Below are 458,879 nucleotides of genomic sequence, written 5' to 3'. Positions count from 1 at the left end.
CGGATCGTTATTGCAAATACAAAATATTTTATCCAAAATAAATTTAAATATCGTCGCTGGACGCTGCATGAAGTCAAACAACGTAGTAATTTTCGGCAACCCTCGCTTATGCTCCTGGAAAAACTTTTTTTTAATTTGAAATTCAAGACGGTAAATTCCGTATCCATTTTCAAGGCAATATTTATACAATCTAGCCTTGTCTTTGTTTTCACTGGCTTCCCGTATATACGTCAGCACCTCGCGGTCAATTACACCAAAATTGGAATACAAACCGAACCAATAGTCGTTATTGTCACTATGAACTATTATTTCTTGCAATTTGTCGTATTGATTTATAACAAGTTGACCCTTGAGGACAGTATTTTTGAAGCTACAAGAACTAGTACTAAATTCAGTATTGCTCTTTGAACCAAAACTCCATATTTCATTCTTCGAAGTGGTCCGGAAAGCGTATTCACTAGTATTATTATACAAACCAGACATGACGTCTTCCATTATCCGCGTAGCCTCAAAACCACCGCTGCCAATAATATCGGCAGCTAAATGGCCTTCGGAATACATCAGCTTTACTTTTAAAATATCTACAGAGTATATAACGCCAAGCCGCGCCAACATTTTACTTGTTGCCAAAAACAACCCGTCAATAGTGTTACTTTGTATAAAACGCGAGAAATACTTTACTTTAAAATTTCCGCCGGCAGACGTCAGGCTAAAAGATATAAACATATTATTATCGTAGATGTAATTATAAGCATAGCTACCATTTGACTTGCTTGATTTCACGAAGTAATTGTTCGTGTCAATGTTCGTGTTCATTGTTGTTATTTCTTCAATAGACAACGACATCACAGCAAACAACGAATCAATTGATAATTTAATATTACACTTATCGTAGTCCATCATTGAAACCTCCAGGGCAGCAGTTAGGGTACTTGTCTAGTTTAAAATAACTCACAATTGAAAAGAACAAATAGGTAAAATAGTTTTTAAATTATATGCTAGTACAATTATTACACGGGACCTATACTTGCGTGATTACTCACAAGGACTAGACACGTACATGTAAGTGTAGGAGCGAAACATAAATGAAGGCAATTTATGGCAACTGCTAATATATGCCATATGTGAATCCATACACTGACGTGTTGAAGGCATATGCAAGCAAAAGCATGCTACAAAATTGAAGGCAAATGTTATCAAATAATTGGTGCATACAACTTGTATAACCATACACTCCCGTGTTGAAGGTACATGTACAAAACACGAAAATAATGGCCTTAATATAGACATCAATGTTTATCGATGGAAATCGGGAATATCGTTGAAGGTGAATGATTGTCATTAAAATGGCCTCCCCATTATTATAAGGAAGAAATTTTTAATCTGACTATTTCACATAGGTGAGTTGCTGCTTCAAGATCCATCTCACGATAAGCAAGTAGAATATTCTTGAGAGATGAGCTTGGCCAATGCCAAGCACAGCTCCGCAATAAACTTGAGAGACTCTTTTTTTAAATCAAAGAAATTAAAGATGTGTTTGTGGTTCATTCTTTGTTTTAATATTATCAATGTTTTTTTGAAAATAATTTTTTGACCATTATTTGCACGGGTAATTTTGTTGACAGAACGACATAAGCATCAAAAACTAGATACTTATGTCGTTCAACATACCAATTGGGTTATTTAATTGAAATCAATCTCAAGCATTCCCTTAACAAACACCTCTACAAGATAGATGTCGAGCAAGTTGTACTTATTATCCATTGACTCAATGACGATTTCATAGGCCAATCTCAAATAATTTCTGTCGTTGTAGTTGTTAAATCTTTCAACATTGGAAAAGCTGGCAATAAATTCCAACCCCGCCGAAAGATTTTCTGTTACATCACAACGATCCGTTGTAACCCTAAGATCTTTATCTATTGAGTAGCTTGCGATATCATTGATAGCTTCTCGCACAACTATTGCCACAGCCTTCCCATCAAAATTCTTGAAATAATTCATACAAACGCTCCTTTTATATGTGTTATTAAACTACCTACAGCCACTGCCAGCAATTTGAACAACGTCACTTTTCAAAGAACTTTTCTCGTTCAAATCTGAGGACAAGCTAACAGGTAAGTCTATGTTTGTCAAGCTAATTATCAAAAAACAAATCAAAACCCGACCGTCATTTAACCCTGAAGCAATAAATCTTTGCTTATCAGTTGCTTCCGTCAAACAAACTTACACTACAAACCTGACGAGCATGACACAAAAAACGCAGTTATATTTACTAGCTTTTACGACACTACTGAATAAGAAAAATTTTTGTGATTGGTATTATTTGACACATCTATTTATTGATTTCAGATCATGCCCAAAATTATCATAAACATACTTTGAGCAGCATGTCCTGAGCAATCCCGGAAATACGAATAGTGCTATTCTCAATTGGTAGAGGATGTGAAGCGAAGAGCCGAAAGAAAGCGAGACAAACTTTCCTGGCCCCACTTTGGAATCGGTCAAATCGGGAAACACGGAGAAATAGATGTCCGGATTTGAAGCATGGCTAATCGGCCGACGCGAGGCTAAATCCGATGTTTACCACTTGCCCCCTAGTTTTCAGACTGCGATGCCCAGAATCCCGGGGTAAGACTTTTGCATTTACCACTTTAGCTTAATAATTTCCGATAAACCGCTGTGGCGCTGCCACTTGTTCAATAACCATCACTACGATTCCAACGGGACCTCCAAAGAGTCCTCACCTGGTCCCAAATTGGGCAGCCGATGAAAATTTGTCCATTTTCGAAAGGAAGATAAGATTAGATCTCTCTCAGTCTCTGGTGGCTCCAGGGGTGATAGGCGAGTGGCCCCTCGTGGAGGATGTCGGGTGAATCCTGCCAGCCACGGTCATAGGCTTGTTCCTGTTGGCACCGCTATCGACAGAGTCTGGTGTCCTGATTAATTTGCGCGTGCGTTTTTGTCCATTCAAGGAAGCCGTAGGCTACCGGACTGGGCTTCATCGGTCCGTTGGCACCATTGCGAAGTCCGAGCCGCCGGGGTCAATCACCTCCGGCTCGAACAACCTTCCCACCGACAATTGCCCCGTACCTACACACCATTGTGCAGGTTCCCAGTTCTCGAAAGGCAGCCAGAGGACTGCCCCCAGCATACCGGCGCTGTTATCATGATCACTTAGCAAAAAGCTGACGCCAGCCCCTTCCGCTAGACCATTGACTCTGCTATGATTGATACAAAGTGGAAAACCCAAGGCGGTGGGCAAGAATATGTCGGATTCCGAAAAGTCAAGCAGGAGGATTGAATCACAAATCGATAGTTTCGCCCAAACACCAATACACGACAAGGGATTATTTCAGATTGTTTTAAACTGTTTACCCATGCCGTACCTGCTTGTTGACACCCAAGAGCGAGTCCTTCAAACTAATCAAGCTTGCCTTGACATGCTCAAGATTGATGGCCCTGTAGAATCATGTTACGGGAAAAGTTTAAGCGAAGTCTTTTACAACGATCCATCACATCAAACTGTCGTAGGTAGAAGCATTCAAGAGAATAAAATATTCAGAGATATTGAAGTCCCTACTAGGGATCACCACGGAACAGAACTTCACATTGTTGCAAATGTTTTTCCACTTTACGATCTAAACAAAGATTGCATTGGTGGAATGTGTATCTACGTTGACACCACAGAACGCAAGCGCACTGAAGAAGCGCTGGAAAGACGGATGGTGGCGCTTACACGCCCCCTCGAGGACACCGAGGGCATCCAATTTGAGGACATGTTTAACCTGGCCGATATCCAGCGCCTCCAAGATGAATTTGCCAATGCCACGCGTGTAGCCTCGATTATTACCCGACCTGATGGAACGCCCATTACCAATCCGAGTAACTTTTGCCGTCTGTGTAGTGATATTATTCGCAAAACTGAAAAAGGTCAGGCCAATTGTTTTCGATCCGACGCTATGCTTGGACAGCTATCCGTTTCAGGACCAACCATTCGGCCGTGCATGAGCGGGGGGCTGTGGGACGCAGGGGCGGGTATCTCGGTAGGCGGACGACACATTGCCAACTGGCTGATCGGCCAAGTGCGCGACGCAAGCCAAAACGAAAAACAGATGCGCGACTATGCAAAACGGATCGGGGCCGACGAAGACGAAGTGGTTGAGGCTTTCCGTGAAGTTCCCAGCATGACACCAGAGCGCTTCAGACAAATTGCTCAAGTTCTTTTTACCCTGACCAAACAACTCTCTTCAATGGCGTACCAAAATATTCAACAAGCCAGATTCATTTCTGATCGAAAGCAGGCAGAAAATGCCATCAAGCTAAGTGAAGCACGCTTTAAAAAATTATTCGACAACGTAGATTCAGTGGCTGTCCAAGGCTATGATCGTGATAGGAAAGTCATCTACTGGAATAATGCCAGTGAAAAAATTTATGGATACAAGAAAAATGAAGCTATTGGCGTCCATCTTGAAGACCTAATAATTCCACCCGATATGCGTCCTCATGTTATCGAAGCCATTCGTCAATACGCAGAAGAAGGCAAGCCCATCCCGGCGGGTGAACTCCACCTTATCCGCAAAGATGGAACATCAGTTCCAGTCTATTCAAGCCATGTCATGCAAACAACAGGGCATGGCGACTTAGAGCTATTTTGTCTAGACATCGACCTGACAGAGCTTGATGCGGTCAAACAAGAGTTAATCTCTGCCAAAGACAAAGCGGAGGCGTCAAATAAAGCAAAGAGCGAATTTCTTGCGAACATGAGCCACGAAATCCGCACACCGCTCAATGGTATACTTGGCATGTTACAACTCCTTGAAAAAACGGAGCCGAGCGACGAACAAAAAGAGTATCTACTGGGTGCAATTAAGTCGTCAAAAAGATTGACACGCTTGCTGTCTGACATCCTTGACTTGTCAAAGATAGAAGCCAAGCAAACCATTATTGACGAAGTTGAATTCGACATCGAAGAGATGACTCAGTCCATTTGTGACGTTTTTTTGCTATCCATCAAAGAGCATGGATTGATTTTGAACGTCGCGCTGGACAAGAAAATTCCCCGCCGCCTCGTTGGTGACGAAACAAGGTTGAGACAGATACTGTTCAACATCGTCGGAAATGCCATCAAGTTTACGCCAGAAGGAAGTATTTCCGTTGAAATATCACTCCTGCCGTGCCCCGTGGAACAATCGTGCCGAATATTTATTTCAGTTTCCGACACTGGGATAGGGATACCAGACGACAGACAGAAAGACATTCTGGAACCATTTACACAAGTAGACGGATCATATGTTCGATCCAAGCAAGGAGCTGGGCTGGGGCTGGCTATCGTCAAACGACTTGTCAGCCTATTAGGTGGAAGTCTTTGCATAGATAGTGAGATTGGAAAGGGAACAACATTTTATGTCGTTTTACAGTTTAAGTTTGCAACCCCAACAAGCACAGACAACGAATGCTTGAAGCCAATGACTGAGAATGGAATACCTCCAGGATTAAACATCCTTGTCGTTGAAGATGAACAGATAAATAGGACAGTTGCTTGCAAGACACTAAACAAGCTTGGCTGCAAGACTACGATGGCTATCGACGGGAAAAATGCATTGGCAAATCTTGCCAAATCCGATTTTGATTTAATCTTAATGGATATCCAGATGCCTGTCATGGACGGTGTCGCTGCGACCAAAGCCATAAGAAGCGCGCCAGAATTTGTTTCAAAGTCAAATATCCCAATAATAGCAATGACTGCTCATGCAATGCTAGGAGACCGCGAAACATTCCTAGAAGCAGGGATGGACGACTACGTTTCCAAGCCGTTTAGCAAGCAGGAACTCATTGATGCGATAGCAAGAGTGACAATGAAGAAGTCGTGACAAGTTTCATGCATACATTGTTGTGCAGTTACAATACGAAATAATTCAACAAATATATGCGTAAGAATACTGCAAAAAGTATCATAATTAATCTTCTGGGCGGAGAAGTATAAAGCAACCAACACAAATTCGCCCTTTCAGCACTATGACTGTGGCAAAAAAATTACAGACATTCAAAATAGGCTCTCTAGCATGCAAAATTCCGTTCTGACATTTAATCTATGTTTTTTAAATTTCTTCCGGAACTTGCAAGCCAATTTTTACCGAAAGACAATATTCAGTAGCTACTTCAGCAGGAGGGATATCACATGGCCGTAGTTCTTCTTGTCGATGATGACGATACATATAGATGTATTTTGCGTCGATGGCTTGTCAGCAAGGGGCATGAAGTCATAGAGGCCAGCAATGGCAGAATAGGCATTGAGCAATGCCACAAAAGCCATCCAGATGTTGTTGTTACTGATGTTTTTATGCCAGAGGCAGATGGATTAGAGATGTCGATGGATGTTGTTGCTTCGCATTGCGCTAAGGGAGTGATCGTCCTTTCAGGTGGGGGGAAAACTATGACAGGGGGGTGCTTTCTTGAGTATGCTAAGGGGCTTGGTGCTAACGAGGCGTTCCAGAAACCTGTTGATAAGGAGCGTTTTCTCGCAGCGGTGGCTTCCATCGCAGAGAGTTGAGTCCCGGCAGTAAACACATGGAGCCGACATGGAATCTGACCTTTACGATAGTTATTTTCAAAGCCTAGTTGCCGGTGATCGCAGGGCATGCCGGCAAATTATTCTTGGTCTTTTGGAAACTGACATCGACATCAAAACCCTGTATCTTAGTTACTTTCAAAAGTCGCTGTATGCTATTGGTGATCTTTGGGCTGCAAACAAAATCACCGTCGCTGTGGAGCACATGGCAACGGCAATCACTGAAAGTCTATTCCCCTTGGTCTACCCCAGAATCTTCATGGCGGACCACTGCGGTAAGAAAGCTGTCATCTCCTGCACCGCGAACGAATACCATCAGATCGGCGGAAAAATGGTCGCTGATGTACTGGAACTCAACGGCTGGGACACTATTTTCCTGGGGGCAAATACTCCACTCCAGAGCCTTCTGGACTTCATCGATACAAATCAACCAGATATGGTCGGCCTTTCTCTAAGTTTGCAGGATAATATGCCGAACCTACTCACGGCAATTGGCAAAATCCGTGACCGACATCCGGAACTATCAATTATTGTCGGGGGACAAGCCTTTAGCTTCGCTGCTAGCGAAGTTCTGAAGCCAACTGAACATGTTCATTTAATACGTTCCTTTTCAGAACTTGAAGGATATATACAGGCAGATGCTTATGCGACCTAAATCCGTTGACAATGTGAACGCCAGGTTCCTTAATGATTTTGCGGAAATGATCTACTTGCGGCTAGATAACTCTGGCCGCATTTTAGAAGCAAATAATTTTGCTAAAGCTACCTTGCAACCGAATCCGGTTGGCCTTAATTTTAGCGAGATTTTTGTTGCTTTCACACAGACCATTGACCCACTCCAGGCCGCACAGAATGAAATGACCCATGTGCCGGCCTCTGTTAATACCTGTGCTGACCTTCCTCGGACTTTTTTTTTCAGTTTTTTTAAAGTTACCGAGGGAGTGGATGTTTACGGAGAGGCCTCGGGCACGGAAGTACTCACTCTGCAGAAGACTTTAATTGAAACAAACAATGAACTCAGCAACATGACACGGCAACTTCAAAAAAATAACAGCGAGTTGCAAAAACTCAATGACATTAAGAATCAATTTCTAGGGATGGCTGCGCACGATTTGAGAAACCCTATTGGAGCTATTATTGCATACAGTGATTTTGTCATGGATGAAGCTAAGTCTTTGACGGATGAGCAGAAAGAATTTCTAAGCATAATAAAAAACTCTAGCAATTACATGCTTAAATTGTTGGACGACTTGCTGGACTTTTCAAAGATTGAAGCTGGAAAGCTTGGCCTTGATTTATCTCGATGTGATTACGTTAATTTCGTTAAGAGGATTGTCAAACTGAATTCAGCTATTGCAGCCAAAAAACATATCCAAATAATTTTAAACGTGCATGAAGTAATTCCTGAGCTAGATTTTGATTCAATAAAAATCGAGCAAGTTCTCAACAACATATTGTCAAACGCGTTGAAATATTCACTACGAAACACTACGGTCATGGTGAATATGTTTATGAGTGGTGACTTTGTGACAGTTGAGGTTCGTGATCAAGGTGTTGGAATCCCCAAAGACAAAATCGACTTAATCTTCCAACCTTTCACCAGGGTCTCGAAGCAAGGCACGGAGGGAGAGCGTAGCACAGGCTTGGGACTTGCTATCGTCCGGCGCATCGTCCTTGGCCATCGTGGACGCATCTGGGTGGAGAGCAGTGAAGGCGAAGGTTCAACATTTTATTTCACTTTGCCTGTTGTGGCAAAAGAGTGAGCAAATAAAAAATGGCTAATGGAATTTCTATTGCTATCCGAACTGTTAGTCATTGCGGTTCAAAAATTGTAACAATTTTAAGAATATTCGCAGCGAACAAATTATCATGGCCTCTGGCCTGTGAAAGGAGCTGTTGTTGTTTAAATTTATAGTATTGACAGGAATTTGTTTATGCATAGCAATCCTGACTGTCGCTTTTGTGAAACTACCCATAAAGTATATCATAAGAGACTTATTCGCAAAAGAGATGCCCCTTGAAACCGTTCAAAACGTCGACCTCAATCGGTACCAGGGCACTTGGTTTTCGGCATACGAGTTCTACGCTTGGTTTCAAGCTGGATGCAAATGCACTAAAGCAGAATATTTGCTTACAGATAGCGGAAAAGTTGAAGTAAAAAATTCATGCTACCGAGATGGCAATCTTGTCACAGCGACAGCAATAGCATGGCCCATCAATAAAGGAGACAACTCCAAGCTTTATGTTCAATTCAGGGCACCATTCAAGGGAAAATATTACATCCTATCAATAGACGAAGACTATCAGCACGTCCTCGTTGGAACACCAGACAGAAACTATCTCTGGATTCTTTCACGCACGAAGACTATTGATGAAAATACCTTCAAAGAATTCAAGGCAAAAGCAGAAGAGCTTGGGTTTGACAGTTCGCGTTTTTTAAAAGTTAATCATGAGTGCTCTAGATCTGATTGATCCCTAGACGCGCTAATCTTCTGGCACTTCTGAAGTGAAAGAACCTGTCGGGTAATTTTGACGTTTTGCTTTTTAAAAGCACAGACAGTCCAAGCGATACCACCAAAAATGCTATTTTCAACCATCAACTGATCGGAGTGTAAAATGACAGATGCCAAGGAGTTGAAAATGTACTTTGAAGAAACCAAGGGGTTTGGTGTACTGTCTACATCAAATGCATCTGGTGAAGCGAATGCAGCCGTTTATTCACGACCACACGTGATGGACGACGGCTCATTGGCTGTTGTTATGAATGATCGCCTTAGCCATAAAAATGTTCTTGGCAATGGGAAGGCTCATTTTTTGTTCATGGAGAGTGGCCCTGGATACAAAGGCAAGCGTCTCTCCCTGACCATGCTTCGCGAGGAAGAAGATACAGCGCTTCTCCATGACCTTTGTCGTCGCTGCCATCCCAAAGAACTTGAACTCAAAGAATCTAAGAGATTCTTAGTGTTCTTTAAAATTGACAAGGAATTACCCTTAATCGGAGTAAACTGAAACAACATAGCAGTTTGGAATTGGTTCACGCTCCAGCTCTCCTACAAACGGCCCTAAATGCACGCGGGCTGGTCCTGCGGAGTTGGAGCGACCAATTTTGATTGGGCAAAATGGAGAGTCTACCGTCTCGGATTTTGCCCACGTGATGCATTGCCCAGCAGGGTTGACGGAATCGAAATCAATCGTATTTTGTAGGATCAACTTATCCGGAGGTATTATGAAAAAATTTGCTGTGTTAACTTTCCTGAGTGCACTTCTAATTGCAGTTTTTGCTATTGCTGGCGGAAAATATGACGGCCACTTTGGAGATATTGACAAAAACAGCGACAAGGTTGTTGTAAAAGAAGAATTCGTTGAATTTTTTAAAGCGAATGGCGACCCAGCAGCGGCATTTGTCATCATCGACGTCGACAAATCTGGTGGCATAGACCATGACGAATGGCACGCTTTCAAGGAGGCACACGGTTATGGCCATAAGGATTCAAACAATCCCGACGAGAAGAAATAGCTAAAGACGCTCTGTAAACAGAAAGGCCGGGGTATTAATGATGTCTGGATGGACCATTAATCTAGAGTTGCAAGATTAATGGACAACAACAATTAATTTCTCGGCCTATTTCAATTGTGCATTTTATTTTTAAGTGATGAAATTTTGCTTACCATGAGATATATTGTTTTTGTTAGCCTCTGCCTTTAAAGCAACGCTTAATAACCATCGTGTAAATAAATTCCGATGCAAAAGGTAGAACGACTGTTACAGTTTATAAATCGGTTGAGCAATAGTTGGTTCTGAAAAGATCTTAAAAACTACCAGGAAGCCACTATGGACTTATTTTTTACTGCCATCACCTGGATTGGTTCGTTATATGTTCTTTTGCCCTTATCTATGTTGCTCTGCCTCCTGTTGGTTTTGGATGGAAAGTATGCCCAATCAACTTTTATTAGTTTAAGCTTGCTACTTACTGTAGCTTCTGTCCATGTGGCAAAGTTATTATTTCGCCGTCCGCGCCCTTCCTCTGAAGGACTTATTGTGGCTATGCCACCTGACTGGTCATTCCCCAGCGCTCACACAGCTCAGGCAACTTCTTTTTTCTTGTCCTTAACCTTTGTTATATTTCAATTCCTTCCGCCAACATGGGCAACATTGTTTTCTGTCTTGAACCTGTTTTTGGTATTCTGCGTAGGTTATTCACGCATTTACCTTCAAGTTCACTATGTTTCAGATGTCCTGGCAGGTTTTATTCTAGCTATGATTGTCGTAGCTGGCTTGTACTATGTTATTTTATTTAGAAAATGACCCCATGACTTCCAAAATCTAAATGGCTGGAAAGCTTTAATCCCGGTTGTATCTGTAAAGGAGGAATTACACGTGCGAAATAAGTTTCTCGGACAGGGAGAATATGGGTATCACCCAATTCGAAAAATTAAGGTTTGCCTTTCTGGTCTTCGTTATGCTATTCGTTATGATTTTAGTGTCGCTTACAAAGTATATCTTTCAATACTTATGCTTTTTATCTGCATCGTCTTGCATCAATGGATAGACGCTCTTCTTGTCATGGCAGCCACAGGTTTGGTACTTATTGCCGAAATGTTCAACAGCGCCATTGAAGCCCTGTGTGACTTTATCGAAACGCATGAAAACGAGAAGATTAAAGTAATTAAAGACATATCAGCGGCCGCCACTGGGATATCAATTCTTCTTTGGGTCGTTGTTTTAGGCGCTGAGACAGTAAAATTTTTGAAGAACTATTAAAACAAGATGTTTTTTAGGTTTCAACGAAGAACAGAATTCGAGACTAAAATTTTCTATAACTTTCAAACATTATGCTTGAAACTATTCACAGATTAACCCCGGATTAAAGCCAAAGAAGAGTATCTTCTTTTATAAGCAGTATTGCAGCATCTCTAATGCCACAAAATATCGAGCCTCTGGGAACTGATGACATTAAAGTAGGCCGGTAGAATCATAGAAAAGCCCCAGGAAGGGTGCTCCGGTACGAAACCTGCGTTATCTTGGCTTCGGCGGAGAAATTGCCGAAACGAGGCAAACGCACTTCCCGGGACAATCAGGAGGCAAAAAAAGTGGAAACAGCGTGGATGTGGATTGGCTTCAATCTGCTGGTCTTGATCCTCCTGGCCCTGGATCTTGGCGTATTACACCGCAAAGGGCGGGAGATCGGTGTACGCGAGGCTCTGCTACTCAGCTTTGGTTATGTCGTGCTGGCCCTAGCCTTCGGTGGGTGTGTCTATCACTTTCTAGGTCCACAAGCCGGAACGGAGTACATAACTGGCTATCTTATCGAAAAAAGCCTTTCAATTGACAATATCTTTGTGTTCGTCCTTGTCTTTTTGCATTTTTCCGTACCCCGCGACTGCCAGTACAAGGTTCTTTTTTGGGGCATTCTGGGGGCACTTGTCATGCGTGCCTCGCTTATATTTGCTGGCGCGGCGATTCTCGATACTTTTCATTGGATCATATACGTTTTCGGAGCATTCCTTGTATTCACGGGGGTCAAAATGCTGATCACTGTGGGACAGGAGCCTAACCTGGATGAAAATCGCATCAATTATTTTATGCGTCGTCATTTCAGGGTGACACCAGGATTCGAAGGCAACAAATTTATCATCCGACGTGATGGCGTGCTCTACATAACGCCTCTTCTCATCGTTTTGGTGGTCATAGAATTCACCGATTTGGTCTTCGCTCTAGACTCTATACCCGCAATCTTCGCCATCACCACAGACCCGTTCATCGTCTATACATCGAACGTATTCGCTATTTTAGGCCTTAGGGCTCTATATTTCGCCCTGGTGAGTATCATCCATCGTTTTCACTATCTCAAATACGGCCTGTCACTTGTGCTCGTGGTCGTTGGCGCGAAAATGATCGTCAACGCATGGTTCGGAGCGAAGATTGTGCCCACTGAGATCGCTCTGCTGATCACTTCTGGCATCATCATCGCTTCCATACTCTTTTCGATGCTTAAGACCCGGGCCGAGCCAACCGAGGAAGAACTTAACGAGGCGGCGCGTTGGTGGGTGCCGGGCAGCCCGACTAAAACCGATTCCGCCGACCGTGAAAAGAAAGGGGGCCGCGAGCCCTGATTCCACATGCTGAAAACTGCTGTCCCTTAAGAATCCCAATGCATAGATACGCCGGGGGTGCATTCATGATGGCAGAACAAATCGTAATGTCGTGCAATCCCTGGCGGTGGCTCCACCGGGGTGCCCAGCGGCACCAATACTGGCCGAACAGGAACAGCGCCCGATACCAGCCTACCTCTAGCACCTAGTATTATTAGCAATTTCAAAAAATGGAGCCTAGTTGAGCGGTCAAGCAATTCCACGGCGGCTATTCGCTTCAAAAAACACCAATATTCCTAGATCAATGCAAAATTTTCAGCATTCGAGACAAGGCCCCTTTACAATGAGGTCCAAACCATTATCTTTAAAAAACAGGCACCCCATAAACGGGGCTAACTCTAACAGGAGTAGCGCTGTCACGAATGCCAACTCCCATAACAGGCGAATTAAGTCGCCAAAAATGAAGGCCAATCAGGGTGTATAACCCCGGCCTGAATTACGACAAGACTTTTCTTATCGTACATGACTGCGAAAAGTACGAATTTATGCCAAGAACGACTGACGCAGTAGAGAATGTTGACTGGTTTTGGATTGACGGCAACGCTCAACAGAATTTCAGATGGATGGTTAACGCCGATGGACTACATTGCTCCATAAATGGCGAAGCGAGTCGCCCAAGACTGAAAGCCCCCACTGCGGGTGCATAAGGGCTGAAAAGACGATAGGAAATAGCCAATCGTCGAAATGAAGACCAAGACTCCGATACCGAACCAACAGCAGAACAAGATACTTGGCGTAGTGGAGTTGTCGAAAGAAAACCGGCGTGAAAGCGCACAAGACAACATGATGTTCTACACCCGGCTAAACGAGAGCCAGTAGTTACGGCACCGAAGGTTCTCTTCGGGACCCGACAAAGCGAAAGGGAAATCCTTCTCGCTATGAGCTAAGGCGATCGGCCTGGTCGCAATGACCGGAGCAAGCTGACAAAAGTCACGTAGGGTTGCAGGAACAGGTTTTCGACAACACTTGCAATAAAATCGAGTAGCAGCCTCGCCGGGTTCCATCTGGGACCCGGCGAGGCTTTTTTAGGCGTCCCCAATGCCCCTAAACGCCTCCCTGGCGGTCGTTGGCACTCTGCGCGGCCTTTCGTCGCCAAAGAGCCGAAATCGCACGGTACGCCTCCCTGGACATTATTTAGGACATCTGCTCCGACTGGAATTCCCGTCCAGCATCTTCCGTCTTTGACAGTTCACAAAAAAAGTGTATTTCTTTCCCATGGGCTGGAAAATTCGATTTGCGATCATAGCGCGAAAGGGCATCGCCAGGCTTCCGCCCAAAGTCCGGGATGCTGTCGAATTCCTCACCACCGAGCTGGAGGCTATCGGTCCGGTCCTACCCAGCTGGCCCCATTATGGAAAAATCTCCGGCCGACCTGGTTGTCACCACTGCCATATCCTGCGCGGACGACCAACTTACGTCGCCGTGTGGCGCGAAAATATTGAAAAGAACGAAATAGAGGTGCTCTATGTCGGAAGTCACGAGAGCGCAAATTACCGACGGATATGTTGATCTGCACATCCGGGTGAAAAGCGGAGTCGCCGACGCCGTTGAAGCCGCTATCCGCCAAGCCATTGAGGACACTGAAACTTATGGTCCTGAAGAGGTATTCGGTCCGCGAAATCCTGGCCGATTGGTTCGCGGCGGGCGGACACGTGAGGGGTGGACGCAGGTCGAACTGGCTAAGCGGCTGGGTGTGTCGAAGACCGTGGTGTCAGACCTTGAGCATGGCCGTAGGCCCATCAGCAAGAAAATGGCAGCGAAATTGGCCGAAGTTTTTGGGTCCAGCCCGCTGGTGTTCCTGGTCTGAGCCGGAACAAACGACACGCCACAGACGCGAGATTGGCGGGGGCAACTCCAGGGGCCAATCCACGCAGAGACGTATCCTAAATGGTAGCCGCGCCAAAACCAACGGCCCTGGGACCAAACTCGGGGACGCTTCGGGTCCCCGCACCCGGCATCCCTTTCTCCAAGAAAATGGTTAATTCCATGGCAACTCATCTTACTGGACCTGCAAACGGCTTTCATCGGGTCCCCAGGTCGCAAATGCTGAAGGAAGATTTTCTCCATTTTCGACGCGACCACAACAAGCACCAAATTGGACCCTTGACCGCGACAAATTGGGTCCAAAACTCAATCGGTAATGGCGCACTCAGTTTTCGTTACTAAGACATTGGATTATCAACTTTTCCCACAACATTTCTTATACTTCTCGCCGCTTTTACAGGGGCAAGGATCATTCCTGCCAATTTTTTGTGATGCCCGACGAACTGGCACCTGTTTATTTCGAGCTGAATTTAGCACAGAGCTTCGCTTTGGAGTGAAATATTCAAATATCTTTGGAACAAATACTTTAATGCCCGTAATCATTGTTTCACGATTCTCTTCATCAATTCCAGGTGCCGTCCGACATTCAGGGTCAGGATCAAATTCATGACCGAGAGCAAAGATCGGTGTAATAAGATTGTAAGCCACGTCATCATCTATTAAATCTCGCCAGTCTCGCCCGACTAGTTTCATGCCATCGAGAAATCCTTCTGACCATTCATTGCCTGGAAACTTCCCATTGCTTTGGTTTCTCAAAAGAGGCATAAAGAATCCGTCGTTCAATTGCCTTGATATTCCTTCCCATAGTCTAAGTATTGCCCCTGTATACTTATTCAAATCTTCATTTGAATCAAACACATGGTCATTCCCCAAGATATATGGAAAGAAATTGCTCGGAAAAACAAGCTGTGGCGAACATTGTAACGATGTCAGAAATCCATGGACCCTTTCAAGATTCATGGCTCCAGGGATGCTTTCCAAGTAGTTGCCGAAATCATCCAACTCTTCTTTAGAAAGGGGAGTACTCAACGAATCAAGCACGGTAAATCCTCTATGCTATAGGGCTAAAAGGTATGGTCATCTGCCAAGGGGCGTGCCCCATGACATCAAGTTCAGCCTGGCCGTTCATCCATGGACACGGAGATCTGTCGAAAATGGTAAACCGCGTCAGGGCAACGACCACGAGACCACTCGGCATCCATTCAGGACCCGCAAATACTTCAGACCGGGGCCGGTTTCGTGCCATGCTCAGTGGCTTCTGGCGTTCTCCATTTTCGCGAGTCCTTCCCAGAGACCATTGCTTCAAGCTATTTGCGGTTAAGATATTCTTTCAAATCCCTTCCTGGCCTGAAAAAAGGAAGCTTCTTAGGCTTAACTTCCACTTGAATGCCAGTTTTAGGGTTCCGACCTGTATAGCTTTCATAATTTTTTACTGCAAATGAACCGAATCCACGAAGCTCTACGCGGCCTCCATCGTTCAGAGCTTGTTTAATAGAGTCAAAAAAATGGATTACGAAGTCGGCAGCAAATTGCGGATCAAGATTATACTTCTCAGAAAGCACTTTGATTAGTTCGCCTCTGTTCATTCTACACCCCCGTGTCGACAGAGTATTAACTATTCAAAAGACTTGCAAGCATTCAGATGCCGCCAAGTGGATTTTCATCCAAGCCTGACCAGCTTCTCCAAAACCATCACAACGCTTCCTTTTTGCGAAACAAATCTGTCAATGCATTTTACTGCGCTATATATTAAGTAAAAATTCCCACACAATAAAACTGGTTGTTCATAAACTTTCATTACACATGCCTCAAAAGAACACTCTAGATGCAACGCACTGAAATTTCATAGCACTTGGCACTTGACAATTTTCTTAAATTTGCGATCATTCTTCTCAGACAGTATTTTTCATTTTGCAACAAAGCCATCCAGTGAGGACATAATGGACGAATATCTTCAAAGCGCTCTTGAGATTGTGAAGGCCCAGGCCACTGCCCGACCCATGACAGAAGATGAAATCGTCAGCATGGTCAATTCCATCGCCAAGGGTATTGCTGCTCTCAGCACCGGCCAAATCGTCACCAGTGATGCCGATGCTACCGCCTCGGCCATGGACCCGAAAAAGGCCATCAAGGAATCCTCAATTACCTGCCTTGAATGCGGGAAGTCCTTCAAGGTCATTACCAAGAAGCACTTGGCCTCCCATGGTCTCACTCCCGAGGAATATAAGGAAAAATACGGCTATAAAAAGTCTCAGGGGCTTGCGTGTAAATCCTTGACCCGGGCACGCCGCACCAAGATGAAGGACATGAAACTTTGGGAGCGGCGGACCAAGGACAAAGCCGAATAGCAATGTTTACCATTCGATGCCGCCCGGCCTGATGCGGCCTCCCCCTTAGCCCCAGCGCGCCTCCCGTGCTGGGGCTTTTTTTGTCTTGACGGATGCATGCCTAACCAGACAACCATCCTCGAAAATGGAGAATTCTGTCAGGGGGTGACAAATCGTGACCAAATTGGCTGACGATTCGGGTCCCGGCCACCTGGCGTCCACCATTTTCGAAGTCCGGACCGCCCCCATGGAGCCACTGAGTGCTCACAAAGTGGAGCCACCGCGTGATCACCGATGGAGCCAGGGCGGCGACCGGGAGCTGGACCGAATTGCTACTGCCCCGGAAACAGGCATTGAGGACCTTGGCCATCAACAATCTCAACGGAGGCAGCAATGGCGCTGTATGCCATACCCGGCCAAGATTCTCTTGAGGTTCGGCACCTGGTGCTTGATTACAACGGCACCCTGGCTACGGACGGGACGCTTGTGCCCGGAGTCGCTGAACGATTAAGAGAACTTGCCCTCCCGCCGCACCATCTGTTGATCCACGTGGTCACTGCCGACACCATGGGCACGGTCAACCGCCAGCTTGAGGGTTTGCCGTGTAAGCTTTCCATTCTTGGCCCGGCGGAGCAGGATAAGGCCAAGCTGAAGTACGTCCAGGACATCGGAGTTGAGTGGACGGTCGCCATCGGCAACGGGCAAAACGATCACCTCATGCTGGCAGCAGCCGCCTTGGGCATCGCGGTCATTGGCGAGGAAGGGGCGGCAGTCCAGTCCATTCTGGCGTCACGTGTGGTGTGCCGCGACATCCTCACCGCGCTGGATCTACTGCTTAACCCCAAACGCCTCGCCGCCACCTTGCGATGTTGACGGCTGCTGGGGCAGGCCGCAACCTCTTGTGATTGATCACCTCCAACCCCGGGACGTCGAAAATGGTAAATGACGTCAGGAGGGAAAGCAGGGACCAGGTTCGCTGCCGATTCGGAGCCGTCCATATGCAGCAACCATTTTCGAGTACTCGTCGAGTACCGAGCTGGAGCGAGCATCGAAATATCCCCCATAGGAACACCTGCTTTATTCCGTCATTATTTCAAGATATTACGGCTCTCGCCATGGAGGCTGCTTTTGAAAATCCTCTTGTTCTCCATTTTCTTTTCCGTGCTGGTAGCGACGTCAGCTCTCGCGACCGAAAAATTTTCGGGCAAAGTGGTCACGATCATCGATGGTGCGACCCTGGACATCGCCAAGTCGGACGGGCAAATAGAACGGATTCACCTATTCGCCATAGCCGTCCCCCAAGCCGGCGCGAAACATGCCGAGGCGGCCACGAAAAGGACCACGTCCTGGTGCCACCAATGGGACAACGTTGCCGAAGTACTCCCCATGGGCCAGGGCAAGGATGGGGTGGCCGTGGCCCGGGTAATTGTCGGTCAAGAGGACATCGCCAACGTTTTGGCCAAAGCCTGTCTGGCACGCGTGAACATGAAGCTATGCCGCGACCAGTTCACCCCGGAATGTGTCGGCTGGAACGCCTGGGAATTGCAGTGCCGAGACGAAAAGAAGGGCCTGTGGTCCGAGTAGAACGATAGGAATCAGTTTTTCAAGAGCTAACCGATGAGAAAAATTGTAAGTCTTTGTTTTGTCGTTGTTCTATGGTGCTTGCCGGCCTATGCCTACGACCTCACCCTGCACGATACTCCTGTGCAGGTTTATTTCTCACCCCGGGGCGGGGCACAGGACGCCCTGGTAGCCACCATTGCCCAAGCCAAAGATTCCATTTTCGTCCAGGCCTACAGCTTCACATCAGCCCCCATTGCCAAAGCCCTGGTGGATGCCGCCAAGCGCGGGGTGAAAATCGAAGCCATACTGGACAAAAGCCAAAGGTCGGCACGCTATACCGGCGCGACCTTCTTGAAAAACGAAGGAATTCCTGTGTATATCGACGACAAGCATGCCATCGCTCACAACAAGGTGATGATCATCGATGGCTCCATTGTTGTCACGGGATCTTTGTAAGCGCAAGCTCCGACCCTTCTACCGGCCTCTTTGTGTCTCTGGCATCATTGCTCCAAGCAAGGAGGAGCCAAGATGTCGGAGATCATTTGCAAGAAACGGCGGAACTCGCCGGCAACGCGTGCTTACTGGCAAGGGCAGGTGGCCGCGTGGCGTGGGAGCGGCCTGAGTCAGGCAGCGTATTGTCGCCGGGAAGCCGTCTCAGCGAGTTCGCTGGGCCTCTGGGCGCGTCGTTTTGCTCGTGAGCGGGTCGACGGGAATACCGCGCCGGTCCTCGTGGCCGTCAGTCCTCGGCAGTTGGCTCCTGGCCTGCCCGATGTCTCCCCGGAGTTCGTGCCCCTGCGCCTGCATGTGGGCGAACGGTTCCGGGTGGATATCGCCGGAGATTTCCCCGCACCGGCGCTCCGCAAACTGCTGCACGTTCTGCTCGACTGGGAGCAGTCGGCGTGACCCTCTTTGGCCCGGGTGCCAAGGTTTACCTGGTGCTGGGAGCGACCGACATGCGCAAGGGCATAGACGGGTTGTCTTTGCTGGTTGCCGACCGCGTGGATGGTGACGCTTTCTCCGGTCACCTGTTTGTTTTTTGCAACCGAGGGCACAGCACCATCAAGGTATTGTACTGGGATAACAACGGGTTTTGCCTCTGGCAGAAGCGGCTGGAGAGGCACCGCTTCAATTGGCCCGGGTCCCCTCAAGCGGTTTTGGAGCTGACTCGCCGCGAACTGAGCTGGCTTCTCGAGGGTCTGGATCCGCTACGGGTTCGAGGACATCCCGGCCTGCGCTACTCAACGCTTTTATAGTAAAAAACTTGACATTTCAGTGAATTGGCTGCATTATTTCAGAGCCATGGACGTCAACTCGCTGCCCAACGACCCCGCCGCGCTCAAAGAGCTCATTGCCAATCTGGCGGCCCAACATCATGCGGAACTTTCCGACAAGGCCGGCTACATCTCCCAACTGGAAGAGCAGGTTCGCCTGCTCAAGGCGATCCTCCATCTGGCCAAGTCGGAACGCCAGGCCAAGCCCACGACCCAAGAAGTGCAGTATTCCCTCTTCGACGAGGCTGAGGCGGTGGCCGGGGGGCAGCTTGAGCCAGCTGAGATCACCGTCGCCACCCACGCTCGCAAGAAAACCGGTCGTCGTCCCATTCCTCAGGAGTTTCCCCGCGTCGAGGTCGTCCATGACATCCCCGAGGCGGAGAAGGTCTGCGCTTGCGGCTGCCAACTCACCCGCATCGGCGAAGAAGTCAGTGAGAAACTCGACTTCGTCCCGGCCCAAATCCAGGTCGTTCGCCACATCCGCCCCAAATATGCCTGTCGGGCCTGCGAGGGCGTGGAAGACGACGGTCCCACGGTCAAGAACGCGCCTATGCCACCGCAGCTTATTCCTCAGGGACTGGCCACCCCGGGCCTTTTGGCCTACGTGCTGGCCTCCAAGTTCGTCGACGGGCTGCCGTTCTACCGCCAGGAACGCATGTTCGAGCGGCTGGGGCTGGACATCTCCCGGGCGACCATGTGCGGCTGGGCGTTGCGGGTCGCCCAGGCTTGCCAGCTTCTGATCGGGCTGCTTCACGAACAGATCCGCTCCGGGCCGATCATCAACCTGGATGAAACCGTCGTGCAGGTCCTGGGCGAATCCGGCCGGGCCAATACCAGCCAGTCCTACATGTGGCTAGCCCGGGGAGGACCTCCCGAACACCCGTGCGTTCTTTTCCACTATGCCCCATCCCGATCCGGAAAAGTTGCCGAGGAACTCGTCGGTGATTTCCAAGGCTATCTGCAGACCGATGGTTACGCTGGCTACAACTCCCTGGGCGAGCGCGAGGGCATCACCCATGTCGGCTGCCTGACTCACGTGCGCCGAAAATTCGTGGAAGTGCTCAAGGTCAGTTCGAAGAAAAGCACCGGAGGGACGGCTCAGACCGTAGTCGACCTCATCGGCAAGCTTTACCACCTGGAAAAGCAGGCCCGGGACGCGAAACTCGACGCCGACCGGGTTCGGGCCATGCGCCAGGAGAAGGCCAAGCCGATCATGGGCAAGATCAAGGCGCTGCTGCTGGAACGGGAGAAGACCACACCGCCCAAGAGCCTGCTCGGCAAAGCCATTGCCTATGCCCTGGGGCAGTGGGATCGCGTCGTCATCTACCTCGAGGACGGGCGCTTACGCCCCGATAACAACCTTGCCGAGAACGCCATCCGACCCTTCGCCGTCGGCCGGAAGAATTGGCTCTTCTCCGGCTCTCCCGCCGGCGCGGCGGCCAGCGCCGCCATCTACAGCCTCGTCGAGACCGCCAAGGCCAACGGCCTGGAGCCGCTGCGCTATCTACACTTCGTTTTTGAAAAGCTGCCGCTGACCAAGTCTCAAGAGGACCTACGGGCTCTGCTGCCGCAGTTTCTCGATTCAAAGATCATCTCAGCTTAGCTGAGAGCCTCCTTCTATAGCCAGCTTAGGACACGCCGGGAAGGTGGGTCTGCCTTTGCGCTTACGGATCTTTCAATTTCACGAAGGCCGCTGAAGAAAAGAATGCAGAGAATTTATTGATTATTCGGAACAAAGAGATGGTCAAGATTTATATGGACAATTGGGACAAGCACAAAGAGCACTCGGAAGCATATTGAGAACCAAGAGATGACAATTTCTACGATCAAGACAACTAATAAGGCCACTGCCCTCACAACAAAGATCGTGTGGAATATATATATTTTCTAATGATGGTATTCATGCTCATCAATCTCAAAGTCTACTATGTCAGGCAATGCAACATCATATTGACTCATGCCATCAAAAGAGAACCCGTCTCCGGCGATGTCAAATTTGAATCTCCCGTCAACCCTGAATTCTCTAGACAATTTTTCGCCTTCAACCCTATGACGATAAAAAACTTCTTTTGTGTCGCTATCTTTTGACCACGATTCTGGGTCATCATAATCAACAGTAGCAGTATAACTTACAAGCATACTAGCGCTGAATGTCACGCTGCCGGCAAGAATTTCTTCAATTATAATGTCCTCTACCTGGACATTGTCCACTTCAACGTCATAAACATACTCATCCCAAGAATCAGTAGCCATGAATCCCCTGTCCGGAAATTCTTTTTTCAGGGAGCTAATTATTGCCTCGATGTTTTCGCTTATAAACCCTTGAGCTTTTTTTTGGCGTTGACCTTCAACAAATGCATCATTCATGCACGCTAAAAAACAAGAAACACTTGTATATACGGTGCAATTTTCAACGCTTTGCAGAAACTGTCAAGGGCGGAGAGAAAGTGTACCGGCTGGCCGGAGCAAAAGTGTACCACCCGTTGTCAGAGAAAGGGCCCCGAGGGGCCCTTTCTGTCGATTTGCTATCTCGGTTCTTTACCTTGGGGAAGGCTCTGGATTTTGTCCGTTATCCTCAAGAGATGGTCTTTGAGCCGGACGAAGCTTCATTTTGCTTTGGTTAAGCCTGTAACTGTCACCGTTAATTTCCAGGATATGCACATGATGCGTGAGACGGTCTAGTAATGCTCCAGTCAAGCGCTCTGAACCAAAAACCTCTGTCCATTCATCAAATGGCAAATTACTTGTAACAGCGATTGATCCACGTTCATATCGTTGGCTGAAAACCTCAAACAGAAGCTCGGCCCCTACTTTTGACAACGGCACAAATCCAAGCTCATCAATGATAAGCAATTTGTACCCTGCAAGCTGTTTCTGCATACGTAGCAATCGCTTGTCATCTCTTGCCTCCATCAACTCATGGACTAGTGACGCCGCCGTGACAAAGCCCACTGAAAGGCCCTTCTGACATGCAGCAAGTCCAAGTCCAAGGACCAAGTGTGTTTTACCCGTGCCACTATTGCCGAGGGCAATGATATTTTCTCGGCGTAAAATGTATTCGCATCGGGCAAGTTCGTTGACCAGAGGCTTGTTGATACTGGGCAAAGCTCGGAAATCAAAACTGTCCAGACTTTTTACGGCTGGGAACTTTGCTTCACGAATTCGCCGTTCTACCATCCGCCGTTCACGTTCGATTAACTCCAACTCTGCCAAACGTAGCAGGTAGCGGGGATAATCCATTCCTTCGGCAGCGCACTGTTGGGCAACCTTGTCGTATTCCCTGGAGAATGTCGGCAACTTTAAGGATTTTAAGTGATGCGTCAAGAGTAGCTGTGGTTGTTCGCTCATGCCGCCACCTTCTTCAGTAGCGACGAATAGGCGCTGGCTTTTGTCGTCAGGACTTTGGCATTAGGAAGATAAGGATAGACATCAAGATCGAGCCGAGGCGGCTTACGTTCAATGATGCACAGCAGTAGATGTTTAACGGCATCAAAGCCGATTGCCCCCAGTTTTAGGGCCTGCTTGATCGCTGTTTCGACTTGTTCAGGAGAAAACATCTCCATCAAGCGCAGTACCTGAACATATTCTCGCTTGCCGGCAGTGCCCATGCGGCTTTCAAGCAATCGGCGGAGAGTGGAAAAGCATTCAGGGAGTTGCCAGCCGGCAAGCGGAGCCGCCTGGTCCAGCGCGTTAATCTTCCTCTCTAGCAGTGCTAGATAGTGCAGTGGATCAAATATAAAATCTTCTTTATCGTACGAACGCGAATGTCTAGCGATACACTCACTGCCACAACAGACCATGATCTCGTCAACATACGCCTTGATCAGCACGTCTCGGTGTCCGTATATTGTAGGTACGGAGTAGTCGTTTGTCTTGTAACGCACCAACGAAAAAGAACTTACTTTTGTTGGGAACTTGATGCACGCGTCATAAGGTGTTGTCGGTAAAGGTAAAAAAGTCGACAAGTCACGTTGAAGTCTTTGCCCAATGGTTTCACTGTGGCCACGAAGCTTTTCTGCTAGTCGCATTCGGCAGCAGGCTTCAAGATATTCATTGAAAGCCTCATAGCTTGGGAAATGCGGAATTGGGACCATAAAGTTGCGGCGAGAAAAACCCACCAAGCCTTCCACCTTGCCCTTGTCATTGCCCTTCCCAGGACGACCGAAGCGATCATCAAACAAATAGTGAGATTGTAACTCACTAAATATGCGTGAGCGTACACGCTTACCATCGCCAAGAATTCGAGCAACTGCGATCTTGGTGTTGTCGTAAAGGATGGACTGAGGCACGCTTCCAAAGAACGCAAAAGCTGAATTGTGTCCATCACAGAAAGCTTCAGTTGTCTCTGCGGGGTAAGCTTTGACGAAGCAGGCGTCGCTGTGAGGGAGATCAAAAGCAAAGAAGTGAGCTTTTTGCTCTATGCCACCTATTACTACTACGGCTTCGCCAAAGTCTGCTTGGGCATGACCCGGGGGATGCACCAAAGGGATGAACATCTCCTGAGAGCGCAAGGTTTGCTCACGCACGTAGTCCTTTACGATGGTATAGCCACCGGTAAACCCATGCTCATCTCGCAGGCGCTGCAGAATGCGCTTGGACGTGTGGTGCTGTTTCTTGGGGCGAAGCTTGTCGTCGGCAAGGATCGCATCGATGATGCCTGTAAATTCTCCTAACTTAGGAGAATAAATCGGCTTCGATCGTTGGTAGCCCGGAGGGATGGAAAAACTGAGGAATTTTGAAATGGTTTTCCGGTGTAGCCCAAAGAATTTGGCTGCTTGGCGGATACTCATCCCTTCAACGTAGCAGGCTCGCCGGACTCGCTGATAAATCTCCACGTGGTACATCCCCCCTCCCTTCCTTGCGACCGGCTCTTTACCAGCAGATCGAGTGGAAGGCTTTAGCCGGTACACTTTCGGACCGGCGCAACCGAGGAATTCGGTCGCTCCAGGGGGGCATTATTGCTCCGGCGCTTATAAGAAACAATTCCCACCCATTGTCTTCAGAGACAACTACTACAAAGTCACCCGAAAAGTATGACTTGATTGACTCTAGTGCAAACGCGTCCGGGAATTCATTTTTCTTGTCCTGTTTCTTTTCAAATGGAGGGGCAGTACTGAAGTAGTTGTTAACAATTGATTCCGCTTTTTTGTAATTAATGGGAATTACAACTGCAGATATGCTCTCTTTAAAGTCTTCGTAATCTTTTATCAAACGATTTTCTGTTTCGTTAGCAATTTTACAGCTTTCTAGTGCTAAAAATGCCTGATTGAAATATTCATGAGTTGCGGGCATAATTGACGGATAGTCTTTGATCAATTTCTTTAGTCGGACATAGGATTCCTTTCCTGCCGACAAAAGGTGGCGCTTAATCTCCCTGTCGACGATTTCCGGGACATAAACCTTCATGTACCCTTCATTACATAGACGTTTAATAGACTTGATTTTCTGGCTCTCCCAGCAGTACTTTTGGCTGCGGTAGAAGTTTGTGTCAAAAACAACGTTAATCATATAGATACCTTATTTTCAACGATTAGTGCCATATTAACTATTTATAGCCGTCGCTAAACACAAGGCCAATGCCATTGTTGCTACTGCCAAGGCTCTACATAAATGTGTGGCTAGCGCCAATCTCAACATAGCCAATTAACTCCGCTGAGTAGCTACCATCACCATTTGCTGTGCCTTTGTGCTTGAGTTCCCGCTGAAGGGTTGGCTCTACGACTTGCGAGAAAAGTTCGATTCGTTGCTCGGTCGAAAATATCGACTTTGTTGTCTGTGATTGCAGGTATTTTTCGCAGTGGCGCTCCACCGCTGGCACCCGCGTACCGTCCTGCCTTACTGCGATAGCTTGCACAAAGACGCGGCGCTCTCCGTTTCCGGTAGAGGTTTCAACCAGCCAGAGAGACAGCAAAACTGGTGCATCTACGTCTCCCCTGACGGCGATACCAAGCTCTTCTGGTGCCAAACTCCGCCAGCGCCCCAATTCTTCCTGGACGAATGGGTGATCCAACCCCATCAACTCAAGGTCGTCACGACTCGTGGCTGTATCTCGATTCAATGTAAAACGAATTCGGGGGGCACCCTCGGCCGCTACAAGGTCGTAGGTTTCATCATCCACCTTGACCATTCGCTGCTGACGATCTGCCACCGCCGCCGAAAGAAAATGAACTAAGCGGCCCAGCCCCGAAGACACGTCGGAAAATGGTTTGTAGTCGTCTAAGCTGAAGCCCTCGAGGTCTTGGAACAGGTCAAACACCACTTGCCGTGCTTCACGGGAATTCGAGAGCGCTGCCTCAAGTTCCACCTGAGTGCGTTTGAGCTCAGGATCGGACAGAGCTTCTTGATACAGGCGGTCGTAGTTGAGGCGCTCTGATAGTTGGCCAAGAATCTGGGCTCGCAGGTCTTCCGCGATGTTCCCATGGCCATCGACTTTGCCCACTGTTCTCGCAATCTCCGTCAGCTTGTCATCGAGCAGTAGGAATATCCGCCCTTCAATGGTGTCCGATAGCACAAGGTTGTAGACTTGGGCTGTGTGGTTCTGGCCATATCGATGAATGCGCCCGATGCGTTGTTCAATGTCCATCGGGTTCCACGGCAGGTCGAAGTTGAATAAGATTCGGGCGAATTGCAGGTTGATGCCTTCGCGACCAGCAGCAGTGCAAACTAGTACACGTGGCCCATCTTTTTGGCGGAATCGGCGTTCAGCTGCGATTTTTGCCCCGTGGTCGCCGCCGCGTAGCACCACCACCCCTTGCCCCGGAAATGTCTGCTCGATCTCTTTTGAGATCAAATCCACCGTACCAAGGTATGTGGCGAAAACCACGATCTTCTCGTCTGGATTCTGCCGCCAAAGGGTGCCTAGGCCATCGAGTAGCTTTTGCGCTTTGGTCTCTCGTTGCTGAGGAAAAATATTTAGTAGCTCACCGATGCGCAGGCGCTCTTCGGGCAGATGAAGTTTTACGACAGCCGAAGCGGCTTCCTCTGCGTGCACAGCAGAATACTCACTGGCGTAAGGGTCTGAGGCGAGTTCCAGCGCTTCTTCGTCAAGTTTCTTGACCAGCCGATATTTCAAATCGGCAAGCATCCGGTCCACCTCAATGCGACCCATGCTATCACGAGAAACCTTGAACTCCTCGTGGATCAACTCCCGCGCTTCTTCGGTCAAGCGTTCGCGGCCTTCGATATCCAGGTCCTGGTCCCGAAGGAAAGCTTCGTGCAAGGTCAACATCAGGAGGCGGCGTTTCAATGTCCTTCGCACGGCAGCAAAGCTTGAAGCAGCAATCTTTTGGAATATTGCCATCAGGAAGCCAAGCGCACGGCCCTGGTTGCCTTGACGGCGAGCTAGATTAAAGCCGTCTTCGAGATATTCCCGCAGCTTTTCGTAAAACAGCCGTTCCTCTTCATTCATGAGAAAGGACTCAGTATGAACCCACCGGCGAGCAAACAGGGGAGAACCATCGGGCTGGCAGGCATCAGCCTTGGTGCGACGGAACATTATCGTATTTAGCCGATGACGGTTCTCAAGCATCTCCTCAGGGCTTCCAAACAAAGTCGGGTTTAGTAGCTGCGCGATCATCCAGAACTGAAAATGGTTGCCCTGATGGGGTGTGGCTGTAAGCAGCATCAAATCCCGTGTATGGGTTTTCAGGGCTTCGGCCAGCTTGTAGTTCTCAGTCTTCCTAACCTTCCCGCCTGTGCGGTAGGCGGTGAGGTGGTGTGCCTCGTCGAACACAACCAAGTCCCAACGTGGCGCGTCTAGAATTCGTTTGATGCGTGCCGGGCGTTTGAGAGTGTCGATGCTGGCAATCAGGCGGTCGTGCTTAGCGAAGGCGTTGGTCTTTCTGTCGGTGATATCGCCCTCGGAGCCAAACACCTCGAAATCGAGGTTGAAGACATCATTAAGCTCCCTGTGCCAATTGTTTACAAGCCCAGCAGGCACCACCATAAGGGAACGCTTCAGCTCCCCCCTGCTAGCGAGTTCCCTAAGGATAAGCGCCGTTTCAATGGTTTTCCCAAGCCCAACCTCATCAGCGATGAGGTAACGACGAGGCGAGGCGGTGGCTATCCGGTGAGTCAGCACCACTTGGTGGGGGAGCAAGTCAATCTTGGCAGAAGTCAACGCCGCCGCGCTCTCCATCACTGGCAGAGCATGGGCCTCATAAGACAACCAAGCTTTACGCGCACGGTCAGCACCGCCGTCAACGGCGCGTAACATCCGCTCTGTGCGGGACAACTGGCGGCGAATCGAACCAATCGGCACCCGGCGTTCGCCAACACCGAAAAAAGCGCGTAGGTATCCATCTTGTGCTGTGTCTAGAACGACACCTTGCCCAAATTCAAGATGGGTAATCCGTTCGCCGGGGGAGAATACCCCTTGAACCACTTCCATTAGGAAAGCCTCGGGTGATGCAACCCTATCCATCCAGGACCATCAGGGTCGAGATTGGTGCAGTTGGGATCAACGATCCGAGCTACGTCTTCTTCGGCTCCTGCCCAGAGAATACGCCCCAAATCCAATTGCTGATTACTGTGAGGTGCGGAGCAAACCCAGGTATATGCCTCGGTAGCACTTTTCATTCGAACTCGATTCTTGCCAGTAGGTAGCCAGAAAACAAGCGCTGCCTCTAGATTGTACTCATCCTGAAATGCCAGGATTGCAGGGCGCATATCACTCTCCAACCAGCTTTCGGCCTCTGTAGGTTCCAATAGGTCTACACAACCTTCCAACCCTGCGATAACCAGTGTATTCCCTTCGTTGCAGGGCAGGTCGCTAGGCCAGTTTCCCACCATGGCGAAGAACTGGCGGATCGACATGACGTTCTGCGGCTGCGCCAAACGCGAAAGAGTCTCACCGCCCCACAGCAGACTTACGCCACGCCGCTTCCAAACGTCACCCTGCAAAATTTTCATGGCTACTCCACGTCAAAAAATAGCGAGAGCTGCTTCACTTGCTGTTGATGTGAGGCCGCCCAGCTATTGTAGATGGAAAGTGCCCGCGAGGATGCGGTCCAGAGTTGGGAGTTAGTGCCTCGTCTGCTCAGCCAATCAAGCAAAGATTTCAATGCAGCGTGTGGTTTGAAATTGTCGTTTTTTAGCGTGTCTGAGGCATTAATACCACTGCCCTCGAAACAAGCTCCGATTAGGACCAATGCCTGATCCAAATCTGAGGTAAGCTTGCGTTTATGTTTCCCCTGCCAATCCTGAGCGAACTTAAGGGGATCAACTAACGTGAAGATCTTATTCTTTTCACTACACCAGCCACGGTGTTCAAACTCGTCAGGTGCGATGCCCGAACCGCGCATGAACTTTTGCATCTGGTCACGAGCAACTTCGGTTTTACCGTCAAAAATGCGTAGGAACTGCCTCGTAATTGGCTCGGCAATGACTGGCGGCGGCTCCTGTATCCGGTTGACATCCTCATCTATGAGTTGGTTGATGCCGACCAGCGCGTCGCGAACGCTGATGGTGCGGCCTTCGTCAACGAATACCTTCCCATAGTGTCGTGAAAAATATTCCAGAGCCTTACCGCGTCGGATCACTTGGAGGTCAGCTGCAGGAAGGCCCTCTTTCGCATGGTTTTCCAGCATACCCTGCAACTGATGGACATCAGCCAATACTTCTCGGCGCATCCGGCCCCAGCTGACTGCCATAGGTTTTTCAGTGCGCTTCCGACAGACGTGGATAATGTCATATTCGATAGTTTTAGAGCCGAATTCACCTTCACCTTTGGTTTCATCGGATCTAATCGGATATGTAGCTTCAAGGTAAAAGCCGGCGTCAAAGAGTGACTCTAGGACAGCGACCCAAGGTTCATCCTTGCTATGATGGAATGTGAAGGCTAGAATGCCTCCGGACTTCATGATGCGATGAGCTTCTCGCCAGCATTGTGTCAGAAGCCGTTGGTAGAAACCATCTGGGTCTTCGGGCTCAAGACCTTTGTTTGCAACAACTTCAATTGACTTTGGAGTATGGTTTCCCGTGAATATATTTTGATATTTGTCTTTCAGTGGCATTCGGAGCCACGAATAGAAAAAGTCCGAAAGGTCGGAATAGTGGATTAAAGCTCCAAATGGCGGGTCAGTAATAACCAAGTCAACGGATGATTCGGAAATCTGTGCTATCTCAGTTGAAGACCCCTGTGTAATTACAGCACCAGTAACTGCATCACCTGGCCATACTTTTTCACTTTTCCCTGCAAAAGCATCTGAAAATTGGGGCAAGATCCTCTTTAGCGCTTCCACGCTAACGGAATCCCATGGGCTTTTAGTCCACTCCAAACCTTCGAGAATACCATTGGAAGAGGATAACCAGTTGCCTCTTCCAAGTCTTGAAAAAACACCATTTTCGACAGATGTCGATTTTGGGTGAAAATTGTTGTTGGAAAATAACGGTTCAAGCTTGTCACCTTGACTGTTCCAAAAACAATATAAATTTTGATTTCTCAGATATTGTTGAAAAGCGCCTAATACATACTCTCGAACATCCCATTTATATGTTCCAGCTTCGGTTATGGCTTTCAGTAGTAGCGAATTAACGAGCAGTTGTCTCGGGTTAAACATCGTCCACCAGTGTGTAAACCCATGGCTAGGCTGAATATACAGCTTGCTATCGTTCCCAGACTCATAATGATACAACTCGTCGCGTGGCCAGAATTCCAATAAGTCTTTATTTTTACGTTGTTCCCATTCTGCTGCGGCAGCGTCATACTGCAGAGCCAGCTTGTGTGCAAATGGTGCAAAAAACCGTCCGTTGTAAGCTGCGCCGCTTTCATCAGCAACTGGAGCGTAACCTTGAATTGCGTACGCCGCAATTGGCCCTGTTTTTTTTGTTGCTTTTATAGCTTCTAGTACATCATTCCTTGTGCCGTCTGCTCGACAGACGAATGTTGACTGTTCAGATATTTTTATTGCTACTCCTTCGCTATCTAGTTCTACTTGTTTGGTCTGTTTATTGATTTTGTCTTTTAGTGCGGCCGTTCCACCGCGCGCATCAGTTATAATTACTACTCCAGTTTCCGGACAAATTACCGATCTAGGCAATATCCCTCTAACTTCTAATAAACGGATGGCATTGGCACGATGCTGATTCCAGAGTGTGGTTGAAGCAGCGTCATCCTGCGCTGAACCGCCAAAAAGTTGATCGCTTTCGTTGGTTTTAGGCGTACCATCGAGCCATTGAGGATGAACAAGTAACGACAACTCAACCTTTTTTCTCTTCCCTTTTCCTGGCTTATTCCCAATTATATGACTGCACTTAGGGCACTGAGCACCGCGCTTCGAGTCAAACATCGAATATGGGTACTCTGCAGGGGAAACGTAAAGAGGAACATCGGGAGCCATGCGCGCAACGGCGTCCTCAATGTGAAAATAGAAGCCACAACTACTACAAGTATGATCCCAATATTTGACGGACATGGTTTTTACCGCCATCACTGGACTTGCCATGATCGGGGTAAGGTGTCCGCAACCGGTAACCTGACATGGGCCGTGCTTGGCCCAAAATGTATAGATGATTTCCGGGCCTTCGTAGCTGTACTCGTGTCGCTGCTCAGGCGTTAGACTAAGGGGGTCGAAATTGACCCCCATTACTCGATTAGTAGCGATGTGAGTCCATTTGCCTTTCTCGCCATTTGGGCCATCACAGTAATAATATGGCATTATCTGTGGTTTGACTTCTGCCTCAATGTCGGCAAGTAAGCTCTTCACCTCGTCAAGGTTGACGTCGGCCAGTTCCTGTTTGACGACGAACCACGCGACTGGATTCAGGTCATTACCAAACATTTGCATCCCAAGGCGTGAACCCTCGACCAATGTGGTGCCACCACCCATGAAAATATCTGCGACCTTCAAGTTCTTGAAGGCACCTTTCTTCTTATGGTTGGCGTAGTAATTGTCCCACACGAGCTTGGCCGCATGTGATTTGTCTTCAGGAGCTTTTGTTGCAGCTGCAATCAACATTGAGCGGAACACACTAGAGCGACGCCGTGCCCACCATTTAGACATCTGGTAGATCGGCTTACTCGCATTGCCCTCTATAACAGCTACCTGATTGACCGGCAAAATAGGAAAGTCGATTTCTAGGCAGGTCTTGGGACGATTTGGATCGTTGAAATCAACGGTCTCAAGTTCAACGGCCTTGCCTGCGCCGACAGCTTTAGCGATTTCTTGCGCTAAGAGCTCTTTCTTCGTTGCCATGTGGCGCGATCCTTATTTCGTGAGTTCGACGAAGGGCGACAGCACCTCTAGCAAAGAGAGGCCGCCATGCGTCAATGTCGGGTAGCCTCCCTGACTTTTCCACTTCCAACGCCCAACCGCAAGAAGGTGGTCACCATGGGGGCTGGTAATCTGCATTGCCACGGGAGGTACAAAAGGTCCGGCTTTACTGCTGCCTGCGATGCTGCGCCCGCTGGAGAAAGTTTTCTTGAGGAACTGCCCAACCTCCCCATCCGCGTCGGGGAAATATCCAGTGGCAGCATAACCATGGTCAGACGTGATCACCAGCCGCCGCCCGGTCGCCAAGCGTTCAATGAATGTCCAAAAGTCGTCGCTACTCAATTGCTCGGCAGTATCATGCGTAAGCATGTCGAGACCCTGACCCGCGCCTGAACCATCATGTACCTTGCTATCTGGCCAGTGGTGCCAAAACACCCAGTTCGGAGCACTATTGATCAGGCCTGCGCAATCCTTCCACGCGATATCTACAGACTCAGTCTGTGCAGTCTGGAGTTTGTGGGCTAGGCCGCCATTGTTGCTTTGAAGCTGGCTACGACTCCCAAACCCTAACGCCTGCGCAAACTGGTTGGTGTCACCCGGCAGTTCGGACGCAGTGGCCGTGACCCCCTGTAACGTGAACCCGCGCTCCTTGGCCCCTTGGGTCAGCCATGGAAGCTCTCTGAGCGACAGGCCATCTAGAATCAAAATTGCTTTTGCGCTGTAGGGTTTTGCCCACCATCGCACGATCCTATCTGAGGTCCGCTCTACCGTGTCACCGAATGCCCGCCACAAGTCCCATCCGCTCGAAGAAAGAAAGTAGTCGAGCATTCCAATTTCACGGTCACGTTTGGTGACTTCGCTCTGGGCATTTGTAGCTGCCAAGGGCTTGGACGAAATTTCAACGGCCGTGTCGATGATGATGCGCCATGCGTCTTCAGGGGTGCCTTTGGTTAGGCATTGAAGGACGTTGGCGTTTATCGCCATCAGTTGCTCTCCTTCTCAAGAGCAAGTTCGAAGGTCATGCCATCGGGCAGTTTCTTGAGCAGATCCTTGAGTTGAGCACCTGTCGCGGCCGACACCTTGATAGAGACCTCGGTTACTGGAGTCGCAGCGTCGATGCCCCAGCCCTCAAGCTTGCCAATCAAATTTAGAGGTGATGTGGGCGGATTCTTATAACTCACGCGTGGTTTGCCAGTGGTAACCGTTGTGCCGCCGAAAATCCCACCTCCACCGGGTGGCGGAACCGTCGTTCCACCAGAGGTTGTGTCGTCTCCTGAGGGCGATGGGGTTATTGTGCCACCCAAAAGACTTCCGCCACCCGGATCACCAGCAGGCGGGGTAGTCCCCCCAGTGGTTGGCACGGCAGAGGGCTCAAGGAAGAAAATTTCGTCAAGCTGGCGTCCAGTGGATGAGAGCTTGGGGCGCAAACGCTTCCACGCGGTCTCCTCATCCTCTCCCGGCTGTGTTTGAAGGTACTCCATCCCTCTCAAATTGATGGCCACCTTACCCCGTGCGCAAAGTCGCAGGATGCGCTCTTTCATCAAGGTTTCGCCCAGCCAGGGAATGCAGTCCAGCCCACCAGGCCGTGGCTCCTGTAGCTCTTTCAGTAGCTTGCCAACCGAGTAGTTCTCGGTGGCGTATTGCATCACGAGGTCCTCAAAATCCTCAGGCACGAACAGATCGTTGAGCAAGGCTTCCTCGATAACATCTGGGATTTGAGACCCTTGCTTCTTCAGACTTTCAACACTGAAACGACACTGGCTCGGATCGGTAAAATCCCAACGATTAAGCACAGCGAACCGATCGAAGCGCTTCTTCAAAATGTCACGAAGTTCGCCCTGGTACTTGGTTTGCAGTTTTCTATATTCTGGGCTCTGGCTGCCCCATTCATGAGCTTTCATTTCGGCGCGTGCTAGGATCAGTAGGTCGCGGTCGTGGAACGAGTTTTTTGAACCAGCCCGTGGCAATAAGAATCGGATGGTGTTCCGGCGCTTCTGCAGGTGGTCCTTGAGCCAGCGTCCCAAACGCTCGTCGAGCTTATTCGGCTCCTCCGGGAGGACAAGGATTGGCAGACGGTCGTCCCACTTTTCCGGATGTTCGGATTCATCCAACGTCGACCAGGGGTCAGATACCCAGGACTTCGGTAACGCAATTACGCGAAATTTTTTTGCGACTTCTTCTGTCCCACCTATGACGTAGCGGACTTCCTTGGCGAGTTGGGCTAGGTCAGAGCCATCCGAGAAAAGCTTGTCGTTGCGGGCACAGGCCATCAATTTCGCTTGCGGGTTTTCTTCCTCACGGAAGACCAGCCGGGGGCGATCCTGGTGAATGTTGAAGCTATTCTCCACAATGGTGGCTAGTTCAACCTGAAATGCATTGTTGTCGATTGCCTTGCTACGAGTAATATCCGCTTGCAGGGTGGCAGGCTCTGCTCCAGCGAGGTTGCCCACAGCAATAGACCGTAGCCAGAGTGACCCGATGATTTCCTGGAGGTGTGGGGCGGTACTGGCGTGGTCCGGGACAGCTTCGGTCACTGAAATGATGTTCTGTTGCGCCTTGGCGCGTAGGGTACGGTGGTGTGCGTTTGATACCGAATCCAACAAGGCGCCAATCCCCGAAGCGTCGTCATCGAGTTGGAAGTCCGCTGCGGTGAGAACCGGGACAACCTCACCACGGCTCTTGTAGAGGTTCGCCAGGATGCGGATCATATCACGTGTTTCTTGTGCGTCCGTTGCGATTAGCACCTGCTCTTCGAGTAGACGCAGCAGGTGTGGCGCATAGGGCCAGGATTCGATGAATTCCTTCCGCTTGCGTTCTTGCTCTGAAGACGGAACATCCATTAAGCGAAAATACTCGGATATGTGTACACCCATTAACGATTCGATGGCAGGGGCAGGAGTCTGCAAGCGGTTGTCAAACAAGCGGTGTAGAAGCATTCGCCGCCTATCTTGCTGGATGCGCTCAGGGTTGCCACCAGCCTTGAAGTCGATAGCGACCGGGTTTACGCGGTGCACCTGCTGGTAGGCATCGCTGCCGCCATTGCGAACGGAGATAACGAGCACAAGTAGTTCTGGGTGGCCCTTCGCAATTTCGGAGAGAATCTGAATGAAATTGAATGCCCATTGTTTCCAGGGGTATTGCTTGGTGTTGGTGAGGCCATCGTACCAAGTCTGGAATTCGTCTAGCAAAAGCATGGTCGGGCTCTGGCGTAGCATTTCGAGAATAAGCTGATCGGAGGGGATATCCGTCTTCCCCGTCCCCATACCTTCCCATTTGCCCTTGATGTAGGTGCCATGGGGGTGCCGCTCGAACAACAAATCCCAAAGAAACTTGTAGCGCTGCCGGTGCAGACTCTCACCGATGACCAGCATACCGCTGCGAAGAGGGATTGCCCCAATCTGCGGTTCGCCAAGGGTGCTTGCCCATGAGTTGAGCCATGCGCCAGTTGAGGCCGAGTCATTCACCGCGTGGTAGAGTGCCGCCATCAAGTGAGACTTACCAAGGCCCCGTTCACCAATGACTACCACCGGGCGTCCTTGGTTCGGGCCAACGGCCTCGATACCTTTTAGGATGTCATGGGTCGGGTAAGTTATCTCAAGGAATTCCTTCGCAGCGATTTGGGTCGCGCCGGTGTTCGATTCGTTGGAGAGCTCAATGGCTGTCCCTTTAAGGCGTTTGCCCCGAAACTCATCTCGAAGAGTCAGTCCAAGCATTATCCTTGCCCTCCATTAATCTCAATAAGAATAAATTTATTATTTACGCTTGGCAACGCAGCGCGAAATTGTAACCCACAAACATACTAAACTGTTCCATAATTACACTAGCTGAAAATATAAATGACGGCAAATCGGACAAGCCGAAACACTTAAACTAGACCATGAAGCATTTCAACAATTGCATATTGTCCATTTTAAAACTAAGAATCTAACAATACACCATAGAAAGCGAGCGGCACAATCAACAGCCAAAATTTTTGACACAGCTGCAGCATATCCCTAGCGACAAAACAATCCAAGTGCAATCAACTATGAAATTGGAACAAAAAAAACTATTCAAAAAGTGCAGCATGCCAAGCAAACATTTACAAATATCACAATTTGGGGCATTGACTCACTAGAATATTGCTCAATATTTCCTGGATCGTCCCTTATAGCTGCCTTTATTATCATAAATTTTATAAGAGTCGCCTTTGTCACTTTCTTTCACACGCCCTTCATAATTCCCTTTAGAATCGTAAATCTTGTCGTTATTGACGCGCCCTTGATAGTTGCCTTTGTTGTCGTAAATTCGGACAGTCTTCCCGTCCGAACTTTCCTTCAAGCGTCCCTCGTACCGACCACGGGCGTCGTACATCTTATCGTCTTGGACCCTGCCCTGATACCGCCCTTTTTCATCGTAGAGCCGGTAGTTGTCGTTGTCGCCATTTTCGTGGGCAATTGCCGACGCGGACATTCCGACCAGCAGCAGGATAGCCAACAGGAACGTTTTAACGGCTCTTCGCGGCAGCATCAGCTTCTCCTTGGGTTGGCAGGGGAAGGGCAGGCCAACGCCCCTCTCTTCATCACTTCACCAATGGGAACGCCAAAATGCCGGTTCCTCATTCAGAGAGGAAAGCCGGCATTTTGACGTTGTATCGGTCCCTACGGCCATACCCGGATGACAAGCGACTCTTGGGATACCATTTCTTAGGATTACTCGGAAACACGCACCCTATCAAGGGGAGGACGATGTTGGACCAAAATTTTCCAACCAATCCAGACCATTCAATACCAAGTAAGTATGTTAAGCAGCTTCAGGCAGTTCCTCATTCAGGCGCATGTACCCGTTCTGGTAGTCATCGGAGTCAAGGACACAGCCCCACCAATTGCGCCCCATCGCCTTGGCCTGGACCACCGTGGAGCCGGAACCAGCGAAGCAGTCAACGACGCTGTCCCCGGGAACAGTCATGGCCCCAATCAACTCCCGAAGGAGACCCGCCGGCTTTTCGGTCTGGTGGAACTCGTTCTTAGCGTTGGGATACTCGAAGTGGTCATTGATAGCATTATACAGGACAGGCTTCCCCTTGGTGGCATAAATAATTTTCTCGGTGATGGGGCGAAGGCCGCAGATAAGAGACCCTTGCGTGTGCTGGGACTTCTTCCAAATAGCCACTCCCTCGTAATGGTAGCCAGCCGTCTTGATAACGTTAATGAAGTCCGCCAGCATCTTGTCGCCACTAAACACAACGATATACGAATCATCCTTCATCTTGGGGTAGAGCTGCTCAAGGCTTTCTTTAAGAATACGGGTCGCATCCTCGGGATTGTCGTTGGCGATGGTCCGGTTAGTCCTGTCAGAAATGGAACGGTACGTACAACCATAGGGAGGATCAGTCAGCAGAAGAGCCACAGAACCATCAGGAATTTCATGGATGTGTTCGAGGCAATCGCCTTCGACCCACGAAGCCATCTCCTTGTTGTTCACGTTCATGATAGAATTACAGTATTTGACAATGTTCCGAAATTTAAGCCGTTCAACGCCATTCTGGTCAGTTTCAAGGCCATGCTCGGCAAGCCAATCGTAAAGTTCATTAATATTACCAGCTCCAGGATTGTTTTCATAGAACTGCTTAAGGCGATTAAGCTCATAAAAAACAGGAGCAATGATGTGAAAACTCGTATGCTTCAACATAGAAAGCTTAATAATCTTTTCATAGGGCAAAAAGGCGTCGATCCATTCATCACCGTTATCCATCTCCATGACCTTCTTCACGAGACGGATTCCCTTCTTCAGATCGGGGGTGCCATACTTACCGTTGACCACGATCTTGGACAAACCCAACCAAGACCGATCATTAAGATTCTTAAAGTCACACAAAACAGTGGCCTTGCTGCGAAGCTTCATTTTATCCTCGTAGGTCAGTTCAGCCTCAATGCGCTTGTACACCTTGGCACCATCACGGTACAAACGGACGTTCTGGGGGTGCTTACGGATCTTTTCGGCGTAAAGCGTGAGGTCGCTCTTGTTGCCCCGGCCACCCGCACGCGCCTCGAATCCCAGAGCATGAATACCGATGTCCAAGGCAGTCATCTCCTGGCACTTGTTCTCGTGGATCAAGGCCATGTAGGCTTCGTCGTCGTCCATTTCCACAACAATGCAAGGAAGTTCATCGATATTTTCCTGCTTGGCGGCCTCAAAACGAATATGGCCATCAATAATTTCAAAGGTGTTATTGGGAATCTGGCGGACCTTGAGAGCATTCCCAGGCTTAAGACCGTTGTTCTGGCGAATGCTATTGCGGATAAATTCAATCAAGTCCTGATCCATAACAGCGCGAGAATAACCAGAGTTGGGAACAATGTTCGCCGTAGCAATGAAAGTGATGGTGTTCATGTCTTGGCTCCTTTGCTTTTGCGTTCAAGCTGGAGCCAATGCTAGGCGGGATGGGGTCCTCAATGGGGATCAACGAAAACTAGCCCACGGATCCTTTGAAAAAATTACTGCAAAACAAGATACATACGACTATCGCGGGCCTACGCCGAAACCATTTTGCCATTTGCAAGCCTTTTGGCCCGTGGTAAGGCCCCTCGATCAAACATGTCGCCAGGAGGAATTCACTTATGCCTGCAGACGCACAGTCCACCTCGGATTTGAACCTGGGTTTCGCGCGCTTTTCCTTCTCCAAAGACCGTTCAATGACAGCAGCGATTCTCCTTGGTTCTGACCGAGTCCCCGCCCATGGCGTCACCGACACAGAGGTTGGGAGAATTTCACACGCAAACACTATGGAACTCATGGCGAAGTTCCCATTTGAAATCTGCTCCAAGCTCATCTCCATTATGGGCAAAGACTTGGTTGCGGAGGCTATCTTTAAAGACAAAGAAAATAATATTGATAACTTCTACGACTATTGCACCCTTCAGCTACAGAAAGTTTTGTTTTTGCTTAACCCGTCTGCTTTTCCTGTTCGCAATTCAGCTCCTGCGGAAGTCCTTCTCCTTATTAGCGAATATATTATTCTTCTGAACCAACTGTGCGGCACATTCGAATCAAATCCAGACAACTACTTTGAAATTCCATCACAAGAGACCATCATTGAAGAAATCAAGCAAATTAAAACACAGTCATACGACATGGTCTTCGCCTACGAATTTATTCGTTTTGTCTGTTTTTATTATACGATCTTTATTGACCTAGAAGAACATGAAGTGGATGGCGTCAATGTCATCAAAGCCAAGGACAAGGATGTTCTCTCTGATTTTCTTGGCAACATCTTCATTGGAAGAGACAGAGCATCATACAATATTGTTCCCGCAAGCGCCGAAGACTCTGGCTACACGACCGTAATCAATTTCATCAACACAGGTTCTATCAATATTCTGGCCAAATTTTCATGTGATTCTCAGGAATTGATAAAGCTCAAGACTGTTCAGGCTCTCATGATTCTTGAAGAAAAGATCAAAGCAAAATGTTCCAAAATTCTATACCACTGGAATAGATTTATCATTGAACCACGAGAACTGCAGCCTGCAGGTGTATTGAGGCTCACTGCTTGGTGGGAATCGATATTGTCAGATACCATTTTCACCGAACAACTCTGTAAATTTAATGCGCTAGTAGGCCGGCTAAGCGTGATAGGGATCGAGACCCACTCCGACAAGTTTCAAGAACTTGGACAGCAAACCGTCGATATCTACAAAGAATACAATACAATTATTGAAGAAAAACTCCCAATGAGAATGGATACAATCCTCCCCAAAGCAGAAGAAGAGGCCGCTTTGCTCTACAACGTCATGATTGGGAAAATTCGCCCTGAATTTGACTCACGACGTTATTCAGCTCAAAAGCTTTCCACATGCAGTCAAGACAGAAGAAAGCGGATGCGTGATTATTATAATGCAAATTCAGAACATTTTGTTAAGATTTCTCTACAGCACATAGACATGCTTACTTTGGAATATTTAAAGCTTGACCGCGAATTGCACAAAGACTTCTTGTCACAAGTCGCTAACGACTACGGGTATAGCCGTGTTTCGAAGAAATCCATTGGACGGTGGATTGCCAACTACAAAAAGAAAAAACGGTCCAACCATTAACCATTTTCGAGATCAAGCCCCCCCCAAAAAGGATCCACCAGGGCCTAAAATCGGGGCCTCCTCGCCTCCCACTCCTGGGCTACAGTGGGGTCATTGGAAGCAATGATCCCACTGCAAACAACAGGAGATTGACATGCTTAATCCGCACGGCAACTTTAACTTTGGCATTATTGAAGGGTGTATCTCGCAGGTTCACGGGGATGACGACAACAACGACAAGCTTTGTAACTTTTCTTCCGTGATTGTTGAAGAAAGGACTGTCACCGACGGCATCAATTCCAAGATTTATTTCCTTATCGAAGCGGCCCTTTGCGACGGTTCTCCCCTCCCGAGCATTTGTGTTCCGTCCGACAAGTTCGACTCTCTGCGCTGGATCAGTGAGTACGGTTCGCTCGCCATGGTCTATCCCATCAAGCAGGTGAAGCACCTCCTGCCCCTGGCGATTCGCGTGATCAGCGGAGTGGTGCCGAAAAAGACGGTCGTGAGCCACACGGGCTGGACTGAATCCACCCACGGTCTCGGACACACCTACCTGACGAATGGCTCCGCGATTGGCACCGACATGGACGCCGCCGCCTACGAAGTCTCCATTGAAGATCCTCGCTTGAGCAAGATCTCCATTAACCCGGCCGATGACCACGAAGCACTTGTCCAGTCTGTCCAGTCCTGCCTGGCTCTTGCCCAGATGAACCCGAGCAAAGTCATTCTCCCCCTCCTGGGGGCGACCTACCTGGCCCCGCTCCAGGGCATGGTGCCTCTTGATCTCTCTGTGTTTCTTTACGGCGCGACCGGGTCCTTCAAGTCCCAGCTGACCATGCTTTGCCAGAGCCACTATGGACGGGAGTTCCACGATAACCTGCCCGGCAACTGGACCTCCACCGAGAACGCCCTCGAAATCATGGCCTTTGTTGCCAAGGATGCGCTTTTCGTCATCGACGACTTTGCCTACCTGCGCAACGAAAAGTCCTCTTTTGGTTACAAGGACTTGGAGAAAAAGGCGGAGCGTATTTTCCGTGGACAGGGGAATACCGCCGGTCGTCAACGGATGTTTCAAAACGCGTTGGCCCGGAGCTTTTTTTCCCGTGCCATGATTATGACCAGCGGCGAAACGTTGCCGAGGGGTGACAGCCTTCTTGCTCGTCTTTTCGTCGTCCAGCTCAACAAGGGGGATATTGATTCCAACGAACTCACCGAGATGCAGCAGTATGCCAAGGACGGCATTTTTGAAAATGCTATGGCTGGTTACATCAAGTGGCTTGCTACTAATTACGACAGTCTTAAGGATTTCATCCCTGCTCAATTCGAGAAGATGCGTGAGCAGTTCGGCGAACTTCGCGCTATCCATTCCAGGACTCCTGACAATACTGCGAAGCTTTTTATTGGTCTTGGGATGTTCATGTATTACGCAAAGAGCATCAGCGCTATTACTGATGCCGAGGCATCGATGTTTATGGACCATGCGAAGGCTGTCTTCCTTGAACTCGGATACAACCAGAATCAGGTTTTCTACTTTGATGATGCTGTTGACTTCTTCTTCGATCAGGTTATCGAAGCCATGACCGACGGAGCGGGCCACTTTAACTTCATTAACCCCAACGAATTCCATTCTTTTGAACGTAAGGGATTTATTGGCTGGTCTAACGTCAACGGTGAGTGGCAAAAAAATGGATTTTGCATGGGCTGGATCAATGGCAATAACCTCTACCTGCTGCCCGCCACCAGCTACGAAATCGCTCACAACAAAACTAAGTCCAAGGGATTTAACCTTGAAACCAAGGGTCGCCTTTGGAAGCGCCTCCATGAACGCGGGATTGTCCTGAGCAGTGATCCTGACCGCATTGGTACCCGCAAGTTCGTGAATGGTATCCACCACCGCGTTCTTCATTTGGATTTCAGTGAATGCTTTAAGGACACCTTCCGTCGTCGCGGGGAGGGTGCCGAGAATGGACAGGAAAACAATATTGCTCCTGAAATGCTGCCTCATGGGAACGAGGACGGCTGGGATTCTCATGTCGGTTCGACCGGAACTGACGACTTTTACACCGACATTTAGCCCTGCTGGACCATTCAAAAGACGACAGCCCCTGCGCCATAACGGCCAGGGGCTGTTTGGCTTTCAAGAGCCTCCCGAGTGCTGACTGCCACGAGAAATGCACCGCGCCCTGGCGTATCGAAGGTCTGGCCATTTTCCGCGTGTACGCCAAGCACAGGGCAGTTTCCACCTCAGACGGCCTAGCGCCCTATTTGCAAATAAAAACTCCCTGTGTGCCTTTCTGCGCAGAATACGAGATGGGTTAAGGTTGGCCAACAAAATGCCACCTAACCCGAATAGTGCTGTTCGCCTTGCCCATGCCTATGCCCCCCCGGCCGTGCTGGATTAGGGCACTCTCGGGAAAATGGGCAAATGGTCACCGGGGGGGCACATTGGCTATGACTGGGTAGGGCGACGACAGAGGACCCATTCGACGCAATTAACGGGGCCAATTCGGGCCGGATTTTTACACTAAGATGTCCTTAACTATCAAAGAAGGACATCACTTTGGAAAAGAAAAAATCGAGACACAACTGGGATGTAGTTTTCAATTTTGTCCCCTTCGAGTCGCAAGAGCAGAGAGACTTGCATTACAATATCTTTGTTAAATCCATTTTTTGTCTAAAGAATTGCGATAGTACAAAAACTGAGTCTACCGAAGAAGCTAAAGCTGCTTAGGAGTTTCGCAATACTATTGATGAGTTAAGACGGCTGCCGGTTCGATTAGTTACCAGAGATTCTATCCCACCCCACCCCTGCCGTACCTTTTTTTAGGAACTGTTCAATCTTCCGCAAGTTTCCCCTCTTTGGCTTGACTCCGCGTATTTCCCAGTTGAGGATACTGCTCTCGTCAACGGACAGAGCTTCGGCCAAGTCAGTTATTTGAAGGCCGAGGTCCATCCGTTTTTTTCGGATTTCCTCTCCAAGAAAGCGGGGCGCTGCGGGGTATCCTTTGCAGAAGATTGTCTTGGGAAATTCAAAGTGTAAAGTCATATAACTATTCAATAATGCTGAATAAATTGAGTTTGAAATCTGTACCGAACCCTTGCCCGTGCGGCTACCTGGGCGACGAGCGCCATGCCTGCGTGTGCGGCGACGCCGACGTGCGGCGCTACCGGTCGCGGCTTTCCGGGCCGCTACTCGACCGCATCGACCTGCAGGTGGAGGTGCCGGCGGTGCCGTACAAGGAGCTGCGGGCCGAGGCCTCGCCGGTGACCTCGGCGGTCATGCGCTCGCGGGTGCTGGCGGCCCGGGCGGTGCAGGCGGCGCGCTTTGCCGGCTTGCCCTTTTCGGTCAACGGCCGGCTGTCCGGGCGCTGGCTCTCGAAATTCTGCGCCCTTCCCGACGAGGGCCACGCCTTCCTGGACGGCGCGGTCCGGCGGCTGGGGCTTTCGGCCCGAGCCCACACGCGCATTTTGCGCATCGCCCGCACCATCGCCGACCTCGACGGCGAGGCAGACCTGCGCGTGGAGCACCTGGCCGAGGCCGTCAACTTACGGAATCTGGACCGGCAGCGGCTGGGGTAAAGTTATTGTTTCCGAGCGGATTGGATTCCGATAAGGTGTGCGCATGGTCATCGACTTAAATTTCGCACCACGGCAAACGAGCACGTTGTCGGCTATTTCAGTAGCTGGCTTCAAATCTCTTATTCATGAGCAAACGCTTCACATTAGTCCATTAACAATTTTAGCCGGCGCCAACAGCTCCGGCAAGTCAAGCATAATGCAGCCCCTATTATTAATGAAGCAAACTTTAGAATCCCCTTACGATCCTGGAGTTTTTCTACTTGACGGGCCAAATGTTCGGTTTACGAGCTCCCAACAAATATTATCCCGCCCCAAAATAAACAATGGCATTTTTTCCATAACAATACACGACAGATACAAATCAACAACATTAGAATATAGTGAAAATAGCGATTTTGGACTTAATATTAACAGAGTGACACTGAAAGAGAAAGATTCCACCTCATTCACTCTTTCTGAAATGACCACAATAGAAGATGTATCTGCTTATCTACGATCAGTCAGAAGCTATCTTCACGTCACCGACATAACAGACATCAACTTTACAATAATAAAGTCACGCATCTCGCTGGACCTTACTGCAAAATTCAACTCTATTTTCGGCTGCAAAAAAACAACAATGTCGATAACAACTAATTTTTTTGACGCAGAAGATGAAATAACGAATATCATCCACCTGCCTGGATTACGAAGAAATCCAGAACGATCTTACAAAACATCAGGCGTCGGGAATAAATATTCTGGGACATTTGAAAACTACGTCGCAAGCATAATCCGAATATGGCAACAAAACCGCAGTGACAATATAATAACTATATGCAACCACTTGCAATATGTAGGATTAACATCGATTATTTCATCAACAGCGCTAGACGCAACCCAGGTAGAGCTCAAAGTCGGCCGACTTCCATATTCCTCTACAGACGGCGACTCCGATTTAGTTAACATCGCCGATGTCGGGGTTGGCGTTTCACAGGTCCTCCCGGTACTTGTGGCACTCCTCGCCGCCGCCCCCGGGCAGCTCGTCTACATCGAGCAGCCGGAAATCCACCTCCACCCGCTGGCGCAATACAAGCTCGCCGCCATCATCGCCGAGGCCTCCAAACGCGGCGTGCTCGTGGTCATCGAAACCCACTCCGACATCCTCATACGCGGCGTGCAGACCCTCGTGGCCAAGGGCGAACTCGATCCGGCCATCGTCAAGCTCCATTGGTTCTCCAGAAGCCCCGAGGACGGCTCGACCACCGTCACCTGCGCCGAACTCGACGAGACGGGCTCCTTCGGCGACTGGCCTCAGGACTTCGACACAACGGCCCTCCTGACGGAGAAAGCCTACCTCGACGCCGTGGAAGAAAGGCTTTCCCGCAATGAAAAGTAAGCAGCAACGGACGGCGGAAAAAACCGCCAAGGAGATCGTCGTCGATGCCTCCGTCGGCAGGTCCGCCGGACGGACGGACCACCCCGTCTCCAAGGCCTGCCGGGAATTTCTGGAAACTTTCCTGGAAAATACGCAGCACATTGTGGCTGTGAGTTCCCATACAAAAGACGAGTGGCTCCGACACCAATCCCACCTGAGCGCTCGATGGCTTGTGGCAATGTTCAGCAGACGCCGCGCTAGAATGGTGCATGTCACGCAAGACAAGGGACTCTGGAGCGCCTTTGGTGACAGCAACCTATCGCCAAAGGCATTTTCGAATCTCCATAAGGACCTGCATCTGATCGAAACCGCGTTACAGGCACAACGACGCGTGGCATCCAGCGACGATACCGTGCGCGCGATCTGCCCGAAATGCGTCGATATACGAAAAGAAATCGGTGAGATTGCCTGGGTCAACCCAGTCCATGAAACGGAAAAGCCCGTCGAGTGGCTGCTCGCCGGCGCTCCGCGAGAAGAACGCCACCTTTTGCGGAGCTACACACCCTAGCCCGCCGGGAAAATACGCCCTAGCCGGCCGGACGCACGCCCACGACCTTGGCCACGGCCCGCAGGAGCTGGTCCATGTCGCAGGGCTTGGTCACGAATTCGTCCATGCCGGCGGCCAGGAACCGCTTGCGGTCGCCCTCCAGGGCATAGGCCGTCAGGGCCACCACCGGCAGCCGCCTGTTGACCCCCGGCACCTCGCCGTTGCGGATGTGGGACACGGCCGTGAGCCCGTCCATGACCGGCATCTGGATGTCCATGATCACCACGTCCACCCGGTCCAGGGACAGCTTGCGCAAGGCTTCCTCGCCGTTGTCCGCCTCGGTCACCTCGTGGCCGAGCTTGCGCAGGCTGCGGGCCAGGGCCAGCCGGTTGACGGCCTCGTCCTCGACCACCAGGATGCGCAGCGGCGACAGCGTCGTGGGCGCGCTCGAGGCCCCCTCCTCCGCCTGCCGGTCGGCCACAGGCCACAACGGGATGGTCAGGGAAAAGGTGCTGCCAAACCCCGGCCGGCTCTCCACCCGGATGGTGCCGCCTAAAAGCTCGGCCAGACGGCTGGCGATGGAAAGCCCCATGCCCGTGCCGCCGAACCGCTTGGTCAGGCATTCCTCGGCCAGGGCGAAACTCTCGAAGATGTCCGCCTGTTTGTCCTTGGGGATGCCGATACCGGTGTCCAGCACGGCAAAGGCGAGACACAATCCACCGAACTCCCTTGAAATATACACCTGCCTGGCCTCCACCGCCTCCCGGGCGTCCACCAGGCGCGCCCGCAGGGTCACGCCGCCGGTCGGCGTGAAGCGAATGGCGTTGTCCAGCAGATGGGCCAGGATCTGGCGCAGGCGGAAGGGATCGCCTAGGAGCCTGTCCGGCAAGGCGGCGTCGATGTCGCACTCCAGGCTGAGCCCGGCCAGGCCGGCCCGCACCGAATAGGTGCCGCGCAACGAATCCAGCAGCCGGCGCAGGGAAAATTCCCGCAGCATGGGCGAAAGCGAACCCGATTCGACGCTGGCCAGTTCCAGCAGGTTGTCGACGATATCCACCAGCCGGTCGGTGGATTCGCGCACCGTCTGCCAGTATTCGCCCTCCCGGCCCGAGGCGCCCTCCAGGATGGCCAGTTGGGCCATGCCCAGGATGCCGTTGATGGGCGTGCGCAGTTCGTGGCTGATGTTGGCCAGAAACTGGGTCTTGGCTTGGCTGGCCGCCTCGGCCCGGCGCCTGGCCGCGTCGAGTTCCTGCTCCACGGCCAGCCGGGCCGCGCCCATCTCCAGCAGCGTGGCCAGCCGTTGGGTGGACCGTAAATCCCGCTCCAGATAGGGCTCCCCGGCCTCGGCCAGCAGCAGGATGCCGCCGGTTTTCCCCTCCCTCCGGCGCAAGGGCACGGCCAGGAACCGCGTCACCCGCCCCATGTTCGGAAAGCAGGGGCAGACGTCGTCCAGGGTTGCCTGGCCGTTGTGCCGCAGGGCCAGGCCGTCGTTGAGCACCGGCGCGAACGCGCCGCTGAAACGGCCGGCGACATCGGGGTACAGCTCGCGGATATGGGCCGGGTCGGCCGGGATGACGCCCTGTGGCCCGATGGTCACCAGCCAGTCGACGCGGCCCGTGCGCCGGTCGACCAGGCCGAGGGTCCCGAGGCTGCTGCCGGTCAGTTCCATGGCCCGGGAAAGCACCAGCCCGGACATGCCGGCCATGTCCAGGTCGCCGGACACCAGCGCCCGGGCCGTGGCGGCCATGGCCGTACTGACCCGGAAGGCCTGGCGCATGAGCACGGCCGCCCGCGCCCGCGAGGCCGAAAGCCGCAGCACATGGAGCCCATGGGCCACGTCCGCGGCCATTTGCCCAAGCAGCGCCACTTCCTCGCCGCCGAACTCCCGTTCCCGGCGCTCGTAAATGGTCAGCGCCCCGACCACCCGCCCGCCCAGGCGCAGCGGCAAGGCAATGGCCGAAACATACCGGGAAAAGGCCGCCGGCCGGTCGGGCCAGTTGCGGAAAAACGCCTCGTCCTGGAACCGGGGCACATAGACCAGGTGCCCTTCGCGCATGGCCGTGCCCGCCGGCCCCTGAGCCCGGGCACCTCCGTCGCAACGGATGTCCAGGCTGTCCAGCCACTCGGCGTCCTCGCCGGCCCGGGCGGCCACGCGCACCCGCCCGCCCCCGGCCGGATCGACCATGCCCACCCAGACGAGGTCGTACCCGGCCCGGTGCACCAGCACTTCGCACACGCTGGTTAAAAACGCGTCGCGGTCCACGGCGTGGATCAATTCGTGGTTGATGGCGCCAAGGGCGGTCAGCGCCCGGTTGCTGCGCAGCAGGTCGGCCCGGGCCGCGCCGACCTCGGCGTCGCGCTGGCGCAAGGCCAGCCGCAGCCGCAGGTGCCGGTCCACGGCGAAACCGGCCAATGCCGCCGCCAGGGCCGCCAGCCCCGCGCCGATGGCCGCCAGCCCCCAGGCTCCCAGAACCGGAAACACCGCCGCCAGGGCCTCCCGACAAAGCAGGCCGACCCAGACGGCCACCCCGCCCACCACGGCGAAAACGGCCAAGCCCCACGCGAAGGCGTATGCGCCAGGCACGGTGCGCACGGAGGCAGGTGAGTCGGTTGAAGCCACGGCAATACTCCCGTATGGATATCCTTACAGGCTGTTTGCCGAAAATAAAAGCGCCTTTCCATTCTCACGAAAAAAATCGTTTGCGCGATCCTGGCCGAGGCATGGGACGAGGAACCGGGGGAAAAGCCGGCGGCCCCTTGACTGGGGGGCGCGGCCTGGAGTACGAATTAAGCGCGCTTTGGCGCCAAAAGACCCGAAGGAGTTGAGGCTATGAGCATCGTATCGGAACTCGTCACGAACATGGGCCATTCCACCGAGCAGGGCTTCTTCGGGGTCTCGGCCATCTACATCTACATGGCCATCATCGTGACCGCCGCACTGCTGCGTGTGCGCGCCAACATCAAAAGCGACCATCACTAGGCCGGCCGCGCGGCGCACCGCCGCGAGCCCCCCAGGTCTTGCAAGCCGCCCTTTCGGGCGGCTTTTTCATTGCCGCATCCCTCACGCCTCGCGGATCATTTCCATGAGGTACTGGCCGTAGGCGTTTTTGAGCATGTCACCGGCAAGCCTTTCCACCTGGGCGGCGTCGATGTAGCCCATGCGGTAGGCGATCTCCTCGATGCAGGCCACGAGCACGCCCTGGCGCTCCTGGATGGCCTGGACGAAGCTGGCCGCGTGCAGCAGCGACTCGTGGGTGCCGGTGTCGAGCCAGGCGTAGCCCCGGCCGAGGAACTCGACCTTGAGCTTGCCGCGGCGCAGGTAGACGTTGTTGAGGTCGGTGATCTCGAGCTCGCCGCGCGCCGAGGGGTGCAAGCCCTCGGCAACGGACACCACCTCGTTGTCGTAGAAGTACAGCCCCGTCACCGCGAACTTCGACTTGGGCTGGGCCGGTTTTTCCTCGATGCTGATGACGTTTTTGTCCGCGTCGAACTCCACCACGCCGTAGCGGTGCGGATCGCGCACCTTGTAGCCGAAGACCACGCCGCCCTCGGCCAGCTTGGCGCAGCGTTGCAGAATATGGGCCAAGCCCTGGCCGTAGAAGATGTTGTCGCCAAGGACCAGGCAGACCGAATCCGAGCCGATGAACTCCCGGCCGAGCAAAAACGCCTGGGCCAGGCCCTCGGGCTTGGGCTGCACCTTGTAGGAAAACGACATGCCGAGGCTCTCCCCGTCGCCGAGCATCTCCCGGAAACGCGGCAGGTCGGTCGGCGTGGAAATGATGAGCACCTCGCGGATGCCGGCCAGCATCAGCACCGACAGCGGATAATAGATCATGGGCTTGTCGTAGATGGGCAAAAGCTGCTTGCTCACCACCCGCGTTATCGGATACAGCCGCGTTCCCGAACCGCCCGCCAAGATGATGCCTTTCATCCCTTCTCCTCGCTTGCTTCCCCGCCCGCCTCGGACGTATCGTTGGCACGCTTTTGACCCAACGCCACACAAACCGCAAGGCCCAAAGGACGCCGCCATGCCGCAAACCCTTCGCCTCGTCGCCGCCAACGCCGTCTCCCTCGCCGCCGGCGACCGGCTGCACCTGCTCGCCTCGCCCGCCCCGGAACTCGGCCCGTGCCTGACCGCCGCCGACGGCCGCCTGCCGCGCCTGACCGCCGGCACCCGCCTGACCCCCGTGGCCGGCGGGCCGCAACTGCTGGCCGTCGGCGTCTTTTCACGGCCCGGCCAGGCTGACGCCCCGGCCGGCCGGGTCGTCGTGGCCAAGGCCCTGGCCGACGGCAAACTGGCCGCCGGCAACTGCGACTGCCAGGTGGAAAAAACCGGCCTGGCCCTGGCCTGGATCACCCTCAGCGACAAGGGCAGCCAGGGCCTGCGCCTGGACGCCGCCGGGCCGGCCATCGCCGAAACCTGCGCCGCGGCCCTGCCCATCGCCCTGGCCCAGGGGCATATCATCCCGGACGAGCCCCGGGAACTGACGGCGCTCCTGGTCGACCTGGCCATCACCCAGGGTTTCGACCTCGTCGTCACCACCGGCGGCACCGGGCTTTCCCCCCGCGACACCACGCCCGAAGCCACCCTGGCCGCCATCGAGAAGCGCCTGCCCGGCTTCGAGGCGGCCATGCTGGCCGCCTCCCTGGCCAAGACCAGGCATGCCATGCTCTCGCGGGCCGTGGCCGGAACGCTCGGCCAGGCCATCATCGTCAACGTGCCCGGCTCGCCCAAGGCCGTGCGCGAAACCCTGGCCGCCATCCTGCCGGCCATCCCCCACGGCCTGGACAAACTGCGCGGCGACCCCGCCGATTGCGCCCAGGCGTAAGGACGAGGAAGGGAAGAGAAGATGCCTCCGGCGGCCAGGAGGGGCCGAGGGCCCCTCCTGGACCACCCCCAAAGGGGGGACGCCGGACCGCCTGTCATTGCGAGCCGTGCAAAGGAGAGGGGCAGATGTCCACGAGGCTTTTTCAGACGACGCCGCGTATTTATTATGGGGAGCGCAGCCTCGAACAGGTCGGGGCCGAGGCGGCCGGATTGGGGAAAAAGGCCCTGGTCGTGACCGGCCGGTCCTCGTCCACCAAAAACGGCAGCCTGGACCGGGTCTGCGGCCTGCTCAAGCATGCCGGGCTGGCCGCCACACCCTTCCCCCGCGTCGAATCCGACCCGAGCCTCACGACCGTCACGGCCGGCGCGGACCTGGCCCGGGAGCACGGCTGCGACGTGCTCGTGGCCCTGGGCGGCGGCAGCGCCATGGACGCGGCCAAGGGCATCGGTTGCCTGCTGGCCAACCCCGGCGAACTGGCGGCGCTCGAAGGCGCAACCGGCCTGCGCCCGGGGCCGCCGCTCATCGCCATCCCGACCACCGCCGGCACGGGCAGCGAGGTGACCAAAGTCAGCGTCCTGACCGACACGGCCCGGCACTACAAGCTGCTGCTGGTCGGCCCGACGCTCATGCCGTCGGTGGCCATCCTGGACCCGGAACTGACCGCCTCCATGCCGCCGGCCGTGGCCGCGGCCACGGGCATGGACGCCCTGACCCACGCCGTGGAAGCCTACCTGTCCAAGCTCGCCAACCCCTTTTCCGACGCCCTGGCCCTGGCCGCCATCGAGGCCATCGCCGCCAACCTGCCCCTGGTCGTGGCCGCCCCGGACAACACGCCGGCGCGCGCCGCCATGCTCCATGCCCAGCTCCAGGCCGGCCAGGCCTTTTCCAACGCCTCGGTGGGGCTGGTCCACGCCATGTCCCGGCCCATGGGCGCCCGGTTCGGCGTGCCCCACGGCGTGGCCAACGCCCTGCTTTTGCCGGTGGTGGCGGCCTACAACCGCCCGGCCTGCCCGGCCCGCCTGGCCCGCATCGCCCAGGCCCTTGGCCGACGCACCGACGGACTGGACCTGGGCCGGGCCTCGCGCCTGGCCGCCGAAGCCCTGGCGGAGCTTGCCGCCGAACTGCCGCTGCCGCGCAGCCTGGCCGCCGTGGGCGTGGATGTCGAGGATCTGGAGGACATGGCCCGGGAGGCGGCCGAAAACGGCAGCAGCCGGGTCAATCCCCGCCGGCCGGAAGTCGGGGAGATCCTGGAACTGTACCGCCAGTTGGCCTAGGCGCGCTCCCGGGCCTTGCCGGCCAGGAACCGGGCCATGGGCGGAGCGAGCAGGGTGACCAGAAAAAAACGCACCGTCTGCAAGGTCATGACGAAGGACAGGTCCACCGGGCTTGTGGCCGCGATGATGGCCACGGTGTCCATGCCGCCCGGGCAGGTGGCCAGATAGGCGGTCAGGGCGTCCGTGCCCGTGGCCCGCACCACGATCCAGGCCAGCAGGCCGCAAAAGGCCATGAGTGCGGCGATGACGCCGAGGATGGCCGGCAGCGACCGGACGGCGTGGCCGGCCACCCGGCGGGAAAACCCCAGCCCCACCCGCCAGCCGATGGCGGCGTAGGTGGCGGCGAGCAGCCAGGCCGGCACCTCGGCCACGGCCCGGCCGGCCAGATGCAGCGCCCCGCCCACGAACATGGGCACGAGCATGGCCCCGGAAGGAATGTGCGTTTTAAGCCCCACCCAGGCGCCCAGGCTGACGAGCCCGAGCAGCGGCAGGGCCGTTTCCGGGGCCGGGGCCGGAAACCACAGCACTTCGAGCCAGGTATCCTGGCCGCCCTGCCAGAAATGGGCGACCAGCGAGGCGGCCAGGGCCACGCACAGGACCCGCGAGTACTGCATGAAGGCGACCAGCCGCACGTCCGCGCCATTGGCCTCGGCCATGACCACCATGGCCGTGGCCCCGCCGGGCGAGGTGCCCCAGATGCCCGAGGCCTCGGGCATGATTCGCCGGCGGTAGAGCAGCCAGCCCAGCGCTCCGCTGGCGGCGATGGTGGCCAGGACCACGGCCAAAAACAGGGGCCAGCCCCTGGCGAAAGAGGTCAGGATTTCCGGCTGGGCCGCCCGGGAAATGTAGCAGCCGACCACGGCCTGGGCCAGGATGTAGGGAAAGCGCGGCAGGGCGATGGCGCCGCCGGAAAGGGCCACGGCGATGCCGGCGAGCATGGGGCCAACCAGTAGCGCCGCCGGCAGGTGCAACTGCCACAGGGCCGTGGTGGCCAGGATCGTGATGACCGTGAGCAGCAGCCATTGCCGGGCGTTGGCGGTCATCACCCTTCCTTTTCGATGAAACGACTGCCCCTTGCGATGCGTAGGGAGCCGTAGTCCCCCTTACGGGAGGTCCAGGAGGGGCCGTCGCCCCTCCTGGCCGCCGGAGGCTTCCTCAGCCCCAGCCCCAGCCCAGCCCCTCCCGGCCTACCGCACCATGTTGCCGATGCGGCTCCAGCGGATGTCGGCCGGGCCGTCCCAGGACCAGTAGATGACCCAGGCCTTGCCGCGGATCTTGTCCTTGTCCACGAAGCCCCAGAAGCGGGAATCGTAGGATTCGTCGCGGTTGTCGCCCATGGCGAAGTATTTGCCGGGCGGCACGGTGACCGGGCCGAAATTGTCGCGGCGCGGCTGGATGCCCGGATCGGTATGCTTGATGTAGGGCTCGTCGAGCTTGACGCCGTTGCGGAAAAGGACCTTGTCCTTCATCTCCAGCACGTCGCCGGGCACGCCCACGATGCGCTTGATGAAGTCCTTGGAGGTGTCCTCGGGAAATTCGAAGACGATGACGTCGCCGTTGGCCGGTTCCTCGATGGGCGCCACGACCTTGTCGGTGAAGGGGATGCGGGTGCCGTAGAGGAACTTGTTGACCAGCAGGTGGTCGCCGATGAGCAGGGTATCGAGCATGGAGCCGGAGGGGATCTTGAAGGCCTGGACCACGAAGGTGCGGATGACGAAGGCCAGCACCAGGGCGACGGCCAAGGCTTCCAGGTATTCCAGCAGCATTTTTTGCCATCTCGGGTTCATCGTCATGATTCCTTGTCGCAGCGGCCGGACGGCGTGGCGCTTTATAAAGGACGCGCGGGCAGGGGCCGTGACCGGCGGTTGGGGGTTTGGCGGGGCGGGTCGCGAACGGGCCGGCGGATCAGTCCTCGCCGGCCTTGAGCGCCGCAAGGAAGGCTTCCTGGGGCAGTTCCACGTTGCCCATGCGCTTCATGCGCTTCTTGCCTTCCTTCTGTTTTTCCAGGAGTTTACGTTTGCGGGTGATGTCGCCGCCGTAGCATTTGGCCGTGACGTTCTTGCCCATGGGGGCGTTTCGCTCCCGGGCGATGATCTTGGTGCCGATGGCGGCCTGGATGATGACCTCGAAGAGCTGGCGCGGGATGACGCGCTTGAGTTTGAGGGCCAGGGCCCGGCCGTAGTGGTAGGCGTTGTCGCGGTGCACGATGACGGCCAGGGCGTCCACGGGGTCGCCGTTGATCATGATGTCGAGCTTGACCAGGTCCGAGGCCCGGTAGTCGATGATCTCGTAATCGAGGGAGGCATAGCCGCGCGTGGCCGATTTGAGCCGGTCGAAGAAGTCGTAGACGATCTCGGAAAAGGGCAGCTCGTAGGTGATGATGACGCGCGTGGCCGTCAGGTAGCGCACGTCCTTTTGGATGCCGCGCTTTTCCTCGCACAGCTTGAACACGCCGCCCACGTATTCGTTGGGCGTGTGGATCTCAAGCCGGGCAAAGGGCTCGTAGAGGGCGGCGATCTCTTGCGTTTTCGGCAGCTTGCTCGGGTTGTCGATGGCGATGGTCTTGCCGGCCAGGGTCTCGACCTTGTAGATGACCGAGGGCGCCGTGGCGATGAGGTTGGCCCCGAATTCGCGCTCCAGCCGCTCCTGGATGATCTCCATGTGCAGCAGGCCCAGGAAGCCGCAGCGGAAGCCGAAGCCCAGGGCCTGGGAGGTCTCGGGCTCGTAGGTGAAGGCGGCGTCGTTTAGGCGCAGCTTTTCCAGGGCGGTCTTGAGGACCTCGTACTCGGCGGCGTCCACCGGGTAGAGGCCGCAAAAGACCATGGGCTTTATTTCCTTGAACCCCGGCAGCGCCTCGCTGGCCGGATTGTCGGCGGCGGTGACGGTGTCGCCGACCCGGGCGTCGGTCAGGGTCTTGATATTGGCGCACAAAAAGCCGGCCTCGCCCGGCCCGAACGAGGCGATGTCCACGGGGCCCGGGGAAAAGGCACCCAGCCGCGTCACCTCGAATTCCACGCCGTTGGACATCATGCGGATGCGCTGGCCGAGGCGGACCGTGCCGTCCATGACCCGGAACAGCACCACCACGCCCTGGTAGGAATCGTAGTAGGAATCGACGACCAGGGCCCTCAGCGGTGCGTCGGCATGGCCCGTGGGCGAGGGGATCTTGGCGATGATCTGTTCGAGCACGGCACCGACGTTGATGCCGGTCTTGGCCGAGACGGACACGGCGTCGGCGCAGGGCAGCCCGATGGCCTCCTCGATCTCGGCCTTGACGGCCTCGGGGTCGGCGCTTGGCAGGTCGATCTTGTTGAGGACCGGGATGATCTCCAGGTCGTTGTCCAGGGCCAGGAAGACGTTGGCCAGGGTCTGGGCCTCCACGCCCTGGGTGGCGTCGACGACCAGCAGCGCCCCTTCGCAGGCGGCCAGGCTGCGCGAGACCTCGTAGGAGAAGTCCACGTGGCCGGGGGTGTCGATGAGGTTTAATATGTAGTCGCGCCCATCGGCGGCCTTGTAGGGGATGCGCACGGTTTGCGCCTTGATGGTGATGCCGCGTTCGCGTTCGAGGTCCATGCGGTCGAGGTACTGCTCGCGCATGTCCCGGGCGGCGATGAGGCCGGTCAGTTCGAGGATGCGATCGGCCAGCGTCGACTTGCCGTGGTCGATGTGCGCGATGATACTGAAATTTCTGATGCGCGAAATATCCATGCGTGGGGGGGCCTTTGGCGAAACGCCGCTTAGGGTCGGCAAGGCACATAATGGAAGGCGCAGCCGAGGTCAATGCGGGAGGTCGCCGGGACGGGACCGGACACGAAACCCGCCCGCCCCCGGGCCCGGGGGGGACAAATTCGTGGCCTTTGATACATTTTTCACTTGGTATTCCCCTGGCCCTGGTGTATAGGTGGCGCACTCATGGGGACGGCCGGTTCCGGTACACATTCCGGCCACCCGGGTGCAACGCGGAAACGTCAACAAAATCACCGCTAAGGAGGCGCTACATGTCCAAATTGGTTCCGCCGCATGGAGGCAAAGGTCTGGTCATCCGCCTGCTCGAGGGCGCTGCCAAGGAAGCCGAGCTCAAGAAGGCCGCCGGCCTGAAGAAAGTCGAGATCACCGCCCAGGAAAAGGGCGACCTGATCATGCTCGGTATCGGCGGCTTCTCGCCCCTGGAAGGCTTCATGACCAAGGCCGATTGGAAGAGCGTCGTCGAGAAGATGACCCTGGCCGACGGCACCTTCTGGCCGGTTCCCGTCATGCTGGCGGTGACCAAGGAAGAAGCCGCCTCCATCAAGGAAGGCGAGGAGATCACCCTTGAGCGCAAGGGCGAAATTTTCGCCACCATGAAGGTCACCGAGAAGTTCGAGCTGACCGAAGCCGACAAGAAGTGGGAATCCGAGCTGGTCTACAAGGGCTGCGGCGACGATTCCGCCGACGACAAGTTCTGGAAGGTCGCCCTGGAAGACCACCCGGGCGTCAAGATGGTCATGGAGCGCAAGGACATCTGCCTGGCCGGCCCGGTCAACGTGCTGTCCGAGGGCGAGTACCCGACCAAGTACAAGGGCGTCTACCTGCGTCCGGCCGAGACCCGCGCCATCTTCGACGAGCGCGGCTGGGCCAACGTCGCCGCCCTGCAGTTGCGCAACCCCATGCACCGCTCCCACGAATACCTGTGCAAGATCGCCGTGGAAGTCTGCGACGGCGTCATCATCCACTCGCTGATCGGCAACCTCAAGCCCGGCGACATCCCGGCCGAAGTCCGCGTCGAGTGCATCGACACCCTGGTCAAGCACTACTTCGTGGAGAAAAACGTGGTCCAGGGCGGCTACCCCCTGGACATGCGTTACGCCGGTCCCCGCGAGGCCCTGCTGCACGCCACCTTCCGCCAGAACTACGGCGTCAACAAGATGATCATCGGCCGTGACCACGCCGGCGTCGGCGACTTCTACGGCATGTTCGAGGCCCAGGAGATCTTCGACCGCATCCCCTACGCCGACGGCGTCTCCCCCAAGCCGGGCCAGGCCCTGCTGTGCCAGCCGCTCAAGATCGACTGGACCTTCTACTGCTACAAGTGCGACGGCATGGCTTCGCTGCGCACCTGCCCGCACACCAAGGAAGACCGCGTCATCCTGTCCGGCACCAAGCTGCGCAAGATGCTGTCCGAGGGCGGCGAGATTCCGGATCACTTCGGCCGCGAAGAGGTCCTGGTCATCCTGCGCAAGTACTACGAAGGCCTCACCGAGAAGGTCGAGATCAAGATGCACGGCGCGGCATCCGGCGAAACCGCCAAATAGCCAGCCGCGCAATCATCCGATTGCCACAAGGGGGGACGCGATCGCGTCCCCCCTTTTTTCGCGTCGCCGCCCCCTCCCCTTGCCGCTGCCGCAAAGTCCTTGTATGGCTTGGGCCATGGAGCAGTATCTCGCCGATTTGCATATCCATTCCCGCCACTCCCGGGCCACCAGCAAGGGGCTGACCCCGCGCAACCTGGCCGCCTGGGGCGAAATCAAAGGCCTTTCGGTCGTGGCCACCGGCGATTGCACCCATCCCGGCTGGCTCGGCGAATTGCGCGACGCCCTGGCCCCGGACGGCTCCGGGCTTTTGCGCCTGCGGGACACCGCCGGGTTGGCCGCCGAAATCCCCTGGCTGCCCGAGGCCAAACTCACCGGCCGGGCGCGTTTCATCCTCTCGGCGGAAATCAGCTCCATCTACAAACGCGGCGGCAAGGTCCGCAAGGTCCACAACCTCGTCTACCTGCCCTCCTTCGAGGCGGCCGAAAACCTCAACCGCAAGCTGGCCAAGGTCGGCAACCTGGCCTCGGACGGCCGGCCCATCCTCGGCCTCGACAGCCGCCACCTCCTGGAGATGGTCCTCGAGACCGACCCCCTGGCCTTTCTCGTGCCGGCCCACATCTGGACGCCCTGGTTTTCGCTTTTCGGCTCCAAATCCGGCTTCGATTCCGTGGAGGAATGCTACGGGGCGCTGGCCAAGGAGATTTTCGCCCTGGAAACGGGGCTGTCCTCCGACCCGGAAATGAACTGGACGCTCTCGGCCCTGGACCGCTTCCGGCTCATTTCCAATTCCGACGCCCATTCCGGCGAAAAGCTCGGCCGGGAATGCAACCTCTTTTCCGGCGACCCGTCCTACGAGGGCCTCTACCGGGCCCTGCGCGGCCAGGGCCTGGGGCCGAAATTCTGCGGCACCGTGGAATTTTTCCCCGAGGAGGGCAAATACCACCTCGACGGCCACCGCGAATGCGGCGTGGTCATGGAGCCGGCCGAGGCCAAGGCCCGGGGCGGCCTGTGCCCGGTGTGCGGCAAGCCGCTGACCCTTGGCGTGCTGCACCGGGTGCTGGAGCTGGCCGACCGCGACGACCCGGTGCGGCCCGAGGGCATGCCCGGCTTCACCTCGCTGATCCCCCTGGACGAACTGGCCGGCGAGGTCATGGGCGTGGGGCCGAAAACCGCCAAGGCCCGGGGCCTGACAGGCCGGCTGTTGTCCCGCTTCGGCGCGGAGCTGACCGTGCTTCGCGAAACGCCGGTCGAGGCCCTGGCCAAGGTGAGCACCGTGTTTGCCGAGGCCGCTGCGCGCATGCGCGCCGGCCGGGTGTTGCGCAGCCCCGGTTTCGACGGCCAGTACGGCCGGATCTCGGTTTTCACCCCCCAGGAACAACGGGAGCTCAAGACCGGCCGGTTCCTGGCCGTGCCGCCGGCCACCGTCCGGGCGGCCACGTCCCGCGAGGCCGCCCCGGCCGACGATCCGCCCGCCGAACCTCCCCCCGGACCGGCCGGGCCGCCGGCCGCCAGGGCCTTTCGGCCGTCCGCGCCGTCGCCGCCCCTGTCCCGGGGGCTCAACCCCGCCCAGCGCGCCGCTGTGGCCGCCGAGGCCCGGCACCTGCTGGTGGTGGCCGGCCCGGGCACGGGCAAGACCCATACCCTGCTGGCCAAGATCCGGGCCCTGCGCCAGGCCGGGGTCCCGGCCGGCGACATCCTGGCCGTGACCTTCACCCGCCGGGCGGCCGAGGAGTTGCGCCAGCGCCTGGGCGACGGCGCCGACCCCGAGGCGGCGGAACATGCGCCCCTGCCCCGGGCCGACACCCTGCACGCCCTGGCCCTGGAGGCCTGGGTCCAGGCCGGCAATCCCGAGCCGGTGCTGCTGTCCGAGGAGGCCTCCCGGCGGCTTTTCGCCGCGGCCAACCCCGAGCTGACCGGCGGCAAACTGCGCGCCGCCTGGCAGGAACTGTCCCTGGCCCGGGAACGCCTGGCCCGGCCCGGCGACGGCGCGACCGTCGGCCCGGGACTTTTTGCCGCGCGCTACGCCCGGCAAAAAGACGACTGGAACCTGCTCGATTTCACGGACCTGCTGGAATTCTGGCTGGAGCGGCTGGTAAGCGGCGGCTCGGGGCCGCGCTACGCCCACGTGCTCGCAGACGAGGTCCAGGACCTCACCCCCCTGCAACTGGCCGTCACCGCCGCCCTGGTCGGCCGCGACCGGGCCAGGCTTTTCGCCATCGGCGACCCGGACCAGGCCATCTACGGCTTCCGGGGGGCCTCGGGCGCGGCCAGGGAGGAGTTGACCGCCCTATGGCCGGACCTGGCCGTGGTGTCGCTGGCCGAGAACTACCGCTCCACCCAGCCGATCCTGAACCTGGCCGCCGGGCTGTTCCCGGACCGGCCGGCCCTTGTTTCGCGCCGCAGCCGCGACACGCCCACGGCCTCGGAAATCCAGCTCTTCGAGGCCCCGACGGCCCCCGGCGAGGCCGGCTGGATGGGCGAGCGCATCGGCGCCCTGCTCGGCGGCACCTCGCTGACCCTGGCCAGGGACCTGTCCGCCGAGACCTTGGCCCCGGGCGACATCGCCGTGCTGGTGCGCGTTTCCGCGCTCATCGCCCCCATCCGCAAGAGCCTGGAGCGCCTGGGCATCCCCTGCGCCGCGCCCGAGGCCGACGCCTTTTTCAACGAGCCCCGGGTGCGCCTGCTTTTGGCCGCCGCCGGCCGGCTCCTGGGGCTGCCCGTGCCCGAGGACGCCCAAAAGCCCCCCGAACTGCCCGACCGGGTGCTGGCCAAGGGGCCGCTGGGGCTTTCGGCCTACCTCGGCGACGTGGCGCCCTTCGACCGGCTGTTCTGGCAGGGGCCGCAGTTTCGCGAACTGTGCCGGGCCTTCGACGCCCAGGGCGGCTGGGCCGGGCTGCTCAATTTCGTCTCGGGCGAGACGGAGCTGGAACTGGTGGGCAAACGGGCGCAGAAGGTGCGCATCATGACCCTGCACGCGGCCAAGGGGCTGGAATTTTCCGCCGTGTTCCTGCCGGCCCTGGAAGACGGCATCCTGCCGTTCGCGGGCACGGATTTTTTAAGCGGCAAACCCGGCCACCTGGCCGGCCGGATGGACGAGGACGAGGAGCGGCGGCTTCTCTATGTCGGGCTGACCCGGGCCGGAAGCCGGCTCTACCTGTCCCATGCCGTGCGCCGCGACCTCTTCGGCCGCCGGCTCATGCTCAAGCGTTCGCGTTTTCTGGAAAACCTGGATCTCGGCGGGGTGCGGCGCTCGGCCCTGGTGGCCCGCACCGTCAGTCAGGCGCGTCAGCTGCCGCTTTTCGGGCTGACGGACCCTACCAGATGAAGCGCCACAGATAGCGCTCGTAGGCCCGGGTCATCCGCTGGGCCGTCGGCGCCTTGACGCCCATGTCCTTGAGCCTACAATACACGTGCAGCGGATTGAAAAAATGCTGCATGAAATTACGAATCTGTTGCATGATACCATCATCCTGAAACAACGGGCACACCGTCCGCCAAACCCATGGCGGACGACCGTCCCGCCTTGAAACCGTACCAAGAGGCATTTCATACTCCCGACGTTCTTCGAGCTCAAGCATTTCAGCCCAACTTTTATAACAAATGATTTTGCCATGATACAAAAGTGCAACCCTGCCCGGAGCTGGCGCCTGGCCGCGCCGAGCTGTGTCTGGCCCGAGACCGCCGCCGTCAATTGCCGCCGCCTGGCCCGCAGCGTGGACGAAGTCGGCCTGTACCTGCTGGAACTGGAAAGCTGCCTGGCCTACGGCCCGGACGACCTGCCCCAGAAGGATTTCGGCCTGCGCTACCACCTGCACCTGCCCCTGGACCTGCCCTGGCGCCACGGCGGCGATGCCGCCTTCTTCGCCATGGAGGGGCTGCTCCACAAAACCGCCCGGCTTTCGCCCTGGGCCATGGTGCTTCATCCGCCCGACAGCCTGGCCGCCCTGGAGGCCTTCCTCGGCGCCCTGGCCGATGCCGGCGGCGACCCGGCCAGCGTCCTGCTGGAAAACACCGAGGGCATCTCCCCCGCCGAGGCCCTGGACATGGCCGGCGCGGCCGGCTGCGGCCTGTGCCTGGACCTCGGCCACATGCTGGCCATGGGCCACGACCTGCCCGCGGCCGATCCGGAGTTCGTCGGCAAGGCGCGCATGCTCCACGTCTATTCGCCCTTCGGGGCCGAGGGGCCGCCGCCCGGGCGCCGCCACACCCACCGCACCTTGAGCTGCCTGTCCCCGGCCGGCCGCGACCGGCTGACCTGGATGCTGGCCAACCTGCGCCCCGAGTCCGTGGTGGTCGAGGTCTTCGCGCCCGTGCACTTCATGGAGAGCCTGCACGTACTGGCCGCCCTGGCCGCAGGCCGGCCCGGGCCGGCCGCCAGCCCGGAGGGGCGGTGATCCGGCTGCTGCTTGGCGGCGTGAAATCCGGCAAGTCGGCCCTGGGTGAACGCCTGCTTTTGTCCGGCCCGCCGCCCTGGCGGGTCCTGGCCACGGGCCGGGCGCTGGACGCCGACTTCCGGGAGCGCATCGCCGCCCACAAGCGGACCCGGCCGCCCGAGGTGGCCGTGATCGAAGCCGGCGAGGCGGCCATGGCGGCCCTGGGCGAGGAGGCCGGGCGCGGCGGCACCATTTTGTTCGACAGCCTGGACTTTTGGCTTTTCGCCTGCCATGACCAGGATGTCATGCAAACGTGCCTGCCGGCCCTTACCAAGGGTGTCGGCCCCTATGCCGGGCCGGGCGGGCCGGAACTGATCGTGGTCAGCACCGAGGTCGGGCTGGGGGGGCTGGCGGCCGGGGCGGCGATGCGGCGTTTCGCCGACGCCCTGGGGCGCTTGAACCAGGCCGTGGCGGCCATGGCCGATGACGTGCGGCTGGTGGTGGCCGGCTGCCCGCTTACGCTCAAGGGAAGCGCTTCATGAGCTATTTTCGCAAGCTGACCCAGGAAACGACGCGGCTGACCCAGATGCTCGGCCGCGAGGACAAGTGGCTCATCGTCATCAACGCCGACCCCGACGCCATGGCCTCGGCCCTGGCGCTCAAGCGCATCATGGTCCACCGGGTGGCCGAGGTGGGCATCGCCCACGTCAACGAGGTCAAGCGGCCGGACAACCTGGCCATGATGCGGTTTTTACGCATCCCCACGCAGATGCTCACCGCCCAGGTGCGGACCCAGTACGACCATTTCGCCATGGTCGATTCCCAGCCCCACCACCATCCGGATTTCAAGAGCTGTTCGTTCAGCATCGTCATCGACCACCATCCCATCACGGCGGCCAGCCCCGTGACGGCCCGCTTCGTCGACATCCGGCCGGACTACGGCTCGGTCAGCACCATCCTCACGGAATACCTCTACAACCTGCGCATCCGCCCCGGGAAACTGCTGGCCACGGCCCTGGTCTACGGCATCAAGGCCGACACCCAGAGCTTCGAGCGCCATTTCCTGGAGGCCGACGTCAAGGCCTTCAGCTACCTGACGAAATCCGCCGACATGACCCTCGTGCGCAAGATCATCCACAGCGAGTACCACCGCCGCTGGCTGAAATTTTTCTCCAAGGCCTTCCGCAAGATGCGCTTCGTCGGCCAAAAGGGGCTGTTCGTCTACATGGACACGCTGGAAAGCGCCGACATCCTGGTCATGCTGGCGGATTTCTTCACCCGGGTGCACGGGCTTTCCTGGAACATGCTGTGCGGTATCGTCAAAAAGCAGGTGGTGGTGATTTTCCGGGGCGACGGCATCGGCCGCAACATGGGGCAGATGGCGGCTAAGCTGTTTGGCGACGTGGGCTCGGCCGGCGGCCATCGCGGCGCGGCCCGGGCCGAGATCGAGCTGGCCAAGTTCGGCGACAAGTCGGTGGAGGAGGTGCTGTACAGGCGCCTGACCGGCAGCAAGCTGCCGGGCAAGGAGAAATGCCCCCTGACGGCCTGACCGGCCACCCGCCAGGACATGCCCGCCGCCCAGGCCGCCACCGGCTTTTCGGGCGATTCACCGTCGTGCTGCCGCAGCCAGGCCGATCGCACCGCCGGGCCGCCGCCCGCCCTTCGGACGCTTCCCAATCGGGCTGTCGCGGTCAGCCCGACCGTACCGCCCGGGCCCCAGCCCACCCTTCGGACGCTTCCCGAACGGGCTGTCGCGGTCAGGCCGACCGCACCGCCCGGGCCGCCACCGGGCAGCAGTCATCCGCCTTGGTCACATAGCCGAGTTCCATGTCCGCCGCCCAGGCCGCGGCGTAGTTGGCCCGGTCGGCGCTCCAGACCCGGCGCACGGGTTGGCGCAGCGCCGGGCTCTGGCAATAGCCCTCGCCGGTCGGTTCCGGCCGCAGCAAGGTCATCAGCTCCGGGACCGTGGGCAGCCGCCAGTCGGTGTGCCCGCCGAACGCGGCGGCGTTGAGCCCGTCGACGTAGGCCGCCGCTTCCGGCCAGCCCACGGCGTAGGGCGCGGCCTCCCCGGCCCAGCACAGCCCCGAATCGGCATCGCCCAGCACCCCCGCGCCCACGGCCTCCAGCCGGCCCGGCCAGTAGGCCGCCGGGCGCCACAAGCCGTCCAGGCCGAAGGCGTCCCGGGCCTCGTGGGCGCCGACCATGGCCGGCTGCCGCCTCGGGCGCGGCAACCCGCCCGCTGCGGCGGCCAAACGCGGCGCCCCCAGCCCCGCCCCGACCCCGGTGCACACCCCCGTAAGCCGCGACAGCCAGGCTGCATGGCATTCCGCCAGCGCCGCCGCCATCTCCCGGGCGCTGCCGAAGCGGTCCCCGGGCGAAACAGCCAGGGACCGCGCGAAAAAGGCGTCGAAGACCTCGCCCGCCGCCACGGCCGCATCGGCCAGGGCCATGGTGCCGGGTTCGGGCAGCATACCGGTCAGCATCCGGAAAAACGTCACCCCCACGGCGAACAGGTCGGCCCGGGCATCGGCGGCGTCGGGGTCGTCCTCCTGCTCCGGGGCGGCATAGTAGGGCGAACCCACCTTGAGGTTGGCCGGCCCGTCGAAGCGCTCGCCCCGGGCCTTGGACAGGCCGAGGTCGGTGATCTTGAGCACGTCCCGGTCCGTGACCAGCACATTGAAGGGCTTGATGTCGCGGTGGACGATGCCGGCGTGATGCAGCCGGGCCAGGCCCGACAGGAGCTGGCCGGCGTAGCCCACGGCCCGGGAGACGGGCAGCCGGCGGCTTTTCGCCTCCACCCGGTAGGTCTCGCCGAGGATCGAGCCCAGGGATTCGCCGTAATGGTCCATGACGAAATACGGCCGGCCGTCGGCCTCGCCGTAGTCGAACACATCGATGAGGTTGGGATGGCGCAGGCCGCCGAGCCGGGCCGCCTCCTCGCGAAACGACCGCTCCACGCGCTCGCGGCCCCACAAGCCCAGGGTCAGCTCGCTTGGGCGCAGGAGCTTGAGGGCCACGATGCGGCCAACGACCGGAATGCGGGCGCGAAAGACCGCGCCCATGCCGCCCCGGCCCAGCACGCCGAGCAGCCTGTATTTGCCGATGCTGCGCATGGGGAAGACGCCTCCGGCGGCCAGGGGGAAACTATTTGGAAATAGTTTCCCCCTGGACCCCCTTCCAAAACTTTCCAAGGGGAATATGGTCAATTCCCTTCCCGATCACGCCAACAGGTTGGATGCCGCCGCAGATGCATGACGGCGACGACGAGGATGGCTTCCGGGCGTTGCTGATACACCACGCCATAGGGAAACCGGGCGACCCGACAACGGCGAGTGCGCCGCGAAAGGGCATGCCAGGCCTCGGGATAAGCCAGGATACGGGCGAGCGTCTCCTTGACGGCCGCCGCGAACGTGAACCCCAGCCCCGGGCATTCCTGGTTGTAATAGGCGACCGCTTCCTCGAACTCCCGAGCGGCCGGCTCCAGGAACAGGACGCGCACGCCGACTATCCGGCGATTTTGCGCAACAGGTCCGCCGCGTCCACGGTACCCAGCGCCCCGGTTTCGTAGGCGTCGATCCGGGACTCGGCTTCCAGCCCCCAGGCCGCATCCAGGCCCTCGACTCCAGGGGCGCCGAAACTGGCCTGCAACACCTCGATGAGTTCCGCCCGTTCCAGTGCCCCGAGTTCGAGCAACTGCCGCACGAGCCGTGCATCGGTCTTCATGCCCGCTCCTTTATCGCAAAACCTAATCGGCCGCCCTGGGGATGGCAAGGGCGCGGGCGTTTTTCCCAACGTCCCGCCGGCCGCCATGCCGGGCTCCGCCTACAGCAGCCGGTCGCCGTAGCGGCGCGGCAGGCCCCGGGCCACGATCTTGTCGCGAACGGCCAGGGCGTCGTAGGGCACGGCCCGGATGGTCAGGACGTTGGCCGCGTCGTCATAAAGCGCGTACTTGGCCCGCTTGTCGCCGTCGCGGGGCTGGCCCACAGCGCCGACGCACACGATGTGGCGCTCGGCCGGGTCCAGGGGGTTGTCGCCGATGGCCAGCTCGTAGCGCTCGATGCCGCCGGCCCCCTGGCGCACCGCCTCGAGCACGTGGGTGTGGCCGACGAAGGAAACCCGCTCGGGCGTGCGCAGAAAAGCCCGGCGCAGGCTCACTTCCCCGGCCTCGAACAGGTAGGTGGCGGTGTCGTTGGGCGGCAGGCCATGCACGAACCGGTAGCCAAAAAGCGAAAGCGAGGTCGGCAGCGCCCCCACCCGGGCGATCAGTTCCGGGGGCAACAGCTCCCGGGTGCGCACCAACGCCTCCCGGGCCTGGGGATTGAAGCCCCGCTCCCGGGACGGGTCGGCCACGGCCCATTCGTGGTTGCCCCGAACGCTCGGGATGCGCCGCGCGGCCAGCAGCTCCAGCACGGCCACGGGATCGGGGCCGTAGCCGATGTTGTCGCCAAGGCTGACCACCGCCGCCGGCGAAAAGGCGTCCATATCGGCCAGCACGGCCGTGAGCGCTTCGAGGCTCCCGTGGATGTCGGCGACAACGGCCAGAAGCATGACCGTAGTTTCGCAGCTTCGGCGGGCGAGGGCAAGGCCCGCCATCAAAGAAGGACGCGACCTCGGGACCTATCCTCCCGGGGTCGCGTCATGGCGTGGGGCTTTGTGTGCGGGGGTTTACGGGATGGTTTGGCGAAAATTTAGTTGAAGATGGTCGTCTGCAGCCACTGCTTGATGGCTTCGCTGGGGGCGTAGACGCCCTTGTTGCCGCCGTTTTCCTCCATGAACTCCCGCGCCAGGTCGTCCGGCAGATCGAAGGTGGCCAGTTCCACGCAGTCCTCGGAGTTGCGCCGCACCAGCGACAGTTCCGGCCGGCCCGACCAGGTGTTGACCACGAAATAGGTCGAAAAGTCGTTCTTGGACGTCACCGGCTTATGCTCGGCATGCCAGGAATTGTTGCCCCATTCGAGATACAGGGTCACGGCGTCCTCGGGGGTCATATTCCAATCGATAACGAGGTTGGACAGGTCGGTCTGCGTCTGCATGGCTCTCCTCCGTCGTGCGGTTTGGCGCCTTGTCGGCTGCGCGGGCGAATGTAGGACAAATCTAATCTTTTTAGTCGTTCGGTCAAGCATAAAATCACACTTTCCTGGCCCCTGGGCACAAAAAACGTTTAACAGCCAAGTATCACAATACAGACACCACCCGGAAAGGTCGGCCGGAGGCACCGGCCCGGCCGTCGAGGCCGGCCGCGTGCTGCGTCCCTTAACAACCCGGTCTGCGCTGTTTTAATTTAAAATAATTATTACAGCATGTTATATTCAAACAAAGCATGCACTTTTTGGGAGGCGCGCCCCTAGCGGAACAGGCCCTTGAACTCGCGGGGCTGGCAGCGTCTGTACTGGGGCGGGGGGACGACCGTGTCGCCAAGGGCGGCGGCGGCGTGCCAGGGCCAGCGGGGATCGTAGAGCATGCCCCGGGCCAGGGCCACCAGGTCGGCCTGGCCGGAACTCACGATGGCCTCGGCCTGCCAGGGTTCGGTGATCAGCCCCACGGCAATGGTTTTGAGGCCCGTCTCCTTCTTGATGCGCGCGGCGAAAGGCACCTGATAGCCGGGCTTGACCGGGATGCGCTGGCCGGGGGAGAGGCCGCCGCTGGAAACGTGGATGTAATCCACGCCCAGGGCCTCGATACGCCGGGCGAACTCCAGGCACTCCCCGATGTCCCAGCCGCCGTCGACCCAGTCCGTGGCGGAGACGCGCACGCCAAGGACGCGGTTTCGCGGCAGGGCCTCGCGCACGGCGGCCACCACGCCAAGGGGAAAACGCAGGCGGTTTTCGAGGCTGCCGCCATAGGCATCGTCGCGCCGGTTGGACAGGGGCGAGAGGAACTGGTGGAGCAGGTAGCCGTGGGCGCAGTGGACTTCGACCCCGGCCAGTTCCAGGGCGTCGGCCCGTCTGGCCGCGGCGGCGAAGGCCTCGGTGACGCGCTCGAGCCCGGCCGCGTCCAGGGCCCGGGGCGGCGCCTCGCCCGGGGCGTAGGGGATGGCCGAGGGCGCTTCGGTGACCCAGCCGCCCTGCCCCGGCGCCAGTTGCCCGCCGCCGTCCCAGGGCTTGGCCGTGGAGGCCTTGCGCCCGGCGTGGGCCAGTTGGATGACGATGGGCGTGGCGGCGCAGGCCCGCACCTGGGCCAGGACCCGCGCCAGGGAAACCTGGTGGGCCTCGGACCACAGCCCCAGGTCCTCGGGCGAGATGCGGCCTTGCGGTTCCACGGCCGTGGCCTCGATGGTGAGCATGGCCGCGCCCGAAATGGCCAGATGGCCCAGGTGCATGACGTGCCAGGCGCCCGGATGGCCGTCCGTGGCCGAATACTGGCACATCGGCGCAACCACGATACGGTTTTGCATCGTTCTCGGCCCAAGGGGCACAGGCGTAAACAGCATGCTCATGGCACTGCCCTCCGCAGGTTTGGCCCACCGTACCCCGGTGCGCCCGGCGCCACAACGGCGATCACGAGGCAAAAAGGGCCACGGCCGGCCCGAGCAGGGCGCAGGTCAGTCCGGCCAGCACCATGACCAGCCCGGCCACCGCCCCTTCCTCCTCGCCGAGCTCCCGGGCCCGGGCCACGCCCGCGCCGTGCGCGCCCATGCCGAGCATGACCCCCCGGGCCAGGGCGTGGCGCAGGGGCAGGACCTTGAGCAACATGCCGCCAAGCGAAGCACCGCAAACGCCCGTGAGGATGACGCACACGGCCGCCAGGTCCGGCGCGCCGCCCACGTCCCTGGCAAAGGCCATGGCAAAGGGCGTGGTGAACGAGCGCGGCAGCACCGAAAGGCGCACCTCCCGCGGCAGGTCGAGCAGGCCCGACAGCAGCCAGGCGCCGCCGAAGGCCAGAATGCAGCCAAGGCCCACGCCCAGGGTCAAGGTCGGCCAAAAGCGGCGCACCAGGGTCCGGTGTTCGTAGAGCGGCACGGCAAAGGCCACCGTGGCCGGCCCCAGGAGCATAAGCAGCCACTGGCCGCCGCGCATGTACTCGCGGTAGCTGGCGTGCAGGCCCACGGCCAGGGCCAGGCACAGGACGCAGGTCAGAAACAGCGGCGAGGTCAGCGCGCTTTTCGCATAGTGGTGGGCCAGCCGGGACAGGACATAGGCGGCCAGGGTGGCCACCAGCCAGAACAGGCCCGGGTGTTCAACGGACATGGCGCAACCTCCCGCGCAGATGCAGTTCCACGACAATGGCCGTGCCGGCCATGACCGTGACGATGCCGACGACGATCACGGCCAGGAGCTTGAGCCCCGTGAGGCTCACGAGCTCTCGGTGATCAAGCAGCGTCAGGCTGGCCGGGACGAAAAAAAGCAGCATGTGGTCGAGCAGCCCGCCGGCGCCGCGCCGCAGCCAGCGCAGCGGCACCACGCCGCCAAGCAGCAGGGCCAACAGGACCAGCATCCCCAGTACGCCGCCGGGAAGGGGCAACCCAACGGCCCTGGCCCCGGCCTCGCACAGAGCCCAAATCCCGATCAGCACGGCCGCCTGGGCCAGCCCGGCCATAAGGCGGCAAAGCCCGGCCACCCCTTTCCGGCCGGACTGGCCGGCATGCCCGGCCACCCTCTCCGGGCCGACACGCCCGGCAAGCCCGACCGTCGATCCCATCGGATTGCCTCTCCTGGTCTTCATGGGAAAACTCCTTGCACGGCCCAGAAATAGGCACGGGCGAGGCAGTTGTGAAATGAATTGTCGGAATCGAGCACATTCCGTAGAGGAATGGGCATGGAACTGCGACACCTGCGGGCCTTTGTGGAAGTGGCGCGCCAGGGCGGTTTTTCCCGGGCGGCCAGGGTGCTTTTCTCCACCCAGTCCACGGTCAGCAAGGCCGTGGGCCAGCTCGAGGCGGAGCTGGGCGAGGCGCTGCTGGAACGGCTGCCCACGGGCACGCGCCTGACCGGGGCCGGGGAACTGGTGCTGGCCCGGGCGCTGGCCATGCTGGCCGAGGGCGAACGCATGGCGGCGGAACTGGCCGAGTGGCGCGGGCTGATTTCGGGCCGGCTGCGGCTGGGGCTGCCCATTTTCGGCAGCGCGCGGCTTTTCGCCCCGCTTTTCGCCGAATACCGCAGCCGCCATCCCGGGGTGGAGATCGAATTGCTGGAACAGGGCAGCGCCCGGCTGGAGGAAGCCTTGCTCGCCGGCGAAGTGGAGCTGGCCGTGTCGCTTCTGCCCGTGCCCGAGGCCCTGGCCTGGCAGCCCGTGCGCGACGACCCGCTGGTGGCGTTGCTGTGGCCCGATCATCCCCTGGCCGGGCGGGCGTCGCTGGCCCTGACGGACCTGGCGCAGACGCCGCTGATCCTGTTTGAACAGGGCTTCGTGCTCAACAGCCGCATCGAGGCGGCCTGCCGGACCAGGGGCTTCGCGCCCCATCCGGCGGCCCGCAGCAGCCAGGTGGATTTCATCATCGCGCTGGTCGCGGCCGGGCTCGGCGTGGCGCTTTTGCCGCGCATCCTGACCGAGGGGCGAAACCTCTCGCCGGTGGTGGCAACGCTTCTCGACGAACCGGGCCTGCGCTGGCGGGCGGCCCTGGTGTGGCGCAAGGGGGCGCGGCTGTCGCCGGCGGCCCGGGCCTGGCTGGCCCTGGCCCGGGAGAAGCTGCCGGCCGCAACGGGCTAGGCGTGGCGGGAATACCGCGGCCCCACGGTTTTGCCGGTTTCACCGCAAAGGCGCCGCCGCAACGGGCGAGGCGAGGCGGGTAAACAGCACGGCCGCCTTGCTTTGGCCGCCGTGGCCGAGGTCCAGCCCGTCGGTGGTGCGGCGCCTGGCCCAGCCCGGGCCGAGCAGCCCGGCCAGGGCCAGGTCGGTGTGGAAGCGCCCCTGCCCCACGGCCCCGGGGTAGAGTACTTCCAGCCGCTCGGGGTCGAGAGGCAGATCGTCCAGGTCATAGACGGGGTGGAGGGTGAAAAAGGCCTCGTGCCGCGCCCAGGCCTCGGCGGCGGCGGCCACGGCCGCAAGCCGCCCCTTGGCGATGCAGCCCCGGCCGATGAAATCCACGAACAGGGCCAGGTCGCAGGGCGCCTCGGGCGTCTTTGCCAGGAAATCCAGGCTGGCGAAGGCCACGTTGCCCAGGCCGTGCAAGCCGGCCAGCAGCCGGGCCACAGCCACGACCTCGGGGTCGATGTCGCAGCCAAGGACGTAGCGCGCCCCGCGCCGGGCGGCCAGGAAGGAAAAAAAACCCAGGTTGCAGCCGAGGTCGGCCACGGTTTTGCCGGCCACGTCCAGGCCGGCGACGTAGGCCTCGAGGCTGGCCGCGTCCGGGCCGCCGCCCCGGGCCAACAATTCGTCGCCGGGGCCGGGCACGGGCCGCCAGACGCGGCCGGGGCCAAGGGCGGCCAGTTTCTCGCGGACCAGGGCCAGGGAGGGTGCGGTATCGGGCATGGCCCCTTGTATCCCCTTGCCCGGCCAAGGCAAGGGGCAAGGCCTGCCGGGAGTTGTCAAATCCCTGGTCCTTGGGTAAGGACGATCACCCGCGACACCCGGCGGGGGCGGCACCGTTGCCTTTGCCCGGGCGGATCGACGCCGTCCCCCGGCCCCCGCGCCGCAAACCCCCTACCCCCACACCACCATGGTATTTAGCTCCGCATCCTTTCTCTTCTATTTTTTGCCTGTGGTCCTGGCCCTGTATTTTTCCTGCGTGACATTCGGCCGGTTGCGCAACTGGATCCTGCTGGCGGCCAGCCTTTTTTTCTATACCTGGGGCGAGGGCGAATACGTCGTCATCATGCTGCTGTCGATCGTGGCCAACTACCTGTTCGGCATCTGGGTCCACAAGGCCCACGAACGCAGTGACGCCAAACGGCAAGTCGGCGTGGCCATCGCCTTCAACCTGCTGTTGCTCGTCATCTTCAAATACACCAATTTCATCGTCGCCAACCTCAACACCCTGCTTGGCGAGTTCGGCCTGCCGGCCATCACCATCGGCCAGGTCCACCTGCCCATCGGCATTTCCTTTTTCACCTTCCACTGCATCTCCTACATCATGGACATCTACCGCCGCCAGACGCCGCCCCAGATGTCCCTGCCCAACACGGCCCTTTACATCTCGCTGTTCCCCCAGCTCGTGGCCGGCCCCATCATCCGCTACAAGGACATCGCCGCCCAGCTGACCCACCGCAGCGTGGGCATCGAGCGGTTTTCCAAGGGCATCAACCGCTTCGTCATCGGCCTGGGCAAGAAAGTGCTCATCGCCAACGTGGTCGGCTTGCCGGCGGACAAGATCTTCGCCATCCCGGCCGAGCACCTGACCACGCCCGTGGCCTGGTTCGGCCTGCTGTGCTACACGCTGCAGATCTATTTCGACTTCTCGGGCTATTCGGACATGGCCATCGGCCTTGGCCACATGTTCGGTTTCAAGTTCATGGAGAACTTCAACTACCCCTACGTCTCGCGCTCCATCCAGGAGTTCTGGCGCCGCTGGCACATTTCCCTGTCCACCTGGTTTCGCGACTACCTCTACATCCCCCTTGGCGGCAACCGGGCCGGCCAGGCGCGCATGTACTTCAACCTGGTGATGGTCTTTTTCCTGTGCGGCCTGTGGCACGGGGCCAGCTGGAACTTCGTCATCTGGGGCATGTTCCACGGCCTTTTCTCAGTGCTGGAGCGGTTTTCGCTTTTCAAGCGCCTGACCCAAGGCCCGCGCCTGCTGGCCCACGCCTATACCCTGCTCGTGGTCATGGTGGCCTGGGTCTTTTTCCGGGCCGAGAACCTGCCGGTGGCCCTGGCCTACCTCAAGGCCATGGCCGGTTTCGGCCAGGGCTCGGGCGTGGAATGGCACATGGGGCTTTTCCTCAACCCCAAGGTGGCCATCGTCCTGGCCGCGGCCGTCATCGGCTCGACGCCCATCGTGCCCTGGGTCAAGTCCCTGCGCGAACGGCTGCTGTCGCCGGTGCGCCTGGGGCCGGTGGCCCTGGACGACGGGGTCGAGGCGGTCGTGTGCCTGCTGGTGATGCCGGCCGTTTTCATCCTGTGCGCCATGTCGCTGGCCAGCGGAACGCACAACCCCTTCATCTATTTCCAGTTCTAGGTCATGCAAGTCCAGGCTCCCACCCTCGGCCACAAGGCCATCGCCTGTTGCGGCATCCTGGTCTTTCTGGCGCTGATCTGCCTGCCCATGATCGACAACCTGTGCCAGGTGGCCCCGGACGTCTATCTGATGGAAAACGACCCGACGCCGTTGCCGGACTCCTCGATGTCCCAGATTTTCAAATCCTTCAACGTGCTGCAGCGCGGCTATCTGGAAAAGACGTTCGGCTTCCGCAAGCTCCTGGTGCGCCTGGAGAACATCCTGGACATCTTCTGGCTGCGCGTCTCCAACCAATACCAGACGGTCATCAAGGGCAAGGGCGACTGGCTGTTTCTGTCCCAGGAAAACAACGACCTCAACGTCATCCAGGACTACCGTTCGGTGCGGCTTTTCAGCCAAAAGCAGCTCAACCGCTGGGTGGACGTCTACCGTGACCGCCAGGAATGGCTGTCCGCCCGGGGCATCCGCTACCTGATCGTGGTGGCGCCCAACAAGCACACCGTCTATCCGGAATTCCTGCCCGACCAGTTCAACAAGGTCAGCCCCGTCAGCCGCACCGACCAGCTGGTGTCCGCCCTGGAGGCGGCGGGTATCACGGTCCTCGACCTGCGCCCGACCATGGACCTGGTCAAGCGCCAGGCCCTGGCCTACTACCGCACCGACACCCACTGGACGACCTTCGGGGCCTTTGCCGGCTACGTCCAGATCATGAAGCGCCTGGGCCAGTGGTTTCCCCGATTCGAACCGGAAATCCGCGGCGACTACGACATCGCCATCGTGCCGGACTTAAACGGCGGCCTGGCCAGCATGTTGGCCCTGGGCGATTTTTTCCCGGAAAGCCGGGTCGTTTTCACTCCCCACTTCCAGCGCAAAGCCGTGGAGACGGCCGAGCCCCACACCGTGCCGCCCTATTTCCAGCCGCCCGTGATCATGAACACCAACGACCCGTCCCGGCCTTCGGTGGTGGTGTTCCGGGACTCCTTCGCCCACGAGCTCATCCCCTTTCTGTCCGAGCACTTCAACAAGACCACCTACGTCTGGCCCTACCCGTCCACCGCCCGCGAGGTGCGCTATTTCGACAAGGACCTGATCGAACGGGAAAAGCCGGCCGTGGTCATCGACGAGTTCGTGGAACGCTACTTCACGGAATTCCCGGCCAAGCAGACCCCGCCGGCCGCGCCCGCGCCCTAGCCCCGCCGCCCTTCCCAACGCCGCCCGTATTTTTTACACACCAGACGACCTCGCAAGCGCAGGTTTGCCCCCCAAAGCCCCTGCGCCCTTCGCCAACGCCACGAGGCCCAAGGAGGGCGGGCATGGAACAGGTACGCGCCTTCGTCGGCATCGCCCTGCCCCGGGAGTGCCGGGAACAGGCCGCCCGCCTGGGCGCGGCCGTGGCCGGGCTGGCCCGGGGAGCGGCCTCCCCGGCCCGGGCCGAGGCCGTCCATCTGACGCTGCGTTTTCTGGGCGATGTGCCGACCGGCGGCCCGGGCGGCCTGCCGGCCATCACGGCGGCCTTGGCGGCCATCCCTTTCGCGGCCTTTGGCCTGCGTTTCGGCGGGGGCGGCTTTTTCCCGGACATGGCCCGGCCGCGCGTGGCCTGGGCCGGGCTGGCCGTCGGCGCGCCCGAGTGCCTGGCCCTGGCGGCGGCCGTGGACACCGCCCTTGTTCCCCTGGGCTTGCCTCCCGAAGCCAGGCCCTACCGGCCGCACCTGACCCTGGCCCGGCTGCGGGAACCGGGCCGCGGCGGCGACTGGGCCGGGGCCTTGGGCCGCCTGGCCGCGGCGGCCTGGCCTGACCTTCGGGTCACGGCCTGCACCCTCTGGCGCTCCGTCCTCTCCCCGACCGGCGCCCGCCACGAAGTCCTGGCCGTCTTTCCTGCCCGCGACGCGTAGGGTGCGCCCTCGAAAGGCGCCGTGCCCCTTTTCGCGGGCAGCCTACGCATCCGTTTCGTTTTCTCGAAAAAGACCGGCGTGCTTCCCCAGGGGCCGCGCCGGCCGGCGGCAGGCCCTGCCCGCGCCGCCCAGCGCCCCTTTCCTTCCACGGCCAAGCCCGCACCTGCCGGCGACCGCGCGGGGACCCTGGAGGGACCGGGCGGGGTGGCCCCGACCTAGCGGAAAAAGACGCGCAGGCCCGGAATGCGCCGGCCGGCGGCGTCCAGGCCCAGGCAGGCGGCAAAGGCCAGGGGCGCATGGACCAGCAGCCGCATGGGGAGCGTGGTTGGGCCGAGGAACCGGCTGGCCAGGGACAGGGCCAGGACGTGGTAGATGTAGACGGTGAACGTCGCCCCGGAAACGGCGGTCAGCAGCCGGGGCCGCGGCCCCGGGGGCAGGTCGCGGCACAGCTTGAAAGCGCAGGCGCTGTAGAGGATCAGAAACGGCGAGGGGCCTTCGTAGAAAAACGGCGAAAACGCACCGGCCTCCAGGCTGGACCGCCAGGTCAGCCAGGCCGTGGCGCCCACGGCCAGGCCGCAGCCGAACAGCAGCAGCCAGGGGGAAACGCGCCGGTCGATGGTCAGCAGGGCGTAGCCGGCCACGAAGTAGCCGGCGGGAAAGACGAACAGCATGTTGTCCACGGGCAGGGCCACGTCGATACGGCCAAGCCAGGGCTGCGCCACGCAAAAAAGCAGCCACAGCCCCAGGAAAAGGCCCAGGCCCTCCCGCCGCGCCACCATCGGCCGCAACAGCGGCGCCACCAGGGCCAGCCCCAGAAACGTCCACATGAACCAGAGATGGAAGGCGATGGATCGCCGGACGTTGTAGACCACACCGTCCAGCAGCGGTGTCGGGTCGCCCTGGCCCAAGGCCAGGAGCTTATAGGCGACGAGTCCGCCAAGCAGAGGCACGGTATAATTGCGGGCGATCTTCAGGAAGTACGCGGCATACGACGGGATGTCCCGGCGCAGGATGAGGGCGCCGCTGACCATGAAAAAGACGGGGACGGCCAGCCGCGTGGCCGAACTGACGACGTTGGCCAGCATCCATGCAGGCGTTTCATCGAAAAATTCCACTCTGTAGGCCACGGCATGCAAGAGGACCACGGAAAAACAACAGACCGTTTTGAGGACGTCCATCCCGTACAGTCGATTTTGCGTCATATGGCTGCGGCATAGGGAATTGCCTTGCCGCTTTTTCGCGGCCAAGGCCCCTGGAAGAGACGCGCCTTCCGCCAGCTGCATGAGCGCAGCCGCATCGCCAGCGCCTTCCTCCCCCTTCGCCAGGCCGTGGCTTAGGCCAATACCGCTTCGCCGTCAAACACCCGTGCCTGTGCTGCCCCGCGCTGTCGCTGCCGTCTGCCCCGGCCTGTCCGGTCCTTGCCGGCAAGCCCCTGGCCAGGGCCGTGGACGTGGTGCGGCCCGGCGTCTGCCCCGGCCTGTCCGGTCCTTGCCGGCAATCCCCGGCACCGGCACGACCAACGCCCGGTCACGAGGGGAGTTCCCGGCTGCCCGGCCATTGCCCGGCCGCCCGGGAACCGGTAGGCCCCCATTCCGCCGTCGACGCCTGCCGCGACGGGGCCGGGCCCGAGGCGGCGCGCGCGCAAAAAAAGCCCGCCCCCGAGGGTGCGGGAGCGGGCCGAGAGGGGGGCGCGGGCGCGACTTACGGCATTTCGCTCATGGTCTGGTAGACGTTGCCCACGAGCTTTTCCGAGGGGGTCAGGGTCTTGGCCCCGGGGGTCCATTTGGCCGGGCAGGCCTCGCTCGGGTTTTCGCGCAGGTAGACGTTGGCCTGGCATTTGCGCAGCAGTTCGTCGGCATTGCGGCCGACGTTGTAGAAATTGATCTCCTTGGAGACCAGCACGCCGTCGGGGTTGATGATGAAGGTGCCGCGCAGGGCCAGCCCGGATTCGTCGTCATAGACGCCGAAGTAGCGCGAGACCTGGCCGTTGGGGTCGGCGGCCATCTTGAAGCGGACGTTTTCCAGGAGCTTTTCGCTGTTGCGCCAGGCCAGGTGGGCGAACTCGGTGTCCGTGGACACGGAGAAGACCTCGAAGCCCATCTTGACCAGCTCGTCGTGCTTGGTCGCCAGGTCGGCCAGCTCGGTGGGGCACACGAAGGTGAAATCCGCCGGATAGAAGAACAGGATCGTCCATTTGCCGGCTTCCCGGGTGGCTTCCATCGACATCTCGCCGAAAAAGCCCTCCACGGGGTCGTAGACCTTCATGGAGAAATCAACGACTTCCTGACCGACCGTCGCCTCGGGAACCTCGACGCAGCATTCTTCGTCGTACGCGTGTTCGTGCATGGGTGAGACCTCGTTGTTGGGGTTTCCGGGAATAACCCGGTTTCGTTTTCTTAGCCGTATATGTACCGCCCGGGGAAGGTTGGCAAGAAAAGCCTTGCCCGGGCGCGCCTTCGCTCATGCCCGCACCCGCCGCCAGGCGGCCGTGTGTGGACAAGGGCGACCCGACCGGCTAGTTTTCGCCGAGCTTCCCACCCGGGAGCTCCCCCAGGGAGGATACATGCGAAAGCCGGTCCGCCTCTGCCTCGCAATGTTGTTCGCGGCCGTGGCCGTCAGCCTGGGGCCGCGCCCCGGCTTGGCCCAGCAGGTCGACCCCTACGGCAATTGCTGCATCGCCCAGGTGGCCATGAGCGCGTTCAATACCTGGACCATCAACTGCGGCAGTTGTTCCGCCAATCCCGGCCAGTACACCCTGACCCAGCCCGACCCTGCCAAACTCGTCTACGTCGGGCCCGGCGGCGTCAGCGCCGACAGCCCCTACGACGCCGCCCTGGCCGTGTGCCAATGCCCTTCGCAGGATGCCCGCCGGGCCAGGGAAAAACGCATGCGCACCTTCGACGGCAACTGACGGCGGCCGCGGCCACAATGGCAACATGCGCTTTTTTGCCCTTCATGGCAATAGGAATGATTCCTATTTTCAGAAAAAATACCGACGGCACCGTCCGCCCTGGCGGTCGCCCCGGGCCAAGGAGATGGTATGACGCGCACGTGGACAGTCCTGGCAGGCGCCGCGCTGGTGGCCGGCGTGCTGTGTTGCCTTGCCGGCTGCGCCGGCCGGGGCCAGGCCGAGGCCCCGGTCAACCCGGCCTCGGTCCATACGGTGAAAGCGGCCCTGCTCAACCTGCTGGAGTGCCCGAGCCCGACCTGCACGGTGGTCGAGGACCTGCATGCCGGGGACAAGGTGGCCGTGCTGACGCCGGATATCCAGGGCTGGCTACACGTGCGCTCCCTGGCCACGGGCCACGAGGGCTACGTGCTCCGCCTGTTCGTCACCCCCTGACCGTTGCTTCGCCCCGGCGAACCGCTGCCCGGTCATTTTCGCCCGGCCCCGGCGAACCGCTGCCCGGCCCTTACCGAGGCCGTCCCGGACCCGACAGCGGCCCGCAGGTTTTTTTTGCCCCACGCCCAGGCCATGGTGCCTCGGGCGCAGTGGTCTCTTTTTGCGGCGACGGGCTCGCCGGCTTGTGAAAAAAAACATTTTTTCCGGCTAAATCCCCTGAAAAATGGGCCGCCCTTACGCTTTGCCCGCTAGGCAGAGGCCGAAATATTACATATAGTGAAAGGCACCTGTTTAAGCGGCTCGTTAGTTCTCTTTTTCACAAACCCCGGCCCCAGGGCGGTCCCGGGTTTACGGAGGCGTTTATGCGTTTGACGCTCACAGGAAAAATCATTGCCCTGCTCCTTTTCGCCGTCATCCTCCTTACCGCGGCCATTTCCCTGACCGTCCACCACTACCTGACCCTGGGGCTCAACCGGATGAGTCAGCAGGAGATCGACAGCAAGGCCGACGCCGTGGATTACATGCTCAAGGAGGCCAGCCAGGAGGTCAAGGGCGTGACGTACCTGCTGTCCACCCGGCCCGACCTGGCCGCGGCCATCGTGGCCAAGGACAAGGCCAAGCTCGTCGAGATCGCCAAACAGGCCCAGCGGGAACTCAAGATCGAATTCGTGACCATCGCCGACGCAAACGGCGTGGTCGTCGCCCGTAGCCATTCCGACAAGGCCGGGGATTCGGTCAAAAACCAGATCAACGTGCAAAAGGCCCTGGCCGGCCAGGGCTCCATCGGCCTGGAGGAAGGCACGGCCGTCAAGTTCTCGCTGCGGGCCGGCTTCCCGGTTTACGAGGCCGGCAAGATTGTCGGCTCCGTGACCACGGGCATCAACCTCTCCTCCAGCAACGCCTTCGTGGACGAGATCAAGAAGGTCCTCGGCACGGAGTGCACCATTTTCTATGGTGACACGCGGGTGGCCACCACCATCGAGCGCGACGGCAAGCGGGCCATTGGCACGCGCATGGACAACCCCCAGGTGCTCGAGACCGTGCTGCAAAAAGGCAGCCGTTTCCTGGACATCAACAAGATCCTCGGCCGCGACTACAACACCGCCTATTGGCCGCTGACCGGCGCCGACGGCAAGATCGCCGGCATGCTGTTCATTGGCAGCGACCGGGCCTCCATCGCGGCCACGGAACGCACCATCCTCTATTCCGCCCTGACCGCCTCCGGGGTCGTGGCGCTGATCGTGATGGTGGCGGGCTTTTTCACCGCCCGGGGCATGACCTCGCCCCTGCGGCGCATCATCGACCACGCCCGCAAGGTTTCCCGGGGCGACCTCGAGGCCCGGGCCGAAGGGACCTTCGCCGGCGAGATGGCCGAACTCAACGGCGCCATGGACAAGATGGTCGCCGGGCTCAAGACCAAGATCGCCGAGGCCGAGGCCATGAGCAAGGAGGCCAACGAGGAGGCCCGGTGCGCCGAGGTCTCCCGCCAGGAGGCGGAAAAGGCCATGGGGCTGGCCGAAATCGCCAAACGCGAGGGCATGCTCGAGGCGGCCGAGAACCTCGGCGTGGTGGTGGAAAGCATCATCGCCGCCTCGGGCGAACTGGAAAACCAGGTCGAGCACGTGCGCAGCGGCGCCGACCACCAGCGCGACCGCCTGCGCGCCGTGGTGGAAGCCATCGCCCAGATGACCGCCACCGTCCTCGACGTGGCCAAGAACGCCTCCCGGGCCGCCCAGTCCGCCGAGGACACCAAGGCCAAGGCCTCGGCCGGCTCGGCCGTGGTCGCGGAATCCATGCGTTCCATCGAACGGGTCAACACCGTGTCCGCCACCCTCAAGCAGGCCATGGCCGCCCTCGGCGACCAGACCCAGGCCATCGGCCGGGTCATGTCCGTCATTTCGGACATCGCCGACCAGACCAACCTGCTGGCCTTAAACGCCGCCATCGAGGCCGCCCGGGCCGGCGAGGCCGGGCGCGGCTTCGCCGTGGTCGCCGACGAGGTCAGAAAGCTGGCCGAAAAGACCATGACCGCCACCAAGGAAGTGGGCCAGGCCGTGGTGAGCATCCAGCAGTCCGTGGCCGGCAACATCCAGAACGTGGACAAGGCCGCCCAGGCCGTGGGCGACGCCACCAACCTGGCCGGCAAGTCCGGCGACGTGCTGCACGAGATCCTGGGGCTGGCCGAAGCCAGCGCCAAGGAAGTGGCCGACATCGCCGCCGCGGCCGAGCAGCAGTCCGCCGCGGCCGAGGAGATCAACCGGGCCATGAACGAGGTCAGCGACGTGGTCGAGGCCACCAGCACCGGCATGCAAGAATCCGCCCAGGCCGTGCACGCCCTGGCCGACCTGTCCGGCGACATGGACCAGATCATCGCCAAGCTGCGAAACGCCTAAGCCGCACAAGCCCAGGCCGTCCCGGCGCCCCCGTCCGCCGCCGGGACGGCCTCAGCCCCACCCCTCGCCCTCGCCCGCCGCCGGGACGGCCTCAGCCCGCCCCCTCGCCTTCCCCTGCCCCGGCCGCCCGGCCCAGGCCCCGGATGTGGGCGTCGTACTGCCGGACCTGTTCGGCGAAAAAGCCCATCTCGCCCGCGAAAACCAGGGCCCGGCGCGGGCAAACCGCATAACAGTACAGGCAGCCCAGGCAGGCCGCATGGCCGCCCGTCGCGGCCACGGCCACCGGGTCGAGGCCCATGGGGCAGAAGTCCCGGCACACCCCGCAGCCGTCGCAGGCCGCCGCCTCCAGGCCAAGGCCCTCCAGGCGCAGTTCCTCCCGGCAAAAGACGTCCTGGCGCAGGCCCGTGCGGAAAAGCAGCGCCCCGAACCAGTCCGTGCCGGCCAGGTAGCGGAACAGGGCCATGTTGCGCACGGCCAGGAAGTACTTCTGCCGCCGGGGATGGTGGATGAAGGTGGCCAGGGGGCCGGCCTTGGGCGGGGCGAAGGGCCGGCCGGCCGCCAGGGGCAGCTCGAGCCCGTCCAGGAAGGCATCCATGGCCGGCGTGACCAGCCCCCGGCGCCGGGCCTCGGCCAACGGACGCACGGCCGCGTCGGGAAAGCCGGCCAGTCGGGCGCAGGCCAGGTCGATCAGGTACGGGTTTTGGCCGAAAACCAGGGTGTCGCAGCGCACCGGCGTGCCGCGCGTGGGCCCCAGGCCCTCCATGGCCACCAGGCCGTCCACGATGTGCAGGCCGGGGCGCAGGGCGGCGTTGAGGTTGACGATGTTGGCGGCCAGGTCCTGGTGCGTCTTCTTCTTGTTCTCCTGGCCCACCAGGCAGCCCATGAGGTTTTTGAGGCACACCGACATGCCCGCCTCGAAATGCGTCTTGAGCTTGGGCAGGTTGATGACCAGGGCGGCGTCCAGGGCCGGCGCGGCCACCTGGGCCGCGACCCCGCCGGCGAAGGCCACCGGCCGGCCCGGGGCGGCGTTGAGGTCGAGGACGGGCACGCCGAAGCGGCTGGCCAGGGCGTCCACCCGAAGCCGCCCGATGACGCCGATGCCGTTGCGGTAAAAGCCCGAATTGGTGCCCTCGCCCACGGTCACGTCGCGGTGGCCGGCGTCGCGCAACAAGCCGAGCACGGCCGCCAGCAGCCGCAGGTCGGTGGTGTTGCCGGTCAGGGCGCCCATGTTGGCGTTGAGGTTGGGTTTGACCAGGATCGGCGCGGCCTTGTCCGTCGGGAAGACGTCGGCATAGGCGGGCAGGACATCGTCCAGGGCCCGGCGGACGGCGGCCAGGCTGCCGGCCCGGCGCAGGTGCAGGCGGTAGGCGGTCATGTTCCTCCGGAAAGCGGCGAAGGGCCTGCGGGAGCGGCCGCCGCGCACCCCGCCCCATGACGGGCATAACGGGTTCGGCCATGGAGGGGAAGGGGCGAGGCGCGCCCGGCGCGGATGGCGGCAAGGCGGGAGCGGGGCGGCGAGCGACAGCGGGGGTGAGCGGGTCAGATGACGGCAAGGCGCAAGCGGAACAAATGGCGGCAAGGCGCGAGCAGGTCAGAGGGGGCAAGGTGCGCGCGGGTCAGAGGGCGGCGAGGCACAAGCAGGCCGGAGGGAGGCAGGCCGCGTACGGGTCAGAGGGCCGTTGGACGCGAGGGGAACGGGTGCCCGGGAGGGCGGCTGGGGCGGAGGGTGGCGACGCGTCGCGGGGGCCCGGCGGCATGGGCCCCCGGCGCGGCCATGGGTGTCCCCGGTGCCATGGGGACGCCCACAATTCCTAGGCCGTGGGGCGCAGGCGCCGGGCGGCGGCCTGTGCGCGTTCCAGGGCTTCGCGTTCGCTTAACCCCGCGCCATGCCGGTACATGGTGTAAACAAGGGAGACCGGGTACGGAACGGCGCGTTCCGCTTGGGAAACGGTAGTGTCTTTACGCATCGGAGCCTCGGGTGAACCGGCCAGGCCGGCGTCATTGGTTCATGCCGTTAAAGCAAGGAGCGGGCCAAATCGTGATAATCCATGCTCTGGGCCGTCCTTATACCGGCGAACAACGCGAATCGCTGACAAATGTGTGGCTTTTTGGGGTAGGCCGGCCGTTTGGTGGGACAAAAATGGCAAGCGGCCGACACATGGCCGCAAATGCCCCAAGGCCGGCCGGGCCTTACGGCGCCGGCCGACGGGACAAATCGGAGGGGCAGTCGCTTAGCGGGAGGCGGCGTCCACGATGCGGTCCACCACCGCCTCCTCGGTCAGGTCCGAGGTGTCGATGACCAGGGCGTCGGCAGCCGGGACCAGAGGGGCTTCGGCCCGGCCCGTGTCCTGCGCGTCGCGGCGGCGGATGGCTTCCAGGATGGCTTGGTAATCGGCGGGCTTGCCCAGGGCGGCCAGTTGCCCCACGCGCCGGGCGGCCCGGACTTCGGGCGAGGCGGTCAGGAAGAACTTGCGCCGGGCCTCGGGAAAGACCACCGTGCCCATGTCCCGGCCCTCGGCCAAAAGGTCGTTTTCGCGCCCCATGGCCTGCTGGGCCAGGCGCAGGCGCAGGCGCACCACGGGCAGCACGGCCAGGTTCGAGGCCCGGCCGCCGACTTCCTCGGTGCGGGCCGCGGCCGGCAAGGGGGCGCCGTCCACCAGCAGTACCGTGTCCGCCCCGCTGCCGGACAGGGAAAAGGTCATGGCGCCAAGGGCCGCCTCGATGGCCGCCTCGGGCAGTTCGTGGCCGCCCGGGCCCAGGCGCAGGGCCAGGGCCCGGAACATGGCCCCGGTGTCCAGGTAGGCCAGCCCCAGCAGGCCGGCGGCCCGGCGCGACACGGACGTCTTGCCCGCGCCGGCCGGGCCGTCGATGGTGACGATGCGCCGGCCGCTAGAAGCCATGGTCGCAGATGTCCTTCATGGCGGCCACAAACAGGTCGTTTTCCTCGTCGTTGCCGATGCTCACGCGCAGCAGCCCGGGCAGGCCGTAGCTTTTGAGCCCCCGGACGATGATCCCCCGGCGCAGGAGCGCCTCGAAGAGTTCGGCGGCGGGATGCGGCGGCGTAAACATGAGGAAGTTGGCCTGGGACGGGAAGACCCGGCAGCCCAGGCCGGCGAGTTTGCCGGCCAATAACTCCCGGCCCCGATGCACGGTTTCGAGGCTGGCCGCCACGAAGGCCGTGTCTTCCAGGGCGGCCAGGCCGGCGGCCTCGGCCATGAGGTTGACGCTAAAGGGCAGGCGCACCCGCAGCATGTAGTCGGCCAGCCACTCGGGCATGACGCCAAAGCCCAGGCGCAGCCCGGCCAGGCCGTAGAGCTTGGAGAAGGTGCGCAACACCACCACGTTGTCGCACTCCCCGAAGCGGGCCAGCATGGAATACTCCGCCGCTGGTTCGGCGAATTCCACGTAGGCCTCGTCCACCACCAGCAGGGCGCGCGGCGGCAGCGACCGGGCCAGGGCGACGACCGCCTCGGCCGGAACGGCATGGCCCGAGGGGTTGTCCGGGTTGGTCAGAAAGACCAGGGCGGTGTCGTCGTCGCAGGCCCCGGCCAACGCCGGCAGGTCGAAAGCGAAATCCGGCCCGAGGGCGGGTTGGCGCAAGGTCACCCCGCACAGCCGCGTCTGCTGGACGTAGATGGAAAAGCACGGGGAAAAGGCCACCACGTTGTCCCGTCCCGGCCGGCAGGTCAGGCGCACCAGCAGGTCGATGACCTCGTCGGAGCCGTTGCCGGCCACGACGCAGGCCTGGGGCACGCCGTGAAAGGCGGCCAGGGCGGCGGTCAGGGCGGGGTTGCCGGCCCGGGGATAGCGGAAGACCTGATCGGCCTTGCGCCCCAGCACCCGCTTGACCAGCGGCGAGGCCCCGAGCGGGTTTTCATTGCTGGCGAGCTTGACGATCCGGGACAGGCCGTAGCGCTCCCGGATCTCTTCCATGGACAGCCCGGGGGCGTACGGGGTGAAATCCCGCACGTCCTCCCGGATTCGGTCGATCGGCTGCATGAACGCGCGCTCCGCGAAGCCGGCCCGCGACGGGGCCGCCTCGTGTTGTGTCCCTAAAAAATACGCACGTATTTTTTAAGAAAAAGTAATTGTTCTTGGGCGTTGCCCTCGAAACGGCACCGCCCCCCTCGAGGGCGCGACACTAGGCGGCTTCGCGGGGTTTGACGGTCAACACGGGACAGACGGCGGTCTTGACCACCTTCTCGGCCACGGAGCCGAAAATGATGCGGTCGATGCCGGTGCGGCCATGGGTGCCCATGACGATCATGTCGGCATGGTTTTCCGTGGCGGCCTTGAGGATTTCCTCGGCCGGATAGCCGGTCAGGACCTGGCCCCGGGCGGGCAGGCCCTTGAAATGCTCGTCGATGAAGTCGTGCATGGTCGTGCCGGCCGATTCCACCACGTCGCCGACGAAGGTGTCCAGCGCCGCCTGGGGCACGTTGAACCCCACGTATTCGGCCAGGGACGGGGCCACGTAGACGCAGCAGACGGCGGCGCCGGTGGCCTTGGCCAAGGTCGCGGCATAAGCGGCCACCCGGGCCGACCCCTCGGAGAAGTCCACGGCGCACAGGATGTTTTTCACACTGGGCATCACACCGCTCCTTGTTTTGGATGCGTTGCGGCTTAAGATCTCGCCGCGCCGGCCGAAAAGGCAGCACGGGCCGGTCGGGCCAGAGTGCCAAAGTGGATGGCAATAGACAAGGCGTTTTGCCTGCCCTATGGAGAAGGAAGCTGGCCGGCGACGGCCACGGCCGCCGCTCTGGCCGACCACCGGGCCGGGGCGGGCGACGGGCCGGGGCGGGCAAAAATTTCCTGGCCGTGAAAAAAATTTTTCAAGCGATGCCTGCACGTTACCACTACCACCATTTGGCAGGCTCCTTGCAAGCAAACTGGAAACGTTAACGCGGGGGAAGGCCGATGAAAATCCAAACCGACCAACTGACCGCCCTGCAGCAGGCCGCGGAAAAGACCGCGGGGTCCAAGGACGCGTCGGACGCCTTTGCCGCCATCCTGTCCCAGAAGCTCGGCGACGACAGTTCCTCCCAGGCGTCGGGGCTTGCCGCTCCGCCCCTGGCCGGCTATGCCGCCCTGGACCTCTCCGGCGCCCAGACCGCCGGCGACGTCGAGGCCTCCGGTCAATTCAGCGAAGAAGAGCAGGCGGTTATGAACAGCATGGACACCCTGCTGGCCAAATGGGAGAATTATGCCGACCAGTTGGCCTCCGGCTCCGGAGGGGATTCCCTCAAACAGGCCTACGGCGTACTGGAAAACATTGAAACCGGCGTCAAGCAGCTCAAGGACGACCTGCCAAGCGACGTCAACGCGGGGCTCGGTTCCCTCGTCAACGAACTGGAAGTCATGACCGTAACCGAGAAGATCAAGTTCAACCGGGGCGACTACATGTAGCCGACCCGGACCGCACGCGCCGCGCCGTCCCGCGTCCAGGGAGCCGGGATGGCCGCAGCGCGCAAGGACACATGTTTCGAAACGCCGCCTTGCCCGGGCAAGGCGGCGTTTTTTTGCGCCCCTGGGCTGCCGGCTACAGCCCCCCGTCCCAGCCCGGCAGGAAGAAGTCCAGCCAGTCGTCCACGGTAAAGCAGCGCAGTGTCACCGGGCAGCTCGGACAGACCAGCGAAACCGGGCTCGACAGGCACATCTCCCCGCCGGCCGGGGCCAGCACGGAGAGCCACAGCAAGACGACGCAAATCCGGGTCGCAGCGCGCATGGTTCACCCCCCTTTTCCTTTCCCAGCGAAAACAAACAGGCCGTTCCCTGTGCCGACACGCGGCGGCCGCCCCGAGGGCCACGCCCTCGGACCTTATTCGGCCAAGGGCCGGAAGCCGCACGGGATTTGCTGGCCATAAGCGATCCCTTGTGCTAGGTTATAAGGAAACCTTCGGAGTATTGCCATGGGAAGCGCGCTCAAATCCGCCGTGATTCTGCTGGCCGACGATGACGAGGACGACGTGATCCTCATCCGGGATTCCTTCCAGAAAGCCAAGCTCTCCAACGCCCTGCACGTGGTGGAGGACGGCGTGGAACTCATGGACTACCTCAAGCGGCGCGGCGCCTACGCCGACCCGGCGCAAGCCCCGCGGCCGGATATCATCCTGCTCGACCTCAACATGCCCCGCATGGACGGCCGCGAAGCCCTCAAGGAAATCAAAAACGACCCCGCCCTCAAGGAAATCCCCGTCATCATCCTGACCACCTCCCAGACCCACGCGGACATCCTGCGCAGCTACCAGGACGGGGCCAACTGCTTCATCACCAAGCCCGTCACCTTCCAGAGCATGTGCGAGGTGGTGAGCAAGTTCGGTGAATACTGGTTCCAGATCGTCCGCCTGCCGGATTATTGAGCGCAACCGGCCAGACACAAAGCGGGAACCAGCCCCATGCACGATACCGCGAACAACCTCGAGGCGCTCATCCGCGAGTGCGACGACCTGCGTCGGGAACTGGCCGCCAGCAACCGCCTCGACACCCTGATCGCCGCCTTCCTCGACCTGGTCAAGGCGGACACGGACACCCCCGAACTGTTGCGGCAGGTCGTGAACCTCCTGGCCCGGGGCACGGGATTCATGGCCGTGGGACTGCGGCTGCGGGAAGGCAGCGATTACCCCTACTTCCAGACCAGGGGGCTGTCCGAGGCCTTCATCCGGCTGGAAAACAGCCTGTGCCCCCAGGGCAATCACCAGCGGCCGGCCGGCGACCGGGACGGCGCCGCGCCGCTCGAATGCGCCTGCGGCATGGTCATCGAAGGCCGCATCGACCGCAACGAGCCTTTTTTCACCGAATACGGCAGCTTGTGGACCAACAGCAACACCGAGCTGCTGCGCGCCCGCCCGCAGTTGCGTGAGCACATCCGGGGCAATTGCCTCGCCGCGGGCTACGAATCCTCGGCGCTGATCCCCCTGCGCTGCGAGGCGACGACCCATGGCCTGCTCCAGCTCGAGGACAAGCGGCCGGGACGGTTCACGCCGCAACTCCTGCGCGGGCTGGAGCTTATCGCGCGCCACCTCGCCCTTGCCCTGTCCCAGCGCGAAGCCCTCGAGGCCTTGCGGGCCGACGGCCGGACGCTTTCACTGCGCCTGTCCGAGGGCGCCAAGGCCCTCAACGCCAGCGAGGCCCGGTTCCGCACCCTGGCCAACACCATCCCCCAACTGGCCTGGATGGCCCGGGCCGACGGCCATATCGTCTGGTACAACGACCGTTGGTACGCCTATACCGGGACGACGCCCGAGGAAATGGAAGGCTCGGGCTGGCAGCGGGTGCACGACCCGGCCACGCTTCCGGCCGTGCTCGAGCAGTGGAAGGCCTCCATCGCCACGGGCCAGCCCTTCGACATGGTCTTTCCCCTGCGCGGGGCCGACGGCCGGCTGCGCCCCTTCCTGACCCGGGTCAACCCCCTGCGCGACGCCACGGGACAAGTCCTCCAGTGGTTCGGCACCAATACCGACATCTCCCAGCAAAAGGCCCTGGAAGCGGAACTGCGCCAGCGCGAGGAACAGCTGCGCCTTTACATCACCCACGCCCCGGCGGCCATCGCCATGTTCGATAAGGACATGCGCTACCTGGCTGCCAGCCAACGCTGGGTCGCCGACTTCGGCCTGGCCGGGCAACCCCTGCTCGGCCGCAGCCATTACGAGGTTTTTCCCGAAATTCCCGAGCACTGGAAGGACATCCACCGCCGTTGCCTGGCCGGGGCCGTGGAACGGGCCGAGGAGGACGCCTTCGTGCGCGCGGACGGCGCCAGCCAATGGCTGCGCTGGGAGGTGCGGCCCTGGTACACGCCGGAAGGGGCCATCGGCGGCATCGCCGTCTTCAGCGAGGACATCACCGCCCGCAAGCTGGCCCAGCAGGCGCTGGCGGAACGGGAGCTCCAGTTCCAAAAAGTCTTCCAGGCCAGCCCCGCGCCCATGGCCATCCTGTCCTTCGAGAGCGGCCGCTTCGTCCATGCCAACGACGCCTACCTGGGGCTGCTGGGCTATGCCCCGGACGAACTCCTCGGGAAAACGACCGTCGAGCTCGGCATCTGGGACGACCCGCAGGCCCGCCGGCGCATCCGCAAACGCTTCGCCGCCGGGAAACCGATCGTCGACGCCGAGGTCCGGCTGCGGGCCAAAACCGGCGAGAACATAAACGCCCTGCTGTCCATCGAACCCATTACGATAGCCAACAGCGTCCACATGCTTGCCGTGACCAAGGACATCACCGAACGCAAACTGGCCGAGCAGCGGTTGCGCCAGGCCCGAGACGTGCTGGAGGACAGGGTCCAGGCCCGAACCCAGGAACTCGAAGCCAGGACCATCGAACTGGACAAGTTCTTCTCCGTCAGTTCCCACGACCTCCAGGAGCCCCTGCGCAAAATTCGCGTCTTCGGCGAGCGGCTGCGCCTGGAATACGCCGACGCCCTGGGCGACACGGGCCGGGACTATCTGCGGCGCATGGAAAACGCGGCCACCCGGATGCAGACCCTCATCAACGGGCTGCTCGAGTATTCCAGGGCCAGCCGGAACCTGCCGCGCTTCGCCCCGGCCGACCTCGGGGAAATCGCCGGCCAGGCGGCGCGCGATTTCGAGCCCGGCCTGGCCGCGGCCGGGGGGCATATCGAGATCGGCGCGCTGCCCCAGGCGGAAGTCGACGGCGCCCTGCTGAATCAGGTCTTCCGCAACCTCTTTTCCAACGCCCTCAAGTACCACGGCCAGACACCACCGGTCGTGCGCGTCAGCGGCGCGATCGTTTCCGAGGCAGGGATGCAGTGGGCCAGGTTTTCGGTTACGGATAACGGCATCGGATTCGACCTGCGGTTCAAGAACAAGATCTTCCAGCCCTTTCAGCGCCTGCACGGCAATACGGCCTATGCAGGCACCGGCATCGGCCTGGCCATCGTCCGCAGGATCGTCGAACTGCACCGGGGCACGATCACGGTGGACAGCGCCCCCGGCCAGGGGGCGCGGTTCATCGTCAGCCTGCCCGTTTCACAACCGGGGCGAGGATCGGGAACATGAACATGGGCTCCTTGGGGAAGTGGCGCACCATCCGTTTCCGGCTGGCCTGCCTGGTGGCCGCCTGCGTGGTACCCGTATGGCTCGCCGCCGGCTGGCTTGTCGCCATCGCCTACCAGAACAAGAAGCAGACCGTCGAAACGCAATTGCGGGATACCGCCCAAAGCCTGCGCCTGAGCCTGGATGAGGAAATAGCCCGTATCCAGGCGGCGCTTGCGGCCCTGGCCACCTCGCCGGCCCTGGACGCCAGGGACTTCAAGGCCTTCCACGAACAGGCCCGCCGGCTGCTGGAAAGCTACAAGGACGCGGACATCATCCTGGCCGACGCCACCACCCAACAACTGGTCAACACCTACCTCCCCCCGGGCGCCCCCCTGCCCAAACGCGGTGCCACCAATGCCGTCCGCCGGATCTTCGAAGGCGGCCGGCCCATCGTCAGCGGGCTTTTCAAGGGGGCCATCACCGGGCGCGACTTGATCAGCCTGGACGTGCCGGTCAGCCGCGACGGCAAGGTCGCCTACGACCTGGCCATGGCCCTGCCCACCGACCGTTTCGTGGCCCGGATGGCCGAGTACCCCCTGCCCGCCGGCTGGGTGGGCCTGATCATGGACGCCGACCGGGTGGCCGTCTACCGCACCCTGGACTCGGACCGGTACGTGGGCAAGCGCATCCCGCCCCTGTTCGGCAACCCTGGCCCCGGCGACCACGTCAAGGAGTTCCTGAACCTGGAACAGGTGCCTTCCCTGGCCTGCCTCAGCCGCTCGCCCGTGACCGGCTGGTCGGTGGTCATCCACGTGCCCAAGTCCGTGGTCTGGAAGCAGCTGCGCGAGTGGCTGTTGTGGGTGGTCACCGGGACGACGCTGCTGTCCGCCGGCGGCCTGCTGCTGGCCGCCCTCATCGGCCGGGGCCTCTCCCGGTCCATCCGGGCGCTGGTCGGGCCGGCCCGGGAACTGGCCGCGGGCAAACCCGTGCTGGCCGGCGACTTCGGCCTGGAGGAAACCAACACGGTGGGGGAGGCCCTGGCCGAGGCCTCGCTGCTCCTGTCCGAGCGCACCGCCAACCTGGAGCGCAGCAACCGGGAACTGGAAATCTTCGCGGCCGTGGCCTCCCACGACCTCCAGGAACCCCTGCGCAAGATCAAGGCCTTCGGCGAAAGGCTGCGCGAAAACAACGCCGCCAACCTCGACGCCACGGGCCAGGACTCCCTGCGCCGGATGGAAAGCGCCGTGGACCGGATGGAAACCCTCATCCTGGACCTGCTCGAATACTCCCGCATCACCACCCGGCCCAGCCCCTTCGTGCCGACCGACCTGGCCAGCCTGGCCCGTGAGGCCCTGGCCGACATCGAAACCGCCGTCAGGGAAACCGGCGCCCGCGTCGACCTGGAAGCCCTGCCCACGGCCGCGGTCGACGTGTCGCAGATGCGCCGCGTCTTCCAGAACCTCCTGTCCAACGCCCTCAAATTCCACGGCGAGGCCCCGCCCCGGGTCGTGGTGCGCGGCTGGGTCGAGACCCATAACGGGCGGGACTTCGCCCGGGTGGACATCACGGACAACGGCATCGGCTTCGAGCCCCAATACCTGGACCGGATCTTCCAACCCTTCCAGCGCCTCCACGGCAGGACCAAATACAAGGGCACGGGCATCGGGCTGGCCATCGTCAAAAAAAGCGTGGAACGCCACGGCGGGACGGTCACGGCCACCAGCCAGCCCGGCCACGGCGCGACCTTCAGCCTCGCCATCCCCGTGCAACAGCCAACGCGGGAGGAAGCGCATGGCCCCGCCTGAACCCGTCAAGGTCCTGATCATCGACGACGACGAGGACGACTTCCTCCTGGCCTCCGCCCATTTCGCCAGGATACCCGGCGGCCGGTACGCCTTGCGCTGGGCGCCCGGCTACGACGAATCCCTGGCCGCCCTGGAGGCGGAGCGCTTCGACGTGTGCCTGCTGGATTACCATCTCGGCGGCCATACCGGCCTGGAGCTTTTGGCCGAATTTTCCCGGCGGGGGCTGTCGGTGCCGGCCATCTTCCTGACCGGCCTTGGCGACCGCGCCGTGGACCTCATGGCCATGGAGGCCGGGGCCACGGACTTCCTGTCCAAATCCACGCTCAGCGCCGATACCCTCGAACGCGCCGTGCGCTACGCCATCCGCAACAAACGGGCGGAACAACAACTCGAGGAGCGCGTCCGGGAACGCACGGCCCAGTTGCAAAAGGCCATGGAGGAGGCCAAGGCCGCCAGCCGGGCCAAAAGCGAGTTCCTGGCCAACATGAGCCACGAGATCCGCACCCCGCTCAACGGCATCCTCGGCATGCTCCAACTGCTGCAGTCCACCGGCACCGACGCCGAGCAGGACGAATACATCACCAATGCGCTCAAGTCCTCGCGGCGCCTGACACGCCTGCTCACCGACATCCTCGACCTGTCCCAGGTCGAGGCGGGCAAGCTGTCCATCGTGAATACGACGTTTTCGCTGCGCAGCCAGCAGGAGGCGGTGCTCGACACCTTCGCCCAGCCGGCCCGGGAAAAGGGCCTGGACTTGGCCTTCAGCCTCGACGCGGCCCTGCCGCCCGAGATTATCGGCGACGAAACCCGGTTGCGCCAAATCCTGTTCAACCTGGTCGGCAATGCCGTGAAGTTCACCGCCCACGGCCAGGTGCGCGTCACGGCCGCCCCCCTGCACGTCCGGGACGACGGCAGCCTGCGCCTGCTCCTGGCCGTGGCCGATACCGGCATCGGCATCGCCCCCGAGCGGCTCAAGGATATCTTCGAGCCCTTCAACCAGGTCGAAAACGCCTACACCCGCCGTTTCCAGGGGGCGGGCCTCGGTTTGGCCATCGTGCGCCGCCTCGTGCTGCTCCTCGGGGGCGAACTGGACATCGACAGCAGCGAAGGCCAGGGCACGACCGTCTATGTGAACCTGCCCATGCGCCGCCCCCGGGCCGCCATGACGGCGTCGCGGCAAAGCCAGGCGGGCGACGAGGGCTTTGCCCGGAAAATACGGGTGCTCATCGCCGAGGACGACGACGAGAACCTGCACTTCGGCTTGAAGGTCCTGGATAAGATGGGCTGTCTGGCGAAACCGGCCAAGAACGGCCAGGAGGTCTTGCGGCTGCTCGCCGCGGAGGATTTCGACCTCATCCTCATGGATGTCCAGATGCCGGTCATGGACGGTGTGGCCGCAACCGAGGCCATTCGCGCCGGCGCCACGGGGGAGGCCAAGCGCACGATCCCCATCGTCGCCATGACCGCCTTTGCCATGCCAAGCGACAAAGGCGTCTTCCTCAAGGCCGGGATGGATGCCTACCTGGCCAAACCGGTGGATATAAACGCCCTCAAGGAGGTCATCGTGCGCGTGCTTTCCCGAGGGCACGGCGGCTAGGCGGCGGTTTCCGGCGCGTTACCCCCTATCGCCGGGCACGGGATGCTGGTACACGTGCCGCAAAGGGCCGGCTCCCGACAAACCCCACACCCGCGCCACACGAGGCCTGACATGCAGGACTACCACAAGCTGATGCAGTGTTTCTGGGAGATCAATGCCCAGGATGTCTCGGACATATGGAAGACCATCGCGGAGAACAGGTCCCGCGACAAGCCCAAATGCGACGTGGGCGCCTGGCACTCCGAGGACGGCAAACGCTTCTTCCTGGAAATAGCCATCCTCAATACCGGCGGCCGGCTGCTGCGGGTGGAGATCGGCGAGGACGGCAAGTTCCGCGCCTCCCTCATCCTCCCGGACATGGATTAGTCCCGCGGGCGGGTGGCGCACACATGAACGCCCTCTCCTGCCTGGGGTTCGTTTCCCTGTGCCTGGGCCTCCTGCTTGGGCCGGCCCGGGCCGCCGGCCAGGAGCCGGACTGGCTCCTCTACGCGCCCGCCCTCCACGGCCCCGGGCTTCCGGGCGCCGGCAATCCGGCCGGAACCTGCCCGGTCCCGGTCGAGGCGCAGCTCGAGGACGTCGCCGCGCCGGACCGGGTCATCGGAACCGGCAGCCCGGAAAGCTGCACCAGCCAGGCCGTCATCGAGGCCGTGGCCAAGGGCGGTGTCATCGTGTTTGCCTGCGGCCCGGCCCCGGTGACCATCGTGCTCGATGCAACCGCCAAGGTCTTCAACGACACCGGCCCGCGCATCGTGCTGGACGGCGGCGGCAAGGTGACGCTCAGCGGCGGCGGGGCGCGGCGCATCCTCTACATGAACACCTGCGACCCGGCCCAGGTCTGGACCACGCCCCACTGCGACAACCAGGACCATCCGCGCCTGACGGTGCAGAACCTGACCTTCGTCGACGGCAACGCGGCCGGCGAGGCCGAAGGCGGCGGGGCCATCTTCGCCCGGGGGGGGCGGCTGAAAATCGTCAACTGCCGTTTTTTCCGCAACACCTGCGCCGCGACCGGCCAGGATGTGGGGGGCGGGGCCGTGCGGGCCTTCGACCAGTACCAGGGCCTGCCGCTGTACGTGGTGCGCAGCACCTTCGGCGGCCGGGCCGACCTCGGCAACAGCGGGTCCAACGGCGGGGGCGTAAGCAGCATCGGGGTTTCCTGGACGGTGCTCAACAGCCTTTTGAGCCACAACCGGGCCCTGGGCTACGGGGCCAACCCGGCCCGGCCCGGCACGCCGGGCGGCGGTTCGGGCGGCGCCGTCTACAACGACGGCAACACCTTCCAGTTGCGGCTGTGCGGCAGCCGCCTCGAGAAAAACACCGCCCGGGAAGGCGGCGGCGCCCTCTTTTTCGTCAGCAACGACCGGACCGGCAGCCTGCGCATCGAGGCGTCGCAACTGCGCGCCAACCCCAGCCAGGGCTTCGAGACCGCCGGCTATCCCGGCATCTTCTACCTGGGCGACGGCCCGCCCGTCGTCATCGGCTCCGTCATCGAATAGCCCGGGCGGCGCCCGGCGGCTCGGGCCACGCCCCCGCCTGCCCGTCGCGGCCACCCCACGCCGGGACAACCCCCGCCTGCCCGTCGCCGGCCACCCCACGCCGGGACAACCCCCGCCTGCCCGTCGCCGGCCACCCCACGCCGGGACAACCCCCGCCTACCCGTCGCCGGCCACCCGACGTCAGGTCAGCCGCCGCGTTGAGGGCCACCCCAGCGACACCCTGGCTTCGGCCTGACACCCCGGCGACGGCCTGCCACCCTGCGGCAGCCTGCCCCCGCTACGACCCGGCTTCGGCCTGCCTACCCGTCGCCCGCGCGCAAGGAGCCGGACGTCTTTTGGCGGCCGTTCGCAGCCGTAGCCGCTGCCTACCCGTCGCCCGCGCGCAAGGAGCCGGGCCAGTCCCACCTCGCCAGCGGCCGGGCCGGGCGCGCCACGCCCGGGCAGCCCGGAGCTCCCCTGGCTGCCGTGCGTCCCTCAACCCACAGGGGAGCCCCCCCGGCCTGGACGGTACAATCCGTCCATCCTCGATCTCCCCTCTTTTCAGCTTGTTATGTCATTTTAGATCGAATCCTTTCAACACAAATGCCCCTCGAAGGTGTTTCCTTTTGACCTCTCCGCAACCCTCTGCAATATTTGAATTAGCATAAAAGACTCCTCCTCGTGGCGGCCGAAGAGCCACGCCCTGGAGCAATGACGATCTTTTTTATTGGGGCCAAGCGTGACCACAATCCATGCCAACGGTCCGTTTTAATTGATGCTTTTTTTAACGGAACACCGTTTGCTGTTAAAACGAACATGATCGTTCATCGCATCGGCCTGCCCGAGGCTGCCGGCCCGTGACAGGCGATGGAACACGCCGCGCGAGCAATAGAGCGCCGCATGGGATCGTAGGCGTTCATTTCAATGGCAAAACGGTGAGTCGCAACCCATTCTAACGCGTAAGGAAGGACAGCATGGCAAAGTTTATCAGGATCGATATGGCGACGAAGGCGGTCAACACGGAAGAATGCCCTGCGGAATACGCCGGCCTGGCCGGCCGGGGGCTCACCTCGAACTTTGTGGCCAACGAAGTGAAGCCTTCCTGTCATCCCTTAGGCAAATACAACAAACTCATATTCGCCCCCGGGTACCTGACGGGCACGAGCGCGGCCAACTCCGGCCGGCTGTCCTGCGGCGCGAAGAGCCCGCTGACCGGCGGCATCAAGGAAAGCAACACCGGCGGCACCTTTGCCCAGAAGATGGCCAAGATGGGCATCAAGGCCATGGTTTTCGAGGGCATCCCGGCGGAAGACAAGTACTACGTCGTCAAGGTGACCATGGACGGCGTGACCATCGACGAGGCCCCGGCCGAAACGATCGGCATGGGGAACTACGAGGCCATCAAGGTCCTGCAGGCCAAGTACGGCCCGAAAGTCGGCGTGGCCATCATCGGCCCGGCCGGTGAAATGTGCCTGACCGCCGCCAACATCTCCTTCGCCGACCCCCAGAGCAACATCCGCAGCGCCGGCCGCGGCGGCCTGGGTGCGGTCATGGGTTCGAAGAAGATCAAGGCCGTGGTCATCGACGACGCCGGCGCCCCCGGCGTGTCCATCGCCAACACCGAGGCCTTCAAGGCCGCGTCCAAGCGGTTCACCAACGCCCTGACCACCCACCCCGTCACCGGGCAGGGCCTGCCGAAGTACGGCACCAACGTCCTGGTCAACATCCTCAACGAAGCCGGCGGCCTGCCGACCAAGAACTTCCGCTGCGGCCGCAACGAATGGGCCAACAACATCGGCGGCGAGACCATGGCCGCCACCATCGAGGCCCGGGGCGGCAAGACGACCCACGGCTGCCATGCCGGCTGCATCATCCGCTGCTCCCAGCACTACAATGACAAGGAAGGCAAGTACCTGACCAGCGGCTTCGAGTACGAGACCGTCTGGGCCCTTGGCGCCAACGCCTGCGTGGACGACCTGGACGCCATCGCCTACGCGGACCGCGAATTCGACGACGTCGGCGTGGACTCCATCGAGACGGCCGTGGCCGTCGGCGTGGCCATGGAAGCCGGCATCATCCCCTGGGCCGACCCCAAGGCGATGCTCGAGCTCGTGGGCGAGATCCGCAAGGGCACGCCGCTTGGCCGCATCCTCGGCTGCGGCGCGGGCGCCGTGGGCCAGATGTACGGCCTCACCCGGGTGCCCGTGGTGAAAAACCAGGCCATCCCGGCCTATGACCCGCGCGCGGTCAAGGGCGTCGGCCTCACCTACGCCACCACGCCCATGGGCGCCGACCACACCGCCGGTTACGCCGTCGCCACCAACATCCTCAAGGTTGGCGGCTTCGTCGATCCCCTGGGCAAGGAAGGCCAGGTGGAACTGTCGCGCAACCTGCAGATCGCCACGGCGGCCGTGGACAGCACCGGCATGTGCCTGTTCATCGCCTTTGCCATCCTGGACATCGCCGACGGTTTCAACGCCCTGGTCGAGATGATCAACGCCGTCTACAACCTGTCCCTGACCGGTGACGACGTGGTTGCCCTCGGCAAGTCCATCCTCAAGGCCGAGCGCGGCTTCAACGAGCGCGCGGGCTTCACCAAGGCCCACGACAGGCTGCCCGAATTCTTCGAAGAAGAATGCGCGCCGCACAACGTGACCTGGAACTTCACGGATGAGGAAATCGACGAAGTTTTCAACTTCTAGCACGACGGCTTTCGTCGGAAACTGACAATGGGGGGATGAGGCATCATCCCCCCATTGTTTAGGAACATGAAGCCGTTTCCCCGCCGACACATCAATATACTGTTGCTTAAAGGGAGTTTTTGCTGCTATGCTCTAGAGAAACAGGAGGCGTACAAATGGGTAATACTGTAGAAATCCGAGCTTTCATGGGACTCTCTGATTTCTTTAAAGAAAATAATTGGCCCAATCCGAAAGTATGTCCTGTGGCAGGCGAAATAACAGGCTGCGAATTGCTGGCATTGCTCGGCATTGCCGAAGAAATGGTCGAAGTCATTTTTGTCAACGGCAAAGCGACGGTGCCGTCCAATGCCACGGTTCACGGCGGCGACAGGGTGGCTTTGGCGCCTCCGGGCGTGCCCGGCCCCTACCGCGTCCTGCTGGGGTTCAAGAAAATGTAGACACTTGCGCACGAAGCGGCGAGAACTGAACGCGGAGATGAAAAAATATATCCTTCTAACAAGCCAACAGTGGGAGTTATCACCGGAAACAACAAAGGCACTGAACGACTGCGACGTGGGTGCAATCTACGTCAAATCGTGGTCTCACGTGGAATCCGTATGCACCGGCATAAAATTCAATCTTATCGTTGGCTTCTGTAATGCAAACAGCCGACGGATCTGCACGGTAATCCACGCGGTCAACAAACACTACCGGGCAACAGACACGGCGGCCGCCGCGGTCATCCTCAAGGAATGCAAGCATACCGTCAACCGTGGCAAATACGCGTTGCTTGCATACTGCCTGTACCGGATCATTTCCCGTCAGGCCCCCGAGGCCAGCCTCCTGGAGGCCATCCGCGGCGGCCTTGGCCTCTCACGGCCGGACAGCCTCTGGCGGCAGGCCATATAAGGGCCTTCCCGCTGCCCAACCGGGCAAACGCCGCCACTCGCGCCACATAGCACCGCCCGCCCGAGGCCGTCCCCGTGCGGGCATGCGCCTTGCGCCGAGCGCTTAGGGCAACAGCAGGAGGTTGCGCGCGGGCAGCGCCTGGGCGCCCGCAGCCGTGACGGCCTGGGCCACGGCCAGGCCCGTTGCCCAGGGCGTGTGCGCATACCCCGGGGACAGTTCGCCATCCGTGATGGCCAGCGCATCCCAGTCGACGCTCCAGTTCATAAACCCCGCCACCGTGTTCGAGTTGGCCTGCATGAGGCGCCACGCCCCGGCAATGAGCCCGGGGGTGGCGATGTAGGTCATTTCCCCGCCGGCGGCGCCTTCGGTGGCCGGAATGCCCAGGGCGAGCTTCTGGTTGGGAATCAACACGCCCAGGCTGCCGTTGGCGGCGTATCCGTCCGCCGTGGCGGCCGCCCAGGCGAAGCCGCTGAGGAATTTGTCCATTCCATCCGTGGGGATCACCTTGGTCGCATACCCCTGGCCGTCTTTGTCCGGGCCAGCGAAGCCGTTGGCCGGCCCTTGATTGTAGAGTTGCGGCCAAATGTACGAAAAATTGCCCAGGCCGACGGCCTGGATCAAGTCGACATAGAAACTGCCCGCCAGGCTATGCGAGGCCCACTGGCCGGAACCATACATGAAGGGCACGATGTAGCACCATTCCGGGGCCAGGGTGAGCCAGAAATCCTGTCCCTGTCCCCTGTAATAATTGACGACCGCCATGACCGCCTGGCCCATGAGCACAGGGTCGATGGCGCTGAGCGTGTCCGTTTCCAGGTCCAGGTCGATGCCCTCGAAGCCGTAATTGTCCACGATGCTTTTGGTTTGCGTCACGAAGGCCGCAACGTCCTCCTGGGTTTGCATGCTCAGGTGGAAATATTGCCCGCCCAGGGAAACGATGACTTTCCTTCCTTGCCCCTTGGTCTTGGCGACCATGTCCTTAACCTGGGACTCGGTGTAGGTGGCGCTTCCCTGGGCGCCTGGATTGGCCAGCGACAGGACGTAGTTGCCGCCGTCGTCGGTGATGATGAAGGCGGTGATGATCACATTGTAGCACGAATCGACCAGGTTCATGTCCACGGGGTTGGATTGGATCTGCTTGCCGGCGACACTGTAGGACGTGTTGGCCCCCCAGGCGCACCAGTATGTCGCATTGATCCCGTTGTCCGGGCTGAGGGACGCGTAGGACGCCTGGGCCAGCATGGCCGAAAGAAGGAGCGAGAAGACTGCGACGAAGCGGTGTGTGTGCATCCTGCGCCTGTCCTGGGACGTGTTGCGGGTTCCTTGATTTTCACCCCAGCCGCCGCGCCAGGCCGGCACGCTGCCCTCGACTCCATATCGCCCTTGGCGTACGAAGGGATACAGATCCTCTTCCTGATGGAGCATGTCAAATAACCTCCAGCAAACAGAGGGGACGTTACAGCTTCCGCATAAAGGATTTTTTCAAAAAAGTTGACGCTCTACCATATTTATTTTTCGAAACAACAGAACGCATGGACATCGCAACACAAAAAGGAGCTTCGTATGCCTCGGCTCGTTGCCCTCTGCGCTGTCGTTTGCCTGCTGCCATCGCTGTTTATGGCTGCCCTTCCCAACACGCCCCCTGCCTTCGCCCAGACGCCCGCGGGGCGCAACTTGGTCTTTTCGACCTACCTGGGAGGCACGCTCCCCTTCGCCGGTGCCTCGCCGCTCACCTTCGCCCAAAACGCCGCCAGCGATGCCGCGGGCAACACCTATGTGACGGGCGCCACACAAGTCTACGACCTTTCCGTGCGAAACGCCTTTCAATCCGCCCCGGCAGCGGACTGCGCCATGGCCGCCTTCGTGGCCAAGTTCAGCCCCGTCGGCCAACTGCTGTGGTGCACCTACCTGGGGGGCAACAAGCAGAGCATGGGCATCGGGGTGGCGGCCATGCCGGACGGCGGCGTGGCCGTCAGCGGCCTTACCACCTCGGACACCGCCGGCGCGTTTCCCACCAAAAACGCCTTCCAGGCCCAAAACAACGGCCTGTCGGATTATTTCCTGGCCGTTTTCGATGCCCAAGGCGGCCTGCGCTATGCGACCTACCTCGGGGGCAGCGGCGAGGAAGGGACGCCGCAGCCCAACACCTTCGCCGATGACAGCAACAACGGCAACAACGTGGCCGTGGATGCCAACGGCCTCGTCTACGTCACCGGCATAACCGATTCCGGCGCCGACAAGGCGATCGAATTCCCCGTGACCCCCAACGCCCTGCAACACAAACTGGCCGGCGGCAAGGACGCGTTTTTGTGCATCATCGACCCCGGCCGCAGCGGCAGCGAATCCCTGACCTACGCCAGCTTCCTCGGCGGGAAGGGCGATGACAAGGGGCACAGCGTCGCCGTCGACGCCAGCGGCGGCCACATCGCCGTGGCCGGCTTTACCAACTCCCAGGACTTCCCCGTCACGGCCACGGCCCTGCGCGACACGGCGCCGCCGGTTGGCTACAGCAGCAACGGCTACGTGACCCAAATCGGATCCAGCCAGCCCGGCTCCCCAGCTTCCCAATACACCCTGCTCTATTCCACCTATCTGGGCGGAAACACGGTCGAGGCCAGGGATGACGCCTATGGCGTGGCCCTGGATCCCACCGGGCTGCTCGTGGCCACGGGGCGTACGCAATCGGCGGATTTTCCCATGACTCAGGGCGGGGCCACCATCTACAACCGGGCCACCTACCTCGAGCCGGGCAAGTCCGGCGACGAGCCCTATGTCGTGAAGATCGATCCGGCGCGCAGCGGCTCGGATTCCCTGGTCTACGCCACGTTTCTGGGCGGCGGCTCGAAAACCGACGCGTGGGGCAGCTTTTGCACCAGCCTCGGCCTGGACGGGCAAGGCGGCGTCTACGTGGCCGGGGAGACCTGCGCCCCCGGCCAGGCATACACGCCCGGCGACCCGTCCGCCCCCGAAACGTTTCCCTATACCAACAACGCCTTGTTCACGGCCCTTCAGGGGAGTTGGGACGCCATCTTCATGCAGATCGCCCCGGGCGGCACCGTGTTGGGCTACTCCACCTACCTCGGGGGGAGCGCAAACGACCGCACCTACGGCCTGGCCGTGGATAGCGCCCGCAACGTCGTGCTCAGCGGCCTCACGTTTTCCGAAAATTTTCCGCTCCGCAATCCGGCCAAGACCTGGCCGGGCAATATCGGGTATCAAAACGCCTTCGTGGCCAAATTCGCCCCGAATGTGCCGGAGACGGGCCCCTGTTTCTTGCTGCTGGGCAATTGAAAGGTTGCGTTGCAGTTGGTCGAGACCGGGCTGAAAGTCTCACCCGACAGGAAGCAACGCATTGTTGCATCCGGCGGCCTGAACCTCGGCTTCCGCTCTTTTGTAGAGATCGCCCAGCGGAACGACGGCACCATTGTGTGCCGACCCTTTCCCTGGTGGCGGTGCAATGCTGCCGCGCCAAATTTCATGCCATTTTACTTCCTCAAAATTGAAGAAGCAACGTCCACATATCCCCAGCAAGGTTGGCCACAGTTATCCGGTATGTCATCCAGATGGCGCACGGGTTGGGGCTGTTTTCACCTGTCGTCACGCGCCAGGTCCTCGGCTACCAACGGTGTTTTTTTAAGCCAAATTCCTGGGCGATCTCCTGACAAGAGCGACCGGCGGCGGCCCCAAATCGTAACCGTTAGAATTTCATCAAATGAAATCTAATTTACAGAAAAATATGGAAATAGAAATAATGCCAGAAGATGTGCTGCATTTTTGACAGATCATGTCTGAAAATGACATACCGCACACAGGATCAAGCATGCTCCGCGTCGAAAGACATGGGTGCAAGCAACTATTTGACATGTCTGTGAAACATTTTCTGCGAAAAGAGTGGAGACTGGCAGTGCAGTATAAAACGCTTCGGGTGCTGCTTTTTGGCATAGTGCCTTGTTTGTTCTCCTATGTGGCATTCGCATCTTCTGACGACGACTTATTGTTTTTAATCGCGCCAATTATAGCGAGTCGATGCACAATTACCTTGGACAAAACCAGTTTGTCCTTTGACGCTTTCGGGGGAGCCCAAACCGTGGCGATCACGGCGAGTGGCTCCTCCTGTGTATGGGTAACCGAAGTCCCGTCCGAGGCATCGACTTGGCTGTCGGTGACTTCTGGCACCTCGGGATGCGGTTCGGCCACGGTCACGGCCCGAGCCAACGCCGGAACCGACTCCCGGTCCGCCACCATCCAGGTTGCCGGTCAGGCCGTCAGCATCAGTCAAGCTGGTTTGGGAGCATTTCAATACATTTTGCCGGACACCGGCCAGACAAGATGCTACAGTAATAGCAGAGTGATCACTTGCCCCAGCGCAGGAGAAGATTTTTATGGCCAGGATGGCAATTACCAGGGTGTGCAAATGTCCTATCAGGACAATGGCGACGGAACAGTCAGCGACTTGGTGACTGGGCTCATGTGGCAACAGGCCGACGATGGGACGACCAGGACCTGGGCAGACGCTGGCACTTATTGCTCTGAGTTGAGCCTTGGTGACCATACTGACTGGCGGTTGCCTTCACGCATGGAACTTTCGAGTATTCTAGACTCTGGGCGCGTTTATCCAGCTATCAACCCCGTATTTTCTTGTTCCTCTGAGGCTGCTGCCTATTGGTCCGGCACGATCAGTGCAAGCGATTCGGACTACGTCTGGTATACGTACTTTGCAGAAGGAGGCACGACAGCAAACACGAAGATCGCTAAATATTTAGTTCGGTGTGTTCGCGGCGGACCTTTGCCTGAGTCTGTGTATGTTGACAACGGCGATGCTACAGTCACGAATCAAACTACTGGCCTTATGTGGGAGAAAGCCAGTAGTTCCGACAGTTCCGACGGAATGACCTGGGAACAGGCCCTGGCCTGGTGCGAGAACGCCACGACAGGAGGCTATTCGGACTGGCGTCTGCCAACCAAGCGCGAACAAGACAGCTTGTGGGATGACTCCCGGTACCCGGCCATCAACCCAATCTTTACGGGAGATAAACTTAGCATGATTCGCTCCGGCACGACCGTGGCGAACGATGTGCTCGAAGCCTGGAACCAGTACGTCCTCTACGGCGTCCCAATTTACAACGATAAGACCAATACCCCAGCAGCGGACGTCCGCTGTGTTCGCGGCGGACCTCACTGATCATTTTGTTCTTTGATCATAAGGAGGAGTCCGCAAGGCCTCCTTCTTTATTTTCGTGCTCAGGTAAGCGGGGTTACGGTCTAGTGCAGGGCTCTGAACATCGCTTCCACCCGTTTCTCGGCGCCTGCTTCACGGTACAGGGCATCAATGGCTTCGTCGGAAAATTGGGCAAGGTGGTGCCGGTCCCTGGTGGAAAGGCCGAGGGGGAATAGCCGACTCCAGGGACAGGCAATACCCCCTTTGGCGGGAAAAAACTTGCCTACTCCTAAATTGAATATTATTTACTTCTAAAAAGGAGCGACACTATGCCCGCCACCCGCCAAGCCCAAGCGCCCCTTTCCCGGTATGCCGCTTCGCCCATCGTGGACCTGTCCGTGAAGGCTGACCGCGACCGCCTGAGCCCATCCGCCGTCAAGGGCTTCCTGAACATCATGGCCAAGTGGAGTGTCCGGGACGCTGACGCCATGGGCCTGCTTGGCGGCGTCTCCAACGGCCGTTTCTACGCCATGAAAAAGGCCCCGGATGCTGCCGGGCTCGACCAGGACGAATTGCAGCGCGTGTCCTTTCTGGTGGGCATCTTCAAGACCCTGAACATCATTTTCGGGGAAGATTTGGCCGACGCCTGGGTGCAACTGCCGAATCAGAACCGGATTTTCGGGGGCGCGACCCCGCTTACCTATATGATTCGTGGCGGCCTGCCGGCTTTCCAGACCGTGCGCCGGCTGCTTGATGCCCGACGCGGGGGGCTGGCGTGACGCTACCGGGTTGCTCCTCCCTGCGGATCCAGGACACGCACCGGCTCATCCCGTCGAAGCATTCAGGGAATGGGGTACTCAGGCGCATTGCCGACGACGACGCGCACCTGGACGATCTTTTCACCCTGGATGACGCCACCAACGACCGGCTGCAAGGAGAGATGGACCTGTTGCCGGGAATCGGCCGGGACGAACTTGTTGCCGGCATCCCCTATGCGTCGATCATCAACGCTTCATTCTGCCACGCCTCGCCCGAGGGCAGCCGGTTCAACGGCCCGGATCGGGGCGCTTGGTACGCCGGCTTTGAACTGGAAACCAGCCAGGCCGAAGTGGGCTTCCACAAGAGCCGCCAGTATCTGGAAATCGGCTGGGAAAAAGAGGACACCGTCACCTACGACGATTACCTGGCGAACTTCGATGCCGACTTTCACGACATACGGGTCGACGCGGTCTTTGTGGCCTGCCTGGACCCTGGCAGCTACTATGCCTCGCAGGGATTGGCCATGGAGTTGCTGACGACCGGCTCCCTCGGCATTGTCTATCCGAGCGTTCGCGCCCATAGCGGCACCTGTCTGGCCTGTTTCCGCCCGGCGCTGGTCGGCAACGTGCGCAAGTCGAAGACATGGTCGTTCGTGTGGCGCGGAAGCGGCGCAGCGCCGCTGTGGCGGGAGTAAAGCAGCCCCTCAGGACCACCATGGACCAATCCGACCTCTTGCGCGTCATCTACTTGGTGCTCCTCCTGGCGGTCATCATCACCATGCGCTGGTGGCCGGGGCTCAATTACCGAAAATTCGACTGGCGACTGTTCAAGAGTAAGGGGCGCAAGAGGGATTGACGATCTTTCCCCGGCTAGGTCGCGACTGATCATCGGGGCCGAAAAACCCTCTTCCTGAACGGTTGGCCGGGGATTATGTCAGGAGCAAGCACAGGAGCTTGTTGTCATGCCCGAGCTACATAAGGCCGACTTGTACTCATTTTGGAGATGGGAATACTTGCGGCGCAACAAATACTATCGAAAGCATTATGACGCCTTGGCAAGTTTTCTCAGCAGCATTGATGTGATTTTGACAATTGACACGACAAAACCGCCAACTGAATGGTTATGGTCATCCAACTGAAGGACTTTGTCTGGCTGCCTGAAGCATTCAATAAAATTAACGGGTTCATTCAACGCTTTCATATTCTTCCATTTGACTGCGAAAACGGCCCAGAAGTTCAAGAACATGTAGAGGTGGCCCAAAGTGGTGATTACGATTTCTCGCGTTCCATTTGCTCGTTAGTCACGAATTATCAAACGGACTTTTTACAAACGAACCTGTCGATAGTAATTTTGACGACGGCATATGCGAGGCTGAAAACCGTGTTATGCGTGCCCGAAAAGGGATGCAAGGTGGCTACGACCGTACGAAGCATCGCACCTTTATAAAGCAATTTGCGACCTTCAAATGCTACACGTAACGAATCCCCAGTTTCATACTACTGATAAAGAAATGGTTGCCCGTGCGATTGGGCTCTTCCTTTGGGATAATGTCGAGCGTGACGGCAAGAAGATGGGTGACGTAATGCTACCGAAACCATCTCCCCTTGCCAGGTCGTGGCGTCACAACTCGTGGAGGACCTGGGCACAATGCTGAGGGATATTCGCGCCATTGCCAGTCGTCTTGAGTTCATCGGAAGCGGCTTGGAGATTGAGGACCCCAACCCGAGGGGCGCTGCCCTGGCCGTGGTGGACACGGAAATGAAGGTCCTCGACCTTGTCGAGGATTTGGAGCGGATGACCGCAAGCGCTCGCGATCTGGCCGGCACCAAGGCAGAGGCTTGCGGAGGGGAGGTGCCCCATGCGTAGCGCCGACCAAAGGACGCTTGAAGATCACCTCCACAGGATTTCCTCGAAGCTCATTTTTTTGAGGGATCACTCAGAGGCGATAGAAGCCTTTCCCGGCCTTGTGGACGTTGTGGAAAACCTCAAGGATGAAGCCGGGATGGCCATAGACCTGTGGGAGCAGTATTCCGAAGAGAAGAACAAGGTCCCGGTCGCTGCGGGGTAGAGTCTGCGGACTACTGGATCATGGGCGGCCTGCTTCTTCGGAGGTGGGCCGCCTTTCTTTTAGGATGACTGAAAACAGACAGCCCCCGGCCGAAACCAGGGCTCACGAGGCGGCCCGGTAACCTGGATTGGACTGCAACCAATCCGCCCTTCTGGAGGCAGCCAAGCAGCCTACGACCGAGGGGCACTCAATCCCAACTCTTCGGGATTCTATAACAGGATAGTCCAGTGGCTGTTCGATCTATTTGGTGGCCTCTTGGATGATCTTCATTGCCTCTGCCTTGCGCGACTCCAGGATAAGCAGGAAAACTTCTGAGCCCTTTTGTCGCCGGTCCCACCATTCAGGATCGGCAAGGGCGAGAATCGAGTCGGCGACAGCGTCCCTTTTTTCGCGTGGCACGGATCGAAGGCGGGTCATACACAGCTCTTTTGCATCGGCCATCTTGTCCGCCAGGGTTGCCCGCTTCGCATCGCCAATTTTCATGAAAGTCCTTTAAGTCTATCTTGTTTCGAACATCTTTAGACATGTCCTCGCTGTGACAGTTCGCCTTCCTTGTACCTATCGAAGTCGAAGCGGCCGGGCACGCTGTCGACGTCGTGGCGCTTGGTCCTCAAGACGAAGATCGCCACAAGGGCGAGGACGCCCACGGCAAGGGCGATGCCTATGATCCATTCCATGGTGGGCTGGTAGCAAAGAGGCCGGGTCTTGTCATCCTGCCGCAATGCTCCCAAGGCAACGCCCAAACAAACAGGAGTAGATGTGTTGCCGCAACTACTCGACTGAGATTGTAATGCTGCGATCCTGGCGTAATTCCACGAACTCGGCCACCAAGTCCACCATGCCGAGATAGGATGCTACGTCTTGTCCACGCCGCAGGAGTTCGTATGCTTGGTCTTGGAGCCCGACTTGACGGAGAGCTATCACGGCTGAAAGGAAAAGCTGATATACATCACTGTCGGCGCGGGTAGTGACGAAAGGTTTTCCCATCGTCAATAGATAGCAAACGGACCGACATTTGTCATTAAGATGAACAACCGAGGCCCGTAACGCCCTGTTTTCACGTCCTGGCTGGCCTATCCGGCCAAAGTGCCATGGGCTGGGCTGGCGTCGATCCTTTGCGCGGATATGGCGCGTGGACCGGGGGCAAGCCGAGTTTTGAAAACGCACCTTGGTCATGCTGGCAGGTGGTCGGCTGAAAATTTAGCCGATTGGCGTGGACCTCGACGCCCACGATTCTGTGGAGACCGCCCGGCAAGACGCCAACACAAAATTGTGTCGACCTCCCTATGGGGACGCCCGCAATTTTGCGGAGTCCGACACCAACCTGGCCAGGTCCCCAGCCTGGGGCCATATCCGCCCGCCTGCCGGGCTTTTCTCGCCAGGATGACCTTTGCGCTGTCTGCCGAGAGAAAGGCGCTGTATCGTGCGCTTATGCGGTCGACTAGGGTGTGGCAGGGAAGTTTTCGCCGGTTGTGGCGAATACCCCGGCAGGCCGAAAGTGAAGGATTCTTCCCTGTGGCGGTCGGGCAAGTTGATCCTCCGTCAACTCGCTGGGGCAGTCCGGGGCACTGAGCGAACTTTTACGCTGAGTGGTCGGTGGACTGGTGGCTGAAATTTGAGCCGCGAGATCGGGCGGACTGAGCACGGTTTTGTGTCGAGTGGGCGGTGAGCCTCGGCTGGGTGACGGGCGGTTGCCGGGGGACAGTCCCCCACAGCCCGCTTCCCATCCCCCTCGAGCCTGGGCAATCTTCACCCGATTTCACCCCCCGTCACGTTAAAAAGTGGCACAGAGGTGGAACAAAACCGCTCTTCCAAAAACAAATGGGGCGCCCGGCTTCTCATCGCCGGCGCAACTTCCTGAAATATGGTACCCGAGGCCGGACTCGAACCGGCACGTCCCGAAGAACAAGGGATTTTAAGTCCCTTTCTGTAAGTTTTCACGGTACTTAACAGACCTTCCCAGAAGCCGCCCAAAACGCCGTAATCCCCTTGACATATCAAGGCTTACCACCTATCTCTCCCTTCATGGTTTTTCACCCTGTTTCACCCTTCCGTACGCTTCAAAGGATGGACAGGGGATGGACAAAATTCAAGCAAGGGATTTTTCCGCCATGGCCAGATGGACACAGACCAGCTACCCGGGGGTGCGGTTCCGAGAACACGCGACTCGGAAACACGGCATCATGCCCGACCGCTATTTTGCGATTTACTACAAGACAGGTGGGAAACGGCACGAGGAAGCCCTAGGTTGGTCTTCCGAAGGATGGTCGGCCGCCAAAGCGGCTAAGGCCCTGGCCAAGCTCAAGGAGGCCCACGCCACGGGAGCCGGCCCGGCGACCCTGGCCGAGCAGCGCAAGCAGGCCGAGGCCCGGCGCAAGGCCGAGCAGGCGGCCATGGAGAGGGACGCGCGCCAGGGCGTGACGTTCGACGCCTTTTGGAACGACGACTACGTGGTAGCCCTCCGCAACCGGGTCAAGCCCGAGTCCTCCCAAAAGGAAGAGGCGCACTTTGCGTTTTGGTTGTCGCCTGTCCTGGGTAAGCTGCCGCTGCGGGAGATCACGGAAGCGGACCTTGAGCGCGTCCAGGACAAGATCAGGGCCGCCGGCCTGTCGGATCGGTCCCACGAGTACATCATGGGCACCTTCCGCCGGGTCTGGAAGCACGCCTTCAAGCGCAAGATCGTCGCTGTGGAGTGCCCGGTGGGCAAGCTGGACATCCCAAGGCCCGTCAACACTCGCCTTCGCGTCCTTACGCCCGAAGAAATTCAAACCCTCCTGGCCGAACTGACGAAGACCGACCCGACGGCCCGCGATTTGACACTCTTCGCCCTACTGACCGGCTGTCGGGCCTCGGAAGCGTTCAAGCTCAGGTGGGAAAATGTCGATTTTGTGCGCGAGGCGGCCCTTTTCCCTGAAACCAAAAACCGGGAGCCTCGGGAAGTCTTCTTAGCCCCTGACCTGATAGCTATGCTCAAAGGCCGCAGCCCCGGTCAGACCGGCGAGTACGTCTTTACCAAGCGCGACGGTACGCCCTACGATGCGGCCCCCTCCTCCTTCAAAAACGCCCTGAAACGCCTTGGATTCAACGAAGGGCGTGCCCCACGGGACAAGGCCACCTTCCACAACCTGCGGCACAGCGCGGCCACCTACGCGGCCAGACGTGGCGTCCCAGTCAAGGACATGCAGACCATTTTCGGTTGGAAGACCCCGAGCATGGTCTTCAGGTACGCCAAGGGGTCGGAGGACGTGCAGCGCCGGGCTATGAAGGGCTTGGCCAACGCGTTCATGGAAGACAAGGGCGGCAAGGTGGTTCCGTTTCCCGCCAGCAAGGCAGAGGGAGAATAATATGAATGAATATGAAGCTGAAAATGAAGCCTTGGCCGAAGCCGGTGAAACATATCTCCTAGAACAGACACTTCATTTCATTAAATCTGGCAAAAACGTCCCGCCAAAAGACGTAGCCGCTGCTTTGCGTTGTGAACTCGTTCCCATTCCTAAAGAAATTTTGGATTATGCAGCGGGAATGCTCGATGGTTCACCGAAACGTCGCGGGAGGCCGATTAATGTAATGCTTGAGTCAGCACGAGAAGCATTCTCGGATCGTGACTTTCAGATGGAGGATATTGAATCTAGATATGAAGAACTGAGAAAGAAAGGAATGAAGAAATATGACATCTTGGAAGTAATTGCAGAGGAATACGGCAAATCATCTGATTGGGTTTCGGCTATTTTGTATCCTCGCCGCAAAGATTAGCCGCCCCCCTTCCTGGGGTAGGCTTAATCGAGAATTGCACTACCTTTAGGGAAAAGTTTAATTGTGGTTCACGATGGGAAATTCAACCAAGGAGTTTCCCCATGCAGACTTTTTCCCATCCCCTCGACGCACTTGCTACCTCCCTGCCTCCGGTTTTTGCACGCACTGAGGTCGGCCGCCTGACCGGTGGCATCGTCGCGCCCGGCACAATGGCCAACCACGACAGTCGTGGGACCGGCCCGGCAGGCGTGTTTTTTGTCAACCGGAGAGCTTGCTATCGGCGTGAAGCGTTCGTTGAGTGGCTCAAGCGCCATACCGGCGACCGGACCCGGGGCAGGGTCGGGGAGGCGGCATAGTCATGGAGGAGCAAAACGGAAGCGCCGGCAACGGGGTGGCGGCCCCGGCCGGCGCTGCAAAAACCTGGCTGAAAAAGTTTCAAGCACTCAATAACGGTTCCCCTCTCATTTGTCAAGATGTCTTTGAGTGGCTTTGGCGATACGAAAGCCACTTCATCCCCTATTCTTCGAATTGGTTCATATGGAAAGTTGAGAAGCAAAAAGCTCGCTGGAACATTGAGAAGTACGCTCCGTCTCATATAGCTGTAGCAGCGGCTTCACAAGGGGCAATGTTTTTCAGTATCCACGGTTTCGACGAAAAGCCTTTGCCGACAAAAAACAAGGCAAATAAAGAAATCGTGCGCCGTGGCCATCTTCATCTTGATTTCGATAGCAAAGGCAACATCGAACTTGCGCTTAATGATTTACGGATGCTTGTATTTAACATTTTGCCAAGCTATGAAATTGATCCGCCTACAGTACCTATTTACTTTAGCGGATCGAAAGGATTTCACGCTACTGTTTTTGATATTTCACTTGGACTAGAGAAAGGTAGAACATTACTTTCTCACATACACGGTGAAATAGTGAGAAAGTTTAAGCGAGAAATCCCCACACTTGACCTTTCCTTGTATAAGTGGGGATATGGTCAAATGTACCGATTGCCAAACATTAAGCGGTCTACCGGTTTGCACAAGATTCCTTTGCGGACTTCTGAGATTGCAACCGGTGGGCTTACAGTCAATGATATCTTGGAGCTTGCGAAATCGCCGCGATTGATTGCGCTTCCTCCGATTCCCAAAGGAGGGCGCGGCAATGGGTAGTGTTTTTGATCTTGTTACGGGCGCTGAAAAGAAAGCTGAAAGGAAAGAAGGTATCCTTGAAAGCGCCGTCCCCATGACTAGCGAACAAATCGAACGGTTTCGAAAGCTGTTTGATGGAAGCGAGCCGGCTTGTGTAACCGTCGCGCGTACAAAGACTGATTACAGCGACAACACGGACAAGCTAAACTTTCATAAGCTCATCGCTTTTTTCAAAATACCCTATTACAAAGCCGCAGGCATTCTGCTTGATAATGCACTTGAGGCGGAAGATGATTGGCTTATCTCTTTTGCTGGAAGCAGCACGTATGACACGTATGAAGCTCGCCGTGAGCACTTCATGCAAGAGTGGACGAATAACACTTACGCCTTTGATTGCAAAGTTTGCAAGGCGTATGTCAAAGGTTATCAATGTCTTACCTGCCCCATGGAGGAGGATCGAATCAGGGAAGCCGAAAGAATTGGTAACGCAGATGACGTAATGATTGATGACGGAACTTGGCAAGCTGCCGAGACAGAAGAGAATGGCCTAACTGAAGATGGCGTTGCCCTTGCTTTTGTGTATCGCCATAAGTCCGACCTCCGTTACGATACAACGGGAAAAACGTGGTTTCACTGGTCGGGTAGTCGGTGGGAGGAAGACCGAACCAAAAAGGCTTTTGACTATGCCCGCAAAATATGCCGCGCATACAGCGATGAAAAGCCTTCTCTTGCGACGGCAAAAAGCATCAAAGCCGTTGAAGTGCTTGCATCGTCCGATCAACGCATAGCAGTCACCCCGGACATATGGGATTCGGACGACTATTTGTTAGGCACCCCGAACGGCACTGTTGATCTACGTACAGGTATCATGCGGCCGGCAAGGCCAGGAGATTATATCACAAAGCTGACGGCTTGTTCGCCCGCTGATACTGTTAATGCGCCTGTGTTTTTGAAGTTCCTGGATCAGGTAACGCAAGATGACAAGGAAATGCAACGCTTCCTTCAACAGTACCTTGGGAGTTGCCTTACTGGCGACACAAGGGACGAAGCGTTTATCTTTATCTATGGCGAGGGACAAAACGGCAAGTCAAAGCTACAGGGTGCAATCAAGGGCATCTTGAATGACTATGCCAGGACGGCTACGGCCGAAGCGTTCACAACAACCAAAGGAGACCGGCACACAACCGATTTAGCAATGCTGCATAACGCACGTATTGTAGTAGCTTCCGAAACCAAGAAAGGAAAGGCTTGGGATGAAGTACGAATCAAGAGTGTAACGGGTGGCGATGAAATTACATGCCGCTTTATGCGCCAAGACAACTTCACATACAAGCCAAAGTTCAAGTTGTTCTATGTTGGCAACTTTAAGCCTAATATCACGGCTGTTGACTTCGCTATGCGCCGTAGAATCCTTATCGTCCCTTTCACGTTGAAGCTGGAGGAGAAAGATAAGGACTACGAACTAGCGAATAAGTTACAGCGGGAGTACCCAGGCATATTGCGGTGGTTGATCGAAGGGTGCCTTGATTGGCAGCGCAACGGACTTGTGCGCCCTGCTGCGGTGCTAGAAGCTACTGAGCAATACTTTTCTGACCAGGACGTGATAGCGGCCTTCCTTGAGGAAGAGTGTGAGCTTGGAGCGGGCTTGTGGTGCAAGAGAACAGACGCGTTCCGGCGGTGGAGTGAGTTCACCCGAGCGAGCGGCTTCCCGGCGGGGTCAATCGCCACGTTGACCGAGCAGCTCGACCAGCGGGAAGGGATACGGAGCACCAACAGCCATAAGGTCCGAAACGCGGCTGGCGAGATCGTGGGCACGTACCGGGCGTTCGCTGGGCTGGCCCTGAAAGGCGGCATGAGCGTGGCCGAGGCCCCCGGGGATGCGTTCTAGGTGGGTTCGGGTGCGCTTGGGAGGCGTTCGGGTGCGTCTAGGGTGCGCTTCGGGTGCTGGCTAAGTGGCTGAAATATAAAACGTGGGTGCGTTGGGTGCGCTTTTTTATCCGATCATTGCTTATGGCGACAATGAATGCCTTGGTGGGTTCTTGTTACTATACGCCTGAGATGGGACATGCAAAACGCACCCGCCGCACCCACTTCAATGAAATCAGTGGGATAACATGCACCCGGGGGCGCACCCACCACGCACCCGGGGCGCACCCGGAGTCGATGCCGGTTTGAATACCCTCACCAATCCTTAGGCAAACCCGTGCGACTTACGGGTTTCAATGATTTCATATAGATACGAGCGACAAGACCCAGGGGCGGGCGAAATCTCTAGCAACTTCAACCAGTTGACCGAGTGCGCCGCTAAATTCGCGCGCTGCCGAAATTGAGGGTTTTTCTGCATCGACTTGGTAAGGATAGCTCGGACGGGGGCTGTTCATGTCCTTTACCAAGAGGTAGGCTTGGCTATAATCGTACCATCGGGTAAGATAATGGGGTCGGGAAACTGTGCTGCCCTAAGGTGCTGATTGCGAATGTATCTACGAAAAGAAACAGCAGCACCAAGAGGCGGTGGCAGTGAATTGTCAGGGCAAATAATACCAACAGGCTTTTTTAATTCTTTGCTTACAATTCTAATTGGTTCAACAAGGTCAGTATCTTTTGATATTACGACTGCTACATCAAATTCATCTTTCCAGCCATCGTTGACAAGGTGGACGGCAAGATTGACATCGGAGCCTTTTTCTTCAAATTCTCGAACCTCAACATATCTCGTGCCGTCCTGGAGCGGTTTTACAAGTGGCCTCTTTGCTACCTTTGAAAGAAAGTTTCCTTTATAGACAGAAAAACCACGAATTGTTGAAAGGGCATTCAAATAAATTTGTTGTCGTTTTGGTTGGTCATGGTCAACATGACCTGAAACCATGGCCGTGTAATATTTAATATGCGCTACATCATTTGACGAATCAAGAATCTGTTCAACCAACAAGCGCAGATTCAACCATTTATACGGCGTACTTTTTAGGGCTCTGTAATATAAATTAAAGCCGTCAATATATACGTTTGTCCGCTTGCTCAATCGAAACCCCTGATAAAAAGCAAGGGCCGCCAGAGTCACCCCCGACGGCCCCTGAACCGGCAGCACGCTGCCGGTGGGTAGGCTCGAAAGCAATCTAAGCATTCCCCCCGCCCGTGTCAACTGAATCGACGGCCCGCATGGGTTAACCTCGCAGGCCGCCCACTCCCCGAGGGGGAGGTACGCTCTCAACTCACTGTTTTCCTTGCTAATCCACCGTTTTCCCTGCCCGCCCCGCCGGCCCGCAAAATAATCCTGTGATTTCAATATGCTGGGAATAGGCGACATGCCCGCCCCAAAAGCGGCCGAAAATCGCGTCCCGGCGGCCCCCAAAAACGCGGCTTTTTCCTAGTGGTTTCAACTATTTTCACGGGACCCCTTGCAACGACTCGATTTTCATGCTTACAATATGCTTACAGGAGGTGGAGAGATGACCACCAAAATGACCCACATGCTCCGGATCGCGCCGGCCACGGCCCGACGGCTCAAAGCCTACGCCCGAGAAAACAGCCAGACCATGGACGGGGGCATCAACTCGTTGCTGGACGCCGCCGGCTTCCCCCGCGAGCACGTCCTCGATGCCTACACCTGGGCCGGCGACCAGGAAGGCCAGGAACGTTTTCAAGCGATGCTTGAGGCGGCGGAAAAGGCCGGGGACAAGCTCCTGGCGGCCTTCGCCAGGAAGCGGTTGCGTCAAATCGCGGACGCACTTGCCGGCGAAGGGGAACCCGAGTGACCGCAAGCACACCCCGCGATGCCGAACGTATGTTCCGGGAACAAGGTTTCTCCCGAAAAGCCGCCAAAATCGCCGTTGCCGGGATGCGCTCGCAAGGTGCTTTCGTGCAGAAGCCCAAGCAAAATTTTGTAACCAGAATCTTCAACGCCCTTAAAGGAGAGTAACCGAATGGAAGCCGAGATCAAAAGCCTTATTGAACAGCAAGGCAAGGCGTTCATGGACTTCAAGTCCCGCACCGATACCGAAATCAAGGAACTTGGCGCTGCCCTTGACGAGATCGCCAAAAAGCAAAACCGCCCGCCTGCTGCTGGTGGTAGCTTCCACGCCACCCACGAAAGCAAGGCCGCCCTTGGCCGCTACGTCCGTACCGGCGACCTGCCGGACACGGAACGCAAGGCTTGGACCGAGGCTAGCGATTCTGCCGGTGTGCTGGTCCCCGAGCAAATTGCTTCGGCTGTCATGGCCGTGGCTAAGAAATACAGTCCCATGCGTGAAGTCTGCAAGGTGATCCAGATTCAGACTACTGCATCGAAGTTCACGCAACCGATCATTGTAGACGGCTCGCCGTCCGGTTGGGTTGGTGAAGTTGATGACCGCCCCAACACTGCCGCGCCGTCCATCGAAGGCATTACTTTCCCCGACGCGGAATGTTACTGCAACATTCCGTTGTCTACTTGGGTGGATGAAGATTCGCAGGCCGCCGACCTTGTTATTCAAGAAATCGGCAAGAGTTTCGGACGCAGTGAAGGTTCCGCCTTCATCACTGGCGATGGAAGCAAAAAGCCTATCGGCTTCCTTCACGGCACGCCTTCTGCTGACGACGATGACACCCGCGCCTTCGGCACGCTGCAATACCTGCTTTCCGGCAGTGCTACCGGCCTTACCTCCGATGCTCTTATTTCCCTGGTCTACAGTCTCAAGCCTGAATACCGCATGAACGGTGTTTGGGTGATGAACGCCAGCACCATTGCCGCCGTCAGAAAGCTCAAGAACACCAGCGGCGATTATATCTGGTCTGACTCTATCGCCCCCGGTCAACCGGCCATGTTGCTTGGCTATCGTGTGCTCGAAGCCGCCAACATGCCGGATATTGAGGCCGGTGCGCTTCCGATTGCTTTCGGTGACTTCGCCAGCGGCTACACGATCCTTGACCGCTCCATGGCGATGCTGCGCGACCCGTATTCGGTGAAGCAGTACGTGCAGATTTACGCCCGCAAACGTGTTTCTGGCAACGTCACTGACTCTTGTGCTATCAAGCTGTTGAAGGTCGGCACGGCCTAAAACATAAAAGTTGCATTGGCCTTCTCCAGCTAATGTGACGTTCATCACGCCAGGACCGGGAGAAACGAGCGGGACGCCCGCCCGGTCCATTACAAAATTTCGCACTTAATAGTGCAACGCATTTGCGCCGTAGCCGTGCTATAGCGCATTGCCTGACAGGGACAGGCAGGCAAGTGAGGCGTTGTGGAGTCGAAAGCCAACGCGACGATGCAACGCCTCACAATTTTTCGCGGCACACAAGCCGCAACAGCTTTGCAGTAAGCGTCCGCCCCGGCGCATACTGTAACCGGCCGGGCGGGGAGAATCCGGCGAGCCCATGCAACTCGCAAACCCCCGCCTGACCGGATTTTAACGGATAAACAAATGCAAGAACCCACCACACACAGAGTCACATGCCGCGAGTGCAAGCAATTTGTCCCTTCCACGGTGCCGACCATTGGCCTTTGCCTGCGATTCCCTGAAATGCGGGCGAGAGACACTACGATTGGCGGTCACACGGTTTGCCTGAAGTTCGAGGAGCGTGCGAAATGAGCGTTGTAGTGCAACGTCGCCGCCGTCCTGTGCCGGATGCTTGCGAGAACTGCAATCACTACTGCGAGGAACACGGGTCTTGCAGACACCCACAACCAATCGGACCCCGTGGTGAAGATGGTTGGCCGCGCACAACAAAAGATTTCTGGTGCAGCGGCTACGTTCCGCGCCGGATCAAGCGATGACCACGCCCATTTCCCAACGTCGCCGCAAAGAACTAGCCGAGCTCCAGGCAATGGCCACGCAACGCGGCTTTTCCATCGGTTGGCACCGCGACGGTTTGACTATAGGACTATGCGCCGGGCCATGGTGCGCCGAAAACATAAAGGCGGCAGGCCGTTACAGCTACGTTAAAAATGTTCTAGAAATGTTCCCACCGCGAGATTTCCTCTTGACTGAATTTTCCCTTCCGTAGCCAATCTCCACAACTTCCTATAGTCTCTGTATGCATGAAACAGATAAAAAAAGTCCTCTGATTCCGAGGGCTTTTTAATCTTTCTTTCTAACTTGTATCCAAAATTATGGCTTATTTATACCTCGCTGCCTACAATATTTAATAAAAAACAACTTATTACGCTATGCGTTATATAGTGTGCAACGCATAGCTCTAGCAAAATAAATGTTGACCATATTTTTTTAGTTATTGTATGCAAGTGCCATTCACGTAATTCATCTTAGCATATAGGAGCTTTCACAATGACTAAGAGCCTTGAAATCCCGATGTTCCAGCCCCGGCCCCGCCCCAAGTTCAAGCGCGAAGGATCAAATGTTGTGGCCTACTACGACCAAGACCTTACGCCTGTACGCGAGGCCCTGGCCACTCAATGGGACGGCGCGCCACTTTCTGGCAAGGTGGCTCTTGAAGCAGAGTTCCGCGTTGCCCTGCCCAAACGGGTTTCCAAAGCGCGCCGGGCCGCTATGCTGGCTGGCGAGATCGGGCCGAAATGCGGTGCCGGCAAAACGGCCAGCGACTATTTGCGCGCCGTCCTGGACTGCCTGCCCGGAGTTGTGGTTCAAGATGACCGGAATGTCGTTTTGATTACTGGCAGAATGTGCTATGCCGAAATCGCCGGGGCTACGCTGAGGGTTGGTGAAGCACAGTTCTTGGCGATGTAGGAGGTCAGGCATGTGCAAGACCGCATTCTTGGCGTTCCTGGGAATGGTCCTGGCCGCCGGGCCAGTCCTGGCCGGGCAGGAGGGCGAGCAGCGTTTCTATGGGCCTTCCGGCCGATATGAGGGACGGGCTACGCCCGATGCGGCGAACGACCGGCAAAAGAGCCTGTACGACGCAAGCGGGCGTTATGTGGGCCGTGTGATGACCGACCAGGACGGCAACGCCAGGGTTTATGACCAGCACGGTAAATATGTTGGCAGATCGTCCGGTGACCGGATGCCGGACCCGAAGAAATAACGTCGCCCCGGGCGACGGAAAGGGCGTCAGCGGTGATGACACCCTAAGAAGGGGGGTCGGTTGTACCGACTCCCCTTTTTCGTGGCCTGTCCATCCCCTCGCGCCCACCCGTACGCTTCAAAGGATGGACAGAAGATGGACAAAATGACCTTCTCGGAAAATTCAGCTTGAAGTCAATTTTCTTTAAAGCAGATAACATACTGAAATATTTGGTGCCCGAGGCCGGAATCGAACCGGCACGTCCCGAAGAACAAGGGATTTTAAGTCCCTGGCGTCTACCAATTCCGCCACTCGGGCACGCAAACTTTTCTTTTGCCCTATTGCGCCCCGGCGCGTCAATCGAGTGCATAGCCTTCCCCCGCCCTTTCTGCTACACCCACCCCCATGACGCAGCTACGAAAACGCCTCGTCGTTCTCGGACTCGACGGGCTCCCCCACGACCTCGCAACATCCCTGGCCGCCTGCGGCAGCTGCCCCAACCTGGCCAGGCTCCTGGCGCAAAACGCCACCACCATCGAGGCCGAACTCCCCGAGCTCTCGCCCGTCAACTGGACCTCCGTCATCACCGCCGCCGGTCCCGGGCGCCATGGCGTCTTCGGCTTCGTCGGCATCGATCCGGCCACCTACACCCTCGGCCCCGTCGATGCCGCCGCCATCCGCGTGCCGACGCTCATGGACCGCCTGACCAAGGCCGGGTTGACTGCCAAAATCGTCAACCTGCCCTGCGCCGCACCGGTCAAACCCTTGCGCGGCGCCATCATCGCCGGCTTTCCGGAAACGGACCTCGCCCGGGCCGTCCACCCGCCCGAGCTGGCCCAAAACCTCCGCCTGGCCGGCTACAGCCTCGAGGCCGACACCTCGCGCGGGGCGTCCGACTTCGACGCCCTGGCCCGGGGCCTGCGCAAAACCCTGGCCTCGCGCCGGGCCGCCCTGGAAATGCTCTGGGCCGGCGGCGACTTCGACCTGTTCCTGCTCGTGGCCACCGAAACGGACCGGCTGTTCCACTTCTTCTTCCCGGCCGTGGCCCACCCCGAGCATGCCCTGCACGCCGCGGTCCTCGACCTGCTCGCCGACTGGGACCGGCTCGTCGGCCTGGTCCTCGACCGCTACGACGCCTTGCCCGAGCCCAAACGGCTGATCGCCCTGGCCGACCACGGATTCACGGAACTTGCAACCGAGGTCGACCTCAACGTCTGGCTGGCCAAACGGGGCCTGCTGCTGACCACCCCCGGCGCCCGAAACCAATGGGACGCCCACATCGCCCCCCACCAGACCGCCGCTTTCGCCCTGGACCCGGGCCGCATCTACATCAACACCAAGGAGCGCTTCGCCCGGGGCGTGTTCCACGAGCATGTGGCCCAGAAGCTGGCCAGGGAACTGCGGGACGAACTCCTCGCCCTGACCTTCGAGGGCGCGCCGGTCATGGAGGCGGTCTACCTGGCCGAGGAGATCTACGACGGCCCGCAGCTGCGCCGGGCGCCGAACCTTATCTGCCTGGGCCGCCCGGGCCTGAGCCTCACGGCCAAGTTCGACCGCACCGAGCTTTTCGGCCGCTTCGGCCGCACCGGCTGCCACAGCGCCCACGGGGCGCTTTACTGCGACACCGCCGCCGCCCGCCCGGGCACCACCACCGGGGCCGGACGCAAAATCGCGGCCTATTTCGACCTCCCCGAACCAAACGAGCCGGCATGGATTTCGAACGCGATTTGAACCCGGCCCAGCGCCAGGCCGTCCTGACCACCGAAGGCCCCGTCCTCGTCATCGCCGGGGCCGGCTCCGGCAAGACCCGCACCATCGTCTACCGCCTGGCCCATCTGGTCTCGGGCGGGGTGGACCCGGCCTCGATCCTCCTGTTGACCTTCACCCGCAAGGCCGCCCAGGAGATGCTCACCCGGGCCGGCCTGCTTTTGGCCATGGGCCCCGACGGCGTCTGCGGCGTCTCGGGCGGCACATTCCACGCCTTCGCCTTCGCCACGCTTCGCCGCTACCATGCCGCGGCCGGCTTTCCCGAGGGGTTCACCGTCCTCGACGCCGCCGACTGCGAGGACATCCTGGGCCAGGCCAAGGACAGCCTCGGCATCGGCAAGGGCGACCGCTCCTTTCCCCGCAAATCGGCCATCCTGGGGCTGCTGTCCAAGGCCCGCAACAAGGAGCTCGACGTCACCGACGTCATCGGCCGCGAGGCCTTCCACCTGCTGCCCCATGCCGGGGACATCGCCCGCCTGGGCGAGGCCTACACGGCGTTCAAGGCCGAGCACCACCTGCTCGACTACGACGACCTGCTGTTCTCCCTGGAGCGCATGCTCACCGAGCACCCCGACCTGGCCGATTTCCTGCGCCAGCGCCACCGCTACATCATGGTGGACGAGTACCAGGACACCAACCGCGTCCAGGCCAGGCTCACGCGCCTGCTCGCCCCGGCCACGGGCAACGTCATGGCCGTTGGCGACGACGCCCAGTCCATCTACGCCTTTCGCGGGGCGACGGTGGACAACATCCTGGATTTCCCCAACCTCTTTCCCGGCACCCTGGTCGTGAAGCTGGAGCAGAACTACCGCTCCACCCAGCCCATCCTGTCGCTGACCAACGCCATCTTGCAAAACGCCGGACGCAAGTTCGAAAAGCACCTCTACTCCAACCGCGAGGACGGCCCGGCCCCGGAACTGGTGCGCCCCTTTTCCGACCTGACCCAGGCGACCATGGTGGCGGCGAAGATCCGCGAGCTTTCCGGCCGCTATCCCCGCCACGAGATCGCCGTGCTGTTTAGGGCCGGCTACCAGTCCTACGCCCTGGAGGTGGAACTGGGCAAAATGGGCGTGGCCTTCCAGAAATTCGGCGGCCTGCGCTTTTCCGACGCCGCCCATGTCAAAGACGTGCTGTCCTACCTGCGCCTGGCCCGCAACACGGCCGACTTCCCGGCCTGGACCCGGGTGCTCGCCTTCGTGCCGGGCATCGGCCAGAAGACGGCGGCCAAAATCTTTGCCGCCATCCAGGCCGGCGACCGGGCCGTGCTCGGCAAGATGGCCGCCAAGTCGGCCGAATTCCGGTCGCTTATTGAATTCCTCGACGCCCTCCGGGCCGCGCCGCCCGCCCCGGCCGACCTGCTCGAGCGCGTCATCGAGGCCTACGCCCCGCTTCTGGCCGAGAAGTTCCCCGACGACTACCCCAGGCGCCAGGCCGGCCTGGAACAGCTCCAGCAGATCGCCGCCGGCTACGGCGACCTCGACGCCTTCCTGGCCGACCTCGTCATCGAAAACCCCGACGAGGACCGCAAGAAAACCCGCGAGGACCACGTGGTCCTGTCCACGGTCCATTCGGCCAAGGGCCTGGAGTGGGCGGCGGTCCTGCTTATCGACCTGGTGGACGAACGCTTCCCCTCGCGCCACGCCCTGTCGCGGTCCGAGGACCTGGAAGAGGAACGGCGGCTGCTCTACGTGGCCTGCACCCGGGCCCGGGACTGCCTGACCCTTTTCGCGCCGGAAACCGTCTACCAGCGCCAGGGCGGCGGCTGCGCCCCGGCCTTGCCGAGCCTTTTTTTGCGCGAACTCCCCCCCGGCCAACTGGCCGAGCGGCGCGAACGCCTGGGTGGCGGCGGGGGGGGCACGTTCGCCGCCTGCCCCGCGCCGCGCCAGGCCCCGGCCGACCGGCCGGCCCGCGCCTTCGCCGAGGCGACCGCCCGGGCGGACAGCGACCCCATGCCGGCCGCCCCGGCGGTGCCGCCCGGCAAGCTCGGCTACTGCCGCCACAAGATCTTCGGCCGGGGAAAAATCATCGCCTCCCTCGACGGCGGCAAGTTCCGGGTCAATTTCCCGGACTTCGGCCCCAAGGTCATCCTTGCCGCCTACCTCGAAATGGAGGATGCTGCCTCGCCGCCCTCTTGACCGTGTAACCGCGACGCCCGGGAAACCTTGTGCGCATCCGCTGGAAACTCTTCTGGCTGCTGGCCGCCATTTCGCTCGTGCCGCTGGTCCTTTTGCGGATCAACAGCCAGTTCGCCCTCTCCCGCCTGGCCGAGAAGCTCTCCACCCGGGTGGGGGCGCATCTGGTGGCCGAGGCGCAAACCCGGCTGCTGCGCCTGGTGGAGGACCATGCCCGGCTGCTGGCCGCCCGCCGCCAGGCCCTGTCCCTGGCCGTGGCCATGCAGGCGGCGGCCGTGCAAAGGGCCTTGGAAAACCCCAGCCCCCCGGCCCTGGCGCCCGACACCGTCATCCTGGTCGCCCCGGAAATGGGCATGGGTATGCGCCGCCAGCTCTCCGACGACCCGGGCCTGGCCGCGGCACCGAACTATTTCCGCCTGGACCCGGACGGCATGGTCACGTCCCTGCCCATCGACACGAACCGCCTGACCCTGCGCCTGCTCCCCGGCCCGACCGGGGCGCCCAGCCGGGCCGAGGCCCTGGCCACCCTGCTTGGGCCCTACCGGAAGGTCGCCGCCCTCACCGGGCCCCTGGCCCATTTCCAGTCCACCGTCCTGGCCGACGGCCTGGCCGCGACCTACCCGGCCACGGCCGGCCTGCCCAGGCGCCACGACCCGCGCCAGGCCCCCTGGTACCTGGCGGCCATGGCCCTGCCCGGGCCGGCCTGGACCTCGGCCCAGGTCGAACCCGGCACCGGGCGCGTGTGCGTGGCCGCCTCCAGCCGCGTCACCGACAGCCACGGCACACCCCTGGGCGCCACGGCCATCTTCACGCCCCTCGACGACCTGCTGGCCACGGTCACCTCCACCGAGCATCTGCCCGGCGCGGTCGAAAGCCTGCTCGTCGTGGCCATGCCCGGCCCCGACGGAGGGGTCAGCCTGGTGACCCAGGCCGGCGAGGTCCGGCCCGGCCGCGGCCACGGTTGGCATGCCTACGTCACGCCCGCCCCGCTGCCCGTGGCCGAGCCGGCGGTTCTGGCCGCCATGGCCACGGACGTGGCCGCGGGCACCTCCGGCGTGCGCCGGCTCACCTACCAGGGCCGGGACAGCCTGGCTGCCTATGCCCCCACGGTGCGGGGCGAGGCGCTGTTGCAGGTCGCGCCCGTCACCGACGTGCTGGCCGAAGCCCGGGCCGTGGCCGACGACGTGCGCGACAGCATCGAACGCCTCTACCTCTTCGGCACGGCCATCGTCCTGGCCGTCATGCTGGCCCTGGTCTTCCTGTCGCTTTCCGCCTCCCGGGCCGTGACCCGGCCCATCCTGGCCCTGACCAAGGCGGCCGGACGGCTGGCCGAGGGGGATTTCGCCGCCCGGGTCGAAACGCCCGGCACGGACGAGATCGGCGACCTCGGGCGCGTCTTCAACGAGCTGGCCCCGCGCCTGGACGCCCATCTGCGGCTGTGCGAATCCGTGGGGCTGGCAAGCCAAGTCCAACGCAGCCTCCTGCCGGACCATCCGCCGGATTTCCCCGGCCTGGCCCTGGCCGGGGCCAGCCGCTACTGCGACGAAACCGGGGGCGATTATTTCGATTTCCTGACCTTTGACGGGGAAAAGGCCGGGGTCCTCGGCGTGGCCCTGGGCGACGTCTCCGGCCATGGCCTGGAAGCGGCGCTTTTAATGACCACGGCCCGGGCCTTGCTGCGCCCCCGGGCCGCCGCGCCGGGTTCGCCCGGCGCCATCATGGCCGACGTCAACCGGGAACTGACCCGCGACGTCTACGGCACGGGCCGGTTCATGACGCTTTTTTACCTGGAGGTCGACCCGGCCCGGGGCGCGGCCGCCTTCGCCCGGGGCGGCCACGACCCGGCCCTGCGCTTCGACCCGGCGACGGGCCGCCTGGACGAGCTGACGGCCAAGGGCATGGCCCTGGGCGTGGCCGAGGAGGCCCGGTTCGAAACCGGCACCGTCACCGGCCTGACCCCGGGCCAGACCATCTGCATCGGCTCCGACGGCCTGTGGGAGGCCGAAAACGAAGCCGGCGAAATGTTCGGCAAGGCCCGCGTCCGCGATATTCTGGCCCAAACGGCCATAAACGGCCCCCAGGCCGTGCTCGACGCCCTGTTCGCCGCCCTGGACGCCTTCCGAGGGTCGCGCGCCCTCGACGACGACGTGACCCTTGTCATCCTCACCCTGACCGCGCCGCCCGCCTAAGGAGGTACCGCCATGCCCGTGACCGAAAAGGAAGCCAAGTTCAAATACTGCCCGCTTTTGACCACCCACGACGACAAGCTCAAATTCTGCCAGGGCGCCATGTGCATGATGTGGCGGGCCGCCGGGCCGGATAGGGGTTTTTGCGGCCTGGCCGGCCGGCCCCTGGGGCTGCCCGCCGAGGCCTAGGCGCCACCATCCCCTTTTCGGGACGGAATCTGTTGACGCGACGGGTTGTTGTGTTAGGTTTTCCCAGAGGCCGGGGCCTGTCATGCCCGGCCCGACGAGTTTTCCATGCTGCGAGCACTCATCGTCGACGACGATCCGGTCAATAGCCGCTTCCTGTTGGAAATCCTGTCCCCCTACGCCGCCTGCGACACCGCCCGGGACGGACGCGGCGGGCTGGAGGCCTTCGGCCGGGCCCTTGCCAAGGGTCAGCCCTACGACCTGGTCTTCGTCGACGTCATGATGCCCGGCATGGACGGCCACCAGGCCCTGGAAGGCATGCGCCACCTGGAACACGAAAAGGGCGTGCCCTCGCTTAGCGCGGCCAAGGTCATCATGATCTCGGCCCTGGACGATTCCCGCACCGTCTACCGGGCCTTTTTCGAAGGCCAGGCCCTGTCGTTTCTGGCCAAGCCCTTCACCTGCGACTCCGTTCTGGAAGAACTGCGCAAGTTCGACATCATCACCCCCCCAGCAACCAAAGCGCCAAGGAGCGACGCATGAGCCAAACCCCGGACCGCCGCTTCACCCCCCAGGAACTGGCCGGCTTCGACGGCAGCGACGGCAAGCCCGCCTACGTGGCCTACAAGGGCATCGTCTACGACATCACCGGCAGCCGCCTGTGGAAAACCGGCAAACACATGAACCGCCACCACGCCGGCGCGGACATGGGCCTGGACCTGGCCCAGGCCCCCCATGCGCCGGACGTCCTGGAACGCTTCCCCCGGGTGGGGCTGCTCGAGGCCCCGGCCCTGGCCCCGGAACAGTTGGCCGACCGCGTGCCGCCACGCCTGTCGCGCCTGATGAAGCGCTTCCCCATGCTCAAGCGCCACCCGCACCCCATGACCGTGCATTTTCCCATCGCCTTTTGCACGCTCATCCCGCTGTGCCTGCTCCTGGCCCTTGTCACGGGCTGGAGCGGCTTCGACGCGGCCATGGTCGTGCTGCTCGGCGCGGCCGTCCTTTTTACGCCTGTGGCCATCGTCACCGGCCTTTTCACCTGGTGGCTCAACTACGCCTCGGCCCGCATCAAGCCCGTGATCATCAAGCTCGTCGCCACGCCCGTGCTCTTTCTGTTCGTACTGTGGGCCTTCGTGGCCCGGCTCAACGCCCCGGACTTCCCGGCCCAACCGGGCCAGCATGCCGGGCTCATCGTCCTGATCCTGGCGCTGTTCCCGCTGGTGTCGCTCATCGGCTGGTTCGGCGCGGCGTTGACCTTTCCGCCGCACGACGAGTAGCGGCGGGCTGGGGAGAAGAGCGGGGCGCTGCCCCGGACCCCGCCGAGGGGCATGATGCCCCCCGGACCCCCTCGACGGGGCGGGCGGGGGAATGGTCGGGAGCGTCGGCCGGCGGGGCGTCGGTCGTTGTGGTCACGGAAATGGGCCTGCCGACACTGGCCGCAAAGCCGGCCAGCACGGCAGGCCCATTTCCGTGACCACGGGCGCCAGCGGCGAAGCGCCGCATTTGAAGAATAAGGCTTTTCTGAGGCTTTCAAAGCAAAAAATCCAACACCTCGGCCCGAAGGGCCGACGGCTGGGCGCGGCCGGAATTGCGCCTTTCGAGCCAGGAGCGCAGCGACGGCATCGAAAGGCGCAATTCCGGCCGCGCATCTTCCCACCGCGTACGCCAACCCATCCGGTGGCCGCAGCCTCTGCGCCCAACGACGCCGCCGGGGGGGCCTGGGGGGCGTCACGCCCCCCAGTGGGGAGGTCCAGGAGGGGCAACGCCCCGCCTGGCGGGGTACGGGGCAGCGCCCCGCCTGGCGGGGTACGGGGCAGCGCCCCGCCTGGCGGGGTACGGGGCAGCGCCCCGCCTGGCGGGGTGCGGGGGCAGCGCCCCTGCCCGCCGGAGGCCTCCACCACCAATCCCTACCGGTCCCCCACCGATCCACACCGGTCCACATCGGCCGGATACGAGGCCGGCCACGCCCTCCTACCCGGACTCTTCCAGGGGAAAGGTGACGTGAAAGGTGGTGCCCCGGCCGGCTTCGGTGACGAAACGGATGGCACCCTTGTGACGTTCGACGATGGCCAGGGCGATGGACAGGCCTTGGCCTCCGCCTTTGCCGACGTCGTGGGTGGTGTAGAAGGGATTGAAGATCTTGTCCTGAATTTCCAGCGGGATACCTGTCCCTTTGTCCGTGACCGAGACGGCGACGTTGTGTCCTTCGAGCCGGCTGGCCACCCGCACGCAGGCATCGAGGCGGCCGGTTTTTTCCGTGGCCTGGGCGGCATTTATCAGCAGGCACAGGAGCAATTGGTTGAAATCACCGGGCACGCACGGCAGCGGCGGCAGGTTTTCGGCCAGGTCCGTTTCCAGGCAGATGGGGAATTCCTGGGCGCTGCGGGCCATTTCAACCGTGGCCAGGATGGCTTCGTTGACGTCGATGGCCTGGCGGCCCATCCCTTCGGTCCGGGCGAAACGCTTGATGGAGCGCACGAACCCGGCCACGCGCTCCACGCCTTCCAGACTCTCCTCCAGGGCTAACGGCAGTTCCGTCAGCACGGTTTCCAGGTCGTGTTCGCGGCGGAAGGCCTCGATGTCCTGCCGGGCCGTCTCCAGTGTATCGCCTTCCCTGGCGCGGAACAGGGCGGTTTCGTATTTGTCGAGCAGGCTGAGCAGGCGCGGCAGGTTGGCTTTGGCGAAATCCAGATTGCCGGTGACGTACTGCAAGGGGGTGTTTATCTCGTGGGCCACGCCGCCGGCCAGATGCCCGATGGCTTCCAGGCGCTTGGCCGTGGCCAACTGGGCCTCGAGCTGGCGCAGGCGGGTGATGTCGGTATAGACTTCCAGGCTGCCCTGGTAATCGTTGTCCGGGCCGGTGATGGGCGACGGGGAGGCCATGACGCAGAGGGTGCGGCCGTCGGCGCGCAGCAACCCCATTTCATAGGGTTCGGCCAGCCCCTGGCGCCGGGCGTCGAGGGCTTCGACGAACCGCGGCCGGTCCTCGCCGCGGATGCAATCGGCCAGGGGGCGGCCGACGATTTCCCCCAGGGGATGGCCGAGCATTTGCCCCAGGGTTTCGTTGGCGAAGTCGACGCGGCCGTCCGGGGACAACACGGCCAGGCCCTGGTGCATGATGTCAATCAGGGTGCGATAGCGCTCCTCGCTTTGGGCCAGGGCCTGTTCGGTGCGGCGGCGTTCGGTCACGTCGCGGCACACGACCACCTTGCCGGCAAATTTTCCGGAGATGTCCGCCAGGTGTTCGACGACCACGTCGTAGACCCAGGCCTGCTCGCCGACGGACGTCTGCGTTTCGGTCACGACGCGGCCCGCGTCGGCGGACTGCTCCAGGGCCGGCCCAAGCCAGGGCAGCAGCTCGGCCAGGGGACGGCCGCGGACCGCCCGGCGCACATCCTCGTGCCCAAGCCGCGCGTCGGCATAATACAGCGATCCCGCCGCGCCGCCGTAGCCGATCATGCGAAGGCCCATGGTGTTGCTGTTTTCCAGCCCATCCTTGGCGTCAAGCAGGAAGAGGCCATGGGGAATGGACTCGAACACCGTGAGGTACTTGTTCTTCTCGTTGGCCAGGCAGAGATTTTCCCGGCCAAGCTCATCGGAGGCGGTCTGCCCGGAAAGCTTGGCCCAACGCAGCACGAAAACGAATTCCATGCGCTCGAAGCATTCGGCCACGAACGCGCCGGCCGCGGCGGCTTCCTCGGCCGGCAACCGCCCCTGGCCGATCAGTTCCAGGTAGGCCCGACGGTAGTATTTGAGCAATCCCCAGAACATGGCCAGGGTCACGCCGCGCTTGCGGTGCCGTTCGGCCTCGAGGGCGGCGAAGGCTGCCACGGGATCGTCCGGAAATTCCAGGCCAATGGGGTATTCGCGAGGCGTCCCGTCGCAGACGTCGAGGGCGTCGCAAATGGCCGCGGTCAGGCCGGCGATGGAGACGCGCCAAGGTTCGACCAGGGTAGAGGTATAGGCGGCGTATCCCTGGACCTTGGCAAAGGCGAGCACGCGTTCCATCAACTGCATCTCGCCGGAAACCAACAACTCACGCAGCCCGGAACCCCAGGCTGGCAGGGCTGGTCGCGGACAGGGCTCCATGGGGCCTCCGGCTTTTAGCGGCGAGGGTGGGGCAACCTGATTGCCACATATTCGCCCAAAGGCCCCCGGCCGTCAATCGCCATCCCTAACCGAGGATCAGGTGGACGACGAGCACGGCCAGGACCAGGGCGGGATAAAAACTGGCCCGGTTGAACAGGGCCGCGGCGGCCTCGTCGGCCAGGGAGGCCGCCAAGGCCACGGACGGCGGTAAAAGCAGCCAGGCGCCGCCGAGCGTCGCGGCCAGCCACAACGGCGCGGACACCGCCAGGGGCGAAAGGGCCAGAAGCGGCACGGCCAGGGCCAGGCTCGCGGCCAGGCAGGCCACGGCCAATCGGCTGGCCCGGCGGTAGCCCAGCACCACGGGCACGGTGCGGGCGCCGGTTATGGCGTCGCGGGCGGCGTCATGCCAGTCGGCGGGGATGTTCTGGCCGCCGATCTCCCAGGTGAAGACCCAGGCGAAAAGCCCCAGCAGGAACCACGGCGAGGGGTCGGGGCTCACGGCAAAGGCGGCGGCCAGCGGCCCCAGGGCCTTGACCACGCCGTTAATAAGCGCCCGCAGGTGGCTGACGGTCAACAGCAGGCAATAGGCCGTCTCCAGGAGGCAGCCGGCGATAAGCAGCCAGGCGCACACGGGATTGAGGACCCAGGCGCCGCAAAACGCGGTCACCGCCCAAAAAAGGAACCAGGCCACGGCGGCGGGCAGGGTCAGGTAGCCGTGGGCCAGGGGATGGCGGATGAAGGCCGCGTCGAGGTAGTTGAGCCGCGCGTCCCGGCCGCTCGCTTCCACCTGGCGCTTGTCGGAGCGGTAGTCCACGATGTCGTTTAAGGCATACACGGCGGTATAGCCGGCAAAGACGGTCAGGCAGCCGAGCGCGATCACCGAGGCCGGCGGCAACCCACCCCGGCACAGCAGCGCGGCGCAAAACGGCCCGGCCAGGTCGAGCAGGCCGTGAGGGGTGCGGGAGAGGGCCAGGTAGACCGTCAGGGCGAAACGGCCGGCGCGCGGCGACGAGGAGGCAGCCATGGGCGGCCAGGGGCTAGGCCCCGTCCTCCGGGGCGACCTTGCCGCCGAACACCCGGTACTGGTAGGCGTTGTAGAAGACGAGCACCGGCAAAAGCCCGCCGACCACGGCCAGCATGACGCGCAGCATGGGCTCCGGTGCGGCGGCCGCCCGGGCGGTCACGGCCGGCGGCACGATCAGCGGGAAAAGGCTCGTGCCAAAGGCCGCGAAGACGAAGACGAGCATGACGGCGCAGTACATGAGCGGCCGGCGCTCCCAGCCCTTGCCCAGGGCCCGGAAATACAGCGCGGCGCACAGCACCGCCCCGACCAGCAGCAGCACGAAGCCCGGCGACAGCCCCCGCTGCCCCGGCCGGCCCACCAGATGGCCCAGGTTGCCGTCCAGGAGGATGTAGCCGATCACCAGGACCAGCATGGCCACCGCGGCCGAACCATAGCGGATACCCCACAGCCGGGCCTGGGCCTGGAGCTCGCCGTCGGTTTTGAGCACCAGCCAAGCCGCGCCGAACATGGCATACAGGCAGACAAGCGTCACACCGACCAGGATGGTGAAGGGCGAGAACCAGTCGAAGGCGCCGCCGAGGAAGCGCAGGCCGTCGAAGGGCATGCCCTGGAGGATGCCGCCGAGCAGAAAGCCGTGGGCCAGGGCCACGGCCAGGCTGCCCCAGCCGAAGACCAGCGACCAGGGCCGCTTGCGGTCGGCCTCGGCCCGGTATTCCAGGCCGATGCCCCGGGCCATGAAGGCGAACAGCAAAAAGCCCGCCGGCAGGTACAAGGCGGCCAGCACCGTGCCGTAGACCAGGGGAAAGGCGCCGAAAAGCACGCCGCCGAGCATCACCAGCCAGGTCTGGTTGGCATGCCAGACGCTGTCGATGGATGCGGTCATGGCCTCGCGCCAGGCCTCGCTGTCGGTGTGCAGGCACAGGATGCCGACACCCAGGTCGAAGCCGTCGGTGAACACGTACAGCCACAGCAACAAGGCCATGATCCAGTACCAGACGTCGGCTACGTTCATATCCATTTCTGCCGCCTTTTGCGTTCCATCACTGCGCCAGCCACTCTCCAGCTTTTGGGTCCCCGCCCCTTATGGGGTGGTCCAGGAGGGGCCCCCGGCCCCTCCTGGCCGCCGGAGGCATTCTCCCCCTATCTCAGCCGCCCCTACCCTACTCCCCTACTACTCCGTGCCCAGGGGGCGGGAGTTCGGCCAGGTCCGGCCCCTTGCGGACCAGCTTGGCCATGAAAAAGAGGAACAACGTAAAAAGCACGGCATAGGCCGCGACAAACCCCGTCAGCGACAGCCAGACCGCCCCGGCGGCCAGGTCGGAATGGCCCTCGCCCGTGCGGATGAGCCCGTAGGCCAGCCAGGGCTGGCGGCCGACCTCGCGGGTGACCCAGCCCATGAGCACGGCCAGGTAGGCCCCGCCGGCCATGAGCCCCCAGGCGTAATAGAGGTAACGCTCCCCCGTGGCCCGCTCCGGGGAAAGCCGTCCCTGGCGCCAGGCCCAGACGGTCCAGGCCATGACGGCCATCATGGCGAAGCCGACGCCGACCATGAGCCGGAAGGCGTAAAAGGGCAGCACGATGGGCGGGCGGTCCTCGCGCGGGAAATCCTTGAGCCCCGGCACGGTGCCGGTGGGGGAATGGGTAATGAGCAGGCTCAGGGCATAGGGGATCTGGATTTTGAAGAAATTGCGTTCGTTTCGGGGATCGGGCCAGGCCAGCATGTTCCAGGGCGCGCCGGTACCGGGCTTGTTGGTGTCCCAGTGGGCCTCGATGGCCGCCACCTTGGCCGGCTGGAGCCGGCCGATCTCCTGGCCGTTGGAGTCGCCGACGAAGGCCTGCAAGGGGGCCACGACAATGGCGGCCAGGGCGGCGATCTTAAATGACTTGAGGAAAAAGGGGACGTTGCGGCCAAGCAGGATGTTGGCCCCGGAGACGGCGCCGACAACGAACAGCGTCACCTCCAGGCAGGCCAGATACATGTGGGAAAAGGCCAGGGGCAGGTCCGGGGAAAAGACGGCGGCCAGGTAGTTGTCCACCACGAAGATGCCGCCTTCGATGTGCCCGCCGGACGGGGTCTGCATCCAGGAATTGGCCACCAGGATCCAGAAGGCCGACAGCGACGAGCCGAAGGCGACCATGAGGGTGGAGAAAAAATGCATCTTGGGCCCCACCCGCTTCCAGCCGAAAAGCATGAGGTAGAGGAAGGCCGATTCGAGCATGAAGGCCATGGTGCCCTCGAAACCGAGGATCTGGCCGAAGAAGTTGCCGACCGTGGCCGAAAACGGCCCCCAGTTGGTGCCGAACTGGAATTCCAGGGGAATGCCCGAGACCACGCCCACGGCGAAATTGACGGCGAAAAGCCGCGACCAGAAGCGGAACTGGCGGTAGTAGAGCACCTCGCCCGTGCGCAGCCACAGCCATTCGAGTACGACGAGGAACACGGCCAGGCCGATGGTGAGCGTGGGGAAGGTGATGTGAAAGGCCGTGGTCAGGGCGAACTGCACCCGGGACAGAAACACCGGATCGGTCAGGAATTCCGTCATGGCGGCTCCATGGCCCGGTCAGGGGCGGCCGGTTTTGATGCCCACGCCGAGGATGAACAGACGCGATTCGTGAAACCCCGGCAACAGGCTGAGGCCCGCCGCGGCCAGGGCGGCCCGGAACTCGGGGCCGTGAAAACGGTCCTTGCGGGGATGGGCCAGCATGACCCGAAACAACGGATTGGCATAGAGCGGCGGATAGATTTCCTCGAAATAAAAGGCGCCGCCGACACGCAGCACCCGGGCCAGCTCGGCCACGCCCCGGCGCCAGTCGGGCAGGTGGTGGACGATGCCGAAATTGACCACGGCATCGAAGGCGCCGTCGGCATAGGGCAGGCGCTCGGCGTCGCCGAGGAGGAAGAGGCTTTGGGCCAGCGGCCCTTTTTTCGGCCGCCGGGCGGCCACCCGGATCATGGCCGGGTCCACGTCCAGGCCGTGGTAGAGCCCGGGCCGAAACACGCGGGCGAAGATCCCGGCCCCGCCGCCGTCGCCGCAGCCGATCTCCAATACCCTGGCCCCGGCCGGGATGGGATGGCTGGCCCGGAAAAAGGCCACCTCGCGCCACTGGGCGATCTTGCGGACAAAACTGCGACAGTAGAACCGTTCCGGCCAGTTGACTTCCATGTTCCCCCTCTTGGCCGCAAAGGCGCGACTCTCCCAGGTTGCACCAGACGGGCGGGGGCGCTGTCAAGGGAAATCTCTATGTGCGGCTAGCCCTTGCGCCCGGTGAATACCCGGGCCAGGCCGAAGGTCAGGTCGGTCACGGCGCACTCCCCGAACCCGGCCTCGGCCATCTGGGCCAAAAAGGCCGCGTCCGACGGGAAGGCGTCCACGGATTCCACCAGATAGCTGTAGGCGTAGTCGGTGCGCGACAGGAAGTTGCCCACGGGCGGCAGGAGGCGGTCGAAATAGAAGCGGTACAGGGCCTTGCCCAGCCCGTTTCGGGGCAGGCCGAATTCCATGATGTGCAACCGCCCGCCCGGCACCAGCACGCGGTGGAATTCGCGCATGACGCAGACCCGCTCGGCGATGTTGCGGATGCCAAAGGCCATGGTCACGGCGGCGACGCTACCCGCCGCAACCGGCACCTCGCGGCAATCGGCCACGGCCAGGCGGTAGCCGGAAACGCCCCGACGCCGGATCTTTTCCGCGGCCACGGCCAGCATGGCCGGGGAGAAATCGAGGCCGAGAACCCGCAGCCCCGGCCGGCGGCGGCGGATGGCCAGGGCGACCTCGCCCGTGCCCGTGGCCGCGTCGAGAACCAGGCCCCAGCCCGGCTCGATCATGTCCACCAGGCGCTTTCGCCAGTAGATGTCCACGCCCAGGGACAGGGCGCTATTTTGGAAGTCGTAGGAAAAGGCGATGTCCTCGAACATGCGCCGCACGAGCGTGTCTTTCATGGCTGCCCCCGTCATCGGCCGGCCTTGGCCGCCGGCTCGACCAGCCGCAATTTCTGCCATGCCCCGCCCCGGTAGCGCAAGGCCAGGACCACGGCCAACGTCAGGGCGTAGAGCACGAACAATCCCCACAAGGGCACGATGCCGACATGGAGCCAGGTCACGGCCAGCCAGGCCGGGGCGACCAGGGCGAAAAAGGAGACCAGCCCGGCCGAAACCATGAGGAAACGCGTGTCCCCGGCGCCGCGCAGGACGCCGAAGCAGGTGTGCAGCACGATGTCGCACAGCCCAAGCCCCACGCCCCAGGCAAAAAGCGGCCGGCACAAAGGCAAAATGGCGGCAAAGCCCGTATCGTCGCCATGGGGCCGGAAAAACGAGGCCAGTTGCTCGGGAAAGCCCAGGAAGAAAACGGCCATGACCGCCATGTACACGGCCATGATCCGCAGGGCGCTGCCGGCGGCCCGCCTTGCCTCCCCGGGCTGGCCAGCGCCCATGGCCTGGCCCACCACCACGGCCAGGCCCGAGGACAGGCCCAGAAGCGGCATAAACGCCGGGGTGTTGGCCGAAAGCACGATGCTCGTGGCCGCCAGTTCCGTCACGCCCAGGCGCCCGGCCAGGGCGATGAAGACCGTGACGGCGAAGATGTCCAGGAATATCTGCGCCCCGCCCGGCATGCCGAGCAGCACCAGCTTGCGAAACAGCCCCCAATCGGGCCGAAAGGCCCGGCGCGTGGAAAAAAGCCCGTCGTTTCGCCGGCTAAAGACCAGCACGGCGTAGGTCGTGACCATGGCCGCCCAGGCCGCCACCGTGGCCAGGGCCGAACCGGCCGTGCCCAGGGCCGGCAGGCCGCATTTCCCGAAAATAAGGATGTAATTGAGGGGGATATTGAGCAGCGCCCCGCCGAAATTGACCACCATCACCGCCCGGGTCAGGCCCCGGCCGCTGAAAAAGGCGGCCAGGCAGGATTCCAGCACCATGAACCCGGCCCCGGACATGAGCACCCGGAAATAGGTCACCTCCAGCCGCCGGACCGCGGGCGCGTGGTCCATGGCCGCGAACACCGCCTCGGACCCGAGCGACAGGGCGAACAGGGCGACAAAGGAGGCCAGGGAGAAATAGATGCCCTGCCACAACACCGCGCCGATGGCCTCGGGCCGGCCGGCGCCGATGTTCTGGGCGATGAGCACGCCGACATAGCCCACCGTTCCCAGGAAAAAGGAGGTGAAAAGGAAAAAGGCCGCCCCGGCCGGCATGGCCGCGGCCAAGGCGTCGCTGGAATACCAGCCGAGAAAGAGGCGGTCGGTCAGATGCATGGCCGTAATCGAGGCCATGCCGGCCAGAAGCGGCAGCCCCACGCGCAGCACGTGGGCGTAGCCGCCCGGGCCATGCCAGCGTTTCATGGCGTGTCCTCCTGGGTCGCGGCGGGCAACCCGGTCGGGGCGGCCGCAAAAACGGTCGTCCGGGAGGTCGGGGGTTGTGGCAAAGTTTTTGCTAGGCGTCAAGGCAGTCGGGCCGGGCATCCGGCCCAAACCGAGGAGCTCCCCATGGCTACCGACACCAAGGCCGCCGCCGTGGACATCCTGGCAGACCTGCTGTGCGCCCCGCCGCCCAAGGCTCCCAGTGATCGCGATCCCGAAGCCTTTCCCCACCAGCGGGCCTTGGCCCGCCTCGTGCGCCGCCTGGCCGAGCCGCAGGCGTCGCCCCCCCGCCGCGAATCCCAGCCGGCCAAGCCCGAACCCCTGGCCGCCGTGCCGCCCGCTGCGGCCAAACGGAAGGCGGCCAAACGCAAGGCCACCCACTATGTCGCCCCGGCCACGGCCCTGCGCCTGGACCAGGCCAAGGCGGCCCTGTCCGCCGCGGCCCAGGGCCGCGTCAGCAAATCCGCCATCGTGGAAGCGGCCCTGACCCTGGCCCTGGACGGCCTGGAAGCGGCCGGCGGCCACAGCCCCCTGGCCCGCCGCCTGGCCAGCCCCGGCGACGCCGGCGGCGCCCCGAGGCGCGCCCCCGTGGAGGACCCGTCATGATCGCCATCTGCCCGTTTTGCCGCACGCGGCACGACGTCCCGGATACCGACCCGACGTCGGGCCTGACCTGCGCAAGCTGCCACCGCCGCTTCGCGGCCAGGCGCCAGCCGGCCACCGCCGCCAGCGAGGCCACGCCCAGCCTGATGCGCATCGAACGGCCCCACGGCGTCTTCGACCGGCCCCTGGTCGTGGCCCGGCAAGCAACGGCCCTGGCCGCCACCGCCGAAACGGCCCCCCTCCCCGAGCCCCCCGAGGAAGCCGAAGCCCCTTTCCTGGCCGAGCCCGACGCCGCCGAGGAACGTGCCGCCAAGGCCGCGCTTTCCGCCATCCGCCGCCAGATCGCCGCCGCCGCGCCGGCCCCCCGGCCCGCAGCCGAGCCGGACAGCCCCACCACCCGGCGCCTCGGCGTCATGCTCAGCAAGGGCGGCGTGGGCAAGACCACCACGGCCGTCAACCTGGCCGCCGCCCTGGCCAAGGCCGGCAAACGCACGCTTATAATCGACGCCGACACCCAGGGCCAGGCCGCCTATGCCCTGGGCCTGACCCCGCCCTGCGGCCTGGCCGAACTGGTCGACGGCACGGCCTCCCCGGACAAGGCGCTTTTCCCGGCCCGGGACAACCTGTGGCTGCTGGCCGGCGGCAAGGCCCTGGCCGGGCTCAAGCGGCTGATCACACGCAAGGATTTCGGCGGCGAGCGCACCCTGGCCGACGCCCTCGCCTTCCTCGACGCCCGTTTCGACGTCGTGGTGGTGGACTGTGCCCCGGGCTGGGACGCGTTATCGGTCAACGTGCTGTTCTACGTGGGCGAACTGCTCGTGCCCGTGGCTTTGGAAGCCATGTCGCTGCAGGGCTTCTCGGAATTTTTGCAAAGCTTCGCGGCCGTGTCGCGCTACCGGCCGCAGCTGCGGCTGTCCTACATCGTGCCGACGTTCCTGGACAAACGCGTGCGCGGCCCGGCGGCGCTGCACGAGGAGCTAGCCGCTCTCTACCCCGACACCATCTGCCCGGCCATCCGCTACAACGCCAAACTCTCCGAAGCGCCGGCCGCGGGCCAGACCATCTTCGAATTCGCCCCACGCTCCCCCGGCGCCCAGGACTATGCCGCGTTGGCGGCTCGGGTGGCCCAAGGATAGAGGGGAGGGGAACAGGCGGGACTACGGCTGGGAGGATGCCTCCGTCGGCCAGGAGGGGCCTTGGGCCCCTCCTGGACCACCCCATCCGGGAAAAAACGTTGCGGCTCGGCCGGAAACGTTCCACGAGCTATGGAAAAACGAGGCCGCGCGACGGGCGCGGCCTCGAAACGTTACAGCTGTGCTGGCGGGCGGTTGGCTGTGGCGGGCGAAAACTATTCCACGTTGCGTGGAATGGTGCCGGCCGGCGGGGTGGCGCTGAGCAGTGGGCCCGCAGCCTCGGGCACGGGTTGGGCCTTGGCCATGAGCGCCTCGTGGCCGCGCAGCACCGAGGCCAGCAAGGCAAGGGACATGCGGTTGGCGGCCACGCGCGGCATGGCCGTCAGGCGCGTCCTGGCCGAGACCGGCTCGTCGCCGGTGACGAAAAGGTAGGTGAACCCGGCCTCGCCCAGCATGCGGGTGTAGGCCTCGCCGCGGGCGCCGTAGGGATAGGCGAAATACTTGGTGTCATGCCCCACGACCTGGCGGAAGCGCTCCACGCTTTTGCGGATGTCCTCGCGGGCAAAGGCCTCGTCGCGGGCCAGGCGCGGGGAATGGCTGAAGGAATGGTTGCCGAAGGTGACCTTGGGATAGGCCTTGAGGGCGTCGATATCGGCCTGGGACAGGGTGGCCGGGCAGTAGGGGTTGCCCACGTAGGCCATGGGCAGGAACAGCGTGAAGGGCAGGTTGCGGCGCTTGAGCTCCGGAAAGGCCTTCATGACCGTGGCCCAGCCGTCGTCGATGGCGATGACCACGGATTTTTCCGGTGGGTTGCGGCCGCTTTCCACGCAGCTGACCAGTTCGTCCACGGAGATGACCTTGTGGCCGGTCTGCTCCAGATAGTCGAGCTGGGCCGAAAACGCCGCCATGGAAATGGACATGGACGTGCGCACGTCGAAGCTGTGATAGACGAGGATGGTGGTGGCGCACGCCTGGGCCACCGGCAGCAAGGACAGGCATACGGCCGCGATGGCGGCAAAGTGGAGCCTCACGACGCGCATGGGCAGCCTCCGAAGCGGTGTTGCCCGGCCGTTCGGGCCGGGGCACCGTTCATGGTTTGAGCGTACCAGAGGCAACGTCGGCACGCAAACGCTCCGCCGCGCCCATGATCGTGTTCACGTATACCTGGCTGTGATTATACCCGAAAAAAACCTTGCGCATGGCCTCCTCGGTCATGGGCGGCTTCCAGCCCATGGCCCGCAGGATATTCCCCAGGCTCATGAGCGCGTCGTCGACGCCAAACAGGTCGGCCCGGCCGTCGCCGTCGCCGTCCACGGCGTATTTGAGGGCGTTGGAGGGCATGAACTGGCAGATGCCGATGGCGCCGTAGATGGAGCCGGGCATGGACAGGGGATCGATGCCCTGGGCCTCGGCGTAGCGCAACAGCGCCTTGAGTTCGCCGTACGCCCATTCGCCCTTCTCCTTGGCCTTGGCGTCGAGCCAGGCCTGGCGCTTGGCGTCGGGGCGCTCGTAGGCAAAGGCCGAAGCCAGGCGCGCCGGGTCCTCGCCGGCCACCAGGCTGGCCAGGTTGACCACGGCCACCACGTCGCCGAGATAGTGGCCCACGCGGGTCTCCACGGCCAAAAGCGCCACCAAGTATTCCTCGGGCACGCCGTAGCGTTCGCGCACCCGGGCCAGGGCCTTGGCGTTTCGGGCGTAGAATTCCCGGGCCTCGGCCAGGCGTTCCGGGGAAAGCACCACGTCGTGGACTTCCTGGCCGGAAAAATCGGGAAAGGCCAGCCCGGCCGGGGCGTGTTCGGGTCGGCGGTCCAGTTCGGCGAGGAGCGCCTCGCTGGCCGCGGGGTTGGGGGCCAGGCCCACGGCCGTCTGATAGGCCTTGATGGACCATTTGGTCATGCGGTCGAGGCGGCCGTCCACCGGGCCGGGATACCAGCCAAGCCCCGCCAGGCGCTCCTGGACGTCGGCCACCAGGCGCAGGCCGTACTTGCGCATGTACAGGGCCGTGAGCTTGTCGGCCATGGCCTTCTGGGTGAAGACCATCTCGGCCCGGGAAAACAGCCGGCGCAGCCTGGATTCGGAAAAGCCGTCGGCGACGAGCCTGGCCAGGACCGGCTGGAAGGCCGGGTCCACGGTGGAGGCGGCCACGGCGCCGCCCACGCCCAGGGCCACCAGGCCCAGGGCCAGGGCGTAGCCACACCAGGCCAGAAGGTGTCGGGGAAGGCGAACGTTTTTCATGAGCCCACCACGGCCGGCCGCCCGGCCGGGCGGCCCACGATGCGCGACAGCACCGCCACCACGGCCAGGGAGAACACGAGCCTGCCGACGAACGTGCCCCAAAGGCTCGCCCCGATCAAGTACATAAGCAGGGTGTCCTCGATGAGCGCGTGGGACAGGCTCATGAGGCTTATGGCGGAAAAGACGTCGCGCCGGCCGACCTTGCCCTGCTGGATGTCCAGCAGGATGAGCCCCGAGCCGTAGGCCAGGCCCATGACCAGGCCGATGACGGTGATGGTGGCTGCCGCCCGGCCGATGCCCATGAGGCGCAAAAAGGGCACCAGGGCCGTCTCGAAAAGCTTCGTGACGCCCAGGTGGTCCAGGGCGCGCATGAGCCCGACCAGGCCGGCGATGACGCAGTAGATCATGACCAGGTTCCTGACCTCGCCGTAAGCCCACTCTCCCAGGCCGGCGTCGGCGGCGGGCGGGGTAAACAGCATGGGCGCGGGGTCGGTCAGAAGGCCCAGGCCCGAGAAAACGGCGTTGAGCAGAAAACCGCAGCCAAAGGCGCCGCACAGCCGCAGGACCGTCTGGCCCCAGAACCCCACGCCGCATTTGCCGGCAATCGCCCCTTCCACGAACATGTTGTGGGCGATGAGCATCATGGTGGCGATGACCGTGGCCTGGGCAACGCTCAAGGGGGCCATGGTCGGCACCAGGGCGGCGTGGACGGCCAGGGCGGCATAGAGGTTGTTGGCCAGGGCCGTGGCCCAGGTCAGGCCGCATTCCGGCGGCAGGCCGACCAGGCCCATCAGCGGCGCCAAGGGCTTGGCCAGATAGGCGATCCAGCCGAGTTCCTTGAGGATCTTCACGCCGATGAGGATCGGCACCATGATCTTGAACAGATCCAGGCAGATTCTGGCGGCATCCGCGGCAACCGTGCGCGCGGCCCGGGCCAATGGGGGCAAGCTGGTGGACATGGGGTTCGGATCGGGGGTTGTGTCTAGGGGATGACCTTGCCGGCGCGGCTCATGGCCACGTAGCCGCAAAAGGCGGCCTCGGTCATGATGCCGGAGCCGACGTAGACGGCGCGCCAGTCCTCGGCGGACAGGGTCGTGCCTTCCATGGCCGATCGCAGCTGGATGTCGTAGACCATGATGGTGAGGTACTGCCTGGCCGGGTCGCTGCCGGCCTTGGCCAGGGCCAGGGCGGTGTCGGTGGTGGCGGCCGGTGACCAGGGCCCGGTCCAGGAGTCGACGTAGACGCGGCGGGCGTAGGCCTTGTAGGCCTCGGGGGCCTGGGGCATGGGCTGGACGGCCTTGGCCTTGGCCACGGCGTCGCGGACCTGGGCCACGTTTTCGGCGGTCAGGGGCATGGCTTTGGGCGCGGCGGGCGCGTCGGGCGCCTTGCTCCCGAACAGGGCGCAACCGCCGAGAAAAAGTGTGATGGCCAGCAGTGCCGACGCCAGGCGCAGCGCCATGTTCGCCTCCGGGGAATTACGGCCCGCGCGGGCAGCCGCGCAGTGGGCGAACAGAACATGTTCCGGGGTATTTGTCCATGGCGGCGGGGCGTTGCGGCCCCGCCGCCGGGTGTCTACTTGGACAGGGCGTCGAAAGCGGAGAGGATGTGGGCCGAATAGACGAAGGCCGCGCCGGCATTGAGCCCCACGGCCACGCCCAGGGCCTCGAGCAGTTCGGCCCGGGAAGCCCCGGCCTCGGCCGCGGCCTTGGCGTGGATGGAGATGCAGGTATCGCAGCGGGTGGTGGCGGCCACGGCCAGGGCGATGAGTTCCCTGGTCTTGTTGTCCAGGGCGCCATGGGCGGCACCGGCCTCGTTGAGGGTGTTGATGGCGTCCATGATCTTGGGGTTGCCCTCGGCCAGGGCACCGAGATCCTTGACCGCCTCACCGAGAAACTTCTTCCAGTCCGTGGCCATGCCGTCCTCCTAGGTTGTACCGCGTACGCGGCGGTTGCCCGGGAACGCGGACCCCATCCGCTCCCGTACCGACGGTGCTGACCGAATTGGACGGCCGGGTCAAGTCACCGTTTCAGCGCAGGCCGGCCCGGGTCATGACCTTGGCCACGTAATCGCGGGTTTCGGGGATGTCGGGGATGGGGCCGCCTTTTGGGACGCGTCCCGGGCCGGCGTTGTAGGCGGCCAGGGCCAGGCGGACATCGCCGTAGGCATCGAGCAGGCCGCGCATGTAGCGGATGCCGGCCTCGAGGTTGGCCGAGCCGTCGAAGGCGTCGGCCAGGCCCAGGTCCTTGCCGGTGCCGGGCATGATCTGCATAAGCCCGCCGGCGCCCTTGGGCGAGACGGCCCGCTCGGCGAAGCCGGATTCCACGGCGACCATGGCCCGCACGAGGTTGGGGTCCAGGCCGTGGCGGCGGCAGTAGTAGCGTATGAACGGCAGCACCTTGTTTTCGTCGGTCCCGGCGGGCAGGCGCATGTAGTCGAAGGGCTGGTACTGGTCGTCGAGCTTTTTGTTGCTGAGGTGGATGGCGCCCTTGGCGTCGCGGTATTGGTAGATGGTCTGGGCGGGGGCCGGCGCAGCGGCGAAAAGGAGTGCCGCGAGCGCGGCGGGGACGGTTTTTCGCATGGGGCCAATGTGCTGCGGCCGGCGCGGATTTGCAATGGCGTTATTGCCGAAAGCGCATGGCGAAGTCGTGTATGGCCACGTTCTGGCTGGTGGCGGTGCCGGTGGCTTCGGTGAAGCCGAAGCGCACGGTGGCGAGTTGGGTGTGATCGGCCGCATTCAGTGTGACGACGCTTTTGACGTTCGGCTCCTCGGCCGTGAAGTCGGCGGACACGTCCTTGGCCCCGCAGTCCACGGGATCGACCCAGGCCATGACCGTGTAGGTGGCTGTCGCGGTACGGTGCATTTCCACGCGCAACGCGTGCTCCTCGCCGTCTTCGAGCCAGTTGGGGCCGGTGGCCGCCTTGGCTTTTTCGACGTAGCCGGCCGAGGTGTTGCCGGGATTTTGGGGGGGTGTCCCGGCGCCGTGGACGTTGTCGTCGTAGGTGGTGTCCGAGGCGCCCCAATAGACAACGGCCAAATGGTTGGCGTTGGAGGCGTCGAGGCGCGAATTGGCCTCGAGGGGGTCGCCGCCGTTACGATTGGGGTAGGTGTCGATTTCGATGGCGATTTTCGGCGGTACGATACCTTTGCCGGACGGACCGGGTCCGGCGTAGCCCAGGTATTCGCCGCGCACGCCCGAGGCCGGCCCGCCCACGGCATGGGCGTCGTTGGCGGCGGTGATGACGGCGAACGTGAAGCCGTCACCGTATTTTTTCGATTGCGCCTGGTCGTCGTACCCCATGAAGACGAACTGGAAGTAGGCGCGCAGGCCGGTGGCGAAGTTGCACACGCCGCTTGCGCAGGAGCTCTTGGAGCCGGCGTACCAGACGGCGCCCACGGTCTTGCTGGTATCGCCGCCCAGACGCATCCAGCCGCCCGCATAGCGGGAGATGTTTTGCGACCACAGGCTGGTCCATTCCGAGACGGTGAGGGTTTTGGGGGCATTTTCGGGGTTGTCGCTGAAAACGGTGATGGCCTTGTCGCTGTTGGCGTTGTCGTCGACCACGGGGTTTTGGAAATCGTCGAGGTCGTCGGCGAAGCTGATGGTTTCGTTGCCGCCGCGGGTGGCGGTCAGGCGGATGCTTGTTTCGCTATTTGTGCCGGCGCGCAGCATGCCGGTGCTGGTGATGGTGTAGGCGCCGCTGGCGTCGGGGCCGGACGCGGCGAGGATGATGGCGTCCTGGCCGAGTCTGAAGGTGCCGGCGGTTCCCGGCGACCAGAGGTTGAGGCCGGACAGGGCCAGGTATCGAGCGCGTTGCGCGTCGGCGCCGGCGAGGGTGGTTTCGTTGGTGCCGGGCACGAGGAGTGTCGTGGCCGCGCCCAGGGCGGCCAATGTGGTCAGGGCCAGGACGGTGTAAAGGAGGGTGGAACCGCGCTGGGGGTCGACGGAAGGAGGAAAAGGTGTTTCCCGTATAGCAGCGCGCCCGATGCCCATATCGCCCACTCGCCGGAAGCGGTATTGGGCTTACGGCAAGGGGGACGAGTAGTTCCACGCCGTTAGCCGGGCTAAAGCCTATACATAAAAATCATGACACTAGAGGGTTTTGCAAAAATAATACGAGCTACAGAATTAACACATTCCAACGGGCATGAGTGCTCATTTTTAAACACTAATGTGTTTTAATGCTGTCGTGTTTCTATTTTGCACATAATTCAGAAACGAATATCCTGATTTATGAGTATCAAAATCATATTGTTGCTATACTGTCAACAAACGAATCAATTGATCTGCTGTCAACGCAAGGATGCCAAACATAAGATGAGCAAAGACCTTAGGTCCACCGCGAACCATAAGACTTCTTCCGCCAAAATCATCTTTAAGACGGCTGTTAACACGTTCAGAATTAGTTCTTTCTCTGTATCGAATGCTAGTTGCTGGCTCCATTTCTTTTTTTATTCCATTGCGTCTTTTGTTAAAATCAATAATCGGAACGTGCCCCAATGAACGACTAAAGTCGCGAATTGTTTTGGAATCGTACGCTGAATCCATCAAGTCATAGAGACTTGTTACTCGTTCAGCGGACATTTTTGCCAACGGTATGGCTGCCTGACTATCGTGTAGTGAAGCAGAAGTAAGTATACAACTGATAGGAATTTGACCATCCGCCGAATCAATATGTAATTTATATCCAATCCATCGACGAAAATGCCCCTTACTGCTAGATTTAGCACCGATATCACATGCCATAGGAAGAGTCATTCTGGCTTCGTCGCTAGTCATTTCTATCTGTCGCTCAAGTAGCTTCTTTGTCTTTGGCTTTGTCTTGCTATTAATCGGCCGCCCCCTGCGGCGGCGTTTTTTGGGTTTGGGCGGATTCATTTTTTTAGTTGGTTTTTCTCTGGCGTTAATTTCTGTCGAATCACGACTAATATGCCCAATCAATCGTTCGCTACAATGTAGCCTGACAAGTCTTTCATGGGCATTTTGAGGCAAACCTTTTAAAGAGAATTCTGAAAATGCACGACTAAATACAGATTCATGCGGAATAGTTTTGTGTTCTTCAAAACCGCAAATCCGTCTAAGACTTGGCATCAATTGCAACGCTTCAACGAGAGCCCTTGTGTTAGGAAAATTTAAAACAGCTTTCGCAATAAACGCTCTGGCAATAGCTGCGCGACTATATGATGGCCTACCTCTTCCGAATCGAGGCAAATCCGAAATATGATCTTCTATGCGAACCAACTCAATAATCTCAACGAGTCTTTTCTGCTTATCTGTCAAAGAACCAAACTTTTCTTCTAAACATGGAATCAAAGAACCTTGTATGGCACCGAGGATGCGTGATAGGAGTCTCATGGAAGCTGGCTCGTGTGGTTTTAGTTTAGGTTTGTGGTGAACTCAAACTACCACATAACCAGCTTCCGTTCTACTCCTATCCATACGGTTTTGCAGGATTATTTAGCAAAACCGATTTTTGCAAAACCCTCACTACAAAATATTTTATATTATAGACATATAGCTATCTATTAACAATTTTACCAATTTGCTACTGCATAATTCGAAGGAACATACGTCATTGAATATCCTGACCCACTTGTCACAGCCGCCGCACCCGATTGAGATGCATATGATCCAATAAATGTATTTCCTCCTTGAAATGTAATCGTTCCCCTCGAAAATAACGTTCCAAACCAATTCGCCTTCCAAGCCAAAGTGATATTTCCATTTGCCTCCATATATACTTTTTTTGCTAAATCTGTATTGACTGAAGTCATTGAGTAGTAGTTTGTTCCATCTGCTGAAACCATAATTGTAGTCGGGTTTCCTAAATTAATGTCTCCCGTGCTAAATATTGTTATATCACCGCCAGACAGGTCAAATTTTAGAGTTGCACCACCCGCAACGTTAATTGATGAATAATAGGTCCCTGCCGAAAACGTTTTACTCGCATTTTTCGCAACAGATAACGCACCATTTGTACTTTTTGTATTCTTCGGAGGATTTGGCACAGGCTCTGTGGCGCAAGCAACGTAACTACTCGGACTATTCGGAGATATAGGGGATGTCACACTAGCCTGATTCTGCAAACGAGTACCAATAAAACAGTCACCACTTCCGCACGAACTACCTGTACATGACGTAATGGACCCTTTTGACTTTGCCATACCTTTGACACAAGATCCGTATCCAGTTATTGATATTGCGCCACCAGACTCAACATTTCCATTGACTGTTGTCTTTCCAGACATATTGACACCAGTACCGGCATACACATTCTTCTGATAAGTTCCACCCCATCCTGTAAAATTTGCTAATTTCCCTGCATTTATATCCAACCCCACGGAAATACTGCTGTCCTGTAGCTCTGTATTGTTTCCTGAATACAGCCCACCTAAAATAGTAATTCCCGATTTAATTGTTATTACATCACCAGCATAAATATTACCTGAAATTTTACTCCCAGACGAACTGACCGTAACAGACCCAGTAGCAACAATATTTCCTGAAACATTGGCTGACGAAGCTATCGTGACATTCCCTGCAGCGTTAATATCGCCATTAATTTGCTGAGCAGAACCATTCAATGTCACATTACCTCCAGAAGTAATTGTGCCAGTTGTAGTTCTACTCTCCATTGTTACATTACTCTTTGAATTTATTGTTCCCGTTACCACGTTATCTTCAGTCAACGATACTGTTCCATCGCTACAAATTGACCCCGTAATCGACCCCTTTGACCCGACACTTACATTTCCATTTGAAATTAAATCCCCAGTAATAACAGCATTGTCAGCAAGCGAAATACTCGTTCTTCCATAAATACTCCCGACTACCGTTTCTTTCGACGCACTGATTGTAACATCCCCGCCAGAAAAAACATACTTTGCCGCTCCACTTGGTGTTGACGTTCCACCCGCACCAACTGGTACATAATTCAAAATTCTGCTACTTCCCTTCCCCCCCCCATAAATTGCGTAACTATAAGCAGCGCCGCCGGCCGAATTTGCAACCGTACCAGTGAGATTCGTTATTTGGTAATTACCGTTAACCCCATTCGTGACAATATTCCCGAGTCTATATGTAAAATACTCATCACTATCAATATTATAAGCAATGCTGGAACCCCCTCCCATCAAACTAATATAATTGGTAAAACTCATATTATTCAATTCAGCAACTTCATTCATCGACATAATAAAATTCAATCCGGCGTTGGCATTATAATAAGCCTTCATACCGGCTTCCTGTTGTAACTTCGACTGCATCGTCGCCGGCGTCATCAAAGCCAACCCCGCGCCCACCACCCCCATGACCACCAGCGCGCCTATGGCCCACAGCAACGAGGACCCGGCCGACCAACCGGAACACTTCCCCCGCACCCCCTGGATCAGGCGGAAAAAGAACCTCGTTTCCATGACGCGCTCCTTAATAACCGACCTTGTTTACTTTCACACGTGTCGAATAGTTCTGCGACAAGTTCTGACTTGCGTCATCCCCAACCATCGTATAGGAAAACCCAATCAAACTCGGCACGTTCGCCGTACTATTAAAACTGGAGAGCGCACCAGAGTTATAGGCGGTGTAATAATTAAACGCCAGCGTCGACGCCTTCACGCCGTCCGTCAGCACATAATTCGTCCCACCATACTTGTACAATATTTGATTACCAGATTGAAACACAATTACCTGAACGGTATTGTTCAATGTCGTATTGTACGTGATCGTACTGCTCGTCCCGGACGAAAGCGACGTATCGAGGTACGTAAAATCAATCGTCAGCCGCTGCATGGCATTCTGCGCTTTCTGCACCGCCGCGTCGGAATTACGGGCCAGCGTATAGCCGCGGATCATGTTGGAAAACACCCGTGTACTGAGCATGACAACAATACCCAGCAAAACAAGGACGCAAACAAGCTCCAACAGGGAAAACCCCGCCTCCTTGGCACTGCGGTTTGTATCACTTCCATTCATATCAACTGCCACCGGCTATATTGCAATTTCCCGCCGTGGAACTGAACAGATACGTCAAACTTACGCCGGAATTGGCACTCGGCTTGATGGTCACCAGCAAAAACTGATTCGAATTGCTGTTCGTAACAAAGGCGTTGCTCGACGGACAAACGAAATCTTTTTGCGTCACGATATAATTCGAACCAGATCCGTAAACACTCTGAGAAGCGTCAATCGTCCCAAGATTTGAGTAAAAGCCTGTCAAATTAGTATTATAAACAGCCGTTTTATCCGCTATCATATTCTCCAATACGAGCTGCAAACTGGCATCCGTCTGCAATTGCGTTACCGGAATGTCCGTCCGCGTGATGCCTTTGGTAAAATACGAAACCGCCACCGTCGCGACAATGGCGAACAGGACGAACGTCAAAATGACTTCCAGCAGGGTAAAGCCCCATTCGGCACCGCAACGCTTCATGGCACAAATCCCGTATAGGGTGTGACGGTGACCGTGGAAACCTTCCCCGACTCCGTCGCATTGATATATTGATAAGACGTGACCGCCGTTCCGGAAGAGCCCGGCGTGGTCACATAGGTATTTACAGGCATGCCGCGCCAATCGTAAACAATGGGCGAATTGCCGCTTAACGTCACGCCGCTTGCCACGGTATGCGTGGAATTCCCCTGCGCTGGCAGAGGCGGATTCGCCTGGCTTGGATTATTCGAAAAGAGTGTGTAGCCAGAACTGCTTATCGTCACGCCCCAGGTGTAGACGTCGGCCATGGCCCGGGATTGGGCGTACCGCAGCACCGACCGCAACGCATCGGCCTCGGCCACGGCCGACGCCCCGGACTTGCCCATGTTCATCGCCGCGACAATCGCCAAAAGCCCCACGATGAGCAGCACGGCCACCATCTCAAGCATCGTGAACCCCGCCGCGAACCGCCAACCCGTCGCCGGGTAACGCCGCGCCCCACGCGCCCGCCGCTTCTTCGCCGTCCGCATACGGTTTCCACCCCTTGTCCCAAACCTACATCAAAGCCGGCTCCCCGTGAAGCGCTATCCCCCACCCGCTACTCGCCCGGTTGCTCCATCATGGCCAGCAGCTCCTCGATCTCCTTGACCTTGGCCGCCTCGGCTTCCGGGGCCTTGGCCAAGGCCATGGACAAAAGCAACCGCCCTTCCCGCGTCTTGCCCGCCGCCACCGCCGCCATGCCCATGTCGCTCAAATCCGCGAACGTCGCCGTCGGCAACATGGGGTTGATGACGGAATCCAGCGTCTTATACGCCTGGTCGAAATTCTTGAGCCGCGCGTACGTGGCATACAGATTGCGAACCACCAGCACCCGCTCCGACGGCATGGCCCGTGCCAGGGCGTCCTTGTTGTAGGTCAGCGCCGCCTCGTACCGCTCTTCCTTGAAGGCCGCGAGCCCGGCCAAGGCAAAGCCCATGTAGCGGTCGGGATAGACCTCCATGAGGCGGGACGCATACCCCATGGCCTCCTGCGTCCGGCCCCGGGCCAGGGCGATCTTGGCCATGACCGTGTTGACCATGAGCCCATCGGGGTAAACGTCGTGAACGCGCCGGCATTCCGCGAGCATCCGCTCCCGCTTGGCGTCCTCCATGGCCTCGTAGTCCTCGGTGACGCAACTGGCCGGATCGAGGTCTTGCAGCCGCCAGCGCGCCACCAAATCCGGATAGGCCTTGGCGTCGGCGTACAACGTAAGGACGTCGTCGAAAAAGACCGGCACCAGCTCCGCGACCCCCTCCATGCGCTTGAGGAAGTCCTTGTCGCGCACATCCGTCAACACCAGCCCCGGCCCGTACCGATCCAGCGTGCGCTTGAACACCTGCTTGTCGGCGAACATGTTGATACTCGTAAACAGGTCGTAGCTCGGGAAAAGCATCGTCTGCATATCCATGTAAATAAGATACTTGGGATACAGACGCCATTCCAGGTAGCCGCCCGGGTTGGACACGTTGAGCACCTTCCCCCCCGGCCCCTGGCGCAAAAGGAAGTCGCACGTCCCCACCGGCAGCCTGGCCAAATCCAGGGGATAGCGGGCTTGGTTGCCCAGAAATTCCGAAACGCTCCACAGCGTGGCCGCGACCATGACCAGCCCGGCGGCCAGGGCCGCCTTCCAGGGGATCGGCCGTGGTCGCCATCCCGCCACAAGCCGCAAGACATCGGCCACTATCGGCAGGCATAGCAGCAGGAATTCGTACGTAAACCGCCGAGATTGCGGCAGCAAAAAAAGCCCCCCGGCAAACAGCACCATTCGGCTCAGGCGAAGCCGCCTGCTCCAGGCCAGGGCCAGCACCGCGATGGCCACGAACAGCACGAGGCCGTTGGTGGCCGTTTCCAGCCAGTTGCCGCCCGGATACAGGGACAAGGAGAAAAACGCGCCAAAACTCTGGGGATTGAGTTCGCTGATGACCCGCTCATGAAAAAGGGGGGGCGCGAACGGCTTGGGCAATAGCCCCACCCCAGCCGGCGTGGCCAGCACGGCGTAAAGCGATACAATGATCGGCCAGCGTAGCCGCTTCAGGTTCTCCGGCACGGGGCGACGCAAAAACTTAGGCAGAAAATACTCGGCCAGATACGCCCCACAGGTCAGCAGCAGGACCGGGTACTCGACGCCGTGGACATTAGTCCAGACCAGGGCGGCCACGGGAAGCGACCAGCCCCAGCGCGGCCTGTCGTTGATCACGTTGTGGAAGAATACGATGAACAAATAGGTGAAAACGTGCGGCCGCAACATCAGGTCGCGGGGCAGTATGGCCATGGCATAGGCACAGGTCATGGCCAGGGCGAAAAGAAAGACACCGTTGTCGCCGTTATCTTCATCCGAACGCAGGCAGAGCCAGATCATGATGATCGTGACCAAATACAACAGGCTGCGCAGGATAATCAGGGCGACATACCCACCGGCCTTATACAGAAGCGTGACGATGACCTGAAAAAGCCAGTAGTAATCGACCCAGCGGCCGGAATCCGGCAAATACGAAAAAAAAGCCTGCGTCGGCAAGGCCTGATGGCTCAGGATGTAGGTGCCACCCAGGAGATGGTACCATAAATCAAAGTCCATGGCCACGATGGGGAAACGCATGACCAGGATGGCCAACCCGAACAACCCCGGACCATATACGCAACACCGCCAACAAAGAAATCGTTTGAGCAATCGCATGGCCATGCTGCTTTACTTAAAACCGCACTACAATCAAGACCCGTCTTGATATCAACTGCGGTTACTGCGTGCTATTTGCCGGACTGATCCAGCCATCCGTGGCATTGATGCCATCGACGGTCGCCGTGATGAAAACATACTCACTCAGATTTCCTGAGCAGAGAATGGAACCATGCACATCGGAATCGCTGATCACGACCGTGTTGCAGGACTGCTGCACATCGCTGCTCGCCAGGTCAAGCCCGGCTACGGCAATGCGCGCGAAATCAAAGGAGAGCTGTGTCTTGGCGGAAGCCACAAGGAGCATCGCCCCGCGGCTTTTGGATTCATCGAGCAGCGTCTTATAATATACGACGCCGCTCATCGCCAGTATGCCGACCAGAATAAGAACAGCCAATACCTCAATCAAGGTAAAGCCCGGGGCCTTTCCGCTGTCCGTCAGCTTGGATCGGCCACTTCGGGGTTCTACGGCATCAGAGGGCTGCAATGACATGCGATATTTAGTCATGCCGCCGGACGCGATGAGCAAACAACATCACGCCCGGCGACACAACTCTATAAAATTTATTTTTCAGGCGTGTTCCAATACCCTGTGGAAGACGAACCGCCATCCACGTTGGCCGTGATAAGAATATTCTCGTCCCAGTTACCAGTACCGCAATACACGTTACCCGAGCCGCCACTGACAGCAACTTTTGTACATTCGGTCGCCGGAGTATTGGTCCAGGAGCTGTTCAGTTTGTAAATGGCATAGCCCATGGAAAGCTGGGACTGGGCCGCGGCGATCAGGCCCTTGGCGGCGGACTGCCTGGCCTGGCTCTGCAGGTCGTAATACTTGGGCACGGCCACGATGGCCAGGATGCCGAGGATGACGAGCACGGCGATGATTTCAATCAGGGTGAAGCCCTGCTGCCCCGTGGCGCCTATCTTGGTTTCAACCATTTCCTTTCTCCTCCGATAAGGGTTTGCCGCCACCAGGCGACGCCAATATGCAAGCAGGAACCGTGCCGATAGCGGCGACCGGGAAGGAAGGGCGTGGATCGGCCTGTTCCAGGCCTTTTATCCATGCGCGTTCCCGGACGATACTCCAAAAGATGATGGCCTGACCACCAAATTTTGGAGCACGGTCATTTCCCGCCTGTTTCCTTGAACGCGGCCGGATCGATGCCCAGCTTTTTCACCCGGTGCCACAGGCTGCGCTCCTTGATGCCAAGCGCCACGGCAGCCCGGGACTGCACTCCGCCCGTGCGCGCCAGGGCCGCCTCGATCAGCGATCGCTCATAGCCCGAAACCAGCGTGTCCAGGTCACGGCACCCCCCGCCCTGGTCCGAGCCTTCCCGGGAAACACCGAAAAACCCCGGCAGATGCTCCGGCCCCACCGCCGCCTCGCCGGCCAGCACCGAGGCCCGCTCCACCGCGTTCTTGAGCTCCCGCACGTTGCCCGGCCAGTCATGGGCCAAAAGCCGCTGCAAGGCCGCAACCGACAGCGTCGCCCCGGGCCGGATGGCGTCCAGGAACCGGCCGGCCAAAAGCGCGATGTCCTCCCGCCGCTCGCGCAAGGGCGGCAGCCGCAGCGGAAAGACATGCAGCCTGTGATAGAGGTCCTCCCGAAAGCTCCCGGACCGGATCATGGCCGGCAGGTCCTGGTTGGTGGCGGCTATGATGCGCACATCCACGGCCAGGGCCCGGCCCGTCCCGCCCAGCCGCTCCAATTGCCGCGTCTCCAACGCGCGCAGGATCTTGGCCTGGGTTTCCAGTGGCATGTCGCCGATTTCATCGAGAAAAAGCGTCCCACCGGCGGCCTGCTCGAACTTGCCGATCTTGCGGGCATGGGCTCCGGTGAAAGCCCCCTTCTCGTGTCCGAAAAGCTCGCTTTCGAGCAGTCCGGACGGTATGGCGGCACAGTTGACAGCCACGAACGGACCCGAGGCCCGGCCGCTTTTGGCGTGGATGCTCCGGGCGGCCAGTTCCTTGCCCGTGCCCGATTCCCCGAGGATGAGCACGGTCGTTTCCGTGGCCGCCACCTTGAGGATCTGGGAAAAGACCCCGCGCATGACCCGGCTTTCGCCGACCATGTCCGGGAACTGGGCCCGGGCGTCGAGCTTGCCGAGTACCTCGGCCATGTGCTCGGCCACCAGATCCAATTTGTTGAATTCACTCAAGGCGTTTCCCCGAGGGACGGCAGGCACGGACAAGGACGGCGGCGCGGCCGAGAGCAGGCGCTTGATGGGGCGCAGGGCCAGCAACACGAACACCGCCGAGGCCACGGCCACGCACACGCCCGCCGCCACGGCCGGGGCGACCAAGTCCCCTTCGGAGAATACCCTGGGAAAAAGGTGCGGCAAGACCCCGGCCGAAAGCACCGCCAGCATGGCCACGCCGCCCAAAATGACGGGAACGAGCACCGCCAGGCTCAGATCGAACCGCCGCCGCATGAGGCCCAGCCCTTGTCGTCTCACTCGCGCGCCCACCGGGGCAAACCCGTACCGGTCCGTCGTTTGAAGGAATAAAGCGGTTACAGCGCGACTCAGCGCTTGAAAGCCACCTGGGACATGTCCCACATGGGCAGGAAAATGGCCAGGGCGAAAAAGCCCACCACACCGGCCAGCCCCACGATGAGCACCGGCCCCAGGGCGTCGGAGAGCCGCTTGACCTGATAGCTGACCTCGGCGTCGTAGTGCTCGCTGATGGCGGCGAGCATTTCGTCGAGGTTGCCCGACTCCTCGCCAACGGCCACCATGGTCACCACCATGGGCGTGAAGTACTTGGCCCGGGCCAACGGCCCGGCCAGGCCCTGCCCGGTGCGGATCATGTCCTGGATCCGCTTGAATTCCCGAGAGATGGCCGCATTGCCGATGGTGTCGACGAGGATGTCGATGGTGGTCAGGACCGGCACGCCGCTGGCTTGCAGGATGGAAAAGATCGAGGCGAAACGCGACATGGCCGCCTTGCGAAAGAGCATGCCGATGACCGGGATGTGCAGGAAAAAAGCGTCCCGGGCGACCTTGCCGCCCTCGGTCTTGAACCAGAAGTACAGGCCCGCGATGATGCCGGCCAGCAGCACCAAGCCCACGTGCCAGTACTGGGTGATGGCGATGTTGAGGTTGATGGCCACCTGGGTGGGCCAGGGCAGGGCCACCTTGGCCGCGGCGAAGATCTTGGCGAAAACCGGGATCACGAAGGTCAGCAGCACGAAAAAGGCGATGACCAGGGCGATGACCACGGTGACGGGGTATTGCAGGGCCGAGCGGATGTCGGAACGGACCTGGTGTTCGTGGCCGATGATGTAGATGAGCCGTTCGAGGACCTCGGGCAGGGCGCCGGCGGTTTCGCCGGCCCGAACCATGCTGACGTAGAGTTCCGAAAAAACACCCTTGTGCTTGGCCAGGGCATTGGAAATGGTGGAGCCCTTTTTCACGTCGTCGGACATGTTGGTGCAGACGTGGCGCAGGACGGGATTTTCGGTCTGCTGCTCCAGGACCCGCAGGATTTCCAGCATGGACAGGCCGGCGCCGAGCATGGTGCGCAACTGCTTGGTGAAAAGAATCAATTCCTGGGGCTTGACGCGAAACAAAAGGGACCTGAGGCTCCAGGCCTCCGAGGACGCGGCCGCGCCGCCGCCGCGCTGGACGCTCACGGGAATGTAGCCCATGCCCGAAAGCCGCAGCTTCGCCGCTTCGGGGTTTTCGGCCTCGAGCACGCCCTTTACGGTGTTGCCGGCCTCGTTGATGGCCTCATAGCTGAATTGCGGCACGGACGTTCCCTTTCACGGCCCAGGATTACAGCATGATCGCCGAGGAGGCTTCCTCGAAGGTGGTCTTGCCTTCGATGATCTTCAGGCGCGCGTCGTCCTCCAGGAGCTTGAGCCGGCCGGTGTCGGCGGCGAACCGGCTGATCTCGCGGGAGGTGGCCCGCTTGTTGATCATCTCCTGGATATCCTCGTCGATGACCAGGATCTCGTAAAGCCCCACCCGGCCCTTGAAGCCCGAGTCGCCGCACAGGTAGCAGCCCCGGCCGCGCATGAAGGTGGCGCCCTCGGCCCCGTCCAGGTTCCAGAAGCGCAGCACCTCGGGCCTGGGCGTATAGGGTTCGGCGCAGTTGGGGCAGATGCGGCGCACCAGGCGCTGGGCGATGGAGACCATGAGCACCGAGGAGACGAGGAAGGGCTCGATGCCCATGTCCATCAGCCGCATGATGGCGCCGGCGGCATCGTTGGTGTGCACGGTGGACAGCACCTTGTGGCCGGTCAGGGCCGCCTGGGTGGCGATGGCCGCGGTCTCGGCGTCGCGGATCTCGCCCACGAGCACCACGTCCGGGTCCTGGCGCAGGGTGGAGCGCAGGGCGCTGGCGAAGGTCATGCCGGCCCGGCGGTTGAGCTGCACCTGGCGCACGCCCTCCATCCGGTATTCGACCGGGTCCTCCAGGGTGATGATGTTGATGTCGGAACGGTTGATTTCCCGCAGCAAGGCAAAAAGCGTGGTCGATTTGCCCGAGCCCGTCGGGCCGGTGGACAGGAACATGCCGTAGGGCTTGTCCACGACCAGGCGTATCTTGGCCAGATCCTCGGCGGAAAGGCCGAGGTCGGTGAGCATCAGGCCGCCGGCGCTCATGTCGAGCAGGCGCAGGACCAGGTTCTCGCCGTGGATGGTCGGCAGGGTGGAGACGCGGATGTTGATCTCGCGCTTGTCGATGGCCACGGTGAACCGGCCGTCCTGGGGCACCCGGCTGACGGCGATGTCGAGGTTGCCGAGAATTTTGATGCGCGAGACAATGGGCAGGATCATGGGCTTGGGGGGCGAGGGCACGGCCTTGAGCTTGCCGTCGATGCGCATGCGGATTTGCACCTGGTCGCGCTCGGGGCTGATGTGCACGTCGCTGGCCCCCTCGCGCACGGCCTGGGACAGCAGGGAATTGACGAAGCGCACCACCGGCGCCTCGCCGGCCATGTCCTCCAGGGAGCTGACCTGGACGTCGCCGGAGCGGTCCTCGGTTTTGACCTCGTCCCCGCGCATGCTCTCGATGCTGTCGAGCACGCCTTCGAGGCCAAGGCCCATGCCGTAGATGGCGCTGGTCAGGTAGCCGAGCTCGCGCTCGGTGCAGATGATCGGCTCCACCTCGCAGTTCTTGTAGATCTCGATGTCCTCGATGGAGCTGATGTCCAGCGGGTCGGGCATGGCCACCCGGATGAGGTTGCCGCTTTTGGACAGGGGTACGAGCTTGGAGCGCAGGGCCATTTCCGCCGGGATGATGGAGGCCAGGTGCCCGTCCACGGGGAACCGTTCCGGGGTGTACTTGGCCAGCCCCATCTGGCGGCTGATGAGGTCGACGATATCCGTTTCCTTGACCGTGCCGTCGCGCACCAGTTGCTGGCCGAGCCGCAGTCCGGCCCGCTTGCCCGCGGCCAAGGCCTGGCGCAGCTTGTCCTCGGAGAGCAATCCGGCCGCGACGAGCATTTCGCCAAGGCGCAGGCGTTTTCTGGGCTCCATGAACTATCCTTCGGCGCTTTCGGGTCCGGTTTACTGCTGCGCCGCGTCCACCGCGACGGCCAGGGGCCGCACTTCGCCCGCCACCGGCCGGCTTTCGGCCACCTGGCGCCCGGCCACGGCACGCGGCCGCACCGGCGTGTCGCCCCGCGACTCGCCAAGGTCGGTATAATAGGTCGTGCCCTCCGGAAAGCCGGTTAACAGCGTGGCCCTGGCGGCCAGCTCGGGAGGCAGGGCGGCCAGGGCGACCTGCGCCTGGCCCTGATCGGCGAAAAGGGCCGTCAGCACCACATCGAAACGAGCCTGCGCCCCCGGGCCCCTGGTACAAAAAAGCGACAGGGAAAGATTGTGGCGGTCCTTGGCCCTGGCAACGAGGGTGAGGCCCTGCTCCAGGTTGTCGGCGGCGGCCAGCTTGACCAGGCAGGAGCCGGCCGGGGGCGCCTTGGCCGCGATGGCCGGATAGACCAGGGATTCCCCGGCACGCAGCCGGGCCATGTCCACACCGGGGTTGGCCTTGGCAATGGCCGACAGCACCGGCCGGCCGCCGTTGCCGTAGACGCGGGCGGCCAGGCGGCTTAAGGCCCAGCCCGGGCGCACCGAGGCCTCGCCGATCCTGTTGATATCAGCCTGGGAGGCGGCGGCAACGGGCGCGGCCAGGCCATGGCCGGTGGCGGCAGGCGGGGCCAGGGGCGAGGCCGGCAGGACCGGCGGCGCGGTCAACTGGCCCGGGGGTTGCGGCATGGCCGGCAGGCCGTCCTCGGTGGTTACGACGATGACCTGTTCCTTGGCATCGGGCGGCAAGGCGGCGGCGGCCAGTTCCATGGCCGCGCCGAGGCCCGGGGTGACGGGGGACGCGGCCGGGGTAGCCGTGGCCGCGCCGGCCGGCCCGGCCGGGGATGTCGCCCCATGGGCGGCCACGGGGTTTTCGGGCAGTATGCCGCCGCGTCCGGACCCGGCGGGCGCCTGGCCGGCCATGGCTGCGGCGGCCATGGGCACGGGTTCGGGCGTCGGCGTGGCCGGGGAGGCGGAAGCCGGCGCCGCCGCCTGGAGCCCGGCCCCTTGGGGCGCCGGAGTCGGAGTCACGGCAGCCGGACCATTGGCCGCAACCGTCGCCGGGGCCACCTCCCGGTCCGGGGCCGAGGCCGCGCCTTTGGCCGCCGCCCGGGGCCGGTCCGGCGTCCGGTGCGGGGCAGCGGCCTGGGCTGCGGCCGGGCTGGCAGGCTGGGCTGTCGCCTGGGCCGGGGCCGGGCTGGTCGCGGCGACCGTCACCGCGGCCGGCGCGACCGGCTGCGCCGGCGCCGGCGGTTGCAGGGCCTTGGCCAAGCTGGCGGCGAAATCGGTGGCCGGCGCCTCGGTGGCGGCCGCCACGGGCTTGGCCTCTTGGGCGGCGGCGGCCGCCACGGGCTTGGTGTCTTGCACGGCGGCGGCAGCCACGGGCTTGGTGTCTTGCGCGCTTGCGGCCACAGCGGGCTTGCCGCCTTGCGCATTCGCGGCCACGGCGGGCCTGGACTCTTGTGGGCTTGGGGAAAGAGCGGGCTTGGTTTCCTTGACGGCGGCAGCGACGGTTTCGGCCAGGTCGTCGGCCGCGGCATCGGCCGCGACCTGTTCAACGGAAATGCTGTCGGCTGGCTCGGCGGCCGCGGCGGCAACGGGGGCCTCGGGGGCATCCCGAACGTCCGTCGCCACGGCGGTGCCCGGGTTGATCGCAGCGGCGGGTGCCGTCAGGGAAGCGATCCATTGCCGCCCCTGGCCGTAGAGGCCGTCGGCTTGCTGCCGCAGGCCCGTCCAGCCATGGCCGGCCAGGCCGTAATAGCCGGCGGCCAGGGCCACGGCGAAACCGCCGGCCAGGGCCGCCCGGCGCAGCCACAGCCCCGTCGCGCCCACGGTATCCCTGGCGGCCCGGCCGACCAGGCCCCAGCTTACACGCGTCTTGCCGAAGCCCACGGCCAGCAGCATGGACAGGTGACAAAGCCGCACGATCTTGCGGGGATAGCCCCGCGTGAGGCGGTGGATGCGGCGCATGGCCAGGGGGGTGAAGATGGCCGGGGCCTGTCCCTGGGGGGCGCACAGGGTCAGGCGCGTTTCGATCATGCGCCGGGTCTGCCTGCGGTCGAGCGGCAGCAGCCGGTAGCGGAAGTTCACCCGGTCGTCGAGGTTGGGCCGGGCGGCCAGGACCGCCTCGAATTCGGTCTGGGCGAACATGACGATTTGCAGGAGCTTGTGGGTGTTGGTTTCGAAGTTGAGCAGCTCGCGCAAAAGCTCCAGGCACTCAGGGGTGATTTTCTGGCCTTCGTCGACAATGAGCGCCACGATGCGCCGGCCGTCGGCGCTGCGGGAGAGCAGGCCGCCCTTGAGGGCCTCGCGCAGCAGGCCGGCGTCGCGGCCAAGCGGCGTGGTGTCGATGGCAAAGAGCCGGCACAGGGCTTCCAGGAATTCCACGGGTGTGGCGTGGTAGGGGTCGTCGAGGAAGTGGACCTCGATGTCGGGGTCGGCGCCGAGGATGCGGACGAGTTCGCGGCCAAGGGTGGTCTTGCCGGTGCCGACTTCGCCGAGCACGACGTTGAGCCCCCGGCGCAGGCGCACGGCGATTTCCATGTGCTGCAGGCATTCCAGGTGGGATTTGGCCCGATAAAGCAGGTCCGGATCCGGGGAGTTGGAGAACGGTTCCCGTTCCAGTCCCAGGGCGAGATGGTAACTCATGATCGGCCTCCTTTAGGGCTTGACGGCTTCGGCCGTGGCCATGGGTTCACGGCCGGCGGCTTGCGGCGCCACGTGATCGGCCAGGGGCGGCACCGGCGCAATCGGCTTTTCCTTGAGGATCTTGGGCGTGACGAAGATGAGGATTTGCGCCCGCTCGACAGTGGTGCTCTTCGATTTGAAGGCCCAGCCGAGCCCCGGGATATCGCCCAGGAACGGTACCCCGGACTGGCCATTGGTCACGGTATCGCGCGTGAGCCCGGAGATGACGATGGTGTCGCCGTCTTCCACGACCAGGGTCGAACGGGTTTCCCGCTTGTAGATGGGCGGGTTGCCCTGGACCCAGTTGCTCTGGTTCTCGTCGACCTGGTCGTCCTTGACCACGATGTTCATGCGCAGGTTGCTGCCGTCGATGACGTGGGGCAGCATTTGCAGCCGCAGCAGGGCATCGGCGAACTGGACGTTGGTGCCGTTTTGCGAGGTGGAGACGTAGGGAATCTTCTTGCCGTTCTCGGTGTAGGCTTCCTTGTTCTCCATGGTGGTGATGGTCGGGCTGGAGAGGATCTTGACCTTGTTGTCTGCCGCAAGGGCGGTGAGCTGGGCTTCGAGCACGTTCTCGCCGATCTTGCCGAACAGGAAGTTGAGCGCCGTGCCCGAGGCGCCAAGGCCCGTGGCGGCCGAGGTCAGGCTGGCCGGGTTGTTGATGCCGAATCCCTGCCCGGAGGTGCCGCCGCCGTAGATCGGGGTCATGGCGTTGGTGACCCCGGTGGCGCCCGTGGTGGCGTTGCTGGCCGTCGATGAGGTGGCCAGCGTCGATCCGGCCGTGCCGCCGGTGGTGGTGCTGGTGGCCGAGGTCGTGCCGGTATTGCCCGTGGAGTTGGTCGAGGTGATGGTGCCGGCCTGGCCGGGGGAGAGCTGGAAGTTGGAGTTTTTGAGCAACCCGCCCCACTGGATGCCGAGCTGCTGGGCCGTGGACATGTCGGTTTGCACGATGAAGGCCTTGAGCCGGATCTGCGGCCGCGGCTGGACGGTCCGCTGGAAGCTTTGATGATATCCGTCACTTTCTTTTCACCGAGGCCAGGCACCGTCGCCGTATTGCCGCACAGGGCGTTGAGGGTCACGGAAAGCTCGTCGAGGTCGGCGAAGTTCACCTCAACCTTCCAGGTCTCGTAGGGCTCGAGTTCCCTGGCCCTGGCCGCCTCGGCCGCCCGCCTGTTGTCGGCTTCCTTGATCTTGTTTTGCTGCTCCATGTCGGCCAGGGTCATGACCCGGATGATGTCGCCGTCCATGGAATAGGTCAGGCCGTTGGTGGTCAGGATGCTCGTGAAGGTCTCGTCCCAGGGCGCGTCGGTCACGTTGACGTTGATGCGCAGGCCCCCCTTGTCCTGGCCCTGCCCCTGGCCGGAACCGGTGGAGCCGGGGATGGAGGAGGACAATACCACGTTCTGGTTGGCCGCCCGGGCCATGGCCCGCACCACGGCCACCAGGTCCGTGTCGTACATGCGCAGCGTCACCCGCTGCTTGGGCAGCTGCCTGGCCGGCTTGGCCTCTTCCTTCACCTGCTTCTTGGTGACGATGGCCGACTGGTCCTTTTCGATCTTGCGCGGCCGCGCCGTCGGCGAATAGCCTTCCGATTTGTTGGCCTGGGTGTCCCAGTGCTGTACGAACGCGTCTTTTTTCGGCTGCTTCACGCAGCCCGGCAGAATAAGGGACGCCGTGACCAGCGCCGCCACCACAGCCCGACCGTATCGATTCTCCTGCCTGACGCGAACTCGCATATGCCCTCTCCCCGCGCGCCGCAAACGGCACGCCAGACCCTATTTCCCGCGGGACTCCTGCCCCTCGTAGGGAAGCGTCATCCGCTGCGCGTTGACCAGGCTTTCGAGTACGACCTGATCCGGCGCGATGGACACCACCTTGTACCCGCCGCTCTCCAGGGCGTCGCCGACCTGGTATTCCATGCCGTCCACCACGGCCAACCTGCCCGAGCCCAGTTCCACGTAGCCCGTGTAGCGCGGCTGGGCCGCGACGGGCTTGGCCCCCTGGTCGGCGAAGGGCTTGTCGTAAAAGGCCTTGGCCGGCCACGGGCTGTTGATGGCCCCGAGCAGGGCGATCTCGGTGGGGGTGAGCGCCGTCTCCTTGATGTTCGCCAGCATGGCCCCGGCCTGGGCCGCCTCGTTCCCGGCCGACGGCGCCAAATGCTCCCGGACCGTGTTGCCGCCAAGGCCGATCCAGAGCCCCACAACGGCCACGATGCACGTCACGGCCAGGATGATTTTTTCGCGTCGGCTCATGCCACTCCCGCTCCCTTGCCCGATACCCAGCCTAGCCCACGGACAGCCAGCATTTGACCCGGTACTCGCGCCCGTCGCGGCCGACGTGCGTCACCACGGACTCGACCTTCGTCAGCGGCGCATACCGGCCAAGGGCCAACAAAAACTCCCGGAACCTGTCCGATTCGCCCAAGACGGCCAGCCGCACCGCCACCAGCCCGTCCCGCGTCACCGAGGACGGGTCCGGCGACACCTGCGTCAGCCGCAGCCTCAGGGGCGCGGCCAGGCCGTCCATGATCGCGGCCAGCCGGCCGACCTCGGCAAGCGGCAGGCGTTCCTGGCCCGTCATCGCCGTCACCTCCGGCAGGTCGGTCCGGGCCTTCTTGAGGGTCTCCACCACCGGCACCATCTGGCGGCGCACTTCCAGGGTCGCCCGCAGCCCGGCGTTTTCGGCGGTCAGGACCTGGCATTGGCGATAGTCGGGCACGATGAACATCGCCATGAACCCGCCGGCCACCAGCGCCCCGACGGCCAGGAAGGCCAGGGTGCGGGGCGGAAGGCGCCTTTTGATTTCGGCAAACGTCATGACCTATTCTCCGGAAAGCGTGAGCCCGAGGACGAAGCGCAGGCCCGTGGCCCCGCTCTCCAGGGATTCGAGTTCGCTCTTTTTCACCGCAACGTCTTCAAACAGCGCCGACCCCTCCAAGGCCACCACATAGCTGGCCAGCATGGAATCAAACAGCCGGGCGTCGCCGCTGATCATGCCCTCCAGCACCAACCGGCCCTTGTTCTCGGCTTTCTTGCCGGCCGGCGCCTCCTTGGGCGCCGCTTTCGGCGCCGTGGACGGCGGGCCGTCCTCGAAGGTCAGCGTGCCCAGGGTCACGCCGTCCGGAACCAGGGCCAGGGCCTGCTCGAACACGCCCACCGCCCGGTTGCGCGACGCGAACTTGCGCAAGGCCTCACGCCGGGTGCGCAGATCGGTCGTCATGCGGGACAGGTTGCCCATGTCGGCCGCCGCCCCAAGGGCGGTCATCTCCCGCGAAAGCGACTCCCGCTCGGCGGTAAGCGCGCGCAGCTTGCTCGAGGCATCGAAGGAAAAATAGGCCATGGCCGCCAACACCGCCGCCAGGGCCACCAGGCTCCACTGCTCGAGCAGCCGCGAGACCTGGACCGCTGCCTTGGCCACGTAGGTAAACAGGCCGTTTGGCGTGATGGACTCGCCGGAAACCGCCAGGCCCAGGGCCTGGGTCCAGGCCGGCCCGGGCCAGGCCTGGCCCGCGGCGTCGCGGGCGGTGGCGAGCCTGCCGGCCAAGGGGTCGAGGGGGGCGCAGGGCAACCCGGCCTGCTCGCCGATGTAGGACACGAAAAGCGGGCTGGCCCCGAGAAAACCGGACACGGTCAGGCGCGTCACCGCCTCGTAGCCCAGGGACTCCCGGTAATGCTTGAGCGTCATCTCCACCTGGCGCACCAGCCGGGAGGCCACCGGCTCGAGCATGCCCATGACCTCGGTCGGGCCGAGCCCCGCCCCGGGATGGCATTCGTCCAGGCGCTCGCAGCCGTAGACGATGTTGTCGAAAACCTCCCGGGCCTGCTCCAGGTTCACCTCGGACCGGGGGGCGGCCTCCTCGGCGGCCGGCGCCGGTGCCGTCGTCGGCTCGGGATCGAGTTCCAGCACCAGTCCGCCGCCGAGGCCATCCTGGGTGTCTAGGTCGAGCAACGGCACGCCGGCTATTTCCGGTGCCAGGGGCAGGCCTTCGAACCCGGCATCCAGCGTCTCGCCCGGCCGGGGCGCCTCCTCCCGGGCCGCCTGGGGCGAGGAGGCCTGGTGCGCCTCCAGGGCTTCCTGCACGGCCTGCACCATGCCCGACATGGAGGTCTTGATGACCCGCACGAACATCAGGTTGCCGCCGCTGTAGATCTCCAGCCGCGACCAGTTCTGGCCCACGTGCAGGTTGGCCCGGGCCGCCGTGGGTTCGGGCGAAAGCTTGCGGCGGAAGATATTCTGGTGGGCGAAGGGTTCGAGGGTGAGCCCGGCCAGGGGGAAGCCGGCCTTGGCGAAATCCCCGCGCACCACCTCCACGGCGTCGCGCGGGGCGGTATAGGCCAAAACGCCCAGCCGCAACGCGCCGTTTTCCGTCACCTCGCCGCGCCGCTCGAAATCGAAGACCACCGAACCGTCGTCGAAGGCCATTTCCTTTTTCGCCGTCCAGTAGACCGCGTTGTCCACCTGGCGCGAAGGCAGCTTGGGAATGGTGACGAATTGCACGTTGGCCCGGGAACTCTGGGCGGCGGCCCAGACGCTCGGCACCGGGCCCTGGCCGCACAGGTCCGACAGGGTGCGCCGCAGCAGGGACACGAATTCCGGGCTGCCGGGGGCCACCCCGTCCGGGATGGCGACGATGGCCGAACCCAAAAGCTCGAAGCCGGCGTCGCGCCCCCGGACCTTCAGGCAGGCCAGCGTGGACTGGGAAATGTCCACGCCGACCCCGATCCCTTTGCTTTGGGGGAAAAGTCGCGCAAAAAAACCCGGCTTGGCGCGAAACGCCGCCTTGATCGGGCCGGCCGCCGCCCGAGCCGGTGCGGCGGCCGCCGCGGCGGGTTTGCGGATCAGCTCTAAAAGCCGCTGGTTCGGCGTGCTCTCGGTATCCTTGGCCACGTGTCGATTCCCGCGTTTTGCCCGTGCTCTCGGCTAGCCCTGCAACCGTGTCAGCCGCACCACTTCGTCGTGGCTGATGCGCCAGCCACGACCGACCTTGACCCCGCGAAGCGCCCGCCCCTTGATGAACTTGCGCACCGTCTGGTCGCTGCATTTGAGGAGCTTGGCCACTTCCTGCACCGTGTAGGTCTCCTTGACCTCTCCCGACGTCTTCTCCCGCATCCCCGTCGCTCCTTATCGTTATTTAACGATACCTACGGTCGGCAATGGTCAAAAAAAAACCGGACCTCGAATTCCCAACGCCCCTTTGGCGTTTCATATTCTCATGCATTGGCGCCGACCGTTTCATTTCGTTAAACTCCCGGCGAGCCTACCCCTCGCCGCGATGCACCGTTTTCCGGCCTTTTCCCCGCCCGCGCGGCAGGGTGACCGGAATCCGTTACCTGCTTTACAAAAGCCATGCCCGAAACGCGGCCTATGCCGGCGATTCCATAACCCCCCGTCTCCGTGCTACGGGGGAGCGTCCCCAACCCCCAACCCCCGGCGGTGCCATGGCCCAGATCGACGCCTTCTTTAAGATGCTCAAGGACACCGGCGCCTCGGACCTCCACCTGGCCAGCGGCTGCCAGCCCATGCTGCGCCTCAATGGCCGCCTGGAGCGCATCAAGTACAAGGTCCTGGAATCCGAGGAACTCAAGGCCCTGCTCTACGAGATCGCGCCCGAACGCCTGGTCAAGGCCTTCGAGGAGACCGGCGACCTGGACTTCGCCTACGCCGCCCCGGGCATCGGCCGCATGCGGGCCAACTACTTCCGCCAGGAGCGCGGCGTCTCGGCCGCCTTCCGGGCCATCCCCGAGGCCGTGCCCTCCCTGGCCGACCTGGGCCTGCCCGACATCCTCGGCGAACTGGCCATGCGGCCCAAGGGCCTGGTCCTGGTCACCGGCCCGACCGGCTCGGGCAAATCCACCACGCTCGCCGCCATGGTCCGCCACGCCGCCGAGAACCGGCGCGACCACATCATCACCATCGAGGACCCCATCGAGTTCGTCCACGCCTCGGCAAACGCGCTCATCAACCAGCGCGAGGTCGGCCGCGACACCCGCTCCTTCGCCGCCGCGCTTCGCGGCGCCCTGCGCGAGGACCCGGACATCATTCTCGTGGGCGAAATGCGCGACCTGGAGACCATCGAACTGGCGCTGGAGGCGGCCGAGACCGGCCACCTGGTCCTGTCCACCCTGCACACGGTCTCGGCGGCCAAGACCATCGACCGCATCATCGACGTCTTTCCCGGCGACCGGCAGGCGCAGATCCGCTCGGCCCTGTCCGAATCCCTGTGCGCCGTGGTCTCCCAGATGCTTTTTCCCCGGGCCGACGCCCCCGGCCGGGTGCTGGCCCAGGAGATCCTCCTGGCCAACACGGCCGTGCGCAACCTCATCCGGGAAAACAAGATCTTCCAGATCTTCTCCGTGCTGGAGACGGGCAAGGCCTCCGGCATGCGCACCCTCGACGACGCGCTCCTGGAACTTTTGGCCGCCGGGCGCATCGACGGCGCCGACGCCTGGCGAAACGCCGTCAACAAGACGCGCTTCGCCGCCGTGGCCCCCAAAACCCCGGACAAGGCGGCCTAGCCCCATGGCGCGCCACGTCCTCGACGCGGTCATGGGCGCCGCCCTGGCCGCCGCGCCCACGGCCTCGGACTACCTGTTCATGGCCGGCGCCCCGGCCGGGGCGCTTCGCGACGGCGCCTTCGTCCCCCTGGCCCTGCCCGGCCTGGCCGGCAGCCTGGCCCCGGCCCAGACCGAGGCCCTGGCCCGGGGCATCGTCGGCGCCGACGCGCGGCTTTTGGCCGACCTGCGTTCCCGCGGCGCCTGCGACGCCGGCTACGTCCATCCGGCCGGCACCCGATTCCGGGTCAACGTGGCCCGGGCCGCCGACAGCCTGGGCCTGGTGCTGCGCCGCCTGCCGGGCAGCCCGCCGCGCCTGGAGGGCCTCGGGCTGCCGCCGGTATTTTCGCGCATGGCCGCACTGGGCGAAGGATTGGTGCTGGTGGTCGGGGCCACGGGCTCGGGCAAGTCCACGACCCTGGCCGCCCTGGCCACCGCCATCCTGGAGGCCAGGGCCGTGCACGTGGTCACCCTGGAGGACCCGGTGGAATGCCTGCTGCCAGCCGGCCGGGGGCTGGTGACCCAGCGCGAGCTGGGCACGGACTTCCCCTGCTTCGCCGACGGCATCCGCTCGGCCCTGCGCCAGGCCCCCCACGTCATTCTCGTCGGCGAGGCCCGCGACCGCGAGACCGTGGACGCGGCGCTGGGCGCGGCCGAAACCGGCCATCTGGTCCTGACCACCCTGCACACCGCCGACTGCGCCGGCGCCGTGGAGCGGCTGCTGGCCTTTTTTTCCCCGGCCGAACAGCGCCTGGCCCGCCAGCGCCTGGCCGCCAGCCTGCGCTACGTGGCCGCCCAGCGCCTGCTGCCCCGCCAGGCCGGCGGCCGAGCCGTGTCCGTGGAAGTGCTTTGCGCCACGCTTCGGGTGCGCGACCGCATCCTGTCCGGCCAAAGCGACGCCGAGGGCTTCGCCGACATCATCGAACAGGGCGCGCCCTACGGCATGGTCACCTTCGACGCCGCCACGGCCGCCCTGTACGCCGCCGGCATCGTCAGCGAGGAAACGGCCATCTCCCGGGCCGCCGACCGGGCCGCCCTGTCCCGGGCCCTGGATGCCGTCAAGGCCGCCCGGGGCGAGGCCATCTCCACCATCACCGGCCTGACGTTCGATCCGCCCGCCGCGGCTCACAAGGAAGGCGCGCCATGACCGGCCAGGAAACCGCCGTGCCCTGCCCCTGCGGGGGCTACGTCCTGCACCTCGCCCCGGACAAGCCGCCGCTCGGCGGCCGGGCCGCCTTCACCTGCCCGGCTTGCGGGCAGCGCCGCACCTTTGTCCGCACCGCGACCGGCGCCGTGTTCGAGGGATCGCTGCCGCCGGCGGCCCCGCCCGCCCCGACCGACAGGGCCGGCCCGGCCAGCCTGGCCGGCGCGACAGACAAAGCCGGCGCGACAGACAAAGCCGGCCCGGCCCCGGCTGCGCCGTCGCCCGAGGGGAGCCGACCCGGCGCGCCTTGGGCCACGGCCGCCACCGGGCCAGGGGAGGCAGGGGATGGTTTCGCCGCCGGCCCAAACGATGACTCCCGGCCCGCCGCCGTGCCCACTGCGCCGGCCCCGGCCCCGACCGCCGAAGCGACCGCCGCGCCCCTGCCCGCGCCAAGGCCCGTGCCCCCGGGGGCGCGCCTGGTCATGACCGGCCTGGCCGACGGCCTGGATGCGGCCTGGGGGCTGGCCGTGGCCGAGGCCTTCGCCGCCCCGGGCTGGCATGCCCTCGCGGCTGCGGCCGACCCCGCCCAGACCCTGGCCGACGTGCGTTTCCACCGCCCGGCGGTCGTGCTCGCAACCGACGGCCCGGCCGGCGCCGCGCTTCTTGGGGCCGTGGCCTCCCTGCCCGGGCGCCTGCGCGAGAAAATGGCCGTGCTCCTCCTCGGCGACACCCCCGAGGGCGATGCCTTGGCCGCCTTCCGGGCCGGGGCCGATGCGGTGCTCGACGCCGCCGACACGGCCGCCCCCGCCGCGCGCCTGGCCGACGCCCTGGCCCGGCGCCAGGCCCAACCCTCGCTTTTCGCGGCCTCCTAGGAAGGCACGCCATGGACCGCATCACGGCCCTGCTCGTCCATCCCGACCCCGAGGTCCGCGCGACGCTGCGCGCCCGGCTGGCCGAGGCGGATTTCATCCGGGTGCTGGGCGAGGCCGTGGACGCCTACGAGGCGTCGGAACTGCTGCGGGCCATTCCCTACGGCCTGCTTTTTTGCGGCGTGGACCTGCCGGGCGAGGTGGGCGGCTTCGAGCTGGCCGAGGCGCTGATCGCGGCCAAGCGCCAGCCGGGGCTCATCTTCATCGCCGCCGACGAAGCGAGGGCCTTCCGGGCCTTCGAGCTCGGCGCGGCCGACTACCTGTTGTGGCCGTTTCCCCCCCAGCGTTTCGCCCAGACCCTGGAGCGGCTCTCGCGCTACAAGCCGGCCTTCCGCGAGGCCCCGCCGGCCCAGTGGCGGCCCGCCGGCCAGGCCGCCGCCACCGCCGACGGCGAGGGCGAGGACGAGGAAACGGTGCGGGTGGCCCTGGAGGGCGAGGAGGAAGACCGTTTCCTGTCCGCCTTGCGCCAGGCCTGGGACATGGGCCACGAGCGGCCGGTCGACATCGAGAAGCTGCCCATCACCCTGGACGGGCGCACGATCCTGCTGCCCTACACGCAGATCCTTTTCATCGAGGCCTACGAGGACTACTCGTTCGTGCACACGGCCGGCCAGAAGCTCCTCACCTCGTATCGCCTGAAAAACCTGGAAGAACGGCTGCGGTCCCACCGCTTTTTCCGGGTGCACCGCAAATACCTCGTCAACCTGGACCAGGTGACGGAAATCGCGACCTTGCCCGGCGGCAACTTCATGCTGCGCACCGCCGGCAAGACGCGTATCGAGCTGCCCATCGGCCGGCGCCGCATCGGCGAGCTCAAGCAGATTCTCGGATTGTAGCCGGGTTCCCGCCGAACCCGGCAAGGAGGATACGGATGCCGACCCCAGCAACGCTCGACGCCCTGCTCGTGGAGGAGCGCGTCTTCCGGCCGGCTCCGGCCACGGTCATCGAGGCCAACGTCAAGCCGGCCGAGCTGGCCGAGGCCTACCGCCTGGCCGAGGCCGACCCGCGCGCCTTCTGGGAAAAGGCCGCCCTGGAGCTGGAGTGGCACCGCAAGTGGGACGCCGTGTGCGACGATTCCCAGGCCCCCTTCTACCGCTGGTTTCCCGGGGCGCGCGGCAACATCGTGCACAACGCCCTGGACCGCCACGTCCACATCTGGACCAAGAACAAGCTGGCGCTCATCTGGGAGGGCGAGGCCGGGGACTGCCGCAAGTTCACCTATTTCGAGCTCTACCGCGAGGTCAACCGCTTCGCCTGCGCCCTGCGGGCCCTTGGCGTGTCGCGCGGCGACCGGGTCTGCCTCTACCTGCCGCCCATCCCGGAAACCGTGGTGGCCATGCTGGCCGCGGCCAAGATCGGCGCGGTCCACGTCTTCGTCTTCGCCGGCTACTCGGCCAAGTTCCTGCGCGAGCGCCTAAGCGACTCCCAGGCCAAGGTGCTGGTCACGGCCGACGGCTTCTACCGGGGCGGCCGGTGCATCAACCTCAAGGCCGTGGTGGACGAGGCCCTCGACGGTGTGGCCGGCGACGCGGCCGAGACCGTGGTCGTGGTGCGCCGCACCGGCGCCGACATCGACATGCGCGAACCCCGCGACCTCTACTACCACGACCTGCTGCGCCAGGAATCCCCGGAAGCGGCCACGGAAATCATGGAAGCGGGCGACCCGCTCTTCTGGCTGCCCACCTCCGGCACCACCGGCCGGCCCAAATCCATCGTCCACGGCCACGGCGGCTACATGGTCGGCGCCCACCACACCTTCCGCACCGTCTTCGACATCAAGCCCACGGACATCCACTTCTGCACCGCCGACCCGGGCTGGATCACCGGCCACACCTACGGCGTCTACGGGCCGCTTTTAACCGGCGCCACGGTCATCCTCTACGAAGGCCACCCCCTCTACCCCCAGGCCGACCGCCTGCCCTCGATCATCGAACGCTACGGCGCGACCATCTTCTACACCACGCCGACGCTGATCCGCATGCTCATGCGCTACGGCCCGCAGTACCCCAAAAAACGCGACCTCTCGACGCTGCGCCTTCTCGGCAGCGTGGGCGAGACCCTCTCGCCCGAGGCCTGGATGTGGTTTTACAAGCACATCGGCCGCTCCAACTGCCCGGTGCTCGACACCTGGTGGCAGACGGAAACCGGCATGGCCATGCTTTCGCCCATGCCCGTTTCCGTGCTCAAGCCCGGTTCCGTGGGCAAGGCCCTGCCGGGCGTGTCCGCCGCGGTGGTGGACGGCCAGGGCCATCCCGTGCCCCCGGGCCAGGGCGGCTTCCTCGTGCTCAAAACGCCCTGGCCGGGCATGCTCACCGGGCTTGCCGGCGACCCGGACGGCTACCGCCGGGCCTATTGGGAGCGGATCCCGGGCGCCTATTTCGCCGGCGACGTGGCCCGGCGCGACGAGGACGGCTACTTCTGGATCCAGGGCCGGGCCGACGACGTGCTCAACATCGCCGGCCACCGCCTGGGCACGGCCGAGATCGAGGCGGCGCTTTGCGCCCACCGCTTCGTGGCCGAGGCGGCGGTCATCGGCGTGCCGGACAAGATCAAGGGCGAGGTGGCCAAGGCCTTCGTCGTGGCCGACCCGGCCTGGGTGAGCGCCCTGCCCGACGCCGACGCCCTGGCCGCGCAGCTGCGGGAGCACGTGCGCCGGGAACTCGGCCCCATCGCCGTGGTCCGGGCCGTGGAGCTGCGCCAGAGCCTGCCGCGCACCCGCAGCGGCAAGGTCCTGCGCCGGGTGCTGCGGGCCCAGGAACTCGGCCAACCCGTCCCCCCCCTGGCCGACGAGGAAACCTGAGGTCCCGCCGGTTCGCAATCAGGGTTTGCCCATCGGGCTCGGCGAGGGTAAGCAGGGAAGCCATGGCCGCAACCGCAGGCCAGGGAGCCGTCATGCCGGGACCGTTTCGCACCAAGCTCAATCTGCGCCAGCGCATCGTCGTCATCTTGCTGTTCTATGTCGTCGGCATCGGCGCCATGGCCCTGGTATCCTACGAGGACCTGTCCACCATGGAGGACAAGCTGGAATTCATGCGCCTGGGGCATGTCATCGCCAACACCATCCTCGAGGTGCGGCGCTACGAGAAAAACTACCTGCTCTACGGCCTGCCCGAGGACCTCGACGAGGACCGGCGCTACCTGGTGCAGTCCTTCCAGACCCTGGCCGTGCTCACGGCCGAGGCCCGCGACCTCAAGGTCTCGCCCCAGCTCGACGCCATGGGGGCGCTGCTGCGCCAGTACCGGGAGGGCCTCGACGCCCTGGCCGCCTCGGGTCCGGGCCAGGTCGAGGCCGAGGGCGAGGCGGCGCTCAAACTGCGCGAAATCGGCAAGGCCCTGGCCGAGGCCGCCGACCGGGTGGTCGAATTCGAGCGCGGCCGCATCCACGACCTGCTGCGCCTGCTCGCCTGGCAGCTGCTGGGCGCCGTGCTCGTCGCCCTGGCCCTCGGCGTCGCCCTGCCGGTGCTGATGTTCCGCAACATCTTCAAGCCGCTCGGCATCATCCGCTTGGCCACCCGGGACATCGCCGCCGGCCGCTACAACCGCATTCCCGTGGTCGCCACCAACGACGAGATCGAACAGGTCATGGAAGCCATCAACCGCATGGTGGCCGAGATCGAACGCCGCCAGGACCAGCTCGTCCAGACGCGCAAGCTCTCCTCCATCGGCACGCTCACGGCCGGGGTGGCCCACCAGCTCAACAACCCGCTCAACAACATCTCCACCTCCTGCCAGATCGCAAAGGACGAGCTGGAAACCGCCGACCCGGCCTTTTTGCGCAAGCTTCTCGGCAACATTTCCCAGGAAACCCTGCGCGCCCGGGACATCGTCCAGGGGCTGCTGGAATTCTCCCGGGCCAAGGAATTCTCCCTGCGCCCGGTCAACCTGGCCGAGCTCGCCGCACGCACCCTGCGCCTGGTCAAGTGCCAGGCCTGCTCGGGCGTGCGCCTGCGGGCCGAGGTCCCCGGCGACCTGACGCTGGCCGCCGATGCCTCGCGGCTCCAGGAAGCCCTGCTCAACCTGCTTTTAAACGCCATCCAGGCCGTCGGCCCGCAAGGCGAGGTCGTGCTCGCCGCCCACCGCGACACCGAGGGCGACCAGGCCGTCATCACCGTGTCCGACACCGGGCCGGGCGTGCCCGAGGAAATAAAAAGCCGCATCTTCGACCCCTTCTACACCACCAAGGAGGAAGGCAAGGGCACGGGCCTGGGGCTTTCCATCGTCTACGGCATCGTCGAAAAACACGCCGGCACCATCAGCGTGGAAAGCGCCGCCGGCCACGGCGCCGCCTTCGTCCTCCGCCTGCCCCTGACCGATCGCCCGCCCGGGGAAAGCGAGCCGGCACCGTGAGCCGCCAGCGCGTCCTGGTCGTCGACGACGAGGAAATCGCCCGGGAAAACCTCGTCCATATCCTGGCCAAGGCCGGCTACCGCACGGCTGCCGCCGCCGATGGGCGGCAGGCCCTGGCGCTTTTGGCCGAGGACGCCTACGATCTGGTCCTCACCGACCTGCGCATGCCGGAAATGGACGGCATGGAGCTGCTCGCCGCGGTCAAGCGCCGCTATCCGGAAGTGGAAGTCATCGTCGCAACCGGCCACGCCGCCGTGGACTCGGCCGTGGCCGCCATGCGCGCCGGCGCCTTCACCTACGTGGCCAAGCCCGTCCAGGTCGCGGAAGTCTTGGCCCAGGCGGCCAAGGCCCTGGAAAAATCGGCCATGCGCCGCGAACTGGCCAGCCTCAAGCGCAAGGCCGACCCCACCACCGGCCTGTCGCGGCTCATCGGCCAAAGCCCGGCCATGGAGGCGCTGCGCGAAGCCATCGTCCAGGTCGCCCGCCTGGAATGCAACGTGCTCATCACCGGCGAAACCGGCACCGGCAAGGAACTCGTGGCCCGCACCGTCCACGACCTGAGCCAGCGCTGCGAAGGCCGGTTCATGGCCGTCAACTGCGGCGCCTTTTCCGAGGAACTCATCAGCAACGAACTCTTCGGCCACGAACGCGAAGCCTTCACCGGCGCCGCCGCAAGGCGCAAGGGCCTCATCGAGGCCGCTTCCGGCGGCACGCTTTTTCTCGACGAAATCGGCGAACTGCCCCTGTCCATGCAGGTCAAACTCCTGCGCGTGCTCCAGGAACGCACGTTTTTGCGCGTCGGCGGCACCGAGGAAGCCCCCATGGATGCCCGCGTGCTTTCGGCCACCAACAAGGACCTCAAAAAGGAAGCCGAAACCGGCGCCTTCCGCCAGGACCTCTTCTACCGCCTCGACGTCGTCACGCTCCACGTGCCGCCGCTTTCCCAGCGCCGCGAAGACATTGCGCTTCTAGCCCGCCACTTCCTGGCCAAACACGCCGCGCCGCTGGGGCGCGAAGTCTCCCTCTCGCCCGAAGTCCTCGACCGGCTGCTGCTTTACGAATTCCCGGGCAACGTCCGCGAACTGGAAAACATCGTCCAGAAAGCCCTGGCCATCTGCGACGGCGCCGTCATCGAACCCGGACACCTGCTGGCCGACCTTCGCGACGAACGCGTGCGCCCCACCCGCCACGCCGCCCGAAACGCCTGGCCGACCCTGGAAGAACACGAAAAAAACTACATCCGCGACGTGCTCGAAGAGGTCGAAGGCAACAAATCCAAAGCCGCCCGCATCCTGGCCATCGACCGGGTGTCGCTGTGGCGGAAGTTAAAGCGGTACGGACTGGAATAGCGGTTGGGCACGGGGGAATGCCTCCGGCGGGCAGGGCGCTGCCCTGCACCCGCTGGGGCGTTGCCCCAGACCCTACCAGGCGGGGCTTTGCCCCTCCTGGACCTCCCCAATGGGGGGCGTCACGCCCCCCAGGCCCCCCGGTCGGCTCTGGCGGGCGGGGAAGGCGCCGGTCACCGGGAGATGCGATGCGCGCGGCGCGAAGATGCGAGGCCGCAATTGGTCCTTTCGATGCCGTCGCTGCGCTCCTGGCTCGAAAGGCCCAATTCCGGCCTCGCCCAGCCGTCGGCCCTTCGGGCCGAAGGGGGTGGAATTTTTGCTTTGAAAGCCTCTTAAAGGCAAACGAAGGGTTTTTTCTCCAAATGCGGCAAGTTGCAAGGCGCCCTCTCCCTGCGCGCCTTGCAACTTGCTGTTACTCTTCTTCTTCACATGCGGCGCGTTGCTACTGACGCCCATCTCCCTATGTCCCATGCAACATGCCGCAGCTCTTTTTCCTCACATGCGGCGCTTCGCCGCTGGCGCCCGTGGTCGCGGAAATGGGCCTGCCGTGCTGGCCGGCTTTGCGGCCAGTGTCGGCAGGCCCATTTCCGCGACCACCACGACCGACGCCCCGCCGCGCACCATTCCCGACCTCGCCTCCACCCGACCCGTCGGGGAGGTCCAGGAGGGGATCATCCCCTCCTGGCCGCCGGAGGCATCTTCACTCTTCGCCTTCCCCTTCCCATCACCGCAACACCAATTCCACCGCCTCCATCACATCCCCGACCATGACCACCCGCAGCCCTTCGGTCACATCCGCCGGCAGGGCCGCGACCACGTCGCCGTTGGCCTTGGGCACGATGACGGTGGTGATGCCGGCGCGTTTGGCGGCCAGGCATTTTTCGCGGATGCCGGCCACGGGCAGCAGGCGTCCCGAGAGGGTGATTTCGCCGGTGGCGGCGGTGTCGCAGCTGGCCGGCCGGTCGGTGAGAAGCGACAGGAGGGCGCAGAAGATGGTGACCCCGGCCGAGGGGCCGTCCTTGGTCACGGCGGCCGAGGGGAAGTGGACGTGGATGTCGGTTTTTTCGAAAAAGGCCGGTTCCACGCCGAGCTGCCCGGCCCGGCTGCGGATGAGGCTGAGCGCCGCCTGGGCCGATTCGCGCAGGATGTCGCCCAGCGAACCGGTGAGGAGCAACTGGCCGGAGCCGGACATGCGGGCGGTTTCGACGAAGAGGATTTCGCCGCCGTGCTGGCCGACGACGAGGCCGGTGACCACGCCCACGCGGTCGCCGGCTTCGGCCGCCTCGCGGGTGAAACGCCGTGGCCCGAGGAGGTTGGGGATATCGGGCGCGTCCACGTTGGCCGGGGCGTTTTGGGCATCGTCGAAGGTGAGGCGGGCGAGCCGGCGGCAGGCGGCGCCAACGGTACGCGAGAGGTTGCGCAGGCCGGATTCGCGGGTGTAGTCGTCGATGATGCGGGAAAGCGCCGCGTCGGTGAAGGCGACGGCTTCGGGCGAGAGGCCGTTTTCGCGAAGGTGCTTGGGCAAAAGGAAATCGCGGGCGATCTCGCGCTTTTCGCGGTCGGTGTAGCCGGGGAATTCCAGGATTTCCAGGCGGTCGAGGAGCGGGCCGGGGAGCCTGGAGATGTCGTTGGCCGTCGCGATGAACATGATGCGCGACAGGTCGAAGGGGATTTCCAGGTAGTTGTCGGAAAAGCGGGCATTCTGTTCAGGGTCCAGGACCTCGAGCAGGGCCGAGGCGGCGTCGCCGCGAAAATCCGCGCCGATCTTGTCGATCTCGTCCAGCATGAAAACGGGGTTGGCCACGCCCACGCGCGACAGCTCCTTGAGGATGCGACCAGGCATGGCGCCGACGTAGGTGCGCCTGTGACCGCGCAATTCGGCCTCGTCGCGCAACCCGGCCACGGACAGGCGCACGAATTCCCGCCCCAGCGCCTCGGCCACGGCCTGGCCCACGGACGTCTTGCCCACCCCCGGCGGCCCGGAAAAGCACAGCACCGGCCCCCGGCCCGGCGAGGCGGCAAGCCGCGCCTCCAAAACCTCGGCCACGGTCTTTTTGAGCTCCACCAGGTTGACCGGCTTGCCCAGGTAATGGGCCGCCCCGGCCCGTAGCGCCTCCACGGCCGTGCCCACGGTGGCGAACCCGGTGACCATGACCACGGCCGCGTCCGGAGCCACCCGGCGCAGCCGGCGCAACAGCTCCATGCCGTCCAGGCGTTCCATTTTGAGATCCGTGACCACCACGTCGGCGGCGAACCCGGACGTGAGGATGTCGAGGGCATCCAGGCCATCGGCGGCGCTTTTGACCGCATAGCCTTCCTTGACGAGCACGTGGGCCATGTTGGTGCGGGCGATCTCCTCGTCGTCGACCACGAGGACCTTGGGCTTGGCCGCACCGCGCAGGGCCCTGGCGGCTAAAAATTCCAGAATGCGTTCCTTGACGATGGCGAGCCCCCGATGGCGGGCGTCGAGGACCTCGCGGGCCCGGGCCAGGTCGAGGGTGTCGCGGGTGCAGTTGTTCCAGGGAAGCTTCAGGAGAAATTCGAGGTAGTTGATGCCTACGGCGTACTCGGCCACGGCCGGGTCGGTGGTTTCCAGCTTGTCCAGTTCGCGCGCGGCGGCCTCGGCGGCCTGGGGCGGGAGTTTCGCCGCCGTGACGGCGCGGCGCAGCATTTCCAGGACACCGGCCTCACTGGCGGGGGCGGACGGAGCCGGCGGCGCGGCCGGCCGGGGTTTGCTGCCAAAAAACATGGCCTTCTCCTTGGTTGCGGGCGGATGCGGGACAATCTAGCGCCAAAAGGCCGGCCTGGGCAAATGGATGCCGGCCTGGGCGCGTCCTTTGCTGTTGCGCATTGTAACACCCCGCAACGCCTGTTGCGATCTGAAACAGGCACGCGGGCAACGGCCCCTGCCGTGGCCCCGGCCGTCCTTCCCGGGGTTCGGCCGGGGGCGCGTTGCAAATCGCAATACTGACTGAGCCGTCAGTCAGTATTGCGATTTTTCCAATTTCTCCAATGAATCGAGCGAACAAGCATCCATTTTCCGCCTGGCATGCAATTTGTTCTGGAAGGCGCCATCGGATCGAAAGCCCCAAAGCGAGGATTCAGGATGTTGGACAAGGCCCTGCCAGACGCCCCCGAGACGATGCCGGCCGGACGCCCCCACCAGGTGCTGGTGGTGATCCGGGGCGGCGCCGCCAGCCCGGCCCTTGGCGAGTACGCCCTGGGCGTGGCCGAGCGGCTGGGGCTCGGGGTGCTGGCGGCCTATGTCGACACCCTGCCCCGCTACGGCGACAGGCTTTCCCGACGCGAACGCTTCGCGGCCGGCGTTGCCGGCGACGCGGCGCGGTTCGGTGACAAGGCGAGACAGCGCGGCATCGGATTCGAGCATGTCACGGCCTCGGGCAAGGCGGCCGAGGCGGTGCTGGCCATCGTGCACGGCGGCCGGCGCATCGATTTCGTGGTGTGCGATCCGGCCATTGGTATTGACGCGGTGGCGAGGCGCTGCCCCGTGCCCGTCTTCGGCCTGGATGTGGCCGGCGGGAAGGGCGAACGCGGCCGCAGCCGCCGGATGACCCAACAGCGAAACCCTGGGAGGCTGACCATGTCCGAGAGAACCCGCAAGCGCAACGTGGCCCGCACCATCGTCTTCGGCGCGGCGGCCGTGGCCCTGTATGCCGCGGTCTTCACCCACTCCGACCTCATCACCAGCCTGTCGGCCAAGGGCGGCTTCTACGCCGTGGTGCCGGTCATCACCGTCTTCCTGTTCTCCTACGTCCACGGCAGCTTCACCGGCGCGTTCTGGTCGGCTCTGGGCATCGAGGCCTCCAAGGGCGCCGGCGCCAGCAAGACGGCCACGGCCGAGGCGACCAAGCGCAAGGACACCCGGGCCACCGCCCAGATCAACGCCTAGAACGACGCGGTCCGCACGCGAGCAACTTTCCGGGAGGAACCGACATGCACGGCGCCGGCGAAATCATCTCGTTTATCGACCTCAATATGTACTCCATCATTTTCCTGTTCCTGGTCGGCTTCATCGGCGGGCTGGTGAGCGGGTTCATCGGCTCCGGCGGAGCCTTCGTCCTGACCCCGGGCATGATGAGCCTGGGCGTTCCCGGCCCGGTGGCCGTGGCCAGCAACATGTGCCACAAGTTCCCCAAGGCCCTGGTCGGCTCCATCAAGCGCTACCGCTACGGCCAGGTGGACATCAAGCTGGGCGTGATCATGGGCCTTTTCGCCGAAATCGGCGTCCAGGTCGGCATCCAGGTCCAGACCAAAATCCTGGAGAAATGGGGCGAAGCCGGCTCCAACCTGTACGTGAGCCTGGCTTTCGTGACCGTGCTGCTCACCGTCGGCAGCTTCGTCATGCGCGACGCCCTGCGCCTGGCCCGCTCCGGCGAGGGCGACAGCAAGCCCACCAACCTGTGCAAGCGCCTGCAAGCCATCGAACTGTGGCCCATGCTCACCTTCAAGCGGGCGAACGTGCGCATCTCCCTGTGGTTCCTCGTCCCGGTGGCCATCGCCACGGGCATGCTGGCCGCGACCATCGCCGTGGGCGGCTTCATCGGCGTGCCCGGCCTCATGTACGTCATCGGCGTCACGAGCATCGTCGCCTCGGCCACGGAACTCGTCATCGCCTTCGTCATGGGCCTTGGCGGCACGCTGATCTGGGCCTACTACGGCATGGTCGACATTCGCCTGACGCTCATCATCCTGGGCGGCTCGCTTTTCGGGGTGCAGCTCGGGGCCATCGGCACCACCTACGTCAAGGAATACATGATCAAGATGGTCATGGCCGTGATCATGCTCATCGTGGCCGTCAGCCGCTTCCTGGCCATGCCCAAGTACCTCAACAAGCTTTCGCTGACGAACTTCGCCGACACCACCGTGTCGGTGCTCACCCAGACCAGCTTCGGGGTCATGGTCGTGGCCCTGCTCATCGGCGCGGGCATCATCCTGGCCTCCATGTACAAGGCCCGCCGCCTGGAGAACCAGGCCTAGTATCCCCTATACAATACGTGCGTATTTTATCCCTACGAGCAAACCCATGCATGTGACGCGAACAGGCGCAGGGACAACGGCATGATCATGCACCGCCCCAAAACCATCGTCGTCGGGCTCGACGGCTCCCCGGCCTCCCGGGGGGCCTTCGAGCAGGCCATGGTCCTGGCCGGTTCGCTGCGGGGCCGGCTGGTGGCCGTGGCCGTGGCCCCGGGCCTCGGCGGCATGGAACGCATCGGCCGCGAGGATGAACGCCGCGAACTGGTGCGGCCCTTTGAAAAGGCCCTGGAAGACGCCGCCGACGCGGCGGCCAAGGCCGGGTTGCCGCTCAAGAAGATCCTCGAACACGGCGAGGCCTACGAACGGCTGGTGGACGTGGCCGAGGCCGAGGAAGCGAGCCTCACGGTCATCGGCGACGCCCGGCGGGCCTACATGGAACGGGTGCTTCTGGGGCGCAGCGTGGCCAAGGTCATCGGCTACAGCCCCTGCGACGTGCTGGTGGTGCCCGAGGGCACGAAGCTCGACTTCCGCCGGGTGGTCACGGCCGTGGACGGCTCGCGCCAGAGCCTGGCCGCCGCCGGCCGGGCCATCGGCCTGTGCGCCGCCTACGCCGGCAACCTCGACGTGCTGGCCGTGGTGGACGTGCCCGTGGACCGCAACCTCATCTACGGCATCTACGAGGACATCAAACGCAAGGCCCTGGTGGCCATCAACGCCGTGGTCAAGACGGCCCAGGCCCGGGACGTGACGGCCCTGGCCACCGTGCTCGAAGGGCCGCCCTACCGGGCCATCGCCGGCTTTGCCGCCGAGATCGGGGCCGGCTGCCTGGTGCTCGGGTCCTACGGCAAAAGCGGCCTGCGGCGGCTGATGCTCGGCAGCGTGGCCGAGCGCGTGCTGGCCCTGGCCCCCTGTCCGGTACTCGTGGTCAAGGCCGGGCCGGGCGATCCCGAGGCCATTGCCGGCGAAATCGAGGCCTAACCCTTTCACCCTGGAGGACGTCATGGATATCCGGCTGGCCTTTACCGAATTCCTGTTCGCTTTTTGCGCCGTGGTGCTGGCCGATCGTGTCTATGGCGTGTTTTCGCGCCTGGGCGCGGCCTTCGGGCTGACCCGGCCCCTGGCCGAGATGGCCGATGCCGTCACGGCCGGCTCGCGCGGCGACTGGTATGTCCATTTCTCCCGCGACGCCATCACCGGCCAACCCACGGCCGTCACCCGCCCCGCCCCCGCGGCCCGGCCGGCCGGGAAAACGCGCCCGGTGCGCGACGCCAGGCCCCGGTTGCACGCCCGGTAGCCCCCGCGTGGAGAAGGACGTTTTCGGAACCCCTCCGTCCATAGCCCCCAAGCCCCAGGAACGACCATGCGCACGGACCTCGAACTCTCCGCCCCCATGACGGCCAAGGACGCCGCCGACCCCAAACGGCGCGCCGCGCTCATCGCCCGCTTCGGCGAAAAGGCCTACCGCCTGTGGTGCGAGGCCAGCCATCCCCAGCACCTCACCGCGCCCACGGCCATCGGCACGGCCGACGACGCCGCCGGCAACCGCGTTTCCATCGCGCTCGGCATCTACGGCGAGACCATCGTGCAGACGGATTTCGACGCCGAGGGCTGTCCGGCCGCGAAGATCGCCGCGGCCACGGCCGCCCACTGGGCCCACGGCAAGGACCTGGCCGAGGCGGCCGCCATGGACGAACAGGCCATCCAGGCCACCCTGGGCGATTTTCCCCGTGACGCCCGGGGCTACGCCCGCCTGGCCGTGGAGGCCGTGCGCGAGGCCGTGGCCCGCTGGAAAGGGGCCTTCACCCGGCGCTGACGGATTCGGCCGGCGTCCGTTGCCAACGCCGCGCCTTTTGGAGCGTATCGCGACCGTGGGCCGGCGCGAACGGCCAAGGCCGGGCTTATTCCCGCTCGGGAAGCCCCAGCGCCCGGCGCACCTCGGCCTTGGCCTCGGCAAAGGCGGCCATGAAGGAGGGATCCTCCAAAAGCACGGCGGCGATCAGCGTGCCGACGATGCGCCCGGCGGCCACATCGCTGGGGAAGTGGACCCCGGCGACCTCGCGGGCGAAACCGTAGGCCTGCCCCCGGGCGTAGAGTTCGCGCTGCCGCTCTGGCACCATGTTGGCCAGGACGATGGAGACGAGGGTGCCGTAGGTGGCATGGCCGCTGGGGTAGGCCGGGCTGTCGGGCGTCTTGATGCACGGCTTGATGGCCGGGTCCACGGCCGCGGGCCGAGCCCGGTTCCAGTACTGCTTGCCGTCGCCGTCCATGGCCTGGGCGGCCTGTTTGAGGGCCTCGAAAAAGGGCGTGGCCCTGGGCAGTTTCTCCGCTACGAACCCCGGCCCCAGCACGTCGGCGAAGCGGAAGGCCGAGCGTTCGGCGTCGGCCCTGACCTGTTCCACCATTTCCGGGGTGCGGGCCTGTTGCAGGGCGAGCAGTTCCCCAAGCTCCGCCCGCTCTTCGGGGGAACCCGGCAAGGGCGGCGGCGGCAGCAGGTGCGTGACGGCCACGGGCCGGCCCAGGGCAAAAGGCAGGTCTCTGGCGCAGGCGGCCGAGGCCGACAGGAGCAGGACAAGGACGACGAGACAGCCTATACGGCGCATGGCTCTCCTCCGCAGATGGTCCGTGACGGCGGGACAAGGCCCGGGCCCCCCATCCTTCCCGAAGACGACCGGTCAGCCTGGCCGTGCCCGGGACCGGAGCCAGGGAGCGCCCCAGGCCTCAGTCCCGGCCGAAAACGACCCAGTGCCCGGCGTCCTCCAGGACGATGACCGCGCCGTGAATGCCGGCGGCGGCCAGGGCCTTGGCGTGGGTTTCGGGTTCGGTGCCGGGCCGGGGCGGCGGCGGGGCGTCGGCGGACCAGCGGCTGTTGCGGGCGGCCATGGCCCGGCAGATGGCCGCCCGCATCTCCGGCGTCCCCAGGCCGCCGCCGAGGATGGCCTTGCCCCGGGGCGAGAGGAGCCGGCGGAGGGCGGCGAAGGCCTTGGCCGGCTCCGCCCAGAACATGAGCGAGCCCCGGCTGACGACCAGATCGACGCTGCCGTCGGCCAGGGGCGGGGCGTGGGCGTCGCCGGCCAGGACGGCGAACCGGCCGGCCAGACCCGCCCCCTGGCCGTTTTGCCCGGCCGCCGCCAGCATGGCCGGCGAGTGGTCGAGCAGCACGGCGAAAAAGGCGCTCTGGGCGGCCACGGCCAGGCCCAGATCCCCGCCGCCGCAGCCCACGTCCAGGCAGACCCCGGAAGTCAGGCCCGACTGGGCCAGGAACCGCCCGGCGTAATACGGATAGAGCGGGGCAAAGACCTCGCGGCTGACGGCCAGGAACCCGTCCACGTCCATGGGGCCGCCCAGGCCCGTCCCTGCGGTCACTGCGCCTCGCCTCCCCGCTTGCCATGTCTCAAAACAACGCCCCCCTCAAATCATAACGGGATTCCAAAGGGCGCCAGCCCTTTGGCCGCCGGAGGCTTCCCCACCAGCCCTCATCCCCTCCCCCGACCGCCGCGCCTACGCCTTGTCCTGCCGATGCACCACGGCCATGACGCCCTGGTTGTAGAGGTTGCGGGCGAAGCATTCGCAGGTCACGTCGCAGCCGGTGAGCACGTGCATGAACATGCTGCGGTTGCCCACGGCGATGCTGCGGCCGGGGATGGCCTCGCCGATGGTGCCGGTGGGGATTTCCGTGAAAAAGCCGGAATAGGGATAGGGTTTGCTGTCGGTGTCGTCCTGATAGTAGCGGTAGCCGCCGTTGTGCTCGAAGAGGCTGTGGGCGCCCTTGCTTAGGGCCAAAAACTGGCCGTCGCCGGGCTCGTAGGCAAACCAGTCCCGGCCGTTGGCGCAGGCGGTGTACGGCAACCGGAAGCCGGCGCAGCCCACCCCTTCCACCAGGGCCAGGGCGACCTTTTGCGTTTCGAGGAGCTTTACGATCGCGGCGCGGATGTCGGTGATCGAAGCCACCGGGCCGAGGTTGGAACTCACCGGCACCACCGGGCTCGGCTGGGGGATCATGTACAGCCGGCGCAGCGACGTGCCCTTGAAAAAATGCCCTTCCCTGGTCACGGCCATGGACTCGGGCAGCCGCTCCTCGTCGCCCGGGCGGCCGTCGAAAAGGGTCAGGATGTCCTGGCGCGACACCACGCGCGCAAGGCCCGGATGGGCGGCCAAAAGCGCCCGGTCGCGGTCGGACAGGCTGTAGAGCCCGGCGTAGTGGGCGCACCAGTTGCTGGACACGGCCAGCCCGTCCAGGCCCTCCAGGTCCACGGGCACGGCCGCGGGCACCAGTTCGCCCGTGCCGACCACGACCACGGTGAAGCCCGATTCGCGGGCGAAGCGCTCCACGGCGGCGAAGGCCCCGTCCAGCCGGGCCTCGCGCTCGGCTGGCGTGAGCGGCGAATAGCGCCAGGAATAATACTGCTCGGAAAAGGACAGGAAGGCGAAGCGCGGGTCGTAGCGGGCGATGAGGTCCAGGGCGGTGTCCGTGACCCAGTCGTTGCTCTGGTTGTCGCGGTCGCCGGGGAAGGGGTGGCGCCCAAGCAGGGCGCCGACCATGTCCACCACCGGTCCCCGGGCCTCCCTGGGCCGGCCGGTGCGCAGGTCCACCACCTGCTGCCACTCCCGGGCGTCGAGTATGGCCAGGCTCATACGGCCGTCTCCTTGGCGGTTGCGGATTCGTGAAAGCCCCGCAGGGCGACGCGGCCGCCGCAGTGGGGGCAGGCATGGCCGATGAGGTGGAAGGCCTCGAGCCGGTCGCCGCCGCAGCCCAGGCTATGGCGCTCGATGACCGCCGCCCCGCAGTGCGGGCAGTGGGTGTTGACCCAGCGCGACCCGATGAAGTTGTGGAAATAGACGTAGCGCAGCTTCTCGCCGACCCCTTCGACCAGGGCGCCCACCGCCTCGATGCTCGGGTAGTCTTCCCGTTGCATCTTGTACTCCGGCAACAGCCGAAAGGCGTGCCAGGGAATGTCCGGGTTCACCCGGGCCAGGAAGGCGGCCATGTCGGCCAGTTCGTGGCTGTTGACGCCCTCGATGACCGGCGTGGTCACCTCCACGTGGGTGAGGCGGGAAAGCGTCTCGATGTTGCGCAGAATCGGCCCGGCCTCGGGCACGCCCAGGTATTGCCGGCAAAATTCCGGGGCCAGGCCCTTTAAGCTCACGTTGACGCAGGAAAAAATGGCGCCCAGGCGGGCCGTGGCCTCGGGCGTGGCGTAGCCGTTGGTCAGGCAGCCCATGACCAGCCCGGCCGCCTCGGCCGCCGCCGCGACCCGCTCCAGGGTCGGCAGCGACACCGTGGGCTCGTTGATGGAAAAGACGATGGCCCGGCAGTCGCGTTTGCGGGCCGCGGCCACCAGCCCCTCGGGGCTGATGTCGAGCAGCACGTCCTGCTGGGCCTCGGGGTCGACCTTGACCACCTCGGCATTGGCGCAATAGCGGCAGTCGAAATTGCAACTGGCCGTGCCGACCACCAGGCAGCGGGCGCCGGGCCAGGCATGGTAGAAGGGAATGGTCTCCATGCGGGCCGTGGCGTGGGCGCACCACTTGTCCGGAAAGCGCTCCTCCACCTGGCCGTTTGGCGCCCAGTACATGCGGCAATAGCCGAAGGCGTCCGGCCCCAGCGGACAGCGCCGCTCGCAGTAGTTGCAACGCACCATGCGTACCTCCTTGGGGGGCGCCATCCCGGCCACGGCCGGGCACGCCGCTACAAGCCCCGGCCCAGGAACCAGACGGCCACGGCCGCGGCCAAAAATAGCGCGTCGCCGAGGCCCAGGGCAAGGCGGGCCGTGCGCACCGGCGGGGCGCCGGAGATGCCCCGCAACTCCAGGGACAGGGCCAGATCCGTGGATCGCCGCATCTGGGCCAGGAAAACCGGCACGAAAAGCGGCAGGAAATTTTTCGGGTTGCGCAGCCGCTTCGGGTCGAACCCCCGGCAGCGCTGCACTTCCACCACATGGCCGGCCAGGGAAAAGATGCTCGGCAAAAGCGTCACCAGGGTAGAGAAAAAAAGCACCACCTTGCCCGGCAAGCGCAAGGCCCGCAGCGACAGGAGCAGATCGGAAAAGGTCGTCCACTTGACGACCAGGATGTCGGCCAACAGCATGACCAGAAGGCGCAGCTCGAAGACGGACAGCCAGGCCAGGCCCAGCCGGACGCCCTCGCGCCAGCCGCCGGCCTTTTCCACGGCGCCGAGCACAAAAAGCGCCAGCAGCGTGGGCAGCGAGGCCAGGCAGACGCCCAGGGCCAGCCAGACCATCTTGTCGAAAGTGCGCGAGGCGGCCAGCAAGCCGCAAAGCAGGAGGATGAGGCCAACCAGGATGCGCCAGTCCTCGCAATAGAAGGCATAGGCGCTCACCGACACGGCAAAGGCGCACTTGGCGGCGGCGCTCCCCCGGCGCAAGGCGGCGATCACGCGGCCAGCCTCGGGTTGGGCCGATCGGCGACGATGCGGCCGTTTTCCAGGGTCACCCAGCGGGTGGCGGCCATGGCCGCGAAAGCCTCCTCGTGGGTGGCAAACACGATGGCCTTGCCCTGGCCGGCCAGGCTGCGGACCATGGCGGCCATGGCCGTCATGTTGGCGCCGTCAAGGCCGGTGGTGGGCTCGTCCAGGCACAATACGGCCGGCTCGGCCACCAGGATCGCGGCCAGGCACAGGCGGCGCTTTTCCCCGAAGCTCAGGGAGAAAGGCGCCCGCTCCAGCATGCCGCCAAGCCCCAGGGAGGCCAGGACCTCCCGGCAGCGTGCGTTTCGCGCTTCACGCGGCGTGCCCAGGTTGTCCAGCCAGTAGCCGCATTCGGCTTCCACGGTGTGGGCGAAAATCTGCTCCTCGGGATTTTGGAACATGAGCCCCACGTCGCGCCCGGCGGCAAGCCCCGGGGCCAGGTCCAGGCGGCCGGCGCCGGGCTTGGCCAGGCCCTTGATCAGGCGCAGCAGCGTGGACTTGCCGGCGCCGTTGCGCCCGAGCAAGGCCACGGACTCGCCCGGGCGCAGGCGCAGATCGACACCGCCCAGCACCGGGGTGTCCCGGCCGTAGCCGAAGGCCACCTCCCGGATATCCACCAGCGGCGCCGCGCCGTCGCCGTTCGCCGGCACGGCGAAGGGCGGCAGGCCCAGGCCGGTGGGGACCGGCGAGGCGGGCAGGCCGTCCCAAGGGCCGCCCCAGGGGCCGCCCCAGGGACCATCAAAGACGAGCCGGCCATCGCGCAGGGCCAGCACGCGCTCGGCAAAGCCGGCCAGCCGCTCCAGGTCGTGCTCGATGACCAGGACGATCCAGCCATGGCAGCGGCACAGCTGGCCGAGATGGTCGAACAGGCGGTCGGCGGCGGCGCTGTCGAGGTAGCTCGTGGGCTCGTCGAGGAGCAGCACCCGGGGCTGCATGGCCAGCATGGACAGCACGGCCGTGAGCTGCTTCTGGCCCAGCGACAGCGTGGCCAGGCTCGCCTCGACGCGGTCGGCGAAGCCGTAGCGGGCGAGCAGCGGCACGGCCGTGTCCCGGCAGCGGGCCTCGTCCTCGCCCCGAGCCCGCAAGGCCAGGGCCAGTTCCTCGTAGACGGTGCGGCAGAAAAGCTGGGCCTCGGGGTTTTGGCCCACCAGTCCCGCGAAGCCGTCCGGGGCGCCCTCGGAAGCATCGACGCCGCCAAGGGTCAGCCGGCCCGAGGTCTCCCCGGCCAGGGCCAGCCGGTGCGCCCCGCACAGATGGTAGCCGAGCGTCGATTTGCCCGAGCCCGACGGCCCGACGATGCCCACCCGCTCGCCCGGGGCGATGCGCAGGCTCACGCCGTCCAGGGTGGGGCTGTCCGAGCCGGCCGGGGTGAAGCGGATGTTTTCCAGTTCGATCATGGCAGGCGCAACATGGCCACGATCTGCAGGTTGCGGATGCGCTGCCACACGAGCAGGGCCAGGTAGACGCCGAAGCCGTTGATGAGCAGCGAGGTCACGAGCGAGATGCCGAAGAGCACCTGGGCGGCCGTGGCCCAGGGCATGCCCATGGCCACCCGCACGCCCATGGCCGCGACCGGCCCGAGCAGGCCGCCGACGAGGATGGCCACGTAGGCCCGGCCCAGGGGCATGGGACGACGCAGCAGGGAAAACAGCGCGTCGAAGGCCACGCCCTGGACCAGGGCCGGGACGAGTTTCATGAAGCCGGGCTGGCCGCCGGCCGCGGGCATAAACGCCGCGGCCAAAAGGCCCCAGGCCAGTTCGTAGGCGCACAGCGTGCCGAAGCGGTCGAGCATGAGGCGGACATCGACCCCGCCGGATGGCGTGCTAGAACTTGGCGGACAGCTCCAGGTAGACGGTGCGGCCGACGTTTAAGGAATTGGGGTTGTGGTAGTCGACGTACTGGTGGTCGAGGATGTTCTCGCCGGCCAGGGATACGGTGAGTTTCTCGCCGTAGGTGCCGAGGAAATCCAGGTTACGCCAGACCTTGGCGTTGAGCAGGGCGTGGGGCGGGATGATGTTGGCGTTGGTGTTGAGGTCGTCGCTGTACATCAGCCCCGTGTACTGCACGCCGACCTTGCTGTTGACGTACTTATTGAGCCAGGTGAAGCCGGTATTGAAGGAGTTCTGCGGTACGTAGGGCAAGAGCTTGCCCACGAGGTCGGGCCGGCCGGGGAAATCGGCCACCCGGGAGTCGTTGAAGGTGTAGTTGGCAAAAAGCGTGAACTTTTTGAGCAAATCGATGTCCATGAACTTGAAGGGCTCGTATTCGCCGTTGAGTTCCGCGCCCCAGATCTGCACCTGGCCGATGTTCTGCTTCTGGAAGATGCCCGAGGACACGGTGACGTAGGACTGGAAGTCGCGGCCCACGGAGAAGTAGCCCGAGCCGGAGAAGCGCAGGTTGCCGAGCGGCTCGTAGTCCGCGCCGACTTCGTAGGAATCGAGCTTTTCCGGGCCAAGGGACGGGTTGGAGATCTTGGAGCCGCCCTTCATCTTGCCCGAGCGGTACATGTCGTCGAGCAGCGGCGCCCGGAAGGCGTGGCCGTAGGACAGGTAGGCGCTCAGATTCTCCAGGAAGAAGTACTTGACCGAGGCGCGGGGGCTCCAGTCGTCCCAGTTGTGGTCCGGGTAGTACTCCGTATACTTGCTCAAATTCGAGATGTTGGTGTCGTAGTGGCCGTCGAAGGTGGTGGCGTTGTCGTAGCGCAGGCCGGCCAGGAAGATGAGCCGGTCGTCGAGGAACTTGAGCTGGTCCTGGGCGAAGACGCCGTAGCTTCTGATCTTGCCGTAGTCCGTGGCGAAGTTGGTGTTGGTGCGGTAGTAGTCCGTGCCGTCCATGATGCCCAGGCTCGTGTCGAAGCCCACGGTGAAGGTGTTGGGGCCCCAGCCCTTGGACAGGTTGGACAGCAGGCCGTACTGCTTGCGGTTCACCTTGGAGTCGATGCGGGAGTAGGTGGAGATGTCGGTGGTGTCCGACCAGGATTCGTTGGTGCGGCCGTAGTTGATGTTGGTGAAGTAGGCGTTGAGCATCACCGACCAGCCTTCCCAGGCGCCGGTGAATTTCCCCTGCCAGGCGTCGGTGTCGTACTCGCGGTGCACGCCGTCGTAGGCGAAGTACTGCGTGCCCTCGCCGGCCCGTTGGGAATCGCGGGTATACTGGAATTCCAGGTTGTTGTTCTCGTTGATGTCCCAGCCGACCTTGGCGTTGACGGTCCCTTCCCGGATAAACGAATCGACGGACCAGACGGTCTGCTCGTCGCTGGGCGTGGCCATGTAGCCGGGCGAGGTGTGGTAGAGGCCGGAGACGCGGGCGTAGAGGGCTTTCGGCTCCTCGGAGGTGCGCACCGCGGCCACGCCGCGCAGCTTCCAGTCCTCGAAGGTGCCGTAGCTGGCCGAGGCCATGCCGGAGACCATCTTGGTGGGCTTTTCGGTGATGATGTTGATGACGCCGCCCATGGCGTTGTTGCCGTAGATGGAGGCGGCCGGGCCTTTGAGGATCTCGATGCGCTTGACGTCTTCGAGGTTGATGCGGTTCCAGTTGACGTCGCCCATGTCCGAGGTGTTTTGCGGCACGCCGTCGATGAGCACCAGGGTGCGGCCCTGTTCGTTGCCAAGGCCACGCAGCGACACCACGGACTTGAAGCTGTAGATGCCGCTTGGGCGCTCGACGTGGGCGCCGGAGATGTAGGACAGGGCCTCGTCCACGGTCTGGACGGGCAGGTCCTTGAGTTCCTGGCGGGTGATGACCGCGACCCGCCCGGGCACTTCCTTCAGTGGTTGTTCGGTCCGGGTCGCCGTGACCACCATGTCGTCCAGGCTGGCGGAAACCTCTTCCGGCGCGGCCTGCCCGGCAGCCAGCGCCGGCGCCAGACAGCAACAAACGACCAAGAGTGAAACCAAACGCTTCATACCCTCTCCTCCATGAAGCTTTTCCCCGAGCGGTTTGCGATTGCCTTCCCTTGTCACGCCTGCGGCCCGGCCTCCCGCGTCCCCCCGGACGGAGGCCGGCCGCCTTGGGCCGGCTGGGCGCCCTCCCCGGCGCGGCAACGGCTTTGGCGGCCGTCAGGCCGTCCGTGCCACTGCCCGCCGTGGGCCTCGCCCGCCGGCCCGGCCGTTGCCGCCGGCAACGGACCATGCCAACAGCCTGCCGGCTCTGCCCGCAGCCTTCCATACAGCCAGCACTGTCACGAATAATATATTCAAGATGACAGCGGGCGTACCGAATGGATCATGCGGAACACTGCATGCACCATACACGCAATACGCGAAGCTTTAGCCGGATTGTGCCTAGGAACACCTTGACACGGACCGCTTACTAGATGAAAAATCAAATCATAGCAAGCGTTCACGCTTCATAAATAAGCGTGATTCCTGCGGACAGAGCGTCCTTTTCGTATCAAAAGTCGCCACACTGTTTCGTGCAGCTTATGAACTATCACGCGAGCCAAATCCTCACGGACCTCGACCGGGACTGGGACGGCTTCGATGCCGGCCCGCCCCTGTGCGGGCAGTGCCACCTGGCCGAGTTGGCGGCCGCGGGCGAGGGCCTGTTCGAGGCCGCCGGCCCGTCGCCCCGACACGGCGCCGACCAGGGCCTGCGGGCCAAGCCCTGGTTTTGGGTCGCCACCTCGGCACTGCTGCACACCGTGCTCGTTCTGACCGTGGCTCGGGCCGGGCTGTTTTCCCCGGCCGACCCCGAGCCGCCGCAGGAAGTGGTGATGGAGCTGGCCTTGGGGAGCCTGGCCGGGCCGGGCGGCGCCGGGGGGGACGGCCAATTGCCGGGCGGCGGCGACGGCCGGCCGGCCGCGGCCGCCGCCGAGCCGGCCCGGGCGCCGGCGGAACCGGCGGACGCGCCGGTCGAACCGGCCCAGCCCGAACCGGCCGCCGCCGAGCCGCAGGAACAGTTCGAGCCCGCGCCCCAGGAACGCGCCGCTGTCCCCGTTCCCGAGGAAAAACCGGCCACCGCCGCGCCCGAGCCCCAACCGGACCCCAGGTCGGAACCCAAGCCCGAGCCCAAGCCGGAGCCCAAACCCAAACCCGAGCCCAAGCCCAAGCCGGCGCCCAAGGCCGCCCGGCCGGCCAAGGCCACCCCGCCCGTCCAGACGGCCCAGGCCGCCGGGCCACCCGGAGACGGCGCTGCCAGCCTGGCCCAGGCCGGGGCGATCGGCGGCACCGGCCCGGCCAGCCCCGGCCAGGGCCAGGGGCCGGGCAACGGCCCCGGGCCGGGCGGCACCGGCGGCGACGGCCCCGGCGGCGGGGGCGGCGGCGAATACGTGGGCGCCTTCGGCCAGGGCAATGGCCCGACCTTCCGGCATCGCTCCCTGCCCCACTACCCGAGCGAAGCCAAGCGGGGGAACCTGGAAGGCAAGGTCGTGCTGCGGCTTCTGATCGACGCCGAGGGGGAGTTGCGCAAGGCCGAGGTGGTGGAGCACTCGGGCCTCGATTTCGTGGAAGAGGCCCTGCGGGCCATCCGCGCCTCGAGTTTTTTCCCGGCCAAACGCGACGGCCGGCCCGTGGCCAGCCGGGCCACGCTGGCCATCCGGTTCAAGCTCGAATAGCGCCCGCGCCCATCCGGTCGTGCGGCAACGGTGCGCCGCCCCCTTCCCGGAGCCGGCCCGATGCCCGCCCCGGGCCAGCCATCAGGCCTTGCCGTACCAGGCTTGGTGTACCACGGCTTGCCCGTGCCGACACGGACCTGTACCGAAGCCTGCCGTACCAAGGCTTGCCATCGCCCCGTGACTTCTTTAGCCTTGCTCGCCAGTCGGCCGGTCACGACGCCCCTGCCACGCAACAAGCCGGAATCGACGAACGGTTCCCGGGCCATTCCCGACAGACCCACGCCATGAAGACGCAAAAACCTTCCCGCACCGGGAAAATGAACCCGATCCTCGACCATGGCCGCCGCACGGTCATCGACTTCACCTCGCCCACCGTGGGCCGCATCCTGGACGCAGCCGAATCCCTGTTCGCCGAAAACTGCTTCGCCGGAACCCGGGTAGACGACATCGCCGCCATGGCCGGAGTCAACAAGGCCACGCTCTATTATCACATCGGCGGCAAGGAAAAGATCTACGAGGTCGTGCTCTACCGGCATATCAAAACCTTCGCCGACGTTCTGGAAAAACGGCTCGAAGGCCACGACGACCCCGTCGAGGGGCTCTTGGAGATCGTGCGCCATCACGCCGAGGCCGCCATCGCCGACGACCGGGCGTCCCGGACCGTGGCCCATGAACTGGCCGGCGGGTCGCCCCGGATGACCCCGGCCATCGTGGCCGAGTATGCCCGCGTCTACGCGGCCACGGTCCGCGTCATGACCGCCGGCGCGGCTTCTGGGCGCCTGCGGCGGATCAATCCGTCCCTGGCGCACCTCCTGCTCGCCGGGCCGCTTTTCATCAGCGCCATCAATCGCCCCTCCCGGCCGCTGCTCTTTGGCCATGAATTGCTCAAGGGCCAGGTCAAGCCCTCCCTGGAGGCGTTGGCCGCGTTTTTGGAGCAGGTTGTCCGGGACTTCCTGGCCCTGCCCCCAGAGGGCTGAGCCGTTTTATCCCGCCGCCTTGATCGCCTTTTTCCCCAGGATGTGTCGATAATTGCTCGGACTTCTGCTATTCCTCATAGCAGGAGGAACGCAATGGAACGGCGACATGCCCTCACTTGTCGTTAGCATGTGGTGACAAGAGCGCTTTGACTCGGATACATGTCGCCAAAACCCCATGGCCAAGGCCTCCCACCCCGGCGCTGGCGCCCTCTGGGGCCAGGGCCCGCCGGTTGCGCCCCGGGGGCGGTTGTGTCTCGCACGCGCGGCGTTTGCGTGCTCCCCGGTTGCCCCGCTTGACACTAACCATCCGGTTAGTGTTATTTGGAAAGCATCGTTCGCCGACCCGACTTGCGGCGGACAGAACCCGTAGCGCGACGCCTTCGAGGTTCACCCCATGGACGACCGGCCCGGATACGACGACCTGGACGCCCACCTGGAAAAGCTGGCCGCCGCCGGCCTGCTGCACGTCATCGACCGCGAAATCGACAAGGACCGGGAAATGCACCCCCTGGTGCGCTGGCAGTACCGGGGCGGCATCCCCGAGAAAAACCGCAAGGCCTTCCTTTTCACCAACGTCACCGACGCCAAGGGCCGGGCCTACCCCGGGGCCCGGGTGACCATCGGCGCCCTGGCCGCCACCCCGGACATCTACGCCCTGGGCCTTTGCAAGCCCCGCGACGACATCGGCAAGACCTGGCTTGCGGCCATGGCCGCGCCCATCCCCCCGAAAGTCGTGGATACCGCCCCCTGCCAGGAAGTGGTCCTGACCGGCGACGACCTTTTGGGCGAAGGCAAGGGCCTCGACGCCCTGCCCATCCCCATCTCCACCCCGGGCTACGACACGGCCCCCTATTTCACGGCCGGGCTGTGGGCCACCCGCGACCCGGACACCGGCATCCAGAACCTCGGGCTCTACCGGGGCAACCTCAAGGCGCCCGACCGGGTGGCCGTGATGATGGAGCGCTCGACGCTGGCCGGCGGCGGCGTGCATTGGCTCAAGTACAAGGCCCGGGGCGAGAAGATGCCGGCGGCCGTGGTGCTGGGCGCCCCGCCGCTGGTGGCCTTTACCGGCCCGCAGAAGCTGCCGCTTGGCTGCGACGAACTGACCGTGGCCGGCGCCCTGGCCGGCTGCCCCATCGAGGTGGTGCGCTGCAAGACCGTGGATCTGCTCGTGCCGGCCACGGCGCAAGTCATCGTCGAGGGCCTCATCGACACCGACAGCCTGGAGCCCGAAGGCCCCTTCGGCGAATCCCACGGCTACATGGCCCTGGAGGAATACAACTTCTCCATGACCGTAACAGCCATCACCCGCCGCAAAAACTACACCATCGCCTCCATCATCTCCCAGGTCACGCCCTGCGAATCGAGCGTCATCAAGAAGGTGGCCTACGAGCCACTCTACCTGGACCATTTGCGCAACACGCTCAACATCAAGGGTGTCACGCGCGTGTCCATGCACGAGCCGCTGACCAACCTGCGCCGCTTCCTGTTCATCACCATCGCCAAGGGCACGCCCCACACCGAGGTCTGGCGGGCGCTCATGGGGGCGGCCAGCTTCACCCCGGCCATCGGCAAGTTCTGCGTGGCCATCGACGAGGACATCGACCCGGAAAACACCGACCACGTGCTGTGGGCCATGGCCTACCGCTCCAACCCCGTAACCGACACCCACGTCATCCCCAACCGGGGCAAGGGCCACGGCCCGCAGCTCCCCGGCGGGGCCATCGACTCCACCCTGCTCGTCGACGCCACGGCCAAGGGCGACTTCCCGCCCGTGGCCCTGCCGAAAAAGGAATTCATGGACCGGGCGCGGGGCATCTGGGAGGAGCTGGGGCTGCCGGCGCTGGCTCCCGAGTCGCCCTGGAGCGGGTATTCCCTCGGCGACTGGTCCGAAGAGTGGGATGCCTGCGCCGCCCGGGCGGCCAGCGGCGACTGGCTGGCCAACGGCCGGCGCTCGGCGGCCGCCCGCAGCGCCACGGCCAAGCCCCAGGACCCGGCCCGGGGCATCGTTTCTTCCGAGAAATAACGGCGTTTCCGGCCGGTTCGCCGCCGCGGCGGCGGGCAGCCGCTTTCCCGACGCGGCGCGTCCCAGGGGCGCCGGCAGGACCATCGCGTTGCGTCACGACGCATCACCCCAACCCCGGCCGCGTACGCGCCGGGACCATAGAGGGCGAACCATGCAAAAGGGATTTCCGCGCCAGTACGACGATTTGAACGCCCACCTTGAGAAGCTCGACAAGGCCGGGCTTTTGTGGACCATCGACCAGGAGATCAACAAGGACAAACACCTGCACCCCTTCGTGCGCTGGGGCTACGTGGGCGACGTCGGGACGGTTGTGGCCACCAACCCCAAGCGGGCCTTCCTTTTCACCAACGTCACCGACAGCAAGGGCCACAAGTACCAGGGCGACTGCGACGTCATGGTCGGCGGCACGGCCGGCTCGCCGGCCATCTACGCCGCGTCGCTGGGCATCGAGGACACGGGCGAGGGGTTGACCGCCCTGTCCCAGAAGATTTTCGAAAAATGGATGCACGCCTTCGAAAACCCCATCCCGGCCGTGGAGATCCCCTCGGAAGAAGCCCCGGTCCAGGAGGTCGTGCTCACCGGCGACGCCCTCAAGGGCGGCGAAGGCAAGGGCCTGGCCAGCCTGCCCGTGCCCAACAACACCCCGGGCTGGGACACCGCCCCCTATTTCTCGGCCGGCCTGTGGATCACCCACGACCCGGACACGGGCATCGAAAACATCAGCCAGAACCGCTGCAGCCTCAAGGCCTCGGACCGCATGACCGCCATGTGGCTGATCCAGACCAACGGCGGCGCCCACAACAACTGGGTCAAATACAAGGAGCGCGGCGAGAAGATGCCCGTGGCGCTCATCGTCGGCGCCCCGCCCATGCTCCAGGTCATCGGGCCGCAGAAAACCCCGGAAAGCTTGAACGACCTGGACATCGCCGGGGGCCTGGCCGGCACCCCCTACCGCAAGGTCCGCTGCAAGACCGTGCCCTTGTGGGCCCCGGCCGACGCGCAGATCATCATCGAGGGCTGGATCGACCCGACAAAGCTCGAAATGGAAGCGCCCTTCGGCGAATCCTACGGCAACATGAGCGTGGAGGAATACAACCACTCCGTCGAGGTCACGGCCATCACCCGGCGCAAGAAGGCCATCATCACCTCCATGATCTCCCAGATGGCCCCCTCGGAATCGGGCGTCATCAAGCAGCTCAACTACAGCGCGGTGATGCTCAACCACTTGAAAAACACGCTGTACGTGCGCCAGGTCAAGGACGTGGCCCTGCACGGCCCCATGATCGGCGTCTCGCGCCTGACGGTCATCGTGCTGGAAAAAAATACGCCGCGCACGGAAATCTGGCGGGCCTTGACCGGCGCCAGCGCCTTCATGCGCTCCGTCGGCAAGATCACCGTGGCCGTGGACGAGGACATCAACCCCAACAACGTCGAGGAAGTGCTGTGGGCCATCGCCTACCGCACCGACCTCATGAAATCGGTCAAGATCGAGGACTACCAGGCCAACGGCCACGCCCCCAAGCTGCGCGACCGGGAATGGGAAGCCAAAATCATGATCGACGCCACCATGCACTACGACATGCCGCCGGTGGCCCTGCCGACCAAGGAAATCATGGAAGAGGCGCGGGAATTGTGGGAAAAGGCCGGCCTGCCGCCGGTTGCCCCGCGCTGGAAGTGGTACGGCTACAGCCTCGGCGACTGGTGCGACGAATGGACGGCCTGCGCCGACCGGGCCGTGGCCGGCGATTGGCTGCTTAACGGCCTGCGCACGGCCCGGCTCGTGGACACCGACGCCGTGGGCGGCCCCACCGCCGGCGTGCCGCGCAAGGGCGTGGTGCGCTACAACGAGGCCACGGGCGAGGTCGAATACCCCGAAGGCTTCCCGCTCAAGGATTGCTTCGGCACGGACGAATAAAAAGGAAGAGGCGCAAGACGCAAATGACGCCTCCGGCGGCCGGGGGGGATAATCCCCCCCGGACCCCCTTGCTGGGAAAAGGGTTCCAAAACCCAAGGAGAAAAGATGAAACGACTGATCGTCGGCATTTCCGGGGCCAGCGGCGTCCTTTTCGGCATCCGGCTGCTCGAGGTCCTGCGGGCCATGCCGGATGTGGAAACCCACCTCATCCTGTCCAAGGGCGCGGTCGTCACCCTGGGCCTGGAAACCGACCGCAGCGCCGCCGACGTCACGGCCCTGGCCGACGTGGTCCACGACCACGGCAACCTGGCCGCGGCCGTGTCCAGCGGCTCGTTTCCGGTCTGCGGCATGGTGGTCGTGCCCTGCTCCATGAAAAGCCTGGCCCAGATCGCCCTGTCCCTTGGCGACAACCTGCTTTCGCGCGCCGCCGACGTGACCCTCAAGGAACGGCGCAAGCTCGTGGTCGTGCCGCGCGAGACGCCGCTGCACCTGGGGCACCTGCGCCACATGGTGGCCCTGGCCGAGATGGGGGCGGTCATCCTGCCGCCGGCCCCGTCCTTCTACCACGGCCCGCAAACCATCCTGGACGTGGTGGACCAGACGGTCGGCAAGATCCTGGACCAGTTCGACATCCCCCACGCCTTGTTTCGGCGCTGGTGCGGGCATGGAGCCTGAGGACTTCGAGCGGGCCGTCCGGGGCATGCTGGAGGAGGTCCCGGCCATGACCCTGGCCACCTGCGCCGACGGCGCGCCCTGGGCCACGGACGTCTATTTCGCCCCCCTCGGCTGGCGGCTGGTCTTTTTTTCCGCGCCGACCTCCCGCCACTGCCGCAACCTGGCCGTGTCCGAGGCCTGCGCCGCCACGGTCCATCCGCCGGTCGCCTCCTGGCGCGAGATTCGCGGCCTGCAGATGGAGGGCCGGGCCGGCCCGGTCACGGGCCTGGCCGACAAGGCCGCCGCCACGGCCGCCTATGTGGCCAAGTTCCCCTTCGTCAAGGACCTGCTGGCCAACCCCGGCGACACGGCCCGCAAGCTGGCCAAGGTCGCGCCCCACGTCTTTGTTCCCTGCCGCATCCGCTACCTCGACAACGCCCTGGGCTTCGGGGCGCGCTTCACCGTGCGCCTGGCCGACGGCCGGCCGGTGGGGCCGCCACAGCGCGAGGAGGCTTCGTAACCGCTTCCCGGCAGGCCGCCCGGCGCATCCACAGGCAGACCCCAGGCAACGCCCATGGCCGCACCCCAACGATCGCAGCAAAGGAGCGCAGCATGCCCCAGCAGTCCATGTCGGATTTCGTCGCGGAACTCGAAAAGATCGGCCAACTCGTGCGCATCACCGAGGAAAAGCGGGTGGACGAACTGCCGTCTATCATGGAGGCCCACCCGGAGGGGGCGGTGCTGGTGGAAAAGGTCAAGGACTGCGAATTCCAGTTCCTGGCCGGGGCCTACTGCACCCGGGAACAGTACGCCCACGCCCTCGGCTGCGACCCGCGCAAGCTCGGCCAGGCCATCGCCGGGCTCACCCCCAAGCGCCTCAAGCCCGAACTGGTGGAAACCGCCCCCTGCAAGGAAGTCATCCTTACAGGCGACGCCATCGACCTGACCCGTTTCCCCCTGTTCCTCTACCACCCCTACGACGGCCATGCCTTCATCCAGGACACCAACGTGGTCTCGCGCGACCCGGAAACGGGGCTCATCAACTGGGGCATCTACCGCTTCATGTACCGGTCGAAAAACGAAACCAACGTGGACATGCGAAACGACAGCCACAACGGACGCATCCAGGCGAAAAAATACGAGGCCCTGGGGCGCGACATGCCCGTGGCCGTGGTCATCGGCGGCCCGACGCTCGACAAGATCGCCTCCATGTACTCGTTTCCCTGCGTGGACGACTGGGACATCCTGGGCGGCTTCTACGGCGAGCCGGCCAGGATCGTGAAATGCGAGACCAGCGACCTGACCGTGCCGGCCAATGCCGAGATCGTCATCGAGGGCCGCATGATGACTTCCGAGGGCTGGGTCTACGACGAGGGCCCCTACGGCGAATACACCGGCACCTACGGCTCGGGCCTGCCCAAAAACTGCCGCTTCGTGGTGGACTGCATCACCTACAAAAAGGGCGGCATCTACCAGTACGCCACCATCGGCGGCCTGCATCCCGGCCGTACCGACCTCATGATCTTCGACCCGACCATCGAGGCCGACATTTATACGGCCCTGGTCAATGCCGGCATCCAGGTCCTGGACGTGCACGCGCCCTACGGCGGCAGCCACAACATCGTCTACGCCCGCATCAAGGTGCGCGGCGGCGGCGACGCCAAGCAAACCCTCGGGCTCATGCTCACCTGCTCGCGCCAGTGGTTCCCCAAGCTCGCCTACGTCTTCGACGAGGACATCGACATCTTCGACGACGACCAGGTCAAATGGGCCCAGGCCTGGCGCTACAACCCGCAAATCGACACGGTGGTCATCCCGGACCTCAACATCCTGCCGCTGGACCCCCTGGCCCAGACCAACCATCCGCCCGTGCACACGCCCAAGGCCGGGTTCGACTGCACCATCCCCATCGTCGGCAACATCGACCTGTTCAGCTTCGAGAAATGCGCCGTGACCGATCCCCTGGGCGACCCCGGGGAGGTCGCGCCCCTGACCGAGGACGCGCTCACCGAGGCCATGGCCGCCTATATCAAGGAAGCGCCGCGCATGTGGCACGACATCCTGAAACAGTTCCACGGCCAGCCCTATCCGCTCCTCTACCGGGCCTTCGGCAACCTGCGGGGCAAGCTCGGCCGCATCGCCGACCGGCGGCCCGACTACCCCTACACCTTCGCCGACGCCTGCTTCGTCTACGAAAAAGGCAAGGACGGGAAATAGGGGGATCTCACCCCGCGCCGCGGCCGCCTCTCCCGCCGGGGGCGGCCGCGGCCTGACGGGTTTGCGCCAACAACCGAAAAACGAGGAGAAGGCCGTGCCCCAGCAGAACATGCCGGAATTTATCGCCGACCTCGAAAAGATGGGCCAACTCGTTCGCATCATCGAGGAAAAACGGGCCGACGAGCTGCCCTCGGTCATGGATGCCGTCCACGACAAGGCCGTGCTCGTGGAACGCGTCAAGGACCACGCCTTTCCGCTTCTGGCCGGGGCCTATTCCAACCGGACCCAGTACGCCCACGCCCTGGGCTGCGACCCCAGGCAGGTCAGCGCCAGGCTCGGGGAACTCGCCCACCGCCGCATTGCCCCGGTCACGGTCGCCACCGCCCCCTGCAAGGAGGTGATCCTCAAGGGCGACGACGTGGACCTGACGCGCTTTCCGCTGTTCCTGCACCATCCCCACGACGGCCAGGCCTACATCCAGGACGTCAACGTCGTCTCGCGCCACCCGGACACGGGGCTGACCAACTGGGGCATGTACCGGCTGATGTACCGCTCGAAAAACGAAACCAACGTGGACATGCGAAACGACAGCCACAATTCGCGCGTCAACGCCAAGCGCTACCAGGAGCTCGGCCGGGACATGCCGGCGGCCATGGTCGTGGGCGGGCCGACGCTCGACAAGATCGCCTGCATGATCTCCTTCCCCGGCGTCGACGACTGGGACGTGCTGGGCGGCTTCTACGGCGAGCCGGCCAAGGTGGTCAAATGCGAGACGAATGACCTGACCGTGCCGGCCAATGCCGAGATCGTGCTCGAGGGCCGCATCATCACCACCGAGGGCTGGGTCTACGACGAAGGTCCCTACGGCGAATTCACCGGCACCTACGGCGGCGGCCTGCCGCGCAACTGCCGCTTCGTGGTGGACTGCATCACCCACCGCCAGGGCGCGGTCTTCCAGCACGCCACCATCGGCGGGCTCAAGCCGGGCCTTACCGACATGATGCTTTTTAACCTGGCCGTGGAGGGCGACATCCACACGGCGCTGCAAAACGCCGGCCTCCACGTGCTCGACGTTTTCATGCCGCCCGGCGGCTGCACCAACATCGCCTACGCCCGCATCAGGACAAGGGGCGGCGGCGACGCCAAGCAGGCCCTTGCCGTCATGCTCAGCTGTTCCCGCCAATGGTTTCCGAAACTGGCCTACGTCTTCGACGAGGACGTGGACATCTTCGACGACGACCGGGTCAAATGGGCCCAGGCCTGGCGCTACGACCCGCACAAGGACACGCTGATCATCCCCGAACTCAACGTCCTGCCCCTCGATCCCCTGGGGCGCACCGACAAGCCGCCCGTGTTCATGTCCAAGGTGGGTTTCGACTGCACCATCCCGGTGGTCGGCGACTACGACCTCGAATCCTTCCTGGCCTGCACCATCTGCGAGCCCCTGGGCGAGGTGCCGGCCGACGTCGAGGAACTCTCCGAAGAGGAACTCACCCGGCGCATGGAAGCCTTCCTCCGGGCCGCGCCGCGCACCTGGCTTGAGATCCTCAAGGCCTTCCACGGCCAGCCCAATCCGCTCCTCTACCGGGCCTTCGGCAACCTGCGGGGAAGGCTCGGCCGGGTCGCCGATCGCCGGCCCGAATATCCGCCCGAACGGGCCGAGGCCATCTGCCACGTCCCCGCCGCCAAGATCGCCGCGGCGGCCAGGATGTTCGCCCGGGCGGACAACGCCGCCACCTATTACACCATGGGCATCACCCAGCACGTCACCGGCGTGGACAACGTCCTGTCCGTGTCCAACCTGGCCCTTTTGACCGGCAACATCGGCAAGCCCAAGGCCGGCGTGAACCCGCTGCGCGGCCAGAACAACGTCCAGGGCGCCTGCGACATGGGCGCCCTGCCCAACGTCTACCCGGCCTACCAGAGCGTTGCCGACGACAGGATGCGCGACACATTCGAAGCCGCCTGGGGCGTGCCCCTGCCGGCCAAGGCCGGCCTGACCATCTCCGACGTGCTCCACGGCCTGGAAGCCGGCCAGGTCAAGGGGCTTTTCATCTTCGGCGAAAACCCCATGCGCAGCGACCCCGACATCAACCATGTCAAGCACTGCATGGAAAATGTGGACTTCACGCCCGTAAAGGACGCCAAATTCATCGTGGTCCAGGACATCTTCCTGACCGAGACGGCCGCGCTGGCCGACGTGGTCCTGCCCGACCGAGTCCCATCCCGGCACGCCGATCCTGCACGCGGGCACGTGCGTGCGCGGCCGGGGGCTCCTGTGCGCCGTGGACTACAGGCCGGCGGCGGAAAACCCCGACGCGGACTACCGGGTCGGGGCGGTCAAAAGCGACTGCCACGGCTTCGAGATGGACAAGCCCGGCAAGGATTCCTGGCGGTTTGCCCGGGCCGGGGCGCGGGCCACGGCCGTGGTCGGCCCGGGCCGCTACGCCGTCATCCAGCAGACCCCGGATAAAAGCGACCTCGATGCCGTCGCGGCACTGTTGCGCGACGTGGACATCATCCTGGCCGAGGGCTTCAAGCAGGCCGACAAGCCGAAGATCGAGGTGGTGCGGCAAGTCATTGGGGACACCCTGGTCTCCCTGGCCGACGAGCGCATCGCCCTGGTCAGCGACGTGGACTGGGGGGCCACCTCCACGCCCGTCTTCGGCCTCGACGACTACCCGGCCGTAGCCGATTTCCTCGTCGCGACGTTTCTGACGCCCCGCCGCGGGCGAGCACCGGAACCACGCACCCCCTGACCGCAATGCGGCCGCCCGGCAGCCCTCCGCAATACCCGAGCCGGCCGGGCCTTGGCCGCTGCGGGCCGCCCGAACTATCGGGGCTTTGGCAAAATCCGGACCACCCGAAAACGGACCTTTTACCGAGAGGACAACCGAATGAAATCATAATGGGATTCCAAAGAGCGGGAGCCCTTTGGCCGCCGGAGGCTTCTCACCTGACCATTTTCCAACACCTGCGTATTGTTAGGGACGCAACACTACCCGGCCTGGCCGGCCAGGTGGCGCAGCACCGTCTGGCGGTCGGCCAGGCCGGCATAGCGCCCTTCCCCGTCCACGACGAGCAGCCGCTTGCCGCCTTTTTCCGCCAGCTGCGCCAAAAGCCGTACCAGCGGCATGTCCTCGGCAACGGTCGGCAATTCCCCGCGCGCCACGTTGCGGGCCGTGCCCGCCACATGCAGGCCCATGGAGGCGTCGCCGCACAGCACGGCCACAAGCGCCCGCAACACCTGCGGCTTCTCGCGCCCCAGCCACTGTTCGAGCAGGCCCCGGTCGGACACCACGCCCAGGGGATGCCCGCCCTGGTCGGCCACCACCGCCAGCCGCCACGGGCAGGCCACCAGCCGGGCCAGCAGCTCGGCCAGGGGCAGGCCCGGCGGCACCACCGGCGCAACCTCGGACAGGACGTCCCCGGCCCGCAGCCCGCCCGCGCCCGCGGGCAGCTCCAGGCCGCCCAGCACGTCGGCCCGGCCGACGATGCCGGCCAGCCCGCCCAGGTCGTCGAGCACGGGCAGGCGCTTGTAGCCCCCGACGGCCAGGCGCCGCAGGACCCCGGCTGCGGCTTACGCGCGACGATATCGTGGAGATGGGTTACGGCGGGCTTTGCGCCATGTGCCCGGACTGCCGCCATCCGCGTTGCGGTTTCGGCCGCCACTGAGCCCGGGCGGGATGCCGGCGGCGTGAAGCCCCCTTATGACGCCGCAAGGCCCTTGGCGGCGGGAACCGATGTAACCAGGCCGGGCCGGGCCGTCGCTGCCGGCGGCCGGCCCCGGACACGGGAGCGAACCATGGCGACCAAGCTCGAAACCGCCCAACAAGCCCTGCTGCAAGCCGTCCGGGCCGTCGGCCGGCAACACCTGCCCCTGGCGCAATGCTGGCAGCGCGTACTGGCCGAGGATGTGGTGGCGGACATGGATTTTCCGCCCTTCGACCGCTCGCCCCTGGACGGCTATGCCGTCATCGCCGCGGAAGTGGCCGGGGCTTCGTCCGACTGCCCGGTGGCCCTGCGGGAAATCGGCGACATCCCGGCCGGCGCGGTCTGCGCCGCCGTGGTGCGGCCGGGCACGGCCTGCCGGATCATGACCGGCGCGCCCCTGCCCGTGGGGGCCACCGGCGTGGTCATGCTCGAAGACACGGTGCGCCTGGGCACCACGGTCCACATCCTGCGCGGGGCCGGCGCGGCCCGCAACATCTGCCGCCAGGGCGAGGAACTGTCCCGGGGCGAGGTGCCCGCCCGGGCCGGCACGGTCGTCAACGCCGGCGTCATGGGCACCCTGGCCCTGCTCGGCCGGGCCAACCCGCTCGTTTTCCGGCAGCCACGGGTGGCCATCCTCGTCACCGGCAACGAACTGGCCGCCGTGGAGCCGCTGCCCCAGCAGGGCAACGGCATGCTGCGCTCGGCCATGGCCGCCAACGCCCTTATCGCCCTCGGCCCGGACAACCCGCCCGCGGGCCAGGGCGAGGCCATCGACGTGATCCTCCTGCAGGAGCCCTTGCCGGGCGGGGAACGGGCGAATTTCCAGCCTGCCCGCTTGCTTCCTGCCCGGCGGGGCTCTATTACATACCTGGAAAGTCTGAAAGGCTCCGCCGGAGGCAGTCATGACCGCGCCCAAAACCCATCCGTCCCTGCGCCTGGCCCCCAATGTCAGCGACCCCTCGCTGTACCAGGCCATCACGGGCCTGGACCAGGACGGCCAGCCCCTGACCCTCTACGCCATCAACGAACGCATGCTCACCGTGTTCCTCAACGGCCGCGAGGTGGTCACGGTCATGACCGTGGGCGACAACGCCCGCTACCTGGGCCTGGGGTTTCTCCTCAACCAACGGATGCTCGAGCCGGGCGACACGGTGCACAGCGTAGACTACGACCCGGACGACGGCACGATCATGGTGCGGGCGGACCTCGCAGGGCGCGCGGATACCGGGGGCAAACGCCGCATCCACACCTCGGGCTGCGCCGTGGGCACGCTTTTCGGCGGGGTCATGGAATCCCTCGACGACATCCGCCTCGACCCGGCCCCCCGGCTGCGCACGACCTGGCTGCGCGGCCTGGGCCGGGCCATCGACGGCCTGGACTCCCTGCACCTCAAGACCGGCTCCATCCACCGCTGCGTCCTGTGCCAGGAGGACCGGCTGCTAGCTTATTTGGAGGACGTGGGCCGCCACAACGCCATCGATGCCCTGGCCGGCTACATGTTCCTCCACGGCATCGACCCCAAAGACAAGATCCTCTACACCACGGGGCGCTTGACCAGCGAAGTGGTCATCAAGACCGTGATCATGGGCGTGCCCATCCTGGTCTCTCGGGGCGGCTTCACCGCCCTGGGCGTGGAACTGGCCCAAAAGACCGACCTGACCCTGATCGGCCGCTGCCGGGGCCGCTACTTCCAGGCCCTGGCCGGACAGCACCGCCTCGTCTTCGATGCCCCGCCCCCGCGGGAACCGTAAGACGCCGCCGGCCGCGCCCTTGAAGCAACGGTCTCCTTGTTCGAGGACAACACCGCTGCTTTTTTTCAAAAAAGACTCGCATCGATGCCAAGGGACGCAATACCCGCCGGCGGCCAGCCGTTTTCCCGGGAAAAGGGCCAAAACCCTTTCCCGATCCGCGGCGGGCGTGCTAGGTACGACGTACCCCCTGGTCCGCGCCGACAGGTTGTCGCCCCCAAGCCCGCAAGCCCTCCGCGCGGCCTGGGCGGCGCAAGGCAGGCACCGGGCAAGCCGCCCCGAAGCACAAAGGGAGCAAGCCTTCCGAAAACGTCAAGGACGACGCCATGCTCCGACTCATCCCCGGCTTTCGCCGCATGCGCATCCGCGGCCGGCTCGTCTGTCTGGTCCTGGCCTGCCTCCTGCCCTCCGGCCTGGCCGAGGGCTACCTCGTCTACGCCGCCTACCGCGACAAGCTGCTGCTCGTCGAGCAGCACATGGCCGAAGCCACCCACACCCTGGGGCATATCGTCGACCGGGAACTGGACAACGTGCAAACCGCCCTGCAGGCTTTGTCCACCTCCCCCTCCATCGACAGCGGGAACTTCGCCGCCTTCCACGCCCAGTCCCTCGAACTCCTTGCGAATTTTCCCAATGCCGACATTCTCCTGGCCGACGCCTCCGGCCAGCAGCTTTCCAACACCTACCTGCCCTTCGGCACGCCCCTGCCCCGGCGCAACGTGCCCGAGCGGGTACGCCGCATCTTCGAGACCGGCCAGGCGAACATCAGCGACCTGTTCAAGGGGGCGGTCACGGGCCGCGCCCTGATCAGCGTCGATATCCCCGTGGCGGGTGTCGACGGCAAGACCAGCTATGACCTGGCCATGACCCTGCCGGCGACCCACCTGGGCAACTTGCTGTCCCTGGCCCAGTTGCCCGGCGGCTGGGTGGCCACGATCCTCGACCGCAACCGGGTCGTGGTGGCGCGCACCCGGGCCGACGACCAGTTCGTCGGCCGGCGTATCGAGCTGCCGCTGCTGCTGCAACGCCTGGACGCCTCGCCGGAAGGGATCATCGAAACCGACAACATGGAGGGAACCCCGGTTTTTTTAAGCTACAAGCTGTCCGCGCGTACCGGCTGGACCGTGGTCGTCGGCATCCCCCGGGCGGCCATCCTGCGCGACCTGTGGGGCTGGCTGGCCGGGACGGCGGCGGGCCTGGCGGTGCTGTCGGTGCTCGGCATCGGCGTGGCCTGGGGACTGGGCCGGCGCATCGACGGGGCCATCCGGGGGCTGATCGCCCCGGCCCTGGCCCTGGGGCGCGGCGACCCCGTCACCGTGGCACCCACCGACGTCCCGGAAACCCGGGCGGTGGGCGAAGCCCTGCAAAAGGCCTCGGACCTCCTCCAGGAACGTTCCCGCCTGGCCCTGGAAAAGGAGGCCGCCGAGGCGGCCAACCGGGCCAAATCGGCCTTTCTGGCCAACATGAGCCACGAGATCCGCACGCCCATGGGCGGCATCAAGGGCATGTTCCAGCTCCTGCAAACCACCGACCTGAACCAGGAGCAGGCCGAATACGTCGCAACCGGCCTGACCGCCCTGGACAACCTCCTGCACCTGATCAACGATATCCTGGACCTGTCCAAGATCGAGTCGGGCAAGATCACCCTCGCCCCCGGACCCTGCGAGCCGTCCCGGATCTGCGACACCATGCTGTCCATCTTCAAGGAGCAGATCATCAAAAAGGGGCTCGCGGTCGCCGTGGACATCGCCCCGGACGTCCCCCCCGTCGTGCTGGCCGACCAGAGCCGCATCCGCCAGGTGCTGTTCAACCTGGTCGGCAACGCCCTCAAGTTCACCGAGTCCGGGAAGATCGACATCCGCATCGCGGCCGAACCCGAGGACCTTCCCGGCCGGCGGGTCCGGCTGCGCTTCGCCGTGGCCGACACGGGCATCGGCATCCCCGAGGACCGGCTCGACGGGCTGTTCGAGCCCTTCACCCAGGTCGACTCCTCCCTGACCCGGCAATACCAGGGCACAGGCCTGGGCCTTTCCATCGTCAAGCGCCTGGTGGAACTCATGGGCGGCCATGTCCGCATCGAAAGCGCCCCCGGCCGGGGCACCGTCGTCTCCTGGGACATCCTGGCCGACCTCCCGGCCAAGGACTCTTCCGAGGCACCGGACGACAAGACCCGCCCCGACACCCCTCCCGGCCCCGAAACCGCCCTCCGCCAAAAGGCGCACATCCTCCTGGCCGAGGACGATCCCATCAACCAGGCGGCCATCCGGCGGCTGCTGCTCAAATCCGGCTACAGCGTCAGCTGCGCCGGCAACGGCGAGGAAGCCGTCAAGGCCGCCAGCCTGGTGCGGTTCGACCTGATCCTCATGGACATCCGCATGCCGGTCATGGACGGCATGCGCGCGGCCCAGGCCATCCGCGCCGACGGCAGCCCCAATGCCGCCACCCCCATCGTCGCCCTGTCGGCCCATGCCATGACCGGCGACCGCGACCGCTTCCTGGCCGCCGGGATGGACGATTACCTGGCCAAACCCATGCACGTCGCGGAACTGCGGGCCGTCATCGACCGACTGCTGCGCGCGGAAAGCTAGGCGGCCCGCACCGCGTCGCCGGGCTGCCGACCGTGCAACGGCCTGCACTGCAACCGTGCTGCGTGCAGGGATGGCCTGTTGCACGGCCACGGCAGGCGGCAAGGCCTGTCCCGGATTTTCGCAAGGCCGGGACCTTGGCGCCGCAACGCCGCGCCTTTGCGTAACAATCCCTGGCAATGCCGCCGCATTCCCCTGTCCAGCCCCAGCCCATCGCCAGCGATCCCACCGGCCCAGGCACGGCAACGCCCTCGCGGTCCGTTTGTTGCAATCCCGCGAACAAATACACCCACTCGTCAGGGAGTCTCGCCTTCGGGCCGGGCCATCGCGCCTTTGCCCGGAAGCGGCAAGGCCAAGGCCAGGCGCCGGCACCGCCCGCGCCCGGCCGGGGCAGGCACGGCAGCGTTCGTCCGTTTGTCCCCCACCAACAAGGGAGCACGCCATGCGCAGGTTCGGCATCAACGGCATCCTCACCCTGTACGTCACCCTGGCCCTGACGCTCGGCATCGCCGCCCTCGTGGCCTACGTCTCGGTCTCGACCCACGACCTCACCACCGAGGCCGAGCAGAAGTCCCTGCTCCAGACGGCCAACCTGAGCGTCCAGACACTCAACATCTTCATCGAGGGCGCCCAGCGGGCCGCCGCCGGCCTGGCCGCCCAACCCGATGTCGTCGCCGGCCTGGAAGGCCGGCCCGAGCCCCTGGCCGCCCTGGCCACGGGCGAGGGGTTGGTGCGCTACCGGCGCGACGGCGAGGACAAGCTCATGGCCGTGGCCCGCGCCCCGGGCACGGGCTGGGTCATCGTCATGTCCGACTTCGAAGCCGACCTGCTGGCCGGCGCCTCGCGGCAACGGCTGGTGCTGCTGGTCATCGGCCTGGGCGTCCTGGCGACCCTGGCGGCCGTCATCCTGTTCGAGAACCGCCGCCTGGTGTTCGCCCCCTCAAGGCCATCGGCACCTACACGTCCCACGTGGCCGCCGGCGACTTCTCCGTGGCCCTGGCCGGCAACTACCGCTGCGAACTGGCCGCCCTGGCCGACGACATCCGCCGCATGGTCGGCGAGCTCAAAAACAAGCTCGGCTTCGCCCAGGGCGTCATGAACGGCATCCCCACCCCCTGCGCCATCATCGGGCCGGACTGCAATATGCCCTGGGTCAACCGGGCGATGTGCGAACTGCATGAAAAAACCGGCCCGCCCGAAAGCTACGTCGGCCAGCCGGCGGGCCTTTTCTACTACGGCGACGCCAACCGGGCCACGGATTCGCAACGGGCCCTGCGCGAACACCACGCGATCACCGCCGATCGCGTCCACCGCACGCCCTCGGGCCGACAACTGCGCATCACCATCATCACCACGCCCTTCTACGACATGGACGGACAGGTCCTCGGACCGGACGGCCGCGGCCGTGGAAGAGGCGACCAGCCTGGCCGAACGCTCGGGCGCGGCCCTGGCCGCGATCGTGTCCGTGGTCGAGGCGGCCGGCGACCAGGTCCGGGCCATCGCCACGGCGGCCGAACAGCAATCGGCCACGGCCGAGGAAATCAACCGGGCCGTGGACGCAATCAGCCGCATCGCCGCCCAGACTGCCACGGCCATGGCCCAATCCGCCCAGGCCGTCGGCGATTTGGCCGGCCAGGCCCAGGACCTGACCGGCCTTGTGGCCGACATCGGCGGCAGCGGCGACCGGGCGGCCATCGCCCTCGGCCCGGGGCGGCCCCTGGAAAAAGGGCTGCCCCCGGCCTATCAGTAGGCAGGTGTGAAAAGAGGATGCCGCGCCATGGGAGGGCGGCTTCCCCGGGCCGGCCCGGTGGCGGCCCCGCCGCCGGGCCGGGCAGCAAGAAGGGGGGCCGCCGCCCCCCGTCGAAACATTGTCGCTCGGCCCCGTCCCGACCTATGTCCCCGCGGCCATGGGGGCGGCCAGGCCCGAAAGCGCCGCTTCCCGGTCCACCAGGCCGGCAAACCGGCCGTCCTCGCCGGCAACCACCAGCACCTCGGCCCCCCGTTCCACGAACAGACGGGCCATCTCGGCCAGGGGCGTGGCCGGCCCGATGACCGGCATCCCGGTGCAAAGCGCGTCCCGGGCCGCGCCGGCAAGACGCTTGGCCCCGGGTTCGCCGCGCATAGCCGCCACGAGCGCCGCCAAAAGCCCTGCCCCGGCCGTGGCCAGGCACCACTCGGCCAGGGACCGGCCGGTCACCAGCCCGGCCAGCCGGCCGGCCGCGTCCACCACCGCCAGCCGTCGGCCGGGGCTTGCGGAAAAAAGTGGCAACACCGCGGACAGCCGGGCCTCGGGAGCCACGACCGGCGGCGCGGCGCAGGCCACATCGGACGCGACCAGGCCGGCCCCGGATGCCAAGGCCGGAAACTGCGCCGCCGCCACCACCGGGTTGGCCACGGCCCGCAGCACGTCCGCCCGGCCGACGATGCCGGCCAGTTCCCCGCCGCCATCCACCACCGGCAAACGCTTGCAACCCGCCCCGGCCAGGCGGGCCACGACCAGGGCCAGGCTGTCCTCGGGCCGCACGACCCGCGCCGGCACGGTCATGGCAACGGCGCAGGACAGCCCCACGGCGTCCAGGCGGCGCAGGAACTCGCCCAAGGGCCGCGGCGGCAAGGCCCGCAGCATGTCCAAGTCGAGGCCCAAGCCCGCCCGGGCCAGCACATCCCGGCCCGTGACCAGCCCCACGGGCCGGCCCTCGGACACCACCGGCACGCCGCCCACGCCGCGGCACAGCAGCAACCGCACCGCCTCCACCACGGGCGTGGCCGGCGCCACCGAAGCCACGGCCTCGGTCATGACGTCGCGCACGCGCCGGGGCAGGCGGAACACGGCCCCGGCCTCCTCCACGACCACCGTCCCCGGGCGGGCCACGGCCCGGACCTCGGGTAAAAAAGCCTCGATGCGACCGGGTGTATCCACGATTTCCACGACCACGGGCAACGCTTCGGCCAGGCGCAGGATCCTGGCCGTGCGCGGCCGGCCCTGGCCGCCCAGGCCCATGGCCCCGTGGCTGACGGTGGCGCCGCACAGCCCGTGGCGCAGGGCCCTGGCCACGATCCAGTCGGCCAGGGGACGCCCCTCGCGCAGCAGGCCCCGGCCGAGATACAGACGCAAGACGCGGGCATCGACGAAGGACGACATGGCTGTTCTCCTTGGGGGGCGATGCGGCAGGCCGGCCGGCGCCGACGCGGCAAGGGCGGCCCGTTGCGGTTGCCGTCCCGGCGGGGTCGGATCCATGAAGAGGGCTTGCGGGATGCGTCGCAAACCCTCCTCAACAACCGGCCCGGCACACCGTCGACCGGGCGGGCCGCCCCGGCGCGTCAGGCGCGGCCCGTCCGCCGTGTCAACCGGCTCCACCAGCCGCCACGCCGCCGGTTTTCCGGGGCGCCTGCCTCGCGGCCAGCGATTCCTTACGGAAAAGCAACATGCATGCCAGGCCCGGCCCACGGCCGTTCGATCGCCGCCAGCCAGGCCCCAGGCGGCCAAACACCCCGGCCACCTGGCCACGAAACGCGGCGCAGCGAACATACAATATCTTGGAATAAAAGAGGATAAAGAAGGTTCATCACCCGTTTCGAGGATGTACCCGGCGACCCTCGCCATCTCCCGGTCCGCGAGGATGGCGCGGGTCCCCCAACGCGGGCCTGGGCGAGCCCTGTCACGAGATGGGACAGGCAGGTGTCTCCATTTGCGACAGCGCAGCATGCAATTGCACGGCGCCGCCGCGAACGGCGGGATGTCGTCTCGGGTCGCGCCCTCACCGTCACGGCAGGCTGTCCCGGGGGCGATACCGGAGAGCCTTTACGGGTTTTGCACAAATGGTCCTGGGAGAAGCCCCGGCGGGCAAAAAGCTTCCGCCCCCTGGAATCCCATTGGGGCCAACCCTAGGAGCCGCCGGCTTCCTTGCGGGCCCGCTCCAGGCGGTAATAGAGGGTCCGGATGGAGATGCCGAGATAGCGCGCGGCCTGGGTCTTGTTGCCGTTGCAGCGCTCCAGGGCCTCGGCCACGCTTTGGGCCTGGGAATCGTCCTGGACGGTGCGTTCCAGGCGCTTGCGGGCGGCGGCGCGAGCCTCCTCCAGGTCCCGGGCCGGTGCGGCGCCGGGCGCGGCGGCGCTTAAGAGATTGCCGAAATGCTCGGCGCGCAGCCACGTTGGCCAGGCCCGAGACCACGGCCACCTTGAGGTTGAGCTTGCCGACCTTGACCGTGGCCTTGCGCACGCCTTCGCCGCCGCGCACGAAGGTCATGTCCACGGACGGCACGGGCTCCTTGGTGATCAGTTCGTAGCCCGTGCGCAGGGCCGCCTCCATGACGCCGCCGGTGGCGCCGAAGATGTTGCCGGCGCCGGTGTAGACGCCAAGCGGCTTGTCGAAGGCCTCGTCGGGCAGGTCGGCGAAGTCGATGCCAGCGTCCTTTATCAGGTAGCCGAGCTCGCGGGTGGTCAGGACCACGTCCACGTCGCGGTAGCCGCTGGACTCCATCTCCGGGCGTTCGCTCTCGAACTTCTTGCAGGTGCAGGGCATGATCGAGACGGAAAAGACGTTTTGCGGCTCCACGCCGTCGACCTTGGCGCTGTAGGTCTTGAAAAGCGCCCCGGCCATCTGCTGGGGCGACTTGCAGCTCGACAGGTTGGGCAGCAGCGCCGGATAGGTCTGCTCCAGGTACTTGACCCAGGCCGGGCAGCAGGAGGTGAACATGGGCAGCGTCCCGCCCTCGGTCACCCGCTGGATCAGCTCCGTGCCCTCCTCCATGATGGTCAAGTCGGCGGTGAAGTTGGTGTCGTAGACGCGGTCGAAACCCAGGCGGCGCAGGGCGGCGGCCAGGCGGCCGGGGGTCAGGCTGCCAAGGGGCAGGCCGAATTCCTCGGCAATGGACACCCGCACCGCCGGAGCGCACTGGACCATACTGAAAAGCCCCTTGTCGGCCAGGCCGTCCTTGACCCGCAAGGCGTCGCCCCGGTTGAAGGCGGCGAAAAGCGGCTCCTTGACCGAGGCCGGCATGCCCCGCTCGGAGAGCTTGCGGTCGCGGGGGGCGATGTCCTCGTCGAAGATGGAGGCATATGACCGCCTCCTCGACGAGGCGGATGCGCAGGGCGGGGAAGACATCCACGACCTTGGCCTGGCCCCGCAGGAGATGGTCCTCGAGGACCGGGGCGCAGTCCGTGGCGTAGATGGCGTGCAGGGGTTCGAGCAGGCTGTCGTGGCGCGGCACGAGCACGTCCTCGTGACCCAGGGAGGCGCGCATGGCCCGCACCAGCGGCGCGGCGAGAAAGGGCATGTCGCAGGCGAAGACGAAGGCGTGGCTGGCTTCCAGGCCGGACAGGGCGGCGTGGATGCCGGCCAGTGGCCCCAGGCCCGGGTGGATGTCCGCCACCATGGTCAGGCCCAAATGGGCGTGCCGGTCCGGGGTGTTGGTGACGAGCAGCGGCTTTTGGCCAAAGAAGTCCCACAGGCGCAGGCACACGTGGGCAAGCAGGGGCCGCCCGCCGAAGGTGACGCCGGTCTTGTCGCGGCCCATGCGCCGGCTTTTGCCGCCGGCCAGGACCACGGGAGCCACGTGCTGCGTTGCGCGGTATCGCATGGTGGTCTCCTGCGCTTGCGGCCTTGGCGCCCGGGCTACTCGTTGACTGCCTTCTTCATGCAGGCCACGACGTTGGTCGCTTCCTTGCACTGGCGCACGTAGCTGAACCAGTAGAGCGTGGCCACGAACAGGCAGCTGCGCAGCAGTTCGTAGGTGCTGATCTTGCGGTCCATGTAGGCGACCCAAAGCAGGCAGTTGCCGGTGAAAAGCTCCGCCCCGCCGTTGATGACGATCATCAGGCCCACGGAGAAGATGGAGGCCAGCATGAACCGCTGGAAACCGGCCCCCAGCGCGGTCAGGTCATGGGAGACCATGATCGAGGTCTCGGCGCCGAAGGAGATGTAGAAGCCGGCGGCCAGGTCCAGGACGAGCATTTTGGGCACGGACAGCTTCACCCGGGCCTGCTGGATGCTACAACAGTTCTTCGCGACATCCGGTGGTGCAACAAAAGCCATAACTCCAACCTCCTCAAAGTGTATTATGAAAATGAACCGTAGCGAGACGGGAAAGCCCTCGCCACAACGCCAGCAATCTTTCATCCACCATCAGGTACAACAGCCCTACTCCGACACAGAATAAAGGACGGCTTCGCATACTTCACCTGATTTCCCCTCATGCCTTTGGCAAATCCACGTATTGCTTTGCATGATCCGAGTAGTATTGCGCCATTAGCAGCATGCATGCCAATTGCCGGCCACCGGGCGAGAAACGGCAGCCCACCAAGGCAACACCACAGAATTACATGAGAAATTATGCAAGATTCCAGACAGACGGCGGCCCGCCGCCCGACGGTGACCCGCCCCTGTGCTAGGCTCGAGCGGCCTGTCCGCCGTCGGGCGGCCTTGGGGCGGGGGGCGCCTGCTCCGGAAACGATGACAAAAAGATCTTCGAATTAAGGCAATTACGAATACACACCGGCTCAAGGAGGAGGGCGGCGCAACGGGCAACCATGCAATTGCACGGCTTGCAGTTGCACGGCCCCTTGCAGACGGGGACGCGCGCGGTGGCTGTGGCCGAAAAAGGACCAGGGCGCGGGCGTTATTTCAGACCAAACCCAGCGACAATACATACCACAAAATTGTCGCTGGGCGTCCCATAATGTCACTTCCCCAACGGTCCTGCGGTTGGCGGGTCACGACGCTGTAACGACAACCATTTAATATCAAAGACTATTCAAAATGGCACACCTCTTGCTAGTCTTGTCAGGCGAAAGGCGCTCGGCCGCCACAGCGGCAAAAAACGCCACCCGGAACCCCCGGGCAGACAAACACCGCCCCGGCGCAGACCGCGCCAGGGCCCAAAACAGGAGATCGCCATGGGAACCGCCGAGGAAAGACTGCAGCAGGCCAAGGATTTGTTGGATTACTACCAGTACGGCAGCCAGGGCCTGGATTCGGGCCTCAAGAGCATGTTCCTGTCCAAGTCCGCCGTCATAGGCATGGTCTTCGAGACCCTGGGCCTCATGTCGCAGCGGGAATGGGAAGAATTCGCCGGAGTCACCCAGTGAGGGCGACAAACAGGCCGGCGGCGGCCCCCGCGGCCGGACGCCCGACGTCCGACCGCGCCTCCCGCCGCCGTCGCCTGCCCCTCCCCGCTTCCCTCGTGTCGCGTCCGCCAAGGCAGGGCCTGCGGATGCTCCTGACAATCCGCTCGCAGAGCGCTTTTTCCTAGGGACGCCACACGAGGGCCGTCCCCGGCGGTGGAGACGGGGTCGCGGCGGCAAGCGCGACCCGGTTGCGGCAACGCAGCACCGCCCTCCGCCAACCGGTCGTCCCCGTCCACGAGGCCACGGCCGACACCGCCTGCCTCACCCCCCTGTCTCCGCTCAAATGGCCACAAGCGGCCGCCGCCCGGCCGGACAGGCTGGCGCGCCCTGTCGGCACCAGGCGCCACCCGTTGCATTCCGCCTGCTTTTCCCTTAGTTGATGGCAAACAAGACCCTCGGCGGGCTGTCCCGCGACGCGCGCCCCCGGCGCCGGCGGTGGATGTCGGCGCTTCCCGCCGCGAAAACGCAGCCCACAAGGAGGCCGCGACAGCCCTGTCGCAGACGCACGCTCCGGTCACGCCCCATCCCCACCTTGCGATCACTATAAACACCACCGTTGAGAGGGACAGTCGCAAGGCGGGCGCAACCACATGTCCCGCCCGTGGAGGGAGTCGACATCCTTCATACATTGCTCCTTGAGGCATTGATCCGCGTTGGGGTTCGCTTCACCCAAAGCTCATCATGAAAGGAGTCGCCATGACCTGGTGGAATGAAGATGCTCGACCCAAGGCTTGTTGTCCCTCGATCACGACACCCGCGTACCGCCCACGGCGCCGCGGCCCGCTGCGGCCGACCGCCCCTTGCCCCGGCCACGGCACGGCTGCCGCCAACCTGACGGGCAGGCAGCCCTGGCTCCGCCGGGCCGATTGCCGGCCTCACTTGGTCTCCTCCCTGCGCCAGGCTTCGCCGCCCCCGGGCCGCGCGCGCTCCCACGCCCCGCGCGCCATCCCCGGTTGCGGCCCACCGCCCGGCCTGGCCTCTCCCCGCCGGACGTAAGCCCGCGACCGGTGTGCGACAGGGCCGGCCCGGCCTTGGCCGCGGCGTTTCCCGGTTTGGCCCGCCCCAAGGCGCCAACCGCGACCGCCCCGGGCCAGGCCGCCCGCCCATCGACGCCGGACCGGCGCACCCGCCCGGCCGGGCCATCCCGCCGGACCGGATGCCGCCACAACGCGGTCGGGCTCACGGCGCACACCCGCGCCAGTGCACAGCAGCCTCAGCGAGGGTCACACCATGCGACAGCCATCCCTGCGTTTCGTTCTGACCGCCTCTGTCGTCCTCCCCGTTCTCGTCGGCCTGGTGGCGCTTTTCGGCTATGCCTCCCATGGCGCTTCAAGCCTGGTCACGCGCCTGGCCCAACAGCCCGCCGACGCGGCCAGCCTCGGCGAGGCGCTCCTGCACCAGCGCCTGTGGCTCGCCGCCCTGGGCCTGTGCACCCTGGGCCTGGCCGGGGGCGCGGCCTGGCTCGCCGCCCGCGCCTGGGTCACCCGTCCCCTGGACCGGATGCGCGCCTACGCCGCCCGGGTCGCCGGCGGGGATTTCAAGGCCTCCCTGGACGGGGTTTTTCGCGGCGAAGCCCAGGCCCTGGCCGTCGAGCTGCGCCGGCTGGTCGGGGAATGCAAGACCCGGCTGGGCTTTGCCGAAGGCGTGCTCGTCGGCATTCCCACGCCCTACGGCATCGTGAGCGCGGACGGCACAATCAGCTGGACCAACGCCGAGCTCTACGGCCTGCTCGAAAAAAAGGAATCCTGGGAAGCCTATGTCGGGCAAAACGCCGGCCAGTACTACTGGAACGACGCGAAACGCGAGACGCTCCTGGACGCGGCCCTGCGGCAACGCAAAGCCCAATCCGCGGAATTCGACTACACCAGCCCCTCGGGCAAGGCCAAACGCATCGCCGAACGGGCCACGCCCTTCTACGATTTCGACGGCACCCTCATCGGCGCCATCTCCTTCTGGGCCGACCTGACCCAGCTCCACCGGCAACAGGAACGGATCACCCGGCAAAACGAGGCCATCTCCCGCACCGCCGCCCAGGCCACGGACGTCAGCAACGGCATCGCCCAGGCCGCCACGGAACTGTCGGCCCAGATCGAACAGGCCAACCAGGGCGCCCAGGAACAAAACGACCGGGTCCAGGCCACGGCCGCCGCCATGGAGGAAATAAACGCCACCATCCTCGAAGTGGCCAAAAACGCCTCCGCCGCGGCCCAAAGCGCCGACGACGCCGGCGGGAAGGCCCGGCAAGGGGCGCAACTGGCCGGGGAAGTGACCGCGGCCGTGGCCGCCGTCCGCGACGAGGCCGACATCCTGACCGCGACCATGCGCTCCCTCGACGACCAGGCCCGGGGCATCGGCGCCATCATGGACGTCATTTCCGGCATCGCCGACCAGACCAACCTGCTGGCCCTAAACGCGGCCATCGAGGCGGCCCGGGCCGGCGACGCCGGGCGCGGCTTCGCCGTGGTGGCCGACGAGGTGCGCAAACTGGCCGAAACCACCATGCAGGCCACCAAGGAAGTCGAACAGACCATCAGCGGCGTCCACAAGGGCATGACCGACGCCGCCGGGCACGTGGAACAGGCCGTGGCCCGGGTCGGCCAGGCCACGGCCCTGGCCGGCCGTTCGGGCGAGGCCCTGCTGGCCATCGTCGCCATGGTCGAGGCCGCCAGCGACCAGGTCCGGGCCATCGCCACGGCGGCCGAAGAGCAGTCCGCCACCTCCGAGGAGATCAACCGGGCCGTGGAAAAAATCAGCGCCATCGCCGCCCAGACGGCCCAGGGCATGCGTCAGTCGGCCACGGCCGTCTCCCGCCTGGCCGGGCAGGCCAAGGAACTGGACACGCTCATGGCCGGCCTGCATACGGACGCGGCCGCCTGAACCGGGCACGGACCGCAATGCCCCAACCGGCCACCGCCAGCCCAAGGACAGCCATGCAACAACCGGCCCGTGTCGTCATGATCGACAACTACGACTCGTTTACCTACAATATCGTTCAATATATCGGCATGCTTGGCCATGCGGTCCAGGTCGTGCGCAACGACCGCATCGACGTGGCCGGCTTGGCGGACCTGGCCCCGGACTACCTGGTCCTCTCCCCCGGGCCCAAGGCCCCGGCCGATGCCGGCGTGTCCCTGGCCGCCATCCGCGAACTCGGCGGCCGCATCCCCATCCTGGGCGTGTGCCTGGGCCACCAATGCATCAACGAGGCCTACGGCGGCCGCACCATCCGCGCCCCCGTGGCCGTGCACGGCAAGGTCAGCGCCGTGCGCCACCAAGGCGCGGGCATCTTCGCCGGCTGCCCGGCCCCCCTGCGCGCCGCCCGCTACCATTCGCTGGCGGCCGACCCCGACCGCCTCGGCCGGGGGCTTCGGGTCACGGCCTGGACGGACGACGGCGTGGTCATGGGCCTGCGCCACGAACACGTGCCCGTGGAAGGGGTGCAGTTCCACCCCGAATCCTTCCTGACCCAGGACGGGTTGCGGCTTTTCGGCAACTTCTTCAGCCAGTATCGAGGCCGGTCATGACCCAGCCCGCCGTCACCGTCCGCCCGCTGCCTTTCGGGGCCGAGGGCTTCCACCGCCTGGCCCGGGCCTGCCGGGGCAGGCCCCACTGCGTCTTTCTCGACAGCCGGCTGGCCGACAGCCCCTTAAGCCGCCGTTCCTATCTCGCCTTCGATCCCGTGGCCGTGGCCCGGGTCCACGGCCGGGTGACACGGATCGACTGGTGGCCGGGCCGCGTCGAGGAGCACCGGGGCAACGCCTTCGCCATCCTGCGCCGGCTGCTGCGGCCCCACCGCGTCGACGCGGCCGCGCTGCCGCCCCCGGCCGATGACGGCTTCCCCGGTGGCCTGGCCGGCTACCTCGGCTACGGGCTGCGCCACCAGGTCGAGGCCCTCCCGGCCAGGGCCGTGGACGACCAGGGCATTGCCCAGGCCGTGCTCGGGCTCTACAATTTCGCCGTGGTCCTCTCCCACGGCGAGGACCGGGTGTTCCTCACCCACTTCGCCCCCCAAGCGCCCTGCCCCCACCCCGACGCCCAGGCCCTGGAAGCCCTGCTGCTGGCCGCCCTGGACGAGGCCCCGTCGCCGGCCGGGGCGGCCCCGGCCCTGGTCGAGCCAAGCCCGGTCACGGCCCTGATCGGTCCAGGCCCGGCCACGGCCCCGGTCGGGCCTGGACCGGTGGTGGAGACCAGCCTGCCCCGCCAGGCCTACCTGGAGGCGGTCGGGCGCATTCGGGAATACATCCTGGCCGGCGACATCTACCAGGCCAACCTGACCCAGCGCTTCCGGGTGCCCCTGGCCGGCCGCTGCCCCTGGGGGCTCTACGAGCGCCTGATGGCCCTCAACCCGGCACCGTTTTCCGCCTACCTGGACTGCGGCGACGCCCAGATCCTGTCGTCGTCGCCGGAACGCTTCCTGGCCGTGGCCGGGGACCGGGTGGAGACGCGGCCCATCAAGGGCACGGTCCGCCGGGGGGCGAGCCTGGCCGAGGACCGCGAGCTGCGGCGCTGGCTTGGCCAAAGCGCCAAGAACCGGGCCGAACTGGCCATGATCGTGGACCTCATGCGCAACGACCTGGGCCGGGTCTGCCGCACCGGCTCGGTGCGGGTGGGGCCGTTCCCGGAAATCGAGACGTATGCCTCGGTGCACCATCTGGTGGCTTCGGTCACGGGCCAACTGCGCCCGGAGGCCGACGTCTTCGACCTGCTGGGGGCCACCTTTCCGGGCGGCTCCATCACCGGGGCGCCGAAGATCCGCGCCATGGAAATCATCGACGCGCTCGAACCGGTGGAGCGCGGCGTCTACACCGGCTCCATCGGCTACGTCGGCATAAACGGCGCAAGCGACTGGAACATCGCCATCCGCACCCTGGTGGTGGCCGGCGACGCGGTCACGGTCGGCGCCGGGGGCGGCATCGTCATGGACTCCGACCCGGCGGAGGAATACGAGGAATCGCTGCTCAAGGCCGGCAACCTGTTGCGCGCCCTGGGCCTGGGCGAAGCGGTGCCGGCCGACACGGTCGACGGGGCCGGGGCGCCCGGCCGGGACGTCGAAAGAAAGGAGGCGTGCCATGCGCGTCTGGCTTGACGGGGCGCTGGTCGCGGCCGACGCGGCCCGCATCGCCCCCGGCGACCGGGGGCTGACCCTGGGCGACGGCCTGTTCGAGACGATGCTGGCCGTGGACGGGCGCGTCGCGCACCTCGAGGCCCATCTGCGCCGCCTGCGGGCCGGGGCGGCCCTGCTGCGCCTGGCCCTGCCGCCCCTGGACTGGCCGGCCGTCCTGGCCGCGACCCTCGAGGCCAACGGCCTTACCCGGGCGGCCCTGCGCCTGACCGTCACCCGGGGCGTGGCCGCCCGGGGGCTGCTGCCGCCGACGCCGCCGCCCGCCCCCACGGTGCTGGTCACCGCCGCCGCGGCGCCGCCCGATCCCGGGCCGGCCCGGTGCGTGGTGGCGACCATCACCCGGCGCAACGAACACTCGCCCCTTAGCGGCGTCAAATCCCTCAACGCCCTGGACAACATCCTGGCCAAGCTGGAGGCGGCCGACCGGGGGGCCGACGACGCCCTGCTGCGCAACACCGCCGGCCGCATCGCCGAAAGCAGCCTGGCCAATGTCTTCGCCGTTACGGGCGGCATCGTGCACACGCCGCCCCTGGCCGAGGGCGCCCTGCCCGGCACCCTGCGCGGCGCGGTCATGGCCCGCTGCCGGGTGCGCGAAACCCCGCTTGCGGTCGCGGATCTGGCCCGGGCCGACGAAATTTTCCTGACCAACAGCCTGGGCATCCGCCCGGTGGTGTCCCTGGACGGCCGGGGCTTCGCCCCGGGCCCGGTGGCGGCCTCCCTGGCCGCCCTGGCCGAAGGCGAGGACCCGTGGGCCGCCAGGCGGGCGGATAGCGGCAACAGGCTATGATAACTCCTTTTTCTAGCCTCTTTGTGGCCCTGGTTCGGGCTGGCCCCATCTCGTATGCTAAAATAAACATAATAAAAATCACTTGCACGGTTGCGCCGCTTGGGGTAATGAAACTTTACTAATGGTATTTTTTAGGCTTTGACAGGGTTCGCTGCCGCGCTACGAGTTGTTCGCGCGTCAGCCGTAAGTGGCCAGCCGGCCAGCGCGAAGAGGCGCGGCCGGGAAGGCTGAGCACCCCGGGCGGCGGGAGCCGCCGGCAGCACACCAAGCGCCATCGAGGCAGGAGGCCGAGCGCCGCAGACGAACCAGGTACGAGCATCCTCCCCTGCGATCATTATAAACACCACCGTTCAGAGGGGCAGTCGCAGGGGGTAGGCAAAACCGTTTGCCCCGTTAGTGGAGGGAGTCGATATACTTCATACAATGTTCCTGAGGATATCATTCGCAACTGGGACGAGCAGCCCAAATGCCATCAGGAAGGAATGTGCCATGACATTGTATAATGAAGAGTATCGACACAGCGTCCCTTTTCACACGAACGGCCTCAACAACAACCAGACCTCCGAAAAGCGGCACCACCACAGCCGCCAGTCGCATGCCGCCTCCAGGCAAGGCCTTCGGGCCGCCGCGAGGCCCTGCACTGGTGGGCTCGGGGTCGTTTTTTTCTCACGCACCGCGCCCCCGTCCTTGCCACCATGCCTCTCCCCGACCCGCGAGGAAGCGCCACACCGGCGTTTCGTCCGGGCAGTGCGGCCCGAGGCCCGCGACCCGGCCGCTGCCCGGCCGGAGTGTCACGGCCTTCCCGTCCTGAAACGACGCCTGTCCCGCAGCCGACGCGACGGCCCCGTGGCCTAGGGTCCGCGACGTCCTGAGGGGCGCGCCGCCGCAAGGCCCGCGCGGCCCCGCATCACGTCCGCGGGCGCCCGGCAAGTCGGCTTGGCCGCTTTTTGCGGCACCAGGCGAAGGACACACCTGCACACAGGGAGACAGACATGGTTTATTGTCTATGTTATTATATCCAATTTTTCTATAATTGTCAAATTTGCGCCGCCACACCCCCCTCCCGTCAGGACGGCCGCCGCACCGGCGACACCGCCCGGCGGCCGGCCTGACGTCAAGGAGCCGTGCCGTGGCCAACACCATCCTGCGCAAACGCCGCCTCATCCCCGGCCAGACCAGCGAACTGGTCATCGACGCCCCCCATGTCGCCGCCAAGGCCAGGCCGGGCAATTTTGTCATCCTGCGCGTGTGCCCAACCGGCGAACGCATCCCCCTGACCATCGCCGACGCCGATGCCGACGCCGGCACCATCACCCTGGTCTACCTCGTCCTCGGCAAGACCACCGCCCACCTCGACACCCTGGAGGAAGGCGAGGACATCCTGGACCTGTGCGGCCCCCTGGGCCAGCCCACCCACATCCGGCCCCACGACGGCCGGGTCCTGTGCGTGGGCGGCGGCACGGGCATCGCCGCCATGCACCACATCGCCAAGGGCCATCACCTGGCCGGCAACCGCGTGACCGGCATCATCGGCGCCCGCACCAGGGACCTGCTCCTGTTCGAAACGGAGTTGGCCGCAGTGTGCGACACCGTCCTGGTCGCCACCGACGACGGTTCCCACGGCCGCAAGGGCCTGGTCACCCACCTGCTGGAGGAATGCCTGGGGGACGGCGAGCCTGCCGCCGAGATCGTGGCCGTGGGCCCGGTGCCCATGATGGCCGCCGTAGCCGAGGTGGCCGGCCGCTGCGGCGTCCCCTGCCTGGTCAGCCTCAATTCCATCATGCTCGACGGCATCGGCATGTGCGGCGCCTGTCGGGTCAGCGTCGGCGGCGAAACGCGTTTCGCCTGCGTGGACGGGCCGGAATTCGACGGCGGCCTGGTGGATTTCAAGGAGCTCGCCCAGCGCCTGACGGCGTTTCGGCCCATGGAACAACAATCCTACGCGGAGTATCAAAAACACCATGTGTGCCGCTGCGCCAACTGACCGCAAACGGGCCAAGGCCCCGCGCACGCCCATGCCCGAGCAGCCGGCCAAGGTGCGGGTGGGCAACTTCGGCGAGGTCGCCCTGGGCTACACGCCGGACATGGCCCTGGCCGAGGCGGCGCGCTGCCTGCGTTGCAAGAAACCCGCCTGCGTGGCCGGCTGCCCCGTGGGCATCGACATCCCGGGGTTCATCGCCGCCCTGGCCGACGGCGACCCGCGACGGGCCTATGCCGTCATCCGCCAGACCAACTCCCTGCCGGCGGTCTGCGGCCGGGTCTGCCCCCAGGAAACCCAGTGCGAACAGGCCTGCATCCTGGGCAAAAAGCACGAGCCCGTGGCCATCGGCCGCCTGGAGCGCTACGTGGCCGACGCCTTCCTGGCCGACGATGCCTGCGAGGAGCTCACCGGCGCCCCGGCCTGCCCGGCCGGCCTGGAGGATGTCCGGGTGGCCTGCATCGGCGCCGGCCCGGCCAGCCTCACCGTGGCCGGCAGCCTGGCCGCCCGGGGCATCGGCGTGGACGTCTACGAGGCCCTGCACGAGCCGGGCGGGGTGCTCGTCTACGGCATCCCGGAATTTCGGCTGCCCAAGGCCGTGGTCGGCCGCGAGGTCGCGGCCATGCGGGACCTTGGCGTGCGGTTTTTCACCAACTGGGTCGGCGGGCGCACGGTCACCGTGCCCGAACTGCTGGAGAAGGGCTACCGGGCCGTTTTCATCGGCGTGGGCGCCGGCCTGCCGACCTTCCTCAACATCCCGGGCGAAAACCTCATCGGCGTCTTCTCGGCCAACGAGTACCTGACGCGGGTCAACCTCGGCCGGGCCTACGCCTTTCCCGACTGGGACACGCCGGTCTACCCGGGCAAGCGGGTGGTGGTCTTCGGCGCCGGCAACGTGGCCCTGGACGCGGCCAGAACGGCCGCCCGCCTGGGCGCCGAGCGCGTGGCCATCGTCTACCGCCGCACGGAAAACGAGATGCCGGCCCGGCGCGAGGAAATCCACCACGCCAAGGAAGAGGGCATCGAGCTTTTTTGCCTGCACGCTCCCCTGTCCTTTACCGGCGACGCCCAGGGCCGCCTCGTCTCGGTGCTGCTCCAGAAGATGCGCCTGGGCGAGCCCGACGACTCCGGCCGCTGCCGGCCGCTGGCCTGCGAGGGCGAGTTCTGCGAGCTGGCCACGGACATGGCCGTGGTGGCCGTGGGCACCCGGGCCAATCCGCTCCTGCCCCGCACCACCCCGGGCCTGGCGACCAACCGCTGGGGCTACATCGGCGTGGACGAGGCAACGGGCGAAACGAACATCCCCAATGTCTTTGCCGGGGGCGACATCGTCACCGGCGCGGCCACGGTCATTTCGGCCATGGGGGCCGGCCGGCGCGCCGCCGCGACCATCGCCGGGAGGCTTTTGGCATGAGCGCGCTCCGGTACGCCAATCCCCCGGCCCCCCGGGCCAGGCTCCCGCCCGGCGGTCACGGCGCGCCCAGCGCGGCGGGTGGCTCCCGCCCGGGCGCCCCGTGGCCGGGTGAGGCCGGCCTGGCCCAAAAGCCGTCTCCCAAACGCCCCCTGTGAAACGACAACCCAAAGGAGGATGACCAGCCCAGGAATGGCAACACCGCAAAAAACGCTCTCCCTCCCCCGCGATCTTTATAATCACCACCGTCAAGAGGGGCAGTCGCGGGGGAATGGGCAACCCATGCCCCGTCAGTGGATGGAGACAGGCTGCTGGCAAACGATGCTTCGTAAGGAGTCCGCTGCTGTTGGGATGCATGTTACAAACAAGCTCATCAGAAAGGAGTCCATCATGTCCGTGTACAAGAAAATGATCGACGAGGCTCTTGGCGCGACGCTGGCGGTTTTCGGGGTTATCAAGGAGAAGCGCGGCGGCATCTTCAAGCTGACGGATTGCAAGCCCTACGTGGATGCCGTCAACAAGATGACCGTGGGCGAAGGCCAGTCCAAGGAAGTCATCGACCTGCACGTCCAGTCGGTCAACGCCCACTACGACATTCTGTGCAGCCTGACCGACACCATCCGGCCCGAGGACGACCCCTTCGTCGAGCACTACCAGACCCCGCCCATCCTGGAGATCCTCTATGAGGCCGACCCGTCCTTCAAGGCCTCCATGGACACCTTCATCGAGGCCATCGGCGCCAACAAGGCCCTGGTGGGCCTCGAAAGCGTGCGCCGGTACGGCGGCATGTACGGCCTGACCTGCGTCGTGGACTTCGCCTTCTCCTGCGGCTCGGTGCCCAACCTCGTCAACCGCATCCTGGCCCCCCTGTCCATCCCCTCGGACCACAAGAAGACCATCCTGTCCTCCAAGTCCTGGGGCATGAACACCTCCTATGGCCTGGGCGGCGCCTTCCGGGCGGCCATCGAGGCCGGCAAGACGGCGGCCGAGGCCGAGGAAGCCGAAGTCGCCCAGATGCAGTACATCTACCAGGAGCCGGTCGAGGCGCAGGCCAAGTTGATGGACACCCACAACCTGGGTGGCCACGGGCCGCACACCTCGTTTGACACCCGCAAGTACATGGCCCAGTACAAGGAGCGCATGAAGCCCTATGTGCTGGCCGCCTTCAAGGCCGGCGTCCATCCGGCCAACATCGTGACCGTCCCGGCCTACTGCGTCGGCGACGTCGGCCACCACATCGCCCAGTCGGCCTTCAACATGTTCAAGGACGACATGGCCTTCGGCATCTACGAAGCGGTCATGGGATGCTTCAAGAGCACCATTTACCGCGGCCTCGAAGCCGGCGCCTACAAGAGCCCCTACGACGTCCTGTCCGTGTCCACCGGCGCCCCGGCCTGCGCCACCGCCTACATCCTGTGGAAGGACAGCTTCACCGTGCCCATGGTCGTGGACCTCTTGAGCAAGCGCTTCAGCAACTACGCGGCCATGAACCCCAAGCGCGGCGAGGCCGACGAACTGCACAACGCCGACTTCCTGGACATCCTGACCCGCGGCGAGAAGATCCTCGACATCACCCCCATCGGCCAGGGCGGCAAGATCAAGGGCGTGGAAGTGGACCTCTCCCCCATCGACAACAGCGAAGTCGTCTCCAACCCGCAACGCTACACCTATCCGGCCTGCGCCATCACCCAGCGTTTCGCGGCCCTGATGAGCCTGGCCGACTTCCCCTGCTACCTGACGCCGGAATGCACCACCGCGACGCTTATGACCAACTGCATCGCCCTGAGCCCGGCCCAGGCCGGTTCGCCGGTGCGCGGTTGCAAGGACTGCGCCGCCACCTCGCTTATAAAGCGCAACGTGCCCTTCGTTACCGGCGCCCTGGCCGGCGCCAAGGGCTACTGCAACTGGAACACCGCCATCTAGGACGCCTCAGGGCACCCGCCCGAAGCAAGACGTACGGAGGTATCTTCGGAATGGCGGCTCCTTCGCTCCTGAAACGTTCCCTCGCGGAACTTGTCGGAACCTATGCCCTGGTGTTTCTGGGGACCGGCTCGGTCATGACCACGGTACTGCTGGCCAAGGGCCGGCCCGTGATCGACAACGCCTTCCATGTCGGCATCGACATGGCTGCCTGGGTGGCCATCGGCCTGGCCTTCGGCCTGACCGTCACGGCCATGATCTACTGTTTCGGGCACATTTCCGGAACACACATCAACCCGGCGGTCAGCGTGGCCCTGTGGGCGACCAAGCGCTTCCCGACCCAGGACCTGGCGGCTTACGTCATCGCCCAATGCGCCGGCGCGACCCTGGCCTCGCTGTCGGTGGCCGCGGTCTGGGGGGCCCGGGTCATCCCCACGGGCCTGGCGGCCACGGGCATGTTCGATGGTGTCAGCTACGGCCAGGCCTTCCTGTGCGAGGTCATCCTGACCTTCATCCTGGTCATGACCATCATGGGCTCGGCCGTGGACAGCCGCTGCCGCGGCGGCTTCGCCGGCCTGGCCATCGGCCTGGTGGTGGCGGCGGACATCATCGTCGGCGGCAACGTCACCGGCGCCTCGATGAACCCGGCCCGTACCTTCGGCCCCTACCTGGCCAACATCCTGGTAGGCGGCCCCAACATGTGGGCCCAGTACCCCATCTACCTGTTCGGCCCCCTGGCCGGCGGGGTGCTGGCCGCCTTCCTCTACGACCTGATCGGCGACCCCAGGGGTGCCGAAGGCGAATGCAAGCTGGAGTAGCCCTCACGGCTTGACGCCGGACACGGAAACCGCAACCCGTCGCGGGGACGACCCCGTCCCCGCGACGGCCACCCCGGCCCAAGGGCCGCAAGGACAGCCGATGAAAAAAAACCTCTTGCTGCAGCTCGACACCGACTCCCTGCCGAGCGCCTTCGACGCGGTGGTGGCCCACGACGCCGGGGCAGACGCCCTCCTCGCCCGTGGCGGCGTGACCCCGGCCGACGTGCGCAACCAGATCTACGGCCTGCTTTTCACCCGGGGCATCCCGGACCTCAAGTACTCGGCCGCCTTTGTCGGCGGCTCGGACGTGGCCGCCGGCGAGGCCCTTTTCGCCGCGGCCAAGGAAAGCTTTTTCGGCCCCTTCCGCGTATCCGTCATGCTCGACTCCAACGGCTGCAACACCACCGCCGCCGCGGCCGCGGCCAAGATCCGGGGGGCTATGGCTCTGGCCGGGAAAAAGGTAGTGGTCCTGGCCGGCACCGGCCCCGTGGGCCAGCGGGCCGCCGGGCTCCTCGCCGGCGAGGGGGCCGAAGTGGTGCTGACCTCCCGGCGCCTGGACCGGGTCGAGGCCGCCTGCCGGGCCGTTGCGGCGCGTTTCGGCGTGACGGTGGGCGCGGCCGAGGCCGCCGACCCGGCCGGCACCGAGCGGGTCCTGGCCGGTGCCCAGGCCGTGCTGTGCTGCGGCGCGGCCGGGGTGCGGCTCGTGCCCGAGGCCCTGTGGAGCGCCCACCCCGACCTGCTGGTCGTGGCCGACATCAACGCCGTGCCGCCCCTTGGCGCCGAGGGCGTCGAGGCCAAATGGGACGGCGAGGAGCGCCACGGGAAAAAGCTCTTCGGAGCGCTCGGCATCGGCGGGCTCAAGATGCGCGTGCACCGCGCCTGCCTGGCCAGGATGTTCACCCAAAACGACCTGGTCTTCGATGCCGAGGCCATCTACGCCGTGGCAAAGGAATTCGCGACGTCATGACATTTCTTCTGGCCGGAGTGAGCGTCCGGGCCCTGGCCCAGTCCGCCGTGCGCGCCGGCTATCCGGTCGTGGCGGCGGACTATTTCGGGGACGCCGACCTGGCCGGCCTGGTCGCCGGCCGCTCCCTGCTGCGCCATGGGCAAACGCCCTACGACGCCCGCGGCCTGCCCGGCCTGGCCCGGGGGCTGGAGTACGGCGCCCTGGCCTACGCCGCCAACCTGGAAAACCATCCCCGGGTGGTGCGGGCCCTGGCCGGCGGCCGCCCCATCGCCGGCAACACGCCCGAGGTGCTGGCCCAGGCCCGCCACTGGCCCACGCTGCGCCGGGTGTGCGCCGAGGAAGGCCTGGCCATGCCGCCGACCCTGTTTGCGGGCGAGGAGGCCAAGGCCCGCAACCAGATCGAATGGCTGCGCAAACCGGTCAAAAGCGGTGGCGGCCACGGCATCGGCTTCTGGGACGGCCGGCCCCTGGCCAGGGGCTGGTATCTCCAGGCCTGGGTGGCCGGGGTGAGCGCCTCGGCCGTTTTCGCCGCCAACGGCCGGGAAAGCGTGGTGCTGGCCGTCACCGAGCAGGTCGTCGGCGACCCCAAGCTCGGCGCCCACGACTTCCGCCATTGCGGCAACATCGAGCCGCTGGCCCCGGAGCTCGGCGGCGGGCCGGCCCTGACCGAGGCCCTGGCCGACATGGCCGGCCGCCTGACCCGACGCTTCGGGCTTCGCGGCGTGTGCGGCCTGGATTGCATCGTCGCCCACGAACCGGACGGCTCCCCCCGGCCGATGCTTCTGGAAATCAACCCCCGTCCCACGGCTTCGGCCGAACTGGTGGAGGAACGCCGCCTGGCCAGCGTCTTCGACGTGCACGTCCGGGCCGCCGCCGGGAACCTGCCGGCGCCGCCCGCGCGGCCGGAAAACGCCGGCTACCTGGCCAAGGGCATCGCCTTCGCCAGGCGACCCTGCCGCATCCCCGAGGACACCGCCTGGCGGCGCCCCGGACTGCGCGACCTCGGCCACCCGGGCGACGCCATCGCCCCCGGCCGGCCCATTTGTTCCATCGTGCTGCCGGGCGCGACCCGCCGGGCCGCCCTGGAAGGGCTGCACGCAGCGGCGCGCGACCTGGAACGCCACCTCGCCCCCAAGGAAAACGCCTCATGAACCCACTGCACACCGTCTATCTGGGCCTGGGCAGCAACGGCGGCAACCGCCAGGCCAACATCCTCCAGGCCCTGCAGCACATCCGGGCCAGGGCCGAGATCGGGCCGGTCTCCTCGTACTACGAGACCGATCCCCTGGGCTGCCCCGACCAGCCCAAGTTCTACAACGTCGCCTGCCGCATACGCACCGACCTTGGCCCCCGGGCCCTGCTGACGCTGCTCAAGCGCCTGGAAAAGCGCATGGGCCGCCAGGAGAGCGTCAAAAACGCCCCCCGGCCCATCGATATCGACATTTTGCTCTACGACGACCTGGTCATCGACGACGGCGACCTGGCCGTTCCCCATCCCGGCCTGGCCGAGCGGCCCTTCGCCCTGGTGCCCCTGTCGGAGATCGCCCCGGGCCTGGTCCACCCGGGCCTTGGCCGCACCGTCGAAAGCCTGCTGGCCGGGCTTCCCCACTGGGGCGTGGCCCGCCTGAGCCTCAAGCCGCGCCTGGGCCTCGACGTGCAGCAGGAAAAACCGGCCGTACCCCTTGGCCTGTCCCGGGTGGGCGTGACCAACCTGCGGCGCAACATCCAGCTTTTGGGCAATGGCAAGCCGGTGCTTTTTAACGCCGAGCTCGACCTGTTCGCCGACCTGGCCCCGGACCAGGCCGGGGTGCACATGTCGCGCTTCGGCGACGCCGTGGAGGCGCTCATCCAGGAAATGACCCTGGAGCCCATGCCGGACATCGAGTCCCTGGCCGGAAAGCTCTCCCGGCGGGTGGTGACGGTCCAGGGCGCGCTGCGCTCCGAGGTCCACATCCGGGCCCGCTCCCCCCTGCAAAAGACCACGCCGGTCTCCGGCAAGACCTCCGAGGACCTCTACACCCTCATCGGCATCGCCTCGACCACGGGCGAGCGGACCCGCTGCCTGGTCGGCGTCGAAACCGAGGGCATGACGGTGTGCCCCTGCGCCCAGGACATGGTGCGCGACTATTCGCGCGGCCTGCTCCTGGAGGAAGGCTTCAGCGCCCAGGAGGTGGAACGCATCCTGGCCGCCATCCCCATCGCCTCCCACAACCAGCGCGGCCGGGGCACCCTGCTCGTGGGCTCGGACATCCAGGTGCGGGCGGAAAACCTCGTCCACCTGGTGGAAACGGCCATGAGCTCCGAAACCTACGCCATCCTCAAGCGGCCCGACGAGCTGTTCGTGGTCAATAAGGCCCATCGCCAGCCCCGCTTCGTCGAGGACGTCGTCCGGGAGATGCTCTACAGCCTGGTGGACATCTTCCCGGACCTGCCCGACGACGCCTTCGTGCTGGCCAAGCAGGAAAACCTGGAAAGCATCCACAAGCACAACGCCTTTGCCGAACGCTACGGCACCCTGGGGGAGGTGCGCCGGGAACTGCGCGGCGAAGGCCTGGGCATGGCCGCCCACACCAGCCTGGATCAATGGCTCAAGAGTTAACCGCAACGCCACGGGGGCACACCATGCACCGCGTCACCATCGAAAAGGGCAACCTGCGCTTCAGCGCCGCCCACTTCATCTCCTTCGCCGGCAAGTGCGAACGCCTCCACGGCCACAACTACGCCGTGTGCGCCACCCTGGCCGGCGAGCTCACCGACGACCGCTACGTCTTCGATTTCGTGGAGCTCAAGCGCATCGTCAAGGACCTGTGCGACCGCCTGGACCACCGCTTCCTGCTGCCGCGCCAAAGCCCCTGCCTGACCGTGACCGAGGCGGACGGCGAGGTGGAGGTGCGCTTCAAGAACCGGCGCTACGTCTTTCCGCGCCACGACGTCCTGGACCTGCCCCTGGACAACATCACGGCCGAACGCCTGGCCGAGTACCTGGCCGGCGAACTGGCCGCCGCCCTGGCCCCCAACCCCAACCTGTCCCATATCGAGGTGGGTGTGGAGGAATCCCCGGGCCAGACGGCCTATTTCCGCCTGACCCTGGCCGGTGGCAAATAACGCGCCAAACGCCCCAGCCATGCCCGACACCCTGTTCGTCACCGGCAAACTGGCCGCCCCCGCCTTGGCAGCCACACTCGAGGCCATGCGCCCGGCCTTTTCCTACGACATCGCCGTGCTGCCCATGACCGTGGCCGCGCTCATGGACACGGCCTGGATCGCCCGGCACCTGCCCGACGCCCGGGGCTGCGCCGCCGTCCTGCTGCCCGGGCTGTGCCAGGGCGACACGGCCGCCCTGGCCGCCCAGCTCGGCGTGCCCGTCGGGCGCGGCCCGGCCGACCTCAAGGACCTGCCCGTCCACTTCGGCGGCAGCCGGGACCTGTCGGGCTACGGCCCCTACCGCACGCAAATCCTGGCCGAGATCACCGAGGCCCACGCCCTGCCCCCCGAGGCCGTCCTGGCCAGGGCGCGGTACCTGCGCGAGTCCGGCGCCGACGTCATCGACCTCGGCGGCCCGCCCTCGGGGCCGTTTCCCGGCGTGGGGGAGATGGTCGCCCGGCTGCGGGCCGAGGGCTTTCGCGTCAGCATCGACAGCTTCGACCCGCCGACCATCCTGGCCGCCGACCGGGCCGGCGTCGAACTGGTGCTCTCGGTCAACGGCGCCAACCTGGAGGTGGCCCGGGAGCTGCGGGCCACGGTGGTGGTCATCCCGGATTTCGGCGAAGGGCTCGAGTCGCTCGAACGCAACGCCGCAAGGCTGCGCCAGTGGGGCGTGGCCCACGTCCTCGACCCCATCCTCGACCCCATCGGCTTCGGCATAAGCGAATCCTTCTGGCGCCTGCGGGAGGCGCGGCGCCGCCATCCCGACAGCCCCATGCTCGTGGGCCTTGGCAACGTCACCGAGCTGACCGAGGCCGACAGCCCCGGGGTGACGGCCGTGCTGGCCGGGGTGCTGGCGGAACTGGATATCGACTACGCCCTGACCACCGAGGTCGCGCCCTGGACCCAGGGTGCGGTGCGCGAACTCGACCTGGCCCGGCGCATCATGCACTACGCCGTGTCCAGCCACATCCCGGCCTGGGGCATCGACGACGGCCTGCTCGTGGCCAAGGCCGCCCCCCACGCCACCTACGACGACGCCGAACTGCGCGAGATCCAGTCGCGCCTGCGGGACAAAAACATCCGCATTTTCGTCGGCAGCGGCCGCATCACCGTGCTTGGCCGCGACCTTTTCGCCCAGGGCGACGACCCGGCCGCGCTTTTTGCCCGCCTGGGCGTCACGGACCCCGGCCATGCCTTCTACCTCGGTCGCGAGTTGGAACGGGCGGCCACGGCGCTGCGCCTGGGCAAGAAATACGTCCAGGACGCCCCCCTGTCCTTCGGCTACCGCTCCCGCCCGGCCCCGCCCCGGCCCCGGGAAACCGCCCGGCGGGAACAGCCGCAACCGGCCGCCGGCCAAACCGAAACCAACCGGTCCGAACAACCTGTGGGAACGGCCCGCACGCCTCGCCCCGAAAACGGCGAGGGCAACGACTGAGCGAAAGGGGGAATACCTTGTCCGCGATCACGCTCAATGAACGTTCCCTGCATCTCGTGCGGCGGCTTATCGCCGACCAGGCCGGCCTGGACGTGGCCGCCGCGACGCTGCCCGGCGGCACGGTGGTGATCGACGCCGGCATCGCCGTGCGCGGCTCCCTGGAAGCCGGCCGGCTCGTGGCCGAAATCTGCCTGGGGGGCCTGGGGCGGGTGGCCTTTTGCGACATCCACCTGGAAGGGCTCAGCCTGCCGGGCCTGCGCGTGGACGTCAGCCGGCCGGAACTGGCCTGCATGGCCTCGCAGTACGCCGGCTGGGCCGTTTCGCTCAAGAACCCGGCCGACGCCTCGCGCTTTTTCGCCATGGGCTCGGGGCCGGCCCGGGCCCTGTACCGGGGCGAGGCGATTTTCGGCGGCATCGCCCATACGGAAACCTCGGCCAACGCCGTCCTGGTCCTGGAAGGCCGCCAGCCTCCCACCGAGGCCGTGGCGGCCATGATCGCCAAGGCCTGCGGCGTGGCCTCATCCGAACTGTCCCTCGTCGTCGCCCCCACGGCCAGCCTGGTCGGCTCGGTCCAGATCGCGGCCCGGGTGGTGGAAACCGGCATGCACAAGCTCCATGAACTCGGTTTCCCCCTGGATGCCGTCATTTCCGGCTCCGGCACCTGCCCCGTGGCCCCGGTGGCCGCCGACGACCTCGCGGCCATCGGCCGCACCAACGACGCCGTGCTCTACGGCGGCGAGGCCTGGTATACCGTCAGTTGCGAGGACGCCGCCATCGAACGCGTCCTGGACCGGGTGCCGGCCTGCGCCTCAAGGGACTACGGCACCCTTTTCGCCGACCTGTTCGCCCGCTACGAGGGCAACTTCTACAAGATCGACCCCATGCTCTTCAGCCCGGCCCGGGTCTCCATCGCCAACGCCAAAACCGGCAGGCTCTTCCTCGCCGGCCAAACCGACCCCGAACTCCTGCGCCGGTCCTTCGGCCTATGAACGCCGTCATCCTCGGCAAACGGGGCGGCAAGCACGTGGCCCTGCTCCAGGCCGCCCTGGCCAAGCGGGGCATCGACGCGCCCTGCCATCCCATCACCCGCCTGCTCGCCCAGCCGGGCGGCACGCCGTCCCTGGCCAGCGTGGACAGTGACGGCGAGGCCCACCGCCTCGACGAAGCCGACGTGGTCTTCGTGCGGGCCTTGCCGGCCGGGTCCCTGGAACAGGTCGTCTTCCGGGTCAACGCCCTGCACCGCCTGGAGCGCGAAGGCCGGCGCATCGTCAACCCGCCCTTCGCCATCGAGCACTGCGCCTGCAAGTATTTCGCCCTAAGCCGCCTGGCCCGGGCCGGCCTGCCCGTCCCCCAAACCGTCGTCACCGAGCGTTTCGAGTTGGCCATGGCCGCCTTTGACGAACTCGGCGGCGACGTGGTGGTCAAGCCGCTTTTCGGCGCCGAGGGCCGGGGCCTGCTGCGCATCTGCGACCCCGACCTGGCTTACCGGACCTTCAAGGCCTTCGAGCAGTGCCACTACGTGTATTACCTGCAACGCTACATCCCCCACGGCCGGGAGGACTACAGGGTGTTCGTGGTCGGCGGCGAGGCCGTGGCGGCCATGCGCCGGGTGGGCAACGGCTGGAAGACCAACGTTTCCCTGGGCGCCACCCCCGAGGCCTGCCCCCTGGACCCGCTGCTGCGGGACCTGGCCGTGCGCGCGGCCCGGGCCTTCGAGGCCGACTACCTCGGCGTGGACATCCTGCCCCACGAGGACGGCGGCGTCTCGGTCATCGAGGTCAACGCCATCCCGGCCTGGACGGGGCTCAAACAGGCCACGGGCCTGGACGCGGCCGACTTGCTGGTGGACTTCGTCCTCGCCGGCCAGGGGCATCGGCGATGAACGCCCCGGGCACCATCCTTGTCCACGAGTACGTGACCGGCGGCGGCTGGCCAGGCAGGCCTGGCTCGCCGGGCCTGGCCGGCCTGGGGGCGACCATTCTGCGGGCGGTCCTGTCCGACATGCGCGCCCTTGGCCCGGCCCGGCTCATCACCACCACCGACGCCCGCCTTCCCCTGCCCGACCTGGAGGCGGACATTATCGTCCGCCTTACCCCCGACAGCCACGCCACCGGCTTCGCCGCCCTGGCCGCCGCAGCCGAGATGGTCCTGGTCGTGGCCCCGGAGGAGGGCGGCATCCTGGCGGGCTTGAGCCAAACGGCCCTGGCCGCCGGGGCGCGCCTGCTCGGCAGCCTGCCCCAGGGCGTGCGCGCCGCCGGGGACAAATGGGCCTGCCACCAGTTGTTGCGTAAGGCCGGCCTGCCCCTGCCCGAGGCCGTGCCGGCCGCGCCCGGCCAGGCGGGCCGGGCGGCCCGGGACTTAGGTTTTCCCCTGGTGGCCAAGCTCGTGGACGGCCAGGGCGGTGGCGGCGTCTGCCTGGCCCGGGACGCGGCCGAACTGGAGGCCGCCCTGGCCCTGCTCGGGGAAGACGTGCCGCTTGTCCTCGAACGCTACCACGACGGGACCCACGCCAGCGTCTCGGTCATGGCCGCCGCCAGCGGCGCGGTCCCCCTTTGCCTCAACGGCCAGGACATCCGGCCGGGCATTCCCTTCGCCTACCGGGGCGGGGTCACGCCCCTGGCCCATCCGGAGGCTGCGGCCGCCCTGTCGCTCGCCGTGGAAGCGGTGCGGGCCATCCCGGGCCTTCGCGGCTTCGTCGGCGTGGACATGGTCCTTGACGGCGAGGGCTGCCGCATCATCGAGGTCAACCCCCGGGTCACGGTGGCCTACGCCGGGGTGCGCCAGGTCCTCGCAACCAATCTGGCCCAAGTCATCCTCCAGGCCTGCCTGGACGACCGGCTGCCCGCCGGGTTGGAAACGCGAGGCCGGGTTGCTTTCGGCCCCAGGGAGGCCTCATGAAGGCCATGCGCCGCGTGGGCGGCTTCGACATCGGCGGGGCCAACGTCAAGGCCGTGCGCCTGGATCGCCTGGCCGGGGAGGCCGAAACCTGGCGGGCCGTGTCCCTGCCCTTCGAGGTCTGGCGCCATCCGGACCGGCTGGAAGACGTTCTGGCCGAGGCCGGGCAGCGCTTGCACCTCGACGCCGCCGACGCTCTGGCCCTGACCATGACCGCCGAGCTGGCCGACGCGTTTCGCACCAAGCGCGAGGGCGTGACCTGCGTGTGCCGGGCCGTGGCCCGGGTGTTTCCGGAGGTGTCCGTGCGGGCCCTGTCCGTGCCCGGCCGGGACTGGCTTCCCCTGGAGCGGGCCTTCGAGGCGCCGCTGGATTTCGCGGCCAACAACTGGCTGGCCTCGGCCCTCCATGTCGCCGCCCGCCACGACGACGCCCTCTTCGTGGACATCGGCAGCACCACCACGGACATCATCCCCATCCGGGGCGGCCGGGTGGCCGCCAGGGGGCTGACGGACACCCAGCGGCTGACCCACGGCGAGCTCGTCTACACCGGCATCCTGCGCACCAACCCCAACACCCTTGCCGCCACCGTGCCCGTGGGCGGCCTGCCCTGCCGCACGGCGGCGGAACACTTCGCCACCATGGCCGACGTCCATCTGCTGCTCGGCCACATCACCGCCGCCGACTACACCAGCCCCACGGCCGACGGCCGGGGCACGAGCCCGGCCGAAGCGGCCGAACGCCTGGCCCGGCTGGCCTGCGCCGACGTGGAAACCCTGGCGCCAGCGGCTCTTCAAGAGATGGCCGCCTATCTCTTCGAACGGCAGTTGGCGGCCATCGGCGAAGCGCTGCTACAGGTGCTTTCCACCCGGGAGACGCCACAGCGGCCGCCGCTTCTGGCCGCCGGGTCCGGCGCCTTCCTGGTGCGGGAGCTGGGGCGGCGGCTGGGCCTGGCCGTCCTCGACCCGCTGACGCCGCCCGACCCGGCGGCCCTGGCCGTGCTGCCGGCCCTGGCCGCCGCTTCGCTGCTGGCCGACCGGCTGGAAAGGGAGGCCTGATGCTTCAAGCCGTGCTCAAGATCGGCGGCAGCCTGGCCCGGGACGCGGCCTTGCCGGAACTGTGCCGGGAGCTTTCCGTGTGCGGGCTCAAACACCCCGTGCTCGTGGTGCCCGGCGGCGGGCTTTTCGCCGATGCCGTGCGGGACTGCCACCGCCGGTTTCCGCTCGGTGAAAGCGCCGCCCACTGGATGGCGATCCTCGGCATGGACCAGTTCGGCCTGCTTCTGGCCGACCTGACCCCCGGGGCCAGGACCGTGACCGACCCGGACGCGGCCGCGGCTACGGCCAAGGAAGGCCACGTGCCCATCCTGTTGCCGAGTGCCTGGCTTCGCCGCCTCGATCCCCTGCCCCATTCCTGGGACGTCACCTCGGATTCCATCGCCGCCTGGACCGCCGCCAGCTTGCGGGCCTCCACGGTGGTGCTGGTCAAGGACCGGGACGGCCTCTACGGCGACGACCCGCGCCGCGACGCCTGGGCCAGTCACCGGCCGGTCATGGGCCTGGACGAACTGCCCGCCTGCCGGGGCGTGGATAGCCATCTGCCCAAGGTCCTGGCGCAGTACGGCCTGGAGTGCTGGGTCATAAACGGCAAGCGGCCCGAACGCCTGGCCGCCCTGCTGGCCACGGGGCACACCGAAGGCACACGGGTGCCGCCCCTGGCCTGCTAGATTCGCGCCCTCGAACGGGACGCGGGGTTGGCCATGAACAATACACTAAAATAATTAGTACTTTTAAGGGGCGCCACACGGGGCCGCCCGGGCCACGGGCGCGCCCGCGCCGGTGAGGGCCTCGCGCAGCCCTGCCACGGCCCGGGCCGAAACCCGGCCGTTGGTGCGGTCCCCGGCGCACACGGCCGAACGCACGCCAACGATGTCCGGGGCGAGCTCGCACAGTCGCGGCGCGTGGGCCAGGCGCAGGCTCCCGGCCAGGGCGCTTTCCAGGCCAAGCGACCGGCACTGCCGGACGAATGCCGTCAGGCCCGCCACATCGAGGAAATCGAACAGGCAGCGCCCGTCCTTGGCCAGGGTGTCGAGCATGCAGCCATGAGCCCCGGCCCGGGCGGCCAGGGCCGGCAGGGCTTCGGGCTCCACGGCCCCGAAGGCCCGGGCGTCGGCGTAGCCCGCCGCGATGACCCGGGTGCGCGGATGGCTTTCGCGAACGGCTAGGCTCACGGCCGCCAGCAACCGCTCGGCCTGGGCGGCGTCCCGGGGGCCGAAAAGGCCCACCTTGACGTACTGCACGCCGCAGCCGGCCGCGCCGAGGGCAGCCAGGGCCATGGTGCCGGGCAGCATGGGCGCGTCGCCGATGGCAACGCTGACCGGCACGGCGGCGGGCGTCAGGGCGCGGATGCGGCCGATGCGCCCGGGTTCGGCCGCGCCGAGGCCGCCTTCGGCCGGGTTTTTCACGTCCACGATGTCCGCCCCGCCGGAAACGGCGGGGGCGACTTCCTCCTCGCGCGCCACACTCACCAAAAGCCGCATCATCCCGCTCCTTGCCCTGCCCGTGGCCCAGGGCCGCCATCGCCCAGGGACGTCACGCAGCGCTGCCCGTGTCCCAAGCCGCCATCACCCATGGGCGTCACAGAACGTGCCCCACGCCCAGGCCGCCATCGCCCCGGGGCGTCACGGAAGGCTGCCCGCGCCCCCCGGGCCGTTGCCCGCCGGGCTCCTTTCCCCTACACTGGCCCCATGCCCATTCCCCCGGAACTTGGCCTGCGCCGCGGCTGGATCTACGAGGTCGCGGCCACGACCCTGGGCCGTGACGGCCCCCATGCCGCGCCCATCGGCGTGTCGACGCCCGACGGGGTCGTCCTTCGGGCCGAACTCTACAAGGGTTCGGCCACCCTGGCCAACATCCTGGAAAACGGCCTCCTGGGGCTCAATTTCCCGCCCGGCCCGGCCCTGCTCCAAACGGCCCTGCACCACCGGGACCGGCTGCGTTTCGCCGCCCTCGCGCCCGAACCACCGGCCGCCGCCCTCGCGCCCGAACCACCGGCCACGCCTCGGGGCGTCCCGTTCCTCGAAGGCGCCGACGCCTGGCTGGAATTGCGCGGCCTGCGGACCGAGGACGCCGGCCGGACCGTGCGGCTGGAGGCCTCGCCCGGGCGTTTGCGGGCCTTTGGGCCGGTGCGCCTGGTCAACCGGGCCGAGGGGCTGCTGCTGGAAAGCCTGGTGCTGTCCACACGCCTGCACCTTATGCCGCCCGGCCAGGGCCGGGAGAGGCTTAAGGAGAACGCCCGGGTCGTCACCAAGGTCGCACCGGGCTCCGAACTGGCGGCAGCCATGGGCGAGTTGCTGGCCGCCCTGGGCCTGTCTTCCTGACGCTCAGCCCGCCACGCGCACGTCGGCCCCGGCATTGCGGGCCGCGGCCACGAAGACCCGGCCGGGCAGGCCCATGGCCGCCAGCCGCGCCCGGGCGGCCGACACCACGCCGGCCTCGGTGGCGTCGTCGACCAGGGCGTACAGGCACGGCCCCCAGGAACTCTGGCCCACGCCGTAGGCCCCGGCCGCAAGCAGCGCCTCGATGATCTCGCCGCCCGTGTCGCGGTAGACGCCGCCCTGGGCCTGCTTGAAAAAAAGCCCGGTCTGCCGGTCGAGGTCGCTGACGGCCCGGCCGAAGGCGGCGATATTCTCCTCGATCAGCGCCGGCAGCAGGCGCAGCAGCACGATGCGGCAGACGGCGTCGGCGATGTCCGCCGTTTCGCCGAGGCTGCCGAAGGCCTCCCGTTCGGCCTGGCCGGACAGCCCGGGCCCGGCCTCGGGCACAACCAGCACGAAACGCCAGCCGGCCGGGAAATCGCGCCGCAAGACCACGGCCGAGGGCCGCACCGGCTCTTCGGGCGAGCGCCGCAGGTGACCGGCCTCCATGATGCAGCCGCCGGCCTCGAAGCTGGCCACGCCGATGCCCGAGCGCATACCCCGGCCGAGGGTGGCGGCCAATTCCCGGGGGGCCATGGGCTTACCGCACAAAAGCGTCAGGGCCGTACCCACGGCCAGCGCCCATTGCGTGCCCGAACCCAGACCCGAGTGTTCGGCAATGGCCTCCTCCACCCGCAGCCGGGCCGGCCAGGTCCGGCCCAGGGCGGTGCCCAGCCGTTCGGCCCAGCGCGCCACCTTGTCGGCCTGCTCGCCTTCGACGGAGAACACCCTGGCCGGCTCGGCCACGATGCGAATCCGGGGCGTGTCCAACCCCACCCCGAGACTGCCGTGGACCCAACCCAAGGACGCGTCCACGTTGAGAAACCCCAGATGCAACCTGGCATAGGCCGTGACCGTCACACGCATGCGCTTTCTCCTGCGTCTTCGCGGCGGGTCCCCTCTCCCGTCCCGCCGCGTTGCCTGCCCCGTGCGAGGCACCTGACAGCGTAGAGTGACATTGTTTACGACTCAAACCAAGAGACACGGGCGGCCCCTGGCCAGTGGCCTCAGGCGCGCTTGCGGTGCCTGGCCACCACGCCCGGGATGTCCTCGGGCCGTTCCAGGACGGTCAGGCCGTCCATGCGCCGGATGGCCTCCACGTTTTCGATGTCCACGGGCCGGATGCGCAGCGTCAGGGGCGAGCCGTCGGGCAACGTGGTGGTCGTCGTGCCCGGCCGCTGGTCCACGGGCAGCAGGTAGGCCGGGATATCCGTCTTGTTGATCTGGGCCACGGCGTTGGACACCAGGGAATCGGCGATGCCGTGGGCGATCTTGGCCGCCGTGTTGGCCGTCACCGGCGCGACCAGCAGGAAGTCGTAGTGCCCGGTCTGGAGCGGCCCGACGACAAACGGCGCGTTGGAGTCCTTTTCCACGAGCAGCTTGTGCGCCAGCGCCTCCAGCCGGTCCTTGAGCTTGTACCATTTGACCACCTGTTCGGCGGCCCGGGACAGCACGACCGTGATCTCCAGGCCGCCCTGCCCGGCCACTTCTTCCATGACCGCGACGATCTCGGGCATGAGGTCCCCAGCCCCGGTCAACGCCCAGACAAACTTCATGCCGTCCCTCCTTCGGGCCAACGCATGGCCTCTTTTTCCAGTGCCGCCACATCGGCGGCCGTGATCCAGCCCCGGTGCAGGGCCGTGCCGACGAGCATCCCGCCCAGCCCCATGGCGGCCGCCCGGCGCAGGTCGGCCATATCCCGCACGCCGCCGCCGCCGAAGACCGCCACCCCGGGCAGCAGCCGCCGAGCCTGCTCGAGCACCGCCCAGTCCGGGCCACCGCCCGTGCCCACGCCGTCGAGGGTCAGCACGATGCAGCGGTCACAGCCGCAGCCGGCCAGTTTTTCCAATCCGGCCAGGGGCGGCAACCCGGCCAGTTCCGGCGCCCGGGACAGGACCGCCCCGCCGCGCAGGTCAAGGCTCGGCACCAGGCGCTCCCGGCCCACGGCCTCGATGATCCCGGCCAGGGCATCGAGGCCGGCCAGGCATTCCGTGCCGAGGACGGCCGCACCGGCCCCGCAGGCGAGGATCGCCCGCACCCCGGCGACGTCGGCCGCCCCGGCGTCCAGCCAGACCTGGCAGCCAAGCCTTTCGGACAGGGCGGCCACGGTGGCCGCGTTGTCGCCGCGCCCCATGATGGCGTCCAGATCGGCCACATAGAGGGCCTCGGCCCGGGTCAGCCCCACCAGCGCCTCGGCCACGGCCAGGGGCGCGGCACTTGTGACGAGCTGGCTGCGCACAGGCTGGTAGCGCTCGCGCTCCCCGCGCACGGCCCCGACCACCTGCCCGCCCAGGATGTCCAGGACGGGCACCAGGCGCGGCCGGGCGGGCGCCGAAACGGTCACGGGAACACCCGATGGGCGTGGGTGTAGACGCTGCACCGCCCGCCCCTGGCGAAGGCGACCACGGTCATGCCCAGTTCGTGGGCCATGTCCAGGGCGAGGCTGGTCGGCGCCGAGCGGGCGATGACCACCGGAATGCCCATCCGGCCGAGCTTGGCCACGACCTCCGAGGTCACCCGGCCGGAAAACGACAGCACCAGGTCGTCCGTGGCCATGCCCTCGGCCAGGCACTGGCCGTAGAGCTTGTCGAGGACATTGTGCCGGCCGATGTCCTGATGGAAGCAGAACTCCCGGCCGTGGTCGAACAGCAGGCCGCCGTGCACGCCGCCGGTGAGGCGGTAGGCCACGGACAGGTCTTCCAGGGCCCGGGCAAAGCGCCGGATCTCGTCGCGGGTCAGGCGCACCCGGCTGTCGATGCGGCGCGACAGCCAGCACAGGCCGCGCCCGGGGGAACCGGCGGCAGCGTCCGGTCTGGCCTGGCTTGTCTCGACCCAGGCCAGGCCCAGGGAGGTGTCGATATCCAGGCGGCTGACCTCGCCGGCCGTGGCGATCAGCCCTTCGCTGGCCAGATGGCCGAGCACCAGGTAGCGTTCCTGGCCGGGCGAGCACTGCAAGGTCGCATAGGGCTCGCCGTGGCAGACGACCGTCAGGGAGTACTCCTCGGCGACCAGGTCCTCGCCGGCAAACACTCGTGGCCCGCTCACCTTCCTGACCGGCCTCGGGACGATCCCGCCCAGGCCGCCGGTCACGCCCAGGCCCGACATCAGTTCGCGCTGCGACATACCAGTATCTCCCCTCTTCCTCCCTCGTTGATGTCGCCGCCGTAGCTTTCGAACACGGCTTGCGGGCCGACACCCGGGAAGTCCAGGCCCGCCCCGGTCAGGGAGGCGTGCAAAATGGGCCAAAAGCCCGGACAATAGGCACAATTGTAGCGAAACGTCGGCATGATCGCCTCCGGCGGCGCCAGCAGGACCACCGTGCCCCGCACCATGTTCGCCCCGGCCCGCACCGATGCGGTGCCGCCGATGACCACGGTGCCGGCCCGCATGCCGTAGCCGGCCAGATCGCCGCAGTTGCCGCCAACGGCCACCAGCCCCCGCCGCAGGCGCGCGCCGGCCATGTGCCCGGCGTTGCCGTGGATGCAGATCGCACCGCCGGTCATGCCGAAAACGTAGCCGCGATAGGCCGCGCCCACGTAGTGGCCGGCCGAGCCCCGCACGGTGATGCGCCCGCCGCTCATATGGGCGCCCAGGTAGTCGCCGGCCTCGCCGTTTATGGTCAGGCTGCCGCCGGCCATGAAGGCGCCGGCATGGAAGCCCACCGGGCCGTCGGCCACGACATGGCCGGCGGCCATCCGCTCGCCGATATGCTTAAACCGGGACAGGTCGCCGCGAAGTTGCAGCGTCACCGCCTCCCCGGGTTGCGTGGCCTGCCCGTCGCCCGGGCCGTCCGCAAGGACCGCGACATCGAAGAAGTCGGCCACGGTGGCCGGCCGGTTGCCCAAAAGCAGCGGCAAGGCCTCGATGCCGGCCTGGCCCTTGCCGGCGACGTTTTCCGGTATCAGGGCCTGCGCCTCCACCGGCAGGTCCGGGGGGGTGCGCAGGGTCAGTTGCACGTGTGTATGCATGGCATGGCTCCTTGGGGCGCTCAGCCGAGCAGCCGGCACAGGTGGAAATGGTGCTTGCCGAGCTTGCCGCCGTAGTTGCCGGCCGTAATCTCCACCACGCCGTCGCGGCAGGCGGCCAGCACGCCGAGCCGGGTGGCTGCGGCCACGACCTCGGGGGTCAGGCCGTCGATGACGATTTCGAGCACGGCATTGACGCCGCGCGGCAGCACCGTGCCGGGCACCCGGCCCCGGATGGTCGGGCAGAAGGCGATGTTGGTCGAGGCGGGCAAGAAGGCGTAGCGCGAGCCGACCTGGCTGCCGCTGCGCACGATGCCGCCCGGGAAGGGCAGGATCACGCCGCGCAGGGTGGCGATGGCCTCCACGGCCGCTTCGGCCGCCTCCAGGGCGGCCGCGTCCGAGGTGGCCAGGATCATGAAGTTGCCGCCGCCGACACCCTTGGCCGTGGCAAAGGATTCGTCGATGACGAACTCGCCCTCCATGACCGGAATGCGCCAGAAGCGCCGCCCGTCGATGACCTTGCTCGCCTGGAAGCCGTCGCCGAAGTAGCGGATCTTGCCGCCGATGGGCAGGCTCGCCGGCTCCTGGTCGCGGCATTCCGGCAGGCCGCCGTCGAAGCAGGCCGAGGTGGGCGCGGTCATGATGGCCTGGCCGATGCGCTTGAGGAGCTGCTTTTCCAGGGCGTCGCGCGACATGCCGAAAAAGAGGCAATCGAGGCCGGGCCGGCCGTCGGGTGTAACCGGCGAGGGACCCTCGATGCCGGCCTCGATGCCGCAGCCGATGACCGAAGTGGCGAACCCGGTGGCGGCCAGGGCGGCCTGGCGGGCCCAGCGGTCGTTTACGGCCGTGACCCGCACCCGGGCGCCGTGCATGGGGAAGGCCTCGGCGAAGGTGTCCACGATTTCCACGCCGTTTATCCGCATGGCACCACCTCCGGCCGGCGGAGGTACTCGTCCTCCACCATGTAGTTGGCCAGCTTCACGGTGTAGCAGCCGGCGAAGGTCTCGGCCAGATCACCAGGCAGCTCCCGGTAGCCCTCCGGGGCCACGCACAGGGTGCGGCCGGCGCGCTCGGCCACGACCTGGCCGTCGCGCACCACCAGCTCCCCCTGCTTGAGCACGAAGCGCGGCCGGGAAAACATGGCCGCCTTGTCGGGCAGGATCGGGTAGACGGCCACGTCGGCGTCGGCGCCGACGCCCAGGTGCCCCTTGGACGCCAGGCCCAGCCGGCGGGCCGTGCCGGCCCGGGTGATGACGGCGATCTCGTCCAGGCTGTATTCCCGGTCGAGGTCGAACAGGACGGTGCGGCTGCGGACCTTGGGATGGAGCTTCTCCAGCCAGGAGCGCCGGTAGTCGGCGTCCATGAGCAGGCGGATGATCCCGGGATAGGCCGTGAACGGCCCGGCATTGGGATGGTCGGTGGTCAGGAAGACCTGCCAGGGGTTTTTGATCAAAAGCAGCAGTTCCAGGCCCACGGCCCACTGGATGGCGTTGACCAGCACCTTGGGCGCGTAACGCACCGGCACGAGCCCCGAGCCGCCCTCCATCTCGATGTCGCAGTTGCCCCACTTGGCCCCGCGCATCTTGTGGAGCTTGAACTCCATGGGCGCGTCCGAGGTCATGGTCAGCGTATCGCCGAAGACGATCTGGCCCACGTCGCAGGTAAACTCCGGGTGGGTGTCGAGGTATGCGGCCAGCCGGGCCGCGCCGGAGGTAAATCCGCCTTTTTTCGTGCGCCCGTAGGCGTGGTACTGGAGATGGGTGAAGTGGGTCCGATGGCCGGAGAGCGTCTCCATGGTGGCCAGCGTCGTGTCCACGTTGCCCGGGTCGCCCAGGTGGTTGCAGTGCAGGTGCATGGGATGGGGCAGCTGCAAGCTGTCCACGGCCGTGGCCAGGCCGGTTACGATCTGGCGCGGCGTGACGCCGAAGGGGGGGGTGGGCGTGTCCAGGTCGGCCGCGCCGGCGTTCCATTTCCAGTCCTCCACCCCGCCGGGGTTGACCACCTTGACGGCAAAGGCCCGGCTGGCCCGCAACAGCCACGGCACCAGGGCGCGCAGCCGCTCGGTGCGCCGAGCCGCATCGGGGTCGCTTAAGACCTTCATGATCAGGTAGTTGTTGCCCATGACCGCGAAGCAGCCCGTGTCGAGCATGGGGATGTCCATGAGCTCCTCGTGGGCGTGGCGGGCCTCGATGGGCGGCACGGCGGCCTCGAACACGGTGGTGTAGCCGAGCTGGGAATAGAGGTAGCCGGTCTCGTAGGTCGAGGGCACAATCAGCCCGCAGCCGGGCCGGGTGACGTCGGTCGCCGCCCGGACGTGACCGTAGTGGTCCTCGGGGCACATGATGCGGCCGCTGTTGACCTTGGCCCCGGCGATGTGGCTGTGGATTTCCACGCCGCCCGGCAGCACGGCGCAGCCGGCCGCGTCGAGGGTTTCCATGTCCCGGGCCTCGGCCGGCTCGATGCCCTCCTCGGACACGATCCGGCCGTCGTCGATATAGAGGTCGCGGACCTCGCCGACGACGCCGTGCAAGGGGTCGTGGACGCGTCCGTTTATGATGCGCAACATGGCGATTGCCTCCTTGTCGATCCCGGGGACCGGCGCCTGCGGGGGAAGGGGGAGCCGGGCGGGCCTGGGCGGCGGCGCCCGGCCCGAGGCGGGTCAGGATACGCCGGCATGGCCGTCTCCTCCCGCCTGTTCCCCGGCGTCGTCCCCTGGTGCCTTGGGCGAAACGGTCACCTCCAGGTATTTCCACTGGGGCACGCCGGTGCCGTTGGTGACCGCGGCGCTGAAAAGCCGGTTGGCCACTTCGCCAAGGGGCAGGAAGAACAGCCCGCGCGGCCCTTCGGCAGCCCGGCAGGTGACCACGGCGCGGCCGTGGGCACTGGCGAGCACCGCCTGCCCGCCCTCTTCCAGGCCCAGGTCGGCCAGGTCGTCCGGGTTCAGGCGCAAGGTGGCGATCTCGGCTAAGTATTTGACGTTGGTCTTGCCGCTTTCCATCTCGGCGCCCTGCTTGGCGGTGCGGACGGTGACCAGCGCTCCGGTTATGTGCGACACGGCTGTCTCCTCCATGACGGATCCCATGGGCCAGGCAGGAGGGCCGGCGTGTTCAAGCCCGCATGGCATGGTCGATCCTCTCTTTAATCGCCGCCAGGACTTCCTCGTCCGACGGGTACGGCGATTCGATCAACTTGCGCACCCGCAGCGGCACGTTGTCCATGCGGTAGAAGGTGCCGGCCGCGGCCACGCCCGACGGCGCCACGGGGATGACCACCGTGGCCCAGGGCGTGGTCCCGTTTTTGTGGGGGTCGATGGCCACCGTGGGGATGGACTTCAGGTAGCGGACGGCGTCGGCCGGCAGATGGGCCCCGGGGTCCGTGGCCACGATGAGCGCGGCATCGGGTTCGCCGCGGGCCAGCATGGGCAGGACGCTGAACTCGCCGGGGTTGAACCGGGCATAGCCGTGGCTGAAGTTGACGGCCAAGGGGTAGCCGGTGAGCCAGGTCATGACCTGGTTGCTGCCGTTGACGTTGCCGTGGCCGCGCATGGCCACGCCGTAGAAGCGGGTATGGACGTTGGCGTCCTGGACGAGCAGCCCCACCTGCTCGACGTTGATGTCGCTGCCCCGGCACTGGGTCACGCCCAGGCCGAAGAAGAGCACGCCGTAGCGGCAGCCCTTGATGGCTTCCACCACTTGCCGCCAGGAGGCAAGGGGCACGCCGGCCACCTCGGCCACGGCCTCCTCCTCCAGGCGCTCGCCCCGCAGCAGGGCGCGCAACACCGAGGCGATCTCGAAGGTGTTGCCGGGCTTGACTTGCAAAAACAGGTCCGCGCCCTTGGTGGTGGGCGTGGGCCGGATGTCGATGGACACCACCTTGCGTCCCTTGCGGCCCTCGGGCGTGAAAAGCCCCTTGGCCAGGGAGGAATAGCGGCTTAAATGCCGCATGTGCGATTCGACCGGATTGCAGCCCCAGAAAATGATGAGGTCCGCCCTGTTGCGGGCCTCTCCCAACGTGCATGTTGCCAGCCCGACCTGCTGGCGGGCGAGAACGCCCGGGCCGTGTCAGTAGGAGGAGGGGTTGTCGATGGTCCCCTTTGTTTTTTCGGCGATGGCCACCAGTTCCCGCTGGGCTTCGGAGGTGGTGCTGCTTAAACCGTAGATGAGCGGATAGCGGGCCCGGGACAGGATGCGGGCCGCCTCGTCGATGGCCTCCCCGATGGGCACCTCGCGGCCGGCGATGCTCGGCGGCGGGGAATCGGGGTGGCTGTCGTGGAACAGCTTGTTCTTGCCGATGGCGCAGGCTTTCTTGACGCCCACCACGGCGTTATTTTCGACTTCGACTTCCAGGTCGTCACAGAGGCAGCCGCAAAAGGTACACACGACGTCCTGATGTATTTGCATGCCGATTCTCCTTGGAGCGTGCGCTGTTGGATGCATGTCCGGCGCCCTGCCCCGGGCGGGCGATTCGCCTTGGCCGGGAGTTGGGGCGGCGCGGCCGGTTCCCTGGCCGGCGGCGCGGGAGGATTGCGGCACCCTCTCCGGTGCGCGCGGGGAACAGCCGGCCAGCGGGGGATACCCCGCCAGCCACGACTGGCCCGCGCAACCGGACGGATGGGCCGCAAGGCCGGCCGTCGGCACGGTTGGGGCGGCGAAGTCCGAGCGCTGAGCCCGGCCGGGGAGCGGCCGCGGCGGCCTCAATGCCGCCGGCTCTCTCCCGGGCGGGCCGGTGGCCTAGACCCCGCCGGCACCATGCTTGGCGCGCGATCCGGGAGGCCTGGCTGACGGCAGGCGCAACGGGCCGCTTCCCCCAGGCGATACCGGGGCACGGGCGGCGATGGCCGTCTGGCGGCAGCCAAGGGGGATGGCGGCATGGCGGCGGCAAAAGAGCGGCTTGGTCACAGCGGCACAGCAAGAACGGTCGAGCCCGCCGGAACCGGACGCGCCCAAAAGGGCGATCCGTCGGCCGGCCGGCCGTCGTCGGGGAGTCAACAGGTTGTCGCGGTCTGTCGGGTGGCGTGGCGTTTGTGCAGTGGGGTGTCGGCGACCGCGTCGAGCATCTTCATTGTACAATGTCATGGCTTTCTCCTGCGTGATGGCTTTTGGGCGAATGGCTCCCAAACGCGAATCAATTCACGGGAAACATTGTATGAAGTATGTCGACTCCCTCCACTGACGGGACATTGGTGGTACCTTCCCTCGCGACTGTCCCTCTAAACGGTGGTGTTTATAATGATCGCGAGGGGGAAAGGGCGTACCTTGGACACGTATCGGCTTGGCGGGCGTCTCCTTGCGGGCCGCCGGGCGGCCCCGCTTGACGGGCACGATTTTGTGTGCAACCGTAATGCACTCCAGCTTAAACGGCAAGCTTTTTTATCGTTTTTTAGGGGAGTGCCACGGTGGCGAACAGACGCGAGTGGATCGGCCAGGCGGCGCAGCTGGCCTGCATCTTCGAGGTTTTGGCCGAAAAACCCGGCAACGTGACCCGGTCCAAGGACTGCGCCCGGCTGACCCTGGAGCAGTTCCTGGTCAGCGCCGCCGCCGTGGGGCCGGCCTTTGCCGCCGGTGACGGCGCCCGGGTCGGCGACATCATCGCGCGCGCCGCGGGCGACACCAAGCGCCTGGCCGGCGTGAACACCAACATCGGCATCGTGCTGCTGCTCGCCCCCCTGATCCGGGCGGCGGCCAGGCCGCACGCCCAGGGGCTGCGCGCGGCCCTGGGCGAGGTGCTGCGCGACCTCGACGTGCGCGACGCGCAGCTCGCCTTCCGGGCCATCGTCGCGGCCGCGCCCCAGGGCCTGGACGAAGTCGCGCAGGGCGACGTGCGCACCACGCCCATCGACTACACCCTGCGCGCGGCCATGGCCATGGCCCGCGACCGCGACAGCCTGGCCAGCGAATACGTCACGGATTTCGCCATCGTCTTCGAGGTCGGGCTGCCCTGCCTCACGGGGCTGTGGGCCTCGGGCAGCCGCTTCTCCGAGGCCGTGGTCCAGACCTTCCTGACCATCCTGGCCACGGTCCCGGACACGGACATCGCCCGCAAGCTCGACCGGGCAGCGGCCGAGGGCGTTTCGCGCCAGGCGGCCGCTGCCCTGGCCCTGGGCGGGGTTTTCACCGAGGACGGGCGCCAGGCCGTGGCCCGGTTCGACACGGCCCTGCGCGACGCCGACCGCCGCTACAACCCCGGCACCACGGCCGACCTCATCGCCGCCGTGCTGTTCGCCTTTCTCCTCACCGAGGCCGCGCCGGAGATGGTCCCGGAACTGCTGGCCCGCTGGTAGCCGGAAGGCGGCGCCGCCCGCGGCCTTGCGCGCCCCGTGCCCCTCGGGTCGCCTCCTCGAAAGGAACGGTTCCGCCTCGCCCGCAACCAGGCCGGCCGCCGCCCCCTTGCAGCCTCCGCGACAAGGGGGCGGCGGCGCGAGTCCCGGCACCCGGCCGACGGCCGAACCGTGCGGGATGCGGAGACGCCCTCAGGAACCGCGCCGGATATTGTACACGCCCCGGCCCTCGGCCACGTGCTCGTCCGGGCTGCCGTCGGACCACAGGACCACTTGCGCGTTGCCCACGCGGTTGCCGAGCAGGCGCACCGTGGCTTCGGCGTACAGGTCATGGGCCGTGGCCGGCCGCAGGTAGTCCACGCGCAGGTCGATGGTGGCGATGCGGGCCGATAGCTCGCAGCGGGTCCAGACGGCGAAGCCGGCGCAGACATCGGCCAGGGTGGAAATGACGCCGCCGTGAATGGCCTGGCGGCGCGTGTCGCCGATGAGGTCCTCCCGAAACGGGATAAAAAGCCGCACCCGGCCCTCGACGATCTCGGCCACGCGTATGCCCAGCATCTTCTGAAACGGCAGGCCGTTTTCGATCAGGTCGGCCAGCACCTCGAAATCCATGTTCCCCTCCCGAACCGGCACGGTTTTGAAGCCTCGGCCGCGTTTGTAGCGCCCTCCCCGGCCCAAGGTAAAGGGAGCCCGAACGGGCCGCCCAGGAGGTATCCCGTATCCGTTGACAGGTCTTTTGAAAAGTGTTCCTCGATATCAACAACAAGAATTATCGAGGCAAATACTTCACCCCAACCCACGCGCACAGTCCAAAACCGGAAACCAGAAGGAGAAGACCGCAACACACCATCCGACTGCCCTTGCTCTCCCCGGAACCGAGGCGTGTTGGTTCCACCACACCTTTTGCCCAAGGAGAACGGCCATGTCGACCACATCCGAAGACCCCTCCCCCATCCAACGCATCTGCAACCTGGTCCCCTCGCGCGACACCGACCGCGACTGGGGGTTCGAGCATGCCCTGGCCGCCAGCGCCATCGAGGCACCCATCCCCGCCCTGCCGCCCAGCCTGGATTTGCGAACGGGGTGGTGGGATATCGGCAACCAGGAAAATACGGGCTCGTGCGTGGGCTGGGCGTCCACCGACGGCGTGGCGCGCTATCACCTGGTCAAGGCCGCCAAGCTGCCCAAGGACGGCCGCTTGTCGGCGCGTTTCACCTGGATGGCCTCCAAGGAAACCGATGAATTCACCAAGCTGCCCGAGACCTTCATCGAAGTCGCCGGCACCAGCCTCAAGGCGGCCTTGGACATCCTGCGCAAATACGGCTGCGTTCCGGAGTCTGTCCTGCCCCTTCACATCGGCTCGACCATGTATGCGGGAGACGAAAAGCAATTTTTCGCCCTGGCCTCGAACTACCGTATCGCCTCGTATTACAACCTGGGCAAGGACCTGATGGCCTGGCGCACCTGGCTGGCCGCGAACGGGCCGATCCTGACCGGCTTGTACGTGGACGAGACCTGGAGCAAGGCCGCGGACACCCACGGCAAGCTCGACACCTTCAAACCGTCGACCGCCTATGGCGGCCATGCCATCTGCATTGTCGGCTATACCACGGACAATCGTTTCATCGTTCGCAACAGCTGGGGTACCTCATGGGGGGACAAGGGATTTGCCTATGCCAGTGAAAACTACATTGCCCAGGCTTTCTACAACGAGGCGTATGGCATAACGGTCTAGGCCGATCCCGCTTCGCGCCGCGTCTCGGTTGGCGCCAAGCTGGAAAGGCCTGGCGCCAAGACCGCCCGGGCGCTGGCCCCACGCTTTCCGGACACCGGGACTGCTTGGGCAAACCGCCGCGTCCGAGGCCAGCGGCCTGGCGCTAGGCCGGGCCGGCCTCGCGCTCGGCCTCGGGTTTGGGCAGGCGGAAACGAAACGTCGTTCCCTGGCCCGGGCTGGAGGTGACCCGGGCGGTGCCGCCCAGGTGCCGCAACTTGTCCATGACGGCGAAAAGGCCCACCCCGCGCCCGGAAAAGGAATCGGCCACGGCCTGCGTCGTCAGGCCCCGGGCAAACAGCAGGTGCAAGTCCGCCGTGTCGTCGCCCGTGGGGGCAAGCCCCAGTTCCCGGGCCTTGTCCCGCAGGGCCCGGACATCGATGCCCCGGCCGTCGTCGGCCACGACGATCTCCACCTGGTCGCCGTCGTCGATCACCCGGCAGGCGATCTGCCCGGCCTCGGGCTTCCCGGCCTCCAGGCGGTCGTCGGGGTCCTCGATGCCGTGCACGACGGCGTTGCGAAAGACGTGGACCAGCGCGGCGACAAACGGCGCATAGGCCCGGGGCGGCACGGCCACGGGGTCGCCTTCCACGCAAAACGGCGCCACGAGCTTGCCCATGCGTTCGGCCAGCCGGCGCACGGATCCGGGATAGGCCCCGAGCATGTCGCGCAGGTCCCGCTGGCGCAACCGGCTAACTTCCTGCAACAGGTCCTGGTTTTCCGCGCCAAGGCCCAGTTCCTCGGCCCGGGCCTCCAGGTGCCTGGCCATGCTTTCCAGGCGCTCGAGCAGGCCCTCGGGCACGAGGACCTGATGGGCCCGGTCGAAAAAGGCCTGGCCCAGGGCCGCCCGGATGATGCCCAGGTCGTCTTCCAGGGCGGCGTCGCAGCCGCAGGCGGCCCAGGCGGCGGCCAGGCGCGCCTGGTCGGCCTGGCCGAGGCCGGCGGCCTGCCATTGGGCCAGCCTGGTTTCCAGCCGGTGCAGGGCAACGGGGCCGTGGATGCATTCCAGCTGCAGCAGCAGCCCCTTGAAGGTATGCACATGGCGGTAGAGGCTGGGCAGGTCCCAGCCGCCGTCCACGCCCTCCGCGCCGTCCGCGCCGGCCGGGGCCTCGCCGCGCACCCGGGCCCGGACGAAGCGGTCGTAGGCCTCGAGGACGCCGAAGAAGTCGTCCTTGTCGCGCACCGCGGCCACGATCATGGCCAGGCGCTTGCGCTCCCCTTCCACCTCGGCCTCCAGGGCGCAGCGGTCGGTCACGTCGGTGAGCACAAGCATGCACCGCCCGTCCCCCAGCGGCTTGTATTCCGCGTCCAGCCGGGTGTCGCCCAGCACGAAATGCCTGGGCATCAGCGACAGGAGCAGGTCGCGCTTGTAGGTGTCGTCCTGGGTCAGGATGCGTTTGATGTTGGCGGCGAAGGCCGGCCCGGCCGCGGCATCGCCGGGGTGGAGCAGGTCCCCGATGGAGGCGCCGGCGGCGGGCCGGCCGAAGAGCCGGTCGCACTCCCTGGAGCGTTCCGGCTCCACCGTGCCGTCGGGGCCGAAGGACAAAAAGCCCTGGCCGGAATTGTCGAGCAGCGTGGCGATCTTGGCATGGGCCTGGTTGAGGCCGGCGTTGGCCCGGGTCACGGCCTGGTTGAGGCGCACGAGCTTGCGGTTCCAGTAGACGATGGCCGCCACGGCCACGGCCACCCCGGCCAGGATCTTCCACAGCAGGGCATAGTCGAAGCCGTGCTCGAAGGTGACGGCGATCCAGCGGGAAAAGATTTCGTTGCGTTCCTTTTCCGTCAGCGAGGCCACGGCCATGTCGAACACCTGGGCCAGCAAGGGGTTTTGCTGGCGCACCCCCACGACCAGGGGCAGGTCGCTGTCCAGCTTGCCCGCGATCTTGAGGTCGGAGAAATGGTTCTTGCCGATGGCGTAGCCGATGGCGGCCATGGTGTCCACGAAGGCGAAGAGCTTGCGGTCCCGGACCAGGCCCAGCCCCTCGTCGAGGCTGTCCGTCTCCACCAGGTCCACGGCCGGGAAGTCGCGGCGGATGGCCGCGTTCCAGGCCCGGCCCCGGACCGTGCCGATGCGTTTGCCGGCCAGGGAGGCCAGGTCGGGCACGAACAGGGTGTCCTGCAGCGTGGCCGCGACCAGGGGCGTACTCAGGTAGGGACGGGTGAAGGCCAGGGACTTCTGGAGCTCCGGCGTGGGGATCACGGCCGGGATGATGTCGCACTTGCCCTCGGCCAGGGCGGCGAGGCTTTCCTCCCAGGTCCTGGTGGGCACAAGGCGCAGGTCCACGCCGATGCGCCCGGCCAGGCGGTCGACGACATCGGCGGCCATGCCCTCGAACCGCCCCTGCTCGTCGATGCGGCCAAACGGCATCCAGTCGGGATGCACGCACAGGCGCACCACGCCCAGGCGGGTGAGCATGGCCTGCTCCGACGGGGTCAGCGGGATGTATTTCGTGTCGGCGCGGTCGGCGGACAGCCATTTCTGGCGCAAGGCGCTGATCTGGCGCTCTCCCACGGCGGCCATGGCCTTGGTGAGGATGCGGGCCAGGACGGGCTTGCGGTTGGTCACGCCGAAACGGATGTTGACGGTGGGGAAATACTTGTTGTCCACCAGGGCCCGGGTCTGGAGATTGAGCAGGAAGTGCTTGCCGATCAGGTAGTTTTGCGCCGGAAGGCTGCCTATGGCCGCATCGGCCCGGCCCGTGGCCACGGCTTCCAGGCAGCCGAGGGTATCCGGCGGGGTCAGGAGCTTGATGGTCGGATAATGCTCCCGCAGCACCTGTTCGGTGAAGAACCCCTTGGGCACGGCCACGACGCGGCCGCCAAGGCTCTCCAGGGTCGGCGGGGCCGGTTCGCTGTCGCGGTAGGAGACGCCGTGGGCCAGGGTGGCGTAGGGCGGCGTGAAATCCGTGTAGGCCTCGCGCTGGGGCGTGCTGGCCATGTTCATCAGGACGTCCAGGCCGCCGGTTTGCAACATCCGCTCGAATTCGTCCCAGTCGGGGCCGCTCACGTAGCGGACCCGCAGCCCGGTCAGGGCCGCGAGCATGTTCAGGTAGTCCACGGAATAGCCCTGGGGGAGCCCGTTGCGATTGAAATTGAAGGGGGGCCAGTCCTTCTCGTTGGAGGCGGTGAAAAGGGGGTTTTCCTCGATATAGCGCCGCTCCTCGGCCGTGAGGCTCAGGTGCGCGCCGTCGGGGTCGGGGGCCTCGGCCCCTGCCGCGGCCGTATCGGCCGTATTGGCGGCCGGGGCCGCCGTTGCCGCAGCGGCCGACCGGGGCCGGGCGTCACCCGACGCGCCGTCCCGTTCGGCCGTCCGGCCGGCCGGGGCCGGCTCCCCGGGTGGTACGCCGCCGGACTGGGCGCCGGCGGTCACGGCCCACAGCACCAAACAAAGCACACACCCCAACAACATGTTCGCTTTCATAGGCAACACCCGTCACGTCGTCCGTAGGCGGCGGCGCAGGGCCGGGTCGCGGCCCAAACGCCATCCCGAGGCAAGCCCCCTCCCCGCGCGTCCGGGCGGCAACCCGGCCGCCGGCCGGGGCAAAGGCGGAGAGCCGGCCAGTTCCAGCCAGGCCTCCCCGCCCCTGGCCGGTCACCCGGCGATGGGGTCGGCAATGGGGGAGGCGTGTTCGTTGGGGGAGTGTACCCCGGGACGCGAGCGGATGAAACCCTGGGGGAAGGGCAAGGCGTTGCGGATGGGGGGATCGTGGAGGCAGTCGCCGCAAATATCACGGGATTTTCGGAAGGAAGCGGCCGGCCCCGGCTTCAGGGGAAAGGGGTTGTGGCCGGCAAGGCCGGCCGGCCCGGGAAGCCTCGCCCGGGACTGCGGGCGGCAGCCCCCGGGACCTGGCCCCGGCCCTAGGCCGGCCACCTCGGTCCGTGTCGCGCCCTCGAAGAGGACATATCCCGGTCCACGGTCAACCGTTAAGAATAATTACTCATTCTAAAAAATACGGGAGTATTCTTCAAGCGACGCAACACGAGGCCGTCGCGGCGCGCGGCAGGCCCTGCCCGGCCGCGACGGCTCCATACCCGGCTGCCTCAAAACGGCGTTTCCCAGCCGACGAGGCAGATGACATCCCGGCTCTGGACCATGTCCTTGAGGCGGTACATGGCTTCGTCACTGGGGGAAGTCTGGTCGGCCAGGCCGTATTCCTGGCCGAGCTGGCGGTACTTCGATTCGCCAAGCCTGTGGAAGGGCAGGATGTTCACGGCGTCCAGGCCCAGGCCCTTGATGAAGTCCACCGTGGCCATGAGGTTTTCTTCCGAGTCGTTGCGACCGGGAATGACCGGCACGCGCGGCATGATGACCCCGTCCCAGTCGGCCTTGGCCAGTTGTTCGATGTTGTGGAGAATCAGTGCGTTGTCCCGGCCGGTCAGTTCCTTGTGGATCGCCGGGTCCATGTGCTTGATGTCCGTGAACACCCAGTCCACGGAGCGCAGGACGTCGAGGTAATAGTCGGTGGGCAGGCAGGAGGTCGTTTCCACGCAGGTGTGCATCTCGAGCTTTTTGCATTGGCGCAGCAGATTGCCGATAAAGGCTTGCTGCAGCAGCGGTTCGCCGCCGCTGAAGGAGACGCCGCCGTTCCTGCCCCAGAACTGCCGGTCCCGCTTGAGGATGCGCAACACTTCCTCGATGGGGTAGTACTTGCCGCTTTCCACCACGGCCTCGTTGAGGCAGGCCTTCACGCAGGCATGGCTCTGGCAGGTGTCGCACACGGCCCGGTCGAAGACCAGCCTGCCCGCGACGACCCGGACCGAACCGGTGGGGCAGGCGGCCAGGCAGTCACCGCAGCACTTGCACTTGCTTTGCCGGTACATGACCACCGGGCGGTTGAAGAGCCCTTCCGGGTTGCAGCACCAGGTGCAGCGCAAGGGGCAGCCGTTCAAAAATACCGTCGTGCGCGTGCCGGGGCCGTCGTGGACGGAATGCCCTTGGATGTCGAAGATCAGTCCCCTGTCCGCGCTGTTGCCGTGGTGCGTATGCATAGCCGTCATCCTTGTGTGCAAAAGGTGTTGCCCAGCCGGGGGCGGGTTGCGGCCCCGCCCCCGTGTCGCGGGAGGCAGCCGGGCCGCTAGGCCGTGGCCGCCTCTTGCGCCCGCAGGCGCGCTTCATGCTTTTCCATGGACAGGGGCAGGCTCGCGCCGAACATGGACGAGACCACGAACGCCCCCAGGGCGAAGACGATGGAATAGTAGTAGCTGCCGGTGGTGTCCTTCATGTAGCCGCCGACCAGCGGGCCGATGAAGGGGCCGATGCCCATGACGATCATGGTGCCGAGTCCCCAGATCTTGCCCAGGGTGGCCCGGCCGTAAACCGCGCCCAGGTAGCCGACCACGCCGCCGGGCACGATGGCCCAGTAGATGGCGAACAGCACGCAGGACAAAAAGCCGAGCACGATGGACTGGCTGCCCTGGAGGATGAGCAGCAGGCAGGCCGTCGCGCCGACCAGCGGGCCGAAGATGAGCATCTTCTTGCGGCCCATGGATTCGCAACTGGAGCGCTGCACCACCTTGTCGGCCACGATGCCCATGCCCGGCATGGAGAAGATGCCGACCACGCCGATGATGACGTAGAGGTAGGTGGCGTTGGAAAGGGTCATGCCGAGGTCGGCCGTCCAGTAGCTGACCACCTGGGTCCAGATGAGGAACTCGGCGAGCATGCTGGTCAGGAAGGTCAGGATGGCGCCCCAGATGGGATAGGAACCGTAGGCCTGGCGCAGGCTCCAGACGCGGGGCGCGGCGGCGCCGGGTGCCTGGGGTATCTCGCCGAAAGGCTTGAGCCCGTAGCCTTCGGGGCTCTTCTTGGCCAGGAAGGCGGCCAACAGCAGGCACAGCAGCACCAGCACCCCGAGCAGTTCCATGGCCCCGCGCCAGGCATCGCCCTGGGCGCTGGACAGGGAGCTTTTCACGAACAGGCTCATGACCACTTGGGCCATGGGGCCGCCGGCGAAAGCAAAGCCCCACATGGTGGCGTAGCTCTTGCCGACATACCACTTGCGCACGGAAACGGTGGAGGTCACCCAGAGCATGCCCGTGGCCACGCCGGCCAGGATGCCGTAGGCGGCGTAATAGGCGTAGAGCGTATGCACTTGGGCCGTGACGTAAAAACCGGCGGCGCCGAAGACCGCGCCGACCAGGTACACGAGCTTGGCCCCCCACTTGTCGAGGATCAGCCCCGAGAAGAAGGCGGCGATGGCGTAGCACATCATCATGAAGGAATAGCCCAGGGTCACCTCGGCCTGGGACCAGCCCATGTTGGCGCTCATGGGCACCTTGAGGATGGAGAAGGTGGCCCGGTAGCCGAACAGGCAAAAGACGGCCAGCCATGAGGCCGCCACCACCGACCACCCGTAGACGCGTTTCTTGTCTTCCATGATTCACCCCCGAAACATCCGGTTGCGACGGGTCCGCCCGGCCGGAAGCGAGCTTCCGGCCGGGCGGTGCCGGGTTAGTCGGCGTACATCTCGCAGGTCACGGCGGTCATGTCGCCGTAGGCCATGAACTTGGGGCTCATGGTGCTGGCGCCGCAGATGCCGATGTTGGTCGCCTCTTCCTGGTAGTTCGCGCAGAACTTGCACTTGGGCAGCTTGGTGTAGCCGGCCGGTGCGTCGGTGTCGGCCTGGACCATCTTGCCGGTGCGGCGATCGAGGCCTTTGTCCGCGTCCACGGGAATGAATTCACGGGTGTCACGATAAGCGAGCGTCATGGCTATATCCCCTCGTATTCGGTTCTGGCGATGAGTTCGTCCTGGACGGACTTGCCGATTTCCACCCAGTACTGGGTGAAGCCGGCCACGCGGACCATGAGCTCGCGATACTCCTGGGGCTTGGCCTGGGCGTCGCGCAGCATCTTGGTGTCCACGACGTTGTACTGGACGTGGAAACCGCCCTTGCGCATGTAGGCCCGGGTGAGGTCCAGGAGCTTTTTGGACCCTTCCTGGCCGCGGATGGCGCTGGGGTGGATCTTGATGTTGAGCTGGGAGTTCTGGGAGTTGGAGTGGTCCCAGACAGTGGCCGAGTTCATGAGGGCGAACGGGCCGTTGCGGTCCGTGCCCGGGTAGGCGGACAGGGAGGCGTCGGCGAAGGTGGTGCCGCTTAAGCGGCCGTCCGGCGTGGCCCGGCAGGCCGAACCCATGGCGCCGTGGGTGGAGACGGAGATCTGGCAGGGATACATGGGATGGGCGTACAGGGACTGGTAATCCTTGCAGTCCTCGCAGAAGTACTCTTCCCACTCGCGCAGGATGTCGTCGGCGTAGGGGTCGTCGTTGCCGTACTTGGGCGCCTGGAGCAGCTGGAAGTGGAGCTTGTCCCACTTGCGGTCGTCGTCTTCGCGCTTTTGCTGGTCGGCGATGGAGAACGAGTTGATCTCGTGGGCGTCCTTGAAGCCGAAGTTGTCGAGGATGGCCGCCTTGATGTCGGCGAGTGTAGCCGTCTTGTCGTCGTAGACGACCTTCTTGAGGGCGGCCAGGGAGTTGACCATGTTGGCCGTGCCGGCGGACTCGACGTTGAAGGTGGCGTTGTAGCGGTAGCCGAGTTCATTGATCAGGTGGCCCTTGCTCAGGCAGTCGGGCTTGAGCAGGGAGTTGAACACGGCCATGTTGTTCTTGCGCCAGATGTCGTGCTGGATGTTGTTGGCCTTTTCCAGGGCATGGCACATGATTTCCCAGTAGTTCTTGAACTCGGCCCACAGTTCCTCGTAGGTGTCGAGGGCCTTGTTGTGCGGCGGCACGACCTGTTCCTTGGTCCGCTGATCCTGGCCGTTGAAGATCGTGAGTTCCAGGATCTTGGGCAGGGACATGAAGTGGATGCCGACGCTGGTGGGCTGGCCGGCCCCGCCGGGGATCATGTATTCCTTGCCGTTCAAGTGCAGGGGCAGCCAGCAGCAGGGCGAGGACTCCAGGCAGCCGCCGATGGCCCAGGCCGTGGCTTCCTGCGGGGTCATGCCCTCGGGGGCATACTGGGACATCATGAACTTGATGCCGATCTCGTTGTTCATGAAGGCCGGGTAGCCGCAACCGGTCTTGATGGCCTTGGCCGCCAGCAACAGGAAGTCATCGGGCAGCTTCTCGTCGTATAAAAGCGCGATGGTGGACTGGGGCATGGGGTTGGTCATGCCGGCCTGCAGGATGAGGTACTCCAGGCGGTTGGCCGCGGACTGGCCCTTGGCGTTGAGGCCGCCCACGGACAGGGTGTTGAACGTGTTGCCCGAAAGCACGCCGCCGACCACGCCGCAGGAGGCGAAGCAGTCGATGGAGGTCTTGACCACGCGGTCGAGTTCGCACAGCTCCAGGGCCTCGTCCTCGGTGATGCGGCCGGCGGCGATGTCCTGCTCGAAATAGGGGTACAGGACCTGGCCGATGCGGCCCGGGGACATGCCGGAGATGGCATCCTCGTTGAGCACGCCGAGGTGGATGGTCTCGATCATCTGGAAGGCTTCGTAGAAGGTGCGGGGCGGCTTGTGGGCGATCCACTCCAGGCAGGCGGCGATCTCGCCGTATTCCTTCTTCTGGGTGGCGTCGGCCTCGATGGCCTCCAGGCGGCGGGCTTCCTTGGCGTAGTTGAGGGTCCAGGCCTGGATGCCCTCGAGGACCAGGATGACGGCCTCGTAGTTGTAGAGGCGGTTGGTGCCGACCATGCCGTCGCCGTCGGCGTTGCCGGCGACCTTGTCGCGCAACTCGGCGGCCATGGCGATCAGGCCGTCGAAGCCGTATTCCAGGGGATAGTAGTAGTTGATGACCTCGCGGCCCTGAGGCAAGGTGTAGCCGGAATCGAACATGCACACGATGTTGCGCATGCACTTTTCCTTGACGTCATAGTCCGGGCACTTCTGCTCGTACTTGTGGCCGAGGTCGTCCACGGACTTGCCTACCCACATCTTGGCCAGCTTGAGCAGGGCCGGGATCTCTTCCTGGCGCATGCCGAACTTGCCGGCGATGGAGACGATCTTGTTGAAGCTTTTGACGACGTTTCCGCCGCCGGAACCGAACTTGGAGTGTTCGTCGGCCGAGGTGGAGCCGCGCTTGAGGGCGTCCTGGAAGAGCTCGTCCTCCTTGGCGACGTAGAAGCCTTCGGACAGCCAGGGCATGGGGAAGGAGCCGCGGAAGTAGTGGGCCTTGTGCATGACCAGCTTCTCGCCGGGGTAGATGACCGGCGTGAGGTGAGAAAACGCCGCCTTGAGGGCCATGGCGCGGCGCACGACCGGGATTTCCGAGTCATGGGCCATGTATTCCCGGGTGTACCAGTACGGGAACTCGTTGTTGGCCGTGGACAAGGTCTGCATGAAGATGCTTTTGAGCTTTTCGACGCGGGGATGCGGTTCGGGCTTGATCTCACGGTCGACGATCGTATCCGGGGCGCGCCCGCACGCTTCGAAGTCCATGGAGATGCCTGCATCCGCCAAGACCTCTTTGAATGTTCTGGCCATGGGGTCCTCCGTTAGGGGTTGGAGCGGCAGAGCCGCCAAATTCAAGAACAATTCTTGCAATTACATGGAACATGCCAACCCCGAAAAACGGCCAACGTGAAAACGCAACCTCCTTGAATTCAAGCGTTATTTGAAAACGATGCAACAACGGGGCAAGCCCAAGTTGTAATGCGGCATGACAGGCCTTGGCGGGCAGGGCCGGGACCCGGGGCCCACCGCCAGGGACCACGACCGCCCGGCCAAGCAACCACGCGCCTTGGCGGGACAACGGCCGCATCCGGCGAGGGGGGAGACAGGCATGACACCGTTGGGAAGGATTTGTCACGAATGGTGACAGCGTCGGCGCAACCCGCAGCAGGAATCGCAACCCGCGAGGAGTATGGGATGGAATGCAATCTTCCGCATGCGGCCTGTTCCCCCCCGGCACACGACGAGACCGAAGCGAGGACCGAGACCCAGGCCATGGAAAAACTCAAGCATGTCGACAAGAAATGGTGTGAGGCCAAACTGTCGGGCGCCAAGATCTGCCTGCTGCCCGAGGCCGCCAGCCCCGGCCACGACCTGGTGACCGGCATTTTTTCCGACGAAAAGAATTTCGTCGAGTTCCTCAAAAAGATCATCGACTACTGTGCCTGCGGCCTGCAGGTGGTCAACAGGCAGGGCAAGATCGTCTTCATCAACGAGAGCTTCAAGGAAGTGCACGGCGTACGCGAAGAGGACGTCATCGGCCGCCACGTCACCGACATCGTGGACAATACCCGCATGCACCTGGTGGCCCAGACCGGCATACCCGAGCACGACCGCTACCAGGACATCCGGGGCATCCCCTACGTCGTCTCGCGCATTCCCATCTTCGAGGACGGCGAGTGCATCGGCGCCGTGGGGGTCATCCGCTTCCGCTACCTCGACGAGGTGCAAAAGCTCACCGACGACATCAAGCGGCTGCAAAAGCAGATCCGCGACATGCGCAAGGAGAAGTCCCTGGCCAGCGGCACGGAATACAGCTTCGCCAACATCCTCGGCGTGTCCGAGCCCATGCGCCAGGCCAAAAACGCCGCCATGCAGGCCGCCGCCACCAACGCCACCGTGCTGTTGCGCGGCGAATCGGGCGTGGGCAAGGAGGTCTTCGCCCACAGCATCCACAACTACAGCCGCCGCCGGGCCGGCCCCTTCATCCGGGTCAACTGCAGCGCCATCCAGGAGACCCTGGTCGAATCGGAACTGTTCGGCTACGAGGAAGGGGCGTTTACCGGCGCGCGCAAGGGCGGCCGCAAGGGCCGGTTCGAGCAGGCCGACGGCGGCACCATCTTCCTGGACGAGATCGGCGACATGCCGCTTTCCGCCCAGGTCAAGCTCCTGCGGGTGATCCAGGAGGGCGAGGTGGACAGGCTCGGCAGCGAGCAGCGCAACCAGGTCGACGTGCGCATCATCGCCGCCACCAACCGCAACCTCGAGGACAAGGTGCGCGACGGCAGCTTCCGCGAGGACCTGTTCTACCGCTTAAACGTCATCCCCATCCTGATCCCGGCCCTGCGCCACATCCCCGAGGACATCCCCTGGCTGATCAAGAGCCTGTGGGAAAAACTCTCCCGCCGCCACGGCATCCACAACAAGCGCCTGACCTCCCCGGCCCTGGCGGCCATGCAGATGCAGCCCTGGAAGGGCAACGTGCGGGAGATGCAAAACGTCCTGGAACGCATCATGATCATGAGCAAGTCCGACGAGATCGGCGAGGAGGACCTGCGCCGGGTGCTGCTGCAGGGCGGCACCTGCTCGGACCTGATGGAGATCGACGCCGACGAGGGCCGCATGACCCTCGATGTGCTGGTGGAAAAAACCGAACGCCGGGCCATCCGCTACGCCCTGGCCGTGGTCGAGGGCAACCGCTCGGCCGCGGCCAAGCTCCTGGGCATCTCACGGCCCCTTTTCTACAAGAAACTGGCCAAGTACGGCTTCATGTAGGGCCGGCCGGCACCGGGTCGCCCGGTGGCGGGCGGCCCGGTGGGCCGTCGTCAGGGCAGGAAGTCCGGCACACCGTCTTCCCCGGTCTCGAGCACGACCCCGGCCGTCCAGACCACGCCGACCTGGATGGTGGCCGGCCCGGGGCCGCCCGTGCCCAGGCGGGTCAGCCGGCCGCTGTACAGGCCCAGCCACTGGTCGGCCACGGCCAGGCCGGGCCGGGCGCGGCCCAGGCCCGTGGGCCCCAGGGCGAGGTAGCCGCCGAAATCCCGGGCCACGGCCGGGGCGCCGGAACAGCCCCGGGAGGTCGGGCCGGAAACGGCCAGATAGGGCATGGCCGGGTCCGGGGCGGCGGCCAGGGCGCAACCTACGGCCAGGGGGCGGCCGGCATAGTCCCGGCCGCCCGGATAGCCCAGCACCAGCACCCCCCGCCCGGCCGGCAGGTACATGTCCGTGACCTGGCCATGGCCTGGCACGGCCGGGGCCTCGTTGACCGCCGGCGCCTCCAGGAAGGCCCGGGGCAGCGGGCCGCCGGCCACGGCCTCCAGCACGCCGAAATCCAGGGCGGCCACGTCGCAGCCGCCGCGCAAGCCCGGGTCGGGATGGACCCGAAACAGGCTGCGCCCGCCGACATAGGCGCTGAAACGGCCGACGCGCACCGCGCCGAGATGGACCTCGAAGGACAGGGGATTGGGCGGCAGCCCCCGCAGGAAGCGTTCCCCCGGGGTCAGGCCGCCCGACAGGTTGTGGAAGGCCGTGGCCAGGAAACGGCCCCGCCGCCCGGCCACCAGGAAGGCCGTGGCCACGGCCGCCCCGGCCGCGCCCCGGTCCAGCACCAGCCGCACCACGCCGGCCGTGGCCGGATCGGCCCCGGGCGCGGCGGGAAAGGCCGGGCGCGGCGCGGCGTGGGGCATGGCCGGGCCGCGCCTAGTGACGCGCCCCCGAAGGGGACAGGCGTTTATTCACGTACAACATCCAAGAACAACTGCATTTCCGGGGCACGACCCTAGTGGGGCCGGTTGTCCACGACCCGCTTGGCCTTGCCTTCGCTGCGGGGCAGGGTGTTGTGCTCCACCAGTTCGACCTTGGGCGTGACCAGGATCTCGTCGCGCAGCTTGGAGGCGATCTTTTTTTGCAGGGCCGTGAGGAAGCGGGTGTCCTCGGTGAAGTGCTCGGCCCGGACCTCGACCTGGACCTTGATGCGGTCCATGGCGCCGTCGTTGTCCAGCACGATCAGGTAGTTCTGGCCGACCTCGGGCATGGCCATGAGCACCCGCTCGATCTGCATGGGATAGATGTTGACGCCCTTGACGATCATCATGTCGTCGCAGCGGCCGTGCAGCCGGTCGATGCGGCGGTGCACCCGGCCGCAGGGGCACGGCCCGGGCAGAAAGCGGGTCATGTCCCGGGTGCGGTAGCGGATGATGGGCATGCCCTGGCGGCCGAGCGTGGTCATGACCAGTTCGCCCAGTTCGCCGTCGGGCACGGGCTCGCCGGTTTCGGGATCGACGACCTCGGCCAGGTAGGCGTCCTCCCACAGGTGCATGCCCCGCTGTTCCTGGCACTCGAAGGCCACGCCGGGGCCGTTCATCTCCGACAGGCCGTAGGAGTTGTAGACCTTCATGTCGAAGAGTTCTTCCAGGCGGCCGCGCGTCTCCTCGGTGTAGGGCTCGGCCCCGACCAGGGCGATGCGCACGGGCAGCGTGCGGGGGTCGATGCCCATTTCCTTGAGCACGTTGGCCAGGTGCATGGCGTAGGACGGGATGATGTGGATGCCCGTGACCTTGAAGTCCGTCAGCAGCTTGATCTGGCGCTGGCTGTTGCCGGCCCCGGCCGGGATGGTCAGGCAGCCGAGCTTTTCCGCGCCGTAGTGGATGCCAAGCCCCCCGGTGAACAGGCCGTAGCCGGACATGTTCTGGAAAACGTCGGTCGGGCGCAGGCCGACCATGTGCATGCAGCGGGCCATCAGCGAGGCCCACCAATCGAGGTCGTCGCGGGTGTGGTAGACGGCCGTGGGCGTGCCGGTGGTGCCCGAGGAGGCGTGCATGCGCACCATTTCGCTCACGGGCAGGGCCAAAAGCTTGTCGGGATAGGCGTCGCGCAGGTCCTGCTTGGTGGTAAACGGCAGGCGGCGCACGTCGTCGAGGGAGGACACCGTATCGGGCGTGACGCCGAGGCGGGAAAACAGGTCACCATAAAAAGGCGATTTGGCTGCCTTGGCCAGGGTATCCCGCAACCGCGTCAGTTGCAGGGCCGTGATTTCCGGACGGGAAAGTGTTTCCGCTGCGTCGTAATGCATGACCACTCCTTCTTTCAGTTGGCGCGGCCGCGTTGCCTTTTGCTGTCGCCCCTGGCGGGCGCAACAGCCTGACGCGGCTCGGTGGTTGGGCTCTGCTTGAGGCCGGGCGCCGCGTGGCCGTCGCGTGTCCGTCACGCACGACATCAATCAAATTCCCAGGCCAAAGTCCAGGGCGCAGACGGGCTTGCCGCCGACCGCCCGGGCGCAAACGCCGACGGGCCGGCTCCCCCAGGAACCGGCCCGACGACGGAAAACGGCCGCCCCGACGCGCCGTTTTCCCGGGTGCGCCCGCGCCCGGTCAATACTTGTAGGTAAAGCCCAGGGCCAGCTTCCAGGTGCCGCCCTGTTCCTCGGCCTTGTGCACCAGGCGGCGGCCCCAGACGCTCTCCTGGAACTGCCCCTTGGCCCAGCCGGTCTCCATGCGGATTTTCAGGTTCTCGTACAGGGAATATTCGCTGTCCAGGTTGAGCCCGAAGGCGTGCTCGTTGCTGGTCAGGTCGCGGCCCATGCAGAAGTAGGGGTTGCTGCCGGCGTAGAGGTCGCCGGAGCCGAGGTAGTAGTTGAGGTAGCGGATGGCCTTGGGCGAGTTGTTGCCGTGGATGTAGGCAAAGGTCAGGCTGTGGGAGAGCTTTTCCACGAAGGTCATGTTCTTGAGCGACACGGCCAGGCCGTAGGTGCCCACCGGATCGATGCCCATATTGGAGTTGCGGGCCAGCACCTGGCCGCCGTCAAACAGGAACGAGCCGGCGCCCGGTCCCCAGGCCGGCCGGGAATGCGGCATGCGCTCGGAGCCGTTGAGGACCGAACCGTCCTCGCCGGTGCCCCACCAAGCCATCAGTTGGGGGGTGAGCAGGTCCCAGCCGGTGAATTCCGTGCCGAAATCGATGAACCAGCCGCCGCGCTTGCTTTTTTTGAGGTCGTTAAACGCACCGCCGCCGTACATGACGTCGGCGTAGAATTTGACCGGATCCAGGGCCGTGAGCTCGAAGGCGCCGCCGCCCCAGAAATAGGCGTTCTGGCTGTTCTTCCACTTGGTCGGGGCGATCAGCGTGCCGGCGGACAGCAGGTCCTCGGCCACGGACGCCTGGGCGAAGGAGGAGGCATAGGTGGTGTAGTAGCCGGCGTTCTTGCCGGCCACGCCCACGATGGCCCACGGCGTGACCTTGAACCCCGTCGCCGTGATCGGGAGGGTCAGGAAGTACCAGTCCAGCTCGTCGTCGACTTGCGTGGTGGTGGTGTCGTAGGTGCGGTTGGTGTCAATCATGCGGGCGAAGCCGATATTGTAGGAAAGCAGATCCGGGATCAGCGCCCCCCGTATGGTCAGCGCGGCGGCCGTGTCGTCGAAGAGCAGGCTGCCGGTGAAAATGGGGGTTTGGGGGAAGCTCAGGTCCTGCAGGCCGGCCGTGACCTCGACGTCGCAGCCCGGCCACTTGAACTGCAGGAAGGCCTGGTAGACGACGATGCCCGTGGCGTCGGGGTTGGCCGCGGTGTAGGTGCCCGTGCCCCAGGTGTTGTCGATCTTGATGCCCAGGCGAAACTTCACGGCCTCGTTGGCCACGAAGTCGGTGCGCACACGCAGGCGCTGCCAGACCTCGAAGGTGTCCTCGGTCTTGGTCCCGGCCTTGGTCCAGGTCGGCGTGTTGGAGGTCCAGGCCGCGTCGTTCCAGCCGGTGAAGTTGTGCCCGCTGAAAAACACGCCGTAGACGCGCGCGTCACCGACGAATTTCACTTCCGTGGCGGCCAGGGCCGTGCCGCAGGCGGTCGCCAGCAGCAGGGCCGCCAGGCCGATCCGTAAGACTTTTCGCATGACTCCTTCCTCCTTACCCCAGGTTGATGATTCGCGAGGTGCTTGCCTCAGCCCATTCCGGCCGCCGGCGCCAGGCGCGACGGCCGGCTCGTTGCCGGACACGGCCGACCCGCCCCGCCTGGCGAAGGCGAAGCGGCGCAGCGGTTTCTCTTGGTGTCCGAAGGCCTGTGCAGGGTGCGTGCCGCAAGGCCGCGCCCGTCGGCGCGCAGCCCGGCCGAGGCCTCCGGTATGGGGGCATAAGCGCCCGCCAATGCTTCCCTGCGGGGAATGCAAAAAAATCATCCGCCCGCCCTGGGGGAGGCCTGCGCTATCCCTCGGGCTTGGCTGGGGAAACCGGCGCCCCTGTCCGAAATTCGGGTTGCGGCGGGCCTTGGTGGGCCGCAACCCGCCTGTGGCCTGCCTTGCGGCCGTCCCGGCCGAAGCGCCGCAAATGAGACAGATATGTCACGAATAGAGCCAACTCGGTCAATTCGAAAAAAATAATTTAATTCGAGATGTTATCATAAAAAGAGCCCGTTTCGCCCTCTGGGTGCGCGCCTGCGCGTGACAACTCGCCCGCGGCCAGCGGGGAGAGAGGCCCGGCCTGGGAGTGTTCCTGCCAACGGCATGGATGTTGCTCTGTAGAAAAAACCCAACAGGGCAGGCCAATGGCCTCCAAGAAGGATGCATATCTCCAACCATCTTGGTGGACTCTTTTGTTGCGCGCGGCGTACGGAAAGGCAGGATGCCATGCATCAGGACGAAACGACAAAACCCTGGGTCATTCTATTGATAGCCTGCGTGGCCCAGTACTCCATACCAGTCATGGTAACGGCCGTAGCCGTCATCCTGCCGTCCATCGGCCGGCAGTTGCAGGCTTCGGCCCTTGAACTGGGCCTGGTCGAACAGGCCTCTGCCCTGGGACGCCTCGACCGGACGGAAGGTCGGCCATGATCCGCCTGGCCGTGGTCGGCGACAGCCTGGGGCTGCCCCGGTTCAGCAAGGGCTCGGACCGCGTGGACCTCTACCACGAGGACACCTATCCCGAGCGGTTGCGCCGGCGGCTTCGGCAGGCCGCCGCATCCGACGTCATGCTCGTCAACCTGTGCCGCCATGCCCAGACCTCGCTGCACCTGGTGCGCGGCCTGGCCACGGACGTTTTTCTGGCCCGGCCCCACATCGTGATCGTGGAGCTCGGCCTGACCGACCTCTGGCCGGCCCGGGGGCGGCATGTCCCGCCGCCCTTCCCCGACCTGGCCGACAAGGACCCCTGGGTCGAGGCGACCGATTTTCACCGCAACCTGGACCGGTTCCTCGGCTTTTGCCGCGACGCCATGGGCAGCCCCCCGCCGGGGGTGGTGCTGGTCAACCTCTGGGAGGCCAGCCCCGACCAGTACGCGCGCCATCCCGAGGCCCTGCCCCGCACCCGGCGCTACAACACCATCCTGGGCGAGCTGGCGGCGCGCCACGGCGCCGGGCTTTGCGACGCGGCGGCCCTTTGCCGGGAACTCGGGCCGCCGGCCCTTTGCGGCGACGGCATCCACTGGACGCCGGCGGCCTGCGACGCCCTGGCCGGCCGGCTTTGCGACCTCGTCCTTCGGCAATGGAACGCCGGGCACGGCGACGCCGGCCCTGTCTCATCCCTGCGCGCCGGCCCCGGGCCGGCCCCACGCTGCAACCACACCCAGGAGAACGCCATGGCGACCCAACGCGAAACCGTGCTGCAGGCCATCATCGACGCGGAACAGGAAATGTTTTGCGCGCTCAACACCGGCGAGGACCAGAACACCCCGGAGAAGATCAAGCCCTTCCGCCTGGGCCGCTGGATGAGCTTCTCGGTCCTGTCCGACGAGGTCATCGATTCCTACCTGCTCGACCTCATCCAGGCCCGCAAGGAAGGCCGCAACCTCATGACCGAGAAATACGCCCTCATGGCCGGCCAGATCCCGGCCATCAACGTCGATCCGGTCATCGAGGATATCGTGGCCGCGGAAAGCGCCTGGATGCTGGAGCTGGCCGACAAATACCCCCACGTGGTCAGCCACGGCACGGACAATGCCGCCTATTTCCGCCAATACACGGCCTGCGAACTGCAAACCTATTCGTCCCATACCCTGGAACTCCTGCTGCGGGACATCGAGGCGGCCAGGCAGGCCGGCCTGAACCTGGCCGAGCAGCGCTACGACAACTTCTACACCCGCATCGGCAAGGGGTCGCTGCGCGAACTGGAAGCCGCCGCCGCGGCCGCCTGAGCCCACGCCCCGCCCCCACGGAGGACCGGACATGCAACCACGCGAGGACCGCGAAACCCTCATCACCCGCATCGTCGCCCTGGAACAGGACATGTTCGAGCGCATCAGCACCTACGAGCGCTCGCCCTGCCAGGACCGGCTCAAGACCTTCCGGCTCATGCGCTGGATGACCCATTCGGTGCTCCCGACGGACATCCTCCTGTCCTACCTGGAGGACCTGCGCCTGGCCCAGGAGGCCGGGCGCAACCTCATGACCGAGAAATACGCCCGCATCGACGAGGCCATCGCCCGCGACGACGGCCCCCGGGCCATGGTCGACCGGATCGTGTCCGTGGAGGACGCCTGGATGGCCGAGGTGCGCCAGGCCTTCCCCCGCAGCTTCCCCCGGGGCGGCGAAGGCTTCCACGCCTACGTCGAAAGCGAAATGGAGACCTATTCGCCGCGCACCTTGTCCATGCTCGATACCTTTGTCGGCCAAGCCAGGCAGCAGGGGCGCAACCTGGTGCGGGAGCGCTACGAGAACCTGTTTCGCCGGCTCGGTTACGAGTCCCTCACGGCCTTCGAGGAAACCATGCGGCAGGGCGCGCTGGCCAAACGCGCCGCCGCCACCGACCGTCGGGCCGGCTGACGGCCGCGATGCAACCCCCGGCGACGGCGATGGGCGGCGACGCGCCCGGCCGCCCCGCCGCCACTACCCGCAAGGAGTCGACGCCATGCGCCACTACCCCGTCATCATCATCGGTTCCGGACCGGCCGGCGCGGCCTGCGCCAAGGCCGTGCGCGACTGCGGCACCTACTGCCTGGTCGTGGAGAAGCGCAAGCTGCCCCGCCACAAGACCTGTTCGGGCATCGTCTACGGCCAGTGCCAGGAGCTGCTGCTGCGCTATTTCGGCAAGCTGCCGCCCGCCGCAGTCCGCTGCGACCCCGAATTCGTGCGGGCCGACGACGTGTTCGAGTGCAAAAACGACGGCAGCCTCGTGCCCTATGTCTGGGAGCTGCCCAAGGACGGCCAGGCCTTTTCCCGGGAGTGGATCAACGTCTGGCGGTCCAAGTTCGACCACTGGCTGCTGCGGGAAAGCGGCGCCGTGGTCATGGAGCAGACCCGCTTCCTGCGCTTTTCCCGCGACGAGGACCTCGTGCACGTCTTTTTGCGCCAGGCCGACGGCCAGGAGCTGGAACTGACCTGCGAATACCTGGTCGGCGCCGAGGGCGCCCTGTCGCCCATCCGCAAGGCCCTGGACCCGGAGACCGTCACCGGCGCCAAGGCCTGCCTGGCCACCTACGCCTACTACGCCTGCAACGACTCGGGGCAGCTCAAAAACGGCGGCTGGTACGTCTTCCTCAATCCCCGCTTCGGCGACATCATCGGCTGCGTCCACCACAAGGACGACATGCTGGCCTTAAGCGTGGGCGGGTTTTCCGGCTCCAAGCTGCCGGCCTGCGAGGAGCGTTTCGTCGACCACCTGCGCGAGGCCTTCGGCGTGGCCGTGGGCGAACGCCGCTTCGCCAATGCCTGTTCCAACCGGCTGGCCCCGCCCTTTCTGGGCAAGGACAACATCCTTTTGGCCGGCGACGCGGCGGGCCTGATCTACCTCAACGGCGAGGGCATGAGCGCGGCCATCGACTCGGGCTACCGGGCCGGCCGGGCCATCTGCACGGCCATGGGCCACGGCGACCGGGATGCCGCCGCGCGCTACGCCGCCAACTGCGACGACATCCTGCGGCACATGGCCTACTGCATCGAAAACATGCACTTTGTCGTGCCCTGCTAGGCTTTCCTCCAACAAACCCTTGCTCCGGATCACCTCCCACGCGCATCCTCGCGGGCGACTCCGGAGCAAGGCCTTTTTCGGCAGGGCCGGGCGGCAGCCGCGCCCCGGGCAGGCCGTGCCCACGGCCGGCCCGGGCGCGCCCCCGCCCACGCCACAGGAACGTCCACGCGGCCAGGCCGCAGCGTTGCGGCGACAAGGAAACGCCCCATGAAAAACATCTCCATCCAATGGCGCCTGCTCGGCGGCTTTTGCCTCGTCACCCTGATGACGGCCGTGCTCGGTGTTTCGAGCTTCCGGGGCTTTGGCGACATCACCGATTCGGTGGGCAAGGTATCGGGCACCATCCTGCCCAGCGTCGAGGCCCTCGCCGACATCCGCTACAACCTCATGGTCATCTTCGGCCTGCAAAAAGTGCTGCTGTTCAAGGACGTGCCCGACCGGGCCAAGCTGTACGCCGACATCGACGCGGCCCGGAAACGCTACATGGACGCGGTGGGCAAATACGAGAAGCTGCCCAAAAACGAGGCCGCGATCAAACCCTGGAACGACTTCACGCGCCTGATCGAAAAGGCCCGGGACGAAAACCGCAAAACCCTGTCGTTCCTCAAGGACTGGGAACAGGACAACAGCCGGGAGGACTATTACCGGCAGGCCTTGAGCTCGGCCCTGACCGGCGCCTCGGATGTGACCATCCATGAGGCCATGGAGGCCCTGGGCCGGGTGATCCAGATCAACGTGGACGACAGCGCCCGCGAGGGGGCCGCCGCCGCCCGCGACGCCGCGGCCAACATCCGCCTGGCCGGCATCGTGCTGGGCCTGGCCGTGGTGCTGTCCCTGGTCCTTGGCGTGTGCATCACCCGGTCCATCGTCGGCCCGCTCAAGCTGGGCGTGGATTTCGCCGTGGCCGTGTCCGAGGGCCGCCTGGACGAGACCCTGCGCCTGCGCCAGGGCGACGAGGTCGGCCGGCTGGCCGATCGCCTGCGGGCCATGGTGGCCACGCTCAAGGACAAGGTCCTGGAGGCCGAAAGCAAGGAACGCCAGGCGGCCGCGGAAGCCCAGAAGGCCGCTTTGGCCACCCGGGAGGCCGAACAGGCCCGGGGCCAGGCCGAGACCGCCCGCCAGGAGGGCATCCTGCACGTGGCCAGGCAGCTCGGCGACATCGTCGAACGGCTGTCCTGCGCCTCGGAGGAGCTCTCGGCCCAGATCGAGCAGTCCAGCCAAGGCACCAGCACCCAGCGCAAGCGCGTGGAGGAGACGGCCACATCCATGGAACAGATGTCGGCCTCGGTCATGGAGGTGGCCAAAAACGCCACCCTGGCCTCCAACGTGTCCAGCGCGGCCAAGGACAGCGCGCTCAAGGGCAAGGAGGTCGTGGCCCAGGTCGTTTCGGCCATCGGCTCGGTGCAGCGCCAGGCCGAGGCCCTCACCGCCACCATGGGCGACCTCGGCGAACGGGCCGAGGGCATCGGCCGCATCATCACCGTGATCTCCGACATCGCCGACCAGACCAACCTCCTGGCCCTAAACGCCGCCATCGAGGCCGCCCGGGCCGGGGACGCCGGCCGGGGGTTCGCCGTGGTCGCCGACGAGGTCCGCAAACTGGCCGAAAAGACCATGGCCGCCACCCGGGACGTGGGCGAGGCCGTGCGCGGCATCCAGCACGGCACCCGGGAAACCGTGGCCAACGCCCGGGCCTCGGCCACGGACATCCAGCACGCGGCCAGCCTGTCCCAGGATTCCGACCAGGCCCTGGACGCCATCGTGGCCATGGTGGACCAGGCCTTCGGCCAGGTCCAGTCCATCGCCACGGCGGCCGAGCAGCAGTCCCGGGCCGGCGAGGAAATCAACCAGGCCGTGTCCCAGATCAACAAGATCGCCCTGGAGAATTCCCAGGCCATGGAGCAGTCTTCCCAGGCCGTGATCGACCTGGCCAAACAGGCGCAAATGCTCCACGCCGTCATCGAGGACATGCGCGCCGCCGCCTAATGTTGCGCCCCTTGAAAAATACGATCGTATTTTTCAAGAAAAACCATTGTTCTCCGGTGTTGCCCGCGAAAATACATCCCTGTCCTTCGCGGACGCGACACTCGAGCGCGCCTCGGGGGCCGACCTGGCAACCGGAGCCGGGTCGGCCTTTTTTGGGAGGCCACAAAGGGGATATCGTGAAAAAGGACTGGCTGATTATCGGGGTGGCTTTCGCGGTCGGCGTGCTCGCCACCTTCGTGCAGTGTTCGGTCACGCCGCTTCTGCCCGTGCTCAAGGACCGCTTCGGGCTGTCCTACGCCGACGCCGGCCTGCTCATGACGCTTTTCGCCCTGGCCACCCTGGTTTGCGCCACGCCCTGCGGCCTGGTCATCCAGCGCTTCGGGGAGCGGCGGGTGGGCCTTTGGGGGCTGGCCTCGATGGCCGCCGGCCTGGCCCTCGGGCTTTTGGCCACCCGGTGGACCCTGCATCCCCTGTTCCTGGCCGGGCGGGCCGTCCAGGGCATCGGTTTCGCCCTGGTGGCCGTGGCCGCGCCCGCGGCCATCGGCCGCTACGTCGCCAGGCCCCTGCTGCCCCTGGCCATGGGCATCTGGTCCACCTGGATCCCCTGCGGCAGCCTCATCATGTTTTTCGCCGCGCCGCGCCTGCTCGACCGCACCGGCCTCGAAACCTACTGGCTGTTGCTGCTGCTGGCGCTCGTCCCGGGCATGCTCGCCTACGCCCTGGTCATTCCCCCGGCGACCGGGGGGCCGGGCAAGGCCCTGCCCAGCCGCCAGGTGCTCCTGGAGGAATTCGGCAACGGCAAGGTCTGGGCCGCGGCCATCGCCTTTGCCGCCTACACCTTCGGCTTTTTCTCCCTGGCCACCTGGATCACGACGTACCTGAGCGAAAACCTGGGCCAGACCATCCTCCAGGCCGCCGACGCCTCGATCCTCTACTGGCCGTTTTCCATGCTCAGCAACCTGTACGGCGGGTATTTCCTCAAGCGTTTCGGCACCAACCGCTGGCTGTTCATCCTGCCGCCGGCCGGCCTGGCCGTGCTGTGGCCACTGTACGCCATCCCGTCCCTGGGGGCGTTCTACGCCGTGCTGGTGGCCATGGGGCTCATCGCCGGCATCGTGCCCACGATCATTTTCGCTTCCGGCCCGCTGCTGGCCAAGCGGCCGGAAGGCATCGGCGCGGCCATGGCCGTGATCATCATCGGCGAGAACCTGGGCATCCTCGTCGGGCCGGAGGTCTTCGGCATCCTGCGCCAGTATTCCGGCGGCTTCACCCTGGGCTTTTCGGCCTTGTCCCTGGGCGCGCTGCTGCAAATCCTCATGCTCTACCGCATCTGGCAAACGGGCGTCTTCGGCCCCAAGCCGGCCCGGGCCTGAGGCGGGCCGGGCGCGGCCGGCCCCCGACGGCCCAGCCGGACAAATGGCCGCGCCCCGGCTGCCTCGCCGCAGCCAGCCGGGCTTGGCGGGCCGGGCCGGCGGCCGGCCGGGTCCCCACGGCACCGTCGCCGTCGGCCGGCCCGCGTCACTGTCGCCGGACGCAACCGATCCCCGACGGCCCTGCCGATTTCACCGGCCTGGCCGAGCGCGGCCGATCCCTTGCCGGCAACGGCGCGGGCGCCGTTACGAAGCGTCCTTGGCGACGCGCGGCCCGTAGAGCGTCTTGAGGTAGAACTTGCGGATCTTGCCCGTAAGCCCCCGGGGCACGTCGCCGAAGAAAAAGACCGACGGCCGCTTGTGGGCGGGCATGGCCTGGCAGAAATCCTCCAGGTGGCCTTCGTTGAGCGCGTGGCCGGGCTTGGCCTGGATCAGCGCGGCCACGCGCTGGCTCTCGCCGCAGGGCAGCCCGAAGACGGCCGCGTCCTGGATGCGCTTGTGCAGCAGCAGGAAGTTCTCGACCTCCACCGGAAAGATGTCCTGGCCGCCCACGTGGATCACGTCGTCTTCCCGGTCCACGTACCAGATGAAGCCGTCCTCGTCGCGCACGGCGATGTCGCCGGTGAGGAACCAGCCGTCGCGCAGGTGCTTCTCGGTCGCCTCGCTGTCCTGGTAGTAGGCCTTCATGACCCCCGGGCCCTTGACCATGAGCCGGCCGGCCTTGCCCTGGGGCACGTCGGCCAGGGCGGCGTCCACGATGCGCACTTCCCAGTCGAAACCGGGCCGGCCGATAGCGCCGACCTTGTGGAAATTGTTGACGCCGAGCTGGATGCAGCCCGGGCCGGTGGTTTCGGTCAGGCCGTAGGTGGTGTTGTAGAGGTGGCCGGGAAAGATGGAGCGCCATTCGTTGATGAGGCTTGGCGAGACGGGCTGGGCGCCGATGTGCATGAGCCGCCATTGGCCCAGGCTGTAGGCGGCCAGGTCGATGCGGCCGCTTTCGATCTGGCACAGGATCTCCTTGGCCAGGGGCACCACGAACCAGACGATGGTCACGCCTTCCTCGGAGATGGCCTCGAAGATGCGGTCGACCGCGAAGCTATTGAGGATGACGGCCTTGGCCCCGACGATGAAGCCTCCGAACCAGTGCATGACCGCGCCGGCGTGGAACAGCGGCGGCAGGCACAGGAAATTGTCGGCGTGGACCTGGCGGTGGTGGCTGTTTTCCAGGTAGCAGGCGGCTTCCAGGTTGCGATGGGTCAAAAGCGCCGCCTTGGGTTTGCCGGTCGTGCCCGAGGTGCAGTAGAGGGCGGCCTCGTCGAGGAGACTTAAGGGCACGGCCGGGGCCACGGCGCTGGCGTCGGCCAGGATGGTCGCCCCGTCGGCGGCGTAGGGCGGCAGGCCGCTGTCGCCGCCGATTTCGATCAGGGCCCGCAGGTTGCGGCCGTCGCCTTCGCGCAACCGGGCGACCAGGGCCCGGAAGCGGCTGCCGTAGCACAGGGCGGCCGCCCCGGACAGGCTCAGGCAATGGCCCAGCTCACTGTCGCCGTAGGAATAATCCACGGGCACCACCAGGCAGCCGGCGCGCAGGATGCCGAAATACAGCGGCAGCCACTCGATGCCGTTTTCGAGCAGGATCAGGACCCGGTCGCCCTTGACCAGGCCCTTGGCCGCCAGGTAGCCGGCCAGGCGGTCGGCCTGCTGGTCGAATTCGCGCCAGGTGATTTCCTTGCGCCGCCCCATGTTGGGGCTGCGTTCGATGAGGGCGATTTCCTCGGGATACATGCGGGCGTTTCGCGCCAGAATTTCCGTGACAAGCATTGACGACTCCCCAAGCAGACAGGCGGGCACGGCCATGCCGCCTATTCGAGGCCGAGTTCCTTGATTTTGCGAAAAAGCGTCCGCCGGGAAATCCCCAACCGGGAGGCCGCCTTGATCTTGTGCCATTTCACTTCGTCCAGGGCCCGGACGATCATGCGCTTTTCGAAGACCTCCACGGCTTGTTGCAGGTCGAAATCGCCGCTTTCGCCTTCGTCGGCCTTCTCCAGGGAGGCGATGATTTCCTGGTCGATGTTCTCGCGCAGGAAGTCGAAGTTGCCGAGGGTGAGGAAGCGGCGGATGGCGTTTTGCAGTTCCCGGACGTTGCCCGGCCAGGAATAGCTCATGAGCAGTTCGTAATGGGCCTTGGTGAAGGCCGGGACCTCCCGGGCCTTGCCCAGTGCCGCGACGAAATGGTCGGCCAGCAGCCGGATGTCGTCGCCGCGATCGCGCAAGGGCGGCAGGGAAATGGGAATGACGTAGATGCGGTAGAAGAAATCCCGGCGCATCAGCCCGGCCTGGACCAGGTCCTGGAGGTCCTTGTTGGAGGCGGCGATGATGCGCAGGCTGGGCCGGATGACCTCGCTGCCGCCCACCGGCGAGAAGCCCCCCACCTCCAGGGCGCGCAGGAGCTTGACCTGCATGGCCAGGCTGATCTCGCCGATCTCGTCGAGGAACAGCGTGCCGCCGTGGGCCGCCTCCAGGTAGCCCTTCTTGTCCTGGGTGGCGCCCGTGAACGAGCCCTTCCTGTGGCCGAAAAACTCCCCTTCGATGAGGGTCTCCGGGATGGCCCCGCAGTTGACCGCGATGTACGGCCCGCCCTGGCGGCGGCTGTTGGCGTGGATGGCCTGGGCCACGAGCTCCTTGCCCGTGCCGGTCTCGCCGTGGACGAACACGTTGTCGTCGGCCATGGCCGCCTTGATGATCAGGTCGTAGACCTTGTGCATGGCCGGGCTCTGGCCGAGGAGCTGGCCGAAGCTCTTGCGGTCGCGCAGGGCCGTGCGCAACAGTTGGCGTTCGTCGCGCAGCCGCAGTTCGGTCCTCTTGTACTGGCTCATGTCCGACATGAAGCCTTCCACCGAAACCAGTTCCTGGCCCTCGGAAAAGACCCCCCGCCCCCGGTTGAGCACCCATTTCTCCCGGCCCGAGGCGTCGATGATGCGGAACTCGTGCTCGTAGGGCTTGGCGTTGGCGATGGAGGTGTAAAACGTGCCCAAGGCCTCGGTCTCGTCCTCGGCGTGGAACAGTTCGGAAAGCACCGAGAAGGTCTTGTCGCGGAAATGCTCCTGGCCAAAGCCGGTCAGCTCCCGGCAGCCCTCGCTGACGTAGCGGATAGTCCATTTGCCGTCGTTTAAGATCTGGTAGGCCATGCCCGGCGACAGGCCGAGCAGGCGCTTGTGGAAGGCGTCGCGGCAGTGGTGGCCGGCCAGGGGATCGCGGTCGAGCAGCAGGCAGACGAGGCCGTCGAAACGTTTCGGCGCGCGGCGCAGCACGCCGGTAAACAGATGGAAGCCCGCCGCCTCGCCGCCGGCGAGGGTCAGGGGCTGGGCTTCGGCCGGGCCGAGGCCGGAGAGGCCTTCCAGGCTGTCCGTCCCGTGCTGGGTCATGAGCTTGGCGAAAAGCGCCTCGGCGGTGAAGTCCGCGGCCGTGAGCCGGCCGGCCAGCAGTTCGCCGATGGCCTTGCCCACGGCCGCGGCGGCCGGGACGGACAGCAGCCGCGCCATGGCGGCGTTCCAGGCCAGCACGCGCATCTCCGGGTCCAGGGCGAAGGCCCCGAAGGGGAGGCAATCGAAGGCCGGGCCGGCCGGGTCGAGGAAATCGTCGCTGTTGTGCATGGCGTTTCGCCTGGTTGCCGCGGCTTGCCGGCCCTTTCCGGGCGGCGCCGCGCCAAGCCGCGCCCCCGTACGCTAGCAAATGCGGTGCCTTGGCCGCAGCGGCGGCAGCCTTTTTTTCGGAAACCGGGCCGCCGGGCCGCGAAAGCCGCCCCGCCCAAGCCGGCCCGAGCCGCCCCCGCCGCCGGCCATGGGCCATTCGCGGCGGGGTGAGTGCCACAATTGGCACGCCTGGTATTTCCCTAAATGAAACAGCGACGTAATGCAATATCCTCTTTTTATGAAGTGCCAGAAATGGCGCATCCGCCCTTCCCGCCGGGTTCTCCTCCGGGCACCCTCGCCAGGCGATACAGGCAACATACTTAAAAATAAGAATATTTTTGTTTATCCCGGCCAGGCATGGGCCTTGCTTTAGGCCAGGCAAGGTAGGCCTCGGTTCGAGGACTGTCACAACAAACCATTCCACCACAACCTGCAAGGAAGGTGCTGCATGACCTCTGATCTGGATCTTCAGCGCAAAAAGAAGCTGGGCGAGATCTTGGCGGAAAAGGGTCTCGGGATGAACTTCCAATACGGTGGCAAGGCCCCCGAGGAGATCGTCGACCGGGAATTCCAGGACCTCAAGCCCCATCCCCGCGTCGAGAAACTCTATGACCTCTACCTCAACACCCTGTCCTCGGTCAGCATGGAGTTCGGTTACTGGTACAACCGCACCTATGCCCAGTTCGAATACGAGATTCCGGTCTACCGCCGGGCCAAGGCCCTGTCCGTGGCCTTTGCCAAGACCACCCCGCTGATCATCCCCGGCGAGCTCATCGTGTGCTGCAAGGCCCGGTACTATCGCGGTTCCTTCCCCATGCCGCAGCTGTCCGAGGGCTTCTTCCTGGCCCACGAGGACGAGATGTACCAGGAGGCCCTCAAGCGCGGCGGCGAGTCCTCGGGCGAGCTTTCGCGCGTGGGCGCCGGCGGCGGCAACGTCACCGAGAGCTTCGGCAAGATCGTGTCCATCGCCGGCAAGTTCGGCATCCGGGCCGAGGAAGTGCCGGCGCTCAATAAGATCGCCAAGGCCTGGTACAAGAAGTCCGTGGACGACCTTGGCAACCGCTGGGAACGCGAAGTGCCCGAGTACGACCTCAAGGAAAAGATCATGCGGACGATGATCTGCATGTTCGACTCGGGCTACACCCTGCCCCAGGGCCGCGAGGTCATGAGCTACTACTACCCGTTGGAGTACGGCTTCGACGGGCTGCTGGCCCTGTGCGAGGAGAAAAAGGCCGAGGTCGCCGGCAACGCCCACGGCGACGGCATCGTCGGCATGGACCGCCTGTACTTCTACGCCTCCTGCATCGAGCTCATCAAGGGCATCCAGGCCTGGATCGAGAACTACGCCAAGGAAGCCGCCCGCCTCAAGCAGTACACCGAGGACCCGCAGCTTCTGGCCGACTACGACAAGATCATCGACTGCTGCCAGTGGATCGCCCACAAGCAGCCCCGCACCTTCTACGAAGCCATGCAGATGGTGCAGTTCATGCACACCATCACCCTCAACGAGGACGCCCTGTCCGGCATGTCCCCGGGCCGCCTCGGCCAGGTGCTGTGGCCCTGGTTCGAGCAGGACGTGGCGGCCGGCCGCATCACCGAGGACGAGGCCCTGGAACTGCTCGAACTGCAGCGCGTGAAGTTCACCTGCTTCGACGTGTTCGCCTCCTTCGGCGTGGTCGGCGGCGTGCTTTCGGGCAACACCTTCAACAACCTTGCCGTGGGCGGGCTGACCCGCACCGGCGAGTCGGCGGCCAACCGGCTCGAGTACCTGATGATCCACGCCGGCATGACCATGCCCTGCCCTCAGCCGACCCTGTCGATCCTGTGGGACGAAAAAACACCCGAGGACTTCGTGCTCAAATGCGCCGAGTGCACCAAGATCGGCACCGGCTACCCGGCCTGGTTCAGCTTCCGCATGGGCACCGAGTTCATCTGGAACCACTACCAGAAGGAAGGCATGACCCTGGAGGAGGCCCGCTCCTACGCCATCGGCGGCTGCCTGGAGACGGCGCCGGCCGTGTGGAAGGTCCTGCACCTTAACGGCAAGGACTACGAAGTGCCGGCCGGGGCCAGCCAGCCCGCCGCCGTGGGCGTCCACTTCATCTCCAACCCGAAGATCCTGGAGATGGTGCTCTTTAACGGCTTCGACAACCGCACGGGCATCCAGGTCTTCGAGCCGCACAACAAGGCCCTGGAAACGTTTGAGGAAATCTGGGAGGTCTACAAGGACTACTACGCCCAGACCATCGAAGTGCTGCGCAAGTGCAACAATATCCAGCACGACATCTGGCGCAAAAACAACATGTGCATCATCCAGTCCCTGTTCAAGCCGGACTGCCTGGATCGCGGCCACCACATCGGCGACATGGGCTATCGCTGGAACGGCACCTACAACATCGAGAGCTGCGGCACCATCAACATGGTCAACGCCTTCGCCGCCCTGGACAAGCTCGTCTTCGAGGACAAGAAGTACACCCTGGACGACTTCCGCCAGGCCATCCTGGCCAACTTCGGCTTCTACAAGGCCGACGAGATCGACAGCTTCTCCCTGGCCGAGCAGGTCAAAAAGGACGACGGCGACGCCTTCGACGCCATCCACAGCGACTGCCTCCAGGCGCCCAAGTACGGCAACGACGACATCAATGCCGACAAGTACCTGATCCTGTGGGAGAAGTGGTTCACCAAGGTGGCCCACACCTTCGAGTCCCTGTTCGGCCTGGAGATGTACACCTGCCAGAACTCGGTCTCCACCCACGGCACCCAGGGCCGGGCCTGCCTGGCCTCGCCCGACGGCCGCCTCTACGGCACGACCTTCGCCGACGGCTCCATGTCCGCCTACCCGGGCACGGACCGCAACGGCCCGTACGCCCTGTTCAAGTCCGCGACCTGCTGGGACCAGTCCTGGTCGCAGAACTCGCAGATGAACATGAAGATCCACCCCCTGGCCATCAAGGGCGAAAACGGTACCCGCCACCTGGCCGACCTGATCAAGTCCTACCTGCGTCGCGGCGCCCACCACATCCAGTTCAACGTCTGCGACTCCAAGGTCATGCGCCACGCCCAGGCCCATCCCGAGCAACACCGCGACCTGCTGGTGCGCGTGGCCGGCTTCACCCAGTACTGGGTGGAAATCGGCAAGCACATCCAGGACGAAGTCATTGCCAGAACCGAATACGAATCCATCTAGGAGGGGCGAGATGTCCACGATCAAGGGAAGCAAACACGACGACTGCCGCAACTTCATTCCGGTCGACGCGGCCAAGGGACTGTGCGCCTGGACCAACCAGATGATCGCCATCGATTCCGAGTGCTGCCCCAAGTACGAGGAGTTGCCCAAGTGCAAGAACTGCAAGAGCTTCGTCGACCGCTCCAAGGACGGCCTGGGCAATTGCGTCGGCCTCGAGGACAAGAGCTTCTGGGCCTACGGCGAGATGCCGGCGGTCAATTGCCAGGGCTGGAACCAATAGGCCACGGGCGGTAGACGCAACGGGGCCCCGGCACGGGGCCCCGGCAACGGCCTGGCCATTGTCGTGACGTCCGCGCCGGGCCGGCGGTTTCGGGGGAAATCGCCGGCCACGCGCCCCCAGGGGCCACGGCGCGATGGAGAGGCAGCGGTGATCGGGATGGCGGCGGAGACGCCGCCGCAGGCAAGACGGCCCGCCACGGCGGGCATGGCCAGGCACTTGGCGACCAGGCGTCCACCGGCACAGCAAACCACGGACAGGGGGGCAGCTCCCCCCTGTCCGTAGAAGCGTCATGGGAGGATCGTTATGAAAGAGGGCCAAGGCTTGGTTTTCGACATCCAGAGCTTCTCGGTGCACGATGGTCCCGGCAGCCGGACATTGGTTTTTTTAAGCGGCTGCCCCTTGCGCTGCCAGTGGTGCTCCAACCCCGAGGGCCTCGAACTGCGCCAGCGCTTTCTTTTCAGCCAGGCCAAATGCAAATACGACAAGACCAACTGCAAGCGCTGCCTCAAAGCCTGCCCCCACGGCGCCATCAGCCAAAACGGCGACGGCAAGCTCCACTTCGACATGGCCGTGTGCGACACATGCCAAAGCCATGTCTGCGTGGACCACTGCATCTACGAGGCCGCCCGGCTGTCCGGCAAGTGGATGACCGTGGACGAGGTCATGAAGGCCATTTTGCGCGACAGTCAGTTCTGGTCCCAGGGCGGCGGCGTCACCTTCAGCGGCGGCGAGGCCACCCTGCAAAAGGATTTCCTGCTGCGCCTGCTGCGGCGCTGCAAGGAAAGCTCCGTCCACCGGGCCATCGAGACCACGGCACACACCAGCCCGAAGGATTTCCAGGAAATTTTCAGCTTCATCGACTTCGCGCTTATCGACTGCAAGCACATGGACAGCGCCCGGCACAAGGAAAAGACCGGGGTGGGCAACGAACTGATCCTGTCCAACATCGCCACCCTGGCCAACTCCGGCTGGAAGGGCCGGCTGGTGCTGCGCATTCCCGTCATCGAAGGCTTCAACGACGACGAAGCCAACATCATGAACGTCATCGGGTTCATGAACGCCAACAAGCTGTTCGAGGTCAACATCCTGCCCTTCCACCGCCTGGGCGACTCGAAATGGAGCCAGCTCGGCCGGGACTATCCCTACAAGGCCTTCGAGCCCACGCCCAAGGACACGATGCGGGGCATCCAGGACCTGTTTCTGGACCACGGCATCGCCTGCTACGTGGACGAGGAACTGGCCTGAGGCGACAGGGCGCCACCGGCCCGAAAACGGCCCCGCAGGCAGCCCCTGCGGGGCCGTTTTGCCTGGCGGCCCGGCCCCCGGCCAGGAAACGCAGCGTCCCAGGCCTGTCACGCCTGACGCGCCCTTGAAAAAGGCCTCTGCCTTTTACGAACAACACTTGAGAATAACTATTCTTTCTCAACAATACTTTCGTATTTCGAGGGAGCTTCCCCGGCCGGCGTCCGCGACAGCTGGGACGTCGGCCGCCCAAGTTGAGACAAAATCGCCCATTTTTCTCCAGGCCAGGCCCGGGCAGGCTTGGCGCCGGTTGCCGCGCGGTTGTCGCGCCACCGCTGGCATCCCCGAGGTCGCATTTTGAAACGCCCACGGCGACAACTTTTCCAACCTGCTCTAATCACGCCAGAAAATAACGGCTTCGAACCGGCATGGCCCTTGCTAACCGTATGGCGTCACGCGACAACGGTTGGCACGGGCCGCCGGCCCCACCGGGCATTTCCGGCGGGGCGGCCAACGGCCCCGGCGTCGCCGCGACGAGACGTTTCCCGATACAAGGTATGCCGTTTCATGTCCCGAAGCACCGCCCTCGATCCCCGCTCGGCGCCGCGATCCCCCGCGCGGCCCGGCAGTCGCTTGCCTTCGGGCAGGCGCAACACGACAACGAGAGGTCTCGTATGAGCGACATCGAGAAAAAACAGCAGGCCTACGGCCGCATGGTCGTGGCCGCCTCGTTCCTGGCGGTCTTTGTCCTGTTCGGCTACCGGTCCACCTTCGCCGTGCTCAAGGACCCCATGCTCAAGGACATGGGCTGGACCAATGCCCAGACGACCATCGGCTACTCCATCATGATGACGATCTATGCCATCTCCGCCTTTTTGTGCGGCATGATCCTGGACAAATGGGGCACCAAGCCGGTCTTCGCCATCGCCGCCGTGCTGGGCGCCCTGGGCTTCTACGTCACCGGGCAAACCACGAACATGCCCTCCTACATCCTGGCCTACGGCCTCTTCGGCGGCATCGCCACGGGCATGTTGTGGGTGACCTCCACCATATCCGTACGCAAATGGTACGTCGGCAAGAGCTACGCCACCATGTGGGGCTTCGCCTTCGCCGGCGCGCCCCTTGGCCAGCTCATCCTCACCTACTGCATCAAGAACGCCCTGTCCGAAGGCACCTCCTGGCGCTCCATCTACGAGGGCCTGGGCTACACGACCTTCGTGGTCCTGGCCATCGCCTTCTTCCTGGCCAAGCGGGGGCCGGAATCCTACGGCCTGCACGCGGCCGGGGCCATGCCCGCGGCGGCCGGCGCCACGCCGCCCCGGGAGTTCGAGTGGAGCATCGGCCAGGCCTTCGGCTCCTACCCCGTCTGGGGGGCCATCCTGACCTTCGTGTTCAGCGTACTGGCCGAGTTCCTGGTCTGGACGCAGGTCGTCAGCTACTGGCGGGTGGACCTCGGCATGGACATCTCCACGGCCTCCTACATGTACATGGTCATCGGCGTGGTCGGCATCTTCAGCATGCCCATCATGGGCATCGTGGCCGACCACACGGTCAAGGTCACGGGGCATGAGCCCCTGGGGCGCAAGCGCATGCTCCAGCTCGGGCCGTCCATCGGCGTCGTGGCCTGCATCCTGCTGTTCCTCCAGACCTATTCCATCTGGATCGGCGTGGCTTCCTGCTTCCTGTTCGCCGTCTACTGGGCCATCGTGCCGGGCGGCGTGGTCGGCTACACCGGTTCGCTCTACGGCCGCAAGACCCTGGGCAAGATCTGGGGCCTGGCCACGCTGCTGGTCATGGGCACCGGGCCGTTTACGGGCTCGTTCCTCGGCGGCTACCTCAAGGACGTCACGGGCAGCTACACGGCCTCCCTGGTCGTGGCCTTGGTTTCCTTCCTGCTCTCCCTGGTCTTCGCCTCTTCGCTGCCCCTCAAACTGCTCAACCCCGAGGAGCGCCGCCTGGTGCAGGCCGCTCCCGCCACCTCCTGACCGCAGCCACCCCCAGGGCCGCGGGCGCGGCGGCGCGAAGCCATGACGCGCCGCCGCCACCCCCCCGCCGGCCCCTTGCCCGGGCGGCCTTCCCTCACCAGGAAGGCCGCCTTTTTTTGGGGCCACGGGGCAAGCGCCCGGGCAAGGATGCGGCCGGGGGCCGGCCCCCACCGGCCGCCCCGCCCGTGGCCGCCCGTTGCGACGGCACCCCCTTGCGGCGCACCCCGGCCGCAAGGCGCCAAAGCCAGGCCGCCTCCCGGCGTCGGGACAGCCCAGGCCCGGGATGGGACGTCCCTGGCATTCCTGAAATACCGTATGATCCCGGAATGTTGAAAGCGATTCTCCCCTTGCCGGGGACAAGGCTGGCCGCCGCCGGGGCCACGCTCGGGCACGGACAGCGCCAAGACCTCCCCCGGGCGCCCTTTCCCGGCCATGGCACGGCGATTGCTCAATTTCCGCACAACCACAACACCGGCAACCGAGGGAAGACGCCACGCCAAGCCGTACCCGGACCGGCCGAGGCAACGCCGGCCGCTCCTCCCGCAAGGACACTGGCGCTGCCTTTTTCCAGCGGCCTCACGGCCCTGCAACCTCACCGCAGGCGGCCCCTGCCCAGGCCGGGGACGCCAGGGAACATCCGTCATGCGAACGCTGCTGTTACTGAGCCTTTTAAGCGGCCTGCCCGCCCTGTCCACGGACATGTACCTGCCGGCCATCCCCACCCTGCAAGCCCTGTGGGGCATTTCCCTGGCCGAGGCCAACCTGTCCGTGGTGGCGTTTTTCGTCTGCTTCAGCTTCTTCCTGCTCGTACACGGCCCCCTGTCCGACCGGGTCGGCCGCAAGCCGGTGCTGGCCTGGGGCCTGGGCGTGTATGTGGCCGGCTGTTTCGTCTGCGCCCTGGCCGACTCCATCGGGGTGCTCATCGCCGGCCGGGTGGCCCAGGCCATGGGCGCGGCGGCGGCCGCCGCCCTGTCCCTGGCCCTGGCCAAGGACCTCTACAGCGGCCTGGCCCGGCAGAAGGTCCTGGCCTATATCGGCGTCATCATGCCCCTTTGCCCGATGATCGCGCCCATGATCGGCGGGGAACTGCTGCTGGTGATGTCCTGGCGGGGGATCTTCCTGTGCCAGGGCCTGACGGGGCTTTTGGTGCTCGGGGGCTGCCTGGCCCTCGAGGAACCCCTGACCAGCTTCACCCGGGGCGGGGTCGGGCCGGTGCTGCGGCGCTACGGGGTGCTTTTTGGCAACACCCGCTTCATCCTGCTCAATTTCGCCCTGACCTTCATGGGGCTGGGCTATTTCGGCTTCGTCGCCGGCTCGTCGTCGATCTACATCAGCGGCTTCGGCGTCAGCGAGCAGGTCTACGGCTTCCTGTTCGGGCTCAACGGCTTCGCCATCATGGCCGGGTCGTTCGTCAGCGCCCGGCTGAGCGCCACCATCGCGGCCCGGTCGCTGCTGCGCTGTTCGCTGCTGGGCATGGTCGCCGCCTCGATGGTGCTGGCGGCCACGGGAGGCCCGAGCCCCACGGCCGTGGCCCTGTGCATGTTCGGCATCACCGTTTTTTACGGCATGAGCCGGCCGGTGAGCAATCACCTGCTGCTGGAGCTGGTGGAGCAGGACGTGGGGGCGGCTGCGGCGCTGATGACCTTTTCGCTGTTCGTCTGGGGGGCGGTGGCCATGCTGGTCATCTCGCTCAACTGGGATTCCAAGGCCGCCATGCTCGGCTGGCTGGGGCTGCTCGGGGCGGCGGTGCCCCTGTGCGCGGTGCTGGCCATGCGCCGCCTGGCCCCGGGGCCGGCCTGCGAGGAGGACTAGGGCGCCCCGCCCGGCCGGGTCGGGCAGGCGCGCGTGCGCCGGCCTGGCGCGCCAGGCTGGCTCGGGCGCGCCGGCTTGGCGCGTCAGGCGGGCGGCGGCGCGCCGGCTTGGCGCGTCAGGCGGGCGGCGGCGCGCCGGCCTGGCGGGACTCGGCCATGGGCACCGACATGAAAAACCGGCCCTGGCCGCCCTGCTGCTCGAAGCGCATGGCCCCGCCGAGACTGCGCATGAGCCGGAAGCAGACCGGAAGCCCGATGGTGTCCCCGCCGGCATCGAAGGGGAGAAAGACCCGCTGCGCGTCGGCCACGGGCTGGGCCTGGTCCCCGCCGACCTCCAGATGGACGAAGCCCTCGCCGCTGCGGGCGACAAGCCACATCCCTCCCCGGGGAGGCAGGGCGTCGAGGGTAAAGCGGATGAGGTTGATCACCACCTGGGCCAGGATGTCCGGGTCCTCCTCGACCACGATGGCCGCCCCTTCCAGGTCGAGGCGCGGGGTCACGCCGGCGCCGGTCAGTTCCGGCCCCAGAAGGGCCAGGCAGTTGCGCACCACCTCGGCCATGACCACCGGCACCGGATGCTGGCGCACCGGATTGAGGTAGTCCCGGATGCGGTTGAGGAACTGCTCCAGCCGGTTGGCTTCCTCGAGGATAATGGCGGCCTCCGGAAGGTCCGGCATCTTGCGCGTCAGGCGCTTGGCGAAGCCGCCGATGGCCATGAGGGGGTTGCGGATCTCGTGGGCGACTTCGGCGGAAATCGCCCCCAGGGTGTGGATCTTCTCCTTGTGCACCAGCACCTTTTCCAGCAGCAGGCGGTCGCCGATGTCCATGATCAGGCCCTCGACCCGGGGCCGGGGCTCGTGGCCGGCGCAGGCGGAGGTGGGGATGGACTTGAGCACGCCGTGCACGATCTGGCCGTTTTTGTGCAGCAGCCTGCACTGGCGGGAAAACGACCGGGCGCAGTCGTCCAGGCAGGCTTGGAGCTGGCCGCGCACCCAGTCGCGCTGGTCGGGGTGGATGCGGTCGAGCAGCCAGTCCGGTTGCCCCAGGGCTTCCTCCCGGCTGTAGCCCAGCAGCGTCCGGCAGCCCTGGTTGACGAACTCCAGGCCCAGGCCCCGGCCCCAGCCGAAGATGAGCAGCGGGATGTTTTCCACCAGGTTGGCGTAGCGCTGTTCGGCCAGGCGCACGGCTCGCCGCAGCCCGGCCCGTTCCAGGGCCTTGTCCACGGCCAGGGCCAGGGCGGCCATGTCCTGGATGGGCTTGGTCACATAGTCCCAGGCCCCGGCCTTGACGGCCTCGATGGCGTCCCGCAGCACCCCCGTACCGGAAACCACGATGCTCGGCGTGTCCGGGGCGATGTCGCGCAGCCGGGACAGGACTTCCAGGCCGTCCATTTCCGGCATGCGCAGATCGACCAGCACCACGTCCGGCCGCTTTTCCAGGAACGTCTCCAGGCCCCGGCGGCCGTCCGGGGCCTCGTACACGGCGAATCCCCGGTTTTCCATGTAGGCGGCGATGGTCTCGCGGATCAGGGGTTCGTCGTCGATGGTCAGCAGGACCGGCCGCCGGGCGCTCATGGCCGCTTCTCCACCGGGAGTTCGACGAGGAAGGTGGCGCCCTTGCCCGGTTCGGACTCCACGCTGATGGTGCCGCCGTGATTGGCGGTGACGATGAAGTAGGACACGGCCAGGCCGAGCCCGGTGCCGAGCCCCGGCTCCTTGGTGGTGAAAAACGGCTCGAACACCCGGCGGCGCACCGTATCGGCCATGCCCGGGCCGTTGTCGCGCACCTCGATGCGCACCCCGGTTTCGGTGCGGGAGGTGCCGAGCACGATGGTCGGCGCGCCCTGGCTCGGGGGATGGCCGGCCATGGCCTGGGCGGCGTTTTTGAGCAGGTTGAGGAGCACCTGCTCGATCTCCGTGCGCGTGCAGGTGATTTCGGGCAGATTCTGGCCATAGCGGCGAACGATGGTGATGTGGCGAAAATCGTAGTTCTTTTTCAGGTCGTAATCCGTGGAGGCCAGTTCGAGGCTGCGGTCCATGATGGCGTTGACGTCGGCCGGGGCCCGCCGGGATTCGCTTTTGCGCGAAAATTCCAGCATGCTGGAGACGATGCCGGCCGCGCGCCGGCCGGCTTCCTGGATGCCGGCCAGGAATTTGAACACCCGCCGCTTCTCCAGGTAGCAGCGCACGGCCTCGACGGTGCAGCCGCAGTCCTTTGCGCCGTTCTGGTTGGCCGGCAGGGCCGGGTCGAGCTGCATGAGGCAGACCTGGGCCGCCTGGAGGATGGAGCTCAAGGGGTTGTTGATCTCGTGGGCCATGCCGGCGGCCAGCCCGCCGACCGAAGCCATCTTTTCCGACTGGATCATCATTTCCTGCAGCCGGATGCGCTCGGTGATGTCGCGGATGACGCCGACAACGCTGTTGTGGCCCAAGGCATCGACGTAGCGGGTCTTTTTCGTGACGATGGTGCGCAATTCCCCTTCGCCCGTGGTGAGGTGCTCCTCGCTTATATGCTCCCCGCCGGTGGCCAGCACGGCATCATCGACCTGCCAAAAGACCGCCACCTGCTCGGGCGGGAAGAAATCCTCGTCCGTGCGGCCCAGTATTTCCTCCCGCGCGCGGCCGACGAGGGCGCACAGGGCGTCGTTGACCAGGGCGAAGCGATGGCCTTCGTCCTTGACGAAGATGGGGTCGCCGATGGCGTTGACGACGCTGTTGAGATATTCCCGGGCTTGCCGGATCTTCTCCTCGGCCTTCTTGCGCGCGGTGATGTCGATGCAAAAGCCCTCGATGCGCTCCTCGCCCGTGCGGTCATCCCGGCGCAGCTTGGCCCATACGGCGATCCAGACGGTGGTGCCGTCCTTTTTGCGGTGGCGGTTTTCGAAGTTTTGCACCGCGCCGTCGCGTCGCAGCCGCCGCAGCAATTCCTCGCGCTCCCCCGGATCGACGTACAGGTCGAGGACCTCTCCCCCGATCGCCTGCTGGTAGGCTTCGGGGGAGTCGTAGCCGTGGATGACGGCGTTGGCCTCGTTGGAAAACAGGTGGCGGCCCGAGGCCGTGGTGGTGAAGATGCCGACCGGCGCGGTCTCGAACAGCGTGCGCAACTGCCGTTCGCTTTGGCACAGGGCGGTTTCGGTCTTCTTGCGTTCGGTGATGTCGCGGGCCACGCCCACGGTGTAGCGATGGCCGTCGATGTACATGGTGCTCAGGGTCAGCTCGAACAAGCGCATTTCGCCCGAGCGGCCGGCATAGGCGACTTCGTGGGTTTCGCCCTCGGGCACGTCGTCGAGCCCCCCGGGCAACGGGTCCTGCCGGACCACGCTGAAACCTTCGAGCAGGGACCTCCAGGCCTGGTCCACCTTGCTGAGGCCGAGCAGGTCGATGGCGGCCTGGTTGGCCTCGAGCAGCACGCCGGAATGGGTGTCCACCAGGAAGATGGGATCGTGGGCCCGATCGAGCAGGGCATGGAACAGCGCCAGTTCGTCCCGGCCGTAGGGCGGCCGGGCGTCGGCATCGCCCGGAGCCTGGCCGGACGGAACCTCGGGGAACTGGTGGCGGCAAGGCTCGTTGGTGTCGGTCATGGCGCCTGCTCCTCCTCATCCTTCCACTTGTCCCGAATGGCCTGTATGGCCTCGAGGTGCGCGAAAAACACGGCCACGAGCCGGGGATCGAACCGGCTTGCGGCGCCCTGGCGCAGGATCTCCAGGCTCTCCCGTTCCGAAAAGGCCTTCTTGTAGGCCCGGTGACTGCGCAGGGCGTCGTAGACGTCCACCACGGCCACGATGCGCGCCTCCAGGGGAATGTCCTCCCCCTCGAGGCCAAAGGGATAGCCCTGGCCGTCCCAGCGTTCGTGATGCAGCAGGGCCAGGGTCCGGGCCAAGGTGAGCAGCGGGTTGTGGTCGGCGCCGCGGGCCGGCGGCAGGGGGTCCGAGCACCAGGCCCGGGCGTCCTGGAGGCTGCCGAGGGGGCCGAGAATCTCGCAGCCATACAGGCAGTGGCGTTTCATGATTTCCCACTCCCCGGGCGTCAGCGGCCCGGGCTTGAGCAGGATGGCGTCGGGGATGCCGATCTTGCCGAGGTCGTGCAGGGGCGCGCATTCCCGCAGCATGTCGCATTCCTGCGGGGAAAGGCCCACGGCCCGGCCGATCAGGGCGCTGATTTCGCCCACGCGCACGACATGGCGGCCGGTCTCGTTGTCCTTGAACTCGGCGGCGCGGCTTAAGCGCTGCATGATCTGGCGGCGGGTCCTTTCCACCTCGGCCGTGCGCTCCCGCACCAGGGCTTCGAGGTTTTCCTGATAGGCCCTGTTTTCGCGCAACAGCCTGGCCCGTTCCAGGGCCTTGTCCACGGCCAGGCCCAGGACGTCCATGTCCAGGATGGGCTTGGTCACATAGTCCCAGGCGCCGCGCTTGATGGCCTCCAGGGCGTCGCGCAGCACGCCCGTGCCCGAGACCACGATGGTGGGGGTTTGCGGGGAGAGGTCCCGGATGCGGGCCAGGACTTCCAGGCCGTCCATTTCCGGCATGCGCAGGTCGACCAGGACCAGGTCGGGCCGCTTTTCCAGGAAGCATTCCAGCCCGAGCCGGCCGTTGGCGGCTTCGAGCACGGCATAGCCCCGGTTTTCCAGGTAGGCGGCGATGGTTTCCCGGATCATGGCCTCGTCGTCGATGGTCAGGACCCGCGGGGGGGAAACGGTCATGGGCGGAATCCTTTATTCCAGAAGCCGCTGGAGCCGGTCCACGAGCAGCCCCATGTCGGCGACGGGTTTGGTGAAGACGTCCCGGGGCGTCAGGCCGGCCCCGGCCAGTTCGGGGCCGGGGGCGAAATCCATGGAACCGGTGCAGATCAGCCATTTGACGGCCGGGTATTCGGGGTGGGCGGCCAGGATCATGGCGTCGCCGCTTTGGCCCGGCAGGCGGATGTCCACGATGGCCCCGTCGCAGGGCCGGCTGGCCAGGACCTCCAGGGCCTGCTCGGCGCTGGCCGCCGTGACCACGGCAAAGCCCTTGGCCTCCAGAAACACCTGCAGGCTGTCGCGGATGGTCTCCTCGTCGTCCACCACGAGAATGGTCGCGGGATGTCCGGTCATGCCCGCCCCCCTGTCGGCAGTTCGAGGATGAAGGTGGTGCCCTGCCCGGGCTCGGACTCCACCCGGATCGAGCCGCCGTGGTTGGTGGTGATGATGCAATAGGACACGGCCAGCCCCAGGCCCGTGCCTTCGCCGGGCTCCTTGGTGGTGAAAAAGGGTTCGAAGACCCGGGTGCGGACATGTTCTGCCATACCCGGGCCGTTGTCGATCACCTCGATGCGCACGCCAGCGCCCAGCCGCCGGGTGCGCACGGTGATGGCCGGCCTGCGCCCGGGGACGGGGCTGGCGGCCATGGCCTGGGCGGCGTTTTTGAGCAGGTTGAGCACGACCTGCTCGATTTCGGTCCTGGCGCAAAGGATCTCGGGCAGGCCGGGGGCGTAGTCCCGAACGATCTCGATGTGGCGGAAGTCGTACTTCTTTTTGAGGTCGTAATCCGTGGCGGCCAGGGCCAGGCTGTGTTCCAGGACGTCGTTGATGTCGGCCGGGGCCCGGCGCGAGTCGCTCTTGCGGGAAAATTCCAGCATGCTGGACACGATCTGGGCGGCCCGCTTGCCCGCGTCCCGGATGCCCTCCAGGAACTTCACGATACGCCGCCCCTCGATGTAGCACCGCACGGCCTCCATGGAACAGGCGCAGGCCTCGGCGGCCTGCCGGTTGGCCTCGATGGCCGGGTCGCACTGCATGAGGCAGACCTGGGCCGCCTGGAGAATGGAGCTCAAGGGGTTGTTGATCTCATGGGCCATGCCGGCGGCCAGCCCGCCGACCGAGGCCATCTTTTCCGACTGGATCATCATTTCGCGCAGGCGCTCCCGTTCCGTGACGTCGTCGAGGCGGATGACCGCACCGTTTATGCCATTGGCCACCAGGGGATAGATCTGGAGGTCGAGCAGATGCTCCACCCCGTCCACACGCAGCTTGGCATGCTCCACGCGCCGGACGTCGCGCTGGCGCAGGGCCCGCTGCAGTTCGCCCGCATGGGCCGACAGCAGCGGCAAGACGTCGGTCGGCGGGCGGCCCAGGGCTTGGTCCGGGGCCACGGCGCACAGGGCCTGGGCGCTGCCGTTGAAGTGGGTCACCAGGCCCTGCTCGTCCAGGGCGATGATGGCCGAGGGCATGGATTCCAGGATGTTGTTGAGCAGATGTCGTGTCTTGGCCAGTTCCTGGTCCCGTTGCCGCAGTTGGTCGGCCCGGGCCTGGAGGCCCTGGGCCATGTCGTTGAAGGTGCTGGCCAGCCGCCGGATCTCCAGGCTGCCCGAGGCGGCCGCGGCCCGGGCCGTCAGGTCCCCCCGGCCCAGGCGGTCCGATGCCGCCATGAGGCTGTCCAGGCCCGTCAGGACCGCCACCCGGCCCAGGTGCCGGGCAAACAGCAAGGTCAGGGCCACCAGCAGGAGCATCAGGCTCAGGGAGCGGGTGAAACGGTCGCGCGCTTCGCGGAAGGCGTCCAGCCAGTCCATGGAGACGACGATCGTGGCGAAGGGCGGCTCCGCCGGCCCCAGGCGCAGCCGGGCAAAGGCCACCAAAACGCGTTTTCCGTCCTGCGTGTGCTCGTCAAAGAGCCCTTCGTCCGCGCCGGCCCCGGCGATGCGCCGCCACAAGGCCGCCTCCAGGGGCTGGCCCAGGGCCAGGGCCGGATCGGGCGGATAGGCCAGCATGCGCAGGCCGTCGCGGTCGAACAGGCCCACCCGGGCCTGGGGGGGCAGATCCAACCGGTCGAGGAACTGGTGATAGAATTGCAGCTTGAAGGACTCGCCGATGATGCCCGCAAACCGACCGTCCCCGGTCACCACCGGCAGGGCGAAGACCAAAATGGGCAGGCCCGAGGACCGGCCGACGTTGAACACCCCGGCGCTGAATTCCCGCCTGGTGCTCGTCTCCTGGAAATAGAGGCGGTCGGCCAGGTCCTTGCCCAGAAAGTCCGGCAGGCCCGAGGCGATGACGCGACCGGCCGGGTCGGTGAGGAAGATGTTGGTCAGCTCGGGGTGATCGCCGAGCAGCGTGGTGAAATGGGTGTTGCAGGCCGTCCGGTCGCCGGATTCCACTTCCGGGAGATGCTCCAGGGCCGTAAGCAGCACCTTGGCCTCGCTGACGATGCCCCCTTGCATGGTCGACAGGCTGTGCAGGAGGGTCAGGGTGTTCTGTCTGGCGTCCCGCTCGGCCTCGAGGCGGCTTTCGTACATGGTGTAGGCGCCCAGGGCCATGGCCGGCAGGGCGACCAACAGGACGAGGAGGGTCAGGCTTTTGTGAATGGAACCGGAAAAAAAGGGTTGCATGGTCCACATCCTTCGTTTCCGCCCGAGGCTTGGCCAGAGCCGACCGGTACTGCGTCCTCCAACCCCCTTCCGATGCCGTGCGGCAGGGCGCGCGGGCCGGCCGCGTCCCCCGTGATTGAAAGAAAAAAACGATGAGGCTCCGATACGAGACTACCATACCGGGCCGGAAGTTGTCCATGTGACGGCGGTGTCGCGGCAAAAGGGCGCATCCGGGCGGGTTGCCGGGGCCTCCCCTGCCGGGAAGGGCCACGGCCAGGCCCCGGTGGTGCGGCGGCCCGTCAGGGCTTGCCCGTCAACGCGCCGCACCGGGCACGGCCAACCACGGTTCCAGCCAGCGGCTCTGGGCGGCGCGCAGGGCATCGAACATGTCGCGGATCTGGTCGAGGGTGCAGACGGCGGCGGTCACGGGGTCCAGGGAGAGGGCATGGAGGGCCGCTTCCGGGCGCTTTTCCAGGGCGGCCTCGACGACCAGCCCCTGGACGTTGACGTTTGTCTGGCAAAGCGCCGCGCATTGCCGGGGCAGGTTGCCCACGGCCACCGGGTGCAGCCCCGTGGTGTCGACATGGACGGGCACCTCGACCACGCAGTCGGCCGGGAGGTTGGGGATCAGGCCGTCATTGGGCACGTTGGCGTTGACCCGGGCCGCCTGGCCGCCGGCCAGGGCATCGAGGATACGCGGGGCGTTGAGGGCGTTGCGGCGCAGGTCCAACGGCTTTTGCCCGGCCAGTTGCGCCTCGATCTCCGCCTGCCCGTACGCATGAACCTGGCGTTCCAGGGCCAGGAGATTCCAGCGGCGCGGCAGGAAGCGGTCGATGGTTGCCGCATCCTTGCGGAAATAGGGAACGTAGTCCGTGAAATGCCAGTGGTTCTCCGTGGACCACAGGCCGAAGTGGCGCAGGATCTCGCAACGCACCCCATCGGCGGCATAGACCTCGGGCCTGTCCGGCAGTTTCCGTATTTCCGGGTACATGTCCAGGCCCTTGTGGCGCAGGGCCAGGATCCACGTCATGTGGTTGATGCCGCCAAACAGGTAGTCCACGTCCTCGGGCACCGCGGCGTCCATGAGCCTGGCCCAGGCCTGGGGCGTGTGGGGGTGCTCCACCCAGGGGCCGATCCCGAGGTACCCGGCGAGCTGGGCCACGGTATAGGTCACGCCGTAGCACAGGCCGATGGTCCGGATGGGCGAGGCCCGGCGCGCCGCCCAGGTCAGCATGGCCAGCGGGTTGGCCTTGTTGATGCAAAGGGCCCCGGGGCAGACGTCCTCCATGTCCCGCAGGACGGACAAAAGCGCGGGGATGTGGCGCAGCGCCCGGAAGATGCCCCCAGGGCCCAGGGTGTCCCCCACTTCCTGGCTCACCCCGTAGTGCCGGGGGATCTCCATATCCAGCCGCCAGGCCTCGAGCCCGCCGGCCTGGATCGTGCACAGCACGCAATCGGCGCCGGTGAGCGCTTCGCGCTGGTCCGTGGTGGCGCGCACCGTGGCCGCCAGGCCGTGGCTCTCGATCATGCGCCGCGCAAGGCGCAGGGGCCGCTCCAGGGCCGCGGCGTCGACATCCTCCAGCACCACCGTGCAGCCTTTCAGGGCGTCGCAGGAAAAGGCGGCGGCCAGGAACTGCCGGGTGAACATGACGCTTCCCGCGCCGATGATGACGATCTTTCGCATGGCGCACCTAGGTTCGTTTGTGTTTGAGGGCCAGGGCGTGGACGGAGACCGACACGAGGATGATCAGGCCGTACACGAGGCGGGTCCAGAAGCCGGCCAGCCCGGCGGCGATGATGCCGGCCTCGATGATGCCGATGATGATGGAGCCGACGACCGTGCCGTACAGCGTGCCCTTGCCGCCAAAAACGGACGTGCCGCCAATAAAGACCGAGGCGAAGACCAGCAGCATGTAGCCTTCGCCCTGGGTCGGCCACCAGTTGGCCATCTCCAGGCAGATGCATACGGAGACGAAGGCCGCAAGCATTCCCATGAAGATGAAAAGGAACAGGCGCGTCCGCTCGGTCCGGATGCCCATCATGCGCGCCGCCTGGAAATTGTCCCCGATAAAAAGCAGGGCGTCGCCGAAGACGTGGCGGTTGAGCACGAACCAAAACAGCACGGCCAGCCCCAGGCACCACAGGCTCTGGGCCGGGATTTCCCCGAAAAGGCGGCCGACGAGCAGGCCATGCAGGCCCGTCCCCCGGAGGTCGGCCAGGTTCACGGCCAGGCCGTCGGCGGCGACGATGGCCGCCCCGCGCCAGAAAAACTGGGCGCCGATGGTGGCGATGATGGAGGGGACCCCGATGCGGACCACCAGGAAGCCGTTGAGGGCGCCGGCGGCGGCCCCCATGGCCAGGGCCGCGGCCAACCCCAGGGCCGGGCTGGCCGTTTGCCTGGAAACCAGGGCGAAGGCCAGGCCGCTGACGGCCATGACCGAGGGAAACGACAGGTCCATCTCGCCCGCGACCACGCAAAAGGTCAGCCCCAGGGCCAGCAGCGTGGCAAAGGGAATCGTGGACAGGAAGGAAAGATAGATGCGCGCCCCCAGAAACGTCCCCGGCGCGAGGGCCATGAAGGCGGCCAAAAGCAGCACCAGCAGGGTAGTCACCCCGAGCTGCGGCGCAAAGGGGCGCAGGCGGCCCAGGCGCCCGCCCGTCACGCCGGGCTCCGGGAGCCGGCCGCATCCATGACGCGGCCCAGCAGCGTCTCCTCGTCGCAGCCGGCCTTGGCGAAACAGGCCGCGACCCGGCCGTGGTCCAGGATGACGAAGCGGTCGGCGGCCAGGTAGGCGTGGCGCATATTGTGGGAAATAAAGATGCAGGACCGCCCGGCCGCCCGGACCTGGCCCATGAAGTCGAGCACCTTGCGCGTCTCCGCAAGCGACAGGGCCGTGGTCGGTTCGTCGAGGACAAGGATGTCGGACCGGAAGTGCATGGCCCTGGCGATGGCCAGCCCCTGGCGCTCGCCCCCCGACAGGACGGCGACGGCGGCGGCCGCATCGAGGCCCCTGGCGCGAAGGCCCAGCCTGTGGCGCAGCAAGTCCATGGTGATGGCCTTTTCGCGCCGCACGTCGATGAAGCCGAGCCGATTGGCCAGGTGCCGCCCCACGAACACGTTGCGCCACAGGGGCTGCTGTTCGCCCAGGGAGCGTTCCTGGTGCACGGTTTCGATGCCCAGGCGCCGCGCCGTTTCCACGCAGTAGGAGCGGAAATGGACGCTCTCGCCCCGGATGCGCATTTCCCCGGCATCGGGTGCGTGGACCCCGGACAGGATCTTGACCAGGGTCGATTTCCCGGCCCCGTTGTCGCCCAGAAGCGCCAGCACCTCGCCGGGCCACAGTTGCAGCGAGACGTCGTGGAGGGCGCGGATGCCGCCAAAGGATTTGCCGATGCCCCGCAAGGCGAGGAGCGGCGCGGCATCGGGGGGATGTTCGGACACGGCGGCCTCTGTCGCTGGGGTTGCGCCGCCGAAACGGCAGGCCGTCGGCCCGGCGGCGCACGGGCCGCCGGGGCAACGGCGTATGGGGAAACTAGCGTAAGCCCTTTTGGGCCAGGGGCGCGATGAAGTCGATGTTGTCCTTGTGCACGAAGCCGGCCCCGGTTTCGATGACCAGGCCGGAGAACCCGTACTTCTTGGTCAGCACGATCTGCAGCACCGGCAGATAGCCCTGGAGGAAAGGCTGGCCGTCGCCGACGAGGCTGACGTAGCCGCTTTTAATGGCGGCGGCGGTGGCCGGCGAAAGGCTGAAGCCGCAGCCGAGGACCTTGCCCGGGGGCAGGTCGGCGGCGCGGAAAAAGTTCTCCAACTGGCCGGTGAGCGCGCCGTGGTCCATGAACACGGCCTTGGTGTCGGGGTTGGCGGCCAGGTAGGCGGTCAAAAGCGGCGCGCCAAGCGAGGCGTCCTTGTCGATTTCCGGCGTGATTTCCATGTAGCCGACGACCAGCCCGGCTTTTTCCAGGGTCTCGATGATGCCGACGGTGCTCAATCCCCGGGTCGGCTTGCTTTTGAGCCCCCACACCAGCACCTTGTCGCCCGCCTTGAGGCCGAACCGGCGCAAGGCCTCCGCGGCCAAGGCCATGCCCCGGGCCTTGTTGTCCACGCCCGAGTAGCCGAAGCCCTTGGACTGGTATTTTCCCGTCAGCTTGGGCAACTCGGTGTCCGTGGCCGTGACGACGATGCCCTTCTTGACGGCCTCGTCGATGAGCGGCGCGTAGGCGTCGTCGCCGGGATGGCCCATGACGACGATACCGTCCGGCTTGGAGGCCAGGGACTTCTTGAAATTCTCCAGCATGATCTGGGGGTCCCAGTCGGAATAGACGAACTTCACCGTACAGCCGAGGTCGGCGGCGGCCTGTTCCGCGCCGTGCTGCACCACGGTGGCGTACGGTTCGCCGACCGCGCCGCCGGCATCGAAGAGGATGTTCAGGCCCTGGCCGCTTGGTTCGAGTTTCTGGCCGGCCCAGGTCGCGGCGGGCAAGGCCAGGGCCAGAACACAGGCGGCCAGCAGCAAACGGAACCCATTTTTCATTTCTATCTCCTTCGCTCGCAGCAATAGGTTATTGTAATACATTATTATTGTTAATTTTTTTGATCTTGTCCATCCAAATTCCGCCGCTTTCCGCCGCTGCGGCCACTTTTCGCCCACGCATGACGACACAACCCATGGCCTGCTCGCCCGCAGTATCCGCGTCCCCTACAGTCGGCAGGCCGGGCTTGGCTTAAAGGCGCAACGTGGCGGCCAGGCGCTTTGGATAGCGCAACAGATCCAGGGCGGAGGCAATGTCGCGGCACACCACCCGCGAGGCCAGGACCGCCTGGACCGCTGCCCCTTCCGCGCCGACGATGGCAATGCCCAGGGCCGCCGCGGCCAGCATGAGGCGGTCGTTTTGCCCGTTGCCCACAGCGATGGCCGAGGATGCGCCAAGGCCTTGGACGTATTCCCGCTTGGCGACATCTTGGGCCGCCGGCCCCAGGACCGACACGACGCAGGGCAGGCCGTCGAGCTGCCGCCGCACCGTGCCCATGGTGTCGGCGGTCACCACATGGATCGCGAGGCCGTGCGGCGGGAGGGCGAGCTCCCGCAGGCGGTCGGCCACGCCCGCCACGAGCAGGCCGTCGGCGGCCAGGGTTCCGTTGTAGTCCAGTACCAGGTGCCGGGCCTCGATGGGGTCCTGGCCGGGAATCGCATACAGCGCCATGGCCGCCTCCGTTTAGGTGATGTCCTCGATGCAGGCCTTAAGGGCCTGCGGCTGCCGGAGTTCCTCCCGCCCAAGCTCCCGCACGATCGTCCCCTGGCGCAGCACCACGGCCCTGTCCGCCAGGCGCCGGGCCTGGGCCAGGCTGTGGGAGACCAGCACCAGCGTGCGGCGGGGGGCAAGGGACACCAGCAATTCCTCGATCCGGCCGGCGGCCACGTAATCCAGGGAAGCGGTCGGCTCGTCGAGCAGCAGGATGCCCGGCTCCAAGGCCAGGGCCCTGGCCAGGCACAGCCGTTGCTGCTGGCCGCCGGAAAGGCGCAGGGCGTTTTCGTCCAGGCGGTCCGCGACCTCGGCCCACAAATGGGCCTCGACCAGTGCCCGCTCCATGCGTTCCCGGGCCTTTTCGCGCGACAGCCCGGCCACGAGCCGCAGCGCCAGGGTCATGTTGCGCCGGATGCTGCCGGGCAGGACGTTGGGCGTCTGGAACACCATGCCCACCCGGGCGCGCAGGGCATCGCCGTCCATGGCCCCGGGGCCGTAGAGCTCCCGCCAGCCGCCGTCGAGGCGAAGCCGCGCCCGCCCCTCGGTGCGGCAGTGGGGAAAGCGCTCGTTGAGGCGGTTGAGCGCCCGCAGCAAGGTGGTCTTGCCCGAGCCCGAACGGCCCAGCACCACGGTGACCGCGCCGGCCGCGATGTCCAGGCGGACACCGTCGAGGACGACGCGCCGGCCGAACGCAACGCGCAAATCCGTGACCACCCCGGCCAACCCGTTTTCCGTCATGGGCAGTCCCGCCAGCGCCGCCGCAGGGTCGCATGGAGCAGATGGGCGCCGGCAAACAGGCTGCCGGTCAGGGCCAGGAGCACGATGGCCGCGCCGAAGCCCCGGTCCAGTTCCTGGGGCGTCTGGTACTGGGCCGCCAGGTAGTAGATGGTGAAGGGCAAGGCCTCGAACTTGCCCGTCAGCCCGGCCGGCGCGCCCGCGTTGGCGACGACGCCGGTCAGCAGGATCACGGCCGTGTCCTCGGCGGCCCGGCCCACGGCCAGGATCACCCCGGCCAGGATGGACCGCGCCGCCGCGGGCAACAAAATGTGGCGGATGGTGCGGCCGTGGCCAAGCCCCAGGCTCGGCCCGATCAGGCGCAGGGATTGCGGCAGGCTTTCCAGGCTTTTCTGGGTGGCGCTGACCAGGTAGGGCAAGACGAGCAGGGCCAGGCAGCCGGCGGCCAGCAGCAGGCAGGTGTTGGCCGCCGGCAGGATCGTGCGGCGCAGGAACAAAACGAGGGTGAAACCGAAAAGGCCCATGAGCACCGAGGGGATGCTGGCGAGCAGGTCCACGCAAAACGTCAGCCCGGCCTTGGTGCGCCCGGTGGCGTACTCGGCCAGGCAGACGCCGGCCGCGATGCCGACCGGCACGGCAAACAGGCAGGTCAGGCCCAACAGGCCAAGGGTCCCCAGGCAGGCCGGCCACAGCCCCTCCATGACCGCAACGCGCAGCCACATCGCCCGCCAGGGGTCGGCCTCGCCGAAAAGCAGCGACGGCCCGAGCGTCCCCAGCCCCCGGTACAGCAAAAAGCCGAACAGGCCGGCCAGGGCCACGGCAAGGCCACAGGCGCAAGCCCGGCAAAACCAGGGGAAAAGGGCGTAAACGCAGCGGGGCGGCGTCATGCCGGTTTCCGCAGCAAAAACTGCATGGCCAGGTTCACGGCCGTGGCTGTGCCCAGCAGCAGCAAACCGGCCGCGAACAGGGAGTTGTAGGCCCGCGAACCGCTCTCCGTGGACACGACCAGGGCGATGTGCGCGGTGAGCGTGCGGATGGAATCGAGCGGCGAGAGCGGCAGTTGGGGCGCGTTGCCAGCGAGCATGAGCGCAACGAGGGTGTCGCCCACGGCCCGGCTGAAGCCCAAAACGGCCGCGGCCGCCACGGCCCGGCGGGCCAGGGGCAGCACCACGTGGAGCAGGGTCCGGGCGGTGTCGAGCCCCAAGGCGGCGGCAACCAGTTCCGTGCGCTCCCAGGCCAGGCGCAGCGGCCCTTCCAGAAGCAGCACCACCGTCGGCAGCACGAGCAGGCTCAGGGTCAGCCCGGCCGTGAGCCAGCAAAACCCCGAGGAGTCGCGGAACGCGATCTGTACCAGGGGCGTGAGGGCAAAAACCGAAACGAAGCCGTAGACCACCGTGGGGATGCTGGTCATAAACCGGACAAGGCCCAGGGCCAGGCGGGCGGCCGTGGGCGCGCCCGATCCGCAGATAAAGCAGCAAAGCCCGATGCCAACCGGCAAGGCAATCAGCATGGCCGAGGCGGCCAGGGCCAAGGATGCCGCGGCCATGGCCAGGATGCCGAACGCGCCGTCCATGGGGCGCCAGGCAAGCGACAGCACCGAAGCCGCCTTGCCGGCAACGAATACCGGGGCGGCGAAATAGAGCAGGAAAGCGAAGACGGCGGCCACGGCCAGGGCGCACAGCCCGGTGGCCCCGTACAGGGCGGCCAGCCAGGCGGCCCGGCCCAGCCTGCCCTCGCCGCGACGGACGCCGTCTTCGCCCATGGCCGGCTACTGGAGCGGAATGTACCCGGCGGCCTGGCTCAGGACAGCGCCATCCGGGCCGAGGATGTAGGCGACGAAGGCCTCGGTCAGCCCGGCCGGCTTGCCCTTGGTGTTCATGTAGAGCTTGCGGGTCACGGGATAGGCGCCACTGGCGGCGTTTTCCTGGGTGGGGGCCACACCATCGAGCAGGGGCGCCTTGACGGTCTGATCGATATGCCCGATGCCGACATAGCCGATGCCGTCCTTGTCCTTGGCGATGGCCGTCTTCATGGCGCCGTTGGAGGCGACCACATTGGCCGAAGCGGCGATTTCCCCTTTGCCGAGCATCTTTTCCCAGAAGACTTCCCGGGTGCCGCTGGCCTCGTCACGCGTATAGAGATGGATCGGGGCATCGGCGCCGCCCACGTCCTTCCAGTTGCGCACCTTGCCGGCGAAGATGCCCCGGACCTGGGCCGTGGTCAGGGCGGCGACGGCATTGGCGGGATTGACGGCCACGGCCACGCCGTCGATGGCGAAGGGGAACGAGACCAGGCCGTATTTTGCCGTTTCGTCGGGGGTCAGGGCCCGGCCGGTGTTGCCGATGGCAACCAACCCCTCGCCGACCTGCTGCACGCCGACGCCCGAGCCGCCGCCGGCCACGGTGATGCGGATGTTGGGGTTGGCGGTCATGATCCGCTTGGCCGCTTCCTTCATCACCGGAATATGCGCCGTGCCGCCGGCGATATCCAGGTTGCCGGACAGGCCGGCAAACCTGTCCAGTTCGCCGGCCATGGCGACGGGGGCGGCCAGGAGCAGGCAGAGCAAGGCCGGCAGGAATGCCCGGGACACGATCAGGATGCGCATGCGGACCTCCGTGTGTTGGGACGAAATGGAATGTTACATTAGAGCAAGAATCGAGCGGCGATGGCAAATTCATAGTGCATATCGATAGGCGAACCTTCGATCGGAAAAGGCAATACGCTTCCCGTATGCCCGTCTTCGCCCCCCCCGGTACGCCGCGCCGCAACCCGGCCAGGTCATTCGCCCGGGGCTGGTCGCAGCGGCCGCGGGCGAGGCGTTATAGCGCGCCGGGGCCGCGGGTTTCCCCGGCGGCCAGGACCCGGCCGCGCTCCGCCCGCTGTGGCACGCCGCAGGGCAACCTGCCGGCCGAAAGGCGGCGGTTGGGCGAATGCCGCGGGAACGGGACGCATGCGACACCTGGCCGTTGCCCGGGATTGACCCCGACCCGGGCCGACGCCTAGTGTCGAAACCCTTGTGCCCACAACGAGCCGCGGATGCAGACCCAGCCATGCCCAGACTTGACCGCCTGCTCGGCCTGATCCTTTTTCTGCAATCGCGCCGGTTTGCCACGGCCGCCTCCATGGCTGCGCACTTCGGCCTGAGCCAGCGTACGATCTACAGGGATATGAAGGCGCTGGCCGAGGCCGGCGTGCCGGTGCTGGCCGAGGCCGGCGTCGGCTTCTCCCTCATGCGGGGCTATCTGCTGCCGCCGGTCAACTTCTCCGAGGAGGAAGCCTTCGCCCTGGCGACCGGCGCCATGCTGCTCGAGCGCACGGCGGCCTCGTCCCTGTCCGGCCAGGTGGCCACCGCCCTGCAGAAAATACGGGCCGTGCTGCCTGCGGCGCGCCGCGACGAACTGGCTCGTCTCATGCACGGCATGGGCAGTGCGGCCGCAACGCCGCCCCCGGCCCAGCAAGCGGACCTTGGCCTGATCCAGAAGGCCCTCGTCCGCTGCCGGGCCCTTCGCCTGCGCTACCAGGGCCACGGCAAAACGGACGCCGTGCAACGCGTGGTCGAACCCCTGGGGCTGCTCTACTACCTCGGCCGCTGGCACCTCATCGCCTGGTGCCGCCTGCGCCAGGCACTGCGCGATTTCCGCCTCGACCGCATGCACGAGCTGGAAATGCTCGGCGAACGTTTCGTGTTGCGCGGCGACTTCGACCCGGCGGCCTATGTCCGCGAGAACATGCCGCGTCCCGGCCTGCACGCCCTGGTGCGCTTCCATCCCGACGCCGCGGACCGCGCCAGGCGGGAGTGGTGGCTCGGCGTGGACGAGGGCCGGCCCCGGGCGCCAGGCGGCGACACGGTCCTGCGCCTGGCCACCGTGGACTGGGGGCCCCTCGCCGCCTGGCTGCTGGCCTTTGGCCCCCTGGCCACGGTGATCGAGCCGGCGGCACTGCGCGAGCGCATCGCCACCCTGGCCGAAGCCGCGGCCAGGCACCACCGGGGCGGGCCGACCACGACCTAGGGTCGCGTCCTCGAAAAAGTCATATACTTGTTGAAGCGCAACGAATGAGAATAGCTGTTTTTTCTTAAAAAATACGATCGTATTTCTTATGGGACGCCACACGAGCGCGTCAAGACGATCTTGCCGCCAAGGCGCCCTTCCCACATGGCCGCAAAGCCTTCCCGGGCCCGCTCCATGGGCAACACCCGCGCGATCTGCGGCGCCAGGCCATGGCGGGCGACGGCATCGTTGCCGAGGATCATGGGGAAGGGGATGGGCGTGTCCTGGCCGGTGATGCCGCGCAGGGTGAAGATGTCGTGGCGGTTGAGGCTCGCATGCGTGACGCGTACCCGCACCCACCCCTCGGGGATTTCCGGTTCCGGGCGCTGCCCCACCTCGAGCGCCCGGAGCGGCTCGGCTTCGTTTGGCTTCTCGCAATACACGGCGAACATGGCGATCTCCTTTGCATAGGGTTGACGGACGCCGGCCAGGGTGGCCCCCGCCCCTGACAGCCCTATGGCCACAGCCATGGCCCCGCCGCCCCTGCTGACACGGGGTTGTCAGGGGCCTGCCCGAGCATGGGGCCAGGGTCACAATGGGGTGCCCGACAACAGAACACACAAGGAAAACGTCATGCCCATCGCACTGCCCACCGCCATCGCCGGGTACTTCACGGCGGCCAACAGCCACGACGCCACGGCCATGCTGCCCTGCTTCGCCGAGGATGCCGTTGTCATCGATGAAAAACGGGAACGGCGCGGCCACGCGGCCATTGGCGCCTGGGAAAAAGAAACCTCCGAACAGTACCAGCCGCATGTGGAGCCCGTCTCCGTCCAACTCAGCGGGGAAGAGGCCGTGGTCATGGCCACGGTTTCCGGCAACTTCGCCGGCAGCCCTGTGCCCTTGCGTTTCGCCTTCCGGCTGACGGGGGGCCTGATCGGCCGGCTGGAGATCACCGCTCCGTAGGGCGGCAGCGCGAATCGACGCCATGGCGGCCTGCGTCCCCTCCCGTCGAGGGGCGCAAGGAAACGCAGCGGGTCCGCCGGCAAGGCGGACCCGCTGGTTCGTTGGCCCGGGCGAGGCCCTTTATTGCGGTTTTACAGCCTGGAATCGAACCGGCCTCACCTACCCTTTGCAACCCTCACCGATGCAACTTCGCCAAAAGGGTCTTGCGCCTGATGCCGAGCTGTTTGGCCGCCTCGGTCTTGTTGCCGCCCGTCACCTCGAGCGCGGCCAGGATGGCCTGGCGTGCGACCGTTTCCAGGGGCTGGATCGCCGCCGGCCCGGCCCGTACCTCCCCCGGGCCTGGCTGCGGGTGCTGCGGCGCGGGTGCCTGGGCGAGGCCACGCGGCAGTTCCCTTTGCGTGACGAAATCGCCGGGCATGAGCACGACCGCCCGCTCCACCGCGTTTTCGAGTTCCCGCACGTTGCCGGGCCAGCCGTACTTGAGGAGCAGGTCCATGGCCTGGGGCGTAAACCCCTTGGCCGCCTTCCGGTTGGCCTCGGCGATCCGGCGGGATGCCCTGGCCGGTATCCGCGACGTCGATGCGCACCCGGCCACGGGCGGCCTCGTGGGTGATCCGCACGGACAGGTCAGGCAACGGACCCAGGAACTGTCGCAGGCCAATAGCAAGCTGCGACGGCTCAGCGCGTCCGACGGCCTGACCGGCCTGGCCAACCGGCGCATGTTCGACGAGACTTTTCAAGGCGAATGGAACCGCGCCTTGCGCCACCGGCTGCCACTGGCCGTATTGTTGCTGGATGTGGATCAATTCAAGGCCTACAATGATCATTACGGCCATCTCGCCGGCGATGCGTGCCTCAAGCGGATCGCCCAGGCGTTGCAGGGGGCTGCCCAAGGCGCGGGGGAACTGGTGGCCCGTTACGGCGGCGAGGAGTTCGTGATCCTGCTTCCCGGCCTGCTGGGCCGCGAAGGCGCCATCGCAGACGCCGGCGTCGTTTCTCGCGCACGTCGCGCACGCAAAGTGCTCGACGTGCTGCCCGAGGCTCGCGTGGAAGATTCCGCTCACCGGCCGGATGGGACCGTCAGCTCCTCCGGCAATGCCGACGCGGCCCGGCTGCGCAAAGGCAACAGGGCGTATTACGGCCACAAGAACCAGGCCGCCACGGACTGTCGCGCCACAGGATTGGGACAGCATGCCCTGCTGGCGCTACTTGCCGGATGCCACAAGCCCTGCTAGGTGGTTGTAAAGCGCTGCATCCAACGCCGTTCGCCAGGACCGCCGGGAATGTGGTCCTGCCGCGCCGGCTTCCCACCGGCATTGCTTGTTGTTCCGCCTGCTCGTGCCTTGCCGGGACCGGACGCAGCCGCCCGGCCCGCCAGCCAACCCTGTGACGCCGTCGGGCATATCCCGCGCGGGGAGGATGCGACATGGGCAACAAGGTGCTGCTCCTCGGTGCCGGAGGCATGGGCGCTCTGGCCGCCAAAACCATCGCCGCCTTCGAGGAGGTCGGGACGCTCACCGTGGCGAGCCTCGAGCGGACCGACGCCGCCCGGGTGGCCTTGCAGTGCCGGGGCAAGGCCGAGGGCGTGGCCGTGGACGTCACGGACCACGAAGCGCTGGTGGCGCTCATGGGACGCTCGGACCTGGTACTCAACTGCGTGGGCCCGTTTTTCCGCTTCGGCCCTCCGGTGCTGCGCGCCGCCATCGAAGCCGGCACGGACTACCTCGACATCTGCGACGACCCGGCCCCGACCCGGGACATGCTGGACATGGACAACTCGGCCAGGGAAGCCGGGGTCACGGCCATAATCGGCATGGGCGCGAGCCCGGGCCTGAGCAACCTGCTTGGGGCGTGCGTCGTCTCCCGCCTGGACACGGTCGACCGGCTGGTGGCCGGCTGGAACATCGAGGAGAAGACCGAGGACACCCTGGAATTTTCCGCCGCCGTCATCCACTGGATGGAGCAGTGCTCGGGCACGATCCTGGAGTGCCGCGACGGCCGGCTCATCGACGGCGCGCCCCTGGCGGACCTCGACATCGACTACCCCGGCCGGGGGCGGCGCACCATCTACACCGTGGGCCATCCCGAGCCCGTCTCCTTCCACTACTCCTGGCCCCAGGTCCGCGAAACCCACTGCGGCATGGTCATGCCCTCGGCCTGGATCGGCCTGTTTCGCGACTACCGCAACGCCATCGACGCCGGCCGCATGACCCTGGAAGAAGCTGGACGGGACCTCGTCGGGAATGCCGCCAAGGCCGGCTGGATCGAGGCCTTGCTGACGGCCCTGTCGCGGCTGGTGGACGGCCCCCGGCTGCCACTTTTCTTCGTGCTCGGCGAGGGGCAACGCGACGGCGTCAAGCGCACCGTGGCCGCTTCGCTTGCGGCAACGCCCCCCGGTATGGCGGCCATGACCGGCGTACCGCTGGCCCTTGGCGGGATCATGCACCTGCGCGGGCTGACTCCGGGACCGGGCGTCATGGCCCCGGAGCGGGCCTTCGAACCCGAGCCCTTTTTCAAGCTCTTCGCGCCCTACTGCACCCTGCCCGGGCCGTGCGCGGCCTCGCAGCTGGTGGAGATGGCCGAGGAGTAGCCGGCAAGCCGGCTTATCGGGTCGCCTGGACAGGGCGTCGCATATCGTTCACCGACAAATAACATGCAACCGTCCTGATTCGACGACCCGTTCGAGGCAGGTATGGCCAACACGAAGGTTTCCCCTCGCGCGCCCTTGCTGTCCCCACTACCGTCGCGCCGTCGCCCGGCTCTCGCTTGGCACGGGAGCGCCGCATGACCTCGCGTCTTGTCCAGGCCTGTTTGCGGTTTCTGGGCCTTGGCCGGACGGCTGCGTCCGAAGCCGGCCTGCTGCGCCTGGACAGCGGGCCGATCCTCCAAAACGACGACGGCGTCTACAAGGGCATTCCCTATGCCGCGCCGCCCGTTGGCGAACGGCGCTTCCGTCCGCCCGCGCCTCCGTCTCCCTGGGCCAAGCCCCGCTGCTGCGACGATTTCGGTCCGGCCTGCCCACAGCCGGATGCGGACGAGGACACCAGCGAAGACTGCCTGGCACTCAACGTCTGGACACCGGCTCAACCCGCCGCCGAGGGCCTGCCGGTCATGGTCTTTTTCCACGGCGGGGCGTTCCTGAGCGGCTCGGGTTCGCTGCCGGTCTACGACGGGGCAACCCTGGCCAAGACAGGCGTGGTGGTCGTGACCTGCAACTACCGGCTCGGCGCGCTGGGGTTTCTGGCCCATCCGGCCCTTTCGGCCGAATCGCCCCGGGGCGTATCCGGCAACTACGGCCTCCTCGACCAGCAGGCCGCGCTCGCCTGGGTGTCGCGCAACATCGCCGTTTTCGGCGGCGACCCGGCCAACGTCACCATCTTCGGCCAGTCGGCCGGGGCCACCTCGGTGGTGCTGCACCTTTTCCGGCCTGAGGCGGCGGGACTTTTCGCCCGAGCCATCGCCCAAAGCCCGGTCGGACCGGGCGCGTTGCGACCGCTACGGGAACCGGTCCGGGACACGGTCGCGGCCGAGGCGGTGGGCGTGGAATTCACCCGCAGGCTCGGCATCGACCCGGCCGCTGACGACAAGACGATCCTGGCCGCCCTGCGCGCCGCGGACGTGGACGCGATCCTGGCCGCCTCGGCCCCGGACCCGGGCCTGGCCATGGAAGTGGCGGGACTGCTTTTCTGCCCCACCGTGGACGGCGTGGTGGTGCCGGCCCATCCCCTGGAACGGATCGGACGCGGGGCGCTGCCGGACAAGCCGCTTCTTCTCGGCACGACCACGGACGAGGGATCGCTCTTTGTACCGGGGCTTCTGCCGCCGGTGGAGACGCCCGGGGCCTATTCCCGGCTCGTGAAACGGCGTTTCGGCCCGGATGCGGACAAGGTCCTGGCCCTGGTTCCGGGCAGGGCCGAGGATTTGCGGACCGATCTGTCGCGGCTGATCACGGCGCGCTGGTTCACGGCTTTTTCGGTCTTTTTCGCCCAGGCCATGGCCGAGGCCGGCCGGCCGGTGTGGCTGTACCGCTTCACCGCGCCGCCGCCGGGCGGGGCGCTGGGCGTGCTCAAGGACGAATCGGGCGCGTCCGGGGTCACGGCCGCCCAGGCCGGCGTGCCCCACAGCGCCGACCTGTTTCCCCTGTTCGGCTTCACGCCCTGGTATCTGGGCTTTGACGACGCGGACCGGGACATCGCCCGCCGCATGCGGACCTACTGGACGGATTTCGCCAAACGCGGCGATCCGAATGGCTCGGGTTTGCCGGCCTGGCCGCGCTTGGCCAAGGACCGGCCACAGCTCCTTTGCATCGGACAGGAAACGGCCGCCCAGCCGCTGCCCGTGGAACCGCTCGCGCCGCTTGTCGCGGCATCCTGGCGCACCACCACGTACTGAGGGGCAACGCCGGCCTTCGTTTGGTTGTGACGAACCGCCCCCGACCAGGGGGGAAGGGGATGACGTGGTCATGAAACGCTCGCCTCATACGGAAAGGACCTTCCGCTCCCTGCTGCCGCTGTGCCTGTTGTTGCTCTTCGGCCTGCTGCCGGGCTGCAACGAGGAAAAAAAGCCGTTCGTCAAACCGCCCACCCCGGTCGAAATCGCCCTGATCGAGGCCGTGCCCGTGGGGGATTCCCTCACCTATTCGGCCAGCCTGATTCCGGACGAACGCCTGGACATGGCCTTCAAGGTCGGGGGCTACGTGAAAGACATCGCCACCGCCCCGGGGCCCGACGGCAAGCCGCATATCCTGCAAAAGGGCGACAAGGTGACCACGGGCATGGTGCTGGCGGCGCTGCGCGAGGACGACTCCCAGGCCACCCTTAAAAAGGCCACCGCCGCCCGGGAGGAGGAGCTGGCCTCCCTGCGCGAGGCCAGCATCAATTTCGAGCGCTACCAATCCCTGTACAACCAGCGGGTGGTGGCCAAGAGCGAACTCGACAAGGCCAAGGAAAAACTCGACTACTACCGGGCCACCGTGGACCGCACCACCCACCAGATCGAAGAGGCGGCCATCCAACTGCGCGACTGCGTGCTGCGCGCCCCCCTGGACGCCACCGTGCTCGCCCGCGCCATCGAGAAAGGAAGCCTCGTCAGTCCCGGCGCCCTGGCCTTCACCCTCGGCGACCTGTCCATGGTCAAGGCCGTCTTCGGCGTGCCGGATTACATACTGCGCCAGGTCAAGCTCGGCGATGCCGTGCCCGTGCGGGTCGAGGCCCTGGGGGGCGAGACGTTTCACGGCGTCGTCTCGGCCGTCTCGCCCTCGGCCGACCCCAAAAGCCGCGTCTTCGACGTGGAGGTCCGCATCGCCAATCCGGAGCTGCGCCTGCGCGACGGCATGATCGCCTCGGCCACCCTGGCCGGCGACGTCGCCTCCAAACTGGTCCTGCCCATCAGCGCCGTGGTGCGCGACCCGGGCGATCCTAACGGCTTCCTGGTCTACCTGCTGGAGGAAAAGGACGGCGCGGCCACGGCCAAGGCCAGCAAGGTGGCCATCGACGACGTGCTCGGCAACCGGGTGACCCTGGCTTCGGGGCCGCCTCCCGGCGCGCGCGTCATCACCACCGGAGCGACCCTGGTCCACGACGGCGCGCCCGTGCGCGTCATCAAATAGGGGGCGGGCATGAGCAACCACGCCCCCGACACAACGCGCATCGCCAAAACGCACAACCTCGCCCGCTACTGCGTCGAAAACCCGCACATCTCGGCCATACTGCTCCTGCTCGTGCTGGTGTGGGGCTATTTCGGGCTCATGGCCATGCCCCAGCGCAAGGATCCCTACCTGGCCGTGCGCGTGGCCATGGTCCTTTGCCCCTGGCCAGGCATCGAGGCCGAACGGGTGGAACAGCAGGTCACGCGCCGGCTCGAACAGACCATCGCCGGCAACACCCACGTCAAACGCCTCCTGTCCACCTCCCGCACCGGGCTTTCGGTCATCACCGTGGAGCTGACCGAGGACATCGAGGAGACGGGCGAGGTCTTCGACGACATCGACCTGCGCCTGCGCGGCATCCTGGACCTGCCCGAGGGCGCGGGCCCGGTGGTCTTCATGAAGGACTTCGGCGACACGGCGGCCCTGATGCTGACCGTGGCCTCGCCGCCGGTGTCCGAGGTCGAGGTGGACCTGCGCGCCCGGGAGACGGCCCGGGTGCTCACGGAAATGCGCAAGCGCGCCGCCGCCACGGGGGAAACGGGCGACCGCCTGGCCCTGGCCGTGGTCTTCTCCCACAACGCCAGCCCCGCTTTCGTGCGGCGCCAGACCGACCTTCTGGCCGAATACCTGAGCGCCAAGGGCCTGCTGTCCGATGTGCTGACCACGATCGCGCCGAACCTGGTGGTCATCGACGGCCGCGCCCTGGTTGCGGCCGAAACGCTGCGGCAAGGGGTCTTTGATTTTGCCGAGACCCACGAACATGTCTCGGAAATAAGCCCGGACATCTGGGACCCGGCCGTCATCCGCGAACCTTCCGACGCCAGGGCCGCCCTGACCGCCGTGGCCGGGTCCAAGTACGGCTACCGCCAGCTCGAGGCCTACACCGACAAGATCGCCCGCCGGCTGCTGGGCGTGCCCATCGTGTCCAAGGTCACGCGCTGGGGCGTGCAACAGGAAACGGTCTTCCTTGACTACTCCCAGCGGCGGCTTGCCGCTTACGGCGTCGACCCCTGGCGCATCAAGGATGCCCTTGCCGCGCGCAACGCCTCCACCTCGGGCGGCGCCATCGAGTTTTCCGGCCAGAACATCGTCATCGACCCCTCCGGCCGCTACACCAGCGAAGCGCAGATCGGCCGCACCATGATCGCCGCCTCGGGCTCCGGAACCGGGGCCTATCTCCAGGACATCACGGACATGGAGCGCGCCTACCGCAGCCCGCCGGAAAACCTCAATTATTACGTGTACAAGGACAAGGAAGGCAAATGGCAGCGGGCCCTTGGCATCACGCTGGCCGTGAACATGCGCCAGGGCAAGCAGATCAGCGAATTCTCCGAAAAAGTCGACGCGGCCCTGGCCGAGGTGGCGGCCAACCTGCCCGAGGACCTGATCATGGCCCGCACCTCGGACCAGCCCAGGCAGGTCGAGGAGAACGTGGAACTCTTCCTGGAAGCCCTTGGCGACGCGGTCTGGCTGGTGGTCCTGGTGTCCCTTGTCGGCTTTTGGGAATGGCGCTCGGCCCTGCTCATGGCCCTGTCCATCCCCATCACCCTGGCCATGACCTTCGGCATGATGCACCTGGTGCATCTGGATTTGCAGCAGGTGTCCATCGCCTCGCTGATCCTGGCCCTGGGGCTTCTCGTGGACGACCCGGTGGTGGCCAACGACGCCATCAAGCGGGACCTGGCGCTCGGGCATCCACCGGGAATAGCCGCCTGGCTCGGCCCCACCAAGCTGGCCCGGGCCATCCTCTACGCTACCATCACCAATTGCATCGCCTACCTCCCCTTCCTGCTGCTCAAGGGGGACACCGGCCGCTACCTCTACACCATGCCCGTGGTCATCACCGCGTCGCTTCTAGCCTCGCGGCTGGCCTCCATGAGCTTCATCCCCTTCCTGGGCCGTTATCTGCTGCGGCCCTCGGCCAAGCCCCAGCCCACGGAACAGGAGCGCCGCACCAAGGGGTTTTCCGGTTTCTACTACCGCCTGGGCGGCTTTCTCATCGACCACCGCTACTGGGTGCTCCTTCTTTCCCTGCTGCCCGTGGCCGGCGGCTTCTACCTGCAAACGCAGCTCAAGCCCCAGTTTTTCCCCAATGACCTGTCCTACCTCTTCTATGTCGACGTCTGGCTGCCCGAGGACGCCTCCATCAAGTCCACGGATTATACCGCCCAGCAGGTCGAGGGGATCATCAAGGAAACCATCGGCGACTACGAGAAGGCCCATCCCGGCAAGGACGGCAAGCCGCCCACGGTGCTGCGCCAGGTAACCTCGTTCGTCGGCGGCGGCGGGCCCAGGTTCTGGTTCTCCGTCTCCCCGGAGCAGTCCCAGCCCAACTACGCCCAGGTGCTGATCGAAGTGACGGACAAGTGGCTCACACCCAAGCTCCAGGAACCGCTCCAGACGGCGCTGACCTCGCGCATCCCCGGGGCGCGCATCGACGTGCGCCAGCTCGAAAGCGGCGAACCGGTGGGCGTGCCGGTGCAGATACGGCTCGCCGGCGAGAACATGACGGAACTGCGGGCCCAGGCCGAAAAGCTCAAAACCCTGCTGCGCGCCCTGCCGGAAAGCTACCGCGTGCGCGACGATTGGGGCTCGGACATCCTGCGGGCCAAGCTCAAAGTCAATCCCGACAGGGCCAACCTGGCCGGCGTGACCAACGAGGACGTGGCCCGCTCGTCCATGGCGGCCATCAACGGCCTGGAGGCCACCACCATGACCGAGGGCAGGCTCTCCATCCCGGTGGTCGTCCGGTTGCGGGCCGAGGAACGGGCGGGCGTCAACGACATCGCCAACCTCTACGTCTACTCCCGGGCCAACCCGGAAAAGCACGTGCCGCTCGGACAGGTGGCGCGCCTGGACTTCGACGCGGCCACGGAGAAAATCGCCCGCCGCGACCAGTTCCGCACCATCGTGGTCTCCTGCTTCCCCACCCCCGGCCATTTGCCCTCGGAGGTGATCGCGGCGGCCATGCCCGGCATCGGGCAGTTTGAAAAGGAGCTGCCGCCCGGCATCCGGCTGGAGATCGGCGGCGAGCACGAAAAACAGGTCAGCGGCTTCAACGACCTGCTCGTGGTCCTGGCCGTATCCGTGGCCGGCATCTACCTGGCGCTTGTTTTCCAGTTCAAAAACGCCATCAAGCCGCTGATCGTGTTCTCGGCCATTCCCTACGGCGCGGCCGGGGCCATCGCGGCCCTGTACATCATGGGCGCGCCCTTCGGCTTCATGGCTTTTCTGGGCATCATCAGCCTGGTCGGGGTCATCGTCAGCCACGTCATCGTGCTGTTCGATTTCATCGAGGAGAAACTGGAGGAAGGCGAGGATTTGCGCACGGCGCTCCTGGACGCCGGCATCCTGCGCCTGCGGCCGGTCATGATTACGGTCGGGGCCACGGTCATCGCGCTTTTCCCGCTGGCCGCCTCGGGCGGGCCGTTGTGGGAACCGCTGTGCTACGCCCAGATCGGCGGCCTGACCGTGGCCACGTTCATCACGTTGCTCATGGTCCCGGTCATCTATTCCATCGCGGCCTTCGACCTCAAGATCATCCCCCGCGCCGCCCTACCGGCCCCGGGAGAGGAGGCGTCCGAGACCCAATAACCGTGCCCCGGGCTTATGACGTCGATCAGGACGCCGTCAGCGAGGGCCTGCGCGCGGGTGTCGCTGAAAATGATCGGCCAGTCGTCCAGGGCAAGTTCTCCCTCGGGGCAAGTTCGCGGTTACCCGGAGAACTTCGGGTCGTCCCTGGTGACCTTCAGGTCGTTGAAGCGGCCGCGTATGTTCCGTTCTTCTTTGTTGATCGCATTTCGAACATTGCCCCGACCAACAATGGCACCTCCGCCTGGTCGGTCTCAAGGCAAAGATACCATCAGCCCTGCCCTAAGCTACTGCTCACTCAGATGACGTGAAGCCATATCTCCTCCACCTCCTCCTGAATGGGCTAATTGAACAAGGAGGGGATGAACAGCGATACCGCCGGGACATAGGTCGCCAGTAGGACCACCATCACGTTCGCAGCGAGAAACGGCAGGATGGCCTTGCTGACCGACTCCATGGGCGAGCCTGCGATGACGGACGCGGCAAAGAGGCAGCAACCCACCGGAGGCGTGGCCAGACCGGTGATCAGGTTGAGGCTCATGAACATCCCTGCCTGCAGGGGATCGATGTGCATCATCTCGAACAGGGGCATGAACACAGGCGTTACGATCATGATGGCCGGGATGGCGTCCATGAACATGCCAAGCACGAAGAGCATACAGTTGATCGCAAGCAGGATCACCCACTTGGAAGCGGTGCTGTGCATCAACATCTCCGCGAAGACCTTGGGCGCCTGTTCGTTGGACAAGGCCCAGCCGAACAGGGCGGCGGCGGCGATGATGATGGAGACGCTGCCGGTTTCCACCGCCGAATCCTTGATGACGACCAAGAGCCGCGTGAGGGACAGCGACCTGTAGACGAAGACGGCGATGATCGCCGCATAAAAGGCGGCGACCACGGCGGCCTCGGTGGGGCTGACGATGCCGAACAGGATGCCGCCGAGAACGACGAGGGGGAGCATCAGGGCCAGCGACGCCTCCCGGATGATGACCACCGCCTCCTTGCGGGAGATCCTCTCCGTCCTCTGGGGCAGGTCATGCTTGATGCCGTGGATCTTGACCACGACCATCTGCAGGATGCCGATCAGCACTCCCGGGATGACGCCGCCCAGGAACATGTCCCGGATGGAGACCTGGGCGATGGAGCCGAATATGATGAAGACCAGGCTCGGGGGAATGACCGGCCCCATGGTCGACGCGGCGGCGGTGACCGCGGCGCTGAACTGTCGAGAATATCCCTTGTTGACCATGGAAGGAATGAGAATGGAACCGATGGCCGTGGTCTCCGAGATGGCCGTGCCGGTGATGCCGCCGAAGAACATGCTGGCCACGATGTTGACGTAGGCAAGGTTGCCTTTGACCCTGCCGACGAGCAGGTCCGCGACACGTATCAGTCGGTCGCTGATGCCCGCCTCGGCCATGATTCGTCCGGCCAGGACAAAAAACGGAATGGCCAGCAGGACGAAGGAGTCGAAGGTGCGCAGCAAACGGACGATGACCACGTTCAGGGGCAGGTCCACGCCCAGGTAATAGACCAGGGTCGAGGCCAGCAGGGCGAAGGGGATGGGTATCCTGATGGCCATCAGGATGAAGAAGCAGATGATCATTAAGATGATATACAGCATATCAGAATCCCCTGCGGTATTTCAGCGCGATAATTAATTGGAGCAGGTACAAAATGATGACCAGGGCGGAAAGGGGAACGGCCAGATAAACGGCCCCGAGGGGCACGCCGGTCAGAATGGGCGGATGCACGGCCCAGGTGGTGGCAACGTGCTTGAAGCCCACGACCGTCAGGACGAGGCAGAGAAACAGCATCACGGCGTAGTGGATGACGTCGAAGCGGATCCGGGTTTTTCCGGAAACGCGTTCGTACAGGACCTCGATCTGGGCATGGCTTCCCTCGATGTAGGAAATGGCGGTCCCGAACAGGACGATGTGGATGTAGGCGTAACGCCCGAGTAGGTCGGCCCAGGGCAAGGAATGGTTGAAGAAGTATCGGAGGACGATGTTCATCCCCAGCATGAGCCCTAGGGCGATCAGTAAAAGCATGATGTAGGTGCGGGTCATTTTCCTTATCACCTGAACCGTCCGCTCCAGCATGCCGCCGGTTCCGCTTGCATGGGTATGAATGCTTTCCATCATGCGCTTCCCTTCGTGTTCCCCGGGGGTGTTCTGCCTAAATTTTACAGCCCCCCTTAACGGGGGGCTGACTTTCGGTTTGGCAACCGGCTACTTCTTGCATGCGGCGGGCATGCGGGACTCGGGATCGAGGTACTGGAGTTCGGCGTACCACTCCTTCCACTGCGGGTACTTGGCGAACCACTTCTCGTAGACCTTCTCGGAAGCCTGCTTGAACGGCGTGGTATCAGGGTAGGTGATGGTGACGCCGGCGGCCTTGGCCTTGTTGATGGCCTCTTCCTCACGAGCGTACTGCCAGGCGTCGGTCAGCTCAATGGCTTCCTGGGCCACGGAGCGGACCAGCGCCTTCTGGTCGTCGGAGAGCTTGTTCCAGGTCTTGGGGGAGATGAAAAGGATCTTCTGGGTCCACATCTGTTGGAGGATCGCGTAGTTCTTCACTACTTCGCTCATCTTGAAGATATTGTTGCAGTACACACCCATGTCATCGGCTTCCACGAGGCCCGTCTGCAGGGAGGTGTACAGTTCTTCCCAGTCTGTTGGGGTGACGGCGAAGCCGAAGTCCTTGTAGATGTCGACAAACAGGGGGTTCTGCATGCAGCGCAGCTTTGTACCCTTGGCATCTTCGATGGAGTTGATGGGCTTGGTGCTGGCGATGGCGAAGCCGTTGCAATCCGAATAGATGCCCAGCACGATCAGGCCGGTTTTCTTCTCCAGGTCGGCAAGAATCTTCTTGATCACGTCGGACTGGCGGGCGACGTTGTAGTGGGAGTGGTTCTTGAAGAGGTACGGGAGCTGGAGGAACTGGATGTCCTCGTCGTAACCGGCGATGTGGCCGGCCGAGTTCGTGTCCATGTCCACGGTGCCCGACTTGATGAACTCCATGGCTTCGGACTCGCTGTGGGTCAGCGTGCCGGGGTACACGGTCACCTGGAAGGCGCCGTTGGTCTTTTCCTCGATCAACTTCTTGAAGGTCTCTCCGAGAAGCTGGTCCGCGTCGTAAGCGTTGTTCTGATGGGAAAATTTGATCTGGATGGGGTCGGCGGCCCGGACGACGGGCGCGCCAAACGCCATGATCATGGAAAGGGCCGTCAGAAAAAACGCCGTCTGCTTGAACTGCTTTACCATGGACATACGTTGAGCCCTCCTCAATTGTCTAACAGGTTCACGGCAAGGTTACACGTTGCTGTATCCAATGGGGGTGCGGCACCCGCCTTTGACCCAACGTTTCTTTTGCGACGCCCGGTTCGGGACCGGACGCATTTCCGTTCCATCCGGCTTCCGGACGTCCCTGCCCCGCCATGCTAGAATAGGGGGAACTGCGCGTCCTGCCCAAAACACACGGCTTGCCGTCCCATGATAAAACGCCCGAGCGCCCCGTCACCAGGGGAGGGCAATGTTATTATTATGCCCTAACCAAAAGGTTTCCGAGCTTTTCATGGCCTTTACCGATGCTAGTATACCAACTAGTACACCAGACGTCAAGAGCGGTTTTAACAAATCTGTCATTCGTGTTTTTTACAGCTCAAAACGGTGGCGGGCATGACGGTTGTGACCTATCAAAACCCCGGGCCGAGGCGGGATGGGGAGAATTTCGCAACCGCGCCATCGACAGCGCCCTTCGCCGCGCTCTACCTTGCGAACGGGGTCGCGCCGGGACTGCGGACCCATGAAGACCTTGCCGATTCTTCGAAACGGAGATAACAATAATGATATAGGATGAGTGCTGCGGATTGGCCGGGCAAGGCCCCGGGCGGCGACGGAAATTTCCGCCCAATCCGGCAAACCGGGGATTCCGGTTCGATACTCCGCCGCCCTTTCGGCCGCGAGCCGGGGCTGTGCCGCCCCGACCATGCCCATAACCGCTCAAACCACTCGCGAGACCATGAATTCCAAAAAGCAGAAAGTGTATGAAGAGCTGAGATATCAAATTATCACTTCAGGCCTCGCTCCGGGAGAGCCCTTGAAGGATAAGGAGATCATGGAGCAGTACGGCATAGGCAGGACGCCGCTGCGGGACATCTTCCTGCAGCTGCAAAACGAGGGCTTGATCAACCGCGTTCCCCGTTCCGGAACGTGGGTGGCCCCCATGGACTTCAACCAGCTCAGGGAGATCAGCGAAATCCGCATAGGCCTCGAGGGAATGGCGGGCGAACTCGCCGCCAAACGCCTCACCGAGGAAAAAATCCACCAATTGGAACAAATCCTGGAAAAGGTGAAGATCCTCAAAGAAGCCGATGAGCTGGATAACGCCGCGCTGCTGCGCTACGAATTCGACTTTCACGACGTGATCTACGCCTCGATCGGCAACGCCCAGTTGGAAAAGTTGCTGCGCGACTTTCAGGGCGTGGGCGCGCGGTTCTGGCATTCCCTGGTGTTCAGCGACGAGCAGATGCTCAGCCAGATCGACAGTCAACAGGCACTTCTTGACGCCATCAAAAGGCGCGATACCGACGCCTGCCGAACCATCGCATCCAACCACATCCGCGACGTCCTCGTCGTCATCGAACGGCGGCTCGCCCTCTTGATCGGGCAGGGGGCGGCCCGTACTAATCACGGGTAGCCCCCCGGCTTTGCCGGGGGGCACTGACTCCTGCCCCTTCCCGGCGGCCCCCCTCTTCTTTCCGGCGCCGGTTCGCGCCGTCGCCCCCCGTCACGACCCGACACTTCCGCAACCGCCAGACGCCCCTGCCTGTTTTTGCCACAGGCACCGCCGATCCGACCGCTGACCAACAAACCGCGCAGCGACTTTTCCCCAAAACAGCTGGGCAGGCTTGACAACTGATATATCAGCTGGAATATTAGAGGCGATGGGTGATTGACTCGGGGAGGCCAAGGCATGTGCGGCGCTGCATTCGTGAGCAATATTCAAAGATTTTCCCTGGACGACGGCCCGGGCATCCGGACGACCGTGTTCCTGAAGGGCTGCAATCTGCGCTGTGCCTGGTGCCATAATCCCGAAAGCCTGGGCTTTTCCCCCGTGCTCCAGTTCTTCCCGGCCGTTTGCGGGGGGTGCGGAAAATGCGTGAAAGCCTGCCCCCAGGGCGCCCACCGCATCCTGGACGGTGGGCATGTCTTCGACCGCGACCTGTGCGAGGCCTGCGGCAAATGCGCCTCGGCCTGCCGGACGGGCGCGTTGAAGCTGGTCGGCGAGAAGACCGCCCCGGAAGCCCTGGTCCGCGAGCTGCTCAAGGACCGGCATTATTTCGCCTCTTCCGGCGGCGGCGTGACCTTTTCCGGCGGGGAGCCCGCGCTTAAGCCCGACTACGTCATCGAAGTCGCCAAGCGGTGCCGGGCGGAAAATATCCCTGTCGCCCTCGACACGGCCGGCAACGTCCCCTTTGCAAACTTTGCGGCCCTCCTGCCGCATATCGACCTTTTTCTCTACGACGTGAAATGCTTCGATCCCGCGCTGCACATGCGCTGGACCCGGGTGGACAACCGGCTGATCCTGGAAAACCTGCGCGCCCTGGACAGGGCGGGAGCCGCCTACATCATCCGCGTCCCGGTCATTGCCCGGTTCAATGCGGACCTGGGCGAGCAGGAGCGCATCGCGCGGTTCCTCGCCAGCCTGCAAAACCCCGGGCTGATCCAACTGCCCCCCTACCATGCCTACGGCGTGGGCAAGTACGAGGCCCTAGGCTTCGACTACGCAGTGGACGGGCTCGCTGCGCCCAGCGCCGCATTCATGGAGGAGGCGCTCCTGCGCTACAGACAATTGGGATTGAATGCGGAAATCGCATGAGGCGACCAACATCTTCATACAAAGATAGTTCTTGCCTCGTACGGACAACGTAAAAGGAAGGACATGACCATGGCTGCTCAGAAGCTTGAAATGAGTGATCGCGTAAAGGTGATACTGAACCATCGCCACGACTACTACGATCGGTCGCAGATCCCGACCAGGCGGCCATTCTACGAAGCCGCCTTCGAGCAATTCGCCGGAGAAGGCCGCAACATACAGATCGCCATGGGGTTCAAGCGGTTTTTGGCCGAAAAGAAAATCCTGATCTGCGAGCACGACATCCTGGCCGGCTTCGCCTACCGCTACACCTACAAGCCGTCCTTCCCCTTCGATCTCCCCGACGACTACGACCCGCTCTACCGTCCCCCGGCGGGCATCGACACCTTCCAGGAAGCCGAAGACGCCATCGTCGCCAACGGCTTTGCCGACGACTCCTCGCAGGCCGAGGAAATGCGCACCTTCGCCAAGTGCGTTTCCAAATGGTTCTACAAACACTGGGAGACCGGCCACATCATCCCGGGCTACGAGATGCTGATCAACACGGGCTTCGGCGGGCTCGCCGATCAGGCCCGGCGGCGGCTCGCCGAGACGGACGAGAGCCGCGAACCGGCGCTCAGGGCCATGCTCGTCTGCCTGGAGGCCGCTTCCGGCTACATCCTGCGCTATGCGGATTTCGCCAAGGGCCTGGCCGAAAAGACGGAAGACCCGGCCTACAAGGCCCATTTGGTCAAGATGGAGGATTGCCTGCGCCATATCGCCCACGGCCCGGCGCGGACATTCCTCGAGGCCGTGCAACTGATCTGGCTGGCCCACGAGATGCTCTACGCCGAGAACTTCCCGGCGTCCCTCTCCTTCGGGCGCATGGACCAGTACCTCTACCCCTTCTACATAAACGACCTGAAGTCGGGCGAGCTGACCGAAGCCGGAGCCGCCGACATCCTCGACGCGCTCTGGATCAAGTTCGGCATCACCCTGCACGGCTATCAGAACATTACCATCGGCGGCCTGAACGAGCGGGGCGAATACGCTTCCAACGAACTGACCATCATGATGTTGCGGTCGAGCCGCAAGACACTGTTCGACCAGCCTCTGCTTTGCCTGCGCTATCACGAGTCCATGCCCGACGACGTCTGGCGGGAGAGCGTGGAACTCCTGCGCACAGGCATCGGCCTGCCCGCCATCTTCATCGACGAATTCTGCATCCGGGCGAAAAAACGCATGGGCCACTCCCCGGAAGACGCGGCCAACTACGCCCTGGTGGGCTGCGTCGAAATGGCCTGCCCCGGCAAGGAATACGCCAAGACCGAGGCCCTGCGCATCAACACCGGCAAGATCCTGGAGATCATGTTCTTCAACGGCAAGAGCAACTGCCTGGGATCCACGGGCATCATCGGCAACGCCGTCGACCAGAGCCTCAAGCTGACCGACGACAGCGGCGAGGACTACGTCTATCCCCTGTTCACCGGATACCGCATCGACGCCATCGACGACTTCCGGGCCATGCTCGACTGGTACAAGGAGGAGCTCAAGGCCCACCTCGCGTACGCCATGACGTCCATCAACCGGCTGGATTCCGCGCTCCCCCTATGCTACCCTACGCCGTTTCTTTCCGTGCTCATCGAGGGCTGCATCGGGAGCGGCAAAGACGTCACGGCGGGCGGCGCCAAATACAACAACTCCGGCGTCAACCTCTGCGGCCTGCCCAATGTGGCCGACTCCCTGGCCGCCGTCCAGAAGCTGGTCTTCGAGGACAAGCGCTACACCCTCCGGGACTTCCAGGACGCCATGAAGGCGGACTATGTGGGCTACGAGGACATGCTGGACGCCATCGCGCACGACTGCCCCAAGTTCGGCAACGACTTGGGCGCCGTGGACGACATCATGGCCGAACTCGTGGCCGCGGCGGAAAGCGTGGTGGACGGCTTCGGGAACCCGCGCGGCGGCCATTGGCAGATGGGCCTGTACTCCGTCGAGGACCACGTGAAGATGGGCATCAACACCGGCGCGCTCCCGGACGGCAAACGCAAGGGCGAGGCCCTGGCCAGCGCCGTCTCCCCGGTGCAGGGCAAGGACGTTCACGGCCCCACCGCCGCCGTCAACTCCCTGCTCAAGACGGACCTCTCCGCGGCGACCAACGGCATGGTCCTGGACATCAAATTCAGCCCGTCCTTCTTCGACAAGACCAGCCATCACCAGGCCCTGCGCATGCTGATCCAGGCCTACGCCCAGCAGGGGGGCGGCGAAATCCAGTTCAACGTGGTGGATCGCGAGACCCTGCTGGACGCCCAGGTCCACCCCGAGCGGCATAAGGACCTCGTGGTCCGCGTCTCGGGCTTTAGCGCCTACTTCACGAGCCTTATCCGCGAGACCCAGGATGAAATCATCAAACGCACCGAGCACGCCCGCGTATAACCAATCAAACCACTCACCGCGGGACGCCGGAGGGTAGAGTCCACAGAGGTGGTAAAAACTGGAGTCGTCCAGGCCGGAGGGGGAGACCTCCAGCCTGGACGGGATGGGCGAGGTGGCCATCGAGCCGATTGGCTGTAAGGTGAAGTTGCGAATGGCCCTATTTGTGGCTGGACGCGACCTACCTCAAGCAGCACGAAGGCGGCCGGGTGGTCAGCGTCGCCGCCATAATCGCCGTGGCGGCGAACACCGAAGGCCGCCGGGAAATCGTGGGCCTGCACATCAGCCCAAGCGAAGCCGAGCCGTTCTGGCCATTCTTCCTCAAAGACCTTCTTCGTCGGGGACTCACTGGCGTGAAGCTGGTCGTCTCCAACGCCCATGAAGGCCTCAAGGCCGCCATCGCCAAGACGTTCGGGGCCACGTGGCAGCGTTGCCGAGTCCACGGGATGCGAAACGCCCTGGCGAGAGCCCCCAAGGCCCAGCACGCCATGGTCTCGGCCGCCCTGCGCCAGGCCTTTTTGCAGCCAGAGGGGGAAGTTCGTGGGCGGGGCTGAAAGTGATCCTTCGGGCAGATGGCGTATGCTGCGGGGCGGAGCAGGGAGAGTGAAACCTTGGCAGATCCCGGCGCGACATAGCGATATGGCTAGCAACAACATGTCGTGCAACAAACAGATCGCCGAGAACTCTGTGCGGTCCCAATCCTGTATCAGGACCGGCTTTTGCCGGATAAAGGGAACCGCCACACGCAAGAAATGCCTACATCTTCTGGCAGGCGTGGTACTGTTCGCGGGCCTGGGCGAAATCACCTGCAGGCTTACTGAACGTATCTATGACCTGATTCGCATCAATCCCACAGGCGACATTGTCAATCTGTCGGCACTCAACTACAACGACACCACCGTTTCCCGGCGCAGAACGCCGGGGGAATTCCGCATTCTCGAGTTCGGCGACTCGTTCGTCTATAGCACGGTCAAGATCAGTTTTACGCCCTCAAGCGTCGCTGCTAATCTGCTTGGGAAGGCGGGCGCGCCGACCCGGGTGGTCAATCTCGGCGAGCCGGGGACTTCGTTTTTCCAGTACCGTCAGGCCTTGGAACATTGGGCCGGGCGCATCGAGTCCGATGCCGTGGTGGTGGGCATATTTCTCGGCAACGATTGCGTCGATGTTGCCCGGCATCTCGTGCCAGACGATTTGTCGATCAATGGCTATTTACGGGAAAATTTTGTTGAAATCTCCACTGGACGTAAACGACTAGCCGATGCGCGTCACAGATATGGTTTGCGGCTGCTCGATTTTGCCGCCGACGCTCTCGACATCATGACTACCGGGCAATACGTCTCCGCCAACATCCCTGAACCGCATTCAGGTCTTTACGGCCAGTTGCCGGAAGAGCGGTTCATGGAGCAGACCCGTCTTTTGGCCGTGGCCGGAGAGCCAGCCCACAGCGCCGAGTTGGCCCGGGGCTGGCAGGCTCTGGCCGATACCGGACGAGAACTCGCCCGGGTTAGCCGGAAGCGCGGGATACGGGTTGCAGTGGTGCTGTCACCGGCCGAGGTGGCGGTCAATGCCCGGCTGTGGCGCAAGGCCGCATTGCAAGCAGGTATCGATCCGCAGTCATTTGATCCGACCCTACCCGGACGCATGGCCGAGGAGATCCTGTCCAAGGTGGCCCCGGATGTAGCGGTACTTGATCTGACGCCGATTTTTGTCTGCGCCGCCGCCCGGGGAGACACATTATATCCGCCCCGGGAAATCCATTGGAACGAGGCCGGCAACCGGCTTGCCGGCAAGGCAATAGCGCGTTTCGTGGGCCGGGCTTGGCTTGACCTGCCGCAGGATTTTCTGGCCGAGTCTGATCCCTGCCTGGACGCTATGCCGCTGCCGGCCGGTCGGGCCAATATGACGACCTGTCTAGTGGATGCCGGGCTGCTTGCAGCGCCCCGCCCTTAACTCAGGGTCAGCGCGGCCACGATATTGAACCATGATGTGCACAGCGCTGAGACTCCACCGTCCCGAACATCGCCTCCATCAGCCTGTCGGCGTCGGCCTACCGAGAGTATGCTCCGACCCCCTGACATTTGGACATTGGGTCGCCCCGGATAACCATCCCCCTGGAATCTGTGGGTTGACGAATGATTTGAAACTTATTTCGCGGGATTTGAGACAAATCCTTGGGGGAGGCGGATCGGAGGCGAAGCGAACAAGGCGTTGATACATAAAAAAGTCCGTATGTTGAAAGTGACACCTGGGGGCACCTTATTAAAAGCCCTGATGAAGGCCAAGATCAGGGTGGTGTGCCCTGACACTTAGTTTTGAAGGGGGAGCGATCCGGGATATGCCGGGAGGAGGTGGGATATGATGGGACGGGAAGGCCCGGGCCGGGCGGTTTTACGGGGTGTCAAGCGTCGTCGGGGGCCTGTGAAGCGAGACAGGGCCGACGACGCTTAGTTTTGGTCAAACGTCGCGATGACGACGGATAGTTTTGAAGGTCAACGCACGTACTCACGGCAGCTCCAGACGACGCGGCCGATGATCCGCACCGTTTCGGCCAGGTCGCCGGACATATCCACTTCAATCGGCGCGTAACGCTCGTTCCGGCTGCGGAAACTGAGCTTGCCCGGCAAGGCGTCGACATATTTCACAAGCACTGCCGAATCAATTCCCACCGCAAAGAGCCCGCCGGCCAGTATTTCGTTCTGGCTTTCATCGATCAACACAGTGTCTCCATTCCATATTTCCGGCTCCATGCTGTCTCCTAGGACGTCCATGAGGACCATTTTCTTTGGGCGACCTTTGCGCCGCAAGAAGTCCGTCTTGAACGCATAATAACCGATCACTTCCCCTTCCGTTTCCAGGCTCCCAGTCCCGGCCGCCAACCTTGCCTTGACCTTGGGTATCAGGCTGTAACCCATGCTGGGCGCGGCTTCCGGGCTCATCCATTGGGGTTCGCCCTCCGGGATGGGGTTGGCGTTTTGCGCTCCCACGGGCGCAATTTGGGTGTTGCCGCGCTGCATCGGCCCTGTCCCATAAAAAAGCCAGTCCGCAGAAACAGAAAATCCTTTGGATATCTTGGCGATCCATACCGGAGGGATCTGGAGGGTTCTCTTTGCCGCTGAAACAGCTCCTTGTTTAATTCCAAGGGCTTTCGCCAAATCTGTGTCAGTAGTTGTTCTCGTGGCCTGTTTAAGCCTACCGAGAACGTCTAGAAATTCTGCGGTTGCAGCTTTTTCGTCGAAAGGTGCAAGCGAAGCTGCAAGCATCGTAGTTTTCCCTTTTTTCATATTGGCCAATTAAAACAGTTAGATACTAGTTTAGCTAGGCATGTGCTAAAAAAATTAAGCTGCAAGCAAAATTTCTATTGACCAGCACTAGCTAAGCCTTTAATCCTTGCCTTGCGAGGGATACGGAAATCCCGGGAGCCTCATGTCTAGCAGGGGTGGGGGTTAAGGACAATGTCCGGCCCACCGGAAAAATCGGATCGAGGGTTACGGATTTGATGACCACCGCCAGACGCCTCAGCCTGCTGGACCTGCCCAGCCTCAACATGGACGCGGACATCGCGGCGTCCATGAGCCGGATCGTCGAGGCGTCGGGCCTGTCGCGGGCCGAGGCCGTGGACCGGCTCAACGAGGCGGCCAGGCGCTACGGCGTGCGGCTGTGCGGCGGAAACGCCGAGGCCCTGACCCTGGCCACCCTCGAAAAGTGGCTCAATCCCAACGAATCCAAGAACGTGCCGAGCACCAGGGCCTTGAACGTCTTCTGCCACGCCTTCGGATCGCCGGAGCCCCTCGACCTGCTGGCCCGGTCGCACGGCCAGGGCTGGCGGGTCGTCGGCGAGTCCATTTCAATTCATGTCGCCAATGCGCAGGGAGATACGGTCTACGAAACAAGTATCAACTTGCTGACCGAGTCCGTGCAAAACTGGGAGGAATATTTTTACGCCGCCCGCCTGTGGTCGGACGTCTGTTGGGTGGATTTCCCAATAATGGCCCGGGCCGTCGTGACGATCACGATATCCGGCGAGTCGCCGGCCTGTGGCAACTGCATCGTCGGCGAGGTTGTCTGGCTCGGGGAACCGGACAGTGTTTTACAATTATACGTATGGATCGCTGTATCCCGAACTCCATGTAACCTATAAGGCCTAGCGGAGGAGGCTATATGACTGTCGCATCGCAATTGATTCTTGTCCCCGGCGACGCCCCGGCCAGTGCACCGGCAGGCATGCGGGTGCTGTATCTGGACGGGCAAGGCGCGTTGTGCTCCATGGCGCCGGACGGGACGATCCACAAGCCCCGCGAGCCCGAGGACAACGCGTATTACTTGCTCCCGGTCCTGGGGTTTTACGACCCGACCAACGGCGAGCCCGAGTTGCCGGGCGCCCCGGACCGGTACATCGCCTCGGTCACGGCCAACGGCTGGACGGCGGGCCGCATCTACCAATTCGCGCCGCCTCTTGGTCCGTGGGTGGAGACCATCCCGGTCACCGGGGCGCTTGCCGTCATCGGAGACGTCCCATACCAATACGACGGCACAACGTGGGAGCAGGTGGCCTACTATGCCGCCGCGCCGGGGGCGTACCATCGGAGCGCCGCGTGGACCGTCGGCGCAGCGCACACCGAACTCGATGCACCAGTGATATATCTTCGGCTTAACGAGCGCGGGTATCGCATCGGCGCGTATGTGTCGATCTCCCTCAACGAGGCCGAGGCATGGTGCGCCGCCGATATTGATGTGTACGGCGATTTCACTAACCCGTTGTTACGGGCCGGCAAGGACTTTTACCTGTATGCGATTGAGTCGGCAAGCGGAGCGTCAATATTGGTCTCGCCACGATCGACGTATCCGACGGGCTACACCGAGGCTACTTCACGCAAGATAGGCGGGTTTCACTGCCTCTGCACCGACGTCGGCGTCATCTCCGGCCATCCGCTTTCCGGCTACGTGGCCGGCGACATCCTGCCGGCCAGCGTCTGGGACCTCAAGCACCGTCCCGTCTGCGCCCCCGAGGGCATGGTGTATGTCGCGGGCATCAACCGCTGGGTGGATATCTACCTGGCATCGGTCTCCGGCGGCAAGTTGGTCAGCGTCAACGGCGGCGCCATCGCCGACGGGGCAACGCCATCGTCCACACGGCGGCGACGTTCAAGCAGCTCACCACCGAGATCACGCTGTGGACCGACGTTCTGTACCGCACCTGCACGCGGGCGCCCTCTTGACCGACCCGCCCTATTCGAGCGGCGGGTTGCATGCCGGGGCGAGGCGGGTCGAGCCGGCCCAAAAATACCTTGATGCAGCGGCCAAACGCTCCTATCCGCCAATGCTCGGTGATATCAAGGACCAGCGGTCCTTTGTGATGTGGGCTACGCTGTGGTTATCCGAGTGCTGGCGGCTGGCCAAGCCGGGCGCGCCGGTCATGGTCTTTTCCGACTGGCGTCAACTTCCAGTCGTCACGGACGCGGTCCAGGCGGCCGGATTCGAGTGGCGGGGCATTGTCGTCTGGCACAAGCCGTCGGCTCGCCCGATGCTTGGGTCGTTTCGCCGGGACTGCGAGTTTGTGGTCCATGCGGTCAAATCCCCGTCCCGGACGTTTACTCGGCGCTGCTTCCCGGGTGTCTACCGCCACCCGGTAAACCCGGCTGCAAAGGTCCACCTGACGAGTAAGCCTATCAAGCTGTTGGTAGACCTCCTGGCCATCACACCCGAGGGGGGTGCGATCCTTGACCCGTTCCTGGGTGGCGGCACAACGGCCCTTGCCTGTATCGAGACTGGCCGGCGGTTCGTCGGCGTGGAGCTATCCACTGAATACTATCGGCTAGCCGGAGAGCGGATCAAAGCCGAGGAACTTGCCCGGACGCGGTCATAATGGCACGGTGGGCAAAGGACAGGAGGGCACCAATGAGCGTTGACCTGATCGCGGCAAAGCTGGCGCGTATGCAGTTGATGGATGTGGACGGTGAGGGTGTGTCCGTGGCCATGGTCGGCCCGATGCTCTACGTGAGTGATGGGTCATCCGGGTTCTACACGGACCCCAAGGCCGCCTGGCGGGGCATCAAGGCGATGGACAAGTGTTCGCCGGATGAGTTTTGGGACCGTGCCTGGTTGGATGCCCCGTCCTATGATTCTCTGGCCGAGGTGTGGGATTCGCTGGACACCCCCCAATTCGACGCCGCCGATCGTCCCCCACGGTCCCCGGAGTTCCTCCCCGTGGGGCGTTTGCGCAAGTTCGGCCCCCGGGAATATTTGCTCCAAACCGACACCGGCGACTACGGCGTCGTCGACGAAAAACAGGTGGCAAAATGGCGGCTGACGCCGCTGGATTAAAACCGCCCCGGCAGGGTCGGGTGAGCTTCAAAACTATGCGTCGTTGTATACAAAACTAAACGTCGCCCTACAGGTGGGCCACAGCACGCGTCCAAGGGGATAACTTTTGGCCCACGAAATGGCCCACAGAAAATTTTCAACAGAAAAAGGGGTCACGATTTTCACCGTAACCCCTTGAAATCTCTGGTCGGGATGAGAGGATTTGAACCTCCGACCCCCTGAACCCCATGCCTGGCAATTCTTTTAACCATTTGAAATCAAAAGAAAAATACTTTGGATGTTGGCTAAACAGCCAACACATCGCCAACGGTTGTCCTGAAGCAAATTAGACACTGCCAACGTATCGCCAACGCAACTAACGCTAGACAGCCAACAAACAATCATAAACATTTGGAACTGATTTTGAGCATAAGCTACAATATAACGTAATCTATTGAATTTATAAATACAATAAAACACAACCCTACTTCAGTAATTTTTCAAATGCAGCAACAAGCAGCTTTTCACGTTGCTCAATAAATTCTGGGAAGTTTTTAAGTGAAAGATCTACATCTGGTATGAAATGAGTATTCATATATTCTTTTCGATCATTTTTGTCAGGAAATTCATCCTCAAGCCACTTGCGAAAGTCTTTTGCAGATTTTTCTTGATTCGGAATACCCTTAAGAAGCTGTAGGTTTCCTATCCTATTGAAATTCTCCATATATGTATCAATATCATCTACCCGAATCCCAGCCTTTCTAAGTCGCGTTACTGTAAAGAATTTTCTTGGAAAAATATGATCCTGATGGAATTTATTGCTAAAATCTAGAGAACTGTAAATCAACGCAAGCACTGAATATGTATACGGCTGACCATACTCATAATACAAAAGATTCTCAAGATCGTCAGCATCGAATGCAATTGATTTATGAATCTTTTTCAACTGACTTGATATTTGCTGAAAGGGGAATCCTTTAGAAGTATCTGCCATTGAATCTCGAATTGACCTCAATACATTATCCTGCTGACCACTAAAAATTCTCTTCAAAAGAGCAACGGCAAGCCATTTAAAAATCAGCTTTCTATCGGTCCTATACAAACTCGAGTCCACGAACTTTGCAGGATTGCCAATCTTATTGAGGTAGTAAGCAATAGGTATCACGGCATTATTTGAAGTCAAAGTCTCCCTGTTATACCCCAGACTAGACATAAGAACTACAGCCAAACTAATTGAATCTGAAATCGACTCCCACCGGGATTCAATTTTTTTCATGTTGCTTTGGTTAAAGTTGTCAGCCTTAAATGCAATCTCCTTGAAATCTGAAATAACAAGACAAGATTTTAGAACAAAATCTTTATTAAAGTTGAACCCCATTCCAATAGAGTTAAGACTATCAACGAGGTCAGTTATTTCTTCCCTGGCATCTTTTTCGCTCCATCGCGTGGAGGCAATAGAAAGCAATAAATCAGAATAGCTTAACTGAGTGCCCCCGCTATTAACTCGTATGAATATATTCAGCACCTTATCAAGGCTCTCTCCTTTTTCAAGAAAAAAATTAATTACCTTGCTTTTGTTTATCACTTCGTGCAACTTATACAGTGCCTTACTTGCGAATTTGTATTTATCTTTGTTCGATGTATCAACATTCTCGATCACGTACTCATGAACTTCATGTGGTTCTTTAAAGTTCAGAACATCACCAACAACATACCATACTTTCCCATCTTTGTTTTCACAGCGCTCACTCTCAGTTAAAAATTTAAACTCATATTCGAGGTCCATTTCTTTTGAAGGAGAAGACATGTTCAAGCAAAGTTTTCTTGGAGGAAATGCGTCCTTATTATCCCATCTTTTTCTCGGAAGTTTATATGCATACGTACCCTTCAAAGCAATGTACAGGGAAGTTAGCCTTTGTTGCCCGTCGAGAATAGCAATTATATCTGACTCACCGTTTGTATTTGCCTTAGCATTGTGTCTATTATCGCGCTCATGATAGTCTCTTACAAATTCATAAAATTGATAATTGCTTTTGTTTTGAGAATTCACCTCCCAAAACAAAAAAGTGCTTATGGGATAGTCTCGCATAATTGAATCAAACAACCTTTCTATCTGTTCAGGCCTCCAAACAAATTCGCGTTGAATAGCGGGGAGAAGATACGTTTTCTTGTGTATGCTTTCGATCGCATCCTTAATAGTAGCAGGTTCAACGAATGGCATTGTCTTTTCCTCCAAAATAAATTTCTTAAAAAATGCCAGGAGTCGATATAAAATCTTCCTCCTGGCCTTAGTATCAAATGATGGGCAACAACGAAATTGCCCGTTCCTTCTCACCTTGAAGATACTGATAATAAGTATCTGCTGTCATAGTGACTTTCGAGTGTCCCATTAACTTCGATACCGCAGCCAAGTCAGCGCCCCGACTCAGCATAGTCGTGGCAAAGAGATGTCGAAGGTCATACATCCTTGTTGGAACTTTGATTCCGGCCCTTACGCAGGCAGCCTGATAAGCCTTGTTCATTCGTGTAACTGGCTTCCCAAGATACTCAATAACGAAACCAGACTTTGACTGCGCCTGCATTACCTTCAACTTCTTGGCAAAGACAGGAGAAATTGGTATCACCCTAGTTGTTTGCGTTTTGGAAGCATACACACGGATGGCAGGGGCCGTCCAGTCGATTTGATCATAACGAATCGAGAAAAGTTCAGATTTGCCTGGCCTTAGGCCAAGGTTAAAGCAGACTTCTATAGCCCATTGGACGTGTTTATCTGCGTGCTCCATGATCTTCTTCAGATCATCCACGCCGATCTGGACTTCACGCGGCCGCTCTTTTGTTTTTTTTCTACCTTTCATCGGGTTAGTCTTCGTCAGCCCCATCTCCATACCAAAATTGAAGATTGCATTCAAATAATCCGTATACCTGTTCACTGTTGTCTTTGACCTTTTCCGGCCAGTCCTATCGCTGACCTCCTGGAAGTGACGGATAAATTGCAGCATGTCATGGGCATAACTCATCGAATCTACAACCTTATTCCCCAATACTGGGATAAACTGCCTTTTAACATGAAGCTCTATGCTACGAATATGACTATCCGACCTACCGGATGCCTTGAGGTGGTCAATATATCTGTCCGTTAAATCCAGAAGTTTCATGCCTTCGGCAAGGTTTTGCGCTGTCGCTAAGATCGGATGTGGAGCGATTGACTGGGGCTGGGTAGATGATTGGCTGGCAGTCGGTGACGGCAAGGCTCTTGCCAGGGGATCAGCCATCACCTGCTTTTGCCCCTTCATTGCTTCGTCAAAAGCTACAGCCTGGTTATAACCTTCTTGTCCTCGGCCAAATGATTTATCCCGTCTTTTTCCTTCATGCCTAAAGTACACCATCCATCGACCGTCACGTTCATAAACGCCCACAATAGTCCTCCAAGTTAACAACTTAGTGTCTTAAATTGAATCCTATCTCTGCCGTCTTTCCCAAGGCAAAGGTCTTGCTCAAAATTGAAAAGGGGCATTACGCCCCTTTTTAACATAGAAATCAGATGGTATTCATCAATATTTCTTCGACCTCCTCCTCTTGTACTCCAAGATACCTTCGAGTAATCGAAGGACTGGAGTGGTTTAAACGTTTCGCCAAAACCTCCCATGAAACACCAAACGTCTTCCGCTGGTGATAGGTCCATGTTTTTCGAAGCGAATGAGCACCATAGTTTCCTTTAAGGTTGATGGCCTCAGTCCACTTCTTCATGTACTTCGTAACAGCGTACGTTGTGAGAGGATAATTTCGCCCCTTCCTGCTTTTAAACAGGAAATGGTCGTCATCATCCTTTACGGTCGCCAAATAGCCGTCGAGAGCAGCTTTCGTCTCTTTGTTTAGAATGATAACATTTTCCTTACCGGTCTTCTTCTCTCGCAAGGTAATGCGTTCACCGATCTTCACGTCTTTAACATCGCCTATTTTCAAGGCGAGCAAGTCTTGGACTCGAAGACCTGAATTGACACCCATGACAAAAAGCAATTTGTCGCGGGGAGCATCAGAAAGAATCTTCTTGATGCTCTTCACACTTTTCAGATCGATGATTGGTTCTACCTTCATCTTTCCCTCCAATTCCCTTTTTCCGTTCAGGGAGTTGAAAATCGTGCATACAAATCAGCCCCTCAAGGAAGCCCTCCAAGAGACCCTGCGATAGCCGCATAAATTTCTTTCAGAAATCCATTTCAAAATCTCCAATGTACGTTTATAGATAAAAACGTACTTTCCTTATAAATGTTATTTCTGTATAACTTTAGACAAACAAACAGAATCTTGCGCGTATTCTTAAAAAAATAGCCATGCCCCTCGGCATGACTATGTTGAAGTTCAAAACCATCTAGACCTTCGTCAAAATGATCTTTTCGTCTTCGACCAAGACAGAGAATTCATCGCCGTCGTTCACGACCAGACCTTGAAGATCAATACTTTTCAGATAGATCTTCAATTCCATCTTGTTGTTCACCTTGGGCCGCCGCGAGTTCTTGAGGTAAAGCCCCTTGACCTCGTAATAGGTCTTGTCATCGCTCATCAGCTTCAAGACGTATTGCTTCAAGGTCTGACGATGCTTGACATCCATCTTGGCCATGATCTCCGAGGCAGTCATGCCGCCGATGATACATTCACGAAGAAGCGAAGGATTGTACTTCGATTCAATCTTCTTCTTGTCGGAACCTTCCTGAACATCCATAGACGCGCTATCGTTCTTCTTGCTCATACAAGCTCCTTTTTATGTTTGATTGATAATTTCTGTATTTCGGCGAAGATTCTTCAAAATAACTTGTAACTTGATTACATTTGCTTGATCTTGCGCCGAATCTACTTGATCTCCCAGGGGCCAAAACGTGAATTGGCCCCAGGATCAAATTTCCGGGGCTTTCGGTCACGGGGGAGGGGCAACTATGGGTCAAGTCCAAAACGCCTCAGGACGGGGCGTATATAAGGGCAGTTTTGAAGTGGCCGGGGGGCTGAACTGGGCCAGCAGCAAACGAGGTGTTGGTCAGCTCACTTGCTGAAACGAAAAAAGGACCCCGCCCGAAAGCAAGGTCCCAGTATGTTCACGTAGTCCTGCCGCCCTCCCCGATGGTCAGTATTCCACCAGGGAGCACAGCAGCTTGAGGATCGAATGAATCGTCGCCGAATCAAGCGTCCTTCACAACCCAACAGACGGTTTGCCCGTATTGAGCTGTAGCAAGAGATGTTTTTGTTGAAATGCTTCGCCGATCAAGACTATCAATATTTCACAGAAGTCAATATCTTAAACAATCTCGACGACGCTCATCTCAATTTCAACTTTCAAACAATCTGCAAATATCACATCTCTTGCCGTATCCCTTACGGACACGCAGCCATCCTCTTTAAAGACTAACGACTCCAACGTTTTTGCTTTAAAGCATTTAAAGAGGACTTCCCTTGGTCTTAAGCCCAGTTCTTTGAAACAGTCCCACACCTAATCGCTATACATATGACCAGAAAACACTTCACCTATCTATGTCTTCAGAATTGTTTAAATCCAATAAACTTCGGTTTACCACGAACCTCGTTCATCATATGCGCCACCTCGGTCTCTCCATTTTTCAATGGATACGGGCCAGCCTCTCGATCTCAATCCCTTTCACAACTGAATCGCTTCATATTGCTTAGATATGACTCAAGACTACTCGTTCGATGGAGCCGACAAGTAATTTTGAACCTTGAGCCATTTTGTTTTTTGATCGCAACAGAGTCTTAGGTTGAATATGTTGTTTGCAGTACTAGCAACACTTGACCAGCAACTTAATGCAAGGCACCCATGATAGTTTTACTACGCTAAATATTTGTTGATTATTCGAATGCGTTGAAACATTGAAAAGTTTGTCTCGACTATTTCTAGCAAGATATTGACTTTTGTTATCTCTTGACAATCACAAGGATCGTATTCACATTCAATAATATATGTATTAATTTCTGTCTAACAAAAGAGAAAGTTGTCGCCATTTTCAGAACACTTCATCACCCTCCCTTTGGGCTAAAAATCGCTGCGAAACATCTTAACTTAATACTACCAGACGGATGTTATTTCATCTGATCTGAGCAGCACCATATCTTTTCTAAAACGGGTCAATCCAGAATGAACTGGATGGCACCAACAACAGTATGTCTAGGGATCGCATATCCAAATCCACGCGGAACATTTCCTTAAACATTGTCACAACTCAAAAAACACACCTTTTGCTTGTTTTTCAGAACAAAGCATCATATTTAACAGGGAGGGGAAACAAAAAGTTTCCCCCTATAAATATTAAGCGTTTTGGATTTTGGATTTCAAAATATTTTAATATGTTACCGAATCCAAGGGAATTCTGGATTGGATTGGATCGCAGCGGTAACATATTATTTTTATTCCTGTTTTCAATCCAAAATGAATCCAGTCCAATCCAAAAAGGATTTTGGGGATTACAAATAATTCCATATAGTTACAATCGTGGCACAATCCTTTGCATATTACCAGCATCTTCAGTCTTTACTACCGAACGTTTCGTAGCATCTTTTATCCACTTTATCGCAGTGTTTCTTGAAATTGATTTTCCATCCTTTCCCGTTGCCAATTCACATATTTTTTCTGCAAGCATCTTTTGATTAAAAGGCACAGAGCCTAATTCTTCCAAAGCTTTCAAAACAATCACGTCATTTTTATCAATATTCACGACATTCGAATCGATAAGTTTAAATTCAAGACTTTCGGTTCTCCGAAGAATGATGCTACCAAATTCTTTAAAATCTCGCGATTTTCGGTGAACCAATTCATACGTGTCACTATTTTTATCTTTCACTCTCAACTCTATGCTACTCGAAGCCCAGTCGCCGATACTACTTGCTCCACGCCCACCCGCGTTATTATTGCCAGAATTCGATTTACCCGAATGATGGATTATCAGGATCGATGTTTTTGTTTCTTGCCCTAAGATTTTTATTCGGTCGAGCACCCGACGCATTTGCGTATTAGCATTCTCATCTTCATTGTGAAAGCTGATCAGCGGATCAATAACGATTACATCTTGATCATTTCCAGTTAATATTTTCTTGATACTCTCGAAAAACTTGTCGTTGTTAAAATCGCCAGAAGTCATGATGTCGTCAGAATATGCTACCATCTTGATATTTTCTCTTACTTCAATCGGCAAGACCTTGTTCCCGTATATCTTTTTGACTCGATCATTAAACCCAGACATACTTACTTCTGACTGCAACATAAGGACTTTGCACTTCTTTTTCACAGGGAACCTGTCCAGAAATGACGTGACAGACGGATCAGTCAGTGCAATTGTCAAGTTCAGCGCAAAGAGTGACTTTCCGGTGCCACCAACACCGAAAAGTATCAGCGTATCATTAACCGTCCACAGTCCTTCGACAAGATATTCTAATTTTGGGTTCTTATCATATATTGACCCGAGAGACATGAGCTTCAATTCTTTCGGCGCAGATTCTACAGCAACAAGTCGCTTGGCTTTTTCAATTTGACTATGCAATCTTTCATGCCGATGAAGTCCAGCTTCTCTATGTTTTTCTCCGATGGGATAAGCAGCATCTTCGAAAATCGCTAAAATATTATTTTCATTAATACTTGCGCGCACCAGACTACAGATGACAGACATTTCAGCTTCGGATCGAAGCCCGACAAGATGTTGCTTTAAAATGTTGAGTTTTTGTTCGGCCGGAATTGGCAAGTCGAAAATTTTTACTTTGCGCAGCACTTGATTGTTTGTTTCGGCACTATGCACACCATCTACCTTCTTAATGATTTTCTTATTATTATCACGTCTAGCCAAGTCTAATATCCATTGCGGCGCTTCTCTTATGGGCAAGTTCTTCAATATAGAGTATATGCCACCACTGGGATGAATTGATCCAGGAGCAACAACTTGCCCGCCCCATCCTTTAATATCAAAAATTGTTGTTTTGCTTGCAGTTTTTAAACTTCTACATCCGTATACGACTCCCTTTTCTCGGGGATACTGATAATACAGATGCAGACTTTTGCCGCCAGATTGTACAGTGAACGTCTCGGGCGGATATGAATCAATTCCATGATCTTTTAGCCACACAGGAAATTCGTCGTGATCGTCAATATCGAGAACGATAACCCGACTCGCTACCCCACAAGCGATGCCAGCATTTTTGCCTTTGAAATCTTCACAATCAAATTTCCTCTTATTGAAACAATAATGCTGCCAGCTATCCTCTACAGGCGATTTGAGCCGTTTGGCGTCGGCATGCTTCATATGTAATGGTATTACTGAAAATACACGCGCTAACATTGAAAACTTCGACAGTCGTTCATTTTCTCTGCAATCTTCTTTATTAATAAAGTCGACATCTTCATCATCAAATAGCAATTCAGACATAACATTTCTCCGTTTCCCAAAAAAGAGGGGAGACAACTGCCATTGCCTCCCCTCATTCTTGTTATTTCTATATATTTATTTTACATTAAATTTTTCTAGAAACCTTTCACGTATTTTTTTTCTTTTACTTACATCCCTTATACCGAAGCTATCAAAATAATTATATATAGCCTGCGGGAACATACGAATTCCCCTGTCATGCAAAGCCATCGACAACGCATAAGGACTTGCTTCAGGAGACTTAATAACTTCAATAAGCAACATTCCAATTCGACAATTTGTATTATTTATCTTACACATAACCAATCCATTTATGTTGGAAATTCACTATACACAATACCATCTAATGTTCTTCCAAATCGTTTGGCGTTTACTTTGTCCCATTTTGAAAAATAAAATGGAATATGTTGATTTGTACAAGCGTCTCTGATGGTTCTGACCCAGCCAATATCTAGCAACCTGGAATTTTTTGCAGTTTCACCTCCTACGATCACCCACTGTATCTGGGTTAAATCTACCTCTGGAATTGGACCGATGAGCGGTTCGAAAACAACAAATCGATGTGCGGCTGGCACTTCTCTTAATTTGTCAATCCGCCATGCATAGTCTTGATTTTCAACCGACACTCCGGCCCATATGTTGTCGCTCCATATTAAACCAGGAGCGATTTCAACCATCCGATCGACATATTTTGTAAGCAACTGGAATGTATGCTGCGAAGCCTTATTCATCACCGAGAATACATCGACAACAAAAGACATGGGCACCTCAGGATGAAATAGGTCTCCCATGGAGTTCACCAATATCTTTTTCGGCTTTTTCCAGTTGAGCGGCTGATAAAGTTTATGCTGATGAATTTTGACTTTGAAAACACCTTCATACTCTTTAAAGCCAATTCCATGCAGCTTCCTGGCTGTTGACTCAGCATAACAATTATCGCAGCCAGGACTTGTTTTTGTGCAACCTGTTGTTGGATTCCAAGACGCATCTGTCCAGCTAATTTTTGAAATGCTAGACATCTATTATCCTCCTGTTAAAAGTGAGCAAAAACAAAATTTGCCTTTCTATAACAATTATTTCTATATATTTTATGACAAAAGAAAATAATCTTGTGGACAATCGCTATCAATGAAACAAAACTACCTGTCAGTCATAAATCCAAGCGACAAATGATTTTGCGTTACAGCATTTTGCAGCTGGACATAGTAGTCAATGCTAACTATTCTTCTCTTGATGGATTTTGTTGACAGCAAGTCAATGTACTTATACCCAAAACGATCTTGAAGGTAGTCAACAAGATCTTGTTTGTGGGCATACGTTTTGTAATGATGTTTCGACTTTTTGCTTGATTTTATATCGTCAAACTTTAAAATATGTGTTTTGTCATTTCCAGGCAATGTTTGGTTCCAAAATGGCAAGAAGCCATACGCCGGATATTTCGACCAAGATGACGAGTCGGCAAAATGAATCGGAGTGTTTGCCAACCAATCATAGCTTGACACACCTAAGGCATGAACTTTGTGTCCGGCTTTATAGATTGTTTCGGATTGAGACTTAATGTTTGCATTTGTTTTTTCATTTTTTGAATATCCCAAAGAAATTATATCATAACCATTTTGCAGATACAGTTCCAATTCGTCGCCAGAATAATCATGGACAACAGGTACGACATTAACTCCCGCCTCTTTGAGCTGTCTAAGAAAATCGACATTCCCCCAAATTTCCCCCTTCTCAAAGTCGAGGTCGTAATTAATTGCATAGTCATATGATTGTGAATATTGCTCGCAAAAAGTCTTGTATCCTGCGAATGTAAATTTAAGATTCTCAGGGTTGCTCGAGAAATTGGCTGTAAATGCCCCCGAATCTAAAATGACACTGTTAATATTCTTGTGATTGGTTTCCAGAAAATTTCGGTAATCGCTTGTTTTTAATCCGTATGACAACAGCACATTCAATCGAGCCTGAGGAATACAGCGAACGTATTCCTCAAGCTCCCTCGTGGAAAATCCAGCCAGATAAATAAACATGGCTCAATTCCTTCTTATTCTGAAGTTCATCCTTGCTCATCTTCAGATGGATTAAGCAGGACAACCATCCGCTCTAACGACAAAACAATGTCATCGCGCAACTCGCTTTCGACTGCCAATATGTCAGCAGCAGCAACACCATCTACTTTTTGAACAACACTTAACAATACTTCCCGAAAGTTTGCTAACTCAGCTTCGACAGTCAATTCATTTTTGGGTTTTTCTTTTTCAGGAGCAATCTTCTTATTCTTAAAATACCCCTCTACATCACCGTTCGCTCCTTTAAGCGCAGCAATTTCTTGGGCGTCTTTATTTGTCAATTTGTAATTGTTGTCTACTGCTTCCTTGAGCTGCTCATTTTCAGAATCGCTTAAATTTATTTTTTTGCTTTCCAATGCATTTAACGCAGTGTAGTAAACGAGCCTTTTTGCTAAATGCCTAATATATTCATCTTCATTTGACATTATAATATCTTCATCCCCTTGATCCAGGCAGGACTCGATGAATTTATTAAAGTTAACATCTTTGTTTTTCCAAATTACGCTTAGAATTTTATTAATTCGATAGGTTCCGAAGTAATAATATTTGGGATCAATTTCTGCCCGTGCTATACGCATATACGTTTGCAATGTTTTCGCTTCACTGGGCGTGATATTTTTGTCAATAAATGTCTTCCAGTTTCTACCGGTATATTTTAGATCGCTTTGGAGCAATATTGCTTTGTCTCCGACTTCTATCTTTATCTTAACCATATAGCTCCCAATCTTGTTCTCTCTTGATTCAGAGTTATTGATTGATAAATTTATGTCGGAAATAATTGACAAGAACGATTTGTCTAATTCATTGGTTTCTGCGACCTCTAAAAATACCCATCGGTTAAGGCATTCAATTGCATCTTTTGTAAAATAAAAGACTTCACCATTAGTTTCAAGGATATCTTCTTCCGGACCTTCCACTTCAAGAGTATTTTCATTGGACATAACAACCCCCTGTATTTGTCTGTTGCAGCCATATAGTGTTTGGGGCAAAATAATTTTGCCGTTAAAAAATCACTTTCTTTCTTCCTCCATAAAAAGGAAAATGTTTTCCTTTTTCCCCCCAAAAAAATGAGGTAATGAGGGGTAGTGATGGATAATGGGGGAGATGAAAGAAAAATTTATAGTGTTCATACTCATTATTTCTATATAACACCGCAGAATGTTGCAATTTAACGTAAGTTATTGAAATAACTGAATAATTTTCTGAAACTGGAGTACCGACGGGCGTTTGCCTCAAGATCCACGGGCCACACGCCAGACGAACGGCCCCTTGCAGCGCTTGCGCCCAATCTACAACTATGACCAATAGCCCAGGCCAGTTTGCACCGACCTGGGCCATGGTTTGAAGCACCTAGGCTAAGGAGAAGTCAGTTTTTCCCCCTTTTTCCTGACCGCTTTCCTTCGGAGTGGCCTTAAGCTGTTCGGACTCAGCAGCAGGAGTGTCCACCGCCGAAGGGGCATCTTCGGTTTTCTGGTGTCCGAGCTTGTTATCCTTGGCAGATTCCTTCCGCTTTTTGCTGAGTTCACCCGAGACAAGTGCCGTTTTGGGTGCATAGCCATACTTAAGCAAATAGGACGTCTTATTCAGGCCATGCTTCGCGAGATGGGCATCTCCGAGCATCTTCATTTTGGCACCACACTCGCAGCACTGAACGTAGTCTTCCTGAATAGCCATTTTGGGATCAACACCCGCAGGCGATTTCGCACCATCGGGTTGATTGCCACCTCCAGCTTGCGCCGGACTACCATCCGAAACACCGCCCGAGAGCAAAAGGCTGGTCTTGATTTTGTTCTGGCCGATCAACAACTTTTCCAGCATAGACAAAACTGCATCAGGTCCAATTCCAGGATAGTTGTCCATGATGGACTTCATCAAAGACTCAGTAGACATCAAGCACCTCCACTGGCGCTACAAATATTTTTAATACCCGTGTCGAATTGGTCGTTATGACACCAAGAGCTTTTCGACACGATGCCAGGACATCACTTGTTTTCAGGTTGAGCCGGCTAGATGATCATCACACGCGTCTGCCTATCTAAAAGGTATTTTGTTAGTGAGCCAAACACAATGAAGTAAAACAACTTGGCGCTTCGAGTAGCTTTGCTATCTCCTGTTTGGTGTTGTGATGCGGTCTAGTTCGGCTAAGGCATCGATCTCACTGATCTCACCCTAAACCTTGCCACCAATCACACCGTCAGGTTCACAGCCACTTGATACGACTTTACGGTTTCACAGCTATCGCCCTTAATCGCCTATACCCCATCTCTTGCCCTTGCTCCCTAGGTCCTTTATCTCCTCGAAGGTCGGCGCGGGGTTATGATCTTTTCAAAGGGCCCATGCTGTCCTTTCCCCATTTGCGCTGGGTGGGCGCACCTGACGGCCCCTTTCTAAACCTGCTAAAACTTTGTATCTACTGGCATAAAAGGCTTTTGACCGGGTAAAATCAGAATTATTTTTGCTGGTGATAAAAATAATTCTCGCCTCTCGCCGAGTGACGAGCCTGTGAAAACGGAAGGGAGCAGGGGTAGGCAGGGCTTATAGAGATGGGCAGCTTGCGCCGCGCCTCAGCAGTAACAAATTTCCAGGTGACAGGGGTGTTATATGATAAACAAGACTTTTCCGTTTCAGAAAAAGATTTCTAACGACAAAGTCAACACTATTGGCTTTATTGAAATGCTCCATTGCATTGAAGCATTAAACAATTTGCCAGAAGACACCCCAATGGCGGATACTTTTAAAGACTCTAAATTTTTAGAAAATATTGGCTTTACTGAATTCAAAAATGTTCATGATTCCAATTCAAGCAATGATTCATGGCCGCTGAATAATTGCTATGGCGGCAAAGAGAATTTGTTTTTAAAAGTCTTCATCATTTCGTTAAAAAGCCAACTAAACTCTTCTGTATTTAACGAAACAAAGGACTTGCTAACGAAAGAGCTTGACTCTATCGAGTATGCCATTTCTTACAAAGATAAAGACATTGGAGACTTGCTTATCTCCGCTCAAGAATCGATTTTAAAAACAGGCGCAGCCGACTCGGAGGCTACCTCGATATTGTACGATCTCTTGCTTAACTATGACATGCAAACCCTCGTCAAGGAGCAAAATCCTGAATGGCACTACATCCTGTATTTTTTATTCAAATATATCCCAAAGGACATTGACGCCATATGCAACCTATTTGAAAAACTCAACACGAACAAAGAGAATGTTAAAATAAAAACATGTTACGGACTAATTGGTTCTTTTGGAATGAGAATTCTTACTCATTCAATAATACACAATAGCGAACTCAACCCAGTCACTATAAGCAACTTGCGCCGATATTCAGAGTTATTTACGACTGCCTTTGACTTGCTATACTACCTTCCAGTTGCATCAAAAACATACACCAAGAAAGCATCAGAGCTAATTATTTTAACGCTCATAAAAGCTGCCTACAAACTTGGAACAATAGATCGAGAAAAAGATTTTTACACCGAAGAGTCACTAGATCACATGTCTTCACTTGGAACGAGCCATGCGATGAATGAAGCATTTAAAATAAAGTATGAGAATTGCGAGAAATTAGCTCAAGAGGCAGATGATCTATGGCGCAAAGGGGATACGCGACATCACGGTGCCATGGCCGACTACTTACTGAGCACCTCAAAGTATGCAGAGCACGTCAGTAAGACGCTACTTTTGAAGCGCTTAAAAGAAGTCGCCAAGAAATATAGACGTGTTCGAGGAGTCAAAAAGCAATAGTACCATGTATCCCTTGAGATTCAAACTACACCCCGCGAAGAGGCAAGTTTCCACTCAACCCCCGATTTTCGAATGCGAGTGCCCAAAATCCCGGGGTTTGACTTTTCGATTTCCCACACGCCTCAGATTCAGAAGATTTTTTTGCCAAGGATTCCCACTTTGCTGAATATTGTCTCGAGATGGCACGCAGCAATTTCATCGTAATTTCGTATGGAATAAGTGCGTGTTGCTTCAAACCCATCTCACTCCCAGCTCCGCACGATTATTCGTCTTCTGGCAGCATTATGGTCAACACTGGCTCGCCGTGATCACCCGGCCCCATGATCGCCAGGATATGAGCAGTGTCCCATCGGCCCGGCTTCATAAGAAACAAGACATCGAATTCGGCACGGTCGCCGGCGCTTGAAGCTTTCGCCGCGATCCATGTCCGAAAAAGGAGATCGTGAAGCCGCCCCTCAATGGATTGCCCTTCTCCTTCCAGACCGGCCGGCGGCACAAGGTAATCAGCATAGAGGTGGTCCGTGACGCAGGTGTTCACCTTGAAGCCAAGCTGATTAGCTTGCTCGGTGACGTCAATCAACACCCCGTCTTCGATGGCTTGTTCACGCGTGTAGCTGAAAATGATAGGTATTTCATCCATTTCTTTTGTTCCTATGGGGCGAAAAGGTATTAATCGTAGAACTTCGGATCGTTTTTGGTGACCTTCAGGTCATTGAACCGACCACGAACATTATTTTCTTCTTTTTTGATTGCGTTTCGAACGTTATCATGTCCAACAACGACACCACCACCGTCAGATATTGCTTTGAACACGGTTCCAACAACGACACCTAAGGCGATTCCAGCGACAAATTTCAAAAAGATCATATCTTGAACCTCCATGAAAACAGATTAAAGGATCATGACTTCAGCCCTTGTCATTTGAAGCAGCGGCTAGCTGATCAAGATATTCCCTGAGATTTGTTGCGAGATGCATCCCTATTCCTGCCCACCGCCGCACAAACACCCCCTGCACTCCTGAATCTGCGGCACCCATGACATCAAAGAGGTGTTCGATGGGCTGAAACCGCTTGATGATCTCTTCGATCAGCTCGAGCGTCTTGGCGTTGGATTCTGCTTCGTTCGACATGCTCACCTCGTGATCCAGGAGATCGGGGACCAGAGAAGGATACCCTCGGGGCAAGGGCCAGGTCACGAGAGCTTGAAGGAAGCTGGAAATAGCCCTATGAAAATCGATCATTGGGCCGAGACGGGATTCTCCTGGGATTAAGACCAAGGGGGAGCCCCACCCAAAGGCCCATCTGGGAAAATCCCAGGACAGCCCTCCCCGAGCGAATCCAGGGGGTGTCCTTTGGGGCGGTCCATGGTGCCAGGGCACGCCCGAAGGCGACGTCAACCAGATGCGCAAGGTGCTGCGTTTGGGTTCGGGCTGAAAGGGATTGGCGACACCCTCTGGGCGACAGGATTGAGCCACACTTCAAAGCACTGAGAACTAAAAAAAATGAACACCACCCAGCTCTATAAACAGCTCGAGAAGATTGTAGACCCTGTTTCTGAAACAGATTTTCTTTTCGATCTGCTCCTTGCCTACTCAATCCCAAAGGCCCAGGTAACTCAGCTAAGAAATGGAACAAACAATCGTTCCGATGTTGAAGGTCAACAAATACTTTCCCGAAAGGTGCTGTTTCAGCCTGCTGATTCGGATTCTCTGTTTACTACGATGGAGACGTTGCGAAATGATCAGCGGTGTATGCGGCACGATCCCAGGTTCTTTGTGGTCACAGATTACAAGTCCTTGCTGGCGTATGACACGAAGGTGGGTGACACCTTGGATATTCGTTTGGAGGAGCTGCCTAAGAACTTGGAGTTCTTCATGCCTTGGGCTGGTAAAGAACGGTATGCGGAAGCCCAGGAGAATCCCGCTGATGTCAAAGCTGCGGAACGTATGGCTCGTCTGTATGATGAAATTCTTCGGAACAATCCCGAGGCCGAGAAGGCCCCGAAAGAACGGCATAAACTGAACGTGTTCCTGTCGAGGCTGTTATTCTGTTTCTTTGCCGAAGACACTGACATCTTCCCGAACACCATCTTTTCCAAGGCTATCCACGAACTAACGGAAGAGGATGGAAGTGACCTGGACTCGTTCTTGAACCAGCTCTTCGAAGTCCTGAATACAGAGAACCGAAAAGGTTGTATCGATCAACTTTGCAAGTTCCCTTATGTAAATGGCGGGTTGTTTGGCGATTCTTATGATGCGCCCAAGATGACCCGCCGCGCCCGGCGGATGATCATAGACTGCGGAGCCTTGGATTGGTCGGAGATCAACCCGGATATTTTTGGTTCAATGATCCAGGCAGTGGTCGCCCCTGAGCAACGTGGTGGACTTGGGATGCACTATACGTCTGTTCCCAACATCATGAAGGTGATCGAACCGCTGTTCCTCAACGATCTCTGGGAAGAGTTTGAAAATGCGAAAAACAATACCAAGAAACTCGCAAAACTTCTCAATCGCATCAGTCGCATTCGATTCTTTGACCCTGCGTGTGGATCAGGGAACTTCCTCATCATTACGTACAAAGAGATTCGCAAGCTTGAGATGGCAATTCTTGAGCAAAGGCAAAGACTCGATGGCTATATCCCTCTCCACTCGCTGATAACTCTCGACCATTTCTATGGCATTGAAATTGACGACTTTGCCCATGAAGTGGCGATCCTATCCTTGTGGCTGGCAGAGCACCTGATGAATGTGCAGTTCAAGAAGAAGTTTGGCGATGCTCGACCAGCTTTGCCCTTAAAAGAAGCTGGGAATGTAGTATGTGGCAATGCTTGTAGACTTGATTGGACGAAAGTCTGCCCTGCTCAAAAAGAGGATGAAGTCTTCATTATGGGCAACCCTCCCTACCTGGGAGCGAGAATGCAAACCGCAGAACATAAGGCAGATCTTATTCATGTGTGTTCAAAACATGGGAAAGCGAAGAATATTGATTATATATTCGCGTGGTTCTTTAAAGCAGCAGATTTTATAAAAGAGTCTATGTCAAAGTTTTCTTTTGTGTCAACAAATTCAATCTGCCAAGGAGAGCAAGTAGATTTGCTATGGTCGCCTGTTTTGTCAAACAGATTAGAGATATTCTTTGCGCACAAGTCGTTTAAATGGACTAACAATGCGAAATACGGCGCTGGAGTTATTTGTGTTGTGGTAGGGGTCCAGAATAAATCAAAAGTCAAAAAGTATCTCTATGAGAAAACAGAAAAAAGGCTCTGTGGCAATATCAATCCATATCTCTCAGATGCGCCAGATATATTTGTAAAAAGAACATCCAGGAGCATCTCACGCTTCCCCAGAATGATCGCAGGAAACAAAGCTGTTGACGGGGGACATTTGTTCTTGGACCCTGCTGACCTCGAGAAGGCGGCAAATGAAGGATGTAGCCATCTCATTCGAAAAGTTGTCGGCGCTGATGAATTCTTAAATGGCAAACAACGATGGTGTCTTTGGATCACAGAGGATACTCTTGAAGAAGCCTTAAAATTCCCATTCGTTGAGGATCGCATTAAAAAGACGGAAAAATATCGAAACAACAAGACTGATTCAGGTGCAAAATATCTAGCAAAATTTCCATATAGATTTAGAGAAATGAACAAGCCCCGAAAAAATGCTATATTCATTCCAACAGTTTCGTCAGAAAGAAGAGAGTATATTCCTCTTGGGTATCTCGGAAAAGACGATGTAGTGATAGCTCCCAATCAAGTTATATATGATCCTGGAATTTTCATTTTCGGCGTACTTTCTTCCCGTATGCACATGGTGTGGGTGCAGACTGTTGCTGGAAGGTTAAAAACCGATTACCGCTACTCATCAGTTCTTTGTTACAATACATTTCCAATGCCAAGTTTGTCAAATGAGTTGAAAGAAATGCTTGGCGATCTGGCGTATAAAGTTTTGGACGTTAGGGACGAGCATGTTGGGATGACTATGGCAGAACTCTATGATCCAGACAAAATGCCAAACGATCTGCGTATAGCCCACCATCAACTCGATCTTGCCGTTGACAGCTGCTATCGAAATAAATCCTTCGAAAGCGATTCTGACCGCCTCGAGCATCTCTTCAAACTATACATAGAAATGACAGCATAAATAGAGATTTGTGATGCCAAATATTATCCACGTCGATTACGAAACCACAGGCAAAAGCAAATCCACTAACGAACTTGGGATGAGGGAAATGCAGGAACGCGCCTATAAGGCCAGGAATGCTCAGTATGTTCTCCTCAAAGCTCCGCCTGCTTCGGGTAAGTCTCGCGCCCTCATGTTCATAGGATTAGACAAACTGCATTTCCAAGGAATCAAAAAAGTCATTGTCGCGGTTCCTGAACAAACCATTGGCGCTTCTTTTGCTCCTACTGATCTGACTACTTACGGATTCTTTGCTGATTGGAAACCCAAAGACAAATACAATCTTTGTCTTCAGAAAAGTACTCCTGGCAGTGAACGTCGGAAGACCAACGCGTTTGTGGACTTCATGGGTAATGGCGAGCAATTAATTATTTGTACCCACTCAACCCTCCGTCATGCGTTTGAAAACCTTGATCCTTCTGACTTTGACAATACCCTACTTGCAATTGATGAGTTTCACCATGTGTCGGCTGGTGAGGACAACAGACTAGGCGAACTCCTCAGGTCAGTCATGGCCGGGTCCTCGGCACACGTAGTCGCAATGACAGGATCATATTTTAGAGGTGACAATATTCCGGTGCTTCAGCCTGAAGACGAGGCCAAATTCGTTCGGGTGACGTACAACTATTACGAACAACTCAACGGCTACGAGTATCTGAAGTCTCTTGGCATAGGATACCATTTTTACCAGGGGCAATACATGACTGCCCTGCCGGAGATTCTGGACACAGATAAAAAGGTTATTCTGCACATCCCCAACGTCAATTCTCGTGAGTCAACCGGAGACAAGTATTTTGAAGTCGGTGCCATCCTCGACCAGATTGGGGAGATCGTAAAGACTGATCCCAACACGCAGATTCACACCGTCAAACGTAATAGTGATGGCAAAGAAATCAAGGTGGCTGACCTTGTTGAAGATGACATGAACACCCGATCCAAGGTGTATGAATATCTTCGCAACATCAAATCCCCTGATGACCTGGACTTGATAATTGCTCTTGGCACCGCCAAAGAAGGGTTTGACTGGCCCTACTGCGAACAAACCCTCACGGTTGGATACCGAAGTTCTCTGACAGAAGTGATTCAGATCATCGGACGTTGCACAAGAGACAGCAGCAACAAAACTCACGCACAGTTCACCAACCTCATTGCCCAGCCTGAAGCCACCGACGAACAGGTCACTATCGCTGTGAATAATATGCTGAAAGCGATCTCATGTTCCTTACTTATGGAACAAGTACTGGCCCCCAATTTCAAGTTCAAACGAAAGAAACTCGATACGGACAAGGCAAAGCCCGGTGAAATCCTTATTCGTGGATTCAAAGAACCCAGCACGAAGCGGGTGAAAGAAATCATCGAAGCTGACTTGAATGATTTGAAAGCCGCAGTGCTGCAAGATGACAAAATGCTCAAAGCTCTTCCAGGCAATATAGCCCCTGAAATCATTAACAAGGTGATGATCCCAAAGATCATCGAGGTGAAGTACCCGGAACTCTCTGCTGAAGAACGAGAAGAAGTCCGCCAATACATAGTTGCTGATTCTGTCATCAAAAACAGCAAGGTCAAAGTAGAGGGAGATCAACGGTTCATTCGGATGGCTGGCAAGTTCGTTAACGTAGAAGATTTGAGTATTGACCTAATTGACTCTGTAAACCCCTTCCAGAAGGCGTTTGAAGTCCTTTCAAAGAGTTTGTCCAAACACACTTTCAAGGCCATCCAGGACGCGATTAACGCGAACAGACTTGCCATGACTTCTGAAGAGGCTTTGGAACTTTGGCCCATGATTAACGAGTTCGTGCAGGAGCATAAACGCAAGCCCAGCAGAGCCGCTGTTGATCCGCTTGAACGTCGCATGGCTGATGCACTCCTTTACATTCAGAACCAGCGCAGGATGCAGAACGTATAGCCATGGATAAAGACATACTCCTCCAACTCATAGAGAATGATCACCTTGGACTCTTGAACGTTAAAACAAGAGGGGCTTCGGCATCTTCACCAGAAGAAATCATGATCGAAGCCTTGCTCAAGGTAAATGCGTTCTATGCTGAGCATGGACGTGAACCTGAAAAGAAAGATGACGAAAGACAGCTTTTCAACTTCCTGAGTAGTTTCCGCAAAAATAAAGAGAAACGGGATGTAGTCATCGATTTCGATGAATATGAACTCCTGGCTGCACCGAAAGATGAGAAGATTGAGATCCCTACCCCTAAATCAATTAACGACATTTTTGCCAACGATCCCCTTGGGCTTCTCGGTGATGAATTGAAACCTCTCAGCCCTGAAGAAGATATCTTTACACTCAAACATATTCCCCAAAGCATGCCTGAATATGTCGCACAACGGGAGAAGTGCGAGGACTTCGAGAAGTTCGAGCCTCTATTCGAACAGTGCCATCAAGACCTCAAAGAAGAGAAGCGTAGGATCATCCCATTTGCCAGGGAACAGCAGATTAAAAAAGGGATGTTCTACGTCTTGAAAGGAATCCTTCTTTATGTCGCAGAGATGGACAAAAAGGAGCGGGTTAACGGCAAGCTCAACGCCCGACTTCGTGTCATCTTCGACAATGGCGCTGAATCCGACATGCTTTTGAGGTCCCTGTCTGCAGAGCTTTATAAAGATGGTCGTAGAGTCACAGAGAATCATGACAAACTACTGAATGGGCTCAAAGGCGTTAGTACGGATGACAAAGAGGCTGGATTTATCTATGTTGTCCGCTCTCTCAGCAAAGAACAAAAGATTCAATCTATACAAAATCTATACAAGATCGGGTTCACTCGCTCATCAGTGAAAAGTCGCTTGAAAGATCCACATCAGGACCCGACTTTTCTCATGTCGAACGTGCAGCTGGTTAAAGCATACCAATGTTACAACATGAACTCACAAATTCTTGAGCAAAAGCTTCACGCTTTCTTTGGAAAAGTCTGCCTGAGCCTGGACGTGTACGACAAAGACGGAAAACGGCATCTCCCAAGAGAATGGTTCATGGCACCGCTTGAAGCGATTGAACAAGCAATCTACTTATTTCTGAGCGGAGAGATCACTGATTTCGTGTATGACGTTGACCGGGAAATGATTATTGGAAAATAGTCGGCAAGCAACTAATTCTGATTTTAAATAAAACTGAGATCGCTGCGTTGGATCGTCAGAGTTCTCCTTCGCCTTTCCCATAGGTGGGCGCACTCGCGACTGAGGCGAGTAGCGATTAAAGGAAATGGTGAGATTCTTTAATCCAGGCAGGGACGATTAAAGCTTTATTTAATCGCAGATCCTTTCCCACGTGGCAACTTACGTCATTGCAATCCACCCGAAAGGGTAGTATAAGAAAAGCGTCTCTCGTTAACCGATGAGAACTTAGCGAATCATGATTTCTGAGTATTTCCTGACAGCTATAAATAAAGGACAAAACCCATAGCTATCCAGCCATGTTAAGCATCATTTCTTCGAGTTTAAAGGCATCGTCTTTTTTTTGAATCTCCCAAAAAAAAAACAAGGCATTTTTAGGAGAAAGTTTAGCAGCCATGCCACCGCCAACACCCGAGCCATTTTGGACTGTTAGAGTCCACAGGATAGATATTCATCCAGGTTTATCGGGATTATGTGTCGGATATGAGCGAGGGGAGTGGCGGCGAGATCAATTCGTAAATCATGTCATGGAATGGCTTCCAGAATTTGCACTGAAAGAAAGCGAGCTCCAGGGGATCGACTCGTCAACGCTGGTGCGGATGATCAGAAATGCTGCAAACATTATATACCAGTCAGAAAAGTTTAATAACCGAGGAGAATTTGGCGAACTATTCCTCCACATGGCAAAAAGGCAAGTTTTCAATTCAATTCCAGCAATTTCAAAAATTTACTATAAAACTGCTCGAAATGAAACTGTAAAAGGATTCGACTCTGTCCATGTCGTTGAGGCCGAAGATGGGCTAGAGCTATGGATCGGCGAAGTAAAATTTTACAAAAATATAAAACAAGCAGTTTCGGATGTTATTCAAGAACTACATGACCATACCCAGACAAATTATCTTCGGGATGAATTCAACTTAATAATTAATAAAGTCGACAAGAATTGGCAGCACTATGAAAAGATAAGGTCTTTAATGTCGCCCAATACTTCACTAGATGAAGTATTTAAACGCGCATGCATTCCTGTCTTGCTAACATATGAAAGTGACGCTGTTCGACAGTGCTCGGCATGTGACGACCACTACAAGGAACTTCTCATTAATGAGATGAGAGAGGCATACCATTTATTTTCATCAAAAGGATTACCTGAGGATATCAGGATACATCTATTTCTATTTCCATTAGCCTCAAAAACAGAACTTGTAACGGCTCTAGATGGGAAACTACGAATTTGGCAGCAGCTATGACAAAAAAAGATTTAAAGACTATTCTCTCTAGCGCCCAAAAAATTGCAATTGACCCGTTCTCAATCTTAAAAGAAATTGCTTGCTTTGTAAATGACCCAGAACGCGAGAATGATGGACGAGAACTTGTCCTAAGGGCTCTTGAAAACAAACCGGCTTTCGGAAACTATATTGCTATTTTAAATGATATGACTAGACAAGTTGGTCTTTTCCCTTATCTTGACGAAGATTTATTATCTTTACAAGATGCAATTGCATACGAATACCACAAACCATTGAGCAACGACAAATTTGTTTTTCATCGAGAACAGGCTCACGTCTACAGAAGACTTTTATTTGGCGAAAGCGTTGTATTAAGTGCCCCAACTAGTTTCGGGAAAAGCCGGATTATTGATGAGATCATAGGTTTTAAAAAATTCAAAAATATTGCCATCGTAGTGCCAACAATCGCTTTAATAGACGAAACACGCCGGAGACTTTCTAAGTTCTCAAACATATACAAACTTATTACGCAGGTCGGACAAGAGCCGTCCGATAGTAATTTGTTCATATTTACTGCAGAACGGCTAAACGTTTATAAAAATCTGCCAATAATTGATTTTTTTGTCATTGATGAATTCTACAAGCTCGGAAATATAAAAGGAGATGAAGCACGCACAGTCAGCCTCAATCAATCCTTCTATAGACTAATGAAGGATGGAGGGCAATTTTTCTTACTCGGCCCAAGCATCAAACAAATATCAGACAACACGGAAGAGCGTTGCAGCTGCCACTTTTACTGCACTCCGTTTGCAACTGTTGCAAGCGACCAATATTATGTCGAGGCGACTGATCGCGAAAAAAGACTTATTGAGTTATGCAAGGACCTTAAAGAGCCAACATTAATTTTTTGCAGTTCTCCTGGAAAGGCAAATGAAGTCGCGAGATTACTTGCAACAAACCTTGACGAAATCCAGCCCCTGCAAGAGTTAGTTTCATGCCGCAATTGGGTTTCGCAGAACTATCACCCCCAATGGATATTTGGAACAGCTCTACTGAAGGGAATCGGCATTCATCATGGGCGACTTCCAAGGTCTTTAGGACAATATATTGTTAGAAAATTTAACGACTTAAAATTAAACTTCCTCGTTTGCACATCGACTTTGATCGAAGGCGTCAATACTAAGGCCAAAAATGTTATCATTTACGACAACGAAATAGCACGAAAAAAATAGACTTTTTTACGTTTAATAACATAAAAGGGCGATCTGGTAGAATGTTCGAGCATTTTGTTGGGAAAGTCTTTCTTTTTGATCCACCTCCCCGGGAGCAATTACCCCTGGTCGATATCCCTATCGTTACGCAAGATGAGGATGTCCCTGATAGCCTTTTGATCCAGATGGAGCCTGAAGATCTGACAGAGAAGTCAAAAGAGCGCCTTAGCGAATATACAGTGGACGGAATCCTTCCTTTGTATATTTTGCGGCAAAATTCTGGCATTGACCCAAGAGACCAGCTCGATTTGGCAAAAAAAATATTACAGGAAAGAAAATTTAGATTACTTGCCTGGACTTCGCTGCCTACTTACGATCAGTTAAAATATGCTTGCAATTTAATATGGAATTTCTTCCAAAAAAAACCAAAGCAAGGCGTCTTCAGTGGAAATCAATTAACACTAATGGTTTGAAAACTTTCCAAAAAAGAAACGACAAAACAACGGATTGCAAATGAACTGATACCCAGTGAGTATGCTGCAGAGACTCCTGACGAAGCCGTTGAAAGGATACTGAGCTTCGACAGGAACTGGGCCTCATATGAATTCCCTAGATACTTAATGGCCCTATCAAGGATTCAGGCATACCTTCTCCCACTAGAGAAAGAACCCGCAGGAGATTATAGCTTCTATTCGGCAAGAGTTGAGGCTCTTTTTGACAATCCTCTTTTGGCCTCTCTTGACGAATTTGGAATTCCTCCAATTATCGGAAAATCAGTACTAAAAACCATTGGGGAAGTCGACAATATTGATCACGCAATTCATATTTTAAAGGCAACAAAGTTTAATACATCTAGACTTAGCGAATTTGAACGCGATGTGTTGACCGACTCAATCAGTGCGATATAGTAAAATTATTAGCCGTATTCCATAACAATATTTCTCATACATGAAATTGATTGCACTTGCTCCATCCTCTGAATATCATTTATAATGAGATATAACAATTCTCAATCCGAGTATTTCATACAGACAATATCAACTCAGGACCAGGACCCAAACTGCAGCCCCCTGCGTATTTGGTCCAGCTTCATCCCCACACCCAAACCAAGTGGTTTCGGTGAAAAAATTTCCCAATCATTTAGTTTGAATTTTTCTGCGACCAATAAACATATTCTATAATATCAGCACATACCATCTCGAAAGAACTCCAGACGAAGTAGGTCGGACAACGGTGCCAACAGGCATAGCCCGTTGAAAAACGAACAAGGGGCCAGGACTTTCGTCCTAACCCCTTGAAATACTGGAGACAGAAAAAGTCGGACAAATCGACGTCTCCAACGACGACAACACCGTTGGCATACCCGACCCCCTGAAAAACGAAAAAGGGGCAGTCAGCATTTTGTTGCTAACCGCCCGATTTTCTTGGGGAAATTCTGGTCGGGATGAGAGGATTTGAACCTCCGACCCCCTGAACCCCATTCAGGTGCGCTCCCAGACTGCGCTACATCCCGACGCGAAGGAATCGGAACCTAGGTGCCCAGCGCCGTTTTGTCAATCCCTAATTTGCCCGCCCAGCAAAATCCTTTACACCTGCCCCCAGCAACACCCGCTCCGGTTGCGACACGCCCGACACCCTGCTATCAACACAGTCTCCACCAAAAGGACCAACCATGCCCCAGAAACCCGTCCTCGTCACCGGAGCCACCGGATACGTCGGCGGCCGACTCGTCACCGCACTGCTCCACGCCGGCCGCCGTGTCCGCGCCGTGGGCCGCTCCCTGGAAAAACTCCAATGCCGCACCTACGCCGCACACCCGCAGCTCGAACTGGCTAGGGCCGACAGCCTCGACCCCGACGCCATGCACCAGGCCGCAGCCGGTTGCGGCGCCGCCTACTACCTCGTCCACTCCATGCACCCCACCACCCGGGACTTCGCCGCCGCCGACCGCCAAGCGGCGTCCGTCATGGCCCGCACAGCCAGCGAAACCGGCCTCGAACGCATCATCTACCTCGGCGGGCTCGGCCGCGACGACGACCAACTCAGCCACCACCTCAAATCCCGCCACGAGGTAGCCGCGATCCTCGCCAGCGGCAGCGCCCCCGTCACCCATCTGCGAGCCGCCATGATCCTGGGCTCCGGCAGTGCCTCCTTTGAAATCATCCGCTCCCTGGTCGAAAAGCTACCCTTCATGATCGCCCCGCGCTGGGTGCGCAACCGCTGCCAACCCATCGCCATTTCCGACGTCCTGGGCTATCTGGTCGCCTGCCTGGACGAGCCGCGCACCATAGGCGAAACCTTCGACATCGGCGGCCCGGACGTGCTCAGCTACGCCGACATGTTCCGGCTCTACGCGTCGGTGGCCGGGCTGCCGCCCCGCCCCATCATCCCCGTGCCGTTTCTCACCCCGCGCCTGTCCACCTACTGGATGCAGCTCGTCACGCCCGTGCCGCGGGCGCTGATCGTGCCGCTGGTGGAGGGGCTGCGCAACGAGGTCGTGTTCCGCGACACCCGCATCCTTACGCTGCTGCCGCGAAACCGCCTGACCTGCCGCCAGGCCATCGCCCTGGCCCTGGACAAGATCCGCCAGAACGCCGTGGAAAGCACCTGCGCCGACGCCGGTTACGCCGCGCCACCCGAGTGGACGGCCTGCGGCGACGCGCCCTATGCCGGGGGCACGGTCTACCAGTGCGGCTACGTGGCCGTCGTGGCCGCGCCCCTTGCGGCCGTGTGGCGGGCCGTGGCCCGCATCGGCGGCGAAACGGGCTGGTATTGGGGCAACTGGATGTGGCGGCTGCGCGGCTTTGGCGACCAACTGGTCGGCGGCGTGGGGCTGCGCCGCGTCACCACCCCCCGCGAGGCGCCCCGCGTCGGCGATCCCCTCGATTTCTGGCGGGTGGCGGCCGTGGAGGCGCCGCGTCGCCTGGTGCTCGCGGCTGAGATGCGCACCCCGGGCGAGGCGCTGCTGGAATTCCGGCTGCGCGAGGCCGGCCCGGAAGCGACAGAGATCGTGGTCCACTCCAAATTCCTGCCCAAGGGTATCGCCGGGCGGGCCTATTGGTATGCCTTGCTGTGGCCGCACAACCTCGTTTTCGCCGGCCTGCTGCGCGGCATTGCCGCTGCCCTGGGTGCGCCTTTGGTCAGCCCGCCGAGCCGATTCACGCCCCATCTGCCCCAAACGGCCTGCCGGCTGCCCCACCGGCCGTGACCGCCGCGCCCCTGGAGATACGGCCGGCCGGGCCGGACGATGTCCCGGCCATGGCCCGGGTGTTCGCCGACGCCATCGAGGCCAAGGCCCGCGACAGCTACGGCCCCCGCGAACGGGCGGCCTGGGCGGCACGCGGCTCGGCCGAGCGCTTCCGGGCCATGCTCGACGACGAGCGCAACCAACTGCTTGTCGCCGTCCAGGGCTCGCGCATCACTGGCCTGGCCGGCTTGACGGGCTGCGACGTGAGCCTGCTCTATACGAGCCCGGACGCGGAGGCAGGCACCGGCACGCGACTGCTCGCGGTCGTGGAGGACCTGGCCAGGACTCAGGGGATCGGCGGCCTGGGCCTGACCGCGTCGCGCAACGCCGTCGCCTTCTACCTGCGCCGGGGATACGCCGTGGCCCGCCTGGCCGTGCGCCCCTTGCCGGGCGGCCTGGCCTTGCCGGTCTGCCTCATGGTCAAGGCCCTCCAGCCCGCCCAACCCACGCGAAATGGAACCGTCCACGGCCGGGAGGCCTAGAAATCCACCGTTTGTGTCGGCTGAGGCTCGCAACCAGCCGCAGCGGCCGGACACTTACAGAACTTTTGCAATCGATTTCGAGAAGATATCGCCCGGGGCCGGGCCAGGGACCGTCCCAGCCCAGCCAGGCATGGCGCTTGCTTGAGGTCGGCCACGGCAGCCGGCCCGAGCCGACGCCGCCAACCTGTCGCCAAACGGCGAAGGGGGATTCGGAGTCACGCGGGCCGCCGTCGCGGGACAACCCGTCCCGCGACCGGCACGCGGTTTCCCCGACACTGTTCCCGCCGGTTTCATGAGGGCCGTTTCCTTACCCCGAAGGAAGCGGCCCTCGCTTGTGTCGGGGTGGCCTCGCCGCCCGTTCAGGCCAGGGGCCGGAAATCCGGCGTGCGCTCCACCGGCACCATGCCGGCCGCTTCGATGGCCTGGCGCAGTGCGGCCAGGGTCAGGCCCTTGGGGCTGTCCGCGCCGGCGGCATGGCCGATGCGCTCCTCCACGATGGTGCCGTCGAAATCGTCGGCCCCGGCCCACAGGGCCATCTGCGCCGCCTTGATGCCGAGCATGGCCCAGTAGGCCTTCAGATGCGGGATGTTGTCCAAAAAAAGCCGCGAAACGGCCATCAGCCGCAGCACCGTCACACCGTCCGGCCCCTTGGCGCCCAGGGCGTTGTTGGCCGGCTGATAGGCCAGGGGGATGAAGCAGGTGAAGCCGCCGGTGAGGTCCTGCAGGTCGCGCAGGGCCGACAGGTGGGCGATGCGGTCGGCCCAGTTCTCGATATGGCCAAAAAGCATGGTGGCGTTGGTGGGCAGGCCCAGGCCGTGGGCCGTGGCGTGGATTTGCAGCCAGCGCTCGCCGGAAATCTTCTCCGGGCACAGCTTCTCGCGCAGGCTCGGGGCGAAGACCTCGGCCCCGCCGCCGGGCAGCATCATCAACCCCGCCGCCTTGAGCGCACTTAAGATGTCGTACTCCGACACGCCGCGCGTATCGGCCAGGTGGGCCACCTCCACGGCGGTGAAGGCCTTGATGCCGGCGTCGGGCCTGGCCCGGCCGATGGCCCGCAGCATGTCGACGTAATAGTCCAGCGGCAGCTCGGGATTGAGCCCCCCCACCACGTGGACCTCCCGGATGGGCGCGTCCCCCCGGGCGTCGAGTGCGGCGACGATGTCGGCCACCGACAGCGTGCGCGCCCCGGAGGCGCCCTTGACCTTGTAGAAGGCGCAGAAGCGGCAGGCGTTGACGCAGACGTTGGTGAAATTTACGTGCACGTTGTGCACGTAATAGGCGTTATGGCCGTGGCGGGCGAGCCTGGCTTCCATGGCCGCCCCGCACAGTTCGTGCAGGGGCGCGGCCACGGCCAGCACCAGGGCGTCGTCGGGGGTCAGGCGCTCGCCGGCACGGGCCTTGGCCAGCAGGTCGGCCGTTTCGGAGCCGGGGACGGGGAGGTGCGGTATAATTGCATTCATGGCAGTGGCGCGGTATAGGGTATGGGTTGGCGTCACCTCTACCCCTTTTCCCCGCCGTCCGCCAGGGCGGCGAGGCCCCGGAGGCCGGCCATGGCCCGATTGTCACCTTGCCTCGTCCTGGCGCTGGCCCTGCTTGGCGCCCCAGCCGCCCCGGCCACGGCCGCCACCGGCTCCCCGGGCGGCGAATCCAGCCAGGCCCTGGCCAGGTTCTTCCAGGGCACCACCCGCTCCCTGCCGGCGGCGGCCATCGATTTCTCGGTCGTGGCCGGCTATGCCGTGCTGCGCACCGGCGACCCCGACAGCTCGGGCCGCTACGCCATGACCGCCCTCAACGTGGCCCGCATCGCCCCGGACATCTACCGCCTGGACATCAGCCTGGAAAAACCCCAGCCCCGTGACGTGCGGACCTTCGAACAGCCCTATTTCTACACCGACCAGCGGACCTATTATTTCTGGTACCAAAACGGCGAGCGCATCGTCTTCAAGGTGGGCGACCAGAAGGCCGTGGTGCCGCTTGGGCGCAAGGACGTGCTGCGCGTGGACATCAAATCGCCCGACACCTACGTCATCGACCGCGAGACCATGCTCAAAAACATCTCCTTCGACGACGGGCCGGTCACCATCCACCTCCAACTCAAATTCCATTAGGAAAGGGGCCCCGCATGCCCGAGACCGCCGCCGCATCCCTGCTTCCCCTTTTGCGCCAGCTTCGCGACGCCGGTGGCCTGCGCGTGTTCGTGGAAACGGCCACCGGCGCCGGAGATGTCGCCTACGCCGCCGGCGAGGTGTTCGACACGGTCATCACCATGGAGGCCGACAAGGCCACCTACGAGGCCGCCCACGAGCGCCTTTCCGGCCGCAAGGGCATCCTGCCCCTTTGCGGCGAAAGCCCGGCCATGGTCCCCAACCTCCTGCCCCGGCTGGTGGCGCCGGCCGTCTTCTGGCTCGACGCCCCCCTCCCGGCCGGCCAGGCCCTGCCCCCGGAACTGCCCGCCATCCTGGCCGCCGCCCAGGACCACGTGGCCTGCCTGCCCGGCCCGGCCTTGCCCGAGGCCGACCTGGCGGCCCTCACCGGCCAGGCCAAGCCCTTCCTGGTGATCCGGCAGGGCGACCTGACCCTCCTCGTCCCCCAGGCCAAGGCCGCCTTGGGCCAGGCCCTGTCCCGGCCCGGGGAGTGAGACGATCCCCCGCGGGGGCGTCCCGGCGCGCGGGAGGCGAGTGGGCCAGACCCAACGCCACCATCTTCTCCGTGGGGCGTCCGGGGACGCGCGGGAGGCGAGCCAGGATCGCAGTCCGGCCTCACTTGGGCGAGCGCCGGGCCCGGGCAGCCCGGGATTGCGCCGACGCGCCCGAGCGGGTAATGGTTTCGCCGTCGAAACCGCCGGAGGAGTCCCATGAAATGCGTCCTGGTCCTTGCCTGCGCCCTGTGCCTGACCCTGACGGGGGCGCTGTTCGCCTTTAGCCGCGTCACCCCGGGCGAGTCCTACGCCGCCTACGCCGACGCCGCCAACGGCGCCAGCTCGTGCGAATTCGCCTCGTGCGGCTGCCTCGGGCTCAAGTGCTCCTGCTTCGAGTGCGGCGGCGGCAAGTAGCCGGCCGTCGTTTCACGTCCACATCATGGGCGGCTTTCTCGCCTTCCTGCTTTCCCGGGCCACCGGGCTCGACCTGTTCCTCTTCGTCCAGGCCGGCTACCTCGTCCTTAGCCTGGCCGGCCTGGCCATCGTCTTCGCCGGCACCCGCCGGGAACTGGCCAACAACCCCGACCGCCAGCGCTATCTGCTGCTGTTTCTCGCCGCCCTGCCCCTGGGCCTGGCCGGGGCGCGGCTGATCCCCATCGTCCAGGACGGCGTCCTGGCCGGCCGGCTGACCCTTGGCCTGGTGACAAGCGGCGGGCTGGTCTTTTACGGCGGGGCGCTGGCCTATCTCGGCGCCTTGCGGCTTGGCTGCCGGTTCCTGGGCCTTTCCCCCTGGCCGCTGCTCGACGCCGTCTGCCGCCTGGCCCCCCTGGGCCACGCCTTTGGCCGGCTGGGCTGCTTTTTTGGCGGCTGCTGCTTCGGCGCGGTCACCGACGGCCCGACGGGCGTGCGTTTCCCGGCCGGCTCCCCGGCCTTTTTGCAGCACAAAACCGAGGGCCTGCTGCCCCTGGGCGCCGTGGCCTCCCTGCCGGTCCATCCGAGCCAGCTCTACGAGGCCCTGGGCGACCTGGCCCTGTACGGCTCCCTCCTGGCCCTGTCCCGGCGCCCGGGCGGACTGCCCCCCGGACGGGCGACCACACTCTATCTCTTGGGCTACGCGGCCTTGCGTTTCACTTTGGAATTCTTCCGTGGCGACACCATACGCGGTCTGTACGGCGGCTTTTCCACGTCCCAGTACGTGGCGGCGGCCGTGGTGGCCGGCACGCTCCTTGTCGTAACGCGCCGCAGCGGCCCGTCGCGGCAGGGACGTATCAGGGTGCGACCGGCGGGCAACGCCGCCAGCTCATCGCCAAAACGGTGAACTTCTACGCCTTCCCCTATGCAAAAGGGGGTGGATGTTGTAAAGCGGGCGGCATGTTCCATGGCGTCGTCCCCGGCCGTCCCGCGCAGCGTTGGCGGTGGGCCGTCTTTTGGTGCCTGCTTGTGCTGCCGCTTGCCTGCGGCCGCACGGAAGCCGCCGCCCTGCAAGAGGCGGCGCTCATTCCGCAGTGGGAGCCGCAAGCCCAGTTCGCCGGTTATTACGTGGCCCTGGCCAAGGGCTTTTATGCCGCGGCCGGCGTGGACATGCGCATCCTGCGCGGCGGCCCCCACGACCCGCCCTCGGTGCTCATGCGCCAGGGCCGGGCCCAGTTCGGCACCTTTTTCCTGCCCACGGCCATCCGCGAGCGGGCCGACGGCCTGCCCCTGGTCAACCTGGCCCAGTTCGTGCCCCACTCCAACCAGTTGCTGGTGGCGAAAAAAGCCGACGGCATCCGCAGCCCGGCCGACCTCGACGGCCGACGGGTCAGCTTGTGGGGGCCGGAATTCCGCCTGGCGCCCGAGGCGTTTTTCCGCGCCCACGGCCTGCGGGTGGCCGAGGCGCCCCAGGGCTTCACCGTGGACCTGTTCTTGCGCGGCGGGGTGGCCGCCTGTTCGGCCATGGCCTACAACGAGTACCACGCCCTGCTCAACAGCGGCCTGGACCCCGATGAACTGACCGTTTTTCCCATGGCCGACTACGGCCTGGACCTGCCCGAGGACGGCCTCTACACCCTGGAATCCACCTGGCGGGACCAGCCGCAGTTGTGCCGGGCCGTGACCAAGGCCTCCATCGAGGGCTGGCGCTACGCCTTCGCCCACCCCGAAGAGGCCCTGGACATCGTCATGGACCAGGTCACGGCCGCCCACCTGCCCACCAACCGCATGCACCAGCAGTGGATGCTGGACCACCTGCGCCAGGCCATGACCGGCTCGGGCGAGCCCCTGGGCGCCCTGCCCCAGGCCCGCTACGAGGCCACGGCCGAGGCCCTGCGCCAGGCCGGGCTCATCCCGGCCATCCCCGCCTACGAGGCCTTCCATGCCGACGCGCGCTGACCCCCGCCCCGGGCGCGGCCTGGGCTTCCGGCTGGCCGTGTGCATCCTGACCGGCGCGGCCGCCATTTTCGCCGGGACCTTCGCCTATTCCTTCCACGCGGCCAAAACCCTGCTGCTGGCCGAGGTGCGCCAAAACGCCGTCAACCTCATCCGGGCGGCGGTGGCCAGGCTCGAGGCCCCCCTGGCCGGCGTGGAAGGCGTGCCCCGCTACCTGGCCGTGCGCCTGGGCGAGGCCAGGCCCGACGAAAGCGGCCTCGAGGGGCGGCTGCGGGATTTCCTCGTGGCCAACCCCGACGTCTACGGCGCCTGCGCGGCCTTCGCCCCGGGGGCCTTCCGGCCGGGGCTGGCCCGGTACGCGCCCTATTACTGCCGCAAGGACGGCCGGCCGGTACGGGTGTCGCTGGGCTACGAGGGCACCTACGACCTGGAGAACTGGTACCTGGTGCCCCGGGTGCTGGGCCGGCCGGTCTGGAGCGAGCCCTATTTCGACGAGTCCGGCGGCGACATCGTCATGACCACCTTCAGCGTGCCCATTTTTCGCACCGAGGGCGCCCGCCGGGACTTCCTCGGCGTGGTCGCGGCCGACGTGTCCCTGGAATGGCTGCGCGAGCAGGTCGGCAAGATCGGCATGTACCGGTCGGGCTACGCCTTTGTGCTCAGCCGCAACGGCGTGTTCGTCTCCCACCCCGACCGCCGTTTTATCATGCGCGAAAGCATCTTCTCCCTGGCCGAGGCGGCGCAAAGCCCCGAGCTGCGGGCCGTGGGCCAGGCCATGACCCGGGGCCAGGAGGGCTTTGCCCGGCTGCCGGATTTCGTGCTCGGCCAGCCGGCCTTCCTGGCCTACGCGCCCATGCCGTCCACGGGCTGGTCCATGGGCGTCATCGTGCCCGAGCGGGAGCTCTACGCCGGGCTCGGCCGCCTGGGGAGCGAGGCGACGGCCATCGCCGCCGTGGGCTTTGCCCTGCTGTTTTGCGTCATCGCCCTGGTGGCCGCCACCATCACCCGGCCCCTGACCCGGCTGGCCGCCATGGCCGCCGAGATCGCCAAGGGCAACCTGGACACGCCCGTGCCGGCGCTGCCGGGCCGCGACGAGGTCGGCCGGCTGTCCCGGTCCTTCGAGCGAATGCGCCTGGCCCTTCGGGACTACATCGCCGACCTGACGGCCACCACCAAGGCCAAGGAACGCCTGGAATCCGAGCTCAAGATCGCCCGCAACATCCAGATGAGCTTTTTGCCCAAGCATTTTCCGCCGTTCCCCGAGATCACGGCCTTCGAGCTCCACGCCACCCTGGAACCGGCCTGGGAGGTGGGCGGCGATTTGTACGACTTCTTCCTGACCAGCGACGGCCGGCTGCTGTTCCTGGTCGGCGACGTGTCGGGCAAGGGCGTGCCGGCGGCCCTGTTCATGGCCGTGACCAAGACGCTGATCAAGGGCATCGCCGAGCAGGAAACCGACCCGGCCACCATCCTCGACAAGGTCAACCGGGAACTGTGCGTGGACAACGAGGCCCTGCTGTTCGTCACCCTGTTCCTCGGCATCCTGGACTTCGCCACGGGCGAGCTGGCCTATTCCAACGCCGGCCACAACCCGCCGGCCCGCCTGGCCCCGGACGGAACCGTTTCCTGGCTGCCCCTGCCGCGCGGCGTGTTCCTGGGCGTGCTGGAAGAGGCTGCCTACGCCACCAGCCGCCTGGCCCTGACCCCGGGCGAAACCCTGGTGGCCTTCACCGACGGCGTCACCGAGGCCATGGACCCGCAGCAGCGGCTTTTCGGCACGGACAGGCTCTTGCAAACCCTGGCCCGGGCGGCCGGCCGCCCCACCGAGGACCTGACCGCCGCCGTCATGGAAGCGGTGCGGGAATTCGCCGGCCAAGCGGAACAGGCCGACGACATCACCGTCATGACGCTGTTGTACCGTGGCAAGAGGGCCAAATGAACACATGGACGAAAAGCGCGCGCATGCTGTCCGAACGATGCCGTCTTGAACAGCGGAGGACAACGTTCCTCGACATCTTGAAATTGGGTTGCAAAGGCATGCAACCTGACTTATACGTAATGAAAGTCGTCACCAGGAGACACCAATGGAAGACTATCTGAAGGAAGCTCTGGAAATCGTCAAGGCGCAGGCCTCCGTGCGCACCATGACCGACGATGAAATCACCTCCATGCTGAAAAATGTGGCCGCCGGCATCCAGGCTGCCGCCGAAGCCGAGACCCTGCCCAGCGAACCGGCCGGCCCGGCCATGGATCCGGCCAAAGCCGTCAAGGAAGGCAGCGTCACCTGCCTGGAATGCGGCAAGCCCTTCAAGGTCCTCACCAAGAAGCACCTGGCCTCCCACGGGCTTTCCCCCGACGAATACCGGGCCAAATACGGCTACAAGAAAGGCGCGCCCCTGGCGGCCAAGTCCCTGCAACGGGAGCGGCGCAAGAAAATGAAGGATATGCGGCTGTGGGAACGCCGGCGCAAGCCCGCCGCCGCCGCCGCCGAATAAGCCGGCCGTAGGCGTCCCGGCCCCGGGCGGAGCCCTCCCGGGGCCGGGACGCCTACGCGTCCGCCGGAATGATGACCTTGACCGGGTCGGTGACCGCGTCGTAGCGGGCCAGCTTGGCGATGTGGGCCAGGGCCACGCTGGACAGGTCGTAGCCCCGGGGCAGCACCTTGAGCTGCTGCCCGCCGCGCGTCACGAACATGTCCTCGGCCAGGATCATGCCTTCGCGCAGGTTTTTGAGCGCGACCTGCATGATGACGTACTTGCCCTCCTCGCCGAGCACCTCGCCCAGGGCCGCCACCACATCGGGGTCGTAGAGCCCGGCCCCCTGGCGCAGGCGCTTGTAGGCGTCGGCCTTGGCCTGGCCGGCCCCGACCAGCCGGTCGAAATCCAGCAGCACCCGCAGGATGCGCGCCCCCAGCGGAATGTCCTTGCCGCGTACGGCGTCGGCCGGAAAGCCGCTGCCGTCGAAATTCTTCTCCTGATAGGCGATGGCCTTGGCCACGCCGCCCAGGCGCGGGATGTTGGCCACGAGCCTCGAGGCCACCTCGGCGTGCTGCTGGTAGACGGCGGCATCCTCGGCCGACAGGGGCCGGCCGCGCTCCACCCGGGAAATGATCGAGTCGGGCAGGGTGATGAAGCCCATCAGGCACAGCATGGCCGCGGCCTCGGTCTGCCAGGGGCTCGGGTCGCCGCACAGCTTGGCCAGGGGCCGTACGTAGGGGGCCATGCGCGACACCCGGCCGTAGACCTCGGGCCGCAGCAGCGAGAGCACTTCCGACAGCATCTTGAGGCTGCCGCGCAGCGTCCCTTCCAGCAGTTCCCGCTCGGCCACCACCAGCCGGTACTGTTCCACGGCCGCGCCCAGGGCGCCTTTGAGGTAACCCACCTCGCACGGTTTGGTCAGGAAACGGAAAATGTTGCCCTCGTTGACCGCGGCGATGGCCGCCTCCAGGTCGGCGAAGCCCGTGAGCATCACCCGCACCGTGTCCGGCCGCAACTCGCGCACCTTGGCCAGCACCGCGATGCCGTCCATGCCCGGCATGCGCAGGTCCGACACCACCACGGCATAGGCCGGGCCCTCGGTGACCTTGGCCAGGCCCGCCTCGGGGCCGACGGCCGTGTCCACCTCGAAGACGCCGTGGAGGTTGCGCTTGAATCCGGCCAGGATCCGTTCGTCGTCGTCGATGAAAAGCACCCGCTTATTCACCGCCCCCCCCTTGCAGCAGATTGCGGCAGGCCTCGCGCCAGGCGCCCAGCCGGCCGGCCAGGCCCAGCCGATCCAGGGCTTCCTCGTCCGGGACATGGGGGGCGTAGCCCGGATGCACGACCACCAACTCGTGCTCCAGGGCGTTGGCGACATGGGTCAGGGCGGCCACGGGCGTGGCCGCGCCAAGGCCCAGCCCCGGCGCGTGATGGCCGGCCACCCCGGCCACGACCGCCTCGTCGAAGCCCCAAAGCCCGAGCAGATACGCCCCGACCCCGGCGTGGGACGCGCCGAGGACCTCGGTTTCGGCCGCGAACATGGTTATGTTGCGCGCCCTGGCCAGGGACAAGGCCCGGTTGTAGGGGCCTTCCAGGGCCTTGGCCAGCACCAGCTTGCCCAGGTCGTGGAGCAGCCCGGCCATGAAACAGGCATCCTTGCCGTCCCGGCCCAGGCCTTCCAGGCCGGCCAGGAGCCGGGCGAACCGGGCCGTGCGCAGGCTGTGGGCGAAAAGGCCGTCCAGGCCGAAGCCGGGATAGCGGTCGGCCTCGAACAGGGAATAGATGCCGTGGGCCAGGACCAGGGCCCGCAGGGTCTCGAGCCCAAGCAGGGTCACGGCCTGTTCCATGCCGGACACCCGGCGCGGCAGCCCGAAAAAGGCCGAATTGACGAGTTTGAGCAGGCCGGCCGACAACCCCACGTCCCGGGTCAGGATGCCCGCGATGCCGCGCACCGAGGCGTTTTGCGAGCGCAATTCTTCCGTCAGCTCCGCGAAGACCGCCGGCAGGGCGGGCAGCACGTCGATGCTGGCGATGGTTTCCCGCAAGGCCTCGTCGGTAAAAAGCACCGACAGCCGCAGCACCCGCTCGATGGCGGCCACCAGTTCCCCCGGGGCCAGGGGCTTGGCCAGGAACTGATGGCAGGGCCGCACCGAGCGGAACACGAAATCCCGCTCCGAATGGCCCGTGAGGATGATCCGGGCCGTGCCGGGCCAGCGCTGGCGCACGGTCTCCAGGAACTGCGGCCCGTCCAGGCCCGGCATGCGCGCGTCCGCCACCACCACGTCCGCCGCCTCGGCTTCCAGCATGGCCAGGGCCGTGGCCGTGTCCGCGGCAAAGCGCATGTCCCAGATATCGCGCTTATCCCACAGCATCCGCCGCAGCCCGGCCAGCAACTGCGGTTCGTCGTCCACGAACAGGATGCGTCGTGTCATGCCCGGCCTCCAGGCGCGCCCGACCGGCGCCCTTTCCGGCATGATAGCGCATCCGGCAAAAATGGAAAGCACCCGCGCGGCCGTCAAAAGCCATCCGGCCTGCTCCCCCTTGCCCCAAGGGAGCATTTGACGCTACGGTGGGCGTAACGACCTTCGTGTGCCAGAGAGCCCCCATGCCCGTGACATCCCGCATCCTGTCCCCTTGCCGCTGCCGGGCCGCCGTCGCGGCCTTGCTGCTCCTGGTGCTGTGCGCCCTGCCCGGGCCGCGCCGGGCCGGGGCCGCAACCGAGCCCGTGGCCTTCGAGGACGGCGACAGCCTCGAAACGATCCGGGAGAAAATCGCCCATAACGGCTACCATTTCACCGTGGCCGAAAACTGGGTCACCCGCCTGCCGGCCGCTCGCCGCGAGGCCATGCGCAGCCGCGGCAGCCGGGCCACCGAAGCCATGCGCCGAAACGCCGTCACCCTGGACGCCACGGCCGGCCTGCCCAGCCAGGCCAGCCTGCCCAGGACCTTCGATTGGCGAAACGTGGGCGGCCGCTCCTCCATCGGGGCCATCCGCGACCAGGGATCGTGTGGTTCGTGCTACGCCTTCGCCGCCGTGGCCGCGGCCGAAGGCGTCTACAACGTGGCCACCAGGCGTTACGACGGCAACACGGCCGATTTCTCGGAACAGTACCTGGCCTTTTGCCTGGGCAGCCACGGCTCCTACAGCGCCAATTTCGACGGCTGCGACGGCGCCGACTATTCCTATGCGGAACTCGAGGCCCTGACCCGAAACGGCCTCCCCACCGAGGCGACCATGCCCTACACCGGAGCGGACAACGCAAGCTGCTCCCTGTCCCATCCGCCGCTTGTCACCTTCAAGGCCTGGGGCCGCCTGGCCTGCCTCGACGTGGCGGCCATCAAGGCCGCCATCTACGCCTACGGCCCCGTGGACGTGGCTGTCTACGCCACCTCGGCCTTCGACGCCTACGCCGGCGGCGTCTACCAGGACAGCCGCACCACCTGCCCGGCCTGGGACGACTGCTTCAACACCACGACCAACCACGCCGTGGCCCTGGTCGGCTGGGACGACGGCGACGACACCACCCCCGGCCACTGGATTTTGCGCAATTCCTGGGGCACGCAGTGGGGCGAGGCCGGCTACATGCGCATCGCCTACACCGCGGCCCGGGTGGCCTGTTCGGCGGCCTACCTGACCTACGAGGCCACCGCCGCCGGGTTGATGCCCGGCCTTTATCCGCTGCTCCTGCACTGACGCGCCCCGCCCGACACGGACGGTGGCGCCTCGGGGAACCCGCCTCTTCCGGGCACCGCATCCCAAAGGACCACTCGTGCCACACGACACCCCGGACAACTACGACGTCATCATCGTCGGCGGCGGCCCGGCCGGGCTTTTCGCCGCCCACTACCTGGCCAACCATTCGGACCTGGCCGTGCTGCTGCTCGACAAGGGCAAGGCCGCCGGCAACCGCCGCTGCCCCATGCACGGCCGCAACGACTGCCGCCAATGCAAGCCCTGCAACATCCTGTCCGGCATCGGCGGGGCCGGGCTTTTTTCCGACGGCAAGCTCAACTTCATCCCCAAGCTCGGCAAGACCGACCTGACCCAGTTCATGCCGCTGTCGGAGGCCGCCGCCCTCATCGACGAGACCGAGGCCATTTTTTCCGCCCTGGGCATGGACGGCCCGGTCTACCCCACGGACATGGGCAAGGCCCGCACCATCCGCAAGGAAGCACGCAAATGCGGCATCGAACTGCTGCTTATCCGCCAGAAGCACCTGGGCAGCGAACACCTGCCCGACCATATCGCGGCCATGTCGAAGGGGCTCACCGACCGGGGCGTGACCATCCGCACCGGCGAGGAAGCCCTGGACGTGCGCGTGGCCGACGGCCGGGTGACCGGCCTGGTCACGGCCAAGGGCGAGTACCGGGCCCCGGCCGTGATCCTGGCCCCGGGCCGGGTGGGCGCGGACTGGATGGGCAGCCTGGCCCGGCGCCACGGCCTGTCCTACAGCCAGCGCGGCATAGAGGTCGGCGTGCGGGTGGAGGTCCACAACGACATCCTGGCCGACCTGACCGACGTCATCTACGACCCGACCTTTTTCGTGCGCACCCGCAAGTACGACGACCAGACCAGGACCTTTTGCACCAACCAGGGCGGCTACGTGGCCCTGGAGAACTACCAGGACTTCGTGTGCGTCAACGGCCACGCCTACATGGACGCCAAGTCCGACAGCGCCAATTTCGCCTTCCTGTCCAAGGTGGTGCTGACCGACCCGGTCTCGGACAACCAGGCCTACGGCGAGGCCATCGGCCGGCTGGCCACCATGATCGGCGGCGGCAACCCCATCCTCCAGCGCTTCGGCGACCTCAAACGCGGCCGGCGCAGCACCTGGAGCCGCATCCGGCGCGGCTCGGTGGAACCCACGCTGGCCTCGGTCACCTGCGGCGACATCGCCATGGCCCTACCCGAGCGCATCGTGGCCAACCTGGTCGACGGCCTGGAGCAGCTCAACGCCGTGGTCCCGGGCGTGGCCAACGACGAAACCCTGCTCTACGCCCCGGAAATCAAGTTCTTCGCCACCCAGATCGATACCTCCCCGAACCTCGAAACGGCCGTGGCCGGCATGTACGTGGCCGGCGACGGGCCGGGCGTGGCCGGCAACATCGTCTCGGCCGCGGCCACGGGACTCATCCCGGCCAAGGCCATCCTGCGCCGGCCCGGGGGGGCGTAACGGGCGGGGGAAAATTCAGGGGAAAGCCTCCGGCGGCCCACGGGCGAAAGCCTTTGGGAATCCCGACAGGAGGAGGACGGCGCCTGCGGGGGGCGACGGGAGCCTCCCGGTTGTCGGCCTCGGGCCACGAGGGCAGGAAGAAAGGCGGTGGCGTCAGCCGGGCAAACGCCGCGCGCCGCTTGAGGCCCTCCGCGGGCATCGATTGGACCCGGGGGCGATGGCGTCAGCCCCCGCCCCCAGAGGGAAACCGCGCCTCAACGGGGCCGTTCGTAGGCCCGGACCTGGTTGCGGCCCGAGGATTTGGCCAGGTACAGGGCCTTGTCCGCCGCGTCCACCAGATGGTCCACGCCGGGCGAGGGGCAGTCGGTCAGCAGTTCGGCCACGCCGATGCTGACGTTGATCTTGATGCCGGCGGCCAGGATCTGGCCGTCCGGGTCGCGGATGACGAAGTTGTAGCGCTCGATCTTGCTGCGGATGATCTCGGCCAGCTCCTCGGCCTCCTCCTTGGCGATGTCGGCCAGGGCCACGGCGAACTCCTCGCCGCCGTAGCGGGCGGCGAACACGTCGCGGTCCTCGAGCTGCTTGATTTCCTCGGCGAACCCCTTGAGGATGGAGCCCACCACCACCAGGGCCTGGTCGCCGATGCGGTGGCCGTGCGCGTCGTTGAAGCGCTTGAAATGGTCGATGTCGCACATGAAAAGCGCCAGGGGCTGGGCCGTGGCCACCGACCCGGCCACGGCCTTGGCGATGTGGTCGTCGAAGGCGCGCCGGTTGTGGATGCCGGTGAGCGAATCGGTCAGGCTCATGGCCACCATCTTTTCGGCGTCACGCTCGATCATGTCGGCCATTTCCTTGAATCCCCGGCGGATGGTCCCGAGCATGCGCTCGACATCGCCGCCCGATTCCACGGCCTCCACGGTGACGCTTTCGAGCTGTTGCACCCCCCCCTTGTGCCGGAACAGCGTCTCCTGAAACTCCTGGACCAGGGAGGCCGTTTCCTTGAGCGTGCGCGTGAGCGCCTGGTTCCAGGGGGCGCTCAGGATGCGGCCGTTGGCCTTGATGATCTCCTTGAACTTGTCGTCGGAAAAATCCCGGGCCTTGAGGACCTCCACGACCAGGGCCTGGATTTGTTCCTTTTGCTCGTTGTCCAGGAAGTCGTAGTCCTTGATGCCGCGCATGTAGAGGATCAGCCCCCGCCATTTGGATTCGCGGGGCACACCGACCCGGTCGAGCATGGCGCAGACCGCCTCCGAACAAACCGATACGGCCGCGGGCTGCCTTCCCCGTTCCAATTCCCTGTTCATGCCTGCGTTTTCCCCGGCTTCCTGCTTCGGATGCCGCTGCGCGGCAGGACCGGACAAGGTCCGCGACAGCGGCATCCGAAAAATCGGTACTCCTTTTTCTTACACGCATATGCCACAAGGAGGAAGACAAATTTCGCCTCTTTTCCTCCCTGCCCCCGCGGTTGCCCGGCCGGTCGCCCCATGGTACAGCCTAGGCCGTCGCCCGGCGGGCGAACCGGAGGAGACATGGATCTGACCGCGACCAAACACGGCAGCCTGACGCTGGTCACGGGCCTGCCCAAGGTGTTCGACTACACCATCTGCCCGGATTTCCAGCGCGCCCTGGCACCCCTGATCGAGGCCGCGCCCAAGGTCCTGCTGCTGGACCTTTCCGGCGTGGAATTCATGGACTCCAGTGCCATCGGCAGCCTCATCACCGTGCGCAACCGCCTGCTGCCCGAAGGCGGCGGCGTGGCTCTGTGCGCCATCGGCGACGGCGTGGCCAAGGTGCTGCGCATCGCCGACCTGGGCAAGGTCTTCGCCATCCACGGCGACCCTGCCGCCGCCCTGGCCGCCTACGGCTGCTGATCCCCGCCGCCTGGCATGCTCATCCGCTATACGCCGGGCCGCACCGGACTGGCCGAAGGCCTGCGCCGCGCCGCCCGGGCCGTCCTGTACCTGCCCACGGTCTTTCGGCTGGCCCGTGACCCGGCCTATCCCTGGCTCAATGCCGGCGCGGTGCGCTGGCTCGACCGGCGGCTGACCCCGGCCATGACCGGTTTCGAGTGGGGCAGCGGGCGCAGCACGCTTTTTTTCGCCAGCCGCCTGGGCCGGCTGACCTCGGTCGAGCACAAGGCCAAATGGCGGCGACGGGTGGCCCGGATGGTCGCGGACAGGCGGCTGGGCAACGTGACGTTGCGCTTCGTGCCGCCCTCGGACGCCGCCGGACGGCCGGAACTGCGCCCGGACCTGTGGCATGCGCTCGGCTATGCGCCCCAAAAGCCGGAATTTAACGCCTACGCCGACGCCATTCTCGATTTTCCCGAGGCAAGCCTCGATTGCGTCTGCGTCGACGGCCGGGCCCGGGTGGCCTGTGCCCTCAATGCCCTGCCGCGCCTGCGCCCCGGCGGCATCCTGGTGCTCGACAACAGCGAATGGGAAAAATACGCCCTCATTTTCCAGGCGGCCGCCGGCTGGGAGCGCCTGGACTTCGAAAACGGCGTGTGGCGCACGACCATCCTGCGGCGCCCCGGCACGGCAAACGGATGACAGGCCGGCCTTGCCGGCGTATGGTTGGAGTATGACGGTTCCCAATGACCAATTGACGCTGCGCTTCGCCCGGTCCATGGCCGAGGCCGACCAGGCGGCCTGGGACGCCCTGGCCGATCCCCTGGACACGCCCTTTTTCGAATGGGCCTGGCTCAAGCTCCTGGAGGATTCCGGCAGCGCCGCCCCGGCCAAGGGCTGGTACCCCAACCACCTGCTGGCCCATGCCGCCGGCCAGCTCGTCGGCGCCCTGCCGCTATACCTCAAGTGGCACTCGGACGGGGAATTCGTCTTCGACCAGCTGTGGGGCGAGGCGGCCAGCCGGCTGGGCCTGCCCTATTATCCGCGCCTGGTTTCGGCCAGCCCCTTCACCCCGGCCACGGGGCTCAAATTCCTGACCGACCCCTCCGTCAACCAGGTGCGCCTGTCGCGCCGGCTCTTCGAAACCATCGAACAGTATTGCCAAGGCAACGGCGTCCAGGGCGCGGCGCTTCTCTTCGCCGAACCCGATTTCGCCGCCGCCTCCGAGGACTACGGCTTCACGGCCTGGCGCCACCAGGGCTATCTGTGGCGCAACCGCCAGTTCGCCGATTTCGAGGACTTCCTGTCCACGCTCAACGCCAACCGCCGCAAGGCCATCCGCCACGAACGCCGGGCCCTGGCCGAGGCCGGGGTGCGCGTGGAAATTTTTTCCGGCGCGGACATTCCGAATGCCTTTTTCCCGCTCATGCGGGAACTCTACGACCGCACCAACGCCAAATTCGGCCCCTGGGGCTGCCGCTACCTGACCCCGGCCTTTTTTGAGGGGCTGCCGGCCGCCTTCCGCCACCGCCTGGCCTTCGCCGCCGCCTTCACCCCCGGCCGCCGCGACCCCGTGGCTCTGGCCATGCTGGCCCACAAACGCGACATCCTGTTCGGCCGCTACTGGGGCGCCTTCGAGGACATCCCCTTTCTGCACTTCGAACTGTGCTACTACGCCCCCATCGCCTGGGCCATCGCCAGGGGCATCGGCCGCTACGACCCGGGCATGGGCGGGGCGCACAAGGCCCGGCGCGGCTTCGTGTCCGTGTCGAGCTACAGCAGCCACCGCTTTTTCGACCCGCGCATGGACATGATCTTCCGCACCCACATCGACCGGGTCAACCAGTTGGAAAAGCACTATATCGACGAGCTCAACGAACTGCTCCCCGTGCGGCGCAAAGGCTAGGGCCGGCGCGGCTAGAATTTGCGGTCGAGCAGTTCGCGCAGCACCGCCTCGTCGTCGGCCGTGTCGAGGCTTGCCAACTCGCGCCGCAGCCCCGTGATCACTTCCCGCTCGGCGGCGACGATCGCCCGCAGGGCCTCCCGCCGCTCGCGTATGGCGGCGAGCAGGGCCGCCTTGCGGGCATTGGCCGAACCCAGCCGCCCGGCCACGACCACGGCCAGCCGCCGGAAGATGCGGATCAGGAAATCCTCGCGTTCAGGGCTGGGCAAAAAATCCACGTAGCCCATGTCCACGGCCAGGCACTCCGTGGGGGCCGTGGCCACCACCGTGGCCGTGCGCCCCTTGCCGAGAATGAAGCTCATTTCACCGAAAATCGTGCCCGGCCCGTCCAGGCTGGCCAGGGCGCGTCCGCCGCGCACGATACGCACGGCCCCGCCCAGGAGGATGAAAAAGGTCTTTTCGTAATTGCCTTCCTCGACCAGTGTTTCCCCCGAGGCGAACTGCCGCAGCCCCACCGCCCCGGCCCGGAGCAGCAAATCCAGGTCCGCATCGACGAAATCGGCCCACAAGGGCATTTGCCGCATGAGCGCCCGCAGGGCCACCGCGTCCGCACCCTCCAACCGTTCCATGTCAGGCCTCACCGGAGATGTCTTCCGCCACCAGGCCGGCCAGGGCGGCCAGGCCCCGCTCGTCGCGGATGGCGACCTCGCGGCCGCGCACGGCGATATGCCCGGACTCGGACAGGCGCTTCAGCGCCCGGGACAGGGCCTCGGGCGTGGCCCCGACGACCTTGGCCAGCTCCCGCTGGCTGATGTCCAGGCGCAGGGTTTCGCCGGCCAGGGTCCGCCTGGCCTCGTGTAGCAAAAAGACGGCCACCCGGGCCGGCAATTCGCGCAGGGACAGGGATTCGACCAGCCCCATGGCCTCCTTGAGCCGCCGGCACATCAGCCGCAGCAGGTCGAACAGCACGGCCGGGTCGTCCTTGGCCACCTCGGCCAGGGCTCCGGCTGGAAAAACCAGGATCGCCGAAGGTTCCAGGGCCGCGGCAAAGGCCGGGAACTCCCCGCCGTCCACCAGTGCGCACAGGCAAAAGGGTTCGCCCGGCCCCAGCAGATACAGGGTCTGCTCCTTGCCCTGGGCCCCCAACTGATAAATCTTGGCCCGGCCCGAGACGACCAGATGAAAGGCGTCTGCCGTATCGTCACGGCCGGCAATGGCCTCCCCCGTCCCGAACCGCGACAACCGGGCCAGGGCGGCCAACCGCGTCAGCCGCGTCTCGGGCATGCCGCCGAAAAAAGGCAGCGAGCGCAGTAAAATCATCCGCGCCGTCTGGTCCATGCATCCTCCCGACACCCAAAACGGATGGCGCGGCCATGGTCCCCGTTGCCGCCGGAAAAAGCAATGGTTTGATCGGCGTTGCCTGCGGCATCGAGCGCGGCGACGCGCTGGCATTAGGTGGAACGATGGCGCAGGCATAAGGTGTAGCGATAGCGCCGGCATCAGGTGTAGCGATAGCGTCGGCATCAGGCGCTGGTGTCGCCACCGGCATCAGGCGCAGTGTCGCAACGGCTTAAGGCATGAGAAGGCCACTGGCATGAGGCGTAGTGTCACCACCGGCTCGAGACGTGACGATGGCGCCGGTTTGAGGCGCGGTGATGCCACCGGGATCACGCGTGACGATACCGCCGGTACAACGTGGCTATGCCAGCGGGTTGAGACGTAGGGATACCACCTGGTTAAGGCGTGGGGATGCCACTCGCATCAGACGTAGCGAAGCCACCGGCATCATGCGCGGCGATACCGCCAGTACCGGCGTGGCGATGCCACCGGGTAGAGGTGTGGCAATGCCACCGGCATAAGCGCTGGCGCGGCCACAGCGGCCGGCCTTTTCCAGCCTAAACCAAAGACCTGAGCGGATCCCGTTGCGACCATTAAAAAAGGGGAGGCCGGCTGGCCTCCCCTCGTACCGGCGCGGGCCGGTTGCTACCACTTGTCGGTGGCGAAGGCGTCGGAGCCGAAGCCGAAATCCGAGGAGGGCTCGCCGCCGACCACGGGCTCGCCCGTGCCGCCGGAAGCTTCGCCGGCCGGGGCGGCGCCACCGGCGGCCACGGTGACCACACCGTGCTTTTTGACGTCCTCGATCATCTTGAGCAGCTCGTCAACCTTGCCGATATATTCGGTAACCTTGGCTTCGGAAGCGACAATGACCTTCTCGCCCTCGTCCTTCATGGACGCCTCGAGCTTCTTGGCCTTGTCTTCGGCAGCCTTGCAGCGGACGTCGGTGTCCTTGAGAATGGCGGTCTTCTCGGCCAGTTCCTTCTCGACCTTGGCCAGCTTGGCGGTCATTTCCTCGTTGGCCTTCTTGGTCTCGGCCAGCTTGGCGAAAATGGCGCTGATCTCGGCCACGACGTCCGGCGGCAGCACGGACACGGACACGTTCTGGGCGCTGGCACCGAGCTCGCCGCCGCTCATGCGCACGAGTTCGGGATGCTGTTCGTATATCCAGGCCTTGGCCAAGGCGGCGGCGAAGGGAGCGAGCTCCGCATCGATTTCCATGCCGGCCATGAAGCCGACCATCTCGGCCACGGCTTTCTTGTTGCCTTCCTTGTCGACGCCTTTCAGGTACGACACAAACGCGTTCATCGGGAAGACCTTGCGCGCTTCAGCCATGGTATCCTCCTTAATTAGACCCTGAAAATCTTTTCTTCTTCACGTTTGAGGGGAAGCCGCCCAGCCTGATGGGCGTACACCAACGCCGTCGTTCTGTAGACCAAGTGCCCGAGCTTGGACCAGGGCAGATAGGCGAACAGCATGAAGACCGCAACCAGGTGCAGGTAGTAGGTCGGGTAGGCCAGGGCGGCCACGCCGGCCAAGCGGAAAATCTCCGAGCCAAGGCCGGTGAGGGCCACGGCCCAGATGACCCCGAGCAGGTACCAGTCGTAGTAGGACGACGTGGACTTGCCGGGATCGACGTTGAGACGACGACGGGTCAGCATGGTCAGGCCGTACAGCAGAGCCAGGGCCCCGACGTTGGCCAGAAGCTTCACCGGGCTCCACAGGGGCATGGGCGTATGTCCCAGAGGCTCGATGAAATGCACGATCTTGCCGCCCCAGTGGGCCACGGCCACGACGGACGTGACGATGGCCAGGGCCACGAAGCCGTAAAAAAGCGACAGGTGGCCCTTGTAGCGCTCGGTGTTATCGTTTCCGCACTCGTTCCACTTCACGTGGGTGGCGATCTCGTCCAGGATGACGGCCTTGATCGATTCGATCAAGGACGGCTTCTTGACCTTTTCGCCGATGTGCAGGGTAGTGGGGATGGTCTTATCGAAGCTCTTCCACAGCTTGGTCACGCCCTTGTAGAAGGAGAAGGCCACGAACAGGGCGACCAGGCCGAAGATGGGGTCGATGGTGAAATCGCCCGGGAAGAGCTTGCCGTAGACGATCTCGCCCTGGGGCAGACCGAAGCCGGCACTGATGAGCCAAATGAACAGGTACAGCACGGCCGGGATGGCGATGAGCTTGGGCAGGTCCTTGGCCGAACTCATCCATTTGCCGATGATGCTCGGCTCGACCAGGTCCCGGTAGGTGATGTTGCGGATGGCGGAGATCAGGTCGCCGGGACGGGCGCCGCGGGGGCACAGGTCCGAGCAGGTCTGGCAGTTGTGGCACAGCCAGATGTCGATATCGCCGGAAAAACGGTCCTTGAGGCCCCACTGGGCCCAGACCATCTCCTTGCGCGGGAAGGGATTCTCGGGCGGGGCCAGGGGACAGGCCACGCTGCAGGTGGCGCACTGGTAGCACTTCTTGCAAGCTTCGCCACCGGCCGCCTGCAGGTCCTTGACGAACTGCAGATCGGGTTTGATACGCTCGGCGTATGACATGGAGCCTTCCTCCTAATAGCCTTTGAACGGGTTCGGGCCGATGGCGAGGACCATTTCCATGAACTGGTCGATCATGTCCGGGACCTTGTCGTATTCGTCGATGGCCACCTGGTACTGCTCGACGCGCTCGGGCTCGACGCCAAGGCGCTTGAGCGACTCGGCGATGTTCTCCTTGCGGCGGTTGCAGATCTCGGAGCCCTTGACGAAGTGGCACTGGTAGTCGTCGCCGTACTTGCAGCCCAGCAGCATGACGCCGTCGACGCCCTTGCTCATGGCGTCGGCCACCCAGATGGCGTTGACCGAACCCAGGCAGCGCACGGGGATGATGCGCACGTAGGGGCTCCACTTCTTGCCGCGAAGGGCCGCCATGTCGAGCGCCGGATAGGCGTCGTTCTCGCAGGCCAGGATCAGCACGCGCGGCCCGCCCTGGTCGATGCGCGGCGGAATCTCGCACTCGCGGATCATGGAGCCGATCATGTCGATGTTGTAGTTGTCAAAGGAGATGACACGCTCGGGGCAGGCGCCCATGCAGGTGCCGCAGCGGCGGCAGCGCGTGGGGTTGGGCTTGGGCGTGCCCTTCTCGTCGTCGTCCAGGGCGCCGAACGGGCATTCCTCGGTGCAGCGTTTGCACTGGGTGCAGCGCACGAAGTTGAAGACCGGGTAGGACAGGTCGCCCGAACGGGGATGCACGGCCACGCCCCGGCTGGCCGATTCGATGCACTGGATGGCCTTGAGCGCGGCACCGTTGGCGTCTTCCTTGGCCTGGGCCATGGTCATGGGCTGGCGCACGCAGCCGGCGGCGTAGATGCCGGTGCGGCGGGTCTCGTAGGGGAAGCAGATGTAGTTCGAGTCGGCGAAGCCGTCGAACAGGCCCAGGTCCGGGAAGGCCGGGCCCTGGCGGTAGAGCAGGTTGATGGTCGGGTCGAGCGCCGTGGCCGGCACCAACCCGGTGGGCAGGACGACCAGGTCGACGGCCAGGGTGATGTCCCCGCCAAGGAGCGTGTCCTTGGCCGCGATCACCAGGCTCGTTCCTTCCTGGGTCACCCCCGTCACCGTGCCCTTGGTGAGCATGACACCGGGGTTGTCCTGAGCGGCGCGGTAGTAGCGCTCGTTGATGCCCGGGACCATCATGTTGTCGTAGATGATCATGGCCACGGCGTCGGGGAGCTTTTCCCGGACGTAGTTGGCCTGTTTGAGCGCGACCAGGCTGGTCAGCTCCGAGGAGTAGGCCAGGTGCTTGGGCGTGGTCAGGGGGGTGAAGGCCGGCGCGGCTTCGGCCTCGCCGTCCTTTTTCTCGGCCGGCTTGGCGTCCTCGGCCGGGATGTCGGCCACAGCCGCCTGGGTCGCCGCTTCCATGAGCTTGGTCACGTCCACGACGAAGGCGACCGAGGACGGCGCCTTGCCGTCGGAGGGCCGCTTGATGTCGCCGGCCTTGACCATGGCCTCGAACTCGGCCGCGGTCACGACGTTTTGCAGCTTGCCGTAGCCGAAGGGGGCCAGGGCCGCCGTATCCATGGGCGCCCAGCCCGCGGCCAGGACCACCGAGCCCACGGGCACGGTTTCTTCCTTGCCGCCCGAGGCCAGGGTGGCCTCGTACATGGCCGGCGCGCCGGCAAGCAGCTTGAGGGTGGTGCCGAGCTTCACCGTGATCTTGGAGTTGCCCGAAACCAGCCCGATCAGGCGATCGATGCCGGTGTCCGTGGCTTCCAGGTAGGGGTAGCTCATGGGGAAGGTCTTGTAGAGGCCGGCCGCCCGGCCGCCGAGTTTGCCTTCCTTTTCCACCAGGATGACGTTCGAGCCGGCCCCGGCCGCGGCCAGGGCGGCGGTCATGCCGGTGAAGCCGCCGCCGAGGACCAGGATGGTCTTGACCGTTTCCGGCACCTCGGGGTTGGGCTTGTTCATCTTCTTGAGCTTGACCACGCCCATGCGCAGGTAGTCGCGGACCATGGACTGCAGTTCGGCCGGAACGGGCCCGCCGGCGGCGACCGGCGAACCGTCGGGGTTCTTGTAGGCCAGGGTCACGAACTCGCGCAGGTTGACGCGCTCGACCAGAACCTTGTCGCCGAAGGTGAAGACGTCCCAGTCCACCCGGGGCGAGGTGCCGCAGATGAGCACGGCGTCGATGTCGCCGCCGTCCACGTCGGCCTTGATCATGGCCAGGCCGTCGGGGCTGGACAGCCGCTTGTGGGATTTGACGATGGGGCAGGCCCCGCCGCATTTTTCCTTGACGAACGCGACCAACTCCTCAGCGGAAAGAAGCGGGGCGACGCTGGATTCGTCGATATACACACCGATTTTTTCGGCCATCGCCGCTACCTCCCTCTCACCGAAGCGATTGCTTTCATGGCCGCGCCGGTCGCCGACTGGGCCGACTTCATGACGTCAAGGGGCGTGGCGGCGCAACCGGCGGCGAAGATACCCTTCTCCTCGCCACCCACGATAAAGCCCATCTCGTCCACGGGCACGTCGACCGGCAGGCGTTCGCCGCTGATGCTCGGCTGCATGCCGGTGGCCAGCACCACCAGTTCGAAGCGGTTGTCGGACTTGATGCCCGAAACCGCGTCTTCCACGGTGAGGATGACGTCGCCGGTACCGGCGTCCTCGGCCACGGCGGCCACCTTGCCCTTGACCGCATTGATCCGCTCGTCGGCCAGGATGCGCTTGGCGAAGTTGTCGTAGCGGCCCGGGGTGCGCAGGTCGATGTAGTAGATGGTCACGCGGGCGTCGGGGTAGGCCTCGCGGACGTAGGCGGCCTGCTTGAGCGAGGCCATGCAGCAGATGTAGGAGCAGTAGTTGAGGTGGTTTTCGTCGCGCGAGCCAGCGCATTGCACGAAAGCCACGGAGCGCGGGGCCTTGCCGTCCGAGGGGCGCACGATCCTGCCGCAGGTGGGGCCGCTCGGGGAGGCCAGGCGCTCGAGCTGCATGTTGCTGACGCAGTTGGCGATTTCCCCGGCGCCCAGATTGGTCAACCGGGTGACGTCGTAGGGCTTCCAGCCGGTGGCGTAGACGATGGAGCCGACCGTCAGGACGACTTCCCTGGGGGCGTCGTCGAGGTTGATCACATCGGCGCCGGACAGGGCCTCCAGGTCTTCCTTGGTGCAACGTTCCTTGTCCAGGACGTAGCGGTTGGGGAAGGCGAAGGGGACGTCCATGTACAGGGCCTTGCGCTGGCCGAGCCCGAACTCGAAATCGCTGCTGACGTCCTTGGAAAGCTTCCTGGCGGCCTCGGACAGGTCGACGCTGCCGGGTTCGACGAAGCGGGGCTTGATTTTCACGGTGACTTCGTAGTCGCCGGCCTTGCCCGTGACCTTGGTGACCTCGGCCAGGGTGAAGAATTTGACGTTTTTATTGTTTTTTATGCGCTGGAACTGGATTTCCAGACCGCAGGACGGGGGGCACAGCTTGGGGAAATATTTGTTGAGCTGCATCACCCGGCCGCCGAGAAACGGATTTTTCTCGACGATGTAGACCTCGTGGCCGACTTCCGCGGCTTCGAGCGCGGCGGTAATGCCGCTGAAGCCGCCGCCGACGACCAGTATCGCGTTGCTTCCCATCGCAACCTCCCGGCAATGGTTAAGGCCAGCAAGAAAACGGCCTGATCCGCGAGGATAGACCGCCCCCGCCGCAGGCGTCGTAGCACGGTCCATCCGCCCGGGTAAGACCGTTAAAAAGCGGCCGCGGGGAGAACCCCGCGGCCGCTCTGGTCAATCCCTATTGAGCGTCGGGAATGATCTGGTAGTAGGCCTTCTTGAAGACCTGGGTCTCCTTGGTGGCCGGGTTGTACTTGGAGTTGACGAAGCACTTCCACTTGCTGTCGTCCAGGCCCAGGAAGTCGCCGCGGTAGTAGAAGCCCGGGTAACGGGTCTCTTCGCGGAAGGAGATGTGGGTCATGTGCAGGCGGACGGTCCACAGGCGGTGGTACTGTTCCCAGCAGCGCATCAGTTCGTGCAGGTCGCGGGCGGCCAGCTTCTGGCTGTCCTCTTCCAGGTACTGCAGCAGCTGGAAGCCGGTGTCGAGCAGGGTCTTGGAGGTCGTGTACAGGGTGGCGCAGCCTCCGCCGTACTCGTCCGTGCACTTCACCAGGCGCATCATGAAGTTGTGCGGGGTGATGTAGGCCGGGTTGACGACCGGGTCGGTGGAGAGGCCGACGTTGGCCTTGTAGGTTTCCCAGGGCTGGTAGATCTCTTTGGCCAGGTCGGCGGCGGAGACGGCCAGGGCGGGCTTGAAGTCCTTGTGGTCGACGACCCAACGGACCATCTGCTTGCCGGCGATGCGGCCCTCGGCGTGGGAGCCCGAGGAGAACTTGTGGCCGGAGGCGCCGACGCCGTCAGCGCAGGTCCACAGGCCGTTGACCGTGGTCATGCGGTTGTAGACTTTGCCGTTGTCGGCCTTGACTTTGTACTCTTCCGGCACCCAGGCTTCGTCCGGGCCGGAGACCCAGATGCCGCAGCAGCCGGAGTGGGAGCCGAGCAGGTAGGGCTCGGTCGGCATGATCTCGGAGCCCTTCTTCTCGGGCTCGGTATCGGTGCAGGCCCAGAGGTTGGCCTGGCCGACGCACATGTCGAGGAAGTCTTCCCAAGCCTCGGACTCGAGGTGCTTCTGCTGCTCGGGGGTCAGGTTGGCGAAGGTGGCCTGGAGGGCGCCGGCGGTATCCATGTAGATCGGGCCGCGGCCTTCGCGCATTTCACGCAGCATCATGTGGTTACGCAGGCAGGTCGGGATGATGTGACCCTTGGCGTAGCCGCGATCCTCGTAGGGCTTGAGCATGGCCTTGTTGGTGGCGCAGTAGTCTTCGCCCTTGGCGTTGGTGGCCTTGGCCTTGAACAGCAGGAACCAGGCGCCGACCGGGCCGTAACCGTCCTTGAAGCGGGCGGGGACGAAGCGGTTTTCCATCATGGTCATTTCGGCGCCGACCTGAGCGCACATGGTGTAGGTGGAGCCGGAGTTCCACACCGGGTACCAGGCGCGGCCCATGCCTTCACCGGTGGAGCGGGGGCGGTACACGTTGACCGCGCCGCCGCAGGCCACCAGGATGGCGTTGGCCTTGAAGACGTAGACCTTGTTTTCGCGGGTGGAGAAGCCGACCGCGCCGGCGATGCGGTTGGGCTGATTGGCGTCGAGCAGCAGCTTCACGATGAAGACGCGCTCCATGTAACGGTCCTGGCCCAGGGCGTTTTTCGCGGCTTCGGCCACGATGCACTTGTAGGACTCGCCGTTGATCATGATCTGCCAGCGGCCGGAGCGGACGGGCTTGGCGCCGGTGCGCAGGGACACGCCCTTTTCCTTGGACTGGGCGCCGTCCAGGTTGTGGCCGTGCTCGTCCTTGGTCCAGCAGGGCAGGCCCCACTCTTCGAACAGGTGGACGGAGTCGTCGACGTGACGGCCGACGTCGAAGATCAGGTCTTCGCGGACCAGGCCCATCAGGTCGGTGCGGACCATGCGGACGTAGTCGTCGGGGATGTTCTCGCCGATGTAGGTGTTGATGGCGGACAGGCCCTGGGCCACGGCGCCGGAGCGCTCGAGGGCGGCCTTGTCGACCAGCATGATGCTGATCCCGCCGATCTTGTCGGCCCAGCGGCAAACCTCGTAAGCGGCGCCGCAGCAGCCCATGCCGCCGCCGACCAGGAGAATGTCAACGTCTTTTTCAATCAGTTCCGGCTCGGCAAGGGCAACGCCTTTGGGCTCGTCCTTCACGGGAATCGTCGGCATGATATAATTCCTCCGTAGGGTGGATGGATGGCGATCGGGTTAGAATCCGAAGACTACTTGCAGAAGCCGTCGAGCCAGCACTGGACGGTGTCCATGCCGGTGACGTCGAACTTCTTGCCCAGGGCTTCCTTGGGAGTGGCCAGGGCGGTCTCGGTGAACAGCAGCTCGTCGTCCAGGTTGGCGCCCTCGGGTTTGCCCTCGTACGGCTTGATGGAGCCTTCCGGGGTGGTGCGGATGGGGAACTTGAAGCGCTTGATGTTGCCGTTGCGGAACTTCACGGTCCACATGATGGAGTCGGCCGAGCGCATGGGGATGGACGTGCCGCCCATGGGAGCGAAGTCGGCGTACGGACGGGCGGAGATGGCGCCCTGGGGGCAGATCTTCACGCAGGAGTAGCATTCCCAGCAAGCGGACGGCTCCTGGTTGAAAGCGCGCATTTCCTGAGGATCCAGAATCATCAAATCATTGGGGCAAATGTACATGCACGCGGTCTTCTCACCGCCTTTGCATCCGTCACACTTGCTCGGATCCACAAAGGTAGGCATAGTTCGTCCTCCAAACGTTTGAGTTGTTGTACACCCAGCGCCCAATCCAAAAGAGCTAAACGCCTTGGCGCGACAGGACATCCGCGCGCCGGATTGGCAACGCTGCTCGCGTCGCCGCTGCCGGCCTGTCCTCGCGCCGGCGTCGCTTGGTGCCGACACCGAGAACAAGTCGCCGGGGCCGCGGGGCCAATTCCGCCCCGGCCCGCCCATTCGGCGGGCAACGCCCCGGTATCGCTACCGTTTAAGACCTGCCAGCGGATAGCTTGTGACTGATTTAACAAGCACCGCAAGCCGCGTCAAGGGGAAAGTTCTTTTTTTCACGTCCCCCGCCACGCCGTGCAAAACACCCCTCCCGGTCCTCACCCACGAACCGGTCGCACGTAAAAAAAACTGGTGGCAACCCCCACACTAGCAGCCTCCACCACGCCGTGCAAGCCCTTTTCCCCCTTTTCCCCGATTCCTCGCCCAACCGCCCGCCCCTTGTGACTTTTCAGACATATCCCTACCCGGACGGTTCCCCCGGCCGGCCGGAGGGCGCCACCGCCTCCCCCTCACGAAAAACCCCTTGACAACTTCCCGCCGGCCCGCGTAGCTCTTCTGCCATGCAATCCCTCGCCAACCTGACCGCCGGTTTTTATTTTTGGTTCTGGTTTAGCCACGCCCGTGGTCAGGGAGGGGTGCGGTCGAATTAGATCACCGCAACGAGCCACTCCAGGGCCGCGGGCTTCACGCCGGCGGCCCTTTTTGTTTCCCGACGTCGGCGTCCGCTCCGGGGAGGCCAAACCGCAAGGAGACCGTCATGCTGCTTGGGAAAGCCGTCCGCCTCGAACGCATCTTCAACCGCAACACCCACCGCGCCATCATCGTCCCCATGGACCACGGCGTCACCGTCGGCGCCATCGCCGGCCTCATCGACATGCGCGACGCCGTCAACCAGGTGGCCGAGGGCGGCGCCAACGCGGTGCTCATGCACAAGGGCCTGCCCCGCTGCTCCCACCGCGGCCGCGGCCGCGACGTCGGCCTGATCATCCATCTTTCGGCCTCCACCTCGCTGTCCCCCTACCCCAACGCCAAGACGCTCGTGGCCACGGTCGAGGACGCCATCAAACTTGGCGCCGACGGCGTGTCGCTGCACATCAACCTCGGCGACGAAACCGAGCGCGACATGCTCAGCCACCTGGGCGAGATCACCTCCCGGGCCGCCGACTGGGGCATGCCCGTCCTGGCCATGGTCTACGCCCGCGGCCCCAAGGTGCAAAACGAGTACGACCCCGACGTGGTGGCCCACTGCGCCCGGGTCGGCACCGAGATCGGCGCCGACGTGGTCAAGGTCCCCTACACCGGCGACATCGAATCCTTCACCCGTGTGACCGAAGCCTGCTGCATCCCGGTGGTCATCGCCGGCGGCCCGAAAATGGACAACGACCGCGACCTGCTGCAAATGGCCCACGACTCGGTCCAGGCCGGCGGCTCGGGCCTGTCCATCGGCCGCAACATCTTCCAGCACCGCCAGCCCGCCCGCATCGTCCAGGCGTTGCACGGCATCGTGCACCTCGACTGGGAAGTCGACCAGGCCCTCGAACTGCTCAAGGACTAGTCATGTCAAAAGAAATCTGGCTCAAGGCGATCCCGTTCGACAAAAAGCTCGTCACCCTCGGCCTCGAATCCGGCGTGGACGGATTCGTGGCCGAGCCCGGGGACGCCGACAAGATCCTGGCCCTGGGCCGCACCAAGGTCATGACGCCCGAGGAGTTCGAACTGCTCCCCATCTGCTGCAAGGACGACGAGGGCACGGCCGTGGCGGCGCTGAAGGGCTGCCGGCCGGTCTTTCTGGCCGCCGGCTGGGAGATCATCCCGGTGGAGAACATCCTGGCCTGCACCGAGGGGCTGGGGCTCGAGTGCGAGAGCCTCGACCGGGCCCGCCTGGCCGCCGGCGTGCTGGAGCGCGGCGCCGACCGCCTGCTCGTCACCCCCGAGGCGGCGTGCGACCTCAAAACCATCGTCAATGAACTGAAACTCTCCCAGGGCACCATGGAACTGACCCCGGCCACCGTCACGGCCATCGAGCACGCCGGCCTCGGCCACCGGGTCTGCGTGGACACCACCAGCATCCTCAAGACCGGCGAAGGCATGCTCGTCGGCAACTCCTCGGCCTTTACCTTCCTGGTCAACGCCGAAACCGAGTCCAACCCCTACGTGGCCGCGAGGCCCTTTCGCGTAAACGCCGGCGCGGTCCACGCCTACTGCCAGATGCCCGGGGACAAGACCCGCTACCTGGAGGAACTGGCCGCCGGCAGCGAGGTACTCGTGGTCGGCCACACCGGCGCCACCAAGACCGCCGTGGTCGGCCGGGTCAAGACCGAGATCCGGCCCATGCTGCTTATTACCGCCGAGGTCGCGGGCGTTACCGGGAAAATCTTCCTGCAAAACGCCGAGACCATCCGGCTGGTCACGCCCGAGGGCAAACCGGTCAGCGTCGTGACGCTTACGGTCGGCGATCAGGTGCTCGTACGCACCGACGTGGCCGGCCGCCATTTCGGCATGCGCATCACCGAAGACATCAAGGAAGGCTAGGATGCCCCCGGAGACGAAAGACGATCACGCCACCATCGCCCCGGGGTCCCTGGAAGAGGCGCTGCTGGGATTGCGCCACGGCATCGACGCCCTGGACGACCAGATCCTTAAGCTGCTCAACCGCCGGGCGGCCCTGAGCCTCGAGGTCGGGCGCAAGAAGGACGGCCGCCACAGCGCCGTGTTCAAGCCCTTCCGCGAGCGGGAAGTGCTGGCCCGGCTCTCCGACGCCAATCCCGGCCCCCTGCCCACGGCCCATCTGCTCTCCATCTACCGCGAGATACTCTCCTCCTCGCGCCGGCTCCAGCGCCCCGAACGCGTGGCCTACCTCGGCCCGGAAGGCACGTTTTCCCACTTCGCGGCCATGGCCGCCCTGGGCCATTCCCCGGACTTCCTGCCCCAGGCCACCATCCCCGACGTCTTCGGCGCCGTGGCCGGCAAGCGGGCCGACCTCGGCATCGTGCCCCTGGAAAACTCCCTCCAGGGCACCATCGGCCAAAGCCTCGACAACTTCCAGATCCACGACGTCTTCATCCAGGCCGAGATCTCCTGCCGGGTCAGCCACGCCCTGCTGTCCACGGAAACGGGCCTGGGCGACGTGGACACCGTCTATTCCCATCCCCAGCCCCTGGCCCAATGCGCCGGCTGGCTCAAGGCCCACCTGCCCAAGGCCAAGGTCATCCCCACCGACTCCACCGCCGCCGCCGCCGCCCTGGTGGCAGGCACCCCCCGCGTCGCGGCCATCGGCCACACCCGCCTGGCCGCCATGCATGCCCTGCGCGTCCTGGCCGCGCCCATCGAGGACCTGCCCGACAACTGGACCCGGTTTTTCATCATCGGGCCGGAAGACACCAAGCAGCAGACCCGTGAGAAGACCTCGATTCTCTTCACCGTGCCCAACCGCCCGGGCGCCCTGTACCAGGTGCTGTCCCACCTGGCCGGGGAAGGCATCAACCTGACCAAGCTCGAATCGCGCCCCATTCGCGGCGAGAAATGGCAGTACTTCTTTTTCGCCGACCTGCAATGCGACCTCACGCGCGAGGAGTACCGCAAGCTCCTGGCGACGCTTACGGAACAGACCCACAGCCTGCGCATCCTGGGCTGCTACCCGGCCGGCCGCCAGATCGACCTGGCCGACGGCGACGTGGACACGCCCCAATAACCTGGCCTGGGCGGGCCGGGGAAACGCCCCGCGCCCGCCCAGCCGAACCAAAGGACCCGACATGCCGACCGTCGCCGCGCCGCCCTCCAAATCCTTCTCCCACCGGGCCGTCATCGCCGCCAGCCTGGCCAAGGGAACCAGCCGCGTCACCGGGCTGCTCGACAGCCACGACATTGCCCGCACCCGCGACTGCATGGCGGCCATGGGCGCGGCGTTCCATCCCCAGTCCGACGGCTCGCTGATCGTCTCTGGGGTGGCCGGCCGGCCCCAGGGCGGCGACCCGGAACTCGGCGACGCCGCGCTCCTGGCCGTGGGCGAATCCGGCACCACCTGCCGGCTGCTGGTGGCCGTGGCCGCCGCCGGCCGGGGCGTTTTCGACGTGCGCGGCGAGGGCCGCATGCACGACCGGCCCATCGGCGAACTCGTCCGGGCCTTGCTGCCCCTTGGCGTCGAGATCCTCTATCTGGAGAAATCCGGCTGCCCGCCCCTGCACATCGCCACGAAAGGCCTTTGCGGCGGCGAAACCGCCATCAGCCTGGAGGAAAGCTCCCAGTACCTGTCCGGCCTGCTTTTGGCCGCGCCGCTCGCCGCCGCGCCGCTGACCATTCATATTTCCGGCCAAAAGACCGTTTCCTGGCCCTACGTCGCCATCACCCTGTCGGTGCTCGACGATTTCGGCGTGCCCTTCGCCGTGGAAACCCGCCACGGCGACAGTTGGAAAAAAGCCGACTGGCGCAAGCTGACCGACGTCGTGCCGGGCGGCACGCGGTTCGTCATGCGCCCGGCCGCCTACACCCCCCGGGAGCACGCCGTGGAAGGCGACTGGTCGAGCGCCTCCTATTTCCTGGCCGCCGGGGCCGTGGGCCGCGCGCCCGTGACCGTCACCGGCCTGCGCCCCGACTCCCTCCAGGGCGACCGGGCCATGCTGGACATCCTGGCCGCCATGGGCGCGCGCATCGACGTCTCGCCCGAGGGCGTGACCGTGCTGCCGAGCGGGCTGACCGGCTGCGAACTGGACATGATCCGCTGCCCGGACCTGGTGCCGACCGTGGCCGTAGCCGCCTGCTTCGCCTCGGGCGAAACGGTCATCCGCAACGTCGCCCACCTGCGCCTCAAGGAGTCCGACCGCATCGAGGCCGTGGCCGAAAACTGCACCCAGGCCGGCGCCGTCGTCACCACGCTCCCCGACGGCCTGCGCATCAAGCCAAAGCCCCTTCGCACCGACCAGCGCGTGGAATTTTCCGCCTTCGGCGACCATCGGCTGGCCATGTCCGCCGCCCTGTTCGAACTGGCCGGCATCGACGTGGTCCTCGACAACCCCGGCTGCGTGGCCAAGTCGTTCCCGACCTTCTGGGAGAAATGGGAAACGATGGAAAAGTGAGTGAAGACTGGGGCGCTGCCCCAGGCCCCGCCGGGGGGCATGATGCCCCCCGAACCCCCTCGACAGGGTAAAATAGAATCCTCGCAAGTAAAGGTTGCTATGCCGCATACGAACAATAATGCGAACACCTTGCCCCCCCCGGAAGGAGTTTTTGGGGGAGAAGGGGGCTCGGGGGAAGAACCCCCTTTTTGCAAAAAGGGGGTTCTTCCCCCGAATTCCGCTTTCGCCTCCATCAACTCCCTGGCCTTGGTCGGGGCGCGGGGAGGCATGGGCAAGATCATCGCGACGCGATGCCGCGAGGCCGGCATCGACGTCCGGGAACTGGACCGGCCGCTGACCGAGGAGAAGCTCGCCGCTGCCATCGCCGGCGCGGACATGGTGCTCGTGTCCGTGCCCGTCTACGCCACGGCCGAAGTGGCCGCCCTGGTCGCCCCCTGCATGGACGGCCGGCAAATCCTGGCCGACGTCGGCTCGGTCAAGACCCTGCCCATCGCCGGCATGACGGCTCATTACGCCGGCCCGGTCGTCGGCACCCATCCCCTGTTCGGCCCGGCCCCAGGCCCCGACGACGCCCTGCGCGTGGCCGTCATGGACGGCCGGCCCGGCGCGGACGCCTGGGCGACCGAAGCCGTGGCCGCCTGGTGCGCGCGTATCGGATTTACGCCCTTTGCCTCCACCGCCGAGGAGCACGACAAGGCGGCCGCCTATGTCCAGGGGCTCAATTTCATCACCACCCTGGCCTACCTGGCGGCGCAGTCCGCCGGCGGCGAGGTCCAAAACTACCTGACGCCGTCGTTTACCCGGCGGCTGACCGCGGCCGAAAAGCTCATCACCAAGGATGCGGCGCTTTTCACGGCCCTTTTCGAGGCCAATCCGTACAGCCACGAGGCCGTGCGCAATTTCCGCAGTTTCCTCAATCTCGCCGTGGGCGGCGACGTGGACCTGCTCGTTCGCCGCGCCGAGGCGTGGTGGACCGCCGAGACGGCAAAAAAGGACAATCCATGAGCGCGATTTCGCTACGGCAGGAAGGGACGTGGCTGCCGGCCGACGTCCAGACGCCCATCAGCCTCTTTCTGGGGCTTGTGGGCGAGCGGCCCGGCATCCTTCTGGAAAGCGCCGAGGTGGACGGCAGGCTTGGCCGCTACAGCCTCATCGCCTGGGATTTCCGGCTGCGCCTGCGCCTTAGGGACGGCAAGCTCGACGTCAGCTCCCGCGACGCCCGTTTGAACGCCCTGGAGCGCTACACCGGCCAGGGCTTCATGGAGGGCATGCGCGGCCTCCTGGCCGACCTCAAGGTCCTGCCGCCCGAGGGCTTCGCCGACGTGCCGCCGATCACCCGCTCGCTGGTGGGCTATTTCGGCTACGGCCTGGCCGGCATCTTCGAGCCCAAGCTGGCCAAGGTGCTGCCGCCCGAGGAGGCCGAGTTCTGCCTGGTGCTGCCCGGCCGGGTGGTGCTTTTTGACCACGTCAAGCACCGCTGCCTCCACCTGTCGCTGGACGAGGGCAAGAAGGCCAAGATCGAGTACGCCAACATCTTCGCGCCCATGGAGCGCCCCGAGATCGGCAAGGTGGTCAACCGCCCCGACGCCGAGGGCTACATGGACGCCGTGGCCGCCTGCAAGGACATGATCCGGGCCGGCGAGTGCATCCAGACGGTGCTGTCCACCCAGTTCAGCGCGCCCTTTTCCGGCAACCCCTTCGTGGTCTACCGGCGGCTGCGCCAGGTCAACCCCTCGCCCTACATGTTCTTCATGCGCCTGCCGCGCGTCACGCTTTTGGGCTCCTCGCCGGAACTGCTCATCCGCTGCCGCGACGGCGAGCTCACGACCTGCCCCATCGCCGGCACGCGGCCGCGCGGCAAGACGGCCGAGCACGACGACCGCCTGGCCGAGGAACTGCTGGCCGACCCCAAGGAGCGGGCCGAGCACGTCATGCTCGTCGACCTCGGCCGCAACGACCTCGGCCGCATGGCCGGGCCGGGCACGGTCAATGTCGAGAAATTCATGGCCGTGGAGCGCTTTTCCCACGTCATGCACATCGTTTCCTACGTGACGGCCAGGCTCAAGGCCGGCCTGGACGCCCTGGACGTGCTGCAATGCGCCTTCCCGGCCGGCACGCTCTCCGGCGCGCCCAAGGTGCGGGCCATGGAGATGATCGCCGACCTGGAAGAGCGGTTGCCGCGCGGCCCCTATGCCGGCTGCATCGGCTGGATCGGCCTGGACGAAGGCCATGTGAACCTGGATATGGGCATCACCATCCGCAGCCTGTGGATTCGCGACGGCATGGTCACCTGGCAGGCCGGGGCGGGGATCGTCTACGATTCCGATCCGGCCAAGGAATGGATGGAGTGCCAAAACAAGGCCCGGGTGATCGCCGAGGTGCTGGCGGCCAAGGAGGACGGCGATGTTTTTACTTATTGATAACTTCGATTCCTTCACCTTCAACGTGGTGCAGGCGTTCCAGCAGCTCGGCCACGACCCGGTGGTGAAAAAAAACGACGACCCGGAGATTCTGGAGCTGGCCGCCTCGGGCAAGCTGGAGAAGGTCTGCATCTCGCCCGGCCCGAGCAACCCGGTCAAGGCCGGGCTGTGTCTCCAATTTTTGGAGCATCTGCCCAAGGACACGCCGGTCTTCGGCATTTGCCTGGGCCATCAAATTTTGGGGCATTTCGCCGGCGCGCCGGTGGTCGTGGCCGACCGCATCATGCACGGCAAGACTTCCGACGTGTACCACCGCGAGGCCGGGCTTTTCGACGGCCTGCCCAACCCCTTCGAGGTCTGCCGCTACCATTCGCTGCTGGTGCTGGCGGCCAAGGCCCCAGAGAAGCTCGAAATCACGGCCTGGACCGAGCTAAACGAGGTCATGGGCCTGCGCTACCGCGACCGGCCTTGGGTCGGCGTGCAGTTTCACCCGGAATCGGTCTTCACGCCTGACGGCATGAAGCTGATCGCCAATTTCCCCGATAAAATCCTGTAAGGACCCATGCGCGTGAATACCGTCCCCGCCCTGCTCGAAAAAGCCAAGGAGAGCCTGCGCGCCGCCCGCCTGCTGGCCTCGGAGGGCCTTTTTGACTGCGCCATCAGCCGGGCCTACTTCATCATGCACTACGTGGCCGAGGCGTTCCTTTTGACCGTCAAGATCGACGTCCACGACCCCGACGCCGTGGTCGACGCCTTCGGCCAGCGCTTCGCCTTCACCCATGTCCTGCCGCCGGTCTTCCACCGCTGGCTCGTCGAGGCCGAGGAACTGCGCAACCGCGCCGACTTCGAAACCAACTTCTGCTTCACCGCCGAAGCCGTCGCCGAACAGATCGACCGGGCCAGGGCGTTCATGAACATGGCCCGCGAGGAACTGGCCGATTTCCCGCGCTAACCGCCCACGCACGAAAGGAGTTTCACCGTGGAAAAACATGTCGAATGCCTGGAGCTTCTCGCCATCGGCAAGGACCTGCCCAAGGAACTGGCCACCTACGCCTTCCGGGCCATGTACACCGGGGAAATGCCCGCTTCCTGCGTCGGCGCCTTCCTCATGGGCCTTAAGACCAAGGGCGAATGCGCCGTGGAAATCGCCGCCGGCGTGACCACCGCCCTGGAGGAAGCCCGCCTCGTCACGGGCCTTTCCGGCGCGCGCATCGACACCTGCGGCACCGGCGGCGACAACACCTGCTCGTTTAACTGCTCCACCGCCGTGGCGCTGTACCTCGCCGCCATGGGGCACGACGTGGTCAAGCACGGCAACCGGGCCGTCTCCAGCTCCTGCGGCAGCGCCGACGCCGTCGAGGCCCTGGGCTTCCCGCTCGTCGTCGAGCCCGATCAGGCCGCCGCCGAACTGGCCAAGCACCATTTCGTCTTTCTCTTCGCCCCCAACTACCACCCGGCCTTCAAACGCATCGGCCCCATCCGCAAGGAACTGGGCGTGCGCTCGCTTTTTAACCTGATGGGGCCGCTTTTAAACCCCGCCCGGCCCACCCATCAGCTGCTGGGCGTGCCCACCTCGCGCCACGTGCGGCTGATGGCCGAAGTCCTGGCGCTCACCGGCCTGCCCTGCGGCGCGGTCATCCACGGTGCCGGCGGTTTCGACGAACTCACACCCTTCGGCCCGGCCGACGTCTGCTGGCTGCGCGACGGCTGGCTCAAAAACGACCGCATCGACCCCGAAAGCCTGGGCATCCCCCCGCACAAGCCGGCCGAGGTCGTGGTCTCCGGCCGCGACGAAGCCGTGGCCGTGCTGCGCGACGTCCTGGCCGGCACCGGCAACCAGGCCATGCTGGACATGGTCGCGCTCAACCTCGGCTGCGCCCTGCACCTGCTCGAAGAGGGCCTGTCCCTCAAACAGGGCGTGGACAAGGCCCGCGACGCCATCGCTTCGGGCGTGGCCGCGAAATGCTTCAAGGACACCCTCCATGCTTGAGAAGTTCCGGGCCGCCCAGGCCCTGGCCATCAAACGCCTCAAGGAGCTCGAGGCGGCCGAGAAGCTGCCCCTGCCCTACGCCGGGCCGCGGCCGCCCTTCTCCGACGCCCTGCTCGCCGCCGCGCCCGGCGCGGTCATCGCCGAGTACAAGCGGGCCTCGCCGTCCAAAGGGGACATCAACCTGGGCCTGGCCCCGGAAGCAGTCGCGGCCATGTACGCCACCTCGGGCGCGGCGGCCATCTCGGTGCTCACCGAGGAGACCTACTTCAAGGGCTCCCTCTACTATCTGGAAGCCATAAGCGGCGTGGGCCTGCCCATGCTGCGCAAGGACTTCCTGCTCCATCCCCTCCAGGTGGTGGAGACCGCCGCCACCAAGGCCTCGGCGCTGCTGCTCATCGTGCGCATGCTCACCGACGACGAACTGGCCGAGATGCTGCGCCTGACCTACGACGCCGGCCTCGAAGCCGTGGTCGAGGTCTTCGGCGAGGACGACCTGCGCCGGGCCGAATCGGCCGGGGCGCGCATCATCCAGGTCAACAGCCGCGACCTGGACACGCTGACCACGGACCTCGGCGTGGCCCGGCGCCTGGCCGCCCATAAACGCCCCGGCCGCATCTGGATCGCCGCCAGCGGCATCGCCGCGCGCTCGGACGTCCTGGAAATGGCCAGCCTCGGCTACGACGCCGTGCTGGTCGGCACCTCGCTCATGGACGGGGCCGACCCCGGCGCCGCCCTGGCCCGGTTGACCGGAAAGGCGGACTGACATGGCCGACATACTGGTCAAAATCTGCGGCATGACCCGCCCCGAGGACGTCCTCGGTTGCACCGAGGCCGGGGCCGACCTGCTCGGGTTCATCTTCGCCGCCAAAAGCCCGCGTTGCGTGACGCCCAAGCAGGCCGCCGCCCTGCCGCGCACGGCCGCCAAACGGGTGGGCGTCTTCGTCGAGCAGCCCCTGGACGCAGTGCTGGCCATCATGGAGACGGCCGACCTGGATTTCGCCCAGCTCCACGGCAGCCAGGACGAAGCCTTCTGCCGCGCCTTGGGACCGGATCGTGTCATCCGCGCCTTCTGGCCCAAAAAGCACCCGGACCTTGCCGCGCTTGCCGCCGAAGTGGCACGCTTTGCCGGCGCGATCCGCTACGCCCTGCTCGACGCCGGCACCTCCGGCGGCGGCCACGGCGTGTCGCTGCCCTTTGCGCCCCTGGCCGATTTTTCCCCGCCCGTGCCCTGGCTTCTGGCCGGCGGCCTCGGTCCCCACAACGTGGCCGAGGCCCTCGCCCAGGCCAAGCCCCACGGCCTGGACCTCAACTCCGGCGTCGAGTCCTCCCCGGGGCTCAAGGACCTAGCCAAAGTCCGGAGGTCCCTTTGGGCCGTGAAGGGTGGATAGGAGAAGAGGAAGATCGGGGCGCCGCCCCGAACCCCGCCGGGGGCATGATGCCCCCCGGACCCCCTCGCCGGTTGGGGCGCGATCCGGCGGCGACGCGTCGCCGCCGGATCACGCCCCAACGGAAAGGGTTTCCGGAGGAATCCCGCGCACGTCGCGAAGCACTTGAAAGTTTTTTGGAAGGGGTCCGGGGAAACCTTTTTTTCAAAAAAGGTTTCCCCGACCGCCGGAGGCAACATCCCATGAAAAAAGGTTATTACGGCGACTTCGGCGGGCAGTTCGTGCCCGAGCTGCTCATGCCGCCGCTACTCGAACTCGAAGAGGCCATGCGCACCATCGTGCCGAGCGCCCCGTTCCAAAACGAACTCAACGCGCTGCTGGCCGATTACGTCGGCCGGCCCTCGCCGCTGTATCGCTGCCCGAACCTGTCCAAGGAACTGGGCTTCGACCTGTGGCTCAAGCGCGAGGACTTGAACCATACCGGCGCCCACAAGATCAACAACACCATGGGCCAGGGGCTTCTCACCAAGCACATGGGCAAGTCCGTGCTTTTAGCCGAGACCGGCGCAGGCCAGCACGGCGTGGCCACGGCCACGGCCGCGGCCATGCTCGGCCTTGGCTGCGTCGTCTACATGGGCGCCGAGGACGTCGAGCGCCAATCCCACAACGTCAAGCGCATGAAGCTGCTCGGCGCCGAGGTCGTGCCCGTCCAGTCCGGCACCAAAACGCTCAAGGATGCCATCAACGCGGCGCTGCGCTACTGGATCGCCGAGCAGCGCACCACCCACTACTGCTTCGGCACGGCCGCCGGCCCTCATCCCTTTCCGCTGCTGGTGCGCGAGTTCCAGGCCGTCATTTCCCGCGAGGCCCGGACCCAGTGCCTGGACAAGATGGGCCGGCTACCGGACTACGTCGTGGCTTGCGTGGGCGGCGGGTCCAACGCCATCGGCATGTTCCACCACTTCGTGCCCGACGAAAAAGTGAAACTCATCGGCGTGGAGGCCGGCGGCACGGGCGAGCCCGGCTGCTACCACTCGGCCCCCATCAGCCTCGGCACACCGGGCGTGCTCCACGGCATGCGCACCATGCTGTTGCAAACCCGGGAAGGCCAGATCGAGCCGTCCCATTCGGTCTCGGCCGGCCTCGACTATCCCGGCGTCGGCCCGGAACACGCCCACCTGGGCGCCACCGGCCGGGTGCGCTACGACATCGCCGTGGACAGCCAGGCGCTGGCCGCCTTCGAGGCCCTGTGCCGCCGCGAGGGCATCATCCCGGCGCTGGAAAGCTGCCACGCCGTGGCCTGGGTGCTCGCCCACGCAAGCGAGATCCCCAAGGGGGCACAGGTGGTGGTCTGCCTGTCCGGCCGGGGCGACAAGGACCTGGGCATCATCGAAGCCTACGAGCGCAAGGGAGGGGCCAGCGCATGAATCCGTCCATCCTGACCACGCGCGTCATGGAGGCGCTGGCGGCCGGCCGCAAGGCGCTCATTCCGTTTCTCCCGGGCGGCTTCCCGGACAAGGACCGGTTTTTCGACGAACTCGACGCCCTCGATGCCGGCGGCGCGGACATTATCGAAATTGGCGTGCCCTTTTCCGATCCCGTGGCCGACGGCCCGGTGGTGGAGCGGGCCTCGCTGTCGTGCCTTCTCAACGGCACCTGCCTGTCCTGGCTTCTGGGCGAGCTTTCGCGCCGCAAGGGCCGCTACAAGGCCGGGCTCGTGCTCATGGGCTACTACAACCCCTTTCTCCAGTACGGCCTGGAGGCGCTTGCCGCCGACGCGGCCGAGGCCGGGGTGGCGGGCTTCATCGTGCCCGACCTGCCCCTGGAGGAAGCCGGCCCCATGGCCGAGGCCCTAGGGACACACGGCCTGGACCTCATTCCCCTGGTCGGGCTCAACACCTCCGAGGAGCGCCTGGCCGCCTACGCCAAAAACGCCCGAGGCTTCGTCTACTTCGTGTCCGTGCTCGGCACCACCGGCATGCGCGAAACGCTGCCGGCCGAGATCGTCGAGCGGCTCAAGGTCGTGCGCCGCCTCTTCGGCGTGCCCGTGGCCCTGGGATTTGGCATCAAATCCCCCGAGCAGCTGACCGCCTTCGGCGACCTCGTCGACGCCGTGGTCTTCGGCTCGGCGCTGATCGCCCATATCGAGGACGGCGGCACGGCCGCCTCCTTCATGGAACGCTGGCGCGGCTGACCCTTCCGATACGGGCGGCCCCTCGGCCCGGCCGCATCCCGCGATCACACGGCGGGACGCGACCCGGTGCCGACCGGGCCTTCGGGCTCCCGGCCGGCATGCGACCCGGCCGGGAGGCCCTCCCCTGTCGCGGGAAACCGCCATGCACACCCCGACCTACGCCGTTTACCTCGTGACGCTCACCGCCAGCATGCTGACCCCCGGGCCGGCCATGCTCCAAGCCCTGACGCTCGGCATGCGCCACGGCTGCCGGCCGGTGGCCTTCGTGGCCCTTGGCAACGTCTGCGCCACGGTGCTGCAAATCCTCATCGCCCTCTACGGGCTGTCCCTGCTGTCCGCCACCCCGTGGCTGTTGCGCGCGGCCGGTGCCGCCGGCGCGGGGTATGTCGCCTGGCTGGGGCTTGGCCTGTGGCGGGCCTCGGCCCGGGACGTCGCCGCCGACGGCCCGGCCCAACGCCCTTCGGCCCTGGCCCTGGCCGCCCAGGGGGCGGGGGTGGCCGCGGTCAACCCCAAGGCCTGGGGGTTTCTCGCGGCGCTGTTGCCCCCCTTTGCCGCCAGCGGCATGCCGGAGCTGCCCGAGGTGGCCCTTTTGGCCGCGCCCATTTTGCTGCTGGCCGGCGGCGGCATGCTGGCCTACGCCCGGTTCGGCGCCTTTCTGGCCGGGGCGCTGGGGACGCCGCGCGCGGCCAGGCGGGTTTTCCGGGCCTTGGCCGTGACGCTTTGGTGTTGCGCCGCCTGCTTCCTGGCTCGATAAACGCTGGTTGCCCCGGGGCATTTGGGGTATGGCTGGACAAACCGGAAGGCCGCCATGCCCCATTGCGCCAAGATATTGTTCGTCGACGACGAACCGGCCGTGCTCGACTCGTTGCGGCGCGGGTTGTGCCGCTGTTTCGACATGGCGACGGCCGCAGGCCCCGAAGCGGGCCTTGCCGCGCTCGCGCAACAGGGGCCTTTTGCCGTGGTGGTTTCCGACCTGCGCATGCCGGGCATGGACGGCGTGACGTTTCTCAAAAAGGCCAAGGCCCTGTGCCCGGACATCGTGCCCGTCATGCTCACGGGCCACGCCGACCTGTCGGCGGCCATGGCCGCGGTCAACGAAGGCCACATCTTCCGGTTCCTGACCAAGCCCTGCCCCATTCCGACCCTGTCCCTGTCCCTGGACGCCGCCCTGGAACAGTACCGGATGGCGGCGGCCCAAAAGGAGCTGGTGCGGGTCACCCTGGAAAACGCCCGGCTCAAGGAGGACGTGGAGCGCATCATGCGCCACGACCTCAAGTCGCCGCTGACCACCATCATCAGCCTGCCCCAGGTCCTGCGCCTGGCGGAAAACCTCGACGACGACCAGCGCGACATGCTCGCGCTCATCGAGGACGCCGGCTACATGGTGCTGTCCATGGTCAACCTGTCCACGGCGCTGTTTAAAATGGAACGCGGCCAGTTTACGCTCGAACCGGCCGACGTGGACCTCATGCCCATCATCCGCAAGATTGTCAGCGTCCATGCCGAGGCGGCCGCCAGCCGCGGCCTGAAGCTGTCCGTCCACCTGGACGGCCGGCCGGCCCCGCCCGAGGCGATGCTGCTGGCCCGCGGCGAGGAACTGCTGTGCTATTCCATGCTGGCCAACCTCATCGCCAACGCCGTGGAGGCCTCGCCGGACGGGGAGGCGGTGACCGTGGAGGCCGGCCGCGACGGCGGCACGGCCCGCATCGTCATCGCCAACAAGGGCGCCGTGCCCGAGTGCGTGCGGAAGCGGTTCTTCGAGAAATACGCCACCGCCGGCAAGCCCAGGGGCACGGGGCTTGGCACCTATTCGGCCAAGCTCATCGCCCTGGCCCACGGCGGGGGCATCGACATGGAAACCGACGACGTGGCCGGAACGCGGGTCACGGTTTGCCTGCCGGCTCCCTGAGGGCCCGCTTGCCCAGGGCCTCCTGGATTTTCTTGCCCAGCACGCCCGGCGAGAAGGGCTTGACCACATAGTTGGTCACCCCGGCCTGGACCGCGGCGATGACGTGTTCCTCGTTGGCCTCGGCCGTGAGCATGACCACCGGGAGCTTGGCGTAGGCGTCGCTGGCCCGGATGCGCCGCAAAAGCGAAATCCCGGACATGCGCGGCATGTTCCAGTCCAAAAGCACCAGGTCCACCGGCGAAGTGTTGATGATGTTCCAGGCGATGTCGCCGTCTTCGGCGGCGGTGACGTTGCGATAGCCGAGCTGGCGCAGGATGTAGACCACGGTCTTGCGCATGGGCAACTGGTCGTCGACGACGAGGATGGACAGGGGGGATGAAACGGCCATGGTCCACCACCTTCACCAGAAAAATTCTCTAAATAGCATTTCCTCAGATAAAATTAAACGTGTCATACTCGCGTGGCATATTATATGTAACCTGATGATTACTAGGTAAACTATTAAGGATTAGCCGGTGAGGATGCCCATATCTATTGGTTCTTCCGCATGATATCATGGAAAAACCAAAAGAATAGTTAGTATACAGGCCATTATCATACCCAGTAGAGCTGCCATGATGACTTACTTTATAGAAGTCAATTAGCCTTCCAATAGAGTTATTCCGCAATATATCAAAACAATAATCACCTCTAACATCACCAGCTAAAAATGCAACTGCGCCAGAAGATCGCACTACTAACACAAGCGCATGATCATTTGGATCTCGACTACCTCGAATCGCATCAGCAACACATCTGACTGAAATAGTTGGAATAATTAGCGCTTCTACTTCTCCGAATCGACAAAGAACAACATCCTCAACGACTCTTAATTTCTCTCCCGCAGTAGACAACACCCTACAAGCGGATGCAGTTTTATGATGGAGTGAGTTTGGAACAAGAACTTCACTTACATTAAATCGCTTGACCACATAAGGAACCGACATGATATGATCATAATGCATATGTGAAACAATGAGTTTATCTACAACAACATCATCTCCAAAATTCTCATTCATCCAATTCTCAAAAAAAACTCGCACATCTCCACGAAGCCTAGCGTCAACTAACCAGACAACATTACCAGGAAACTCAACAACAATCGTGTCACCTTGACCAACATTGAAAGTGTGGATTTTCGCCCAGCAAACCCCACCATCTAGCTCAAATGGAGCTACATCCCTCTCTGCGGTAAGAATTGCTCGCCCAAGCGCAGTTTGAACATTTTCTTGCCACACTCGCTGCATGGTTTGCTCAATGGCGTTCGCCCTTTCAAAATTGCCTGGAAAATCAATCAGCCTTGAACCATTTTCGCTCTCTGCTGTATTAAAGTCCTCTGGGCTAATTTCATAAGAGCGCCCAAACAACTCATTCACTTCTTCAACGTTCCCAGACAAAACATACCTTACGCCAAAATTTTTACTATCATCTTCATGATAGCAAACCAAACGGATTAGATTCCTTTGACCCTCGTGCTCAATTCCTGCAAGACTAGTTACGTCCCGAATAGAGTCAACACTCCATATCCCCATACAAACACCTTTGCATAAGTATCCTCGTTGAAATAACACCCCACCAGCATCTAGTCGCAGCGGTGCCGGCTGCAGGCGCCCTCGCGGATGAAGACCACGGACTCGGCGATGTTGGTGCACTGGTCGCACACGCGCTTGAGGCCGTGGGCGATGAAGCAGATCTGCACCGCCCGCTCCATCGGCCGGGCCGCGTCGCGCATGTACTGCGTCATTTCCTTGAGGATGCCGACGTTGAGCTCCAGGATGTCCTCGGACTCCTCGCACACGCGCCGGGCGATATCCAGGTCGAGTTCGGCGAAGCAGGTGGCGGTGCGCACCAGGAAGGCCCGGGTGGCCTCGGCCAGTTCCTCGAGGCTCCCCGGCGGGGGCACGGCTTCGCGTTCCAGCAGCAACGCCCGGTGGGCGATGCCCACGGCCTGGTCGCCGATGCGTTCGATGTCACCCACGGCCCGCATGCAGCCGAGGATGTAGCGCAGGTCGCCGGCCACGGGCTGGTGCAGGGCGAGCAGGCGCAGGATCTCGGCATCCAGGGTGCATTCCAGGCCGTCGATGGCCGCGTCCGAGGCGATCACCGCCCGGGCGGCCGCGGCGTCGCGCGCGAACACGGCCCGCAGGGCCTTTTCCACCCCGGCCTGGGCCATGTGAAAGACCGTGAGCATGTCCGTCTTCAATTTGGCCAGGTCGGCCTCGATGATCCGTTCCACGTCGCTCTCCCGAAAGTGGCAGGCTTGTGATTATGCCGCCAAAACGTATCCAACGGCAACACCTCTGGCAAGTGCCGCGCCAAATTGTCACACGGCCGGCGCTTGCGCCGTTGCGGTATCCGCCCCTCCCCCGCGCGGCCGGCCGGTTCCGTCACGTGCGCACACGCCCTTCCCCCGGGCGAGTCCCTCCCCGCGCGGCCGGCCGGTTCGCTCCCAGGCTTTCCCCGACGATACCAAGGCACTTTTCCGTGACCGCTTGCATTTCCCGCCGTCCGGGCGGAAACGGGAGGGATCGCGACACCCCGAACCCGGCGGCCCGAAACCGCCAAGCCCTTCCAGGACACCCTATGCCGTTTGCTTCCGCCGGTTCGCCGGCCATGGTCCTCGTCACGGTCTGCATCGCCCAGTTCATGGCCCCGTTCATGCTCACCTCGGTGGGGGTGGCCCTGCCGTCCCTTGGCCGCGACCTCGGGGCCACGGCCATGCAACTCGGGCTCATCGAACAGCTCTACGTCGTGTCCCTGGCCATGGGCATGCTGGCCTTCGGGCGCTACGGCGACATCGTCGGCCAGCGCCGGGTGCTGTTGCCCGGGCTGGCCATGTTCACGGCGCTGACCTGTTCGCTGGGGTTTACCCGCTCGGTGGAGATGGTGCTCGTCCAGCGCTTTTTCCAGGGGATGGGCGCCTGCATGATGCTGTCCGGGTCCCTGGCCCTGGTGGCGGCGGCCTATCCGCCCGAGATGCGGGGGCGCAAGATCGGCCTCGTTTCGGCCTGCACCTACGCCGGCCTGTCCGTGGGGCCGGTGCTCGGCGGCTACGTGACCGGGCATCTCGGCTGGCGCTACGTCTTCTTGATGTCCGCGCCCCTGGGCCTGGCGGCCACGGCCATGTGCCTTTTCGGCATGCGCGAGGGGCCGAAAAACGCCTCGGGCGAGCGCATGGACTGGCGGGGCGGGGCCTTTTACGCGGCCAGTGTCGGGCTTTTCATGCTGGGGGCGGCCCATGCCCGGGAACTGCCCCTGGGGCCGGCCATGCTGGCCGGGGGGCTGCTCGGGCTGGCCATTTTCCTGCGCCTGCAGGCCAGGACCCGCTGCGCCCTGCTCGACATGCACCTGTTGGCCAAAAACCGCTTTTTCACCCTGAGCTGCCTGGCGGCGCTCGGCAACTACGCCGCCACCTTCGGCATCACCTTCCTCATGAGCCTGTACCTGCAATACGCCAAGGGCCTGCCGCCGCGCACCGCCGGCTTCGTGCTGCTGTTCCAGCCCATCCTACAGGTGGTGGCCTCGCCCATCGCCGGCCGGCTGACCGAGCGCTTCGCCGCCGAGAAGCTGGCCACGATCGGCATGCTCGTAAGCAGCGCCGGGCTGCTGGCAGCGGCGGTTACGGTCAGCGCCGCCACGCCCATCTGGCTGCTCGTCGTACTGCTCATGGTCATCGGCCTGGGTTTCGGCATCTTCATCACGCCCAATTCCACGGCCATCATGGGCAGCGTGCCAAAGCGCCAGTTCGGCCTGGCCTCGGGCATGATCGCGGCCATGCGCACACTCGGCATGGCCGTGTCCATGACCACGGTGACGCTGATCTTTTCGCTGCTCATGGGCGACGCGGTCATCACGGCCGAAACCCTGCCGGCGTTTTTACGCAGCATGCGCCTGGGCCTGGCGGCTTTCGCCGTGTTCTCGTGCCTGGGGGTGATTTTGTCGTTTTGGCGGGGGAAAAATAAAAATTAATCTTCCAAAAAAGAAACTAGCGCTACTTTCATACGCCTCAAAGATGAAAACCTGCTATGGCACACAAGCTCAGATCACTTCTTACCATCTCTCTCATCAATTCCTTTCAACGCATTTACAGGCAAAGAATCATACATATTTTTTATCCTTCTTGGACGAGCAACCCGCTCTTCAACTATGAAGTTTATCAGTTGAAACAATCCAAGAACCAATTCACTTGAATCATTCACATCAATTTCACCAGGATGAACAGCACAGTTTCCCACAACACGACAGACATCCAAAGCCATTTGAACTTCTTGCGGCAAGCCTTTTCCAACTAAACTTTGGATATCTTTGTTTATATTCTTCCCGCTTTCACCGAGAAAGATCAGCAACTTTTGCAACAACAACCTGAGCAATGCAGCTGACGACTTTGGCGAAACAGAATAAACAGCAGCAGCCTCATCATAATCAGCAACCAGTTCAGCAGGCATTTCCGCATGGCAATGAGCAATATATTTTATATCAGGGTAACAACATTTTTTATTAATCCAGACAGTCTGATTTCCACAATGCTCACAATAACAAATCTTCAAAAAATCTGCATTGACATAACCACCTCCTCGCAGAAACAGATCAAACCAATCTTGAGCCGAATAAACATTGCAATGAGGACAATTAAAATGATCCGCACCAAAACTTGGCATATAATACTTGACTTGCATATCAATCCAATGCCCTATTATTTAAAGACTATGGCAGAAGGAGGATTTCCACATCCTCCTTCTGCCTATATGAATACTACTTGTAATAAATCTTAACTTCGTTGGTGCCCGGCCGTTCGTTGCCGGGCGTGGGCCGGCCGGCGGTGATGACCACCGGTTCGCCGGGCGCGATGTCCGGGCAGTTGCGCACGAATTCCTCCACCGTGGCGATGTGGTCGCCGCCCGTGCCGTCGATCAGGCGCGGCCGCACCCCCCAGGCGAAATTGAGGAAGTGCTGCACGCGCGGATCCGGGGTCACCCCGAAGATCTGCTGGCGCGGCCGCCGGCTGGAGGTGATCCGGGCGTTGTAGCCGCTGACGGTGTGGCAGACGATGGACCGGCCTTCCATGTTGTCGGCGATGAGGCAGGCCGAATAGGCCACGAACTTGCCCGGGTTTTTCTCCCGTTTGGGCGCGTACGGCGAGGGGATGCGCTCCAGGTAGTAGTCCAGGGCGTTGTCGGAAATCTCCCGCATCACCCGCACCGTCTCCACCACATGGTCGCCCACGGCCGTCTCCTCGGAGAGCATGACGCAGTCCGCCCCGTCCAGGATGGCGTTGGCCACGTCCGTGGACTCGGCCCGGGTGGGGATCGGGTTTTTCACCATGGACAGCAACATTTGTGTGGCCACGATGACCGGCCGCTGGGCATGGCGGCAGGCCCGGATGATCTTTTTCTGGATGATGGGCAGTTGCGGGATGGGGCACTCCAGGCCGAGGTCGCCGCGGGCCACCATGACCGCGTCCGTGATCTTGAGGATCTCGTCGAGGTTGTCCACGGCGTTTTGGCGCTCGAGCTTGGACACCACCGGCAGCCAGACGCCGTGCTTTTTGATCTCGTCCTTGGTCATGGCCACGTCGCCGGCGTTTTGCACGAACGAGATGGCCACGGCGTCCACGCCCACGTCGATGCCTTCGTGGAGGTCCTTGATATCCTTGGGTGTCAGCGCCGGCAGCGGATGGTGCTTGCCCGGGAAGGCAATGCCCTTGTTGGAGGACAAAAGCCCGGCGTTCTGGGCCTCGATCTCGTAGAGCCGGTCGGCCTTGATCTCGCGGGTGACGTAGAACTGGAGCAGCCCGTCGCTCAAATTGACCGGCATGCCCACGCGCAGCCCGGCCAGCAGCTCGGGCATGGCCAGGGAGACGAACACGCGCTCGTCCTTGGCCGGGTCGGGCCGCTCGTCGGGCAGGCCCAGCAGCAGGCTCTCGCCCTTGTCCACGGTGCGCGGCGAATCGGCCACCTCACCGATGCGGGTTTTCGGGCCGCACAGGTCGGCCAGGGCGGTCAGCGGAATGCCGAACTCGCCCTCCAGGCCACGGATGGTCTTGATGACGGGCTCGAAATAGGCCGCGTCGGCGTGGGAGAAGTTGAGGCGGAAAATGCGCACGCCGTGCCGCACCATCTGGCGCATGGTTTCGGGTTTCAGCGACGCGGGACCCAAGGTGGCCACGATCTTCGTATGCATGTGGTTGCCTCCACGGGGCAATTCCGGCCCGCCGCCCACCCCGGTCAGGGAAAAAGCGGATGCATGCCGGACGGGTTTGCGATAGGCTAATCCCCGGCTGGTTGCCGTTTCGCGACACGTTCCTGTCTATCGAGGGCGCGCGTTTTGGACAAGGCCGAAGGCATGCCGCAAGGAGGAAAACGTTTCATGGGCAGCGACACGAAAAGCGGGACCTGCAAGGAATCCCGCCCGGGCCAGGAACCCTGCTTCCCGCCCGCGTCCTTCATCACCTTCGTCCTGTCCCTGGCCCAGTCGGCCATGGTGCTCATGGGCGAGACCCCGGATCCGGAGTCGGGCGAATACATGCAGAACCTTCCCCAGGCCAAGCACACCATCGACATCCTGGCCATGCTCGACTGCAAGACGCGCGGCAACCTCGGCGGCGAGGAGCGCGAGGTCCTCGAGACCATCCTGTGCGAACTGCGCATGGCCTACGTCAAAAAGCAATAACCTCCGGAGATCGCCATGCAAACCATTCCCGTCGGCCTTGTCGGCGTCACCGGCTACACCGGCATGGAGCTGGCCCGGATCCTGGCCGTCCACCCGATCCTCAAGCTCGTGCGCGCCACCTCGCGCACCGAGGCCGGCAAGCCGCTCTACGCCCTCTACCCCTTTCTCCAGGGATTCATGGCCGGCGACGTGCGCCTGACCGAACCCGACGCCGCCGACCTGGCCGGGGCCTGCAAGCTGGTCTTTTTGGCCGTGCCCCACGGCGCGGCCATGGACTACGCCGCCGAGCTGCTCGCCGCCGGCCTGTCGGTCGTGGACCTGTCCGCCGACTTCCGCCTGGCCGACAAGGACGTCTACGCCGCCTGGTACGGCCTGGAGCATCGCCATGCGCACCTGCTGGCCGAGGCCGTCTACGGCCTGCCCGAGCTGTACGGCCCGGCCATCAAGAAGGCCAGGCTCGTGGCCAACCCGGGCTGCTATCCGACCTCCGTCATCCTGGGCCTGGCCCCGGCGCTTGCCGCCGGGCTGGTGGAGGCCGACGGCATCGTGGCCGACAGCAAGTCCGGCGCCTCGGGCGCCGGGCGCAAGGCCGCCGTGCCCACGCTTTTCTGCGAGGTCCACGACACCTTCCGGGCCTACAACCTGGGCAAGCACCGCCACACCCCGGAAATCGAGCAGGAGCTCTCGAAGATCGCCGGCGCGGGCATCACCGTGTCCTTCAACCCGCACTTGCTGCCCATCGACCGGGGCATCCTCTCCACGATCTACACCCACCTGACGCGGGAGGCCTCGGTGGAGGAGGTCCACGCCCTGTACGCCAAGCACTACGCCGACCAGTCCTGGGTGCGCGTTTTGCCGCTGGGCAAGCTGCCCGAGACGCGTTTCGTGCGCGGCACCATGTTTTGCGATATCGGCCTGGTGATCGACCCGCGCACCAAGCGGCTGCTCATCGTCTCGGCCATCGACAACCTCTGCCGGGGCGCCTCGGGCCAGGCCGTGGCCTGCGCCAACCTCATGACCGGCCTGCCCCGGGATACCGGCCTGCACCTGGCCCCGCTGATGCCCTAGGACGGAAGCGAAGAGAAAAGATGTGGGGAGGAAAACCTTTTTTGAAAAAAAGGTTTTCCTCCCCACACCCCTCCTTTCCAAAAAACTTTCAAAGGGGGGATTGGGAGAAAACATGACGCTGGACAATGTCCGCAAGCTGTACGAGCGGTTCGATACGGACAAGGCGTTGCGCGGCAGGCTCTATGCCGCCGAAGGGCCCGAGGGCCGCGACGCCGTGCTGCGCGAGGCCGGGCTTTTTTTTACCGACGTCGAATTCGACGAGATGGAAAGCGTGCTCCACGTCAAGTGCCAGACCCACGAAGAGGCCGAACGCTTCTTCGCATTCCGCGACTGGTGGAACTACCTGCGCCGCAGCTAGGCCGCTTCACGACCGCTTCACAGGCAGGGACCAGGCCGTAATGCCCAAGCCCGGCCACCAACCGACAAGGCGCCACAAGGCAGCGGCCGGGGACGGCAACGAAGCCCGGCCGCAACAATGAGGATGAGCGAAACAACCAAACCCGAGCGGACCGCCACAAGAAGAAATCATGCGCCTGCAAACGAAAATTCAGCTTTCCAAACTGACTTTTTCCCTGCTGACGTTTGTCGTCTTCGTCTTCCTGCTCGGGATATTCGTGCTGGTCCTCTGCACCGGTTTGAAAATTAACCCTTTCCAGCAAGCCACATCTTCGTTCCTCATCGCCTCTTTCTTCGGACTCATCGGCGTTGTGGCCGTCCTCGTCCTCTTCAATGTTGCCACCAGCATCAATCTGATCGCCGAAGCGAAAATTGCCGAACTGGACAAGGATGCCCCCAGCAACCGTCTGGCCGACGACGGCACCAGCGCCCAAGCGAGAGCAAGCGCCCACCGTCGTTCCTTGAAGAAATGGGGCCTTGTCTTTCTTGCCACGGCCTTCCTGTTGGTCGGCATTATTTTTGCCGGAACGTATGTATCCAAACAACGATACCTTGCGGTCGTACGGTCCCAGGCCAATGAAGTGCTGCAACAAAACGGCGACCTCCTGGAAAAGGCCGGCGCCTTGCTGACATCTGACAAGCCGGCTGATTTCAAGGAATTGTACAACATCCGCACCTTCCTGGAGCAACAGCGCCGCGACCTGCCGCGGCTGACGATCATCTATGCCGGCAAGTTCGACAACAAGCTGGCCCTCTACGAAATAGGCGGCTCCTTCCAGGGCAACCTGGAGAAGAACACCTATTCGCCGCAGTATTTCAAATGCACGAAAGGCCTGGACTGCGAGTACCTCAAACGTTTCTTTTCCGGAGAAAATGTCGATAGCCTGCAACATTTCACCTTCCGCGACGATCAATTCTACATCTACATCCCCCACACGGGAAACGGCTCCCGGTTCGTCCTGTTGTTCAGCCGGCAAAACAGCTATGGCAAGTTCGGCTCATAACCAATTGAAATCATAAACGAGCACGTTGCCGCCATGCCCGATTTCCCGCTTCCCCAATGCGCCCTGTGCCCCTTCGACTGGTCCGAACGCTACTGCCGCACGGGCAAGGGCAAGGCGCCCAAGAACTGCCCGTCGCTGCGGCTGCGCGAATTGGCCGGCCAGGCCGTGGAACGCACCACCGCGCCGGAACTCGCTGCCTTCGCCAAGGCGGCCTCGGTCCAGGAGGCGGCCTGCTACGCCGGGCGCGAGGCCGGCTACGACGCCGTGCGCACCGTCAAACCGCGCATCGTCGAGATTGTGGAATTCGCCCGGCGCCTGGGCTACGCCCGCCTGGGCCTGGTATTTTGCGTGGGCCTTCGCCAGGAAGCGGCCGTGGTGCACGAGATCCTGGCCACAAACGGCTTCGCGGTGGCCTCGGTGTCCTGCAAGGTCGGCGGCGTGCCCAAGGCGGCGCTTGGCATCGAACCGGCCGACCAGGTCGACCCCGGCGCTTCCCACGAGACCATGTGCAACCCGGTCATGCAGGCCCTGACCGTCAATGCGGCGGACACGGACTTCAACATCCTGCTGGGGCTGTGCGTGGGGCACGACTCGCTTTTTTTCAAGCACGCCGCGGCCATGGGCACGGTGCTCGCCGTCAAGGACCGGGTCTTCGGCCACAATCCCCTCGGCGCCATCTCCCAGTACGACAGTTATTACCGGTACCTCAAAAAGCCCTTGCCCTAGTTTTTCGGCCTAAACAATGCAATAGCATTTTCGAGAAACAACAATCATCCTCAGGGAACCTACCTGAACACGCTTCCCTCCTTTTCGAGGACGCGACACGAGGACACCATAACCCCGCCGGCAACCGCTGGACGCACGAGGCCGCGCCGCCATGGACAATCTTTTCTGGTACAGCGAAACATCGATCATCGTTCTGCTGGGCCTGCCGACCCTGGCCTACATGGTCTACAGCTACCGCAGGAACGCGCCGCCCATCCAGAACCTGTCGGAAACCATCTCCAACTACAGCCTGTTCAATTCGCTCTATTCCATCTTCCTCAGCATGGCCCTGGTCACGCTGCTTGTGAACTTCAACACCGTCCAGGACGACACCCGCAAGGAATCCGAGGCCATCGTCTCCACGGCAAGGCTTTTAAACGGCATCACCGACGCCCGGCCCATGCAGCAGGCCCTGGCCACCTACGCCAAGGCCGTGGTGGAGGACGATTTGCCGGCCATGCAGGCGGGGAAGATGTCGCCCCGGGCGGCCGCGGCCTTCGACGGCTTGTGGAACGCGGCCTACGCCATCAAGCTCGGCAGCAAGAACGAGGAGAACATCCACCGGCTGGTCCTCGGCAACCTGGAGGACATCACCAAAAGCCGGTTGACCCGGCGCATCAAGGCCAAGGAAAACCTGCACCCGATGATCTTCACGCTCATCGTGCTCGGCTACTACGTCATGCTGATCAAGACCTGGCTCACCCGCGTGGCCAACCGGAAAACCCAGCTGGCCTTCGAGCTGCCCATGTTCGTCATCATCATCCTGGTCATCACCGTCATCGTGGACCTCAACACGCCGTTCGTCGGCATCGTCAACATCGACACCACGACCTTTGACTACGCCCTGCAGCGGGCGACCGCGCTCGCCGGGAACTAGCCGGCCGGCCCGGCGACTTGGCGTGCGAAAGTGTGTCCCGGCCAGCAAGGGCCGGTGGTCCGACAGGCGCGAACACCCACTCCCGGCCGCCCAATTGCCTGCCAAAACGCCCCCCGCCGGCGGACCGGACGAGGGGCGTTTTACGTCAGCGAAGAAAATGGCGGCGGCGGGCCTGGCTCAGTCCTCGCCCAGGCCGTTGCGGTCGTCGAGGACGCGCTTGGTCTTGCCGAAGCTGCGGGGCAGACTGCCGGGCGGCAGGATGTGCACCACGCCGCGCACGAACAGGTGCTTGCGCATTTCGATGGAGATGGCTTCGGACAGGTTCTGGTCCATGTCCTCGCTGGCCGTGGGCTTGCGCTCGACCTTGACCACCATCTGGTCGCGGCCGTCGCGGCGCAGCAGGCGGATCTGGAATTCGCTGTCCACGTCGCGGAACTGTTCCAGGACGCTGGCGATCTGGCCGGGGTAGATGTTGACGCCCCGGAAAATGAACATGTCGTCGGAACGGCCGAGAATGCGGTCATGGCGCGGCAAGGACAGGCCGCACGGGCACGGCTCGGGCAAAAGCCGCGTCAGGTCGCGGGTACGGTAGCGGATCAGCGGCACGGCCTCCTTGCACAGGCTCGTCACCACCATCTCGCCCACCTCGTCCGGCCCCACCGGCTGCAAGGTCACGGGGTCGAGGACCTCCAGGATGAACTTGTCGGCCCAGTAGTGGATGCCGGCGTGGGCCGCGCATTCCAGGCCGGCGCCCGGGCCGTAGAGCTCGGTCATGCCCGTGATGTCGAAGCTGTCTTCGATGCCCAGCCACTTCTCGAAGCGCCGGCGCATCTTGTCGGTGTGGGTCTCGGCCCCGAAAATCACTTTTTTGAGCTTCAGGCGCTTGCGCATGTCGCGCTTGTGGACTTCCTCGGCCAGGAGCAGGGCCATGGAGGCCGTGGAGCACAGACAGGTGGCGCCCATGTCCTCGAGCAACTGCAAATGGATTTCCATGTTGCCGGGCCCGACCGGCAGGGCCATGGCCCCGAAGCGCTCGCAGCCCAGCTGGAAACCCGCCCCGGCCGTCCACAGGCCGTAACCCACGGCGATCTGCACCCGATCGAGGAGGGTCAGCCCGGCCAACTCGTAACAGCGGGCGAACATGTCCTTCCAGGTGTCGATGTCGTTTTGCGTGTAGGCCAGGATCTTGCGCTTGCCCGTGGTGCCGGAGGAGGCGTGGATGCGCACCACCCGCTCCTCGGGCACGCTTAAAAGCGGCAAGGGGTAGCCCTGGCGCAGGTCCTCCACCGTGGTCAGGGGCAGCCTGGTCAGGTCGTCCAGGGACAGGCTCGCGCCGGGGTCGTATCCGGCCGCGCCCAGGCGTTCGCGGTAGACGGGGCTGCCGGCAAAGGCGTGGCGGCAGGTCCAGTTGAGGCCGTCGGTCTGGATGGCGGCGAGTTGTTCGGGGGTCGGTTCCGGTAAAAAGCGGTAACGGCTCATGGAGGGCTCCGGGAATGCAAGATCGGTTGGGGCTTTTATCCGAAAACCGCGATAAAGAAAACGCCCGCAACCATCAAAAGCGCCCCGGGCAGGCGATGGCGCAGGTCGGGCTCGCGAAAGACCGCCGCGCCCAAAAGCACGCCGAAGACGATGCTCAGGCGCTTGACGGCTATGACATAGGACACTTGCGTCAGCGGCAAGGCCTGCATCTGGCAGACGATGCCCACGGCTTCGAGCAGCCCGGCCACGGCCAGGGGCCAGGTCACCCGGAAAAAACGGCCCGGCGGGGCCGGCCAACGGCGCGCCATCCCCACGGCCAGGGCCAGGGTGGTGGCGGTGTAGACCGAGGCGCCCCAGAAAAGCGGCGAGGACTCGGCCAGCCCCAGCTTGTCGATATTGGCGCCGATGCTCCAGATCACGGCCACGGCCAGCATCAGCCGCGAGCCGGCGTTGGTGACAAGCGCCCGGATCGGCCCCAACAGCCCGTGGCGGCGTTCCCGGAGATTGAGGACATAGGCCCCGCCAACGACCAGGGCGATGCCGCAAAGCCCCCCCGGTTCCGGGAATTCGCCCACGGTCAGGGGCGAGGTGACAAGCAGGAAAAGCGGCGTGAAGGCCAGCATGGGCAACGTCAGGGAAAGGTCGCCGGCCTTGAGGGCCAGGCCGTACAGCCAGTAGGTGACCCCGCCCAGCACCCCGCCCAGCAGCAGCAGCCACCAGTAGCCCGGGCGCAGGGTCACGGGGGGGCCGGCGGCCACGGCCAGCCACAGGCAGGCCGAGGCGGCCAGGCAATAGCCCAGCATGCCCATGGCCGCGTCCATGGCGTTGAGGGAGCGCTTGAGGAAGGTGTCCTTGACCGCCTGGGTGAGCGCCGTGACGCAGGAAAGCACAAACCAGTTCATGAGGGTCGTCACCCTAGCCGGCAACGCCGTCCCCGGCAAGCCGCTTGCCGCCCCCCGACTGGCGCGGCGCCAAGAGCTGTGGCGGTCTTGCCACCCCCCACTGGCGTAGCGCCAGGGGCCGTGGTAGGGCTTACCGATGTCCAACCCCCGTCCGCGCGCCGGAAACGGCCGCGCGCAAAGGCACGGAGTGCGACGCATGGAATGGGGACAGGTCTTTCCCATGGCCCAAAGCGCCCTCAAAACCGGCTGGCTGTCGGCCCTGTTCGGCGGCCTGCTCGTGTTGTGGGTGGCCCTGTTTTTCTTTCTCCACGCCATGATCCGGGGCGCGGCCAATGCCGAGGTCGCCCTGCGGGACGGCACGCTCGTGGTGCGCGGCTCGGTCTACGGCCGCGACATCCCGCTCGCGGACGTGGATGCCGGCGCGGCCAGGCCCGTGGACCTCGGCCAGGCCGGGCCCAAAAGCCTCAAATGGCGCACCAATGGCATCGGCATGCCGGGGCTGGCCGCCGGCTGGTTTCGCCTGGGCGACGGCGAAAAGGCCCTGGTGTTCGTCACGGACAAAAGCCGGGCCGTCTACATCCCCACCCGCCAGGGCTTCGCCGTGGTGGTCAGCCCCGGCGACCCCGGGCGGTTTCTCGAAGCCCTGCGCCACGCGGCCGAGCGGGAAACGACCCCGACCTCACTGCCGCAGCGAAAACCGCCCGCCCCCCCGGCCATCTGACCGTTTCCCGGTAAACCATCCCGCCATTCCCGCCCCTGGCCGCCAACGACCAACGGCCGCCTCCCGTGGCTGGGGAGGCGGCCGCCGTCGTGGGGTTTGGGGTTATGGAGGTTGTGTGGGATGCGCTCTGTGGCACTCCGGCGTCGCCGGTTCCTTTCGTTCTCGGGACCGGGCCGCGCCCGAACGCCATCGGACAAGGCCCCGTCCCCGACGCGCGCCGGCCGTGTCGGCGTCGTCGCCATCCTGTCTAGGCTAATTGAAAATAACAATCAAGATCAAATTTGACCTCCCGCCCCAAAAAAACCGGAGCGCCCGGGCCTCGCTCCCGGACGCTCCGGTCGGATCAGGGGATGGGAAAGCTACCGTCGGCCCGCAGGCGCGGCCCGGCGTCGTTTGAACAGCGCGGCCAGCAAAAAGAGGTTGGCCAAAAGGCTCAGCCCCAAGGCGACCTGGACCGGTCCCGGCCCCACGCCCGTGGCGGACCGGCCTTCCGGCGCCGCGCCCGGCCCAGTGGCGGGAGCCGACCCGCTATCGGTCGCCGGCCCGGTATCGAGAGCCGGCCCTTGGGCAGCGACCGCCACTGCGGCCACGGCCCGGTGCCCCTGGCCGTCGGATGCGGCCACGCTCCATTGCCCCGGCCCGTCCGGCACAAAGGCGAAACGGCCCCGGGCGTCGGTGCGCGCGCTTTGATGCACACTCCCTCCCGGAGCCGTCACCTGGACCTGGGCAAAGGCCATGGGTTCCCCGTCGGCGTAGAGGAATTCCATGGCCCTGGCCGCGCCCGGGTCCATTTCGCGAGAACCAACGCCATGGGCGCAGGCGACGATGGGGTGCCCGACCATCGCCGCCGCCAGGGCGGCCACCGCGAAAACCCGTAACATGCCGCTACTTCACGAAAAAGGTCAGCGTGGCCCGCAGCACTTCCTGCTCCACGGCCCCGCCGGCCGGCGCCGCGGACTTGGCCTCGGTGCGCACCATCCACAGCCCCGGATGGCTGATCCGTATCTTGGCCAGGCCGTTGTCGTCGGTTTCGGTGTAATAGGCGTAGGAATTGGGCGTCCCGGTAAACCCATCATAGGTCGCCAGCACCTCGGCCGGCGTGGGCTTGCCGCCCAAAAGCACCTTCACGTCCATGTCCTGGCCCACCGCCACCTTGGCCGGGTCGGTCAGGGGCACGAGCTCCAGCTTGTCGCCGACCACGGCGTCGAACCCGGCCGTGGACCCGCCGACCGGCACCAGGGCCTTGGCGAACTTTTCATAGCTGTTGCTTTTCGTGGCCCCGGGAAAATCCTTCTTGGTCCCCTTTTTGACGCCCTCGGGGGTGAACGTCCAGACTTGCGGCAAACGATGGACACGGATGATGCCCATGCCCGGCTTGGCAAAGGTCGCCGCGCCATTGAACGTGAAGGCTTTCTCGTCGGCGGTCAGCGCGATTTCCTGCCCCTTGCCGCCTTCCCAGACGAAGGCCTTCACATCCGCCGCCGGCTCCAACTCCTCGCTGATGATGAACACATGGGCGGAATGGATGCCAAACGGCACCGGCTTACCGGCCTGGGCCGACGCTTCCCCCGGCTTGACCGCGATCTCGTGTGCCCAGGCCGCGCCGACACCGGCCCAGGTCAAACATCCCATAAGGACCAGAAAGAAATACGATTTCCGCATCATATCACACCAGCTCCGGTTCAAGTTATGGAACTCTTATGCCGAAGATCTAACTAATTTTTCTTTCGTGCTATTGTCAACACCGTTTTTCTTCCCGAAGACGCCTTGGCCCTGCCGCCAAAGCGGGATAGAATAGGGCAAGAGGTACGCCATGCCAGAAACACCGGTCATCCTGCCCATCAGCGCGCCGGACGCCATCGAGGAACGCTCGCTTGCCATCATCGACGCCGAAGTCCCCGAACCACGCCCCTTCACCGGCGACAAATGGGCCATTGTGCGCCGGCTCATCCACACCACGGCCGATTTCGAAATGCTCGACCTGGCCCGCTTCTCCGAAGGCGCGGTGGAAGCGGGCCTGTCCGCCCTCGACGTCGGGGCCACCATCGTCACGGACACGGAAATGGCCCGCTGCGCCATCCCCACGCGCCGGCTGACCCCCTTCGGCGCCAGCGTGCGCTGCCTGCTCAACGAGCCCGAAGTCGTCGCCGCCGCCAAGGCAAGCGGCGGCACCCGGGCCGCCGCCGCCATGGACGTGGCCCTGGCCAGCCTCCCCGGGCCGCTCATCCTGGCCATCGGCAACGCCCCCACCGCCCTGCTGCGCCTGCTCAAACACCTCGACGCCGGCACGCCGCCCCCGGCCCTGGTCATCGGCATGCCCGTGGGCTTCGTCAACGCCGCCGAATCCAAGGCGCTGCTCATGACCCGGGCCGACGTGCCCTGGATCTGCGTCAGCGGCCGCAAGGGCGGCTCGGCCCTGGCCGGGGCCACGGTCAACGCGTTGGCGATCTTGTTGGCGGGCAAGGGAGAGGGGAAGATGCCGGAGAAGGAGCAGGAGAAGGAGCAGGAGAAGATGCCTCCGGCGGCCAGGAGGGGATGATCCCCTCCTGGACCTCCCCGACGGGGCGGGTGGAGGCAAGGTCGGGAATGGTGTGCGGCGGGGCGTCGGTCGTGGTGGTCGCGGAAATGGGCCTGCCGACACTGGCCGCAAAGCCGGCCAGCACGGCAGGCCCATTTCCGCGACCACGAGCGCCAGCGGCGAAGCGCCGCAGGGGAAGAATAGGAATCCTTTGACTGGCGCCAATCTCTGGCGTCGGGATCCCTTCCTTGGCGAAGCGCTGCGGGGGAAGAAAAAACCGAGGCGGCCCGGACGGCGTGCATTACCGCCGCGAAACAACCTCCATTGCCTTTCAAGAGGCTTTCAAAGCAATAAATTCCACACCTTGCGGTGGTGTCCTGGATCGCCGACTTTCAAGAGGCTTTCAAAGCAAAAAATCCAAAACCCTCGGCCCGAAGGGCCGACGGCTGGGCGAGGCCGGAATTTCGCCTTTCGAGCCGGGAGCGCAGCGACGGCATCGAAAGGCGAAATTCCGGCCTCGCATCTTCGCGCCGCGCACGCCCATCACCTCGGTGACCGCAGCCCCTTCCGCCCGCCACATCCGAACGGGGGGTTCGGGGGGAGTGACTCCCCCCGATGGGTCCAGGGCGAAGCCTTGGTGGGGTCCGGGGCAAAGCCCCGGTGGGGTCCGGGGCAAAGCCCCGGTGGGGTCCGGGGCAAAGCCCCGGTGGGGTCTGGGGCAAAGCCCCGGTTCTTTTCCCACTCCCGTTGCCGCTAGGCCCAGTCCCTGGGCGGCACTAGGCCCAGTCCCTGGGCGGCAAGCCCATGAGCGCCCGAAAGCGGTCTTCCGTCGCCTTGAGGTAGCCGAGCGCCCCCGGGTCGTCTTCCCGGGGAGCGAATACGGCGAAATCCTTGTCGTCGATGGGGCTGTAGGGGCCGGGCTTGATTTCGAACACCGCCGTATCCGGGGTCAGGGCCAGGATGGCGTGCCAGCCGCCGGCCGGCATATCCACGGCGTAGACGCCGCTGTCGCGGTCCAGGATGCCGCAATCTTTTCGATCGAAGGTGCCGTCGTCGCGGAAGCAGACAAAGCCCATTTTACCGCTAAGCAGCACGAAGGCTTCGTCTTTGGGCGGGTCGAGGTGGCGGTGGGGCCGCACGTAGGTGCCGGGCTGCAGGGCGTTGATCATGCGGTGCAACCGGTCGGCGTCGCGGGTGTGGAAGCAGTGGATTTCGCGCCGCCTGGGGTTGACGGCGGCGTCGCGGCACTTCTGGGCCACGAGCGCCGCATCCGCCAGCACGTACCGGGCCGGTTCGGCCACGGTGGCCAGGGGCGAGATGCGGCGCAGCGGCAGGGACGGGTCGTTCTCAGCCATGCAGCGGAATGCCGGCGGCGATCAGCCGGTGGTAGGCGGCGACGACCTGGCCGGACAGGCACATGTCGCGCAGCAAAAAGACGACGATGACGAGCCAGTAGCCCCAGCAGCAGACTTTCTTCTCGAAGCCCTCGGTCTGGCCGAGCTGGATCTTGAAGAAGGCGAAGCTGACGATGGCCAGGGGCAGCATGACCCACCAGCGGATGGTGGTGGCCTCGATGAACATGAAGACCACGAACAGCAGGCCCAGGGCCACGGCGGCCCAGGTCAGAGGGGAAAACGAGCCGCAGGCGCAGCAGCATTGTTTCTGATCGGACATGGCGTACTCCTTTGACGGTTTTTCGAACCTATAGCCACGGAGGCGGAAGCTGTCCAGGAAAGGCGGCCGATCAAGTGAGCCGGTCGTAAGCGGCGGCCAGGGCGGCGGCCACCGAGGCCGGCGAAAACCGCCCGGCCACGGCCTCGCGGCCGCCCTGCCCCAGGCGCGCGCAAAGGGCGGGATCGCCGAGCAGCAGGGACAGGGCCTCGGCCAGGGGGCCGGCCTGGCCCGGGGGCACGACCAGGCCCGTTTCGCCGTGGCGGTTGACCCAGGCCACGCCCGAACCGGGGATGGCCGTGGACACGACCGGCTTGCCGAAGGCCATGGCTTCGAGCTGCACGATGCCGAACATCTCGGCCCGGGAAACCGACGGCAGGCAGAAGACGTCGCAGGCGGCCAGCCAGTGCGGCAACTCGGCGTCGGGGATGCGGCCGGGAAGCAAGACCCGGCCACCGAGCCCGGCCGTGGCGATACGCCCGGCCAAGGTGTCCCGCAGCGGGCCGCCGCCGCCGATGACGATCACGGCGTCATCGGGCAGCAGCGCCGCCGCCTCGACGAGGACGTCGAAGCCCTTGTAGGGCACGAGCCGGCCCAGGGCGAACACCAGCCGCCGGTCGCAAAGGCGCGCCCGGATGGCTGCCACGGCGGCGGGGTCGGCGCCTTGGGGCCGGGCCATGGCCGCGTCCACGCAAAAAGGGACCACCGCGCCCTTGCCGGCAAAAAGCTTCGACCGGTTGGAGGCTTCCAGGTGGATGGGGCTCGGGGCCACGACCAGGTCGGCCCGGCGGCACAGCCAGGCCTCCAGCGGGGACAGGCCGGCGGACAGGGCGCCCTTGCCGATGATGTCGCTGTGCCAGGTCAGCACGACCTTCGCCCGTGGCCGGGCCAGGAAGGCGGCCAGGGCGGCCAGTGGATTGGGCCAATGGATGTGGAGCACGTCGAACCGGGGGGCCAGGCGGCAAAAATCCCGCACATAGGCGATGGAAAGGGGCTGGGAGGCCATGGTGGCCGCAACGGGCGCCCGGTGGACGGGGCAGGGGGCGCCGGCATCGTCGTAGGGGCCGGCCCCGGCGAAACACAGGACTTCCACGAACACGCCCAGGGAAAGCAGGTGTTCCACGGCCTGCCTCGTGGCCGTTTCCACGCCGCCGGGATCGGGCGGATAGAACTTGCCGACCTGCAGGACGTTCATGACGCGGGCACGAGGGCGTCCAGGGCGGCGGTGACCGTGCGGCGCAGGTTCTCCACCCGGCGCAGGGTGAATTCGTTGAGCGGGTCCTCGGCCAGGTCCTTGACCAGCCACAAGGCCCCGAGCACCCGGCCGTCCTTGCCCAGCAGCGGCAGTTCGAGCTTCATGACCGCCGGCGAGCACAGCAGTTCCCGGTCGACGGCCGCCCCGCCGTCGCGGCGCCAGCGATAGGCCGTGGCCACATCCTCGCCGGGCGGGTCCGGCCGCAGCCGGCAGGTGGCCGCACCGGCGCCGGACAGGACCATCTCGGCCATGTCGAAGCGCAGGTGTTCCAGGGCCTCGGTGACGTGCAGCCACAGGGTGTCCACGTCGGCGGCCTGGGAGATCTCGATTTGGTGATTGAGGAAGGTGCGCCGCTCCCGGGCGATGCCGGTGTCGTCGGAGACGTCGCGCAGCCAGCCGAGGATCTTGTCCACGGCGAAATAGCTGAAATAGCCGGCCTTGCGCACGAGGAGCACGAGCGCCGCGCCCACGGTCAGGAGAAACAGGCCGGCCGGGGCGTTGCGCAGGTTGACCAGCACCAGGGCGGACAGGGCCAGGAAGATGGTGATGCCGTAGAGGAAAAGGACCACCTGGCGCTGGGACCAGCCGCGGCTTAAAAGCTTGTGGTGCACGTGGCGCTTGTCGGGCTCGAACATGTCCCGGCCGCGCATGAACCGACGAAGCGGCGCGGTGATGGTGTCGAGCAGCGGCACGCCGAGCGCGATGACCGGCATGAGCAGCGTGGCCCCGATCTGGCTTTTGACCGAGCCGGACACGGACAGCGCCGCCAGCATGTAGCCCAGGAAATAGCTGCCGCCGTCGCCCAGAAACAGGCTGGCCGGGTTGAAGTTGTAGCGCAAAAACCCGAGCGTCGCCCCGGCCATGACGGCGAAAAGGGCCGCCGTGTGGGCCTCGCCGCGCATGGCCGCCAGCGCCGCCTGCACGGCCGTGGCGAAAAAGACCACCCCGGCGGCCAGCCCGTCCAGGCCGTCGATGAGGTTGATGGCGTTAATGAGCAGCACGAACCAGAAGACGGTGACGGCGTAGGACAGGATGTCGAAGTGGATGACGAAATCGCCGGGCAGCGAGAAAAAGGCGATGCGCGCCCCGCCGGCACAGGCCACGCAGGCGGCCACGATCTGGGCCAGCAGCTTGAGCTTGGACGGCAGGGTCCATTTGTCGTCGGCAAAGCCCACGGCGAAGATGAGGCAGGCCCCGGCGTACACGAAGCGCAGGCTGTGGCCGTAGAGGATGGCCGTCACCGACCGGGGCAGCACCAGGCAAGCCAGGGCCAGGCAGGCGAAAAAGGTCAGGAACAGGGCCAGGCCGCCGCTTCGGGGCATGGGCGTGGTGTGGACGGTGCGGGCTTGGGGGATGGCCAGGATGCCGAAACGCCGCCCCAGCCAGCCCGAGACCGGCGTCAGGGCCAGGGACAGGGCCAGGGCGGCCGCGAAGAGGATGCAGGTGGCGGTCATGACTTGCTTTCGCCGCGCGCGCCGGTCAGCGGCCGTCGCCGGAAACGCTCTCGCCGCCGGCCAGCTTCCAACCGAGCATGCCCCAGGTCAGGTTGGAGGCCTCATAACCCTTGGCGGCCAGTTTCTTGGCCACGAAGGGCGAGCGGTGGCCGGTCATGCACACGACGACCACCGCTCGCTTGGGGTCGAGCCCCAGGGAGGCCGGGTCGGCGGTCATGGCCTCGGGACGGTTGATTGCGCCGGGGATGTGGAACAGGGCGTATTCGGCCGGGGTGCGCACGTCGAGGAGTTGCGGCTTGGCGACGCCCTCGCGCAGGCGGCGCAGCCGCCAGGGGGGCGTCTGGCGCATCCCGGCGGCCAGCCAGCCCAGGTCCCAGGCCACGAAGAACAGCAGGACGAAAAGGACGAGCGCCTTCATGGCCCTCCCCTATCACGCGCCCAAAAACACCGCCAGCAGCGCGCCGACGCAAAGCAGCACGGCGATGACGCCGTTTAGGGTGAAAAAGGCCATGTTCACGCGCGACAAATCGTTTTCGCCGATAAGCTTGTGCTCGATCAGCAGCACGCCCGAACAGACCGCCCAGCACAGGAAGTAGACCCAGGACAGCCCGGCGGCATAGCCGGCCAGCAGAAAGAACGCCGCCGCGTCGACATGGGAAAAGGCGGCCAGGCGCAGGGCGCAGCCCACGCCGAACCGGGCCGGCATGGACCGCAAGCCGTGCTCCCGGTCGAAGTCCACGTCCTGGCAGGCGTAGAGGATGTCGAAGCCGGCCGTCCAGCAGGTCACGCCGCAGCCGAAAAGGATGGCCGGCAGGGCGAATTCCGGCTTGACCGCCAGCCAGCCGGCCATCGGCGCCAGCCCCAGCACCGAGCCCAGGCAGAAATGGCACAGCCAGGTGAAGCGTTTGGTCAGGCTGTAAAAAGCGCCCCAGGCCAGGGCCACCGGCGCCAGGGCCAGGCACAGGCTGTTGAGCCCGGCGCAGGCGGCCACGAAAACCACGGCGCAGCCGGCGGTAAAAAGCCAGGCGGCGCGCGGGCTCACCTCGCCCGTGACCAGCTCGCGCAGCCGCGTGCGTGGGTTGACCCGGTCATAGCGCAGGTCGGCCAGGCGGTTGATGGCCATGGCGAAGGAACGCATGGCCACCATGGCCAGGGTCAAAAGCACGAAGGCCCGCCAGCCCGGCCAGCCCCGGGCGGCCACGAAAAGGCCGATGTAGGCAAAAGGCAGGGCGAACACCGAATGTTCGATTTTCACCAGCCTGGCCAAGGCAGCGAGCATAGCGCCTCCGTCGGAAAAAAGGCCGCGTCGGGCGCGGCTTAGACGTTGAACAGGAAATGCACCACGTCGCCGTCGGCCATGACGTAGTCCTTGCCCTCCTGGCGCAGGACGCCGGCGGAGCGGCACTTGGCCTCGCTTTGGTGCTTGACGTAGTCGTCGTAGGCGATGACCTCGGCCCGGATGAAGCCGCGTTCGATGTCGGAGTGGATCTGGCCGGCGGCGGCCGGGGCCTTGGTGCCGGCCGTGATGGTCCAGGCGCGCACTTCCTTGGGGCCGGCCGTGAAAAAGCTGATGAGCCCGAGGCTGTGGTAGGCCAGGCGGGCCACCCGGTCCAGGCCGGATTCGGCCAGGCCGTAGGAGGCCAGGAACTCCTGGCGCTCGTCGTCGGCCAGGCTCGCCAGCTCCTCTTCCATGCGGGCGCACACCACCACCACCTCGGCGCCGCGGGCGGCGGCGATGGCCCGGATCGCCTCCACCAGCGGCGAGGCGCCGGCCGGGTCGTCCTCGCCCACGTTGGCGCAGTAGATGACGCGCTTGGCCGAAAGGGGCCGGATCTCGTCGAAAAGGGCAAGCATGCCCGGGCTGTCGATACCCTCGACGGTGGAGGCCGGGGCGCCGGTCATGAGGTGGTCCAGGAGCTTTTTGCCAGCGGCGGCCTTGTCCAGGACTTCCTTGTCCTTGCTGCCCTTGGTCTGCTTGACCAGGCGGTCGAGGCGCGATTCCAGGACTTGCGCGTCGGCCAGGATGAGTTCGGTCTCGATGACGTCGATGTCCCGGGCCGGGTCCACCGTGCCGGACACGTGGACCACGTCGTCGTCCTCGAAAGCCCGGGCGACGTGGATGATGACCTCGGTTTCGCGGATGTGGGCCAGAAACTTGTTGCCCAGGCCGTCGCCCTTGCTGGCCCCGGCCACCAGGCCGGCGATATCGGTGAAGCGGACGGTGGCCGGCACGATCTGGGCCGGGTTGACCAGGGCGGCCAGGGCGTCCAGGCGGGCGTCGGGCACGGGCACGATGGCCACGTTGGGCTCGATGGTGCAAAAGGGGTAGTTGGCGGCCTGGGCGTTCTGGGCCTTGGTCAGGGCGTTGAAAAGGGTGGATTTGCCGACGTTGGGCAGACCCACGATGCCGACGGAAAGGGCCATGGGGCGATCGTCCTTTTCCGGCGGCGCATCCGCCGGAGGGGTTGGTCATGGGAGCCGGGGCGCAGTCCGCCGCCCCGGCCGGGTCACCGTGCGCGAACCGTCTTCGCCGCACCCTGGCGGACGCCGGGCTGGGCGGCGGGCCTTACTTGAGTTCCCGCGTGCGCAGGACGGTTTTTTCCAGGAAACGGATCAGCTCGTAGTCCGAGGCCAGGCGGCTTAAGGCCTTGGACACGGTCATGCTGAGCAGTTTGTCGAATTCGGGCTCCACGCCCTCGGCCGGCAGTTTCCAGACGGTTTCGCCCTCGTAGCGCTTGGTCAGGGTCTGGCCGTTGTTGTCGGCCACGACATTGACCACGGCCACGGCCTTGGCGGCCAGGTGGCCGCCTTCCTGGCTCGGCTTGTAGGACAGTTCCTTGAGTTCCACCGTAAGCGTGCGCACCACGGCTTCCGAGGCCGCCGCCGGCTTGAAGCCCTTGTCGCGCAGGCCCGTTTCCACGGCCGCGCGCATGGCCGGCGCCGGATCGCAGGCCGTGGACAGCTTGCCGGCGAACGACGAAGACGGGTTGCACAGCCCCACTTCGGCGCTGGGCCTCGCGTCCACGACCTTGACCGAGACTTCGACGCTACGGCCCAGGGTTTCCTTTTCCACGACCACGGACGGAGTGACCGTGGCCTGCTGGCCGGCGCAGCCGGCCAGGGCGACGACAATGACACAAGCGGCGAACGCCGCAAAAAGGGCCGACGCCCGGAGGCGTCGGCCGCGCGAAGTCGATTGGTGCTTCATGCTGCGGTCCTTGTCCGCCGCGACGACGGACAAGGCGTCTCTACAGGACCTTGCCAAGGGCCGCAAGGGCGGCGGCGTAGTCGGGCTCGTTGGTCACCTCGGGCACAAGCTCCAGGTAGGCGACCTTGCGGTCGGGGCCGAGCACCAGCACGGCCCGGGCCAGCAGGCGCAGTTCCTTGATCAGCAAGCCGTAGGCCTGGCCGAAGGAGGCGTCGCGGTGGTCGGAGACGGTGACGATGTTTGTAACCCCGGCGGCCTCGGCCCAGCGTTTCTGGGCAAAGGGCAGGTCCATGCTCACGACCAGCGCCTTGGCCTGGCCGGCCAGGTTTTCCATTTCCTTGTTGAACTTGCGGGCTTCCAGGTCGCACACGGCGGTGTCCAGGGAGGGCACGGCAATGAGGATGAGGCCCTTTTCGGTGAAATCGCCGAGTTTGGCCGGGGCCAGTTCGTTGGTGAGGACCGTGAAGTCCGGGGCCGTGTCGCCGACGCCGACGGGATTGCCGCAAAGCGTCAGCCCGCCGCCGAGAAAGGTAATGAGACCGGTGCGCTCGCTCATGGGCGCGTTCCTCCTTCTTGATGACCGGCCGCCGGGAGGCGACCATGGCAGGTTATGGCCCGTGGGCGCCCGGACGTCAACCGGGGGCTGGGTTAAAGTTCGCCGCCTCCTCCCTGCCCGGCCGCGCCCCGGCCAGGGACACGGCCGCCCCGCACGGACGGTGGCCTGCCGGGCGCCGGGGAGGCTTGACATTGCAACGCACCCCGGCATTGTTCCCCAAAAAGGAGTTTCCCCATGCGCCGTTGCAACACCGCCTTTCTTGCCTTGTTGCTGTGCCTCGCCCTGCCCCTGGCCGCCTTTGGCGCCGGCCCGGCCACACCGGAAGCCGCCGGCCTGGTGGACGTGACCACGGTGGCGCCGGCGATCAAGCTCGACATCCGCTACGCCACACCGGACAATTTCACCAAGGTGACCGTGTACCCGGCCGCCAAATGCTATCTGCGGGCCGACGTGGCCAAGCGCCTGGCCCGGGTCCAGGCGGACCTGGAAAAGCAGGGCCTGGGGCTTAAGGTCTACGACTGCTACCGGCCCTTTTCCATCCAGAAAAAGTTCTGGGCGCTGGTGCCCAACGAGGACTGGGTGGCCAAGCCCGTGGAGGAAAACGGCAAGCCCGTGTCCGGCTCCAAGCACAACCGGGGCGCGGCCGTGGATGCGACGCTGGTGGACGCGACCGGCAAGGAATTGCCCATGCCGTCGGGGTTCGACGATTTCACGCCCAAGGCCCGGCGCGACTACGCCGGCGGCGACAAGGCGGCCCTGGCCAATTCCAAGCGCCTGGAAGCGGCCATGCAAAAGCAAGGTTTCGAGCCGTTGCCCACGGAATGGTGGCACTTCGACGGCCCGGGCTGGCAGGGCTACGAACTGCTCGACGCGCCCATCAACGGATCGTCCCGGGCTCCAGGCGGGGAATGAGCGGCAGGTAGACCTCGAAGAGGCTGCCCTTGCCCACGGCGCTGGTCACCAGCACCGCCCCGCCGCAGCCCTTGACGATGCCGTGCACGGCGGCCAGGCCCATGCCCGTGCCCTGGCCGGGGCGTTTGGTGGTGAAAAAGGGTTCGAAGATGCGCTCGGCGATATCGGGCGGCATGCCGTGGCCGGTGTCGGCCACCCACAGCCGGGCGTAAGGCCCCTCGGCCAGGTTGGTCAGGGGCAGCCCGGCGGCGATGCAGGCGGCGCCCGGGCGCGGCGGCTCGGGCACGGCGGCCAGCCCCACCTCCATGACCCCGCCCTCGGGCATGGCCTGGGCGGCGTTTAAGCACAGGTTCATGAGCACCTGGTGGATCTGGGCCGGATCGGCCAGGATGGTCAGGGCCAGTTCGGACACCTGCGGGCGGATGTCCACCCGGGCGTCCACCATGCCCTGGGCCAGCTTGACCGTCTCCTTGACCAGGGGCGACAGCGGCAGGGGGCCGACGGTCAGCTCGCCCTGCCGGCTGAAGGTGAGCAGTTGGCGCACCAGGTCCCTGGCCCGCTCCGAGGCCCGGACCACGTCGGCCAGGGGCTTGCGCAGGGGATCGCGCCAGGGGATGTCGGCCAGGATCATCTCGGTGTTGAGCAAAATCGGCGTGAGCAGGTTGTTGAAGTCGTGGGCCACGCCGCCGGCCAGCACGCCGATAGCCTCGAGCTTTTCCACCTGGCGCAGGCGTTTTTCCAGGCCCGTCTCGTAGGTGATGTCGCGCACGAGCAGGATGTGGTTGACGATTTGGCCGCTGGCGTCGCGCACCGGGGAGATCAGCGTGTCTGTCGCGGCCTCTTCGCCCTCGCCCCGGGACAGGCGCACCCGGCCCGACCAACGCAGCCCCAGGGCCAGCATCTTGCGGACCGATTCCCCCAGAAAGGGCGTGAGGTACGACCCCAGGTCCGGGCCGCCGGACGGGCTCTGGCCGCCGGCGACGATCTGGGCGAAGGCCGGGTTGGCGTATTCGAGCTTGAAATCGCGGCTGACGATGGCCAGGCCCTCGGCACTCTGGTCCACGGCGGACACGAGCAGCATGCGCTCGTCCTCGGCCCGTTTGCGGTCGGTGATGTCGCGGGCCGCGCCCTCGACCCGGGACAGGCGCCCTTCCTCGTCGAGCACCGCCCGGGCGTTGACCGACAGCCAGACCGCGCGGCCGTCGCGGCGCACCACCTGCATCTCGAAATCGAACAACCGCCCATGCTGGGCCAGAAGGCGCAAGAATTCCAGCCGATCGTCCTGGCGGGCCTGGATGCGGTAAAACAGGTCCCCCTGTTCGAGCAGGGCCTCGTCGGCGCTGGGGTAGCCCAGGATGCGGGCCAGGGCCGGATTGCAGGCGACCATGGCCCCCGAGGGATCGAACTGGAAGATACCCTCGGCGGAATTCTCGAAGATGTCTCGGTACTTGGCCTCGCTTTTGACCAGCTTCCGCTCCATGCGCCAATAGGCCGTGATGTCGCGGCCGGTGGCCTGGTATTCGCCCACCTGGCCGGTCTCGTCGAAGATGGCCCGCACGGTCCAGGTCAGGTAATGCTCGTTGCCGCCGGGCAGCCTGACCCGATGGCGGATGTCCGTGGTCGGCGCGCGCGGGGTCAGGGCCAGGATGCGGCGCCGCAAGGGCTCGGCCTCCTCCTCGGGCACGGACTCCAGAAACAGCCCGCCGAGCACCGCTTCCGGCGGCTTCCCGGCCAGCCTGGCCGCGGCCCGGTTGACGAAAACCCGGCCCAGCTTCGGGTCGAGCCGCACCACCAGCTCGCTTTGATCCTCGACAATGGCCTGGTACCGGCGCCTGGTCGCGTCGAGCTCCCGCTCGGCCTGGCGGTGGGCGGTGATTTCGGTGAGCATGCCGCAGATGGCGTCGATCCCGCCGGCCGGCCCGGCCAGGGGAATGCGCGCGGCCATGAAGGACCGCTCCCGGCCGTCGAAGGTCAGCCGTATCTCCTCCTCCGAGACCTGGCCGCTGCGCAGGACCTCCTGGACCTCTTTCTTGAACCGGGCGAAATTGACCGGCCCAGCGGCCACGGCCAGGGACTGGCCGAGCAGGTTCTCCCGGCGGATGCCGTGCAGCCGCTCGAAGGCCTCGTTGAGGTAGATCAGGCGAAAGGCGCGGTCCACCACGAAGACCGCGGTCAGGGCGTATTCGAGGATGCCGGCCAGCCGGGCAGCGTCGAACCCGGCCTGGGCCGGGGAAAAGACGCTGACGATCCCCGTCGGCCGTGGGCCGCCCAGGCCGGCGCAGGCGACCAGCTCCGTGCCGGCCACCTCCCCCGGCCCGTCCAGCGGACACCCGGGACACGGCTCGGCCCGGCCGTACAGCACCCCGTGGCAGGCCGGCGCCGCGGCCGCGCCCAGCCGTTCCCGGGCCAGGGCGTTGCCGCGCAAAAACCGGCGCCCGCCGTCCAGGACGGCCACGCCGAACGCCAGCCCCTCGGCCAAGGTCCGCGAGGGCTCCCCGCCAAGGACCGCCTCGCCCTCACTTGCCAGGGTAACGGCCAACCGGATTGGCGACGCCGTCGTCATAGGGCGAATATCCCCGGGGCGCGGTCGCGGCCGGCAACGAGACGCCCTTGGTGATCTTGTCTTTTTCGTAGATTTTGACGAGGGAGTCGATGTCCACGCTGTCCGGTTCGGGCAGCCGGGCGGCCGGACCGGCGTTGGCCAGGGAATAATAGCCGAGCTTGAGCGAGCCGGTGGCCTCGGTGTGCTTGAGCTTGATTTTGAGTTCCCCCTTGCGCCAGCGCAACACCTCCACCCCGCTTTGCACGGTGAGCGACGGCTTGCCAAAATCCGCCGACAACCGCTTGACCATGGCATCGCGGCCAATGACGCCGTCCAGGCGGACATAGGCGGCAAAAAGCTTGCCCGCCGCGAACCCGTAAATCACGATCGGTGCATGGCCGTCCAGCCGGTAACGCTCGTTGAGGTTGACGGCATAGGTCACGTCGCCGTCCTTTTTGAGCACCATGAAAGACGGCAAGGCGGCAAGGCGCGTACCGAAAGCCGTCCCCGCAAACCCCTCGGCCTGACGCGCCATGGCCGTTGCCCCCATCGCTGTTGCCACCGCCAGGACGACCAACACGATCCAACCGCGCATATCCCCTCCTCGATTCGCATTTCGCGCACCTTACCGTCCCCCGGTCGGCAAACGCAAGACGGCGCGGTTAAAATACCCCGGCCCCCGTCTGGCTTTTTACGCGGGCCGCAGCTATACTGGCGGTACACATGATCGCAGGCGCCGGTCAACGTCTCATGGAAAAAGTACTCATTGTCGAGGACAGCAAGGTCTTTGCACGACTCCTCATCCGCAAAATCGAGGACGAACTGTTCTTTGACGCCTGCTGGGCGTCCAACTTCGAGGAAGCCCGCTACCTCGTCGAGGAAAACCCCGACAACAACTCCTACTTCGTCGCCCTGCTCGACCTGCACCTGCCCGACGCCGCCGACGGCCGCATCGTCGACTACGTCATCTCCCGGGGCATCCCCTCCATCGTGTTCACCGGCGATGTGGAAACCGAGGTCCGCGACCGCATCTGGGCCAAGAAGGTCGTGGACTACGTGTCCAAGGAATCCCCGGACAGCCTGGACTATTTGGTCTCCCTGGTCCGGCGCATTTCGCTCAATAAATTCGTCAACATCCTGGTGGTCGACGACTCCCAGACCGTGCGCAACCACCTGGTGCGCCTGCTGACCGCCCACGAATTCATCGTGTACGAGGCCGACGACGGCACGCGCGCCCTGTCGGTGCTGGAACGCCACCCCGAAATCAAGGTCGTCATCACCGACTACTTCATGCCCGGCATGGACGGCGTGGAACTCACCAGGCGCATCCGCCGCCGCAGCCGCAAAGAGGAATTGGCCGTCATCGGCATCTCCGCCTACGGCAACACCATCCTCTCGGCCCGGTTCATCAAGAACGGAGCCAACGACTTTTTAAACAAACCCTTCTCCAGCGAAGAGTTCTACTGCCGCGTCACCCAGAACCTGGAAATGCTCGAATACATCCAGAAACTGCGCGAGACTTCCATCCGCGACCCCCTGACCGGCCTGTACAACCGCCGCCACTTCTTCGAGGCGGCCAAGGACCTCTACGGCCGCCTGGCCCGCGGGGAGGAAGCCGTCACCCTGGCCATGCTCGACATCGACCACTTCAAGAAGGTCAACGACACCCACGGCCACGCCGTGGGCGACGAAGTGCTCAAACACGTGTCCCAGGGGCTCATCAACCGCTTCCGCGGCCACGATATCGTCGCACGCCTTGGCGGCGAGGAGTTCTGCGTCATGGCCACCGGCCTGGCCGGCAGCCAGGCCATGTCCGTCTTCGACGACCTGCGCAACAGCATCGAACGCTCCAAAGCCAAATGCGGCAAGCTCTCCGTGGGCGTCACCATCAGCATCGGCATCTGCGACAAGGCCAAGGGCACGGTGGACGCCATGCTCGCCGCCGCCGACGCCGCCCTGTACAAGGCCAAACGATCGGGCAGGAACCGGGTCGTCTGGGCGGAGTAGGCAGCGGGTGGCGGGTGGCGGGAAGCCCGGGGAATTAGGAAAAGGAAGATGCCTCCGGCGGCCGGGACGCTGTCCCGGACCCTGCCAGGGCGCTGCCCTGGACCCGCCAGGAGGGGATGATCCCCTCCTGGACCTCCCCGGCGGGGCGGATGGGGCGATGGTCGGGAACGACGGGCGGCGGAGCGTCAGGCCATTTGTTGGCGGAATTCGGGGCAACCCGCAGGCCGCAAAGCCGGCCAGCACGTTGCCCCGAATTCCGCCAACAAGGGCGCCAGCGGCGAAGCGCCGCAAGTAAAGAAAAACCGGTGTGACCCGGACGACGTTTGTACCCGCCGCACAACAAGCTCAATAGCCTTTTACAAAGCTTTCAAAGCAAAAAATTCCACACCCCTCGGCCCGAAGGGCCGACGGCTGGGCGAGGCCGCAATGGGGCCTTTCGAGCCAGGAGCGCAGCGACGGCATCGAAAGGCCCCATTGCGGCCTCACATCTTCGCGCCGCGCACGCCAAACCTCTCGGTGACCGCAACTCCTTGCGCCCACCGACGCCGCAGGGGGGGCCTGGGGGGCGTCACGCCCCCCCAGTGGGGAGGTCAAGGAGGGGCAACGCCCCGCCTTACGGGGTCCGGGGCAGCGCCCCGGCGGCTGCGCCCTGGCGGCAGCGCCCCGGCAGCAGCGCCCGACGGGCTAGCCCAGGGTCACGACGCCGTAGTTCTTTTTGCCCTTGCGCAGGATCATGAGATCGCCGCCGAGGAAGTCCTGCGGCTCGAGCACCCGGTCTTCGGCGGTCACGCGCACGTTGTTGATGGAGATGGCGCCGGCCTTGATGTCCTTGCGGGCCTGGGAATTGGAGGGGCAAAGGCCCATGTCGGCCAGGAGCCTGGGCAGGGGCGGCACGTCGCCAAGGCCGGCGAAATTCAGGCCCGGCGCGGCTTCCAGGGCGGCCTTCAGGGTTTTCGGGTCCACGCTCGCCAGGTCGCCGCCGCCGAACAGGGCGCCGGTCACGGCCTCGACCTTGGCCAGTTCCGCTTCACCGTGGATCATGATGGTGGTCTCGCGGGCCAGGCGTTTCTGGGCGGCGCGCAGGTGCGGCTCGGCAGCGGTCTGGGCGGCCAGGGCCTCGATCTCTTCCTTGGGCAGATAGGTGAAATAGCGCAGGTAGTTCACGACGTCGCGGTCGTCGGCGTTGATCCAGTACTGGTAGAAGGCGTAGGGCGCGGTCAGTTCGGGGTTGAGGTAGACGGCGCCCTTTTCGCTCTTGCCGAATTTGGCCCCGGAGGCGGTGGTGATAAGCGGAAAGGTCAGGGCGTAGGCCGTGTTGCCGGATTTGCGGCGGATGAGTTCCAGCCCGGCGGTGATGTTGCCGAACTGGTCGCCGCCGCCGATCTGCAAGGTGCAGCCGAGCGTCCGGTTGAGGTGCTCGAAGTCCAGGGACTGGAGGATCATGTAGCTGAATTCGGTGTAGGAGATGCCGGTGTCCTCGCGGCCGATGCGCGATTTCACCGAATCCTTGGCCATCATGTAGTTGATGGTGAAGTGCTTGCCCGTATCCCGCAGGAAGTCGATGATGGAAAGCGGCCGTGTCCAGTCGAGGTTGTTGACCGGCCGGACCGCATCGGCCACGCCCTGGCGCTCGAAAAAGGCCATGGCCTGGGCTTTGATCTTTTCGCCCGAGGCGGCCACGGTGTCGGCGGTGCGCATCTGGCGTTCCTTGTCCTTGCCGCTGGGGTCGCCGATCAGGCCGGTGGCGCCGCCGAGGAGAAACAGCGGCTTATGGCCGGCCCGGGCGAACCGGGCCAGGGCAAGCAGCGGCACGAGGTTGCCGATATGCAGGCTGTCGGCCGTGGGGTCGAAGCCGCAGTAGAGCACCCGGCCGGGGGTATCGAGGTGGTCGCGCAGTCCGGCCTCGTCCGAGGCCTGGTGGACGAGGCCGCGCCAGGAGAGTTCATCGAAGATGTTCAAGGGCGATCCTTTTGACGGGAAGACGGTTGGCGGTAAGGGGGCAGGCTCACAGGTCCTTGCCGGGGATCAGCGGGGGGCTCGACGACGCCGGTGCCGGCGCGGCGGCGGGCTTGTCGGTCTTGGGACCACGCAGGAACGGCTTGACGCCGCCTATGCGCTCCAGCCGCGCCATGGTGTCCGGCGCCTTGTCGTAGATGTCCACGAGCACGTTGAGGGTGAACTGCCCGTTTTTGATATCGGTTTCGATGCGGCTGTCGAAGCCGTTTTTCTGCAGTTCGTTCTTGAGGGTTTCGGCGTTTTGATACTTGCTAAACGAGCCCACCTGATAGGTCTCGTGGGGGCGTTGCCAATCGTAGACGGTTTCGTCGGCGCAGCCGCCCGCAAACAGGGCGAAGGCCACAAGTATGGCGGCGAAAAGACGTGGCATGGCTGGCTCCCTTGTGTCGTGACCGCGAAGTCCGTTATTTGCACAGGCTTAACACGTTATTGGAGAAGCAAGTACAGAGAAGTAAGCCTCTGCGAGGGAAATATCATGATTTCCACTCGATCATTCAATGAATCCGCTATATAAAAATTGCCATTTCTATCAAAAGCAAGGCTTGACGGTGCGGAGAATTGTCCGGCACCACTTCCCACGCGACCCCATTTTTCCTGAAACTGTCCGGCCGCGGTAAACTTCTGGATTCGGTAATTGTACGTATCAACGACATAGATATTGTCATTCAAATCCACCGTAACATTGCGTGGATAATACATCTTCCCATCGCCCGCACCATAACCACCCAATATGGAGACAAACTGGCCGGAGGATGTGAATTTTTGAATACGGTGATTGTCCTGGTCCACCACATACACATTGTCATGGCGATCAATAGCGAGGCCCCAAGGGCGCTCAAATTGGCCTTCACCATTGCCCTGACTCCCCCAGGACGCCACAAACCGTCCTGCGGAATCGAATTCCTGGACCCGGTAATTGTACATATCAACCACATAGACATTGCCCGCCGAATCTATATCAATCCCAACGGGACAATGAAACTGGCCATTGGCTGCACCCGATGTACCCCATTTACCGAGAAAATTACCCTCCGCATCGAATTTCTGGACACGATCATTTCCACTGTCCGCGACATACAGATTCTTGTCGCTATCCAGAGCGATGCCGTTAGGGTACACGAACTGTCCGTCTTCAGAACCATACGAGCCAAGGACCGAGACAAATTGTCCAGCGGCATTAAATTTCTGAATGCGAGAATTCCCACTATCCACAACAAAAATATTATTGACCCCGTCAATGGCAATATCCGTCGGAAAATTGAAACGCCCATTCGCATCAAGGGGCTTCACCCATTGCAAGGCATAGATCCCATCAGAGGAAAATTTCTGAATTCGCCTATTATTGATTTCACTACAATAAACATTCCCGGCAAAGTCCACGGCTATGCCTTGAACCCAATCAAATTGCCCATCGCCTTTGCCAGGTGATCCCCATTTTTTTACAAATTGCCCTGAGGCAGTAAACTTTTGTACACGTTCGTTTTCAGAATCCGTAACATAAACCATATTGGAAGCATCTATCGCAATACTTCTCGGTACCACGAATTCTCCATCAGCCGTACCGCATACACCCCATTTCCGTATAAATTCACCCGAGGAAGAAAAAACCTGGACACGGCAATTTCCCGAGTCAACCACATACACATTCCCATCCTTTCCAACGGCCAACGCTGACAAAGACGCGAATTGGCCATCCCCGGAACCTTCCGTTCCCCATTGCGTTACCAGTTCCCCATCCTTGGTTAACTTTTGCACCTGAAGACTATCTTGCCGGGCAACATAGATATTGTCCGAGCCATCCACCGCCAACCCCGCTATCCAGCGGAATTCCTTATCGCCTTGATAATATCCACCTATTGTTTTTTTGAAATTCCCCGAAGCATCGAATACGGTAATCCGCCTGTTGCTACCGGAATCATCAACAACGATATCACCATCGCTATTTATCGCGGCGTACTGAGGAAAATGGATTTCCCCTTCACCCCCGCCCTCCGACCCTATGGCGAATAAAAAGTCACCCTCGGACGTAAACTTCTCGATGCGATGGCTTTGCGCGTCAACGGCATAGACATTCCCGGCTTTGTCGACAACCAGTGTGTAGATGAACTTCAGAACGGAAAATTCGCCATCAGAGGGAATGAAACGAATTGTTTCGCCACAAGCATCGCAACATAAGAAAAACACAACAAAAGAAAGAAGAACAAGAGGCTTCACCCCCGTGTTGCATTTCCCGGATACCATCGTTCTCCTCCACTGCTTCCGCCACCGAGAGGCAGGGCGCCAGCGACGCCGCACAGCCCAAGCAGGCTATCCACCAGCCCGCCAAACCACGATTTTCTTACGGCGCTCCCGATGTATTGTCAGCTTGCCACGACAACGGTCACCAAGCGCCCCGGCCTGAACAATTACAGACTCGCCGCCAAGTGCCATATGCCTTTTCGACCATGTATGATCAAATCATCCATATGGTTGCCATCGAAAAATCTGCCCAAAATACCCTTTACAACAAATTGCTAGGGCTTACCGCCGGCGCGGCGCTGCTTGTCGTTGTATTCGATGACCTCGGTGCGGCCGTTTTGCTTTTCCGTGACGAGCATGAGCTTGTCGCCGTCCACATTGATGTTGACGAGCCGGGAACACTTGTTGATGTCCGGCACCACGGCATAGGCCTTGTCCGCGCCCACGGCCACCAGGTCGTAGGTGATGGGGCATTCGGCGTTGCCCACGCCGTGCCGGATGAGGAGGGCGTCGTAGCCGTCGCCGGCCTCGCCCACGCTCATGTAGGACTGGGCGGTGAGCGCCGCGCCGGTGGCCTGGTGGATGACCCGGCCGCCCAGATAGACCGAGGAGGAGGCGCCGTCGCGCACGACTTCCAGGGGGCCGGCCACGGTCATGTAGATGGCCATGCGTTCGGGCGCGGCAAGGGCGCCGCCGATGGTCAGGCAGACAAGGACGGCGGCCGTGAAAAGCGCAAGGCAGCGAGGCATCATGGCGTTTCCTCCGTTGGCGGCGGCTGGGACGGATGCCGCCAGGCAGCGATAGTTACGACCTTGCCCGTGGCCGCGTCAACATCGAGCAGCGCGCCCTGCATCTCGGGCGGCGACTTGGAGATGGTGAAGCGGATCGGCAGGGCCGTGCGGTAGCGGCTGACGACTTCCTCGGGGTCCATGCCCAGGGCCGAGGCGGCCGGGCCGGTCATGCCGCAGTCGGTGAGATAGGCCGTGCCCCGGGGCAAGAGTTGGGCGTCGGCGGTCTGGACGTGGGTGTGGGTCCCGAGCACGGCGCTGACCCGGCCGTCGAGAAAATAGCCCATGGCCTTTTTCTCGGACGTGGCCTCGGCGTGGAAGTCCACCAGGCGCACGGCCACATCGGCCGGCACCTCGGCCAGGATGGCCTCGGCCGCCCGGAAGGGGCAATCCACGGCGTGCATGAAGACCCTGCCCAGGAGGTTGATGACGGCAAAGGGCGGCCGGTCGGCCGGTCGGTAGACCCGCCAGCCCAGGCCGGGCGCGCCGGGGGGATAATTGGCCGGGCGCAGCATGCGCGCCTCGCCCGCCAGGAACGGGCCAATGTCGGCGTGGCGAAAGACGTGGTTACCGCCGGTCAGGACGTCGATGCCGGCGTCGAGGAGCTGGCGGGCGGATTTGGCCGTGATGCCGATGCCGCCCGAGGCGTTTTCGCCATTGGCCACGACCAGGTCGCAGCGCAGGTCGCGGCGGACCTGGCGCAGGCGTTCGAACACGATGGCCCGGCCCGGCCGGCCGACGATGTCGCCCAGAAAAAGAATCCGCATGCCCTGCCTGCCCCCCGACGCAGGATTTCAGACCGTCGCATCGGGGTCAAGCACCCTGGCCACGAAATACAGATCACCGTCCGGCGCCCCGCCAAGCCCCACCCCGCCGGCGCCCGGGGCCACCAGGACATCGCCCGTGACCGTCCCCGGCGCCACGTTCACCACGGCCGGGCGTGGGCCGGCCAGCAGCCCCCGGCCGCCGCAGGCCGGGCAGACGAACGCCTCCAGTCCCCGGCCCCGGCAGGCCGGGCAAGTCCGCATGACGACCACGGGCCCCGACGGCTGGGGAATGCTGCCGCGCCCGCCGCAGATCCAGCAACTGCCTTGTCGGGCGCCCCGGCCGGAGCAGTGGGGGCAAAGGACCACCGGTGCCCCCCCGAAGGCGAACCTGCCGCCGTCGCGGGCCACGGCCCAGGGGATGTCGAGGGTCCAGCGCAGGTCGTCCCCGCGTCGGTAGGCCGGTGGCGGCGGGGCGATGAAAAAGGCGTTCTCCCCGGCCGGGACGGGCCGCGGCGGGCGAAAACCGCCCGGCACGAGCCTGGCCGCCCGGCGCAGGCGATCGCAGGCGGCGCGCCGATCCGGGTCGGACAGCACGGCAAAAGCATCGCTTAGGGCCACGAACCGGTCGGCGGCCCCGGGATCGTCGGGATGGAGGTCGGGATGGCAGGCGAAGGCCAGGGCCCGGTAGGCCCGGCGAACCGTTTCCGGGTCGGCGTCATCGGCGACGCCGAGCAGCGCATAGGGATCATCCGTGGCCATGCTTTCCCTGTCGCCCGGGCGGGGAAGGCCGTTACGCCTGCCCCGCCGCCGGCCGCGCCCGAACGGTTCGCTATTTGGCGAACCCCACGGCGCGCTTCTCGCGGATGACCGTGACCCGGATCTGGCCGGGGTAGGTCAGGTTGTCCTCGATGCGTTTGGAGATGTCCTTGCACAGCAAAAAGGTCTTGTCGTCGTCCACGTTTTCCGAATCGACCATGACCCGGATCTCGCGGCCGGCCTGGATGGCGTAGGCCTTGGCCACGCCGTCGAAGTCGAGGGCCAGGTTTTCCAGCTCCTCCAGCCGCTTGACATAGCTTTCCAGAAGCTCCTTGCGCGCACCCGGCCGGGCGCCGGACAGGCTGTCGGCGGCCTGGACCAGGGTGGCCAGCACGGACTTGGGCGGCACGTCCTCGTGGTGGGCCTGGATGGCGTGGAGGATGTCGGCGGGCTCGCCGAATTTCTTGGCCAGGTCGGCGCCGATCAGGGCGTGGGGGCCTTCGATCTCGTGGTCCACGGCCTTGCCGATGTCGTGGAGCAGGCCCGCCCGCTTGGCCCGCTTGACGTCCAGGTTCAGTTCGGCGGCCATGATGCCGGCCAGGGTGGCCACTTCGAGGGAGTGCTGGAGCACGTTTTGCGAGTAGCTGGTGCGGTACTGGAGCTGGCCCAGGAAGCGCACGAGCTCGGGGTGGATGCCGTGGACGCCGCAGTCGAAGGTGGCCTGCTCGCCGATCTCGCGGATCTTGATGTCGAGCTCCTGCTCGCACTTTTTCACGATATCCTCGATGCGGGCCGGGTGGATGCGGCCGTCGGTGATGAGCCGTTCCAGGGCCATCTTGGCGATCTGGCGCTTGAGCGGGGAAAAGGCCGAGAGGATGACCGTCTCGGGCGTGTCGTCGATGATGAGGTCCACGCCGGTGGCCGCTTCCAGGGCGCGGATGTTGCGGCCCTCGCGGCCGATGATGCGGCCCTTCATTTCCTCGGAGGGCAGGGTCACGGCGGTAACGGTCTGCTCGGCCACGAAATCGCCGGCATAGCGCTGGATGGCCAGGGCCAGGATCTTCTTGCCGCTCTTGTCGGCCGTTTCCTTGGCCTCCATCTCGATCTGGCGGATCATGCGGGCGGCCTCGTGGCGGGTCTTGGACTCGATCTCGTCCATGAGGCGCTTTTTGGCCTCTTCCATGGTCAGGCCGGAAATCTCCTGAAGGCGCTTGTCGTGTTCCTGGGCCAGTTGCGCCAGGGCCTCGCCCTTTTCGTCGAGCTCGCGCTCCTTGGCCGTGAGCCGCTTTTCCACGGCCAGCATCTCGGATTCCTTCTGGACGATCTGCTCCTGCTTTTCCTCCAGGCGTTCCCGACGGCGCAGGACCTGCTCCTCCTTCTCCTCCACGGCGCCGACCTTGTCGCGGTACTCCTTTTCGAGCTCCTGCTTCTGGCGGAACAGCTCGTCCTGGGCGGCCAGCACGACTTCCTTCTTGTGGGCCGAGGCTTCCTTGCGGGCTTCGTCCAGGATGCGGTCGGCCAGGGTCCTGGCCTCGTTGAGGGTCTTCTGGGAAATCCACTTGTCGAGGTAGTACCCGGCGGGCACGCCGAGGCCCACGCCCAGAAAGCCCATGAAGATGGTCGCGAATTCCATGGTGTCTCCCACAGCGGAGAGGGAACCGAAAGACCATGGCAAAGAGACGGAACCGTATGGAATCCGTACTGACGGGCCGTTGCGGCCGCACGGGATCGGCGCGATGGGCAGGCGCTGGCCGGGGGCTTTTCCCGCCGGCGGACAGCGTCGACCCTGCTTTATGTAAAAGCCCCGGAGCGCCGTGTCGTCAATTCTTTTGAACCTTGGCAACCAAGGTGGACGCCCCTGTTTGACCTTCAGGCCACCCGGACAACGCCGGGCACGCTCACCGGCCACGCGTCGCGGCATCCTATTTTTGAGTATCGGCTCAAAAATAAATTAACAATCACGCACACCCCAGGGTACTTTCCCACATGCCGCGCATTTGGCGGACTTCAATCTATCTTGGTCAGCAGCTTCCCGACCCGGGATTCAAGCTCTTCAAGCCGCTGGTGAGACATAAGCACGTCGTCGGCCAGACCCAATGCGACAAAGGCCAGTAATTTCTCCTTGCCGAGAGGTTTCCCGCCCGCCTGCAGCAAGTTGTATCGTTGCTCCACCAATGCCTTGGCGGAATCGACGCGTTCCGGTTGCGCGTCCGTCTTAAACGACAAATCAAGGCCCAATATGGACAGGCTGTAGCTCGGCATCAGCGTACCGGAACACGCCACCCGACCGGCCCGCCGGTCAGGCGGTTAGGCATCGAGTTCCCCCTGGAGCTTCTCCAGGAGGGCGTCGATGCGTTCGGTCACGGCCTTTTTCTCCGCGGCAAGCCGGGACGCCTCGGCCCGAAGCGCGGCGTTTTCCTCTTCCAAGGCCTTTTTACGGGCCAGGAGCTCGCCCACGCGCAGTTCCAGCGTATCAAAAATGTCCATGGCTTTTTCTACGCCGAGACGGCCCGAAAAGCAAGCCGCCATGTCATTTCCGCGACTTTGTCACCTGCCTGCCACGACCCAGGGCCAGGGCGCCGTCCGGCACATCGGAGGTAATCACCGAGCCGGCACCGACAAGGGCCCCGGCACCGATGGTCACCGGCGCGACCAGGGCGCTGTTGGAACCGATGAAGGCCTTCTCGCCGATGACCGTCTTGTGCTTGTGCACGCCGTCGTAGTTGCAGGTGATGGTGCCGGCCCCGATGTTGGCCTCGGCGCCCACCGAGGCGTCGCCGAGGTAGGTCAGGTGGCTGGCCTTGGCCCCCCGGCCCAGGACCGCCTTTTTCATCTCCACGAAATTGCCCACCCGGGCGCCCTCTTCCAGCACCGCCCCGGGCCGCAGCCGGGCGTACGGGCCGACCTGCGCCCCGGCGGCCACCCGGGCACCCTCCAGGTGGCAAAAGGCATGCACCACGGCGTTTTCGCCGATGGTGGCGTCGCGAAGGACGTTATGCGAGGCGATGGCCGCGCCGAGGGCCACGGCGGTATGGCCATACAGTTCCAGCGGGCCGCACAGCTCCACGCCCGGGGCCACGGAGACGGCCGGGCCGATGCGCACGCTCTCGGCGGCCCGGATGATCACCCCGGCCTCAAGCAGTTCCTCGACGCGACGGCGGCGCAAAAGCTCCTCGGCCGCCACCAGTTCCCGGGGGCTGTTGATACCGAGGTAGGCCGGGTCAGGGCCTCGGTTGACGGCCAGCACGGACAGGCCCGCGCCGCCGGCCAGGGCGACCAGGTCGGTGATGTAGTATTCGCCGCTCTTGTTGTCGTTGCCTATCTCGGCCACCAGCGGCGCCACGGCGCCCAGGCGCAGCAGGTAGACCCCGGCGTTGATCTCGCCCGTGACCGGGCCGTCGCGGGAGGCGTCGTAGTCCTTGGCCTCGACGATGCGCACCGCCCCGTCCCGGCGCACCACCCGGCCGTAGGCTCCGGCTTCGGGCACTTCGATGGTGACAAAGGCCAGATCGGCTGCTTCGGCCAGCGCCGTATCGACAAACGCCCGCAAGCTCTCGGCCGTCACCAGGGGCGCGTCGCCGTTGACCACCAGGACGTAGCCCAGGCCCTCGGCGGCCAGGCGCGGCAGGGCCGCGGCCAGGGCGTGGCCGGTGCCGCGCTGCTCGGCCTGGAGCACGAACCGGCCGGCCATGCCCGGGAAGGCCGCTTCGACCATTTCGGCCCGGTGGCCGACAACCGTGAAGACGCGCTCCCCAAACAGTGCGGCCAGGGCGTCCAGGCCGTAGCGCAGCATGGGTTCGCCAAGGAGCGTTTTGAGCACCTTGGGCGCGTCGCTTTTCATGCGCGTGCCCTTGCCCGCGGCCAATACCAGTGCGCCGATGCGCTCGTGCATGAAAGTCTCCACAGGTCGGTCGGCGCCGGGCGCCGGTCAATGGAATTAGGGATGGCCCGGCCGGCCGCTTCCCAGGCCGCTGCCGGACAATTCGTGCAACTTGATGCGGGTCAGGGCCCGTTGCAGGGCGGCCTTGGCCCGGGTGAAATCCACGTCCTCGCGCTGTCCGGCCAAGCGCGCCTCGGCCCGTTCCCGGGAGCGGCGCGCCCGCACGAGATCGATCTCCCGGGCCAGCTCGGCCACTTCGGCCAAAATGAGCACCCGGCCCGGGGTGACGTCGGCAAACCCGCCGGTGACGAACACATAGTGCACGGCGCCGTGCTGCCGAAAGGCTATGGACCCGATCCGCAACGAGGAAAGAAACGGAACGTGCAAGGGCAGGACGGTGAATTCGCCGGCCACGCCGGAGGCGGTGACGGATTCGACGTCCTGGCCGAGCACGAGGCGTTCGGGTGTGACGATTTCCAGCAGCAGGCTCTTGCTCATGGCCGCATCCTTGGCGTCAGGGGTGTCCTTGCCTCCTACCAGGAATCGGCCCGGGATAAAAGACGGCCCGGGCACGAAAAAAGCGGGCGGATCTTTCGATCCGCCCGCTTGAGCAGACAGTTGCGAACAGCCGACGGCTAGTGGCTCGACGCGCCGAGGGAGGTCGCGGTCTCGCGCACCTTCATGCGGTAGAAGGCGCGCTGCAAGGCGGCCTGGGCCCTGGCGAAGTCGACCTGTTCCTTTTCGCGTTCCAGGCGCTGCTTGGCCCGTTCCTGGGCCCGGCGGGCGCGCTCGACGTCGATGTCCTCGGGGCGCTCGGCCACCTCGGCCAGGACGGTCACCTTGTTCCCCGACACCTCGGCGAAGCCGCCGGAGACGAAGACGTAGTGCGCCTTGCCGCCGGCCTTGTACATCAGGCTTCCGATGCCAAGGGCGGACAGGAACGGAATGTGATTGGCCATGACGCCGAATTCACCCAGCAGGCCCGGCGCGCCCACATACTCCACGTCCTGGGACAAGACGAGCTTGTCCGGAGTGACGATTTCAAGGAGGAGTTGGGCCATTGCGGTTATCCTTTCTTGGCGTTTTCAACGGCCTCGTTGATGTCGCCCACCATGTAGAAGGCGCCTTCGGGAATCTCGTCGTGCTTGCCTTCGATGATTTCCTTGAAGCCCTTGATGGTGTCCTCGAGCTTCACGTAGCGGCCTTCCTTGCCGGTGAACTGGGCGGCAACGAAGAAGGGCTGCGACAGGAAGCGCTGGATCTTGCGGGCCCGGGCGACGGTGAGCTTGTCCTCGTCGGACAGCTCGTCCATGCCCAGAATCGCGATGATGTCCTGGAGGTCCTTGTACTTCTGGAGGATCTGCTGGACTTCGCGGGCCGTGGCGTAGTGGTCGCCGCCCAGGACCAGCGGGTCCAGGATGCGCGAGGTGGAATCCAGCGGGTCGACCGCGGGGTAGATGCCGAGCTCGGCGATCTGCCGCGAAAGGACCAGCGTGCCGTCGAGGTGCGAGAACGTCGTGGCCGGCGCGGGGTCGGTCAAGTCGTCAGCGGGCACGTAAACGGCCTGGACCGAGGTGATGGAACCCTTGGTCGTGGAGGTGATGCGCTCCTGGAGGCCACCAAGGTCGGTACCCAGGGTCGGCTGGTAGCCGACCGCGGAGGGCATGCGGCCGAGCAGCGCGGAGACTTCGGAGCCGGCCTGGGTGAAACGGAAGATGTTATCAATAAACAGCAGCACGTCCTGGCCTTCCTCGTCGCGCAGGTATTCGGCGCAGGTCAGGGCGGTCAGGGCGACGCGGGCACGGGCTCCGGGGGGCTCGTTCATCTGGCCGTAAACAAGCGTGGCCTTGCCCAGGATGTCGGCTTCCTTGAACTCGTTGTAAAGGTCGTTGCCTTCACGGGTCCGCTCGCCGACGCCGGCGAAGACCGACAGGCCGCCGTGGTGCTTGGCGATGTTGTTGATCAGCTCCATCAGAACGACGGTCTTGCCGACGCCGGCGCCGCCGAACAGGCCGAGCTTGCCGCCCTTGGGGAAGGGGATCAGCAGGTCGATGACCTTGATGCCGGTTTCGAGCAGCTCGATGCTGGTGGACTGGTCCACGAAGGCCGGGGCCGGGCGGTGGATCGCCCAGTGGGCCGCGGCGTCGACCGGGCCCATTTCGTCCACGGGACGGCCCACGACGTTGAGGATGCGGCCCAGGGCGGCCTTGCCGACCGGGACGGTGATGGCCGTGCCGGTGTCCACGGCGGTCATGCCGCGCACCAGGCCATCGGTGGAGTCCATGGCGATGCAGCGCACGACGTTGTCGCCGAGGTGCTGGGCGACTTCGACCACGAGGTCTTCGGCGTAGGGGTTGTTGGTGTTCTTGATGCTGAGAGCATTCAAGATATTCGGCAGTTTGCCTTCAGGAAACTCGACGTCGAGAACGGCGCCGATGACCTGCACGATTTTTCCGACATTACCGCTTGTGGCGCTCATTGTATGGGGCCCCCTTGGTTATCCCTTGAGTGCTTCGGAACCGCCGACGATGTCCATCAGTTCCTTGGTGATGGCCGCCTGCCGGGCCTTGTTGTAGACCAGGGTCAGCGAGCTGACGAGGTCGTCGCAGTTCCTGGTGGCATTGTCCATGGACCGCATGCGGGCGGCGTGCTCGCTGGCCGAGGTGTCCAGCAGCCCGCGGTAGATCTGGACATTGATAAACCGCGGCAGCAGTTCGGCCAAAAGGCCTTCCACCGACGGTTCGTAGAGGTATTCGGCCTTGGGCCCGCTCGGCTCGGCCGCCTCGCCGGCCTCGGCCGGGGACAGGGGCAGAACCGGCAGCAGGGTGGGATCCTGCTTGGCAAGGCTGACGAACTTGCCGAAGGCCATGATGACTTCGTCGTAGGTCCCGCCGACGTACCCGCCGATGACCTCGCTGCCTATGCGCGTGGCCAGGGAGAAGTCGAAGGAGCCCATTTCGTTGACGTAGGCGGCGACGATTTCAAAGTCCGTGCGGCGGAAGGAATCCCGGCCCTTGCGGCCCACGCACAGGATCTTGACCGTCTTGCCCTCGGCGGCCTTGGCCCGGGCCAGTCTGAGGGCCGCCGTGACGATGTTGTTGTTAAACGCGCCGCAAAGGCCCCGGTCCGAGGTGATGACGACCAAAAGGACGGTCTTCACTTCCTCCCGGGCCTCGAGCAGCGGATGGACCGAGGGATCGGCCCCCTTGGCCAGTTCACCGAGCATTTCGTAGAACTTGTCGGCATAGGGGCGAAACCGCTCGATACGCGCCTGGGCGCTGCGCAGCTTGGCCGAGGCCACCATGTTCATGGCCTTGGTGATCTGCTTGGTCTTTTTGACCGCGGTGATCTTGTTTTTGACGTCTTTGAGCGCAGGCATGGCTCCCCCTTTAGGCCTGTCGTTGCGTTGGCAAAAACACGTTTCTGTTTTTAGCGAACGCCCGCTTAGGCCTTGAAGCCCTTCTTGAACTCGTCGATGGCCGCGCCGAGCTTGGCGATAAGGCCTTCGTCGAGCGCCTTTTTGTCCCGGATCTCGCCCAGGATGTCGCTCTTGGCGTTGTGGAAGTACTCCTGGAGGCCTTCCTCGAACTTGCGCACGGCCTCGACCGGCACGTCGTCCATGAAGCCGCGGGTACCGGCGAACAGGGAGATGACCTGCTCTTCGACGGCCATGGGCTTGTACTGGGGCTGCTTGAGCAGCTCGACCATGCGCACGCCGCGGTTGAGCTTGAGCTGGGTGGCCTTGTCCAGGTCGGAGCCGAACTGGGCAAAGGCGGCCAGTTCGCGGTACTGGGCGAGGTCGAGGCGCAGCGTGCCGGCGACCTGCTTCATGGCCTTGACCTGGGCGGCGCCGCCGACGCGGGAAACCGACAGGCCGACGTTGATGGCCGGGCGGATACCGGCGTTGAACAGGTTCGGCTCGAGGTAGACCTGCCCGTCGGTGATGGAGATGACGTTGGTCGGGATGTAGGCCGACACGTCGCCCGCCTGGGTTTCGATGATGGGCAGGGCGGTCAGGGAGCCGGCGCCCAGCTTGTCGGACAGCTTGGCGGCGCGCTCGAGCAGGCGCGAGTGCAGGTAGAAGACGTCGCCCGGGTAAGCCTCACGTCCGGGGGGACGGCGCAGCAGCAGGGACATCTGGCGGTAGGCCACGGCCTGCTTGGAAAGATCGTCGTAGATGATCAGGGCGTGACTGCCCTTGTCGCGGTAGTACTCGGCCATGGTGCAGCCGGAGTAGGCGCCGATGAACTGGAGCGAGGCCGGTTCGGAGGCGGTGGCCGAAATGATGGTGGTGTATTCCATGGCGCCGTAGCGACGCAGGGTCTCGGCGACCAGGGCGACGGTGGACTTCTTCTGGCCGATGGCGACGTAGAAGCAGTACACGCCCTGTCCCTTCTGGGCCAGGATGGCGTCGAGGCAGACGGCGGTCTTGCCGGTCTGGCGGTCGCCGATGATCAGCTCGCGCTGGCCGCGGCCGATGGGGGTCATGGCGTCGATGGCCTTGAGCCCGGTGTACATCGGCTGGTGGACGGACTTGCGGGCGATGATGCCGGGGGCCTTGATCTCGACCTCGCGGGTCTCCTTGGCGTCGATGGGGCCAAGGCCGTCGATGGGGTTGCCCAGGGGGTCGATGACGCGGCCGGCAACGGCCTCGCCGACGGGCACCGAGAAGATCTTGCCGGTGCGCTTGACCGGGTCGCCCTCTTTGATGTGGGTGTCTTCACCAAGAAGGGCCACACCGACGTTGTCCTCTTCCAGGTTGAGCACCAGACCCATGACGCCGCCAGGGAATTCCAGGAGCTCCATGGCCATGGCGTTCTGCACGCCATAGACGCGGGCGATCTGGTCGCCGACGGACAGCACGGTCCCGGTCTCGCTCATTTCTACGCGAGACTCGTAGTGCTGGATCTGCTGTTCGATGATCTGGCTGATCTCTTCCGCTTTGATTTGCATGGCCCTACTCACCCCTCTTGATTTGTTCTTTCAATATTTCAAGTTGGGCGCGAAGGCTCGCGTCCAACACCTTGTCGCCGACCTTGAGGAGCACGCCGCCCAGGATGGCGGGATCGACGCCGAAGGAAAGCACCAGCTTCTTGCCGGATTGCTTTTCGAGCTTGGCCTTGATCTGGTCCTGACGCTGGTCGGTCAGGGTGTAGGCCGTGACGAGCTGGCCACGCAGCACGCCCTCGGCCTCGTCGAGCAAGGCCCGGTAGAAGGCGGAGACTTCCAGCACGAAGGACAGCCGGTCCTTGTCGGCCAGAAGGGACAGGAAGTTGACAACCATGGGCTTCAGGCCAAGCTTGCCCACCACGCCGGCCAGCACCGCCTTCTTGTCCTCGGCGGCGATGACGGGGTTGGCGAAGACCTTCAGCAGGTCCGGGGACGCCTCAAGAACCTCGGCGAACGCCTCGAGGTCCTTGCCGTACTCCGCCGGGGCCTTCTTGCCGGCCTTCTTGGCCAGCGCGAAGAGCGCCTTGGCGTAGCGGCGCGCGACGATGTTGCCGGTCAATTGAACACCACCTTTGTTAAGTATTCATCCACAAGCTTTTCCTGGTCCTTGGCGGTCAGCTTCTTTTGCAGCATGGTCGTGGCCGCGGACACCACGGAGTCGGCCAACTCGGCGCGCAGCTTCTGCACGGCCACCTTGGCCTCGGCCTCGGCGGCGGCCACGGCCTGCTCGCGAATCTGCACGGCCTTGGCCTCGGCGGCGGCGACAATGGAGTCGCGAAGGGCCTCGCCCTGACGGCGATACTCTTCCTCGATCTTCGCCTTCTCCTCGGCCAGGTTGCTGATGGAGGCCTCGATGTCGGCCAGGCGCTTGGCAGCGTCGGCCTTGCGCACGTCAAGGTCGGACAGCTGGTTTTCGATCGTCTGGCTGCGACCGCGGAAGAAACCCACGATCTTCTTCCCGGCCAGCTTGGCGATCACGCCGAAGACCAGCACGAAGTTGACCACCCGAAACAGGAAGTCCTTCCAGTTAAGCCCATGGTGCGCCGCTTCCGCGCCGCCCTCGGCATCCCCGGAAGCGTAGGCCACGGCGGCCAAGCACAGGACGAACGCCACGGCGGCGATGAGGTGGAGCCTTTTCAATTGAACCCTCCCTTTCCTTGAGAAATCCACATAAACCCCCGCAACCCCTAAGCCGCCAGCACCTTGGCCACGGCCTTGGACGCCAAACCCGACACCTTGGCCGTGAGCGCCTTGGTCGCCGCCTCGGACTGGGCGGCGATGTCCGCCCGGGCGGCCTGGACCTTGGCCGCCGCTTCGGCGCCGGCAGCCTCCAGGATGGTCTTTTCCTTGACTTGGCCCTCCGCCTTCATGGCCAGGCGGCCGGCCGTGGCGGCCGTGCGCGCCGTGTCAAGGGCCGCTTCGTAGCCCTTGAGCTTGGTGTCGGCGGAGTTGGTGAACGATTCGATGCCTTCCATCTGGGAGGCGATGAACTCGGCCCGTTTCTTGAGCATGCGACGGATGGGCCCGATGAGGATGACGTTGAGCAGGATCAGGATGAGCAGAAAATTGACGGCTTGGACGAAAAACGTGGCGTTTAAGTCAATCATCGGCACCCTCCGGGAGGTTGTGAAAATTTTTGCAAAGTCAGCAAGCGGCTGTAGCGAATTTGGGCCGGCCTGTCCAGCCCTTTTTGACAATTTCCGCGAGGCGACCAGGGCGACAAACCCGCGCCCGGACTGGCTTGGCGGGCTATTTCGCGGCGTTGCCCTCCTCTCCCGGGGCCAGGGCCACCGGTGTCACGGTCACGGCCTCGGCCGCGGCCATGACCACGTCGCCGTCCAGGCCGCCGCCTTCCTCCACCACCAGCACCGGCGTGCGCACCGAACCGGTCAGCCGCCCCGTGGCCGTGACCGTCACCTTGGCCGCGGCCGTCACCTCGGCCGTGACGCTGCCGCCGCAGGTCAGCCGCCCCACGGCGATCCGGCCGGCGATGCGCGCCTTCTGGCCCACCAGCAGCGTGCCCGCGGACACGATTTCCCCGTCGAAATCCCCGTCGATGCGCACCACGCCGTCAAAGGCCAGCCGCCCGGTAAAGGACGTGCCGGCCCCCAAAAAGGCGTTGATGTCGTGTTTGCCCACGTCGGCCCTCCGGCAGCCGGCGCGGCGAACCGCCCCGCGTGCCGCATGGCCCCCGCGGCTAGCTCTTCTTGAACAGGAAGCGCCGCATGGAAACGTTGACCACGATGCCCACGAGGGTGAAGTTCACGATGGTGGCGCTCCCGCCGTAACTGATAAACGGCAGGGGGATGCCAACGACCGGCATGATGCCGAGCACCATACCCATGTTGATGAGGATTTGCCAGAAGAAATAGAAGAATACCCCGGCCGCCAGGTAGCTGCCGAAGCGGTCCTTGGCGTTGCGGGCCGTGACGAAGAACTGGAGCAAAAACAGGCAGAAAAGCGTCAGCAGGATGATGCCGCCCACAAAGCCCCACTCCTCGGCGAAAACGGCCACGGCGAAGTCGGTGTGCTTTTCCGGCAGGTAGCGCAACTGGCTTTGGGTGCCTTCCAGAAAGCCCTTGCCCCACATCTGTCCCGAGCCGATGGCGATCTGGGACTGGATGATGTGGTAGCCGGCACCCAGCGGATCGCGCTCGGGGTCGAACAGCGTCAGGATGCGCCCCTTCTGGTAGGGCTTGAGGAAGAACCAGCCGCAGGGGACGAGGATGGGGCCGGCGATGGCCAGGGTCTTGAAGACCGGCCCGGTCAGGCCCCGGTAGAGGATCAGGCCGCACACGAGGAGCAGGACGTTGAGCCCCGTGCCGAGGTCGGGCTCGACGATGATGAGCCCGGCCACGGGCAGGGAGACGGCCAATATGCCGGCCAGCTCCAGCCAGCCCAGGCGTTCCGAGCGCTTGGACAGGATCTTGGCCGCCAGCAGCAGCATGGCGATCTTGGCCAGCTCGCTGGGCTGGAAGGAATAGCCGGCGATGGGCAGCCAGCGCTTGGCCCCGGAAACGGTCTTGCCGAAAAGGAGCACCATGACCAAAAGCACGGCCACGCCGATGGTCAGCGGCCAGGCGATGGTGGCGAGGTGCTTGTAGTCGAACAGCACCATGCCGACCAGGCAGCACAGCCCGCCGAGGCCCCAGATGAGCTGCTTGTTGTAAAAGGGCTGCAGCGACAGTTCGTCGCCCATGCGAAAGCCGCTGGCCGAATAGAGGTTGAGGACACCCACGCCGAAGAGCAGCGCGGTCAGGCCCAGAAGCGGCCAGTTGATGCACAGGATCAGGCGTCTGTCGAAGGGCATGGGCTTCCCTGAAGGCTGCGGCTAGTCGCCGACATCGGCCGGCTCGGCGGCCGGTTCCCGGGCCGGGGCCCCGGCATGGACGGCCTTGCCCGGCGCCGGGCCGAACAGGTATTCGTAGACCTTGCGCACGATGGGCCCGGCGATCTCGCCGCCGTGGCCGCCGTGCTCCACCAGGCAGACCACCACGTAGGACTTGCCGTCCTTCTTGCCCCAGCTGGCCAGCCAGGCGTGGTCGCGCTGCTCGTAGGGCATGGCGTGGGCCTTGCGCCGCACGTCGGGGTTGATGAGCTTGACCACCTGGGCCGTGCCGGTCTTGCCGCCGAGCACGGCATCGGAGCGCAGCAGCGACTTGGCCGTGCCCTGCTCCACCGTGGCGACCATGGCGTCGAGGATGAGCTGGCGGTCGCCGTCCTTAAGCGGCAGCACGGCGTCGACCTTGGGCGGCTCGGTTTCCACCAGTTCCGGCTTCATGAGCTTGCCGCCGCCAACCAGGGCCGAGACGTAGCGGGCCACCTGCAGGGGCGAGGTCAGGACGTAGCCCTGGCCGATGGAGGCGATGACGGTCTCGCCCTTGGACCAGGCCGCGCCGAAGCGCTTGCGCTTCCACTCCTTGGACGGAATCAGCCCGGCCTTCTCGTGGGGCAGGTCGATGCCGGTGCGAACGCCGAAGCCGCTGGCCGTGGCGTACTCGGACAAGCGGTCGATGCCCATGCGATCGCCCAATTTGTAAAAATAGATGTCGCAGGAATGGACCAGGGCGCCGCGCAGGTCCAACGCGCCGTGGCCGCCCTTTTTCCAGTCGTGGAAATCGCGGTTGCCCACCTTGTAGACGCCCGGGCAGGACACGATGTCGCCGGGGCGGACAAATCCCTGGCTCAGGCCGGCCGCGGCCATGAGCAGCTTGAAGACCGAGCCCGGCGGGTAGACGCCCTGGGTCACCCGGTTCTGGATGGGGTGGCGGGGGTTGTCGCGCAGCTCCTTCCACTTGTCGGCCGGCACGCCCAGCACGAACATGTTGTTGTCGTAGCTGGGCTCGCTGACCATGGCCAGGATCTTGCCCGTGGTGGGCTCCATGACCACGATGGCCCCGGCCTGGCCTTCCATGAGGCGGGAGCACTCCCGCTGGAGGTTGACGTCGATGGCCAGGCGCACGTCGCCGCCGGCCCGGGGCGGCTCCAGGATCTGTTCGTTGTGCTGGCGGCCGAAGGCGTCGACCTCGACCTGCTTGCGGCCCTTGGCCCCGCGCAGCTCGTCCTCCAGGGCGTACTCCAGGCCCTGCTTGCCCACGGAATCGCCGAGCGAGAGTTCGGGCTTTTTCTCCAGCTCCTCCTCGTTGGCCTCGGCCACGTAGCCGAGCACGTGGGACATGAGTGCGCCGGTCGGGTAGGAGCGCTTCTGCCGGATGACGATCTCCAGGCCCGGATAGAGCATGGCGTTGGCCTCGATGCGGGCTAGGGACTCGTAGGGCAGGTCGGTGATGAGGGTGAGCGGCTCGAAGGGCTTGACCCGCTTCTTGCCGCGCCGGAAGGTCTCGAGCAGCTGGGCCTTGTCCACGCCCGTCCACTCGGAAACCTTGGCCAGGGTGGCGTCCACGTCGGCGCAGTCCTCGCGCACCAGGCCCAGGGCGAAGGAGGGCTCGGACACGGCCAGGGGCAGGCCGTTTTTGTCCACGATGCGGCCCCGGGCGGAATTGATGCGCACCTGGCGCAACTGGTTGTCCCGGGCCATGTCCGCGAACTTCGTGCCCTTGTGGACCTGCAGGTACCACAGGCGCAGGGTGAACAGGCAAAAAAGCCCGAGCACCAGGGCCTGGAGCAGGATCAGGCCCGAACGGGGGGCGTGTTGCTGGGGGGTTTCGCTGTCAAGCCGCATGGGCGCTGTCCGGCAGGTGATGGTGGAAAAGGTAGATCAGACCCCATTCGACGGGGAAAATCAAGGCTTGCCAGGCGCTCTCGGTGAGCAGCCGCTCCAGGGGCACGCTGCGGTCCTGGAGCAGGAGCATCACGGCGATGAGCAGGAAATGCATGGCGCCGAGGCTTGCGCCCAAAATGAACACGAACAGGAAGTTGCGGGCCTCGAACAGCCAGTGGCCGAAGAAATAGAGCCCGGCCAGGGTGCCGTACCACAGAAGCCCCGAGCCGAAGGCCAGGCTGCCGGTGCCTTCCTGCAAAAACAGCCAAATAAGCCCCAGCCAGACCGGCACCGTCCACTTCTCTTCCTGCATGGCCAGGATAAGGCCGGGCGCCAGAAAGTCCACCCCGGGAAACAGGCTCTCCAGCCACAGGCTGCACAAGGTGAACACCGTCCAGAAGACAATGCGGGCCGGTTTCATTGTCCCTCGGTCCGGGCCTGCTTCCGGCTTTTCTTGCGTTCGGCGCCGGGCTCCGTGGCGCCCTCGCGCTTTTGGCCGGCGGACACGGCCTCGCGTTTCTGGCCGGACGGGGCGGGCTGGGCGGACGGCCCGGCCTCGCGCCTAGCCCCGGCGGGCTGGGCCGCCACCGGGGCGGCCGGGCGCTGGGGCGGTTCCATGGCGGCCGGGGTCTTGGGAAACTTGCCGGGCTTGCCCGGGGCGCTGACCGGATCGGGGGCCGTGGCGTCGGCCGGCGGGGTCACGGGCACGGGTTCGCCCTTGAAAAGCAGGGCCACCTCTTCCAGGCGCAGGGGGCCAAACAGCGGCATGGCCCGGATGACCTGGAACAGGGACGAGCCCGAACGCCCGACGGACGTCACCCGGGCCACGGGCAAGCCCTTGGGGAAAATCTCCTCCACGCCGGAGGTGACCAGGATCTCCCCTTCCTCCACGGACACGCCCTGGGGCACGTATTGCAGGGACAGTTCGCGGTCCGGGCCCTCGCCCTTGAGGATGCCCTGGGCGCGGTTTTTCTGGGAGACCACCGGGATGCGGCTGTTGGGGTCGGTGATGAGCAGGACCGTGGCAGCGCTTGGCGAATAGCGCAGCACCCGGCCGACCACGCCCTCGGGCGAGACGACCGGCGTGTTGGTGGTCACCCCCGAGGCGCCGCCCTTGTCGATGACGAAGGTCTCCAGGGCGGCATTGGGGCCGAGGCGGTGGGTGATGACCCGGGTGCCCTGGCGCTTCCATTCCTCGGGCGGGGCGATGGACAACAGCTTGCGCAGGCGCTCCACTTCCGCGGCGTTTTCCCGAAGCTTCGTCAGCTCGTCTTTCGCGGTGTCTAGCTCCCGGCGCAACACATCGTTTTGCTCCCGGATGCCCACGAAATACAGATAGCGGTTCCAAAACGTCGAAACCTGTTCGCGCACCCATCTCCCCGGGGCCAGTGCCCACCTGGCGAACTCCAATCCGGTGTGGCTGGCCAGCGTGTCGACGTAGCCCGTCCGGATGTTCCAGGTGAAAAGGCCCAGATAAAGGAAAAGGACGATGAGCAGGCCGATCGCGATCCGCTGGGGGGACGGTTTAATCTATCGTGACCTCCTTCAGCACGTCCAGGTTGTCCAGGGCCCGGCCGGACCCCAGGACAACCGTCGAAAGGGGGTCCTCGACGACGGTGATGGGCAGCGAGGTTTCCTCGCGAAGGAGCTGGTCGAGCCCGCGCAAAAGCGCGCCGCCGCCGGTCAGCACGATGCCCCGGTCCACGATGTCCGCGGCCAGTTCCGGGGGGGTCTGCTCGAGGGCGATGCGCACGGCCTGCACGATGCTTTCCACCTGCTCCGAGATGGACTTCTGCACTTCCTCGGCGCTGATGGTGATGTTTTGGGGAATGCCGGTGACGAGGTCGCGGCCCTTGACCTCCATCTCGCCGTGGCTGGTCGAGTGGTGGGCCGAGCCGACCTGGATCTTGATCTGTTCGGCCGTGGATTCGCCGATGAGCATGTTGTACTTGCGCTTGACGTACTGCATGATGGCTTCGTCCATCTTGTCGCCGCCCACGCGCACGGATTTCGAATAGACCACGCCGGACAGGGAAATGACGGCCACTTCGGTGGTGCCGCCGCCGATGTCGACCACCATGTTGGAGGTCGGCTCGGTGATGGGCAAATTGGCGCCGATGGCGGCGGCCATAGGCTCCTCGATGAGGTAGACCTCGCGGGCGCCGGCGCTCTGGGCCGATTCCTTGACGGCGCGCTTCTCCACCTGGGTGATGCCCGTGGGCACGCAGATGATGATGCGCGGCCGCACCAGGCGCCGCGAATTGTGCACCTTGGAGATGAAGTGGCGCAGCATGGCCTCGGTCACCTCGAAGTCGGCAATCACACCGTCCTTCATGGGCCGAATCGCCACGATGTTGCCCGGGGTGCGCCCGAGCATCCGTTTGGCCTCAAGGCCCACGGACAGCACCTTGTTGCCGCCCCGGGGGTCCTTTTTAACGGCCACGACCGATGGTTCGGACAAGACGATGCCCTTGCCCTTGACGAACACCAAGGTGTTGGCCGTCCCCAGGTCGATGGCCAGATCGTTGGAGAAAAGGCCCAAAATCCTATCCAAAATCCTGGACATATCGCCTCGCTTGCCGCAAATTCGGCTCTCGTGAACTCGCAACCGGGCTGTGTTTGCCGATTCGTCCCGCGTTGTCAACGATTGATTTGCCACCCCGCCACAACGCCATGGACCCGCGCTATCTGACCCTGGCCACCGCCTTCCGCGCCCTGTTCGGCCGCCGGGCGAAAAAAATCCCCCTGGACGCGGGCAGCTCCTGCCCCAACCGCGACGGCACCCTGTCGCGGGGCGGCTGTCTTTTCTGTAACACGGTGGGATCGGGTACGGGCCTATACCATACGGGCTTCGGCCTCCGGGCGCAATGGGACCGTCTGACCCCGCCGGCCCGGCGGCGCGGCGAAGCGCTGGTCGCCTACCTGCAATCGTTTTCCAACACCTACGGCCCGGCGGCGCGCCTGGCCGCGCTCGTGGCCGAACTGGCCGCCCTGCCGGAGGTGGCCGGCATCCGCCTGGGCACCCGGTCGGATTGCCTGGACGCGGAAAAAATCGCCCTTTTCGCGGCCGCGCCCGTGGCCCACAGGCAGCTGGAACTGGGCCTGCAATCGGCCAGCGACGCGACGCTTGCCCGCTGCAACCGCGGCCACGACGCGGCCTGTTTCGCCCGCGCGGCCCACCTGGCCGCCGCGGCCGGCATCGGCGTCACCGCCCACCTCATGGCCGGGCTGCCGGGCGAGGAGGCCTCGGGCCTGCTGGCCAGCGTGGCCTTCATAAACGCCCTACCCATAACCGGCGTCAAGTTCCACAACACCCTGGTGGTGGCCGGCTCGGGCCTGGCGGCCCTGTACGCGTCCGGCGGCTACGCGCCCCTGGCCCGCGAGGCCTACGTCGCGGCCGTGGCCGAGGCCATCGCCCGGCTGCGGCCGGACATCGTGGTGGAGCGCATAAACGCCGACCCGGTTCCGGGCGAACTCGTGGCCCCGGCCTGGGCGGCGGACAAGCGCGGCCTGCTGGCCGATATTGCCGCCCGCCTCGACGCCCTGGACATCCGGCAGGGCTGCCGCTTTCGCCCCTGACGGGGCGGACGTAGCGCGGGCAGCGCGACGCCGGACCGGGCAGGCTGCCTCCCTGAAGACCGCCTGGGCACCCGATCCGTTCCATACGCCGGCCCGGGACGCAAGCTCGGACCGCATCCATTGACTTCGGGTTCTTTTTTTATATCTTTTAACATGGATTTTGATTTCGATCCGGAGAAGAGCCGCATCAACCAGGAAAAGCACGGCATCGACTTCCTCGCCGTGCAAGCGGTTTGGGACGATCCGGATCTGTTGCAAATCCCAGCGCGCACCGAGGACGAGCCCCGGTTCCTGGTCATCGGCCGGCTGGCCGGAAAACATTGGTCCGTGGTGATCACCTTTCGTGGCGACACGGTGCGCCTCATTTCGGCCAGGCGCTCCCGGAAAAACGAGGTGCTCTTGTATGAAAGCTAAGGAATTCGACGCCGCCTTCGACAGCGGCGAAGACGTGCTGGCCCATCTGGACCTCGACGGCGCCGTGCGCCGCAACCAGCAAGTCCGGCGCGTCAACGTCGATTTTCCCCTGTGGATGGTCCAGGAACTCGACCGGCGGGCCAGGCGGCTGGGCCTTACCCGGCAATCCCTCCTCAAGGTTTATATCGCCGCCTCCCTCAAGGACCAGGGCGAAACCACCCTTCCCCCGCTCTAGGGTCGCACCCTCGGGGCACTCCACGGCCTTTTCGACGAACAGCTTCAAAATATTTAACATTTCTAGCGACATTCGCTTCCTCGAGGGACATTCCCTGCGCCCTTGCGGCCGGCTGCCAGCCGGGCAAACGCCCCTGGCAAGCCGGGCCGAAACGGCGTAGGTTCCCCCTCGTCCGCCCATGGCCCCTTCCCGGCCGGGGCGGACGGCGGCATCCGCTTTCCCCGTCCGTTCCACCGGGCCCCTTCCCAGGCCCACGGAGGCACGCCATGACCACGCGAACCGAAACCTGCCTGGCCGGGCCGCTGGCCCTGACCATCCGCTGGCAAGGCAGCGAAGTCGCCAGCATGTCCCTGGCCTGGTCCAAGGGCAAGACACGGCACCTGGTCACCGAGGCCGGCGAGGCCGTGCAGGCCGCCCTGGAGCGCTACGTGGCCGGCGAGGAGCCGGACTGGCCCGCCCTGCCGTGGCGCCTGGAGGGCCTGTCGGACTTTGCCCGGCAGGTGCTGGGGGAGCTTTCCCGGGTGCCCCGGGGGCAGATGGTCAGCTACGGCTGGCTGGCGGCCAAGGCCGGCCGGCCCAAAGCGGCCCGGGCCGTGGGCCGGGTCATGGCCCAAAACCCCTTCCCCATGCTTTTCCCCTGCCACCGGGTGGTCGGGGCCAGCGGGGCGCTGACGGGATTCGGCCCGGGGCTCGACATGAAACGCTACCTGCTGGAGCGCGAAGGCGCCCTGCACCGCAAGACCTGAAAGGATCGGCCACGCGATGTTTACCGGACTGGTGATGGGACTGGGGCGCATCGAGGAAGTGCGCGCGCGCGGCGGGGAAACCCGTTTGCGCCTCAAGGCGCTTTTCGACCTCGACAATATTGTTCTTGGCGAGTCCATCGCCGTTAACGGCGCCTGCCTGACCGTGGAAACGGCCGGGGACCGGGAATTCACCGCCTACGCCTCGGCCGAGACCCTGTCCAAGACCGGGCTTGGCGCGCTCAATAAAGGCAGCCTGGTCAACCTGGAGCGGGCCCTGGCCCTGGGCGACCGCCTGGGCGGCCATCTGGTCGCCGGCCACGTGGACTGCCAGGCGAAAATCGAGTCCGTGACGCCGGTCGGCCAGTCCAGCCAATACCGGCTGACCTTTCCCGAGGAATTTTCCATTTATGTCGTGCCCAAGGGCTCGGTGGCCCTGGACGGGGTGAGCCTCACGGTCAACGCCTGCGGCGAAGGGTTTCTCACGGTCAACATCATCCCCTCGACCCTGGGCGCCACCACCATCGGCTCCTGGAAGCCCGGGGTTTCGGTCAACATGGAGACGGACATGCTCGGCAAGTACGTGCTGCGCATGCTCGGCCCCTGGAAGGCCGCCGGCGGCGGGGCCGAGGCGCGCATCACGGAAAGTTTTTTGCGCGAACACGGCTTCTAGCCGCGCCTTTTCACCACTGCGCCCATAGCCGTCGCGAGGCCCCTCCCCGGACAGTGGGGCGACGAGCCGGCCTGCGAATCACATTTCCCCGCAACACCCGCCGCCGCCCGGCGGCCCCGGGCGGCGGCGTGGCGGTCGGCCCGGCCTACCAGGCCACGGGCTTGGGGTTGATGTCGTCTGAGCCCATCTGGTGCCAGTAGGGATAGGCGGGGGTGCGGCGGCTGACGGCGTCCAGGCGGCCGATCTGCTCCGGGGACAGGCGCAGCTCCACGGCGCCGAGGTTTTGCCGCAACTGCTCCTCGTTGCGCGCGCCGACCACGAGATTGCACACCGTGGGCCGGGTCAGCAGCCAGGCCAGGGCGACCTGGGCCACAGTGCCGCCCGTCTCCCCGGCCACGACGTCCAGCACGTCCACCACGTCGTAGAGGAAGGCGTCGTCCACGGGCGGCCCCTTTTCGGCCCCGCCCGCCTTGATGCGGCCCTCGCCCATGGGCTGGCCCCGGCGGATCTTGCCGGTCAGCCGCCCCCAGCCCAGCGGGCTCCAGACCATGAGCCCCACGCCCTGGTCGAGGCCCAGCGGCATGAGCTCCCACTCGTAGTCCCGGCCGAGGAGCGAATAGTTGCCCTGGTAGGCGACGTAGCGGCCCAGGCCGTATTTCTCGGACACGGCCAGGGACTTCATGACCTGCCAGCCCGAGAAGTTGGAACAGCCGATGTAGCGGATCTTGCCGGCCCGGATCAGGTCGTCGAGGGTGCGCAGGGTCTCCTCCACCGGGGTGCGGCCGTCGAAGCCGTGCATGAAATAGACGTCGATGTAATCCGTGCCCAGGCGCCGCAGGCTGTCCTCGCAGGCCCGCAGCAGGTGGTGGCGCGACGAGCCTCGGTCGTTTGGCCCCTCGCCCATGGGGAAGGTGGCCTTGGTGGCGACGAGCGCCTTGTCGCGCCGGCCGGCCAGGGCCTGGCCCAGGATCGTTTCGGCCGCGCCTTCGGAATAGATGTCGGCCGTGTCGAAGAAGTTGACGCCCGACTCCAGGCAGATGTCCACCAGCCGGGTGGCCTGGGCGGCGTCGGTCTCCCCCCAGCGCTTGAAGAAGGCGTTGCTGCCGCCGAAGGTGCCCGTGCCGAAGCTCAGGACCGGGACATGCAGCCCCGATCGCCCGAATTGCCGGTTTTCCATGCGCTACTCCTTTTCATGGCTCCCCGTGCTCGTCGCCCCGGCCGCATCGGCCCGCCGAACAGGCCGCCGGGCCGGGGCCACGGGGATTGCCCGGACCATAACGCGGCCGACCGGCCAAGGCCAGCCCGGCGGAGGCTTTTCGCGCTTCACGACCGGGCGGCGCCGCGCACCTCCACGGCCAGGGCGCCAAGGCCACGGGCCAGGCCCAGGGCGTGGACCCGGGCCGGTCGGCTGCCAGGGCCGACGGAAACCCCACGCCGATGACGACGATGGCCGCAACGCCCGGCGATTGACGGCCCGGTGACAAGGCGGCTAGTCCTTGGCCATGACAGGCCGCGACCCGCGCCCCCTGGCCGGGGCATGCCTTTTCCTTGTCTGCCTCGTTGCCTGGGCCGCGCTCGCCCCCGGGGCCTGGGCCCTGGACACCGGCCGGGACATCCCCGGCATCCTGCGGCCGGTGCGCGTCGGCGGCGACCGGGACTACCCGCCCTACGAATTCCTGGACAAGGACGGCCAGCCGGCCGGCTTCAACGTCGACCTGACCCGGGCCATTTGCGAAGCCATGGGCATGCAGGTGGAATTTCGCCTCGGCGCCTGGGCCGGCGAACGCAAGGCCCTCATGGACGGCGAACTGGATATCCTCCAGGGCATGACCTATTCCGACGAACGGGCGCAAATCCTCGATTTCGCGCCCCACACCATCGTCAACCACGCCATCTTCGCCCGCCGCGACAGCCTGCCCGTGGCCAACCTGGACGAGCTGGCCGGCAAGAAGGTCATCGTGCACCGCGCGGGCTACATGCACGACACCTTGGCCGGCCGGGGCTTCGAAAAGGACCTCGTCTTCTCCGAAACCCCGGCCGACGGGCTGCGGCTGCTGGCCTCGGGCCAGGGCGACTACGCCGTGGTGGCCATGCTGCCGGGCAGCTACATCATGCGCGAAAACAGGCTCGACAACATCCAGCCCGTGGCACGGTCCGTGGCCACCGTGCGCTACGGCTACGCCGTCAAAAAGGGCAACGAGGCCCTGCTCGCCCGCTTCAGCGAAGGCCTGGCCATCCTGCGCGAGACCGGCCGCTACCAGGCCATCCACGACAAGTGGCTGGGCGTGCTGGAAAACGGCAAGCTCAAATGGGAGGTCATCGGCCTGTACGTGGGGGCGATCGTCACGCCGCTTCTGGCCCTGCTCGGCGGCTCCATGCTCTGGACGCATTTTCTGCGCAAGCAGGTGGCCCAGCGCACCCGCTCCCTGAGCCAAGCCCTGGACGAGCTGTCCCGCAACCAGCGCCAGCTGGTCCAGGCCGACAAGATGGCGGCCCTTGGCATCCTGGTTTCCGGCGTGGCCCACGAGATCAACAACCCCAACGGGCTGATCCTTCTAAACCTCCCCATCCTGCGCAAGGTCCAGGCCGACGTGACCCGGCTGCTGGACGCCTGCCAGGCCCGCGAAGGGGAGTTCACCCTGGGCGGCATCGCCTACGCCCGCATGCGCGAGGAGATCCCCCGCATGCTCGAGGAGATGCAGGACGGGGCCACGCGCATCAAACGCATCGTCAACGACCTCAAGGACTTCGCCCGGCGCGAGGAAGGCGCCGCCAAGGCGCTCATCGACGTAAGCGACGCCTCGCGCAAGGCCGTGCGCCTGGTCGAGGCCACCATCCGCAAGCACACCAGCCACTTTTCCACGCGCTACGAGGAGGACCTGCCCCTGGTCTGGGGCAATTCCCAGCGTATCGAGCAGGTCATCATCAACCTGATCCTAAACGCCTGCCAGGCCCTGCCGGACAAGGCCCGGGCCATCGAGGTCACCACCCGCCACGACGACGCCGCCGGCAAGGTCATCCTGTGCGTGCGCGACGAGGGCACGGGCATCGCCCCGCAGCACCTGCCCCACCTGACCGACCCGTTTTTCACCACCAAGCGCGAAACCGGCGGCACGGGCCTGGGCCTGTCCGTTTCCGCCGGCATCCTCAAGGAACACGGCGGCGGCCTCACGTTCGATTCGGCCCCCGGCCGGGGGACCATCGCCTGCCTGGAACTGCCCGTGCCCAAGGAGGAACCGCCGTCGTGACCGCCACCCCCTCCCCGGCCTTCGGCATCCTGCTCGTGGACGACGAGCCGGCCTGGCTGCGTTCCCTGTCCCTGACCCTGGAATCCGCGGCCGGCATCACCAACACCTTCCTGTGCCAGGAAAGCCGCGACGTCCTGCCGCTTCTGGAAAAAGGCGGCATCAGCCTCGTGCTCCTCGACCTGACCATGCCGGGCCTGTCCGGCGAGGAGCTGCTGGCCGCCATCGGCGAGCGCCACCCCGACGTGGCCTGCATCATCGTCAGCGGCGTCAACCAGCTGGACACGGCCGTGCGCTGCATGAAGCTCGGGGCCTTCGACTACTACGTCAAGACCGACGAGGAGGACCGCATCGTCAGCGGGGTGGCCCGGGCCATCCGCATGCTGGAACTGCGCGACGAGAACCGGGCCGTCAAAAGCCGGCTGGTGGCCGGCGGCCCGGCCCATCCCGAGGCCTTCGCCGGCCTGGTCACCCGCTCGCGGGCCATGCTGTCGGTGTTCGCCTATGTCGAGGCCGTGGCCAAAAGCCCCCAGCCCCTGCTGGTGACCGGCGAATCGGGCGTGGGCAAGGAGAACCTGGTGCGGGCCGCCCATGCCGTCAGCGCCCGGCCCGGGCCGCTTGTGTCCGTCAACGTGGCCGGGCTCGACGACGCGGTCTTCGCCGACACGCTGTTCGGCCACGTCCGGGGCGCCTACACAGGGGCCGAGGCCGCCCGCCGGGGCATGATCGAGGAGGCCGCCGGCGGCACGCTGTTCCTCGACGAAATCGGCGACCTGGCCATCGCCTCCCAGGTGAAGCTGCTGCGCCTGCTCCAGGAGGGGGAATATTTCGCCCTGGGCAGCGACCAGCCCAAGCGGCTGCGGGCCCGGGTCATCGTGGCCACCCACCGCGACCTGGCCGCCGACGAGGCCGCGGGCAGGTTCCGGCGCGACCTCTATTTCCGGCTGCGCACCCACCATGTCCACATCCCGGCCCTGCGGGAACGCAAGGAGGACATCGAGCCGCTTACGCGCCATTTCCTGGCCGAGGCCGCCGCGGCCATGGGCAAGCCCACGCCCACGCCGCCGCCGCAGCTGGCCGCCTGCCTGGCCGCCTATCCCTTCCCCGGCAACATCCGGGAGTTGCGGGCCATGGTCTTCGACGCCGTGAGCCTGCACACCGGGCGCATGCTGTCCATGCAAAGCTTTCTTACGGCCATGGGCCGGGCCAAGCCCTGCCCGGCCGCGCCGCCGCCCAACCCCTTCGCCCCCTTCGAGCGGCTGCCCACCTTCGCCGAGGCGGCCCGGTTTTTGGTGGACGAGGCCCTGGCCCGCTCGGGCGGCAACCAGACCCTGGCCGCCCGGCTGCTCGGCATCTCCCAGCCGGCGCTGAGCAAACGCCTCAAGCACGCCGCCGCCGGCAACCCCCATAACCCGGGGAATGGCCATAACCAGGGGTTATAAGCGCCAACACCCCAGCATGAAAGACTTTTCAGCCTCTTTTGCGGCCGGCCCCCATAACCCGGGTTATGGGGGCTGGCCGCCAACAACCCGGCCGATTCATTTTTTCGAAAAATATCGAACAGTTCGCGCCGTCACTTTTCCGGCACACATTCTGCTCCCTGTCGGCACACAGGCGGTTGCGCCAGGCGCCCGGCCCGGGCCGGTTCCGGAAACGCTCCGGGCCGGGCCGGCGGCGTCCTGGCACCGGATGCCGCACGGATTCGCAACGACCCAGCCACAAGGAGCCTCCCATGCAACGCGCGATCAAAGCCCTGGCCCCGATCCTGCTCGGTGTGCTGATCTGGGTGCTTCCCGCCCCCGAAGGCCTCTCCGCCGCCACCTGGACCTATTTTGCCCTGTTCGCGGCGGTGGTGTTGGCCCTGGTGCTCGAACCCGTGCCGCCGGCCCTGGCCGGGCTTATCGGCGTCACGGCGGCCACCGTCCTGCGCCTGGTGCCCATGACCCCGGGCAAGGCGCCCTCGCCCGGCGAGGCCATCAAGTGGTGCCTGTCGGGCTTTTCCAACGGCACGGTCTGGCTGATTTTCGCCGCCTTCATGTTTGCGCTGGGCTACGAGAAGACGGGCCTCGGCAAGCGGCTGGGGCTCACGCTGATCCGGCGCATGGGCAAGAAGACCCTGGGCCTGGGCTACGCCGTGGCCCTGGCCGACCTGATCCTGGCCCCGTTCATGCCATCCAACACGGCCCGAAGCGGCGGCACCATCTTCCCCATCATCAAGAACATTCCGCCGCTGTACGGCTCGACGCCGGACAACAATCCCCGGGGCCTGGGCGCCTACCTCATGTGGACGGCCCTGGCCACCACCTGCGTGACCTCCTCGATGTTCCTCACGGGCCTGGCCCCCAACGTCCTGGCCCAGTCCCTGGTGGAAAAGACCGCCCATGTGAACCTGGCCTGGGGCCAATGGTTCATGGCCGTCCTGCCCGCGGGCGCCATCCTGTTTTTGGCCACGCCGCTTCTGACCTACATCCTCTATCCGCCGACCCAGAAAACCTCGGAAAACGCCCCGATCTGGGCCGCCGAGGAACTGCGCAAGCTCGGCCCCCTGACCGGCCGCGAGGTCACCATGGCCGCCCTGGCCGTGTGCGCCCTGCTCGGCTGGATCTTCCTCAAGGATTTCGTGGACCCCACCACCGTGGCCCTGGCCGCCATCTGCGTCATGTGCCTGGCCGGGGTCGTCACCTGGGAGGACGTCATCGGCTACAAGCAGGCCTGGAACGTGCTGGCCTGGTTCGCCACCCTGGTCACCCTGGCCGACGGCCTGGGCAAGACCGGCTTTCTCAAGTGGTTCGCCGAGGCCGCCTCGACCCACATGCAGGGGCTGTCCCCCACGGCCACGCTCCTGGGCTTGACCATTCTCTTTTTCGTCAGCCACTACATGTTCGCCAGCATCACGGCCCACGTGGCGGCGCTGCTTCCGGTCATGCTGGCCACGGCCATGGCCGTGCCCGGGCTCAACATCGCCACGGCCTCCATGGTCCTTTGCGCCACGCTCGGCATCATGGGCATCATCAGCCCCTACGGCACCGGCCCCTCGCCCATCTATTTCGGCTCGGGCTACGTCAAGAGCAAGGAATTCTGGATTCTCGGCGCGATCTTCGGCGTCATCTACCTGGGCGTGTTCCTGCTCGTCGGCTTCCCCTGGATCCTGTCCCGGGCCTAGGAGGTACCCTTGGAAAACATGACCATGGTTATAAGAAAAAATAAAATATTCTAATCTATTATCTCGAAATTCCCAGGCACGGGTTTCGAGGGCGCGACACCCGGCCGGACCTGGGAAGGGGCGCCATCCGGCGGTGGGGCGACAACACGGCGGCAACGACGGCGCCGGGGTCGCCCCCAGCCGCGCCGGCCCGCAAACAGGCGCGCACACGACGGCCCCGCCTCCCATGGGCCAAATGGGCGTGGCCCCGCTTCCCTCGGGTCAAACGGGTGCGGCCACGCCTCCCCTTGCCAAACGGGCGCGGCCCCGCCCGGTCAGGCCTCGGCCAGGGCCACCAGGCGCGAGGCCGCACACGGCCCGGGCATGGTGCAGTAGGGCGCGAACAGCGGAAAGAATTCCCCGGGGTCGAAGGCCCGCTCCGGGGCCAGCACACCCGGCCCCGAGGCCTTGCCGCGCAGGTGCAGGACCGCGCCCAGGGCCAGGGGCACACCGGTCATGGACGCCATGTCGGCCGGCGTGGCGGCAAGGGACGCGGCGACCGTCTTCGTGACCCCGTCACGCCTGCCCTCGCCCAGCGCGAAAAAAAGCGGCAGCCGGGGGCCGTCCACGAACCGCGACAGGGCCGTGAGCAGGGCCTCGACCCAGCCGGCCCCGGCGGCGCTGGCCACCAGGTCGCGGCCCGCTTCCTCCAGGCTCATCCGGCCGGCGTCGATGGCGTCGCGGTAACCGCGAAAGGTGCCGATCCAGGCCGCGGGCATGACCATGCCGCAGTGGGTCTCGCGCACCTGCGGCCAGGAATAGTGGAAGGAGACGGGCTCGGGATGGCCCACGCTGTAGAGGGTGCGTTTTCCCCGGCCGGGGTAGTCGATGACCAGGTCGGCCAGGGGTGGGTCGTCGACGAGGGCGCCGTCGCGGCACTCCAGGATGGTGCCGGAGCACTGGGCCATCCAGTGGATGACGGCGGCGGAAAACTCCAGGCTGTCGTCGGTTCTTTCCTCGATGTTCCAGCCGGCCACCAGCCGCTCGGCGGCCTCCAGGCGGTCCATGACGCAAGCGGCCAGAAGGTTGGTCAGCCCCGGGCTTGCGCCCATGCCGACCACGGCCGTGACGCCGGCCTCCCGGGCCTGGCGGTCCATGTCCAGCATGTCCCGGGTGGGGGCCGGGTCGTCGCAGATGTCGAGGTAGTCGGTGCCGGCCTCGATGGCCGCCCGCAAGACCGGCGGCCCGAAACGGAAAAACGGCCCCACGCAGTTGAGCACCAAGTCGGCCCGGCCCATGAGCCCCACCAGGGCCTCGTGGTCCGTGACGTCGACGGCGACCGCCTCGGCCTTGCCCTGGCACGAAACGGCCACCCGGGCGGCGTCGTTGCGCTCCAGGCTGGCCACGGTCAGGTGCCCCACCTCCTCGAAGGCGGCCACGGTCCGGGCAGCCAGGGCGCCCATGCCGCCGGCGCCGAGCAACAGCACGTTTTTGCCCATGTCACGTCCTCCCGGAGCCGGCCGCCTCCCCGTCCATTGCCGTGCCGTCCTTGCCCGGCCATTCGAAGAGCCTGCACAGCCGCGCCCAGAATTCCTCCCCGAGCACGGCCAGGCCCACGAAAAAAAGCCCCTCCCCGGCCAGCAGCAAATACAGGAGCGTGCGCGTGCCGCCGCTGCCCGGCCGGCCAAAGAGCAGAAAGCCGAGGGCGGCGTAATAGGGCACGAGGCTGCCGACAAAAAGGGTAATGCCCAGGCGGTGGCGCCACAGGCTGATGTGCCGTGGCCGGGCGGGCCGCTCCCGGCGCAGGAAAAACGCCTTGAGCTTCTCCTTGATGCCGACGACGAAGGATTTGCCGAGCAGGGCGATGGCGGCGATGCAGGCGATTTCGCCGGAGGCGACGTAGATGGCCCCGAGGGTGACGGCCTCGGCGGCGCCGATGGGCGCGAAGGCGAGCAATTCAACGGTGCAGATGGGAATGAAACTGTAGACGAGCAGGCCGAGCCCCAGGCGCTTTTTCCAGGCAACCGTTGGCTGGCTCGCATCAGGCTGTGATGGGGTCATGGGAGGGCCTTTGTTTCAGGCATGCGTGCCGGACAGGCCGGGCGACAGTGCGCTGTGCCTGTCATGCCTTGCCGCGGCCACTCTTGTTGCATCTAGCATTTCACCCTGCCGGGCGTCAATTGCGCCACAGCGGCGTCACCCGCCCCGATGCGGCCCGCGACCGCCTTTGCCGCCGCTTGGCAACCACGCCGGATTCGGGCGGTCGCAGCGACTTTGAAAGACCGGCGATTTTTGGTATGTAGTGTTGCCC

General features: G+C 63.5%; 402 protein-coding genes, 2 tRNA genes, 1 other RNA gene and 7 pseudogenes (1 of these 412 running past the window's edge). 206 read left to right on the top strand and 206 right to left on the bottom strand.

Annotated features, from left to right (window positions below; genetic code table 11):
* Window positions 1-903, bottom strand: the 5' portion of a protein-coding gene (locus tag ACP59X_RS04880) for a hypothetical protein (protein WP_428565641.1). The gene continues 324 nt to the left of window position 1, outside the view; only the first 903 of its 1,227 coding nucleotides appear in the window; it begins with the start codon at window positions 901-903; its stop codon lies off the left edge, out of view.
* A gap of 780 nt (window positions 904-1,683) precedes the next feature.
* A complete protein-coding gene (locus tag ACP59X_RS04875) occupies window positions 1,684-2,004 on the bottom strand; it encodes a hypothetical protein (RefSeq protein WP_428565639.1) in 321 nt (106 codons plus the stop codon).
* Window positions 2,005-3,269: 1,265 nt separating this feature from the next.
* On the opposite strand from ACP59X_RS04875, the gene ACP59X_RS04870 reads away from it, so the two are divergent.
* From ACP59X_RS04870 to ACP59X_RS04820, 11 genes are all read left to right on the top strand, one after another.
* Window positions 3,270-5,873: a PocR ligand-binding domain-containing protein gene (locus tag ACP59X_RS04870; RefSeq protein ID WP_428565637.1), complete on the top strand. Its 2,604-nt coding sequence runs from the start codon at window positions 3,270-3,272 to the stop codon at window positions 5,871-5,873.
* 308 nt (window positions 5,874-6,181) lie between these two features.
* Window positions 6,182-6,553: a response regulator gene (locus tag ACP59X_RS04865; protein WP_043637335.1), complete on the top strand. Its 372-nt coding sequence runs from the start codon at window positions 6,182-6,184 to the stop codon at window positions 6,551-6,553.
* Between the two features lie 28 nt (window positions 6,554-6,581).
* On the top strand, window positions 6,582-7,226 hold the full coding sequence (locus tag ACP59X_RS04860; RefSeq protein WP_160964134.1) for a cobalamin B12-binding domain-containing protein: 645 nt from the start codon (window positions 6,582-6,584) through the stop codon (window positions 7,224-7,226).
* Window positions 7,216-8,334 carry a sensor histidine kinase gene (locus ACP59X_RS04855; protein ID WP_428565634.1) on the top strand — a complete coding sequence of 373 codons (1,119 nt, stop codon included), beginning with the start codon at window positions 7,216-7,218 and terminating at the stop codon, window positions 8,332-8,334. The genes ACP59X_RS04860 and ACP59X_RS04855 overlap by 11 nt, the downstream gene beginning before the upstream one ends.
* Before the next feature lie 136 nt (window positions 8,335-8,470).
* Entirely contained in the window at window positions 8,471-9,043 is a 573-nt protein-coding gene (locus ACP59X_RS04850; RefSeq protein WP_428565632.1) for a lipocalin family protein, read from the top strand.
* Window positions 9,044-9,187: 144 nt separating this feature from the next.
* Window positions 9,188-9,580 (top strand): pyridoxamine 5'-phosphate oxidase, encoded by a 393-nt coding sequence (locus ACP59X_RS04845; protein WP_082140046.1) that lies wholly within the window; start codon window positions 9,188-9,190, stop codon window positions 9,578-9,580.
* A 217-nt stretch (window positions 9,581-9,797) separates the two neighbouring features.
* Window positions 9,798-10,088, top strand: coding sequence for an EF-hand domain-containing protein (locus tag ACP59X_RS04840; protein ID WP_428565630.1), 291 nt, complete (start codon window positions 9,798-9,800; stop codon window positions 10,086-10,088).
* Between the two features lie 315 nt (window positions 10,089-10,403).
* A complete protein-coding gene (locus ACP59X_RS04835; protein ID WP_160962734.1) occupies window positions 10,404-10,877 on the top strand; it encodes a phosphatase PAP2 family protein in 474 nt (157 codons plus the stop codon).
* A 72-nt stretch (window positions 10,878-10,949) separates the two neighbouring features.
* Window positions 10,950-11,333 (top strand): diacylglycerol kinase, encoded by a 384-nt coding sequence (locus ACP59X_RS04830; RefSeq protein ID WP_428565627.1) that lies wholly within the window; start codon window positions 10,950-10,952, stop codon window positions 11,331-11,333.
* A 233-nt stretch (window positions 11,334-11,566) separates the two neighbouring features.
* Window positions 11,567-12,685 carry a TerC family protein gene (locus ACP59X_RS04825; RefSeq protein WP_428565625.1) on the top strand — a complete coding sequence of 373 codons (1,119 nt, stop codon included), beginning with the start codon at window positions 11,567-11,569 and terminating at the stop codon, window positions 12,683-12,685.
* A gap of 1,504 nt (window positions 12,686-14,189) precedes the next feature.
* On the top strand, window positions 14,190-14,531 hold the full coding sequence (locus tag ACP59X_RS04820) for a helix-turn-helix transcriptional regulator (protein ID WP_428565623.1): 342 nt from the start codon (window positions 14,190-14,192) through the stop codon (window positions 14,529-14,531).
* Window positions 14,532-14,902: 371 nt separating this feature from the next.
* Here the strand turns inward: ACP59X_RS04820 and ACP59X_RS04815 are convergent, their stop codons facing one another.
* Together ACP59X_RS04815 and ACP59X_RS04810 are read right to left on the bottom strand one after the other, a co-directional pair.
* A complete protein-coding gene (locus tag ACP59X_RS04815) occupies window positions 14,903-15,589 on the bottom strand; it encodes a UPF0149 family protein (RefSeq protein WP_428565621.1) in 687 nt (228 codons plus the stop codon).
* Window positions 15,590-15,855: 266 nt separating this feature from the next.
* Window positions 15,856-16,134 carry an HU family DNA-binding protein gene (locus ACP59X_RS04810; RefSeq protein WP_160962736.1) on the bottom strand — a complete coding sequence of 93 codons (279 nt, stop codon included), beginning with the start codon at window positions 16,132-16,134 and terminating at the stop codon, window positions 15,856-15,858.
* 354 nt (window positions 16,135-16,488) lie between these two features.
* Here ACP59X_RS04810 and ACP59X_RS04805 point away from each other — a divergent pair, with 354 nt between their 5' ends.
* The 8 genes and pseudogenes from ACP59X_RS04805 to ACP59X_RS23790 all read left to right on the top strand — a co-directional run.
* Window positions 16,489-16,896 carry a Ros/MucR family transcriptional regulator gene (locus ACP59X_RS04805; RefSeq protein ID WP_428565619.1) on the top strand — a complete coding sequence of 136 codons (408 nt, stop codon included), beginning with the start codon at window positions 16,489-16,491 and terminating at the stop codon, window positions 16,894-16,896.
* A 372-nt stretch (window positions 16,897-17,268) separates the two neighbouring features.
* Window positions 17,269-17,748, top strand: coding sequence for an HAD family hydrolase (locus ACP59X_RS04800; protein WP_428565617.1), 480 nt, complete (start codon window positions 17,269-17,271; stop codon window positions 17,746-17,748).
* Between the two features lie 255 nt (window positions 17,749-18,003).
* Entirely contained in the window at window positions 18,004-18,459 is a 456-nt protein-coding gene (locus ACP59X_RS04795; RefSeq protein WP_428565615.1) for a thermonuclease family protein, read from the top strand.
* A 33-nt stretch (window positions 18,460-18,492) separates the two neighbouring features.
* On the top strand, window positions 18,493-18,894 hold the full coding sequence (locus ACP59X_RS04790; protein WP_428565613.1) for a phospholipase D family nuclease: 402 nt from the start codon (window positions 18,493-18,495) through the stop codon (window positions 18,892-18,894).
* Between the two features lie 72 nt (window positions 18,895-18,966).
* Window positions 18,967-19,341: an IS66 family insertion sequence element accessory protein TnpA gene (gene tnpA / locus ACP59X_RS04785; protein ID WP_428565611.1), complete on the top strand. Its 375-nt coding sequence runs from the start codon at window positions 18,967-18,969 to the stop codon at window positions 19,339-19,341.
* Window positions 19,338-19,691, top strand: coding sequence for an IS66 family insertion sequence element accessory protein TnpB (gene tnpB / locus ACP59X_RS04780; protein WP_428565609.1), 354 nt, complete (start codon window positions 19,338-19,340; stop codon window positions 19,689-19,691). The genes tnpA and tnpB overlap by 4 nt, the downstream gene beginning before the upstream one ends.
* Before the next feature lie 28 nt (window positions 19,692-19,719).
* Window positions 19,720-21,312, top strand: coding sequence for an IS66 family transposase (gene tnpC, locus ACP59X_RS04775; protein WP_428569807.1), 1,593 nt, complete (start codon window positions 19,720-19,722; stop codon window positions 21,310-21,312).
* Window positions 21,313-21,380: 68 nt separating this feature from the next.
* Window positions 21,381-21,509: pseudogene (locus ACP59X_RS23790) on the top strand (phospholipase D family nuclease); the annotation flags it as partial.
* A gap of 87 nt (window positions 21,510-21,596) precedes the next feature.
* Here ACP59X_RS23790 and ACP59X_RS04770 read toward each other — a convergent pair.
* The 11 genes from ACP59X_RS04770 to ACP59X_RS04720 all read right to left on the bottom strand — a co-directional run bounded on the left by ACP59X_RS04770 (window position 21,597) and on the right by ACP59X_RS04720 (window position 38,293).
* Complete coding sequence (locus tag ACP59X_RS04770) at window positions 21,597-22,076, bottom strand: hypothetical protein (RefSeq protein ID WP_428565607.1); 480 nt, start codon at window positions 22,074-22,076, stop codon at window positions 21,597-21,599.
* 171 nt (window positions 22,077-22,247) lie between these two features.
* Entirely contained in the window at window positions 22,248-23,057 is an 810-nt protein-coding gene (gene istB, locus ACP59X_RS04765; protein ID WP_428565605.1) for an IS21-like element helper ATPase IstB, read from the bottom strand.
* Window positions 23,054-24,553: an IS21 family transposase gene (gene istA, locus ACP59X_RS04760; RefSeq protein WP_428565603.1), complete on the bottom strand. Its 1,500-nt coding sequence runs from the start codon at window positions 24,551-24,553 to the stop codon at window positions 23,054-23,056. The genes istB and istA overlap by 4 nt, the downstream gene beginning before the upstream one ends.
* A 28-nt stretch (window positions 24,554-24,581) precedes the next feature.
* Window positions 24,582-25,217, bottom strand: a complete 636-nt coding sequence (locus tag ACP59X_RS04755; RefSeq protein ID WP_428565600.1) for a PIN domain-containing protein — start codon at window positions 25,215-25,217, stop codon at window positions 24,582-24,584.
* Between the two features lie 94 nt (window positions 25,218-25,311).
* The gene (locus ACP59X_RS04750; protein ID WP_428565598.1) at window positions 25,312-28,098 is read right to left on the bottom strand and encodes a DEAD/DEAH box helicase; all 2,787 of its coding nucleotides are present in this window, start codon (window positions 28,096-28,098) and stop codon (window positions 25,312-25,314) included.
* Entirely contained in the window at window positions 28,098-28,619 is a 522-nt protein-coding gene (locus tag ACP59X_RS04745; RefSeq protein ID WP_428565596.1) for a hypothetical protein, read from the bottom strand. Before ACP59X_RS04745 ends, ACP59X_RS04750 begins: the two co-directional genes overlap by 1 nt.
* A 2-nt stretch (window positions 28,620-28,621) precedes the next feature.
* Window positions 28,622-31,903, bottom strand: coding sequence for a hypothetical protein (locus ACP59X_RS04740; protein ID WP_428565594.1), 3,282 nt, complete (start codon window positions 31,901-31,903; stop codon window positions 28,622-28,624).
* A gap of 12 nt (window positions 31,904-31,915) precedes the next feature.
* A complete protein-coding gene (locus ACP59X_RS04735) occupies window positions 31,916-32,905 on the bottom strand; it encodes a hypothetical protein (RefSeq protein ID WP_428565592.1) in 990 nt (329 codons plus the stop codon).
* Window positions 32,905-35,634: a DUF499 domain-containing protein gene (locus ACP59X_RS04730; RefSeq protein WP_428565590.1), complete on the bottom strand. Its 2,730-nt coding sequence runs from the start codon at window positions 35,632-35,634 to the stop codon at window positions 32,905-32,907. The genes ACP59X_RS04735 and ACP59X_RS04730 overlap by 1 nt, the downstream gene beginning before the upstream one ends.
* 412 nt (window positions 35,635-36,046) lie before the next feature.
* Window positions 36,047-36,430: a hypothetical protein gene (locus ACP59X_RS04725; RefSeq protein WP_428565588.1), complete on the bottom strand. Its 384-nt coding sequence runs from the start codon at window positions 36,428-36,430 to the stop codon at window positions 36,047-36,049.
* Window positions 36,431-36,703: 273 nt separating this feature from the next.
* Window positions 36,704-38,293: a DNA methyltransferase gene (locus ACP59X_RS04720; protein WP_053062252.1), complete on the bottom strand. Its 1,590-nt coding sequence runs from the start codon at window positions 38,291-38,293 to the stop codon at window positions 36,704-36,706.
* Window positions 38,294-38,520: 227 nt separating this feature from the next.
* On the opposite strand from ACP59X_RS04720, the gene ACP59X_RS04715 reads away from it, so the two are divergent.
* Both ACP59X_RS04715 and ACP59X_RS04710 read left to right on the top strand, forming a co-directional pair.
* Window positions 38,521-39,996 carry a hypothetical protein gene (locus ACP59X_RS04715; RefSeq protein WP_428565586.1) on the top strand — a complete coding sequence of 492 codons (1,476 nt, stop codon included), beginning with the start codon at window positions 38,521-38,523 and terminating at the stop codon, window positions 39,994-39,996.
* A 133-nt stretch (window positions 39,997-40,129) separates the two neighbouring features.
* The gene (locus tag ACP59X_RS04710) at window positions 40,130-42,049 is read left to right on the top strand and encodes a DUF927 domain-containing protein (protein WP_043638451.1); all 1,920 of its coding nucleotides are present in this window, start codon (window positions 40,130-40,132) and stop codon (window positions 42,047-42,049) included.
* Window positions 42,050-42,751: 702 nt separating this feature from the next.
* Here the strand turns inward: ACP59X_RS04710 and ACP59X_RS04705 are convergent.
* Window positions 42,752-43,021 carry a helix-turn-helix domain-containing protein gene (locus ACP59X_RS04705; protein WP_156180973.1) on the bottom strand — a complete coding sequence of 90 codons (270 nt, stop codon included), beginning with the start codon at window positions 43,019-43,021 and terminating at the stop codon, window positions 42,752-42,754.
* Between the two features lie 32 nt (window positions 43,022-43,053).
* Here ACP59X_RS04705 and ACP59X_RS04700 point away from each other — a divergent pair.
* From ACP59X_RS04700 to ACP59X_RS04690, 3 genes and pseudogenes are all read left to right on the top strand, one after another.
* Window positions 43,054-43,554 (top strand): annotated as a pseudogene (locus tag ACP59X_RS04700) (magnesium chelatase subunit ChlI family protein); the annotation flags it as partial.
* A gap of 43 nt (window positions 43,555-43,597) precedes the next feature.
* Complete coding sequence (locus ACP59X_RS04695) at window positions 43,598-44,932, top strand: AAA family ATPase (RefSeq protein WP_428565582.1); 1,335 nt, start codon at window positions 43,598-43,600, stop codon at window positions 44,930-44,932.
* Window positions 44,922-45,479, top strand: a complete 558-nt coding sequence (locus ACP59X_RS04690; protein WP_428565581.1) for a hypothetical protein — start codon at window positions 44,922-44,924, stop codon at window positions 45,477-45,479. Before ACP59X_RS04695 ends, ACP59X_RS04690 begins: the two co-directional genes overlap by 11 nt.
* Before the next feature lie 19 nt (window positions 45,480-45,498).
* Here the strand turns inward: ACP59X_RS04690 and ACP59X_RS04685 are convergent, their stop codons facing one another.
* Window positions 45,499-48,078 carry a hybrid sensor histidine kinase/response regulator gene (locus tag ACP59X_RS04685; RefSeq protein WP_428565579.1) on the bottom strand — a complete coding sequence of 860 codons (2,580 nt, stop codon included), beginning with the start codon at window positions 48,076-48,078 and terminating at the stop codon, window positions 45,499-45,501.
* Between the two features lie 210 nt (window positions 48,079-48,288).
* Here ACP59X_RS04685 and ACP59X_RS04680 point away from each other — a divergent pair, with 210 nt between their 5' ends.
* Window positions 48,289-48,438, top strand: coding sequence for a hypothetical protein (locus ACP59X_RS04680; protein WP_428565578.1), 150 nt, complete (start codon window positions 48,289-48,291; stop codon window positions 48,436-48,438).
* Between the two features lie 81 nt (window positions 48,439-48,519).
* On the opposite strand, the gene rfbA is transcribed toward ACP59X_RS04680, so the two are convergent.
* A complete protein-coding gene (rfbA, locus tag ACP59X_RS04675; RefSeq protein WP_428565576.1) occupies window positions 48,520-49,389 on the bottom strand; it encodes a glucose-1-phosphate thymidylyltransferase RfbA in 870 nt (289 codons plus the stop codon).
* A 97-nt stretch (window positions 49,390-49,486) separates the two neighbouring features.
* Between rfbA and ACP59X_RS04670 the strand changes: the two genes are divergently transcribed.
* Both ACP59X_RS04670 and ACP59X_RS04665 read left to right on the top strand, forming a co-directional pair.
* Entirely contained in the window at window positions 49,487-50,287 is an 801-nt protein-coding gene (locus ACP59X_RS04670; RefSeq protein ID WP_428565574.1) for a MogA/MoaB family molybdenum cofactor biosynthesis protein, read from the top strand.
* Window positions 50,288-50,412: 125 nt separating this feature from the next.
* The gene (locus tag ACP59X_RS04665) at window positions 50,413-51,561 is read left to right on the top strand and encodes an iron-containing alcohol dehydrogenase (RefSeq protein ID WP_428565573.1); all 1,149 of its coding nucleotides are present in this window, start codon (window positions 50,413-50,415) and stop codon (window positions 51,559-51,561) included.
* On the opposite strand, the gene ACP59X_RS04660 is transcribed toward ACP59X_RS04665, so the two are convergent.
* The 3 genes from ACP59X_RS04660 to lepA form a co-directional block, all read right to left on the bottom strand.
* Complete coding sequence (locus tag ACP59X_RS04660) at window positions 51,558-52,604, bottom strand: AbrB family transcriptional regulator (RefSeq protein ID WP_428565571.1); 1,047 nt, start codon at window positions 52,602-52,604, stop codon at window positions 51,558-51,560. The genes ACP59X_RS04665 and ACP59X_RS04660 overlap by 4 nt on opposite strands.
* Before the next feature lie 144 nt (window positions 52,605-52,748).
* On the bottom strand, window positions 52,749-53,348 hold the full coding sequence (gene lepB, locus ACP59X_RS04655; protein WP_428565569.1) for a signal peptidase I: 600 nt from the start codon (window positions 53,346-53,348) through the stop codon (window positions 52,749-52,751).
* Window positions 53,349-53,466: 118 nt separating this feature from the next.
* Window positions 53,467-55,269, bottom strand: coding sequence for a translation elongation factor 4 (lepA, locus tag ACP59X_RS04650; RefSeq protein ID WP_428565567.1), 1,803 nt, complete (start codon window positions 55,267-55,269; stop codon window positions 53,467-53,469).
* A gap of 290 nt (window positions 55,270-55,559) precedes the next feature.
* Between lepA and sat the strand changes: the two genes are divergently transcribed.
* Both sat and ACP59X_RS04640 read left to right on the top strand, forming a co-directional pair.
* A complete protein-coding gene (sat, locus tag ACP59X_RS04645; protein ID WP_428565565.1) occupies window positions 55,560-56,852 on the top strand; it encodes a sulfate adenylyltransferase in 1,293 nt (430 codons plus the stop codon).
* Window positions 56,853-56,967: 115 nt separating this feature from the next.
* Complete coding sequence (locus tag ACP59X_RS04640) at window positions 56,968-60,177, top strand: UvrD-helicase domain-containing protein (RefSeq protein ID WP_428565564.1); 3,210 nt, start codon at window positions 56,968-56,970, stop codon at window positions 60,175-60,177.
* On the opposite strand, the gene ACP59X_RS04635 is transcribed toward ACP59X_RS04640, so the two are convergent.
* On the bottom strand, window positions 60,167-60,310 hold the full coding sequence (locus ACP59X_RS04635) for a hypothetical protein (protein ID WP_428565562.1): 144 nt from the start codon (window positions 60,308-60,310) through the stop codon (window positions 60,167-60,169). The genes ACP59X_RS04640 and ACP59X_RS04635 overlap by 11 nt on opposite strands.
* A 153-nt stretch (window positions 60,311-60,463) precedes the next feature.
* On the opposite strand from ACP59X_RS04635, the gene cbiR reads away from it, so the two are divergent.
* Genes cbiR through ACP59X_RS04620 form a run of 3 tightly spaced genes read left to right on the top strand, consistent with a single transcriptional unit; the run spans window position 60,464 to window position 62,774 of the window.
* Entirely contained in the window at window positions 60,464-61,246 is a 783-nt protein-coding gene (cbiR, locus tag ACP59X_RS04630) for a cobamide remodeling phosphodiesterase CbiR (protein ID WP_428565560.1), read from the top strand.
* Window positions 61,243-61,767: a bifunctional adenosylcobinamide kinase/adenosylcobinamide-phosphate guanylyltransferase gene (locus ACP59X_RS04625; protein ID WP_428565558.1), complete on the top strand. Its 525-nt coding sequence runs from the start codon at window positions 61,243-61,245 to the stop codon at window positions 61,765-61,767. The genes cbiR and ACP59X_RS04625 overlap by 4 nt, the downstream gene beginning before the upstream one ends.
* Entirely contained in the window at window positions 61,764-62,774 is a 1,011-nt protein-coding gene (locus tag ACP59X_RS04620; RefSeq protein ID WP_428565552.1) for a DHH family phosphoesterase, read from the top strand. The genes ACP59X_RS04625 and ACP59X_RS04620 overlap by 4 nt, the downstream gene beginning before the upstream one ends.
* Before the next feature lie 208 nt (window positions 62,775-62,982).
* On the opposite strand, the gene ACP59X_RS04615 is transcribed toward ACP59X_RS04620, so the two are convergent.
* The 8 genes from ACP59X_RS04615 to ACP59X_RS04580 form a co-directional block, all read right to left on the bottom strand.
* Entirely contained in the window at window positions 62,983-64,338 is a 1,356-nt protein-coding gene (locus ACP59X_RS04615) for a protein kinase domain-containing protein (RefSeq protein WP_428565550.1), read from the bottom strand.
* 89 nt (window positions 64,339-64,427) lie between these two features.
* Window positions 64,428-64,724: a type II toxin-antitoxin system RelE/ParE family toxin gene (locus ACP59X_RS04610; RefSeq protein WP_428565547.1), complete on the bottom strand. Its 297-nt coding sequence runs from the start codon at window positions 64,722-64,724 to the stop codon at window positions 64,428-64,430.
* Between the two features lie 5 nt (window positions 64,725-64,729).
* Entirely contained in the window at window positions 64,730-64,948 is a 219-nt protein-coding gene (locus tag ACP59X_RS04605) for an addiction module protein (RefSeq protein WP_428565544.1), read from the bottom strand.
* A 99-nt stretch (window positions 64,949-65,047) separates the two neighbouring features.
* Window positions 65,048-65,773: a metallophosphoesterase family protein gene (locus tag ACP59X_RS04600; protein WP_428565542.1), complete on the bottom strand. Its 726-nt coding sequence runs from the start codon at window positions 65,771-65,773 to the stop codon at window positions 65,048-65,050.
* A gap of 140 nt (window positions 65,774-65,913) precedes the next feature.
* A complete protein-coding gene (locus ACP59X_RS04595) occupies window positions 65,914-66,258 on the bottom strand; it encodes a DVU0772 family protein (protein ID WP_428565539.1) in 345 nt (114 codons plus the stop codon).
* A gap of 311 nt (window positions 66,259-66,569) precedes the next feature.
* On the bottom strand, window positions 66,570-67,661 hold the full coding sequence (locus ACP59X_RS04590; RefSeq protein WP_428565535.1) for an NADH:flavin oxidoreductase/NADH oxidase: 1,092 nt from the start codon (window positions 67,659-67,661) through the stop codon (window positions 66,570-66,572).
* Window positions 67,662-67,722: 61 nt separating this feature from the next.
* Window positions 67,723-68,412, bottom strand: coding sequence for an LrgB family protein (locus ACP59X_RS04585; protein WP_428565533.1), 690 nt, complete (start codon window positions 68,410-68,412; stop codon window positions 67,723-67,725).
* Complete coding sequence (locus ACP59X_RS04580) at window positions 68,402-68,887, bottom strand: CidA/LrgA family protein (protein ID WP_428565531.1); 486 nt, start codon at window positions 68,885-68,887, stop codon at window positions 68,402-68,404. Before ACP59X_RS04580 ends, ACP59X_RS04585 begins: the two co-directional genes overlap by 11 nt.
* Window positions 68,888-68,980: 93 nt before the next feature.
* Between ACP59X_RS04580 and ACP59X_RS04575 the strand changes: the two genes are divergently transcribed.
* Window positions 68,981-69,871, top strand: coding sequence for a LysR family transcriptional regulator (locus ACP59X_RS04575; protein WP_428565529.1), 891 nt, complete (start codon window positions 68,981-68,983; stop codon window positions 69,869-69,871).
* A gap of 39 nt (window positions 69,872-69,910) precedes the next feature.
* Here ACP59X_RS04575 and ACP59X_RS04570 read toward each other — a convergent pair whose 3' ends face one another.
* Window positions 69,911-70,633 (bottom strand): methyltransferase domain-containing protein, encoded by a 723-nt coding sequence (locus tag ACP59X_RS04570; protein WP_428565527.1) that lies wholly within the window; start codon window positions 70,631-70,633, stop codon window positions 69,911-69,913.
* A 187-nt stretch (window positions 70,634-70,820) separates the two neighbouring features.
* Here ACP59X_RS04570 and ACP59X_RS04565 point away from each other — a divergent pair, with 187 nt between their 5' ends.
* From ACP59X_RS04565 to thpR, 3 genes are all read left to right on the top strand, one after another.
* Window positions 70,821-72,278: an MBOAT family O-acyltransferase gene (locus ACP59X_RS04565; RefSeq protein WP_428565525.1), complete on the top strand. Its 1,458-nt coding sequence runs from the start codon at window positions 70,821-70,823 to the stop codon at window positions 72,276-72,278.
* A 3-nt stretch (window positions 72,279-72,281) separates the two neighbouring features.
* Window positions 72,282-73,469, top strand: a complete 1,188-nt coding sequence (locus ACP59X_RS04560) for an alginate O-acetyltransferase AlgX-related protein (RefSeq protein WP_428565523.1) — start codon at window positions 72,282-72,284, stop codon at window positions 73,467-73,469.
* A 122-nt stretch (window positions 73,470-73,591) separates the two neighbouring features.
* Window positions 73,592-74,170 carry an RNA 2',3'-cyclic phosphodiesterase gene (thpR, locus tag ACP59X_RS04555; protein ID WP_428565521.1) on the top strand — a complete coding sequence of 193 codons (579 nt, stop codon included), beginning with the start codon at window positions 73,592-73,594 and terminating at the stop codon, window positions 74,168-74,170.
* A 215-nt stretch (window positions 74,171-74,385) separates the two neighbouring features.
* On the opposite strand, the gene ACP59X_RS04550 is transcribed toward thpR, so the two are convergent.
* Together ACP59X_RS04550 and ACP59X_RS04545 are read right to left on the bottom strand one after the other, a co-directional pair.
* The gene (locus ACP59X_RS04550; RefSeq protein WP_428565519.1) at window positions 74,386-75,372 is read right to left on the bottom strand and encodes an acyltransferase; all 987 of its coding nucleotides are present in this window, start codon (window positions 75,370-75,372) and stop codon (window positions 74,386-74,388) included.
* Window positions 75,373-75,871: 499 nt separating this feature from the next.
* Complete coding sequence (locus ACP59X_RS04545) at window positions 75,872-76,516, bottom strand: peroxiredoxin (protein ID WP_428565517.1); 645 nt, start codon at window positions 76,514-76,516, stop codon at window positions 75,872-75,874.
* Between the two features lie 217 nt (window positions 76,517-76,733).
* Here ACP59X_RS04545 and ACP59X_RS04540 point away from each other — a divergent pair, with 217 nt between their 5' ends.
* From ACP59X_RS04540 to ACP59X_RS04530, 3 genes are all read left to right on the top strand, one after another.
* Window positions 76,734-77,081 (top strand): hypothetical protein, encoded by a 348-nt coding sequence (locus tag ACP59X_RS04540; protein ID WP_428565515.1) that lies wholly within the window; start codon window positions 76,734-76,736, stop codon window positions 77,079-77,081.
* 129 nt (window positions 77,082-77,210) lie between these two features.
* A complete protein-coding gene (locus ACP59X_RS04535; protein WP_428565513.1) occupies window positions 77,211-77,513 on the top strand; it encodes an SH3 domain-containing protein in 303 nt (100 codons plus the stop codon).
* 362 nt (window positions 77,514-77,875) lie between these two features.
* Complete coding sequence (locus ACP59X_RS04530) at window positions 77,876-79,906, top strand: methyl-accepting chemotaxis protein (RefSeq protein WP_428565511.1); 2,031 nt, start codon at window positions 77,876-77,878, stop codon at window positions 79,904-79,906.
* A gap of 91 nt (window positions 79,907-79,997) precedes the next feature.
* On the opposite strand, the gene ACP59X_RS04525 is transcribed toward ACP59X_RS04530, so the two are convergent.
* From ACP59X_RS04525 to ACP59X_RS04505, 5 genes are all read right to left on the bottom strand, one after another.
* Window positions 79,998-81,281 (bottom strand): DUF362 domain-containing protein, encoded by a 1,284-nt coding sequence (locus ACP59X_RS04525; RefSeq protein WP_428565509.1) that lies wholly within the window; start codon window positions 81,279-81,281, stop codon window positions 79,998-80,000.
* Window positions 81,282-81,717: 436 nt separating this feature from the next.
* Window positions 81,718-81,873, bottom strand: a complete 156-nt coding sequence (locus ACP59X_RS04520) for a hypothetical protein (protein ID WP_428565507.1) — start codon at window positions 81,871-81,873, stop codon at window positions 81,718-81,720.
* 264 nt (window positions 81,874-82,137) lie between these two features.
* Window positions 82,138-82,806 (bottom strand): (d)CMP kinase, encoded by a 669-nt coding sequence (gene cmk / locus ACP59X_RS04515; protein WP_428565505.1) that lies wholly within the window; start codon window positions 82,804-82,806, stop codon window positions 82,138-82,140.
* Entirely contained in the window at window positions 82,796-83,905 is a 1,110-nt protein-coding gene (hisC, locus tag ACP59X_RS04510) for a histidinol-phosphate transaminase (RefSeq protein ID WP_428565503.1), read from the bottom strand. Before hisC ends, cmk begins: the two co-directional genes overlap by 11 nt.
* 142 nt (window positions 83,906-84,047) lie before the next feature.
* The gene (locus tag ACP59X_RS04505; protein ID WP_428565500.1) at window positions 84,048-84,497 is read right to left on the bottom strand and encodes a universal stress protein; all 450 of its coding nucleotides are present in this window, start codon (window positions 84,495-84,497) and stop codon (window positions 84,048-84,050) included.
* A 326-nt stretch (window positions 84,498-84,823) separates the two neighbouring features.
* On the opposite strand from ACP59X_RS04505, the gene ACP59X_RS04500 reads away from it, so the two are divergent.
* On the top strand, window positions 84,824-85,312 hold the full coding sequence (locus ACP59X_RS04500) for a hypothetical protein (protein WP_428565498.1): 489 nt from the start codon (window positions 84,824-84,826) through the stop codon (window positions 85,310-85,312).
* A 133-nt stretch (window positions 85,313-85,445) separates the two neighbouring features.
* On the opposite strand, the gene ACP59X_RS04495 is transcribed toward ACP59X_RS04500, so the two are convergent.
* Complete coding sequence (locus ACP59X_RS04495; RefSeq protein ID WP_428565496.1) at window positions 85,446-85,631, bottom strand: hypothetical protein; 186 nt, start codon at window positions 85,629-85,631, stop codon at window positions 85,446-85,448.
* Window positions 85,632-85,815: 184 nt separating this feature from the next.
* Between ACP59X_RS04495 and ACP59X_RS04490 the strand changes: the two genes are divergently transcribed.
* From ACP59X_RS04490 to ACP59X_RS04450, 9 genes are all read left to right on the top strand, one after another.
* Window positions 85,816-86,265: a response regulator gene (locus tag ACP59X_RS04490; RefSeq protein ID WP_428565494.1), complete on the top strand. Its 450-nt coding sequence runs from the start codon at window positions 85,816-85,818 to the stop codon at window positions 86,263-86,265.
* Window positions 86,266-86,301: 36 nt separating this feature from the next.
* A complete protein-coding gene (locus ACP59X_RS04485) occupies window positions 86,302-88,917 on the top strand; it encodes a PAS domain S-box protein (RefSeq protein WP_428565492.1) in 2,616 nt (871 codons plus the stop codon).
* Window positions 88,914-90,701, top strand: a complete 1,788-nt coding sequence (locus tag ACP59X_RS04480) for a sensor histidine kinase (RefSeq protein WP_428565490.1) — start codon at window positions 88,914-88,916, stop codon at window positions 90,699-90,701. The genes ACP59X_RS04485 and ACP59X_RS04480 overlap by 4 nt, the downstream gene beginning before the upstream one ends.
* Window positions 90,688-92,298 (top strand): response regulator, encoded by a 1,611-nt coding sequence (locus ACP59X_RS04475; RefSeq protein ID WP_428565488.1) that lies wholly within the window; start codon window positions 90,688-90,690, stop codon window positions 92,296-92,298. Before ACP59X_RS04480 ends, ACP59X_RS04475 begins: the two co-directional genes overlap by 14 nt.
* Window positions 92,299-92,409: 111 nt before the next feature.
* Complete coding sequence (locus tag ACP59X_RS04470) at window positions 92,410-92,664, top strand: hypothetical protein (protein ID WP_428565486.1); 255 nt, start codon at window positions 92,410-92,412, stop codon at window positions 92,662-92,664.
* A gap of 23 nt (window positions 92,665-92,687) precedes the next feature.
* Window positions 92,688-93,794, top strand: coding sequence for a hypothetical protein (locus ACP59X_RS04465; RefSeq protein ID WP_428565484.1), 1,107 nt, complete (start codon window positions 92,688-92,690; stop codon window positions 93,792-93,794).
* Between the two features lie 953 nt (window positions 93,795-94,747).
* A complete protein-coding gene (locus ACP59X_RS04460; RefSeq protein ID WP_428565483.1) occupies window positions 94,748-96,475 on the top strand; it encodes an aldehyde ferredoxin oxidoreductase family protein in 1,728 nt (575 codons plus the stop codon).
* Between the two features lie 155 nt (window positions 96,476-96,630).
* The gene (locus ACP59X_RS04455; RefSeq protein WP_428565482.1) at window positions 96,631-96,912 is read left to right on the top strand and encodes a ubiquitin family protein; all 282 of its coding nucleotides are present in this window, start codon (window positions 96,631-96,633) and stop codon (window positions 96,910-96,912) included.
* Between the two features lie 37 nt (window positions 96,913-96,949).
* Window positions 96,950-97,363, top strand: coding sequence for a hypothetical protein (locus ACP59X_RS04450; protein WP_428565480.1), 414 nt, complete (start codon window positions 96,950-96,952; stop codon window positions 97,361-97,363).
* A 102-nt stretch (window positions 97,364-97,465) separates the two neighbouring features.
* Here ACP59X_RS04450 and ACP59X_RS04445 read toward each other — a convergent pair whose 3' ends face one another.
* Window positions 97,466-98,653 carry a glycosyl hydrolase family 18 protein gene (locus ACP59X_RS04445; RefSeq protein WP_428565478.1) on the bottom strand — a complete coding sequence of 396 codons (1,188 nt, stop codon included), beginning with the start codon at window positions 98,651-98,653 and terminating at the stop codon, window positions 97,466-97,468.
* Window positions 98,654-98,926: 273 nt separating this feature from the next.
* Between ACP59X_RS04445 and ACP59X_RS04440 the strand changes: the two genes are divergently transcribed.
* From ACP59X_RS04440 to ACP59X_RS04410, 7 genes are all read left to right on the top strand, one after another.
* Window positions 98,927-100,654, top strand: a complete 1,728-nt coding sequence (locus ACP59X_RS04440) for a hypothetical protein (RefSeq protein WP_428565476.1) — start codon at window positions 98,927-98,929, stop codon at window positions 100,652-100,654.
* A 529-nt stretch (window positions 100,655-101,183) separates the two neighbouring features.
* Entirely contained in the window at window positions 101,184-102,545 is a 1,362-nt protein-coding gene (locus ACP59X_RS04435; RefSeq protein WP_428565475.1) for an Lcl domain-containing protein, read from the top strand.
* 305 nt (window positions 102,546-102,850) lie between these two features.
* Window positions 102,851-103,300: an MbcA/ParS/Xre antitoxin family protein gene (locus ACP59X_RS04430; RefSeq protein ID WP_428565473.1), complete on the top strand. Its 450-nt coding sequence runs from the start codon at window positions 102,851-102,853 to the stop codon at window positions 103,298-103,300.
* Entirely contained in the window at window positions 103,297-103,974 is a 678-nt protein-coding gene (locus ACP59X_RS04425; RefSeq protein WP_428565471.1) for an RES family NAD+ phosphorylase, read from the top strand. The genes ACP59X_RS04430 and ACP59X_RS04425 overlap by 4 nt, the downstream gene beginning before the upstream one ends.
* 20 nt (window positions 103,975-103,994) lie before the next feature.
* Window positions 103,995-104,135 carry a hypothetical protein gene (locus ACP59X_RS04420; protein WP_428565469.1) on the top strand — a complete coding sequence of 47 codons (141 nt, stop codon included), beginning with the start codon at window positions 103,995-103,997 and terminating at the stop codon, window positions 104,133-104,135.
* Between the two features lie 792 nt (window positions 104,136-104,927).
* Window positions 104,928-105,146 (top strand): hypothetical protein, encoded by a 219-nt coding sequence (locus tag ACP59X_RS04415; RefSeq protein WP_428565467.1) that lies wholly within the window; start codon window positions 104,928-104,930, stop codon window positions 105,144-105,146.
* Window positions 105,139-105,348, top strand: coding sequence for a hypothetical protein (locus ACP59X_RS04410; protein WP_428565465.1), 210 nt, complete (start codon window positions 105,139-105,141; stop codon window positions 105,346-105,348). The genes ACP59X_RS04415 and ACP59X_RS04410 overlap by 8 nt, the downstream gene beginning before the upstream one ends.
* 240 nt (window positions 105,349-105,588) lie before the next feature.
* Here ACP59X_RS04410 and ACP59X_RS04405 read toward each other — a convergent pair whose 3' ends face one another.
* Both ACP59X_RS04405 and ACP59X_RS04400 read right to left on the bottom strand, forming a co-directional pair.
* Window positions 105,589-105,831 carry a hypothetical protein gene (locus ACP59X_RS04405; RefSeq protein WP_428565463.1) on the bottom strand — a complete coding sequence of 81 codons (243 nt, stop codon included), beginning with the start codon at window positions 105,829-105,831 and terminating at the stop codon, window positions 105,589-105,591.
* A gap of 35 nt (window positions 105,832-105,866) precedes the next feature.
* Window positions 105,867-106,025 (bottom strand): hypothetical protein, encoded by a 159-nt coding sequence (locus ACP59X_RS04400; protein ID WP_428565461.1) that lies wholly within the window; start codon window positions 106,023-106,025, stop codon window positions 105,867-105,869.
* 1,401 nt (window positions 106,026-107,426) lie between these two features.
* Here ACP59X_RS04400 and ACP59X_RS04395 point away from each other — a divergent pair.
* The 5 genes from ACP59X_RS04395 to ACP59X_RS04375 all read left to right on the top strand — a co-directional run bounded on the left by ACP59X_RS04395 (window position 107,427) and on the right by ACP59X_RS04375 (window position 112,127).
* The gene (locus tag ACP59X_RS04395) at window positions 107,427-108,692 is read left to right on the top strand and encodes a tyrosine-type recombinase/integrase (RefSeq protein ID WP_428565459.1); all 1,266 of its coding nucleotides are present in this window, start codon (window positions 107,427-107,429) and stop codon (window positions 108,690-108,692) included.
* Window position 108,693: 1 nt separating this feature from the next.
* Window positions 108,694-109,101 carry a hypothetical protein gene (locus ACP59X_RS04390; RefSeq protein WP_428565457.1) on the top strand — a complete coding sequence of 136 codons (408 nt, stop codon included), beginning with the start codon at window positions 108,694-108,696 and terminating at the stop codon, window positions 109,099-109,101.
* Between the two features lie 101 nt (window positions 109,102-109,202).
* Window positions 109,203-109,457, top strand: coding sequence for a hypothetical protein (locus tag ACP59X_RS04385; protein WP_428565455.1), 255 nt, complete (start codon window positions 109,203-109,205; stop codon window positions 109,455-109,457).
* A gap of 2 nt (window positions 109,458-109,459) precedes the next feature.
* Window positions 109,460-110,260 carry a hypothetical protein gene (locus tag ACP59X_RS04380; protein WP_428565453.1) on the top strand — a complete coding sequence of 267 codons (801 nt, stop codon included), beginning with the start codon at window positions 109,460-109,462 and terminating at the stop codon, window positions 110,258-110,260.
* Window positions 110,253-112,127, top strand: a complete 1,875-nt coding sequence (locus tag ACP59X_RS04375) for a phage/plasmid primase, P4 family (protein WP_428565451.1) — start codon at window positions 110,253-110,255, stop codon at window positions 112,125-112,127. The genes ACP59X_RS04380 and ACP59X_RS04375 overlap by 8 nt, the downstream gene beginning before the upstream one ends.
* A gap of 498 nt (window positions 112,128-112,625) precedes the next feature.
* Here ACP59X_RS04375 and ACP59X_RS04370 read toward each other — a convergent pair whose 3' ends face one another.
* Window positions 112,626-113,360 carry an NYN domain-containing protein gene (locus ACP59X_RS04370; RefSeq protein WP_428565449.1) on the bottom strand — a complete coding sequence of 245 codons (735 nt, stop codon included), beginning with the start codon at window positions 113,358-113,360 and terminating at the stop codon, window positions 112,626-112,628.
* 325 nt (window positions 113,361-113,685) lie between these two features.
* Here ACP59X_RS04370 and ACP59X_RS04365 point away from each other — a divergent pair, with 325 nt between their 5' ends.
* The 5 genes from ACP59X_RS04365 (at window position 113,686) to ACP59X_RS04345 (ending at window position 117,214) form a co-directional block, all read left to right on the top strand.
* Complete coding sequence (locus ACP59X_RS04365; protein ID WP_428565447.1) at window positions 113,686-113,991, top strand: hypothetical protein; 306 nt, start codon at window positions 113,686-113,688, stop codon at window positions 113,989-113,991.
* Entirely contained in the window at window positions 113,988-114,155 is a 168-nt protein-coding gene (locus ACP59X_RS04360) for a hypothetical protein (RefSeq protein WP_428565445.1), read from the top strand. The genes ACP59X_RS04365 and ACP59X_RS04360 overlap by 4 nt, the downstream gene beginning before the upstream one ends.
* 4 nt (window positions 114,156-114,159) lie before the next feature.
* Window positions 114,160-115,272, top strand: coding sequence for a phage major capsid protein (locus tag ACP59X_RS04355; protein WP_428565443.1), 1,113 nt, complete (start codon window positions 114,160-114,162; stop codon window positions 115,270-115,272).
* A 1,227-nt stretch (window positions 115,273-116,499) separates the two neighbouring features.
* Entirely contained in the window at window positions 116,500-116,919 is a 420-nt protein-coding gene (locus ACP59X_RS04350) for a RusA family crossover junction endodeoxyribonuclease (protein ID WP_428565441.1), read from the top strand.
* A gap of 10 nt (window positions 116,920-116,929) precedes the next feature.
* Window positions 116,930-117,214, top strand: coding sequence for a hypothetical protein (locus ACP59X_RS04345; RefSeq protein ID WP_428565439.1), 285 nt, complete (start codon window positions 116,930-116,932; stop codon window positions 117,212-117,214).
* 210 nt (window positions 117,215-117,424) lie between these two features.
* Here ACP59X_RS04345 and ACP59X_RS04340 read toward each other — a convergent pair.
* A tRNA-Leu gene (locus ACP59X_RS04340) sits at window positions 117,425-117,511 on the bottom strand.
* Window positions 117,512-117,598: 87 nt separating this feature from the next.
* Between ACP59X_RS04340 and ACP59X_RS04335 the strand changes: the two genes are divergently transcribed.
* The 6 genes from ACP59X_RS04335 (at window position 117,599) to ACP59X_RS04310 (ending at window position 124,741) form a co-directional block, all read left to right on the top strand.
* On the top strand, window positions 117,599-118,924 hold the full coding sequence (locus ACP59X_RS04335; protein WP_428565437.1) for an alkaline phosphatase family protein: 1,326 nt from the start codon (window positions 117,599-117,601) through the stop codon (window positions 118,922-118,924).
* Complete coding sequence (locus ACP59X_RS04330) at window positions 118,903-121,095, top strand: ATP-dependent helicase (RefSeq protein WP_428565435.1); 2,193 nt, start codon at window positions 118,903-118,905, stop codon at window positions 121,093-121,095. The genes ACP59X_RS04335 and ACP59X_RS04330 overlap by 22 nt, the downstream gene beginning before the upstream one ends.
* A 29-nt stretch (window positions 121,096-121,124) precedes the next feature.
* Window positions 121,125-123,281 carry a SpoIIE family protein phosphatase gene (locus ACP59X_RS04325; RefSeq protein ID WP_428565433.1) on the top strand — a complete coding sequence of 719 codons (2,157 nt, stop codon included), beginning with the start codon at window positions 121,125-121,127 and terminating at the stop codon, window positions 123,279-123,281.
* Between the two features lie 12 nt (window positions 123,282-123,293).
* Window positions 123,294-123,467: a hypothetical protein gene (locus ACP59X_RS04320; RefSeq protein ID WP_428565431.1), complete on the top strand. Its 174-nt coding sequence runs from the start codon at window positions 123,294-123,296 to the stop codon at window positions 123,465-123,467.
* 105 nt (window positions 123,468-123,572) lie between these two features.
* Window positions 123,573-124,007 (top strand): response regulator, encoded by a 435-nt coding sequence (locus tag ACP59X_RS04315; protein ID WP_428565429.1) that lies wholly within the window; start codon window positions 123,573-123,575, stop codon window positions 124,005-124,007.
* A complete protein-coding gene (locus tag ACP59X_RS04310; RefSeq protein WP_428565427.1) occupies window positions 124,004-124,741 on the top strand; it encodes a DUF2231 domain-containing protein in 738 nt (245 codons plus the stop codon). Before ACP59X_RS04315 ends, ACP59X_RS04310 begins: the two co-directional genes overlap by 4 nt.
* Before the next feature lie 694 nt (window positions 124,742-125,435).
* Here ACP59X_RS04310 and ACP59X_RS04305 read toward each other — a convergent pair.
* The 7 genes from ACP59X_RS04305 to ACP59X_RS04275 all read right to left on the bottom strand — a co-directional run bounded on the left by ACP59X_RS04305 (window position 125,436) and on the right by ACP59X_RS04275 (window position 133,914).
* Window positions 125,436-127,553 carry a PAS domain-containing sensor histidine kinase gene (locus ACP59X_RS04305; protein WP_428565425.1) on the bottom strand — a complete coding sequence of 706 codons (2,118 nt, stop codon included), beginning with the start codon at window positions 127,551-127,553 and terminating at the stop codon, window positions 125,436-125,438.
* Between the two features lie 85 nt (window positions 127,554-127,638).
* Window positions 127,639-128,577 (bottom strand): UbiA family prenyltransferase, encoded by a 939-nt coding sequence (locus tag ACP59X_RS04300; RefSeq protein WP_428565423.1) that lies wholly within the window; start codon window positions 128,575-128,577, stop codon window positions 127,639-127,641.
* 13 nt (window positions 128,578-128,590) lie between these two features.
* Entirely contained in the window at window positions 128,591-129,595 is a 1,005-nt protein-coding gene (gene cydB, locus ACP59X_RS04295) for a cytochrome d ubiquinol oxidase subunit II (protein WP_428565421.1), read from the bottom strand.
* A 142-nt stretch (window positions 129,596-129,737) separates the two neighbouring features.
* The gene (locus tag ACP59X_RS04290) at window positions 129,738-131,120 is read right to left on the bottom strand and encodes a cytochrome ubiquinol oxidase subunit I (protein WP_428565419.1); all 1,383 of its coding nucleotides are present in this window, start codon (window positions 131,118-131,120) and stop codon (window positions 129,738-129,740) included.
* An 18-nt stretch (window positions 131,121-131,138) separates the two neighbouring features.
* Entirely contained in the window at window positions 131,139-131,741 is a 603-nt protein-coding gene (locus ACP59X_RS04285; protein WP_428565417.1) for a class I SAM-dependent methyltransferase, read from the bottom strand.
* 86 nt (window positions 131,742-131,827) lie between these two features.
* Complete coding sequence (locus tag ACP59X_RS04280) at window positions 131,828-132,517, bottom strand: ubiquinone/menaquinone biosynthesis methyltransferase (protein ID WP_428565414.1); 690 nt, start codon at window positions 132,515-132,517, stop codon at window positions 131,828-131,830.
* Between the two features lie 11 nt (window positions 132,518-132,528).
* On the bottom strand, window positions 132,529-133,914 hold the full coding sequence (locus ACP59X_RS04275) for an MATE family efflux transporter (RefSeq protein ID WP_428565412.1): 1,386 nt from the start codon (window positions 133,912-133,914) through the stop codon (window positions 132,529-132,531).
* Between the two features lie 144 nt (window positions 133,915-134,058).
* On the opposite strand from ACP59X_RS04275, the gene ACP59X_RS04270 reads away from it, so the two are divergent.
* Both ACP59X_RS04270 and ACP59X_RS04265 read left to right on the top strand, forming a co-directional pair.
* Window positions 134,059-134,538, top strand: a complete 480-nt coding sequence (locus ACP59X_RS04270) for a hypothetical protein (RefSeq protein WP_428565410.1) — start codon at window positions 134,059-134,061, stop codon at window positions 134,536-134,538.
* A complete protein-coding gene (locus tag ACP59X_RS04265) occupies window positions 134,535-135,671 on the top strand; it encodes a ParA family protein (protein WP_428565407.1) in 1,137 nt (378 codons plus the stop codon). Before ACP59X_RS04270 ends, ACP59X_RS04265 begins: the two co-directional genes overlap by 4 nt.
* A gap of 212 nt (window positions 135,672-135,883) precedes the next feature.
* On the opposite strand, the gene ACP59X_RS04260 is transcribed toward ACP59X_RS04265, so the two are convergent.
* From ACP59X_RS04260 to ACP59X_RS04160, 21 genes and pseudogenes are all read right to left on the bottom strand, one after another.
* Complete coding sequence (locus ACP59X_RS04260) at window positions 135,884-136,708, bottom strand: polysaccharide deacetylase family protein (protein WP_428565405.1); 825 nt, start codon at window positions 136,706-136,708, stop codon at window positions 135,884-135,886.
* Window positions 136,709-136,757: 49 nt separating this feature from the next.
* Entirely contained in the window at window positions 136,758-137,903 is a 1,146-nt protein-coding gene (locus ACP59X_RS04255) for a lytic murein transglycosylase (RefSeq protein WP_428565403.1), read from the bottom strand.
* Window positions 137,900-138,862: a nucleoside recognition domain-containing protein gene (locus ACP59X_RS04250; protein WP_428565401.1), complete on the bottom strand. Its 963-nt coding sequence runs from the start codon at window positions 138,860-138,862 to the stop codon at window positions 137,900-137,902. Before ACP59X_RS04250 ends, ACP59X_RS04255 begins: the two co-directional genes overlap by 4 nt.
* Before the next feature lie 23 nt (window positions 138,863-138,885).
* Window positions 138,886-139,362: a hypothetical protein gene (locus ACP59X_RS04245; protein ID WP_428565399.1), complete on the bottom strand. Its 477-nt coding sequence runs from the start codon at window positions 139,360-139,362 to the stop codon at window positions 138,886-138,888.
* Window positions 139,363-139,475: 113 nt separating this feature from the next.
* Window positions 139,476-139,817: a carboxymuconolactone decarboxylase family protein gene (locus ACP59X_RS04240; protein ID WP_428565397.1), complete on the bottom strand. Its 342-nt coding sequence runs from the start codon at window positions 139,815-139,817 to the stop codon at window positions 139,476-139,478.
* A 112-nt stretch (window positions 139,818-139,929) separates the two neighbouring features.
* Window positions 139,930-140,481, bottom strand: a complete 552-nt coding sequence (locus ACP59X_RS04235; protein WP_428565395.1) for a lytic transglycosylase domain-containing protein — start codon at window positions 140,479-140,481, stop codon at window positions 139,930-139,932.
* Window positions 140,482-140,521: 40 nt separating this feature from the next.
* A complete protein-coding gene (locus ACP59X_RS04230; protein WP_428565393.1) occupies window positions 140,522-141,895 on the bottom strand; it encodes an L-type lectin family protein in 1,374 nt (457 codons plus the stop codon).
* A gap of 264 nt (window positions 141,896-142,159) precedes the next feature.
* On the bottom strand, window positions 142,160-143,257 hold the full coding sequence (locus ACP59X_RS04225; protein WP_428559722.1) for a transposase: 1,098 nt from the start codon (window positions 143,255-143,257) through the stop codon (window positions 142,160-142,162).
* 179 nt (window positions 143,258-143,436) lie between these two features.
* A complete protein-coding gene (locus tag ACP59X_RS04220; protein ID WP_428565390.1) occupies window positions 143,437-145,317 on the bottom strand; it encodes a DUF7305 domain-containing protein in 1,881 nt (626 codons plus the stop codon).
* 10 nt (window positions 145,318-145,327) lie between these two features.
* Complete coding sequence (locus ACP59X_RS04215; RefSeq protein ID WP_428565388.1) at window positions 145,328-145,873, bottom strand: prepilin-type N-terminal cleavage/methylation domain-containing protein; 546 nt, start codon at window positions 145,871-145,873, stop codon at window positions 145,328-145,330.
* Between the two features lies 1 nt (window position 145,874).
* Window positions 145,875-146,330 carry a type II secretion system protein gene (locus ACP59X_RS04210; protein ID WP_428565386.1) on the bottom strand — a complete coding sequence of 152 codons (456 nt, stop codon included), beginning with the start codon at window positions 146,328-146,330 and terminating at the stop codon, window positions 145,875-145,877.
* Window positions 146,327-146,857 (bottom strand): pilus assembly FimT family protein, encoded by a 531-nt coding sequence (locus ACP59X_RS04205; RefSeq protein ID WP_428565384.1) that lies wholly within the window; start codon window positions 146,855-146,857, stop codon window positions 146,327-146,329. The genes ACP59X_RS04210 and ACP59X_RS04205 overlap by 4 nt, the downstream gene beginning before the upstream one ends.
* 68 nt (window positions 146,858-146,925) lie before the next feature.
* Entirely contained in the window at window positions 146,926-148,986 is a 2,061-nt protein-coding gene (locus tag ACP59X_RS04200) for a tetratricopeptide repeat protein (protein ID WP_428565381.1), read from the bottom strand.
* 115 nt (window positions 148,987-149,101) lie between these two features.
* Window positions 149,102-149,569 carry a type II secretion system protein gene (locus ACP59X_RS04195; protein ID WP_428565379.1) on the bottom strand — a complete coding sequence of 156 codons (468 nt, stop codon included), beginning with the start codon at window positions 149,567-149,569 and terminating at the stop codon, window positions 149,102-149,104.
* A 35-nt stretch (window positions 149,570-149,604) separates the two neighbouring features.
* On the bottom strand, window positions 149,605-149,982 hold the full coding sequence (locus ACP59X_RS04190; protein WP_428565376.1) for a type II secretion system protein: 378 nt from the start codon (window positions 149,980-149,982) through the stop codon (window positions 149,605-149,607).
* A 185-nt stretch (window positions 149,983-150,167) separates the two neighbouring features.
* Complete coding sequence (locus ACP59X_RS04185; protein ID WP_428565373.1) at window positions 150,168-151,475, bottom strand: sigma-54 interaction domain-containing protein; 1,308 nt, start codon at window positions 151,473-151,475, stop codon at window positions 150,168-150,170.
* A gap of 92 nt (window positions 151,476-151,567) precedes the next feature.
* Window positions 151,568-152,794: a type II secretion system F family protein gene (locus tag ACP59X_RS04180; protein ID WP_428565371.1), complete on the bottom strand. Its 1,227-nt coding sequence runs from the start codon at window positions 152,792-152,794 to the stop codon at window positions 151,568-151,570.
* Window positions 152,795-152,819: 25 nt separating this feature from the next.
* The gene (locus tag ACP59X_RS04175) at window positions 152,820-154,526 is read right to left on the bottom strand and encodes a GspE/PulE family protein (RefSeq protein ID WP_428565369.1); all 1,707 of its coding nucleotides are present in this window, start codon (window positions 154,524-154,526) and stop codon (window positions 152,820-152,822) included.
* Between the two features lie 30 nt (window positions 154,527-154,556).
* Window positions 154,557-157,223, bottom strand: a complete 2,667-nt coding sequence (locus ACP59X_RS04170; RefSeq protein WP_428565367.1) for an ExeA family protein — start codon at window positions 157,221-157,223, stop codon at window positions 154,557-154,559.
* Window positions 157,224-157,235: 12 nt separating this feature from the next.
* Window positions 157,236-158,210, bottom strand: coding sequence for a type IV pilus secretin PilQ (locus ACP59X_RS04165; protein ID WP_428565365.1), 975 nt, complete (start codon window positions 158,208-158,210; stop codon window positions 157,236-157,238).
* A 323-nt stretch (window positions 158,211-158,533) separates the two neighbouring features.
* Window positions 158,534-158,686: pseudogene (locus tag ACP59X_RS04160) on the bottom strand (hypothetical protein); the annotation flags it as partial.
* Between ACP59X_RS04160 and ACP59X_RS04155 the strand changes: the two are divergent.
* Entirely contained in the window at window positions 158,643-158,846 is a 204-nt protein-coding gene (locus ACP59X_RS04155) for a hypothetical protein (protein ID WP_428570030.1), read from the top strand. The pseudogene ACP59X_RS04160 and the gene ACP59X_RS04155 sit on opposite strands and share 44 nt — an antisense overlap.
* Window positions 158,847-159,037: 191 nt before the next feature.
* Here ACP59X_RS04155 and ACP59X_RS04150 read toward each other — a convergent pair whose 3' ends face one another.
* Genes ACP59X_RS04150 through ACP59X_RS04135 form a run of 4 tightly spaced genes read right to left on the bottom strand, consistent with a single transcriptional unit; the run spans window position 159,038 to window position 162,371 of the window.
* Complete coding sequence (locus tag ACP59X_RS04150) at window positions 159,038-159,514, bottom strand: hypothetical protein (RefSeq protein ID WP_428565363.1); 477 nt, start codon at window positions 159,512-159,514, stop codon at window positions 159,038-159,040.
* Between the two features lie 31 nt (window positions 159,515-159,545).
* Window positions 159,546-160,079, bottom strand: coding sequence for a hypothetical protein (locus ACP59X_RS04145; RefSeq protein WP_428565361.1), 534 nt, complete (start codon window positions 160,077-160,079; stop codon window positions 159,546-159,548).
* A 3-nt stretch (window positions 160,080-160,082) separates the two neighbouring features.
* Window positions 160,083-162,149: a hypothetical protein gene (locus ACP59X_RS04140; protein WP_428565359.1), complete on the bottom strand. Its 2,067-nt coding sequence runs from the start codon at window positions 162,147-162,149 to the stop codon at window positions 160,083-160,085.
* Window positions 162,150-162,182: 33 nt separating this feature from the next.
* Window positions 162,183-162,371, bottom strand: a complete 189-nt coding sequence (locus ACP59X_RS04135) for a helix-turn-helix domain-containing protein (RefSeq protein WP_428565357.1) — start codon at window positions 162,369-162,371, stop codon at window positions 162,183-162,185.
* 329 nt (window positions 162,372-162,700) lie between these two features.
* On the opposite strand from ACP59X_RS04135, the gene ACP59X_RS04130 reads away from it, so the two are divergent.
* The 7 genes from ACP59X_RS04130 to ACP59X_RS04100 all read left to right on the top strand — a co-directional run bounded on the left by ACP59X_RS04130 (window position 162,701) and on the right by ACP59X_RS04100 (window position 171,582).
* Window positions 162,701-163,777 carry a type IV pilus twitching motility protein PilT gene (locus ACP59X_RS04130; protein WP_428565355.1) on the top strand — a complete coding sequence of 359 codons (1,077 nt, stop codon included), beginning with the start codon at window positions 162,701-162,703 and terminating at the stop codon, window positions 163,775-163,777.
* Between the two features lie 4 nt (window positions 163,778-163,781).
* On the top strand, window positions 163,782-164,960 hold the full coding sequence (locus ACP59X_RS04125) for a type IV pilus twitching motility protein PilT (protein ID WP_428565353.1): 1,179 nt from the start codon (window positions 163,782-163,784) through the stop codon (window positions 164,958-164,960).
* Complete coding sequence (locus tag ACP59X_RS04120; RefSeq protein ID WP_428565351.1) at window positions 164,957-165,829, top strand: hypothetical protein; 873 nt, start codon at window positions 164,957-164,959, stop codon at window positions 165,827-165,829. The genes ACP59X_RS04125 and ACP59X_RS04120 overlap by 4 nt, the downstream gene beginning before the upstream one ends.
* Before the next feature lie 11 nt (window positions 165,830-165,840).
* Window positions 165,841-166,722, top strand: a complete 882-nt coding sequence (locus tag ACP59X_RS04115) for a LytR/AlgR family response regulator transcription factor (RefSeq protein WP_428565349.1) — start codon at window positions 165,841-165,843, stop codon at window positions 166,720-166,722.
* A gap of 35 nt (window positions 166,723-166,757) precedes the next feature.
* Window positions 166,758-168,686 (top strand): acetate--CoA ligase, encoded by a 1,929-nt coding sequence (gene acs, locus ACP59X_RS04110; RefSeq protein ID WP_428565347.1) that lies wholly within the window; start codon window positions 166,758-166,760, stop codon window positions 168,684-168,686.
* 62 nt (window positions 168,687-168,748) lie between these two features.
* Window positions 168,749-170,233 carry a sensor histidine kinase gene (locus tag ACP59X_RS04105; RefSeq protein ID WP_428565345.1) on the top strand — a complete coding sequence of 495 codons (1,485 nt, stop codon included), beginning with the start codon at window positions 168,749-168,751 and terminating at the stop codon, window positions 170,231-170,233.
* The gene (locus tag ACP59X_RS04100) at window positions 170,230-171,582 is read left to right on the top strand and encodes a sigma-54-dependent transcriptional regulator (protein WP_428565343.1); all 1,353 of its coding nucleotides are present in this window, start codon (window positions 170,230-170,232) and stop codon (window positions 171,580-171,582) included. The genes ACP59X_RS04105 and ACP59X_RS04100 overlap by 4 nt, the downstream gene beginning before the upstream one ends.
* A 721-nt stretch (window positions 171,583-172,303) precedes the next feature.
* Here the strand turns inward: ACP59X_RS04100 and ACP59X_RS04095 are convergent.
* The gene (locus ACP59X_RS04095; RefSeq protein ID WP_428565341.1) at window positions 172,304-174,328 is read right to left on the bottom strand and encodes a S16 family serine protease; all 2,025 of its coding nucleotides are present in this window, start codon (window positions 174,326-174,328) and stop codon (window positions 172,304-172,306) included.
* Between the two features lie 357 nt (window positions 174,329-174,685).
* Here ACP59X_RS04095 and ACP59X_RS04090 point away from each other — a divergent pair, with 357 nt between their 5' ends.
* From ACP59X_RS04090 to ACP59X_RS04070, 5 genes are all read left to right on the top strand, one after another.
* Complete coding sequence (locus ACP59X_RS04090; protein WP_428565338.1) at window positions 174,686-175,489, top strand: universal stress protein; 804 nt, start codon at window positions 174,686-174,688, stop codon at window positions 175,487-175,489.
* 44 nt (window positions 175,490-175,533) lie between these two features.
* The gene (locus tag ACP59X_RS04085; RefSeq protein WP_428565336.1) at window positions 175,534-176,577 is read left to right on the top strand and encodes a sulfite exporter TauE/SafE family protein; all 1,044 of its coding nucleotides are present in this window, start codon (window positions 175,534-175,536) and stop codon (window positions 176,575-176,577) included.
* A gap of 81 nt (window positions 176,578-176,658) precedes the next feature.
* On the top strand, window positions 176,659-177,555 hold the full coding sequence (locus tag ACP59X_RS04080) for a universal stress protein (RefSeq protein ID WP_428565334.1): 897 nt from the start codon (window positions 176,659-176,661) through the stop codon (window positions 177,553-177,555).
* Window positions 177,556-177,577: 22 nt separating this feature from the next.
* A complete protein-coding gene (locus tag ACP59X_RS04075) occupies window positions 177,578-177,871 on the top strand; it encodes a hypothetical protein (protein ID WP_428565332.1) in 294 nt (97 codons plus the stop codon).
* Between the two features lie 66 nt (window positions 177,872-177,937).
* Complete coding sequence (locus ACP59X_RS04070; RefSeq protein ID WP_428565330.1) at window positions 177,938-178,390, top strand: iron-sulfur cluster assembly scaffold protein; 453 nt, start codon at window positions 177,938-177,940, stop codon at window positions 178,388-178,390.
* 85 nt (window positions 178,391-178,475) lie between these two features.
* On the opposite strand, the gene ACP59X_RS04065 is transcribed toward ACP59X_RS04070, so the two are convergent.
* From ACP59X_RS04065 to ACP59X_RS04030, 8 genes are all read right to left on the bottom strand, one after another.
* Window positions 178,476-179,177: an acid phosphatase gene (locus tag ACP59X_RS04065; protein WP_428565328.1), complete on the bottom strand. Its 702-nt coding sequence runs from the start codon at window positions 179,175-179,177 to the stop codon at window positions 178,476-178,478.
* Between the two features lie 118 nt (window positions 179,178-179,295).
* Entirely contained in the window at window positions 179,296-179,940 is a 645-nt protein-coding gene (locus tag ACP59X_RS04060; RefSeq protein WP_428565326.1) for a class I SAM-dependent methyltransferase, read from the bottom strand.
* Between the two features lie 135 nt (window positions 179,941-180,075).
* Window positions 180,076-181,209: a class III extradiol ring-cleavage dioxygenase family protein gene (locus tag ACP59X_RS04055; protein ID WP_428565324.1), complete on the bottom strand. Its 1,134-nt coding sequence runs from the start codon at window positions 181,207-181,209 to the stop codon at window positions 180,076-180,078.
* Entirely contained in the window at window positions 181,206-182,216 is a 1,011-nt protein-coding gene (locus tag ACP59X_RS04050; RefSeq protein ID WP_428565322.1) for a radical SAM protein, read from the bottom strand. The genes ACP59X_RS04055 and ACP59X_RS04050 overlap by 4 nt, the downstream gene beginning before the upstream one ends.
* Before the next feature lie 47 nt (window positions 182,217-182,263).
* Window positions 182,264-182,971, bottom strand: coding sequence for a CbiQ family ECF transporter T component (locus ACP59X_RS04045; RefSeq protein ID WP_428565320.1), 708 nt, complete (start codon window positions 182,969-182,971; stop codon window positions 182,264-182,266).
* The gene (locus tag ACP59X_RS04040; RefSeq protein WP_428565318.1) at window positions 182,968-184,398 is read right to left on the bottom strand and encodes an ABC transporter ATP-binding protein; all 1,431 of its coding nucleotides are present in this window, start codon (window positions 184,396-184,398) and stop codon (window positions 182,968-182,970) included. The genes ACP59X_RS04045 and ACP59X_RS04040 overlap by 4 nt, the downstream gene beginning before the upstream one ends.
* A complete protein-coding gene (locus ACP59X_RS04035) occupies window positions 184,395-184,793 on the bottom strand; it encodes a hypothetical protein (protein WP_428565316.1) in 399 nt (132 codons plus the stop codon). Before ACP59X_RS04035 ends, ACP59X_RS04040 begins: the two co-directional genes overlap by 4 nt.
* Before the next feature lie 31 nt (window positions 184,794-184,824).
* A complete protein-coding gene (locus ACP59X_RS04030) occupies window positions 184,825-186,906 on the bottom strand; it encodes a TonB-dependent receptor (protein ID WP_428565313.1) in 2,082 nt (693 codons plus the stop codon).
* A 518-nt stretch (window positions 186,907-187,424) separates the two neighbouring features.
* Between ACP59X_RS04030 and ACP59X_RS04025 the strand changes: the two genes are divergently transcribed.
* The 9 genes from ACP59X_RS04025 to ACP59X_RS03985 all read left to right on the top strand — a co-directional run bounded on the left by ACP59X_RS04025 (window position 187,425) and on the right by ACP59X_RS03985 (window position 199,103).
* Complete coding sequence (locus ACP59X_RS04025; RefSeq protein ID WP_428565311.1) at window positions 187,425-188,555, top strand: energy transducer TonB; 1,131 nt, start codon at window positions 187,425-187,427, stop codon at window positions 188,553-188,555.
* 284 nt (window positions 188,556-188,839) lie between these two features.
* Entirely contained in the window at window positions 188,840-189,532 is a 693-nt protein-coding gene (locus ACP59X_RS04020) for a TetR/AcrR family transcriptional regulator (protein ID WP_428565309.1), read from the top strand.
* 394 nt (window positions 189,533-189,926) lie between these two features.
* A complete protein-coding gene (locus tag ACP59X_RS04015; RefSeq protein WP_428565307.1) occupies window positions 189,927-191,558 on the top strand; it encodes a UbiD family decarboxylase in 1,632 nt (543 codons plus the stop codon).
* Window positions 191,559-191,709: 151 nt separating this feature from the next.
* Window positions 191,710-193,473: a UbiD family decarboxylase domain-containing protein gene (locus ACP59X_RS04010; RefSeq protein ID WP_428565304.1), complete on the top strand. Its 1,764-nt coding sequence runs from the start codon at window positions 191,710-191,712 to the stop codon at window positions 193,471-193,473.
* A 105-nt stretch (window positions 193,474-193,578) separates the two neighbouring features.
* On the top strand, window positions 193,579-194,148 hold the full coding sequence (locus ACP59X_RS04005; RefSeq protein WP_428565301.1) for a UbiX family flavin prenyltransferase: 570 nt from the start codon (window positions 193,579-193,581) through the stop codon (window positions 194,146-194,148).
* The gene (locus tag ACP59X_RS04000; protein WP_428565299.1) at window positions 194,138-194,647 is read left to right on the top strand and encodes a pyridoxamine 5'-phosphate oxidase family protein; all 510 of its coding nucleotides are present in this window, start codon (window positions 194,138-194,140) and stop codon (window positions 194,645-194,647) included. The genes ACP59X_RS04005 and ACP59X_RS04000 overlap by 11 nt, the downstream gene beginning before the upstream one ends.
* A 92-nt stretch (window positions 194,648-194,739) precedes the next feature.
* Window positions 194,740-196,344, top strand: coding sequence for a UbiD family decarboxylase domain-containing protein (locus ACP59X_RS03995; RefSeq protein ID WP_428565296.1), 1,605 nt, complete (start codon window positions 194,740-194,742; stop codon window positions 196,342-196,344).
* Window positions 196,345-196,438: 94 nt separating this feature from the next.
* Entirely contained in the window at window positions 196,439-198,817 is a 2,379-nt protein-coding gene (locus tag ACP59X_RS03990) for a UbiD family decarboxylase (protein WP_465250187.1), read from the top strand.
* Window positions 198,711-199,103, top strand: coding sequence for a molybdopterin-guanine dinucleotide biosynthesis protein B (locus ACP59X_RS03985; RefSeq protein WP_428565294.1), 393 nt, complete (start codon window positions 198,711-198,713; stop codon window positions 199,101-199,103). The genes ACP59X_RS03990 and ACP59X_RS03985 overlap by 107 nt, the downstream gene beginning before the upstream one ends.
* A gap of 239 nt (window positions 199,104-199,342) precedes the next feature.
* Here the strand turns inward: ACP59X_RS03985 and ACP59X_RS03980 are convergent, their stop codons facing one another.
* A complete protein-coding gene (locus tag ACP59X_RS03980; protein WP_428569803.1) occupies window positions 199,343-199,900 on the bottom strand; it encodes a CBS domain-containing protein in 558 nt (185 codons plus the stop codon).
* A gap of 249 nt (window positions 199,901-200,149) precedes the next feature.
* Between ACP59X_RS03980 and ACP59X_RS03975 the strand changes: the two are divergent.
* From ACP59X_RS03975 to ACP59X_RS03955, 5 genes and pseudogenes are all read left to right on the top strand, one after another.
* A pseudogene (locus ACP59X_RS03975) lies at window positions 200,150-200,833 on the top strand (MoeA family protein); the annotation flags it as partial.
* Window positions 200,834-200,960: 127 nt separating this feature from the next.
* Window positions 200,961-201,809 carry a formate dehydrogenase accessory sulfurtransferase FdhD gene (locus ACP59X_RS03970; protein WP_428565292.1) on the top strand — a complete coding sequence of 283 codons (849 nt, stop codon included), beginning with the start codon at window positions 200,961-200,963 and terminating at the stop codon, window positions 201,807-201,809.
* A gap of 323 nt (window positions 201,810-202,132) precedes the next feature.
* Entirely contained in the window at window positions 202,133-204,394 is a 2,262-nt protein-coding gene (locus tag ACP59X_RS03965) for an ATP-binding protein (RefSeq protein ID WP_428565290.1), read from the top strand.
* Between the two features lie 439 nt (window positions 204,395-204,833).
* Window positions 204,834-205,490, top strand: coding sequence for a PDC sensor domain-containing protein (locus ACP59X_RS03960; RefSeq protein WP_428565288.1), 657 nt, complete (start codon window positions 204,834-204,836; stop codon window positions 205,488-205,490).
* A 306-nt stretch (window positions 205,491-205,796) separates the two neighbouring features.
* Window positions 205,797-206,141 (top strand): methyl-accepting chemotaxis protein, encoded by a 345-nt coding sequence (locus tag ACP59X_RS03955; RefSeq protein WP_428565286.1) that lies wholly within the window; start codon window positions 205,797-205,799, stop codon window positions 206,139-206,141.
* Window positions 206,142-206,282: 141 nt separating this feature from the next.
* Here ACP59X_RS03955 and ACP59X_RS03950 read toward each other — a convergent pair whose 3' ends face one another.
* The 4 genes and pseudogenes from ACP59X_RS03950 to ACP59X_RS03935 form a co-directional block, all read right to left on the bottom strand.
* Entirely contained in the window at window positions 206,283-207,533 is a 1,251-nt protein-coding gene (locus ACP59X_RS03950; protein WP_428565284.1) for a DUF190 domain-containing protein, read from the bottom strand.
* A gap of 660 nt (window positions 207,534-208,193) precedes the next feature.
* On the bottom strand, window positions 208,194-209,390 hold the full coding sequence (locus tag ACP59X_RS03945) for a [Fe-Fe] hydrogenase large subunit C-terminal domain-containing protein (RefSeq protein ID WP_428565282.1): 1,197 nt from the start codon (window positions 209,388-209,390) through the stop codon (window positions 208,194-208,196).
* 178 nt (window positions 209,391-209,568) lie between these two features.
* Window positions 209,569-209,907: pseudogene (gene mobA / locus ACP59X_RS03940) on the bottom strand (molybdenum cofactor guanylyltransferase); the annotation flags it as partial.
* Window positions 209,908-210,005: 98 nt separating this feature from the next.
* On the bottom strand, window positions 210,006-210,425 hold the full coding sequence (locus tag ACP59X_RS03935; protein WP_428565280.1) for a formate/nitrite transporter family protein: 420 nt from the start codon (window positions 210,423-210,425) through the stop codon (window positions 210,006-210,008).
* Window positions 210,426-211,285: 860 nt separating this feature from the next.
* Between ACP59X_RS03935 and ACP59X_RS03930 the strand changes: the two genes are divergently transcribed.
* The 19 genes from ACP59X_RS03930 (at window position 211,286) to ACP59X_RS03840 (ending at window position 233,719) form a co-directional block, all read left to right on the top strand.
* Window positions 211,286-211,477, top strand: a complete 192-nt coding sequence (locus tag ACP59X_RS03930) for a hypothetical protein (RefSeq protein ID WP_428565277.1) — start codon at window positions 211,286-211,288, stop codon at window positions 211,475-211,477.
* A 1,269-nt stretch (window positions 211,478-212,746) separates the two neighbouring features.
* Window positions 212,747-214,393, top strand: a complete 1,647-nt coding sequence (locus ACP59X_RS03925) for a methyl-accepting chemotaxis protein (protein ID WP_428565275.1) — start codon at window positions 212,747-212,749, stop codon at window positions 214,391-214,393.
* 53 nt (window positions 214,394-214,446) lie between these two features.
* A complete protein-coding gene (locus ACP59X_RS03920) occupies window positions 214,447-215,040 on the top strand; it encodes an anthranilate synthase component II (RefSeq protein ID WP_428565273.1) in 594 nt (197 codons plus the stop codon).
* A complete protein-coding gene (gene pabB / locus ACP59X_RS03915; RefSeq protein ID WP_428565271.1) occupies window positions 215,037-216,602 on the top strand; it encodes an aminodeoxychorismate synthase component I in 1,566 nt (521 codons plus the stop codon). Before ACP59X_RS03920 ends, pabB begins: the two co-directional genes overlap by 4 nt.
* The gene (locus ACP59X_RS03910) at window positions 216,586-217,425 is read left to right on the top strand and encodes an aminotransferase class IV (protein WP_428565269.1); all 840 of its coding nucleotides are present in this window, start codon (window positions 216,586-216,588) and stop codon (window positions 217,423-217,425) included. Before pabB ends, ACP59X_RS03910 begins: the two co-directional genes overlap by 17 nt.
* A 1,129-nt stretch (window positions 217,426-218,554) precedes the next feature.
* The gene (locus tag ACP59X_RS03905) at window positions 218,555-219,409 is read left to right on the top strand and encodes a sulfide/dihydroorotate dehydrogenase-like FAD/NAD-binding protein (protein WP_428565267.1); all 855 of its coding nucleotides are present in this window, start codon (window positions 218,555-218,557) and stop codon (window positions 219,407-219,409) included.
* Complete coding sequence (gltA, locus tag ACP59X_RS03900) at window positions 219,387-220,817, top strand: NADPH-dependent glutamate synthase (RefSeq protein ID WP_428565265.1); 1,431 nt, start codon at window positions 219,387-219,389, stop codon at window positions 220,815-220,817. The genes ACP59X_RS03905 and gltA overlap by 23 nt, the downstream gene beginning before the upstream one ends.
* 387 nt (window positions 220,818-221,204) lie before the next feature.
* The gene (locus ACP59X_RS03895; RefSeq protein WP_428565263.1) at window positions 221,205-222,737 is read left to right on the top strand and encodes a DUF2193 family protein; all 1,533 of its coding nucleotides are present in this window, start codon (window positions 221,205-221,207) and stop codon (window positions 222,735-222,737) included.
* Between the two features lie 50 nt (window positions 222,738-222,787).
* Window positions 222,788-223,552 carry an MIP/aquaporin family protein gene (locus ACP59X_RS03890; RefSeq protein WP_428565260.1) on the top strand — a complete coding sequence of 255 codons (765 nt, stop codon included), beginning with the start codon at window positions 222,788-222,790 and terminating at the stop codon, window positions 223,550-223,552.
* Between the two features lie 100 nt (window positions 223,553-223,652).
* Window positions 223,653-224,519 (top strand): methylene-tetrahydromethanopterin dehydrogenase N-terminal domain-containing protein, encoded by an 867-nt coding sequence (locus tag ACP59X_RS03885; RefSeq protein WP_428565258.1) that lies wholly within the window; start codon window positions 223,653-223,655, stop codon window positions 224,517-224,519.
* On the top strand, window positions 224,516-225,670 hold the full coding sequence (locus ACP59X_RS03880) for an ATP-grasp domain-containing protein (RefSeq protein WP_428565256.1): 1,155 nt from the start codon (window positions 224,516-224,518) through the stop codon (window positions 225,668-225,670). The genes ACP59X_RS03885 and ACP59X_RS03880 overlap by 4 nt, the downstream gene beginning before the upstream one ends.
* On the top strand, window positions 225,667-227,118 hold the full coding sequence (gene mptA, locus ACP59X_RS03875) for a GTP cyclohydrolase MptA (RefSeq protein WP_428565254.1): 1,452 nt from the start codon (window positions 225,667-225,669) through the stop codon (window positions 227,116-227,118). Before ACP59X_RS03880 ends, mptA begins: the two co-directional genes overlap by 4 nt.
* A gap of 23 nt (window positions 227,119-227,141) precedes the next feature.
* Window positions 227,142-227,624: a 6-pyruvoyl trahydropterin synthase family protein gene (locus ACP59X_RS03870; protein WP_428565252.1), complete on the top strand. Its 483-nt coding sequence runs from the start codon at window positions 227,142-227,144 to the stop codon at window positions 227,622-227,624.
* Window positions 227,625-227,643: 19 nt separating this feature from the next.
* Window positions 227,644-229,101, top strand: a complete 1,458-nt coding sequence (locus ACP59X_RS03865; RefSeq protein WP_428565250.1) for a DUF6513 domain-containing protein — start codon at window positions 227,644-227,646, stop codon at window positions 229,099-229,101.
* A gap of 17 nt (window positions 229,102-229,118) precedes the next feature.
* Window positions 229,119-230,090: a methenyltetrahydromethanopterin cyclohydrolase gene (gene mch / locus ACP59X_RS03860; RefSeq protein ID WP_428565248.1), complete on the top strand. Its 972-nt coding sequence runs from the start codon at window positions 229,119-229,121 to the stop codon at window positions 230,088-230,090.
* Window positions 230,087-230,983, top strand: coding sequence for an ATP-grasp domain-containing protein (locus ACP59X_RS03855; RefSeq protein WP_428565246.1), 897 nt, complete (start codon window positions 230,087-230,089; stop codon window positions 230,981-230,983). The genes mch and ACP59X_RS03855 overlap by 4 nt, the downstream gene beginning before the upstream one ends.
* Window positions 230,980-231,999, top strand: coding sequence for an ATP-grasp domain-containing protein (locus ACP59X_RS03850; RefSeq protein WP_428565244.1), 1,020 nt, complete (start codon window positions 230,980-230,982; stop codon window positions 231,997-231,999). The genes ACP59X_RS03855 and ACP59X_RS03850 overlap by 4 nt, the downstream gene beginning before the upstream one ends.
* Window positions 231,996-233,051: a hydantoinase/oxoprolinase family protein gene (locus ACP59X_RS03845; RefSeq protein WP_428565242.1), complete on the top strand. Its 1,056-nt coding sequence runs from the start codon at window positions 231,996-231,998 to the stop codon at window positions 233,049-233,051. The genes ACP59X_RS03850 and ACP59X_RS03845 overlap by 4 nt, the downstream gene beginning before the upstream one ends.
* The gene (locus ACP59X_RS03840) at window positions 233,051-233,719 is read left to right on the top strand and encodes an amino acid kinase family protein (protein ID WP_428565240.1); all 669 of its coding nucleotides are present in this window, start codon (window positions 233,051-233,053) and stop codon (window positions 233,717-233,719) included. The genes ACP59X_RS03845 and ACP59X_RS03840 overlap by 1 nt, the downstream gene beginning before the upstream one ends.
* Window positions 233,720-233,782: 63 nt before the next feature.
* Here the strand turns inward: ACP59X_RS03840 and ACP59X_RS03835 are convergent, their stop codons facing one another.
* Window positions 233,783-234,535, bottom strand: coding sequence for a (5-formylfuran-3-yl)methyl phosphate synthase (locus ACP59X_RS03835; protein ID WP_428565238.1), 753 nt, complete (start codon window positions 234,533-234,535; stop codon window positions 233,783-233,785).
* A gap of 204 nt (window positions 234,536-234,739) precedes the next feature.
* Between ACP59X_RS03835 and ACP59X_RS03830 the strand changes: the two genes are divergently transcribed.
* Entirely contained in the window at window positions 234,740-235,372 is a 633-nt protein-coding gene (locus ACP59X_RS03830; protein WP_428565236.1) for a DUF447 domain-containing protein, read from the top strand.
* 3 nt (window positions 235,373-235,375) lie between these two features.
* Here ACP59X_RS03830 and ACP59X_RS03825 read toward each other — a convergent pair whose 3' ends face one another.
* The 10 genes and pseudogenes from ACP59X_RS03825 to ACP59X_RS03780 all read right to left on the bottom strand — a co-directional run bounded on the left by ACP59X_RS03825 (window position 235,376) and on the right by ACP59X_RS03780 (window position 243,833).
* Window positions 235,376-236,335 (bottom strand): beta-ribofuranosylaminobenzene 5'-phosphate synthase family protein, encoded by a 960-nt coding sequence (locus tag ACP59X_RS03825; RefSeq protein WP_428565234.1) that lies wholly within the window; start codon window positions 236,333-236,335, stop codon window positions 235,376-235,378.
* A 140-nt stretch (window positions 236,336-236,475) separates the two neighbouring features.
* Window positions 236,476-237,024, bottom strand: a complete 549-nt coding sequence (gene afpA / locus ACP59X_RS03820) for an archaeoflavoprotein AfpA (RefSeq protein WP_428565231.1) — start codon at window positions 237,022-237,024, stop codon at window positions 236,476-236,478.
* Window positions 237,021-237,812 carry a HisA/HisF-related TIM barrel protein gene (locus ACP59X_RS03815; RefSeq protein WP_428565229.1) on the bottom strand — a complete coding sequence of 264 codons (792 nt, stop codon included), beginning with the start codon at window positions 237,810-237,812 and terminating at the stop codon, window positions 237,021-237,023. The genes afpA and ACP59X_RS03815 overlap by 4 nt, the downstream gene beginning before the upstream one ends.
* Complete coding sequence (gene fdhD, locus ACP59X_RS03810) at window positions 237,809-238,591, bottom strand: formate dehydrogenase accessory sulfurtransferase FdhD (protein ID WP_428565227.1); 783 nt, start codon at window positions 238,589-238,591, stop codon at window positions 237,809-237,811. The genes ACP59X_RS03815 and fdhD overlap by 4 nt, the downstream gene beginning before the upstream one ends.
* A complete protein-coding gene (locus ACP59X_RS03805; protein WP_428565225.1) occupies window positions 238,573-239,436 on the bottom strand; it encodes a formylmethanofuran dehydrogenase subunit C in 864 nt (287 codons plus the stop codon). The genes fdhD and ACP59X_RS03805 overlap by 19 nt, the downstream gene beginning before the upstream one ends.
* Before the next feature lie 20 nt (window positions 239,437-239,456).
* Window positions 239,457-240,356: a formylmethanofuran--tetrahydromethanopterin N-formyltransferase gene (fhcD, locus tag ACP59X_RS03800; RefSeq protein WP_428565223.1), complete on the bottom strand. Its 900-nt coding sequence runs from the start codon at window positions 240,354-240,356 to the stop codon at window positions 239,457-239,459.
* Window positions 240,347-241,999 carry a formylmethanofuran dehydrogenase subunit A gene (locus tag ACP59X_RS03795; protein WP_428565221.1) on the bottom strand — a complete coding sequence of 551 codons (1,653 nt, stop codon included), beginning with the start codon at window positions 241,997-241,999 and terminating at the stop codon, window positions 240,347-240,349. The genes fhcD and ACP59X_RS03795 overlap by 10 nt, the downstream gene beginning before the upstream one ends.
* A gap of 93 nt (window positions 242,000-242,092) precedes the next feature.
* The gene (locus tag ACP59X_RS03790) at window positions 242,093-242,488 is read right to left on the bottom strand and encodes a molybdopterin dinucleotide binding domain-containing protein (RefSeq protein ID WP_428565219.1); all 396 of its coding nucleotides are present in this window, start codon (window positions 242,486-242,488) and stop codon (window positions 242,093-242,095) included.
* Window positions 242,489-242,540: 52 nt separating this feature from the next.
* A pseudogene (locus tag ACP59X_RS03785) lies at window positions 242,541-243,482 on the bottom strand (formylmethanofuran dehydrogenase subunit B); the annotation flags it as partial.
* Window positions 243,483-243,494: 12 nt separating this feature from the next.
* Window positions 243,495-243,833, bottom strand: coding sequence for a hypothetical protein (locus ACP59X_RS03780; protein ID WP_428565217.1), 339 nt, complete (start codon window positions 243,831-243,833; stop codon window positions 243,495-243,497).
* Window positions 243,834-244,828: 995 nt separating this feature from the next.
* Here ACP59X_RS03780 and ACP59X_RS03775 point away from each other — a divergent pair.
* Window positions 244,829-245,713, top strand: a complete 885-nt coding sequence (locus ACP59X_RS03775; protein ID WP_428565215.1) for a triphosphoribosyl-dephospho-CoA synthase — start codon at window positions 244,829-244,831, stop codon at window positions 245,711-245,713.
* Between the two features lie 189 nt (window positions 245,714-245,902).
* On the opposite strand, the gene ACP59X_RS03770 is transcribed toward ACP59X_RS03775, so the two are convergent.
* Window positions 245,903-246,322: a PaaI family thioesterase gene (locus tag ACP59X_RS03770; RefSeq protein WP_428565211.1), complete on the bottom strand. Its 420-nt coding sequence runs from the start codon at window positions 246,320-246,322 to the stop codon at window positions 245,903-245,905.
* A gap of 310 nt (window positions 246,323-246,632) precedes the next feature.
* Between ACP59X_RS03770 and ACP59X_RS03765 the strand changes: the two genes are divergently transcribed.
* A complete protein-coding gene (locus tag ACP59X_RS03765) occupies window positions 246,633-247,445 on the top strand; it encodes a C1 family peptidase (protein WP_428565209.1) in 813 nt (270 codons plus the stop codon).
* A gap of 142 nt (window positions 247,446-247,587) precedes the next feature.
* On the opposite strand, the gene ACP59X_RS03760 is transcribed toward ACP59X_RS03765, so the two are convergent.
* The 5 genes from ACP59X_RS03760 to hpdB (ACP59X_RS03740) all read right to left on the bottom strand — a co-directional run bounded on the left by ACP59X_RS03760 (window position 247,588) and on the right by hpdB (ACP59X_RS03740) (window position 256,907).
* On the bottom strand, window positions 247,588-250,902 hold the full coding sequence (locus ACP59X_RS03760; protein ID WP_428565207.1) for a transporter substrate-binding domain-containing protein: 3,315 nt from the start codon (window positions 250,900-250,902) through the stop codon (window positions 247,588-247,590).
* 620 nt (window positions 250,903-251,522) lie between these two features.
* On the bottom strand, window positions 251,523-252,470 hold the full coding sequence (locus ACP59X_RS03755) for a glycyl-radical enzyme activating protein (protein ID WP_428565205.1): 948 nt from the start codon (window positions 252,468-252,470) through the stop codon (window positions 251,523-251,525).
* Window positions 252,471-252,556: 86 nt separating this feature from the next.
* Window positions 252,557-253,858, bottom strand: coding sequence for an MFS transporter (locus ACP59X_RS03750; RefSeq protein ID WP_428565203.1), 1,302 nt, complete (start codon window positions 253,856-253,858; stop codon window positions 252,557-252,559).
* Between the two features lie 74 nt (window positions 253,859-253,932).
* Entirely contained in the window at window positions 253,933-254,190 is a 258-nt protein-coding gene (gene hpdC / locus ACP59X_RS03745; protein WP_428565200.1) for a 4-hydroxyphenylacetate decarboxylase small subunit, read from the bottom strand.
* A gap of 2 nt (window positions 254,191-254,192) precedes the next feature.
* The gene (hpdB, locus tag ACP59X_RS03740) at window positions 254,193-256,907 is read right to left on the bottom strand and encodes a 4-hydroxyphenylacetate decarboxylase large subunit (protein ID WP_428565198.1); all 2,715 of its coding nucleotides are present in this window, start codon (window positions 256,905-256,907) and stop codon (window positions 254,193-254,195) included.
* Window positions 256,908-257,291: 384 nt separating this feature from the next.
* Between hpdB (ACP59X_RS03740) and ACP59X_RS03735 the strand changes: the two genes are divergently transcribed.
* A complete protein-coding gene (locus ACP59X_RS03735) occupies window positions 257,292-258,869 on the top strand; it encodes a sigma-54 interaction domain-containing protein (protein ID WP_428565196.1) in 1,578 nt (525 codons plus the stop codon).
* 50 nt (window positions 258,870-258,919) lie between these two features.
* On the opposite strand, the gene ACP59X_RS03730 is transcribed toward ACP59X_RS03735, so the two are convergent.
* The 3 genes from ACP59X_RS03730 to ACP59X_RS03720 form a co-directional block, all read right to left on the bottom strand.
* Entirely contained in the window at window positions 258,920-259,780 is an 861-nt protein-coding gene (locus ACP59X_RS03730; RefSeq protein ID WP_428565194.1) for a hypothetical protein, read from the bottom strand.
* Window positions 259,781-259,872: 92 nt separating this feature from the next.
* The gene (locus tag ACP59X_RS03725) at window positions 259,873-261,165 is read right to left on the bottom strand and encodes a phenylacetate--CoA ligase family protein (RefSeq protein ID WP_428565192.1); all 1,293 of its coding nucleotides are present in this window, start codon (window positions 261,163-261,165) and stop codon (window positions 259,873-259,875) included.
* Window positions 261,166-261,463: 298 nt separating this feature from the next.
* Window positions 261,464-262,972, bottom strand: a complete 1,509-nt coding sequence (locus ACP59X_RS03720; protein WP_428565190.1) for an outer membrane homotrimeric porin — start codon at window positions 262,970-262,972, stop codon at window positions 261,464-261,466.
* A 729-nt stretch (window positions 262,973-263,701) separates the two neighbouring features.
* Between ACP59X_RS03720 and ACP59X_RS03715 the strand changes: the two genes are divergently transcribed.
* The 6 genes from ACP59X_RS03715 (at window position 263,702) to ACP59X_RS03690 (ending at window position 270,334) form a co-directional block, all read left to right on the top strand.
* Window positions 263,702-263,905 carry a hypothetical protein gene (locus ACP59X_RS03715; protein WP_428565188.1) on the top strand — a complete coding sequence of 68 codons (204 nt, stop codon included), beginning with the start codon at window positions 263,702-263,704 and terminating at the stop codon, window positions 263,903-263,905.
* Window positions 263,902-265,203, top strand: coding sequence for a DUF4125 family protein (locus tag ACP59X_RS03710; protein ID WP_428565186.1), 1,302 nt, complete (start codon window positions 263,902-263,904; stop codon window positions 265,201-265,203). The genes ACP59X_RS03715 and ACP59X_RS03710 overlap by 4 nt, the downstream gene beginning before the upstream one ends.
* 31 nt (window positions 265,204-265,234) lie before the next feature.
* A complete protein-coding gene (locus tag ACP59X_RS03705) occupies window positions 265,235-265,831 on the top strand; it encodes a DUF4125 family protein (protein ID WP_428565184.1) in 597 nt (198 codons plus the stop codon).
* A gap of 85 nt (window positions 265,832-265,916) precedes the next feature.
* Window positions 265,917-266,975, top strand: coding sequence for an NAD(P)/FAD-dependent oxidoreductase (locus tag ACP59X_RS03700; protein WP_428565182.1), 1,059 nt, complete (start codon window positions 265,917-265,919; stop codon window positions 266,973-266,975).
* A gap of 207 nt (window positions 266,976-267,182) precedes the next feature.
* On the top strand, window positions 267,183-268,961 hold the full coding sequence (locus ACP59X_RS03695) for a methyl-accepting chemotaxis protein (protein ID WP_428565180.1): 1,779 nt from the start codon (window positions 267,183-267,185) through the stop codon (window positions 268,959-268,961).
* Between the two features lie 176 nt (window positions 268,962-269,137).
* Entirely contained in the window at window positions 269,138-270,334 is a 1,197-nt protein-coding gene (locus ACP59X_RS03690; protein ID WP_428565178.1) for an MFS transporter, read from the top strand.
* A 243-nt stretch (window positions 270,335-270,577) separates the two neighbouring features.
* On the opposite strand, the gene ACP59X_RS03685 is transcribed toward ACP59X_RS03690, so the two are convergent.
* Both ACP59X_RS03685 and ACP59X_RS03680 read right to left on the bottom strand, forming a co-directional pair.
* Complete coding sequence (locus ACP59X_RS03685) at window positions 270,578-272,149, bottom strand: class I adenylate-forming enzyme family protein (protein ID WP_428565176.1); 1,572 nt, start codon at window positions 272,147-272,149, stop codon at window positions 270,578-270,580.
* Between the two features lie 41 nt (window positions 272,150-272,190).
* Entirely contained in the window at window positions 272,191-273,981 is a 1,791-nt protein-coding gene (locus ACP59X_RS03680; protein ID WP_428565174.1) for a sigma 54-interacting transcriptional regulator, read from the bottom strand.
* A 487-nt stretch (window positions 273,982-274,468) separates the two neighbouring features.
* Here ACP59X_RS03680 and hpdB (ACP59X_RS03675) point away from each other — a divergent pair, with 487 nt between their 5' ends.
* The 5 genes from hpdB (ACP59X_RS03675) (at window position 274,469) to ACP59X_RS03655 (ending at window position 282,526) form a co-directional block, all read left to right on the top strand.
* Window positions 274,469-277,207, top strand: coding sequence for a 4-hydroxyphenylacetate decarboxylase large subunit (gene hpdB / locus ACP59X_RS03675; protein ID WP_428565172.1), 2,739 nt, complete (start codon window positions 274,469-274,471; stop codon window positions 277,205-277,207).
* A 10-nt stretch (window positions 277,208-277,217) separates the two neighbouring features.
* Window positions 277,218-277,487, top strand: a complete 270-nt coding sequence (gene hpdC, locus ACP59X_RS03670; RefSeq protein WP_428565170.1) for a 4-hydroxyphenylacetate decarboxylase small subunit — start codon at window positions 277,218-277,220, stop codon at window positions 277,485-277,487.
* Between the two features lie 303 nt (window positions 277,488-277,790).
* A complete protein-coding gene (gene hpdA / locus ACP59X_RS03665) occupies window positions 277,791-278,732 on the top strand; it encodes a 4-hydroxyphenylacetate decarboxylase activase (RefSeq protein WP_428565168.1) in 942 nt (313 codons plus the stop codon).
* Window positions 278,733-279,403: 671 nt separating this feature from the next.
* Complete coding sequence (locus ACP59X_RS03660) at window positions 279,404-280,714, top strand: MFS transporter (RefSeq protein WP_428565166.1); 1,311 nt, start codon at window positions 279,404-279,406, stop codon at window positions 280,712-280,714.
* A 642-nt stretch (window positions 280,715-281,356) separates the two neighbouring features.
* Complete coding sequence (locus ACP59X_RS03655; protein WP_428565164.1) at window positions 281,357-282,526, top strand: MFS transporter; 1,170 nt, start codon at window positions 281,357-281,359, stop codon at window positions 282,524-282,526.
* A gap of 115 nt (window positions 282,527-282,641) precedes the next feature.
* On the opposite strand, the gene ACP59X_RS03650 is transcribed toward ACP59X_RS03655, so the two are convergent.
* The 14 genes from ACP59X_RS03650 to ACP59X_RS03585 form a co-directional block, all read right to left on the bottom strand.
* Window positions 282,642-284,099, bottom strand: a complete 1,458-nt coding sequence (locus ACP59X_RS03650) for a response regulator (RefSeq protein WP_428565162.1) — start codon at window positions 284,097-284,099, stop codon at window positions 282,642-282,644.
* Complete coding sequence (locus tag ACP59X_RS03645) at window positions 284,096-286,105, bottom strand: PAS domain S-box protein (RefSeq protein ID WP_428565160.1); 2,010 nt, start codon at window positions 286,103-286,105, stop codon at window positions 284,096-284,098. Before ACP59X_RS03645 ends, ACP59X_RS03650 begins: the two co-directional genes overlap by 4 nt.
* Entirely contained in the window at window positions 286,102-287,223 is a 1,122-nt protein-coding gene (locus tag ACP59X_RS03640; RefSeq protein WP_428565158.1) for an HD-GYP domain-containing protein, read from the bottom strand. Before ACP59X_RS03640 ends, ACP59X_RS03645 begins: the two co-directional genes overlap by 4 nt.
* A 12-nt stretch (window positions 287,224-287,235) precedes the next feature.
* Window positions 287,236-287,613 (bottom strand): response regulator, encoded by a 378-nt coding sequence (locus ACP59X_RS03635; RefSeq protein WP_428565156.1) that lies wholly within the window; start codon window positions 287,611-287,613, stop codon window positions 287,236-287,238.
* The gene (locus ACP59X_RS03630) at window positions 287,610-289,883 is read right to left on the bottom strand and encodes an ATP-binding protein (protein ID WP_428565154.1); all 2,274 of its coding nucleotides are present in this window, start codon (window positions 289,881-289,883) and stop codon (window positions 287,610-287,612) included. Before ACP59X_RS03630 ends, ACP59X_RS03635 begins: the two co-directional genes overlap by 4 nt.
* A 292-nt stretch (window positions 289,884-290,175) precedes the next feature.
* The gene (gene melA, locus ACP59X_RS03625) at window positions 290,176-291,546 is read right to left on the bottom strand and encodes an alpha-galactosidase (protein WP_428565152.1); all 1,371 of its coding nucleotides are present in this window, start codon (window positions 291,544-291,546) and stop codon (window positions 290,176-290,178) included.
* Between the two features lie 7 nt (window positions 291,547-291,553).
* The gene (locus ACP59X_RS03620; RefSeq protein ID WP_428565150.1) at window positions 291,554-292,525 is read right to left on the bottom strand and encodes an ABC transporter permease; all 972 of its coding nucleotides are present in this window, start codon (window positions 292,523-292,525) and stop codon (window positions 291,554-291,556) included.
* On the bottom strand, window positions 292,522-293,304 hold the full coding sequence (locus ACP59X_RS03615; RefSeq protein ID WP_428565147.1) for an ATP-binding cassette domain-containing protein: 783 nt from the start codon (window positions 293,302-293,304) through the stop codon (window positions 292,522-292,524). The genes ACP59X_RS03620 and ACP59X_RS03615 overlap by 4 nt, the downstream gene beginning before the upstream one ends.
* A 91-nt stretch (window positions 293,305-293,395) precedes the next feature.
* Window positions 293,396-294,394, bottom strand: coding sequence for a sugar ABC transporter substrate-binding protein (locus tag ACP59X_RS03610; protein ID WP_428565145.1), 999 nt, complete (start codon window positions 294,392-294,394; stop codon window positions 293,396-293,398).
* Window positions 294,395-294,584: 190 nt separating this feature from the next.
* A complete protein-coding gene (locus ACP59X_RS03605; protein ID WP_428565143.1) occupies window positions 294,585-295,064 on the bottom strand; it encodes an HAD family hydrolase in 480 nt (159 codons plus the stop codon).
* A gap of 12 nt (window positions 295,065-295,076) precedes the next feature.
* Window positions 295,077-295,844, bottom strand: a complete 768-nt coding sequence (locus ACP59X_RS03600; RefSeq protein ID WP_428565141.1) for a phosphate ABC transporter ATP-binding protein — start codon at window positions 295,842-295,844, stop codon at window positions 295,077-295,079.
* Entirely contained in the window at window positions 295,841-296,728 is an 888-nt protein-coding gene (locus tag ACP59X_RS03595) for a PstA family ABC transporter permease (protein WP_428565139.1), read from the bottom strand. The genes ACP59X_RS03600 and ACP59X_RS03595 overlap by 4 nt, the downstream gene beginning before the upstream one ends.
* Complete coding sequence (locus ACP59X_RS03590; RefSeq protein WP_428565137.1) at window positions 296,725-297,603, bottom strand: ABC transporter permease subunit; 879 nt, start codon at window positions 297,601-297,603, stop codon at window positions 296,725-296,727. Before ACP59X_RS03590 ends, ACP59X_RS03595 begins: the two co-directional genes overlap by 4 nt.
* Before the next feature lie 6 nt (window positions 297,604-297,609).
* Window positions 297,610-298,446 (bottom strand): phosphate ABC transporter substrate-binding protein, encoded by an 837-nt coding sequence (locus ACP59X_RS03585; protein WP_428565135.1) that lies wholly within the window; start codon window positions 298,444-298,446, stop codon window positions 297,610-297,612.
* A 445-nt stretch (window positions 298,447-298,891) separates the two neighbouring features.
* Here ACP59X_RS03585 and ACP59X_RS03580 point away from each other — a divergent pair, with 445 nt between their 5' ends.
* A complete protein-coding gene (locus ACP59X_RS03580; protein ID WP_428565133.1) occupies window positions 298,892-299,851 on the top strand; it encodes a helix-turn-helix transcriptional regulator in 960 nt (319 codons plus the stop codon).
* 86 nt (window positions 299,852-299,937) lie between these two features.
* Here the strand turns inward: ACP59X_RS03580 and ACP59X_RS03575 are convergent, their stop codons facing one another.
* Window positions 299,938-300,282: a hypothetical protein gene (locus tag ACP59X_RS03575; RefSeq protein ID WP_428565131.1), complete on the bottom strand. Its 345-nt coding sequence runs from the start codon at window positions 300,280-300,282 to the stop codon at window positions 299,938-299,940.
* Between the two features lie 181 nt (window positions 300,283-300,463).
* On the opposite strand from ACP59X_RS03575, the gene ACP59X_RS03570 reads away from it, so the two are divergent.
* Window positions 300,464-300,796 (top strand): nuclear transport factor 2 family protein, encoded by a 333-nt coding sequence (locus ACP59X_RS03570; RefSeq protein WP_428565129.1) that lies wholly within the window; start codon window positions 300,464-300,466, stop codon window positions 300,794-300,796.
* A gap of 175 nt (window positions 300,797-300,971) precedes the next feature.
* Here ACP59X_RS03570 and ACP59X_RS03565 read toward each other — a convergent pair whose 3' ends face one another.
* The gene (locus tag ACP59X_RS03565; RefSeq protein ID WP_428565127.1) at window positions 300,972-301,292 is read right to left on the bottom strand and encodes an AAA-type ATPase lid domain-containing protein; all 321 of its coding nucleotides are present in this window, start codon (window positions 301,290-301,292) and stop codon (window positions 300,972-300,974) included.
* Here ACP59X_RS03565 and ACP59X_RS03560 point away from each other — a divergent pair.
* From ACP59X_RS03560 to ACP59X_RS03540, 5 genes are all read left to right on the top strand, one after another.
* The gene (locus ACP59X_RS03560) at window positions 301,291-302,031 is read left to right on the top strand and encodes a diguanylate cyclase (protein WP_428565125.1); all 741 of its coding nucleotides are present in this window, start codon (window positions 301,291-301,293) and stop codon (window positions 302,029-302,031) included. The genes ACP59X_RS03565 and ACP59X_RS03560 overlap by 2 nt on opposite strands.
* Before the next feature lie 191 nt (window positions 302,032-302,222).
* Window positions 302,223-303,386 carry a saccharopine dehydrogenase family protein gene (locus tag ACP59X_RS03555; RefSeq protein WP_428565123.1) on the top strand — a complete coding sequence of 388 codons (1,164 nt, stop codon included), beginning with the start codon at window positions 302,223-302,225 and terminating at the stop codon, window positions 303,384-303,386.
* 194 nt (window positions 303,387-303,580) lie between these two features.
* Window positions 303,581-305,188 (top strand): carboxylesterase/lipase family protein, encoded by a 1,608-nt coding sequence (locus tag ACP59X_RS03550; RefSeq protein ID WP_428565121.1) that lies wholly within the window; start codon window positions 303,581-303,583, stop codon window positions 305,186-305,188.
* Between the two features lie 70 nt (window positions 305,189-305,258).
* On the top strand, window positions 305,259-306,404 hold the full coding sequence (locus ACP59X_RS03545; protein ID WP_428565119.1) for an efflux RND transporter periplasmic adaptor subunit: 1,146 nt from the start codon (window positions 305,259-305,261) through the stop codon (window positions 306,402-306,404).
* Between the two features lie 9 nt (window positions 306,405-306,413).
* On the top strand, window positions 306,414-310,037 hold the full coding sequence (locus ACP59X_RS03540; RefSeq protein ID WP_428565117.1) for an efflux RND transporter permease subunit: 3,624 nt from the start codon (window positions 306,414-306,416) through the stop codon (window positions 310,035-310,037).
* Between the two features lie 340 nt (window positions 310,038-310,377).
* Here ACP59X_RS03540 and ACP59X_RS03535 read toward each other — a convergent pair whose 3' ends face one another.
* The 3 genes from ACP59X_RS03535 to ACP59X_RS03525 all read right to left on the bottom strand — a co-directional run bounded on the left by ACP59X_RS03535 (window position 310,378) and on the right by ACP59X_RS03525 (window position 313,306).
* Window positions 310,378-311,658 (bottom strand): TRAP transporter large permease, encoded by a 1,281-nt coding sequence (locus ACP59X_RS03535; protein ID WP_428565115.1) that lies wholly within the window; start codon window positions 311,656-311,658, stop codon window positions 310,378-310,380.
* 1 nt (window position 311,659) lies between these two features.
* A complete protein-coding gene (locus ACP59X_RS03530; RefSeq protein ID WP_428565113.1) occupies window positions 311,660-312,178 on the bottom strand; it encodes a TRAP transporter small permease in 519 nt (172 codons plus the stop codon).
* A gap of 87 nt (window positions 312,179-312,265) precedes the next feature.
* Window positions 312,266-313,306 (bottom strand): TRAP transporter substrate-binding protein, encoded by a 1,041-nt coding sequence (locus ACP59X_RS03525; RefSeq protein ID WP_428565111.1) that lies wholly within the window; start codon window positions 313,304-313,306, stop codon window positions 312,266-312,268.
* A gap of 718 nt (window positions 313,307-314,024) precedes the next feature.
* On the opposite strand from ACP59X_RS03525, the gene ACP59X_RS03520 reads away from it, so the two are divergent.
* The 5 genes and pseudogenes from ACP59X_RS03520 (at window position 314,025) to ACP59X_RS03500 (ending at window position 320,276) form a co-directional block, all read left to right on the top strand.
* Window positions 314,025-314,735, top strand: coding sequence for a GntR family transcriptional regulator (locus ACP59X_RS03520; RefSeq protein ID WP_428569797.1), 711 nt, complete (start codon window positions 314,025-314,027; stop codon window positions 314,733-314,735).
* Window positions 314,736-315,029: 294 nt separating this feature from the next.
* On the top strand, window positions 315,030-315,917 hold the full coding sequence (locus tag ACP59X_RS03515; protein ID WP_428565109.1) for a glycyl-radical enzyme activating protein: 888 nt from the start codon (window positions 315,030-315,032) through the stop codon (window positions 315,915-315,917).
* Window positions 315,918-316,007: 90 nt separating this feature from the next.
* Window positions 316,008-318,329, top strand: coding sequence for a pyruvate formate lyase family protein (locus ACP59X_RS03510; protein WP_428565107.1), 2,322 nt, complete (start codon window positions 316,008-316,010; stop codon window positions 318,327-318,329).
* Window positions 318,330-318,478: 149 nt separating this feature from the next.
* Window positions 318,479-318,856 (top strand): annotated as a pseudogene (locus ACP59X_RS03505) (transposase); the annotation flags it as partial.
* Window positions 318,857-318,965: 109 nt separating this feature from the next.
* The gene (locus tag ACP59X_RS03500) at window positions 318,966-320,276 is read left to right on the top strand and encodes an alginate O-acetyltransferase AlgX-related protein (protein WP_428565105.1); all 1,311 of its coding nucleotides are present in this window, start codon (window positions 318,966-318,968) and stop codon (window positions 320,274-320,276) included.
* 539 nt (window positions 320,277-320,815) lie between these two features.
* On the opposite strand, the gene ACP59X_RS03495 is transcribed toward ACP59X_RS03500, so the two are convergent.
* Window positions 320,816-321,586: a LexA family transcriptional regulator gene (locus ACP59X_RS03495; protein ID WP_428565103.1), complete on the bottom strand. Its 771-nt coding sequence runs from the start codon at window positions 321,584-321,586 to the stop codon at window positions 320,816-320,818.
* Between the two features lie 236 nt (window positions 321,587-321,822).
* On the opposite strand from ACP59X_RS03495, the gene ACP59X_RS03490 reads away from it, so the two are divergent.
* Genes ACP59X_RS03490 through ACP59X_RS03475 form a run of 4 tightly spaced genes read left to right on the top strand, consistent with a single transcriptional unit; the run spans window position 321,823 to window position 324,647 of the window.
* Window positions 321,823-322,464 carry a hypothetical protein gene (locus ACP59X_RS03490; RefSeq protein WP_428565101.1) on the top strand — a complete coding sequence of 214 codons (642 nt, stop codon included), beginning with the start codon at window positions 321,823-321,825 and terminating at the stop codon, window positions 322,462-322,464.
* A gap of 20 nt (window positions 322,465-322,484) precedes the next feature.
* Window positions 322,485-323,615: a phage major tropism determinant gene (locus tag ACP59X_RS03485; protein ID WP_428565099.1), complete on the top strand. Its 1,131-nt coding sequence runs from the start codon at window positions 322,485-322,487 to the stop codon at window positions 323,613-323,615.
* On the top strand, window positions 323,497-324,189 hold the full coding sequence (locus ACP59X_RS03480; protein ID WP_428565097.1) for a DNA-methyltransferase: 693 nt from the start codon (window positions 323,497-323,499) through the stop codon (window positions 324,187-324,189). Before ACP59X_RS03485 ends, ACP59X_RS03480 begins: the two co-directional genes overlap by 119 nt.
* Before the next feature lie 32 nt (window positions 324,190-324,221).
* Window positions 324,222-324,647, top strand: a complete 426-nt coding sequence (locus ACP59X_RS03475; RefSeq protein ID WP_428560457.1) for a hypothetical protein — start codon at window positions 324,222-324,224, stop codon at window positions 324,645-324,647.
* Window positions 324,648-325,110: 463 nt separating this feature from the next.
* On the opposite strand, the gene ACP59X_RS03470 is transcribed toward ACP59X_RS03475, so the two are convergent.
* The 10 genes from ACP59X_RS03470 to ACP59X_RS03425 form a co-directional block, all read right to left on the bottom strand.
* Complete coding sequence (locus ACP59X_RS03470; protein ID WP_428565095.1) at window positions 325,111-326,847, bottom strand: DUF262 domain-containing protein; 1,737 nt, start codon at window positions 326,845-326,847, stop codon at window positions 325,111-325,113.
* A gap of 73 nt (window positions 326,848-326,920) precedes the next feature.
* A complete protein-coding gene (locus ACP59X_RS03465) occupies window positions 326,921-328,042 on the bottom strand; it encodes a tyrosine-type recombinase/integrase (protein ID WP_428565093.1) in 1,122 nt (373 codons plus the stop codon).
* 121 nt (window positions 328,043-328,163) lie between these two features.
* Window positions 328,164-328,721 carry a tyrosine-type recombinase/integrase gene (locus tag ACP59X_RS03460; protein ID WP_428565091.1) on the bottom strand — a complete coding sequence of 186 codons (558 nt, stop codon included), beginning with the start codon at window positions 328,719-328,721 and terminating at the stop codon, window positions 328,164-328,166.
* A gap of 274 nt (window positions 328,722-328,995) precedes the next feature.
* Complete coding sequence (locus ACP59X_RS03455) at window positions 328,996-329,373, bottom strand: hypothetical protein (protein WP_428565089.1); 378 nt, start codon at window positions 329,371-329,373, stop codon at window positions 328,996-328,998.
* A gap of 1,738 nt (window positions 329,374-331,111) precedes the next feature.
* Entirely contained in the window at window positions 331,112-333,040 is a 1,929-nt protein-coding gene (locus tag ACP59X_RS03450) for an AAA family ATPase (protein ID WP_428565087.1), read from the bottom strand.
* A gap of 311 nt (window positions 333,041-333,351) precedes the next feature.
* Entirely contained in the window at window positions 333,352-334,059 is a 708-nt protein-coding gene (locus tag ACP59X_RS03445; protein ID WP_428565085.1) for a DUF5131 family protein, read from the bottom strand.
* 120 nt (window positions 334,060-334,179) lie between these two features.
* Window positions 334,180-335,067, bottom strand: coding sequence for a hypothetical protein (locus ACP59X_RS03440; RefSeq protein ID WP_428565083.1), 888 nt, complete (start codon window positions 335,065-335,067; stop codon window positions 334,180-334,182).
* Window positions 335,068-335,093: 26 nt separating this feature from the next.
* A complete protein-coding gene (locus tag ACP59X_RS03435) occupies window positions 335,094-336,047 on the bottom strand; it encodes a hypothetical protein (RefSeq protein ID WP_428565081.1) in 954 nt (317 codons plus the stop codon).
* 61 nt (window positions 336,048-336,108) lie between these two features.
* Window positions 336,109-336,444 (bottom strand): hypothetical protein, encoded by a 336-nt coding sequence (locus ACP59X_RS03430; RefSeq protein ID WP_428565079.1) that lies wholly within the window; start codon window positions 336,442-336,444, stop codon window positions 336,109-336,111.
* A gap of 12 nt (window positions 336,445-336,456) precedes the next feature.
* Complete coding sequence (locus ACP59X_RS03425; protein WP_428565077.1) at window positions 336,457-336,978, bottom strand: MucR family transcriptional regulator; 522 nt, start codon at window positions 336,976-336,978, stop codon at window positions 336,457-336,459.
* A gap of 729 nt (window positions 336,979-337,707) precedes the next feature.
* On the opposite strand from ACP59X_RS03425, the gene ACP59X_RS03420 reads away from it, so the two are divergent.
* A complete protein-coding gene (locus ACP59X_RS03420) occupies window positions 337,708-338,853 on the top strand; it encodes a hypothetical protein (protein ID WP_428565075.1) in 1,146 nt (381 codons plus the stop codon).
* A gap of 262 nt (window positions 338,854-339,115) precedes the next feature.
* On the opposite strand, the gene ACP59X_RS03415 is transcribed toward ACP59X_RS03420, so the two are convergent.
* From ACP59X_RS03415 to ACP59X_RS03405, 3 genes are read right to left on the bottom strand one after another with little or no spacing between them, the layout of a single operon-like run.
* On the bottom strand, window positions 339,116-339,493 hold the full coding sequence (locus ACP59X_RS03415) for a DUF6573 family protein (RefSeq protein ID WP_428565073.1): 378 nt from the start codon (window positions 339,491-339,493) through the stop codon (window positions 339,116-339,118).
* 29 nt (window positions 339,494-339,522) lie between these two features.
* Window positions 339,523-339,720, bottom strand: coding sequence for a hypothetical protein (locus ACP59X_RS03410; RefSeq protein WP_428565071.1), 198 nt, complete (start codon window positions 339,718-339,720; stop codon window positions 339,523-339,525).
* A 40-nt stretch (window positions 339,721-339,760) separates the two neighbouring features.
* Window positions 339,761-339,982, bottom strand: coding sequence for a hypothetical protein (locus ACP59X_RS03405; protein WP_428565069.1), 222 nt, complete (start codon window positions 339,980-339,982; stop codon window positions 339,761-339,763).
* A 372-nt stretch (window positions 339,983-340,354) separates the two neighbouring features.
* Here ACP59X_RS03405 and ACP59X_RS03400 point away from each other — a divergent pair, with 372 nt between their 5' ends.
* The 6 genes from ACP59X_RS03400 to ACP59X_RS03375 all read left to right on the top strand — a co-directional run bounded on the left by ACP59X_RS03400 (window position 340,355) and on the right by ACP59X_RS03375 (window position 349,063).
* Window positions 340,355-342,991, top strand: coding sequence for a class I SAM-dependent DNA methyltransferase (locus tag ACP59X_RS03400; RefSeq protein WP_428565067.1), 2,637 nt, complete (start codon window positions 340,355-340,357; stop codon window positions 342,989-342,991).
* A gap of 13 nt (window positions 342,992-343,004) precedes the next feature.
* Window positions 343,005-344,936: a DEAD/DEAH box helicase gene (locus ACP59X_RS03395; protein ID WP_428565065.1), complete on the top strand. Its 1,932-nt coding sequence runs from the start codon at window positions 343,005-343,007 to the stop codon at window positions 344,934-344,936.
* 2 nt (window positions 344,937-344,938) lie between these two features.
* A complete protein-coding gene (locus tag ACP59X_RS03390; RefSeq protein ID WP_428565063.1) occupies window positions 344,939-346,117 on the top strand; it encodes a GIY-YIG nuclease family protein in 1,179 nt (392 codons plus the stop codon).
* A 431-nt stretch (window positions 346,118-346,548) separates the two neighbouring features.
* On the top strand, window positions 346,549-347,400 hold the full coding sequence (locus tag ACP59X_RS03385) for a HamA C-terminal domain-containing protein (protein WP_428565061.1): 852 nt from the start codon (window positions 346,549-346,551) through the stop codon (window positions 347,398-347,400).
* Window positions 347,385-348,611, top strand: coding sequence for a DEAD/DEAH box helicase (locus ACP59X_RS03380; RefSeq protein WP_428565059.1), 1,227 nt, complete (start codon window positions 347,385-347,387; stop codon window positions 348,609-348,611). The genes ACP59X_RS03385 and ACP59X_RS03380 overlap by 16 nt, the downstream gene beginning before the upstream one ends.
* A 41-nt stretch (window positions 348,612-348,652) precedes the next feature.
* Entirely contained in the window at window positions 348,653-349,063 is a 411-nt protein-coding gene (locus ACP59X_RS03375) for a hypothetical protein (protein WP_428565057.1), read from the top strand.
* Window positions 349,064-350,026: 963 nt separating this feature from the next.
* Here ACP59X_RS03375 and ACP59X_RS03370 read toward each other — a convergent pair.
* Window positions 350,027-350,103 (bottom strand) — tRNA-Pro (locus ACP59X_RS03370).
* A 159-nt stretch (window positions 350,104-350,262) separates the two neighbouring features.
* On the opposite strand from ACP59X_RS03370, the gene ACP59X_RS03365 reads away from it, so the two are divergent.
* Both ACP59X_RS03365 and ACP59X_RS03360 read left to right on the top strand, forming a co-directional pair.
* Window positions 350,263-351,798, top strand: a complete 1,536-nt coding sequence (locus tag ACP59X_RS03365) for an SDR family oxidoreductase (protein ID WP_428565055.1) — start codon at window positions 350,263-350,265, stop codon at window positions 351,796-351,798.
* A complete protein-coding gene (locus ACP59X_RS03360) occupies window positions 351,795-352,319 on the top strand; it encodes a GNAT family N-acetyltransferase (RefSeq protein ID WP_428565053.1) in 525 nt (174 codons plus the stop codon). Before ACP59X_RS03365 ends, ACP59X_RS03360 begins: the two co-directional genes overlap by 4 nt.
* A gap of 359 nt (window positions 352,320-352,678) precedes the next feature.
* Here ACP59X_RS03360 and ACP59X_RS03355 read toward each other — a convergent pair whose 3' ends face one another.
* A complete protein-coding gene (locus ACP59X_RS03355) occupies window positions 352,679-353,779 on the bottom strand; it encodes a radical SAM protein (protein WP_428565051.1) in 1,101 nt (366 codons plus the stop codon).
* Between the two features lie 90 nt (window positions 353,780-353,869).
* On the opposite strand from ACP59X_RS03355, the gene ACP59X_RS03350 reads away from it, so the two are divergent.
* The 7 genes from ACP59X_RS03350 to ACP59X_RS03320 all read left to right on the top strand — a co-directional run bounded on the left by ACP59X_RS03350 (window position 353,870) and on the right by ACP59X_RS03320 (window position 359,819).
* Window positions 353,870-354,427, top strand: a complete 558-nt coding sequence (locus tag ACP59X_RS03350; RefSeq protein WP_428565049.1) for a hypothetical protein — start codon at window positions 353,870-353,872, stop codon at window positions 354,425-354,427.
* 14 nt (window positions 354,428-354,441) lie between these two features.
* Window positions 354,442-354,957, top strand: coding sequence for a hypothetical protein (locus tag ACP59X_RS03345; RefSeq protein ID WP_428565047.1), 516 nt, complete (start codon window positions 354,442-354,444; stop codon window positions 354,955-354,957).
* A 216-nt stretch (window positions 354,958-355,173) separates the two neighbouring features.
* Window positions 355,174-355,371, top strand: coding sequence for a hypothetical protein (locus ACP59X_RS03340; protein ID WP_428565045.1), 198 nt, complete (start codon window positions 355,174-355,176; stop codon window positions 355,369-355,371).
* Window positions 355,372-355,396: 25 nt separating this feature from the next.
* A complete protein-coding gene (locus ACP59X_RS03335) occupies window positions 355,397-356,275 on the top strand; it encodes a prolipoprotein diacylglyceryl transferase (RefSeq protein ID WP_428565042.1) in 879 nt (292 codons plus the stop codon).
* Window positions 356,276-356,397: 122 nt separating this feature from the next.
* Window positions 356,398-357,327, top strand: a complete 930-nt coding sequence (locus tag ACP59X_RS03330; RefSeq protein ID WP_428565040.1) for an ABC transporter substrate-binding protein — start codon at window positions 356,398-356,400, stop codon at window positions 357,325-357,327.
* Window positions 357,311-359,263 (top strand): SpoIIE family protein phosphatase, encoded by a 1,953-nt coding sequence (locus tag ACP59X_RS03325; RefSeq protein ID WP_428565038.1) that lies wholly within the window; start codon window positions 357,311-357,313, stop codon window positions 359,261-359,263. The genes ACP59X_RS03330 and ACP59X_RS03325 overlap by 17 nt, the downstream gene beginning before the upstream one ends.
* Before the next feature lie 145 nt (window positions 359,264-359,408).
* The gene (locus tag ACP59X_RS03320) at window positions 359,409-359,819 is read left to right on the top strand and encodes a Ros/MucR family transcriptional regulator (protein ID WP_428565036.1); all 411 of its coding nucleotides are present in this window, start codon (window positions 359,409-359,411) and stop codon (window positions 359,817-359,819) included.
* A 52-nt stretch (window positions 359,820-359,871) separates the two neighbouring features.
* Here the strand turns inward: ACP59X_RS03320 and ACP59X_RS03315 are convergent, their stop codons facing one another.
* Complete coding sequence (locus ACP59X_RS03315; RefSeq protein ID WP_428565034.1) at window positions 359,872-361,026, bottom strand: HD domain-containing phosphohydrolase; 1,155 nt, start codon at window positions 361,024-361,026, stop codon at window positions 359,872-359,874.
* The gene (locus tag ACP59X_RS03310) at window positions 361,019-362,233 is read right to left on the bottom strand and encodes an HDOD domain-containing protein (RefSeq protein ID WP_428565032.1); all 1,215 of its coding nucleotides are present in this window, start codon (window positions 362,231-362,233) and stop codon (window positions 361,019-361,021) included. Before ACP59X_RS03310 ends, ACP59X_RS03315 begins: the two co-directional genes overlap by 8 nt.
* Before the next feature lie 173 nt (window positions 362,234-362,406).
* Here ACP59X_RS03310 and ACP59X_RS03305 point away from each other — a divergent pair, with 173 nt between their 5' ends.
* Window positions 362,407-363,495 (top strand): C1 family peptidase, encoded by a 1,089-nt coding sequence (locus ACP59X_RS03305; protein ID WP_428565030.1) that lies wholly within the window; start codon window positions 362,407-362,409, stop codon window positions 363,493-363,495.
* A 76-nt stretch (window positions 363,496-363,571) separates the two neighbouring features.
* A complete protein-coding gene (locus tag ACP59X_RS03300) occupies window positions 363,572-364,975 on the top strand; it encodes an NAD(P)/FAD-dependent oxidoreductase (protein ID WP_428565028.1) in 1,404 nt (467 codons plus the stop codon).
* Between the two features lie 254 nt (window positions 364,976-365,229).
* Here the strand turns inward: ACP59X_RS03300 and ACP59X_RS03295 are convergent, their stop codons facing one another.
* A complete protein-coding gene (locus ACP59X_RS03295) occupies window positions 365,230-366,210 on the bottom strand; it encodes a GGDEF domain-containing protein (protein WP_428565026.1) in 981 nt (326 codons plus the stop codon).
* A 294-nt stretch (window positions 366,211-366,504) separates the two neighbouring features.
* Here ACP59X_RS03295 and ACP59X_RS03290 point away from each other — a divergent pair, with 294 nt between their 5' ends.
* From ACP59X_RS03290 to ACP59X_RS03280, 3 genes are read left to right on the top strand one after another with little or no spacing between them, the layout of a single operon-like run.
* Window positions 366,505-366,846: an STAS domain-containing protein gene (locus ACP59X_RS03290; RefSeq protein ID WP_428565024.1), complete on the top strand. Its 342-nt coding sequence runs from the start codon at window positions 366,505-366,507 to the stop codon at window positions 366,844-366,846.
* 15 nt (window positions 366,847-366,861) lie between these two features.
* Window positions 366,862-367,527: a class I SAM-dependent methyltransferase gene (locus ACP59X_RS03285; protein ID WP_428565022.1), complete on the top strand. Its 666-nt coding sequence runs from the start codon at window positions 366,862-366,864 to the stop codon at window positions 367,525-367,527.
* Window positions 367,528-367,558: 31 nt separating this feature from the next.
* Window positions 367,559-368,731, top strand: a complete 1,173-nt coding sequence (locus ACP59X_RS03280) for a GNAT family N-acetyltransferase (protein ID WP_428565020.1) — start codon at window positions 367,559-367,561, stop codon at window positions 368,729-368,731.
* 11 nt (window positions 368,732-368,742) lie between these two features.
* Here the strand turns inward: ACP59X_RS03280 and ACP59X_RS03275 are convergent, their stop codons facing one another.
* The 8 genes from ACP59X_RS03275 to aprB all read right to left on the bottom strand — a co-directional run bounded on the left by ACP59X_RS03275 (window position 368,743) and on the right by aprB (window position 378,866).
* Entirely contained in the window at window positions 368,743-369,357 is a 615-nt protein-coding gene (locus ACP59X_RS03275; protein WP_428565018.1) for a cyclic nucleotide-binding domain-containing protein, read from the bottom strand.
* Window position 369,358: 1 nt separating this feature from the next.
* Window positions 369,359-370,066: a Crp/Fnr family transcriptional regulator gene (locus tag ACP59X_RS03270; RefSeq protein ID WP_428565016.1), complete on the bottom strand. Its 708-nt coding sequence runs from the start codon at window positions 370,064-370,066 to the stop codon at window positions 369,359-369,361.
* Between the two features lie 645 nt (window positions 370,067-370,711).
* A complete protein-coding gene (locus ACP59X_RS03265) occupies window positions 370,712-371,398 on the bottom strand; it encodes a hypothetical protein (RefSeq protein ID WP_428565014.1) in 687 nt (228 codons plus the stop codon).
* A gap of 14 nt (window positions 371,399-371,412) precedes the next feature.
* Entirely contained in the window at window positions 371,413-372,612 is a 1,200-nt protein-coding gene (gene qmoC / locus ACP59X_RS03260) for a quinone-interacting membrane-bound oxidoreductase complex subunit QmoC (RefSeq protein ID WP_428565012.1), read from the bottom strand.
* A gap of 12 nt (window positions 372,613-372,624) precedes the next feature.
* Window positions 372,625-374,919: an FAD-dependent oxidoreductase gene (locus ACP59X_RS03255; protein WP_428565010.1), complete on the bottom strand. Its 2,295-nt coding sequence runs from the start codon at window positions 374,917-374,919 to the stop codon at window positions 372,625-372,627.
* Between the two features lie 5 nt (window positions 374,920-374,924).
* Window positions 374,925-376,166 (bottom strand): CoB--CoM heterodisulfide reductase iron-sulfur subunit A family protein, encoded by a 1,242-nt coding sequence (locus ACP59X_RS03250; protein WP_428565008.1) that lies wholly within the window; start codon window positions 376,164-376,166, stop codon window positions 374,925-374,927.
* Between the two features lie 157 nt (window positions 376,167-376,323).
* The gene (gene aprA / locus ACP59X_RS03245) at window positions 376,324-378,321 is read right to left on the bottom strand and encodes an adenylyl-sulfate reductase subunit alpha (protein ID WP_428565006.1); all 1,998 of its coding nucleotides are present in this window, start codon (window positions 378,319-378,321) and stop codon (window positions 376,324-376,326) included.
* A gap of 53 nt (window positions 378,322-378,374) precedes the next feature.
* A complete protein-coding gene (aprB, locus tag ACP59X_RS03240; RefSeq protein WP_428565004.1) occupies window positions 378,375-378,866 on the bottom strand; it encodes an adenylyl-sulfate reductase subunit beta in 492 nt (163 codons plus the stop codon).
* A gap of 799 nt (window positions 378,867-379,665) precedes the next feature.
* Here aprB and ACP59X_RS03235 point away from each other — a divergent pair.
* The 15 genes from ACP59X_RS03235 (at window position 379,666) to ACP59X_RS03165 (ending at window position 393,878) form a co-directional block, all read left to right on the top strand.
* A complete protein-coding gene (locus ACP59X_RS03235) occupies window positions 379,666-380,463 on the top strand; it encodes a 2-amino-3,7-dideoxy-D-threo-hept-6-ulosonate synthase (protein WP_428565002.1) in 798 nt (265 codons plus the stop codon).
* Window positions 380,464-380,465: 2 nt separating this feature from the next.
* The gene (locus tag ACP59X_RS03230; protein ID WP_428565000.1) at window positions 380,466-381,440 is read left to right on the top strand and encodes a 3-dehydroquinate synthase II family protein; all 975 of its coding nucleotides are present in this window, start codon (window positions 380,466-380,468) and stop codon (window positions 381,438-381,440) included.
* 1 nt (window position 381,441) lies between these two features.
* Complete coding sequence (gene pheA, locus ACP59X_RS03225) at window positions 381,442-382,599, top strand: prephenate dehydratase (protein WP_428564998.1); 1,158 nt, start codon at window positions 381,442-381,444, stop codon at window positions 382,597-382,599.
* Between the two features lie 61 nt (window positions 382,600-382,660).
* Window positions 382,661-383,980 carry a 3-phosphoshikimate 1-carboxyvinyltransferase gene (aroA, locus tag ACP59X_RS03220; protein ID WP_428564996.1) on the top strand — a complete coding sequence of 440 codons (1,320 nt, stop codon included), beginning with the start codon at window positions 382,661-382,663 and terminating at the stop codon, window positions 383,978-383,980.
* Window positions 383,981-384,079: 99 nt separating this feature from the next.
* Window positions 384,080-384,985: a prephenate dehydrogenase/arogenate dehydrogenase family protein gene (locus ACP59X_RS03215; protein WP_428564994.1), complete on the top strand. Its 906-nt coding sequence runs from the start codon at window positions 384,080-384,082 to the stop codon at window positions 384,983-384,985.
* Entirely contained in the window at window positions 384,982-386,400 is a 1,419-nt protein-coding gene (locus tag ACP59X_RS03210; RefSeq protein ID WP_428564992.1) for an anthranilate synthase component I family protein, read from the top strand. Before ACP59X_RS03215 ends, ACP59X_RS03210 begins: the two co-directional genes overlap by 4 nt.
* Window positions 386,384-386,956, top strand: a complete 573-nt coding sequence (locus ACP59X_RS03205) for an anthranilate synthase component II (RefSeq protein ID WP_428564990.1) — start codon at window positions 386,384-386,386, stop codon at window positions 386,954-386,956. The genes ACP59X_RS03210 and ACP59X_RS03205 overlap by 17 nt, the downstream gene beginning before the upstream one ends.
* Window positions 386,957-386,962: 6 nt before the next feature.
* On the top strand, window positions 386,963-387,352 hold the full coding sequence (locus tag ACP59X_RS03200) for a HEPN domain-containing protein (RefSeq protein ID WP_428564988.1): 390 nt from the start codon (window positions 386,963-386,965) through the stop codon (window positions 387,350-387,352).
* Between the two features lie 27 nt (window positions 387,353-387,379).
* Complete coding sequence (trpD, locus tag ACP59X_RS03195) at window positions 387,380-388,390, top strand: anthranilate phosphoribosyltransferase (RefSeq protein WP_428564986.1); 1,011 nt, start codon at window positions 387,380-387,382, stop codon at window positions 388,388-388,390.
* Window positions 388,383-389,153 carry an indole-3-glycerol-phosphate synthase gene (locus tag ACP59X_RS03190; RefSeq protein WP_428564984.1) on the top strand — a complete coding sequence of 257 codons (771 nt, stop codon included), beginning with the start codon at window positions 388,383-388,385 and terminating at the stop codon, window positions 389,151-389,153. The genes trpD and ACP59X_RS03190 overlap by 8 nt, the downstream gene beginning before the upstream one ends.
* 1 nt (window position 389,154) lies before the next feature.
* Window positions 389,155-389,778, top strand: coding sequence for a phosphoribosylanthranilate isomerase (locus tag ACP59X_RS03185; protein ID WP_428564982.1), 624 nt, complete (start codon window positions 389,155-389,157; stop codon window positions 389,776-389,778).
* A 239-nt stretch (window positions 389,779-390,017) separates the two neighbouring features.
* Window positions 390,018-391,202, top strand: coding sequence for a tryptophan synthase subunit beta (trpB, locus tag ACP59X_RS03180; RefSeq protein ID WP_428564979.1), 1,185 nt, complete (start codon window positions 390,018-390,020; stop codon window positions 391,200-391,202).
* Window positions 391,199-391,969, top strand: a complete 771-nt coding sequence (gene trpA / locus ACP59X_RS03175; RefSeq protein ID WP_428564976.1) for a tryptophan synthase subunit alpha — start codon at window positions 391,199-391,201, stop codon at window positions 391,967-391,969. The genes trpB and trpA overlap by 4 nt, the downstream gene beginning before the upstream one ends.
* A gap of 142 nt (window positions 391,970-392,111) precedes the next feature.
* Window positions 392,112-392,723, top strand: a complete 612-nt coding sequence (locus ACP59X_RS03170; RefSeq protein WP_428564973.1) for a LysE family translocator — start codon at window positions 392,112-392,114, stop codon at window positions 392,721-392,723.
* Window positions 392,724-392,777: 54 nt separating this feature from the next.
* A complete protein-coding gene (locus ACP59X_RS03165) occupies window positions 392,778-393,878 on the top strand; it encodes a response regulator (RefSeq protein WP_428564970.1) in 1,101 nt (366 codons plus the stop codon).
* On the opposite strand, the gene ACP59X_RS03160 is transcribed toward ACP59X_RS03165, so the two are convergent.
* The 3 genes from ACP59X_RS03160 to phoU all read right to left on the bottom strand — a co-directional run bounded on the left by ACP59X_RS03160 (window position 393,853) and on the right by phoU (window position 396,153).
* Window positions 393,853-394,266 (bottom strand): response regulator, encoded by a 414-nt coding sequence (locus ACP59X_RS03160; protein ID WP_428564967.1) that lies wholly within the window; start codon window positions 394,264-394,266, stop codon window positions 393,853-393,855. The two genes, ACP59X_RS03165 and ACP59X_RS03160, sit on opposite strands and share 26 nt — an antisense overlap.
* A gap of 43 nt (window positions 394,267-394,309) precedes the next feature.
* Window positions 394,310-395,365: a ComEC/Rec2 family competence protein gene (locus tag ACP59X_RS03155; protein WP_428564964.1), complete on the bottom strand. Its 1,056-nt coding sequence runs from the start codon at window positions 395,363-395,365 to the stop codon at window positions 394,310-394,312.
* A 134-nt stretch (window positions 395,366-395,499) separates the two neighbouring features.
* Window positions 395,500-396,153 carry a phosphate signaling complex protein PhoU gene (gene phoU / locus ACP59X_RS03150; protein ID WP_428564961.1) on the bottom strand — a complete coding sequence of 218 codons (654 nt, stop codon included), beginning with the start codon at window positions 396,151-396,153 and terminating at the stop codon, window positions 395,500-395,502.
* Window positions 396,154-396,500: 347 nt separating this feature from the next.
* Between phoU and ACP59X_RS03145 the strand changes: the two genes are divergently transcribed.
* Window positions 396,501-397,886, top strand: a complete 1,386-nt coding sequence (locus tag ACP59X_RS03145) for an MFS transporter (RefSeq protein WP_428564958.1) — start codon at window positions 396,501-396,503, stop codon at window positions 397,884-397,886.
* Between the two features lie 74 nt (window positions 397,887-397,960).
* Here the strand turns inward: ACP59X_RS03145 and ACP59X_RS03140 are convergent, their stop codons facing one another.
* Window positions 397,961-398,593, bottom strand: a complete 633-nt coding sequence (locus tag ACP59X_RS03140; protein ID WP_428564955.1) for a DUF4145 domain-containing protein — start codon at window positions 398,591-398,593, stop codon at window positions 397,961-397,963.
* A 76-nt stretch (window positions 398,594-398,669) separates the two neighbouring features.
* Entirely contained in the window at window positions 398,670-400,097 is a 1,428-nt protein-coding gene (pyk, locus tag ACP59X_RS03135) for a pyruvate kinase (protein WP_428564952.1), read from the bottom strand.
* Window positions 400,098-400,283: 186 nt separating this feature from the next.
* On the opposite strand from pyk, the gene ACP59X_RS03130 reads away from it, so the two are divergent.
* The 6 genes from ACP59X_RS03130 to ACP59X_RS03105 all read left to right on the top strand — a co-directional run bounded on the left by ACP59X_RS03130 (window position 400,284) and on the right by ACP59X_RS03105 (window position 404,696).
* Complete coding sequence (locus tag ACP59X_RS03130; RefSeq protein WP_428564949.1) at window positions 400,284-400,586, top strand: DUF1844 domain-containing protein; 303 nt, start codon at window positions 400,284-400,286, stop codon at window positions 400,584-400,586.
* A 15-nt stretch (window positions 400,587-400,601) separates the two neighbouring features.
* On the top strand, window positions 400,602-401,654 hold the full coding sequence (gene argC, locus ACP59X_RS03125; protein ID WP_428564946.1) for an N-acetyl-gamma-glutamyl-phosphate reductase: 1,053 nt from the start codon (window positions 400,602-400,604) through the stop codon (window positions 401,652-401,654).
* A gap of 112 nt (window positions 401,655-401,766) precedes the next feature.
* The gene (locus ACP59X_RS03120; RefSeq protein WP_428564939.1) at window positions 401,767-402,012 is read left to right on the top strand and encodes a Nif11-like leader peptide family natural product precursor; all 246 of its coding nucleotides are present in this window, start codon (window positions 401,767-401,769) and stop codon (window positions 402,010-402,012) included.
* 169 nt (window positions 402,013-402,181) lie between these two features.
* Window positions 402,182-403,054, top strand: a complete 873-nt coding sequence (locus tag ACP59X_RS03115; protein ID WP_428564936.1) for a hypothetical protein — start codon at window positions 402,182-402,184, stop codon at window positions 403,052-403,054.
* A 33-nt stretch (window positions 403,055-403,087) separates the two neighbouring features.
* Window positions 403,088-403,780 (top strand): DUF1847 domain-containing protein, encoded by a 693-nt coding sequence (locus tag ACP59X_RS03110; protein WP_428564933.1) that lies wholly within the window; start codon window positions 403,088-403,090, stop codon window positions 403,778-403,780.
* Between the two features lie 151 nt (window positions 403,781-403,931).
* Window positions 403,932-404,696 carry a bestrophin-like domain gene (locus ACP59X_RS03105; RefSeq protein ID WP_428564930.1) on the top strand — a complete coding sequence of 255 codons (765 nt, stop codon included), beginning with the start codon at window positions 403,932-403,934 and terminating at the stop codon, window positions 404,694-404,696.
* Between the two features lie 177 nt (window positions 404,697-404,873).
* Here ACP59X_RS03105 and ACP59X_RS03100 read toward each other — a convergent pair whose 3' ends face one another.
* Together ACP59X_RS03100 and ACP59X_RS03095 are read right to left on the bottom strand one after the other, a co-directional pair.
* Window positions 404,874-406,175 carry a phenylacetate--CoA ligase family protein gene (locus tag ACP59X_RS03100; RefSeq protein ID WP_428564927.1) on the bottom strand — a complete coding sequence of 434 codons (1,302 nt, stop codon included), beginning with the start codon at window positions 406,173-406,175 and terminating at the stop codon, window positions 404,874-404,876.
* Between the two features lie 35 nt (window positions 406,176-406,210).
* Entirely contained in the window at window positions 406,211-407,077 is an 867-nt protein-coding gene (locus ACP59X_RS03095; RefSeq protein WP_428564924.1) for a DMT family transporter, read from the bottom strand.
* 196 nt (window positions 407,078-407,273) lie between these two features.
* Here ACP59X_RS03095 and ACP59X_RS03090 point away from each other — a divergent pair, with 196 nt between their 5' ends.
* Entirely contained in the window at window positions 407,274-407,798 is a 525-nt protein-coding gene (locus tag ACP59X_RS03090; RefSeq protein ID WP_428564921.1) for a PH domain-containing protein, read from the top strand.
* Window positions 407,799-408,157: 359 nt separating this feature from the next.
* Here the strand turns inward: ACP59X_RS03090 and ACP59X_RS03085 are convergent, their stop codons facing one another.
* A complete protein-coding gene (locus ACP59X_RS03085) occupies window positions 408,158-408,679 on the bottom strand; it encodes a carboxypeptidase regulatory-like domain-containing protein (protein WP_428564918.1) in 522 nt (173 codons plus the stop codon).
* Between the two features lie 4 nt (window positions 408,680-408,683).
* A complete protein-coding gene (locus tag ACP59X_RS03080; protein WP_428564915.1) occupies window positions 408,684-409,463 on the bottom strand; it encodes a DUF4198 domain-containing protein in 780 nt (259 codons plus the stop codon).
* Between the two features lie 148 nt (window positions 409,464-409,611).
* Between ACP59X_RS03080 and ACP59X_RS03075 the strand changes: the two genes are divergently transcribed.
* Window positions 409,612-410,337 carry a precorrin-8X methylmutase gene (locus ACP59X_RS03075; RefSeq protein WP_428564912.1) on the top strand — a complete coding sequence of 242 codons (726 nt, stop codon included), beginning with the start codon at window positions 409,612-409,614 and terminating at the stop codon, window positions 410,335-410,337.
* A 755-nt stretch (window positions 410,338-411,092) separates the two neighbouring features.
* Here the strand turns inward: ACP59X_RS03075 and ACP59X_RS03070 are convergent.
* The 9 genes from ACP59X_RS03070 to tpx form a co-directional block, all read right to left on the bottom strand.
* The gene (locus ACP59X_RS03070; RefSeq protein ID WP_428564909.1) at window positions 411,093-411,671 is read right to left on the bottom strand and encodes a WbuC family cupin fold metalloprotein; all 579 of its coding nucleotides are present in this window, start codon (window positions 411,669-411,671) and stop codon (window positions 411,093-411,095) included.
* A complete protein-coding gene (locus tag ACP59X_RS03065) occupies window positions 411,664-411,990 on the bottom strand; it encodes a hypothetical protein (RefSeq protein WP_428564906.1) in 327 nt (108 codons plus the stop codon). The genes ACP59X_RS03070 and ACP59X_RS03065 overlap by 8 nt, the downstream gene beginning before the upstream one ends.
* A 70-nt stretch (window positions 411,991-412,060) precedes the next feature.
* Window positions 412,061-413,182: a glycosyltransferase gene (locus tag ACP59X_RS03060; RefSeq protein WP_428564903.1), complete on the bottom strand. Its 1,122-nt coding sequence runs from the start codon at window positions 413,180-413,182 to the stop codon at window positions 412,061-412,063.
* Window positions 413,179-414,696, bottom strand: coding sequence for a glycosyltransferase family 4 protein (locus tag ACP59X_RS03055; RefSeq protein ID WP_428564900.1), 1,518 nt, complete (start codon window positions 414,694-414,696; stop codon window positions 413,179-413,181). The genes ACP59X_RS03060 and ACP59X_RS03055 overlap by 4 nt, the downstream gene beginning before the upstream one ends.
* A 25-nt stretch (window positions 414,697-414,721) precedes the next feature.
* Window positions 414,722-415,114, bottom strand: a complete 393-nt coding sequence (locus ACP59X_RS03050; protein WP_428564897.1) for a rhodanese-like domain-containing protein — start codon at window positions 415,112-415,114, stop codon at window positions 414,722-414,724.
* A 12-nt stretch (window positions 415,115-415,126) separates the two neighbouring features.
* Window positions 415,127-415,975: a 4-hydroxybenzoate octaprenyltransferase gene (locus tag ACP59X_RS03045; RefSeq protein WP_428564894.1), complete on the bottom strand. Its 849-nt coding sequence runs from the start codon at window positions 415,973-415,975 to the stop codon at window positions 415,127-415,129.
* A 38-nt stretch (window positions 415,976-416,013) separates the two neighbouring features.
* Window positions 416,014-417,120 carry a redox-regulated ATPase YchF gene (ychF, locus tag ACP59X_RS03040; protein WP_428564891.1) on the bottom strand — a complete coding sequence of 369 codons (1,107 nt, stop codon included), beginning with the start codon at window positions 417,118-417,120 and terminating at the stop codon, window positions 416,014-416,016.
* Window positions 417,121-417,262: 142 nt separating this feature from the next.
* On the bottom strand, window positions 417,263-417,904 hold the full coding sequence (locus ACP59X_RS03035; RefSeq protein WP_428564888.1) for a YajG family lipoprotein: 642 nt from the start codon (window positions 417,902-417,904) through the stop codon (window positions 417,263-417,265).
* Window positions 417,905-417,944: 40 nt separating this feature from the next.
* Window positions 417,945-418,460, bottom strand: a complete 516-nt coding sequence (gene tpx, locus ACP59X_RS03030) for a thiol peroxidase (protein WP_428564885.1) — start codon at window positions 418,458-418,460, stop codon at window positions 417,945-417,947.
* Between the two features lie 234 nt (window positions 418,461-418,694).
* On the opposite strand from tpx, the gene ACP59X_RS03025 reads away from it, so the two are divergent.
* A complete protein-coding gene (locus tag ACP59X_RS03025; RefSeq protein ID WP_428564882.1) occupies window positions 418,695-419,372 on the top strand; it encodes a M15 family metallopeptidase in 678 nt (225 codons plus the stop codon).
* Here ACP59X_RS03025 and ACP59X_RS03020 read toward each other — a convergent pair.
* A complete protein-coding gene (locus ACP59X_RS03020) occupies window positions 419,338-421,911 on the bottom strand; it encodes a PAS domain-containing sensor histidine kinase (RefSeq protein ID WP_428564879.1) in 2,574 nt (857 codons plus the stop codon). The two genes, ACP59X_RS03025 and ACP59X_RS03020, sit on opposite strands and share 35 nt — an antisense overlap.
* Complete coding sequence (locus ACP59X_RS03015; RefSeq protein WP_428564876.1) at window positions 421,889-422,509, bottom strand: hypothetical protein; 621 nt, start codon at window positions 422,507-422,509, stop codon at window positions 421,889-421,891. The genes ACP59X_RS03020 and ACP59X_RS03015 overlap by 23 nt, the downstream gene beginning before the upstream one ends.
* A 155-nt stretch (window positions 422,510-422,664) precedes the next feature.
* Here ACP59X_RS03015 and ACP59X_RS03010 point away from each other — a divergent pair, with 155 nt between their 5' ends.
* Entirely contained in the window at window positions 422,665-423,921 is a 1,257-nt protein-coding gene (locus ACP59X_RS03010) for a diguanylate cyclase (RefSeq protein WP_428564873.1), read from the top strand.
* Between the two features lie 684 nt (window positions 423,922-424,605).
* Here ACP59X_RS03010 and tyrS read toward each other — a convergent pair.
* From tyrS to ACP59X_RS02885, 25 genes are all read right to left on the bottom strand, one after another.
* On the bottom strand, window positions 424,606-425,880 hold the full coding sequence (gene tyrS / locus ACP59X_RS03005) for a tyrosine--tRNA ligase (RefSeq protein ID WP_428564870.1): 1,275 nt from the start codon (window positions 425,878-425,880) through the stop codon (window positions 424,606-424,608).
* A gap of 46 nt (window positions 425,881-425,926) precedes the next feature.
* Window positions 425,927-426,307, bottom strand: coding sequence for an SPOR domain-containing protein (locus tag ACP59X_RS03000; RefSeq protein WP_428564867.1), 381 nt, complete (start codon window positions 426,305-426,307; stop codon window positions 425,927-425,929).
* A 56-nt stretch (window positions 426,308-426,363) separates the two neighbouring features.
* Window positions 426,364-428,178 carry a 6-bladed beta-propeller gene (locus ACP59X_RS02995; RefSeq protein WP_428564864.1) on the bottom strand — a complete coding sequence of 605 codons (1,815 nt, stop codon included), beginning with the start codon at window positions 428,176-428,178 and terminating at the stop codon, window positions 426,364-426,366.
* Window positions 428,179-428,450: 272 nt separating this feature from the next.
* Window positions 428,451-428,927 (bottom strand): hypothetical protein, encoded by a 477-nt coding sequence (locus tag ACP59X_RS02990; RefSeq protein WP_428564861.1) that lies wholly within the window; start codon window positions 428,925-428,927, stop codon window positions 428,451-428,453.
* Complete coding sequence (locus ACP59X_RS02985; protein ID WP_428564858.1) at window positions 428,924-429,730, bottom strand: TIGR00282 family metallophosphoesterase; 807 nt, start codon at window positions 429,728-429,730, stop codon at window positions 428,924-428,926. The genes ACP59X_RS02990 and ACP59X_RS02985 overlap by 4 nt, the downstream gene beginning before the upstream one ends.
* A gap of 27 nt (window positions 429,731-429,757) precedes the next feature.
* A complete protein-coding gene (locus tag ACP59X_RS02980; protein ID WP_428564855.1) occupies window positions 429,758-430,489 on the bottom strand; it encodes a DnaJ domain-containing protein in 732 nt (243 codons plus the stop codon).
* Between the two features lie 70 nt (window positions 430,490-430,559).
* Complete coding sequence (gene rny / locus ACP59X_RS02975) at window positions 430,560-432,119, bottom strand: ribonuclease Y (protein ID WP_428564852.1); 1,560 nt, start codon at window positions 432,117-432,119, stop codon at window positions 430,560-430,562.
* A gap of 164 nt (window positions 432,120-432,283) precedes the next feature.
* Window positions 432,284-432,465, bottom strand: a non-coding RNA gene (ssrS, locus tag ACP59X_RS02970) — 6S RNA.
* Window positions 432,466-432,493: 28 nt separating this feature from the next.
* Window positions 432,494-432,748: a cell division protein ZapA gene (locus ACP59X_RS02965; RefSeq protein ID WP_428564849.1), complete on the bottom strand. Its 255-nt coding sequence runs from the start codon at window positions 432,746-432,748 to the stop codon at window positions 432,494-432,496.
* Window positions 432,749-432,793: 45 nt separating this feature from the next.
* The gene (gene zapB / locus ACP59X_RS02960) at window positions 432,794-432,973 is read right to left on the bottom strand and encodes a cell division protein ZapB (protein ID WP_428564846.1); all 180 of its coding nucleotides are present in this window, start codon (window positions 432,971-432,973) and stop codon (window positions 432,794-432,796) included.
* 43 nt (window positions 432,974-433,016) lie between these two features.
* On the bottom strand, window positions 433,017-434,378 hold the full coding sequence (gene glmU, locus ACP59X_RS02955) for a bifunctional UDP-N-acetylglucosamine diphosphorylase/glucosamine-1-phosphate N-acetyltransferase GlmU (protein ID WP_428564843.1): 1,362 nt from the start codon (window positions 434,376-434,378) through the stop codon (window positions 433,017-433,019).
* A 45-nt stretch (window positions 434,379-434,423) separates the two neighbouring features.
* Window positions 434,424-434,864 (bottom strand): F0F1 ATP synthase subunit epsilon, encoded by a 441-nt coding sequence (locus ACP59X_RS02950; RefSeq protein WP_428564840.1) that lies wholly within the window; start codon window positions 434,862-434,864, stop codon window positions 434,424-434,426.
* Window positions 434,865-435,001: 137 nt separating this feature from the next.
* Window positions 435,002-435,427 (bottom strand): F0F1 ATP synthase subunit epsilon, encoded by a 426-nt coding sequence (locus ACP59X_RS02945; protein WP_428564837.1) that lies wholly within the window; start codon window positions 435,425-435,427, stop codon window positions 435,002-435,004.
* 5 nt (window positions 435,428-435,432) lie between these two features.
* Entirely contained in the window at window positions 435,433-436,845 is a 1,413-nt protein-coding gene (gene atpD / locus ACP59X_RS02940; protein ID WP_428564834.1) for a F0F1 ATP synthase subunit beta, read from the bottom strand.
* Window positions 436,846-436,863: 18 nt separating this feature from the next.
* A complete protein-coding gene (locus tag ACP59X_RS02935; protein ID WP_428564831.1) occupies window positions 436,864-437,745 on the bottom strand; it encodes a F0F1 ATP synthase subunit gamma in 882 nt (293 codons plus the stop codon).
* A 65-nt stretch (window positions 437,746-437,810) separates the two neighbouring features.
* On the bottom strand, window positions 437,811-439,319 hold the full coding sequence (gene atpA / locus ACP59X_RS02930) for a F0F1 ATP synthase subunit alpha (RefSeq protein WP_342465490.1): 1,509 nt from the start codon (window positions 439,317-439,319) through the stop codon (window positions 437,811-437,813).
* A gap of 4 nt (window positions 439,320-439,323) precedes the next feature.
* Window positions 439,324-439,875, bottom strand: coding sequence for an ATP synthase F1 subunit delta (gene atpH, locus ACP59X_RS02925; protein WP_428564827.1), 552 nt, complete (start codon window positions 439,873-439,875; stop codon window positions 439,324-439,326).
* Window positions 439,872-440,456 carry a F0F1 ATP synthase subunit B family protein gene (locus ACP59X_RS02920; RefSeq protein WP_428564824.1) on the bottom strand — a complete coding sequence of 195 codons (585 nt, stop codon included), beginning with the start codon at window positions 440,454-440,456 and terminating at the stop codon, window positions 439,872-439,874. The genes atpH and ACP59X_RS02920 overlap by 4 nt, the downstream gene beginning before the upstream one ends.
* A 47-nt stretch (window positions 440,457-440,503) precedes the next feature.
* The gene (locus tag ACP59X_RS02915; RefSeq protein WP_428564821.1) at window positions 440,504-440,923 is read right to left on the bottom strand and encodes a F0F1 ATP synthase subunit B family protein; all 420 of its coding nucleotides are present in this window, start codon (window positions 440,921-440,923) and stop codon (window positions 440,504-440,506) included.
* 142 nt (window positions 440,924-441,065) lie between these two features.
* Complete coding sequence (locus ACP59X_RS02910; RefSeq protein WP_428564818.1) at window positions 441,066-441,455, bottom strand: bactofilin family protein; 390 nt, start codon at window positions 441,453-441,455, stop codon at window positions 441,066-441,068.
* Window positions 441,456-441,513: 58 nt separating this feature from the next.
* The gene (gene rodA, locus ACP59X_RS02905; RefSeq protein WP_428564815.1) at window positions 441,514-442,626 is read right to left on the bottom strand and encodes a rod shape-determining protein RodA; all 1,113 of its coding nucleotides are present in this window, start codon (window positions 442,624-442,626) and stop codon (window positions 441,514-441,516) included.
* Window positions 442,627-442,647: 21 nt separating this feature from the next.
* A complete protein-coding gene (gene mrdA / locus ACP59X_RS02900; protein WP_428564812.1) occupies window positions 442,648-444,498 on the bottom strand; it encodes a penicillin-binding protein 2 in 1,851 nt (616 codons plus the stop codon).
* Window positions 444,488-444,958: a hypothetical protein gene (locus tag ACP59X_RS02895; protein WP_428564809.1), complete on the bottom strand. Its 471-nt coding sequence runs from the start codon at window positions 444,956-444,958 to the stop codon at window positions 444,488-444,490. The genes mrdA and ACP59X_RS02895 overlap by 11 nt, the downstream gene beginning before the upstream one ends.
* Window positions 444,955-445,908, bottom strand: coding sequence for a rod shape-determining protein MreC (gene mreC, locus ACP59X_RS02890; RefSeq protein ID WP_428564806.1), 954 nt, complete (start codon window positions 445,906-445,908; stop codon window positions 444,955-444,957). Before mreC ends, ACP59X_RS02895 begins: the two co-directional genes overlap by 4 nt.
* Before the next feature lie 154 nt (window positions 445,909-446,062).
* A complete protein-coding gene (locus tag ACP59X_RS02885) occupies window positions 446,063-447,103 on the bottom strand; it encodes a rod shape-determining protein (RefSeq protein ID WP_428564804.1) in 1,041 nt (346 codons plus the stop codon).
* Window positions 447,104-447,189: 86 nt separating this feature from the next.
* Between ACP59X_RS02885 and mnmL the strand changes: the two genes are divergently transcribed.
* The 5 genes from mnmL to ACP59X_RS02860 all read left to right on the top strand — a co-directional run bounded on the left by mnmL (window position 447,190) and on the right by ACP59X_RS02860 (window position 450,181).
* Window positions 447,190-448,116: a tRNA modification radical SAM protein MnmL/YtqA gene (mnmL, locus tag ACP59X_RS02880; protein ID WP_428564801.1), complete on the top strand. Its 927-nt coding sequence runs from the start codon at window positions 447,190-447,192 to the stop codon at window positions 448,114-448,116.
* Between the two features lie 153 nt (window positions 448,117-448,269).
* A complete protein-coding gene (locus ACP59X_RS02875) occupies window positions 448,270-448,530 on the top strand; it encodes a BrnT family toxin (protein WP_428564798.1) in 261 nt (86 codons plus the stop codon).
* The gene (gene brnA, locus ACP59X_RS02870) at window positions 448,520-448,765 is read left to right on the top strand and encodes a type II toxin-antitoxin system BrnA family antitoxin (protein WP_428564795.1); all 246 of its coding nucleotides are present in this window, start codon (window positions 448,520-448,522) and stop codon (window positions 448,763-448,765) included. The genes ACP59X_RS02875 and brnA overlap by 11 nt, the downstream gene beginning before the upstream one ends.
* Window positions 448,766-449,031: 266 nt before the next feature.
* Window positions 449,032-449,511, top strand: coding sequence for a methylated-DNA--[protein]-cysteine S-methyltransferase (locus ACP59X_RS02865; protein WP_428564792.1), 480 nt, complete (start codon window positions 449,032-449,034; stop codon window positions 449,509-449,511).
* Window positions 449,512-449,527: 16 nt separating this feature from the next.
* The gene (locus ACP59X_RS02860) at window positions 449,528-450,181 is read left to right on the top strand and encodes a riboflavin synthase (protein WP_428564789.1); all 654 of its coding nucleotides are present in this window, start codon (window positions 449,528-449,530) and stop codon (window positions 450,179-450,181) included.
* Between the two features lie 145 nt (window positions 450,182-450,326).
* Here ACP59X_RS02860 and ACP59X_RS02855 read toward each other — a convergent pair whose 3' ends face one another.
* Window positions 450,327-451,358, bottom strand: a complete 1,032-nt coding sequence (locus tag ACP59X_RS02855; protein ID WP_428564786.1) for an aldo/keto reductase — start codon at window positions 451,356-451,358, stop codon at window positions 450,327-450,329.
* A 325-nt stretch (window positions 451,359-451,683) separates the two neighbouring features.
* On the opposite strand from ACP59X_RS02855, the gene ACP59X_RS02850 reads away from it, so the two are divergent.
* The 3 genes from ACP59X_RS02850 (at window position 451,684) to ACP59X_RS02840 (ending at window position 456,589) form a co-directional block, all read left to right on the top strand.
* Window positions 451,684-453,429 (top strand): transporter substrate-binding domain-containing protein, encoded by a 1,746-nt coding sequence (locus ACP59X_RS02850; RefSeq protein WP_428569794.1) that lies wholly within the window; start codon window positions 451,684-451,686, stop codon window positions 453,427-453,429.
* Window positions 453,426-454,868 carry a sigma-54-dependent transcriptional regulator gene (locus ACP59X_RS02845; RefSeq protein ID WP_428564783.1) on the top strand — a complete coding sequence of 481 codons (1,443 nt, stop codon included), beginning with the start codon at window positions 453,426-453,428 and terminating at the stop codon, window positions 454,866-454,868. The genes ACP59X_RS02850 and ACP59X_RS02845 overlap by 4 nt, the downstream gene beginning before the upstream one ends.
* Window positions 454,869-455,158: 290 nt before the next feature.
* A complete protein-coding gene (locus ACP59X_RS02840; RefSeq protein ID WP_428564780.1) occupies window positions 455,159-456,589 on the top strand; it encodes an anion permease in 1,431 nt (476 codons plus the stop codon).
* A gap of 314 nt (window positions 456,590-456,903) precedes the next feature.
* Here ACP59X_RS02840 and ACP59X_RS02835 read toward each other — a convergent pair whose 3' ends face one another.
* Entirely contained in the window at window positions 456,904-458,067 is a 1,164-nt protein-coding gene (locus tag ACP59X_RS02835; RefSeq protein ID WP_428564777.1) for a saccharopine dehydrogenase family protein, read from the bottom strand.
* Between the two features lies 1 nt (window position 458,068).
* On the bottom strand, window positions 458,069-458,629 hold the full coding sequence (locus ACP59X_RS02830) for a hypothetical protein (protein WP_428564774.1): 561 nt from the start codon (window positions 458,627-458,629) through the stop codon (window positions 458,069-458,071).
* Window positions 458,630-458,879: the final 250 nt, after the last annotated feature.

Source organism: Solidesulfovibrio sp. DCME, from assembly GCF_049995385.1.
Taxonomy (GTDB): domain Bacteria; phylum Desulfobacterota; class Desulfovibrionia; order Desulfovibrionales; family Desulfovibrionaceae; genus Solidesulfovibrio.
This window is presented reverse-complemented; position numbering and strand designations above follow the sequence as displayed.

What these genes read in the sequence shown, in the direction of transcription:
- ACP59X_RS04485 (WP_428565492.1), top strand. Translation starts at nt 86,302, where the DNA reads ATGCACGATACCGCGAACAACCTCGAGGCGCTCATCCGCGAGTGCGAC.
- tnpA (WP_428565611.1), top strand. Translation starts at nt 18,967, where the DNA reads ATGTCGGAGATCATTTGCAAGAAACGGCGGAACTCGCCGGCAACGCGT.
- ACP59X_RS03590 (WP_428565137.1), bottom strand. Translation starts at nt 297,603, where the DNA reads ATGGGCGAAGACGGCGTCCGTCGCGGCGAGGGCAGGCTGGGCCGGGCC.
- ACP59X_RS02830 (WP_428564774.1), bottom strand. Translation starts at nt 458,629, where the DNA reads ATGACCCCATCACAGCCTGATGCGAGCCAGCCAACGGTTGCCTGGAAA.
- ACP59X_RS03630 (WP_428565154.1), bottom strand. Translation starts at nt 289,883, where the DNA reads ATGCAACCCTTTTTTTCCGGTTCCATTCACAAAAGCCTGACCCTCCTC.
- ACP59X_RS03795 (WP_428565221.1), bottom strand. Translation starts at nt 241,999, where the DNA reads ATGTTGCGCATCATAAACGGACGCGTCCACGACCCCTTGCACGGCGTC.
- ACP59X_RS02965 (WP_428564849.1), bottom strand. Translation starts at nt 432,748, where the DNA reads ATGCCGAGCTACAGCCTGTCCATATTGGGCCTTGATTTGTCGTTTAAG.
- ACP59X_RS04170 (WP_428565367.1), bottom strand. Translation starts at nt 157,223, where the DNA reads ATGAGTTACCATCTCGCCCTGGGACTGGAACGGGAACCGTTCTCCAAC.
- ACP59X_RS04030 (WP_428565313.1), bottom strand. Translation starts at nt 186,906, where the DNA reads ATGAAGCGTTTGGTTTCACTCTTGGTCGTTTGTTGCTGTCTGGCGCCG.
- ACP59X_RS04320 (WP_428565431.1), top strand. Translation starts at nt 123,294, where the DNA reads ATGCCCGTGACCGAAAAGGAAGCCAAGTTCAAATACTGCCCGCTTTTG.
- ACP59X_RS03110 (WP_428564933.1), top strand. Translation starts at nt 403,088, where the DNA reads ATGCCCGATTTCCCGCTTCCCCAATGCGCCCTGTGCCCCTTCGACTGG.
- ACP59X_RS03770 (WP_428565211.1), bottom strand. Translation starts at nt 246,322, where the DNA reads ATGGATTTCGAGGTGCTGGCCGACCTGATCGAAAACGGCCTGCCGTTT.
- ACP59X_RS04480 (WP_428565490.1), top strand. Translation starts at nt 88,914, where the DNA reads ATGAACATGGGCTCCTTGGGGAAGTGGCGCACCATCCGTTTCCGGCTG.
- ACP59X_RS04085 (WP_428565336.1), top strand. Translation starts at nt 175,534, where the DNA reads ATGCACGGCGCCGGCGAAATCATCTCGTTTATCGACCTCAATATGTAC.
- ACP59X_RS04220 (WP_428565390.1), bottom strand. Translation starts at nt 145,317, where the DNA reads ATGGAAACGAGGTTCTTTTTCCGCCTGATCCAGGGGGTGCGGGGGAAG.
- ACP59X_RS03475 (WP_428560457.1), top strand. Translation starts at nt 324,222, where the DNA reads ATGAGCGTTGACCTGATCGCGGCAAAGCTGGCGCGTATGCAGTTGATG.
- ACP59X_RS04580 (WP_428565531.1), bottom strand. Translation starts at nt 68,887, where the DNA reads ATGAAGACCAGGAGAGGCAATCCGATGGGATCGACGGTCGGGCTTGCC.
- ACP59X_RS03305 (WP_428565030.1), top strand. Translation starts at nt 362,407, where the DNA reads ATGCCCGTGACATCCCGCATCCTGTCCCCTTGCCGCTGCCGGGCCGCC.
- tpx (WP_428564885.1), bottom strand. Translation starts at nt 418,460, where the DNA reads ATGAGCGAGCGCACCGGTCTCATTACCTTTCTCGGCGGCGGGCTGACG.
- ACP59X_RS04075 (WP_428565332.1), top strand. Translation starts at nt 177,578, where the DNA reads ATGGATATCCGGCTGGCCTTTACCGAATTCCTGTTCGCTTTTTGCGCC.
- ACP59X_RS04370 (WP_428565449.1), bottom strand. Translation starts at nt 113,360, where the DNA reads ATGCTTAGATTGCTTTCGAGCCTACCCACCGGCAGCGTGCTGCCGGTT.
- ACP59X_RS04585 (WP_428565533.1), bottom strand. Translation starts at nt 68,412, where the DNA reads ATGTCCGTTGAACACCCGGGCCTGTTCTGGCTGGTGGCCACCCTGGCC.
- ACP59X_RS02835 (WP_428564777.1), bottom strand. Translation starts at nt 458,067, where the DNA reads ATGGGCAAAAACGTGCTGTTGCTCGGCGCCGGCGGCATGGGCGCCCTG.
- ACP59X_RS04065 (WP_428565328.1), bottom strand. Translation starts at nt 179,177, where the DNA reads ATGCGCCGTATAGGCTGTCTCGTCGTCCTTGTCCTGCTCCTGTCGGCC.
- cmk (WP_428565505.1), bottom strand. Translation starts at nt 82,806, where the DNA reads ATGGCTTCTAGCGGCCGGCGCATCGTCACCATCGACGGCCCGGCCGGC.
- ACP59X_RS04615 (WP_428565550.1), bottom strand. Translation starts at nt 64,338, where the DNA reads ATGCGCAGCATCGGCAAATACAGGCTGCTCGGCGTGCTGGGCCGGGGC.
- ACP59X_RS04145 (WP_428565361.1), bottom strand. Translation starts at nt 160,079, where the DNA reads ATGACGTTTGCCGAAATCAAAAGGCGCCTTCCGCCCCGCACCCTGGCC.
- ACP59X_RS03880 (WP_428565256.1), top strand. Translation starts at nt 224,516, where the DNA reads ATGACATTTCTTCTGGCCGGAGTGAGCGTCCGGGCCCTGGCCCAGTCC.
- ACP59X_RS04690 (WP_428565581.1), top strand. Translation starts at nt 44,922, where the DNA reads ATGAAAAGTAAGCAGCAACGGACGGCGGAAAAAACCGCCAAGGAGATC.
- ACP59X_RS03760 (WP_428565207.1), bottom strand. Translation starts at nt 250,902, where the DNA reads ATGAAAGCGAACATGTTGTTGGGGTGTGTGCTTTGTTTGGTGCTGTGG.
- ACP59X_RS03160 (WP_428564967.1), bottom strand. Translation starts at nt 394,266, where the DNA reads ATGGCCGTTTCATCCCCCCTGTCCATCCTCGTCGTCGACGACCAGTTG.
- ACP59X_RS04530 (WP_428565511.1), top strand. Translation starts at nt 77,876, where the DNA reads ATGCGTTTGACGCTCACAGGAAAAATCATTGCCCTGCTCCTTTTCGCC.
- ACP59X_RS04175 (WP_428565369.1), bottom strand. Translation starts at nt 154,526, where the DNA reads ATGGAGCCCAGAAAACGCCTGCGCCTTGGCGAAATGCTCGTCGCGGCC.
- mptA (WP_428565254.1), top strand. Translation starts at nt 225,667, where the DNA reads ATGAACCCACTGCACACCGTCTATCTGGGCCTGGGCAGCAACGGCGGC.
- ACP59X_RS04345 (WP_428565439.1), top strand. Translation starts at nt 116,930, where the DNA reads ATGTGCAAGACCGCATTCTTGGCGTTCCTGGGAATGGTCCTGGCCGCC.
- ACP59X_RS04455 (WP_428565482.1), top strand. Translation starts at nt 96,631, where the DNA reads ATGGGTAATACTGTAGAAATCCGAGCTTTCATGGGACTCTCTGATTTC.
- ACP59X_RS04875 (WP_428565639.1), bottom strand. Translation starts at nt 2,004, where the DNA reads ATGAATTATTTCAAGAATTTTGATGGGAAGGCTGTGGCAATAGTTGTG.
- ACP59X_RS03890 (WP_428565260.1), top strand. Translation starts at nt 222,788, where the DNA reads ATGGCGGCTCCTTCGCTCCTGAAACGTTCCCTCGCGGAACTTGTCGGA.
- ACP59X_RS03610 (WP_428565145.1), bottom strand. Translation starts at nt 294,394, where the DNA reads ATGAAAAATGGGTTCCGTTTGCTGCTGGCCGCCTGTGTTCTGGCCCTG.
- ACP59X_RS03930 (WP_428565277.1), top strand. Translation starts at nt 211,286, where the DNA reads ATGGGAACCGCCGAGGAAAGACTGCAGCAGGCCAAGGATTTGTTGGAT.
- ACP59X_RS04105 (WP_428565345.1), top strand. Translation starts at nt 168,749, where the DNA reads ATGGCCGCAACCGCAGGCCAGGGAGCCGTCATGCCGGGACCGTTTCGC.
- ACP59X_RS04240 (WP_428565397.1), bottom strand. Translation starts at nt 139,817, where the DNA reads ATGGCCACGGACTGGAAGAAGTTTCTCGGTGAGGCGGTCAAGGATCTC.
- ACP59X_RS04525 (WP_428565509.1), bottom strand. Translation starts at nt 81,281, where the DNA reads ATGACCGCCTACCGCCTGCACCTGCGCCGGGCCGGCAGCCTGGCCGCC.
- ACP59X_RS03390 (WP_428565063.1), top strand. Translation starts at nt 344,939, where the DNA reads ATGGATAAAGACATACTCCTCCAACTCATAGAGAATGATCACCTTGGA.
- ACP59X_RS03010 (WP_428564873.1), top strand. Translation starts at nt 422,665, where the DNA reads ATGGAAAAAGTACTCATTGTCGAGGACAGCAAGGTCTTTGCACGACTC.
- ACP59X_RS04680 (WP_428565578.1), top strand. Translation starts at nt 48,289, where the DNA reads ATGAGCATCGTATCGGAACTCGTCACGAACATGGGCCATTCCACCGAG.
- ACP59X_RS03840 (WP_428565240.1), top strand. Translation starts at nt 233,051, where the DNA reads ATGCTTCAAGCCGTGCTCAAGATCGGCGGCAGCCTGGCCCGGGACGCG.
- sat (WP_428565565.1), top strand. Translation starts at nt 55,560, where the DNA reads ATGTCCAAATTGGTTCCGCCGCATGGAGGCAAAGGTCTGGTCATCCGC.
- ACP59X_RS03235 (WP_428565002.1), top strand. Translation starts at nt 379,666, where the DNA reads ATGCTGCTTGGGAAAGCCGTCCGCCTCGAACGCATCTTCAACCGCAAC.
- ACP59X_RS03320 (WP_428565036.1), top strand. Translation starts at nt 359,409, where the DNA reads ATGGAAGACTATCTGAAGGAAGCTCTGGAAATCGTCAAGGCGCAGGCC.
- ACP59X_RS03965 (WP_428565290.1), top strand. Translation starts at nt 202,133, where the DNA reads ATGCTCCGACTCATCCCCGGCTTTCGCCGCATGCGCATCCGCGGCCGG.
- ACP59X_RS04070 (WP_428565330.1), top strand. Translation starts at nt 177,938, where the DNA reads ATGCGCACGGACCTCGAACTCTCCGCCCCCATGACGGCCAAGGACGCC.
- ACP59X_RS02875 (WP_428564798.1), top strand. Translation starts at nt 448,270, where the DNA reads ATGGATTTTGATTTCGATCCGGAGAAGAGCCGCATCAACCAGGAAAAG.
- ACP59X_RS04275 (WP_428565412.1), bottom strand. Translation starts at nt 133,914, where the DNA reads ATGAAACGCTGGCATGGCCCGGGCGGCTACGCCCACGTGCTGCGCGTG.
- ACP59X_RS02840 (WP_428564780.1), top strand. Translation starts at nt 455,159, where the DNA reads ATGCAACGCGCGATCAAAGCCCTGGCCCCGATCCTGCTCGGTGTGCTG.
- ACP59X_RS04115 (WP_428565349.1), top strand. Translation starts at nt 165,841, where the DNA reads ATGGACCGCATCACGGCCCTGCTCGTCCATCCCGACCCCGAGGTCCGC.
- hpdB (WP_428565198.1), bottom strand. Translation starts at nt 256,907, where the DNA reads ATGGCCAGAACATTCAAAGAGGTCTTGGCGGATGCAGGCATCTCCATG.
- ACP59X_RS04205 (WP_428565384.1), bottom strand. Translation starts at nt 146,857, where the DNA reads ATGCGGACGGCGAAGAAGCGGCGGGCGCGTGGGGCGCGGCGTTACCCG.
- ACP59X_RS03000 (WP_428564867.1), bottom strand. Translation starts at nt 426,307, where the DNA reads ATGCCACGTCTTTTCGCCGCCATACTTGTGGCCTTCGCCCTGTTTGCG.
- ACP59X_RS03140 (WP_428564955.1), bottom strand. Translation starts at nt 398,593, where the DNA reads ATGCAAGTCAAGTATTATATGCCAAGTTTTGGTGCGGATCATTTTAAT.
- afpA (WP_428565231.1), bottom strand. Translation starts at nt 237,024, where the DNA reads ATGAAGTTTGTCTGGGCGTTGACCGGGGCTGGGGACCTCATGCCCGAG.
- hpdA (WP_428565168.1), top strand. Translation starts at nt 277,791, where the DNA reads ATGAAAGAGGGCCAAGGCTTGGTTTTCGACATCCAGAGCTTCTCGGTG.
- cbiR (WP_428565560.1), top strand. Translation starts at nt 60,464, where the DNA reads ATGATACAAAAGTGCAACCCTGCCCGGAGCTGGCGCCTGGCCGCGCCG.
- ACP59X_RS04395 (WP_428565459.1), top strand. Translation starts at nt 107,427, where the DNA reads ATGGACAAAATTCAAGCAAGGGATTTTTCCGCCATGGCCAGATGGACA.
- ACP59X_RS03445 (WP_428565085.1), bottom strand. Translation starts at nt 334,059, where the DNA reads ATGTCTAGCATTTCAAAAATTAGCTGGACAGATGCGTCTTGGAATCCA.
- ACP59X_RS02860 (WP_428564789.1), top strand. Translation starts at nt 449,528, where the DNA reads ATGTTTACCGGACTGGTGATGGGACTGGGGCGCATCGAGGAAGTGCGC.
- ACP59X_RS03410 (WP_428565071.1), bottom strand. Translation starts at nt 339,720, where the DNA reads ATGATCTTTTTGAAATTTGTCGCTGGAATCGCCTTAGGTGTCGTTGTT.
- ACP59X_RS03660 (WP_428565166.1), top strand. Translation starts at nt 279,404, where the DNA reads ATGAGCGACATCGAGAAAAAACAGCAGGCCTACGGCCGCATGGTCGTG.
- ACP59X_RS03075 (WP_428564912.1), top strand. Translation starts at nt 409,612, where the DNA reads ATGCCAGAAACACCGGTCATCCTGCCCATCAGCGCGCCGGACGCCATC.
- atpA (WP_342465490.1), bottom strand. Translation starts at nt 439,319, where the DNA reads ATGCAAATCAAAGCGGAAGAGATCAGCCAGATCATCGAACAGCAGATC.
- ACP59X_RS03400 (WP_428565067.1), top strand. Translation starts at nt 340,355, where the DNA reads ATGAACACCACCCAGCTCTATAAACAGCTCGAGAAGATTGTAGACCCT.
- ACP59X_RS04315 (WP_428565429.1), top strand. Translation starts at nt 123,573, where the DNA reads ATGCTGCGAGCACTCATCGTCGACGACGATCCGGTCAATAGCCGCTTC.
- ACP59X_RS04410 (WP_428565465.1), top strand. Translation starts at nt 105,139, where the DNA reads ATGCGTAGCGCCGACCAAAGGACGCTTGAAGATCACCTCCACAGGATT.
- ACP59X_RS04390 (WP_428565457.1), top strand. Translation starts at nt 108,694, where the DNA reads ATGAATGAATATGAAGCTGAAAATGAAGCCTTGGCCGAAGCCGGTGAA.
- ACP59X_RS03780 (WP_428565217.1), bottom strand. Translation starts at nt 243,833, where the DNA reads ATGCAAATACATCAGGACGTCGTGTGTACCTTTTGCGGCTGCCTCTGT.
- ACP59X_RS04810 (WP_160962736.1), bottom strand. Translation starts at nt 16,134, where the DNA reads ATGAACAGAGGCGAACTAATCAAAGTGCTTTCTGAGAAGTATAATCTT.
- qmoC (WP_428565012.1), bottom strand. Translation starts at nt 372,612, where the DNA reads ATGTCATACGCCGAGCGTATCAAACCCGATCTGCAGTTCGTCAAGGAC.
- ACP59X_RS04375 (WP_428565451.1), top strand. Translation starts at nt 110,253, where the DNA reads ATGGGTAGTGTTTTTGATCTTGTTACGGGCGCTGAAAAGAAAGCTGAA.
- ACP59X_RS03805 (WP_428565225.1), bottom strand. Translation starts at nt 239,436, where the DNA reads ATGCATACACACGTGCAACTGACCCTGCGCACCCCCCCGGACCTGCCG.
- ACP59X_RS03540 (WP_428565117.1), top strand. Translation starts at nt 306,414, where the DNA reads ATGAGCAACCACGCCCCCGACACAACGCGCATCGCCAAAACGCACAAC.
- ACP59X_RS03355 (WP_428565051.1), bottom strand. Translation starts at nt 353,779, where the DNA reads ATGAATGCAATTATACCGCACCTCCCCGTCCCCGGCTCCGAAACGGCC.
- rodA (WP_428564815.1), bottom strand. Translation starts at nt 442,626, where the DNA reads ATGCCCTTCGACAGACGCCTGATCCTGTGCATCAACTGGCCGCTTCTG.
- ACP59X_RS03655 (WP_428565164.1), top strand. Translation starts at nt 281,357, where the DNA reads ATGCGAACGCTGCTGTTACTGAGCCTTTTAAGCGGCCTGCCCGCCCTG.
- ACP59X_RS03835 (WP_428565238.1), bottom strand. Translation starts at nt 234,535, where the DNA reads ATGATGCGGCTTTTGGTGAGTGTGGCGCGCGAGGAGGAAGTCGCCCCC.
- ACP59X_RS02980 (WP_428564855.1), bottom strand. Translation starts at nt 430,489, where the DNA reads ATGGCCACGGATGATCCCTATGCGCTGCTCGGCGTCGCCGATGACGCC.
- ACP59X_RS02995 (WP_428564864.1), bottom strand. Translation starts at nt 428,178, where the DNA reads ATGGTATCCGGGAAATGCAACACGGGGGTGAAGCCTCTTGTTCTTCTT.
- ACP59X_RS04415 (WP_428565467.1), top strand. Translation starts at nt 104,928, where the DNA reads ATGCTGAGGGATATTCGCGCCATTGCCAGTCGTCTTGAGTTCATCGGA.
- ACP59X_RS04190 (WP_428565376.1), bottom strand. Translation starts at nt 149,982, where the DNA reads ATGGTTGAAACCAAGATAGGCGCCACGGGGCAGCAGGGCTTCACCCTG.
- ACP59X_RS04185 (WP_428565373.1), bottom strand. Translation starts at nt 151,475, where the DNA reads ATGCGGCGGCGGTTCGATCTGAGCCTGGCGGTGCTCGTTCCCGTCATT.
- ACP59X_RS04670 (WP_428565574.1), top strand. Translation starts at nt 49,487, where the DNA reads ATGCCGCAAACCCTTCGCCTCGTCGCCGCCAACGCCGTCTCCCTCGCC.
- atpD (WP_428564834.1), bottom strand. Translation starts at nt 436,845, where the DNA reads ATGAGCGCCACAAGCGGTAATGTCGGAAAAATCGTGCAGGTCATCGGC.
- ACP59X_RS04225 (WP_428559722.1), bottom strand. Translation starts at nt 143,257, where the DNA reads ATGAGACTCCTATCACGCATCCTCGGTGCCATACAAGGTTCTTTGATT.
- ACP59X_RS04560 (WP_428565523.1), top strand. Translation starts at nt 72,282, where the DNA reads ATGCAAGTCCAGGCTCCCACCCTCGGCCACAAGGCCATCGCCTGTTGC.
- ACP59X_RS03365 (WP_428565055.1), top strand. Translation starts at nt 350,263, where the DNA reads ATGCCCCAGAAACCCGTCCTCGTCACCGGAGCCACCGGATACGTCGGC.
- ACP59X_RS04230 (WP_428565393.1), bottom strand. Translation starts at nt 141,895, where the DNA reads ATGGGCATCGGGCGCGCTGCTATACGGGAAACACCTTTTCCTCCTTCC.
- ACP59X_RS03340 (WP_428565045.1), top strand. Translation starts at nt 355,174, where the DNA reads ATGAAATGCGTCCTGGTCCTTGCCTGCGCCCTGTGCCTGACCCTGACG.
- ACP59X_RS03460 (WP_428565091.1), bottom strand. Translation starts at nt 328,721, where the DNA reads ATGAAGGTAGAACCAATCATCGATCTGAAAAGTGTGAAGAGCATCAAG.
- ACP59X_RS03995 (WP_428565296.1), top strand. Translation starts at nt 194,740, where the DNA reads ATGCCCCAGCAGTCCATGTCGGATTTCGTCGCGGAACTCGAAAAGATC.
- hisC (WP_428565503.1), bottom strand. Translation starts at nt 83,905, where the DNA reads ATGCAGCCGATCGACCGAATCCGGGAGGACGTGCGGGATTTCACCCCG.
- ACP59X_RS03210 (WP_428564992.1), top strand. Translation starts at nt 384,982, where the DNA reads ATGAGCGCGATTTCGCTACGGCAGGAAGGGACGTGGCTGCCGGCCGAC.
- ACP59X_RS03085 (WP_428564918.1), bottom strand. Translation starts at nt 408,679, where the DNA reads ATGTTACGGGTTTTCGCGGTGGCCGCCCTGGCGGCGGCGATGGTCGGG.
- ACP59X_RS04290 (WP_428565419.1), bottom strand. Translation starts at nt 131,120, where the DNA reads ATGACGGAATTCCTGACCGATCCGGTGTTTCTGTCCCGGGTGCAGTTC.
- ACP59X_RS03935 (WP_428565280.1), bottom strand. Translation starts at nt 210,425, where the DNA reads ATGGCTTTTGTTGCACCACCGGATGTCGCGAAGAACTGTTGTAGCATC.
- melA (WP_428565152.1), bottom strand. Translation starts at nt 291,546, where the DNA reads ATGCGAAAGATCGTCATCATCGGCGCGGGAAGCGTCATGTTCACCCGG.
- ACP59X_RS04720 (WP_053062252.1), bottom strand. Translation starts at nt 38,293, where the DNA reads ATGAACACCATCACTTTCATTGCTACGGCGAACATTGTTCCCAACTCT.
- ACP59X_RS03535 (WP_428565115.1), bottom strand. Translation starts at nt 311,658, where the DNA reads ATGCTGTATATCATCTTAATGATCATCTGCTTCTTCATCCTGATGGCC.
- ACP59X_RS04450 (WP_428565480.1), top strand. Translation starts at nt 96,950, where the DNA reads ATGAAAAAATATATCCTTCTAACAAGCCAACAGTGGGAGTTATCACCG.
- ACP59X_RS03120 (WP_428564939.1), top strand. Translation starts at nt 401,767, where the DNA reads ATGACGCTGGACAATGTCCGCAAGCTGTACGAGCGGTTCGATACGGAC.
- ACP59X_RS03870 (WP_428565252.1), top strand. Translation starts at nt 227,142, where the DNA reads ATGCACCGCGTCACCATCGAAAAGGGCAACCTGCGCTTCAGCGCCGCC.
- ACP59X_RS03165 (WP_428564970.1), top strand. Translation starts at nt 392,778, where the DNA reads ATGCCCCATTGCGCCAAGATATTGTTCGTCGACGACGAACCGGCCGTG.
- ACP59X_RS03395 (WP_428565065.1), top strand. Translation starts at nt 343,005, where the DNA reads ATGCCAAATATTATCCACGTCGATTACGAAACCACAGGCAAAAGCAAA.
- ACP59X_RS04250 (WP_428565401.1), bottom strand. Translation starts at nt 138,862, where the DNA reads ATGTCCACCAGCTTGCCCCCATTGGCCCGGGCCGCGCGCACGGTTGCC.
- ACP59X_RS03265 (WP_428565014.1), bottom strand. Translation starts at nt 371,398, where the DNA reads ATGGCTGAAGCGCGCAAGGTCTTCCCGATGAACGCGTTTGTGTCGTAC.
- ACP59X_RS03295 (WP_428565026.1), bottom strand. Translation starts at nt 366,210, where the DNA reads ATGCTCGACCGGGTCGGTGTGCCCCGCGAATCCAAATGGCGGGGGCTG.
- ACP59X_RS04020 (WP_428565309.1), top strand. Translation starts at nt 188,840, where the DNA reads ATGAAGACGCAAAAACCTTCCCGCACCGGGAAAATGAACCCGATCCTC.
- ACP59X_RS04150 (WP_428565363.1), bottom strand. Translation starts at nt 159,514, where the DNA reads ATGAGCCGACGCGAAAAAATCATCCTGGCCGTGACGTGCATCGTGGCC.
- ACP59X_RS04520 (WP_428565507.1), bottom strand. Translation starts at nt 81,873, where the DNA reads ATGCGTAAAGACACTACCGTTTCCCAAGCGGAACGCGCCGTTCCGTAC.
- ACP59X_RS04015 (WP_428565307.1), top strand. Translation starts at nt 189,927, where the DNA reads ATGGACGACCGGCCCGGATACGACGACCTGGACGCCCACCTGGAAAAG.
- ACP59X_RS04790 (WP_428565613.1), top strand. Translation starts at nt 18,493, where the DNA reads ATGAGAAAAATTGTAAGTCTTTGTTTTGTCGTTGTTCTATGGTGCTTG.
- ACP59X_RS04400 (WP_428565461.1), bottom strand. Translation starts at nt 106,025, where the DNA reads ATGGAATGGATCATAGGCATCGCCCTTGCCGTGGGCGTCCTCGCCCTT.
- ACP59X_RS03435 (WP_428565081.1), bottom strand. Translation starts at nt 336,047, where the DNA reads ATGTCCAATGAAAATACTCTTGAAGTGGAAGGTCCGGAAGAAGATATC.
- ACP59X_RS04310 (WP_428565427.1), top strand. Translation starts at nt 124,004, where the DNA reads ATGAGCCAAACCCCGGACCGCCGCTTCACCCCCCAGGAACTGGCCGGC.
- ACP59X_RS04805 (WP_428565619.1), top strand. Translation starts at nt 16,489, where the DNA reads ATGGACGAATATCTTCAAAGCGCTCTTGAGATTGTGAAGGCCCAGGCC.
- ACP59X_RS03080 (WP_428564915.1), bottom strand. Translation starts at nt 409,463, where the DNA reads ATGATGCGGAAATCGTATTTCTTTCTGGTCCTTATGGGATGTTTGACC.
- ACP59X_RS02850 (WP_428569794.1), top strand. Translation starts at nt 451,684, where the DNA reads ATGACAGGCCGCGACCCGCGCCCCCTGGCCGGGGCATGCCTTTTCCTT.
- ACP59X_RS03865 (WP_428565250.1), top strand. Translation starts at nt 227,644, where the DNA reads ATGCCCGACACCCTGTTCGTCACCGGCAAACTGGCCGCCCCCGCCTTG.
- ACP59X_RS03065 (WP_428564906.1), bottom strand. Translation starts at nt 411,990, where the DNA reads ATGTCCGATCAGAAACAATGCTGCTGCGCCTGCGGCTCGTTTTCCCCT.
- pheA (WP_428564998.1), top strand. Translation starts at nt 381,442, where the DNA reads ATGCCCCCGGAGACGAAAGACGATCACGCCACCATCGCCCCGGGGTCC.
- ACP59X_RS04215 (WP_428565388.1), bottom strand. Translation starts at nt 145,873, where the DNA reads ATGAATGGAAGTGATACAAACCGCAGTGCCAAGGAGGCGGGGTTTTCC.
- ACP59X_RS04435 (WP_428565475.1), top strand. Translation starts at nt 101,184, where the DNA reads ATGCTCCGCGTCGAAAGACATGGGTGCAAGCAACTATTTGACATGTCT.
- ACP59X_RS03700 (WP_428565182.1), top strand. Translation starts at nt 265,917, where the DNA reads ATGCGCCACTACCCCGTCATCATCATCGGTTCCGGACCGGCCGGCGCG.
- ACP59X_RS04575 (WP_428565529.1), top strand. Translation starts at nt 68,981, where the DNA reads ATGGAACTGCGACACCTGCGGGCCTTTGTGGAAGTGGCGCGCCAGGGC.
- ACP59X_RS03105 (WP_428564930.1), top strand. Translation starts at nt 403,932, where the DNA reads ATGGACAATCTTTTCTGGTACAGCGAAACATCGATCATCGTTCTGCTG.
- ACP59X_RS03050 (WP_428564897.1), bottom strand. Translation starts at nt 415,114, where the DNA reads ATGAAGGCGCTCGTCCTTTTCGTCCTGCTGTTCTTCGTGGCCTGGGAC.
- ACP59X_RS02885 (WP_428564804.1), bottom strand. Translation starts at nt 447,103, where the DNA reads ATGTCCAGGATTTTGGATAGGATTTTGGGCCTTTTCTCCAACGATCTG.
- ACP59X_RS03405 (WP_428565069.1), bottom strand. Translation starts at nt 339,982, where the DNA reads ATGTCGAACGAAGCAGAATCCAACGCCAAGACGCTCGAGCTGATCGAA.
- ACP59X_RS04405 (WP_428565463.1), bottom strand. Translation starts at nt 105,831, where the DNA reads ATGAAAATTGGCGATGCGAAGCGGGCAACCCTGGCGGACAAGATGGCC.
- ACP59X_RS04040 (WP_428565318.1), bottom strand. Translation starts at nt 184,398, where the DNA reads ATGATCGAACTGGAAAACATCCGCTTCACCCCGGCCGGCTCGGACAGC.
- ACP59X_RS04820 (WP_428565623.1), top strand. Translation starts at nt 14,190, where the DNA reads ATGTCGGAAGTCACGAGAGCGCAAATTACCGACGGATATGTTGATCTG.
- aprA (WP_428565006.1), bottom strand. Translation starts at nt 378,321, where the DNA reads ATGCCGACGATTCCCGTGAAGGACGAGCCCAAAGGCGTTGCCCTTGCC.
- ACP59X_RS04000 (WP_428565299.1), top strand. Translation starts at nt 194,138, where the DNA reads ATGGAGCCTGAGGACTTCGAGCGGGCCGTCCGGGGCATGCTGGAGGAG.
- ACP59X_RS03950 (WP_428565284.1), bottom strand. Translation starts at nt 207,533, where the DNA reads ATGTCGTCCTTCGTCGATGCCCGCGTCTTGCGTCTGTATCTCGGCCGG.
- cydB (WP_428565421.1), bottom strand. Translation starts at nt 129,595, where the DNA reads ATGGATATGAACGTAGCCGACGTCTGGTACTGGATCATGGCCTTGTTG.
- ACP59X_RS03310 (WP_428565032.1), bottom strand. Translation starts at nt 362,233, where the DNA reads ATGACACGACGCATCCTGTTCGTGGACGACGAACCGCAGTTGCTGGCC.
- ACP59X_RS04025 (WP_428565311.1), top strand. Translation starts at nt 187,425, where the DNA reads ATGAACTATCACGCGAGCCAAATCCTCACGGACCTCGACCGGGACTGG.
- ACP59X_RS03115 (WP_428564936.1), top strand. Translation starts at nt 402,182, where the DNA reads ATGCGCCTGCAAACGAAAATTCAGCTTTCCAAACTGACTTTTTCCCTG.
- ACP59X_RS03550 (WP_428565121.1), top strand. Translation starts at nt 303,581, where the DNA reads ATGACCTCGCGTCTTGTCCAGGCCTGTTTGCGGTTTCTGGGCCTTGGC.
- ACP59X_RS03500 (WP_428565105.1), top strand. Translation starts at nt 318,966, where the DNA reads ATGGCTAGCAACAACATGTCGTGCAACAAACAGATCGCCGAGAACTCT.
- ACP59X_RS04280 (WP_428565414.1), bottom strand. Translation starts at nt 132,517, where the DNA reads ATGAAAGACACGCTCGTGCGGCGCATGTTCGAGGACATCGCCTTTTCC.
- ACP59X_RS04835 (WP_160962734.1), top strand. Translation starts at nt 10,404, where the DNA reads ATGGACTTATTTTTTACTGCCATCACCTGGATTGGTTCGTTATATGTT.
- ACP59X_RS03920 (WP_428565273.1), top strand. Translation starts at nt 214,447, where the DNA reads ATGCAACAACCGGCCCGTGTCGTCATGATCGACAACTACGACTCGTTT.
- rfbA (WP_428565576.1), bottom strand. Translation starts at nt 49,389, where the DNA reads ATGAAAGGCATCATCTTGGCGGGCGGTTCGGGAACGCGGCTGTATCCG.
- ACP59X_RS03455 (WP_428565089.1), bottom strand. Translation starts at nt 329,373, where the DNA reads ATGAGCAAGAAGAACGATAGCGCGTCTATGGATGTTCAGGAAGGTTCC.
- ACP59X_RS03710 (WP_428565186.1), top strand. Translation starts at nt 263,902, where the DNA reads ATGATCCGCCTGGCCGTGGTCGGCGACAGCCTGGGGCTGCCCCGGTTC.
- ACP59X_RS02990 (WP_428564861.1), bottom strand. Translation starts at nt 428,927, where the DNA reads ATGATGCCTCGCTGCCTTGCGCTTTTCACGGCCGCCGTCCTTGTCTGC.
- ACP59X_RS03190 (WP_428564984.1), top strand. Translation starts at nt 388,383, where the DNA reads ATGCTTGAGAAGTTCCGGGCCGCCCAGGCCCTGGCCATCAAACGCCTC.
- ACP59X_RS03420 (WP_428565075.1), top strand. Translation starts at nt 337,708, where the DNA reads ATGATAAACAAGACTTTTCCGTTTCAGAAAAAGATTTCTAACGACAAA.
- ACP59X_RS04505 (WP_428565500.1), bottom strand. Translation starts at nt 84,497, where the DNA reads ATGCCCAGTGTGAAAAACATCCTGTGCGCCGTGGACTTCTCCGAGGGG.
- ACP59X_RS03885 (WP_428565258.1), top strand. Translation starts at nt 223,653, where the DNA reads ATGAAAAAAAACCTCTTGCTGCAGCTCGACACCGACTCCCTGCCGAGC.
- trpB (WP_428564979.1), top strand. Translation starts at nt 390,018, where the DNA reads ATGAAAAAAGGTTATTACGGCGACTTCGGCGGGCAGTTCGTGCCCGAG.
- ACP59X_RS03585 (WP_428565135.1), bottom strand. Translation starts at nt 298,446, where the DNA reads ATGCGCATCCTGATCGTGTCCCGGGCATTCCTGCCGGCCTTGCTCTGC.
- ACP59X_RS04495 (WP_428565496.1), bottom strand. Translation starts at nt 85,631, where the DNA reads ATGCGCGCTGCGACCCGGATTTGCGTCGTCTTGCTGTGGCTCTCCGTG.
- ACP59X_RS04590 (WP_428565535.1), bottom strand. Translation starts at nt 67,661, where the DNA reads ATGAGCATGCTGTTTACGCCTGTGCCCCTTGGGCCGAGAACGATGCAA.
- ACP59X_RS04535 (WP_428565513.1), top strand. Translation starts at nt 77,211, where the DNA reads ATGACGCGCACGTGGACAGTCCTGGCAGGCGCCGCGCTGGTGGCCGGC.
- ACP59X_RS03560 (WP_428565125.1), top strand. Translation starts at nt 301,291, where the DNA reads ATGGCCTGGGGCGTAAACCCCTTGGCCGCCTTCCGGTTGGCCTCGGCG.
- ACP59X_RS03055 (WP_428564900.1), bottom strand. Translation starts at nt 414,696, where the DNA reads ATGACCGCCACCTGCATCCTCTTCGCGGCCGCCCTGGCCCTGTCCCTG.
- ACP59X_RS04235 (WP_428565395.1), bottom strand. Translation starts at nt 140,481, where the DNA reads ATGCGAAAAACCGTCCCCGCCGCGCTCGCGGCACTCCTTTTCGCCGCT.
- ACP59X_RS03720 (WP_428565190.1), bottom strand. Translation starts at nt 262,972, where the DNA reads ATGCGAAAAGTCTTACGGATCGGCCTGGCGGCCCTGCTGCTGGCGACC.
- ACP59X_RS04155 (WP_428570030.1), top strand. Translation starts at nt 158,643, where the DNA reads ATGGAGGAGGACAATACCACGTTCTGGTTGGCCGCCCGGGCCATGGCC.
- ACP59X_RS04440 (WP_428565476.1), top strand. Translation starts at nt 98,927, where the DNA reads ATGCCTCGGCTCGTTGCCCTCTGCGCTGTCGTTTGCCTGCTGCCATCG.
- ACP59X_RS03250 (WP_428565008.1), bottom strand. Translation starts at nt 376,166, where the DNA reads ATGGGAAGCAACGCGATACTGGTCGTCGGCGGCGGCTTCAGCGGCATT.
- ACP59X_RS04255 (WP_428565403.1), bottom strand. Translation starts at nt 137,903, where the DNA reads ATGAAAAACGTTCGCCTTCCCCGACACCTTCTGGCCTGGTGTGGCTAC.
- ACP59X_RS04430 (WP_428565473.1), top strand. Translation starts at nt 102,851, where the DNA reads ATGCCCGCCACCCGCCAAGCCCAAGCGCCCCTTTCCCGGTATGCCGCT.
- pabB (WP_428565271.1), top strand. Translation starts at nt 215,037, where the DNA reads ATGACCCAGCCCGCCGTCACCGTCCGCCCGCTGCCTTTCGGGGCCGAG.
- ACP59X_RS04125 (WP_428565353.1), top strand. Translation starts at nt 163,782, where the DNA reads ATGGCGCGCCACGTCCTCGACGCGGTCATGGGCGCCGCCCTGGCCGCC.
- ACP59X_RS04600 (WP_428565542.1), bottom strand. Translation starts at nt 65,773, where the DNA reads ATGCTTCTGGCCGTTGTCGCCGACATCCACGGGAGCCTCGAAGCGCTC.
- ACP59X_RS03090 (WP_428564921.1), top strand. Translation starts at nt 407,274, where the DNA reads ATGGAATGGGGACAGGTCTTTCCCATGGCCCAAAGCGCCCTCAAAACC.
- aroA (WP_428564996.1), top strand. Translation starts at nt 382,661, where the DNA reads ATGCCGACCGTCGCCGCGCCGCCCTCCAAATCCTTCTCCCACCGGGCC.
- ACP59X_RS03695 (WP_428565180.1), top strand. Translation starts at nt 267,183, where the DNA reads ATGAAAAACATCTCCATCCAATGGCGCCTGCTCGGCGGCTTTTGCCTC.
- ACP59X_RS04365 (WP_428565447.1), top strand. Translation starts at nt 113,686, where the DNA reads ATGACCACCAAAATGACCCACATGCTCCGGATCGCGCCGGCCACGGCC.
- ACP59X_RS03570 (WP_428565129.1), top strand. Translation starts at nt 300,464, where the DNA reads ATGCCCATCGCACTGCCCACCGCCATCGCCGGGTACTTCACGGCGGCC.
- ACP59X_RS02935 (WP_428564831.1), bottom strand. Translation starts at nt 437,745, where the DNA reads ATGCCTGCGCTCAAAGACGTCAAAAACAAGATCACCGCGGTCAAAAAG.
- aprB (WP_428565004.1), bottom strand. Translation starts at nt 378,866, where the DNA reads ATGCCTACCTTTGTGGATCCGAGCAAGTGTGACGGATGCAAAGGCGGT.
- ACP59X_RS03130 (WP_428564949.1), top strand. Translation starts at nt 400,284, where the DNA reads ATGGGCAGCGACACGAAAAGCGGGACCTGCAAGGAATCCCGCCCGGGC.
- ACP59X_RS03045 (WP_428564894.1), bottom strand. Translation starts at nt 415,975, where the DNA reads ATGCTCGCTGCCTTGGCCAGGCTGGTGAAAATCGAACATTCGGTGTTC.
- ACP59X_RS03375 (WP_428565057.1), top strand. Translation starts at nt 348,653, where the DNA reads ATGTTCGAGCATTTTGTTGGGAAAGTCTTTCTTTTTGATCCACCTCCC.
- ACP59X_RS04860 (WP_160964134.1), top strand. Translation starts at nt 6,582, where the DNA reads ATGGAATCTGACCTTTACGATAGTTATTTTCAAAGCCTAGTTGCCGGT.
- ACP59X_RS03095 (WP_428564924.1), bottom strand. Translation starts at nt 407,077, where the DNA reads ATGAACTGGTTTGTGCTTTCCTGCGTCACGGCGCTCACCCAGGCGGTC.
- ACP59X_RS03845 (WP_428565242.1), top strand. Translation starts at nt 231,996, where the DNA reads ATGAAGGCCATGCGCCGCGTGGGCGGCTTCGACATCGGCGGGGCCAAC.
- ACP59X_RS04545 (WP_428565517.1), bottom strand. Translation starts at nt 76,516, where the DNA reads ATGCACGAACACGCGTACGACGAAGAATGCTGCGTCGAGGTTCCCGAG.
- ACP59X_RS04660 (WP_428565571.1), bottom strand. Translation starts at nt 52,604, where the DNA reads ATGACCGCCAACGCCCGGCAATGGCTGCTGCTCACGGTCATCACGATC.
- ACP59X_RS03525 (WP_428565111.1), bottom strand. Translation starts at nt 313,306, where the DNA reads ATGTCCATGGTAAAGCAGTTCAAGCAGACGGCGTTTTTTCTGACGGCC.
- ACP59X_RS03415 (WP_428565073.1), bottom strand. Translation starts at nt 339,493, where the DNA reads ATGGATGAAATACCTATCATTTTCAGCTACACGCGTGAACAAGCCATC.
- ACP59X_RS03270 (WP_428565016.1), bottom strand. Translation starts at nt 370,066, where the DNA reads ATGGACCAGACGGCGCGGATGATTTTACTGCGCTCGCTGCCTTTTTTC.
- ACP59X_RS04210 (WP_428565386.1), bottom strand. Translation starts at nt 146,330, where the DNA reads ATGAAGCGTTGCGGTGCCGAATGGGGCTTTACCCTGCTGGAAGTCATT.
- ACP59X_RS04800 (WP_428565617.1), top strand. Translation starts at nt 17,269, where the DNA reads ATGGCGCTGTATGCCATACCCGGCCAAGATTCTCTTGAGGTTCGGCAC.
- acs (WP_428565347.1), top strand. Translation starts at nt 166,758, where the DNA reads ATGCCGACCCCAGCAACGCTCGACGCCCTGCTCGTGGAGGAGCGCGTC.
- ACP59X_RS04120 (WP_428565351.1), top strand. Translation starts at nt 164,957, where the DNA reads ATGACCGGCCAGGAAACCGCCGTGCCCTGCCCCTGCGGGGGCTACGTC.
- lepA (WP_428565567.1), bottom strand. Translation starts at nt 55,269, where the DNA reads ATGGATATTTCGCGCATCAGAAATTTCAGTATCATCGCGCACATCGAC.
- ACP59X_RS03275 (WP_428565018.1), bottom strand. Translation starts at nt 369,357, where the DNA reads ATGGAACGGTTGGAGGGTGCGGACGCGGTGGCCCTGCGGGCGCTCATG.
- ACP59X_RS04260 (WP_428565405.1), bottom strand. Translation starts at nt 136,708, where the DNA reads ATGCGCGTCGTGAGGCTCCACTTTGCCGCCATCGCGGCCGTATGCCTG.
- ACP59X_RS03335 (WP_428565042.1), top strand. Translation starts at nt 355,397, where the DNA reads ATGGGCGGCTTTCTCGCCTTCCTGCTTTCCCGGGCCACCGGGCTCGAC.
- thpR (WP_428565521.1), top strand. Translation starts at nt 73,592, where the DNA reads ATGGAACAGGTACGCGCCTTCGTCGGCATCGCCCTGCCCCGGGAGTGC.
- ACP59X_RS03910 (WP_428565269.1), top strand. Translation starts at nt 216,586, where the DNA reads ATGCGCGTCTGGCTTGACGGGGCGCTGGTCGCGGCCGACGCGGCCCGC.
- ACP59X_RS04010 (WP_428565304.1), top strand. Translation starts at nt 191,710, where the DNA reads ATGCAAAAGGGATTTCCGCGCCAGTACGACGATTTGAACGCCCACCTT.
- ACP59X_RS04490 (WP_428565494.1), top strand. Translation starts at nt 85,816, where the DNA reads ATGGGAAGCGCGCTCAAATCCGCCGTGATTCTGCTGGCCGACGATGAC.
- fhcD (WP_428565223.1), bottom strand. Translation starts at nt 240,356, where the DNA reads ATGCGGATAAACGGCGTGGAAATCGTGGACACCTTCGCCGAGGCCTTC.
- ACP59X_RS04135 (WP_428565357.1), bottom strand. Translation starts at nt 162,371, where the DNA reads ATGCGGGAGAAGACGTCGGGAGAGGTCAAGGAGACCTACACGGTGCAG.
- ACP59X_RS03855 (WP_428565246.1), top strand. Translation starts at nt 230,087, where the DNA reads ATGAACGCCGTCATCCTCGGCAAACGGGGCGGCAAGCACGTGGCCCTG.
- ACP59X_RS03440 (WP_428565083.1), bottom strand. Translation starts at nt 335,067, where the DNA reads ATGTTTATTTATCTGGCTGGATTTTCCACGAGGGAGCTTGAGGAATAC.
- ACP59X_RS03635 (WP_428565156.1), bottom strand. Translation starts at nt 287,613, where the DNA reads ATGACCGGACATCCCGCGACCATTCTCGTGGTGGACGACGAGGAGACC.
- ACP59X_RS04695 (WP_428565582.1), top strand. Translation starts at nt 43,598, where the DNA reads ATGGTCATCGACTTAAATTTCGCACCACGGCAAACGAGCACGTTGTCG.
- ACP59X_RS04475 (WP_428565488.1), top strand. Translation starts at nt 90,688, where the DNA reads ATGGCCCCGCCTGAACCCGTCAAGGTCCTGATCATCGACGACGACGAG.
- ACP59X_RS04715 (WP_428565586.1), top strand. Translation starts at nt 38,521, where the DNA reads ATGCCTGCAGACGCACAGTCCACCTCGGATTTGAACCTGGGTTTCGCG.
- ACP59X_RS04855 (WP_428565634.1), top strand. Translation starts at nt 7,216, where the DNA reads ATGCGACCTAAATCCGTTGACAATGTGAACGCCAGGTTCCTTAATGAT.
- ACP59X_RS04870 (WP_428565637.1), top strand. Translation starts at nt 3,270, where the DNA reads ATGTCGGATTCCGAAAAGTCAAGCAGGAGGATTGAATCACAAATCGAT.
- ACP59X_RS03945 (WP_428565282.1), bottom strand. Translation starts at nt 209,390, where the DNA reads ATGCCGGCCTCGGTCAAGGAGCCGCTTTTCGCCGCCTTCAACCGGGGC.
- ACP59X_RS03730 (WP_428565194.1), bottom strand. Translation starts at nt 259,780, where the DNA reads ATGCCCCACGCCGCGCCGCGCCCGGCCTTTCCCGCCGCGCCCGGGGCC.
- ACP59X_RS04245 (WP_428565399.1), bottom strand. Translation starts at nt 139,362, where the DNA reads ATGGCGCTGCGCCTGGCGTCGGCACTGCTGGCCATCACACTTTTTCTC.
- ACP59X_RS03985 (WP_428565294.1), top strand. Translation starts at nt 198,711, where the DNA reads ATGGACAAGCCCGGCAAGGATTCCTGGCGGTTTGCCCGGGCCGGGGCG.
- ACP59X_RS03385 (WP_428565061.1), top strand. Translation starts at nt 346,549, where the DNA reads ATGCCACCGCCAACACCCGAGCCATTTTGGACTGTTAGAGTCCACAGG.
- hpdC (WP_428565200.1), bottom strand. Translation starts at nt 254,190, where the DNA reads ATGACGCTCGCTTATCGTGACACCCGTGAATTCATTCCCGTGGACGCG.
- ACP59X_RS04665 (WP_428565573.1), top strand. Translation starts at nt 50,413, where the DNA reads ATGTCCACGAGGCTTTTTCAGACGACGCCGCGTATTTATTATGGGGAG.
- pyk (WP_428564952.1), bottom strand. Translation starts at nt 400,097, where the DNA reads ATGCATACGAAGATCGTGGCCACCTTGGGTCCCGCGTCGCTGAAACCC.
- ACP59X_RS04745 (WP_428565596.1), bottom strand. Translation starts at nt 28,619, where the DNA reads ATGAAAATTTTGCAGGGTGACGTTTGGAAGCGGCGTGGCGTAAGTCTG.
- ACP59X_RS04705 (WP_156180973.1), bottom strand. Translation starts at nt 43,021, where the DNA reads ATGACTTTACACTTTGAATTTCCCAAGACAATCTTCTGCAAAGGATAC.
- ACP59X_RS03185 (WP_428564982.1), top strand. Translation starts at nt 389,155, where the DNA reads ATGGCCGACATACTGGTCAAAATCTGCGGCATGACCCGCCCCGAGGAC.
- ACP59X_RS04845 (WP_082140046.1), top strand. Translation starts at nt 9,188, where the DNA reads ATGACAGATGCCAAGGAGTTGAAAATGTACTTTGAAGAAACCAAGGGG.
- ACP59X_RS03255 (WP_428565010.1), bottom strand. Translation starts at nt 374,919, where the DNA reads ATGGCCGAAAAAATCGGTGTGTATATCGACGAATCCAGCGTCGCCCCG.
- ACP59X_RS03580 (WP_428565133.1), top strand. Translation starts at nt 298,892, where the DNA reads ATGCCCAGACTTGACCGCCTGCTCGGCCTGATCCTTTTTCTGCAATCG.
- ACP59X_RS03350 (WP_428565049.1), top strand. Translation starts at nt 353,870, where the DNA reads ATGGCCCGATTGTCACCTTGCCTCGTCCTGGCGCTGGCCCTGCTTGGC.
- ACP59X_RS04300 (WP_428565423.1), bottom strand. Translation starts at nt 128,577, where the DNA reads ATGGCTGCCTCCTCGTCGCCGCGCGCCGGCCGTTTCGCCCTGACGGTC.
- ACP59X_RS04095 (WP_428565341.1), bottom strand. Translation starts at nt 174,328, where the DNA reads ATGTTTTTTGGCAGCAAACCCCGGCCGGCCGCGCCGCCGGCTCCGTCC.
- ACP59X_RS03520 (WP_428569797.1), top strand. Translation starts at nt 314,025, where the DNA reads ATGCCCATAACCGCTCAAACCACTCGCGAGACCATGAATTCCAAAAAG.
- ACP59X_RS04840 (WP_428565630.1), top strand. Translation starts at nt 9,798, where the DNA reads ATGAAAAAATTTGCTGTGTTAACTTTCCTGAGTGCACTTCTAATTGCA.
- ACP59X_RS03425 (WP_428565077.1), bottom strand. Translation starts at nt 336,978, where the DNA reads ATGAAGTCCATCATGGACAACTATCCTGGAATTGGACCTGATGCAGTT.
- ACP59X_RS03070 (WP_428564909.1), bottom strand. Translation starts at nt 411,671, where the DNA reads ATGGCTGAGAACGACCCGTCCCTGCCGCTGCGCCGCATCTCGCCCCTG.
- ACP59X_RS03680 (WP_428565174.1), bottom strand. Translation starts at nt 273,981, where the DNA reads ATGCACAACAGCGACGATTTCCTCGACCCGGCCGGCCCGGCCTTCGAT.
- ACP59X_RS02945 (WP_428564837.1), bottom strand. Translation starts at nt 435,427, where the DNA reads ATGGCCCAACTCCTCCTTGAAATCGTCACTCCGGACAAGCTCGTCTTG.
- hpdB (WP_428565172.1), top strand. Translation starts at nt 274,469, where the DNA reads ATGACCTCTGATCTGGATCTTCAGCGCAAAAAGAAGCTGGGCGAGATC.
- ACP59X_RS03830 (WP_428565236.1), top strand. Translation starts at nt 234,740, where the DNA reads ATGCCCATTCCCCCGGAACTTGGCCTGCGCCGCGGCTGGATCTACGAG.
- ACP59X_RS03025 (WP_428564882.1), top strand. Translation starts at nt 418,695, where the DNA reads ATGCGCCGTTGCAACACCGCCTTTCTTGCCTTGTTGCTGTGCCTCGCC.
- ACP59X_RS03640 (WP_428565158.1), bottom strand. Translation starts at nt 287,223, where the DNA reads ATGACCGTTTCCCCCCCGCGGGTCCTGACCATCGACGACGAGGCCATG.
- ACP59X_RS04540 (WP_428565515.1), top strand. Translation starts at nt 76,734, where the DNA reads ATGCGAAAGCCGGTCCGCCTCTGCCTCGCAATGTTGTTCGCGGCCGTG.
- ACP59X_RS03230 (WP_428565000.1), top strand. Translation starts at nt 380,466, where the DNA reads ATGTCAAAAGAAATCTGGCTCAAGGCGATCCCGTTCGACAAAAAGCTC.
- ACP59X_RS04550 (WP_428565519.1), bottom strand. Translation starts at nt 75,372, where the DNA reads ATGACGCAAAATCGACTGTACGGGATGGACGTCCTCAAAACGGTCTGT.
- ACP59X_RS02865 (WP_428564792.1), top strand. Translation starts at nt 449,032, where the DNA reads ATGACCACGCGAACCGAAACCTGCCTGGCCGGGCCGCTGGCCCTGACC.
- ACP59X_RS04080 (WP_428565334.1), top strand. Translation starts at nt 176,659, where the DNA reads ATGATCATGCACCGCCCCAAAACCATCGTCGTCGGGCTCGACGGCTCC.
- ACP59X_RS02985 (WP_428564858.1), bottom strand. Translation starts at nt 429,730, where the DNA reads ATGCGGATTCTTTTTCTGGGCGACATCGTCGGCCGGCCGGGCCGGGCC.
- ACP59X_RS04770 (WP_428565607.1), bottom strand. Translation starts at nt 22,076, where the DNA reads ATGAATGATGCATTTGTTGAAGGTCAACGCCAAAAAAAAGCTCAAGGG.
- ACP59X_RS03850 (WP_428565244.1), top strand. Translation starts at nt 230,980, where the DNA reads ATGAACGCCCCGGGCACCATCCTTGTCCACGAGTACGTGACCGGCGGC.
- ACP59X_RS03970 (WP_428565292.1), top strand. Translation starts at nt 200,961, where the DNA reads ATGACCGCGCCCAAAACCCATCCGTCCCTGCGCCTGGCCCCCAATGTC.
- ACP59X_RS04465 (WP_428565484.1), top strand. Translation starts at nt 92,688, where the DNA reads ATGAACGCCCTCTCCTGCCTGGGGTTCGTTTCCCTGTGCCTGGGCCTC.
- ACP59X_RS04385 (WP_428565455.1), top strand. Translation starts at nt 109,203, where the DNA reads ATGCAGACTTTTTCCCATCCCCTCGACGCACTTGCTACCTCCCTGCCT.
- ACP59X_RS04635 (WP_428565562.1), bottom strand. Translation starts at nt 60,310, where the DNA reads ATGCAACAGATTCGTAATTTCATGCAGCATTTTTTCAATCCGCTGCAC.
- ACP59X_RS03750 (WP_428565203.1), bottom strand. Translation starts at nt 253,858, where the DNA reads ATGGAAGACAAGAAACGCGTCTACGGGTGGTCGGTGGTGGCGGCCTCA.
- ACP59X_RS04005 (WP_428565301.1), top strand. Translation starts at nt 193,579, where the DNA reads ATGAAACGACTGATCGTCGGCATTTCCGGGGCCAGCGGCGTCCTTTTC.
- ACP59X_RS03565 (WP_428565127.1), bottom strand. Translation starts at nt 301,292, where the DNA reads ATGGACCTGCTCCTCAAGTACGGCTGGCCCGGCAACGTGCGGGAACTC.
- argC (WP_428564946.1), top strand. Translation starts at nt 400,602, where the DNA reads ATGCAAACCATTCCCGTCGGCCTTGTCGGCGTCACCGGCTACACCGGC.
- ACP59X_RS04350 (WP_428565441.1), top strand. Translation starts at nt 116,500, where the DNA reads ATGACTAAGAGCCTTGAAATCCCGATGTTCCAGCCCCGGCCCCGCCCC.
- ACP59X_RS04755 (WP_428565600.1), bottom strand. Translation starts at nt 25,217, where the DNA reads ATGATTAACGTTGTTTTTGACACAAACTTCTACCGCAGCCAAAAGTAC.
- ACP59X_RS03545 (WP_428565119.1), top strand. Translation starts at nt 305,259, where the DNA reads ATGAAACGCTCGCCTCATACGGAAAGGACCTTCCGCTCCCTGCTGCCG.
- ACP59X_RS03755 (WP_428565205.1), bottom strand. Translation starts at nt 252,470, where the DNA reads ATGCATACGCACCACGGCAACAGCGCGGACAGGGGACTGATCTTCGAC.
- ACP59X_RS02895 (WP_428564809.1), bottom strand. Translation starts at nt 444,958, where the DNA reads ATGAAACCGGCCCGCATTGTCTTCTGGACGGTGTTCACCTTGTGCAGC.
- ACP59X_RS04055 (WP_428565324.1), bottom strand. Translation starts at nt 181,209, where the DNA reads ATGAGCCTGGCCATACTCGACGCCCGGGAGTGGCAGCAGGTGGTGGAC.
- ACP59X_RS03060 (WP_428564903.1), bottom strand. Translation starts at nt 413,182, where the DNA reads ATGAACGTCCTGCAGGTCGGCAAGTTCTATCCGCCCGATCCCGGCGGC.
- ACP59X_RS04270 (WP_428565410.1), top strand. Translation starts at nt 134,059, where the DNA reads ATGGCTACCGACACCAAGGCCGCCGCCGTGGACATCCTGGCAGACCTG.
- ACP59X_RS04130 (WP_428565355.1), top strand. Translation starts at nt 162,701, where the DNA reads ATGGCCCAGATCGACGCCTTCTTTAAGATGCTCAAGGACACCGGCGCC.
- ACP59X_RS03485 (WP_428565099.1), top strand. Translation starts at nt 322,485, where the DNA reads ATGACTGTCGCATCGCAATTGATTCTTGTCCCCGGCGACGCCCCGGCC.
- ACP59X_RS03200 (WP_428564988.1), top strand. Translation starts at nt 386,963, where the DNA reads ATGCGCGTGAATACCGTCCCCGCCCTGCTCGAAAAAGCCAAGGAGAGC.
- ACP59X_RS03345 (WP_428565047.1), top strand. Translation starts at nt 354,442, where the DNA reads ATGCCCGAGACCGCCGCCGCATCCCTGCTTCCCCTTTTGCGCCAGCTT.
- ACP59X_RS03685 (WP_428565176.1), bottom strand. Translation starts at nt 272,149, where the DNA reads ATGCTTGTCACGGAAATTCTGGCGCGAAACGCCCGCATGTATCCCGAG.
- ACP59X_RS04035 (WP_428565316.1), bottom strand. Translation starts at nt 184,793, where the DNA reads ATGCTCGACCGCTTCGGCACGCTGTGCGCCTACGAACTGGCCTGGGGC.
- ACP59X_RS03825 (WP_428565234.1), bottom strand. Translation starts at nt 236,335, where the DNA reads ATGCGTGTGACGGTCACGGCCTATGCCAGGTTGCATCTGGGGTTTCTC.
- ACP59X_RS03645 (WP_428565160.1), bottom strand. Translation starts at nt 286,105, where the DNA reads ATGACCGACACCAACGAGCCTTGCCGCCACCAGTTCCCCGAGGTTCCG.
- ACP59X_RS03600 (WP_428565141.1), bottom strand. Translation starts at nt 295,844, where the DNA reads ATGACGGAAAACGGGTTGGCCGGGGTGGTCACGGATTTGCGCGTTGCG.
- ACP59X_RS03650 (WP_428565162.1), bottom strand. Translation starts at nt 284,099, where the DNA reads ATGAGCGCCCGGCGGCCGGTCCTGCTGACCATCGACGACGAACCCCTG.
- ACP59X_RS04460 (WP_428565483.1), top strand. Translation starts at nt 94,748, where the DNA reads ATGGCAAAGTTTATCAGGATCGATATGGCGACGAAGGCGGTCAACACG.
- brnA (WP_428564795.1), top strand. Translation starts at nt 448,520, where the DNA reads ATGAAAGCTAAGGAATTCGACGCCGCCTTCGACAGCGGCGAAGACGTG.
- ychF (WP_428564891.1), bottom strand. Translation starts at nt 417,120, where the DNA reads ATGGCCCTTTCCGTCGGCATCGTGGGTCTGCCCAACGTCGGCAAATCC.
- ACP59X_RS02950 (WP_428564840.1), bottom strand. Translation starts at nt 434,864, where the DNA reads ATGAGCAAGAGCCTGCTGCTGGAAATCGTCACACCCGAACGCCTCGTG.
- ACP59X_RS03735 (WP_428565196.1), top strand. Translation starts at nt 257,292, where the DNA reads ATGGAATGCAATCTTCCGCATGCGGCCTGTTCCCCCCCGGCACACGAC.
- ACP59X_RS03285 (WP_428565022.1), top strand. Translation starts at nt 366,862, where the DNA reads ATGCTCATCCGCTATACGCCGGGCCGCACCGGACTGGCCGAAGGCCTG.
- zapB (WP_428564846.1), bottom strand. Translation starts at nt 432,973, where the DNA reads ATGGACATTTTTGATACGCTGGAACTGCGCGTGGGCGAGCTCCTGGCC.
- ACP59X_RS04595 (WP_428565539.1), bottom strand. Translation starts at nt 66,258, where the DNA reads ATGCAGACGCAGACCGACCTGTCCAACCTCGTTATCGATTGGAATATG.
- ACP59X_RS03450 (WP_428565087.1), bottom strand. Translation starts at nt 333,040, where the DNA reads ATGTCTGAATTGCTATTTGATGATGAAGATGTCGACTTTATTAATAAA.
- ACP59X_RS04090 (WP_428565338.1), top strand. Translation starts at nt 174,686, where the DNA reads ATGTTGGACAAGGCCCTGCCAGACGCCCCCGAGACGATGCCGGCCGGA.
- ACP59X_RS04605 (WP_428565544.1), bottom strand. Translation starts at nt 64,948, where the DNA reads ATGAAGACCGATGCACGGCTCGTGCGGCAGTTGCTCGAACTCGGGGCA.
- ACP59X_RS04865 (WP_043637335.1), top strand. Translation starts at nt 6,182, where the DNA reads ATGGCCGTAGTTCTTCTTGTCGATGATGACGATACATATAGATGTATT.
- ACP59X_RS04725 (WP_428565588.1), bottom strand. Translation starts at nt 36,430, where the DNA reads ATGCTGCCGCGAAGAGCCGTTAAAACGTTCCTGTTGGCTATCCTGCTG.
- ACP59X_RS03595 (WP_428565139.1), bottom strand. Translation starts at nt 296,728, where the DNA reads ATGACGCCGCCCCGCTGCGTTTACGCCCTTTTCCCCTGGTTTTGCCGG.
- ACP59X_RS04050 (WP_428565322.1), bottom strand. Translation starts at nt 182,216, where the DNA reads ATGGTGCGTTGCAACTACTGCGAGCGGCGCTGTCCGCTGGGGCCGGAC.
- ACP59X_RS03490 (WP_428565101.1), top strand. Translation starts at nt 321,823, where the DNA reads ATGACCACCGCCAGACGCCTCAGCCTGCTGGACCTGCCCAGCCTCAAC.
- ACP59X_RS04285 (WP_428565417.1), bottom strand. Translation starts at nt 131,741, where the DNA reads ATGGAAGTCAACTGGCCGGAACGGTTCTACTGTCGCAGTTTTGTCCGC.
- istB (WP_428565605.1), bottom strand. Translation starts at nt 23,057, where the DNA reads ATGAGCGAACAACCACAGCTACTCTTGACGCATCACTTAAAATCCTTA.
- ACP59X_RS03170 (WP_428564973.1), top strand. Translation starts at nt 392,112, where the DNA reads ATGCACACCCCGACCTACGCCGTTTACCTCGTGACGCTCACCGCCAGC.
- ACP59X_RS03555 (WP_428565123.1), top strand. Translation starts at nt 302,223, where the DNA reads ATGGGCAACAAGGTGCTGCTCCTCGGTGCCGGAGGCATGGGCGCTCTG.
- mrdA (WP_428564812.1), bottom strand. Translation starts at nt 444,498, where the DNA reads ATGCGGCTTGACAGCGAAACCCCCCAGCAACACGCCCCCCGTTCGGGC.
- ACP59X_RS04620 (WP_428565552.1), top strand. Translation starts at nt 61,764, where the DNA reads ATGAGCTATTTTCGCAAGCTGACCCAGGAAACGACGCGGCTGACCCAG.
- ACP59X_RS03035 (WP_428564888.1), bottom strand. Translation starts at nt 417,904, where the DNA reads ATGAAGCACCAATCGACTTCGCGCGGCCGACGCCTCCGGGCGTCGGCC.
- ACP59X_RS04330 (WP_428565435.1), top strand. Translation starts at nt 118,903, where the DNA reads ATGGATTTCGAACGCGATTTGAACCCGGCCCAGCGCCAGGCCGTCCTG.
- ACP59X_RS03290 (WP_428565024.1), top strand. Translation starts at nt 366,505, where the DNA reads ATGGATCTGACCGCGACCAAACACGGCAGCCTGACGCTGGTCACGGGC.
- ACP59X_RS04445 (WP_428565478.1), bottom strand. Translation starts at nt 98,653, where the DNA reads ATGCACACACACCGCTTCGTCGCAGTCTTCTCGCTCCTTCTTTCGGCC.
- rny (WP_428564852.1), bottom strand. Translation starts at nt 432,119, where the DNA reads ATGGAATTCGCGACCATCTTCATGGGCTTTCTGGGCGTGGGCCTCGGC.
- ACP59X_RS03715 (WP_428565188.1), top strand. Translation starts at nt 263,702, where the DNA reads ATGCATCAGGACGAAACGACAAAACCCTGGGTCATTCTATTGATAGCC.
- ACP59X_RS04380 (WP_428565453.1), top strand. Translation starts at nt 109,460, where the DNA reads ATGGAGGAGCAAAACGGAAGCGCCGGCAACGGGGTGGCGGCCCCGGCC.
- ACP59X_RS03145 (WP_428564958.1), top strand. Translation starts at nt 396,501, where the DNA reads ATGCCGTTTGCTTCCGCCGGTTCGCCGGCCATGGTCCTCGTCACGGTC.
- hpdC (WP_428565170.1), top strand. Translation starts at nt 277,218, where the DNA reads ATGTCCACGATCAAGGGAAGCAAACACGACGACTGCCGCAACTTCATT.
- ACP59X_RS04750 (WP_428565598.1), bottom strand. Translation starts at nt 28,098, where the DNA reads ATGGAAGTGGTTCAAGGGGTATTCTCCCCCGGCGAACGGATTACCCAT.
- fdhD (WP_428565227.1), bottom strand. Translation starts at nt 238,591, where the DNA reads ATGTCGCAGCGCGAACTGATGTCGGGCCTGGGCGTGACCGGCGGCCTG.
- ACP59X_RS03215 (WP_428564994.1), top strand. Translation starts at nt 384,080, where the DNA reads ATGCCGCATACGAACAATAATGCGAACACCTTGCCCCCCCCGGAAGGA.
- ACP59X_RS03925 (WP_428565275.1), top strand. Translation starts at nt 212,747, where the DNA reads ATGCGACAGCCATCCCTGCGTTTCGTTCTGACCGCCTCTGTCGTCCTC.
- ACP59X_RS04735 (WP_428565592.1), bottom strand. Translation starts at nt 32,905, where the DNA reads ATGGCGATAAACGCCAACGTCCTTCAATGCCTAACCAAAGGCACCCCT.
- ACP59X_RS03705 (WP_428565184.1), top strand. Translation starts at nt 265,235, where the DNA reads ATGCAACCACGCGAGGACCGCGAAACCCTCATCACCCGCATCGTCGCC.
- ACP59X_RS03205 (WP_428564990.1), top strand. Translation starts at nt 386,384, where the DNA reads ATGTTTTTACTTATTGATAACTTCGATTCCTTCACCTTCAACGTGGTG.
- ACP59X_RS03495 (WP_428565103.1), bottom strand. Translation starts at nt 321,586, where the DNA reads ATGCTTGCAGCTTCGCTTGCACCTTTCGACGAAAAAGCTGCAACCGCA.
- ACP59X_RS04570 (WP_428565527.1), bottom strand. Translation starts at nt 70,633, where the DNA reads ATGCCCGATACCGCACCCTCCCTGGCCCTGGTCCGCGAGAAACTGGCC.
- ACP59X_RS04305 (WP_428565425.1), bottom strand. Translation starts at nt 127,553, where the DNA reads ATGGAGCCCTGTCCGCGACCAGCCCTGCCAGCCTGGGGTTCCGGGCTG.
- ACP59X_RS04265 (WP_428565407.1), top strand. Translation starts at nt 134,535, where the DNA reads ATGATCGCCATCTGCCCGTTTTGCCGCACGCGGCACGACGTCCCGGAT.
- istA (WP_428565603.1), bottom strand. Translation starts at nt 24,553, where the DNA reads ATGTACCACGTGGAGATTTATCAGCGAGTCCGGCGAGCCTGCTACGTT.
- ACP59X_RS03575 (WP_428565131.1), bottom strand. Translation starts at nt 300,282, where the DNA reads ATGTTCGCCGTGTATTGCGAGAAGCCAAACGAAGCCGAGCCGCTCCGG.
- ACP59X_RS03530 (WP_428565113.1), bottom strand. Translation starts at nt 312,178, where the DNA reads ATGATGGAAAGCATTCATACCCATGCAAGCGGAACCGGCGGCATGCTG.
- ACP59X_RS04500 (WP_428565498.1), top strand. Translation starts at nt 84,824, where the DNA reads ATGAAAATCCAAACCGACCAACTGACCGCCCTGCAGCAGGCCGCGGAA.
- ACP59X_RS03470 (WP_428565095.1), bottom strand. Translation starts at nt 326,847, where the DNA reads ATGCCATTCGTTGAACCTGCTACTATTAAGGATGCGATCGAAAGCATA.
- ACP59X_RS03960 (WP_428565288.1), top strand. Translation starts at nt 204,834, where the DNA reads ATGCGCAGGTTCGGCATCAACGGCATCCTCACCCTGTACGTCACCCTG.
- ACP59X_RS03100 (WP_428564927.1), bottom strand. Translation starts at nt 406,175, where the DNA reads ATGAGCCGTTACCGCTTTTTACCGGAACCGACCCCCGAACAACTCGCC.
- ACP59X_RS03015 (WP_428564876.1), bottom strand. Translation starts at nt 422,509, where the DNA reads ATGCGCGGTTGGATCGTGTTGGTCGTCCTGGCGGTGGCAACAGCGATG.
- ACP59X_RS04470 (WP_428565486.1), top strand. Translation starts at nt 92,410, where the DNA reads ATGCAGGACTACCACAAGCTGATGCAGTGTTTCTGGGAGATCAATGCC.
- ACP59X_RS04565 (WP_428565525.1), top strand. Translation starts at nt 70,821, where the DNA reads ATGGTATTTAGCTCCGCATCCTTTCTCTTCTATTTTTTGCCTGTGGTC.
- ACP59X_RS03895 (WP_428565263.1), top strand. Translation starts at nt 221,205, where the DNA reads ATGTCCGTGTACAAGAAAATGATCGACGAGGCTCTTGGCGCGACGCTG.
- ACP59X_RS03280 (WP_428565020.1), top strand. Translation starts at nt 367,559, where the DNA reads ATGACGGTTCCCAATGACCAATTGACGCTGCGCTTCGCCCGGTCCATG.
- ACP59X_RS03325 (WP_428565038.1), top strand. Translation starts at nt 357,311, where the DNA reads ATGCCGACGCGCGCTGACCCCCGCCCCGGGCGCGGCCTGGGCTTCCGG.
- ACP59X_RS04640 (WP_428565564.1), top strand. Translation starts at nt 56,968, where the DNA reads ATGGAGCAGTATCTCGCCGATTTGCATATCCATTCCCGCCACTCCCGG.
- ACP59X_RS04740 (WP_428565594.1), bottom strand. Translation starts at nt 31,903, where the DNA reads ATGGCAACGAAGAAAGAGCTCTTAGCGCAAGAAATCGCTAAAGCTGTC.
- ACP59X_RS02915 (WP_428564821.1), bottom strand. Translation starts at nt 440,923, where the DNA reads ATGATTGACTTAAACGCCACGTTTTTCGTCCAAGCCGTCAATTTTCTG.
- ACP59X_RS03430 (WP_428565079.1), bottom strand. Translation starts at nt 336,444, where the DNA reads ATGGCCCAGGTCGGTGCAAACTGGCCTGGGCTATTGGTCATAGTTGTA.
- ACP59X_RS03510 (WP_428565107.1), top strand. Translation starts at nt 316,008, where the DNA reads ATGAGTGATCGCGTAAAGGTGATACTGAACCATCGCCACGACTACTAC.
- ACP59X_RS03725 (WP_428565192.1), bottom strand. Translation starts at nt 261,165, where the DNA reads ATGCATTACGACGCAGCGGAAACACTTTCCCGTCCGGAAATCACGGCC.
- trpA (WP_428564976.1), top strand. Translation starts at nt 391,199, where the DNA reads ATGAATCCGTCCATCCTGACCACGCGCGTCATGGAGGCGCTGGCGGCC.
- gltA (WP_428565265.1), top strand. Translation starts at nt 219,387, where the DNA reads ATGTGTGCCGCTGCGCCAACTGACCGCAAACGGGCCAAGGCCCCGCGC.
- ACP59X_RS04730 (WP_428565590.1), bottom strand. Translation starts at nt 35,634, where the DNA reads ATGCTTGGACTGACTCTTCGAGATGAGTTTCGGGGCAAACGCCTTAAA.
- ACP59X_RS02855 (WP_428564786.1), bottom strand. Translation starts at nt 451,358, where the DNA reads ATGGAAAACCGGCAATTCGGGCGATCGGGGCTGCATGTCCCGGTCCTG.
- ACP59X_RS03605 (WP_428565143.1), bottom strand. Translation starts at nt 295,064, where the DNA reads ATGGCGCTGTATGCGATTCCCGGCCAGGACCCCATCGAGGCCCGGCAC.
- ACP59X_RS04710 (WP_043638451.1), top strand. Translation starts at nt 40,130, where the DNA reads ATGCTTAATCCGCACGGCAACTTTAACTTTGGCATTATTGAAGGGTGT.
- ACP59X_RS03765 (WP_428565209.1), top strand. Translation starts at nt 246,633, where the DNA reads ATGTCGACCACATCCGAAGACCCCTCCCCCATCCAACGCATCTGCAAC.
- ACP59X_RS04420 (WP_428565469.1), top strand. Translation starts at nt 103,995, where the DNA reads ATGGACCAATCCGACCTCTTGCGCGTCATCTACTTGGTGCTCCTCCTG.
- glmU (WP_428564843.1), bottom strand. Translation starts at nt 434,378, where the DNA reads ATGCACGAGCGCATCGGCGCACTGGTATTGGCCGCGGGCAAGGGCACG.
- ACP59X_RS04355 (WP_428565443.1), top strand. Translation starts at nt 114,160, where the DNA reads ATGGAAGCCGAGATCAAAAGCCTTATTGAACAGCAAGGCAAGGCGTTC.
- lepB (WP_428565569.1), bottom strand. Translation starts at nt 53,348, where the DNA reads ATGAACCCGAGATGGCAAAAAATGCTGCTGGAATACCTGGAAGCCTTG.
- ACP59X_RS04335 (WP_428565437.1), top strand. Translation starts at nt 117,599, where the DNA reads ATGACGCAGCTACGAAAACGCCTCGTCGTTCTCGGACTCGACGGGCTC.